Below are 446057 nucleotides of genomic sequence, written 5' to 3'. Positions count from 1 at the left end.
CGACCGTGCGGCGCTGGACCGCATCTTCGCGACCCACCGCCCCGATGCGGTGATGCATCTGGCCGCCGAAAGCCATGTCGACCGCTCGATCGACGGCCCCGCCGCCTTTGTCGAAACCAACGTGATCGGCACGTTCAACATGCTCGAGGCCGCGCGCGCCTATTGGATGGCCGAAGGCAAGCCCGAGGCGTTCCGGTTCCACCACATCTCGACCGACGAGGTTTTCGGGTCGCTTGGCGAGACGGGGCAGTTCACCGAAACCACCCCCTACGACCCGCGCAGCCCCTATTCGGCCAGCAAGGCGGGGTCGGACCATCTGGTGCGGGCCTGGGCCGAGACCTATGGCCTGCCGGTCGTGCTGACCAACTGTTCGAACAATTACGGCCCCTATCATTTCCCCGAAAAACTGGTGCCGGTGGTGATCCTGAAGGCCCTGGCCGGGCAGCCTATCCCGGTCTATGGCGACGGCGGCAACATCCGCGACTGGCTGTATGTCGAGGATCACGCCGATGCGCTGCTGCTGGTTCTGGAAAAGGGCCAGCTGAACCGAAGCTATAACATCGGCGGCGAGAACGAGGCCACGAACATCGATCTGGTCCGCACAATCTGCGCGCATATGGACGATCTGCACCCCCAAGGGGCGCCGCATGCCGATCTGATCACCTTCGTCACCGACCGCCCCGGCCATGACCGCCGCTATGCGATCGACCCCACCCGGATCCGCGCCGAGCTGGGCTGGCGCCCCTCGGTCACCGTCGAGGAGGGGCTGAAGCGCACCGTTGCCTGGTATCTGGAGAACCGCGACTGGTGGGAACCGCTCTTGTCGCGCGAGGGCGTGGGCACGCGCTTGGGGGCCGCGTGATGCGCGATCTTCTGGTCTTCGGCCGCACCGGCCAGGTCGCGCAGGATCTGGCCCTGCTGGCGCCTGATGCGACCTGTCTGGGCCGCGACCGCGCCGACCTGACCGACCCCGAGGCCTGCGCGGCGGCGATCCTGGCGGCCCGTCCGCAGGCGGTGATCAACGCCGCCGCCTATACGGCGGTGGACAAGGCCGAGACCGACGCGGACACCGCGCGGCTGGTAAATGCTGACGCCCCCGCCGCCATGGCGCGGGCCTGTGCGGAACTGGGCATCCCCTTCCTGCATATCTCGACCGATTACGTCTTCGACGGCGCGGGCGACCAGCCGCGCGCCGAGGACGCGCCGACCGGCCCCTTGGGCGTCTATGGCGCGACCAAGCTGGCAGGCGAGGCGGCGGTGGCGCAGGCGGGCGGGCACTGGGCGGTGATGCGGACCTCGTGGGTCTTCTCGGACCATGGCGCGAACTTCGTGAAGACCATGCTGCGGCTTGGAGCCGAGCGCGACCGGCTGACGGTGGTGGCCGACCAGATCGGCGGGCCGACGCCCGCCGCCGACATCGCAGGCGCCGCCCTGAGCATGATCGCAGCGATGCGCGACGACCCGGCCAAGGGCGGGGTCTATCACTTCGCGGGCGCGCCCGACACCTCCTGGGCGGGCTTCGCGCGCGAGATCATGGCGCAGGCGGGCTTGGGCGCGCAGGTCGCGGATATTCCGTCCAGCGACTATCCCACCCCCGCCGCCCGGCCGCTGAACTCGCGGCTGGACTGCGCCCGCATCGCGCAGGATTTCGGGATCGCGCGGCCCGACTGGCGGGCCGGGCTGGCCCGCGTACTGGATCAACTGAGGGACAAGGCATGACACAGCGCAAGGGCATCATTCTGGCCGGCGGCTCGGGCACGCGGCTCTATCCGATCACCATGGGCGTGTCGAAGCAGCTGCTGCCGCTCTATGACAAGCCGATGATCTACTATCCGATCACGGTGCTGATGCTGGCGGGCATCCGCCAGATCGCCATCATCACCACCCCGAGGATCAGGCCCAGTTCCAGCGCCTGCTGGGCGACGGCAGCCAGTGGGGGATCGACTTCACCTGGATCATCCAGCTCTCGCCCGACGGGCTGGCGCAGGCCTATATCCTGGCCGAGGACTTCCTGGACGGCGCGGCTTCGGCCATGGTGCTGGGCGACAACATCTTCTTCGGCCACGGGCTGCCCGAGCTGCTGGCCTCGGCCGACGGGCGCGACAGCGGCGGGACGGTCTTCGGCTATCGCGTCTCGGACCCCGAGCGCTACGGCGTGGTGGATTTCGACGATGAGATGCGCGCCCGCGCGATCATCGAGAAGCCCCCGGTGCCGCCCTCGAACTATGCCGTCACCGGGCTTTATTTCCTCGACGGCACCGCGCCGGAACGCGCCCGCGCCGTCCAGCCCTCGGATCGCGGCGAGCTGGAGATCACCACCCTTCTGGAAAGCTACCTGCATGACGGCGCCCTGACGGTCGAGCGCATGGGTCGCGGCTTTGCCTGGCTGGACACCGGCACCCATGCCAGCCTGCTGGACGCCGGCAACTTCGTGCGCACGCTGGAGAACCGCCAGGGCCTGCAGACCGGCTGCCCCGAGGAGATCGCCTTCGAGGCCGGCTGGATCACCCCCGACCAACTGCGCGCCCAGGCCAAGCGATACGCCAAGAACGATTATGGCGCATATCTGCTGCGGCTGATTTCCTGACAGACGGATCCCTGCCTGATGACCCGGTTGGCCTTGGCGACACCTGCTATGGCCGCGCGGGTCCCAGCCTGCGTCGCCGAAGGTGCGGGGCTGATCCGACACCGGCCCGGGGCTACAGCGGATCCTGGACGAAGGCCGGCATCGGGTCGCCCGCAGGGGCGACCCTGATGAAACGGGTGGCCGTGTCCAACGCCTCGCGGATGGTCACGTCCATGTCCAGATAGCGATAGGTGCCCAAGCGGCCGACGAAGGTCACGCCGGGCGTGCTGCGCGCCAGATCGACATACTGCGCCAGCAGCGCCTTTTCCTCGACCAGCCGGATCGGGTAATAGGGCGTGTCGCCGGGTTCGGCTTGGCGCGCGAATTCGCGATAGCAGACCGACCCCTCATGCTGTTCCCAGGGGCTGAAATGCTTGTGTTCGGTGATGCGGGTCTGAGGCACGTCGCGGTCGCCATAGTTCATGACCGCGCAGCCCTGATAGTCGCCCTGATGGGTGAAACGCTCGAAATCCAGTGTGCGATAGCCAAGCCGGCCAAGGCGATAGTCGAAATATCCGTCCAGCGGACCCGACCAGAAGACGTGGTCGACCGCCTCGGCCATCCCGGGCGCATAGGCGGTGTCCAGATCGACGGTGATGCGGGGATGGTCCAGGATCTCCGCGACCATCGCTGTATATCCGTCCCGGGGCATGCCTTGGAAGCGGTGGAAGAAGTAGTTGTCGTCATAGGTGAAGCGCACCGGCAGGCGCTTGAGGATCGCGGCGGGAAGCTCGGTCGGCGAGCAGCCCCACTGCTTTTCCGTGTAGCCCCGGAAGAACGCCTCGTAGAGCTCGGGACCGACGAAGCGCAGGGCCTGCTCCTCGAAGGTGCGCGGCTCGGTGATGCTGGTATCGGCGCGGGAGTCGATGAAGGCACGCGCCTCGTCGGGCCGCAGCGTGGTGCCGAAGAACTGGTTGATCGTCAGCAGATTGATGGGCAGGGAATAGACCCGGCCCTGCGCGGTGGTCTTGACGCGGTTCTGGAAGGGCATGAACTGTGCGAAACGGTTCACGTAATCCCACACGCCCTGGTCGTCGGTGTGGAAGATGTGCGGGCCATAGACATGCACCATGACGCCCGTGTCGGCGTCGCGGTCGGTGTGGCAGTTGCCGGCGATATGGGGCCGCGCGTCGATGATGCGGCAGTCATGCCCGGCCTCGGCCAGCTGGCGCCCGATCACCGCGCCGGACAGTCCCGCACCCACCAGAAGGATCCTCATCGCCTCGTCCTTACCTGCGGCCTGCCCCGGGCGGTGATAGACGCCCAAGGCGGCGGGGCCAAGCGCGCGTCGCTGCGCCGAATGTCGCGCGCCGCCCCGGGCAAGGGATCAGTCGGTGAAGCCGAAGGCGATGTAGTCGCGCAGATAGGCCTGCCGGGCCGCCTGCAACAGCGAGGCTTCGTGCAGGAACTCGGGCATCGGGGCAATCCTGAGATGCTGCAGACCGGCATCGTCCAGCCCCGCGCCATCTGCCAGCAGGGGCAGGTCCTGGGTCAGCCGATCCTCGCGGATCAGGATGTCGGGCGTGGCCACCCGGGCAAAGCCCGCGATCACCTCGGACTGGCTGGCCCATCCGGCATGGGTGGGCAGGGTGGTCTGGCCGTTCAGGTTGCGGCGCAGGAAGGACAGGAACTGCGCGAACAGCTCCAGCTGGTCGGACCGGGACAGCTTGCCCAGATCGGCGTCCGAGGGCAGGGCCACGCGGTGGACGCTGCGCATCAGCTGGCGCAGGTCCGCCGAGCCCTCGTCCAGAAGCTGGCGAAAGGCCGTCCAGGCGCGGTGCAGCGGGTGGCGCAGCACGGTGAAGCTGCGATGGCCGGGATGCTGGCGCTTCCACTGGCGCAGGCTGGTCTGGGTCAGATCGCCGGTGACCGGTCCCAGCCCCGACAGCCAGCCGCGGATGGCCGGACCTGGGCCGCAGCGCACCGGCATGTAGATCAGGCCGTGCCCCGCCTCGCAGGCCGAGAAGCTGGGGACGGACGGTCCGCGCCGGGGTTCGAAATTCGGGATTCGGCGCAGCATGAACGGGTCGATCTGGTGCAGGTCGGCCTGCATCTCGTCGAAGTTGCGGACCTTCTCGGCCAGCTCGCGCGGATTCTGGGGGACCTGGTCGCTGGCCGGTTCGACGCGCCCGATATCGGTGCGGCCCAGCCAGTGGACCAGCCCCGTCATCACCTCGGCATCGCGCAGATCCTCGTAGCCCAGCCAGAAGCCCGTCTGGCCGGTCACCTGCAGCCGGTGCATCACCCGCAGCTGGAAGCGCTCCACCGCCGAGACCATGTCGCGGAACTCGGGCCCGTCATAGGCGATGGCGGCGGGGATCGGGGTCTCGGTCTCGTTCAGCTTCCACTGGTTGGTTTCCCAGGCCAGCTTGGTCGAGACATAGCTGTCCAGCGGATTGCGGGTCAGGATGATCTTGGCGCATTCGGCGTCGTTCATGATCGCGTCGAAGACCCGGGGGTCATGATCGTGGAAGTAGCGAAAGCCCGGCAGATGGCCGGGGCGGTCGAACAGCTTGGTCAGCAGCCGCTGCGGATCGGCCTCGCGCTCGTCGCGGGTGATGCCCGCCAGCTCGTCCTTGTCGGGCCAGCCCATCATGTAGGGATTGAAGGCCTCGCCGAAGCAGGTGACGCCCTTGAGCGCGTTCAGCGTCGCCTCCAGCAGGTTGGACCCGGTGCGCATCTCGGCGAAGATGACGAAGCGGCGGAACGGAGAGGTCATTCGGCGGCAGTCCTTTCAGTCATGGGAGGCTCGGGCAAGGGCAGGGCGTCGCCCGACAGGCGCGGGCGCAGGCCCGAATTGCGCAGGCGGCGCAACAGGTCCGACAGTCCGTTCAGGTCGCGCATCCGCGGCACGTCGACCGGTGCGCCGGGGCGCAGCGGCAGGTGCTGCAGCGACTGGTACAGCATCGCCTGCGGCCGGGCCAGGAAATCGGTCAGCTCGTGCACATGCACCCGCGCCTTGACCCAGACCGAGTTCAGCACGTCCAGATGCGTCAGCTCGGCCCGCTGCAGCAGGGCGGTGACGCGGCGGATGTCGTCGAAGGGCATGCCCGATTCCAGCAGCGGCAGCATCCAGGCGCCGGTGACGACATGGATATGGGCGTTGGGATCGGTGGCGATGAACCAGTTCAGCGCCTGATTGTCGCGCGGGCTGGACTGGAAGATCTGCATCCGGGGCGAGATGCGGATCAGCGCGGTCAGAAAGCCGTGCGGATCACGGTCGCGGATCACGGTCGAGGACGAGATCGCGCCGGGCCCGATCTCGGGGCGGCCGGCGAATTCGACCATCTCGGGGCCCAGCAGGTGGCCGTGGACATCGGCCTCGACATTGCCGGCCAGCCAGGTCTCGAAGTCCGGGAAGATGTCCGAGAAGCCCTGAAAGACGGCATAGGGGGCCGAAGTCTTGCCGTTCTCGGAATCCTTGCGGGGAAAGCGGCTTTGCATGTAGAGGCCCGGCCGCCCCAGCAGGCGGCGGCGGACGGTGCGGTTGATCAGCCGCTCGAACCGTTGGGGCTGGGGCGGGCTGACATCGGGCTGGGGCCCGGGGGGCACGGGGAAATGCGCCATCAGCCGCGCGGCCTGCGGCCAGACCTTGCGCGCCACGAAGCAGCGCGATTCCTCCAGCATCAGGGTGTGGTCGTCGTACAGCTGGTAGGGGCGGCCGTCATGGTCGAACTTGGCCAAGGTCAGCGAATGGCTTTCGATGCGGATCGCGTGGCGCCGTGCGAGGGTCTGGAAATAGCTCTCGTCCGGGATCCAGGCCATGCGGAAGAAGCGGTCGAACTCGGCCCGGCGCGGATCGTCCAGGATGGCCCGCAGCGTGGCGGCGGTCAGGCACCACCATTGCGACCCCAGATGCGGGCTCAGCCCCTTGGGCAGGCGGCGGCGGATGCCCAGCCTGCGCTGCCAGGCGGTCAGCCGGTCGAACATCCAGCGATGGCGCCGCCAGTCCAGCGGGAAATACAGGGTGAAGCGTTCCTCGTTCAGCCCGCCGACGGTCCAGCCGACATCCAGCGCGCTGACGCTTTCGATGTGGTCGCAATGGGGATCGCGCGCCAGATAGGCCGCCAGGTCGCGCACCGGGCGCAGCGGCAGGCAGGACCCCGAGGCCAGATAGACATGGGTGACGGCGGGAAAGCTGTCCAGCAGCGCCTGCGCGGCGTCCTGGGTGGCGCGGACCAGGTTGAACTGGCCCCAATCGCAGCGGTGGCGGCGCGAATAGACGATGCCGGGCAGGTCGGCCAGTTGGTCCTTCATGCGCGCGACCGAACGGGCCGAGGCCTTGGCATCGACATGGATGGCCACGCGGGCGCCGCCCTCGACCCAGATGCGGGCCATCTGGGCAGCCGCGTCCAGCCGTGCGTGGCACAGCAGGACGACCCCAAGCTGGACCTCTCGTCTCACGCCCAGTTCCCCCGAGAGATGAGCCCCAGATCCTCGATCTGGCGCCAGTCGTCATATTCGCGCGACTCGCTGCACCACAGGGTTGTGCCGCGCCGCAGGCCCGCATGATAGGCCCGATATTCCTTGCTGTTGGCATAATGCTGGCGTCGATCCAGCTCTTCGGCCGATTTTTCGGTGAAGTTGGACAGGAACTTGGCATGCAGCAGGCAGCCCGAGGCCTGCTCGCCGCCGTTTTCCTCGTAGACGAGGTTCAGTGATCGCGGCAGCAGCATGTGGGTCGAACTGACATAGGCATAGCGCCAGTGCCACTTGACCAGAGGCGTCTTGTTCAGCGCCGGCCCCGACAGCGGATCGGCGGTGAAGTAGCGCCGCGTGCGTGGCCCCCCCTGGATCCACAGGTTGCCGTAGTAGGAGTTCTTGGTGATCGTGTAGTTGGCCGGATCGAACCAGCGGGCGATGCGGAAGGGATCGGTCCCCTCCTCGTAGATCTCGTCCTCGATGTTGCCGCGCGGGTACATGTCCAGCAGCATCGCCGGAAAGCTGCGCCGCCCCGAGGCGTCCAGCCAGTCCGTCAGAGCCGGCAGGGGGCGGGAATCGCAATGCGGATAGATCAGGAACTCGTCCGGATCGACGGTCAGGCACCAATGGCCGTTGCCATAGGTCATCAGCAGCCGGTTGATCCAGTCCATGCCGAAGCGCGACCGCTTGTAGCTGGCATTGGTCCACCACAGCGACACGTCGGGCTGTTCGGCCAGCCAGTTGCCGCTGCCGTCGTCGCTGTCGTTGTTCACGAACAGGAAGTGATTCACCCCCAGGTCGCGATAGTACTGCAGGAAATAGGGCAGGCGCAGCCGCTCGTTGCGCATGGTGACGAAGGCCAGGATGTCGCCCTTGCGGATCTTGCCGGTGCGGTTGACGGTCGATTTCAACGCCCGGCGCCGGTTGAACGCCCGCGCCACGAGGTACTGCCGCTCGGTCCGGCGACGCAGCCGATTGGGCAGGGGAAGATCGCTCAGACGCATGATGTCGACCGTACAAGGGCTACAAGGGAAGGGTGCGGCGTCATGCCCTAGCAATGTGCAGGAGGCCCGCGTCTTGGCAAGGGCTTTTGCAAGAACTGGTTATTCTCTCCATGCGCCCGTCCCGATCAGTCCAAGGTCCACCAGCTGGCGCCATCCCTGGAACCGCAGCGATGCCGGGCTCCGCAGGACCGGCCCGGCGGCGACCGCCCGGTGATAGCCGCCATAGGCGTCGGGGTCGTTGAAATGCTGGCGGCGCAGCAGTTCCTCGTGCGATTTCGCGACGATGTCGGGCAGGAACTTGCCGTGCAGCAGCGCGCCCGACAGGCGCGCCTCGCCCGGTCCGTCATAGAGGTCGTTCAGCTGCGGCGGCAGCATCGAATGGGTCGAGTTGACATAGACGTGACGCCAGGACCAGCGCATCAGCGGCAGCTTGTTCACCGTCGGCGCCCGGTCGGGGTCGTCCGCGAAGAAGACCCGGTCGCGCACGCCGCCCTGCAACCACAAGTTGCGTTTCGGCAACACCCGGCGTTTTCTCCACGGGCCGGGATCGAACCAGGGCAGCCGGTCGGTCAGCGATACGCCCTCGGGCGCGTCGGCGGTGCCAAGCGGGCCCGAGGGGTACAGGTCCAGCATCACCGCCCCCAAGCCGGGCTGTCCGATGCGGTCCAGATGGGCCGTCAGCTGGGGCAGGGGGCGGGTGTCGTGATGGGGATAGACCAGCAGCTCGTCCGCATCGACGGTCAGGCACCAATGCCCGTGCCCGTGCCGCATCAGCAGCGCGCCCGCCCAGTCCAGCCCGAAGCGAGCCTCGCGATAGCTGGCGTTGCAGCGCCACAGCGACACGTCCAGCTGGTCCGCCAGATAGCGGTCCGAGCCGTCGTCGCTGCCATTGTCCACGATCAGGAACTGCGCGACGCCAAGGCGGCGGTAATGGTCCAGAAAGCCCGGCAGATGCGCGATCTCGTTGCGCAGGGTGGCGACCGCCAGCACGTCACCGGGGCGGATCGCCGCCGTGCGGTCGGCCACGGCCTGCAGCGCGCTGCGGGCGCGGATCGCCCGCCAGATCAGCTCCCGGCGTTTCCAGCGCAGGCGATAGGCCTGCCACGCCCCGCCCAGGCTCACCGCTGATAGTCGCCCGACTGGTGCCAGCGCCACGCATCCGCGATCATCTGCTTCATGGTGGACCGGTCGGGGGTCCAGCCCAGATCCGTCTTGGCGCGCTGGCTGCCGCAGACCAGCTTGACCGCATCGCCGCCGCGCCGGGGCCCGTCGACCATCGGCACCTGTCGGTTGGTGACATGGCGCGTCGCGTCCACGACCTCGCGGACCGAGAAGCCGTCGCCCGTGCCCAAGCAGAAGACCTTGCTGCCCTTGCCCGTCTGCAGCCATTCCAGCCCCTTCACATGGGCATCGACCAGATCCATCACATGGACATAGTCACGGATGCAGGTCCCGTCCTCGGTCGGATAGTCGGTGCCGTGGATGGTCAGCGCCGCGCGCTTGCCGTCCACCGCGTCCAGGATCAGCGGGATCAAATGCGTCTCGGGGCGGTGGAACTCGCCCACCTCGCCGTCAGGATCGGCGCCCGCGACGTTGAAATAGCGGAAAATGACGTGGCGAAGCCCGTGGGCGGCCTCGAAATCGACCAGGATATCCTCGATCGCGCGCTTGGAGGCGCCATAGGCGTTCAGCGGCGCCTGCGGCGTGTCCTCGTCCAGCACCTCGCCGTCGCGGTCGCCATAGGTCGCGCAGGTCGAGCTGAAGACGAAGTCCAGACAGCCCGCCGCCACCGCCGCCTCGATCAGGTTCAGCGACCCCGCGACATTGTTGCGCCAGTACTTGCCGGGTTCCGCCATCGCCTCGCCGACCTGCGAGAGCGCCGCGAAATGCAGCACCGCCACTGGCCGGTGTTCGGCGAAGGCCGCGTCCAGTGCGGCGCGGTCCATCAGGTCGGCCTCGACCACCGGGCCGAACTTGACCGCATCGCGCCAGCCCGTCGAGAAATTGTCCAGCGTGACGGGGGTGAACCCCGCCTGCGCCAATGCCTTGCAGGCATGCGAGCCGATATAGCCCGCACCGCCCGTCACCAGTACCTTGCCAGACATGGGTTATTCGGCCGCCCGGCGCATCGCCAACGCCTGGTGCAGGTATTCGGCGAACTCGTCCTTCAGCTCGTCCCGCTCCAGCCCGAAGGCGACGGTGGCCTGCAGGAAGCCCGCCTTGGAGCCGCAATCGAAGCGCTGGCCGCGGAAGCGCAGGCCGAAGACGTCGCGCCCGGCCTCGATCTCCTCTGCGATGGCATCGGTCAGCTGGATTTCCCCGCCCGCGCCCTGCTTCAGCTTGTTGAGGTTCTTCATCACGGTCGGCGCCAGGATATAGCGCCCGATCACGGCCAGGTTCGAGGGCTGCGTACCGGCTTTCGGCTTTTCGACCATGCCCTTGGCGCGAACGATGGCGCCCATGTCTTCGGCGATGTCCAGCACGCCATAGGAGGAGGCCTTGTCCGCCGCGACTTCCATCGTGGCGACCATGCTGCCGCCGGTCTCGCCATAGGCCTCGATCATCTGCTGCAGGCAGGGAGGCTCTCCCTGGATGACGTCGTCGGTCAGCACGACCGCAAAGGGCTCGTCATCGGACAGCAGGCGGCGGGCGCACCAGACCGCATGGCCCAGGCCAAGCGCCTTGTGCTGGCGGATATAGGCGATGGCGCCCGATTCCATGTTCGTGGCCCGCAGGATCTCCAGCAATTCTTCCTTGCCGGCCTTTTTGAGGCTTGATTCGAGTTCGTGGGCATGGTCGAAATAGTCTTCGAGCGATCCCTTGCCGCGCGAGGTGACGAAGATGAATTCCTTGATCCCGGCCGCGCGGGCCTCGTCGATGGCATACTGGATCAGCGGCTTGTCCACCAGGGACAGCATCTCTTTCGGAATGCTCTTCGTGGTGGGAAGAAAGCGCGTCCCCAAGCCAGCAACCGGAAAAATGGCTTTCGTGACCTTGCGACCCATGTCGAATACCTCTGATGGTTCGGCGGGATCCATCCCGCCGCAATGATACCGATACATGTGCATCGGCAATGATTTCAACGTCAGGTTATGCCTTGGGCGGTATGGCGCCAAGACTTTCCGTTCATTTATACAAATATTTCACGATAGGACAGTCGTGATGACCTTTCGGGATCATTCCATGCCCATCTCGGACATCATGCTTTCCAGCCGCGAAACATCCTGGGGATTGTTAAGTTCCCAGAACTGCCGTCCGCGGGCCTCGACCTCGACGCACAGCATGTGACGGCCGCGTTCGAGGAAGCGCAGCTGCTCCAGCCCCTCCAGCCGCTCCAGCACGCCCTCGGGCCATGTCGCGTATTCGGCCAGGGCCTCGGGGCGATAGGCATAGACCCCGACATGGTGGAAGACCGGGCTGGGCGCGTCATCCGCGATCGCGTCCGGCACGAAGGGCACGACCTCTTTCGAGAAGTAGAGCGCGCGCCCGCCATGGCCGAAGACTGCCGTCGTGCCGCCGACGCGGCCCGCATGGCGGTCGTCGATCAGGTCGGCGCGCATCCGGCCCGTGCAGCGCAGGACCGGCGTGGCCACCTGCGCTTTCGGCGCGGCACGCAGGCCCGCGACCAGATCCTCGACGAACCAGGCGGGGGTCAGCGGGGCATCGCCCTGCAGGTTCACGACGATCTCGGGGGGCGTCGCCAGGGCGGCCACCGCCTCGGCGCAGCGCTCGGTCCCGTTACGGCAGTCGGGGCTGGTCATGGCGACCTGGGCGCCGAAGCCTTCGGCATGGTCGCGGATGCGGTCATCATCGGTCGCGACGATCACCCGGTCGATGCCGGGCACGGACATGGCCGCATCCCAGCTGCGCCGGATCAGGCTGCGCGCCTGCCCGCTTGCGCCGCGCAGCTCGACCAGGGGCTTGCCGGGATAGCGCGTCGAGGCATGGCGCGCGGGAATGACGATGACGACGGACATGGGCTCAGCCTTTCTTCAGCAGGACGCCGGGCGCGTAGGCGATGAAGAACGGGTTCTCGAAGCCCGGCTTGCCATAGCTCAGCGGGCTGTGGTCGTCGAAGCGCACGACCTCGCCGCCGGCGCCGCGCAGGACCGCATCACCCGCCGCGGTGTCCCATTCCATCGTGCGGCCGAGGCGGGGATAGAGGTCGGCCTCGCCGGTCGCCACCAGGCAGAACTTCAGCGAGCTGCCCGCGCTGGTCATGTCGCGCACGCCGTACCGGTCGATATAGGCGTCCGTCGCCGCATCGCGATGCGATTTCGAGGCGACCACCATCAGCCCGCGATTGTCGGGGGTGGCGTTGACGCCGATGGGCGCGGTCTCTCCGGGCTGCGCGCCGAAGGGACCCTGCTCCTCGACCGAGCGGCCATCGGCTGTGGTGTAGAACAGCCGGCCCTTGGCGGGGGCATAGACGACGCCCCGCAGCGGGATGCCGTCCTCGACATAGGCGATGTTGACGGTGAAGTCGCCGCGCCGCTGCACGAATTCCTTGGTCCCGTCCAGCGGGTCCACGATCAGGAAGGTCCGAAGGGACTGGGTATGCGTCTCGGCCTGTTCCTCGGTGACCAGCGGAATGTCGGGAAAGGCCTCGCGCAGCCCGGCCGAGATCAGCGCGTCGGCGGCCTCGTCGGCAGCGGTGACGGGCGAATCATCGGATTTAAGGCGGGTGTCGAAATCCTCGGCCTCGTAGATCTGCATGATCCTGTCGCCCGCCTGCAGGGCCAGACGCCGCATTTCGGTGGTCAATCGGTCGAATTGCATCGGTTTTCCTTTCCCTGCCGGCAGGCTGCGGCCCGCTGGCGGATTGTGCGAAGGTTCGGCACCCCTTATGGTGCGGCAGCAAGCCTTGGGCAAGCGCTGGGCGACCACCTGCCCCGATCCCGGGCAGCAGCCCTGTCACCTGAAGCGGAGCGTCGGGAATTTGTTCAAGCAGCGTCACAACCGAAACCTGTTCCAGGCCGCCTTCACCACTTTTGCCCTGATCTATCACCAGACGGTCTACAACCTGCGGACCGAACATCGCAATGCGGTCGTGGGACTGATCATGACCGTCGTGCAAAGCCTGCTGATGGTCATCGTCTTTGTGGCGATCTACCAGCTGATGGGCATGAGGTCCTCGCCGATCCGCGGGGATTTCATGCTGTACATCATGTCGGGCATCTTCCTGTTCATCACCCATGTCCAGGCGGTGGGTGCGGTCGCCGGCAGCAGTTCGGTCTCGACCGGCATCCTCAAGCATGAACCGCTGAACGCAGCGATTCTGATATCCGGTGCATCACTGGCGGTGCTCTATCGGCAGAGCATCGGCTGTCTTGCGATCCTCGTCTTCTATTATCTTGCGATCGAGCCCTTCACCATTTTCGATCCCCTCGGGGCGGGACTGCTGTTCCTGCTCTCGTGGTTCCTGGGGTGCTGCATAGGCTTGGTCTTTCTGGGGATCCGCCCGTGGTCGCCGCAGGTCAGCGGGGTGCTGACGACCCTCTACCAGCGGATCAACATGATCTTCTCCGGCAAGATGTTCGTCGCAAATGCCCTGCCCGGCTTCATGCTTCCCTGGTTCTCGTGGAACCCCCTGTTCCATCTGATCGACCAGGAACGCGGCTACCTGTTCATCAACTATTCGCCGCACCGGACTTTCCTGTTCTATCCGATGTACTGCGCCATCGGGCTTCTGATGATCGGTCTTCTGATCAACTTCACCACGCGCAAATACGAATCCCTCAGCTGGAGCGCGGGGCAGTAACGGTCGCCCTGTATTCGGCGCATTCCGGGGCGCTTGTCCGCTGATTTTGCACATCGGCAGTGCTTGCGGGGCCGAATTGCATCCCTATATACACCCCCGAAGCGGTCCGAAGCCCTCGGGCCGGTTTTTACCCAGGGATCGGGCTGCGGGGGCCGCAACGGACCCGACGCCTCAAATATCGCCGCAAGAAAGGTTACACACACATGTCCAAAGTCATCGGCATCGACCTCGGCACCACCAACAGCTGCGTCGCGATCATGGACGGCAGCCAGCCGAAGGTCATCGAGAACAGCGAAGGCGCACGCACCACCCCGTCCATCGTGGGCTTCACGGATGGCGAGCGTCTGGTCGGCCAGCCTGCCAAGCGTCAGGCCGTGACCAACCCGACCAACACCGTCTTTGCCGTCAAGCGCCTGATCGGGCGCCGCATGGGCGACGAGGCCGTCGAGAAGGACCGCAAGATGGTCCCCTTCACCATCGCGGATGGCGGAAACGGCGATGCCTGGGTCGAGGTTCAGGGCGAGAAGTATTCCCCCGCGCAGGTCAGCGCGATGATCCTTCAGAAGATGAAGGAGACCGCCGAAAGCTATCTGGGCGAGACCGTGACCCAGGCCGTGATCACCGTTCCGGCCTATTTCAACGACGCCCAACGCCAAGCCACCAAGGATGCCGGCAAGATCGCCGGTCTGGAGGTGCTGCGCATCATCAACGAGCCGACCGCAGCCGCACTGGCATACGGTCTGGACAAGAAGGAAACCAAGACGATCGCGGTCTACGACCTCGGCGGCGGGACCTTCGACATCACCATCCTGGAAATCGACGACGGCCTGTTCGAGGTGAAGTCCACGAACGGCGACACCTTCCTGGGTGGCGAAGACTTCGACATGCGGATCGTGAACTATCTGGCCGACGAGTTCAAAAAGGAACACGGCGTCGATCTGTCCAAGGACAAGATGGCCCTCCAGCGCCTGAAGGAGGCCGCCGAGAAGGCCAAGATCGAGCTGTCCTCCTCCAGCCAGACCGAGATCAACCAGCCCTTCATCAGCATGGACAAGAACAGCGGCACCCCGCTGCATCTGGTCGTCAAGCTGACCCGCGCCAAGCTGGAAAGCCTGGTGTCGGACCTGATCAAGCGCACCATGAAGCCCGTCCAGGACGCGCTGAAGGATGCCGGCTGCTCCAAGGGCGACATCGACGAGGTCGTCCTGGTCGGCGGCATGACCCGCATGCCCAAGGTCGTGGCCGAGGTGACCGAGTTCTTCGGCAAGGAGCCCCACAAGGGCGTGAACCCGGATGAGGTCGTGGCTCTGGGCGCCGCCATCCAGGCCGGCGTGTTGCAGGGTGACGTCAAGGACGTCGTGCTGCTGGACGTGACCCCTCTGTCCCTGGGGATCGAGACCTTGGGTGGCGTCTTCACCCGCCTGATCGACCGCAACACCACGATCCCGACCAAGAAGAGCCAGATCTTCTCGACCGCCGAGGACAACCAGGGCGCGGTGACCATCCGCGTCTTCCAAGGCGAGCGCGAGATGGCGGCCGACAACAAGATGCTGGGCCAGTTCAACCTTGAGGACATTCCGCCCGCGCCGCGCGGCATGCCGCAGATCGAGGTGACCTTCGACATCGACGCCAACGGCATCGTGTCCGTCAGCGCCAAGGACAAGGGCACCGGCAAGGAGCAGAACATCACCATCCAGGCCTCGGGCGGTCTGACCGACGAGGATATCGAGCGGATGGTGAAGGATGCCGAGGCCAACGCCGAATCGGACAAGGGCCGCCGCGAACTGGTCGAGGCCAAGAACCAGGCCGAAAGCCTGATCCACTCGACCAAGAAATCGCTGTCCGACCATGGCGACAAGGTCGATAGCTCGACCGTCGAGGCAATCGAACTGGCCGTGGGCGCGCTTGAGGAATCGCTGAAGTCCGAGGACTCGGGCAAGATCCGCTCGGGCATCCAGAACGTCATGGACGCCTCTATGCGTCTGGGCGAGGCGATCTACAAGGCGCAGGCCTCGGGCGAAGAGACCGGCCGCGACGAGGGCGACGCCCCGCGCGATGTCGACGACGACATCGTGGATGCCGATTTCGAGGATCTCGGCGACGACAAGAAGCGCGGCTGATCGGGGCCGCTTTCCGGAAAGGGGCCGGCCCGTCGCGGGCCGGCCTGTTTCGTGGGACAGCTGAACAGGACGACACATGAGCAAGCGGTGCTATTACGAAGTGCTCGGGGTCACGCGCGGCGCCGGAGCGGACGAGATCAAGAAGGCCTATCGGGTCAAGGCCAAGGAGCTTCACCCCGATCGCAACCAGGATGACGCGACCGCCGAGTCGCGCTTCAAGGAAGTGAACGAGGCGTACGACTGCCTCAAGGACGACCAGAAGAAATCTGCCTATGACCGTTTCGGCCATGCGGCCTTCGAAGGCGGCATGGGCGGCGGCGGCGGTGCCCGCGGCGGCCATCCCGGCGACTTCGGCGCGGCCTTCGCGGATGTCTTCGAGGATCTGTTCGGCGACATGATGGGCCGCCGCGGCGCGGCCGGGGGTGGCGGACGCAGCCGGGCGCAGCGTGGGCAGGACCTCCGCTACAACCTGCAGGTCTCGCTGGAAGAGGCCTATGCTGGCGTGCAGAAGCCGATCACCGTGCGCGGCTCGGTCGCCTGCGAATCCTGCAGCGGGACGGGGGCCGAGGGCGCCACGCAGCCCGCCGGCTGTCCGACCTGCGCCGGCATGGGCAAGGTGCGGGCGCAGCAGGGGTTCTTCACCGTCGAACGCACCTGTCCGACCTGCGGCGGCGCGGGCCAGATCGTCAAGAACCCCTGCCGGGTCTGCCACGGCGCGGGCCGAACCGAACATGACCGCGCGCTGTCGGTGAACATTCCGGCGGGCGTCGAGACCGGCACCCGGATCCGGCTGGCGGGAGAGGGCGAGGCGGGCCTGCGCGGCGGGCCGACCGGCGATCTGTACATCTTCGTCGAGGTGCGTGATCACGCGATCTTCCTGCGCGACGGCAAGATGCTGGCCTGCCAGGTGCCGGTCAGCATGGCCACCGCCGCCTTGGGCGGCGAGGTCGAGGTGCCGACGATCGACGGCGGACGCGCGCGGGTCAAGGTGCCGGTGGGCAGCCAGACCGGCCGCCAAATGCGCCTGCGCAACAAGGGCATGCCGCCCCTGCGCCACGGTCCCGGCGCGGGCGGCGATTTCGGCGACATGCTGATCGAGCTGACCGTCGAGACCCCCGTCAACCTGACCCCCCGCCAGCGCGAGCTGCTGCGCGAGTTCGAGGCGGTCAAGGCCGACAACAGCCCGCAATCGGACAGCTTCTTCGACAAGGTGAAAAGCTTCTGGGACGGGATGACGCGCTAGGCGCTTAACCCTTTCTTCAGGGATTCGGGATCATGCTGCGGGCATGGACCCGAATCGATCCTTTGGCGAAATGCCCCTTCCCCTGTTCGCCCCGGCCGCCGACGACGTGGCCGTGGCGCCTCCCGCGACCGCGGGCAAGGCCGCGCCCTCGTATCTGGCCGATCACCGCGCCCGGTTGCGGGACCGGTTCCTGCAGGGCGGCCCGGAGGCCATGCCCGATTACGAGCTGCTGGAACTGGTCCTGTTCCGCGCCATCCCGCGCCAGGACGTCAAGCCGCTGGCCCGGCGCCTGATCGAGATCTTCGGTGATTTCAACCGAGTGGTGACCGCCCCGCCCGCACGGCTGCAGGCGGTGGACGGCGTCGGGAAGGCGGTCATCACCGAACTGAAGATCGTCGAGGCCGCCGCCCGGCGCCTGGCCCGCGCCCGCATCATGCACCGCCCGGTCCTGTCCAGCTGGCAGTCGCTGCTGGACTATTGCCATACCGAGATGGCGCATCGCGAGATCGAGCAATTCCGGGTGCTGTATCTGGACCGCAAGAACGTCCTGATCGCGGACGAGGAACTGGGCCGCGGCACCGTCGACCATGTGCCGGTCTATCCGCGCGAGATCATCCGTCGCGCGCTCGAGGTGAACGCCTCGGCGCTGATCCTGGTCCACAACCATCCCTCGGGCGATCCCACCCCCTCGGACAGCGACATCTCGATGACCGCCCGCATCGCGCAGGCGGCCGACAGCATGGGAATCACCATCCACGACCACCTGATCATCGGCAAGTCGCGCGAACTCAGCTTTCGCGCCGAAGGCTTGCTGTGATCCCTAGCCGTGCGGCCGACCCTGTGTCGCGCGCCGTCCCAAGGGCGCGGCAGGGCCCCGCGCGTTGCCGGAATCAGACAGATGCGTCGATATGCGTCTCCCTGCGGCGGCTTATCATCTGGACTGACGGGGAATTGAGAGCTAGAACCGCCTCCGCGAAGGCTGCGTTCGGACGTGGCCCGGAATGTCGTATCGGCCTGCACTTTCGGCCCGAATTGGAGTATGACCCGTGTCCCACGCAGATGACCACGTAGGCACCCGGAGGGATTTCCTCTATTATGCCACGGCGGGCGCAGGCACGGTGGCCGCCGGGGCCGCCGCCTGGACGCTTGTGAACCAGATGAATCCGTCGGCCGACGTCCAGGCCCTGGCCTCGATCCAGATCGATGTCAGCGGCGTGGGGCCAGGATCGCAGATCACTGTCCTGTTCCTGGGCAAGCCCGTGTTCATCCGGCGCCGCACGCCCGAGGAGATCGAGGCCGGCCGCGCGGTCGAACTGAACGACCTGCCCGACCAGAACGCCCAGAACCCGAACCTGCCCGACGCCGCGGCGCCTGCCACGGATGCGAACCGCGCGCTGGACGAGACCGGCGAATGGCTGGTCCAGATCGGCGTCTGCACCCATCTGGGCTGCGTGCCGATCGGTGACGGCGCCGGCGACTTCGGCGGCTGGTTCTGCCCCTGCCACGGCAGCCACTACGACACCGCTGGCCGGATCCGCCGGGGTCCCGCACCCCAGAACATGCACATTCCGCTGGCGTCGTTCATCAACGACACCACCATCCAGCTGGGTTAAGGAGGGTTATCATGGCCGGAATTCCGCACGACCATTACGAGCCCAAGTCCGGGTTCGAGCGCTGGCTGCACCGCCGCCTGCCCGTGGCCGGGATCATGTACGACACGCTGATGATCCCCACGCCCAAGAACCTGAACTGGATGTGGATCTGGGGCATCGTCCTGGTCTTCTGTCTGGCGCTGCAGATCATCACCGGCATCGTCCTGGTGATGCACTACACGCCGCATGTCGACATGGCCTTCGCCAGCGTCGAGCATATCATGCGCAACGTCAACGGCGGCTACATGCTGCGCTACATCCACATGAACGGCGCCTCGCTGTTCTTCGTGGCCGTCTATCTGCACATCTTCCGCAGCCTCTACTACGGCAGCTACAAGGCGCCGCGCGAGGTCACGTGGATCATCGGCATGCTGATCTACATCCTGATGATGGCCACCGCCTTCATGGGCTACGTGCTGCCCTGGGGCCAGATGTCCTTCTGGGGCGCGACCGTGATCACCGGCCTCTTCGGCGCGGTGCCGGGCGTGGGTGAGACGCTGCAGGCCTGGCTGCTGGGCGGACCGGCGGTCGGCAACGCGACGCTGAACCGCTTCTTCTCGCTGCACTACCTGCTGCCCTTCATCATCGCGGGCCTGGTGATCGTCCATATCTGGGCCTTCCACTCGACCGGCAACAACAACCCGACCGGCATCGAGGTGCGTCGCACCTCGAAGGAAGAGGCCGCCAAGGACACGCTGCCCTTCTGGCCCTACTTCGTCATGAAGGACCTGTTCGCGCTGGCGCTGATCCTGGCGATCTTCTTCGCCATCGTCGGCTTCATGCCCAACTATCTCGGCCACCCCGACAACTATATCGAGGCGAACGCCCTGGCGACGCCCGCGCATATCGTGCCGGAATGGTACTTCCTGCCCTTCTACGCCATCCTGCGGGCCTTCGATGCCGAGGTGTGGCTGGTCCAGCTGGTCGACTTCGTGACCTTCGGCATCGTCGACGCCAAGTTCTTCGGCGTGCTGGCCATGTTCGGCGCGATCGTCGTGATGGCGCTGGCCCCCTGGCTGGACACCAGCCGCGTGCGCTCGGGCCGCTATCGCCCGCAGTTCAAGTGGTGGTTCTGGCTGCTGGCCGCCGACTTCATGATCCTGATGTGGGTGGGTGCCATGCCGGCCGAGGGGATCTATCCCTACATCGCGCTGGCGGCCTCGGCCTACTGGTTCGCCTACTTCCTGGTCATCCTGCCGCTTCTGGGTGTCATCGAGAAGCCCGACCCGATGCCCGCGACCATCGAGGAGGATTACAACGAACATTACTCGCCGAATACTGGTGGGACCAGTCTGACGCAGCCGGCCGAATGAGAGGACCCAAGATCATGCTGAAAGCTTTTGCGATCGCTGCCGTCACGGCGCTTGGCCTGTCGGGTGCCGCGATGGCCGCAGGCGAGGGAGGCCATATCGAGGATGTGGACTTCTCGTTCGAGGGACCGTTCGGATCGTTCGACCAGTTCCAGCTGCAGCGCGGGCTGCAGGTCTATACCGAGGTCTGCTCGGCCTGCCACGGTCTGCGCTATGTGCCGATCCGCACGCTGAGCGATGACGGCGGCCCCGGCCTGCCCGAGGATCAGGTGCGTGCCTATGCCACCAACCTGCTGCCCGTCTTCGACGAGAGCATCGGCGAGGAGCGTGATCGCGAGATCACCGACCATTTCCCGACGGTGTCGGGCATGGGCATGGGTCCCGACCTGTCCCTGATGGCCAAGGCGCGCGCCGGGTTCCACGGGCCCTACGGCCTGGGGATCAACCAGTTCATCCGCGGGATGGGCGGTCCGGAATACATCCACGCCCTGCTGACCAGCTACACGGGCGAGGACCAAGAACAGGCGGGCACGCTGCTGCACGAGAACACCGCCTTCCCGGGCGGCTGGATCAGCATGGCCGCCCCCCTGTCGGACGATCAGGTCACCTTCGAGGACGGCACGCCCGCCACCGTGGACCAGATGTCGATGGACGTGTCCGCCTTCCTGATGTGGACGGCCGAGCCCAAGCTGATGGACCGCAAGTCCGTGGGTCTGGTCGCCGTGCTGTTCCTGCTGGTGCTGACCGTGCTTCTGTATCTGGTCAACAAGCGCCTCTGGGCGCCGCACAAGGGCAAGCCGCTGCACCGCTGATCGCCACCGCGATCACATCGACAGCCTGACAAGGACGCGCCCCGCACCGGGCGCGTCCTTTCGCATCTGGACAAGCCCGCACGCCCCCGGTCACATGGCGCCCGACATTGCGGAGGCGGATATGGCGATCTGGAACCTGGGCTCGATCAACATCGACCACGTCTATCACCTGGACAGCCTGCCCCGGCCCGGAGAGACGCTGGCCTCTCGCGCCTATGCGCAGGGCTTGGGCGGCAAGGGCGCGAACCAGTCGATCGCCGCGGCCCGGGCGGGGGCGGTGACGCATCACCTGGGCGCGATGGGCGCGGGCGATCCCTGGGTCGCGGAGCGGATGGCGGCGGCTGGCGTCGACGGGACGGGCATCGCCCGGCTGGCGGGTGAGGTGACCGGCCATGCCGTGATCCTTCTGGACCGCGATGCCGAGAACGCCATCGTCATCCATCCCGGCGCGAATCGCGCCCTCGACGAGGGCGCGCTGGCCCGCAGCCTGTCGGCGATGGGTCCCGCGGACACGCTGCTGATCCAGAACGAGACGAACGGCCAGGTCGCCGCCGCGCAGGCGGCGCAGGCGCGGGGCGCGCGGGTCATCTATTCCGCCGCGCCGTTCGATCTGGACGCGGTGCGCGCCGTGCTGGCCCATGTCACCATCCTGGCGATGAATGCGGGCGAGGCGCAGCAGCTGTTCGCGGGCGTGCCGGGCGATCTGCCGGTGCAGGGCCTGCTGATCACGCGCGGATCGGAGGGTGCCGAGTATCGCGACCTTGCGACGGGTCAGGTTCATCACCAGCCCGCCTTCCGGGTCGCGCCGGTGGACACGACCGCGGCGGGGGACACCTTCGCGGGGTATTTCGCCGCCGGGCTGGACGGCGGCGCCGACATTCCGGCGGCGCTGCGCCTGGCCTCGGCCGCCGCCGCGCTGAAGGTCACGCGGGCCGGTGCGGGCGACGCGATCCCGACCCGGGCCGAGGTCGAGGCCTTCCTGGCAGGTCAGCCCGCCTGATCGGCCCCGATCCGGCCGCGGACGCCGCCGGTCTGGGCGCGGTCCATCAGCAGGTGGTCCAGGATCACGCAGGCCGCCATCGCCTCGGCCACCGGGACGGCGCGGATGCCCACGCAGGGATCGTGGCGGCCCTTGGTGATCACCTCGATCTCGTCGCCGCGCGTGGTGATCGACCGGCGCGGGGTGGTGATCGAGCTGGTGGGCTTGATCGAGAACCGCACCACGATGTCCTGCCCGGTCGAGATCCCGCCCAGGATGCCGCCCGCATGGTTGGACAGGAACTCAGGCCCGTCGGGCCCCATGCGGATCTCGTCGGCATTGGCCACGCCGGTCAGGGCGGCGGACCCCATGCCCTCGCCGATCTCGACGCCCTTGACGGCGTTGATCGACATCATCGCGGCGGCCAGATCGGTGTCAAGCTTCGCATAGACCGGGGCGCCGAGGCCCGGCGGGCAGCCCTGCACCAGCACCTCGATCGCGGCGCCAACGCTGTTCTGATCCTTGCGGATGCCGTCCAGATAGTCCGACCAGGCCTGCACGGCAGTGGCATCGGGCAGGAAGAACGGGTTGTCGTCGATGGCCGACAGGTCGGTTCGCGCGCGGTCCAGATGCAGCGCGCCCATCTGCACCATGTAGCCGGTGATCGCCAGATCGGGGAGCAGAGCGCCCAGCACCGCCTGCGCCACCGCGCCTGCCGCGACCCGCGCCGCCGTCTCGCGCGCGCTTGACCGGCCCCCGCCGCGCGGATCACGCAGCCCGTATTTCAGGTGATAGGTGATGTCGGCATGGCCGGGGCGGAAGCTGGCGGCGATGTCGCCGTAATCCTTGGACCGCTGGTCGGTGTTCTCGATCATCAGCTGGACGGGGGTGCCGGTGGTCATCCCCTCGTAGGTGCCGGACAGGATGCGGACCCGGTCCTCCTCGCGCCGCTGCGTGGTGTGCTTGGAGGTGCCGGGGCGGCGACGGTCCATGAAGCGCTGGATGAAGTCCTCGGACAGGGGCACGCCCGGGGGCACGCCATCGACTGTCGCGCCAAGGGCGGGTCCGTGGCTTTCGCCCCAGGTGGTGAAGCGAAACTCGCGACCGAAGGTGTTGTAGCTCATCGGATGGTCTCCTCGGTCAGGGATTTCAGCTCATAGATCAGGTCCAGCGCCTCGCGGGGCGTCAGAGTGTCGGGATGCACCGCTTTCATCCGCGCGTCCAGCACTGACGATTTCGGCGCAGGTGGCGGGGGGGCTGTGCGAAACAGCGGCAGGTCGTCGATCAGCGCGGCGGGGCGGCTGGCGCCCTGACGTTCGCCCTTTTCCAGCGCGTCCAGCACGGTGCGGGCACGGTCCACCACGCTGGCGGGCAGCCCCGCCAGCTTGGCCACCTGCACGCCATAGCTGCGATCGGCGGCGCCCTTGACGACCTCGTGCAGAAAGATCACCTCGCCCTCCCATTCGCGGACAGTGACGGTGGCGTTCTCGACCCCGTCCAATTTTGCCGACAGGGCGGTCATCTCGTGATAATGGGTGGCAAACAGGGCGCGGCAGCGGTTCAGCCCGTGCAGATGCTCCATCACCGCCCAGGCAATCGACAGCCCGTCCCAGGTCGAGGTGCCGCGCCCGATCTCGTCCAGAATGACCAGCGCGCGGTCGTCGGCCTGATGTAGGATCGCGGCGGTCTCCACCATCTCGACCATGAAGGTGGACCGGCCCCGCGCCAGATCGTCCGCCGCGCCGACGCGGGAAAACAGCTGGCTGACCAGCCCGAGATGCGCCGCCCGGGCGGGCACGAAGGCCCCCGCCTGCGCCAGCACCGCGATCAGCGCGTTCTGGCGCAGGAAGGTCGATTTGCCCGCCATGTTGGGACCGGTCAGCAGCCAAATCGCGGGGGTCGTCCCCGTCGTCAGGTCACAGTCATTGGCGACAAAGCTGTCCGCCTTGCGCCGCAGGGCGCGTTCCACGACCGGATGCCGCCCGCCCGTGATCACGAAGGCCCGGCTGTCATCGACGCGCGGCCGCACCCAGCCCTCGCCCGAGGCGAGATCGGCGAAAGCGGCGGCCAGGTCGATCTCGGCCAGCGCGCGGGCGGCCTGCCCGATGGGTCCGGCGCCCTCCAGCACGGCGGCACGCAGGCGGTCGAAGACGCCGCGCTCGATCTCCAGCACGCGGTCTCGGGCGTTCAGGATGCGGGTTTCCAGTTCCGACAGCTCGACCGTGGTGAAGCGGATCTGGTTGGCGGTGGTCTGGCGGTGGATGAAGGTCTGGTTCAACGGCTCGGTCCGCATGCGGTCGGCATGGGTGGCGGTCGTCTCGATGAAATAGCCCAGCACGTTGTTGTGCTTGATCTTGAGGCTGGGCACCCCGGCCAACGCCGCATAATCCGCCTGCATCCCGGCGATGACGCCGCGCCCCTCGTCGCGCAGGCGGCGGGTCTGGTCCAGATCCTCGTCATGACCCTCGGCCACGAAGCCGCCGTCGCGGGCCAGCAAAGGCGGCTCGGCCACCAGCGCCGCGTCCAGCAGGTCGATCAGGTCCTCATGGCCGGTCAGATCAGCGGCGGCTGCGCGCAGGATGTCCGGCGCGTCGTCGGGAAGGCGGGCGGCGATGGTCGCGCCTTGGGTCAGCCCGGCGCGGATCGCAGCCAGATCGCGCGGCCCGCCCCGGTCCAGCGCCAGCCGCGACAGGGCGCGGTCCATGTCGGGCACGCGGGCCAGGGCCGTGCGCAGGTCGGCCATCAGGCGCGGATCGCCCGCCAGCCCCGCCACCGCATCATGACGCGCGTGGATCAGCGCCAGATCGCGCGACGGCGCGCTGATGCGGCGTTCCAGCAGCCGCGCGCCCGGCGCGGTCACGGTGCGGTCGATGGCCGACAGCAGCGAGCCGTCTCGCCCGCCCGACAGCGCCTGCGTCAGTTCCAGATTGCGCCGGGTGGCCGCATCGATCTGCATCGCGCCCCCGGCCTTTTCGCGGACCGGAGGGCACAGAAGGGGCAGCTTGCCCTTTTGGGTCATGTCCAGATAATCGACGATGGCGCCCATCGCCGCCAGTTCGGGGCGCGAGAACTGGCCGAACCCGTCCAGCGTCTCCACGCCGTAGAGGGCGCAGAGCCGCCGCGCCCCCGCCCCGCTGTCGAAGGCGCTGGCATGCAGGTCTGTCAGCGCGGCGCCGGCATCGCCGACCACCTCGTCCAAGCCCCGGTCGCAGGCCAGAACCTCGCGCGGGGCCAGGCGCGCCAGTTCGGGCGCCAGCCGGGGCAGGGGGCAGTCCATGACCTGAAACGCCCCGGTCGAGATGTCGACCCAGGCCAGCGCGCCCTCGTCGCGCACCTGGGCGAAGGCGGCAAGATAGTTGTGGCGCCGCGCCTCCAGCAGGGATTCCTCGGTCAGGGTGCCGGGCGTCACCAGCCGCACCACGTCGCGGGCGACCACGGATTTGGACCCGCGCTTGCGGGCCTCGGCGGGGTCCTCCATCTGCTCGGCGATGGCCACGCGGAACCCCTTGCGGATCAGCGTCAGCAGATACCCCTCGGACGCATGGACCGGCACGCCGCACATGGGGATGGGCTGGCCCTCATGCGTGCCGCGCTTGGTCAGGGCGATGTCCAGTGCGCTGGCGGCGGCGACCGCGTCGTCGAAGAACATCTCGTAGAAATCGCCCATGCGATAGAACAGCAGCGCGCCGGGATTGGCCGCGCGGATCGCCAGATATTGCGCCATCATGGGCGTCGGCGGGTCGTGGGGGTCCTGTGTCATGATGGACGTTCTAGCCGCTTGCGCGGGTCGGTGAAATGCCTACATTCAAGGGCACCTCGGGGCGCCCATTAGGGCTGAGACGCGACAGCGGACCCGTTGAACCTGATCCGGCTAGGCCCGGCGGAGGGAAGGTGCGGCATGTCCCTTCTTTCACTGATGAAACAAGGAGGCGACATGAGATTTTTCCTGATCCCCGCGCTGCTGGTGGCGGGCCCCGCCATCGCGCAGGACCGCGTGCTGACCGTCTATGCCAGCGATTATGTCGCCAGCGAATGGGGCCCCGGCCCCGCGATCGAACAGGGGTTCGAGGCGATCTGCGACTGCGACCTGCAATTCGTGACCGGCGACATCCTGCCCCGCATCCTGATGGAGGGCGAGGGGACGCAGGCCGACGTGGTCTTCGGCCTGAACACCGACGTGACGGCGCGGGCGCGGGCCTCGGGCCTCTTCGCGCCGCATGGGCAGGACACCTCCGACATGTCGCTGCCGGTCGATTGGACCGATCCCGTCTTCCTGCCCTACAACTGGAGTGAGACGGCCTTCGTCTATGACGCGACCCGGCTGGAGACCCCGCCCGCCAGCTTTGCCGAGCTGCTGGACGCGCCCGACGATCTGCAGATCGTGATCCAGGACCCACGCAGCTCGATCTCGGGGCTGGCGCTGCTGTTGTGGGTCAAGCAGGTCTATGGCGACGAGGCCGGCGCCGCGTGGGAGAAGCTGGCGCCCAAGATCCTGACGGTGACGCGCGGCTGGTCCGAGGCCTATGGCCTGTTCACCGATGGCGAGGCCGACATGGTGCTGTCCTTCACCACCTCGCCCGCCTATCACATCGCCGCCGAGGATGACGCGACCAAGGTCGCCGCGATCTTTCCCGAGGGGCATTACCTGATGGCCGAGCTGGCCGCGCAGGTCGCCGGAACCGACCAGCCTGACCTGGCGCAGGCCTTCATGGACTGGATCCTGACGCCCGAGTTCCAAGCCACGATCCCGCTGGCCAACTGGTCGCTGCCTGCCAAGCTGCCGCAGGCCGACTGGCCGCAGGTCATGCGCGACCTGCCGCGCCCCGCCACGACCCTGTTCTATGACGAGGATCAGGCCGAGGCGCTGCGCCAGCCCGCGCTGGACGAATGGCAGCGGGCGCTGCGCTGAGCCCCGGCCACGCGGTCGCCGCAGCCCTTGCCGCGCTGATCCTGGGGACGCTGGCCGCCGTGGCCTGGGGCGCGGGCGGGCTGTCGGCGCTGACCGGATGGGACTGGCGCGCGGTCTGGTTCACCTGCTGGCAGGCGCTGCTGTCGGCCACCCTGTCCGCCGCCTTGGCCGTCCCCGTCGCCCGGGCGCTGGCGCGGCGGCGCTTTGCCGGGCGCGGGGTGCTGGTCACGCTGCTAGGCGCGCCCTTCCTGCTGCCGGTGATCGTGGCGATCATGGGGCTGATCGCGGTCTTCGGCCGCAACGGGGCGATCAACCAGGCGCTGGAGGCGGTGGGCCTGCCCCAAGTCGGCATCTATGGCTGGCAGGGGGTGATCCTGGCGCATGTGTTCTTCAACCTGCCGCTGTCGGTGCGGCTGATCCTGCAGGGCTGGCAGGCCATCCCGTCCGAGCGGTTCCGCCTGGCCGCCAGCCTGGATTTCGCCCCCCGCGACATCTTCCGGCATCTGGAACGCCCGATGCTGCGCGCGGTCCTGCCGGGCGTCTGGCTGGCGGTGTTCCTGGTCTGCCTGACCTCGTTCACCGTCGCGCTTGCGCTTGGCGGCGGGCCGGGCGCCACCACGGTCGAGTTGGCCATCTATCAGGCGTTCCGCTTCGATTTCGACCTGGGCCGGGCGGCGGCGCTTGGGCTGGTGCAGATCGCGCTGTGCGTGGGCGCGCTGGCGCTGGCGCGGCGGATCGTCGTGCCGGCGACCTTCGGCGCGGGCATGGATGCGGGGCCGGGCGTGACCGGGCCGCCAGGCTGGCGCCGGGGCGCGGATGCGCTTGTGATCACGGGCGCGGCGGCGTTCCTCCTCTGGCCGCTGCTGGCGGTGATCGCCACCGGGGTGCCGCGCATTCCCGGCCTGCCGGGGGATGTCTGGGATGCGGCCCTGCGCTCGGTCTGGATGGCGCTCGCCTCGGCGCTGCTGTCGGCCTCGGCCTGCCTGGCGCTGGCGCTGGCGATCGCGCGCGGGGCCGGGCGGTGGGTCGAGGGGGCGGGGATGCTGCCGCTGATCGCCTCGCCGCTGGTGCTGGGGACGGGGCTGTTCCTCCTGCTCCGCGACGTGGCCGGCCCGCAGCAGATGGCCCTGCCGGTGACGGTGGCGATCAACGCGGCCATGGCGCTGCCCTTCGGGCTGCGGGCGCTGATTCCTGCGGCGCAGGCGCTGCAGGCGGATTACGGGCGGCTGGCGGCGGCGCTGGACCTGCGGGGCTGGGCGCGGCTGCGTTTTCTGGTGCTGCCCCGGCTGGCGCGGCCCCTGGGCTTCGGCGCGGGACTGGCGGCGGCGCTGGCGATGGGCGATCTGGGGGTGATCACCCTGTTCGCGGGCGACCGGCCGACCCTGCCCCTGAAGCTCTACCAGCTGATGGGCAGCTATCGGATGGAGGACGCGGCGGCCTGCGCCGTGCTGCTGATGGGGATCAGCTTCGCGCTGTTCTGGCTGTTCGACCGGGGAGGGCGCCTTGACGCTTGAGTTTCGCGACATCGTCCTGCGGCAGGACGACTTCACCCTGTCCGCCGATCTGACGGTCCCGCCGGGGCGCCATGCGGTGATCGGCGCCTCGGGGTCGGGGAAATCGACGCTGTTGTCGCTGGTGGCGGGGTTTCTGGCGCCGTCGCAGGGGCGGCTGGTCTGGGACGGGCAGGACATCACCAACATGGCGCCGGGGCGGCGTCCGGTGTCGATCCTGTTCCAGCAGCACAACCTGTTTCCGCATCTGAGCGTGGGCCAGAACCTGGGGATGGGCCTGCGCCCCGACCTGCGTCTGGACCGCGCCCAGTGGCAACAGGTCGCGCAGGCGCTGGAGCAGGTGGGGCTGGAAGGTCTGCAGGACCGCCGCCCCGGCGCGCTGTCCGGGGGGCAGCAGGGCCGCGTCGCGCTGGCCCGGGTGCTGCTGCGCGCCCAGCCCCTGCTGCTGCTGGACGAACCCTTCGCGGCCTTGGGCCCGGCGCTGAAGGCCGAGATGCTGGGCCTGCTGGCGCGGATCGCGGCGGGCACGACGGTGCTGATGGTGACGCATGATCCGGCGGATGCCCGCGCCTTCGCCCCCGACACGCTGCTGGTAGACGACGGCCGCGTCAATCCGCCCCGACCCACCGGGGCGCTGCTGGACGATCCGCCGCCCGGCCTGCGCGCCTATCTGGGCTGAGGCGCGATCCTCAGACGATCCACAAGCGGATCAGCCAGGCCACCGTGCCGATCACGGCGACGCTGGCCAGCCAGATGGCCACGAACCAGGCCATCCTGGTGATGCCGCGCGGCATCAGTGGTACCCGTCATTCGGGTCCATCTTTCCGCGAAAGACCCAGTAGGAATAGGCGGTGTAGGCCAGGATCACCGGGATCAGCACCGAGGCGCCGACCAGCATGAAGATCTGGCTGTTGCGGGGGGCGGCGGCCTCCCAGATGGTGACCTCGACCGGGACGATATAGGGGAACATCGAATAGCCCAGCCCGATGAAGCCCAGCACGAACATGCCGAGCGCGAACAGGAACGGCCAGTAGTCGTGATGCTTGACCATCAGGGTGCGGAACATGCCGAAGGCCAGCCCCAGCACCATGGCGCCGACAAGGGCGGCCAGCACGATGTTCCAGCCTCCGAACCAGCGGCTGTAATAGCCGTCCTGCAGGAAGGGCGTCCACAGGCTGACCACGCCCATGAAGATGACCGTGCCCACGCCCAGCACCCAGGCCCGGCTGCGCATCCGCGTCTGCAGCGGGCCTTCGGTCTTCATCACCAGCCAGGTCGCGCCCAGCAGCATGTAGCCCACCATGACGGCCAGCCCGACCATGATCGTGAAGGGCGTCAGCCAGTCCCACCAGCCGCCCGAATAGCTGCGCGCGGCCTTGTCGATCTGGATCCCCTGCAGCAGCCCGCCAAGCGTGATGCCTTGCGTCAGCGCCGCCATGGCCGAGCCGCCGATGAAGGCCAGGTCCCAGACCGGGCGCCAGCGCTTGGTCCGCCAGCGGAACTCGAAGGCCACGCCGCGGAAGATCAGTGCCAGCAGCATGGCCATGATCGGCGCGTAGAGCGCGGGCAGGATCAGCGCATAGGCCAGCGGGAAGGCCGCGAACAGCCCGCCGCCGCCCAGCACCAGCCAGGTCTCGTTGCCGTCCCAGACCGGGGCGACCGAGTTCATCATGATGTCGCGGTCCTCGCCCTCGGGCTCGACCGCGAACAGCATGCCAAGCCCCAGGTCGAACCCGTCCAGGACCACATAGACCAGCACCGCGAAGGCGATGATGAAGGCCCAGATGACCGTCAGGTCGAAGGAGACGCCGTCTGCGATGGGCATGCTTACTCTCCGGGATGGGGGTTGCGGGTCGGGTGCTGCTGGGCGGGGGTGGTCCCCGCCGTGCGGATCGGGCTGTTGGTGACGTCCTTGAGGCTGGCCTCGCCACTGGTCGGGGCACGGTTCATCAGACGCATGATGTAGTAGGTGCCCGCCCCGAAGACCGCGAAATACACGATGATGAAGGCGATCAGCGAGGTACCCACCGCCGCCGCGTCAAGGGGGGCCGCACTGTCCTCGGTGCGCAGATAGCCGTAGACGGTGAAGGGCTGGCGCCCGACCTCGGTAGTGATCCACCCGGCCAGCACCGCGACCAGTCCCGAGGGCGCCATGGCCAGGGCCGCCCGGTGCAGCATCGGGCTGTCGAACAGCGTGCCGCGCCAGCGGGCCCAGGACGACCAGAGCCCGATCGCCAGCATCGCAAAGCCAAGCGCGACCATGACCCGGAAGGACCAGAAGACGATGGCCACGGGCGGCTGATCCTCGCGCGGGATGGTGTCGAGGCCCGCCAGAGGGGCGTTCAGGTCGTGCTTCAGGATCAGCGAGGACAGCTTGGGGATGCCGATGGCATAGTCCAGGCGCTGCTCCTCCTGGTTGGGGATGCCGAACAGGTACAACGGCGCGCCGGCCTCGTGGCTTTCGAAATGCCCCTCCATCGCCATGACCTTGGCGGGCTGGTGTTCCAGCGTGTTGATGCCGTGGAAGTCGCCCAGCACGATCTGGACCGGCGCGAAGATCGCCGCCATCCACATCGCCATGGAGAACATGGTGCGCGTGGCCGGGCTGACCTTGTCGCGGCGGTGGCGGTGGCGCAGCAGGTGCAGCGCCGCCACGCCGCCGACGATGAAGGCGGTGGTCAGATAGGCCGCCGTGACCGTGTGCATCAGGCGGTAGGGGAAGGACGGGTTGAAGATTACCTGCCAGAAGTCGGTGGGCAGGAACTGACCCGTGACGGCGTCGATCTCGAACCCCGCGGGGGTGTGCATCCAGCTGTTCACCGACAGGATCCAGAAGGCCGACATGGCCGTGCCGCCCGCGACCGCCAGGCAGGCGATCATGTGCAGGGTCGGGCCCACCCGGTCGCGGCCGAACAGCATGATCCCCAGGAATCCGGCCTCGAGGAAGAAGGCCGACAGCACCTCATAGGCCATGGGCGCGCCGATGACGGGGCCCGCCTTGTCGGAAAAGACCGACCAGTTGGTGCCGAACTGATAGGACATGACGATGCCCGACACGACGCCCATGGCGAAGGCCAGCGCGAAGATCTTGACCCAATAGCGGAACAGATCCAGATACTTGTGATCCTTGGTCCACAGCCAAAGCCCGTTCAGCACGGCCAGAAAGCTGGCCAGGCCGATGGTGAAGGCCGGGAACAGGAAATGGAAGCTGACGGTGAAGGCGAACTGGATGCGGGCCAGAAGGATGGCATCTGCGTTGTCGAACATCTCGGACCTTTCGCGGCATGGTCCGCCCGTCCGGGCAGGCGCCGGGCCGGGCAGCAAAGCCCCCCTGCACGATGACACAACCGGCAGGGCACGTTTTTCAATTACGACGAATGTCGCGTGCGGGGCCGGTTTTTGCAAGTGCGGCATCGTCGCATGCGGGGCGGTCGGCGGCATCCTCCTGCGCGATTCCGGCTGCGCGGCTCGGGCCCGGAGGGTGTCGTTTGCCTCTGGCGGGCGGGCAGGCTAGGGCGCGGGCGGACCCCGCCGAAAGGACCCCCGCATGGCCGCCGACATCTTCCTGACCGGGCTTCTGACCGGGCTTGGCCTGATCGTCGCCATCGGGGCGCAGAACGCCTTCGTCCTGCGTCAGGGCCTGCGGGGCGAACATGTGCTGGCGGTCTGCCTGACCTGCGCCCTCTCGGATGCGGCGCTGATCGGGATGGGCGTGGCCGGGGCGGGGACGCTGACCGCGCGGCTGCCGTGGCTGGACCCGGTGATGCGGCTGGCGGGGGCGGCCTTCCTGCTCGCCTATGGCGCACGCAGCCTGCGGGCGGCGCTGCAATCCGACGCGGCGCTGACGGTGGATGCCGCGCGCCCCGCGCAGGGCCTGGGCGCGACGCTGGCGGCCTGCCTGGCGATCACCTGGCTGAACCCGCACGTCTATCTGGACACGGTGGTGCTGCTGGGCACGATCTCGACGCAGTTCCCCGGCGCCGAGGTCCAGTTCGCGGCAGGCGCGATGACCGGATCGGTGCTGTTCTTCTTCGGCCTGGGCTATGGGGCGGCCTGGCTGCGGCCGGTCTTTGCCCGCCCCTCGGCCTGGCGCCGGCTGGAGGGTGTCATCGCCCTGGTCATGTGGGCGATCGCGGCCAGGCTGCTCTGGCCGTGGATCGGCTGAAGGGCGCGTCATGCCCGCTGGTCAGATCGGTGCGGCCAGGATATTCTGCCCCGGCGGGACGGACCCGTTCGCCGGACCCGGGACCGCCGCCATGACGCAGACCTTCGCCAGACTTGGGTTGCCCGCGTCCCGGACGGCGGCGTGAGGCGCCATGACGCCCGTCCCGGCTGATCCCCTTCCCATGACCCCCGGCCTGGCGCGACGGCTGCTGGCCGTCGTCGCGGTGCTGGCGCTGGTGCTGATGTCGGCCTGGCTGCCCGCGCGGCCCCTGGCCCTGCCGGGCAGCCTGCTGCCCAGCCACGAGCAGCTGAGCGACACCGCCCTGCCCACCGGGCAGGCCGTGCTGGACCGCCCCGCCGCCCCGGCCCTGCCCAAGGGCCTCCCGCCCGGGCCGGGCGATTTGTCCGCACCCGACGCCCCGGCGCCGCGCGTCGCGGCCTGGGCACAGTCTGGCACCGACGCCTCCCTGTCGGGACCGCCGCGCCCGGCGACGCGGCCCCGGGCGCCTCCTGCCCTTGCATGACGGATGCCACCGGACGCCGCGCCGCGGACCGTCCGAAATGGAAATCTTCTGCAAGGACAACGACATGGACAACGACCAAGGGGACCTGGGGTCCCGCGCCGCGCCGATGGGCAGCGGGCGCACCACCCTGCTGCACTGGGCGATCTTCCTGGGGCTGATGACCGCCCTGATCGGCGGCGCGGCGATCCTGTTCTAGGATCGCCGGAACCCCGGGCAGCGCCAATGTGGCGCCGCCCGGGACCGGGGCGTCAGCCCTTCAGGATCGCGGCCAGCTCGGCCTGCTTGGCCTTCACCAGCGCCGCATCGCCATCGGCCTCGACGTTCAGGCGCACGACGGGCTCGGTGTTCGACTTGCGCAGGTTGAAGCGCCAAGTGCCGAAATCCAGCGACACGCCGTCCAGATCGTCGCGGCTGTCGGCCTGCGGCTCGTAGGTCTCGATCAGGCGCGCGATGGCGGCGTCGGGATCCTCGATCGTGTAGTTCGTCTCGCCCGAGGACGGGTAGAGGCGCATCCGCTCCTCCAGCAGCTCGGCCAGGGTCTTGCCCTTGCGCGAGAGCAGCTCGATCATCAGCAGCCACGGGATCATGCCGCTGTCGCAATAGTAGAAGTCGCGGAAATAATGGTGCGCCGACATCTCGCCGCCATAGATTGCGCTGACATCGCGCATCTTGCGCTTGATGAAGGCGTGGCCGGTCTTGCTGACCACGGCCTCGCCGCCCGCTTCCGAAATCATCGCGCGCGTGTTCATGATGACGCGGGGGTCATGCACGACCTTCTCGCCCGGCGACTTTTCCAGGAAGGCCGCGCCCAGCAGGCCCACGATGTATTCGCCGGGAATGAAGCGGCCATTCTCGTCGAAGAAGAAGCAGCGGTCGAAATCGCCGTCCCACGCCACGCCCAGATCGGCCTTCTCCTCGATCATCTTCGCGACGGTGGGGGGCTGGTTCTCGTCCAGCAGCGGGTTGGGGATGCCGTTCGGGAAGCTTGAATCGACATCGTGATGCATGCGCACGAAGGTCAGCGGCGCGCCGCGACGCTCCAGTTCGGCGGCGATGGCGTCGAAGGTGGGGCCCGCGGTGCCGTTCCCGGCATTCACGACGATCTTCATCGGCTTCAGCGCGGCCACGTCGACGAAATCGGCCATGCGGCTGGCATATTCGGCGCGGGCATGGCTGAAGTCGCTGACGCTGCCCTTGGTGGCCGGCGTGAAGTCGCCCGAGGTGGCCAGTTCGATGATCGGCGGAAGCTCGGTCGCGGGATCCAGCGGGGCGGACCCGCGGCCCACGATCTTCATGCCGTTGTAGTTGATCGGGTTGTGCGAGGCCGTGACCTCGATCCCGCCATCGGTGTCCTGGTTGCCGGTGTGGAAATACACCTCCTCGGTGCCCGCAAGGCCCAGATCCAGCACGTCGGCGCCGCCATCGGTCAGCCCCTCGATCAGGGCCGCGGCCAGTTCGGGCGAGGATTCGCGGCTGTCGCGGCCCACGACCACGCGCTTGGCCGACCGGGCCTGCGCGAAGGCGCGGCCGATGCGATAGGCCACGTCGGGGTCAAGGTTCTTGCCCAGCTCGCCCCGCACGTCATAGGCTTTGAAGCAGGTGATCTCGCGCCTGCCCAGCTGATCTGGTCCGTTCATCCGGTGTTCTCCGATGTTGACTTGCCAAATCGCTAGCAGGTTCGGTTCAGAATTCAAGGGATCACCCCGTCCTGCACCCTTGGGCCGGGGTGACGCGCCGCGCAAAGCCCGGTATGCCAAGGCGCATTCCGACAAGGAGACCGACATGGATGCCAAGGCCCTGATCACCGCCTATTACGATGCCTTCAACGCGGGCAAGACCGAGCGCATGCTGGACATGCTGCACCCGCATGTCGAACATCACGTCAACGAGGGGCAGGTCCGCAAGGGCCGCGACCAGTTCGCCGCCTTCACCGAACACATGACCGTCAGCTATCGCGAGACGCTGACCGACATCGTCGTCATGGCGACCGAGGCCGGCGACCGCGCGGCGGCGGAATTCGTGGTGAACGGCACCTATCTGAAGACCGACGCGGGCTTGCCCGAGGCCAATGGCCAGGCCTATCGCCTGCCGGCGGGCGCCTTCTTCACGATCGAGGACGGGCTGATCTCGCGCGTGACGACCTATTACAACCTGGCCGACTGGACGCGACAGGTCGGCGGATGACCGTCACCACCCGCGTCCTGACCGGAGACGACCTGGCCGCGGCCCTGCCCGACGTGGCGCGGCTGCGGATCGCGGTCTTCCGCGACTGGCCCTATCTCTATGACGGCGACGCGGATTACGAACGCGACTACCTGCGGGCCTATCAGTCGCCGGGCGCGGTGGTGGTCGCGGCCTTGGATGGCGAGCGGATCGTGGGGGCCGCCACCGGCGCCCCCATGTCCGACCACGCCGCCGATTTCGGAGAGGCCTTCCACGGCCGCCCCGAGGCGCTGTCCGACATCTTCTACTGCGCCGAATCGGTGCTGCTGCGGGCCTATCGGGGCCGGGGGCTGGGTCACGCCTTCTTCGACGCGCGCGAGGATCACGCCCGCGCCCTGGGCGCCCGCTTCAGCGCCTTCTGCAGCGTGATCCGGCCCCAGGCCCATCCGCTGCGCCCCGCCGAGTATCGCCCCCTCGACGCCTTCTGGGACAAGCGGGGCTATGCGCCGCTGCCCGGCGTCACGGCCTCCTTCGCGTGGAAGGATCTGGGCGAGGCCGCCGAGACCGAGAAGACGCTGCAGTTCTGGATGAAGCCGCTGTGAGGATCGCCGCCGCCGCCTATCCCATCGACTGGTTCGACGATTTCGCGGCCTACGAGGCCAAGCTGACCCGATGGGTCGCGACGGCCGAGGCCGACCTGCTGGTCTTTCCCGAATACGGCGCGATGGAGCTGGCCTCGCTTGGCGGCCGCGCCACCGCCGCCGACCTGGAGGCCGGGCTGCACGAGGTCGCCCGCCACGGACCCGCTGTCGAGGCGCTGCATCTCAGGCTGGCGGCGGCGCGGGGATGCCACATCCTGGGCGCCTCGGGGCCGGTCTTCGAGGGGCCGCGTCCGGTGAACCGCGCGGTGCTGTATGGCCCGGAGGGACGGATCGGGCATCAGGACAAGCAGATCATGACCCGCTTCGAACGCGAGCACTGGGATGTGACCGGCGCGCCGGGCCTGCGCGTCTTCGACACGGCGCTTGGGCGGATGGGCGTGCTGATCTGCTATGACAGCGAATTTCCTCTGCTGGGCCGCGTACTGGCCGAGGCCGGGGCCGAGATCCTGCTGGTGCCCAGCTGCACCGACACGGTCGCGGGGTTCACACGGGTCAGGATCGGGGCCATGGCCCGGGCGCTGGAAAGCCAGTGCGTCGTGGTCCATGCCCCTACGGTCGGCGCCTGCGACTGGCTGCCGGCGCTGGACGAGAACCGGGGCCGCGCCGCGATCTATGGCCCGCCCGACGGCTTCTGGCCGGAGACCGGGATCATCGCCCAAGGCGGGATGGATGCGCCGGGCTGGGTCCAGGCCCAGGTCGACCTGTCGCGGGTCCGCGACAGCCGCCGCGACGGGGCCGTTCTTCCCTATGCGCACTGGCCCGAACAGGAAAATTGCCGTCTGGTGTGACATTCGCGCACGAACTGGCGTCAAGCGAACGGAATCCACCTTTCAATGGCGCAGAAATGCGCCATATCCTTGATCATGCTCTATGTCACCGACGCCATCGCCATCGAGGAATGGGAACTGTCCGAACAGTTCACCCGGTCACAGGGACCGGGCGGACAGAACGTGAACAAGGTCGAGACGGCGGTCGAATTGCGTTTCGAGGCGGCCCGGTCGCCCAGCCTCTCCGATCCGGTCAAGCGGCGGCTGCAGCGGCTGGCCGGGCGGCGCTGGACGCAGGAAGGCGCGCTGCTGATCCTGTCGCAGGAAACCCGCAGCCAGGCGCGCAACCGCGAGCTGGCCCGCGAGCGGCTGGCCGACCTGATCCGTCAGGCCCTGGCCGCGCCCAAGCGGCGCATCGCCACCCGCCCCACCCTGGGCAGCCAGCGCCGCCGCCTGAAGGCCAAGACGGTGCGTGGCGAGGTGAAGTCCCTGCGCGGCAAGGTGGATGACGGCGAATGAAGACCTGGCGCCGCACCTTCGACATGCTGCTGGGCCGCAGGCCCGACCCGATCCAGGTCGGTGCCGTCTGCCGCGATTCCGCGACGGGGCAGATCCTGCTGATCACCAGCCGGGGCACGGGTCGGTGGGTCATCCCCAAGGGCTGGCCGATGAAGGGCCGGACCCTGTCGGGCGCCGCCGCGCAGGAGGCCTGGGAAGAGGCCGGGGTCCGCGGCCGCATCCGCCCGGGCGAGCTGGGCCGGTTCCGCTATGACAAGGCCCAGGACGAGGGCTTTGCCGTGCCCATCGACATGCGGGTCTTTCTGCTGGACGTGGACAGCATGACCGACGATTTCCCCGAACGCCGCCAGCGCAAGCGCCGCTGGTTCGCGCCGCAGGACGCCGCGCGCATGGTCGTCGAGCCCGGGCTGCAGCAGATCCTGGCGGGCCTGCCCGACCGCGCCCTTCCGACCGCTCCCGTCAAGACCCGCAAGGGATGAGCCGTCGCCCGGGCTTTCGCGCCTTGGACAAGGATCTGGGCCGTCTGGCCCATACCGAGATGGCGCAGCTGCATGCCATCCGCCCGGTCCTGCGCCTCGGGCTGGGAATGCTGGCGCTGATCGGCACGCTGATGGTCGCGATGGCCCTGTCGGGCGCGGCGCCCGGCGTGCTGGCCCTGGGGGCGGGGCTGGTCGTCGCCGCCTGGCTGGGCATCGCGATCGGCGCCAACGACGTGGCGAACTCGCTTGGCCCCGCCTTCGGCGCCGGGGCGATCCGGTTGCTGCCGGGCCTGGCGCTGGTCGCGGTGGCGGGCATCACCGGGGCGGTGCTGGCGGGCGGGGCGGTCTCGGCCCGGCTGGCGCAGGGCATCGTCGAGCTGGGCGACGTGGCGCAGGGCGCGCGGGCGCCGATGGTGATGGTCGCGGCCCTGATCGGGGCGGCGTCCTGGATCACCCTGGCGACCGCCGGCAGCCTGCCGGTCAGCACCTCGCATTCCATCGTGGGCGGCATCGCGGGCGCGGGCGCCCTGGCCTTCGGGCCGGGCAGCGTGGCTTGGGGCACGGTCGCGATGATCGCCTCGGTCTGGGTGGCCACGCCGATTCTGTCGGGCGCGCTGGCGGGCGCGCTGCTGATCCTGCTGCGCAGGAAGGTCGTCGATGCCGCCGACCGTGCGCAGGGCGCGCAGCGCTGGCTGCCGCCCTTGGTCGGGCTGATGTCGGGGGCCTTCGCGGGCTATGTGATGATCTTGCTGCAGGGCAGTGCCATGGCGACGGCGGCGGTGACGCTGGTCCTGGGGCTGGGGGGGCTGCTGGTCACCCGGCAGGGCGTGCGGCGCGAACTGGCCCGCGATCCCGACAAGCCCGCCACCCGGCGCCTGCTGCGTCCCGCCGTGCTGCTGGCCGTGGCGATCCTGGGCTTTGCCCATGGCGCCAACGACGTGGGCAACATCGCGGGCCCGCTGTCGGTGATCCTGCAGGGCCAGTCGGTCGCGCCGGGCCTGAGCCTGGGGCCCGGCGTGGTCCCGGTGCTGGTCCTGGTCTGCGGGGGGCTGGCCATCGCCACGGGCACGCTGCTGTTCGGGCGCCGCGTGGTCCACATGGTCGGCAGCGGCATCACCCGGCTGAACGCGTGGCGGGCCTTCTGCGTCTCGCTGGCGACGGCGATCGTGGTGATGGGCGCCTCGGGGCTGGGGCTGCCGGTCTCGACCACGCATGTGGCGGTGGGCGGCGTCTTCGGCGTGGGCTTCGCGCGCGAATGGCTGGATCACCGCCGCGAGACCCGGGCCGAGGCCCTGCCCGCCGAGGAGACCCGCCGCCGCATCCTGGTGCGCCGCAGCCATGTGGTCACCATCACCGCCGCCTGGCTGGTGACGCTGCCCATCACCGCCTCGCTTGGGGCGCTGGCCTGCCTGCTGCTGCTGTGGGCGACCGGCGTCTGAGGGGGCCTCAGACCGACACGGCCAGCGCCTGCTGCGCGCCCACCCCGAAGACCCGCTTGTAGCGCGCGATCTCGGAGGCGGGGCCGGTGGCCTTGGCGGGGTTGTCCGACAGCTTGACCGTCGGGCGCCCGTCCGCCGCCACCGCCTTGCAGACCAGGCTGAAGGGCGCCAGCCCGTCGCCGGGCACCAGCCCGCGGAAATCGTTGGTCATCAGCGTGCCCCAGCCGAAGCTGACCTTGACGCGACCGTGGAACTGCCGGTGCAGGGCGATGATCCGGTCCACGTCCAGCCCGTCCGAGAAGATGATCAGCTTGCCGCGCGGATCCTCGCCCCGGTCCCGCCACCAGCGGATGGCGTTTTCCGCCCCCGTGGCCGGATCGCCGCTGTCGATGCGGATGCCGGTCCAGCCCGCCAGCCAGTCGGGCGCCCCGGCCAGGAACCCTTCGGTCCCGTAGGTGTCGGGCAGGATGATGCGCAGATTGCCCTCGTGTTCCTCGTGCCAGTCGGCCAGCACGTCATAGGGCGCGACCCGCAGCGCCGCGTCGCTGTCGGCCAGCGCCGCATGGACCATCGGCAGCTCGTGTGCGTTTGTGCCGATCGCCTCGATCTCCTGCCGCATGGCGATGGCGCAGTTCGAGGTGCCGGTGAAGCGGTCGCCCAACCCCTCCATCATCGCCTGCACGGTCCAGTCCTGCCACAGGTAGCTGTGCCGCCGCCGGGTGCCGAAATCCGCGATGCGCAGGTCGGGCAGATCGCGCAGCGCCTCGATCTTTTCCCACAGCCGCGTCATCGCCCGGGCATAGAGGACCTGCAGCTCGAACCGGCCCAGATCCTTCAGGACGGCGCGGGACCGCAGCTCCATCAGGATGGCCAGGGCGGGGATCTCCCACAGCATGACCTGGGGCCAGGGGCCCTCGAAGGTCAGCTCGAACTGACCGTCGCGCTTGTCCAGATGATAGGGGGGCAGGCGCAGCCCTTCCAGGAACTCCATGAAGTCGGGGCGGAACATCTGACGCTTGCCATAGAAGGTGTTGCCGCGCAGCCAGGTGCTTTCGCCGCGCGTCAGCGACAGCGATCGCACATGGTCCAGCTGCTCGCGCAGCTCGCCCTCGTCGATCAGCTCGGCCAGGCGCACGTCGGTGCTGCGGTTGATCAGGCTGAAGGTCACCCGCGTCCCGGGGCTGTTGCGATGGACCGACTGGCACATCAGCAGCTTGTAGAAATCGGTGTCGATCAGGGACCGGACGATCGGGTCGATCTTCCATTTGTGATTGTAGACGCGCGTGGCGATATCGACCATCGGTGCTGATCCCCCAAGATTTCGCCCTTGGTGCCCAAAAGCGGGCGGGCGCGCAAGCCTCAGGCCAAGGCGACGCCCGCCTGCCGCATCCCGTCCTGCGCCGCCTCCAAGCTGCCGTCCATGTCGATGGCGCGGCAGGCGTCCTGGATCACCTGCACCTGGAACCCGAGGCGCGCGGCGTCCATCGCGCTCCACGCGACGCAGAAATCCAGGGCGAGGCCCGCCAGGGTCAGCCGGTCGATGCCCCGGTCGCGCAGGTATCCGGCCAGCCCGGTGGGCGTGGTGCGGTCGTTCTCGAAGAAGGCCGAATAGCTGTCGATGCCGGGGCGGAAGCCCTTGCGCAGGATCAGGTCGGCGCGGTCGGTGTGCAGGTCGGGATGGAACGCCGCGCCCTTGGACCCGATGACGCAATGCGCGGGCCACAGGACCTGCAGGCCATAGGGCATCTGCACCTGGGAAAAGGGCTGCGCGCCGGGATGGGTGTCGGCGAAGCTGGCGTGATCCGCCGGATGCCAGTCCTGCGTCAGGATCACCGCATCGGCGTCGCGCATCAGCGCGTTGACGGGCGTGACGATCCGGTCGCCCTCGGCCACGGCCAGCGCGCCGCCGGGACAGAAGTCGATCTGCAGGTCGATGACGATCAGGGCGCGGGACATGGCGATCCTTTCCGGGCGGGGCGATCCCCCATCGGACCGCGCGGGCGGGCCGGGGTCAAGACCCGCGACCGGCACTGGCGGCGATTCCGCGATTGCTTTAGGCGGACGTCAGCATAGGCTGAGCCAAACCAGGGAGGACCCGATGGGCATCAAGGACGATCTGCACCATCCCGCCACATATGACGAGAACGAGACGCCGACTCGGTCCGCTCGGATGATCTGGGGCCTGCGCGCCCTGGGTCTGGCCGTGGCCGGTCTGGTCTGGATCCTGCTGGGCGGGCAGGAGGGTCTGTCGGCCGATGCGCGGTTTGTCGCCGCCGTCGGCACGCTGATGGCCGTCTGGTGGATGACCGAGGCGATCCCGCTGTCGGCCACCGCGCTTCTGCCCATCGTGCTGATCCCCGCCCTGACCGAGACGACCGTGGCGCAGGCGACCCAGCCCTATGCCAGCTCGATCGTCTTCCTGTTCCTGGGCGGCTTCCTGATCGCCATCGCGATGGAGAAATGGCACCTGCACACCCGCGTGGCGCTGCTGACCCTGCGCAAGGTCGGCACCGCGCCGCGCCAGATCGTGCTGGGCATGATGCTGGCCACGGGCTTTCTGTCGATGTGGGTGTCCAACACCGCCACCACGCTGATGATGCTGCCCATCGGCCTGTCGGTCCTGTCGCTGGTCGTCGACCGCAGCTCGCGCCAGGACGGCGCGGCGGCCGAGGATGCGCTGAAGGGCGGCGCGACGATCACCGATGTCGTCAAGGATCCCAACATCAGCGCCTTTGGCGTCTGCCTGGTACTGTCGATTGCCTGGGCGGCCTCGATGGGGGGCCTGGGCACGCTCCTGGGCAGCCCGCCCAATGCCATCGTCGCGGGCTATGCCTCGGACGAGCTGGGCCGCGAGATCGGCTTTCTGGAATGGATGATGCTGGGCACGCCGCTGGCCTTCTCGTTCATCCTGATCGCGTGGTTCCTGATGACCCGCGTCCTCTACCGCTTCGACCTGCCCGAGGTGCCGGGCGGCCGCCAGATGATCGAGGATCAGATCGCCGGCCTCGGCCCCCTCAGTCAGGGAGAGCGGATGGTCCTGATGGTCTTTCTGGGCGCGGCCTTCCTGTGGGTGGTGCCGGGGCTGCTGGCCACCATCCCTGCCATCGGTGCCGCCGCCCCCTGGCTGGACAGCCTGGACGACACGGCCATCGCGGTGGGCGCGGGCCTGATCATGTTCCTGCTGCCGGGTCGCGGGCGCGACCAGATGGTGCTGGAATGGAAGGATGCCGAAGCCGGCCTGCCCTGGGGCGTGCTGCTGCTGTTCGGGGGCGGCCTCAGCCTGGCCTCGGCCGTGGCCTCGTCGGGGCTGGACGGCTGGTTCGGCCAGCAGGTCACGGGGCTGGGCTCGCTGCCCACGATCCTTCTGGTGGGCGCGGTGGTCACGATCATCCTGTTCCTGACCGAGATCACCTCGAACACCGCCACCGCCGCGACCTTCATCCCGATCCTGGGCGGCGTCGCCTTGGGCATCGGGGCGGATGCGATGACGCTGCTGATCCCGGCGGCCTTGGCCGCGACCTGCGCCTTCATGCTTCCGGTGGGCACCCCGCCCAACGCCATCGTCTTCGGCACCGGCACGGTGACCATCGCGCAGATGGCGAAGGGGGGCTTCGTGCTCAACATCGTGGGCATCCTGCTGATCACCGGGCTGACCTATCTGCTGGGCGGCCTGGCCCTGGGCCTGACCTTCTAGGACCTTGCCTTGGCGGGCGCGGCTGTCTAAAGCCGCGCCCATGCCGACCGTCGCCGCGCTCTATCATTTCGCCAGGCTTCCCGACCCTGCCGCGCGGCAGGCGCCGCTTTTGGACCTGTGCCGGGTGCAGGGCCTGTGCGGCACGCTGCTGCTGGCGCCCGAGGGCATCAACGGCACCATCGCCGGACCCCGCAACGGCATCCTGACGGTGCTGGACCATCTCCGCGCCTGGCCCGGCTTCGCCGCGCTGACGTGGAAGGAAAGCCCCGCCGACACCCCGCCCTTCGCCCGCATGAAGGTCCGCCTCAAGCGCGAGATCGTCACGATGGGCCAGCCCGACGTGGACCCGGTGGCGGCGGTGGGCCGCTATGTCGCCCCCGCCGACTGGAACGCGCTGATCGAAGCCCCCGACGTGGCGGTCATCGACACCCGCAACGACTACGAGGTGCAGATCGGCACCTTCCGGGGCGCCGTCGATCCGGGCACGAAAAGCTTCCGCGACTTTCCCGCCTGGTGGGCCGCGAATGCCCACCGCTTTCAGGGCAAGCGCATCGCGATGTTCTGCACCGGCGGCATCCGCTGCGAGAAATCGACGAACTATCTGCTGTCGCAGGGCGTCCCCGAGGTCCATCACCTGCAGGGCGGCATCCTGAAATATCTCGAGGAGATCCCGGAACAAGACAGCACCTGGCAGGGCGACTGCTTCGTCTTCGACCAGCGCGTCAGCCTGACCCACGGGCTGGCCCCGGGCCGCCACGGCCTCTGCCACGCCTGCCGCCGCCCGCTCTCTCCCGAGGATCGCCGCCACCCCGAATACGAGGAAGGCGCCTGCTGCCACCGCTGCGCGGACGAATACACCGAGGCTGACCGCGCCCGCTTCCGCGAGCGCCAGAGACAGGTCGACCGCCTGTCCTGACCTGCCTTGGGTCCGCACATATCCTCGGGGGGAGGCGCCGTCAGGCGACGGGGGGCGGACAGCCCCTGTGCGAGTTCAGCCCTGCGCGCCGACGCCGCCCGCCGCGATGGCGGCCATGTTCAGGATGTCGCTGACCGTCGAGTTGGTCGAGCAGATCTGGATGGGCCGCGCCACGCCGGTCAGGATCGGCCCGATCACCGTGGCCCCCGCCATCTCCTGCAGCAGCTTGACCGAGATCGAGGCCGAGTGCCGCGCCGGCACGACCAGCACATTGGCGGGCGCGGTCAGGCGGCTGAAGGGATAGCGCGCGGCGGCCTCGATGTTCAGCGCCACATCGACGGTCATCTCGCCCTCGTATTCGAAATCCGCGCCGCGCGCGTCCAGCACATGGGCGGCCTGCGACATCTTGGTGGCGCGCTCGCTGACCGGATAGCCGAAGTTGGAGAAGGACAGGAAGGCCACGCGCGGCTCCAGCCCCAGGTTGCGGGCGACGGCGGCGCCACGGGTGGCGATCTCGGCCAGATCCTCCGCCTCGGGCCATTCATGGACCAGCGTGTCGCCGATCAGCACGATCCGGCCCCGGTGCAGCACCGCGGTGATGCCCACCGCGCCATCCTGCGGGCGCACGTCGAAGACCTGCCCGATCTGCGCCAGCACGGGGGCGTTCTTGCGCGTCACCCCGGTGACCAGCCCGTCGCCATGCCCATGCGCCAGCATCAGGGCCGCGAAGACATGGCGGTCGCGATTGGCCAGCTTGAAGGCATCCTCGCGGTCCACACCCTTCCGTTGCAGGCGCTGGTACAGGAACTCGTGATAGGCATCCAGATGGCGGGTATTGGCGGCATTCACGACGCTGATCTCGCGGAAGGCATCGCCCATGCCAAGCGCCTCCAGCTCGGCCTTGACCTCGGCCTCGCGGCCCACGACCAGCGACTGGCCCATGCCGCCGCGCTGCCAGGCCACGGCGGCGCGCAGCACGCGCGGGTCGTCGCCCTCGGCAAAGATCATCCGTGCCTGCTTCTGTCGCGCGCGGGCATGGATGCCCTGCAGGATCGCCGCCGTCGGGTCCATGCGGTTCTTCAGCGTCTGGACATAGCCCTCCATGTCGATGATCGGACGGCGCGCGACGCCGGTCTCCATCCCGGCCTTCGCCACGGCGGGGGGGATCACGTGGATCAGGCGCGGATCGAAGGGCGTCGGGATGATGTAATCGCGCCCGAATTGCAGCTTGCGGCCATAGGCGATGGCGACCTCGTCGGGAACATCCTCGCGCGCGAGCTTGGCCAGCGCCTCGGCGCAGGCGATCTTCATCTCGTCATTGATGGCGCGGGCGTGGATGTCCAGCGCGCCCCGGAACAGATAGGGGAAGCCTAGGACGTTGTTCACCTGGTTGGGATAGTCGCTGCGGCCCGTCGCCACGATCGCGTCGGGGCGGACGGCATGGGCGTCCTCGGGCGTGATCTCGGGGTCGGGGTTCGCCATGGCGAAGATGACCGGGTTGTCGGCCATGCTGGCGACCATGTCCTGCGTCACCGCGCCCTTGGCGCTGACGCCCAGGAAAACGTCGGCGCCCCGGATGGCGTCTTCCAGGCTGCGGGCCTCGGTCACCACCGCATGGGCCGATTTCCACTGGTTCATGCCCTCGGTGCGGCCCTGATAGATGACACCCTTGGTGTCGCACATGATGCAGTTGGCCTGCCGCGCGCCCATGGCCTTCAAGAGTTCCAGACAGGCGATGCCGGCGGCCCCCGCGCCGTTCAGCACGATGCGCACGTCCTCGATCCGCTTGCCCGACAGTTCCAGCGCGTTCAGAAGGCCCGCCGCGCAGATCACCGCCGTGCCGTGCTGGTCGTCATGGAAGACCGGGATGTCCATCAGCTCCTTCAGGCGGCTTTCGATGATGAAGCATTCGGGCGCCTTGATGTCCTCCAGGTTGATGCCCCCGAAGGTCGGACCCATCAGCTTGACGGCATTGATGAACTCGTCCGCATCCTCGGTGTCCAGCTCGATGTCGATGGCGTTCACGTCGGCGAAGCGCTTGAAGAGCACCGCCTTGCCCTCCATCACCGGCTTGGAGGCCAGCGCGCCCAGATTGCCCATCCCCAGGATCGCGGTGCCGTTCGAGATGACGGCGACCATGTTGCCCTTGGTCGTGTAGTCGTAGGCCGTCTCGGGCCGGTCGGCGATGGCCTGCACGGGGACCGCGACGCCGGGCGAATAGGCCAGCGACAGGTCGCGCTGCGTGGTCATGGGGGTCGAGGGGATGATGTCGTATTTCCCCGGGCGCGGCTCCATGTGATAGGCCAGCGCCTCTTCGGGGGTGATGCGGGTGCGGCTGATCTTGTCGGTCATGGGGTCCCCCCTTGGGCATTACGTCGCGTCTGCTTAGCGCGTCATCCCTGCCGCATCAACGCGCATGCCCGGCGGGGGCGCCGACGGAGGGGCTGAGGGGGGCGCTGCCCCCGTCCTTCGGACTCCCCCGGGATATTTCCGCCAAGATGAAGGCGGGGGTCGCCGAGGGGTCAGATGGTGACCTTGACGAAGCTGTCGCGCAGGGCGGCGGACCAGGCGGCGCTCATCTGCGCGAAGTCGGGGTCGCCGTCCAGGATGCGGCGGCGGGTGGTCACGGCGCAGGCGCCCTGTTCGATCACCGCCATGTCCAGCGGCATGCCGACAGACAGGTTCGAGCGCAGGGTCGAATCCATGGACAGCAGCACCGCCTTCTGCGCATCGGCCAGACTGGTGGCAGGGGTCACCACCCGGTCGAGGATCGGCTTGCCGTACTTGTGTTCGCCGATCTGCAGGAAGGGCGTGTCCTCGGTGGCCTCGATGAAGTTGCCCTCGGGATAGATCAGGAAGAGGCGCATGTCGCCGCCGGCGCGCTGCCCGCCCACGATCATGCTGGCCGAAGCCTGCTGTTTCAGGTCGCGGCACTGTTCGGCGATCTCGCGCCGGGTGCGGGTCAGCGTGTCGCCGATGATCGTGGCCACGCGCAGCATGGTGGGCGCCTTGAGGATCGAGGTCGTCTCGTCGGCCAGTTCGTCCTCGATCGCCTCGTCGAGGCGCGCGATGGTGGTCTGGGTGACCGAGAGCGAGCCCGCCGTCATGATCGTGATGATGCGTTCGCCCGGGTTCTCGAAGAAGAACATCTTGCGATAGCACGAGATGTTGTCCAGCCCCGCATTGGTGCGGGTGTCCGACAGCAGCACCAGTCCGGCGTCCAGTTTCAGCCCGACGCAATAGGTCATCGGCATGTCTTTCCGTTTCTCGATCCGGCGAAGACTAGGACCGGGGCGCGGGGGGCGCAATCGCTCGTTTCGGATGAGGGGGCGGGAATGCCCGCCCGGGTGGCAGCCCGGCGCCTGTCATCAAACTGTGGGTCGCCGCGGGCGCGGAAATCGCCCATCCTGCGCCGGACATCACCAAGGAATGACGACCATGACCAAGATCTTCGTCCTGTCGCGCCGCGGGTTCCTGTCTTCGGGGGCCGCCGGGCTGTCGCTGATGGTTCTGCATCCCTATTCCGCCCGCGCCGAGGCGGGGCAGGCGCATCTGCGGATCATGGAGACGACCGACCTGCACGTCCATGTGTGGCCCTACGACTATTACGCCGACCGGGCCATCGACACGGTGGGCCTGTCGCGGACCGCGGCCCTGGTCACTGCCGTGCGGGCCGAGGCGACCAACAGCCTGCTGCTGGACAATGGCGATTTCCTGCAGGGCAACCCGATGGGCGATTATATCGCCTATGAGCGCGGCATGCCCGAGGGCGCGTCCCATCCGGTCATCCAGGCGATGGACGCCCTGGGCTATGACGGCGGCACGCTTGGCAATCACGAGTTCAACTATGGGCTGGAGTTCCTGGAGCGCAGCTTGGCGGGCGCCGGCTGGCCGGTGGTCTGCGCCAATGTCGAGATCGTCGAGGAGAGCGGCGCGACGCTGCTGCCGCCCTATGCCGTGCTGGAGCGCGAACTGGTCGACGGGGCGGGCGAGGCCCATCCGATCCGCATCGGCATCATCGGCTTCGTGCCGCCGCAGATCATGCAATGGGACCGCGCCCATCTGGAGGGCCGCGTGACCGCCCGCGACATCGTCGAGGCGGCCGAGGCCTGGGTGCCGCGGCTGCGCGCCGAGAGCGTCGATCTGGTCATCGCGCTGTGCCATTCGGGGATCGGCGCCGTGGCGCACGAGCCGGGGATGGAGAACGCGGCCATCCCGCTGGCCGGGGTCGAGGGGATCGACGTCATCCTGACCGGGCATTCGCACCGGGTCTTTCCCGGCCCGGATTACGAGGAGGCCGAGGGCGTGGACGTGGCCGCCGGCACCATCGGCGGCAAGCCCGGGGTGATGGCCGGGTTCTGGGGATCGCATATGGGGCTGGTCGATCTGCTGCTGCAGCGACAGGGCGACGGATGGGTCGTGGCCGGCCACGAGGTCGAGGCGCGCCCGATTTCCGAGCGCGACGCCGAGAACGCGGTCGTTCCCCTGGTCGAGAGCGTAGCGGCTATCGAGGAGGCCACGGCGGCCGAGCATCAGGAGACGCTGGACTATGTGCGCCGCCCGGTGGGTCAGACCAGCGCGGCGCTCTACAGCTATTTCGCGATGGTGGCGGACGATCCGTCGGTGCAGGTCGTCTCGAACGCGCAAAGCTGGTACATCGCGCAGATGCTGGCGGGGACCGCGCATGAGGGGCTGCCGATCCTGTCGGCAGCGGCGCCCTTCAAGGCGGGCGGGCGCGGGGGGCCGGACTATTTCACCGACGTGCCGGCGGGCGATATCGCCATCCGCAACGTGGCGGACCTCTATCTGTATCCCAACACCATCCGCGCGGTGCGCGTCACCGGTGCAGAGGTCAAGGACTGGCTGGAGCGCAGCGCCGGGGCCTTCAACCGGATCGTGCCGGGCGAGGCCGACCAGCCGCTGCTGAACCCCGAATTTCCCAGCTTCAATTTCGACGTGATCGACGGGGTGACCTATCGGATCGACCTGTCGCAGCCCGCGCGCTTCGACGGCGAGGGGGCGGTCGCGGATCCGGAGGCGAACCGCATCACAGACCTGGCCTTCGACGGGCAGCCGGTCGATCCGGAAGCGGAGTTCATCATCGCCACCAACAACTACCGCGCCTCGGGCGGGGGGGCGTTTCCGGGGGCGGACGGGACGACCATCGTCTTCGAGGGGCCGGACACGAACCGCGACGTCATCGTGCGCCATATCGTCGAGCAGGGGGTCATTGATCCGGCGGCGGACGGGAACTGGTCGTTCGCGCCGCTGGAGGGGGCTTCGGTCCTGTTCGAGACGGGGCCGGGGTCGGCAGCCTATCTGGACGATGTCACGGCGCTGCGGATCGAGCCCGCGGGCGAGACGGCGGAGGGGTTCGCGCGCTATCGCATCACCCTGTGACGGCGGCCGGACCGGGGGACGGGGCCGCACCGGGGGCTTCGCGCCCCCGGACCCCCGCGGGATATTTTCGCCAAGATGAAGGGGGAGGCCGGTCTACTGCGGCATCTCCTCGACCCGGACGCTGACGTCGAGTTCCTCGGCGCCGGTGCCCATGGCGATGCCGCGGATCGGGGCGGCGTCGGCGGAATCGAGGCCCGAGCCGAGCCGGACATAGCGTTCGTCCGGGCAGCAGCGGTTGGCCGCATCAAAGCCGATCCAGCCCAGCCCCTCGACCTGGATCTCGGCCCAGGCATGGGCGGCGTCATGGGCCTGCCCGTCGATGGTCGAGTGCAGGTAGCCCGAGACGTAGCGCGCGGGCAGGCCGCGCAGGCGCGCCAGAGCGGTCAGCGCATGGGTGTGGTCCTGGCAGACGCCCTCGCCCAGGGCCAAGGCCTGGGCGGCGGTGGTGCCGGTCTGGGTGACGCCGGGGCGGAAAGCGATGCGGTCGCTGACCGCCGCCGACAGCTTGTGCGCCAGGTCCAGCTGGTCGGTCGTGCCGGTGATGCCGAAGGCCAGCTCGCGCAGCGCCGGGTCGGGGCGGGTGACCGAGGTGTCGCGCAGATAGGTCAGCGGGTTGATCATCTCGCGATGGCCGCGCAGCACGCCCGCCATGTCGCGGGTGTCGATGCGCCCGTCGATGCGGATGGTCACATGATCGACCGGGCCGCGCACGGTCCAGCCCTCGATCCAGTCGCCGGCACCGTCGCGGAAGCCCGGCCCCCGGATGCCGCCCGACACGTCGATCGTCCAGTCGTGCATCTTCTGCCCCTCGAAGACCGAGGGGGTCAGGCGCAGGCTTTGCACCAGGTTGCGGATCGGCTGGTCGTAGCGATAGACGGTCTCGTGCGAAATGCGCAGCTTCATGGCTCACGCCCCTCCCAGCAGGTAATCCTGGTGCACCAAATTCGAGATCTCGGCCAGTTCGCGGATGAACCAGCTGAGAAATTCGTGCAGCCCCTCGTCGAAGATCATCTCGATGTCGCGGGCCTGCAGCGCGGTCAGCACCTCGCGCGCCTTGTCGCGGGCCGAGATCGGCACGCCGTCGCCGTAGCGCCGCGCCAGCCCTTCCAAATGCCAGACCGTCTCGTAGAGCGAGGTGATCAGCGCGCGGGGGGACTCGCCGTTCAGGATCAGGAAATCGGCCACCTGTCCCGCGGTGATGTCGCCGCCATAGGCCCAGTGATAGGCCCGGTGCGCGGACAGCGCGCGCAGGATCACCTGCCACTGATAGGTGTCGAGGCCCGAGCCCACGAACTCGATCCGCGGGAGCAGGACGAAGTACTTCACGTCCAGCAGGCGGGCCGTGGCGTCGGCCCGCTCCAGGCCATAGCCCAGGTTCATGAAGTGCCAGCCGTCATTCCTGAGCTGGGTCGCGTTGATCGCGCCGCGCACGGTCGAGGTGTGGCCGGTGGTGAAATCGGTCAGCGAGGCCGTGTCCAGCTTGGACCGGGGCAGCCGCTCGATCTTGCGCAGTTCCTGGTAGGACACGTTCAGCGCGTCCCAGACCTGGCTGGTCAGGGCCGTGCGCACGATGCGTCCCGATTCGCGGGCCTTTTCCAAACAGCTGGCCACCGAGGAGGGGTTGGCGCGGTCGAAGAAGATAAATTCCTCGATGTTCTCCTGGGTGATGTCGCCGTATTTCTCGCGGAACAAGTCCGAGCTGCCCGAGGCCTGCAGCAGCGAGTTCCATTCGTTCTGATAGCCCAGCTCGGTGTTGGGCAGGAGCGTGATCCGCTGGCCCACGTCCAGCAGACGGGCGGCGGTCTCGGCCCGTTCCAGGTTGCGGCCCATCCAGAACAGGTTCGATGCGGTACGGCTGAGCATTGTGGCTCCCCCTCTCATTCGGACAGGACCCAAGTGTCCTTGACGCCCCCGCCCTGCGACGAGTTCACGACCAGGCTGCCATCGCGCAGCGCCACGCGGGTCAGCCCGCCCGGCACCAGCTCGATCCGGTCGCCGCAGAGGCAATAGGGCCGCAGATCGACATGGCGGGGCGCGATGCCCTCGTCCACGAAGGTCGGGCAGGTGGACAGGGCCAGCGTGGGCTGGGCGATGTAGTTCGACGGATTGGCCTGGATCTTGAGGCGGAAGGTCTCGATTTCCTCTTTCGTGGATTTCGGGCCGACCAGCATGCCGTAGCCGCCCGAGCCATGGACCTCCTTGACCACCAGTTCGGGCAGGTGCTCCATGACATAGCGATAGTCGTCGTCCTTCCACAGCGTCCAGGTCTGGACGTTGTTCAGGATCGGTTCCTCGCCCAGATAGAAGCGGATCATCTCGGGGACGAAGGTGTAGATGGCCTTGTCGTCGGCCACGCCCGCTCCCGGCGCGGAACAGATCGACACCCCGCCCGAGCGATAGACATCCATCAGCCCCGGGATGCCCAGCATCGAATCGGGGCGGAAGCACAGCGGGTCCAGATAGGGATCGTCGATCCGGCGATAGATCACGTCGACGCGCTTGGGGCCCGTGGTGGTGCGCATGTAGACGAATTCGCCGTCCACGAACAGATCCTGCCCCTCGACCAGTTCGACGCCCATCAGGTTGGCCAGGAAGCTGTGCTCGTAATAGGCGCTGTTGTAATGGCCCGGCGTCAGGATCACGCAGGTGGGGCGGTCGCTGCACTTGGCAGGCGCCACCGATTCCAGCGTGCGGCGCAGCAGGTCGGGGTACTGGTCCACCGGCTCGATCCGGTTGTTGCGGAACAGCTGCGGGAACATGCGCATCATGATCTCGCGGTTTTCCAGCATATAGCTGACGCCCGAGGGCGTGCGGCAATTGTCCTCCAGCACGTAGAATTCGTCCTTGGCGGTGCGGACAAGGTCGATGCCGATGATGTGGGAGTAGATGCCGCGCGGCGGCACGACCCCCACGACGGATTTCTCGTAGGCCTCGTTCTGATAGACGAGCCGCGCGGGGATGCGGCCGGCGCGGATGATCTCTCCGCGGCCATAGACGTCGCGCAGGAAGGCGTTCAGGGCGCGGGCGCGCTGCTTGATGCCGCGTTCAAGGCGGCGCCATTCGGCCTGCTCGAACACGCGGGGCATCATGTCGAAGGGGATCAGCCGGTCGGGATCGCCGCCCTCGCCATAGACCGCGAAGGTGATGCCGATGCGTCGGAACAGCGCCTCGGCCTCGGCCTGCTTCATCTGGCGGAAATCGTCGGGCATCGTCTCGACCCAGTCCCGAAGCCGGGCATAGGGATCGCGCACGCGATCGCCCTCGAACATCTCGTTGTAATAACTCATCATCCCCCCATTCTGTGGCGCATTGTCCGTCCGGGCTGTTCTGTGACCTTGATGATCCGCGCCCGGTTCCGCGATGTCCACAGAAGAACCGGAACGGTTGCCTGTTAGTTCCGCATCCTTGGGACAGGGCCGGGGCCGGCGTCCGGGTGCCCGAGGGCCGTTGCCGCATTATTGTGCAACTTATGTTAAGTCGGTGGCCGGGGCGGGCGGCCTGCGGCGGGCTCGAGACGTCGGGTTCTTCCGCAGTTTTTTCCGGCAGGGCTCGTTTGCTAACCGGATCGCAACCTTTCCGCCTTAGCGCTGAGGAACCCGCGCAAGGAAGGACCCCGCATGCAGTTCATCGTCGAGGATGCCGACACCCATCTGCACATCAAGGTGCTGGACGCGCGCATCGACGCCGCCATCGCCACGCCCTTCAAGGACAAGCTGCGAGAGATCGTCGCCCCCTGCCGCAAGCCGGTGCGGCTGGACATGGCGGCAGTCGATTTCATGGACAGTTCGGGCCTGGGCGCGATGATCGCCGTCCGCAAGAGCCTGCCTCAGCATCTTGCGATGGTCCTGTCGGCGCTGACGCCCAATGTCGAACGCGTTTTCCGACTGACCCGGATGGACAGCGTCTTCGACCTGCAGCCCCCTCCCGCCCAGAAGGAGCCCGATGCATGACAGCCACCGGACGGTCCGACCCCGATATCGGCTGCCCGGCCAGATGCCGGGCGCAGCCGATGTTCCACCGCGTGCTGGACGCCAACCCCGTCACGGTGCGCGCCGCGCTGCAGGACGTGCGCCAGCGGTTCCTGCCCGAGGTCAGCGAGGACACGCTCGGCCGTCTGGAACTGGTCCTGGCCGAGGTGATGAACAACGTCACCGAACACGCCCCGCTCGAAGGGCCCGACCCCGCCCCGGCCGTCGCCCGGCCGCCGGTGATCCACCTGTGCATCGTGCGCCATGACGGCGGCCTGGCCTGCGCGCTGACCGATGACGGGGTGTCGCTGCCCGAGGGCTGCATCCTGCCGCGCAGCCTGCCCGCCCTGATCCCGGGCGATCTGCCCGAGGGCGGGTTCGGCTGGTTCCTGATCCAGGATCTGACGCAGGCGCTGTGCTATTACCGCGAGGACAGCCGCAACTACCTGGCCTTCAGCCTGCCCTTCGTCCCGCCCGAGCCGACGTGACCGGCCATGCCGCCCGACCGTGGTGCCGTCAGTTCACCGGGCCGGACAGGTAATAGCGCCCATCCTCGAAGGCGCCGAAGCGGTCGGCCAGTTCCGGATGGTCCAGCGGCTCGCCCGACACGTCGGGCTCCAGGTTCTGCTCGGACACATAGGCCACGTAATAGGTCGCCTCGGTCTCGGCCAGCAGGTGATAGAAGGGCTGGTCCTTGTGGGGCCGCGAGTCCTCGGGGATGGAGGCGTACCATTCCTCGGTATTGGCGAATTCGGGATCCACGTCGAAGATCACCCCGCGAAAGGGCCGCGAGCGATGGCGCACGACCTGTCCCAGGCTGTACTTCGCTTGACGGCTCTGGCTGTGCATCGGGGGGCTTCCTTCGGTCACGATCCGCGTTCACGCGCAGGTCAGCGCGTTCTCTAGCGCGCCACGGCGATTCTGTCCACATCGGGCCCTCAGGGGGCGATGTCGCCCTCGGCCAGGGGCACCGTCGCCATCGACATCTTGGCGGACCCCTCGCTGATCTGGCTGGCATGGGCCAGATACACCAGCACCCGGTTCTGGGCATCCCAGATGCGGCGCACCCGCAGCGACTTGAAGACCAGAGAGCGGCCCTCGCTGAACACGTCCTCGCCGTCGCTGTCGGGATCCAAGCCCGAGGCGTCGATGGGTCCGGTCCGCGCGCATTGGATGGCGCTGTTCGACGGATCCTCGAACCAGTTCCCCTGGCTCAGCCGATCCAGGACCGAGCGGCTGAAATAGGCCAGATGGCAGGTCACGCCCGGCACGTCGGGGTCGCGGATCGCCTCGATGACGACATCGTTGCCGACCCAGTCCACGCCGACGCGGCCGATCTCGTCGGCGCGGGCGAGGGGGGCGGCGATCAGCAGCAGGGCGGCGGCAAGGGGGATCAGGCGCATGGGCTCACTCCACGGGCAGGGGATGGCGACCGTGATCGGTCAGCAGATGCACGGCGCCGCGTTCGATCACGGCGGCGGACAGGGGCCGGCCATAGGCCGCGCCGCCATCCAAGTTCAGCCGGTTGGGATAGTGCGTGGGCCGGTCCAGCGCGGTATGGCCATGCACGACCAGCACGCCGAAATCGGCAGGGCTGTCCAGGAACCCCTGGCGGATCCAGACCAGATCGTCCTCGGCCTGATCCTGCAGGTCGATGCCCGGGCGGATGCCCGCATGCACGACCAGCGCCAGCGGATGCAGGTACCACAGCGGCAGCGCTGCCAGGAACCGCGCGTGCTCCGCAGGCACCGCCCGCCGCGCGGCGTCCAGCAGCGCATCCCGCGGCTGGTCGGGATCCACGCCATAGGATCGCAATGTCGCCGCCGCCCCCAGCCCCGGATGATCCACCCAGTGCTGCCCCGAGGACAGGCCGGGATCGATCCAGTCAGGGTCGTTCAGGAAGGCTGGCAGGAAGCGGTCATGATTGCCGCGCGTGACGATCCAGGGCCGCCCCGCGCGCTGCCCGCGCAGCAGATGCTCCACCACGCCCCGCGAATCGGGGCCGCGGTCGATCAGGTCGCCCACATGGGCGATGACCGCATCGGGGCCGCCATCCTCGAAGATCCGCTGATGCGCGGCCTTCAGCAGGTCCAGCTGTCCGTGAATGTCGCCGATCGCGTAAAGTCGCATCTGTCACCTGGTCGCGGCATGCGGCGAAGGGGACCGCACGCCCCTTGGGTAGGGGCGTGCGGGCGGCAGGTCAAACCTCGAATTGCAGCCGGCGCGCCTGCAGGAACTTGCCGGTCGCCTCCAGCGCGGACAGGGCCCCGTCGCTGATCGCCTCGTCCAGATAGAGGATCGCGATCGCGTCCGAGCCGCCCGCAGACCGCCCGAGCGTGAAGTTCGCGATGTTCACCCCCAGATCGCCAAGCGTCATGCCAAGCGCGCCGATCACGCCCGGCACGTCCTTGTTGCGGGTGTACAGCATGTGGCTTCCCACCTCGGCATCGACATTGATGCCGCGGATCTGGATGAAGCGCGGCTTGCCGTCGCTGAAGACCGTGCCGGCGATGGACCGCTCGCGCGTCTCGGTCACGCAGGTCAGCTTGATGTAGCCCTCGTAGACGCCGGCCTTGTCCTGCCGGGTGGTCGAGACCTGCACGCCGCGCTCCTTCGCCATGACCGGGGCCGAGACCATGTTCACGTCCGGATTGCTGGCCTTCATCACCCCCGCGATGACGGCGGCGTTCAGCGCGTTCAGGTTCATCTCGGACACGACGCCGTCATAGAGGACGTTGATCGCCTTGATCGGCTCGTCGGTCATCTGCCCGACAAAGGCGCCCAGATGCGCGGCCAGCTTGATCCAGGGCCCCATCACGGACGCCTCCTCGGCGGTGACCGAGGGCATGTTCAGCGCGTTCTGCACCGCGCCCGTCAGCAGATAATCCGACATCTGCTCGGCAACCTGCAGGGCGACGTTCTCCTGCGCCTCGGTGGTGGCGGCGCCCAGATGCGGGGTCACGACGACATTGGGCAGGTTGAACAGCGGGCTGTCGGTGGCGGGCTCGACGGCAAACACGTCGAAGGCGGCGCCTGCCACGCGACCGTCCGTCAAGGCCTCGGCCAAGGCCTCCTCGTCGACCAGCCCGCCGCGGGCGCAGTTGATGATCCGCACGCCCGGCTTCAGCTTGGCGATCGCCTCGCGCGACAGGATGTTGCGGGTCTTGTCGGTCAGGGGCACGTGGAAGGTGATGAAATCGGCCCGGCCCAGCAGATCGTCCAGCTCGACCTTGGTCACGCCCAATTCCTTGGCGCGATCCTCGGACAGGAAGGGATCATAGGCCAGAACCTTCATGTGCAGCCCCAGGGCGCGGTCGATGACGATCCCGCCGATATTGCCCGCGCCGATCACACCCAGGGTCTTGTTGAACAGCTCGACCCCCATGAAGCGGTTCTTCTCCCACTTGCCGGCATGGGTGCTGACGCTGGCCTCGGGCAGCTGCCGCGCCACGGCGAACATCATCGCGATGGCATGCTCGGCGGTGGTGACGCTGTTGCCGAAGGGCGTGTTCATCACGATGACGCCCTTCTTGCTGGCCGCCGGGATGTCGACATTGTCGACCCCGATGCCCGCGCGCCCGATCACCTTCAGATGGCTCGCCGCTTCCAGCAGCTTCTCGGTCACCTTGGTGGCCGAGCGGATGGCCAGCCCGTCATATTGCCCGATCACCTCGGCCAGCTTGTCCTTGTCCTTGCCCAGATCGGGCAGGTAATCCACCTCGACACCGCGATCGCGAAAGATCTGGACGGCGGTTTCCGACAGCTTGTCGGACACGAGAACCTTCGGCATGTGACTTGTCCTTTGCATCGCGCCGGGCACCCAGGGCCTCGCAGCGCTTTCATCTTGGGAAAAATATCCTGCAGGGGGTCCGGGGGACGCAAAGTCCCCCGGCCTTCGCGGGATGCAGAATTACTGCGCGGCCAGCTCGCTGCGATAGGCCCATTCGATCCACGGCATCAGCGCCGCGACATCCGCCGTCTCGACGGTCGAGCCGCACCAGATCCGCAGCCCCGCGGGCGCATCGCGATAGGCGCCCGCATCCAGCGCGACGCCGTCCTTCTCCAGCCGCTTGGCCACGGCCTTGGCGAAGGCGGCCCCGTCCCTGATCGCGGGATCGGTGAACTTCAGGCAGACGCTGGTGGTCGATCCGGTCGCCGGATCCTCGGCCAGATCGGCGATCCAGTCCTTGTCCGCGATGAAGTCGCGCACCGCGCCCGCATTGGCATCCGCCCGTGCGATCAGTGCCGGCAACCCGCCCAAGGCCTGCGCCCAGTCCAAGGCCACCAGGTAATCCTCGACCGCCAGCATCGAGGGCGTGTTGATCGTCTCGCCCTTGAAGATGCCCTCGATCAGCTTGCCGCCCTTGGTCATGCGGAAGATCTTGGGCAGCGGCCAGGCGGGGGTATAGGTCTCCAGCCGGTCGACGGCGCGGGGGGACAGGATCAGCACGCCATGCGCGCCCTCTCCGCCCAGCACCTTCTGCCAGCTGAAGGTCACCACATCCAGCTTGTCCCAAGGCAGGTCCATCGCAAAGGCGGCGCTGGTCGCGTCGCAGATGGTCAGGCCCGCGCGGTCGGCGGGGATCGCATCGCCATTCGGAACCCGCACGCCACTGGTCGTACCATTCCACGTGAAAACGACATCGCGGTCGAAATCGACCTCGGCCAGGTCGACGATCTTGCCGTAATCGGCGGTGCGCACGGTGGCATCCAGCTTCAGCTGCTTGACCGCGTCGGTCACCCAACCCTCGCCGAAGCTCTCCCAGGCCAGCATCTCGACCGGACGCGCGCCCAGCATCGTCCACATCGCCATCTCGACCGCGCCCGTGTCCGAGCCCGGGACGATGCCGATGCGATAGTCTGCGGGCACGCCAAGGACCTCGCGGGTCAGGTCGATGGCCCGGGCCAGCTTGGCCTTGCCGACGGCGGCACGGTGCGAGCGGCCGAGCGGCGCGTCCGACAGCATGTCCAGCGAATAATGGGGGATCTTGGCACAGGGGCCCGAGGAAAAACGCGGATTTTCCGGCCGCGCGGCCGGGATCGGAAGATCTGTCATCTGGCTAGCCTTCCAGCTAAAGGCCCCTCGTTGGGGAGGGGTGTCCCACCCCGGGACATACGCCGGCAGCAAAAGTCCCGCAAGCCCCGTCAGCCCGCCTCGATTGGTTCGCAAAGGTTCGTCCGCGGCAGGGCGGCACCGCACCGCCCGCACCAGGACCCGGAGAGGAAAAATCCCCGGGGGCGGGCGCCACCGGGGACAGGTTTCGACCGGCACGGGGCCGTCCGGTCCAGCCCTCCCCCGGCGTCAGGGCCGGGGGAGGGCCTGCAGGATCAGCCCGACACGCCGCGCAGGCGGATGATGCCGTCGGCATAGGGCTCGAAGCCCTCGATCCCCTGGCGCATCGTGTAGAAGTACTTGATGTGGTACAGATAGATCAGCGGCAGGTCCATTTTCAGGATCTCGCGCGTCTGGTCGTACAGCGCCTTGCGGGCCTCGGGATCGGGCTCGGAGCGGGCCTGGGCCAGCAGGGCGTCGATCTCGTCGTTGCGGTAGTGCTGGTCGTTGTTGGCGCCGTCGGTGCCCACGAAGGGGTGGATGTTGGCGTCCGGGTCGATCCGTCCCGACCAGCCCTGCAGCGACATGTCGAAATTGCCCGCGACGTTCTCGGCCAGCAGCGTGGCGAATTCGGTCGCGCGCAACGAGATCTCGAACCCGGTCTCGGACGCCATGGCCTGGATCACCTGGCCCACCTGCTGGGCGATGGGGTTGTTGCCGATCTGCATCTCGACGCGGATCGGCGTTTCGACGCCGGCCTCGGCCAGCAGCGCGCGGGCGGCCTCGGGATCGCGGGCGGGGATCGGATCGGTCTCGTCGTAGTAGAACGAGCCCGGCGCCGCCCATTGGTTGCCCGGCACGTACTGGCCCTCGAAGACGACCTGGTTCAGCGCCTCGCGGTCGATGGACAGCGACAGGGCCTGGCGCACCCGCGCGTCCGAGCCGAGCGGCCCTTCGGCGCGCGCGCCGTTGCCCACGTTGATCGTGATGCCCTGATAGCCGATATTGGCCACCTCGAACAATTGCAGGCGGCTGTCCTCGCGGATCGAGGGCACGTCGGCGGGGGCGGTGCGCTCGATGATGTCCATGTCGCCCGAGCGGACATTGGCCAGCCGCACGGTCGTGTCGGGGATCGGCAGATAGATCACGCGGTCATAGTGGTATTCGTCAGCCTCCCAGTGATCGGCGAACTTCTCCAGCACGATGCGGTCGCCCTCGACTCGCTCGGCGAAGGAATAGGGGCCCGAGCAGACCGGGGCGCGCCCGAAATCCGCACCCGCCTCGTCGGCGGCGTCGGGGGAATACATGCGGCCCGCGTGATGGGCCAGCTGCGCCAGCAGTGTCACGTCGGGGGCGTTCAGCGTGATCGTCAGCTCGTGGTCGCCCGTGGCCTCGACCGAGGCGATCGAGGACAGCTCGCCCCGGCGGCGGCTTTCCTGCAGCGTCATGTTCCGGTCCAGCACGCGGCGCGCGGACTCGGCGTTGAAGGGCGTGCCGTCGTGATGGGTCACCCCCTCGCGCAGCGTGATCGCCAGCGACATGCCGTCCTCGGCCCAGGTCCAGTCGGTGGCCAGTTCGGGAATAATCTCCATGTCGGCATTGGTGTTGAACAGCCGGTCGCAGAGCTGTTCATAGACCAGCGAGGACACGAAGGTGCGCGACTGCGCCGGATCCAGCGAATCAGGATCCTCGTTCAGGCCGATGCGCAGATCGGCGGCGGCGGCCATGCTGCCGAAGGCGACGGTGCCCAGGGCGGTGGCCATGAAGGTGGTGAGTTTCATCAGGGTCTCCCAGTTGGTTTCTTATCGTTGACGCGTGGCCGTTCGGGCCGTGTCGCCGGACCGCGGATGGGGTCGATGCCGGGTCGTTCGGCATGGTGGTCCCTGTCGGCGGAGCTGCCCGCATGAAACCCTGCGCGCGACCGGGTTCGGTGCGGATCGCGAGGGGCTGCAACGTGGAACCACTTGTCATTGGTTCACCCTAAGGTTTGTGGGCGGCCTCTGGCAACCATGGTGTGCGAGCCAGGCGAATCCGGAGCGCCGATGCCCAGCAATCCGTCACCCGAATGCGTCCGCTAGGCATACCGAGTAGTTCAAAAACCGGATTGACCCCTTGGGCGATCCGGGCCCTGATGGCCTTTGGGGGATCGCAGGCGCCGGCCTGTCAGGGGAGAAGCCGATGACCGAACGATACCAAGGGGCGCAGGATGACCGGACAGGCCCGCGCCCGCTGCTGCGGCTCTGCCTGATGGCCGGGTTGGCCTCTGCTGCGGCGGGAACGGCGGCCCGGGCCCAGCCTGCCGAGGCGCCGGTCCTGCCGACGGCCGAGCAGACCCTTGCCCTGCTGCCCGATCCCGAACGCTATCGGCTGGTCATCCTGGACGAGGGCCTGTCGCCGGATGCCGTGCAAATCATCGGCACCCGGATCATCGACACGCTTGGCGAGGATCATTTCTTCGGCGCCGTCGCGGCCCATCTACCCAAGGATTCTCGGCAGCTGGCGATCCGCCTGCGTGCCAAGCTGCACTCGATCGAGGCGGCCGAACGGGCCGCGCTGGACGATTGCGAGGCCGAGCGGACCGAGGGGGCCTCGGCCTGCCGACTGATTGGCCAAATCCTGCCGGAAGAGTGGACCGACGACACGCCCGACCTGTCCCATGACGTCATGTACGCGCTGTCGCAAAGTGCGGGCAGACTCGACGGTCCGATCGTCGTGGCCCGGTCGCGCGATACGGCCAGCTGGGCCATCTGGGGCGGCGAGGATACCCGGCAATCCGCGCTGGACGAATGCAACGCGGCCGTCCGGGCCGCAGGGGCGGTGCCCGATTGCGACATCGTGGTCGAGGATGCCCCCTGAGAAGGTGCGCGGGACGCGGATCGTGCCGCGTCGCCTGCCGCAGGGGGTCGCGTGGGACCTGATCGGCGGCCTGGCTCGGGTCGTTTCGTGCCTGGCCGCAGGCATGGCGGCGGGCTTCGGTCTTGCACGGATCGCGGTCTGGTATGCTGCCGGAGAGGCCCGGGGCGGCGAGATGCTGGTAATGGGCATGGGGGCGCTTACCGGGGCCGGGCTGGGCTTTCTGGTGGGGATGGTCTGGGCATTCCGCTGGCTGCAGGCGCGGCGATCTGGCCCGGCAGGGTAAGGCACGTCGGGGCGCTGCTGGGTTCTTCCGTGCAGGGGCTGCCTTTTCGACGCCTCGGCTGACGGTTTTCAGATTTTGCCCATCATATGGGCATTTCTTTGTGTCGCGCGGCAAGACAAGAAACCAATCGCTTGAAATGGTTCGGCTTCTGCTGCCCGCGGATGGGCGGGTGATGTGCGCCGATGCCGTCTTGCGATCAATGAGGAAGGTCGCCGGCCAGTTGCCCCAGCAGAAGCCTTGCATTGTGACGAATCTGTGGCACCATGAACCAAATCACGATTGGTTCGGGCATGATGGCGTTTTCGGATGACGAGACGATCCAGGCCGAGGGCAGTGCGACCTCGACCTATGCGCTGGCACAGCTGCGCGCCTATATCGACGCGCAGGGCGACCGGCAGGGCAGCCGCCTTCCGACCGAGCGCCAGCTGGCCGAAGAGATGGGCGTCGGGCGCCGCGCCGTCCGCCGCGCGCTGGAGGTGCTGGAGAACGAGGGCCGCATCACCCGCCGGCAGGGCGCGGGAACCTTCATCGGCAGCCCGCCCGCCCAACCCGTGACCCGCGACGCGCTGATCGGCGCCACGGATTTCTTCGAGATCATGGAGGTCCGGCTGCGGCTGGAACCGCAGCTGGCCGCGCTGGCCGCCCTGCGCGGCAAGCCTGCCCAGATCGCGCGCATGTACGACCTGTCGGACCGCATCGCGCAAAGCCAGGACGCCGACGAGGGCGAGCTGTGGGACGGCGCGCTGCACCGCCAGATCGCCGAGGCGGCGGGCAATGCGCTGTTCCTGTCGCTGTTCGACATCGTGAACCAGGTGCGCCAGGACGCCGCCTGGCAGGCGGTGCGCGAGCGGGCGCGGGGCGGGCTGGCGGGCCATGCCGTCCCCGTGGCCCAGCACCGCGCCATCGTCGAGGCCATCGCCGCCCGCGACCCGCAGGGCGCCGCCGAACGGATGCGGGTGCATCTGTTCAGCATCCAGGAAAAGCTGATCCGCCTCGGCTCCGCCGATGCCGATCTCTCCGCAACCCCAGAGCCGGGACAACCGGCCATCGCCTGACCCCCCAAGGCCCCACCCCACAGGAAGACATCATGACCCGATTTCTGTTGACCGCCACCGCGCTGAGCGCGCTTCTGACCGCCATGCCCGCCGCCGCGCAGGAGATGCGCATCGGGCTGCAGGACGATGCCGACATCCTCGATCCCGACCAGTCGCGCACCTTCGTGGGCCGCATCGTCTATGCGGGCCTGTGCGACAAGCTGGTCGATCTGGACGGCGAGGCCAACATCATCCCGATGCTGGCCACGGACTGGGCCTATTCCGACGACGGGCTGGAGCTGGCGATGAACCTGCGCGACGGCGTCGTCTTCCATGACGGCACCGCCTTCGATGCCGAGGCGGTGGTGGCCAACATCACCCGGTCGATGACGCTGGAGGAATCGCGCCGCAAGTCCGAGCTGTCCTCGGTCGCCAGCATCGCGGCGACGGGACCGATGCAGGTCACCTTCACCCTGACCGCGCCCGACGCCTCGCTGGTGGCGCAGCTGTCGGACCGGGCGGGGATGATGATCTCTCCGACCGCCGCCGAAGAGGCGGGGGCCGATTTCGGCCAGAACCCGGTCTGCTCGGGCCCCTTCCGCTTTGTCGAGCGCATCCAGCAGGACCGCATCGTGCTGGAGAAGTTCGAGGATTATTACGACGCCGACCGCATCAACATCGACCGCGTCACCTATCTGCCGATCCCCGACACGACCGTGCGCCTGGCCAACCTGCGCTCGGGCGAGCTGGACATGATCGAGCGGCTGGCCGCCCCCGACGTGGCTTCGGTCAGCCAGGACAGCGGGCTGACCATGCAGGAGACGGTGGGCCTGGGCTACATGGCCATCTATCTCAACATCGGCAATGGCGAGCGGTCCGAGACGCCGATGGGGCAGGACCCCCGCGTGCGGCAGGCCTTTTCCATGGCCATCGACCGCGAGGCGCTGAACCAGGTCGTCTTCGAGGGCACGGCGGTGGCGGGCAACCAGCCCTTCCCGCCGACCTCGCCCTGGTTCAACACCGATCTGCCGGTGCCCGCCCGCGATGTCGAAGGCGCGCGCACCCTGCTGGCCGAGGCGGGGATCGACCGCATGCCGGTCGAGATCCAGCACGCCAACAACCCCGTCGTCACGCAGATGATGCAGGTCGTTCAGGCGATGGTGGCCGAGGCCGGGTTCGACGTGACCCTGCGCGCGACAGAATTCGCCACGCTCTTGTCCGAACAGACGGCGGGCAACTTCCAGCTGTCGCGCTCGGACTGGTCGGGACGTCCCGATCCGGACGGCAACCTGCACCAGTTCGTCACCTGCGAGGGCGGGATCAACGATCCGCGCTATTGCAACCCCGAGGTCGACCGCCTGCTGAACGAGGCCCGCGCCTCGACCGATCCTGCGGTCCGCAAGGCCGCCTATGACGCGGCGGGGGTGATCCTGAACCAGGACCTGCCTGTGATCTACCTGGGCCACCAGACCTACATCTTCGCGCTGGACGACAGCGTCCAGGGCTTTCAGGCGCTGCCCGACGGGATGATCCGCCTGCAGGACGTCACCATCGCCGAGTGATCCCGGCGCGACCTTGGCGGGGGGCGCGTCCGCGTGCCCCCGTCCGACCGGTGAAAGGACCCCCCCATGCTGATCTATATCGCCAAGCGCCTGCTGATCGCGCTGCCCACGCTTCTGATCGTGTCGATGCTGGTTTTCGGCCTGCAGCACCTGCTGCCGGGCGACCCCGTGCTGGCCATGGCCGGAGAGGAACGCGACCCCGAGACGCTGGCCCGCATCCGCGCCAGCCTGAACCTGGACCAGCCCATCCCGATCCAGTACCTGCGCTGGCTGGGGGGTGTCGTGCAGGGCGATTTCGGCACCTCGCTGCGCACCGGAGAGCCGGTCTCCGCGCTGATCGCGCAGAAGCTGCCGGTGACGATCCAGCTGGCGGTGATGGCGATGATCTTCGCCGCCCTGATCGGCATCCCCACGGGCATCATCGCCGCCGTGAACAAGGGGTCCGCCGTGGACTGGGCCGCGAACCTCGTCGCGCTGTCGGGCCTGTCGATCCCGAACTTCTGGCTGGGGATCATGCTGATCCTTCTGGTCTCGGTCAATCTGGGCTGGCTGCCGGCCTCGGGCTATGAATCGCCCTTCGTCGATCCGTGGCGGTCGTTGCAGACGATGATCATGCCCGCCTTCGTGCTGGGCACCGGGCTGGCCGCGACGCTGATGCGCCACACCCGGTCGGCCATGCTGGGGGTGATGAGCGCGGATTACATCCGCACCGCCCGCGCCAAGGGCCTGACCCGGCGCGAGGTGATCCTGAAGCACGGGTTCCGCAACGCGCTGCTGCCGGTCATCACCCTGACCGCGCTGCTGTTCGGGGAATTGCTGGCGGGGGCGGTGCTGACCGAACAGATCTTCACCATCCCGGGCTTCGGCAAGCTGATCGTCGATGCGGTCTTCAACCGCGACTATGCCGTCGTGCAGGGCGTGGTCCTGTGCACCGCCGTGGGCTTCCTGCTGATGAACCTGATCGCGGATGTCCTCAGCGTCCTTCTGAACCCCCGGATGAGGGCCGCATTATGAGCGCCGCCGACACCCAACTGGCCCCCGCCGCCCCGCGCGCCAAAAGCCGCTTCTGGACCAAGTTCCGCCGCAACCGCGCGGCCATGGTGGGGGGCGTCATCGTGGCCTTCTTCGCGGCTCTGGCCATCGCCGCGCCGATCCTGCCCATCGACGACCCGCTGGCGACCAGCTGGACGGCGATCCGGCTGGCGCCCTCGGCCGAATACCCGATGGGCTCGGACGAGATCGGGCGCGATATCCTGTCGCGGATGATCTGGGGGGCGCAGGCGTCCCTGATGGCCGGGGTGATCTCGGTCTTCATCGCGGTGGCCTCGGGCGTGCCCATCGGGCTGATCGCCGGCTATTTCGGCGGCTGGACCGACACGATCATCTCGCGCTTCACCGATGCGCTGCTGGCGATGCCCTTCCTGATCATGGCCATCGCGCTGGCCGCCTTCCTGGGGCCCAGCCTGTCGAACGCGATGATCGCCATCGGCCTGTCGGCCATGCCGATCTTCATCCGCCTGACCCGCGCGCAGGTCATGTCCGTCAAGACCGAGGATTACGTCGAGGGCGCCCGCGCCATCGGCCTGGGCCACATGGCGATCATGCGCCGCTACATCCTGCCCAACATCATCCCGCCGATCATCGTGCAGGCCACGCTGACCGTCGCCACCGCCATCATCGCCGAGGCCTCGCTGTCCTTCCTGGGACTGGGCCAGCAGGCCCCGGCGCCCAGCTGGGGGTCGATGCTGAACGTTGCCAAGAACTTCCTGACCCAAGCGCCGTGGATGGCGTGGTGGCCGGGGGCGGCGATCTTTCTGGTCGTGATCGGCTTCAACCTGATCGGCGACGGCCTGCGCGATGCGCTGGACCCGCGCGAGCACTGAATACCAAGGACATTTCCATGACCCAATTCACCACCCGTCCCGAGATCGCCGGCACCTTCGGCGTCGTCACCTCGACCCACTGGATCGCCACCGCCGTGGGGATGAGCATGCTGGAAAAGGGTGGCAACGCCTTCGACGCCGCCGTCGCCACCGGCTTCGTGCTGCAGATCGTCGAGCCGCATCTGAATGGCCCGGCGGGCGATCTGCCCGCGATCATCCATTCGGCAAAGACCGGCAAGACGCAGGTGATCTGCGCGCAAGGCCCGGCCCCCGCCGGCGCCACGATCGCGCATTACCGCGCCGAGGGGCTGGACCTGATCCCCGGCAACGGGCTTCTGGCGACCGTCATTCCCGGCGCCTTCGACGGCTGGATGCTGATGCTGCGCGACCACGGCACGATGAGCGTGGCCGAGGTGCTGGCCCCCGCCATCCACTATGCCCGGCACGGCCACCCGATGCTGCCCCGCGTGGCGGACTCCATCAGCGGGCTGGCCGGGTTCTTCGAAGCCGAATGGCCCACTTCGCATGCCACCTGGCTGCCGGGGGGCCAGGCGCCCCAGGCCCATGCGCTGTTCAAGAACCCTGTGCTGGCCGACACCTATGACCGCATCGTTCACGCGGCGGAGGCCGCGCCCACCCGCGAGGCCGGGATCGAGGCTGCCCGCGACGCCTTCTATCGCGGCTTCGTGGCCGAGGCGATCGACCGCTTCTGCAAGACGACCGAGGTGATGGATGGCAGCGGCCGCAAGCATCGCGGCGTGCTGACGGCCGAGGACATGGCGGGCTACAGCGCCACGACCGAGGAACCGACCTGGGCCAGCTATCACGACTGGACCATCGCCAAGACCGGCCCTTGGGGTCAGGGGCCGGTGCTGCTGCAGGGGCTGAAGATCCTTGAGGGCATCGACATTGCCGCCATGGACCCGAACGGCCCCGATTTCGTCCATACCGTCATCGAGACGATGAAGCTGTCCTATGCCGACCGCGAGGTCTATTACGGCGACCCCGACCGCCACGAGGTGCCGATGCAGGCGCTGCTGTCGGACGCCTATGCCGCCGAGCGTCGCACCCTGATCGGTGACAGGGCATCCTTGGACCTGCGCCCCGGCACCGTGCCGGGCTATGAGGATCAGCGCGCCCGCACGCTCGCCCTGCTGGACGGCATGGGCAAGGGCGCGGTCTACGAGCCGACCATGGCGCATCTGTCGGAAAAGCGCGGCGACACGGTCCATATCGACGTGATCGACCGGTGGGGGAACATGGTGTCGACCACGCCGTCGGGCGGCTGGCTGCAATCCTCGCCGATCATCCCGGATCTGGGCTTCTGCCTGAACAGCCGGGCGCAGATGTTCTGGCTGGAGCCGGGCCTGCCCACCTCGCTGGAACCGGGGCGGCGTCCGCGCACGACGCTGACGCCCTCGCTGGCGCTGCGGGACGGGGTGCCGCATCTGGCTTTCGGCACGCCCGGCGGCGATCAGCAGGACCAATGGCAGCTGGTCTTCTTCCTGCGCCACGTCCATTTCGAGCCGAACCTGCAGGCCGCCATCGACGCGCCGCTGTTCCATTCGACGCATTTCCCCGCCTCGTTCCATCCGCGCACGGCGGCGCCGGGCGGCATGCTGATCGAGGATCGCGTGGGCGAGGCCACCATCGCCGAGCTGCGCCGGCGCGGCCATGACGTGACCGTCACCGGCCCGTGGGACATCGGCCGGCTGACGGCGGCCAGCCGCGATGCGGACGGCCTGCTGCGCGCGGCGGCGACCCCGCGCCTGATGCAAGCCTATGCGGCGGGGAGGTGACATGACCCAACCGATCCTGTCCCTGCGCGGGCTGACCACCGCCTTCAAGACCGAGGACGGCTGGAAGGAGGTCATCCGCGACATCACCTTCGACGTCCAACCCGGAGAGACCGTCGCCATCGTCGGCGAAAGCGGGTCGGGCAAAAGCGTCACCTCGCTGTCGATCATGGGCCTTCTGGACAGCCGAGCCCGCGTCTCGGGGCAGGTGCTGCTGGACGGGCGCGATCTGCTGGCCCTGTCCGAGGCCGAGATGCGGTCCGTGCGCGGCAACGAGATCGCGATGATCTTCCAGGAACCCATGACCTCGCTGAACCCGGTCTTCACCGTGGGCCGCCAGATCGCGGAACTGCTGATCCGCCACGGCAAGGTCGCCCGCGACCAGGTCCGGGCCGAGGTGCTGCGCCTGATGGACCGGGTGCGCATCCCCAATGCCGCGGCGCGGATGGAGGAATACCCGCACCAGTTCTCGGGCGGGATGCGCCAGCGGGTGATGATCGCCATGGCGCTGGCCGCCCGCCCGCGCCTGTTGATCGCGGACGAGCCCACGACCGCGCTGGACGTGACCATCCAGGGCCAGATCCTGGACCTGATCAAGGAGATCCAGGAGGAGCAGGGCATGGCCGTCCTGTTCATCACCCATGACATGGGCGTGGTGGCCGAGATCGCCGACCGCACGGTCGTCATGTATCGCGGCGACCATGTCGAGACCGGCGCCACCGCCGATCTGTTCACCGATGCCCGCCATCCCTATACCCGCGCGCTGCTGGCCGCCGTGCCGCGCCTTGGGCAGATGCGGGGGCAGGACTGGCCGCTGCGCTTTCCATCGGTCGACATGGACAGCGGCGTCATCACGCCCCAGCCCGCCGTGGTGGACAGCGTGGACCGCAGCGCGACCCCCGTGCTGTCGGTGAAGAACCTGGTGACCCGATTCGGAAGCGGCTCGGACCTGCTGGGCCGGCCCACGGGCAAGGTCCATGCGGTCGAGGACGTGTCCTTCGATCTCTGGCAGGGCGAGACGCTGTCGCTGGTGGGCGAATCGGGCTGCGGGAAATCCACCACGGGCCGGTCGATCCTGCGGCTGGTCCAGCCGGAGGCGGGAGCGGTCCGGCTGGACGGGTTCGACGTGCTGACCGCCAGCGGCGGCGATCTGCGCCGGATGCGCCGGTCGGGGCAGATGATCTTCCAGGACCCCTTCTCCAGCCTGAACCCCCGCATGACGGTGGGCCAGACGGTGATCGAGCCCATCGTCACCCACAAGCTGGCCGACCGCGCGGGCGCGCGGGTGCGGGCCGCCGAGCTGCTGCGCCAGGTCGGTCTGGACGGCTCGATGATGGACCGCTATCCGCACGAGTTCAGCGGCGGGCAGCGCCAGCGGATCGCCATCGCGCGTGTCCTGGGGCTGAACCCCAAGGTGATCGTGGCCGATGAAAGCGTGTCCGCGCTGGACGTGTCGATCAAGGCGCAGGTCTGCAACCTGTTGATGGACCTGCAGGAACGGCTCAAGATCGCCTATCTGTTCATCAGCCACGACATGGCGGTCGTGGAACGCGTCAGCCACCGCGTCGCGGTCATGTATCTGGGCGAGATCGTCGAGATCGGCCCGCGCGAGGCGATCTTTGCCGATCCGCAGCACCCCTATACCCGCCGGCTGATCGAGGCCGTGCCCATCCCCGATCCCGCCCGCCGGGGCCTGCGCCGCGGCGGCGAGATCGACGAGCTGAAAAGTCCCGTCCGCCCCCTGGGCTTCCAGCCGCCGCAGCGCCAGTGGCGCGAGGTCTCGGACCGGCATTTCGTGATGGCCAGCTGAGACCGCGGGGCCGGCGCGGGACATCCGCGCCGGCCCCCCTGTCGGGAACCTGGTTCCCGGACATCCCCGCCCGCCGGTCGACGATCGTCCCGGCCCCCCATTCCCCACCGACGCTGACGATGGGCCCCGTTCGCCGCATTGCAGCCTGCCTGCAATTTGGGCTAAACCGGTCCTCCGGCTCGCTTTTGCGGCGGCGCCCTTGCGGATGGCCCTGCCGTCCTGCCCGACACGACCTTTCTGAAAGCCAGATCATGCAGGACCAGCCCTCGATCATCCGACCGACCGACCCCGCCGCCCTGCGGGCCGGGCTGGTCCTGCATCCCGTGCTGGCCACCAAGGTCAACTTCGCCTCGGCCCAGAACGGGGTCGCGATCGTCAAGGCCCTGGGGATCGAGAACCCGGGGCCGAATCCGGTCCTGGATCTGCGCCTGACCCTGTCGGCCCGCCCCGGCATCCTGCGCGAGAAGACCTGGGTCATCGACCGCATCGCGCCGGGGGCCGTCATCCAGCTGGGCGATCTGGACTGCGCGCTGGACACCGCCCTGCTGGCCGGGCTGGACGAGGCCGAGATCGGGCAGATGCAGTTCCACCTGTCGGCCCGCGGTCTGGACCAGGTCACGACCACCCATCCCCTCGAGATGCTGGCGCGCGACGAATGGGGCGGGCTGGGCCAGATGGACAACATCCTGGCGGCCTTCGTCTCGCCCAACCAGCCCGCCGTCGCCCGGCTGCTGAAGGAGGCGGGGCGGCTCTTGGAGGCGGCGGGCCTGTCGGGCGCGATGGACGGCTATCAGTCGGGCGATCCGCTGCGGGTCTGGATGCTGGCCGGGGCGATCTGGTCGGCAGCCACCGGGATGGGGCTGACCTATGCGGTGCCCCCGGCCTCGTTCGAACAGGCGGGCCAGAAGATCCGCGATCCCGACCGCATCGCCCGCGAGGGGCTGGCGACCTGCCTCGACAGCAGCCTGCTGCTGGCCGCGGCCTACGAGGCGGCGGGGCTGAACACGGCGGTCCTGTTCGCCGAAGGCCATGCCTGGGTGGGCGTGTGGCTGGTCGCCCGGGATTTCGGGCAGCTGGTCGAGCCCGACGTGGTCGCGGTCCGCAAGGCGCTGGTCGCCCGCGAGTTCGTGGCGGTCGAGACCACGCTGCTGACCAAGCGCCCCGCCATCGGCTTCGAGGAGGCGGCGGCGCAGGGCCGCGACCGCCTGTCCGAGGCGCGCGAGGCGGAATTCCTGCAGGCGGTCGACATCAACCGCGCCCGCGCCGCCCGCATCCGGCCCCTGGCCAGCCACCGGCCCCAGGACGGCAGCGCCCCGGACGAGGGTGCGGCCCAGCCCGCCGCTCTGCCGCGCCCGCTGGATCTGGGCCTGCTGCCGGGCGAGCTGTCGGTCGAGGCGCCCTCGACCGCCATGGGCCGCATCGAACGCTGGCAGCGCAAGCTTCTGGACCTGTCGCTTGGCAACCGGTTGCTGAACTTCCGCGAGACGCGCGGCGCGGTGCCGCTGCTGTGTGTCGACATCTCGGGGACCGAGGACCGGCTGGCCCATGGTGAGGTCTTCCGCCTGCTGGCGCTGAAGGACGAGCACGCGGTTTCCGGGCGCGACATCGCGGCCGACGAGGCCCTGCGGATCGACCGGGATCTGGCGCGGGACGCGCTGACGCGGGGCCAGATCGCCGTGCCGCTGTCGGCCCGCGACATGACCGACCGGCTGACCGAACTGTATCGCAAGTCCCGCAGCGACCTGTCCGAGGGCGGCACCAACACGCTGTTCCTGGCGGTGGGCTTCCTGCGCTGGAAGCGCAGCGGCGACGAGGCGCGCAGCTATCGCGCGCCGCTGCTGCTGCTGCCCGCGCGGCTGGACCGCCGCTCGGCCCAGTCCGAATTCCGGCTTGGCCAGCTGGAGGACGAGGTCCGCATCAACGCCACCCTGCTGGAGATGCTCAAGCGCGATTTCGAGCTGCGCATCCCCGAGCTGGAGGGCGACCTGCCGCGCGACGACAGCGGCCTGGACATCGCCCGCATCATCGAAATCCTGCGCGCGCGGGTCCGCGACGTGGCGGGGTTCGAGGTGGTCGAGGATGTCGCGCTGTCGACATTCTCGTTTGCCAAGTACCTGATGTGGAAGGATCTGGTCGACCGAACCGACAGCCTGCGCGAAAGCCGGCTGGTGGCGCATCTGGTCGACAACCCCTCCGAGGCCTTCGCGGGCGCGGCCTCCCCGCTGCCGCGCCCCGCCGAGATCGACCGCAGGCACGGGCCGGGGGATCTGCTGGCGCCGCTGGCCGCCGACAGCTCGCAGCTGTCGGCGGTGCTGGCGGCGGCCGAGGGGCGCGACTTCGTGCTGATCGGCCCGCCCGGCACCGGGAAAAGCCAGACCATCGCCAATATCATCGCCGACCAGCTGGGCCGGGGCCGGACCGTGCTGTTCGTGGCCGAGAAATCCGCCGCGCTGGACGTGGTGCATCGCCGCCTGACCCGCACCGGGCTGGGCGAGGCGGTGCTGGAGCTGCATTCCAACAAGGCCGACCGCAAGACCGTCCTGGCCCAGCTGGGCCGGTCCTGGGACCGCGCCAGCGCCGCCGCGGCGCAGGACTGGGTGCGCGTGGCCGAGGACCTGCGGCTGACCCGCGACCAGCTGAACGCCTATGTCGACGCGCTGCACCGCCCCGGCACGCAAGGCTTCAGCGTCTTCCAGGCCATCGGCCGGGTGGCGGCGGGCGGCCCGGGCTTTGCGCTGCGCTTCGACAACAAGGACAGCCATGACGCCGAGGGCTGGGCGCGCCTGCGGGATCTGGCCGCCGACCTGGGCACGCGCCATCGCAGCATCCGCGACCTGGATCCGGCGGGGCCGTTGTCGCTGCTGGACCGGGGCGCGTGGTCCTTTGCCTGGCAGGACCGCTATCTGGCCGCTGCCCGCGCCCTGCGGATGGCCCGCACCGCCTCCGCCGAGGCCCGCCGCGCGCTGGCCCTGCGCTTGGGCCTGCCCCCGGCGGGGGCGGACCGCCCGGACATCGCCACCGCGCTGGACCTGCTGGCGGGGCGGCGGCTGGACGGGCCGGGCATCGCCCCGGACGCGCTGCGCGATCCGCAGCAGGCGCGTGGCCAGCTGGACGCCCTGGCCCAGGCCATCGCGCGCGCCGCGCAGGCCCGGGCGGGGCTGTCGGCGCGCTATCCCGATGCGGCGCTGCCCGACATGCCGCTGGAGGCGCTGGAGCTGCAATGGCGCGAGGCGCTGGCCCGGTCCTGGCCCTTCGGCGGCATGGCGCAGGGCAGGCTGCGCCGCCTGCTGCAGGGCTATGCCGCCTCGGGCAAGGCCGATCCGGCGCGCGACCTCCCGGCGCTGCGGCTGCTGCTGCGCGCGCAGGCCGAGATCGCCGGATCGGAGTTGCGGACCCTGCCCGGATTTGCGGGCGAGGCATCGGACATCGCCCGCATCGGCGCCGAACTGGACGCCGCGGCGGGCTATCTGGATCTGGAACGGCAGCTTTATGCGGCGGGCTTTCCGGCGGCCGCGCTGAAGGACCAGCGGCCGCAGCTGGCGCAACCCTCGGGCGGCGATCTGGCGCCGCTGCTGCTGGCCCTGCGCGACGCCGGGGCCGCCGCCGCGCGGGCCGGGGCTGAGTTCGCCGATCTGGGCGGCACGCTGCCGCCCGGGGGCGCCGCGCTGCTGGCGGGGCTGGAGGATCTGCAGGGCCGCTTCGGGGACTGGCTGAAATGGCGCGCCACCCGCGAGGCCGCGACCCGCGCCGGGCTGGCGCCGCTGGTCCGCGCGCTGGAGGAGGGAGCCGACATCCCCGATGCCGCCCGCGCCTTCGAGCAGGCCTACATGGCCTGGTGGCTGCGCCCGGCGATGGATGCCGATCCCTGCCTGCGGGGCTTCGCGCATTGGGAACATGACGCGCTGATCGCCCGGTTCCGGGCGCTGGACGACGCGCTGTCGCAGCTGGCCGCGCCCGAGGTCATGCGCCGCTTGGGCAACGACCTGCCCGCGCGCGACGCGGTGCCGCGCAATTCCGAACTGGGCGGTCTGCGCCATCAGCTGGGGCTGCAGCGCCCGACGCGGGCGATCCGCAGCCTGATCGCGGACATGCCCGGCAGCTTTGCCCGGCTGGCGCCCTGCGTGCTGATGTCGCCGCTGTCGGTGGCGCAATACCTGCCCGCCGGGCAGGCGCAGTTCGACCTGGTGATCTTTGACGAGGCCTCGCAGATCTCGACCTGGGACGCGATCGGGGCCATCGCGCGGGGGCGGCAGGCGATCATCGTGGGCGATCCCAAGCAGCTGCCGCCCACGAACTTCTTCGGCCGCACCGACGAGGGCACCGAGGACGGCGCCGAACTGGCCGAGTTCGAGAAGGACATGCCCTCGATCCTGGACGAGGTCGCGGCGGCGGGCATCCCGACCCTGCGGTTGAGCTGGCATTACCGCAGCCGCGACGAGGCGCTGATCGCCTTTTCCAACCATTTCTACTACGACGGCGGCCTGGTGACCTTCCCCTCGGCGGATGCGACGCGCGATGCCGTGCGGCTGCACCGGGTCGCGGGCGTCTATCAGCGCGGCAAGGGCGCGACGAACCCCGTCGAGGCCCGCGCCATCGTCGATTTCATCCGCCGACGCCTGACCGGTTGGCTGCGCCTGCCCGAGGGCGACCGCCCCACCTTGGGGGTCATCACCTTCAATTCCCAGCAGCAGAGCCTGATCCTGGATCTGCTGGACGCGGCGCGCAAGGCCGATCCCCGGCTGGAATGGTTCTTCGCCGACGAGCGCGACGAGCCGGTGATCGTCAAGAACGTCGAGAACATCCAAGGCGACGAGCGCGACGTGATGCTGTTCTCGATCACCTTCGGGCCGGATCCGGGGGGCCGGCTGACGATGAACTTCGGGGCGATGAACAAGGATGGCGGGGAACGGCGGCTGAACGTCGCGGTGACCCGCGCGCGGTCCGAACTGCATGTCTTCGCCTCGATCGGCGCGGACCAGATCGACACGATGCGGACGCGGGCGCGCGGGGTTGCGGACCTCAGGGCGTTCCTGGATTTCGCGGACCGGGGTGCGGTGGCGCTGGCGGCGCGGGACAGCGGCTCGCTCGGCCCCGTCGAATCGCCCTTCGAGGAGGCGGTACGCGATGCGCTGGCCGCGCGCGGCTGGCAGGTCCACAGCCAGATCGGCGTGTCGGGGTTCCGCATCGATCTGGGCGTGCGTCATCCCGACCATGCGGGGGTCTGGCTGGCGGGGGTGGAATGCGACGGGGCGCGTTATCATTCCTCGGCCACGGCGCGGGACCGCGACCGCATCCGGCAGGCGGTGCTGGAGGGCCTGGGCTGGTCGATCCTGCGCATCTGGTCGACCGACTGGTTCCGTACGCCCGCAGCCACGCTGCAGCGCATCGACGACCGCCTGCAGGCACTGCTGACGGACGACCGCGCCCGCCGGGCCGAGGTCGCGGAGGTGATCGCGGATGAGCCCGATCTGCCCGAGGAGGCGCCCTTGCCCGAGGAGGTGCCGGCGCCCCCAGAGGGCGCCGATCTGCCCGACGGGGCGGAGGTCCGGCCCGATCCCGACCGCTTCTTCGACGACGATTATACCCCCGAGCTGCGCCGGCTGATGCAGCAGGTCGTGGATGCCCATGGGCCGCTGCCCGAGGCCTCCCTGGCGCGGCGGATCTCGCAGCTGCATGGCTGGCAGCGCACAGGGGCGCGCATCCAGACCCGCATCACCGCGCTGCAGGACCGCTTCGACCACACGGTCGAGGACGGGGTGCGGTTCCTGTGGACGACGGGCCGGGCCGGCGATCCCGTCGCCTTCCGGGGCATGGACGACCGCCCGCTGCGCGACATCTCGCGCTTCGAGATCGCCGAGGTCATCGACCGCCACGTTGACCGCATCGGCACAGCCGAGGACCCGGCGCTGGAACTGGCCCGGCTGATGGGCATCGCGCGCCTCAGCCGGGACGCCCGCGACTATCTGTCGGCCTGCCTGGACTGGCGGCAGGCTTCGCGGACGTGACCGGGGGCCGGCCCGCGCAGGACTGTGGCGCGCGGGCCACGCTGCCGATCCCCGCGCGAGGGGGGCTTGAAACGGCTGGGGTTCGACGCCACTTTGTCCTCGCGGGACCGGGCCCCTCTGGCAATGTGATCAGCAGATCCTTTGCGATGTCGGACCGCATCGAGCGTGCTCGGTGCATCGGCGGCCCTCTATTCCCCCGATCCGGGCGCGATGGCAATCGTGCGAGGGCATCGTGGATCTTTTCCTGTTGGACTTTCTGGGCAAGCCGCTGTGGATGTGGCTTCTGTTCCTGTCGCTTGTGGTGGCGCTTCTGGTCTTCGACCTGGGCGTCCTGAACAAGGACGATCATGAAATCGGCATCGCGGAGAGCCTCAAGCTGTCCGCCATGTACATCACATTGGGCATCGCCTTCTCAAGCTTCATCTACTGGTCGATGGGCGGCGAGGCCATGGCGCAGTACCTGACCGCCTTCATCGTCGAGAAGACGCTGGCGATGGACAACATCTTCGTCATCGCGCTGATCTTCAGCTTCTTCGCCATCCCGCGCGAATACCAGCACCGGGTGCTGTTCTGGGGCATCCTGGGGGTGATCGTGCTGCGCGGCATCATGATCGGTCTGGGCGCCACCATCGTCGAGAACTATCACTGGGTGCTGTACCTGTTCGCGGCCTTCCTGATCTTCACCGGCGTCAAGATGCTGTTCGCCAGCGACCAGCCCCACGACATGGCCGACAACAAGATGCTGGCCTGGCTGCGCCGCCGCATGCGCGTCACCGACGAGCTGCACGGCCATGCCTTCATGGTGAAGAAGCCCGACCCCAAGACCGGCAAGCTGGTCCGGTGGGCGACGCCCCTGCTGCTGGCGCTGATCGTGATCGAGGTGGCGGATCTGGTCTTCGCGGTCGATTCGGTCCCGGCGGTCTTCACCATCACGACCGACCCCTATCTGGTCTATACCTCGAACATCTTCGCGATCCTTGGCCTGCGGGCGCTGTATTTCGCGCTGGCCGCGATCCTGCACCGCTTCGCCTATCTGAAGTACGCGCTGTCGATCCTGCTGATCTTCATCGGTTCCAAGATCTTCATCGCGGACCTGATGGGATGGGAGAAGTTCCCCCCGCCTGGTCGCTTGGCATCACCTTCGTGATCCTGACGATCGGCGTGGTCGTCTCGCTGGTCAAGACGCGCGGCCAGCAGCCCGAGCCGCTGGAATTCGGCGAGCCGAGGCACTGAGCAAGGGCGGGGGAGCCTGCTCCCCCGCACCCCCACGTCCAAGGGGCCCCTGGGCCCCTTGGAGAACCCCGGCGCTGGCCCGTGGCTAGGCTCAGCCCTGCAGATTCGTCAGCACGGCCTGCGTGATCGCCTCGGTCCCGTCGCGGCCCTGTCGCGTGCCGATGCCTTGGGCGGTCGTCGCCTCCAGCGCGGCCATGATGCGGGCACCGGCCTCGGTCTGGCCCAGATGATCCAGCATCATCGCCGCCGACCAGATCGCGGCCATCGGGTTGGCGATGCCTTGGTCCGCGATGTCGGGGGCAGATCCGTGCACCGGCTCGAACATCGACGGGCCTTGGCGCGTCGGGTCGATATTGGCCGAGGCCGCGAAGCCCAGGCCCCCCTGGATCGCCGCGCCCAGATCCGTCAGGATGTCGCCGAAGAGGTTCGAGGCCACCACCACGTCCAGCGTCTCGGGCGCCATGACCATGCGCGCGCACATGGCGTCGATGTGATAGCGCGTCACCTGCACGTCGGGATACTGGGCAGCCAGTTCCTCAGTCACCTCGTCCCAGAAGACCATGCTGTGCCGCTGCGCGTTCGATTTCGTGACCGAGGCCAGCTGGCCCCGTCGCGCCTGCGCCTGCTCGAACCCGAAGCGCAGGATGCGTTCGACGCCGGTGCGGGTGAAGACCGAGGTCTCGACCGCGACCTCGTCGGGGGTGCCCACATGGACGCGGCCCCCGGCGCCGGAATATTCGCCCTCGGTGTTCTCGCGGATGCAGAGGATGTCGAAGTCGCGGGTCTTCAGCGGGCCCTCGACCCCGGGCAGCAGGCGGTGGGGGCGGATGTTGGCGTATTGGACGAAGGCCTTGCGGATCGGCAGCAGCAGCCCGTGCAGCGAGACGCTGTCGGGCACCCGGGCGGGCCAGCCGACGGCGCCCAGGAAGATCGCGTCAAAGCCGCGCAGGGTGGCGATGCCATCCTCGGGCATCATCGCGCCGGTGGTCAGGTAATGGTCGCAGGACCAGGGGAAGGTGACGGTCTCGACCGTGGCGCCGCTGGCGGCCACGACCTGCAGGGCGGCCTCGGTGACGGGGGTGCCGATGCCGTCTCCGGGAATCAGGGCAATGCGATGGGGGGTGTCGGGGGTCATGGCGGCCTTTCGTGTCGGTCGGTCGGTGCAGTCGTGACGGCGGCAAGGGCACCCGTGCCGGTGCGCGGGGAGATGCGGCCGCCGGTCGGCGGGTCCGGACCGTGCCCGCCGCCCCGCAGGCATCGCCCGGGACAGGCCGGGTGTAAAGATGCCCTCGAAGGCACATGCGGGGCGGAAGCCCGCCGAGTTTCCGCAGACTTGGAACCGGACCACGGATGGTCTGGTTGAACCCGGCGACAGACCGCAGGAACCCGAAAGCCCGATCGCTGGCATGAGCGAACTGTCGCCTTTTTGACAGAAGTCCCCGTCGCGATCTGGTTGCCAAGCATCTTACGGTATAAAGAGCAGACTAATACGGTGACCTGTCTGAATCTACGAGAAGAAATCCACCGTCGGCGGCCAAATAAGCGTATGCTGTTGAGAAAAATAAACAAACATTGATTTGAGGTTGTTGAAAACCTCGTAACCCTCTAATTAACTTAGCGTTCTACTCAGTTACTACGCTCGGCCATGGGGCCGTTCGCGTCGCCCTTTCACCGAGGCCATCATGATCCATCCGACCCCTGCGCGACTGGATGCTGACAGACTGGATGCCCTCAAGCGCCAAGCGATCTTGCGCCATCATGATTTCGCGGCCGAGATGGGGCTTCCCGAGGCTGCCCTGCTGGAGGCCGGGCTGCGGCAGGGCGTGCTGCGCATCGACGCGACCCCCGGTCGGCTGATCCCGGCGCTCGGCCGCTTGGGCGAGGTGATGGCCACGACGCGCAATCCGGCCTGCGTGATCGAAAAGATCGGCACCTATCGCGATTTCCAGGACGGCCCCAGGGCGGTGACGGGACGGGACATGGCCATCGACCTGCGCCTGGATCCGCGCCACTGGGTCCATGCCTTCGCCGTCGAGCTTGACGGCCTGCGCTCGGTGCAGGTCTTCGATGCGGCGGGTGATGCGGTCCACAAGATCCATCTGCGCGAGGCCAGCGATCTGGGCGCGTGGGAAGGTCTGTGCCGCGAGCTGGCGCTGCCCGAGATGACGATCAGTGCGGACCTTGCCCCCCGCGTCGCGCCCGAGGGTGCCTTGGTCGATGCGGCGCAGACCGAGACCCTGCGCACCGAATGGGCGGCGCTGACGGGGGTGAGCCAGCTGGACCCTCTGGCCCGGCGGTTGAACATGAACCGGCTTGGCGCCTGCCGTCTGGCGGGTCCCCCCCATGCACGGCCCCTGCCCACCGGGGCGACCGAGGCGCTGTTCCAAGCGATCCGGGCGCAGGGCATCGAGGTGCGGCTGCGGATCGGCAATCCGGGCTGCATGCAAATCCATACCGGCCCGATCCGCAGCCTGCGCCCGATGGGATCGCTGCTGAACGTGATCGACGCGCGCTTCAGCCTGCATCTGCGCGCCGATCTTGTGGCCGAGGTCTGGCTGGTCAACACGCCCACCCCGCAGGGCCCGGCGCTGTCGGTCGAGGCCTTCGACGCGCAGGGCGTGGCCGTTTATAAGTGCTGCGGGCTGCCGAAGGATCAGGGCGGCGATCCCGCGACCTGGTTGCGGCTGGTCGAGGGACTGCCGGACATGCCCGGCGGTCAGGTCGTCGCCCGCTGAAATCCGGCGCGGCCTGTCGCAGGGCGGGCGCTGGACCGTCAACGCAGGTAGCTGCGGAATTGCGCGCGGCTGGTTGCGGCTTGAACGTCGTCCCTAAGAAGCCATTAATATTACGATTTTTTATCGGTCAGTGGTGGTTTTCGCGGGAAGGGGGCAGACGGTCGTCATGACCCGCAATCGCGAGATGACGCGACCAACGAGGAAAGCCTGCTGATCGAAAGCCGGTTGCGGGCGCGCTGACCGCATCGCGCAGAGGAACGCAGGTGGTTCCCGGGCGGCGTATGTTCCTGTATTGTTCCTTCTGAAAGGAGCAGCCATGACCGCCCCCGACGCCGATCCGCCAGGCCTCGCCCCCGCCCGCATCCACGAGGCCGAGGGACCGGGCCGTCATGTCTTCGCCATCTTCCAAGCCCTGCGCCATCCCGGCCCGGTCTTCTGGATCCGCAGGGCGCGCTGTGCCTGGACCCCCTTTCCCGGCGGGCTGCCGCCGGGCCTGACCGCGCGGCTGCAGCTGATCCGCCCGCAATCGGACGCCGACCTTCTGTGGGCCACGGAGGAGGCGCTGCGGGCCCGCGTCACGGGCTTCGTGCTGGCCGAGCCGGAACGTCCGCTGTCCCTGACCGCCGGCCGCCGCCTGCAGCTGGCCGCCGAGGCGGGGCGCACGACCGGGCTGATGCTGATCGGGCAGGGCGCGGGATCGAACGCCACCGAAAGCCGCTGGCACTGCGCGCCCCTGCCCGCGGCCCATCCCGGCATGGCGCGGCAGCGGTGGACGCGCATCAAGAACAAGCGCGGGCTGCTGGGGGAATGGCTGCCGGAATGGCCCGCGCCGGACTTGGGAGGGCCGTCCCCCATGCCGTCTGCCCTGCCGTCCTCGATCCTGGTCCCGATGCCGTCCCTGGCAGGGGGCGGGGACGGCGCGGGATAGGGCGAACGCAGGGCGCCGGACAAGCAAAAACCCCCCGGAAACAAATGTTTCCGGGGGGTTTTTGGGTGGTGCCCAGGAGAGGACTCGAACCTCCACACCTTGCGGCACACGGACCTGAACCGTGCGCGTCTACCAATTCCGCCACCTGGGCAACGTGGTATGAGCGGCTGATTAAAGGCAGCACCGGGGGGCGTCAATGGGGGACGTGCAAGTTTTTTGACAGTTTGTGAAAAGCATTCTGCCGGCCGGCACCGGCCCGGGGGCGGGGCAGGGGCCGCGACCCCGCTGTGGCTTGCCGCAGGGGCTGCGCTTGGGTAAGGATCACCCGACATTCGGCACATGAGAGGGAGGCGCGACGCCCATGGCGAAACTGGTCACGATCTTCGGCGGATCGGGCTTTGTCGGCCGGCAGGTGGCCCGGCTGATGGCCAAGGAAGGCTGGCGCGTGCGCATCGCCGTCCGCCGCCCCGACGAGGCGCTGTTCACCCGCAGCTTCGGCGCCGTGGGCCAGGTCATGCCCGTCATGTGCAACATCCGCGACGAGCTGTCGGTCCGCGCCGCCCTGTCGGATGCCGATGCCGCCGTGAACTGCGTCAACATCCTGAGCCCGCAGGGCAAGAGCACCTTCCAGACGGTGTTCGAGACCGGCGCCGAGCATATCGCCCGCCTCTCGGCCGAGATGGGCGTGGCGCGGATGGTCCATATCTCGGGCCTGGGCATCGACGTGGACTCGGACAGCGCCTACATCGCCTCGAAGTCGCGCGGCGAGGCGGCGGTGCTGAAGCATCGCCCCGATGCGGTCGTGCTGCGCCCCTCGGTGATCTTCGGGGCGGATGACAATTTCTACAACCGCTTTGCCGGGATGACCCGGATGGGCCCGGTGATGCCCATCGTGGGCGGCGGCACGCGCATGCAGCCCGTCCATGTCGAGGACGTGGCCCAGGCCGCCGTCATGGGCGCCACGGGCGCCGCCGAACCCGGCATCTACGAGCTGGGCGGCCCCGAGATCCTGACGACCCGGCAGATCGTCGCGCAGGTGCTGGCCTCGGTCCATCGCCGCCGCGCGGTGGTCAACCTGCCCTTTCCGGTGGCGCGCATCGCGGCGACCGCGATGGACATGACGCAGAAGCTGACCGGCGGGCTGTTCACCAGCCCGCTGAGCCGCGACCAGCTGGCGCTGCTGCGCACTGACAACGTCGTGTCGCCGGGCGCCAGGGGCTTCCGCGAGCTGGGCATCCAGCCCTCGGCCGCCAGCGCCATCCTGGACAGCTATCTGGTGCGGTTCCGGCCGTCGGGACAATACGACGCGATCAAGCGCTCGGCCAAGAACCTGCGTAAAGACTGATGGAATCCAACACGATCGTTGCCGCGGTCCTCGGGATCCTCGAGGGCCTGACCGAATTCATTCCGGTATCCTCCACCGGCCACCTGCTGCTGGCGGGGCATTTCCTGGGCTTCGACTCGCCCGGGCGCAGCTTCGAGGTGCTGATCCAGCTGGGGGCGCTGCTGGCGATCCTGGGCGCCTATGCGACCCGGATCGTGCAGATCCTGCGCGATGCGCCGCATGACCCGGCGGCCCGGCGCTTCGTCGCGGCCGTGCTGGTGGCCTTCGCGCCCGCCGTCGTCATCGGCGTGCTGGCCCACGAGTTCATCAAGACGGTGCTGTTCGAGACGCCCATGCTGATCGCCGTGATGCTGATCCTGGGCGGCTTCGTGCTGCTGTGGGTCGACCGCCGCGCGGTCGCCCCGCGCTATCACCGGGCCGAGGACTTCCCGCTGTCCATGGCGCTCAAGATCGGGTTCATCCAGTGCCTTGCGATGATCCCCGGGGTGTCGCGGTCGGGGGCGACCATCGTGGGGGCGCTGCTCTTGGGATCGGACAAGCGCTCGGCGGCGGAATTCTCGTTCTTCCTGGCGATGCCGACGATGCTGGGGGCCTTCACCTACGACCTGTGGCAGAATCGCGATATCCTGGACGCGGCGGCCTTGGGCGACATCGCCGTCGGCTTCGCGACCGCCCTGCTGGCCGGAATCCTGGTCGTGCGCTGGCTGCTGGGCTATGTGTCCCAGCATGGATACGCCCTGTTCGCATGGTGGCGCATCGGCGTTGGAAGCGTGGCATTACTGGCACTTATGGCGGGTATGTAAGTCATGCTGACCTAATATGCGCGCGGAGGCGGCTATTTTCCGCCCCGCAGCGCAAAAAACTCGCCAATAGGTCAGCCTTGCTGACTTTTCATCACAATTGCCTTGGTTTATTGCGGTTGCGGAAGACCTTTCAGGGAGGGTGCGCAGCCATGGCCACGCAGAAGATGCTCACATTCGTCTCGACCCCGCGCGAGATGCCGGAGAAACGGTCCGCTGCCGAACGCAGCGAGGATTTCCACGAGATCTATCGCGAGTTCGCGGCCAGCAAGGCGGCCGAGCAGTCCGGGCGCTGCAGCCAGTGCGGCGTGCCGTACTGCCAAAGCCACTGCCCGCTGCACAACAACATCCCCGACTGGCTGCGCCTGACCGCCGAGGGGCGCCTGCAGGAGGCCTATCAGGTCAGCCAGGCCACCAATACCTTCCCCGAGATCTGCGGCCGCATCTGCCCGCAGGACCGCCTGTGCGAGGGCAACTGCGTCATCGAGCAGTCCGGCCATGGCACCGTGACCATCGGCGCGGTCGAGAAATACATCACCGACACGGCCTGGGACAACGGCTGGGTCCAGCCCTTCGCCCCCGCGCAGGAGCGCCCCGAATCGGTGGGCATCATCGGGGCGGGCCCGGGCGGGCTGGCGGCGGCGGACATGCTGCGCAAGCAGGGCTTCCAGGTCACCGTCTATGACCGCTACGACCGCGCGGGCGGGCTGATGACCTATGGCATTCCTGGCTTCAAGCTGGAGAAGGACGTGGTCATGCGCCGCAACAGGTGGCTGGCCGACAGCGGCGTGGAGTTCGTGCTGAACTGCACCGTGGGCGAGGATATCAGCTTCGACGCGATTCGCGGCAAGCATGACGCGGTGCTGATCGCCACGGGCGTCTACAAGACCCGCGACCTGGATCTGGACAATGCCGATCACGGCGGGGTCGTGCGGGCGATCGACTATCTGACGGCCAGCAACAAGATCGATTTCGGCGACGAGGTCCCCGACTTCGAGGATGGCGAGCTGAACGCCAAGGGCAAGCGCGTCATCGTCATCGGCGGCGGCGACACCGCCATGGACTGCGTGCGCACCGCCATCCGGCAGGGCGCGCAATCGGTCAAGTGCCTCTATCGCCGCGACCGCGCCAACATGCCGGGCAGCCAGCGCGAGGTCCAGAACGCCGAGGAAGAGGGCGTTGAATTCGTGTGGCTTTCCGGCCCCGCCAGCTTTGTCGGCCATGTGACGGGCGATTTCGCTGCCGCGCAGGAGGCCGATGTGGACGGGCCGGTGCGCATGGTCCGCCAGATCGCCTCGGTCAGCATCCAGAAGATGCGCCTAGGCCAGCCCGACGTGACCGGCCGCCAGAGCCCCGAACTGATCGAGGGCGCCGATTACGACGAGCCCGCCGACCTGGTCATCAAGGCGCTGGGATTCGAACCCGAGGACCTGCCCAGGCTGTGGGGCGTCGAGGGCCTCGAGGTCACGCGCTGGGGCACCATCAAGGCCAGTTTCCAGACGCACATGACCTCGATCCCCGGGGTCTATGCGGTGGGCGACATCGTGCGGGGCGCCAGCCTCGTGGTCTGGGCAATCCGCGACGGGCGCGAGGCGGCCGAGTCGATCGCCACCTTCCTGACGGGCGATGCCCGGATCGCCGCCGAATGAGGGGCGCACCGATGGGCCACCGGACAGTCACCGCGCGTGCACAGGGCGTACACAGGCAACGCGCGGTGGCCGTTGCCGCCGCCGAGGCCCCCCGCGACGGGCAGCGGATCGGGTCAGCCCTGCTGACGCTTCTGGTGCTGGCGGGGGCCTTGGCCGCCAGCGCGCAGGCGGCGGGGGCGGCCAGTTTCTCCCCTCCGGCGGGGTGCCAGATGACGATGACGGTGCAGAACCGCAGCTGCACGGTCAGCCAGTATTACACCTGCAGTGCAGATCCCGAGGGGCATCGGCGCAGCGCGCATTTCGGGCAGGACGGGCTGTTCCACCTGTCGGTCATCGATGCCGAGACGCGCTGGATCGAAAGCCAGAGCACCGGGTCGGGCCTGATCGACCGGCTGGTCGAGGGGGCGGCGGACGATGCCAGCTTTACCGAACTGCTGGAGACGGGCCGCGACGAGTTCGATTTCGAGACCCGGACCGATGACGGCCAGAGCCTGCGCCATCAGGGTTTCGACATCCTGACCGGCGAGACGGTGACCATCGACGGGCAGGATCTGGAGCGGACCGAGTTCCAGCTGACCACCCGCAGCGCCGATGGCGAGGTGCTGGTCGAACGCAGCGGCAGCCAGTATGTCAGCCGCGAGTTCGGCCGCTTCTTCGGCGGCATCGAGACCAGCAGCGACTGGACCGGTGCCCGCAACCAGACGAATGACAGCCCCGTGCTGTTCATCTTTCCGGGTGAGGCCGGCTTCGGCTCCACCACCCCACAATTCGACTGCGATCAGCTGATGACGCAGATCCCGCAGGAAAGGGCCGCCTCATGACCATGGATTGGAAAGCCTCGGAAGAAGCCCGCCGCGACTGGATGGACAAGAACAGCCTCTATCGGACCGAGGACGAGCATTCGTCCTGCGGCGTGGGCTTCGTCGTCAACATCGAGGGCAAGGCCAGCCGCACGGTCGTGCAGAACGGCATCGACGCGCTGAAGGCGATCTGGCATCGCGGCGCGGTGGATGCGGACGGCAAGACCGGCGACGGCGCGGGCATCCACGTCCAGATCCCGGTGCCGTTCTTCTATGACCAGGTGCGCCGCACGGGCCACGAGCCCGACCAGAACAAGCTGATCGCGGTGGGCCAGGTCTTCCTGCCCCGCACGAACTTTGCCGCCCAGGAGGCCTGCCGAACCATCGTGGAATCCGAGGTCCTGCGGATGGGCCACTACATCTATGGCTGGCGCCATGTGCCGGTGAACACCGCCGTGCTGGGCGACAAGGCCAATGCCACCCGCCCCGAGATCGAGCAGATCCTGATCCGCTGCGAGAAGGACATCGACCAGGTCCGCTTCGAGCGCGAGCTGTACATCATCCGCCGCCGGATCGAGAAGGCCGCCATCGCCGCCCAGGTGCGCGATCTGTACTTCTGTTCACTGTCCTGCCGGTCGATCATCTACAAGGGCATGATGCTGGCCGAGCAGGTCGCGGAATTCTATCCCGACCTCAAGGACGAGCGGTTCGAATCGGCCTTTGCGATCTATCACCAGCGCTATTCGACCAACACCTTCCCGCAATGGTGGCTGGCCCAGCCCTTCCGCATGCTGGCCCATAATGGCGAGATCAACACGCTGAAGGGCAACCTGAACTGGCTGAAGAGCCACGAGATCCGCATGGCGTCCAGCGCCTTCGGCGAGGCGGCCGAGGACATCAAGCCGATCGTGCCCGCCGGATCGTCGGACAGCGCGGCGCTGGATGCGGTGTTCGAGGTTCTGGTGCGCTCCGGGCGCAGCGCGCCCATGACCAAGACGATGCTGGTTCCGGAAAGCTGGTCCAAGGCCACGACCGACATGCCGCGCGCCTGGGCCGACATGTACGCCTATTGCAACGCGGTGATGGAGCCGTGGGACGGTCCCGCTGCGCTTGCGATGACCGACGGGCGCTGGGTCTGCGGCGGTCTGGACCGCAACGGGCTGCGCCCCATGCGCTATGTCGTGACGGGCGACAACCTGCTGATCGCGGGCTCCGAGGTCGGCATGGTCCCGGTGAACGAATCTAACGTGCGCGAAAAGGGCGCGCTTGGCCCGGGCCAGATGATCGCCGTCGACATGTGGGAGGGCAAGCTATACCACGACACCGACCTCAAGGACCGGCTGTCGGGCAGCCAGCCCTTTGGCGAGTGGATCGAGAAGGTCACCGAGCTGAACGACCTCATGCGCGACCTGCCCGAGGTCGTGCAGTTCTCGGGCGATGCGCTGCGGCGGCGCCAGACGGCGGCGGGCTTCACCATGGAAGAGCTGGAGCATGTGCTGGCCCCCATGGCCGAGGACGGCAAGGAGAGCATCGCGTCCATGGGCGACGACACGCCGCCGGCGGTGCTGTCCAACCAGTATCGCCCGATGAGCCACTTCTTCCGCCAGAACTTCAGCCAGGTGACGAACCCGCCCATCGACAGCCTGCGCGAGACGCGGGTGATGTCGCTGAAGACGCGGTTCGGCAACCTCAAGAACGTGCTGGACGAGAGCAGCAGCCAGACCGAGATCGTGGTGCTGGAAAGCCCCTTCCTGGCCACCGGCGAGTTCGCCGAGATGGTCAAGATGTTCGGCGAGACGGTGACGATCATCGACGCGACCTTCCCCGACGATGCCGGGCCGGACGCCTTGGGCGAGGGGCTGGCGCGCATCCGGGCCGAGGCCGAGGATGCCGTGCGCAGCGGCGCGGGCCATCTGGTCCTGACCGACGAGGCGCAGGGGCCGAACCGCGTCGCCATGCCGATGATCCTGGCGACCAGCGCGGTGCACAGCTGGCTGACGCGCAAGGGGCTGCGGACCTTCTGTTCCGTCAACGTGCGGGCCGCCGAATGCATCGACCCGCATTACTTCGCGGTGCTGATCGGCTGCGGGGCCACGACCGTGAACCCCTATCTGGCGCAGGACAGCATCAACGACCGGATCGAGCGCGGGCTGCTGAGCGGATCGCTGGTCGAATGCATGCGCCGCTATCGCGCCTCCATCGACGCGGGTCTGTTGAAGATCATGGCCAAGATGGGGATCTCGGTCCTGTCCTCCTATCGCGGGGGCCTCAACTTCGAGGCGGTGGGGCTGAGCCGCGCCATGGTCGCGGAGTATTTCCCCGGCATGCAGTCGCGCATCTCGGGCATCGGCCTGCACGGCTTGCAGGGCAAGCTGGAGGGGCTGCATCAGGTGGCCTTCCACACCGACAATCTGGACATGCTGCCGGTCGGCGGCTTCTACAAGCTGCGGCGCACGGGCGAGAAGCATGCCTGGGAAGCCAACACGATGAAGCTGCTGCAGGTGGCCTGCGAGAAGGCCAGCTATGACATCTGGAAGCAGTTCAGCGCCACGATGCGGGCCAATCCGCCGATCCACATCCGCGATCTGCTGGACATCAAGCCCTTGGGCAAGGCGGTGCCCATCGAGGAGGTGGAAAGCATCACCTCGATCAGGAAGCGCTTCGTGACGCCGGGCATGAGCCTTGGGGCGCTGTCGCCCGAGGCGCATATGACGCTGAACATCGCGATGAACCGCATCGGCGCCAAGTCCGATTCGGGCGAGGGCGGCGAGGATCCGGCCCACAGCCATCCGCTGCCCAATGGCGACAACCCCTGCGCCAAGATCAAGCAGGTGGCGTCGGGTCGCTTCGGCGTCACCGCCGAATACCTGAACGCCTGCGAGGAGCTGGAGATCAAGGTCGCCCAAGGCGCCAAGCCCGGTGAGGGCGGGCAGCTGCCCGGCATGAAGGTCACCAAGCTGATCGCCAAGCTGCGCCATTCGACGCCGGGCGTGATGCTGATCAGCCCGCCGCCGCACCACGACATCTATTCCATCGAAGATCTGGCGCAGCTGATCTATGACCTCAAGCAGATCAACCCGCGCGCCAAGATCACCGTCAAGCTGGTGGCGTCCAGCGGTGTGGGCACGATCGCGGCGGGGGTGGCCAAGGCCAAGGCCGACGTGATCCTGATCAGCGGCCATAACGGCGGCACGGGCGCGTCGCCCGCGACCTCGATCAAGTTCGCGGGCCTGCCGTGGGAGATGGGGCTGACCGAGGCGCATCAGGTTCTGGCCATGAACCGGCTGCGCGAGCGGGTGACCCTGCGCACCGACGGGGGCCTGCGCACGGGCCGCGACATCGTCATGGCGGCGATGATGGGGGCCGAGGAATACGGCATCGGCACCGCCGCCCTGATCGCCATGGGCTGCATCATGGTGCGCCAGTGCCAGTCGAACACCTGCCCGGTGGGCGTCTGCACCCAGGACGAGAAGCTGCGCGCCATGTTCACCGGATCGGCGGACAAGGTGGTGAACCTGATCACCTTCTATGCCCAGGAGGTGCGCGAGATCCTGGCAAGCATCGGGGCGCGGTCCCTGGACGAGGTGATCGGGCGCGCGGATCTGCTGACGCAGGTCAGCCGGGGCGCGGCGAACCTGGACGATCTGGACCTCAATCCGCTGCTGATCACCGTCGATGGCGCGGACAAGATCGTCTATGACCGCACCAAGCCGCGCAATGCGGTGCTGGAGACGCTGGACAGCGAGATCGTCAAGGATGCCGCCCGCTTCTTCGAGGACGGCGAGAAGATGCAGCTGTCCTATGCGGTGCGGAACACGCAGCGCACGGTGGGGACGCGGACCAGTTCGCTGATCGTGTCCAAGTTCGGGATGCGCAACGACCTGCAGCCCGACCACCTGACGGTACGGTTGACCGGCAGCGCGGGCCAGTCGCTGGGCGCCTTCGCGGCGCCGGGGCTGAAGATCGAGGTCTCGGGCGATGCCAACGACTATGTGGGCAAGGGCCTGTCGGGCGGCACCATCGTGGTGCGCCCGCCGATGGCCAGCCCGCTGGTCGCGGCCGAGAACACGATCATTGGCAACACGGTCCTCTACGGCGCGACGAACGGCTATCTGTTCGCGGCGGGCCGGGCGGGCGAGCGATTCGCGGTGCGCAACAGTGGCGCCTCGGTGGTGATCGAGGGCTGCGGGTCGAACGGCTGCGAATACATGACCGGCGGCGTGGCGGTGATCCTGGGCCGGATCGGCGCCAACTTCGGCGCGGGCATGACCGGGGGGATGGCCTATCTGTACGACCCCGAGGGGCTGGCGCGCGATTACATCAACGCCGAGACGCTGATCCTGTGCCCGGTGACGCAGGCGCATTGGGAGGATCAGCTGAAGACGCTGATCGCCCGGCACCTGAAGGAGACCGGATCGCGCCGCGCCGACGAGATCCTGTCGAACTGGGACCGCGAGAAGGGCAACTTCCTGCAGGTCTGCCCCAAGGAGATGCTGGTGCATCTGCCCCATCCCATCGCCGCCATCGAGGAGCCGAGCGCGGTCCCTGCCGAGTAGGGCCGGCGGCCTTTAGGCGACCCGATCCTGACGCGGCCCCCTTGCGGGGCCGCGTCAGGATCGGGGGGGCGGCGGTCGCGCTTGACGCAGCCGCGCGGGGCGTGAGACATGCGGACCATGGCCCTGAAGCTTCCGTCCCGCCGCCGCGCCGCGTCGTCCCCCGCATCGAACACCGCGCCGCCCGCCCGGCGCCGGTCCCTGCGGGGGCGGGTGCTGTTCCGGCTGCGCTGGCTGGCGCTGCGGGCCTTTCTGGTCATGGCGGGGTCGGTCACGATCTATGCCTTTGTGAACCCGCCTTTGACCTGGACCATGCTGGGGGCGTCTCGCGCGCATGATCTGGTGGCGCGGGACTGGGTGGCGCTGGAGGACATCGCGCCGGTCATGCGCCGGTCGGTGGTGGCCGCCGAGGACGCGAATTTCTGCCTGCACTGGGGCTTCGACATGACCGAGATCCGCAAGGTCGTGGCCTCGGGATCGTCGCGCGGCGCCTCGACCCTGACGCAGCAGACCGCCAAGAACGCCTATCTGTGGCAGACCCGCAGCTGGGGCCGCAAGGCGGTCGAGACGGCGCTGACGCCGATGATCGAGGCGCTGTGGTCCAAGCGGCGGATCCTGGAGGTCTATCTGAACGTGGCCGAGTTCGGGCCGGGCATCTTCGGCGTCGATGCGGCGGCGCGGGCGCATTTCGGCACCACGCCGGACCAGCTGACGCCGGTGCAGGCGGCGCGGCTGGCCGCCGTGCTGCCCGCGCCCCGGACGCGGCGGCTGGAGGCCTCGGCCCGGTCGCGGGGAATCGCCGACGGGGCGGCGACGATCGCCCGCGACGGGCGCGCGGCCTGCTTCGAATGATGCGGTGCGGTTGAAAGCCGGGGGGTCGGGGCGTATCAAGGCGCCAGCACATCCCCTCAGTCAGGTTTCCGGCCGTCCATGAACACCAATACCCAGACCACGCGCCTGTATCACACCGCCCTGTCGCCCTATTGCCGCAAGGTGCGTCTGGTGCTGGCCGAGAAGAAGATCGAGGTCGAGCTGGTCGAGGAGCGCTACTGGGAGGGTCCGCCCGACCTGAAGCGCCGCAACCCGGCGGGCAAGCTGCCGGTGCTGCGGTTCCGGGGCAACCTTCTGGCCGAGAGCCAGGCGATCGTCGAATATCTGGACGAGGCCGTGCCCGCGCCGTCCTTGATGCCGCAGCAGCCGCTGGAGCGCCACGAGGTGCGCCGGCTGTGCGCGTGGTTCGACGACAAGTTCCAGACCGAGGTGACCCGGCCGATCCTGAACGAGCGCGTGTGGAAGAAGATCACCCGCTCGGGCTATCCCGACAGCCGCATCGTCAAGGACGGGCTGCGCGCGATCAAGGAGCACATGGATTATCTGGCCGGGCTGCTGGAGACGCGGCGCTGGCTGGCGGGCAACACGCTGAGCCTGGCCGATTTCACGGCGGCGGCGCATTTCTCCTGCCTGGATTACATCTCTGACGTGGATTGGGACCGGTCCGAGGCGCTGCGCGACTGGTATGCGACAATCAAGTCGCGCCCGGCCTTCCGGTCGGTGCTGGCCGATCAGGTGCCGGGCATCCACCCGGCGGCGCATTATGCCGAGCTGGATTTCGGCTGAGCCGGGGGCAGGGGGGGCCAGCCCCCCCTCGCCTGACGGCGATCCCCCCCGGGATATTTGGGCCAAGATGAAAGCCCGGGTCGCGGCCGAGGCCGGGGCGGTGGGATTCGCGCGGATGGGGGTGACGCGGCCGGACGGCGCGCCCGAGACGGTGGCGCGGCTGGACGCCTTTCTGGCCGAGGGGCATCACGGGCAGATGGCCTGGATGGCCGAGCGGGTGGCCTGGCGGGGCAATGCTGCCGCGCTCTGGCCCGAGGCGCGGTCGGTGGTGATGCTGGCCGAGCTGTACACGCCCGAGGGCGATCCGCTGGCGGTGCTGGAGCGGCGCGACCGGGCGGCGGTCAGCGTCTATGCGCAGGGGCGCGATTACCACGATCTGGTCAAGAAGCGGCTGAAGCGGTTGGGGCGCTGGATGCTGGAGGCGGCGCCCGAGCCCGGGCATGCGATCAAGGTCTTCGTCGACACGGCGCCGGTGATGGAGAAGCCTTTGGCGCAGGCGGCGGGGTTGGGCTGGCAGGGCAAGCACACGAACCTTCTGTCGCGCGATCTGGGCAGCTGGTTCTTTCTGGGCGCGATCTTTTCCACCATGCCCCTGCCTGCCGATGCGCCCGAGGGCGGGCATTGCGGGTCCTGCCGGGCCTGTCTGGACGTCTGTCCGACCGGGGCCTTTCCCGCGCCCTACCGGCTGGATGCGCGGCGCTGCATTTCCTATCTGACCATCGAGCACACGGGGCCGGTGGATCCGGACCTGCGGGCGCTGATGGGCAACCGGATCTATGGCTGCGACGATTGCCTGGCGGTCTGTCCGTGGAACAAGTTCGCGCAGGCCGGGTCCGAGATGCGCTATCGCGGTATCATCGATGCGCCGCCTCTGGCGGAGCTGGCGGGCCTGGACGATGCGGGGTTCCGGGCGCGGTTCTCGGGGTCGCCGATCAAGCGGATCGGGCGGGACCGCTTCGTCAGGAACGTGCTTTATGCGATCGGCAATTCCGGGGATGCGGCGCTGGAGCCGGTGGCGCGGGGGCTGTGCGGCGACGCCGATCCGGTGGTGGCCGAGGCGGCGTCCTGGGCGGTGGGGCGGCTGGTGAACTAGAGCAGGAAGTCGTCGCCGTCGAGGCCGAGCCGGCCCGCCAGGCGGATCATCAGGTCGGCCTGGCCGTCGCCGGTGACATCCGCGAAGACATGGGTCTGTGCGCCGACATGTTCCCATCGCAGCGAGCGTGCGCCGGAATGCCCGTCCTGGTCCAGATAGGTCAGCTTCAGGGCGCGCAGGTCCAGAAGATCCTCTCCGGGCCGGAAATCGGTGATCAGGTCGGCCTGGGCGGGGCGACTGTCGAGCGCGGCCAGATAGCGAAAGACGTCCTCTCCCGCGCCCCCCTGCATCACGTCGCGCCCCGCGCCGCCCACCAGCGTGTCCTGTCCCGGCCCGCCCAGCAGGCGGTCGTTGCCCGCGCCGCCCAGCAGCAGGTCGTGGCCCGCCCCGCCCGCCAGGGTGTCGTTCCCGGTGCCACCCGTCAACCGGTCGTGTCCCGCGCCGCCCAGCAGCCTGTCATGGCCCGCGCCGCCGTTCAGCGTGTCGTTGCCCGCATCTCCGCGCAGCAGGTCGTTGCCCGCCCCGCCGACCAGCAGGTCGTTGCCGGTGCCCCCGGACATGCGGTCGTGCCCGGCTTCGCCGTACATGCGGTCGTTGCCGCTGCCAGCGCGCATCGTGTCGTTGCCCGCGCCGCCCCGCATCATGTTGTGGCCCCGGTAGCTGATCATCAGGTCGTTGCCGTCCCCGCCGAACATGCTGTCATGGCCCAGGCCCCCCAGCAGGGTGTCGTTGCCCAGGCCCCCGTCCAGCATGTCGTTGCCCGCCCCGCCATCCAGCCGGTCGTCGCCGTCCCCGCCGAACAGGTGGTCGCGCCCTGCGCCGCCCATCAGCGTGTCATCGCCCGCGTCGCCATGCAGCTGGTCGTTGCCCATGCCGCCATAGATCCGGTCATCGCCCAGACCGCCGAAGATCAGGTCGAAGCCCAGCTGGCCGTAGAGGACGTCGTTGCCCGCATCGCCGTAGATCGTGTCGTGGCCGACCCCGCCCAGGGCGGTGTCATGGCCGTCGCCCCCCAGGATCATGTCGTTGCCGGAATTGCCCAGCAGGCGGTCGTTGCCCCGCCCGCCCATCAGCCGGTCGTTGCCGGCCCCGCCATGCAGCGTGTCATGGCCATCCTCGCCCGACAGCACATCGTCGTCGTGCTGACCGTAGAGCAGGTCGTCGCCCGAACCGCCCTGCAGCGTGTCGCGGCCCGCGCCGCCCAGCAGGGTGTCCTTGCCGGCGCCCCCGTCCAGCAGGTCGTTGCCGGAGTCGCCGTTCATCCAGTCGTTGCCGTCCTCGCCCCACAGGGTGTCGTTGCCGGTCCCGCCCAGCATCCGGTCGTTGCCCGCCCCTCCGGACAGGCTGTCATCGCCCTCGCCGCCATCCAGCAGATCGGCGCCCGCGCCCGCGACCAGTGTGTCGTTGCCCGCGCCGCCCAGAAGGACGTTGGTCCCCTCCAGCGCCTCCAGGATGTCGTTGCCGTCCTCGCCCGACAGGGTGTCGTTGCCCGCCCCGCCGATAAGGCGGTCATGGCCGGGCCCGCCATAGATCCGGTCGTTGCCGGGCCCGCCCTCCAGCGTGTCGTTGCCCTCGCCGCCATAGATCAGGTCGTCGTCCTCGTCGCCCCGGACGAGGTCGTGCCCCGCATCGCCGAACAGTGTGTCGCGCCCCGGCCCGCCCAGGATCCGGTCGTCGCCGTCGCCGCCGCGGATCAGGTCATGGCCCGCCTCGCCCCGGATCGTGTCGTTGCCGCCAGCGCCCGAGACGATGTCGTCGCCCGCGCCGGCGGCGATCTCCTCGGGCAGGGCGGTGCCCGTCAGGCGGTCGGGGCCGGCGGTGCCGAACAGCCAGACGGGGCGGGTCGCGGGGGGCGGGGGGGTGGTGACCGGGTCGATCTCGGGCGGCAGGTAATGGGCGACGGGGAACATGATGTTCGTGAACTGGGCGACGGTCAGCCCGCGCCCGGTGAAGCTGGTGATTTCCAGGATCGTCTCGCCGTAGATGATCGTCATGCCGGTGGATGTGGGCACGAAGCGCAGCTGCCAGATGCTGCGGATGCTGCCCAGCATCGACATGTCCAGCCGGTCGACCGCCGGGTCGTAATCGATGATCGAGATGCGCCCCTTGACGCGCGAGGGGACGAAGATGTCCGCCCCCGTGCCGCCGACCAGGGTGATCGGGCGGGGGCCCGCGACCAGGATGTCGTTGCCGGCCCCGCCCTCGATCCGGGTGGTGCCGGCGCCCGCGACCAGGATGTCCCCCCAGGCACCGCCGCGCAGCAGGCTGGCGCCGGCCATCAGGTTCACGCCGATGCGGCCGGGGTCGAAGACGAACTGGGTGATGCCGGTCTCGGTCGAGGAGCCCACGAACAGCTGGATGCGCCCGTCGACGGCCTGGCCCCGGAGGGCGCTGACATCGGCCAGGGTCATGGCCGCCGTATCGGCGATGGTGGTCAGGTGCAGCAGCCGCCCGTCAGGCAGCAGGGTGAAGACGCTGATGCCGTCATCCGCGCCGCCCACGAAGACGAAGACCCGCCCGTCCAGGGTCACCGTCTCCAGCGCGGTGACGGACTTGAAGCGGGTCGCGCCCTCGTCGATGACATGGTCCACGGTGGTCAGCTTTCCGTCGGATCCGAGGCGGAAGACGGTCAGCGAATTCGAGGCCGCCGCCCCCATGATGACGAAGGTCCGGTCCCCCATCCGCACGGTGTCCAGCTGCGCGGGGATGTCATAGCCCGTGCCGCGCCCGGCCACATGGACCGTGCCGGGCCGCAGGCTGCCATTCGCCTGCATCAGGTGGGTGGACAGGAAGTTGCCGTTCCCCGAGGCCGCCACCAGGATGTGCTGGCCGTCGACCGTGGCATGGGCCAGCCGGTCCAGCGCGGCGTCGGTGCTGCCGGGGGGCACCGGCAGGGTGGCCCGGCCCGCCACCGCCAGCGATCCGTCCGCGGCCATGCGATGCGTGGTCAGGGTCAGGTCGCCGTCGCGGGCGGAATAGAGGATCCGGGTCGCGCCGATCTCGACCTGGCCAAGGGCCGACAGGTCGGCGCCGGGCCCGACGGGGAAGAGGGGATCGAAGCGGCTGACATTGCCGGTGTCCAGGCGCAGCGACACGCCCCGGTCGGCGGCGCCGCCCATCTGGTGGACATGCATCACCGTGCGGTCGCCCGGGGTCAGCGTCGTCAGCCGGGGCGAGCCCTGATAGGTCAGGCCGTCATAGCCCCGGGTGTGCAGCATCTGAAGCGGCTGGTCGGGGCCGGCGATGGCGTGGCTGCTGATGCCGCCGCCCATCTGGTTGACCGCGATCAGCAGGCTGCGGCCCTCGGTCTCGACGATGTCGAGATCCGCGATGCGGGACAGCCAGCGGGGTTGCGTGACCCCATGGGTGGTCACGTGGTCGTACACGATCATGGCGGGTTCTGGGGTTGCACGCGGGGGGCCGGAGGGGCCGGTCAAGTCTGAAGATGGTCTTAACGGCCCCGCCTGACCAGCGATGGTTGAGGTGCATTTTAGGCAAAAGCCCCGGGCAGTACCGGGGCGGGCCGCGCCGGGGCGGGGGCTGGGCCGGGGGGCGGCTCAGGCCGTCTGCGGCGGGAAGGCCAGCGGCCCGTAGAGGATCAGCCCCGGCTGGCTGGCCGGGCCTTGGTCCTGCAGCAGGCGGGCCAGATCCGCGACCGTGCTGCGCAGCAGGCGCTGGCCGGGATGGCCCACGGCCTCGGCGAACATCGCGGGCGTGTCGCCCGGCAGGCCGTGGGCGATCAGCCCCTGCGCCAGCAGCGGAAAGCTGCGCTGGCCCATGAAGACCACCGTGGTCACCGACGGGTCGGCCAGCGCCGCCCAGTTGATGTCGCCGGGCAGCTGGCCCGTCACGTCGGCGCCGGTGATGAACTGCACCCGCCGCGCGGTCAGGCGCCGGGTCAGGGGAATGCCCATGGCCGCCGCCGCCGCGCTGGCCGAGGTGACGCCGGGCACGATCTCGAAGGGGATGCCGGCCTGGGTCAGGGCGGTCAGCTCCTCCTCCAGCCGTCCGAAGATGCCGGAATCGCCGGATTTCAGCCGCACGACGCGGCGGCCCGCCTGCGCATGGCTGACGATCAGCGCGTTCACCGCCTCTTGCCGGGCCGAGGGGCGGCCGGCGCGCTTGCCCACCGCGATCAGCTCGGCCTGCGGCCCGGCATGGTCGAGGACCGGCCCCGAGGCCAGGTCGTCGAACAGCACCACGTCGGCCTGCGACAGGCGCCGCGCGGCCTTGAGCGTCAACAGCTCGGGATCGCCGGGACCGGCCGAGACGAGCGAGACGAAGCCGGGCGGGAAGTCGGGATCGGGCATGGGGCAGGAAGGGCTTTCGAAGGCGGGCGGTTCGCGCGGATGTCCTGCTATAGCACCCGCATCCGGTGTGACAATGCCACGCATCCCGTTTGCCCGGATCGCGGGCGATGAAACTTTCGGCGCCGTCGCGCGTGATGTGCGGCAACAGACAGGAGAATGCGATGACGGTCATCTGCTGGTTCAGGCGGGTTCTGCGGCTGGACGACCACCCCGCGCTGGTGGCGGCGGCCGAGGACGGGGCGGTCATTCCGCTGGTGATCCTGGATCCCGCCGAGGCCCGCGCCCATCCCGCCAGCGCCGAGCGGCAGGCCCTGTCGCTGCCCCCCTGGCGGCGGCGCTGGAGCGGTTGGGCAGCCGCCTGATCGTGCGGCGCGGCGATCCCGCCGAGGTGCTGGAGGCGCTGGCCCGCCAGACCGGCGCCACTGTCATTCACGCCACGACCGGATTTCCCTTCGCCCCAGATGACGGGCTGGAGGCGGCGGCCGAGCGCGGCGGTGCCCGGCTGGAGCTGCATCCGCTGGCCGACCTGGTGCCGCGCGGATCCGTGCTGACCGGGTCGGGCGGGGTCTACAAGGTCTTCTCGCCCTTCTGGAAGGCCGTGCGGCAGGTCCAGATCGCGCCGCCGCTGGCGGTTCCCAAGCTGACCGCGCCCGAGGACTGGCCCGACAGCGACGGGACCGACTGGCCCGAGGCCCGCGCCGCGATGGTGCGGGGCTGGGACGTGCTGGCCCGCCACACCCGCCCCGGCGAGGACGAGGCCCATGCCCGGCTGGAGGAGTTCCTTGAAGGCCCGCTGCCCGACTACAAGGCGGACCGCAACCTGCCGTGGCGGCCCCGCGCGACCTCGGGTCTGGCCGATGCGCTGGCTTCGGGCGAAATCAGCGCGCGGCGCATCTGGGCGCGGGTGCAGCCCGATTACCAGCAGGGCGCGGCGGGGTCCGAGCATTTCCTGTCCGAGCTGTGCTGGCGCGAGTTCGCGCGCGAGCTGATGGCCGAATCCCCCGACCTGGACCGGACCTGCTGGCGCGAGGAGTGGAACCGCTTTCCCTGGCGGGGCGACAACGACGATGCCGAGGCCTGGCGGCGCGGCCGGACCGGCGTGCCGATGGTGGATGCGGGCATGCGCGAGATGTTCGTCACCGGCCAGATGCACAACCGGGTGCGGATGATCACCGGCAGCTACCTGACCAAGCATCTGCTGACCGACTGGAAGGTGGGGCTGGACTGGTTCGGCCATTGCCTGAGCGATTGGGACGCGGCCTCGAACGCGATGAACTGGCAATGGGTGGCGGGCTGCGGCCCCGATGCCGCGCCCTATTTCCGGGTCTTCAACCCCGAGACGCAGGCCGAGAAGTTCGATGCCGAGGCGCAGTACCGCCGCTATTGGCTGGACCCCGAGGCCGAGGGCGCGCGGGCCTTCGCCGAGGCCGCGCCGAAGGCGTGGAAGATCGACCTGCACGACCGCCCCAAACCCGCGCTGTCGCTGGCCGAGGGGCGCGACCGCGCGCTGGACGCCTATCAGGGGCTGAAGTCGTGATGCGGGCGCTGGTGCTGGGCGCCTCGGGCGGGATCGGGGCGGCGCTGGTCGCGCGGCTGCAGGCGCAGGGGGCCGAGGTCACCGCGCTGTCGCGCAGCCGCGACGGGCTGGACCTGACGCGGGCGGACACGGTGGCGGGTCACGCCGCCCGGCTGGAGGGGCAGGCGTTCGACCTGATCGTGAACACCACCGGCGCGCTGGTCATCGACGGCCACGGCCCCGAGAAATCCATGGACGCCGTCGATCCGCAGGCGATGGCCGCGCAATTCGCGCTGAATGCCATCGGCCCGGCGCTGGCGATCCGTCATTTCGCGCCGCTGCTGGCGCGGGACCGGCGGGCGGTGATGGCGTCGCTGTCGGCGCGGGTGGGCTCCATCGGCGACAACGATCTGGGGGGCTGGGTGTCCTATCGCGCGGCCAAGGCTGCGCAGAACCAGATCATCCGCACCGCGGCCATCGAATACCGCCGCCGCAACCGCCATGCGATCCTTGTGGCGCTGCATCCGGGCACGGTCGAGACGCCGCTGACCGCGAAATACGCCGCCCGCTATCCGACCATCACCCCCGATCGCAGCGCCGAGGCGCTGCTGGCGGTGATCGACGGGCTGACGCCCGAGGACACGGGCAGCTTCTGGGACTGGAAGGGCGCGCGGGTGCCGTGGTGAGCGGCGGCGCCTAGCCCAGGAAGGGGTCGGCGGCCTGCAGGATCTGGCGCGCGCCGGGGCTGGTGAAGGATCCCCACTGGCCCAGCACCTCGCCCTGCGGGCCCAGCAGGACCTTGTTGAAGTTCCACTTGGGCACGAAGCCCGTCTCTTGCCGCAGCCAGGCATAGAAGGGATGCACGTCCCCCTTGGCGACATGCAGGATGTCGGTCATCGGCAGGGTGATCCCGTATTCCATCTGGCAGTACTCGCTGACCTCCTGCGCGCTGCCCAGTTCCTGGTTGAAGTCGTCCGAGGGGACGGCCAGCACCACCAGCCCGCGCGGCCCGTGGCTGTCATGGAGCGCCTGCATGTCGCGCAGCTGGCCCGAGAAGCCGCAGAGGGACGCCGTGTTGACCACCAGCACCGGGCGCCCGCGCCAGTCGGCGGTGTCGTAGGCGCCTCCGTCGATCGAGGGGAAGGTGAAGCGCGGCGCACCTTCGGCCCGCGCGGGCGCCAGTCCCAAGGCCGAGATCGCGGTGGCGAGCGACAGGAAGACGCGGCGTTTCATGGGCGGTCCTTTCCGGGGCGGTCGGTGCGGCGGGCGTGCGGATCATCGGCTGCGGGGCGATTCGTCCAGATGCGGCAGAACAGCACAGCCGCCGCCAGCGCCGCCGTGGCGATGACCGGCCAGCGCCCGTCGGCGCCTGACGTGGCGTTGGCGACGACGATGCCCGTCAGCGCCCAGATGACGGCTACGGGATAGGCCCATGCGCCGGGCCGGCGCGTCTGGACGGTCAGCGCCAGCGCGGTCACGGCCAGCAGCGCCAGGATCGCGGCGGCGATGGGCGACAGCCAGCCATGCCCGCCCAGCCAGATCCCCGCCGACACGCCCGAGGCCGCCGTCAGCCATCCCGCGTACAGCGCCACCGGCCCCGCCTGCCAGCCCGGATCGCGCCGCCCCGCGCGCAGCAACGCCAGGATCGCCCCTCCCAGCATCGCCAGGATCATCAGGGTCGCCAGCCCCGGCAGGTGCTGCGCCACCGGCAGCCAAGCAAAGCCTAGCGCCAGGCTGGCCAGCAGGGGGGCACGCATCGGGCGCCAGTCCGCATCGTCGCGACGCCGCCACAGGCCGAAGCCCGCGCCCAGGATCAGCCACAGATAGATGATCCCCCAGATCGAGAAGGCCCAGCCCGCAGGCTGGACCGGCGGATCGACCTGCGGGATCGGGAACCGCCCCGCGTCATAGCCCGCGAAACCCGGAAAGATCAGCGGGGATGCCGCAAAGGCCAGCGCCGCCAGCAGCACCATCCGGGCCAGGGTCGCGTTCGACATGGGATCATTCCTTTTCGGGCGTGGTCTTCGGGGCGGCAACGCGGCCCCGGGCAGGGGCGTTCCGGCGGCGGATCTCAGGGCGGGGGCAGGACCGCCCGGGCGGCGGCGCGCAGGGCGGGGGCGTGGCCGAAGCCCAGGATCTGCCCCTCGGACGCCAGGTCGGCGATGCGCGGGTCGGGGGCCATCATCGCCGCCAGCGCGTCGCGACCGTCCAGATGGCGCAGGCTGCGGGCCAGAAGGCCCACCTGCGCCGCATCGAGGCAGGGATAGCCGCGCGCCGCCCGGACCTCGGGCGCGATCATCGAGGGATAGACCTCGGCCAGCACCACCATGGCGTCGTGGCACGGCTGGAAGGGCCAGACCGCCACCCCCGGCTGCCGGCGCAGGCGGTTCAGGCGCGGGATGCCGGTCAGGCTTTGCGCGCCGACCGCGCCCGCGCCTGCCAGCTGGAAGGGCGATTTGGGGCGCGGCCCGCCGGGCGAAGGCGCCTCGGTCGCGCGATGCGGGGCGAGGGTCGGATGGGGCGGCGGCTTCAGGCGCGGCAGGCCGGGGGTCGCCGTCCTGCGCCCATCGCCCCAGAAGACCGGCGTGCCGAGCGTCGCGTTCATCCCGGACGCCACGGCGCGATAGCTGCTGCGGTTGGCGTCGTCGTCGTGATGGTGCGCCTCCAGATGATCCCAGAGCGCCAGCGCCTCGGGCCGCCCGGTGATCCGCAGGGCCAGCCCCGAGGGGTGGCCGAAGGCGAAATCCGCGCCGATCAGCAGACGTGTTCCCGCGTCGCGCGCCTGCGCCACGGCCGCGTCCAGCAGAGCGGCCGCCTGCGCGCGGGTGGCGGGATTGGCCAGCATCCCCCGGTCGTCCCCCAGCCAGATGGAATTGGCCCCGCGCACGGGAAGGCCCGCCGCTGACCAATCGAGGATCAGGATGCGGTCAAAGCGCGGCAAGGCGCGCCTCGGCCCGCGCCAGGTCGTCGGGCGTGTTGATATTGGCGAAGGGATCGGGATCGCCGGGCCACAGCGCCAGCCCGGGTTGGTGCCGGGCGGTGAAGACGCGCATCCGGCGCTGGCCCGCGGCCAGGGTCGCGGCCAGGTCGTCGCGCAGCGCCACGGGCCAGAGGCCGACGGTCGGGTGCTCGCGCGTCTCGCCACCGGGCGTGCGGCTGGCGGCCAGGGCCAGGCCCCGAGGCCCGCGCGCCGCCTGCAGGCGCAGGGTTAGGTCGGGGGGCAGGAAGGGCGTGTCGCCCGCCACCGTCAGCACGTGATCGGCGCCGATCCCGGCCGCCCAGTCCAGCGCCGCCAGCACGCCCGCCAGGGGGCCGGGATGATCGGGCAGGCTGTCGGCCCGGACCGGCAGGCCGAAGGCCGCGAATCGCGCCGGATCGCCGTTGGCGTTCAGCGCCACCGGCCCCGCCTGCGGGCGCAGCCGGTCCAGCACATGCGCCAGCATCGACCGCCCGCCCAAGGGCAGCAGCGGCTTGTCGCCGCCGCCCATGCGGGTGGCGCGGCCTCCGGCCAGGATCATCGCGGGCAGGGTCGTCGTGGGGGGCTGGGGGGACGTCATGGCCCGGACTGTGCCCGCTGCCGCGCCCCCGGGCAAGGCCGGGACGGGACTGCACGATCTGCAGTCCGCATTCTTGACATAATCCGTCAGATTCCTTACCCGAGCAGAAACGTCAACCATTCGGCACGGGCTGCCGGGGGATTCGGACCATGCGCCTCGCGACCCTCGCCACCCCGCCGCGCGCCCGGCCGGCGCCCGCCCCAATTCCAGCGGTCCGCCCGGCCGCCCTGTCCAAGGAACCGACCCGATGACCGATCTTGCGACCTCCCTGGCGGCGCTGCCGCTGTTCGGACTGATCCGCGACGGGGGCTGGACCATGTGGCTGATCGCGGCCCTGTCGGTCATCACCCTGGCGGTCGTGCTGTGGAAGCTGTGGTCGCTGTGGCGCCTGGGGGTCTGGGGCGGCAGCCATTCGCGCGCCGCCCTGGTCCTGTGGGCGCAGGGCCGCCCGCGCGAGGCGATGGACCAGGTGCGCGGGCGCCCCTCGGCCCGGGCGCGGGTGGCGCAGGCGGCCATCGGCACCTCGCTGGACCCGCGCTTCGACGAGGCCGCCGCCCGCGAGGAGACCGCCCGCGTCGCCCGCCAGGCACTGTTCCGGTCCCGCGCCGGCCTGCGCGCGCTGGAGCTGATCGCCACCATCGCGCCGCTTCTGGGCCTGCTGGGCACGGTCCTGGGCATGATCGCGGCCTTCCAGGTGCTGCAGAGCTCGGGCAACCAGGCCGACCCGTCCGATCTGGCGGGCGGCATCTGGGTGGCGCTGCTGACCACCGCCGCCGGCATGGCGGTGGCGATCCCGGCGGGCGTGGCCCTGTCCTGGTTCGAAAGCGTCAGCGACCGCCTGCAGTCGGATCTGGAGGATCTGGCGACCCGCGTCTTCGTCGCCCGCGACGCGCCCGCCGCCCCCCCGGCGCGCAGCCGGCTCGAGGCGGCGGAATGACCGGCCCGGCGGCCTTCGACCTGGGGCCCCGGCGGCATCCGCGCCGGATGTCGCTGACGCCGATGATCGACGTGGTCTTCCTGCTGCTGATCTTCTTCATGCTGGCCTCGCGCTTCGGCACCGACGCGGTGCTGCCCATCTCGGGCGGGGCCGAGGGGGCGGGCAGCGACTGGCAGGGCGCGCCGCGGCTGGTCGACGTGCTGCCCGGCGGGCTGCAAGTGAACGGCGTCCCGACCGATCCCGGCACGCTGGTCGCGGGCGTCGCGGCGCTGCTGCCCGATCCCGGCGCGGCGGTGATCCTGCGCCCGCGCGACGGCGCCGACCTGCAGCGGCTGGTCGCCGTCATGGACCTGCTGCGCGACGGCGGCATCCCGAACCTCATCCTGGTCGAATAGGCCCATGCGCATCGACATGCCCCCCCGGAAGCCGCGCGGCGAATCGATCATCCCGATGATCAACGTCGTCTTCCTGCTGCTGATCTTCTTCCTGCTGACCGCGCAGATCACGCAGCCGACGCCCTTCCCGCTGACCCCGCCCGACAGCCGGTCCGACACCGCCGCCGGGGCGCCGGACGTGCTCTATGTCTCGGCCCAGGGCGAGCTGGCGTGGAACGCGGCGCGGGGCGAGGCGGTCTGGGCGGCCCTCGCGGCGCAGGCCGGCACGGACCCGGTCGAAATCCGCGCCGATGCCGCGCTGCCCGCCGCGATCCTGGCGGGCCATCTGCAGCGGCTGCGGGCGATCGCGCCGGCAGGCGCGCATCTGGTCGTCAGCGGAGGATGACGATGATCTCTCTCCGCACGCTGGAGACCGCGGGTTTCTTCACCATCGCCGCCGCGCTGCACGTCTCGGCGGCGGCCATCATGCTGCCCGACCGGCTGGAGCGCGGCGCCGCCGCCGAGGCCCCGCCCGCCGCGCTTTCGGCGGGGGGCGAGGAGATCCGGTCGATGGTCGAGGCCTGGGAGGCGCCGCCCGAGACCCGGACCGCCCCCGAGATCGCCGCGCCGCAGCCCGCCCCCGAGCCCGAACCGGCCCCGCAGCCCGCTGCCCCGGAACCCGTGTCCCGGCAGGTCGCCGCGGCCCCGCTGGCGCCGCCCGATCCGACGCCCGCGCAGCCCAACCTGCCGCCGCCCCCCGAACCCGTGGCCCCCGAGCCCATCGACCCTGCCCAGCTGGACCTGCCCGACCTGCAGCAGCTGACCCCGCCCGTGATCGAGCTGGCCTCGCCCCTGGCGCTGGAGGCGTCGTCCCGCCCCGACCGGCGCCCCGCGCGCCAGCCCCGACCCGAGCCCGAGCCCGAGCCCGAACCCCGCCGCGCCGCCGCGCCCTCCCCGCAGCCGGCGCCGCAGACCGCCGCGCAGGCCCAGCCCGCCCAACGCGCGGGCGAGGGTGGCCGGTCGCAGAACAGCCGCGCGGGCGGCGGCGGGGGCGGGGTCAGCGCCGAGACGCGGGCCAGCGCGATGGCGCAATGGACAGCCCAGATCGCCACCTGCATCGGGCGGCAGTTCTCGCGCGTCAGCGGCGCCCGCGGAGGCCGGATCGTGGTGAACATCTCCATGAACCGGAACGGCCGCGTGCAGGGCGCCACGCTGGTCTCGGGCACCGGGGATGCCCGGATCGACGGGCAGGTGGTCCGCACCGCGCAGCGCCTGCGCGCCTGCCCCGCCGCCCCCGCCGCCGTGACCGACCAGAGCCACACCTTCACCACGCCCTTCACCCTGGGCTAGGCCGCCGGCGGCGCAACGCCCCGCGCCGTCCCGGCCCGACAGACCCCCTCGGCACGCGACAGCCGCCACCCCTCGCCCCCTTCATCTTGGCAAAAATATCCCGCGGGGGTCCGGGGGCGCGAAGCCCCCGGTCCGGCCCGTGCCGTCACGCGATCATACGTGATGCAGGACCAGGGGCCGGCCCAGATGCTGCCCCACCCGGATCGGCGCATCATACAGATCCGACAGCCGCGCCTCGGTCAGCACCTCCGCCGCCGGGCCTTCGGCGATCACGCGCCCGTCCTTCATGGCGATCACGTGATCGGCCCAGGCCGCGGCATAGTTGATCTCGTGGACGACCATGGCGACGCTGCGGCCTTCGTGGTCGACCAGCGCGCGCAGCCGACCCATCAGGGCACGGGCATGGGCCATGTCCAGGTTGTTCAGCGGCTCGTCCAGCAGCATCCAGTCGGTGTCCTGCGCGAAGGCCATGGCGATATGGCCGCGCTGCGCCTGCCCGCCCGAGACCTCGTCCAGGAAGCGATGCGCCAGCGGTGCCAGCGCAAAGGCCTCCAGGGCCTCGGCCACGCGGGCGCGGTCGGCGGGGCCGGGGCGGCCCTTGTGATGGGGCCAGCGGCCGAAGGCCACCAGCTCCGACAGGCGCAGGCGGCTGGCGATGGCGGTCTGCTGGCCCAGGATGGCCATGACCCGGGCAAGCCGGTCGGTGGGGGTGGTGGCGACATCATGGCCCGCCACGGTGATGGCGCCCGCCTGCAGGGGCTCCAGCCGCCCGATCAGGCGCAGCAGGGTCGACTTGCCCGCGCCATTGGGCCCGATTAGCGCGGTCAGCCGCCCTTGGGGCAGCCTTGTCGAGATGTCGTGCAGGATCGGCGTGCCGCCGATCTGGTGGCTGACCTGGTCGATCTGGATCATCGGATGCGTCCCTTCAGCAGCAGATACAAAAAGAACAGCCCGCCCGCGAACTCGACCACCACGGACAGGGTGGCGGCCTGGCCCAGTTGGCGCTCGAACAGCCACTGGCCGCCGACCAGCAGGATCGCCGCCGACAGCCCGGCGGCGGGCAGCAGCACCGCATGCGCGGCGGTCCGCATCAGCCCATGCGCCAGCCCCGCCACGATCAGCCCGAAGAAGGCCACCGGCCCCACCAGCGCGGTCGAGACCGAGACCAGCACCGCGACCAGCGCCAGCACCGAAAGCGTCACGCCGCGATGGGCCAGCCCCAGGGACACCGCCGGATCGCGCCCCAAGGCCAGCACGTCCAGCCGCGCCGACATCCGCCAGGCCAGTGCCACGGCCAGCGCGGTCACCGCCATCGCCAAGGGCAGCAGCGTCGCGTCCACCCGGTTGAAGCTGGCGAAGCTGACCGCCTGCACCACGGCGAATTCGTTGGGATCCATGATCCGCCCCAGGAAGCCCGAGACCGACCGGAACAGCACGCCCAGGATCACCCCGGTCAGGATCATGCGCGGCACGTCGCGCGCGCCGCGCAGCAGCAGCGTGCCGAACAGCGTCGCGGCCAGCGCGGACATGACCGCGATCTCGGCCAGGAACTTGGCGCCGGGGGGCAGGCCCACCAGCCCCGCGCCGCCCAGGGTGATGACCAGCGCCGTCTGCAGCAGGACATAAAGCGCGTCGAAGCCCATGATCGAGGGCGTCAGCACCCGGTTCGCCGCCACCGTCTGGAAGAGGATGGTCGAGACGCCCACCGCCACCGCCACGGTGACCAGCGCCGCCAGCTTGGTGGCGCGCAGCCCCAGGATGAAGCCGCGATTGCCCGGCCCCAGGCCCTGCAGCATCCAGACCGCCGCCAGCAGCGCCAGCAGCAGCGCCATGCCGCCCAGGATCAGCGCCGGGCGGCGGTCGGGCGCGGGGCCCGCGTCGGCCTCGGGGCGGCGGGCGGCGATCCCGGGGTCCAGCGCGCGGCTATCCATGGGCGGGCCTGCGATGCAGGAGCCACAGGAACAGCACGGCGCCCAGCACGCCCAGGATCACCCCGGCGGGGATCTCGTAGGGGCGGATGACCAGGCGGCCCAGGAGGTCGCAGGCCAGCACCAGCACCGCGCCCGCCAGCCCCACCACCGGCAGCGAGGCACGCAGGTTGTCGCCCATGACCCGGGCGACCAGATTGGGCACGACGAGGCCCACGAAGGGGATCATCCCCACCGTCGTCACCACCATCGCGGTGACCACCGACACCACCGCCAGCCCCAGACGCATCACCGCCGCCGTGGAAAGGCCCAGCCCGGTCGCCACCTGATCGCCCAGGCCCAGGATGGCGAAGCGGTCGGCCGAGAACCACGCCAGCCCGGCAGCCAGGGCGGCGATCCACAGAAGCTCGTAGCGGCCCGAGATGACGCCCGAGAACTCGCCGCTCATCAGCCAGGTGCCGACATATTGCATTAGGTCGGTCTGCCAGCCGACGAAGGTCACCACCGATCCCAGGACGCCCGACAGCACCAGCCCCGCGATGGGCACCAGCATCACCTCGCGCACCGGCAGGCGGCGGATCACGGCCAGAAACAGCGCGGTGGTGACCATCGCCGACAGGCTGGCCGCGATCATGCGCAGCCAGAGCGGGCTGGAGGGCCAGAGGATCGTGATGGCCAGCAGGCCGAGCGCCGCGCCCTCGGCGGTGCCCGAGGTGTCGGGACCCACGAAGCGGTTGCGGACCAGCGCCTGGATCAGCACGCCCGCCACCGACAGCGCGGCGCCGGTCAGCGCCACCGCCAGCGTGCGCGGCAGCCGCGATTCCAGCAGGACCAGCATCGCCTGCGGGTCGCGGAAGACCGCGCGCAGGTCGACCTGGGCTGCCCCCACGGTCAGGCTGGCCAGCATCAGCGCCAGCAGCGCCGACGACAGGGCGGGCCGCAGGCGCATCAGCCTTGGGCGCCGTCCGTCAGGGCGGCGGTCAGCTGGTCCAGGGTCGCGGTCAGCGACCCGAAGCCCCCGGCCGAGATGTAGGTGGCCGCCGGATCCAGCAGGATCACCTGATCCTGCTGCCAGGCGGTCGTGCCCTCGACCAGGGCCGAGCGCAGCGTCTCGGTCGCGCCCGCGCCGTCCGCGCCGATGGCGGCGCCGCGATCGACGACCAGCAGCCAGTCGGGATCGGCCTCGGCGATGAACTCGTGGCTGATCGCCTGGCCGTGGTTGGACTGGTCCAGCCCCTCGACCGCCTCGGTCAGGCCGCTGGCCTCGAAGATCCAGCCGAAGCGCGAGCCCTTGCCATAGGCCGACATCTTGGGGCCGTTGGTCAGCACGATCATCGCCGTGCCCCGGCCCTCGGCCGCCGCGCGCAGCGCCGCCAGCTTGGTGTCCAGTTCGGCGGTCATCTGGGCGGCGCGGTCCTGGCGGTCGAAGAGCGTGCCGTAGCCCTCGATGCGCGCCCGGGCCTCGGCCACCAGATCGGTGCCCAGGCTCATGTCGATGGCGGGGGCGACCTGCGAGACGGCCGCCAGCTGCGGGGCCGAGCGGCCCGCCACGATCACCAGATCGGGCGCGAGACCCGCCAGCGCCTCCAGATCGGGCTCGAAGAGGGTGCCGACCGGGGCGGCGTCGGCGGCGGCCGCGCGCAGGGGGGCCACCAGGATGTTGTCGATGGTGCCGGTGGGCTGCACGCCCATCGCGGTCAGCGTGTCCAGCGCCGCCATGTCGTAGACCGCGACGGATTGCGGCGCGGCGGGCAGGGTGACGGGCCCCTGCGCGGTGTCGATGGTGACATCCTGGGCCAGCGCGGCCAGGGGCAGGGAGGCGAGGGTGGCGGCCAGAAGGCCGGACAGCGCGATGCGACGCATGGCAGATCCTTTCCAAGGGTGCGGGCGTGTGGCTGTCGGCTTGGCTTCACGCCGGGCCGGGTTAGCGCGGCCCCGGCGGGAGGGCAAGAATGCCAGTGTCTTTTTGTCGGAATATCGCGCGGATTTGTTGACTGTTTGCATAGGTCATTCTAAGGGCGGCCCGGACCCCCTTGCGACGAGGACTGCCCGCCATGCGGATGACCGCCGATTTCCCCACCGCCCGCGGCCCGGCCCTGTTGGGGACCATGGCCAAGCATTTCAGCCACAAGATCCCGGTGGCGCTTGACGACGGTCAGGCGGTGCTGGACTTTCCGATGGGGGCTGCGCGGATCGGGCTGCGCGAGGACGCGCTGCATCTGGCGCTGGAGGCGGCGGATGACGCGGCGTTGGAGCGCCTGCGCGAGGTGGTCGAACGCCACCTGCTGCGCTTTGCCCATCGCGAGATGCCCGGCGCGCTGGTCTGGCAGCCCGCCTGAGGCGCTTCACGCGAATTTCGCTGGATCGGCGGGCCGGTTTCTGGTCAGAGGGGCGCCAAGGCAGCCGGACCCCGACGGGCCGGCCAAGCATCAAGGCAGGACCGGCGATGAGCATCCATCTGTATCCCAACGACCTTCCCGACGATCTGGTTCTGGGCCCGGTCGTGGCCATCGACACCGAGACGATGGGCCTGGACCCGCGCCGCGACCGGCTGTGCCTGGTGCAGATGTCCTCGGGCGACGGCGAGGCGCATCTGGTCCAGATCGACCGCGGCCAGACCGAGGCGCCGAACCTGACCAAGCTGCTGACCGATCCCAAGGTGCTGAAGCTGTTCCATTTCGGCCGCTTCGACGTGGCCGCGCTGGAGAATGCCTTCGGGGTCGTGACCTCTCCGGTCTGGTGCACCAAGATCGCCTCCAAGCTGGTGCGGACCTTCACCGACCGGCACGGGCTGAAGGTCCTGCTGCAGGAGCTGGTCGGCGTCGATGTCAGCAAGCAGCAGCAGACCAGCGACTGGGGCGCGGCCGATCTGTCGGATGCGCAGCTGGAATATGCTGCATCCGACGTGCTGCATCTGCACAAGCTGAAGGAGGTTCTGGAAGAGCGGCTGAAGCGCGAGAACCGGCTGGGGCTGGCGCAGGCCTGCTTTGACTTTCTGCCCGCCCGTGCCCATCTGGATCTGCTGGGCTGGGGCGACGAGAGCGATATCTTTCGGCACTGAGGCCGGACCTGGCCGGGGGCGACAGCCGGGGGGCGCTTCGCCCCCCCGGACCCCCAGAGGATATTTGAGTGAAGAAGAAGGGGCTGGCGCGCGTGGCGGATTTCATCGGGACGGGGCGGCGGGTGATCGAGACCGAGATCGCGGGGCTGCAGGCCCTGTCGGCCGGGCTGGGGGATGAATTCTCGCGCGCGGTCGAGATGATCCTGGCGGTCAAGGGCCGGGTGATCGTGTCGGGCATGGGCAAGTCGGGCCATGTCGGGCGCAAGATCGCGGCGACTTTCGCCTCGACCGGGACGCCCGCGCAGTTCGTCCATCCCGCCGAGGCGAGCCATGGCGATCTGGGCATGGTCACCGCCGCCGATCTGGCGCTGGTCCTGTCCAACAGCGGCGAGACGCCGGAACTGGCCGACCTGATCGCGCATACACGGCGCTTTTCCATCCCGCTGATCGGGGTCGCGGCGCGGCCCGGTTCGACGCTGATGCGGCAGGCCGACGTGGCGCTGGCGCTGCCCGCCGCCGCCGAGGCCTGCGGCAACGGGATCGTGCCCACCACCTCGACCACCATGACGCTGGCCTTGGGCGACGCGCTGGCCATCGCGCTGATGGAGCATCGCCGCTTCACACCCGAGCATTTCCGCACCTTCCATCCCGGCGGCAAGCTGGGCGCGCTGCTGGCCAAGGTCGGCGACCTGATGCAGGCCGACCTGCCGCTGGTGGGGCTGGACGCACCCATGTCCGAGGCGCTGCTGGTGATCAGCCAGAAGGGCTATGGCGTGACGGGCGTGGTCGACGCGCAGGGTGCGCTGGCGGGGATCATCACCGACGGCGACTTGCGACGCCACATGCAGGGGCTGCTGGATCTGGACGCGGCCGCCGTGATGACGCCCTCGCCGCGCACCATCGGCCCCGAGGCGCTGGCGGGCGCCGCGCTGGCCCAGATGCAGGAGCGCAAGATCACCTGTCTGTTTGCCGTGCAGGACGGGCGCCCCTGCGGCATCCTGCATATCCACGACTGCCTGCGCGCCGGGCTGGTCTGATCCGGTGAGCCGCACCCGCATCGTCCGCTGGCTGAGGGTGCTGCTGCCGCTGGTGGCCCTGGCGATGCTGTCGACGATGTTCCTGTTCTCGCGCCGCTCGGACACCGAATCGCGCATCCCCTATGCCGAGGTCGAGGCCGAGGCCGCCGCCCGCGAGGGGCGCATCGTCGCTCCGGACTACAGCGCCGTGACCCCCGATGGCGCCCGCCTGTCGCTGCGCGCGGCGCAGGCCACGCCCTCGGCCGAAGGCGGCGGGGCGGCGGGCGACCTGCGGCTGGACTGGCAGCGGCCGGGCGGCGCGGACGGCGACCTGACCGCCCGGCTGACCGCGCCGCAAGGCGGGCTGGCCGACGGGCAGGTGCGGCTGGAGGGCGGCGTGCGGATGACGACCAGCTCCGGCTGGCAGCTGGACGCCGCGCGGATCGAGGCGCGCCTGGATGCCTCGGTCATCACCGCGACCCAAGGGGTCGAGGCAGTGGCGCCCTTCGGCCGGATCACCGCCGGGCAGATGCGCCTGGCCCCGCGCGCGCCGGGACCGGACGGCGATGCGGCGCCGGGTCCCGATGGGGCAATCTTGAATTTCTCGGACGGCGTGCGTCTGATATACCAGCCCTGAGACCCGCCCCGGCCCCCCGCGGCCCTGACCTGATCGAGGATCCGACATGCTGCGCCCCCTGCTGATCGCCCTGACGCTGATGGCAGCGCACCCCGCGCTGGCCCAGACCACCGCCTTCGGGGGATGCGGGCCGATGTCTCGGCCCCGGTCGAGGTGGCGGCGGACAACCTGAGCGTCGATCAGGCCGATGGCAGCGCGCTGTTCTCGGGCAATGTGGTGATCGGGCAGGGCGAGATGCGCCTGTCGGCGGACGAGGTCACCGTGGACTATGCCGAGGGCGGGCAGGAGCGGATCCGGTCGCTGACCGCCATCGGCAATGTCACGCTGGTCTCGGGCGAGGATGCGGCCGAGGCCGGGCAGGCGGTCTATGACGTGGCGGGGGGCAGCGTGGTGCTGACCGGCGACGTGCTGCTGACCCAAGGCGGCAACGTGCTGCAGGGCGACCGGGTGACGGTCGATCTGGCCACCGGGTCGGCGCAGGTGCAGGGGCGCGTGCGGTCGGTCCTGCAGCCGGGGACCGAGTGATGCGCCGCGGGCCCGCCGCGCCGGGCGAAGGGCTGGACGTGCGGGGGCTGCGCAAGTCCTATCGCAACCGCCCCGTGATCCGCGACGTGTCGGTCACCCTGCGGCGCGGCGAGGTCGTGGCGCTCTTGGGCCCGAACGGTTCGGGCAAGACCACGTGCTTCTACTGCATCGCGGGGCTGGTGGCGCCGGATGCGGGGCAGGTGCTGATCGACGGGCGCGATGCCACGCGCCTGCCGATGTTCCGCCGCGCGCGCATGGGCATCGGCTATCTGCCGCAGGAGATGTCGATCTTTCGCGGCCTGACGGTCGAGCAGAACATCATGGCGGTCCTGGAGGTCGCGCTGGACGATCCCCGCCACCGGCGCGACCGGCTGGAGGAGCTGCTGGCCGACTTCTCGATCACCCATCTGCGCAACGCCTCGGCGCTGGCCCTGTCGGGGGGCGAGCGGCGGCGGGCCGAGATCGCGCGCTGCTTGGCCTCGGATCCGGGCTTCCTGCTGCTGGACGAGCCCTTCGCGGGCGTCGATCCCATCGCGGTGGGCGAGATCCGCACCCTGGTCCATGCGCTGAAGTCGCGCGGCATCGGGGTGCTGATCACCGACCACAACGTCCGTGAGACCCTGGGAATCGTCGACCGCGCCTATATCCTGCATGACGGGCATGTGCTGATGTCGGGCACGACCGACCAGATCGTCGCCGATCCCCGCGTGCGCGAGGTCTATCTGGGCGACAGCTTCACCATGGCGTGAGGGTCCTGGACCGTACCGAACGGTTCGGAAGGCGCCGCGCAAATCCGCGTCACGCCCTTCGGTGGCCCGTTGACATCATCGACCTCCTGTCACCAAATTGAGACATGCGGGCGCGCAGATGGCGCCCGTCCTACCCGTTTTCCGCCCTTGCCGGCATCCGAACGGGCCGGCGCAGCGAAGACGGGCAACCGGAGAGGAATGACGATGCGCTACACCATCAGCGGAAAACAGATCGATGTCGGCGATGCCCTCAGCACGCATGTGAAGACCGAACTGGGCGAGACGATCGAGAAGTACTCGCAGCGGCCGACGGATGCCGCCGTGACCTTCTCGAAGGACGCGCATCAGTTCCTGTGCGACAGCGTGGTGCACCTGTCCACCGGCCTCAACGTGCAGGCGCGCGGGGCCGCCAACGACATCTATGCCGCCTTCGAGGCCTGCCGCGAAAAGATGGACAAGCAGCTGCGCCGCTACAAGCGCCGGCTCAAGGATCACCACAAGGACCGCGCCGAGCCGGTTGTCTTCGGGCAGGCCGACAGCTATGTGCTGGCCGCCGAGGACGAGGATGCGGAGGCCCAGGACGGCAGCCTGGAGCCGATCATCATCGCCGAGATGGAAAGCCGCGTGCCCACCCTGTCGGTGGGCGATGCGGTGATGCAGATGGAACTGTCGGGAACGCCGCTTCTGGTGTTCCGCAACGAGAAACATGGCGGCGTCAACGTCGTCCATCGCCGCGACGACGGCAATGTGGGATGGATCGACCCGCGCGGCAACGGCTGAGCCCCACCGGCTGAGCCCCGCCGCGCCCGGGATCCGACGTGACGCGCCGCCCTCCGACCCCGTGTCGGAGGGCGGACAGCTTGGGAAAGACATGACGCGATGCAGCTAGCTGAAATCCTCCGGCCCGGGGCGGTGCGCTCTCTGGGGCAGGTCACCTCGAAGAAGCGCCTGTTCCAGGAACTGGCCGATCTGGCCCATGCCGAATACGGGCTGAACGCCCCCGAAGTCCTGGACGCCCTGCAGGAGCGCGAAAGCCTGGGGCCGACGGGCGTGGGGCAGGGCGTGGCCCTGCCGCATGCGCGGCTGCACGGGCTGGACAAGGTCGCGGGCCTCTTCCTGCGGCTGGAGAAACCGCTGGATTTCGACGCGGTCGACCGCCAGCCGGTCGACCTGGTCTTTGCCCTGCTGGCGCCGGAAAGCAGCGGCGTCGATCACCTCAAGGCCCTGGCGCTGGTGTCGCGGACGCTGCGCGACCAGGACCTGCGCGCCAAGCTGCGCGCCAATGACGATCCGGTCGCGCTGCATGCCGTCCTGTCGGCCGCGCAGGGCATCAAGGCCGCCTGACCGGGACGGGATTGGCGGACAGGGGTTCAATTCGGTCCGGATCGGCCCTATATTGGGCGGGAAGCACATCCACAGGAGGGCTTTTCCCATGACCCGGCATCCCACGGACCAACCCCGCACCCGCGGCGCGTCGAAGCTGGCCGCATTCCTGCGCCAAGAGCGCGCGGACCGGCCCCATGCGAGCACGCTTGCCCTGCAGAGCCGCCCCAAGCCCCGGGCGGACGCGGCGCGCAAGGCTTCGGAATACCTGCGCATCGCCCGCGTCGGAGCCGACTGAAGCTTTGGCAGGTTGAAAAGAGGGGGGCTTTCCGCCCCCCAAGCGCGTGCCGCGCTTACCCCCCGAGGATATTTCCGGACCGATGCAGAACCGGCATCTCGCCCCTGCAGCGGTCCTCGAATATCCCGGGGGGATCGCGGAACCCGATGGGGGCAGAGCCCCCTCCCGGCGCCGGGGATCAGGCGCGGACGAGGGCCTCGTAGCTTTCGGCCACGTCGCGGGTGATCTGGCCCACCTGGAAATGCCAGTCGCCGATCTGGCCCACCGGGGTGACCTCGGCGGCGGTGCCGGTCAGCCAGCATTCCTGGAAGCTTTCCAGCTCCTCGGGCAGGATGCGGCGCTCGTGGACGGCAAAGCCCTTGCCCTTGAGCATCTCGATGATGGTCTGGCGGGTGATGCCGTTCAGGAAGCGGTCGGCCATCGGCGTGTGGATCTCTCCGTCGCGCACGAAGAAGATGTTGGCGCCGGTGGCCTCGGCCACGTAGCCCTCCCAGTCCATGAACAGCGCGTCCGAGCAGCCCTTGGCCTCGGCCGCGTGCTTGGACATGGTGCAGATCATGTAGAGCCCGGCGGCCTTGGCGGCGGTGGGGATGGTCTCGGGCGAGGGGCGCTTCCACTTGGCCACGTCCAGCTTCGCGCCCTGCCATTTCGCATCGCCGTAATAGCTGCCCCATTCCCATGCGGCCACCGCCATGCAGACCGGGTTCCTGGCCGCCGAGACGCCCATGTCCAGCCCCGACCCGCGCCAGGCCACGACGCGCACATAGGCGTTGTCGAAGCCGTTGGCCTTCAGCACGGCCTCCTTGGCGGCGTCGATCTGATCGGCGGTATAGGGGATCGGCATGTCCAGCAAGCGGCCCGATTCCAGCAGGCGCAGCGAATGCTCGTGGCTTTTGAAGATCTTGCCGTCATAGCAGCGCTCGCCCTCGAAGACCGAGCTTGCGTAATGCATCGCATGGGTCAGGACGTGCACCTTGGCATCGCGCCAGTCGACCAGGTCCCCGTTCATCCAGATCTTGCCGTCGCGATCGTCGTAAGCCAGCATCTTCTTGTCTCCATCCGCCGCCCGTTTTTGCGAATCTTGCGTCTGTCAGGGCGGATTTGGCGTGTTTGTTACGCAAGGTGCTTGACGGCTAGCAATCCGGGGTTAGAAAGTCAACATCGCTGCCCTATCGGGTCGCAGCAAAAAAATCGGGGACGGGCGATGCAGGACAAGGCGCGGATTCAGGCGATGGTGGGCGAGGATCTGCTGTTCCTGACCGACGACCAGCTGCGCCGGGGGATCGAGGCGATGTTCTTCGCCTATCGCGCCTTCACCGCCGATCCCGACCTGATCCTGGCGGATCTGGATTACGGCCGCGCCCATCACCGGGCGCTGCATTTCGTCCATCGCGATCCGGGGCTGACGGTGACCTCGCTGCTGGCCGTCCTGGGGGTGACCAAGCAGTCGCTGAACCGGGTCCTGCGTACGCTGATCGAGGACGGGCTGGTCGACAGCCGCATCGGGCGGCGCGACCGGCGCGAACGCCAGCTGCACCTGACCCCCGCCGGCACCGCGCTGGAACGCCGCCTGTCCGAGGCGCAGCGGGCGCGGATGCGCGCCGCCTATCGCAATGCCGGCCCGCAGGCGGTCGCGGGGTTCCGGCAGGTCCTGGAAGCGATGATGGACCCCGAGACGCGGGCGCAGTATCAGGCGCTGAAGGATCTGTCCGACGACCGCTGAGGCCCCCATGACCCACCCCGACACCCATCTGCTGGTCGTCGACGATGACGAACGCATCCGCGCCCTGCTGGGACGCTTCCTGCGCAAGAACGGCTACATGGTCACGATGGCCCGCGATGCCGCGCAGGCCCGGCGGCTGCTGGCCGGGCTGGAATTCGACATGATCGTGCTGGACGTGATGATGCCCGGCGAGGACGGTCTGGCCCTGACCCGCGACCTGCGCCGCCGCCTGGACACGCCCATCCTGCTGCTGACCGCAAAGGGCGAGACCGAGGACCGCATCAGCGGCCTGGAGAGCGGCGCCGACGATTACCTGGCCAAGCCCTTCGAGCCGCGCGAGCTGCTGCTGCGGATCGGCGCGATCCTGCGCCGCGTGCCGGTGGTCGAGCTGGCCCAGCCCAAGTTCCTGACGCTGGGCGCGCTGCGCTATGACAGCGACAAGGGCGAGTTGTGGAACGGCGACGCGCCGCTGCGGCTGACCGGCACCGAAACCGCGCTGCTGCGGCGCCTGGCGGCCAGCCGGGGCCAGCCCGTCAGCCGGGCCGAGCTGATCGAGGACCTGGGCCGCGGCAGCCCCGACGAGGAGAACGGCGAACGCGCCATCGACGTGCAGATCACCCGCCTGCGCCGCAAGATCGAGCCCGACCCGCGCGAGCCGCGCTTTCTGCAGACGGTGCGGGGCACGGGCTACATGCTGGTGGTGGACTAGGGCCGCGCCAGGGCCTAGCGTGCCGCCCGTGATGGACCGGGCGACATATCAGGGAATCGAACTGGACGCGGAGACCGCGCTGGCGCTGCTGGACTGGCAGCTCGAGATGGGCGTGGACGTGCCCCTGATGGACGTGGCCCTGGACCGGTTCGATCTGCCCGCCCGCACCGCGCCCGCCCCCGCTCCTGCGGCGGCGGCCCCCGAGGCGCCGCCGGTCCTGACCCTGGGCGCGGACGGGGCCGACGATCTGGCGGACCGGCTGCTCCAGGCCGAGGCGCTGGCGGCGGAGGCCGACAGCCTGGAGGCGCTGGCCACGGCCCAGGAGGGCTTCGACGGGATCGAGCTGAAGAAGGGCGCGCGGAACTTCTGCTTTTCCGACGGCAATCCCAAGGCGCGCGTCCTGATCCTGGGCGAGGCGCCCGGCGACGAGGAGGATCGGCAGGGCCGTCCCTTCGTGGGCCGGTCGGGGCAGCTCTTGGACCGGATGTTCGGGGCCATCGGACTTGCCCGCGACGCGGTCGATGCGGAGCGCGCGATCTACATCACCAACGTGCTGACCTGGCGCCCGCCGGGCAACCGCGACCCGGGCGCGGATGAAATTGCCGTGAGCCTGCCCTTCCTGCGCCGCCATATCGAGCTGGCGGCGCCCGAGCTGATCGTGCTGATGGGCAACATCCCCTGCCAAGCCGCGATCGGCAAGCGCGGCATCCTGCGGCTGCGCGGCCAGTGGGTGCAGGCCTTCGGGCGTCCCGCCCTGCCGATGACGCACCCCGCCTATCTGCTGCGCAACCCGCCCGCCAAGCGCGACAGCTGGGGCGACCTGTTGTCGCTGGCGGCGCGGCTGGAATCGCTTTCCGTTTAGGTTGCGTTTCCCCATCATGCGCTATCCCGGTCCTCCCCCCGGTCCTCCCGATGAGGCACCCATCCCATGCGATTCCTGACGCGCAGCCTGCTGGGGCTGTTCCTGACCTTCCTGACGCTGGCCCTGCTGTTCCTGGCGGGGTTCCAGCTGTGGCAGGCGGCCGCCATGCGCGGCGCGGGGGGCGGGCCCGCCCGCACCGCCGAGGAACAGGTCTATGCCACAAGGCTAGTGACGCTGACGCCCGGCACCGTGGCGCCCGTGCTGCAGGTCTTTGGCCAGGTCCGCACGCTGCGCGAGTTGCAGCTGCGCGCCGGGGCCTCGGGCCGGATCGTCCAGCTGGACGCGGCCCTGCAGGAGGGCGGCGTCGTCGTGGCGGGGCAGCTTCTGGCGCGGATCGACCCGGCGGCGGCGCAGGCGGCGCTGGACATCAGCCAGGCCGAACGTGACGACGCGCAGGCCACGCTGGCGGATGTGCGCCGCCGCGTGGACATCGCGGGCGAGGATCTGGCCGCCGCCGAACGCCAGGCCGAGCTGCGCGAGGCCGCCGTGACGCGGCAGGGCCAGCTGGCCGAGCGGGGCCTGGGCACCAGCCTTGACCGCGAGACGGCGGAACTGGCGGCCTCGACCGCGCAGCAGACGGTGATCGCCGCCCGCGCCGCCCAGGCCGATGCGCTGAGCGCGGTGACGGCGGCCGAGAACGCCCTGCGCCGGGCCGAGATCGCCCTGACCGAGGCGCGGCGCGCACTGGCCGATACCGAGATCCGCGCCGGGTTCGACGGCCGCGTCACCGCCGTCACGGCGGTCGAGGGCGGGCTGGTCAGCCTGAACGAGCAGCTGGCCACGATCATCGACCCCGAGGCGCTGGAGGTGCAGATGCCCCTGTCGCTGGACCAGTTCGCCCGGCTGGCGGGCCCGGACGGCGCGCTGCTGCCGCAGGAGGTGACCCTGCTGCTGGACGGCAGCGCGGGGCAGAGGGCGGCGCGGGCGCGGCTGGACCGGGCCGCGGCCTCGGTCGCGGAAGGCTCGACCGGGCGGATCGTCTATGCGCGGCTGACCGAGGGCGGCGGGGCGCTGCGCCCGGGCGATTTCGTCACCGCCCGCATCGCCGAACCGGCGCTGGAGGGCGCGGCGATCCTGCCCGCCACCGCGCTGGGCGCGCAGGGCGAGGTTCTGGTGGCGGGCGCGGACGGGCGGCTGGCGGCGATGGCGGTGACCGTGCTGCGCCGGCAGGGCGACGATCTTGTCGTGGCGGTGCCGCCCGCGCTGGCCGGGGCGCGGATCGTGGCCGAACGCGCGCCGCAGCTGGGCATCGGCATCCGCGTGCGCGATGTGACCGAGACACCCAACCCGCCGCCGGGTCCGATGGAGGGCCCCGAGCAGCGGGTCGAACGCCCCGAGGGCGCCTCGCGTGGCTGAGCGCCCGCCCGCCCGGGACGGGCTGCCCGATCGCCCGGGCCTTCTGGGCCTCTTCGTGCGCCATGCCACGCTGGCCAACCTGCTTCTGGCGGTGATGGTCGTGGCGGGCCTTTACTCTGCGCCGCGCCTGCGAGCGCAGTTCTTTCCCGACACGGTGGTGCAGCAGATCCAGGTCTCGGTCCGGTGGGACGGGGCGGGGGCCGACGATGTCGACCGCTCGGTGGTGGGGGTGCTGGAACCCGCGCTGATGGCGGTCGAGGGGGTGGCGCTGACCGAAAGCCAGGCCAGCCAGGGCGCCGCCCGCATCACCCTGGAATTCGAGCCGGACTGGGACATGTCCCGCGCCACGGGCGAGGTCGAGACGGCCATCGCCGGGGCGGGCGATCTGCCCGAGGGCACCGAGGACCCTGAGGTCACCCGCCGCGCCTGGCGCGATTCGGTGACCGACGTGGTGATCTCGGGTCCCGCGGGGCTGGACCAGCTGGGCCGGATCGCGGACGATCTGACGAACAGGCTGTATGCGCGGGGGGTGACGCGGCTGACCGTCACCGGCCTGTCGGCGCCCGAGACGCTGGTCGAGTTGCGCATGGCCGATCTGGTGCGCCATGACGTGACGCTTGAACAGATCGCCGCCACCATCGCCGCCGCCGCCGCCCCCACACCCGCGGGCGACGTGGCGCAGGGCGGATCGCGCGTGCGGACCGGCGCCGAAACCCGCAGCCCGGCCCAGGTCGCGGCGCTGGTCCTGGCCGCGCTGCCCGACGGCACGCAGCTGACCATCGGCGACGTGGCGCGCGTGACCGACACCGGCATCGACCGGGGCGTGGCCTATTTCGTGGCGGGCCACCCGGCGGTCACCGTCTCGGTCCAGCGCAGCGCCTCGGGCGACGCGATCGGGATGCAGCAGTCGGTGCAGGAGGCGGTGGACCAGCTGGCCCCGACCCTGCCCGAGGGCGTGACGGCAGAGCTGGTCCGCGCCCGGGCCGAGCAGATCTCGGCCCGGCTGTCGCTGCTCTTGGACAATGCGCTGCTGGGGCTGGCGCTGGTGCTGGGGCTGCTGTTCCTGTTCCTGAACGCCCGCACGGCGATCTGGGTCGCGGCGGGCATCCCGGCGGCACTGCTGGCGGCGGTCGCCTTGATGCATGCGGTGGGCATGACGATCAACATGATCTCGCTCTTCGCGCTGATCCTGACGCTGGGCATCATCGTCGACGATGCCATCGTGGTGGGCGAGCATGCCGACTACCGCGCCCGCAAGCTGCGCGAGCCGCCCCGGGTCGCCGCCGAGCGCGCGGCCCGCGCCATGGCCGCGCCGGTCGTGGCCTCGACCCTGACGACGGTCATCGCCTTTGCCGGGCTGGTGCTGATCGGCGGGCAGTTCGGGTCGCTGGTCGCCGACATCCCGCTGACGGTGATCCTGGTGCTGGCGGCCTCGCTGGTGGAATGCTTCCTGGTGTTGCCCAACCACATGGCCCATGCGCTGGCCCATCAGGCCCGCGACGCGTGGTACGACCGCCCCTCGGTCTTCGTGAACCGCTGGCTGGATAGGTTCGTGGCGGGGGTGATCCGGCCCCTGACGCGGCTGGTGCTGCTGGCGCGCTATCCGGTGCTGGCGCTGGTGATGGTCGGCCTGTCCTGGTCGGTGGCCTCGCTGATGACCGGCAAGGTGCCGTGGCGGTTCTTCGACGCGCCCGAACAGGGCAGCGTGTCGGGCAATTTCGCCATGCTGGCGGGGGCCACGCGCGAGGACACGCTGCGCGTCATGGGGCTGGTGCAGGCCGCCGTGGACGGGGTCGCCGCCGAGTACGAGGCCGAATACGGCATCAGCCCCGTCACCCATGTGATGACCCAGATCGGCGGCAATGCCGGGCGCCCGCTGCCCGGGTCCGAGACGAAGGATGCCGACCTGCTGGGCGCCGTCCAGATCGAGCTGATCGACCCCGACTTCCGCCCCTATTCCAGCTTCGAGCTGGTGTCGGCCCTGCAGGAGGCCATGCCCTCGGACCCGCGGCTGGAGACGATCAGCTTTCGCGGCGGTCGGTCGGGGCCGGGGGGCGACGCGATCTCGGTCCGCATGACGGGGGCGGAGTCGCAGGGGCTGAAGGCCGCGGCCGAGGCGCTCAAGGCGCGGCTGGCGGTCTTCCCAGAGGTCTCGGCGCTGGAGGACAGCCTGGACTATGACAAGGACGAGCTGGCGCTGAGCCTGACCCCGCAGGGCGAGGCCCTGGGCTTTACCACCGAGGCGCTGGCCCGCGAGCTGCGCCAGCGGCTGGGCGGGATCGAGGCCGCGACCTGGCCCGAGGGCACCCGCACCGGCGCCATCACGGTCGAACTGGCCGAGGACGACCGCCGCGCCGATTTCCTGGACCGGATGCTGATGCGCACCGCCGCCGGGGGCTGGGTGCCCTTGGGCGACATCGTCACCGTCTCGACCGAGGCCGGGTTCTCGGTCGTGCGGCGCGAGAACGGCGAACGGATGATCCTGGTCACCGGCGACATCTCGGGCGACGATCCGGCGCGGGCGGCGGCGATCACCGCCGACCTGCAGGACCGGCTGCTGCCCGACATCGCCGCCGAGTTCGGCGTGGGCTATGATGTGACCGGGCTGGCGCAGCAGGAAAGCGAGTTCCTGACCGAGGCGCTGATCGGCTTCGGCCTGGCGCTGCTGGGCATCTACATGGTGCTGGCCTGGATCTTCGCCAGCTGGGCGCGGCCGCTGGTGGTCATGTCGGTCATTCCCTTCGGGCTGATCGGCGCGGTCTGGGGCCATGCGGCCTGGCAGCTGCCGCTGAGCCTGTTCTCGGTCGTGGGGCTGATCGGCATGTCGGGGATCATCATCAACGATTCGATCGTGCTGATCTCGACCATCGACGCCTATGCGCGCGACCGGGGGCTGCGGCCTGCCATCCTGGACGCGGTGGCCGACCGGTTCCGCCCGGTGCTGCTGACCACGGCCACCACCGTGCTGGGGCTGGCGCCGCTGCTTTACGAGCGGTCCTCGCAGGCGCTGTTCCTCAAGCCCACGGTGGTCACGCTGGCCTATGGGCTGGGCTTCGGGATGGTGCTGGTGCTGCTGGTCGTGCCGGCGGTGCTGGCGGTGGGCGCGGATCTGGGCCGCGCCCGGCAGGGCTTCCGCCGCAGCCTGCGTGCCACGCGCCTGAGGAGCGTGATGCGCGGCGCGGCTGTCGCGGCGGGGCTGGGGCTGGTCGCGGTGCTGGGTCCGGTGACGCTGGCGCCCGCGATGGGCATGGGCCTTCCCGGCTGGTGGCCCGGGCCGGGATCGGTCGCGGGCGCGCTGCCGGTCTATCTGGCGCTGCTTCTGGTCATCGTGGCCGCCGCGGGGCTGGCGCAGGCCTGGCGCGGCAGGCGGGCGGCCTAGCCTGTCGGCGCGCAGCCCGTCATCTCGGTCGCGCGGGCGCCGTCCGCCGGGATGACCGTCAGGCGCAGGGCCGCCGGGTCCAGATCGAAGGGCGCCGCCGTGGGGCCGACCATCTCGACCACCGCCTGCGCACCCTCGGGCGTCTGCGCGATCTCGGCGCCCGAGACCCAGATCTGGGGATGGCCGGTCAGCTCGATCGCGGCCAGCGTGGCCTCGCCCGGCGGCAGGGCCATCGCCACGCGCAGCCCGTCGGCCAAGGGTGTCACCGTGCAGGCGGGGTGCAGGTCCAGGCGCATCGGCTCGGCCGCAAGCGCCCGGGCGATGGCGGGGTCGGTGGCGCCCCCCGCCGGCGGGGCCCGCAGGTCCAGGAAGGCCGGCACGCAGATGTTCTCGCACAGGCCCAGATCGATCTGGGCGCGGATGTCCACCGGCTGGTCCGGATCGGTGGCCCGGGCGGTGAAGGGCAGGATCAGGCGGTCGTGATAGCCCATCTCCAGCACCTCGCCCGAGCGAATCGCCTGCGGGGCGGGCCAGTGCAGGGTGACGCTGTCCAGGTTGCCCGCGCCCTGCCAGTCGAATTGCGGGGGCAGGCCGGTATCGCCGGGGCTGCGCCAATAGGTCTTCCATCCCGGGGCCAACTGCAGGTCCAAGGCCAGGATGCGGTTGCCCTCGGCGTCCGTCCAGCCGGGCAGCAGCCGGGCCGAGACCAGCCCCGGCGGCAGATCGCCGGATTGGGCGCCCGCGGTGAGGGGCGTCAGGGCCAGGCAGGCGGCCAGGGCGAGGGGACGGGCAAGGGGATGGGTCATGGCCCAAGCCATACCCGCCGTGCGGCCTGCGGGGAAAGTCACAAATCCGCGCAAGCCTTGCATCATCCCCGCCCAGGCCCGATCTAGGACGAAAAGGAGCCATGATGAGCCGCATCCCGACCGACCCCACCGCTTCCGTCCCCCAGGCCGCCGCCAACCTGACCGGCAAGATCCTGATCGCCATGCCCGGCATGGCCGATCCCCGGTTCGAACGGTCGGTCGTGCTGGTCTGCGCGCATTCGGACGAGGGCGCGATGGGTCTGGTGCTGAACCGGCCCCTGCCCGATGTGGGCTTCGACGAGCTGCTGGACCAGCTGGGCATCGAGGCCGAGGGCGCCGCCCGCCCGATCGAGGTGCGCTTCGGCGGCCCGGTCGAGCCCGGCCGCGGCTTCGTGCTGCACAAGGTCTCGGAACATGGCAGCGATCCCGAGGGGCGGCTGCGCATCGGCCAGGCCCTGGCGATGACCACCACCCGCGACATCCTGGTCGATCTGGCGCAGGGCAACGGTCCCGAGCCCGCCGTGCTGGCCCTGGGCTATGCGGGCTGGGGCCCCGGGCAGCTGGAGACCGAGATGCTGGCCAATGGCTGGCTGACCGGCGAAGGGGCCGAGGACCTGATCTTCGACCCGGTCCACGAGGACAAATGGCAGCGCGCGCTGCGCGCCCAGGGCATCGATCCGTCCCTGCTGTCGGCGGCAGCCGGCCGCGCCTGAGCAGCGCCCCCGGCGATCGCGGGACGCAACGCGGCCTCAGCTCATCTCGGGGAAGAACCGGTCCGAGGGCGTGAAGATCTCGCAGCCGGTGGCGGTGACGCCGATGGAATGCTCGAACTGCGCCGACAGGGACTTGTCGCGGGTGACCGCCGTCCAGTCGTCGGCCAGGACCTTGGTCTCGGGGCGGCCCAGGTTGATCATCGGCTCGATGGTGAAGAACATGCCTTCTTCCAGCAGGGGGCCTTTGCCGGGGCGGCCGAAATGCAGCACGTTGGGCGGTGCGTGGAAGACCTTGCCGATGCCGTGGCCGCAGAAGTCGCGCACGACGGACATGCGGCGTTCCTCGGCATAGGTCTGGATGGCGGCGCCGATATCGCCGAAGGTGGCGCCGGGGCGCACGGCCTCGATCCCCTTCATCAGCGCGTCATGGGTCACCTGCAGCAGCCGCTGCGCCTTCAGCGAGGCGCGGCCCGCGACATACATGCGGCTGGTGTCGCCGAACCAGCCGTCCAGGATCACCGTCACGTCGATGTTGAGGATGTCGCCATCCTTCAGCAGCTTGTCGCCAGGGATGCCGTGGCAGACGACGTGGTTCACGCTGATGCAGCTGGCATGCTGATACCCGCGATAGCCGATCGTGGCCGAGGTCGCGCCCAGTTCCGCCACGCGCCGCGTGATGAAGTCGTCCAGCGCGCCGGTGGTCGTGCCGGGCTCGACCAGCGCCCCCACCTCGTCCAGGACCTGCGCCGCCAGCGCCCCCGCCGCCCGCATGCCCGCGAAATCGCCCGGCATGTGGATGCGGATGCCTTCCTTTGTGATATGGCTGTCGTCCATCGCGGATCCTTTCTGTCTGCCGACCTAGATAGATGCGCGCGCCCACTTGTTCCAGCCCTTCGCGCGGGCATAGAACAGGCAGATCCTTTCCCCAAGCCACGGACCCCGCCATGCAGTCGGACAACCCCACCGCCGCCATCCTTGTCATCGGCGACGAGATCCTGTCGGGCCGCACCCGCGAGGGCAACGCCCATCACCTGGCCCAGGTGCTGACCGCCACCGGCTTCGACCTGCAGGAGATCCGCGTCGTCTCGGACGATCACGACCGCATTGTGGCGGCGATCCGGGCGCTGGACGGCACCCTGGGGGGCGGCTACGACCTGCTGTTCACCTCGGGCGGGATCGGGCCCACGCATGACGACATCACCGCCGATGCCGTGGCCGCCGCCCATGGCACCACGGTCGAGATCCACCCCGAGGCCCGCGCCCTGCTGCAGGAGCGCTGCGACCGCATGGGCATGGCGCTGACCGAGAACCGCCTGCGCATGGCCCGCATCCCCGTGGGCGCCACGCTGATCGACAATGCCGTCTCGGCCGCGCCGGGCTTCTCGATCGGCGCGACCCATGTGATGGCCGGGGTGCCCGAGGTGTTTCGCGGCATGGTCGACTGGCTGATCCCGCGCCTGCCGGGCGGGCGCCCGGTCCGGTCGCTGTCGGTCGAGGTGCGGCGCGGCGAAAGCGACGTGGCCGAGGATCTGCAGGCGGTGGCCGGCGAGTTTGCGGACCTGTCTCTGGGATCCTATCCGTTCCGCGACGACACGGGCTGGGGCACGAACCTGGTCGTGCGCGGCCTGGACGCGGCCCGCGTCGATCAGGCGATGGCGGCGCTGAAGGAGCGGATCGGCCTCTGATGGCGCGGCCCGACGCCGATCTGGAGGCCGCCTTCGAGGCGACCTGGGTTCCCGCCGAGACGCGGCGCTGCGGCGGCCTGCTGGTCGGGCGCGGCCTGGGGGCCGGGGGCCGGGTCAGCGCGGCGCGCGGCATCGGGCCGTGGACCGCGGGGGATCTGGCCGCCGCCGAGGCGCAGCATGCCGTCTGGGGCCAGCCGCCGCTGGTCCGGGCCTGGGACGACGAGGCCGGGCCGAAAGCCGACCTGCGGGCGCAGGGCTATGTCATCGAGAACCCGACGCTGGTCATGGAGGCGCCGCTGGCCCTGCTGACCGACCGCAGGCCGCCGCCGGTGACCGCCTTCGCGATCTGGCCGCCGCTGGCGATCCAGCGCCGGATCTGGGAGGCGGGCAGCATCACCCCCGCCCGGCAGGCGGTGATGGACCGCGTGACCGGACCCAAGGCCGCCCTTCTGGGGCGCCTGCGCGACCGAGCCGCCGGGGCGGGCTTCGTGGCGATCCACGGCCCGGTGGCGATGATCCATGCGCTGGAGGTGCTGCCGGCCTTCCGCCGGCAGGGGCTGGCCGGATGGATGATGCGGCAGGCGGCCTTCTGGGCCGGCGATCTGGGCGTCACGCGCATCGCCCTGGCGGTCAGCCAAGGCAATGCCGCGGCGCGGGCGACCTATGCGGCGATGGGCTTCACCGTGGCGGGCAGCTATGCCTATTACCGGCGCTGAGCCTGCGATCTGACGCCATGGGCAGGCGCGGCGGCGTCCCTACAGCTCGGACCGCAGCTCCCACAGGTCGGGGAACAGGACGACGTCCAGCATCCGGCGCAGGTAGGTCACCCCCGAGGTGCCGCCCGAGCCGCGCTTGAAGCCGATGATGCGTTCCACCGTCGTCACGTGGTTGAAGCGCCAGCGGCGGAAGTAATCCTCGAAATCGACCAGCTTCTCGGCCAGCTCGTACAGCTCCCAGTGGGCGGCGGGGTCGCGATAGACCTGCAGCCAGGCGGCGCGCGCCGCCGGGTCGGGCCGGTGGGGCAGGTCCCGCGCGGCGCGGGGCGGCACGTCGAAGCCCGCCGCGCGCAGGCGGGCCAGCACCTCGTCATAGAGGGAAGGGCGCGCGGCCTCGGCCCGCAGCGCGTCCGCCAGGTCGGGGCGGTGGTCGTGGGGGCCGATCATCGCCATGTTGCGGTTGCCCGCCACGAACTCGATCATCCGGTACTGATGCGACTGGAAGCCGCTGCTTTCGGCCAGCGCCGGGCGAAAGGTCGAGTATTCGGACGGCGTCATCGTGCGCAGCACGTCCCATGCGCTGTTCAGCTGCTCCATGATGCGCGCCACGCGGGCCAGCATCTTGAAGGCGGGGCGCAGGTCGCCCGCGGCGATCCGGTCCCGCGCCGCGCCCATCTCGAGCAAAGCCAGCTTCATCCACAACTCGCTGGTCTGGTGCTGGATGATGAACAGCATCTCGTCATGCGCGTCCGAGCGGGGATGCTGGGCCGCCAGAAGGCGGTCCAGATCCAGATAGTCGCCATAGGACATGCGCCCGTCGAAGGACATGCGCGCGCCCTCGGCCTCCGGGCAGCCGGTCACCTGAGCGCCGCCATCTCGGCCAGGATGGACCGCGCGATCATGGCGGGCACCTCGGGGGCCAGGCCGATCGGATCCAGGCGCGGGCCGGTGAAGCCCGCCGCGTCCAGCGCCTGCGGCAGGTCGTCCAGCACATGTTCGGCGCGCAGCGCGAAGAGGGGCAGGCTGACGGCGCGGTCGAGGCCCCGCGCCGCATCGGCCAGCAGCGGGTCCTGTTCGACGAAGCCCGGCACGACGCGGGCGACATGCGGGGCCAGCCGCTCGGCCAGCGCCAGGGTGATGTCATGGCTGGCCTGGCTGCGCTGCGAGCCGTGCGCGGCCAGGAGGATCGTGACCGAGGCGAGGTCCCAGCCCCGGCCCTCGGCCGCCTGGCGGGTCTTCTCGACCAGCAGTTCGGGCAGGTTCGGGTCGGTGCCGAAGGGGCGCATGATATGGGCGCCCGGCGCGCCGGCGGCGGTCAGGCGGCGGGGCAGCTCGGTGCCGGTGAACCAGCCCTCGGCCATGAACATCGGATAGACGACGCAATCGCTGCGGCAGGTGCGGGCCAGCGCGTCGGGCGCGGCCAGCGTCGCGCCCAAGACCTCGATGCCGGGGCAGTGGCGGGCGACCTCGGCCGCCAGCGCCTCGATGGCGGCCTGCTGGGGTTCGGGATCGCCGGGCTGGCCATGCGAGACGATGACGGCGCGGGTCAGGGTCCGGGGCTGCTCGGCCTCAAGGAAATAGCCGGCCAGCGCCTCGGGCATGTCGAACTCGGCCAGGGCGCGGGCGCGGCCCTCGGCGGACATCTTGCGGGCGGTCTTTTCCAGGATGCGGGGCAGCTTGTCGTCGGGCATCTCGGCGGTGAAGTCGCCCAGATACCAGCGGATGAAGGTGAAGCAGATGACATCCTCCAGCGCCTGGACCTGGGGGTCGCGCTTGATCCCCTGCTTGGTCAGCATGCGCCGGGCGGCGGCGATGTCGTCCGCGTCGTAGCCCGCATCCGCCATGATGCCCGCGATGCGGTCGGCATGGCGGCGGCCCTGTTCCTGGCGCCACGCCAGGTAGCCGGGGCGGTTCATCGGGTAGTCGCTGCGCGGCAGGGTCCAGCGTTCGACATGCTGGCCGCGGCAGGCGATGCGCAGCACGTCGTCGGCCTGCGGGAACAGGCGCTGCTGCTCTGCCGTCATCCGCTGGCCATAGAGCAGGTTGGCGGGCTGGCCGTCCTCGAGCTTGGGGTCATGGGCATTGGCCGCGTCGATGGCGGTGAAGGCATGGTCGAGGCGTGTGGTCATGGGCGTCTCCGGGCTTTGGGACAGGATGCGCGGGCGGGGCACGGGTGGCAAGCGGGGAAGGGGGGCCAGCCCTCCATCGCGTGCCGCGATCCCCCCGGGATATTTGCGGACCGCCGCAGGGGACGGGGTCAGGGCAGGGCGAAGAGGTCGGGCAGGTCGGTGCGGCCGTCGAGCAGCATCTGCGCGGCCAGATCGGCGATCAGCGGCGCCATGCCGAAGCCGATCTTGAAGCCGCCATTGGCGATCAGATGGCCGGGCCGGCCGGGCCAGGGGGCGAGGACGGGGGCGCGCGAGCGGGCGCGGGGGCGCAGCCCCGCCCAGATGTCGAGGACCGGGGCCTGGCCCAGGGCCGGGCAGAGCGCGATGGCGCGGGCCAGCAGGTCCCGGGCCTGGTGGTCGGGGCGGTCGTGGTCGTAGCTGTTCTCCGAGGTCGAGCCGATGGCCGTGGTGCCGTCCGCATGGGGCACGATGTGCAGCCCGTCGGCGAAGACCTGCGGGCTGTCCGGCGCGGCATGGGCCAGAAGCAGCGACTGGCCCTTGACCCCCTGGCCGATCCGCCGGTCCAGCGCAGCGTTCAGGTCCTGCAGGCCAGGCGTGCCGGTGGCCCAGATCGTGGGAGCATCGTCGGGCGCGGGGTCGGGGGTGGGGTCGGGGGCGGGGCGGGCCTCGAGGATCTCGCCGCCCCTGGCGCGGATCGCGGCGGCCAGCGCCGCCAGCGCCGCGCGGGGGTTCAGGCGTGCCGTCAGCGCGTCCTGCAGCCAGATGCCCGAGGGGCTGTCGGGGATCAGCGCCGCCTGCGGATCGCGGGTCAGGGACATGCCCATGTCCCGGGGCCACTGCTGCGCGGCGGCGGCGATGCGGTCCTGCAGGCGCTCGGCCGTCGGGGCATCCGGCACGGGTTGCAGCCGCCCGGTCCGCCCGTAGCCCGAGGGCAGGCCCGCGGCATCCTCGACCTCGGCCCAGAACGCCGGGGCGGCCAGCAGGCTTTGCAGCTGCAGCGCCTTCTTGGGGTTCCAGTTGTCCGGCGCATGGGGGGCCAGCGCGCCGACATGCCCGCCCGAGGCGCCCGCGCCGATGTGCCGCGCCTCGAACACCCGGACCCCGGCGCCCCGGCGGGCCAGCATCCAGGCGCAGGACAGCCCGAAGATGCCCGCCCCGGCCACATGGATCACCCTTGCCAAAGCCGCGCCCTTTCCCGAAAGCTTGCCCGATGGATGCCATAGCCGATCCCCGCCCCGATGACGAGCCTGCCCCAGACCTGGATTGGCGCGACGGCGGCGTGCCGGTCTCGACCCGGTTCGACGATCCCTATTTCAGCCTGGCGGGGGGCCTGGCCGAGACGCGGCATGTCTTTTTGCAGGGCAACGAGTTGCCCGACCGGCTGCGCCCGGGCTTTCACGTGGCCGAACTGGGCTTCGGCACCGGGCTGAACGCGCTGGCCCTGGCGCAGGTGGCGCGGGTGCCGGTGTGGATGACCAGCTTCGAGGCCTTTCCGATGACGGTGCAGCAGCTGGCCCGCGCCCATGCCGCCTTCCCCGAGCTGGACGCGCTGGCCGCTGAGCTGCGGGCGGGCTGGGGCCTGCGCACCTGCCGCGTGGGGCTGGTCGAGCTGAGTGTCGTGACGGGCGATGTGCGTGAGGTTCTGCCCGGGTGGGAGGGGCTGGCGGAGGCGTGGTTCCTGGACGGGTTCTCGCCCGCCAAGAACCCCGAGATGTGGGATGCGGCCCTGATGGCCCAGGTCGCGGCCCACACCGCGCCGGGGGGCAGCTTTGCCACCTATACCGCCGCGGGCCATGTGCGCCGCGCGCTGCAGGCGGCGGGGTTCGAGGTCGCCCGCGCGCAGGGCTTCGCGCGCAAGCGGCACATGAGCCGGGGCGTCCTGCGGGGGTAGGGCGGGCGGAGGTCCGGATCGGGACCCCGATCCCGGGGGCTCTGGCAATCGGGCGCCGGGGTGCTTATCTGCGGGCCGGACGCGGGTCGCCCGGCGGCACGGACCCCAGCCATCATCAGCAGGAGACAGGCGCATGGGCGCGATCATCGACATCGACCATCTGTCGAAGGACTATGGCAGCGGCACCAAGGCGCTGGACGACGTGACCCTGTCCATCGACGAGGGCGAGATCATCGCCCTGCTGGGGCCGAACGGGGCGGGCAAGACGACGCTGATCTCGATCATCTGCGGGCTGGTCACGCCCACGGGCGGCACGGTCCGGGTGGGCGGGCACGACATCCGCACCGACTGGCGCGCCGCGCGCCGCCTGATCGGGCTGGTTCCGCAGGAGATCGCGCTGGAGCCCTTCGAGAAGGTCATCAACTGCGTGCGCTTCACGCGCGGGCTGTACGGGATGCCCGCCGACGACGCCTATATCGAGCGCATCCTGCGGTCGCTGTCGCTGTGGGACAAGCGCGATGCCGCCACGCGCGAGCTGTCGGGCGGCATGAAGCGCCGGGTGCTGATCGCCAAGGCGCTGTCGCACCAGCCGAAGGTCCTGTTCCTGGACGAGCCGACCGCCGGCGTCGATGTCGCGCTGCGGCGCGAGATGTGGCAGGTGGTGGGCGATCTGCGCCGCGAGGGCGTGACGATCATCCTGACCACCCATTACCTGGAAGAGGCCGAGGAGATGGCCGACCGCATCGGCGTCATCGCCAAGGGCCGGCTGCTGCTGGTCAAGCCCACCGCCCAGCTGATGGGCGAGTTCGGCAAGAAGACCCTGTCGATCGAGCTGGACGCGCCCCTGGCCGCCATTCCCGACGATCTGGCGGGCCGCGCGCTGAGCCTGTCCCCGGACGGGCGGCGGCTGGCCTTCGACTATGACACGCGGGCCGAACGTACCGGCATCGCGCGCCTTCTGGGCGATCTGGCCGCGCGCGGCATCACCGTGCGCGACGTGTCCACGCGGCAATCCAGCCTCGAGGACGTTTTTCTGTCTCTGGTTTCCGAGGACGCGGCATGAGCATCAACTGGAATGGCGTCTGGGCCATCTTCCATCACGAGATGATGCGGTTCTTCCGCACCATCTGGCAGTCGCTGGCATCCCCGGTGCTGTCCACGGTCCTTTATTTCGTGGTCTTCGGCGCGGCCATCGGCGGGCGCATCCAGTCGGTCGAGGGGGTCGAATACGCGGCCTTCATCGTGCCCGGGCTGATGATGCTGACGGTGCTGCAGCAGGCGGTCAGCAACGCCAGCTTCGGGATCTATTTCCCCAAGTTCTCGGGCACGATCTACGAATACCTCGTGTCCCCGGTCGGCTGGATCGAGGTCACAATGGGCTTCGTGGGCGCCGCCGCCGTCAAGTCGATCATGATCGCGCTGGTGATCCTCGTGACCAGCTTCGTCTTCGTGGGCGTCCACATCCTGCACCCGGTTTGGATGGTGGCGTTCCTGGTGCTGTCCTCGGTGGGCTTCAGCCTGCTGGGCTTCATCATCGGGCTGTGGGCCAAGTCCTTCGAGCAGCTGCAGATCGTGCCGATGATGATCATCATGCCGCTGGTCTTCCTGGGCGGGGCCTTCTACTCGGCCAGCATGCTGCCGCCGTTCTGGGAAGGCGTGGCCAAGCTGAACCCGGTCCTCTACCTGATCTCGGGGTTTCGCTGGTCGTTCTTCGGGCTGGCCGACGTGCCGGTGGGCGTGTCGCTGGTCGCGGTGGCGATCATGGTGGTGGTCTGCCTGGGCATCATCCGCTGGATCTTCGCCACCGGCTGGCGCCTGCGCGAGTGATCGCGCGGCGCGCCCTCAGCCCCGGATGCTGCCGCAGATGCGCGCCTGCGGGTCCAGCCGGACATATTCGCGGGCGGTGATCACCTGCATCTCGATCGAGCGGTTCCAGCCGCCGAACCAGCGGTCGCGGATGCCGTTGCGGTAGAAGTTGCCCATGATCTGGTCGACATAGGGCGGGATGATCTGCGTGTTCGGGATGCGGGGCGCGTGAAAGCCGATCCGTGCGCGCGGGCCCAGACAGGCATTGGGCAGCGTCGTCAGGATCGTGCAGGCCGACCGGCAATAGCCGCGGATGCGCACGGTCTTGCCCGAACGCTCCAGCTCGGACCGGCGCTGGACCATCTGCAGCACGTTGCCGCCCCGGTTGTTGGTGATGTCGATGAAGCTCTGCTGGGCCTGGGCGGGCGGGGCCGTGGTCAGGCAGGCCAGCGCCAGAAGCGGCACGGCCAGCAGGGCAAGGGGGCGTCGGATGCGGGTCATGGGACCACCTTTGGCGAAAGCGCGGGGGAACTGAAATCACGTTCCGGCGAACGCCCGGCGGGGCGGCCCGGTTGCGCCCGCGCAGGCCCGGGCTTTTCCCGCCGCCCCGAATCACCTATGTGCGGGGGATGCAGCAGAACCCGCCCGACCTTCGCCCCGACCTTGCCCGCGCCCGCATCCCCGATCAGCGGCGCGACGGCCAGCCGACCATCGGCATGGTCAGCCTCGGCTGTCCCAAGGCGCTGGTCGACAGCGAGCGCATCCTGACCCGCCTGCGGGCCGAGGGCTATGCGATCAGCGCCGACTATCACGGCGCCGATGCGGTGGTGGTCAACACCTGCGGATTTCTGGACAGCGCCAAGGCCGAATCGCTGGACGCCATCGGCGAGGCGCTGCGCGAGAACGGCCGCGTGATCGTCACCGGCTGCCTGGGCGCCGAGCCCGACTACATCACCGGCGCGCATCCCAAGGTGCTGGCCGTGACCGGCCCGCATCAGTACGAACAGGTGCTGGACGCGGTCCACAAGGCGGTGCCGCCGTCCCCCGATCCCTTCATCGACCTGCTGCCCGCCAGCGGCGTCAGCCTGACGCCGCGCCATTACAGCTATCTCAAGATCTCGGAGGGCTGCAATCACCGCTGCAAGTTCTGCATCATCCCCGACATGCGCGGCCGTCTGGTCAGCCGCCCGGCCCATGCCATCATCCGCGAGGCGGAAAAGCTGGTGCAGGCGGGCGTCAGGGAGCTGCTGGTCATCAGCCAGGACACCAGCGCCTACGGCCTCGACCGCAAGCACGAGACCGAGCGGGGGCACCGCGCCCATATCACCGACCTGGCGCGGGACCTGGGCAGCCTCGGGGCCTGGGTGCGGCTGCACTACGTCTATCCCTATCCGCATGTGCGCGACCTGATCCCGCTGATGGCAGATGGCTTGGTCCTGCCCTATCTGGACATCCCGTTCCAGCATGCCCACCCGGATGTGCTGCGCCGCATGGCCCGGCCCGCCGCGGCCGCGAAGACGCTGGACGAGATTGCCGCCTGGCGCGCGGTCTGTCCCGACATCACCCTGCGATCGACCTTCATTGTCGGCTATCCCGGCGAGACCGAGGCCGAGTTCCAGACCCTGCTGGACTGGCTGGACGAGGCGCAGCTGGATCGCGTCGGCGCGTTCCAGTACGAGAACGTCAAGGGCGCGCGGGCCAACGACCTGCCCGACCATGTGCCCGCCGAGGTCAAGCAGGACCGCTATGACCGCTTCATGGAAAAGGCCCAAGGCATCAGCGCCGCGAAACTGGCCGCCAAGGTCGGCACCCGGATGCAGGTGATCGTGGACGAGGTCGACGCCCAGGGCGCCACCTGCCGCACCAAGGCCGACGCGCCCGAGATCGACGGTAACCTGTTCATTGATCAGGGGTTTGACGCCCTGTCCCCCGGCGATATGGTGGAGGTCACGGTGGATGAGGCGGGCGACTATGATCTCTGGGGAACCCTCGCGCATGGATGACGCGATGGCGCGCGTGATCACCACGCTGGCCATCAGCCCGGCCTTCGATCCAGCTGGCCAGCCGCGCAAGCCGGGCGCGCTGTGCATCGGCGCGCAGAAGGCGGGGACCAGCTGGCTGGCGCAGATGCTGGGCCAGCATCCGCAGGTCTGGATCCCGCCCTTCAAGGAGGTGCAGTATTTCAACCACCTGCACATCCCCGAGCACCGCAAGTGGATCGGCTGGCACTATCGCAACAAGCCGCAGGAGATCCGCCAGCGCCACGTGACGCGCAAGGTCGAGATGCCGCCGGAATTCGACGCCTACCTGAATGCCGTGACCAGCGGCAGGATGTTCCACAACCAGTGGTACAAGCGCATCTTCGCGCCCGCGCCCACCCATGCCATGCCGATGGACTTCACCCCCGAATATTCCGGCCTGCCGGACGAGGGCGTGCAGGCGGTCCGCGATTTCCTGCCCAAGGCCCGCGTGATCTATCTGATCCGCCACCCGGTCGACCGCGCCATCTCGCAGCTGCGCATGAACCTGCGCCGCGAGAAGCGGAGCCCCGCGACCGAGGCGGACTGGCTGGCCGAGGTGGCGAACCCGGTGCTGGACGAGCGCGGCGATTACGCGACCTATCTGCCGCGCTGGCTGGCGCGCTATCCCGACATGCTGGTCATTCCCTTCGGCCGCATCGCCCGCGCGCCCCACGAGGTGATGGACGCGGTCGAGGCCCATCTGGACATCGGGCCCTGCTTCTACGGCAACCTGACGCAGAAGGTCTTCGCCAACCCCGCGGGCCTGATGCCGCCCCCGCAGGCGGTGGCCGCGCTGGAGGCCCGGCTTGCGCCCCAGGTGCAGGCGATCCGCGACCTGATGGGCGACGATTTCGTGGCCGAGATCCGCTGATCTTCCATCAGCGCGCCTGATGGCTTACAAGACGGCAAATCTCAGGAGCATTCCCGATGGCATCACATCAGTTCGTCTATCACATGGACGGCGTGTCCAAGACCTATCCCGGCGGCAAGAAGGTCTTTGAAAACATCAAGCTGAACTTCCTGCCCGGCGTCAAGATCGGCGTCGTGGGCGTCAACGGCTCGGGCAAATCCAGCCTGATGCGCGTCATGGCGGGCATCGACAAGGACTTCACCGGCGAGGCCTGGGCCGCCAAGGGCGCGACCGTGGGTTACCTGCCGCAGGAGCCGCAGCTGGACGAGAGCCTGGACGTGCGCGGCAACGTCATGCTGGGCGTGGCCAAGAAGCAGGCCAAGCTGGACCGCTACAACGAGCTGGCGATGAACTACTCGGACGAGACCGCCGAGGAGATGTCGGCCCTGCAGGACCAGATCGACGCCGAGAACCTGTGGGATCTGGACAGCCAGGTCGATGTCGCGATGGAGGCCCTGCGCTGCCCGCCCGACGAGGCCGATGTCGCAACCCTGTCGGGCGGCGAACGCCGCCGGGTGGCGCTGTGCAAGCTGCTGCTCGAGGCGCCCGACATGCTGCTCTTGGACGAGCCGACCAACCACCTGGACGCGGAAACCATCGCCTGGCTGCAGAAGCACCTGATCGAATACAAGGGCACGATCCTGACCGTGACCCACGACCGCTATTTCCTGGACGACATCACCTCGTGGATCCTGGAGCTGGAGCGGGGCCGGGGCTTGCCGCACGAGGGCAACTATTCGTCCTGGCTGGAGGCCAAGGCCAAGCGGGTGGCCCAGGAGGCGCGCGAGGACAAGTCCAAGCAGAAGGTGCTGGAACGCGAGCTGGAATGGATCCGCGCCGGCGCGAAGGCCCGCCAGGCCAAGCAGAAGGCCCGCGTCAACGCCTATAACGAGATGGCGAACAAGACCGAGAAGGAACGCATCGCCAACGCCCAGATCATCATCCCCAATGGCGAGCGCCTTGGCGGCAAGGTGATCGAGGTCGTGGGCCTGAAGAAGGCCATGGGCGACAAGCTGCTGATCGAGAACCTGGATTTCACCATCCCCCCCGGCGGCATCGTGGGCGTGATCGGTCCCAACGGCGCGGGCAAATCGACGCTGTTCCGCATGCTGACCGGGCAGGAGCAGCCCGACGAGGGCACGATCACCCTGGGCGACACGGTCCAGCTGTCCTATGTCGACCAGTCGCGCGACGCGCTTGGCGACGGCAAGAACGTGTGGGAGGAGATCAGCGGCGGGGCCGAGCTGATCGCGTTGGGCGATGCGACGATGAACAGCCGCGCCTATTGCTCGGCCTTCAACTTCAAGGGCAGCGACCAGCAGAAGAAGGTCGGCACCCTGTCGGGCGGCGAACGCAACCGCGTGCACATGGCTAAGCTGCTGAAGGCGGGCGGCAACGTGCTGCTGCTGGACGAACCGACCAACGATCTGGACGTCGAGACCCTGCAGGCGTTGGAAGCGGCGCTGGACGATTTCGCGGGCTGCGCGGTGATCATCTCGCACGACCGCTTCTTCCTGGACCGGCTGTGCACGCATATCCTGGCCTTCGAGGGCGACGCCCATGTCGAATGGTTCGAGGGCAATTTCGAAGCCTACGAGGAAGACAAGATCCGCCGCCTCGGCCCGGATTCGGTCAACCCCAAGCGGGTGAAGTACAAGAAGTTCACGCGCTGAGGCGCGATCGGCGGAACGCCCGGGGGCGTCGCGGTCGCGGCGCCCCCGGTTTTCTGCATCCCTTTCAAAAGGGCGGGGCCGTCGAACGGGGGCCCGCCCTGCATCACAGGAGGCCCGGATGGCCACGATCTCGATCGACTACGGCAAATTCATGCTCAAGGCGGGCCAGCTGTCCGGAACCTGGACGGCGCGCGCCTTCCTGCGCCAGGGCGCGGGCGGCCGCGGCTTCGCCCATGAGGCGACCGGCAAGGATGCCGAGTTGGCCATCGAAGCGCTGAAGGCGCAGATCGACGAAGAGATCCAGCAGCGCCTGTCGCGCCGCCGCCACGACGAATCGATGGGCTTCGACGTGCCCACCGTCGAGGACTATACCGACGGGCTGCGCGGGGCGGGCTTGACCGACAAGCAGCTGGTGATGCTGCGCGCCCATGCCGCGGCCGGGGATGCGGGCCTGACCGCGCAGGAGCTGGCCGAGGTCGCGGGATACCGCACCTTCGCCACCGCGAACCTGCATTACAACAAGGCCGGCAAGCTGATGGCCGAGGCGATGGACGTGACCGCGCCCGAGACGGGCCCCGCCGAGGATCAGGTGCTGACCGGCGTACTGGCCCGCAGCGGCGCAGCGCGCGAGGATGGCGAGTTCGTCTGGGTCATGCATCCCGAACTGCGCGAGGCGGTCAAGGCCACCGCCATCTGACCCTGCCCCGGGGGCCGCAGGGCGGCCCTCAGCGCGTCTTGCCGGCGAAGCCCGGCGGGCGCTTGGCGATCCAGGCCCAGAAGGGCGCCAGATCGGGATGCTCGCGCAGCGCCTCGATGGTGTTGACGTTGCGGGCCAGCTCGGTCTCGCGCAGGGTCTTGTGGATCGTCTTGTGGCAGATGTGGTGCAGCAGCACCGTGGGTCCGCCCTTGCCGCCCCGCAGCTTGGGGACCAGGTGATGGCGGCTCTGCGGCACATCCGACGGGATGGGGCGCAGGCACAGGGGGCAGACGGGGACCTCGGCCAGCGCCTCGGGATCCTCCGCGCCGGGCAGGTCTGACGGCAACGTGACGCCGCCGTCCAGGGATCGTGATTTCCGCATCGTCAGCCCTCGCGTTAGGCCCTTCATATGACCATGCCCCGATGAGAGGACAAGCCATGCCGACCCGGCGCATCCTTCTGGCCGCCACCGCCGCGGCCACGGCCCTCGCGGCCCTTCCCGCCTTGGCGCAGGCCCCCGCCCGCGCCAACCCCATGCCCGAGGAGCTGCGCCGCGCGCTGGAACGCGACCCGACCGCGCCGGTGCTGGGCAACCCGGATGGCGACATCACCCTGACCGAGTTCTTCGACTACAACTGCCCACATTGCCGCACGATGCTGCCGCTGGTCCAGCAGCTGGTCAGCAGCGACCCGAACCTGCGCGTGGTCTATCGCGAATGGCCGGTCTTCGGTGCCGGATCGGATTTCGCGGCCCGCGCCTCGCTGGCGACGCTGCCGATGGGGCGCTACTGGCAGATGCATGCGGGTCTGCTGACCATGCGCGGCCGTGCCGAGGAGGCGACGGTGATGCGCGTGGCCCGCGACATCGGCCTGGACGAGGCCGCGCTGCGCCAAGGCATGCTGGCCGAGCCGATCGAGCGGCACATCAACACCAGCGACATGCTGGCCGATCACATGGGGCTGGCGGGCACGCCCAGTTTCATCTGCGGCGACGAGGCCGTCTTCGGCGCCATGACGCTGGACGAGCTGCGCGAGCTGGTCGCGCGCGGGCGCCGGACGATGGGCGTGGCCAGCTAGGCGGTCGCGCTTTCGGCCTCTTCGGGCGGGGCGGCATCCGCGCGCCGTCCCCAGGCCGCATCCTGCATCTCGCGCAGGCGGCTGGCGGTGCGTTCGAATTCGAAGCTGCCCTCGCCCTCGTTGTACAGCTGCTCGGGCTCGTCGGCGGCGCTGGCGATCAGGCGGACCTTGGCCTCGTAGAGGGCGTCGATCAGCGTGACGAAGCGCCGCGCCTCGTTGTAGTTCGAGGCCGACAGGCGCGGCACGCCGTCGATCAGCAGCACATCCACGGCGCGTGCCACCGCCAGGTAATCCGCCGGGCCCAGGGGGCGCCCGCACAGGTCCCAGAAGCTGGACCGCGCCACCCGCCCCGCATGGGCGGGCAGGGTGACCTGCCGGCCCTGCACGGCGATGGTCAGCGGCTCCGGGGTCGCATCCCCGGTCAGGTCGGACCAGACGCCGTCCAAGGCCGCCTTGGCCTGCACATCGGCGGGGGCGAACCAGACCGGCCCGCCCTGGCGGTTCTGGCGATAGTCGGTCTGGCTGTCCAGGCAGACAACCTCCATCCGCTCGCGGATCAGGCCGATGAAGGGCAAAAACAGCTGCCGGTTCAGCCCGTGCTTGTAGAGATCCTCGGGCACCCGGTTCGAGGTGGTGACCACCGTCACCCCTTGGTCGAACAGCACCTGGAACAGCCGCCCCACGATCATCGCGTCGGCGATGTCGGTGATCTGCATCTCGTCGAAGCACAGCAGCCGGGTCTGGCGGGCGACGCCCTCGGCCACGGGGCGCACGGTGTCCTGCTGGCCGCGCTTGCGCGCCTCGTTCAGACCGGCCTGGATCTCCTGCATGAACTCGTGGAAATGCACGCGGCGGCAGGGGATCTGGCCCGCCGCCTCGGCCATCAGGTCCATCAGCATCGACTTGCCCCGCCCCACCCCGCCCCAGAGGTACAGCCCCTTGGCGGCGGGCGCGGGATCGGGGCTGCCCACCCCCAGGAACGCCCGCCAGGCCGAGCGCTTGGGTGCGGGGGCGGCCTGCATCTGGTCCAGCACATGGTCCATGTGGGGCAGCACCTGCTGCTGCGCGGGGTCCGCGCGCAGCTGCCCCGCCGCCACCTTGCGGGAGTAGAGATCGCTGACCTGACCCATGCGGCATGCCCCCTGATTGACCCCGCACCCCTGCCACAGCCCGGCGCCGTGCCGCAAGGGGCCAGCAGGCTTGACCCGGCCTGCCGCGCCATGCGACCCGGGATCCCAGCCCCCCGAGGAAGGTGTCCGAATGACCCGCGCCCCCGACCCGACCGCCCCCGACATGATCGCGGGCCTGCCCGTCCTCTTCGTCATGGCGGCCGAGGCGGAATACGGCCCGACTTTGCGCGCCCGCATCCGGCCCCTGATGACCGGCGTGGGGCCTGTCGAGGCCGCCGTGGAACTGACTGCCGCATTGGCCGCCCTGACGGTGCGCCCTCGGCTGGTCGTCTCGCTTGGATCGGCGGGATCGGCGCGGCTGGCGCAGGGGCAGGTCTATCAGGTGGGCGCGGTCGCGTGGCGCGACATGGATGCCAGCGCGCTCGGGTTCCCGCGCGGCTGCACGCCGTTCCTGGACCTGCCGCGGGTGATCGACATCCCCCATCGCATCCCCGGCCTGCCCGTGGCTAGCCTGTCGACCGGCGCCGACATCGTCAGCGGCCCCGCCTACACGGCCATCGCCGAGGACATGGTCGACATGGAGACCTTTGCCCATCTGCGCGCGGCGCAGCGTTTCAGGGTGCCGCTGATCGGGCTGCGCGGCATCTCGGACGGGGCCGAGGCGCTGGAGGGCCTGGCCGACTGGACCCGGCACCTGCAGCTGATCGACGGCCGCCTGGCCGCGGCGATCGACCTGCTGGAGGCCGCGCTGGCCCGCCGGGACCCGGCGCTGGCCCTCGGGGCGTGACATCCGGAACGCTTGTCCTTCGCCCCCCGGCACCCTAGACCGGGGCGGGGACATCATCCGGGCACAGACAGGCATGAGACGCGGCGCAGGCAATCAGGAAGACCGGCCCACCAGCAGGCAGGTGGGGGCGCTTGGCGCGCTGTGGCCCTTCGTGCGGCCCTATCGCCTTCAGGTGATGCTGGCGATGCTGGCGCTGGTCGTGACCTCGGGTATCAGCCTGATCCTGCCCTTGGCCGCGCGCCGCGTGGTCGACAATTTCGACGACGGGGCGGGGCTGCTGGACCGCTATTTCGGCGCCGCGCTGCTGATCGTGGCGGCGCTGGCCCTGGGCACGGCGGCGCGCTATTTCTTCGTGACACGCTTGGGCGAGCGGGTCGTGGCCGACATCCGGAAGGCCGTCTATGCCCGCGTCATCACCCTGTCCCCCGCCTTCTTCGAACGCGTCATGACCGGAGAGATCCTGTCGCGCATCACCACCGACACGACGCTGATCCAGTCGGTCGTGGGCTCGTCGCTGTCCATCGCGCTGCGCAACATGCTGATCCTGGCGGGAGGCATGGCGATGCTGGCTTGGACCTCGGTCAAGCTGATGGCGATGGTGCTGCTGATCGTGCCCGCGATCCTGATCCCGATCATCCTGCTGGGGCGGCGCCTGCGCGCGCTGTCGCGGGCCAACCAGGACTGGATCGCGGCGTCCTCGGGCACCGCGTCCGAGACGCTGCTGGCCGCCCAGACCGTGCAGGCCTATACCGCCGAGGCGCGCAGCATCGCCCGTTTCGACGAGGTGACCGAACAGTCCTATCGCGTGGCCCGGACCCGCATCGCCACACGCGCGGTGATGACCGCCATCGTGATCTTCCTGATCTTCGCGGGCGTCATCGGCGTGTTGTGGATCGGCGCGCGCGACGTGCAGGAGGGCGCGATGACGGCGGGCCAGCTGGTGCAGTTCGTCATCTACGCGATCCTGGTGTCCAGCGCGACCGGCGCCCTGTCCGAGATCTGGGGCGAATTGCAGCGCGCCGCCGGCGCGACCGAGCGTCTGGCCGAGCTGCTGTCGGCCGAGGACACGCTGGTCGATCCGCCCCATCCGCAGCCCCTGCCGCAGCCCCTGCGCGGCCAGATCGCGCTGCAGGGGGTGGGGTTCCGCTTTCCCACGCGCCCCGATGCGGCGGCCCTGGACGGGATCGACCTGACCATCCGCCCCGGAGAGACGGTGGCGCTTGTCGGCCCCTCGGGCGCGGGCAAGACGACGGTGATCCAGCTGATCCAGCGGTTCTGGGACCCGGCCGAGGGGCGGGTGACGCTGGACGGGATCGACCTGCGCGACCTGGCCCGCACGGACCTGCGCGGCCAAATTGCGCTGGTGCCGCAGGACCCGGTCATCTTCGCGGCCTCGGCGGCCGAGAACATCCGGCTTGGCCGTCCCGAGGCCAGCGATGCCGAGGTGCAGGCGGCGGCCCGGGCGGCCCATGCGCACGAGTTCATCGCCGCCCTGCCGCAGGGCTACGAGACGGCCTTGGGCGAACGCGGCGTGATGCTGTCGGGCGGCCAGCGCCAACGCGTGGCCATCGCCCGCGCCATGCTGCGCGACGCGCCGATCCTGCTGCTGGACGAGGCGACCAGCGCGCTGGACGCGGAATCCGAATCGCTGGTGCAGGCGGCGGTCAACCGGCTGGCCCAGGGACGCACCACGATCGTCGTGGCGCACCGCCTGGCGACCGTGAAGCAGGCCGACCGGATCGTCGTGCTGGATCAGGGCCGCATCGTGGCGACGGGCAGCCATGACCAGCTGGTGGCCGAGGGCGGGTTGTACGCGCGGCTGGCGCGGATGCAGTTCACCGACGGCCCGGGCCGGCAGGGCGACCCGGCGCTGGCGCGGACCGCCTGAGCGGCAGGCCTCAGCGCGGCGCGGCATAGACCGCCACCCAATAGGTATTCCGCCCGTCCGGCCCAAGCGCCTGACCCACGCCGAAATCGCGCATCTGCGGCAGCAGGATATTGGCCCGGTGCCCCGGCGAGGCGGTCCATTCCGCCAGCACCCGCGACAGCGAGAACGGGCCCGCCGCGATATTCTCGGCCGAGATGGCGGGCCGGTAGCCCGCCTGCTTCAGCCGCATCGCGGGGCCGGTGGTGGTGGTGCCCAGATGGGTCATGCGCCCCCGCCGGGCCATGTCGCAGGCATGGGCGGCGGCCACCCGGGACAGCAGCGGATCGGGGGTGACGGCAACCAGCCCGGCAGGCCCGCGCAGGGCATTCGTGGCGGCGGCGCCCGCGGCGGTCTGGGCGGCACCCGCGGGCCGGCAGAGGGCCGCGCCGGGCGGGCCGACCTGCACGGCATGGGGGTCCTTGGGGGGCGGTGTCGCGGCCTGCGGGCTGCATGCCGCCGCCAGAAGCCCGGCCACTGTCAGGGCCAGGACCCTGTGTTTCATGCGCATCCTCACCCCCGCCCGGTCCGCCGGCATCCCCCGCCACCCTACGCATCCAAGCGTTAACAGGCGGTTTCTCTCCTCCGCCGCCGGGCAGGGGGGTGCGGCACGGAACCGCACCCTTCCGTTCGTCGTTCGTCCGGCGAGTTTGCAAAAGGACGATCAGGACATGGCCATCTGGGATTTCGTGAAAGATGCCGGCAAGGCTGTCTTCGGCAAGGCCGAGGCCGCGCCCGCCCCCGCGGCAACCCCGGCGGACGCCGCCCCGGCCACCCCCGCCGCGAAGGCGGATGCGGACGTCGAGACGCAGCGCAAGGTCGCGGCGCTCAAGGCCGAGCTGCAATCGCTGAACCTGGATGCCGGCGACGTGCATCTGCGGCTGCGCGGCGACACGGTGGTGGTCGAATCGCGCGGGGCCGACCGCGAGGTTCTGGAAAAGCTGATCCTGGCGGTCGGCAACATCCAAGGCATCGCCAAGGTCGAGGCCGATCTGCCCGAGGATGCGCCCGCCCCCGTCTTCCATACGGTGAAGAAGGGCGAGACCCTGTCGGCCATAGCCAAGGACCATCTGGGCAGCGCCGCGCAGTACAACGCCATCTTCGAGGCGAACCGGCCCATGCTGAGCGATCCCGACAAGATCTATCCCGGCCAGGTGCTGCGGATCCCCGCCACGGCGTGATCCGCCACCGGCCTGACGCCGCGTCGACCCCGGTCTGACGCGGCGTTTTTACGCGGGCAATCGCGACCGGCCCTTGCTCCGTTCGATTGAATGGTTCCATCCTGCGGGCCGGGAGGGGCCGCATATCGTCGGTCCGGCGAGGAGGGGACCACATGGCCAAGTTCAGCAGCTACGACGACCGCGATCGGATCGAGGCCGAGAGCCGCTACGAGGACCGCGACCTGCCGGTGACGATCTACGAGTTTCTGGCCCGCACCGCCGCGCGCGTGCCGACCCGACCGGCGATCTCGTTCCAGTTGCTGTCGGGGCCGCGCGATCCGTCCGTCACGCTGAGCTGGCAGGACCTGCTGGAGCGGGTGACCGAGACCGCGAACCTTTTCCGCAGCCTGGGCGTGGGGCCGGACGACACCATCGCCTATCTGCTGCCCAACAGCATCGAGACGCCGGTCGTGCTGCTGGCCGGGGCCACGGCGGGGATCGTCAATCCGATCAACCCGCTTCTGGACACCCGCCAGATCGCCGGGATCCTGCGCGAGACGCGGGCCAAGGTGCTGGTGACGCTGCGGGCCTTCCCCAAGACCGACGTGGCCCAGAAGGCCGCCGAGGCCGTGGCCCAGGCCCCCGACGTGACCCATGTGATCGAGATCGACCTGAACCGTCATCTGCGCGGCATCAAGCGCTTCATCGTGCCGCTGATCCGGCCCAAGGTGAAGGTCCGCCACAGGGCCAAGATCCTGAACTTCGAGGCGGCGGCCAGCGCGCACAGCCACAAGCAGCTGGATTTCGACGATGTCCGGCAGGACCGGGTCGCGGCCTATTTCCACACCGGCGGCACGACCGGCACGCCCAAGGTGGCGCAGCACAAGTATTCCGGCATGATCTACAACGGCTGGCTGGGGGGCACGCTGCTCTTCGACGAGACCGACGTGCTGATGTGCCCGCTGCCGATGTTCCATGTCTTCGCGGCCTATCCGGTGCTGATGTCCTGCATCTCATCGGGTGCGCACATGGTCATGCCGACGCCTGCGGGGTATCGCGGCGACGGCGTCTTCGACAACTTCTGGGGCCTGATCGAGCGCTGGCAGGCGACCTTCCTGATCACCGTCCCCACCGCCATCGCGGCCCTGATGCAGCGCCCCGTGAATGCCGATGTCAGCAGTCTCAAGACCGCGATCTCGGGATCGGCTCCGCTGCCGATCGAGCTGTACAACCGCTTCAAGGCCGCCACCGGCGTCGAGATCGCCGAGGGCTATGGCCTGACCGAGGCGACCTGCCTGGTCAGCTGCAACCCGGTGGACGGCAAGAAGAAGGTGGGTTCGGTCGGCATCCCGCTGCCCCACACGCATGTGCGGATCCTCAACCATAGCGAGGCGGGCCAGGTGCAGGAATGCGCCACCGACGAGGTCGGAGAGATCTGCATCGCCAATCCCGGAGTCTTCCCCGGCTCGACCTATACCGAGGCGGACAAGAACCACCGGCTGTTCTGCGACGACGTCTATCTGCGCACCGGCGATCTGGGGCGGCTGGATGCGGACGGCTATCTGTGGATCACGGGCCGGGCCAAGGACCTGATCATCCGGGGCGGCCACAACATCGATCCGGCCGAGATCGAGGAGGGGCTGCTGTCCCACCCGGCGGTGTCCTTCGTGGGGGCCATCGGCCAGCCCGACGCCTTCGCGGGCGAGCTGCCCTGCGCCTATGTCGAACTGGTCGCGGGGGCCGAGGTGTCGATCAAGGAGCTGATGGAGCACGCCAGGACGCATATCCACGAGCGCGCGGCGATCCCCAAGCATGTCGAGATCCTGCCCGAGCTGCCCAAGACCGCCGTCGGCAAGATCTTCAAGCCCGAGCTGCGCAAGCTGGCGATCACCCGGGTCTTCGATGCGGTGCTGGAGGGGACCGGCGCCCATGTCACCGCGGTCCAGGAGGACAAGAAGCGCGGGCTGGTGGCGCGCCTGTCGCATGCAGGCGCCGACGAGGCCGAGGTGGCCGCCCGGCTTGGCGAGTTCACGACGCCTTGGGACTGGGACAGGACCTGAGATCTGGGGGCCTGAGGTCGGGCCCCGAGATCCGGGCCGGGGCGGTCAGGCGCCCCGGTCCTGTTCGTTGTTGGCCCAGAGATAGCCGATGAAGGCCCCCTTGATCAGCCGCAGCAGCGCCAGCGTCATCAGCGTCATGATGATGCCGGTGATGGCCAGCAGGGTCAGCGGCTCGGGGCGCCAGACGGTCCAGACGATGCCCAGAAGCGGGATCAGGACCAGAAGCATGATCGTCATGGTGAAGAAGGCCGGGCCGTCCGCCGCCGGATAGCGGCCGAGCGGCGCCTGACAGTGGTCGCATTCGGCATTCACCGTCAGGAAACCCTGCAGCAGCTGCCCCTCGCCGCAATTGGGGCAGCGGTTCGCCAGCCCCCGCAGGACTGCCGTGCGGGGATCGCGGGGCGGGCTGTCGGGGGTGGGAGTGCCTGCGGCCCGGCTGGCCGGAGGGGGCATCATCGATGCCCGGAAATCCGGGTCTTGGTCATCCGGAGGGGATTGCGTCATGACGCCTCGCTTGTCTGGATCAGGGGCAACACCCGGGCCGCGCGCATGGTTGCGCCGGATCAGCCGTTTTCCCGCAGGATGCGGCCCGCCAGATAGAGCGAGCCGCAGATGAGGATGCGCGCCGCCGGGTCGGTGGCGGTGATGGCGCGCAGCGCCGCCGCCGCATCCGGGGCGGTGCGGGTCGGGATGCCGACGGCGGTCGCCGCTTGGGCCGTGTCCGAGGCGGGCAGGGTATTCGGCTCTCCGGGGATGTCGATGGCGGTGAGGCTGGCGGCATGGGCGGCCAGCGGGCGCAGGTAGCCCGCGACATCCTTGGTGTTCAGCATGCCGCAGACCAGATGGGTCGGGCGCTGCGGCATGGCCGCCAGCGTCGCGGCCAGCGCCAGCCCGCCCGCCGGATTGTGCCCGCCGTCCAGCCACAACTCGGACGCGCCCGCCAGATCGACCAGCGGGCCGTGGCGCAGACGCTGCATCCGGGCGGGCCAGTCGGCGGTCGTGACGGCGGCGCGGGCCTGCGCCTCGGTCGCGCCGAGCGCGCGCAGGGCGGCCAATGCGGTGCCGGCGTTCTGGATCTGGTGCGGGCCGATCAGGTTCGGGCGCGGCAGGTCCCACAGCCCGTGATCGTCCTGAAAGACCATGCCATCGCGTTCGGGCTGGATCATCCAGTGCTGGCCATGGGCCAGGATGGGCGCGCTGAGGCCCATGGCGCGGGCCTCGATCACCCGCAGGGCGGCGTCCTCCTGGGCGGCGATGACGACCGGGACGCGGGGCTTGAGGATCCCGGCCTTCTCGGCGGCGATCAGCGGCAGGGTGTCGCCCAGATATTGCGTGTGGTCGATCGAGACGGGGGTGATGACCGTCAGGCGCGGCGAAGCGATCACGTTGGTGGCGTCCAGCCGCCCGCCCAGGCCCACCTCGAGGAGGGTGTAGTCGGCCGGGGTCCGCGAGAAGGCCAGGAAGGCGGCGGCGGTGGTGATCTCGAAGAAGGTGATCGGCTGGCCGTCATTGGCGGCCTCGCATTCGGCCAGAGTGGCGCTAAGGGCCTGATCGTCGATCAGCGCGCCCGACAGCCGGATGCGTTCGTTGAACCGGGCCAGATGCGGCGAGGTATAGGCATGGACGCGCGCGCCCCCGGCCTCGAGCCCCGCGCGGATCATCGCCTGCGTGCTGCCCTTGCCGTTGGTGCCCGCGATGTGGACGACCGGCGGGATGCGGTGTTCGGGATGGCCCAGGGCCGCCAGCAGGCGGTGCAGGCGGTCCAGCGACAGGTCGATGACCTTGGGGTGCAGCGCCATCAGGCGGGACAGGATGGCGTCGGAATGGTCCATGATACAGCCGGGGGCCAGCCCCCGGACCCCCGGGATGTTTTCGTGAAGAAGATGCCTTACGCCGGTGTGGCGGGCGCGGGCGGGGCGGGGTCGATGACGGGTTCGGGGCGGGGGCGGGCAGGTCGGCGCGGGTGGGGGCGGGCAGGCCGCCCAGCATCCGCAGGATCGAGACCAGCTCGTCGCGCAACTTCAGGCGGTGGGTCACGCGGTCGAGCATGCCGTGTTCCAGCAGGTATTCGGCGCGCTGGAAGCCCTCGGGCAGCTTCTCGCGGATGGTCTGTTCGATGACGCGGGGGCCGGCGAAGCAGATCAGGGCATTGGGTTCGGCGATGTGGATGTCGCCCAGCATCGCGTAGCTTGCCGTGACCCCGCCCGTGGTCGGATGGGTCAGGACGACGACATAGGGGATGCCCGCCTCTTTCAGCATCTCGACCGCGACGGTGGTGCGGGGCATCTGCATCAGGGACAGGATGCCTTCCTGCATGCGGGCGCCGCCGGCGGCGGAGAAGAGGACGAGGGGCTTTCTGACCTTCACCGCGCGTTCGGCGGCGGCGACGATGGCATTGCCGACATACATGCCCATGGATCCGCCCATGAAGCTGAAATCCTGGCCGACCGCGATGACCGGGGTGCGGCCGACCTCGCCTTCGGCGACCAGCATCGCCTCCTTCTCGCCGGTGGCCTTCTGGGCGGCCTTCATGCGGTCGGGATATTTCTTCTGGTCGCGGAACTGCAGCGGGTCGGAGATCGGGTCGGGGACCTTCACCTCGACGAAGGCGCCGCCGTCGAACAGCGCGCCGAAGCGTTCGCGCGGGGTGATCGGCATGTGGTGGTCGCAGGTGGTGCAGACGTTCAGGTTGTCCGACAGTTCGCGATGGAACAGCATCGTCCCGCATTCGGGGCATTTGGTCCACAGATTCTCGGGCACCTCGCGGCGCGAGAACAGCGAGTTGATGCGCGGGCGGACGTAGTTCGTGATCCAGTTCATCGCGAATGGCCTTGGCTGTTTCAGGCCCCCAGATAGGCCGGCAAGCGGGGAATTGCAATTGCCGGGGGGGCGGCGGATATTGCCCGCCATGTGGGCCACCCTGTTCTTTCTGACGCATACGACCCTGTCGCTGGTGATCATCGCCCGCGTGCTTCTGCGTCCCCGGGTCGAGCCCTCGGTCCGGCTGGTCTGGATCATGGTGGTCGAAGCCGTGCCGCTGCTGGGGATCGCCGCCTACCTGCTGTTCGGCGAGGTGCGGATGAACCAGGCCGAGGTGCAGCGCATGGCCGACGTGCGCGACCGCCTGACCGGGCTGAAGACCCCCGTGCCCGCCGTCCTGGCCGAGCCGCCCGATCCCGCCGGCCCGATCATCGCCGCCAATGCCGCGGTGGGCGGCATGCAGGCGGTGGACGGGAACCGGCTGGTACTGCTGGAGGAGAGCGATGCGGCCATCGACCGGCTGGTCGCGGCAATCGACGCGGCGCGCGATCACGTCCATGTGCTGTTCTACATCTGGCTGCCCGATGCCAGCGGCACCAAGATCGCGGCGGCCATCTGTCGGGCCGAGGCGCGGGGCGTGCAATGCCGGGTGATCGTGGATGCGCTGGGCTCGCGCGCGCTGGTGCGCTCGGTCCTGTGGGACGAGATGAGCCAGGCGGGGGCGGAATGCGTCACCGCCTTTCCCTGGGGCCTGCCCTTCATCAGCGTGCTGTTCCAGCGGCTGGACCTGCGCAACCACCGCAAGATCCTGGTGATCGACAACCGGCTGGCCTTCACCGGCAGCCGCAACTGCGCCGACATGGCATTCGCGGTGAAGGCGCGCTTCGGCCCCTGGATCGACATCCTGGTGTCGGTCGAGGGGCCCGCCGTGCGCCAGCTGCAGGCGGTCTTTCTGGGCGACTGGATGAGCTATACCGGCCGCGACCTGGGGCCGATGCTGCAGCCGGTCGCGCCGGTGGCCGATCCGGGGCTGGCCGCGCAGGTGGTGGCGACGGGCCCCGACCTGCGGGCGGGCAGCGTGTCCGACTGCCTCAATGCGATGCTGCATGCGGCGCGCGACAGGGTGGTGATCACCACGCCCTATTACGTGCCCGACGCGGCGCTGGATGCGGCGATCCGGGCGGCGGCGCGGCGGGGCGTGCAGGTGACCCTGATCCTGCCCGCGCGCAACGACAGCCTGATCGTGGGCGCGACCAGCCAGGGGTTCTACTATGGGTTGCTGGCGGCGGGGGTGCGGCTGATGCTGTTCCAAGACGGGCTTCTGCATTCCAAGATCCTGACCGTGGACGGGCGCATGGCGATGATCGGCAGCGCCAACTTGGACCGGCGCAGCTTCGAGCTGAACTACGAGGTCAACATGGCGGTCTTCGACCCCGAATTCGTGGGCATGCTGGATGCGCGGCAGGCCAGCTATGTCGACCGCGCCCGCGCCATCAGCCTGGACGAGGTCCGCGACTGGAGCGCGGGGCGCCGGATCCGCAACAACCTGCTGGCGCTGGCCTCGCCGCTGCTGTGACGGACCACCAAGGGAGATGCCGATGACCCACCCCGATCCTGCCGCCCCCGATCTTGCCTCGCGCACCTGCACGCCCTGCGCGGCGGGAACCGCGCCCCATGACGCGGCCACCGCCGACCGGATGCTGGCCGGGCTGACCGGCTGGCGGATGTCGGACGATGCCCGCGCCATCACCCGGCGCCTCGAGGTCAAGGGTTTCGCCAAGGCGGTCGAGCTGGCCAACCTGGCGGCCTGGCTGGGCAACCGGCAGGGTCATCATCCCGACATCGCCTTCGGGTGGGGATACTGTGCCGTCACCTTCACCACCCATGCCGCCGGCGGGCTGACCGACAACGATTTCATCTGCGCCGCGCGGCTGGATGCCTTGCTGGCCTGACGGGGCCGCTCTATGGGTTGTCCTGCAAGGACCGCCGGTCTATTCCCGGGGAACGTGTAATGGGTTGGACCGCATGACGAATCGCCGCCACGCCGAAACCGGGCCGGGACGGGCCGCAGCCGCGCGGGTGCCGGGCCTGAACCGGTGCGGGCACCGCCCTGCCGCAGCCGGCCTATCGAACCGGGGGACGATCCATGGCCACGCATGACAAGGGCTGGCTGTCCGGGCGCATCCGCCGCAACGCCTTCCGCCAGTGGAACCGCTTTCTCAAGACCGTGACCCTGCGCCAGCAGCCGGTCGACCACGACCTGCGCGACGAGGCGCGGGACCTGCAGCAGGTGCTGGCGCGCTTTCTGCAGATCGCCGATGCCCGGGCGGTGCGGGCGGGCAACTCGCTGGCGCGGATCGACCTGCCGGCGGGGACCGACTGGCGCTGGCGCCCGCAGGTGATGTCCTCGCGCAGCACGCTGCCGGCGCTGATCTCGCCCCCGGACGGCAAGTGGCTGTCCGAGGAGGTCGCGCTCTATCACGACTGCCCCGAGCGGGCGCTGATCCTGTGCCAGACCCGCAACCGGCTGGCCACCGACCTGGCCGAATACGGCATCAAGCTGGAGGTGATGGGCTTCTCGGGCAGCTACCTGTCCTTTTCCCTGGCCCTGCCGCCCGAGGCGCTGGAAAACCTGGGCGGGCATTACATCGTCCGGCTGGACGCCATGCTGCAGGCCGAACGGCCCATCCGCGTCTATTCCCGGCTGAACATCCAGCAGGGGCCCAACACCGAGACGCTGCTGCGCCAGATGGGCGACCCGATCGAGGGACCGGGCTGCCAGCGGGTGGTCGAGTTCGACCTGGGCTATGCCGAGCTGTCGCAGCGCTCGGTCGACAAGGCCTGGCTGGACGTGATCCTGGAGGCGCCCTACATGAACGCCGTCTCTCTGCGGGACGTGATCCTGTCCCGCCACCCCCGCGCCCATATCTGAGGAGGCCGCGATGCCGCAATTCGAAAGCTATGGCCTGAAGGGCGGCGTCTGGCGCGGACGGCTGACCGATCCCAAGGGCCCGCCGGCCCGCATCGTGCTGGTCCAGCACGGCGAGGTCCTGGCCGAGGCGCGCCTGTCCGAGACGGGCGAGGCGGAATGGCGGGTCGAGGTCGACCTGCCCGCGCAGGCCCTGGGCGACGGGATCCAGACCCTGCTTCTGAAGACCGACAGCGGCGAGGGCGGCACCGACAGCACGCCGGGCGGGCATGTGCTGGACCGGCTGACGCTGATGGCGGGCCGGATGCTGGACGACGACATGACGGCCGAGATCTCGGCGCTGCGGGCCGAGCTGGAGCTGGTCAAGCGCGAACTGCGCCGCCTGGCCACCCGCGACACCGCCGGCTAAAGGCCGCGTCCGCTTGGGAAACGGCGGGCCTTAAGGCCCGTTTGTCATGCAGCTGTCACGGCCCGGCCATGCTTCCTTGCGAAAACCGGGGGGCGTGGCTATATCGCGGCTTCGCAACCCGTTGCGCTTTCACAGGAAGGTTGGCCGATGACCCTGCCGCAGACGCCGCATTACCTGATCGACATGGGCCTGTTGCGGGCCAACATGGAAAAGGTCGCCCAATTGCGCGAGGCCTCCGGCGCCAAGGCGCTGCTGGCGCTGAAGTGCTTTGCCACCTGGTCGGTCTTCGACCTGATGCGCGACTACATGGACGGCACGACCTCGTCCTCGCTGTATGAACTGCGCCTGGGGCGCGAGACCTTCGGCAAGGAAACCCATGCCTATTCCGTGGCATGGGCCGATCACGAGATCGACGAGGCCGTGTCCTATGCCGACAAGATCATCTTCAACAGCCTGACCCAGCTGGACCGCCACGGCGCCCGCGCGCAGGGCATCGCCACCGGCCTGCGCCTGAACCCGCGTTTCTCGACCAGCGGCTTCGATCTGGCCGACCCGGCGCGGCCCTTCTCGCGTCTGGGCGAATCCGATCTGGACCGTCTGGAGGATGCGCTGGACCGGATCAGCGGCGTCATGATCCACTACAATTGCGAGAACGGCGACTTCGACCTCTTCGACCGCCAGCTGACCCGGATCGAGGCCGAGTTCGGCGGGCTGCTGGAGCGGCTGGATTGGGTGTCCCTGGGCGGCGGCATCCACTTCACCGGCGAGGGCTATCCGCTGGACCGGCTGGCCGACCGGCTCAAGGCCTTCCAGGACCGCTATGGCGTGCAGGCCTATCTGGAGCCGGGCGAGGCCAGCGTCACCAAGACGACCACGCTGGAGGTCAGCGTGCTGGACATCCTCGACACTGGCAAGCAGGTGGCCATCGTCGACAGCAGCACCGAGGCGCACATGCTGGACCTGCTGATCTATCGCGAGGATGCCAAGCTGCCGCAGGAGGGCGACCACGTCTATCAGGTGGCGGGCAAGACCTGCCTTGCGGGCGACATCTTCGGCGAGGCGCGCTTTGCCAGGCCCCTGCAGATCGGCGACCGGATCAGCATCTCGGACGCGGCGGGCTACACGATGGTCAAGAAGAACTGGTTCAACGGCCTGGCCCAGCCCTCCATCGCGATCCGCGACGAGGATGGCAGCATCCGCACCGTCCGCGACTTTTCCTATGACGAATTCAAGGGCAGCCTGTCCTGACGGCGCCCCCTCTGCGACCCCGCGACAAGGAGACTGACTTGGCGAAGAAGAACGTGCTCATCATCGGTGCCGGTGGCGTGGCCCAGGTCGTGGCCCACAAGGTCGCGCAATGGGCGGATGAATTCGGCGACCTGCATATCGCCAACCGCACCCAGGCCAAGGCCGATGCGATCATCCGGACCCTGCGCGACAAGGGCCATGACATGCCCTTCGCCAGCCACCCGCTGGACGCGATGGATGCGGGCGCGGTCGAGGCGCTGATCCGCAAGGTCGACGCGGCCATCGTCATCAACGTGGGCACCGCCTTCATCAACATGACCGTGCTGGAGGGCTGCATCCGCACCGGCGCCGCCTATGTCGACACCGCCATCCACGAGGATCCCGCCAAGGTCTGCGAGACGCCGCCCTGGTACGGCAACTACGAATGGACCCGGCGCGAGGACGTGGCCAAGGCCGGCGTCACCGCCATCCTGGGCGCGGGCTTCGATCCGGGCGTGGTCAATGCCTATGCGCGTCTGGCCGAAGACGAGTATTTCGACACGGTCGACAGCATCGACATCGTGGACATCAACGCCGGATCCCACGGCCGCTGGTTTGCCACCAACTTCGACCCCGAGATCAACTTCCGCGAGTTCACCGGCACGGTCTATTCCTGGCAGAAGGGCGCGTGGCAGGAAAACCGCATGTTCGAGGTGGGCCGCGAATGGGATCTGCCCGTCGTGGGCAAGCGCACCGCCTATCTCTCCGGCCATGACGAGGTCCATTCGCTGTCCGCGCGCTATCCGCAGGCGGACGTGCGCTTCTGGATGGGCTTCGGCGAACATTACATCAACGTCTTCACCGTGCTGCAGAAGCTGGGCCTTCTGTCCGAGCAGCCGGTGACGCTGGATGACGGGCGGCAGGTCGTGCCGCTGAAGGTCGTCAAGGCGGTCCTGCCCGACCCGGCCAGCCTGGCGCCCGATTACGAGGGCAAGACCTGCATCGGCGATCTGGTCAAGGGCACCCGCGACGGCAGGCCGGGCGAGGTCTTCATCTACAACGTCGCCGACCACAAGGAGGCCTTCGACGAGGTCGGCAGCCAGGGGATCAGCTATACCGCGGGCGTGCCCCCGGTGGCGGCGGCGATCCTGATCGCGCGCGGTCCTTGGGACGCGGGCAAGATGGCCCATGTCGAGGACCTGCCCGCGCGGCCCTTCCTGGAGCTGCTGGGCGAGATGGGCCTGCCCACCCGCGTCATCGACGCCTCGGGCGACCATCCGTTGTAAGGGGCGGCCGTCACGGTCCGTCCTGACGAAATCGTGTGATCTTTGAGGCCCAAGGCGCGGCGGGTCGGAACAACCGGCCCGCCGCGCGCGTTCGCCGCTGAAACTGCGCCAGCGTGACGGCGTCGATCGGGGGTCTTATGCCACGTCCCAAGGGACAGATGTTTCCGGGCTTCACGGAAAGCGAAAACAGCCGCATGCCGCGACTGGCCAACTGGGCGATCATCGGAATCTTCATGATCATGGCCTTTTCGGCCGTGGCGGCAGGCCGCGATTTCCTGATGCCGGTGACCATGGCGGGGCTGCTGTTCTTCGTCTTCACGCCGATGCGCCGCTTTGCCGAGCGCCGGGGCATTCCCGACGTGCTGACGGCGGCGGGGATCACGCTGTCGATCCTGCTGACCGTGGCCGTCGTCGCCTATGCCGCCAGCGGGCCGCTGAGCCGGGCGATGAACAACATGCCCACCATCAGCGCGCAGCTGGAAACCAAGTTCGAGAACGTCCAGGAAAGCCTGTCGGGCCTGCGCGACGCGGCGCAGCGCATCGACGAGGCGCAGTCCGCGAACGATGCCGAGGACACGCGCCCCGCCATCCGCATCGAGCCCGAGGGGCAGACGACGCTCGGCATGGTCGCGACCACCACGCCGCTGCTGCTGGGGCAGGTGGTCTTCACGCTGATCCTGCTGTTCTTCATGATCGCCTCGGGCGACCTTCTCTATCTCAAGATCGTGCAAAGCTTCGACCGGCTGCGCGACAAGCGGGGCGCCTATCTGGCGCTGCGCCAGATCGAGGATTCGCTTGGCAACTACCTGGGCGCGATCACCATCATCAATGCCGGGCTGGGGCTGGCCGTGGGCTTGGCGATGTGGGCCTGGGGCATGCCCGGCGCGCTTCTGTTCGGGCTGGGCGCCTTCATCCTGAACTTCATCCCCTATCTGGGCGCCATCGCCGGGGTGGCCATCGCCGCGCTGGTGGCGCTGGTGGTGATGCCGGGCGTCTTCTGGCCCGCCATGGTCGCGCTGACCTATCTGGGCCTCACTTCGCTGGAGGGGCAGATCATCACGCCCTATTTCGTGTCGCGCCGGCTGCAGATGAACACGGTCGTGGTCTTTCTGGCCGTGGCGCTGTGGGCTTGGCTGTGGTCGGTGATCGGCATGGTCATCGCCGTGCCGGTGCTGGTCGTCATGCGCGTGCTGGCCGACCATGTGCCCGGATGGGAGAAGTTCGGCAACTTCCTGGCCGGAGAGGCGCCGCCTGCTCTGGCCAGCGAGGACGAGGACGAGGCGCGTGATCTGGTCGAGGCCGGGGCCGTGGCCGAGGACGAGCCGACCGCCCGCGTGGCGACCGCCGAGGTCTTCGATACCCCGCCGCACGATCCTCGCGTCTGACCAAGCGCAGGGGGCCGGCGGACCCGGCCTCCTGCATCCTGTCCGGATCAGCCGGCGGGCAGGGTCGGGGCGACCTCGTTCACGGCGGCCTCGATCTGCTGGCAGGTGACCTCGACGGTGTTCCCTTGGCTTTCGGCGGCGTCGGCCAGCGACAGTTCCGCCTCGCCCACGGCGACCATGCCCTCGGTGCCCTTCTCCTCGGCGGTGGTGCCGGCGGTCGCGTCGCCCTCGGGCAGCATGGCGATCAGCTGGCCTTGGGCCGTGACGGCCTCGGCGCCGGTGAAGCCCTGATCTTGGCAGTATTGCAGGATGCCCAGCTGGTTGCGGGCGGCCTCGTAGGTGGCGTCGGTGTCGATGTCCTGCGCCAGAACGGCGGCGGGCAGCAGGCCCAGTCCCAAGGCGACGGTCAGGGTGCGGATCATGTCATGTCTCCATCTTCTGTGGTCGTGACGTCCACCCGGCGAAAGGCCGGGCAGCGAGGCGCCCTTGCTAGACCTGCCGTTGCGGGAATGCCCAGAGCGCGGGGCCAAGACCGCACGGCGGCAGCGAAACCCCGCCGGAATGGGCGGTGCGGGGCGGGGGCGGCCGGGCGGATTCCAGCCACCGGGCGGTGAGGGGCCGCGCTTTCCGCGCACGATCGCTTGAGGCCAGGCAGGCAAAACCTGCCATGCGCTCAACGGCTTGGCGCAGGACACGCGGGGGTGATCGCCCCGTGAGTGAACTTCGCGGCCCGCGCATCCGTTGACTGTCCAATCGCGGCAACGCTGCCGCACCCCGAACAACGGACTGGAGACCGCAATGACCAATCCCGTCAAGACGATCAAGCTGGGCGGCAAGGCCGCCGCTCTGGCCATGCTGATGGCCACCGCATCCTTCGCGCAGACCGCCACGACCGAGGCCCCCGCCGGCATGACCACCATGGAGGCGGTCGAGTTCCCGACGCTGACCACCGTCGACACCGACGAGGCCGTGGCCGAGGAACTGGTTGCGCAGGGCTATGAGAACATCGTCATCGTCCGCACCGACGATGCGCTGGCCGTCACGGCCGAGCGCGGCGGCGTGCCGACCGAGATGGTCTTCAGCCCCACCGAGGGGACGCTGGTTCTGATCGACGGCGTCGCACCGATGGCCCCCGAGACCGACGCGGCGCCGGTCGGCACCGTAGCCTCGACCGATGGCGACGAGCCCGTGTCCGAGACCGTCGATTCGACCAACTTCAGCGGCCAGGACGACGTGTTGCTGGACACGCCCACCGCCTCGATTGAGGGTGACGAGGTCGATCCCGTCGCCGAGACGATCCCGGTGGATCCGAGCGCGCCCACGACCGGCGAGACCGGTCAGGCCGAGGATGGCGGCGCCGAGACGGACGGAACGGCCGATGATGAAGGCGTCGACGGCTGATCTGCACCGCACGAGACGACGGAAGGACCGGGCCCCTGCGCCCGGTTTTTTCATGCGCGGGGCAACGGGGTCAGACCAGCCCCAGCAGCAGCGGCACGGCGATCAGCGCGGCCAGCGCGGCGGTCTGGACCAGCAGCATGCCGATGGCGGCCGGGCCCACCTCGGCCAGCCGCACCAGCGAGGTCTTCATGCCCACCGCCGCCACCGCCGCGACCAAGAGCGCCCGCGACAGGGTCGAGGCCACGTCTACCACCACCCCGGGCACGACATGCGCCGAATTGGCCGCCGCCAGGATCAGGAAGGCCAGCACGAAGCCCGGCAGCAGGGGCGGGCGGGTCTGCGTGCCGGAACTGGCGCGGCGCAGGACCAGCGCCGCGATCAGCACGACCGGGGCCAGCAGGGTCACGCGGATCAGCTTGACCACCGTGGCCAGGTCGCCGGTCTCGTCCGAGACGGAATAGCCCGCGCCCACCACCTGCGCCACATCATGGATCGTGCCGCCCAGGAACAGGCCGGTCTGGTGCGGATCCATCCCAAGGGCCGAGGCCAGCATCGGATAGACGATCATCGCCACCGTCGACAGGGCGGTGACGGTGATGACGGTAAAGGACAGGTCGCGCTCGGTCGTCTCGCGCGCGGGCAGGACCGAGGCGATGGCCATGGCCGCCGAGGCGCCGCAGATCGCCACCGACCCGCCGGTCAGCAGCCCGAAGGCCCGGTCCTGACCGACCCTGCGGGCCAGCGCGACCGAGGCCAGGATCACCGCGCCGATGGACAGGGCCAGCAGTCCCACGAAGTGCCAGCCGATCGCCGCCACCATGTCCAGCGAGACCCGCAGCCCCAGCAGCGCCACCCCGATCCGCAGAAGCCCGCGCGCGGCAAAGTCGATGCCCGGCCCGGCCAGGCTGTCCTCGGCCAGCCCATGCAGCGGCATCCCCAGCAGGATCGCCATCAGCATGACCGGGGCGCCGTAATGGCTGGAGAGGAACTGCGCCGCCATCGCGACGGTCACCGCCAGCATCAGGCCCGGCGCCAGCAGGCGGGCGCGGTCGGGCAACTGGGCAAGGCGGGGCAGGGGCATCGGCATCCCGGATCAGATCGGAAGGGTGGGGACGAGGGTCGCCCCCAGAAAGGTCGACCGGGGGCCATGACGGCCCCCGCCCGGGGTCACTGGATGTCGCGGGCGCGCTCGGCGGCCAGCTCGGTCTCGGCCTGGGACACCGCCTCGCGGAAGGTGGCCAGGATCTCCTCTCCGCCGTCCACGCTGCCGGTGAACCAGTCATAGACCGGGGCCGCGGCCTCGGTGAAGGCGGCGCGCTCCTCGGCGGTGGGCACATAGACCTCGCCGCCGCCGGCGGTGAACTCCTCGTAGGCGGCGATGGACTTGCGCTTGGGCGAGGCGAAGGTCGCCTGCTGCAGCTGGTAGAAGCCGTCGACCACGATGGCGCGCATGTCCTCGGGCATGGCCATGAAGGTCTCGTTCGACATCCACCACATCGCGCCCATGTAGGCGTGCCCGTCCAGCGTCAGGTATTGCAGCCCGGCCTCGGGGAAGCGCATCGACATGATGTCGGTGATGCCGTTCGCGGTGCCCTCGACCACATTGGTCTGCAGCGAGGTGAACAGCTCGGCCCAGGGGATCGGCGTGGGCGAGGCGTCCAGCGCGCGAACCAGTTCCTGCGGCAGGTCGGCCACCACGGTGCGCATCTTCAGCCCCGACAGGTCGGCAGGCGTCTGGATGCGGCGTTCGGTGTTGGCGAAGTTGCGCCAGCCGCCGGTATTGCCGATGGTCATCAGCCGCAGCATGTCGCCGCTGTCGGCCAGCGCCATGTCGCGCAGGGTGCGGGTGAAGTCGCCCGACAGCACCCGCTCGGCCACCCGGTCGTCGGCCATGATGTAGGGCAGGTCCAGCACCTGCAGATAGGGGAACAGCCCCGCCGCCCCGTCCGAGGTCGAGATGTAGACGTCGATGGACCCGTCGGCCACGCCCTGCAGGCATTCCGCCCCGTTCGAGCAAAGCTGCGTGCCCATGAAGATCTCGACGGCGATGGCGCCGTTCGAGGCCGCCTCGACATGGGATTTGAAGACCTGCAGGCCGTCGTAATCCTCGTCGTTCTCGTTGGAATTGGCGACGGCGCGCAGGGTGTACTCCTGCGCCATGGCCGGGGCGGCCAGCATCAGCGCGGCGGCCAGGGTCAGTGCGGGTTTCAGCATGGTATCCTCCCTAGGTGGTCTTAATCCGCGAACCCGGTCAGGCGCGGAATGGTCATGGAAATGGCCGGGACATAGGTGATCAGGAAGATCACGAAGACCTCGACGGCCAGGAACGGCAGGATGGCGCGGGCGATGGTCATGACCTTCTCGCCCGATACGGCCGAGGCCACGAACAGCACCAGCCCCATGGGCGGCGTCGCCAGCCCCACCGTCAGGTTGACGCACATGATGATGGCGAAATGCACGCTGTCCACCCCCATGCCGGTGAAGACCGGGCCCAGGATCGGCGCCAGGATGATGATCGCCGGGCCCGCGTCCAGGAACATGCCGACGACGAACAGCAGCAGGTTGATCATCAACAGCAGCAGCAGCGGGTTGGCGGTCAGCGTCAGGATCCAGTCGGCCATCATCTGCGGCGTCTGCGACAGCGACACGACCGTCTTGAACGACATGGCCGCGCCCACCAGCAGCAGCACCACGGCCGAGGTCAGCGCGGCGCGGCCCAGCACGTCGGGCAGGTCGGTGACCGTCATGGTGCGCAGCACGAACAGGCTGATGATCAGCGCATAGACCGCCGCCACCGCCGCCGCCTCGGTCGGCGTGAAGACCCCGCCCAGGATGCCGCCCAGGATGATGACCGGGGTCATCAGCGGGAAGAACGCCTTGAGGCTGGCTTGGCCCCGTTCCGGCCAGGTCTGGCGGCGGGCGGCGATGGGAAAGTCGTACTTGTCGGCCATCAGCTTGACGACCGCCATCAGGCCAAGACCCACCAGGATGCCCGGCACGATGCCCGCCAGAAACAGCGCCGCGACGCTTTCGCCCATCACATAGGCATAGATGATCATGATCCCCGAGGGCGGGATGATCGGCCCGATGACCGAGCTGGCCGCCGTGATCGCGGCGGCGAAGCGGCGGGTATATCCCTGCTTCTCCATCGCCGGGATCAGCATCGACCCAAGCGCCGAGGTATCGGCCACCGCCGAGCCGGACAGGCCCGCGAACAGCATCGAGGACAGGATGTTCACATGCGCCAGCCCGCCCCGGAAATGGCCCATCAGGGCCTGGGCGAACTCGACCAGCCGCAGGGTGATGCCGCCGCGGTTCATCAGCTCTCCGGCCAGCATGAAGAAGGGGATGGCCATCAGCGGAAAGCTGTCCATCCCGTTGTAGAGGTTGCGGTAGAGCAGCGTCAGGTCGCGCTCCTGCCCGTTCAGCCACAGGATCAGGCCGGGGGCGGCCAGCATGCCGAAGACCACCGGCAGGCCGACCATCAGGAAGAGCAGGAACAGCGGCAGGAACCAGATCAGCGCCATCATTCCGCCCCCCGCAGGCCGGGATCCAGCCCCTCGATCGGCGGGAGGTCCCGCACCCCCGCCAGATCGGCCAGGGTGCGCAGGATCAGTTCGACATTGACCGAGATCATCAGCACCAGCCCCACCGGGATCGAGGCCATCATCCACGCCCGCGGCACCCGGTACCAGGTGCTGAAATCGACCGAGGTGGGGATGAACAGCGACGCGCTGGCGAAGCGGCCGCCGAGGCCGGTGACCTCGCGCCAGCCGATCTGCACGGCCACGACCAGCACCAGGAGCGACAGGCCCAGCAGCAGCAGGTTCAGGATCCGCGCCAGCGTGGCGGGCAGCATCGCGGGGATCATGTCGATCGCCACGAAGCCGCCGCGCCGGAAGGCCGTGGGGGCCATCAGCCCGGTCATCCACAGCATGCAGAACCGCGCGGCCTCGTCCGGCCAGGCCAGCGCGCTGTTCAGCCCATAGCGGGCGACGACCTGCGCGATGGTCACCGCGACCATCACCCCGATGGCCAAGATGCCCACCGCGCGCCCCGCGCGCAGCAGATGTTCGTTGATCCAGGACAATGGCCGGATCACGGCATGTAGCAGGCTCATCCGGCCCTCTCCCCCCATGTGCAGTCGCAGTGCAGTCGCGGTGCCGGGGCGCCTCACCCCGCCCGGCACCGATCGTTCAGGCCGGCGCGATGCCGGCGACGCGCCCGCCGTAGAAGGCCAGCGGCGCCCCCTCGCTGACCAGCGCGTGCAGCACGCGGCCCAGGATGATCACGTGATCGCCCGCCTCGTGCATGTCGAACTGCGCGCAGTCGAACCGCGCCAGGCAGCGGTCCAGCACCGGCACGCCCTGGGCGTTGCGCGCAAGCCCCGCCTCGTCCAGCGCATTGCGGTTGCGCGCCACGGCCCAGGCCAGGTCGGCCTGGTCGGCGGACAGGACATGGATGGCGAAATGCGCGGCCGCGGCAAAGTCCGGCAGGCGCGAGCTGGCCCGCGCGGGCGACCACATCACCAGCGGCGGGTCCATCGAGATCGACGAGAAGCTGTTGGCGGTCATCGCGGCGCAGCCCTCGGGGCTGGCGGCGGTGACGATGGTGACGCCGGTCGCGAAGCGCCCGAAGGCGTCGCGCAGCAGCCGCCCGTTCTGCGGGTCGGGAACGAAGCTGTGCGGCGTGGCCTGCGTCATGGCACCTCTTGCCCGAGGGCGGCTTGGTAAAGCTGGAACCACTGGACGCGGCTCAGATCGACCTGTCCGGCATCTGCGATCCGCGCGATCCGCGCAAGCGAATTGGTGCCCAGCACCGGCAGGATCCGCGCCGGGTGGCGCAGCAGGAACGCCACCGCGATGGCCGACCGGTCCACATCGAAGACCTGCGCCATCGCGTCCAGCGCCTGCCCGAGCGGGCCCTGGTCCGTCATCAGCCGACCGCCGCCCAGGGGCGACCAGCCCATGACGACGTCGCGGCGGCGCTGGTGGAAGGCCAGATCGCCGTTGGTGAAGGGCGCGGTCGCGGCCAGCGAGATCTCGATCTGGTTGGTGACCAGCGGCGCCTGCATCGCGCCCTGCAGCAGGTCCACGTCCCAGGGGCGGAAGTTCGACACGCCCACCGCGCGGACCTTGCCGCTGGCGACCAGATCGTCCAGCGCGGCGCCGGTCTCGTCCGCATCCATCAGCGGGTCGGGGCGGTGGATCAGCAAGAGGTCGATCCGGTCCGTGCCCATGTCGCGCAGCGAATTTTCGACCGAGGCCCGGATATGGTCGCCCGAGCTGTCGTAATGCTTGCAGGCGGCATCCGAGTATTTGCCCATCGGCGCGACGATGTCGCATTTCGTCACGATCTCGATCCGGTCGCGCAGGCCGGGCGCGGCGCGCAGGGCGCGGCCCAGGATCGCCTCGGCGGTATAGCCGCCATAGATATCGGCCTGGTCCATCGTGGTGATGTCCTGGGCCAGGCAGGCCTCGACCTTGGCCTGCACATGGGCCGGGCTGGTGTCGGGATCGTCGCCGATCCGCCACATGCCATAGACGAGCCGCGACAGGCTCAGATCGTCGGTCAGGGTCACGCGGTTCATCATCAGCGCCTTTCGCCGGTGCCCAGGGGCGTTGGGGGGGTGGTGGCGGGGACGCGGCACTGCGCGCGGTTCAGCTGGCAGGTCCGCATCTGCGGCAGCACGCGGCTGCCGAAATGGTCGGCCTCGTCCAGATGGGGATAGCCGGACAGGATGAAGGCGCGGATGCCCATCTTCTGCAGCTCCTCCAGCTTGGTCAGCACCTGATCGGTCGAGCCGACGATGGCCGCGCCGCAGCCCGACCGGGCCCGGCCCACGCCGGTCCACAGGTTCGGCTCGACATAGCCTTCCAGATCGGCCAGCTCGCGGTTGCGGGCCTGCCGCGCCACGCCAAGCGAGCCCGAATCCAGTGCCCGCTCGCGGATCGCGCGGCCCTGGTCGTCGTCCAGCTGGCTGACCAGGTCGCGGGCATAGTCGCGGGCCTCGGCCTCGGTGTCGCGCACGATGACATGGGCGCGAAAGCCGTAATCCAGCGTGCGACCGTATTTCTCAGCCGCCGCATGGGCGGCCTTCATGCGGTCGGCGATGTCCTCGGTCTTTTCGGGCCACATCAGGTAGACATCGCAATGCTGCCCGCAAAGGTCCAGCGCATCGGGGGAATAGCCGCCGAAATACAGCATCGGTCCCCCGGTCTGGTAGGGCCTGGCCGGATCGGTCGCCACGTCGGTGAAGTCATAGACCTGCCCGTGATAGTCGATCCGGTCCTGCGTCCAAGCCTGCTTCAGGATCTCGACCACCTCGCGCGAGCGCTGATAGCGGAAGGGGCTGGGCGCGGTCTCGCCGGGGAAATCGCTGCTGATGATGTTCAGCGTCAGGCGGCCCTCCAGCATGTGATCCAGCGTGGCGATGGTTCGGGCCAGCATGATCGGCTGCATCTCGCCGCAGCGGATCGCGGCCAGCAGGTTGATGCGTTGGGTGATGGGCGCGCAGCCCGCCACGAAGGACAGCGTGTCCTGACCCACCTGATAGCTGGACGGGCACAGGATGTTGCCAAAGCCCTGCGATTCGGCCGCCCTGACGATGGCCGAGCAATGCGCCCAGGACGACCGCAGCGACCCGTCGGGCACGCCCAGATGGCGGTAATCGTCCGAACAGAGCGCCGAGAACCAGGCGACCTCGACCTCGCTCAGATCGGCCGAGGTGACGGGAACGACGGTCATGATTTCCTCCCAGGACAGCGCCGGATTTCCCTTTGCATAGCCCTGTCCATAATGTAAATCAATGGTGCATCAATTCAGGCGGGGCATCGTGGCCGAACCGGGCGAACATCGCAGCGACGCGCTGCCGATCCATCTGCAGATCGCCGAGATGATGATTCGCGACATCGCCGCGGGCCGGCTGGTCGACGGCCAGCGCCTGCCCCCTGAACGCGAGATGGCCGCCGCGCACGCCACCACCGTGCGCACCCTGCGCAAGGCCCTGGCCGAGATGGAGGAGCAGGGCCTGCTGGAGCGCCGTCAGGGATCGGGCAACTATGTCCGCGCGGGCGGGCCGACCCGGGCGGTCTATTCGATGTTCCGGCTGGAACATGCCGTGGGCGGCGGGGGCCTGCCGCGCGCCCGCATCCTGTCGGTCGATCGCCTGCCCAAGGACGCGGACCAGCCCGTCTATGGCAGTTCGGACCACGGCACCCGCTTCCGACGCCTGCGCTTTCTGGACGACGTGCCCATCGCGGTCGAGGAGATCTGGCTGGACGCGGGCGCAGGCGCGGTCCCGCCCGAGATGGTGCAGGATTCGCTGTACCTGACCTACAAGCGGGCGCTGAAGCTGTGGATCACCAGGGCCGAGGATCGCGTGGGCCTGGGCATCGTGCCGGACTGGGCGCCGCCCGCCTTCGCGCCCCCGCCGGGGCAGGTGACCGCCTTCATCCGCCGCCTGTCCTGGGCGCAGGGGGCCCGTGCGGTCGAGTTTTCCCGCACCTGGTACGACACCGAACGGGCGCTGTATGTCCAGCGCCTCATCTGAGGAGATTGCGATGACCACGATGGCGCCCTTGGGCCTGCGCACGATTACCTATGGCGTGATCGGCTGCGGCATGATGGGCCAGGAACACCTGCGCAACATCGCGCTGCTGCCCGGCACCGCGATCGGCGCGATCTTCGAGCCCGACCCCGCCATGCGCGCCCGCGCCGCCGCGCTGGCGCCCCGCGCGCGGCTGGTCGACAGCATCGATGCGCTGCTGGCCGATCCCGATCTGGATTGCCTGCTGATCGCCAGCCCCAATTTCCGCCATATCGAGCAGCTTCAGGCCATCGCCGCGCGCCGCCCCCTGCCGGTGCTGGTCGAAAAGCCGCTGTTCACCGATCCGCGCGATCTGGCGGCCGTGCGGGCCTTCGCCGACCGCTATCCCGCGCCGGTCTGGGTGGCGATGGAATACCGCTACATGCCGCCCGTCGCCCGCCTGCTGGCCATGGCGCCCGAGGCCACCGGCGGCATCCGCATGCTGAGCATCCGCGAGCACCGCTATCCCTTCCTGTCCAAGGTCGATCACTGGAACCGCTTCAACCGCTATACCGGCGGCACCTTCGTCGAGAAATGCTGCCATTTCTTCGACCTGATGCGGCTGGCCATCGGGGCCGATCCGGTGCGGATCATGGCGACGGGCGGGCAGGCGCTGAACCATCTGGACGAGGATCACGGGGGCCGGACCCCCGACATCTTCGACCACGGCTATGTCGCGGTCGAGTTCGAGGGGGGCGTGCGCGCCATGCTGGAGCTGTGCATGTTCGCGGAAGGGTCGCGCTGGCAGGAGGAGATCAGCGCCGTCGGCCCGCGCGGCAAGATCGAGGCCTTCGTGCCCGGCCCGACCCGCTTCTGGCCCGACGATCTGGGCGCGGCCCCGGTGGCGCAGGTCGTCGTCTCGCCCCGCGATCCCAAGGGGCCGCAGGTCCACGCGATCCCCGTCGATCCGGCCCTGCTGGAGGCGGGCGACCACAACGGCTCGACCTTCTACCAGCATCAGCGCTTCCTGGACCTGGTGCGCGGGCAGCGCCGCACCCCCGAGGTGACGCTGCAGGACGGGATCTGGGCCGTGCGCATGGGACAGGCCGCGCAGGCCGCGATGTCCGAAGGGCGGGTGATCACCTTGTGACGGGCCGCACAGCCGCTGTGCGTCGGAAGCCGTCGCCTTTCGGACGGCATTGGCGCTAGGATCGGCGGCAGCGACCCGCCAGAGACCTGAACGAGGCATCCATGCGCCACAACACCGCCCGCAGCTATGGCTCGGTCACCCGGACATTCCATTGGCTGACCGCGCTTCTGATCCTGTCCAATATCGGTCTGGGCCTCTGGGCCGAACGCATCCCGCTGGAGGCGATGGCGCTGAAGGTGCAGGTCTTCTCGCTCCACAAGACCTTGGGCCTGGCGGCGCTGGCGGTGGCGCTGGCGCGGATCGGATGGGCGCTGAGCCAACCCCGCCCCGCGCCCGTCCATCCCGACCGCCGGGCCGAGACGCTGCTGGCCGAGGCGGTGCACTGGACGCTTTATGGCGCGATGGTGCTGGTCCCCGTCACCGGCTGGATCGGACATGCCGCGACCGATGGCTATGCCCCGATCCTCTGGCCCCTGGGGCAGGGCCTGCCGCTGGTGCCGAAATCGCCCGCGCTGTCGATGACCATGGCGGGGGTGCATCACATCCTGGCCTGGATGCTGATGGGCTCGATCCTTCTGCACGTGGCGGGCGCGCTGAAGCACGCGCTGATCGACCGCGACGGGGTGCTGGCGCGGATGACGCGCGGGCGGCCGGCGGGGCAGGGCGCGGCCGGCCGCCACCTGATGCCCGCGCTGGTCGCGCTGGCGGTCCTTGGCGCGGGTGCGGCCTATGCCGTGGTGACCCGCCCGCAGGACGCGGGCCCGGCCACGGTGCTGGACCAGGCCGCATCGGACTGGCGGGTGACCCAGGGCGATCTGGGCTTTGCCGTGGTGCAGATGGGATCGCAGATCGAGGGCGGCTTTTCCGACTGGACCGCCGCGATCGCCTTCGATCCCGACAGCGGCACGGGCGAGGTGCGCGTGACCATCAACATGGACAGCGTCACCATCGGCACCGTGACCGACCAGGCCAAGGGCTCGGATTTCTTCGACGTCGCCACCAACCCCACCGCCGTCTTCGCGGGCACCATCCGCCCCGAGGGCGAGGGCTATGTGGCCGAGGGTCCGCTGACCCTGCGCGGTCAGGAGACGCCCGTAACCCTGCCCTTCACGCTGCAGATCGACGATGCGGGCGTGGCGCGGATGCAGGGGCAGGCCGTGATGGACCGCCGCGACTGGCAGATCGGCGCGGGCTATGCCGACGAATCGACCGTGGGCTTCGAGGTGCAGCTGACCGTCGCCCTGACCGCCGCGCGCTGAGGCGGCCCTGACGGGGATGTGCGCAGGGGGACAGGGCCTGTTCGCCCATCGCCAGTTGCCCCCCGGGCCCGTTCCGGCAAGGATGGGCGCAGCTTTACAGGAGAAGACCATGCTCAAGACCACCGCACTGACCGCCGCCTTCGCCCTTGTCGCCGGCGCTGCCCTGGCCGAGCCGCAGGCCTATACCTTCGACACCTCGCACAGCCAGATCGTGTTCGACTACAACCACCTGGGCTTCTCGACCACGACCGGCATGTTCGGCGACATCACCGGCCAGATCAGCTTCGATCCCGAGGATCCCGCCGCCTCCTCGGTCGAGGCCAGCTTTCCCGTGGCCTCGCTGATGACCGGCTTTGCCGGCCGCGACGAGCATTTCCAGTCGCCCGACTTCTTCGGGGCCGAAGGCGCCGCGCCCGAGGTCACCTTCGTCTCGACCGGCATCGAGGTCACCGGCGACACCACCGCGATGATCACCGGCGACCTGACCCTGAACGGCGTCACGCAGGAAGTCGTGCTGGACACCACCCTGAACCAGCAGGGCAACCACCCGATGGAGAACAAGCCCTGGCTGGGCTTCGACGCCACCACCACGCTGCTGCGCAGCGACTACAACATGGGCATGTTCGCCCCCGCCGTGTCCGACGAGGTCCAGGTGACGATCTCGGTCGAGGCGATGGCCGCCGAGGGCTGATTTCCCCGCCTTTCGCAGGCAAAGACCGGCCCGTGACGCCCCCCGCGTCACGGGCCTTTTGTGGTGTGGCGGGGTAGGGTGCTTCCAGTTGCGTGCGAACCTGCCCTCTGGAGGACGCGGCTTCTTCGCAGGACCGGCAAATCTCGGGCAGCGAGGCAGCCATCGAGGGATGGCTGTTCCACGTCCGGACATGAAGGGCCGGTCTGGGAAACCGAGATAACAGGCCAAGGCCTCGGCGCCCGGTCCGCTGCCAAGTGAGGCGCAATTCCTGCAACCGATTCTTCAACCAAGAGACCCGTGACCCTTCGCGGCGTGTCGTGCCGAAGGAGGGAGATGTCGCTGCCTGAGACAAGGTCGCTCTCGAGTCCCCTGGGGTGCCAAAGGTGGCGCGGGCGCAATTAAAGGTTGCATGACGGAATTTTTACATTCTATGCTGAACGTATCAGTTTTGAAAGGTTCGGCCATGGATCACCCGCTGAAATATCACGGCGTTGTCGCCGTCCTCGCATCGCTTGTCGGATTGTCGCTTTATGGTGTGCCCGGAGCGGCCTTGGGCCTTCTCGTCGGGCCGTTCGTGCTTGCGGTCGTGATGGGCGTCATGGGATTTGCCCTCAGCGTGAAGACCTCGGTCGAGAGGAGCGCGACAGGGCCGATGGGTCGGCACCGGAGCTCCCCTGCCGTTCAGGGAGTCGCCCCGCGCGACCTTCGGCGGGGATCGGACAGGTACTGATCGCGGCAGGCGCTCGGAGACACAGGCTGTAGAAGCTCCATCATTTCCCCGGCGCAGGCCTCCAGCGCGTCGCGATCTTCGTTGTAAGGACAATTCCCGCGAACCCGGCCAAGATGCCGTGTTCGCGGTCTTTTACTGCCTGTGAGCTAAGGTTTCCTGGATCCATGCGGGGGGCAAGACGTGGCCCCCTTTGAACGATGACTTGCCGTTCGCTCAAACATCGCAGCGATCGGGAAATGGCCTGCCCAGACACGCCCCCTTCAAAGCATCGCAGCACGCGCTCCGCCGGATTTCATCGAATGCAGCCCGGACCCAGGCAGCCCTCGTTCCGGCGGCAACCCTCGCTTGAGGACCAGAAGGACGGAAGATACCCTCGCCTGCGCGCTCGTCCGACAGAACATAGTGGTGACCCCGACTGGATTCGAACCAGTAACCTGCCCCTTAGGAGGGGGCTGCTCTATCCAGTTGAGCCACGGGGCCATGCCGCCCTCTGTCTACCGGCCCGGGGATGCGTTTGGCAAGCGTCGGGTGGCGGGCACTGGCGGGGGGATGAGCGCCGGATCCGGGATCATGCGGCGGTTGTGGGCGTCCCTGACCTTCGCTAACATCGGTGGGTACAAGTCAGGAACGTCCCCCTCATGATCCCCACGCGCCCCCGTCGTCCCCTGACCCTCCGCGATGTGTCCGAGGCCTCGGGCGTGTCCGAGATGACCGTCAGCCGGGTGCTGCGCAACCGGGGCGACGTGTCGGCCGCGACGCGCGAGAAGGTGCTGACGGCGGCCAAGGCGCTGGGCTACGTGCCCAACAAGATCGCGGGCGGGCTGGCCAGCCAGCGGGTGAACCTGGTGGCGGTGGTCATCCCGTCGCTGTCCAACCTGGTCTTTCCCGACGTGCTGGGCGGGATCTCGGCGGAGCTGGACGATACCGGGCTGCAGCCGGTGATCGGGGTCACCAACTATTCCCCCGCGCGCGAGGAGATGGTGCTGTACGACATGCTGTCCTGGCGGCCTACGGGGGTGATCCTGGCGGGGCTGGAACACAGCCGGGCGGCGCGGGCCATGCTGCAGAACTCGGGCCTTCCGGTGGTCGAGATCATGGACATCGACGGCGAGGGGATCGACACGCTGGTGGGCATCTCGCATATCCGCGCCGGGCGCGAGATGGCGGCGCGGATCCTGGCCGCCGGCTATCGCCGCATCGGCTTTGTCGGCACCCACATGCCCGAGGATCACCGCGCCCGCAAACGCCTGCTGGGCTTCGAGGAAGGGCTGGCGCTGGCCGGGGTCCAGCTGGAGGCGCGGGAATACTATCAGGGCGGATCCAGCCTCCTGAAGGGGCGCGAGCTGACCGACCGCATCCTGACCCGCGCGCCGGACCTGGATTTCCTCTATTTCTCGAACGACATGATCGGGGCGGGCGGGCTGCTTCACTGCCTGGACAAGGGCATGGACATCCCGGGCCGGATCGGGCTGGCGGGCTTCAACGGCGTCGACCTGCTGGACGGGCTGCCGATCCGGCTGGCCACCACCGATGCGCGGCGCGTGGATGTCGGGCGGCGCGCGGCGCGGCTGGTGTCCGGCAAGGATGTCGCGCCCGAGAACCGCATCATCGCGCTGACCCCCACCTTCCTGCCCGGCGACACGATCCGCGCCGTTCCGGCCTGACCGGTTTGCCGCAGGGCTTCGGGTTGTGACCGGGCGGGCTTCGGCCTATCTCTGGGCCATGCGTATTCCCCTGATCTCCCGCCTTCTGTCCCGCAAGCCGCGCGTCGCGGTCATCCGCCTGTCCGGCACCATCGGCGGCGCGGGCCGGGGGGGCGGGCTGAACGACGCGGCCCTGGCCCCCCTGATCGAGCGTGCCTTCAGGCGCGGCAAGCCGCTGGCGGTGGCGCTGGTCATCAATTCGCCGGGCGGATCGCCGGTGCAATCCTCGCTGATCGCCGCCCGCATCCGGCGGCTGGCGGACGAGACCGGCACCCCCGTCCATGCCTTCGTCGAGGACGTGGCGGCCTCGGGCGGCTACTGGCTGGCCTGCGCGGCGGATGACATCTGGGCCGATGACAGCTCGATCCTGGGCTCGATCGGGGTCATCTCGGCGGGCTTCGGCTTCCACGAGCTGATTGACCGGTGGGGGATCGAGCGGCGGGTGCACACGGCGGGCGAATCGAAATCGACGCTGGATCCGTTCCGCCCGCAATCGCCCGAGGATGTGGCGCGGCTGCACAGCATCCTGGAGCCCATCCACGCCGCCTTCAAGGACCATGTCCGGACCCGGCGCGGCAGCCGCCTGGCCGCTGATCAGGATCTGTTCACCGGCGCCTTCTGGGCCGGGCGCGAGGCGGTGCGTCTGGGGCTGGCTGACGGCATCGCCCATCCGGTGCCTCGGCTGAAGGCGCTCTACGGCGACAAGGTCCGCTTCGAGGTCCATGGCATGCGCCGACCCCTGCTGCGCCGCCTCGGGCTGTCCGCCGAAGCGCTGCTGGACGCGGCCGAGGATCGCGCCGCCTTCCAGCGCTTCGGAACCCGGGGATGAGCCTGCGCGTCATCGTCCTGTTCCTGCTGGTCATGGTCGTCATCGCCCTTCTGGGCGGTCCCGGCGCCCGGCGCATGTTGAAGAAGATTTTCGGGGTCGGGCGACGTGATAAATGAGATTCTGCTGGTGCTGGGCGGCTTGGCCCTGCTGGTTCTGGGCGGCGACCTGCTGGTGCGGGGCGCGGTCAACTTGGCGCTGAAGCTGGGCATGACGCCCCTTGTGGTCGGCCTGACCGTGGTGGCCTTCGGCACCTCGGCGCCCGAACTGCTGGTGTCGCTGTCGGCGGCGCTGCAGGGCTCCAGCGGCATCGCGATGGGCAATGTCGTCGGCTCCAACATCGCCAACGTGCTGGTGATCCTGGGGGTGACGGCGCTGATCTCGGTCATCGTGACCAAGGGGCACGACCTGCGCGAAAGCTGGGCGATGATGATCGGCGCCTCGGTCCTGTTGATCGCGCTGTCCTTTGCCGGAGAGATCGGGCGCCTGCAGGGCGTCATCCTGCTGCTGGCCCTGGGCGCGGTGCTGTGGCGGCAGCTGAGCACCGGACGGGCCGAACCCGGCGAACTGGAGGGCGCGGCCCTGGGCGCGGGCTGGGGCAAGATCATCTTCTGGCTGGTGGCCGGCCTGATCGCCCTGCCGATCGGGGCCAACCTGCTGGTCACCGGCGCGACCGTCATCGCGCGCGAGTTCGGCATCAGCGAAACGGTGATCGGCCTGACGCTGGTGGCCATCGGCACCTCGCTGCCGGAACTGGCCGCCTCGGTCGCCGCCGCGCTGCGGGGCCGGGCGGACATGGCGCTTGGCAATGTCGTCGGCTCGAACATCTTCAACATCCTGGCGATCCTGGGCATCACCACCGTCGTGGCGCCGCTGACCGTCCCGCCCGAGATGCTGCGTCTGGACCTGTGGGTCATGCTGGGATCCTCGCTGCTGCTGGCCCCGTTCCTGTTCCGCAGCCTCAGCCTGACGCGGATCGTGGGCGCGGTCTTCGTGCTGGTCTATGGCACCTATGCCTGGATCCTGCTGTGACGGGGCGTCGGCCATGAGGGGCGCGGCCCTGGTCACCGGCGCCGCCCGCAGGCTGGGCCGCACCATGGCGCTGGCCTTGGCCGCGCGCGGCCATGACGTCGCCATCCATTATGCGGGCTCGGACGAAGAGGCCCGGCAGACCGCCGCCGAGGCACGGGCCCTGGGCGTCCGGGCGCAGGTTTTTCAAGCCGACCTGCTGGACGCCGACGCCACGGCGGCGCTGGTGCCGCAGGTGGCGCAGGCCCTGGGGCCGCTGACGGTGCTGGTGAACAACGCCTCGATCTTCGAACATGACACGATCCACAGCGCGACGATGGTGGGATGGGACCGGCATCTGGGGTCGAACCTGCGCGCGCCCTTCCAGCTGATCCAGGCCTTCGCCGCCCAGGCCCCCAAGGCCGTCCCCGACGAGAACGGCGAGCCGCAGGCGCAGGCGCTGGTCGTCAACATGGTCGATCAGCGGGTGCTGAAGCCCACGCCCGAATTCATGACCTATTCGCTGGCCAAGGCGGCGCTGTGGGCGCTGACGCGCACCGCCGCGCAGGGACTTGCCCCCGACATCCGCGTGAATGCCATCGGCCCCGGCCCGACCCTGATCGGCGCCCGGCAGAGCGCGGATCATTTCGCCGCCCAACGCGCCGCGACGGTGCTGGGCCGGGGCAGCGATCCGCAGGGCATCACCCAGGCCCTGGCCTATCTGCTGGACGCGCGGGCGGTGACCGGACAGCTGATCTGCGTCGATGGCGGCCAGCACCTGGCATGGCGCACTCCGGACATGCTTGACGGCGACTGACGCACGTTGCGGCACGGGGCGCGGCGTCTTGTCCACGCGCCGCAGAGACCGCGTGCAAGATGCGGATTCTGCAAGATATTTCCGTCCAGTCCCAAAAGAGGATATATATTCTCCAGCAAAATCAACGGCCTTCGGATATGCCTAGTTATTGGGCAAGGTCACGGAACTGTAACGATTGCTGGCCTGCCACCCCTCTCCCCACAGCTCGCCCACAGGATTATCCACAGATTTGGTGGAAAGCTTCCTGCTTGCGCCCGGTCCCCGGAACTTGCAGCGACGGGCCAGAATCACCACTCTGAAAGACATGACCCAGAAAACCGGCCACGCCCTGATCCAGGACTATCTCAAGACCCTCGACGCCAGCCCCGGCGTCTACCGGATGCTGGATGCGGCCCAGGCCGTCCTCTATGTCGGCAAGGCGCGCGACCTGCGCGCGCGGGTGTCGAACTATGCCCGCCCCTCGGGGCATTCGGGGCGCATCGCGCGGATGATCCGCGAGACGGCCAGCATGATGTTCCTGACCACCCGCACCGAGACCGAGGCCCTGCTGCTGGAGCAGAACCTGATCAAGCAGCTGAAGCCGCGCTACAACGTGCTGCTGCGCGACGACAAGAGCTTTCCCAACATCCTGGTGGCCAAGTCCCACGGCTTTCCGCAGATCAAGAAGCATCGCGGCGCGAAGTCGGAAAAGGGCGACTATTACGGCCCCTTCGCCAGCGCGGGCGCGGTGAACCGCACGCTGACGCAGCTGCAGCGGGTCTTCCTGCTCAGGAACTGCACCGACAGCACCTTCGAATCGCGCACCCGCCCCTGCCTGCTGTTCCAGATCAAGCGCTGCAGCGCGCCCTGCGTGGGTCGCATCACCGAACCCGACTACAACGCGCTGGTCAGCGATGCGGAGCGTTTCCTGCAAGGCAAGACCACGACCATCCAGTCCGATCTGGCCGCCGAGATGGCCAAGGCCGCCGAAGAGATGGAATACGAACGCGCCGCCGCGCTGCGCGACCGCATCAAGGCGCTGACCGCCGTGCAGTCGGTGCAGGCCATCAACCCCAAGGGCGTGTCCGAGGCCGACATCGTGGCCCTGCACATGGAGGGCGGGCAGGCCTGCGTGCAGGTCTTCTTCATCCGCGGCAACCAGAGCTGGGGGAACCGCGACTTCTATCCGCGCCTTGGCGGGGCCGAGAGCCCCGACGAGGTGATGCAGGCCTTCCTGGTGCAGTTCTACGACGACAAGCCGCCGCCGCGGCAGATCCTGCTGTCGCATGCGCCCGAGGATCCGGAACTGGCCGCCGACATCCTGTCGGACCGCGCGCGGCGCCGGGTCGAGGTGCTGGTCCCGCAGCGCGGCGAGAAGTCCGACCTGGTGACCAACGCCCTGCGCAACGCCCGCGAAAGCCTCGCGCGCCGCATGTCGGAAAGCGCGACCCAGGCCCGGCTGCTGGAGGGGCTGGCCGAGGCCTTCGACCTGCCCGGTCCCCCGCGCCGGATCGAGGTCTATGACAACAGTCACATCATGGGCACCAATGCCGTCGGCGGCATGATCGTCGCGGGCCCCGAGGGCTGGATCAAGAACCAGTACCGCAAGTTCAACATCAAGGGCACCGAGATCACGCCGGGCGACGATTTCGGCATGATGAAGGAGGTGCTGATGCGCCGCTTCCAGCGCCTGCTGAAGGAGGATCCCGACCGCCAGACCGAGGCCTGGCCGGACCTGCTGCTGATCGACGGCGGCGCCGGACAGGTGAGCGCGGTCGAGGGGATCATGGCCGAGCTGGGCGTCGAGGACATCCCGATGATCGGCGTCGCCAAGGGCCAGGACCGCGACCACGGCAAGGAGGAGTTCCACCGCCCCGGCAAGCGCCCCTTCGCGCTGCGCATGAACGACCCGGTGCTGTATTTCGTCCAGCGCCTGCGCGACGAGGCCCACCGTTGGGCCATCGGCACCCACCGCGCCAAGCGCGCCAAGGCCGTGATGGCCAATCCCCTGGACGAGATCGCGGGCATCGGGGCCGCCCGCAAGCGCGCGCTGCTGACCCATTTCGGCAGCGCCAAGGCGGTGAGCCGCGCGGGCCTGACCGACCTGCTGGCGGCGCCCGGGATCTCGGCCGCGATGGCACAGAAGGTGCATGACCACTTCAATCCCCGGGGGTGAGGGGGCGCTTGTGCCGGCGCAGGCCGGGGGCAAGCCCCGTCGCCGGATGGTCCCTCGGACCCGTGGCGTGACCCGCCGGCGACCCCCGGGATATTTTTGGACCAGTGCAGAGGGGGGAGTTCGGGGCGGGCGATCACAGATGCGGGGGTCGGAGAGGCGGGGCGCCTTGGGCCTTTCCAAGCGCGGCGACAGGGACTAGCGTGCCCCCATGCGCTGGAACCTTCCCAATCTTCTGACCCTTCTCCGTCTGCTGGCCGCCCCGGGCGTGCCGCTGATGTTCCTGTACTTCCATCGGCCCTGGGCGGATTGGGCGGCGCTGGCGCTGTTTCTGCTGGCGGCGATCACCGACTGGTTCGACGGCTACCTGGCCCGCGCCTGGAAGCAGGAGAGCCGCTTCGGCGCCGCCATGGACCCGATCGCCGACAAGGCGATGGTGGTGATCGCGCTGGTCGTGATCACCGGCTATTCCGGCATGAACCCCTGGCTGATCCTGCCGGTGACGGTGATCCTGTTCCGCGAGGTCTTCGTCTCGGGCCTGAGGGAATTTCTGGGCGACAAGTCGCGCATGCTGGCCGTGACCAATCTGGCCAAGTGGAAGACGACGCTGCAGATGGTCGCGATCTCGGTCCTGTTCCTGGCGACGGGGCTGGCCTATGTCGAACACGGCCATGCCCCCCGCGTGGGCGAGACGGGTCTGGTCTGGTCGGGCAGCTGGGCGGCGCTGGCGACCTATGCCGGGCTGACGCTGATCTGGATCGCGGCGGCACTGACCGCCTGGACGGGCTGGGATTACTTCGTCAAGGCGCGGCCCTTCCTGAAGGATCCGGGCCATGACGATTGAGATCCTGTATTTCGCCGCCCTGCGCGAGCGCGTGGGCCATCCGCGCGAGACGGTGACCAGCGACGCGCGGACGCCCCGCGATCTGGTGGCCGAACTGGCCGCCCGGTCCGACGGCCATGCGGCGGCCTTCGCGGACATGGCCGCGCTGCGCTGCGCCGTGGACCAGCAGCTGACCGATCTGGACGCCCCCTTGGGGCAGCCGCGCGAGGTGGCCTTCTTTCCCCCGATGACCGGCGGCTGAGGCCTCGTGTCGGCCCGGGTCCAGACCGCGCCCTTCGATCTGGCGGCCGAGCTTGCGGGCTTCGGCGCCGGGGCGGGCGCCGTGGTGACCTTCACCGGCCTCGTGCGCGACGACACCGGCCGGATGGCCGCGCTGGAGATCGAGCATTATCCCGGCATGACCGAACGCGCGCTGGCCGAGTACGGGCAGGCCGCCGCCGCCCGCTTCGCCCTGATCGACTGGCGCATCGTGCATCGTCATGGCCGCATCGGGACGGGACAGCCCATCATGATGGTGGCCACCGCCGCCCGCCACCGCCGCGCGGCCTTCGAGGGGGCGGATTACCTGATGGACTGGCTGAAATCCCGCGCCCCCTTCTGGAAGCGCGAGATCGCCCATGACGGCGCGGCGCGATGGGTCGCCGCCAAGACCGGCGACGAGGATGCGCTGGCCCGGTGGTGAGCGCATCGCGTCCCGTCCCCAGGGGCCGCAGGCCATGATCCGGCCCCGGCTGCAAGCGCTGCTGCGCGAGAATGCCGAACTGCTGATCTATGCGGCGGTGGCCCTCTTCGGCCTGTGGGTGACCTTCTGGGGCGGCTGGTTCTTTGCGGTCCTTGGTGGCGGCGTGGCGGCGGTCGGCGCCAGCCTGGCGCTGGGGGCGCTGCGGCGGGGGCCGTTCCGGCGTCCCGTCGGCGCGCCGGGCGTGGTCGAGATCGTCGAGGGCGCCATCCGCTATTACGGCGCCACCGAGATGGGCGGAGAGATCCCGCTGCGCGATCTGGTCGAGATCCGGCTGCTGCGGCTGGAGGGGCGCGCCCATTGGCGGCTGCGCAGCCAGAGCGCCGAGGCGATGCTGATCCCGGTGGATGCCGCGGGCTCCGCGGCGCTGGCCGATGCCTTCACCGCGCTGCCGGGGCTGCACATGGGCGCCGTCTCGGCCGCGCTGGCGCAGGTGGCCGATCAGGGCGACGCGATGCGCACCGTTTGGCGCAGGCCCGTCTGACGCGGCTTGACTTGGCCCGCGGGCATTGCCACCTGTGGCCGACCGAAACGCAAGAAAGGCCTCTGCCCCATGTCCATACCCCAGCAGGGCGGCGGCCCCATCGAACATCGCGACCAGCTGGCCGCCTATATCGCCAGCGGCGAGAAGCCCAAGGCCGACTGGCGCATCGGCGTCGAGCACGAGAAGTTCGGCTATGACGATGCGGGCAAGATGCCGCTGCCCTACGAGGGGCCGGTGTCGATCACGGCGATGCTGGAGGGCCTGCGCGACCGCTTCAACTGGACCCCGGTGCTGGAGGCCGGCAAGCTGATCGGGCTGGAGCGCGACGGCGCCAATGTCAGCCTGGAGCCGGGCGGGCAGCTGGAACTGTCCGGCGCGCCGCTGGAGACGATCCACCAGACCTGCGACGAGGTGAACGGCCATCTGGCCGAGGTCGAGGCCGTCGCCCATGACATCGGCGCGGGCTTCATCGGCTTGGGCGCGGCGCCTATCTGGGCGGCCTCCGACATGCCCATGATGCCCAAGGGGCGCTATCGGCTGATGACTGACTACATGGGCCGCGTGGGCACGCTGGGCACGCAGATGATGTACCGGACCTGCACCGTGCAGGTGAACCTGGACTTCGCCTCCGAGGCCGACATGGTGCAGAAGATGCGCGTGGCGCTGGCCCTGCAGCCGGTGGCGACCGCGCTGTTCGCGAACTCGCCCTTCCTGGACAACACGCCCAACGGGATGAAGTCCTGGCGGGCGCATATCTGGCAGAACCTGGATGCGGCACGGACGGGCATGCTGCCCTTCGTCTTCGAGGACGGCTTCGGCTACGAGGCCTGGGTCGATTACGTGCTGAACGTGCCGATGTACTTCGTCTATCGCGACGGGAAATACATCGATGCCTTGGGCCAGAGCTTCAAGGATTTCCTGAACGGCCGCCTGCCCGCCCTGCCGGGCGAGGTGCCGACCCTGTCGGACTGGGCCGATCACATGACGACCGTCTTCCCCGAGGCGCGGGTCAAGAAATACATCGAGATGCGCGGCGCCGATGGCGGCCCGTGGCGGCGCCTGTGCGCGCTGCCCGCGCTGTGGGTGGGCCTGACCTATGACCAGGGCGCGCTGGACGCCGCCTGGGATCTGGTCAAGGGCTGGAACGCCGAGACACGCGAGGGGCTGCGCGTGGCCGCCGGCCGCGACGGGTTGCAGGCCGAAGCCGGCGGCGTGAAGATGCACGATCTGGCCCGCGAGGTGCTGGCCATCGCCGAAGGGGGCCTCAGGGCCCGCGCCCGGTCCGGCAATGACGGGCTGGTGCCGGACGAGACGCATTTCCTCAATGCGCTGAAGGAAAGCGTCGACAGCGGCAAGGTGCCCGCCGACGAGCTGCTGGAGAAGTATCGCGGCGACTGGGGCGGGGATCTGTCGCGGATCTACGACGAATATTCCTATTGATCGGATAGCGTCCTGCGATGGACGGGGGGCGCTTCGCCCCCCCGGACCCCCCGAGGATATTTTCATGAAGAAGACGTCGGGGCGCACGGGAAGGTGAGGGCCGCCGCTGCGACTTTGGGTTGAACCAGAAGACGCCCGGTGGCACCCCCACGGGACATTCCGGTGAGGAGGAGCCGTCATGCGTGGTGGTGATGTGATGCAATGGATCGGGCGGCTGGTCGCGGTCGTCTTCGGGCTGGGGGTGCTGGCCCTGCTGGGCGCGGTGGCCGTGCTGGTCGGCCAGGCCGAGGGCGTGCCGCCGATGCCGGTCTTCCTGGGGCTGGTGGGGCTGGTCGTCCTGATCCTGCTGGCGGGGGCCTGTCTGGCGCTGATCTCGATCGCCGTCTCGGCGCGGCGGGGCGCCGAGGCGCTGCGGCTGCTGGCGGGGGGCGAGGCTGCCGCGCTCGAGACCGTCGCGCCCGAAGCCGAACCCGAGGCCGAGATGCAGGGACCGTTCGGCCCGGCGGGGCTGCCTCAGGCGATGGCCGCGCCGCCACGTGCCACGCCGCGCCCGAACCGGGTGCTGGTCGCGGAACGCTAGGCGCTACTTGCGGCCGATGCGGGGCTCGGTGCCCGACAGCAGGCGCCGGATGTTGGCGTGGTGGCGGATGAAGATCAGCGCCGCCATGAAGGCCGTGACCGCCGCGATATCCGCCCGCCCCATGCCCCAGGCCATGACCGGGGTCAGGGCGGCGGCGATCAGCGCGCTGAGGCTGCTGATCCGGGCGACGGCGGCGACCAGCGCCCAGACCGCGCAGGCGATCAGGCCCAGGGGCCAGTGCAGCGCGGCCAGGGTGCCGAGGAAGGTCGCCACGCCCTTGCCGCCCCTGAAGCCCAGCCAGACCGGGAAGCAATGGCCCAAGAAGGCCGCCCCGCCCGCCAGCAGGCCGGCCGTCTCGTCGCCGAACTGGCGGGCCAGCAGGACCGCGATGGCGCCCTTGCCGCTGTCCAGCAGAAGCGTGGCCAGCGCGGCGGTCTTGTTGCCCGTCCGCAGCACGTTGGTCGCGCCGATATTGCCCGAGCCGATGGCGCGCAGGTCGCCCAGACCCATGGCCTTGGTCACGACGATGCCAAAGGGCACCGCGCCCAGAAGATAGCCGAAGAGGGTCCAGAGGATCATGCGAGGTCTCCGAAGACGGGGGTGCCCGCGACCCAGGTGCCCAGGACGCGGCCCTGCATCCGGGCGCCGTCGAAGGGGGTGTTCTTGGATTTGGACAGCAACGCGAAGCGGTCCAGCACGAAGGGCGCGTCGGGATCGAAGAGGATCAGGTCGGCGGGTGCGCCCTCCGACAGCCGGCCGCCGGGCAGGCCCAGGCGGCGGGCGGGGTTCAGCGACATCGCCCGGAACAGCTGCGGCAGGGTCAGGCCGCCCTGGTGATAGAGGCGCAGGGCGGCGGGCAGCAGGGTCTGCAGGCCCACGGCGCCGGGGGCTGCCGCCTCGAAGGGCAGGCGCTTGGATTCCTCGTCCTGCGGCGTGTGGAAGCTGGCGATGGTGTCGATCAGCCCCTCGGCCACGGCCTGGACCATGGACAGGCGGTCATCCTCGGACCGCAGAGGCGGCGTGAAGCGGAAGAAGGTGCGGTAATCGCCCACGTCGAATTCGTTCAGCGTCAGGTGGTGGATCGAGATGCCCGCCGTCACGTCGAAGCCCGCCTCGCGCGCGCGGATCAGGGCGGGCAGGCTGGCCGCCACCGTGATCTGGTCGGCGTGATAGCGCCCGCGCGTCATCGCGACCAGCGCCAGGTCGCGGTCCAGCCCCATCACCTCGGCCATGGGCGAGACGGCGGGGATGCCATAGAGGGACGCGAACTTGCCGCTGGTCGCCACCGCGCCGTGGGTCAGGCCGGGATCCTGCGGATGGCCCATGATCAGCGCGTCCAGACCGCGGGCATAGGTCATGCAGCGCGACATCAGCTTGCTGTCGCGCACTACGCGCACCCCGTCGGTGAAGGCCACCGCGCCCAGATCGGTCAGAAAGCCGATCTCGACCATCTCGCGGCCCTCGCGGCCCTTGGTCAGCGCGGCCATGTGGCGGATGTTCACGGGGGCGTCGGCGGCGCGGCGGGCGACGAACTCCAGCGCCTCGGGCGTGTCGAGGGGGGGCGTGGTGTCGGGGCGGGCCACCAGGGTGGTCACGCCGCCCGCCGCCGCCGCGCGCCCGGCGCTGCGGAAGCTTTCCTTGTGCCGCTCGCCCGGCTCGCCGATCTTGACGCCCCAGTCGATGAGGCCCGGCGCCAGCGCACGGCCCTGCGCGTCGATGACGGTCGCGCCTTCGGGGGCGGGCTCCTCGGGGGCGCCGCGTCCGGCGATCACGCCATCGGTGACGCGCAGGCTGCCCAGGGCATCCGTCTGCGCCTCGGGGTCGATCAGGCGGGCATTGCGGAAGATCAGGTCCATCACGGCTCTCCGACGGCGGTGCGGCCACGGCTGGCGCGCAGGTTGCGGGCCAGAAGGTCCAGCGCCGCCATGCGGACGGCGACGCCCATCTCGACCTGGTCCTGGATGACGCTGCGGTTGATGTCGTCGGCCAGCGTGCCGTCGATCTCGACGCCCCGGTTCATGGGCCCCGGATGCATGACGATGGCATCGGGCGCGGCGAGGGCCAGTTTCTCGGCATCCAGCCCGAAGCGGTGGAAGTATTCGCGCTCGGACGGGATGAAGCCGCCATCCATGCGCTCCTTCTGCAGGCGCAGCATCATCACGACATCGACGCCCTTCAGTCCCTCGCGCATGTCCTCGTAGAGCTCGACCCCCATGTCGCCGACGCCGGCGGGCATCAGCGTGGCGGGGCCGATCAGGCGGATGCGGTTCTCCATCTTGCCTAAGAGGATCAGGTTGGACCGGGCCACGCGGCTGTGGGCGATGTCGCCGCAGATGGCGATGGTCAGGCGGTGCAGCCGCCCCTTGGCGCGGCGGATGGTCAGCGCGTCCAGCAGCGCCTGCGTGGGATGTTCGTGCCGCCCGTCGCCCGCATTGATGACCGCGCAGTTCACCTTTTCGGCCAGCAGGTTCACCGCCCCGGATTGCGGGTGGCGCACGACCAGCAGGTCGGGCTGCATCGCGTTCAGCGTCAGCGCGGTGTCGATCAGCGTCTCGCCCTTCTTCACGCTGGACTGGCTGACGGCCATGTTCATCACGTCGGCGCCCAAGCGCTTGCCCGCCAGCTCGAAGCTGGCTTGGGTGCGGGTCGAGTTCTCGAAGAACATGTTGATCAGCGTCATGCCCGCCAGCGCGTCGGAATGCTTGACCGTGCGCCGGTTCAGCGCCGCGTAATCCTGGGCTAGGTCCAGCAGCTCGGTGATCTCGTCGGGCTTGAGATGGTCGATGCCCAGAAGGTGGCGGGCGCGAAAGCTCATGGCGGCCTCTTGCGTCGGGGATCCGAGGGGTCCGGGGATCTATTGCAGATGGCGCAAGGGGCGGCAAGCGCCGGCGGTGGGCCGTCCGGCCCCCGTCGCGTTCCGCGACTCCCCCCGGAGGATATGTGCGGAACGCCGCAGGAGGGGTGCAGATCGTGCAATCTGGGCTCTTGCCGGATGTCGCGCGCGGGGCTATGGCAGGGCCATGCAACGGCACCGGTACCGCCCCCATATCCTTGCGACGCTGTCGCTTGGCCTGCCGCTGATCGGCAGCCATCTGGCCCGCATGGCCATCGGGGTGGGCGACACGGTCATGATCGGCTGGTACGGGGTCGAGCCCCTGGCGGCGCTGGTCATCGCGACCTCGTTCTTCCACATCCTGTTCTTCCTGGGCATGGGCTTCGGCACCGGCCTGATGGGGCTGATCGCCAGCCACATCGCCTCGGGCCGCGAGGTCGAGGTGCGGCGCGGCGCCCGGATGGCGCTGTGGCTGTCGGCGGGCTTCGGGCTGGCCGTCATGCCGCTGATGTGGTGGTCCGAGCCGATCCTGCTGAGCCTGGGCCAGACCGCGACCGTGTCGGCCCTGGCGCAGGAATACCTGCGCATCGCGGGCTGGGGACTGGCCGTCGTGCTGGGGCAGCTGACGCTGGCCTCGTACCTGGCGGCGCTGGAGCGGACGCAGATCGTCATGTGGGTGACGCTGGCCGGGCTGCCCCTGAACCTGTTCCTGAATTGGGTGCTGATCTTCGGCAATCTGGGCGCGCCCGAGCTGGGCGTGCAGGGCGCGGCCATCGCCAGCGTGACGGTGCAGGTGATCCAGCTGCTGGCGCTGGTGGGCTATGCCGCCTGGCTGCCCATCGCGCGGCAGTACAACCTGTTCCAGCGCTTCTGGCGGCCCGACTGGCAGGCCATGCGGCAGGTGGCGCTGGTCGGCTGGCCCATCGGCCTGACCATGGTGGCCGAGGGCGGGCTGTTCGTCGGATCCAACATCATGATGGGCTGGATCGGCACGTCGGAACTGGCCGCCCACGGGATCGCGCTGCAGATCACCTCGGTCACCTTCATGGCGCATCTGGGTCTGTCCAACGCCGCCACCGTGCGGGTGGGCCAGGCCAAGGGGCGCGGCGACCGGTCGTGGATGCGCGACGCGGCGCTGACTATCTGCTGGATGTCGCTGGTCTTCTCGGCCATCTTCATCGCGATCTACCTGCTGTTCGCCGAGGCGCTGGTGCGGCTGTACCTGGACCCCGCCGATCCGCAGGCGCCGCAGATCGTGGCGCTGGGGGCGATGCTGCTGATGTATGCGGCACTGTTCCAGCTGACCGACGCCTTCCAGGTGATCGCGCTGGGCTTCCTGCGGGGCGTGCACGACACCAACGTGCCGATGTGGATCGCGGGCTTCAGCTATTGGGTCATCGGCATGCCGGTGGCCTGGGCGCTGGCCTTTCCCCTCGGCTTCGGACCGGCGGGGCTGTGGCTGGGCATGTGCGCGGGGCTGACCGTCGCGGCGGTGCTTCTGATGCGCCGCTTCTGGCGGGGCCATGCGCGCGGGGACTGGACCCGCGCGCCCGCCCCGGTCTAACCTGCCCCGAAAATAGGAGCCGCCCATGCGCCCCGTCTTCGTCCAGTTCCGCTGCGAGCCCGGCACGACCTATCAGGTCGCCGAGGCGATCTATGACCGCGAGGTGGTCAGCGAGCTGTTCTCGACCTCGGGCGATTACGACCTGATCGCCAAGGTCTACATCCCCGAGGACGAGGATGTCGGCCGCTACCTGTCCGACCGGCTGTTCGACATCCCCCATATCAGCCGCACGCTGACCACGATGACCTTCCGCGCCTTCTGATGCCCCGTTTCGCGCCCCTGCCCGCCAGCCTGCCGCAGACCGTCCCCTTCATCGGCCCCGAGACGCTGGAGCGGCGGCGCGGCGCCCCCTTCGCGGCCCGCCTCGGCGCCAATGAAAGCGCCTTCGGCCCCAGCCCGCTGGCGGCGCGGGCCATGCGCGAGGCGGTGGGCGGCATCTGGAAGTACGGCGACGCCCCCGGCCATGATCTGACGCAGGCGCTGGCCGCCCATCTGGGCGTGCAGCCCGCCAACATCATGCTGGGCGAGGGGATCGACGGGCTACTGGGCACGCTGGTGCGGCTGATGGTGGCGCCGGGCGATGCCGTGGTGACCTCGGACGGGGCCTATCCGACCTTCAACTATCACGTGATGGGCTTCGGGGGCGTGCTGCACAAGGTGCCCTATCGCGACGATGCCGAGGATCCGCAGGCCCTGCTGCAGGCCGCCCGTGACACGCAGGCGCGGCTGATCTACCTGGCCAATCCCGACAACCCGATGGGCAGCTGGCACAAGGGCGCAGTGATCGCGGCGATGCTGGACGAGTTGCCCCCCGACGGCTTGCTGGTGCTGGACGAGGCCTATGCCGAATTCGCCCCCGCCGAGGCCATCCCCGAAATCGACCCCGCCGATCCCCGGGTGATCCGGATGCGCACCTTCTCAAAGGCCTACGGGCTGGCGGGCGCGCGGATCGGCTATGCGATCGGCGCCCCGGACCTGATCGCGGGCTTCGACCGCATCCGCAACCATTTCGGCGTCAACCGCATCGCGCAGGCGGGCGCGCTGGCGGCGCTGGCCGACCAGGGATGGCTGGCCCATGTCGTGGCCTCGGTCACCGCCGCCCGCGACCGCATCGCCCGGATCGGCGCCGAAAACGGCCTGACCGCGCTGCCCTCCGCCACCAATTTCGTGGCGCTGGACACCCATCGCGACGGCGCCGTCGCCCGCGCCCTCGTGGCCGCGCTCGAGGCCGAGGATGTCTTCGTCCGCATGCCCGGCGTGGCGCCCCTGGACCGCTGCATCCGCATCAGCTGCGCCCCCGACCCGGAACTGGACGTGCTGGCCCAAGCCCTCCCCCGCGCCCTGGCGACAGCCGCATCTTCTTCATGAAAATATCCCCGCCGGAGGCTCCCGCGCATGCCACGGGCGCCCCGGCGGGGACCGCTCACATCGCCGCCAGCTGATCCAGCGCCGCGCGCAGGCGGGCGATGTCATCCTCCAGCGCCGCCAGCTTGGCTTGCGTCTCCTCGATCACCTCGGCCTCGGCATTCTGGGCGAACTTGGGATTGGACAGCCGCTTGCGCAGCCCGTCGGCATCCTTGTCGGCCTTGCCCACGGCCTTGGTCAGGCGCGCCGTCTCGGCCGCCACGTCGATCACGTCGCCGATGGGCAGCGCGAAGCTGGCCCCCTGGGCCGAGACGGCGATCATCCCCTTGCCCGCCGCGCCGTCCATGGGCGTATTCACCCGGGCCAGCCGCTCGATCAGGGGCGCATTGGCCATCAGGGCGGCGCGGGCCGGGGCATCCGCCTCGGTCACGATCAGGTCCAGCTTGGCGCCCGCCGGCACGCCCATCTGGGCGCGGGCGGATCGCACCGCCTCGATCAGCGCGATCACCCAGTTCATCCGGGCGTCGGCATCCGCGTCGATCAGCTCGGCGCCAAGCTGGGGCCAGTCGCCATGGACCAGCATCTTCGTGCGATCCCCGGTCAGCGCCCACAGCTCCTCGGTGACGAAGGGCATGATCGGGTGCAGCATGGCGTAGCACTGGTCCAGCACCCAGCCCATCGTGGCCCGCGTCTCCTCGGCATCCTCGCCATCGAACAGGGGCTTTGCGAATTCCACGTACCAGTCGCAGACCTTGCCCCAGACGAAGGCGTAAAGCCCCGTCGCCGCGTCGTTGAAGCGGTACGAGGCCAGCGCCTCGTCGGTGACCATCAGCACGCGCGCCGTCTCTCCGATGATCCAGCGGTTGACCGTGTTCGCCGGATCGGGCCGCGCCCCGCCGCCGCGCACGCCGTTCATCTCGGCGAAGCGGGTGGCGTTCCACAGCTTGGTGACGAAGTTGCGGTTCACCTCGACATGCTTCGGCCCCAGCTTGGGATCGCGCCCCATCGCCGCCATCGAGGTCAGCGTGAAGCGCAGCGCATCCGCCCCGAAGTCATCGACCAGCACGAGGGGGTCGATGACATTGCCCTTGGACTTGGACATCTTCGCGCCCTTCTCGTCGCGCACGAGGCCATGGACATAGACCGTGTGGAACGGCACGTCACGCGCCACCTCCAGCTGCATCATCATCATCCGGGCGACCCAGAAGAAGATGATGTCGAAACCGGTGACCAGCACGTCGGTCGGGAAGTACTTCTTGAGCTCCTCGGTAGGCTCCGGCCAGCCGAGCGTCCCGATGGGCCAGAGGCCGGAGGAGAACCAAGTGTCGAGAACGTCGGGGTCGCGTGAAAGTTCGATCCTTTGGACTGCCTGACGTATAGCATTACCTACGCCAAAAGCTGCTGGGTTCGGGCTCTTGCGCTGACCGCCATGCAGGGGATCAAAGAAATCAACCGGGCTAACTCGAATTTCGACAGCGTTTCCGTAATATTCCCTCGCTTGCTTCAAAGCGTCCTGTTCGGTTGCTGCGCAAAACTGCTGTGGCCTGTTATATGTCAGAGCAGCCATCCCATCTTTTTCGATGTCGTAGCCCTCTTCGATTCTCGGCCCATACCAAACCGGGATCTGGTGCCCCCACCACAGCTGGCGAGAGATCGTCCAGGGCTCGATATTCTCCAGCCAGTTGAAGTACACCTTCTTGTGCTGCTCGGGCAGGATCTGGGTACGGCCGTCGCGGACGGCCTCCAGCGCGGGGCCGACGATGCGCTTGGTGTCCACGAACCACTGGTCGGTCAGCATCGGCTCGATCACCACGCCCGAGCGGTCGCCGAAGGGCTGCGTGATGGGCTTGGCGTCCACCACGGGGCGGCGTTCCAGATGCTCGGCGCCGGTCTCGGGCTCGATCTCGCGGTGCAGGTAGGTGACGGCCAGCCCCTCGGCGGTGACCTGCTCGATCACTCGGCTGCGGGCCTCGAAGCGGTCCAGACCGCGCAGGTCGTCGGGCACCAGATTGACCGTCGACACGTCGCCCACATCCTCGCCCTTGGCCGCGCGCGAGGCGATGGCGGCGCTTTCCGCATAGGACAGCCCGTCGCCGCGCATCGCGCCCTTGGTGTCCAGCAGCGCATAGAGGGGAATGCCGTTGCGCTGCGCCACGCCGTAATCGTTGAAATCATGCGCGCCGGTGATCTTGACCGCGCCGGACCCGAAGCTGGGGTCGGGATAGTCGTCGGTAATGATCGGGATCAGGCGGCGGTGTTCCTTGGGGCCCACCGGGATCTCGACCAGCTGGCCCACGATGGGGGCGTACCGTTCGTCCGAGGGATGCACCGCCACCGCGCCGTCGCCCAGCATCGTCTCGGGCCGGGTCGTGGCGATGCTGATGTAGTCGCGCGTCTCGCGCAGGGTGACACGGCCATCCTCGTCGCGTTCCACGTATTCATAGGTGGCGCCCCCGGCCAGCGGGTACTTGAAATGCCACATATGGCCCGGAACCTCGCGGTTCTCGACCTCCAGATCGCTGATCGCGGTCTCGAAATGCGGGTCCCAGTTCACCAGCCGCTTGCCGCGATAGATGATGCCCTTGGTGTAGAGGTCCACGAAGACCCGGATCACCGCGTCGTGGAAGTTCCCCTCCTCGCCCGCGGGGGCACCTGGCGCGCCCGACATGGTGAAGGCATTCCGCGACCAGTCGCAGGAGGCGCCCAAACGCTTCAGCTGGTTGATGATCGTGTCGCCGGATTCCTGCTTCCACGCCCAGATCTTCTCGACGAAGGCGTCGCGGCCGATCTCGCGCCGGCCCGGTTCCTGACGCTCGGCCATGCGGCGCTCCACGACCATCTGGGTCGCGATGCCCGCATGGTCCTGCCCGGGCTGCCACAGCGTGTCGAAGCCGCGCATCCGGTGCCAGCGGACCAGGATGTCCTGCAGCGTGTTGTTGAAGGCGTGGCCGATATGCAGGCTGCCGGTGACGTTGGGCGGCGGGATCATCACGGTGAAGGTCTCGGCCCGCGAGGCATTGGCGCCGGCGGCGAAGGCGCCGAGGCGTTCCCATTCGGCGCTGATCCGGGCCTCGGCGGCCGTGGCGTCAAAGCTCTTGTCCATCGTCATCGCAAATCCCCTTGGTTGGGGATGGATTACCCAATGCGCGGCCAAAGGCCAAGAGATCCCGTCGCCCCGACGAATCCGGGAGCGGGTCGGGTCGGGTCAGGGCAGGTCGACGACCGGGGTGAAGCCGCCCCAGAACATCCGCTTGCCGTCGAAGGGCATCTGCGGAAAGTCGTGCCCCTCCATCCCCGCCGCCATCTGCGCGGCGGCGGCGTCGCAGGTGGCGCGATCGGGCCATTCGACCCAGCTGAAGACCGGCACCTCGTCGGGTTTGGCCTGCACGGCGCGGTGAAAGTCGGTGACCTTGCCATGGGGCACGTCCTCGCCCCAGCACTCGGTCTGGAAGGTGGCGCCCAGATCCGCGAACATCCGCGTCGCGCCTTGAGCCATCTCGATGTAGGCCTGCCTGGCGTCCGCCGGAACCGCCAGCACGAAGCCCTGCACATAGGCGCCCCGGCGGCTGTCGCCCACCGTCAGGATCGGCGCGAAGCCGCCCCACATCATCCGCATCCCGTCGAAGGGCATCTCGCCCATCAGCGCCATCTCGGGCTCCTGCCCCTCGGCCATCCTCGCGCCGGCCGCATCGGCGGTGGCGCGGTCGGGCCATTCGATCCAGCTGAACAGCGGCGCCTCGTCGTCGCGGGCCTGGGTGGCGCGATGGAAGTCGGTCTGCGTGCCATGCGGCACATCCTCGGCCCAGCACTCGACCATGCGGAGCGCGCCCAGACGCTGGAACATCGGCCAGGCCTGCCGCGCGTGATCGACATAGGTCTGCCGGTTGGCCACGGGCACGGCCAGCAGAAGCCCGGTGTAATAGGTCATCGTCATCCCCCTGTCTGACGGCGCGGGACAAGCGACCAACCCGCCGGACAGATTGTCGCAGGTCGGGACCGAAAAATCAATTTCGAGAGGGCTTGGACGGCCTAACCGGCACCATCCCGCCTGCCCTCGGCCACGCCTGCCCCGCCCTTCGGATCCCTGCGGCGCAGATGCGGCTTTTCCGCCTGCCGGTTTCGTTGAACTGACATGCGTTCCGGCATAGATACGGGCCTTGGCGCGCGATTCGTCCGGATGATCGGAACCCGGTGCCGCAACCCCGGGTTGAGCGTAGGCCGCCCGCTCCTGTCTGTGCGAAAGGAACCGCAATGGGACAACAGAAGACCGTCTGGGACAATCCGGCCGAGGTCATCCGACATCTGGCTCCGGAACATCCGGTCATGGTCTTCGCGCCGACGGTGCTGCAGGACCGTGCGCGGCAGTTCATCCAGGGCTTTCCGGGGCTGGTGACCTATGCGGTCAAGTCCAACCCCGACGAGGTGGTGATCCAGAACCTGGTCGCCGCCGGCATCCAGGGCTTCGACGTGGCCTCGCCCTTCGAGATCGACCTGATCGGCCGCATGGCGCCCCATGCCGCCCGCCATTACCACAACCCCGTCCGCGCCCGGTCCGAGATCGCGCATGGCGTGGCGCAGGGCATCCGCGCCTGGTCCGTGGACAGCCGGTCCGAACTGGACAAGCTGTTCGACCAGGTGCCCACCGAGGTGGACGGCCAGGGCGTCGAGATCTCGCCGCGCTTCAAGCTGCCGGTGCTGGGGGCCGCCTATGACTTCGGATCGAAGTTCGGCGCCTCGCCCGAGCTGGCGGCGGAGCTGCTGGCCGAGGTCGCGCGGCGCGGCTACATTCCTTCGCTGACCTTCCATCCGGGCACGCAATGCACCGACCCGATCGCTTGGGAAAGCTATATCCGGGTGTCGAAGGACATCTGCGACATGGCGGGCGTCAAGGCCGTCCGCCTGAACGTGGGCGGCGGCTTCCCCTCGCATCGCGTGATCGGGGTCGAGCCCGACCTGACCTCGATCTTCCAGGAGATCGCCGACACCACGACCGAGATGTTCGGCACCGACGCCCCGGCGCTGGTCTGCGAGCCCGGGCGCGGTGTCGTGGCCGATGCCTATGCGCTGATCACCCGCGTCAAAGGCGTGCGCGACGGCGGCCATGTGTTCCTGAACGACGGCGTCTATGGCGGTCTGGCCGAGCTGCCGATCATCGGCAATATCGACCGGATCGAGGTGCTGACCCCGCAGGGCCAGCCCCGCGCGGGCGACCATGCCGGTCGGGTGATCTTCGGTCCCACCTGCGATTCGGTCGACCGCCTGCCGGGCGAGCTGAGCCTGCCCGAGGACGTGGCCGAGGGCGACTTCGTCATCTTCCACGGGGCAGGGGCCTATTCGACGGTGACCAACACCCGCTTCAACGGCTTCGGCGCGATGACCCATGCCACGGTGATGGGCCTGTCCTAAGCTTTCGGTCATGCCCCCGTGCTAGAATCGGGGGCATGACGTCGAATCGCCCACCCCTGACCCATGTCGTGCTGATGGATGGCACCTTCGCCTCGCTGGCGGATGGCCGACGCAGTTCCATCGGGCGCGTCCACCGGCTGCTGACGGGCCGGTCGGGCCTGCCCCCGCCGCCGGGGCGCCTGCGGATCCGCTATGGCCTGGGGCAGCAATGGACCCGCTGGCGGACCCTGCCGGACCTGGTCATGGGCCGCATCCTCGAATCGCTGATCACCGACGCCTATGGCTGGCTGGCCTCGGGCTATCGGCCCGGCGACCGGATCTGCCTGCTGGGCTATTCGCGCGGCGCCTTCGCGGTGCGCAGCCTGGCGGGCATGATCAGCCGCGTGGGCCTCTTGCGGGCCGAGGCGGCGACGGAACGCCATATCCGCCTGGCCTGGCGCTATTACCACAAGGGTGGAGGGGCCGCGCAGATGCAGGCCTTCCGCCGCCGCCGCTGCCACCCCGAGGCGCCGGTGCGCCTCTTGGGCTGCTTCGACACGGTCAAGGCCCTGGGCGTGCCGCTGCCGGGGCTGTGGATGCTGACCGAGCCCCGCTTCCGCTTTCACGACGCCCATCTGGCCCGCGGGGTGGAACACGGCTTCCAAGCCCTGGCGCTGGACGAGACGCGCACCGCCTTCACCCCGCTTCTGTGGGACGACGACCATGCCGCCGGCCGGATCGAGCAGATGTGGTTCCGGGGCGCCCATCCCGATATCGGCGGGCAGCTGTCCGGCGTAGAACGCGCCCGGCCGCTGGCCAATATCCCGCTGGTCTGGATGCTGGAGCGCAGCGAATCGGTGGGCCTGCCCCTGCCGCCCGGCTGGCGCACCCTTTTCCCCTGCGACGCCACGGCACCCTCGGTCGGCACCTGGCGCCACTGGGGCAAGGCCTTCCTGGCCCGGTCCCCCCGGCAGGCGGGCCGCTATGCGACCGAGGCGTTGCACCCCACGGTGCCCCGGCCCTATCCCGGCCCCGCCCGCCTGACCGGCAGCCTCGCCGCCGCGCCTGGCCCCGTCACCCTCGGCCCCGCGCAGCAAGCCTGAGTCCGCTTCTGCAGCGGTCCCCAGATATCCTCGGGGGCCGCCCAAGACTGCGACATCGATCCAGGGACCGCCAAAAGACGAAGCACTTCGGGTCCCCGCCCGCCACCGAGGCGGGCCTCACGGCAATCAGGCCACGGCGTCCAGATCGCCCGCGGGCTGCACGCCCAGGGCGGCGCAGACGTCGCGGGTCAGCTCGGGCCGGTTCAGCGTGTAGAAATGCAGCCGGTCCACGCCGCCCGCGATCAGCGCCTCGCACAGATCCACGCTGAGGCTGGTGGCCAGGGTCCGCTGCGCCTCGGGGCCGTCCAGCGCCGCCATCTGGAACGCCTCCTCGGCCCAGTCCGGGACGGTGGTGTTGCAGGTCGCGGCGAAGCGCTTGGTCCCGGCCCAGCTTTGCACTGGCAGGATGCCCGGGATGATCGGCACGTCGATCCCGGCTGCGGCGCATTTGTCGCGAAAGCGGAAGAAGGTGTCCGCCTCGAAGAAGAACTGGGTGATCGCGCTGGACGCCCCGGCCTCGATCTTGCGCTTGAGCCAGGCCACGTCGGCATCGCTGTCCGGGCTGTCGGGATGCGGCTCGGGATAGGCGCCCGCGCGGATGGTCATGTCGCCGCGCGCGGCGATCGCCTCGATCAGCTCGACCGAATTGGCGAAGCCGTCGCCATGCGGCACGAACCCGTCCGAGCCCTTGGGCGCGTCGCCGCGCAGGGCCACGATCTCGCGGATGCCGGCATCGGCATAGGATTGCACGATCTCCATCGTCTCGGCCTTCGTGGCCTCGACGCAGGTCAGGTGGGCGGCGACCTGCAGCCCGAACTGGCGGTTGATCGTGGTCACCGCCTCGTGGGTCAGCTGCCGGGTCGTGCCGCCCGCGCCATAGGTGACCGACACGAACTCGGGCGCCAGCGGCGCCAGCACGCGCGCGGCCTCCCACAGCTTGAACGAAGCCTCCAGCGTCTTGGGCGGGAAGAACTCGAAGCTGATCTTCGGCGGGGTCATGGCGAATCCTCTCTGTTGGCGGGACTTGTGCCACGCGGCGCGGCGTGAGACAAATTCATAATCCTCAAGATAAACGTGAAAGCCGCTCATCATGCATCTGGAACTGCGGCATCTGCGCACCGTCCATGCGATCCACGAACAGGGCGGCCTGGCCCGCGCCGCCGAGGTGCTCAACATCACCCAATCGGCCCTGTCCCATCAGGTCAAGGCGCTGGAGGAACAGGCCGGCACCCTGCTGTTCGTGCGCCGCGCCAAGCCCATGCGCCTCTCCGCCGCCGGCATGCGCCTGCTGCGTCTGGCCGAGCAGGTGCTGCCGCTGGTCGCCGCCACCGAGGCCGAGTTCAAGGGCGTCGAGGCCGGGCGCATCGGGCGGCTGCACATCGCGATGGAATGCCATGCCTGCTTCGACTGGCTTCTGCCGGTGCTGGACATCTTCCGCCGCACCTGGCCCGACGTGGACGTGGACATCCGCCAGCGTCTGGCCTTCGGCGCGCTGCCCGCGCTGTTGCGCGAAGAGGTCGATCTGGTCATCTCGTCGGACCCCGAGGATCTGGCCGACGTGACCTTCCAGCCGCTCTTCGACTATGCGCCGACGCTGGTCGTGCCCGCGGGCCATCCGCTGATCGCCAAGGGATACGCCGATCCCGCCGATCTGGCGCCCGAGACGCTGATCACCTATCCGATGGACCGCAGCCGGCTGGACGTCTTCAGCCAGTTCCTGACGCCCGCGGGGATCGAGCCCGCCCGCGCCCGCACGGTCGAGCTGACGGCGGTGGCGCTGATGCTGGTCGCATCACGGCGCGGGGTGGCGGTCATGCCGGACTGGGTGCTGCGGCGCGAGGCGGCCAATCCGGAACTGGCCATGCTGCCCTTGGGCCCGCAGGGCATCCGGCGGCGCCTCTTCGCGGCGGTCCGCACGGCGGACCTGGCGCAGCCCTACATGGCCCATGTCCTGCGCCTGTCGCGCACCGAGCCCCTGCGGATGCTGCGCGGCGCGGTGGCCTGACCCGTTTCGCTTCACATTCCGGCCCGCCTCGCCTAAGAGGCGCCAACCCCAATCTCCGGAGCACCCGATGGCAAGCGCCAATCTGAACGTCATGATCAAGGCCGCCCGCAAGGCCGGGCGCGGCCTCGTCAAGGATTTCCGCGAGGTCGAGAACCTGCAGGTCAGCGTCAAGGGCGCCGGCGATTTCGTCACCCGCGCCGACCGCGAGGCCGAGCGCCTGATCAAGGAAGAGCTGATGAACGCGCGGCCCAGCTATGGCTGGCTGGGCGAGGAGACCGGCGCCGAGCCGGGCGAGGACCCCACCCGCCGCTGGATCGTCGACCCGCTGGACGGGACCACGAACTTCCTGCACGGGCTGCCGCATTGGGCCGTCAGCATCGCGCTGGAGCACAAGAAGGAAATCGTCGCCGCCGTCATCTTCGACGCCGCCAAGGACGAGATGTTCATCGCCGAGAAGGGCACCGGCGCCTACATGAACGATGCGCGCCTGCGCGTGTCGGGCCGCACCCGGCTGGCCGATTCGGTCTTTGCCACGGGCATTCCCCATGCCGGCACCGGGCCGCTGCCCGCGATGATCCAGGATCTGGCGCAGCTGATGCCGGTCTGCGCGGGCGTGCGGGGCTTCGGCTCGGCGGCGCTGAACCTGGCCTATGTGGCGGGCGGGCGCTTCGACGGCTATTGGGAACGGGGCACGAAATCCTGGGACGTGGCCGCGGGCATCCTTCTGGTGCGCGAGGCGGGCGGCTTCGTCCACGGCATCCGGGAGGGGGACGATCCGCTGGAATCGGGCCGCCTGGTGGCCGCCAACCCGACCCTGCTGGAACCCTTCGCCAAGATCATCCGCGCCCGCGACTAGGCCTGCGGCCCGCGACGGGGCGTCCAGGCCACAGGGGCAGAGTTGCATGACGTGCAACCCTGCCCTCCGCTTGACCTTGCTCCGGGCGGGGCGCAACAGGGACCATCCCCAGAGGCGCGCCCATGTCCGACGATCGATCCCACCCGCCTTACGCCGCCTCTGCCGCCGTCTCGGCGCCGCCGCCGATCCCGCCCCGGACCCCGCCGCCCGTCCGCGACCGCACCCGGCTGGCCATCGCGCTGATGTGCGCGGTCAGCCTGATCTTTGCCTTCCAGGACGTGTTCTCGCGGATCCTGGGGGGCGGCTATCCGCCCGTGCTGGTCGTGATGATCCGGTACTGGGTCTTCGCGGTCTTCGTGATCGCGCTGGTCGCGCGCCAGCCCGGCGGGCTGAAGCGCGCCATCCGCACCAAGCGCCCGCTGACCCAGATCGCCCGCGGCGTCATCCTGGCGCTGGAGGTCACGCTGATGGTCGAGGCCTTCGTGCAGCTGGGCCTGATCGAGACGCATGCCGTCTTCTCGGTCTATCCGCTGCTGGTCGCGGCCCTGTCCGGCCCGGTGCTGGGGGAATCGGTGGGCTGGCGGCGCTGGACGGCCATCGTGATCGGCTTCACCGGCATCCTGGTGATCCTCAATCCCGGCGGTGGGGTGGTCAGCGTGGCGGCGCTGCTGCCCTTCGCGGCCGCGCTGATGTTCGCGCTGTACGGCCTGCTGACGCGGCATGTGTCGCGCGACGATCCGGCGATGGTCAGCTTCTTCTGGACCGGCATCTCGGGCGCGGTGGCGATGACCCTGATCGGCATCTGGGACTGGCAGTGGCTGGCGCCGGTCGACTGGATCTGGATGGCGTGCCTGTGCGCCTGCGGCATGTCCTCGCATTACCTGATGATCCGCAGCTACGAACTGGCCGAGGCATCCGCCCTGCAGCCCTTCGCCTATACCCAGCTGGTCTGGGTCAGCTTCCTGGGCGTCTGGCTGTTCGACGAGACCTTGCGCAGCAATGTCGTGATCGGGGCGGCCATCGTGGTGGCGGCCAGCCTGTTCACTCTGTGGCGGCAGCGGAAGACATCGGCATAGGCCAGCCCTCGGGCAGGCGCGGGCCGATGAAGGGCCTGGGGTTGGGCCGGGCCGACAGGGCCAACGTCAGCCGCGCGGGCGGGGGCGGCACTGCCCCGCCGCCCGACAGGTCCCACCGGGTCAGCACCGGCGCAGGCTTGCCATGGATGCGGGCGCGATAGACGGGCAGCGCCTCGGCCACGCGCATGACATAGTTGCGCGTCTCGTCGAAGGGGATCAGCTCGACCCAGTCCACCGGATCGGCGTCGCGGCGCAGGTCGCCGAAATCGCCCAGCCAGCGCGCCGGACGCCCCGGCCCGGCATTGTAGCCCGAGGCGATCAGCGCCACCGAGGGCCCGAAGCGCTCCGTCAGCCCGATCAGGTACTGCGACCCGATCCGCGCGTTGTAGGCCGCGTCGCTGGACAGCCGCCCCAGGTCATAGGGGATGCGCAGTTGCCGCGCGACCTGTTCGGCGGTGCCCGGCATGACCTGCATCAGCCCCTGCGCGCCGACCGGGCTGCTGGCGGTGAAGTTGAACTCGGATTCCTGCCGGGCGATGGCCATGACCAACTCGGGCGGCACCCCAAGATCCTGACGCTCCAGCCCCGTCAGCGGGAAATGCGCGACGGGCCAGATCACCCCCTGGCTGGCCGACTGCTTGGCCAGCCGCAGCCCGTGCCAGGGCGTGCCCGCCTCGTACATCAGGCGCGACATGCGGGCGATGTCCTCGGGCGTCGAGGATTGCGCCAGATGCAGCAGGAAGCGCTGCGCCTCGTCCCGCCGCCCGCTGGCGATCAGCCACAGGGCGGCGCGGAACTGCCCGTTCTCGCGCAGCGCGCTGCCGCGCCAGTCGGGCAGGCTGTCGATGGCCGGGTCCGCCACGGCATAGTCGGCGGGCAGGGTGGCGCCGGTCTTCTCCATCGCCAGCTGGCCGTAATAGGTGCCGGGCAGGGCGGCGGCGGCCTGATAGGCGGCCTCTGCGGCGGCGGCGTCGCCAAGCGCCTCATGCGCGCGGCCCTGCCAGTAATGGGCGCGCGATGTGCTGATCGCCGCGCCGACCACGGTTTCCAGATGCCGGAAGTGATCCAGCGCCCGGGCGGGATCATCGGTCTTCAGCGCCGCGAAGCCCGCCAGCCATTCCAGATCGGGGTAACGGCGGTTGTCGGGCGTCAGGAAATGCGGGGATGCCAGCCGCAGCGCGCGCGGCCAGTCGCCGTTGCGCATGGCGAGGCGCGCGTAATCCACCCGCATCGAGGCCCATTGCGACGGATCGCGCAAGGCCTCCGCGCTGGTCGAGGCCGTCAACATCAGCGCCTGCGCCCCCTCGTGCTGGCGCGCGCCCACGCGCCAAGTGAAGCGGTCCATGGTCAGGCCCGGATCGGCGCGCAGGGGTTCGGGCAGGGCCAGGATCAGGTCGTCCACGCCGCCGCGCCCGGCCTGCAGGGCGATGCGGGCGCGGGGCAGGGGGCGGGCGTCCTCGGGCAGGCGGGCCAGCAGGCGCTCGGCCCCGGCCCATTCGCCCGCATCCAGAAGGGCGGTGACGCGGGCGGGGATCAGGGCGGCCAGATCGGGATGGGCGGTCAGCAGCGCGGCCTCGTCGGCGGCCGGCAGGGGCTGGCGGGCAAAGACGGCGGCGCGCATGGTCGCGGCCCGGTCGGGGGGCAGGACGGCACCCAGGGCCTCCATCCCGGCCATGGTCCGGGGCAGGCGGTCCGCGAACCACATCCGGATGTCGTCGGGATCGGCGCCGGGGCGCAGCTTGGCCTCTCCGCGCTCGATCAGCAGGTCGAGGCCGGGCCAGTCGCCGTTTTCCCGCAGGAAGGCGGCATAGTCGGGAAACTCGCCATAGCCCGCGCGCAGGGCGTGCCAGCCGACCAGCGCCTCGGCCAGGGGACCCGCGCGCAGGGCGGCGTCGCGGGCGGTGACCCAGTCCCGCGCCTGCACGGCGGCCAGGGCCAGCGCCATCGCGCCCGGCTCCTCGGCCCGCGGCGGCGGGGCCAGGGGCAGGACCAGCAGAAGGCCCACGGCCATCATGTCACGCAGAAGTCGCATCACCACCCTGTGTCATGGTCAAAGCCCGCCCGTGCAATTCACAACCTTGGCAAGTCCCCCGCCCGGGGATAGGGAGGGCGCCGAACCAGAAGATCCCACCAAGGAGCGTGTCATGTTCAAAGGGTCGCTGCCAGCCCTCGTCACGCCGTTCACTCCGGACGGCGAGCTGGATCTGGACACGCTGAAGGCGCTGGTCGAGTGGCATGTCGAGCAGGGCACGCACGGTCTGGTCCCCGTGGGCACCACCGGCGAAAGCCCGACCCTGACCCATGACGAGCACCGGCTGGTCATCGAGGAGGTCGTGCGTGCGGTGAATGGCCGCATCCCGGTCATCGCCGGGGCCGGGTCCAACTCGACCCGCGAGGGCATCGGGCTGCTGCAACACGCCGCGTCCGTCGGCGCCGATGCGGGGCTGGTCGTCACGCCCTATTACAACAAGCCGACCCAGGCCGGGCTGATCGCGCATTACACCGCGCTGACCGAGGCCTGCGACCTGCCGATCATCATCTACAACATCCCCGGACGCTCTGTCATCGACATGATGCCCGAGACGATGGGCGTGCTGGCCAAGATCCCCTCGATCATCGGGGTCAAGGACGCGACCGGCCGGCTGGAGCGGGTCAGCTGCCAGCGCATGACCTGCGGGCCCGACTTCGTCCAGCTGTCGGGTGAGGATGCGACGGCCTTGGGCTTCAACGCCCATGGCGGCGTGGGCTGCATCAGCGTCACCGCGAATGTGGCGCCCAAGCTGTGCGCCCAGTTCCAGGAGGCGACGCTGCGCGGCGACTATGCCGCCGCCCTGGCGCTGCAGGACCGGCTGATGCCCCTGCATCTGGCGATCTTCGTCGAGCCGGGGCTTGTCGGCGCGAAATACGCCATGTCGCGGTTGGGGCTGTGCCACGAGCGCGTGCGGCTGCCGCTGACGCCGCTGACCGAGCCCACGCGGCACCTGATCGACGCGGCGCTGGAGCATGCCGGGCTGGTGTGATCTGCGTCCCGCGACGGCGTGGGGCAAGAGCGGGGGCCAGCCCCCGCACCCCCGGGATATTTCTGCCAAGATGAAGGGGAGGCGGCGGGGCTGTCGTCCCCGTTGGGGCAGGGTCAGGTCAGGCCGGCGCGCATCATCAGGCGGCGCAGGGGGGGAGGCCGTGCAGCCCGCCGAGTGCGGCGGCGCGCAGGTCGCGCAGGGGGCGGGCCTGCACCTGGCTGGCGCGGTTCAGGGCGTCGATGCCCATCAGCCTCGCCTGCGCCTCGGGGCGGCGGGTCCGGTCGTAGCGGGCCAGCGAGGCGGAGCCGCCCGGATCCTCGCGGCTGAGGTCCAGAAGCGCGGAGAGATCGGCCAGGCTCATGTTCAGGCCCTGTGCGCCGATGGGCGGCAGGACATGGGCGGCCTCGGCGATCAGCGCGGTGCGCGGCCCCGCGAAGCGATCCGCGATCTGGCTGATGATCGGCCATTCGGTCAGGCCCGTGGCCTGGGTCAGGTGCCCCAGCACCCCGGCCGAGCGGGCGTTCAGCGCCACCTGGAACTCCTCGCGCGGCAGGGCCTTCAGGCGCGCCGTCTCGGCCCCGCCCTCCATCCAGACCACGGCCGAGGACGGCGTGCCGTCGCGGTCGGGCAGGGGGACCAGCGTAAAGGGCCCGCCCGAGCGGTGCACCTCGGTCGAGATGTTGTGGTGCGGGCGGTCATGGGTGACGGCGAAGGCCAGCGCCTTCTGGCCGTAGCGCCGCGTCCGGGCGCCGATGCCAAGCGCGCGGCGCACCGGGGAATCGCGCCCGTCCGCGCCGATCAGCAGGCGGGCGCGCAGGCATTGGCCGTCGGTCAGGGTGACCACGGCGCCCTCGCTCCGGGGCAGCACGGCGGCGGTGCCGGTGCCCGGGCGGAAGCGCACATTGGGCATCCCTGCCAGCCGGGCCGAGATCTCGCGCCGCAGCAGCCAGTTGGGCAGGTTCCAGCCGAACGGCTGGTCGCCGATCTCGGCGGCGTCGAAGTCGCGGATCAGCCGGGGCAGGGGCTGCGCGCCCCCGGCATCGACGATGCGCATGATCTGCAGCGCGGTCGCATGGGGGGCCAGCCGCTCCCACAGCCCGATGCGCTCCAGAAGCCGGACCGAGGGCATCAGGAAGGCGGTCGAGCGCAGGTCGGCGCCCGCCGCCCCCTCCTCGGTCACCGGGGGCGCGGGATCGACGCAGAGGGTCGAGAACCCCTCGGCCCCGAAGGCCGCCGCCGCGATCAGCCCGGCGATGCCGCCGCCCGAGATCAGGATGTCGATGTCGTCGATGGTCGTGCCGGTCATGGAGGCATCCCCGCTTGCGTGTCGGGCCATCCTGCCCCCGGGCGCGTCAGGGGGAAGGGGGGACGCTGTCGCAGGCCAAGTCAAGCCCGCGCAGGAAGCCCGTCAGGTCATGGGTCTGGTGCTGGACATGGGGCCCGGGCGCGCCGGTCAGCGCCTCGGGGCCGTGGCGGCCGGTGCCCACCAGAACCGTGCGCATCCCGAGGCTGTGCGGCACGATCAGGTTGCGGGGGTCGTCCTCGAAGAAGGCGGCCTGGTGCGGGTCGATCCTGGCCGCCGTCAGCACGCGGTCGAAGGCCTCGGCCCCGGGCTTGGGGTGAAAGCCGGTCTCCTCGATGCCATAGACCGCCTCGAACAGGTCCTCGGGCAGGTGGCGGGCGGCCAGCACGCGCCGGGCATAGGCGGCATCGCCATTGGTGTGGATGATCCGCCGCCCCGGCAGGGCCGCGATGGCCTGCGCCAGATCGGGATCGGGGGTCAGCACCGAGAAGTCGATGTCATGCACGTCGGCCAGATAGTCGGCCGGGTCCATCGCATGCTCGGCCATCAGCCCGGCCAGCGTGGTGCCGTGCAGCCGCCAGTAGTCGGCCCGCAGACGGTTGGCGTGATCCTGCGGGACGCCCAGGCTGCGCATCATCCAGGCGGTCATCCGCGTCTCGATCTGCGCGAACAGCTGCGCCTCGGGCGGGTAGAGGGTGTTGTCCAGATCGAAGATCCAGACCCGAACGTTTGAAAAATCCATGCGCAGGGCATAGCCGGACCGGCGCGCGCTTGCAATTTGCAAGCGCAGGGCCAATCGTCGGGTCCATGAAAGATGCCTATTCCCTGATCCTGACCGCCATCGAGGGCGGCACCTATCGGCCCGGCGACCGGCTGGTCGAATCCGAGCTGGCCGAACGCTTCGGCGTCAGCCGCACGCCTGTGCGCGAGGCCCTGCAGCGGCTGGAGACGCAGGCCATGCTGGTGCGCGACGGGCGCAGCCTGATCGTGGCCTCGCTGGATCACAACCAGCTGGCCGAGCTGTACACCGTGCGCGCCGAGCTGGAAGCGCTGGCCGGGCGCCTGGCCGCCCGCCACGCCACCCCCGAGGAGGTGCGCGTGCTGGCCCAGATGGTCGACGAGGACCGCCGCGCCAAGGGCGACCCCGAAGTGCTGGCCCGCAGCAACAAGCGCTTCCACCGCCAGATCCACCTGGCCTCGCACAACCGCTATCTGGTCCAGCAGCTGGACCTGGTGCACCGGACGATGGCGCTGATGGCGCGGACCTCGCTGGCCGCCGAGGGGCGCGGAGAGACGGCGCTGGCCGAGCATGGCCGCATCGTGGAGGCGATCGCGGCGGGCGACGGGCAGGCCGCCGACCGCGCGCTGCGCCAGCACATCTCGATGGCCTGGGAGACGCGGCTGAGGCTGGAGGCGCGGGCCGGTGGCTGAAGCCCCGACGACCGTGATGCCGTCCGCAATCCGACTGATCGAGACGCAGGCCGACCTGGACGCGGGCTGCGCCCATCTGGCGGCCATCTGCCCGGTCTGGGCGCGGGTGCTGCCCGACCTGGGGCCGCTGCCGCTGCGCCGAAGCGCTGACGGCTTCGCGGCCATGGCCAGCGCCATCGTCGGCCAGCAGATTTCGGTCGCCGCCGCCGGGGCGATCTGGGCGCGGCTGCAGGCGGCGGGCCTGACCGACGAGGTCGCGATGCGCGACGCCTCGGACGAGGATTTGCGCGCGGCGGGCCTGTCGCGGCCCAAGCAGCGCTATCTGCGGGGCATCGCCGGGGCCGGGCTGGACTGGGCGGGGCTGCGCGCGCTGCCCGACGACCGGGCGGTGGCCGCGCTGGTGGCGCTGCCCGGCGTGGGCGTCTGGACCGCCGAGATCTACCTGAAATTCGCGCTGGGTCGCGCCGATGTCTTCGCGGCGGGCGATCTGGCCCTGCGGGAGGCCGCGCGGATCATGTACGACCTGCCCGCCCGCCCCGGTACTGCCGCGCTGCGGGCGCTGGCCGAACCGTGGCAGCCGTGGCGCGCGGTTGCGGCGCGGGGGCTGTGGGCCTATTACCGGCTGGCCAAAGGACGCGAGGGAACAACATGACCGAGACGCTGACATCCGCCCGCAAGGGCCCCGCCAAGGCGACCTCGGTCGTGGTCTTCCTGCATGGCTACGGGGCCGACGGCTCGGACCTGCTGGGACTGGCCGATCCGCTGGCCCCGCATCTGCCGCAGACCGCCTTCTACGCCCCCGACGCGCCCGAGCCGTCGCGCAACAATCCGATGGGCAACCAGTGGTTTCCGATCCCTTGGCTGGACGGCTCGTCCGAGGCGGATGCCCGCTCCAGCATGGGCCGGTCGGTCACGATGCTGGACGCCTTCCTGGACCGCGTGCTGGCCGACGAGGGGCTGACGCCCGAGCGCATGGTGCTGGTGGGTTTCTCGCAGGGCACGATGATGGCGCTGCATGTCGCCCCGCGCCGCGCGCGGGCGGTGGCGGGGATCGTCGGCTTCTCGGGCCGGCTTCTGTCGCCCGAGACCCTGGCCGAAGAGGCGCGGGTCAAGCCGCCGGTCCTGCTGATCCACGGCGACAAGGACGAGATGGTCCCCTTCGACGACATGGCGCTGGCGGGCCAGACCCTGCAGGAGGCGGGCTTCACCGTCTATGGCCATGTGATGGAGGGCACCGGCCACGGCATCGCCCCCGACGGGCTGTCCGTGGCGCTGGCCTTCCTGCGCGAGCGCCTGCCCGACTGATCCCCGACCGACCGGGGGCGTCCCCCCGTCCCCCTCGCGACGGCATGACCGGCGGCCTCCCGCCGCCTGTCATGCTGCCGTCATGCCCGGCAGCTATTGGCTGAGTTGTCGCGAATAGATGCGGGGGGCTTGCCAGATGCCCGACGCCAGATATAGTCGACGCAACGGATCTGACGGGCGCCCCGGTCAACCCCTTGGGGCAGACGGGAAGTCGCTATGCTGGACGACCATCACCACACGGATTTCAGAACCCAGTTCGTGCGCGAACCGGCCAGCCTGCGCCACTACCCGGCGCTTGTGCTGAATGCCGATTACCGTCCGCTGAGCTACTATCCCCTGTCGCTCTGGCCCTGGCAGGAGGCGATCAAGGCGGTGTTCCTGGACCGCGTCTCGATCATCGCGGAATACGACCACGAGGTGCGAAGTCAGCGACAGGCCTTCCGAATCCCTTCGGTCGTCGTGCTGAAGGATTATGTCCGACCCCAGAAGCGCGTGGCATTCACGCGCTTCAATCTTTTTCTGCGCGACGAATTCTGCTGCCAGTATTGCGGCGCCAAGGGCGATCTGACCTTCGACCATGTGGTGCCCCGGTCGCGGGGCGGGGTGACCAGCTGGGAAAACGTCGTCGCCGCCTGCTCGCCCTGCAACCTCAGGAAGGCCAACCGCAGCCTGCGCCATTCCGGCATGCACCTGCGCAAGCCCGCCCGCCAGCCCTCGGCCGACGAGATGCACGCGATTGGGCGGCGCTTCCCGCCCAATCACCTGCACGAGAGCTGGATGGATTTTCTCTACTGGGACGCGGAACTGGACAGCTGATGCGGCGGACCTGCCGCCGGGCGGTCAGCCGTCGTGATCGTGGCCGTTCCGCTGCCCCAGATGCAGCAGCAGCGCGGCGCCAAGCGTCACCAGCAGGATCGCCGCAGGAGGCATCCCCGCCGACAGGCCGAACCACAGCGTCAGCCCGGCAGCCAGGATGACGGCGGCGATCAGCATCAGGAAATGGGTCAGCGGCATGGGACACTCCTCTCCTTGGACCTTAATATGGGCCGGGGCGGCGCAATTGAAAAGCCCACCCATCGGGGGATGGGCGCTTCGGCGCCCGCGCCTTGGGCATTTGCGCGGTTTTGACGCAGGAATGGCGCGCGCCACCCTTGACCGGCGGTCCGGGCGACCCTAGATCAGGCGGTCGAGGACGACCTCCCCCAGATCGGGATGCAGCACCGGGACGACCCGTAGACTGGAACGAGGTAACCGTCATGCCCTGGCTTCTTCTTCTCACCGCCGGCCTGCTCGAGATCGTCTGGGCCAGCGCGATGAAATATTCGCAAGGCTTCACCCGCGTCACTCCCACGGCCATCATGCTGGTCGCGATGATCGCGTCCTTCTGGCTGCTGGCGATGGCGATGCGGCAACTTCCCTTGGGCACCGCCTACATGGTCTGGACCGGCATCGGCGCGGTGGGCAGCTTCATCGTCGGCGTGGTGTTCCTGGCCGAGCCGGTGACCGCCCTGCGCCTGGCCGCCGCCGGGATGATCGTCGCGGGCATCGTGACCATGAAGCTGGCCTCCTGACCGCCGGTGCCGGTCCTTGCGTCCCGCGGCGGCCGGGGGCGCTCGCGCCCCCCGGACCCCCCGCCGCCCGCCGTTTCGGACAGGAAACAGCCGCGATCGGCGCGTGGCGGTAATTTCCTTCCGCCCCCGGGGATGCTAAAGCCACCTTCAGCCAAAGGAGATCCGCCATGCCTGCCTATCGTTCCCGCACCACCACCCATGGCCGCAACATGGCCGGCGCCCGTGGCCTGTGGCGCGCGACCGGGGTGAAGGAGGGCGATTTCGGCAAGCCGATCATCGCCATCGTCAACAGCTTCACCCAGTTCGTGCCCGGCCATGTCCATCTGAAGGACCTGGGCCAGCTGGTCGCCCGCGAGGTCGAGGCGGCGGGCGGCATCGCCAAGGAATTCAACACCATCGCCGTCGACGACGGCATCGCGATGGGCCATGACGGCATGCTCTATTCGCTGCCCTCGCGCGAGATCATCGCCGATTCGGTCGAATACATGGTCAACGCCCATTGCGCCGACGCGATGGTCTGCATCAGCAACTGCGACAAGATCACGCCCGGCATGCTGATGGCGTCCCTGCGGCTGAACATCCCCACCGTCTTCGTCTCGGGCGGCCCGATGGAGGCCGGCAAGGTCGTCCTGCAGGACGGGCGCGTCAAGGCGCTGGACCTGGTCGATGCCATGGTCGCGGCGGCCGATGATTCGGTCTCGGAACAGGATCTGGCGGCGATCGAGCAGGCGGCCTGCCCGACCTGCGGGTCCTGCTCGGGCATGTTCACCGCCAATTCGATGAACTGCCTGACCGAGGCCCTGGGCCTGTCGCTGCCCGGCAACGGGTCCACGCTCGCCACCCATGCCGACCGCAAGCGCCTCTTCGTCGAGGCGGGCCACCTGATCGTGGATCTGGCCAAGCGCCATTACGAGGACGACGATTACGGCGTCCTGCCGCGCAACGTTGCCAGCTTCGCGGCCTTCGAGAACGCGATGACGCTGGACATCGCGATGGGCGGATCGACCAACACCGTCCTGCACCTGCTGGCCGCCGCGCACGAGGCCGAGATCGACTTCACGATGTCCGACATCGACCGCCTGTCGCGCAAGGTGCCGGTCCTGTGCAAGGTCGCCCCCGCCAAGTCCGACGTGCACATGGAGGACGTCCACCGCGCCGGCGGGATCATGGCGATCCTGGGCCAGCTGGACCGCGCGGGCCTTTTGGACACCTCGGTGGGCAGCGTCCATTCCGGCACGCTGGCGCAGGCGCTGGACCGGTGGGACGTGTCGCGCACGACCGCGGCCTCGGTCCACGACTTCTACCGCGCCGCGCCGGGCGGCGTGCCCACGCAGACGGCCTTCTCGCAGGCCAACCGCTATGACGAGGTGGATCTGGACCGCGAGGGCGGGGTGATCCGGTCGTCCGAGCATGCCTTCTCGCGCGATGGCGGGCTGGCGGTGCTCTACGGCAACCTGGCCGAGGACGGCTGCATCGTGAAGACGGCAGGCGTGGACGATTCGAACCTGACCTTCGAGGGGCCGGCCCATATCTTCGAAAGCCAGGACGATTCGGTCAGCGCCATCCTGACCGGCAAGGTCAAGTCGGGCGAGGTCGTGCTGATCCGCTATGAAGGCCCGCGCGGCGGTCCGGGCATGCAGGAGATGCTGTACCCGACCAGCTATCTGAAATCGAAGGGTCTGGGCAAGGAATGCGCGCTGGTCACCGATGGCCGCTTCTCGGGCGGCTCGTCGGGGCTCTCCATCGGCCATGTCTCGCCCGAGGCGGCCGAGGGCGGCACGATCGGCCTGGTGGAACAGGGCGACCTGATCCGCATCGACATCCCCAACCGCAAGATCGAGCTGCTGGTCGATGACGCCACCCTGGCCGCGCGCCGCGCTGTCCGCGACGCCGAGGGCTGGAAGCCCGCCAAGCCCCGCAAGCGCAAGGTCACCACGGCGCTCCGCGCCTATGCCTCCATGACCACAAGCGCCGCCAGGGGCGCGGTCCGGGTGATTCCGGAGTAAGCGTCTTCTTCACGAAAATATCCTCAGGGGGTGCGGGGGCAGACTGCCCCCGCCTCTACCCCAACGGCCCCGGGCGCCGCTCCTCGGACAGCATGACATTCGCCTCGACCTGCCCCACGCCGGGCAGGGTCATGATCCGGCGCCGCAGGATGCGCTCGAAATCCGAAATGTCCCGGGCGGTGATCCGCAAGCGATAGTCGAACTGGCCCAGCACGTGCTGGACCAGCTGCACCTCGGGGATGGCCGTCACGGCGCGCTCGAAATCCTCCAGGCTGATGCGCCCCTTGGCGGCCAGCCGAATGCCCAGGAAGACCGTGACCCCGAAGCCCAGGGCCGCGTGGTCCAGCACCACCCGCCGCCCCGCAAGGACCCCCTGATCGGTCAGCCGCCGGATGCGGCGCCAGGCGGCGGGCTGCCCGATCCCCACCGCGCGGCCCACATCGGCGGCGCTGGTCGTCGCATCGCGCGACAGCACCCGCAGGATCGCCAGATCTGTCGCGTCCAGGTCCGTCACAGCGCCAGCTCCCCGCTGTCCTTGATGGTCGCGACCAGCATCAGCGCATCCAGTTCCGAGATATGCGGCAGGGTCAGGATGCGCGTGCGATAGACCTGCTGCCAATGCGCCATGTCCCGCGCGATGACCGAGGCGCGCCAGTCGACGCTGCCCAGAAAGCTCTGGATCTCGGTCACCTCGGGCACGAGGCGCAGCGCGGCCAGGAACTCGTCGAAGGCGCGCGGGTCGGTCTTGTCCAGGGTGAAGCGCAGCGACACCTCGACCTCCCAGCCCAGGGCGCGCCAGTCGATCCGCGCCTGGATGCCCTTCAGGACCCCCGCCTCGCGCAGCCGCTCCAGCCGCCGCCACAGGCTGGCCTGCGTGACGCCCGCCCGCTCGGCCAGCGCGGCATTGGACGCCGCCGGATCGGCCAGAAGCTGGCGAAGAATGCGGCGATCCGTGCTGTCGGGCTTGAAAGTCATGATCGATGACGTATCACGGCATGATCTTTTCGCAAACGGGCGATTTCACGGCCGCTTCGCATGTCCCTTGCGCGGCACCTGCGCTAGACAGGGTCCAGCACAATGAAAGGACTTCCCCATGCGCGTTTACTATGACCGCGACTGCGACGTGAACCTGATCAAGGACAAGAAGGTCGCGATCCTCGGCTATGGCAGCCAAGGCCACGCCCATGCCCTGAACCTGCGCGACAGCGGCGCCCGCAACCTGGTCGTCGCCCTGCGCGAGGGCAGCCCCTCCGCCAAGAAGGCCGAGGGCGAGGGCCTGCAGGTCATGGGCATCGCCGAGGCCGCCGCCTGGTGCGACGTGATCATGTTCACCATGCCCGACGAGCTGCAGGCCGAGACCTACAAGAAATACGTCCATGACAACCTGCGCGAGGGCGCGGCCATTGCCTTCGCCCACGGCCTGAACGTGCATTTCGGCCTGATCGAGCCCAAGCCCGGCGTCGACGTGATCATGATGGCCCCCAAGGGACCGGGCCACACCGTGCGCGGCGAATACACCAAGGGCGGCGGCGTGCCCTGCCTGGTGGCGGTCCATCAGGACGCATCGGGCAAGGCCATGGATATCGGCCTGTCCTACTGCTCGGCCATCGGCGGCGGCCGCTCGGGCATCATCGAGACGAACTTCCGCGAGGAATGCGAGACCGACCTCTTCGGCGAGCAGGCGGTGCTCTGCGGCGGCCTGGTCGAACTGATCCGCATGGGCTTCGAGACGCTGGTCGAGGCCGGCTACGAGCCCGAAATGGCCTATTTCGAGTGCCTGCACGAGGTCAAGCTGATCGTCGACCTGATCTATGAAGGCGGCATCGCCAACATGAACTACTCGATCAGCAACACGGCGGAATACGGCGAATACGTCTCGGGCCCGCGCATCCTGCCCTATGACGAGACCAAGGCCCGCATGAAGGCGGTCCTCAGGGACATCCAGTCCGGCAAGTTCGTCCGCGACTTCATGCAGGAGAACGCCGTGGGCCAGCCCTCGTTCAAGGCCACCCGCCGCATCAACGACGAACACCAGATCGAACAGGTGGGCGCCAAGCTGCGCGAGATGATGCCCTGGATCAGCAAGGGCAAGATGGTCGACCGCGCCCGCAACTGACCAGTCGCAAGCCGGGGGTTTCACACCCCCGGACCCCCGTGGGATATTTCGACCAAGATGAAGCGCAGGCTTTCATCTTGGCGCAAGTATCCCGGGGGGAGTCCGCAGGACGGGGGGCAGCGCCCCCCCCCTTCCTGTGTCAGCCGTCCAGCTTGTCCTGCGTGCGGGTCTGGAAATCCCCCGCGTCATGGCGCTCGTGCAGCTGCCCGGAGGGCTCGCCCGAGACGTTGTTGACCATGATGCCGCGCTGCACGGCGGGACGTGCGGCGATCTCGGCCTGCCAGCGGTGGACATGCGTATAGCTGTCCGCGTCGAGGAAGGTCGCCGCATCGCCATAGGCGCCGCCGGTGATCAGGCGCCCGTACCACGGCCAGATGGCCATGTCGGCGATGGTGTACTCCTCGCCCGCCACGAAGCGCGTCTCGGCCAGGCGCTTGTCCAGCAGGTCCAGCTGGCGCTTGACCTCCATGGTGAAGCGGTCGATCGCATATTCGATCTTGACCGGCGCATAGGCGTAGAAATGCCCGAAGCCGCCGCCCAGATAGGGGCCCGCGCCCATCTGCCAGAACAGCCAGTTCAGCGTCTCGGTCCGCGCTGTCGGATCGGTGGGCAGGAAGGCGCCGTATTTCTCGGCCAGGTACAGCAGGATGGATCCCGATTCGAACACCCGCTGCGGCGGCGATACCGAATGGTCCATCAGCGCCGGGATCTTGGAATTGGGGTTCACGCCCACGAAGCCGCTGCCGAACTGGTCGCCGTCGCCGATCTTGATCAGCCAGGCGTCGTACTCGGCGGCGTGGCCGGCCTCCAGCAGCTCCTCCAGCAGGATGGTGACCTTCTGCCCGTTGGGCGTCGCCAGCGAGTAGAGCTGCAGCGGATGGCGGCCGACCGGCAGCGGGCGGTCGTATTGCGCACCGGCGGTCGGCTTGTTGATGCTGGCGAACTGGCCGCCGTTTTCGGTGCCGGGGGTCCAGACCTTGGGGGGGTATAGGCGTCGCTCATCATCTGTCCTGTCATTGACCTTGGCCCCAAGGATGGGGGCGGGGCCCGCCAACATCAACGGGCTTTGCAGATGTTCCCATTCTGTTCTATGATGCCCCCATGCTGCCGCCCCGCAACCCCGACCTGCGCCTGAAGGCCCGTGGCGCCGACACCCGCCCCGAGGGCCGGTTCGAGCGTCATACCCGCATCCGCGAGGATGATGGCTGGGACATCCCCGAGGATCAGGCCCTGCTGCGGACCGAGGTCACCACCGAACAGCCGCGCAGCATCATCACCCGCAACAGCTCGCCCGATATCGGCTTCGACCGCTCGATCAACCCCTATCGCGGCTGCGAGCATGGCTGCATCTACTGCTATGCGCGGCCCAGCCATGCCTGGCTGGGCCTGTCCCCGGGCCTGGATTTCGAGACCAAGATCACCGCCAAGCCCCAGGCCGCCGCCCTGCTGGCGCGCGAGCTGGCGCGGCCCGGCTACAGGCCCGCGCCCATCGCGCTTGGCACCAACACCGATCCCTACCAGCCCGTCGAGGCGCGGCTGGCGATCATGCCCGGCCTGTTGCGGGTGCTGCGCGACTGGAACCATCCCGCCACGCTGATCACGCGCGGGCGCACCGTGCTGCGCGACCTGGACCTCTGGGCCGAGATGGCGGCCCGCGACCAGGCGATGATCGGCGTCAGCATCACCACGCTGGACGCGGATCTGGCCCGTGCGCTGGAACCCCGCGCGCCCGCGCCCGCCATCCGGCTGCGGATGATCCGCGAACTGTCCCGCGCGGGCATCCCGGTGCGCGTCATGGTGGCCCCGGTCATCCCCGTCCTGACCGAGCCCGAGATCGAGGCGATCCTGACCGCCGCGCGCGAGGCGGGGGCCAGCACCGCCAGCATGATCGCCCTGCGCCTGCCCCACGAGGTGGCGCCCCTGTTCCGCGACTGGCTGGAGCGGCACCGTCCCGGCATGGCCGCGCATGTCATGAACCGCGTGCAGGCGATGCGCGGCGGGCGCGACAACGACCCGCGATTCGGGCACCGCTTCAAGGGCGAGGGGGTCGAGGCCGATCTGGCCCGGCAGCGCTTCCGTCTGGCGCGCCGGCGGCTTGGCTATCGCGAGGGCAGCCCGGCGCTGGACTGCTCGCGCTTCGGGCCGCCGCCCCGGGCCGGGGACCAGCTGTCGCTGTTCTGATCCGTCAGGGACGCCGCCCGATGGTCAGCCCCTCGCCGCCCGTGGCGCCGCTGAAGGCGCCAAGCCGGGCGGTGATCAGGTCCAGCGCCGGCCGCGGGCCGCGGGGCCGGCTGTCCAGAGCGGCGCGCATGGCGCGCAGGTGGTCGGGCATGGTCCCGCAGCAGCCGCCGATGATCCGCACCCCCATGTCGCGCGCCAGGCAGGCGTAATCGGCCATCAGCTCGGGCGTGCCGTCGTAATGCAGATGCCCCTCCTGCAGATGCGGCACGCCCGCATTGCCCTTGGCGATGATCGGGCGCTCGTTGCCCGAGGCGACCAGCGCCGCCACCGTGCGCAGCAGGTCCGACGCGCCGACCCCGCAATTGGCGCCATAGGCCACCGGCGGATTGGGCAGCGCCTCGACCGCGGCAGAAAGCTGCGCGGGCGTGACGCCCATGATCGTGCGCCCCGCGGTGTCAAAGCTGAGGCTGCCGCACCAGGCCATGCCCACCTGCCGCGCGGCGGCGGCGGCGGCGCGCAGCTCGTCCAGCGAGGCCAGGGTCTCGACCCACAGGATGTCGGCGCCGCCGTCGCGCAGCGCCAGGGCCTGTTCGTGAAACATCTCGGTCGCGCGGGCCCGGGTCAAACCGCCCATCGGGGCCATGATCTCGCCGATCGGGCCCATGCTGCCGGCGACGACGACGGGGCGGTCGGCGCGGTCGGCCTCGGTCCGGGCGATGGTGGCGGCCAGGCGGTTCAGCTCGGTCACGCGGGTAACGGCGCCGTGCAGCGCCAGGCGGCTGGCATTGGCGCCGAAGCTGTTGGTCAGGAACAGGTCGCAGCCGGCCGCGATGGCGGAGCGGTAATGCGCGGCGACGCGGTCGGGATGGGTGGCGTTCCAGATCTCGGCGGGGGTGGAGGGGTCCAGCCCCATATTGAACAGCGCCGTGCCCGTGGCCCCGTCCGCCAGCACATGGGGGCGGGTGGCCAGCATCCGGGACAGCGCATCGTTCATCGTCTCATCCTTGCCCGGGCCCGCCGGTCCGGCCATCGGGTCCCTGGGGATCATGCCATGCCGGGGCGGCGATGGACATGAACGAATGAAAAACCGCGCCGGTTTCCCGGCGCGGCGAAGTTCGGTTCCCTGATCCCGAAGGGATCAGTCGCGGTCGCGGTCGTCGCTCTCGCCGTCATCGGCACCGCCGATGTCGTCGAACAGCTCGGCGATCTCGAATTCGGCCTCGGCATCGGCTTCGGCGGCCATGTCCTGGATGGACTTGCCCTGAGCCTGCAGCTCGGCTTCCTCGACCGACCGGGCGACGTTCATGGTGATCGTCGCCTCGACCTCGGGGTGCAGCACGACCGAGACGTCGTGCAGGCCCAGATCCTTGATCGGATCGCGCAGCACGACCGACTTGCGGTCGACGGTGAACCCGGCCTCGGTGGCGGCATCGGCCGCGTCACGCGTGGTGACCGAGCCGTAGAGCGCGCCCGAATCGGATGCCGAGCGGATGACCACGAAGGTCTGACCGTCCAGCTTGTCCGCGATCTTCTGCGCCTCGGCCTTGGATTCCGCGTTGCGGGTCTCCAGTTGCGCCTTCTGGCCTTCGAACGCCTTGATATTGGCTTCCGAGGCACGCAGCGCCTTGCCCTGCGGCAAGAGGTAGTTGCGCGCGAAGCCTTGCTTGACGTTCACGACTTCGCCCATCTGGCCCAGCTTGGCCACACGTTCCAGCAGGATGACTTGCATCTCTCAGGTCTCCTTACTTGACGACATAGGGCAGCAGGGCCAGGAAGCGCGCGCGCTTGATGGCACGGGCCAGCTCGCGTTGCTTCTTGGCCGAGACCGCGGTGATGCGCGACGGCACGATCTTGCCACGTTCGCTGATGTAGCGCTGCAGCAGGCGGGTGTCTTTGTAGTCGATCGCAGGCGCGTTCTCACCCGAGAACGGGCAGACCTTGCGACGACGGAAGAAGGGTTTGTTGGCCATTCGTCAGATCCTCTCAGTTCCGCTCGCGGCGTTCGCCGCGGTCAGCCCCGTCACGGGGACGGTCATCACGCGGACGGTCGCCACGGTCGGGACGGTCGCCCCGGGGACGGTCGCCGCGATCGCCACGGTCACCGCGCTCGCCACGCTCTTCGCGCTTCTGCATCTGGACCGAGGGGCCTTCCTGATGCTCGTCCACGCGGATAGTCATCACGCGCATCACGTCATCATGCAGGCGGGCCAGGCGTTCCATTTCCAGCACGGCGTCCGAGGGGGCGTCGGTGCGCAGGAAGGCGTAATGGCCCTTGCGGTTCTTGTTGATCTTGTAGGCCAGGGTGCGGACACCCCAGTATTCATGTTCCACGACCTTGCCGCCGTTATCGGCGAGTACGGTCGAGAAATGTTCGATCAGCCCTTCGGCCTGCGTGTTCGACAGGTCCTGGCGGGCGATCAGCACATGCTCGTACAGAGGCATGGCGATCCTTTCGGGTGCTGTGCGCATTTCATCGACGGGCCGTCCCTTCCGCACCCGTCACGAGAGGCTGCGCCGTTACAGAAATTGCTCAGGCGGAAGGATGGGGTCTTCTAGCAGCGAATGCTGCGGACGCAAGGTGATTCGGCTTTGGAGGCGTGGTTTGGGGGCTGCCGCCCCCGGCCGCGATGCGGCCTCCCCCGCGGATATTTTCATGAAGAAGATGCGGCGCGCGAGGGGGCTTGCGGGCGGGTCGGGGGGCGGGGCATCCTTTCCCCTCGGGATGATACGAGCGGACGCGACGAGGGGGGCGGGATGGCGCTGGAAGATGCGAAGACGCAGGTGGATCAGGCCTTCACGCGCGAGAGCCTGCGCGGGCTGTCCTTCGAGAACGCCTTCGGCGGGGCCACGAGTTTCCTGCGCCGCCGCTATGCCAAGGATCTGGCGGGCGTCGATCTGGCGGTGACGGGGATCCCCTTCGACCAGGCGGTGACGCACCGGCCCGGCACGCGCTTTGGACCCCGCGCGATCCGCGAGGCGTCCACGCTGCAGGCCTTCGATGCGCCCTATGGCTGGGGCTACGATCCGCTGGCGCTGCTGGATGTGGTCGATTACGGAGACATGGCCTTTGACTATGCGAACACGCGCGAGGTGCCGGGGCGGATCGAGGCGCATATCGGGGCGATCCTGGATGCGGGGGTCGCGCCCGTGACCCTGGGCGGGGATCACTCGATCACGCTGCCGATCCTGCGGGCGGTGGCTGCGCGGCGCGGGCCGGTGGCGTTGATCCAGTTCGATGCGCATTCCGACACCTGGGTCGATGACGATCCCGAGCGGATCGATCACGGCACGTTTCTCTACAAGGCGATCCGCGAGGGGGTGGTGGATCCGGCGGCCAGCGTCGCGGTGGGCATCCGCACGGACAATCCCGACACCATGGGGGTGACGATCCTGGACGCGCCGATGGTCCATCGCGAGGGGGTCGGGGCGGTGCTGGCGCGGATCCGCGCCGTGGTGGGCGAGCGTCCGGTCTATGTGACCTTCGACATCGACGCGCTGGATCCGGCCTTCGCGCCCGGCACCGGAACTCCGGTCTGGGGGGGCCTGGCCAGCTGGCAGGCGGCGGCGCTCTTGCGCGGGCTGGCCGGGGTGGATCTGATCGGCGGCGACGTGGTCGAGGTCTCTCCGCCCTATGACACGACAGGGGCGACGGCGATCGCGGGGGCGCATGTCGCGCTGGAGCTGATCGCGCTGTTCGGCTGGACCCGGCGGTGAGCTGCGTCCCCCGACGTCCGGGGGGGCTCCTGCCCCCCGGACCCCCTCCCGGGGCCCGCTGCGGATCTTTGTCGACCCGGGCAGGCCATCTGCCGCTTGTCGCGTCGCGGGCGCGGGGGTAAGGCGCGGTCATGTTGCCCGAAGACCGCCTGATCCAGATCGTCCAGCGTTTCGAGTTTCTCGAGGCGCGGCTGAATGCCGGGGCGGCGCCCGACCAGATCGCCGCGATCAGCCGCGAATATGCCGAGCTGAAACCGGTGGTCGAACAGATCGGGCTGTGGCGGTCGGCGCAGGACGGGCTGGCCGAGGCCCGCGCGATGCTGACCGATCCCGAGATGCGCGGCCTGGCCGAGGACGAGCTGCGGCGGATCGAGGGCCTGCTGCCCGCGCTGGAACAGGCGTTGCGGCTGGCCTTGCTGCCCAGGGACGCCGCCGACGCGCGCCCGGCCATCGTCGAGATCCGCCCCGGCACGGGCGGCGACGAGGCGGCGCTGTTCGCGGGCGACCTGCTGGAGATGTATCGCCGCCACGCCGAGGGGCAGGGCTGGCAGTTCCAGATGCTGGACCTGACCCGGACCGAGCTGGGCGGCGTCAAGGAGGCCACCGCGCGGATCGAGGGCGCGGGGGTCTTTGCCCGGCTGAAATACGAATCCGGCGTGCACCGGGTGCAGCGCGTGCCCACCACCGAATCGGGGGGCCGCATCCATACCAGCGCCGCCACCGTGGCCGTCCTGCCCGAGGCGGCCGAGGACGTGGCCATCGACATTCCCGCGGGCGACATCCGCATCGACACGATGCGGGCCAGCGGGGCGGGCGGCCAGCATGTCAACACCACCGATTCGGCGGTGCGCATCACCCACCTGCCCACCGGCATCGTCGTCACCAGCAGCGAGAAGTCGCAGCACCAGAACCGCGCCAACGCGATGGCCGTGCTGCGCGCGCGGCTTTATGACATGCAGCGGGCGGCGGCGGATGCGGAACGCTCGGCCGACCGCAAGTCGCAGGTCGGCAGCGGCGATCGCAGCGAACGCATCCGCACCTACAACTACCCGCAGGGCCGTCTGACGGATCACCGCATCAACCTGACGCTCTATGCGCTGGACCGGATCATGGCGGGCGATCTGTCCGAGATCATCGACGCGCTGACCGCGCATGACCAGGCCGCACGCCTGGCGGAGGCCGAATGAACCTGTCCCAGGCCCAGGCCGAGGGCGCGGCCCTGCTGCGCGCCGCGGGCATCGCGGGCGGCGCCCGCGACGCCGACCGCATCCTGGCCGCCGTGCTGGGGATCGAGCCCGGCCGGCTGCGCATCACCGAGGATCTGGCGCTGACCGAGGACCAGGCCACGCGCTTTCATCGCGGCATCGCCGCGCGCGCCCTGCGCCAGCCGGTGGCGCAGATCGTGGGCTTCCGCGACTTCTGGGCGCATCGCTTCCAGGTCACCCGCGACACGCTGGACCCCCGCCCCGAGACCGAGGCGCTGGTCGAGGCCGCCCTCGCGCGCCCCTGGCGCCATGTCCTGGACCTGGGGACCGGGACGGGGGCGATCCTGATCTCGCTTCTGGCGGCGCGCCCGGGCACGACGGGCCTGGGGACCGACCTCTCCGAGGCCGCGCTGCAGGTGGCGCGCCACAATGCCCGCCGGATCGGCGTGAACGCGCGCTTCCGGCAGGCGGACTGGGTCGAGGGGCTGGCCGGCCCGTTCGACCTGATCGTCTCGAACCCGCCCTATATCGCCGCGGCCGAGATGGCCGGGCTGGACCCCGACGTGCGCGACTGGGAGCCGCGGATGGCGCTGACCGATGGCGGCGATGGCTTGGGCGCCTATCGCATCATCGCGGCGGGGGCCCCCGCGCTCTTATCGCCCACCGGCGCCGTGCTGGTCGAGATCGGCCCCAGCCAGGGGGCGGCGGTGTGCGCGCTCTTTGCCGCACGAGGCGCGCGGGCGCGGGTGCTGCCCGACCTGGACGGGCGCGACCGGGTGGTGCTGGCCGATTTCGCGGACAGGGACTGATCGCCCCGCGGCCCGCTCGCGCGGATGTGCGGCAGTTTTTGCTTGTCTAACCCGGCGCGACATGGTTAGTCGGCGGCGTGCGACAGCCAAGCTGGCGTCGCATGGGTCAGCCTGACACTGCCTGTTTCGAAGGGGCGCGCAACCGCGCCACCGCCGGGGCTGGGCAGGGGCTGAACGGAGAGGTCACCAGCCCCCGTAACCGTCCGACACCGCCGTCCAGCTCGCGCTGGCATCCCGACGCCCGGAAACATTTACAGACAGTCTGATGAGATCATCAAAATCCCGCTCGCGTAGCAAATCGAACCGCCAGCGCACGCTGGGAAACATCACCAATCGCGTCTTCGACAGCTCGGGACCCGAGGGCAAGGTGCGTGGCACCCCCCAGCAGATCATCGAGAAATACCTGACGCTGGCGCGCGACGCCCAGCTGTCCCATGACCGCGTGGCCGAACAGAGCTTCCTGCAGCATGCCGAGCATTACACGCGCATGCTGGGCGAGGCGAACAAGGAGATGGCCGATCGCCAGGGGCGCCCCGAGGATGACGGCTATCAGTCCAGCATGGGCGGTCACGGCTATCATCAGGGCAGCCAGGGTGGAAACGGCCAGAACGGCGGCCATCAGAATGGCAACCAGGGCGGCAACCAGAACCACGGCTACCAGGGCAACGGAAATTCCGGCCAAGGCGGCTATCAGGGCGAGGGCAACAGCCGCCAGGATGGCAACCGCGACCGGCCGCGCGACCAGCAGAACCGTGATGGCCAGAACCGCGACCAGCAGGGCCGGGATCAGCAGAACCGCGACCAGAGCTATCGCGACACGGCGCCCCGCGATCAGCAGCGGGACAACCAGCAGGGTCGCGACGGCGGTCAGCGGGACACCCAGAACCGCGACAACCAGAGCCGCGACCAGCAAGGCCGCGACAGCCAGAACCGCGACACCCCGCCCCGCGAGAACCAGAGCCGGGATACCCAGAGCCGCGACCAGCAGACCCGCGACAGCCAGCCGCGCGACGCGCAGCCCCGGGTGTCGCGGTCGCGCCGCGAGCCGCGCGACAACAACGATCCGCGCAATGCCGAAGGCGCCCTGCCGGTGCAGGCCAGCCTGCCCGACTTCCTGACGCGCGAGAACGAGGGCTCCGCCCCGGTCATCACCCCCGAGACCGAGGCCCCGTCGGAAACCGCGGCCAAGCCGGTCCGCACCCGGACCCCGCGCGCCAAGGCGCCGCGCCCGGCACCTGATGCGGCCTCGGGTGACGCCCCCGCCGGTGATGCGGCCCCCGCCGCGCCGACGCGCAGCCGCCGCAAGCCGGTGGCGCAAAGCGACGCGCCGGTGCCGGCCTCGGATCCGCAGGACAGCACCCAGGACTGATCCCCCACGGGATCGCACGAGACACCAAGGGGCGCGCCATCCGGCGCGCCCCTTCTCATGTCCGGACCGGCCCCCGCCGCGCCGCACCGCCGACCACAAGGGCGCAGGGCTCCCCGCCCGCGCCCCCTTTCTTCTTCACTCAAATATCCATCCTGTCGACCGCAGCCGCCGGGCACCCCGTCCGAAGGTCCTTCCGGATCACGCCTCGCGTGCCGCCTTCAGCGCCCGGGCGAGGGTGCAGAACCGTTCCAGCTCGATCTCTTCGGCGCGCGCGGTGGGGGGGATGCCCGCGCCTTCCAGCAGCCCCTCGATCTGGGGATGCAGGCCGCGCAGGCTGGCGCGCAGCATCTTGCGGCGCTGGTTGAAGCCTGCGCTGGTGACCTGCGTCAGGACCGCCGGATCGGCCGGGAAGCGGGGCTCGGGCAGGGCGGTCAGGTGGACGACGGCGGAATGCACCTTGGGCGCGGGGGTGAAGGCCTCGGGCGGCAGGGTCATCACGATGCGCGCCTCCGCCCGCCACTGCGCCAGCAGCGCCAGCCGTCCATAGGCCTTGGAGCCGGGCTTGGCGACGATGCGCTCGGCCACCTCCTTCTGGAACATCAGTGTCAGCGACTGCCAGAAGGGCGGCCAGTCGCGGGGCGTCAGCCAGCGGATCAGCAGCTGGGTGCCGACGTTGTAGGGCAGGTTGGCGGCGATGCGGATGGGCGGCGTCAGATGCGCCAGCGGGTCGATGGCCAGCGCGTCGCCGGTGATCACCGTCAGCCGCCCCGGATAGGCGGCGGCGATTTGTTCCAGCGCGGGCAGGGCGCGGGGGTCCTTCTCGATCGCCAGCACGTGGCGGGCGCCGCAGGCCAGCAACCCGCGCGTCAGCCCGCCGGGGCCGGGGCCCACCTCCAGCACGTCGCAGCCGGTCAGGTCGCCCGCCTGCCGCGCGATCTTGTGCGTCAGGTTCAGGTCCAGCAGGAAGTTCTGGCCCAGCTGCTTCTTGGCGCTGAGGTCATGGGCGGCGATGACCTCGCGCAGGGGGGGGAGGTTGTCGATCATCTTGCGTCCCGCCACGGCCGGGGGCTGTCTGCCCCCGGACCCTCGAGGATATTTTCGCCAAGATGAGGGGGCAGGCGGGCCTCGGCCATCCCGGCGGCCATCCGCAGCGCGGCGATGGTCGAGGCGGGGTCCGCGATCCCTTTTCCCGCGATGTCGAAGGCGGTGCCGTGGTCGGGCGAGGTGCGGATGAAGGGCAGGCCGAGCGTCACATTCACGCCGCCCGCAAAATCCAGCGTCTTTATCGGGATCAGCGCCTGATCGTGATAGGCGCAGACCGCCGCGTCATAGCGGGCGCGGGCGGGGGCATGGAACATCGTGTCGGCGGGCAGGGGGCCGGCCAGATCCATCCCCTCGGCCCGCAGGCGGGTCAGCAGGGGGGCGATCATGTCCTGTTCGGTCCGGCCCATCGTGCCCCCCTCGCCCGCATGGGGGTTGAGGCCCGCCACCGCGATGCGGGGGGCGGGGATGGCGAAATCGCGGATCAGCGCGGCATGGGTCAGGCGGATCGCCTGTTCCAGCGCGGCCTCGGTCAGGGCGGCGGGAACCTCGGACAGGGGGATGTGGATCGTCGCGGGCACCACCCGGCAGGGCGGCGTCACGCCGGTCGAGGCCAGCATCATCGCCACCGGCACATCGCCCGCCAGATGGGCCAGGTATTCGGTATGGCCGGGAAAGGCGAAGCCCGCGCCCTCCTTCAGGGCCTGCTTGCTGATCGGCGCGGTGGTGATCGCCGCCACCCGCCCCGCCAGCGCCAGATCGACGGCCCGCGCGATGACCGCGATCACCTCCGCCGCATGGGCGGGATCGGGGCGGCCCGGGGTCGCGGGGCCCGCGAACTCATGGCGCAGCACCGGCAGGTGGCCGGGCGGCACCGGGTCCGACGGGTCAGCGACTTCCGTGAACGCCGTCCCTGCGGGCAGGTGGCGCGGATCGCCCAGCCAGACCAGATCGATGCCCGAGGCACGCGCCAGCGGCGCCAGCTCCGGGCCCACGCCCGCGGGCTCGCCGCAGGTCAGAAGGATGCGCGCCATCAGGGGCGCCGGATGATCGCGTCGGCGCGCAGATCGGCCAGCAGCCCCTCGGCGGCGGTGTTGATCTTGCGGTTGAACAGCTCGGTCCGGACCGCCTCGCGGGTGGGCACGCCGCCCGCCTGCGGCGGCTGCGGGACGGCGGCCTCGACCCCGTCCGCGGGCAGGGCGGTCACCGGGACCTGGGCCTGGGCGGCCAGCGCGGGCTGGCGCGCGCACAGCATCACCAGATCGGCGCCGGCGCCTGCAGGGATCACCCCCGCCTCATCCGGGTCCAGCGAGGCCAGCCGCGCGGCGATGCCCTGCGGGATCGCCCCCTGGCCGGCCGTCTGGCGCTGCACCCGGGCCGCCGCCTCGGGGCCCGCCTGCAGGTACAGGTCGTCGCAGCCGCGCACCGTCGCTGCCAGCACCGCCGCATCCTGGACCGAGCCCATCCGCAGCGTCAGGTAGTCCAGCACCTGCTCGCGCGCGCCGGGGCGCAGCGTGCCCTGCACGTCGCGCAGGAAGAACAGCACCACCGCGCCCTCGACCGGCAGGGGCGGGCTGACCTGGCCCGGCTGCAGCGAGGCGATGATCGGGCGCAGCGAGGGCGGCAGGTTGTCCAGCGCCAGCAGCTCCAGCCGCCCGCCCGCCTCGGCCGAGGGGGTGGCGGAATAGGCGCGGGCGGCCTCGGCGAACTGCGCCTCGTTGGGGCGCGGCCCGGCGATGCGCTCGGCCAGCTGCAGGGCCTGCGCCTCCTGGCCCGGAGGGGCGGGGATGATCAGCTCCGACAGCAGCACGCGGTCGATGATCGGCGTCTCGATCGCGCGCTGCAGTTCCTGGTCGACCTCGGCATCCGAGACCTGGACGCGCGGCAGCAGCCGGGCGCGCACGACCTCGCGCCAGACGGTGCCCGCCTCGATGAAGTCGCGGAAGACCCCGTCCTCGATTCCCGCGCGCTCCAGCTGGGCGATGAAGCCCGCCGCGTCCAGCCCGGCGCGGGCGGCGAATTCCTCCATCCCCTCCTGCAGGCCCTCGGGGGTGATCTCGATCCCGATCTCATTGGCGGCCTGGATGCGCAGCCGGTCGTCGACCAGCGCCTCGCGGGCGGCCTCGATCCCGGCCTCGGGGGCGCCGATCACCTGCATGAAGCGCATCCGCTGGTCGACCTCGTAGCCGGTCACCACGGCCTGGTTCACATAGACGGCGGGCGCGAACAGGTTCTGCGCCAGGGCGGGTGCCACGGCGCCCGTGGCGATCACCGCCGCCAGGGCGATGCCCGAAAGGTAATGCCGCATGTCTGCCCTCATCCTCGTTTGTTGCCCCCAGATTAGCGCATACAGTTGCGGCGCGCCACCGTGCCCGGCCCGTCCTGCTGCATCCCGAAGCCGCCCAACCGCACGGACAGGTCGAAGCTGGTTTCGGCCCGCAGCAGGTCCGAGCTGGAGAAGCGCCGCGACAGCCCGGTTTCCACCGTGATGCATTCGTTGCGATAGGCCACCCGCAGGGCGGCGCGCTGCGCCCGGTCGGCGGCGAAATCGTACCGCGTTTCCGCCTCGCCCCACCAGCCGCGCGCGATCTGCCAGCCCAGGCTGGCGGCCAGTTCGCTGGCATTGGCGTCGCGGCCCTCGGCCTCGTCGCGGTCGATCCAGATATAGCCCGCCGACAGCTGCAGGTCCGGGCGCAGCCAGCCCACCCGCAATTCGTTGCGCGAGACGGCGAAGTCGTCGCCGAACAGCGCGCGGTTGGCGATGGCCAGCCCGGTGCCGCTGTCGTAATGCGCCGCCAGCAGCCAGTCGGAACTGCGCCCGCCCAGCGGCGTGTCGGGGTCCAGGTTGTCGGCATCGCGCGCGCGCAGGATGCGCCCGCCGGTCACGCCCAGCGACCAACCGGTCGGGTCGATCCGCGTCCAGGTCGCGCCGATATTGGCCCGCAGCCCGGTCTCGCGCGCGTCCCAGCCCGGAAAGCGGTTGTCGGAATACAGGTTGCCCTCGTCGAACTCGATCAGGCGGCTGTCCTCGTTGGGGATGTCGTCATCCTGCCCGCGCGGCGAATACAGGACCTGCACCACCGGCTCGACCAGATGCGTGGCGCCGCCCGCCCCGCCCGCCAGCGGCCAGCGCAGTTCCACCCCCACCTGCGGATCGACGCGGGTCACCACGTCGTCGAAGCGGTCGTCCTGCGCGATGCGGTACAGATCCGCGTCCAGCGCGACCAGCCCCGCCGCCATCACCCCGCCGGACAGGATCCGGCTGCGCCGCCAGTCCAGCCCCACCGAGGCCCGCGCCACGTCCCGCCCGACCCGGTTCTCGTCCGAGGGGCGGCGGTGCGCATGGGCCGACCATTCCAGCAGCGCCTCGCCGCCGATCAGGGCCGGGGTCAGGCGGCGCTGCCAGATCACGTCGGCCACCTGCGCGGGCGAGGTGGCGTTGTCCTCGTCCTCGCGCAGCGAATCATAGGTGCCGACGCGGCCCCAGATCATCTTGTCGCGGCGCACGCGCTCCAGCGACACGCCGCTCCACAGCCGGTCGGCATCGGTGATGCCGTAATCCAGCAGATAGGCCCGGTCGGATGCCGTCTGCACCTGCACTGCCAGCCGGTAGTCGCGCGGCAGCAGGAACTGCGCGGCGCCGAAGACATAGCCCCGCGTCTCGCCGGGGCGCAGGTCGTCGCGGCTGATGGCGCCATTCCATTCCGTCGCGCCATTGGCGAAGGCCTGGCGATAGCGCAGCTCGAGCGTCCGGGTCCGGTCCAGCGAGACATAGGGCGTCACCGTCACGTCGGCCTGGTCGCCCAATGTCTGGAAATAGGGCAGCTTCAGCCCGAACCCCAGCCCCGAGGTCGTGCGCACCTGCGGCCGCAGGAAGCCCGACCGCCGTTCCACCGTGGGATCGGGCGCGGTCACCGTGAAGGGCGCATAGGCCAGCGGCACCCCGAAGGCGCGCAGCTGCGGCCGGTCGAAGGTGATCAGCCGGGTCTGGGCGTCATGGGTGATGCGCCGGGCGCGGATCTCCCACAGGGGGGTGGGGTCGCTGGCGCAGATCTGGCAGGACGAGGCCACCACCTGCGTCAGCTCGCTGATGCGGCCAACGTCGCGCCGCTCCAGCCGGGTGGCGGCCAGCTGCAACTCGCGGGCCAGCACCAGCCGCGCGCCCAGGATGATGCCGTCGCGCAGCTCGCGGTCCAGCTGCGCGCTGTCCCCGATCAGGATCGCATCGGAGGCGGGATCCTCGCCGTCGGGATCCGCGCCGGGGCGCGACAGGTGGATCGGCCCCTCGATCGTCAGATCGCCCGAGGCCCCGTCCACGACGATGCGCGAGGCGACCAGCCGCGAGCCCTGGTACCAGACGACCACGCCGCCCCCCGCGACCAGCGTGCGGTCGCCCTGCAGCTGGATCGTGTCGGCCAGCACCGTCGCGGGCCCCGCATCCGCGGCGGGCGCGGTGCTGCCGGGCAGGGTCACGCCCGCATCGGGGGTGGTGACAGCGGGATTCTGCGGCGTGGGCGTGCGGTCGCCCACCGGCGCGCGGCCCAGGGTCACGGCCTCGGGGGCCAGCGCGGTCACGCCGGTCGCGCCGGAGGTCTGGCCCGGCATCCCGGTCAGCGCGGGCATCCCCGTGCCCTCGGCCTCGTCGAAGATCGACTGCGCGGCCAGCGGCCCCGCCAATGCGCCTGCCAGCACCCCGGCCAGCCCCGCCAGCGCGGCCCCGGCCAGCAGGGCCGCCCGCAGCCGCCCGCCCGAGGGTCGGGCGCGGCGCCGATCTTCAGCCACGATGCGCGCGCTCATCCGTCCTCCCGCTTCAGGATCAGGCCCAGGGCCAGCATCGCGCCGACCAGAACCGGGGTCCAGGCCGCCATCGCGGGCGGGATCTGTCCGTTGTCGCCCAGAACCTGCGCCAGATTGCGCAGAAAGAACAGCGCGATCCCCGCGCCGAAGGCCATCAGCACCGCCCCCCCGGCGCTGCGCCCGCGCATGTGCTGCATGGTGAAGGCGGCGGCGATCATCACCATCGCGCCCATCAGGAAGGGGCGGGCCAGCTCCATCTGAAACCAGACCTTGTGGCGGGCGGCGGAAAAGCCCGCGCGCTCCAGCCCGGCGATGAAGGCGGGCAGCTGCCAGACCGGCACCGATTCGGGCCGCCCGAAGCCCTCGCGGATCCGCTGCGCCGTCAGGTCCGAGGCCAGCGTCATCGCCGCGCTGCGCGTCACCTCGGCCTGCGGATTGTCGCGGTCCAGCGCAAAGTCGCTGACCTGATGCAGCTGCCAGGCGCCGGGCGTCAGCCGCGCCTCGCGCGCCTCGATCCGGCGCACCGGCCCGGCCTCGGCATCGAAGACCAGGAAGCTGGCGTCGTACAGCGTCACCGCATCGGGGCTGGCGCGGCGCGCGCGGATGACGATCTGCCCGGCCTCACGCCCGTCCTCCTGCATCGCCTGGCGCAGCCAGACGGCGCTGTCGCCCAGGCTGACGGTCTGGCTGCCCTCGCGCCCGATCTCGGCCACCGCCTCGTCATAGATCGAGCCCGTCGCCGCGACCATCGGGTTCAGCAACCCCACCGTCAGCGCCCCCAGCACCAGCGCCGCCACCACCGGCGCCGTGACCACCCGCAGCGCCGACCGCCCCGAGGCGCGGATCGCCACCATCTCGGAACTGCGCGCCAGGCCCAGGAACAGCGCGATCCCCGCCAGAACGGTCATCAGCGGCAGGATCGCGTAAAAGCTGCCCGCGATGTTCAGCGCCGCCAGCCGCGCCGCCCCCGACAGCCCGATCTGGCGGTCGGAAAAGCGGCGGATCATCTCGATCATGTCGATCAGGAACAGGATCAGCAGGAACACCCCCGCGATCATCAAAAAGCTGCGCAGGAAGCGCCGCGCGACATACCGGGCCAGGATCATGCGGCGGCCCCCCCGCCCCGGCGTCCCGGGCCTTCGGTCCCCGGGGCCGGGCGGCCAGCCACAACAGCCCCGCGCACAGCACCGCGCCCACCAGCGCGGGCAGGTACAGCAGCGGCCACAGGTCCACCTCGCGCCCGACCCGCTCGGCCGCGGCATTCGACAGGAACTGGACCGAGATCAGCGCCCCGATCGCCCAGCCCACCTGCCGCCAGACGCCGAAGCGGGAAAACCCGCCGATCATCAGCGCGGCAAAGCCGATCATCGCGGCCACCGGCGACAGCAGGGGCTGGGCGATCCGCTCATGCGCCTCGCGCCGCGCGTCGCCCGGCGTGGCCCCCGTCGCCTCCAGCAGCGCGGCATCGGGCGACAGCAGCCGCAGCGTGCCGTAATCGCGCAGATCGCGGCCCCGCTGCCCGCCGCCCGCGAACATCGCGCCGATGTCATAGCTGAACTCCGCGAATCGCGTCACCGACAGGTCCGGCCCGTCGGCGCCCGCGCGCATGTTCTGGACCATCCCCTCCAGCAGGACCAGGACCGGGCCGGTCTCGGCGCGCACCACCAGCGCCTCCTGCGCGGTATAGGTGACCTGCGCCGCCGGATCGCGCCCGTCCTCGATGAACAGGTCCAAAAGCCGCCCGTCGCCCGCGATGTCGCGGATGAACAGCGTGACGCCCGCCGCCGGATACTGGAAGGCCCCGGGGCGCAGGAACTGCGCGGTCACGTTCTCGGCGATCTCGGCGGACCGGTCGGCCAGCCGGGCACGGGCCAGGGGCACCAGCCCATGGACCAGCACCGCCACCATCACCCCCACGAAGACGCCGAAGATCAGCACCGGCCGCGCCAGCCGCCACGGGCCCAGACCGGCGGCCTGCATCGCCACCAGCTCGGATTCGCCCGACAGGCGGTTGGTGCCATAGGCGGTGGCCGCGAAGGCCGCGACCGGCAGCACCACCGAGATCACCAGGGGCAGCGTCAGCGCCGTGAACTCCAGCACCACCAGCGCGGTCTGGCCGTCGTTCAGCAGGTCGTCGAACAGCCCCACCGCCCGGTTGATCCAATAGACAGACACCAGCACCAGCGCGAAGAACCCGAACAGCGTCAGCAGCTGACCAAGGATGTAGCGGTCGATCCGGGGCATGGGCGGCCTTCTTGCGCGTGACACTCGGTCCTGCTTAGCGGCAAGGGCGGCTCTGGAAAAGGGCCGGGCAGGGGTCTAGGGTCGGGCGCAACCAGACGTGAGGACCGTTTCCATGACCCATCCTGTCGAAATCAATTTCACCGAGGTCGCCCCCGATCAGCTGGCGGACCATCCCGGCCGCGTGGCCCTGATCCTGACCGGCCACGACAAGCTGCCGGGCAAGCTGCCCCGCGCCGCCCAGGACGCGGCCAAGCGCGCGCTGGCCTCGAAGGCCGGGCAGGCGCTCAAGCCCGGCCAGTCGATGGAGCTGGCCTTCCCCTCGGGCATGGCCGCCGAGGCGCTGGTCCTGATCTTCCTGCCCAACGCCTCGACCCAGGCCGAGGCACGCCGCGCCGGCGCGGGCCTCGGCGCGAAGCTGGGCCGCAGCCACACGCTGGTCTTCGCCGGCGGCCACAAGCTGGCCGGAGAGGTCGCGCTCGGCCTCGCGCTGCGCGGCTACGACTTCTCGGTCTACCAGACCAAGCCCGCCACCGACACGCCCGCCTCGGGCAGCGCGCCGCTGCCGGAATCCGAAGGCCAGGCCCCCCATGCCGTGCTGGGCGACGCGCAGGGCGACGACCGGCTGGAGACGCCCGCCGCCCCCGTCTCGGACAAGGCCCGCGTGACCATGATGGTCAAGGAGCCCGAGGTGCTGGCCAAGGCCGCGCAATCCGCCGCCGCCGTGGCCGAGGGCGTGTTCTTCACCCGCGATCTGGTGAACGAGCCCGCCAACGTCCTGACCACCAGCGACTTCGCCGACCGCCTGCTGGCGATGCGCGAGCTGGGCCTCGAGGTCGAGGTGCTGGACGAGGACGAGCTGGCGAAACTGGGCATGCGCGCCCTGCTGGCCGTGGGCCAGGGCAGCGAAAGCCCCTCCAAGGTCGTGGTGATGCGCTGGAACGGCGGCGGGGACGAGGCGCCCCTCGCGCTGGTCGGCAAGGGCGTCGTCTTCGACACCGGCGGCATCTCGATCAAGCCCGGCGCGGGGATGGAGGAGATGACCATGGACATGGGCGGCGCGGGCGTCGTCTCGGGCGTCATGCGCACCCTGGCGCTGCGCCGCGCCAAGGCCAATGTCGTGGGCCTGGTGGGCCTGGTCGAGAACATGCCCGACGGCCGCGCCTATCGCCCCGGCGACATCCTGAAATCGATGAAGGGCGACACGATCGAGGTCGTGAACACCGACGCCGAGGGCCGCCTCGTGCTGGCCGACGTGCTCTGGTACACCCAAGACCGCTTCAAGCCGCGCGCGATGATCAACCTGGCCACCCTGACCGGCGCGGTCATCATCGCGCTCGGCCATGACAATGCCGGGGTGTTCAGCAACGACGACGCGCTGGCCGACCAGATCCTGGCCGCCGCCAAGGCCGAGGGCGAGGGGGCGTGGCGCCTGCCCTTGGGTCCCTCCTATGACGGCCTGATCAAGTCGCGCCTGGCCGACATGAAGAACTCGGGCGGCCGCGCGGCGGGCTCGATCACCGCGGCGCAGTTCCTGGCGCGCTTCGTGACCGAGGGCCAGCCCTGGGCGCATATCGACATCGCGGGCGTCACCCTGCCGCCCTCGGCCAACGACTTGGCGCCGCGCGGCGCGACGGGCTGGGGCGTGATGACGCTGGACCGCCTGGTGCGCGACGGGTTCGAGACGCAGTGACCCGCGCAACGCCCGCAGCCTGTGCACGCCCTGTGCACGGGCTGTGCCTGCCCGGTGCACGCCCGGTGAGGGGGGATCTCCAGCGATTGCTGGCCGCTCCGACCCCCGCACCCATCAGCCGCCCCCCCGCAGCGCGCGCTGCCGTTGCGCGCCCGTTGCGCGGGGGCGCCTGATGGGCAAGGCGCTCTTCTACCACCTGACCCGCTCGCCCGCCGAGGCGCTGCTGCCGGTCCTGCTGACCAAGGCGCTGGCCGCCGGATGGCGGGTCGAGCTGCGCGCCCCCGACGAGCAGCGCCTCGACCATCTCGACCGCCAGCTCTGGCTGGCCGAGGGTTTCCTGCCCCACGGCATCGCCGGCGGCCCGCATGACGCCCGCCAGCCGGTCCTGCTGACCCTGCCCGGCCAGCCCCCCGCCAACAGCCCCGCCTGCCTCATGGCGCTCGACGGGGTGCAGATCACGGCGCCCGAGGCCACGGCCCTCGACCGGACCTGCATCCTCTTCGACGGCGGCGATCCCACCGCCACCGACCAGGCCCGCACCCAATGGCGTGCCCTGACCGGCGCGGGCATCGAGGCCGAATACTGGTCCGAGGATTCGGGCCGTTGGGAACGCAAACGCTGACCGCCCGCTCCCAACCCCCCATTCTTCTTCACGAAAATATCCCCGGGGGGTGAATTGGCCGCAGGCCAAGAGGGGGGCAGGCAGCCCCCCTTTTCCCCCACCCGCGGCCACATCCGACGCCCGAGGTCTCAGACCTCCGCATGCCCCGCCAGCCGCGCATGCAGATCCTCGCGCCTCAGATCGGCCTTGGCGCCCTGCATGACCGCGCGCCCCCGCTCCATGACCAGGAACCGGTCGCCCAGCTCCCAGGCAAAGTCGAAGAACTGCTCGACCAGCACGATTGCCATGTCGCCCCGGTCGCGCAGCGCGGCGATCACCCGCCCGATCTGTGCGATGATGTTGGGCTGGATCCCCTCGGTCGGCTCGTCCAGCAGCAGCACGCGCGGCTTGGTGATCAGCGCCCGGGCGATGGCCAGCTGCTGCTGCTGGCCGCCCGACAGATCGCCCCCGCGCCGATGCGCCATCTCGGCCAGCACCGGAAAGCTGTCGAAGATATCATCCGGAATGCGCCGCTCGGCGCGGGGCAGGCAGGCAAAGCCCGTCTCCATGTTCTCGCGCACGGTCAGCATCGGAAAGATCGCCCGGCCCTGCGGGACATAGCCCACGCCCATCCGCGCCATCCTCTGCGCCGCCAGCCGCCCCAGCACCTGCCCGTCATACCGGATCTCGCCGCCCGAGCGGGGATGCCGCCCCGCCAGCAGGTTCATCAGCGAGGTCTTGCCCACCCCGTTGTTGCCCATCACGCAGGTGACCTCGCCGGGGCGGGCGGTGATGTCGATGCCGTGCAGGATCTGGCTGCCGCCGTAATGCAGGGTCAGGTTCGTCGCTTCCAGCATCCTATCGCCCCAGATAGACGTCGATGACGTCGGGATTGCGGGTCACATGGTCCAGCGACCCCTCGGCCAGCACGGACCCCTGATGCAGCACCGTGACCTTGCAGTTCAGGCGGCGCACGAAATCCATGTCATGCTCCACCACGACCACCGCCCGCGTCTCTGCCAGACGGCACAGCAGCGAGGCCGTCTGCTCGCGTTCCGCCAGCGTCATGCCCGCCGCCGGCTCGTCGACCAGCAGCAGGCGCGGCTCCTGCGCCAGCAGCATGCCGATCTCCAGCCACTGCTTCTGCCCGTGGCTCAGCTCTCCGGCGCGGCGATCCACGGCGTCCGACAGCCCCACCTCGGCGGCCAGTTCGGCCACGCGCGCCATCGAGCCGCCCGAAGGCCGCCAGCCCAGCACGGAAAACGGGCTGCGATCCGCCTTCAGCGCCATGGTCAGGTTGTCGGCCACCGACTGGTCCTCGAAGACCGTGGGGCGCTGGAACTTGCGGCCGACGCCCTCTCGGGCGATCTGCGCCTCGTTCATCTTCAGAAGCGACTTGCCGGTCTCGCCAAAGCGGACCTCGCCCTCGTCGGGGCGGGTCTTGCCGGTGACGATGTCCATGAAGGTGGTCTTGCCGGCGCCGTTGGGGCCGATGACCGCGCGCAGCTCGACGGCGTTGATGGAAAAGGACAGGTTGTTGATGGCCTTGAACCCGTCGAAGGATTTCGAGATCCCGTTGACCTCCAGCAGCGCGCTCATGCCCGATCCTCCTTGCGCCCGATCAGATCGAAGACCCCGGCGATGCCCTTGGGCGCATACAGCGTGACCAGCACGAAGGACAGCCCCAGGGCCACCTGCCACCAGTCCACCCAGTTCACCACATAGCCCGGCAGGTTGATCGAGGGCGCCCGCCCGCCCGTGAACCACGTGGACAGCAGCGACACGACGAAGGCCCCGATGACGGCGCCATACAGCCGCCCCCGCCCGCCGATCGCCACCCAGACCGCCAGATAGATCGAGGCAATGGGCATCATCTCGGCCGGGTTGATGATCCCGGCCTGCGGGTAGTACAGCGCGCCTGCGATGGCGGTGATCATCGCGGCCAGGGTGAAGACGACCAGCTTGAACCCCTCGACCGGATAGCCCAGGAACCGCACCCGCGTCTCGTCGTCGCGGATGGCGCGGGTCACGCTGCCGAACTTGCCCGAAACCAGCCAGGCAGCCAGCACATAGAACAGCCCCAACGCCAAGGCCGAGGCCCAGAGGAACCACACCGACAGCCGCGCCTGGCCCACATGGTCCAGCCCCGGCAGGTTCTGCAGCCCCGACAACCCGTTGTTGCCGCGAAAGCCGCTGTCGTTCTGAAAGAGCCACAAGGCCAGCGCCAGCGTCATCGCCTGCGTCAGGATCGACAGATAGACGCCGTTGACGCGGCTGCGGAAGGCCAGCCAGCCGAAGACCAGCGCCAGCAGCCCCGGCACCGCGACCACCAGGATCAGCTGCAGCGTCAGGGAATGCGCAAAGCCCCAGACCATCGGCAGCTCGGCACTGCCCACCACGCCGAAGATCTGGTTGGTGACGCCGTCGCGCAGCTCCTGCGGGGTGAAGGGGATGGGGTTGCCGGACAGGGACGCCGCGACGATGCCCTCGGTCCGGGCATACATCAGCCATTGCCCGATCATGTAGCCGCCAAGCGCGAAGAACGCCATCTGACCAAGCGACAGGATGCCCAGATAGCCCCAGACCAGATCCATCGCCACCGCCGCCAGTGCCAGGCACAGCGTCATGCCAAGCGTCTTGACCATCGAGGTCGGGATGGCCCCCGTCCCATAAGCCGCGCTGAGCAGCGTCACCGCAAGGGTGAAGACCGCCAGCACCGCCAGCACGATCAGGGTCGAGGGGGTGCGCAGGATGAAGGGGGTCCGCGTCATGGGTTACGCCTCTGCCGCGCGGCCCTTTTGCGGGATGATCCCGCGGGGCCGGAACTGGATGAAGATGATGATGAAGAGGATCATGAAGGTCTGCGCCGCCAGCGTATTGCCGGGGTTAAAGCTTTCGATGACCTTGGACAGCCCGCCGATCAGCGTGGCCCCCGCCAGCGTGCCCCAGATGTTGCCGACGCCGCCCACGACGACCGTCATGAAGCTCTGCACGATGTATTGCTGGCCGATCTCGGACGTGACCTGCGCGAACAGCCCGATGGCCACCCCCGCGATGCCCGCGATACCCGAGCCGAGGCCGAAGGTCATCATGGCGATGCGGTCGGGGTTGATGCCCATGCTGGCTGCCATGCCGGGGTTCTGGGTGACGGCGCGGACCTCCAGCCCCAGCCTGGTGCGCTTCATGATGAACAGGAACAGCGCCAGAAACAGCAGCGCCAGCACGAAGATCGCCACCCGGATCGAGCTGATCGAGATGACGTCGTTGATGGTGATCGACCCCTCCAGCCAAGCGGGGGCGGTCAGCGGGCGGGCCTGCGTGCCGAAGATGTTCTTGGCCAGCTGCTGCAGCGCGATGGACACGCCGAAGGTCGCCAGCAGCGTCTCCAGCGGGCGATGGGCCAGATGGCGGATCACCAGCCGGTAGAGAACCACCCCCGCGCCGAAGGTCACCGCGAAGGCCAGGGGCAGCGCCGCCACCAGCGACAGGGTCCGGTCCGACACCAGCGTCTGAACGGTATAGCCGGTATAGGCGCCCATCATGATGAATTCGCCATGGGCCATGTTGATGACCCGCATGACGCCGAAGGTCACGGCCAGCCCGATGGCGGCCAGGAAATAGATCGAGGCCAGCGACAGCGCGTCCAGCCCCAGATCGATCCCCTGCATCGCGCCAAGCCGCACCTGCGCGCGGATCTGGGCGGCCCGGGCGGCCTCGGTGACGGCGGGGTCGGGCTCGGCATAAAGCTCGTAGACGCGATGGGCATCCAGGGCGGCCTGCACCTCGGCCTCGGTCGCGGCGGGGGGGACGGTGCCGGCATCCTCCAGCGCCTCGTAGGCACGGTCGCGGGCATCGGGATCGGACAGATCGGCCACGGGAACGCCGCCCACCGTGCCGTCGGACAGGTTCGCGGCCAGCGCGGCGCGCTGTTCGGCCGAGGTCAGGCGCGGTTCCAGCACGCCCTCGGAGACCAGCAGGGCGATGGCGGCCTCGCGCGGCAGCTCGTCGCTGTCGATGGCGATCTCGCGGGCCACGTTGCCCTGCGGTTCCTCGGTCGCGACCACCCGGCGGGTGACCAGCAGCGGGTTCAGTGCAGCGCGGAAATCCAAGCTGACATCGCCGGCCAGATCCTCGATGGCCGTGACGCGGGCCTCGCTGTTCTCGCCCACCTGGATGGTCAGCAGCCGCTCCAGCCGGGCCTTGCGGGCGGCCAGTGCCGGATCGAGGTCGTCCAGCGCGCCGCGCAGCGCGGTCAGCTGCTCGAACGTGCCGCCGCGCGCCAGCGACTCCAGCGCCGCCCGGCGTCGCGCCGGGTCGGGATCGTTCAGCGCGCCCGCCACCAAGGCTGATTCGATGACGCCGCGCACGCCCGAATTGGGGCGCAGCATCTGCGGATCGGCCTCCGGGACCGGCTGGCCGGTCACCGCGTCGGTGGCCGTGTCGTCGTCACCGATGATGACCGCGCGCCCGTCCTCGGTCAGGCCCAGCTGGCGTTCCGACCAGGCCTGCAGCAGCGCCAGCCCCTCGGGGCCGGTGCCGGCGATCTGGGCGACCAGGGGCTCGACGGTCAGGCGCGAGGGACGTTCCAGCCCTTCGAGATTGTCGGCGATCACCGCCTCCAGCGCCGGATTGGCCTGGGCACAGATCGGCATCAACAGGGCCGCAAGCAGCGGCAGAACACGTCCGAGGCGGGTCACGAGGGGGGATTCCTTCGGCAAGAGGGACCCGGGCGGCACGGGCCGCCCGGGCCATGGGATCAGTAGTTCGACTGGACCTGCACGCAGGTCTCGGTCTCGGTGTTGAACATCCCGCAGGACTGACCGGGCCAGTCCGCCTCCAGCACCGCCGATTCGGGCAGGAAGTCAGTCCAGGCGTCGCCCGGGACGGGCTCGGTCTGGCTGACGATGTCGAACTGGCCGTCATCGCGGATCTCGCCGATCAGGACGGGCTTGGTGATGTGGTGGTTGGGCAGGACGGTGGCGGTGCCGCCGGTCAGGTTCGGCACCTCGACGCCCACGATCGCGTCCAGCACCGGATCCACATCGGTGGTGCCCGCCGCCTCGACTGCCGCGACCCAGGCATTGAAGCCGATCACCGTCGCCTCCATCGGGTCGTTGGTCACGCGGTTCTCGTCGCCGGTGAAGGCCTTCCATTCCTCAATGAAGGCGGTGTTCACGTCGGATTCGGCGGTCTGGAAGTAATTCCACGCGGCCAGATGGCCGACCAGATCGGCGGTATCCAGACCCGACAGTTCTTCCTCGCCGACCGAGAAGGCCATGACCGGGATGTCGTCCGCCGAGACGCCCGCCGCCGCCAGCTCCTTGTAGAAGCCCACATTGGCGTCGCCGTTGATGGTCGACACGACGCCGACCTTCTTGCCGCCCGCGCCAAGCGCCACGACATCGGCCACGATCCGCGACCAGTCCGAATGGCCGAAGGGGGTGTAGTTGACGAAGATGTCCTCGGGCGCGGTGCCGTTATCCTTCAGATAGGCGTCCAGGATGTTGTTCGTGGTGCGCGGATAGACATAGTCGGTGCCCAGCAGCGCCCAGCTTTCCACGCCCAGCTCGTCGCGCATGTAGTCGACGGCGGGGATCGCCTGCTGGTTCGGCGCGGCGCCGGTATAGATGACGTTCTTGGACGATTCCTCGCCCTCGTACTGCACCGGATAGAACAGGAGGCCGTTCAGCTCCTCGATGACCGGCAGGACGGATTTGCGGCTGACCGAGGTCCAGCAGCCGAAGATCGCGTCCACCTCGGACACGGTCAGCAGCTCGCGCGCCTTTTCGGCGAAGAGCGGCCAGTCCGAGGCGGGATCGACCACCACGGCTTCCAGCGGGCGGCCCAGCACGCCGCCCTTGGCGTTCTGCTGCTCGACCAGCATCAGGACCGTATCCTTCAGCGTGGTTTCCGAAATCGCCATCGTGCCCGACAGCGAGTGCAGCACGCCGATCTTGATCGGCTCGCCTTCCTGCGCATGGGCGGTGTGGGCCAGCGTCAGCGCGCTGGTCATCAACATGATCCTGGTCAGCTTGGTCATCATACCCCTTTTCCCCCCGGCGCATGGGCCGGTGTCCCTGTCGTCGTTCTGGAAGGGCCCCGGCCCTTGCAGATGCAGAAAGAGCGCAAAATCGGGCAGTTGGACAGGAATAGGGCAGGTCCGGGGCGGCCCGCACCAAGGCTGGCGCGGGCTTGGGCAGATGCGGGGGCAGATGCCCGCCGGTTGGGCAGTCCTAGGCCGGGCGCGGCGCCAGCCCGCCCTGTTCGATCAGGAAATCGACGATCCGGGCCACGCCGTGACCGTGGCGCAGCTGCGCCATGACCACGGGCCGCGTGCCGCGCGCCTCATGTGCATCCTTTTCCAGCAGCACCGGATCGACGCCGACATGCGGGGCCAGGTCGGTCTTGTTGACCACCAGCAGGTCGGACCGCGCCAGCCCGGGGCCGCGCTTCCTTGGAATGTCCTGCCCCGCCGCCGTGTCGATCACATAGATCGTCAGATCGGCCAGTTCCGGGCTGAAGGTCGCGGCCAGATTGTCGCCGCCCGATTCGATCAGGATCAGCTCCAGATCCGGGAAGGCGGCGTTCAGATCGGCGATGGCGGCCAGGTTGATGCTGGCATCCTCGCGGATCGCCGTGTGGGGGCAGCCGCCGGTCTCGACGCCGCGGATGCGCTCGGCGGGCAGGACCTGCACGCGCATCAGCGCCTCGGCATCCTCGCGGGTGTAGATGTCGTTGGTGATCACCGCCATGGACAGGCGCGGGGCCAGCGCGCGGGCGATCTGTTCGGTCAGCGTGGTTTTGCCCGCGCCGACGGGACCGCCGATGCCGACGCGCAGGGGTCCGTGATGGGGGGAGGCACTGAGGCTCATGAGCGGAAGATCCTTGTGGTCATGGTTTCGTGACGCATGGCGGCTATCTCGGCCCCCCATGCGGCGCTGGCAAGATCGTCCTCGGTCGCGCGGGCCGCAAGGGCGGCGCGGGTCAGGACCCCCGGCTGCAGGTCGGCCAGCATCCGCTGCCCCTCGACGGGGCCGAGCGGCAGGAAGCGGACGGCGGCGCTGATCAGGCCCGCGGCCTGCGCCTGCAGGAAGGCGGCGATGATCTCGGGGGCGGGCAGGTCCAAGGGCGCGCAGGCCCGCCCGAAGGCCACGGGCAGGGCGGCGGGGGCATGCGGCGTGCCGGTCAGCGCGGTCACGTTGGCGGCGAAGGCCGTGCCTTGCTCGACCGTTTCCAGCAGGCGCTGGCTGGTCAGGCAGGCAGCGCGGGCCAGATCGTCCAGCGCACTTAGGTCGGCGCCACGCCGCAGCGCCAGCGAGACCAGCACCGCATCCGTCCAGCCCGCGCCATGGTCCAGCCAGTCGGCCAGCCAGTGCGGCAGCGTGGCGCGGGTGACCACGCCGCGGTCCATCGCCTCCTCCAGCCCCTGAGACCAAGCGAAGCCGCCCACCGGAAAGGCGGGCGACAGCATCTGCCACAGGCGCAGGCGGGAGGCGTCGTATCGGGCCGTGTCGGGTATCGCTGTGTCAGATCGGGCCGTGTCAGGCGTGATCATGGGCCGCGTGATCGTGCCCATGGCTGTGGCTGCTGCTATGGCTGTGACTGTGGCTGGAGGACTGCCCTTGGCCGGCATGGCTGTGCGCGCTGGCATGGCTGTGGACCTGTTCTCCCGCGCCATGGGGATGGCCCTCGGCGGGGCCGTGATCATGGCCGAAGGTGCGGCCATGGCCATAGGCGCCGCCTTCGGGGCGGAAGGGGATGTCCTTGCGGACGACCTCGGCCCCCAGCTTCTTCAGCATCGCCTCCAGCACGTGATCCTGGCGGATGATCAGGCGGTCGGCCTCGATCCGGCAGGGGGTGTGGCGGTTGCCGATATGCCAGGCCAGGCGCGGCAGGTTGCCCCGGATGACGATCACCGGTTCGGGGGCGGCGCGCACCACGATCTGGCGGCCGTCCGACAGCTCGAACGCGTCGCCGTCGTCAAGGCTGGTCACCTCGGGCAGGTCGACCATGAAGTCGCCCCCCTCGAAGGACAGGCGTTTTCGGCGCAAGAGGCGGCCCTCGTAATCCAGCGCGATCTCGCCGTCGAAGGGCGCGGGCGCGTTGCGGATGATGGCATGGGCGATTGCGGTCATGATGTGTCCTCCCTCAGAAGAGGAAATAGCGCTGTGCCAGCGGCAGTTCCGTCGCGGGCTCGCAGGTTAACAATTGTCCGTCGGCGCGGACCTCGTAGGTTTCGGGATCGACCTCGATCACGGGCATCGCGTCGTTCAGGATCATGTCGCGCTTGCCGATGTCGCGGGTGTGCTCCACCGCGATCAGGGTCTTGGACAGCTGGCCGGCGGCCCCCGCCTCCAGCCCCGCCTTGGACAGGAACAGGGCCGAGGCGCGGCGGGTGTGCCCCCACATGGGGCGCGAGAACATCGGCTGCACCGGGATCGAGCCGTTCGGATCGCCCATCTGTGCCACGCTGATGAGGCCCCCCACCAGCACCATCTCGGGCTTGGCGGCGAAGAAGGCGGGCGACCACAGCACCAGGTCGGCGCGCTTGCCCGGCGTGATCGACCCGATATGTGCGCCAAGCCCTTGGGCGATGGCCGGGTTGATCGTGTATTTAGCGATGTAGCGGCGGGCGCGGAGGTTGTCGTTGTCACCCACCTCCTCGGGCAGGCGGCCGCGCTGCTGGCGCATCTTGTGGGCGGTCTGCCAGGTGCGGATGATCACCTCGCCGATCCGGCCCATCGCCTGGCTGTCCGACGAGATCACCGAGAACGCGCCCAGATCGTGCAGGATGTCCTCGGCCGCGATCGTCTCGCGGCGGATGCGGGATTCGGCGAAGGACACGTCCTCGGGTACGCGGCGGTCCAGATGGTGGCACACCATCAGCATGTCCAGATGCTCCTCGACCGTGTTGGCCGTATAGGGCCGGGTCGGGTTGGTGGACGAGGGCAGCACGTTGCCCATGCCCACCATGCGGATGATGTCGGGGGCATGGCCGCCGCCCGCGCCCTCGGTGTGATAGGCGTGGATGGTGCGGCCGGCGATGGCGGCCATCGTGTCCTCGACGAAGCCCGATTCGTTCAGCGTGTCGGTGTGGATCATCACCTGCACGTCGAACTGGTCGGCGACGGTCAGGCAGTTGTCGATGGCGGCGGGGGTGGTGCCCCAATCCTCGTGCAGCTTCATCGCGCAGGCGCCCGCGCGGATCTGCTCGATCAGGGGCGCGGGCAGGCTTGCATTGCCCTTGGCGGCGATGCCGACGTTCACCGGCAGGTCGGCGCAGGCCTCCAGCATCCGGGCGATGTGCCAGGGGCCGGGCGTGCAGGTGGTGGCCAGCGTGCCATGCGCGGGTCCGGTGCCGCCGCCCAGGATCGTCGTCACGCCCGAATGCAGGGCGTGGTCGATCTGCTGGGGGCAGATGAAGTGGATGTGGCAGTCGAAGCCGCCGGGGGTCAGGATGCGGCCCTCTCCGGCGATGATCTCGGTCGCGGGGCCGATGATCAGGGTCACGCCGGGCTGGGTGTCGGGGTTGCCCGCCTTGCCGATGCCCGAGATCAGCCCGTCCTTGATGCCGACATCGGCCTTGACGATGCCCTGGTGGTCGAAGACCACGACGCCGGTGATGACCGTGTCCATGGCGCCGCCGTCGCGGGTGACCTGGGACTGGCCCATGCCGTCGCGCACGACCTTGCCGCCGCCGAACTTGACCTCTTCGCCCGGGATGGTCAGGTCGCGCTCGACCTCGATGATGATCTCGGTATCGGCCAGGCGGATGCGGTCGCCGGTGGTCGGACCGTAGAGCGCCGCGTAATCGGCGCGGGACAGGCTGGTCATAGCGCCCCCATGATCTGGCCGCGAAAGCCCTGCACGATCCGGTCGCCCGCATAGCCGACCAAGGTGACCTCGCGCGACTGGCCGGGCTCGAACCGCACGGCGGTGCCTGCGGGGATCGCCAGCCGCATGCCGCGCGCCTGCGCCCGGTCGAAGTCCAGCGCCGGGTTGGTCTCGGCGAAATGATAGTGGCTGCCGACCTGGATGGGCCGGTCGCCGGTATTGGCGATCATCAGGGTCACGGTCGGGCGCCCCTCGTTCAGGATGATGTCGCCGGGGGCGGGAAAGACCTCTCCGGGGATCATGGGCGGTTCCGCAGGATGGCCCAGGCCGCCACGCCCAGAGCCGCGATCATCGCGATCGTCGCCAGGTGGTCGCCATGGACCAGCAGATGCGTCCAGGACACGCTGTCATGGTGGCCGGGATGGGCGAGGGCCAGGGACGGGAAAAGCACTGCGGCAAGGATCAGGCGGGTCATTCTGCGGCCTCACGGATGGGATGATGGACGGTGACCAGCTTGGTGCCGTCGGGAAAGGTGGCCTCGACCTGGACCGATTCGATCATGGCGGGGATGCCGGGCATGCACTGGCCCGCGGTGATCACATGGGCGCCGGCCTGCATCAGGTCGGCGACGCTGCGCCCGTCGCGCGCGCCCTCGACCACGAAATCGGTGATCAGGGCGATCGCCTCGGGATGGTTCAGCTTGACGCCGCGCGACAGGCGGCCGCGCGCCACCATGGCGGCGACCGAGACCATCAGCTTCTCGCGTTCGCGGGGGGTAAGGTTCATCTCAGACCTGCCAGATGCGGGGAAGGGGATCGGGGCGAAGGACGGTCAGCAGCCGGTTGATCTGCCGCCGCAGCGGCCAGTTGTCGGCCGCCAGAAGGCGGATCACCAGCCGCCCGGGCGGCGCGCTGGCCGCCCCCCGGACGCCGGGCTCGGTCAGGGCGGCGCGGGCCGTGGACAGGCGGTCGGACGCATCGGGCGCGATCAGCACAAGGGTCGCCAGCGCGCGCGCGCCGTCCAGCAGCCCTGGATCCGCCAGGCGCGGCAGTGTGGCGTCGTCCAGCGCGAGTGCATCGTGATGAACGATCCGGCCCGCGCGGCGCACGATGCGGCGGTCGCGCAGATGCAGGGTGGCGGGACGCTCGCCCATGGCCAGGCGGCCCAGCACCAGCATCTCCAGCAGCAGGCAGCCTGCATCCGCGGCCAGCTCGACCGAGGTGCGACGGTCCAGCCGCGCGCCGTCGTAAAGGATCGTCTCCTGCGGCAGCCAGTCCAGCCAGCCGCCCGCGCCCACGGTCAGGGTGACGCGGGCCCGGGCCGGGCCGCCGGTGGCGCGATAGGCGCGTTCCGCCGTCTGCGTGGTGGCCAGCGCCCGCGTGCCCGCGCGCAGATCGACCCCGAAGGCCAGACGGTCGTCGGAGGTCAGGCCGCCCGAGGTGTTGAGGAACACGATCTCGGGAAGGCCCGCCGTCATGCGCGGCAGCATCGCCTTGGCCGAGCCCTGCTGCGCCAGATCGATCAGCCCGCGCGGGCCGAAGGCCACCTCGGCCCTGCCGTGGCTGCGCTGCATGCGGATCGAGGGGGCGGAACTGTCGAACATGCAGGCAAGGGGCGCCGGGGCCGGGGGCGGGTCAACCGCCACGGGGCGATTTCCTGCCGCCGGGGCGGGCATCTGATGCCCTGTTGCCGCCGATATGGGCAACCTGCCTGCGATTGCAGCGCGTCCTGTCCGGGTGTCAGGCCGGCTGGTCCAGCATCGCGTTCAGCAGGCGGCGGCGGGCGGGGGGGATGGCGCGGATCTCGACCCCGGTGAAGACATGCATGGTCTTCAGCACCGGATCGACCACCGCGTGATCGCTGACCCAGCCCCCCATCGCCAGATAGCTGCGCAGCAGCGGCGGCATCATCGCCATGGCCTGCTTGGGGTCGGGCTGGCGCAGCCGCAGCGCGCGGGCGAAGCGAAAGACCTTGGGCGCCTTGACGCGGGGCCACCAGCGGCGCGGGGCCAGGTGGCGTTCCTTCAGCATGGCGAAGGCCTCGGCATGGGTCTCGGGCTCGCAGCCGATGAAGCTGGAGCAGCCGAACAGCATCTCGACCCCGGTTTCCTCGACGAAACGGGTCAGGGCGGCCCATGCGACGCGGATCACCTGCGGATCGCGGCAGTCGGGATGCAGGCAGAAGCGCCCCATCTCGACCATCGGCCCGTCGAACCGGCCGAGCGCCTCCAGATCGTAGAACTGCGCCGAATAGCTGCGTGCGATCTGCGAGCCGTCGGCCAGCGGCAGGAAGCGATAGCTGCAGACCAGCGCGCCGGTCGCGGCCTCCTCGATCAGCATGTGGTGGCAGTCGTCGTCCAAGGCGTCGGCGTCCAGCGCCTGTCCGTCATCCGCCTGTCCGGTGCGCGCGACGAAGGCCAGCCAGCGCAGCCGTTGAGAGGCGCGCAGGTCGTCGGGCGTTGCGGCCAGTCGGGCGCGGTAGCGGCCCTTGCTCAGCGGTTGCATCACGCGCCCCTTGGTCGGTGTCGCGCCATCATAGACCCAACATGTGTCGAAAGCACGACCGCCCATGAGGATCGGCCCCGCTTAATTCGCCGGTCTGCCGCAGCGACGGGCAGCGGGGGCACTTGGTTCAGTCCAGCCGGTCGCCCAGCACGTCCTCGACATAGATGCGCCGGGTCAGGTGGATCACCACGATCAGCAGCGGCGTGGCCAGGATGACCGAGGCCGGGCCGAACAGCGCGCCCATCGCGACGATGGCCAGGATGGTCAGCGCGGGCGGCAGCTGGACCGCGTATTTCTGGATCAGGGGCATCAGCACCTCGCCCTCGAAGACCTGGATGACGGTGAACAGGATCGCCACGTAGAAGGCGGTCTGCAGCCCCTGGGGCGCCGCGACCACGACCGCGATGGCGCCCGACAGGAAGGGGCCGATGATCGGCACGACATTGGTCAGCCCCGCGATGACCGCCAGGATCAGCGCCAGCGGCACGTCCAGCACCCACAGCCCGATCCCGGCCAGGATCGCCACGATCAGCATGTCCAGCGCCTGCCCGCCCATCCACAGCGCCAGCTGCGTGCCCAGCTCGTCCAGGATCTGCGCGGCGCGGCCCCGGCGGGGCAGGGGCACCAGCCGGATCAGGCCGCCGCGATAGAGGTCCGCCTCCATCGCGATGTAGATCGACAGGATCAGCAGCAGGAACATCGACGTGAGCCCGCCGAAGACCGAGCTGATCCCGCCCATGACCAGCCCGAAGATGTCGGGCAGCCGCCCCGCCAGCTGCGCGGCATTGTCCTCCATGCCCGCCGTCTCGCCCTCCTGGACGCGCTCGATCAGCATCTCTCCGAAGGGCAGCGAGGCGAACCAGCCCTCGACCGCGCCCCAGGATTCGGGCAGGGCCGAGATCAGCTGGCCGAACTGGTCCGACACGGCGGGGCCCGCCAGCCGGATCAGCAGCGCGACCGTGGCGGCGACCGCCAGCAGGACCACCAGAACCCCCAGCTTGAGGTTCAGCCCGACCAGCCGCTGCAGCCCCCGCGCCCCGGCCCGCAGCGCGATGGCAATGAGGATGGCGGCGAACGAGATCAGCAGCAGGTTCGACCAGAACCACGCCGCCGCCAGCAGCAGCGCGATCAGCGCGATCGAGACCACCATGCCCAGGGACAGGCTGCGCGGCAGCGGACCCGCCGGTGCGGCTGCGGCGGGCGGCGGGGGGGCGGCGCGCAGGTCGGTCATGGGCTCTCCGTGTCGTGATCCCCCTGACAAGCCGGGCGCGGGGGCTGCGGTTCCCTGGGCCGGTGCGCTAGGGGCAAGTGCGCTTGCGGCCAGTGCGCGCTTGGGGGCCTGTGCGCTTGCCGCAGGCGGGCAAGCCTGCTAACCGGACGCGGATTTCCCGATACGGCGGGCCCCGGCCCGCACAGCAGACAAGGTGAAGACCCATGGCCATCGAACGCACGCTTTCCATCCTCAAGCCCGACGCCACCCGCCGCAACCTGACCGGCAAGATCAACGCCAAGTTCGAGGAGGCCGGCCTGCGCATCGTCGCCTCCAAGCGCATCCACCTGTCGCCCGCGCAGGCCGGCAAGTTCTACGAGGTCCACAAGGACCGTCCCTTCTATGGCGAGCTGGTCGAGTTCATGGCCTCCGAGCCGGTCGTGGTGCAGGTCCTGGAAGGCGAGAACGCCATCGCCAAGAACCGCGAAGTGATGGGCGCGACCAACCCGGCCAATGCGGACGAGGGCACCATCCGCAAGGAATTCGCCCTGTCCATGGGCGAGAACTCGGTCCACGGCTCTGACGCCGCCGACACCGCCAAGGACGAGATCGCCTTCTTCTTCTCGGGCCTCGAACTGGTCGGCTGATCGCATCCGATCCGCAGGATTGCTGGAAAGGGGCCCCTCGCGGGCCCCTTTTTGTTGCGCGGCCACACGTGCGGGTCGGTTGCGGCAGGCGCGGCCGCAGGCTATGCCCGTCGGCAACGCAATGATTTCAGGGGGACCGCCATGCGGGCATTCGTGTTTCCGGGGCAAGGCGCGCAGACCATCGGGATGGGGCGCGAACTGGCGCTGGCCTACCCGGCCGCGCGCGATGTCTTCGACGAGGTGGACGCCGCCCTGGGCGAGTCCCTGTCGGCGCTGATCTGGGAGGGGGATGCCGACACGCTGACCCTGACCCGCAACGCCCAGCCCGCGCTGATGGCCACGTCCATCGCCGCCTTCCGCGCGATGGAATCCGAGGGCATCAACATCATGGATGCCAATTTCGTCGCGGGCCATTCGCTTGGCGAATATTCGGCGCTGTGCGCGGCGGGCTCGCTGACCCTGTCCGACACCGCCCGCCTGCTGCGCCTGCGCGGCCAGGCCATGCAGGAGGCCGTGCCGGTGGGCGTCGGCGCCATGGCCGCGATCCTGGGGCTGGACTTCGCGACGGTCGACCACATCTGCCGCGAGATCGGCGGCGACGAGGTCGTGCAGGCCGCCAATGACAACGATCCGGCGCAGGTCGTGATCTCGGGGCACAAGGGCGCGGTCGAGGCCGCGGCCGAGGCGATGAAGGCGGCAGGCGCCAAGCGGGCGCTGATGCTGCCCGTCTCGGCGCCGTTCCATTCGGTGCTGATGCAGCCGGCGGCGGCGGCCATGGCCGATGCGCTGGCGGGCGTGGACATCCAGCCGCCCGCCGTGCCGCTGATCGCCAATGTCCGCGCCGAGGCGGTGATCGAGCCCGGCGCCATCCGCCGCCTGCTGGTCGAGCAGGTGACCGGCACCGTGCGCTGGCGCGAATCCATCGCCAACCTGGCTGGGGCCGGCGTGACCGAGTTCTGGGAGATCGGCGCGGGCAAGGCCCTGTCGGGGATGATCAAGCGGACGGCGCGCGACGTGACGGTCCGCAACGTGGGCGTGCCCGCGGACGTGGCCGCGCTGAAGGGCTGACCTGCGGACCGGGGCGCTGCCCCGGACCCCGGGATATTTGGATGAAGAAGAAGAGGCTTTTGGCATGTTCGATCTGACGGGAAAGACCGCGCTGGTGACGGGCGCTTCGGGCGGGATCGGCGGCGCGATCGCCCAGGCCCTGCACGGGGCCGGGGCCACGGTGGCGCTGTCGGGCACGCGCGAGGCGCCGCTGCGCGCGCTGGCGGACCGCTTGGGCGATCGCGCCCATGTGGTGACGGCCGATCTGGGCGATCCGGCCTCGGTCCTGGCGCTGCCCAAGGCGGCGGTCGAGGCGATGGGGTCGGTCGACATCCTGGTCAACAATGCCGGGATCACCCGGGACAACCTGTTCATGCGCATGTCGGACGACGAATGGGCGCAGGTGCTGGACGTGAACCTGGGCAGCGTCTTCAAGCTGTCGCGCGGCGTGCTGCGCGGCATGATGAAGGCGCGGTGGGGGCGGATCGTCAACATCACCTCGGTCGTGGGGGCCACGGGCAATCCGGGGCAGGGCAACTATGCCGCCGCCAAGGCCGGGGTCGTGGGCATGTCCAAGTCGCTGGCCTACGAGGTGGCCAGCCGCGGCATCACCGTGAATTGCGTGGCGCCGGGCTTCATCGCCACCCCGATGACCGACAAGCTGACCGAGGATCAGAAGGGCAAGATCCTGACCCAGATCCCCGCGGGCCAGATGGGCAGCCCCGAGGATATCGCCGCCGCGGTCCTCTATCTGGCCAGCCCGGCGGCCGGCTATGTCACCGGCGCCACGCTGCACGTGAACGGCGGCATGGCCATGATCTGACAGGGGGCGGCGCGGCCGCAACGCCGCGCCGCAAACCGTGCGAAAGCGGTTGCATGAGGGTTCATGGGTGCTATATCCCGGCCTTTAGCAGCAGGGGAACCGCCCTGTGCTGAACCGGACCTTCTGCGTCCGCGCAAAACTGGGCGGATGCCCGCGAGAATGAGGATATGACATGAGCGATATCGCTGATCGCGTGAAGAAGATCGTGGTCGAGCATCTGGGTGTCGACGAGGACAAGGTGGTTGAATCCGCCTCGTTCATCGACGACCTGGGCGCCGACAGCCTCGATACCGTCGAGCTGGTCATGGCTTTCGAGGAAGAGTTCGGGATCGAGATCCCCGATGACGCCGCCGAGACCATCCAGACCGTCGGAGACGCGGTGACCTTCATCAAGGGCGCGGTCTGACCGACGCTCGGCGCCGCGCCTTGGTGCGGCCAGACGAACGGCGCCTCCCTCTGGGGAGGCGCCGTTTCTCGTTCCGGGAACCCTGCGCCGCCCCGTCGTGTTGGGCAGGCGAACCCGACAAGAGGAGCCTGACATGGCCGTCAACGTAAAGGGGCTGACCGACAATGCCCGCAAGACCGCAATCTCGGAACTGAACGCCCGGCTGGCCGACGGACTGGCGCTGTCGCTGGCCATCAAGCAGGCGCACTGGAACATCAAGGGCCCGAACTTCATCGCGGTCCACGAGTTGCTGGACGTCGTCTATGGCCGTCTGCAGGAGCATCTGGACATCTTCGCCGAGCGCGTCCAGATCCTGGACGGCACCGCCTTGGGCACCGCCGAGACGATCGCCAAGGCGACGACGCTGCAGGAATACCCGACCGACCTGACGAAGTCCGCCGACCACATCGCCCAGATCTGCGCCCGCATGCGCGATCACGGGGAAAAGCTGCGCGCGGCCATCGACACGACGGACGAGGCGGGCGACGCGAACACCGCCGACATCTTCACCGCAGCCTCGCGCACGGCCGACAAGGACCTGTGGTTCCTGGAAAGCCATCTGGAGTGATGGTTCTGCGGGCGCCTTGACGGCGCCCGCGCAGGCCGTCAGCGGCCCAGCTTGGCGTGAACCTCGTCCAGATCGACCTCGCCCAGGGGCATCTTGTTGTCCGGATTGTCGAAGTCGTACTTGAACAGCTGGAAATCGTCCTTGTAGATTTCCCAGATCAGGTGGCGCGACAGGTCGTCGAAATAGTCGCTGACCTTGTGCGCCCGCTTGGGGCCGTGCCCCTCGGACTCGTTGAAGCGCGGCACCTGCGCCAGATCCAGATGCACGGGCGTCTCGGCCTCGTCCAGCACCTTCTGCATGCCGTCGTTGAACGCCTCGGTGAAGAAGATCTGGTCGTAGCGCCCGCCATTCACGATGAAGGTCGAGATATGGCCCGACATGGCCGACCAGTGGATGTCCGGCTCCATCGGCTTGCGGAACCGGATGGTGTCGCGCGCGAACAGCAGGAAGCGCCGGAAGCTGGCGATCTGGTCGAACTCGAACCCGTTGTCGGGCGAGCCCACGTCGATGCCGTAGCGCTGGACCAGCTGCGGCACCAGATTGCCGCGATAGCGCTTGCCGTTGCGCTGGATCCCCGCGATCTTGTCGAAGAACGACGACAGGAGCCGCGCATACGGGTTGCGCACGCAGGTGAAGGTCACCGCCTCGCGGGCGTGGACGGCGCGCTCGATCGCGTCATGGCTGCCGTCCTGCGCCCATTTGTGCATCCCGTCCGTCGAATCATGGATGTCGCCGTCGAAGAAGCGCCCCTGGTCCGAATAGAACATGATCTGCCCGATCGTCGAACATGCGCATTTCGGCACGACCCGATAGATCATGCTTTCGCTTTCCGTCATCCAAACGCCGGGAAAACCCATCGTGAACCTACTCCGTATTCGCTGCGGCTCTGGCAAGTGGCGGCCGGATGCCGTCCTGCTTGTCCCAACGACAAAAATGGTTACACACACAAACCAAAAGCCAGAGAGATTTTCAACGCCTTACGTTGATTCAAGTGTAATCAGTCATCGGACACCGCATACCACATGGCCCGCATTGCCTTCATCCTGCTCACGCACAAGGACCCCCAGGGGGTCATCGATCAGGCCCGGCGGCTGACGGCCACCGGTGATTACGTCTCGATCCATTTCGACAAGCGCGCGCCCAAGGCGATGTTTCAGCAGATCAGGGACGCGCTCGGCGATCATCCCGGCGTGGCATTTGCAGCACGACGCCTGCATTGCGGGTGGGGCGAGTGGTCCCTGGTCGCCGCCACGCTGGAGGCGCTGCGCGCGGCCGAGGCGGCCTTTCCGCAGGCCACGCATTTCTACATGCTGTCGGGCGACTGCATGCCCATCAAGTCGGCCGAATTCGCCCGCAATTTCCTCGAGGCCGAGGAATGCGACTATATCGAGAGCTTCGACTTCTTCGACAGCGACTGGATCAAGACCGGCTTCAAGGAAGAACGGCTGGTCTATCGCCACTGGTTCAACGAGCGCACGCAGAAGTGGCTGTTCTACACCAGCTACGAGCTGCAGAAGCGCTTCGGCCTGACCCGCGACGTGCCCAAGGACATCCAGGTGATGATCGGCTCGCAATGGTGGTGCCTGCGCCGCCAGACCGTCGAGGCGATCCTGGACCTGATCCGCCAGCGCCCCGAGATCGTGCGCTTCTTCAGCACGACCTGGATCCCGGACGAGACCTTCTTCCAGACCCTGGTCGCCCATCTGGTGCCCCGCAAGCAGATCCGCACCCGGACGCTGACCTTCCTGATCTTCACCGATTACGGGATGCCGGTCACCTTCTACAACGACCAGTACGACCTGCTGCTGCGCCAGGGCTACCTGTTCGCCCGAAAGATCAGCCCCGAGGCGCTGGACCTGCGCGAGAGGCTGGGCGCGCTGTGGCAGGCGCAGGGCCAGGATTTCGCCATCGCCGCCGAGGGGCGCCAGCTGTTCGGCTTCCTCACCGGGCGCGGCCGGATCGGGCGCCGCTTCGCCCCGCGCTTCTGGGAAACCGACGGCAGCCTGGGGCACGAGCGGGTCGTCCACATGATCGTCGCCAAGAAATGGCACATCGCCAAGCGCCTGACCGCCGCCATCCGCGCCCAGACCGAGGTGCCCGCGGTCGATTACGTCTTCAACGAGCAGGAGGCCAACCTGCCGGACATGGGCGGGGTGGCCAATTCGGTCGGCAAGCGCGAACGCCACCGCCGGGCGCTGGTCAAACTGATGTTCGAGCAGTTCGAGGCCAGCCAGCTGGTCTTCTGTGTCGACCCCTCGGCGCTGGCGCTGATCGCGGATTTCGACGGCGACCGGGCCGAGACGCGGGTCCTGTTCATCGACAGCCGCTTCGACGACGACTATGTGCGCGGCCATATGGGCCGGGTGGGGTTGGTCAGCCCGGATGCGCCCCCCGTCATGGTGGACCGCCTGCTGCCGATCATGCGCAACGACCTGGAACACGAGGCCGACCGGGTCAAGGAAGCCGGGTTCCGCCGCTTCTCGATCCTGTCCGAGACGGCCGGGACCGACCGGAACGCCGCCGCGCTGGCCGAGTTTCTGGGCATCACCCCGGACGCGGCCCGCGCCTTGGCCGAAACCCCCTACCTCTTCGACGACTAGGAGACAAATCCCATGGCCTTCGCCTATGACGACAGCAACATCTTCGCCCGCATCCTGCGCGGCGAGATCCCCAACGACACCGTGGCGCAGAACGACCATGCCCTGGCCTTCCGCGACATCCAGCCCAAGGCACCCCACCACGTGCTGGTGATCCCCAAGGGCCGCTATGTCAGCTTCGACGACTTCGCCGCCAACGCGACCGAGGCCGAGATCACCGCCTTCATGCGGCTCTGCGCGCAGGTCTGCACGCTGGAGGGCATCGGGCTGGAAGACGGCGAGGGCTTCCGCGCGATCACCAATGCGGGGCACCACGGCGTGCAGGAGGTGCCGCATTTCCACCTCCACATCATGGGCGGCGCGATCATGGGCCCGATGATCGGCGCCCGCGGCTGATCCTGCCTTCCCCCTCGGGGGGAATTTCATCTTGGCAAAAATATCCCGGGGGAGTCCGCAGGACGGGGGCAGCGCCCCCCTCCGACTTCGCCGCCGCCCCACTCAGTCGCGGGTCAGCTCGACGAAGACATCCTCCAGATCGGCCTGCTCGGTCGCCACGTCCAGGATCGGCACGCCCGCCTCGCGCAGCACGTCCAGGATCTGGTCGGCCCGCAGCCGCGAGGGCGGATAGCTGATCGCCAGCCGCCCGTCGGGGCGGATCTCGCTGCGCGCGCCCGGGGGCAGGGGCGGCAGGGTCACCGGGCCGCCGGTGTCCAGCACCATCGTCTTGCCGTCGGTGCGCGACAGCAGGGTCTGGGTGTCCTGCCGCACGACGACCTGGCCGTGGTTGATGATGGCGATCTCGTCGCACATCTGCTCGGCCTCTTCCAGGTAATGGGTGGTCAGGATGATGGTCATGCCCTGGTCGTTCAGGCGGCGGACGTTCTTCCACAGCATCTCGCGCAGGGTGATGTCGACGCCGGCGGTGGGCTCGTCCAGGACCAGGATATGGGGCCGGTGGACCAGCGCCTTGGCCAGCAGCAGCCGCCGCTTCATCCCTCCCGACAGCGACCGGGCATAGGCATTGGCCTGGTCGGTCAGGCCCACCAGCGCCAGCAACTCGTCCGTCCAGCGCTCGGCCTTGGGTACGCCATAGAGGCCCGCCTGCACCTCCAGGCTGGCGCGCGGGGTGAAGAACGGATCCATGTTCAGTTCCTGCGGCATCACCCCGATGGCGGCGCGCGACTGGCGCGGGTTCACGTCCTGATCGAAGCCCCAGATGGTGACCTTGCCCGCCGTCTTGTTCACCAGCCCCGCCAGGATGTTGATCATCGTCGACTTGCCCGCCCCGTTCGGGCCCAGAAGCCCGAAGATGCTGCCCGCGGGAATGTCCAGGTCGATCCCCTTCAGCGCCTCCTTGGGCGGGGCGGTTCCTTGGGCGGCATAGGTCTTGGACAGACCCTGGATGCGGATGGCGTCGGACATGGGGCGTTCCTTGCAGTGCTTGCGAAGCCGGGCGGCGCTGCGCTATGGGGGTTAGACCAGATGCCGACCGCCGCCACAAGAAGGCCAGCCATGACAGAGCACGTGACGCCCGAGACCCCGCTCTCCACCAATACCGGTCCCGAGGCGCGGACCCGCCCCGCCCCGGCCACCCAGATCGTCACCCGCTGGCGCGTCAGCTGCGATGGCGACGACACGGCGGGCCTGGGCCACCCGCGCGTCTGGCTGGCGATCTCGCCCGAGGCGGGCTTCGTCGATTGCGGCTATTGCGACAAGCGCTTCGTGATCGACCGCGATCACGCCCATGACGACCACTAGCGCCTGACGGCGCCGGCCGATCGCCGTCCCGGCCCGGCGCGGGCCGACCGCCCCCATCGAGGGGGCCGTCACCCCGGGGTGGCGGCGCCACCCGTCCCGGCCCCGCCCTTGGCGCCCTTGCCCCGGCAGCGGTCCGAGCAGTAGCGCACCTGATCCCAGTCCCGCTCCCATTTCTTGCGCCAGGTGAAGGGCAGCCCGCAGGCGGCGCAGATCTTGGTCGGCAGGTCGGACTTGCGGCGCATCTTGGGCATGGGGGTCCCCGGGGTCACTGGAAGATCACAGGCAGCCGTGGCAAAAGGCGGGCCAGACCACAGCACGAGGGGCAGATGATCATGGACGACGCATTCGGCAAGGGCTGTCACCTGCATCTGATCGACGGATCGGCCTTCATCTTCCGCGCCTATCACGCGCTGCCCCCCCTGACCCGCAAGTCCGACGGCCTGCCGGTGGGGGCTGTCGCGGGGTTCTGCAACATGCTCTGGCGTTATGTGCAGACCGATGACGGGCATACCGCGCCCACCCATGCGGCGGTGATCTTCGACCATTCCTCCAAGACCTTCCGCAACGAGATCTACCCGGCCTACAAGGCGCAGCGCCCCGAGCCGCCCGAGGACCTGCGCCCGCAATTCCCCCTGACCCGCGACGCGACCCGCGCCTTCAACATCGCCTGCATCGAGACACAAGGCTACGAGGCCGACGACATCATCGCCGCCATGGCCTGCGCCGCGCGCAATGCCGGGGGCTCGGCCACGATCATCAGCAGCGACAAGGACCTGATGCAGCTGATCGGCGACGGCGTGGACATGCTGGACCCGATCAAGAACAAGCTCATCGGCCGCGACGAGGTCTTCGAGAAGTTCGGCGTCTTCCCCGACCGCGTCGTGGACGTGCAGGCGCTGGCCGGCGATCCGGTCGACAACGTCCCCGGCGCGCCGGGCATCGGCATCAAGACCGCCGCCCTGCTGATCCAGGAATACGGCGATCTGGAAACCCTGCTGGCGCGCGCAGGGGAAATCAAGCAGCCCAAGCGCCGCCAGACCCTGATCGACCATGCCGACCAGATCCGCATCAGCAAGCGCCTTGTGACGCTGGATTGCGACACGCCCTTGGACGTCACGTTGGAAAGCCTCGCGGTCAAGCGCCCCGATGCCGACCGCCTTGTGGCCTTCCTGTCCGAGATGGAGTTCCGCACCTTGACCAACCGCGTGGCCGAGGTGCTGGGGGCCGAGGCGCCCGCCATCCAGGCCGCCCCCGCCAGCGACGCGCCCACGGCCCCCGACCAGCCCGCCATCGACGCCTCGGCCTACGAGACGGTGACCGACATGGCGGCGCTGGACGCCTGGATCGCCGCGATCGTCGAGACCGGCCATGTCGCGATCGACACCGAGACGACCAGCCTCGACGAGATGCAGGCGGGCCTCGTGGGCATCAGCCTGGCGGTGGCGCCGGGACGGGCCTGCTACATCCCCCTGGGCCATGTGGCGGGGGGCGACGATCTGTTCGGCCAGTCCGCCCGGGTCGCCGGGCAGCTGGATCCCGCCGCCGTGCTGGCCGCGCTGAGGCCCGTGCTGCAGGATCCCGCGATCCTGAAGATTGGCCAGAACATGAAATACGACTGGAAGATGCTGGCCCGCCACGGGATCGAGATGACGCCCTTGGCCGACACGATGCTGATGTCCTATGCGCTGAACGCAGGCACCCACAATCACGGCATGGACGAGCTGGCGGAGCGCTATCTGGGCCACAAATGCATTCCGATCAAGGACCTGATCGGATCGGGCAAGGGCCAGCTGAACTTCGCGCAGGTGGCCATCGACAAGGCCGCCCCCTACGCGGCCGAGGATGCCGACGTGACCCTGCGCCTCTGGCAGCATTTCGCGCCGATGCTTCCGGTGGAGAAGGTCTCGACCACCTATCACACGCTGGAACGCCCGATGATCCCGGTCCTGGCGCAGATGGAGATGGCGGGCATCCGCGTCGACACCGACGTGCTGCGGCGCATGTCCAACGCCTTCGCCCAGAAGATGGCGGGGCTGGAGGACGAGATCCACGGCCTGGCCGGGCAGAGCTTCAACATCGGCAGCCCCAAGCAGCTGGGAGAGATCCTGTTCGGCAAGATGGGCCTTGCGGGCGGCAGGCAGGGCAAGACCGGCGCCTTCTCGACCAGCGCCGACGTGCTCGAGGATCTGGCAGCCGAAGGCCATGACCTGCCCGCCCGGGTGCTGGACTGGCGCCAGATCGCCAAGCTGAAATCGACCTATACCGACGCGCTGCCGACCTATGTCCATCCCGACACGGGCCGGGTCCATACCAGCTATTCGATCACCGGCGCGCAGACCGGGCGCCTGTCCTCGACCGAGCCGAACCTGCAGAACATCCCGATCCGCACCGACGAGGGCCGCCGCATCCGCCAGGCCTTCATCGCGCCCGAGGGCTATCGCCTCGTCAGCCTCGACTACAGCCAGATCGAGCTGCGCATCCTGGCCCATGTCGCCGACATCCCGGCGCTGAAGCAGGCCTTCCTGGACGGCATCGACATCCATGCGATGACCGCCAGCCAGATGTTCGGCGTGCCCGTCGAGGGGATGGATCCGATGATCCGCCGCCGGGCCAAGGCGATCAATTTCGGGGTGATCTACGGCATCTCGGGCTTCGGCCTGTCCCGGAACCTGCGCATCCCCCGGGCCGAGGCGCAAAGCTTCATCGACACCTATTTCGAACGCTTCCCCGAGATCCGCGCCTACATGGACAAGACCGTGGCCGACGCCAAGCAGGACGGCTACGTGACCACCCTCTTCGGCCGCCGCATCAACACGCCGGGCATCAACCAGTCCGGCCCCGCCGCCGGCGGCGCGCGGCGCGCGGCCATCAACGCGCCCATCCAGGGGGCGGCCGCCGACATCATCCGCCGCGCGATGATCCGCATGCCGGATGCCATCGCGGACCTGCCCGCCCGCATGCTGCTGCAGGTCCATGACGAACTGGTCTTCGAGGTCCGGGACGACGCCACCGACCCCCTGATCGACACCGCCCGCCGGATCATGGAGGCCGCCGCCGAACCCTCGCTGCGCCTTTCGGTCCCGCTGGTGGTCGATGCGGGCCACGGCGCCAACTGGGCCGAGGCGCACTGACCTCTCCTGCATCGGTCCAAAAATATCCCACGGGGGTGCGGGGGTGGGAAACCCCCGCACGGCGGCGGCGTCACACGGCCGAGGAGTGGCTTCCCTCGGCCGCCGCATAGCCGTCCAGCGCCTGCGCGACCAGCCGCGTCATCGGCTGCCCCTCCGGGGTGATCCGCAATATGGTGCCCTCCTGCACGACCACGGGGGCGAAGCGGCGCAGAAGCGGCGCATAGACCTGCGCCTGCACGTCAAGGGACAGGCCGAACCGATCCCGGATCTCGGTCATGTCGATCCGGAAATCGCACATCAGCGCCTCGATCATCCGGCCCCGCCAGCCATCCTCCGCGCGGAAGGCATGGCCGCGCGTCACCGGCACCCGACCCGCCCGCACCGCGCCCACATAGACCCCGGTCGCCGGCGCGTTCTGCGCGAATCCCTGCGGATAGCGCGAGATCGACGAGGCCCCCAGCCCCAGCAGGACCTCCGCCCCGTCGTCGGTGTAGCCCTGGAAGTTCCGGCGCAGCCGCCCGCGCTCGGCCGCAAGGGCCAGCCGGTCATGGGGCTTGGCGAAATGGTCGATGCCGATCTGGCCGAATCCGTCCTGCAGGAACAGCGCGCGGGCGGTGTCGAACAGCGCCAGCCGCGCCTCGCCATCGGGCAGCGTGGCCTCGGGGATCATCACCTGCCGCTTGGACATCCACGGCACATGGGCATAGCCGTACAGCGCCACCCGGTCCGGCGACAGCGCCAGCAACTGCTGCACCGTCTCGGCCATCCGCGCCCCGGTCTGGTGGGGCAGGCCGTAAAGGATGTCCGCATTCAGCCCCGCGATGCCGTGATCGCGGATCAGCCGGACGGCCTCGGCGGTCAGGGCGAAGCTCTGCGGCCGCCCGATGGCCTCCTGGATCAGCGGATCGAAATCCTGCACCCCGATCGAGGCGCGGGTCATCCCCGCCTCGGCCAGCGCGGCCATGCGCGGGGCGTCGATCTCGGTCGGGTCGATCTCGACCGAGAACTCGCCCCCCGGCGCCATCGGAAAGGCGTCCAGGATCGCCCCCGCCAGCCGTCGGACGAGGAGGGGCGACAGCAGGCTGGGCGTGCCCCCGCCCCAATGCAGCCGCGACAGAACGACGCCCTGCGGCAGGCGGCGGCGCATCTGGCGCAGCTCGGCCAGCAGCGTGTCCACATAGGCCGCGACCGGGGCCAGGCTCTGCGTGCCCTGCGTGCGGCAGGCGCAGAACCAGCACAGCCGCTTGCAGAAGGGCACATGGACATACAGCGACACCGCCGCGCCCGGCGGCACGGCCGCCATCCAGCCTTCGACCATGTCGCCGTCGACGCCCGGACCGAACTGCGTCGCGGGCGGATAGCTGGTGTAGCGGGGCGCCCGCGCCTCGAACAGGCCGGCACGTCTGAGTTGCGAAATCTGTTCCATGCCCTTATGGTTGAACGAGAATGCGCACATCGTCCTTGACCCAGATCAAATCCGGCCCGACGGTCGCTGCAACGCATGACCAGGTGCGCTGCACCGACTGTCCCATCCGCTATCGCGCCGTCTGCGCCCAGTGCGAGGGCGACGAGCTGGCGCATCTGGAACAGATCAAGTTCTACCGCAGCTTCGAGGCCGGCCAGCCCATCGTGTGGGAAGGCGACCGGATGGACTTCGTGGCCTCGGTCGTCACCGGCGTCGCGGCTCTCACCCATGTGCTGGAGGACGGGCGCACCCAGATGGTGGGCCTGCTGCTGCCAAGCGACTTTCTGGGCCGTCCCGGGCGCGCGCTGGCGGCCTACAACGCCACGGCGGCCACCGATGTCGTGCTGTGCTGCTTTCGCCGCGCGCCCTTCGACACGATGATGCAGGCCACCCCGCATCTGGCGCATCGCCTGCTCGAGATGACCTTGGACGAACTCGACGCGGCGCGCGAATGGATGCTGCTCCTGGGCCGCAAGACGGCGCGGGAGCGCCTGGCCTCGTTCCTGGCCATCATCGCCCGCCGCCAGGCCGCGCTCAGCAAGTCCCGCCCCGCCGGCCGGATGGAACTGGAACTGCCGCTGACCCGCGAGGCCATGTCCGACTATCTGGGCCTGACGATCGAGACGGTCAGCCGCCAGATCACCGCGCTGCGGCGCGACGGGGTGATCGAGGTCATGGGCAAACGCGGCGTGGTCGTGACCGACTATGCCCGCCTGGTCGAACAGTCGGGCGATGACAGCGACGGCGGTCTGCCCAGCTGAGACCGCCGCCCCCCGGCAGATCCCCCTCCCCCTCCGATCCCCCCGTTTCATCTTGGCCCAAATATCCCGGGGGGAGTCCCGGAACGGGACGGGGGGCTGGCCCCCTCTTTCCATCCCCTGTCGCCTCTGATACCTCGCCGTTTCCCGGTCGCAGCCTACCCGGGTCACAAAAACAAGGGTACCGACATGACCACCACTCTCGTCTGCTCGGGCGGGCTCGATTCCGTCTCGCTCGCCCATGTGCTGGCGGGCCAGGGCCGCCTGTCCCGCATCGTCAGCTTCGATTACGGCCAGCGCCACCGCAAGGAACTGGACTTCGCGGCAAGCTGCGCGCGCCGCCTGGACGTGCCCTTCCACCTGGTCGACCTGTCGGGTCTGGGCACGGCGCTGTCGGGATCGGCGCTGACCGATGATCTGGCGGTCCCCGACGGCCATTACGCCGAAGAGACGATGCGCGTGACCGTCGTCCCCAACCGCAACGCCATCATGCTCAGCGTCGCCTTCGGCATCGCCGCGGCCCGGGGCGATGCGGCGGTGGCGGCGGCGGTGCATGGGGGCGACCATTTCATCTATCCCGACTGCCGCCCGGCCTTCACCGACGCCTTCGCCGCCATGCAGGATGCGGCGCTGGACGGCTATGCGCGGATCGCGCTGCACGTGCCTTTCGTCCATGCGACCAAGGCCGACATCGTCGCCGCCGGCGCCAGGGCGGGCACGCCCTTCGCGCAGACCTGGTCCTGCTACAAGGGGGGGCTGCACCACTGCGGGCGCTGCGGCACCTGCGTGGAACGGCGCGAGGCCTTTGACCTGGCCGGGGTCGCCGATCCGACCGACTACGAGGATCCCGACTTCTGGCGCAAGGCCGTCGCCGCCCATGCCGCAGGAGGGGCGTGATGTTCCGGATCAGCAAGGAATTCCACTTCAGCGCCTCGCACCGGCTGGACCATCTGGCCGCCGATCACCAATGCGCCCGCCTGCACGGGCACAACTACATCGTCGTGGTCGAGCTGGCGGCGCCGGATCTGAACGCGGACGGCTTCGTGCGCGACTATCACGAACTGGCCCCGCTCAAGGCCTATCTGGACGGGCAGTTCGACCACCGGCACCTGAACGAGGTGCTGGACATGCCCTCGACCGCCGAGAACCTGGCGCGGCACCTGTTCGACTGGTGCCGCGCCCGCTGGCCCGAGACCAGCGCCGTCCGGGTCAGCGAGACGCCCAAGACCTGGGCGGAATACCGGCCATGAAGGCGCCCGAGAAACCGCTGCGCATCGCCGAGATCTTCGGCCCGACCATCCAGGGCGAGGGCGCGCTGATCGGCCTGCCCACCGTCTTCGTGCGGGCGGGCGGCTGCGACTATCGCTGCGCCTGGTGCGATTCGATGCATGCCGTCGACAGCGCCTATCGCGAGACCTGGGCGGCGATGAGCACGGCCCAGGTCTGGGACCGGGTGTGCGCGCTGTCCGGCGGGCGGCCCCTGACGGTGTCGCTGTCGGGCGGCAACCCGGCGATCCAGGATTTCGGGCCGCTGATCGCGCGGGGCCGGGCCGAGGGCTATGATTTCGCGCTGGAGACGCAGGGCTCGGTCGCGCGGGACTGGTTCTCGGACCTGTCGATGCTGGTCCTCAGCCCCAAGCCGCCCTCCAGCGGAGAGCGTCCCGATTGGGCGGCCTTCGACGCCTGCCTTGCGGCGGGGCAGGGGGCGGGGGCCGTGGTGATGAAGATCGTGGTCTTCGACGATGCCGATTATGCCTGGGCGCAGGAGGTGGCGGGCCGCTATCCCGACCTGCCTTTGGTGCTGCAGCCGGGCAATCCCGAGGTCGATCCCGCCGTCCCGGTCGCGGCGCAGGACGTGGCCGACCGGCTGCTGTGGCTGGTCGAGAAGGTCACCGCCGACGGCTGGTTCCGCCCGCGCCTGCTGCCGCAGCTGCATGTCATGCTGTGGGGGAACCGGCGCGGCGTCTGATCCGCGACCCGCGACGGCCCCCTGCGCGCAGGTCTTTGAAGGTGGCCCGTCAGCGGGCCAGGAAGACCGGCACCCTGGCCTGCTCCAGCATGTTGCGCGTCGCGCCCCCCAGGATCGCCTCGCGCAGCCGCGAATGGCCATAGGCGCCCATGACGACCAGATCGGCGTCGATCTCCAGCGCGCGGCGGTTGATCTCGTCGCTGATGCGCGACGCGGTGCGGGCCAGCACCGCGATCTGGGCGCGCACGCCATGCCGGGTCAGCATCTGCGCCAGCGCCCCGCCGGGATCCGAGCGTTCGGGCCCCGAGCTGCGCGGGTCGATGCAGGTCAGCTCGACCAGCTCCGCCTCGCGCAGCAGCGGCAGGGCGCGACGGATGGCGGCCAGCGCCTCGGTCGACTGGTTCCACGCGACCAGCACCCGGCGCGGCGGCATCGCCACCGGCTGGTCGGGCGGCAGGACGAGGACCGGGCAGGTCCCCTCGAACAGGGCGGCCTCGGTCACCACCTCGGCGTCGCCCGGCTGGCTCTTCAGATAGGGGCTGGCCAGCACCGTCAGGTCCGAGAACCGCGCCCGTAGCCCGACCAGCCCGCTGATGCCGCCGGTCTGGGCCACCGCCGCCTCGCAGGACCAGCGCAGATCCGCGCTGCGGGCCAGATGGCGGCGGACCTGGGCGTCCAGCGTCCTGGCGTCCTGCAGGGCGCTGTCGATCGCCTCCTGCAGGCCGTAGGGCGTGCCGCCCGGAAAGAAATACCCCGCCTGGCTGTGATCCAGTCCCAGGCAGAGGATGTCCAGATGCGCGTCCTGCGCCACCGCCAACTGGACGGCGCCGTCCAGTTGCGCGATCTGCGCGGGGTCGCTGAGAACCGTCAGGATCGTCTTGTAGGCCATGCTCGCCTCCTGCTGTGAACGCGTCCAATCTGGACCGTTCCGTCAGGATCCACCTTGATCCCGATCAATCCCGGGGTTTGACGCAGATCAAGGTCTCGCCCCCGCCCCCGGCCTATCCCCCTTGGACCGGACCGCCCCCCACCCATGATTCGGGGGCCGGTCCACAGGGACGCAGATGGGGACGAGGCCGGCATGACGAACATTGTGAAACTGATCCTGCTGGGGGGGATGACGCTTTTCGCCGCGATCGGCGCCAACCTGGCCCGGGATCCGGCCTATATGGTCAATGCGCTGACGGTGATGCTGGTGGCGGGGGGCATGTTCCTGTGGACCGTGCGCCGCATCGACGAGCCCGCGGCCGTCGTCAACGCGAACGAATACATGGACGGCGTGGTGCGCGCCGGCGTCGTGGCCACCATGGGATGGGGCATCGTGGGCTTTCTGGTCGGCGTCGTCATCGCCTTCCAGCTGGCCTTCCCGGCGCTGAACTTCAGCGACCTGACGCAGGGCTACCTGAACTTCGGCAAGCTGCGCCCGCTGCACACCAGCGCGGTGATCTTCGCCTTCGGGGGCAACGCGCTGATCGCGACCAGCTTCTACGTGGTGCAGCGCACCTCGGCGGCGCGGCTCTGGGGCGGCAATGCGGCCTGGTTCGTCTTCTGGGGCTACAACCTGTTCATCGTGCTGGCGGCCACCGGCTATATCCTGGGCGCCACCCAGTCCAAGGAATATGCCGAGCCCGAATGGTATGTCGACCTGTGGCTGACGATCGTCTGGCTGACCTATCTGGCGGTCTTCCTGGGCACGATCATCCGCCGCCGCGAGCCGCATATCTACGTCGCCAACTGGTTCTACCTGGCCTTCATCATCACCATCGCGATGCTGCACGTCGTCAACAACCTGTCCGTGCCGGTCAGCATTTGGGGCAGCAAGTCCGTGCAGCTGTTCAGCGGCGTGCAGGATGCCATGGTGCAGTGGTGGTACGGCCACAACGCGGTCGGCTTCTTCCTGACGGCGGGCTTCCTGGGCATGATGTACTACTTCATCCCCAAGCAGGCCGAGCGCCCGGTCTATTCCTACAAGCTGTCGATCATCCACTTCTGGGCGATCATCTTCCTCTATATCTGGGCGGGGCCGCACCACCTGCACTACACCGCGCTGCCCGAATGGGCCGCGACCCTGGGGATGGTGTTCTCGATCATGCTGTGGATGCCCAGCTGGGGCGGCATGATCAACGGGCTGATGACCCTGTCGGGGGCCTGGGACAAGCTGCGCACCGATCCGATCATCCGCATGATGGTCGTCGCGGTGGGCTTCTACGGCATGGCGACCTTCGAGGGTCCGATGATGTCGATCAAGTCGGTGAACTCGCTCAGCCACTATACCGACTGGACCATCGGGCATGTCCATTCCGGCGCGCTCGGCTGGAACGGGATGATCACCTTCGGCGCGCTCTACTACCTGACGCCGCGCCTGTGGGGACGCGACCGGCTGTACAGCCTGTCCCTGGTGAACTGGCACTTCTGGTTGGCGACCATCGGCATCGTTCTCTACGCCAGCGCGATGTGGGTCACCGGCATCATGGAGGGGCTGATGTGGCGCGAGGTCGACCAGAACGGCTATCTGGTCAACGCCTTCGCCGACACCGTCGCCGCCAAGTTCCCGATGTATGTCGTGCGCGGCCTGGGCGGGGTCCTGTACCTGGCCGGCGCCATCATCATGGCTTGGAACCTGTGGGCGACCGTCGCCCGCCAGCCCAAGTCCGTCTCCACCGCCATCGCCGTTCCGGCCGAGTAAGGGATACCCGTCATGGCCATTCTGGACAGACACAAGATCATCGAGAAGAACGCGACCCTGCTGCTGGTCCTGTCCTTCCTGGTCGTCTCGATCGGCGGCATCGTGCAGATCACGCCGCTGTTCTACCTGGAGAACACCATCGAGGAGGTCGAGGGCGTGCGGCCCTACACGCCCCTGGAGCTGACCGGCCGCGACATCTATATTCGCGAGGGCTGCTATGTCTGCCACAGCCAGATGATCCGCCCGATGCGCGACGAGGTCGAGCGTTACGGTCATTACAGCCTGGCGGCGGAATCGATGTACGACCACCCCTTCCAGTGGGGATCCAAGCGGACCGGGCCGGATCTGGCCCGGGTGGGCGGGCGCTATTCGGACGAATGGCACATCGACCACCTGCGCGACCCGCAATCGGTGGTGCCCGAATCGATCATGCCCAAATACGCCTTCCTGCTGGACCGGGTGATCCGCCCCGACCACATCGCCGACCGGGTGCGGGCCGACCGGATGGTGGGCGTGCCCTATGACGACGCGATGGTGCAGAACGCGGCGGCCGACTTCCGCACCCAGGCCGATCCCTTCGGGGACGCGGCGGGGCTGCAGGAGCGCTATCCCGGCGCGCAGCTGCGCAACTTCGACCGCCAGCCGCAGCTGACCGAGATGGACGCCCTGATCGCCTATCTGCAGGTGCTGGGCACGATGGTCGACTTCTCGACCTTCGAACCCGACCCGAACCGCTGAGGGGGGCATCATGGAAACCTACAGCTTTCTTCGCACGCTTGCCGACAGCTGGGCCCTGCTGGCGCTGACGCTGGTCTTCGTGGGGGTGGTCGTCTTCGTCTTCCGCCCCTCTGGCCGCCGCGCCCAGAAGGATGCCGCCGAAAGCATCTTCCGCAACGAAACCCGTCCTGCCGAGGACAAGACCAAGGAGGACGAATGATGTCCGAAACCCCCCGCGACCCGGCAGACGACCACGCCTCGCCCGCCAATCCCGACAACCGGATCGGGCTGGGCCGCCAGAGCGCCGATGCCGACCATGCCGCCAAGATCGCCGGCGACATCCCCCCGCGCACGGCGCCCGACGCGCCGGTCACGCCCAGGGCCAAGGCCCGCCGCGGGGGCAAGCGCCACGGCGTGGCCCAGCAGGAGACCCCCTCGACCGGGCACCAGTGGGACGGGATCACCGAATACGACAACCCGATGCCGCGCTGGTGGCTGTGGACCTTCTACGCCACGATTGTCTGGGCGATCGGCTATGTCATCGCCTATCCGGCCATCCCGATGGTGACGCAGGCGACGCAGGGCCTGCTGAAGACCAATGCCCGCAGCGAGGTCGCGGCCGAGATCGACCGCTTCGCCCAAGCCAATGCGTCGGTCCAGTCCGCGCTGGTCGCGGCCGATCTGGACGACATTCCCGCCGATCCGCAGCTGATGGGCTTTGCCACCAATGCGGGCGGCGCGCTCTACCGGACCTGGTGCGCGCAATGCCACGGCGCGGGGGCGGCCGGGGCGCCGGGCTATCCCAACCTGCTGGACGACAGCTGGCTGTGGGGCGGCAGCCTGGCCGACATCCACCTGACCCTGCAGCACGGCATCCGCGATCCGCTGGACCCGGACACCCGCTATTCTGAAATGCCGCGCTATGGCACCGACGAGTTGCTGGAGCCCGCGCAGATCGTGCAGGTCGCGGGCTTTGTCCGCTCGCTGTCGGGCCTGGACCATGACGCCGCCGATGCGGCCGCGGGGGCCGGGATCTATGCCGACAACTGCGCGGCCTGCCACATGGACGACGGCAGCGGCGACCGGGGCCAGGGCGCGCCCGCGCTGAACGATCAGGTCTGGCTCTATGGCAGCGACCCCGAGACGCTGGTCCGCATCATCAGCCAGGGCCCCTATGGCGTCATGCCTGCCTGGAGCGACCGCCTGTCCGAGGCCGAGATCCGGTCGCTAGCGGTCTATGTTCACGGATTGGGCGGCGGCGAGTAGCGCCCCCCGATCCCCGGTTTCCGCGCGGGCCTGCCCTGCGCGGAAAAGTCCGGTCCCCCGGTCTGTTCGCGCGTTCCTCGGGGGACCGGCACCTTCTTCGCGGCCCCTCGTGCCGCGATCCCAGCTTCCGCGTCGGTCAGACCGCGCGGAGGGCCGGCCCCCGGTCTGTTCGCGCGTTCCTCGGGGGCCGGCAGTCTTTTCAGGCGACCAGTTCGCCCCGCAGCGAGTTCGCGGCGCTTTCCACGATCCGCACAGCGCGCAGGTCGCCCACCTGCACGGCATCGGTCTGCACGAAGACCGAATGCAGATAGTCCGACTTGCCAATCATCTGCCCGGTCTCGCGGCCCGCCTTCTCGAACAGCACGCCCACCGTGCGGCCCACCATGTCCTGCTGCACCGCCTTCTGCTTGCGGGTCAGCAGGGCCTGCAATTCCTGCAGCCGGGCATCGGCCACCGCCGGATCGACCTCGGGGCGGTCGAAGGCCGGGGTGCCCGGGCGGGGCGAATAGCGAAAGCTGTAGGCCATCGCGAAGCCGACCTTCTCGATCAGGTCCAGCGTGTCCCGATGGTCCTGATCGGTCTCTCCGGGAAAGCCCACGATGAAGTCGCTGGTCAGCAGGATGTCGGGCCGGGCCTCGCGGATGCGGTCGATCAGGCGCAGGTACTGCTGGGCGGTATGCTTGCGGTTCATCGCCTTCAGGATCCGGTCGCTGCCCGACTGCACCGGCAGGTGCAGATAGGGCATCAGCTGCGGCACGTCGCGATGCGCCGCGATCAGATCGTCGCCCATGTCGTTGGGATGGCTGGTCGTATAGCGGATGCGGTCCAGCCCGGCCACCTCGCCAAGCGCGCGGATCAGCCGGCCGAAGCCCCATTCCCCGCCCGTGCCCGTCCCGTGCCAGCCGTTGACGTTCTGGCCCAGCAGGGTGATCTCGCGCACGCCGCGCGCCACCAGATCGCGTGCCTCGGAGAGAATGCGCTCCGCCGGGCGGCTGACCTCGGCGCCGCGGGTGTAGGGAACCACGCAGAAGGCGCAGAACTTGTCGCAGCCCTCCTGCACGGTCAGGAAGGCTGCGGGCGCGCGGCGGGTGGCGCGGGCTGCGGGCAGGTGGTCGAACTTGTCTTCCTCGGGGAAGTCGGTCTGGATCGCGGGGATCTCGCCCCGCGCCATGGCAGGCAGGCGATGATAGGTCTGCGGGCCCACCACCAGATCGACCAGCGGCATGCGGCGGATGATCTCGGCCCCCTCGGCCTGCGCCACGCAGCCTGCCACGCCGATCTTCAGATCCGGGCGCGCGGCCTTCAAGGGCTTCAGGCGGCCCAGGTCGGAATACAGCTTCTCGGCGGCCTTCTCGCGGATATGGCAGGTGTTCAGCAGGACCATGTCGGCGTCGGCCTGATCCTCGGTCAGCACATAGCCCTCGGCGCCCATCGCCTCGGCCATGCGCTGGCTGTCATAGACGTTCATCTGGCAGCCATAGGTCTTGATGAATAGTTTTTTCGCGGCCGGGGTGCTGGCGGTCATGTCATGCTGTCCTTGGAGGTCGCGCAGCGATACAGCAAAGACAGGCTTTTGGAAAGGCACGGGATGGAGAGCGACCTGACGGGCATCCCCAATATCGGCCCCGCCACGGCGCGGTCGCTGATCGCGGCCGGCGTGCCAGACGCCGCGGCCCTGCGCGACATGGGGGCGGACGCGGCCTATCGCGCGCTGCTGACCGCCGGGGAACGCCCGCATTTCATCGGCTACTACGTGCTGCACATGGCCCTGCAGGGGCGCCCTTGGAACGACTGCAAGGGCGACGAGAAGGCCGCCCTGCGCGCCCGCTTCGACGCGCTGGTGGCCGAGGTCCGGGGCGTACCCCTGTCGGGGATCGAGGCGGCGCTGGACGAGTTGGGCCTGCGCCGCCCCTGAGGCTACTCTCCCGCCTGCCGCGTCTCGAACTGCAGGCCCGTCGCGCTGCGGTTGGGAAAGCCCGCCCAATAGCTGTGGGCGGCATCGGGCTGGTCGTCCTCGCCCATCGACCAGACGCCGTCGGCGCCGTCGGGGACAAGGTCCAGATACTCGGCCCTGTCCTCGCCCTTCAGGTGCTGGTCCAGGAAGGCGGTCGAGAAATGCTGCAGGATGTTGTTCATCCGCACCGTATCCCAGACCGGATCGGCGTAGTGGTCGAAGGGTGCCCGGCCGAGGCTGTCCGAAAAGGCCCAGGCCTCGAGCGGGGCGGGGATCGGGGCGGCAGCATTGTGGTTGGCATTCTGATAGGTCAGCAGGTGCCGGGTCGTGCCGGTCGTCTGGTCGAAGACCTGCCGGATCGCGTCATATTCCGACACGTCGTCGGCGCTGCCCGCGACCAGCATCAGGGGCTTTTCCAGACCGGCCAGCCCCTCGGCATCCCAGAAATCGGCCTGACGGCCCCAGGGGGCGATGGCGATCACCGCCTTGACGCGCGGATCGACCAGTGCCGCGTGATCGTCGCTGCCCGCCGCCAGACGGCCCAGCAGGTCCTGCGGCGGGACATAGCCCGCAGGCTCGGTCCGCGCGATCGCCGTCTGCGACAGCCCGGCGCCGCCGAAGATCAGCGCGCCGTAGCCGCCCATGGAATAGCCCACCACCGCCGCCCGGTCGGCATCGGTGACGGCGGCCAGGTCGTCGTCCAGCCCGGCCATGCTGTCCAGCAGGAAGCGCTGATCCACCGCCCGGTTCACCAGCGTCGAGGCGAAGGCCCCCTGATCGGCATAGGTGCTGTCGGGATGATCGGCCGCCACCACCACATAGCCCTTGGAGGCCAGGTTCTCGCCCAGATGGCTCATCAGGTGGCGGTTGCCGGGATAGCCGTGCGACAGGATCACCAGCGGAAAGGACCCCTGCGCGGGGTCCGCGTCGCGGGCGGCCGCGCCGGTCAGGACGGCGGGCGTCACCCCGTCGCGCAGGATCGTGTCATAGGTCCCGCCGGGCGGGGTCCCTTGGGCGGCGGGATACCAGATCTCGGCCTCCAGCACGCGATCGGCGGTGGGCGGGGTGCCTTCGGCGCCGGTGGCGATCACGTCGATGCGGTCCGCATCGGTGAAGGTCGCGGCCCGCACGCCGACCGGATGGTCCCCGGTGGCGGCCAGTTCGGGCGCGTCGGGGCGGATCAGGTCGATGCGGTTGTGGTCGGGACGGTCCTGGGCAGGACGGCCTTCGGCGGCCAGCGGCCCGGCGCAGGCCAGGCTCGCGGCACCGGCGATCAGCAGATGTCTCATGTCGGGGGTCCTCCGGCGGTTCCTCGGGGCGGACTGTGCCCGGCTTGCACGATCTGCACAAGCGCCGCACGCGGCCCCCATTGAACGCGGTCCCGCGCCCGGATAGCCTGCCCCCGACATCCAGCAAGGAGCCTGACCATGACCACCCCGCAAAGCTGGGAAGCCCGCGCCGACGAATACTCGCTGTACGGCTTCACCGACCTGCCAAGCGTGCATCAGCGCGGCGCGGTGGTCCTGACCCATGGCGAGGGGCCCTATGTCGTCGACGTGAACGGCAACCGCTATCTGGATGCCAATTCCGGCCTGTGGAACATGGTCGCGGGCTTCGACCACAAGGGCCTGGCCCAGGCCGCCAAGGACCAGTACGACCGCTTTCCGGGCTATCACGCCTTCTTCGGGCGCATGTCCGACCAGACGGTGATGCTGTCGGAGAAGCTGGTCGAGGTCTCGCCCTTCCCGCGCGGCAAGGTGTTCTACACCAACTCGGGTTCCGAGGCGAACGACACCATGGTCAAGATGCTGTGGTTCCTGCATGCCTCCGAGGGCAAGCCCGAAAAGCGCAAGATCCTGACCCGCTGGAACGCCTATCACGGCGTGACCGCGGTCTCGGCCAGCATGACCGGCAAGCCCTACAACTCGGTCTTCGGCCTGCCGCTGCCGGGCTTCATCCATCTGGGCTGCCCGCATTACTGGCGTTTCGGCGAGGATGGCGAGACCGAGGACCAGTTCACCGCCCGCCTGGCGCGCGAGTTGGAGGAGACGATCCTGCGCGAGGGCGTCGACACCATCGCGGGCTTCTTCGCCGAGCCGGTGCAGGGCGCGGGCGGGGTCATCCCACCCTCCAGGGGCTATTTCCAGGCGATCCTGCCGGTCCTGAAGAAATACGGCATCCCGATGATCGCCGACGAGGTCATCACGGGCTTTGGCCGCACCGGCAACACCTGGGGCAGCGAGACCTATGACTTCGTGCCCGACGCCATCATCAGTTCCAAGAACCTGACGGCGGGGCTGTTCCCGATGGGCGCGGTCATCCTGGGCCCCGAACTGACCGACCGGCTGCAGGCCGCCATCGACGTGATCGAGGAGTTCCCCCACGGCTTCACCGCCTCGGGCCATCCGGTCGGCTGCGCCATCGCGCTGAAGGCCATCGACGTGGTGATGAACGAGGGGCTGGCGCAGAACGTCATCGACCTGGCCCCGCGCTTCGAGGACGGGCTGCGGCAGCTGGCCCAGAACCCCAATATCGGCGAATATCGCGGCGTGGGCTTCATGTGGGCGCTGGAGGCGGTGCGCGACAAGGCGACCAAGACCCCGTTCGAGGGGCATCTGTCGGTCAGCGAGCGCATCGCCAACACCTGCACCGACATGGGCCTGATCTGCCGCCCCCTGGGCCAGTCCATCGTTCTGTGCCCGCCCTTTGTCATGACCCCCGCCCAGATGGACGAGATGTTCGAGAAGCTGGACAAGGCGCTTGGCAAGGTCTTTGCCGAACTGGCCTGACGTGACGCCCTCCGCCCCCGCCGGGGGCGGGACCGCTTTCCTTTCGCACCGGATACCGCCGCCATGATTCCCGCCCGCTACGCGCCCGTCCTGTTCGGCTTCATCCTGTCCGGGCTGATGTCCGCGCTCGTCTCGGCCATCGCGACCTTCCGCGCGGCGGGCATGGCCGACGGGGTGGCCGGGCTGTGGCTGGGGACCTGGCTGTCCAGCTGGGCGGTGGCCTTTCCCGCCGTTCTGGTCGTGGCCCCCCTGGCCCGGCGGCTGGTCGCGCGACTGACACGGGCCTGAGCCGGGACGGGCTGCAGGTCTGACCACCTGGGGGCCTCGTATCGGCGGCGCGGCCGGCAGGGACCGGCGGTTGGCGTGGTGAAAACGGCAGGGACAGGCGGTGCGGACATGCAGCTCTCGAGCAAATGGCCGGACACCGGCGGCACGACCTCCAGGGTCGCCCCTCCTCGGTTCTGTCCTCACTCATCCAGCCGCATCCGCGCGGTGGGGCGCAGGCGCGGACCCTCGGGCGTCATCTCGATGGCCAGCGCGCCCGAGGCGCGCAGCCGGTCCGGATCCAGCAGCAGGCAGGGCGGCGGGCCGTCGAACGCCACGGGTTCCGAGGCCACGACGATGCGGCGGGCGCGGCATTCGGGCAGGGCGCGCGCACCCGATCCCTTGCCGGTCAGATGCACCACCTGCCAGCCCTGCGGCAGGTCCGCCCACCGGTCGCGCCGGTCTCCCGTCCAGCCCGGTCGGGCGGCGGCCACCATCTGGTCGGCCATGTCGCCATCCTCCTGCAGCCAGGTCGAGACGACGAAGGCCCCGCCCGCCGGCTTGGACACCGCCCGCCCGGCAGGGGTCATCAGCCCCACCGCCTCGCCCTCGGGCGCGACCAGCAGAAGCGGGCGCCGCGCCGTCCCCCACAGGACCGCCGAGGCTGCCAGCAGCGCCAGCGCCAGCCCAAGGCCCACTCGGCTGGCCGGGCCGCGCAGTCCCGGCGGACGCCAGCACAGGATGGCCAGCACCGCGCCGAACCCCATCAATGCCACGACGCCGCCGGGGGGCTTCGTCACCCCGATGACCGCGCCGTCCAGATCCGCCACGAAGCGCGCCACCCACAGCATCCATTCGGTGCCGATGCCCATGACCCACAGGGCCGGCGCCTCCAGCCCCACGAGTGCCAGCACGGCGCCGATCACGCCCGCGGGCATCACCAGCGTGCCCATGACCGGCACCGCCAGCAGGTTGGCCAGCATCCCGTATTGCGCCATCCAGTTGAAATGAGCCGCCGCGATCGGCGCGGTCGCCAGCCCCGCCACCAGCGACGACACGAACAGCATCGCCACCGGCCGCAGCCACCACGGCAGGCGCGGCGCGATCCGCGACCACGGCCCGAAGGTCAGGATCAGCGCGATGGTGGCCGCGAAGCTCATCTGGAAGCCGGCGCTGGTCACCGCCTCGGGGCTGTAGATCAGCACCAGCGTCGCGGCCAGCGCCACGGTCCGAAGCGAGATCGCCCGCCGGTCCGCGATGATCGCCCCCAGCATCACGGCGACCATGATGAAGGCGCGTTCGGTCGCCACGCCGCCGCCCGACAGCCACAGATAGGCCGCCGCCGCCGCCAGCGCCACGCCCGCCGCCACCTTGTGCAGGGGCCGCGCCAGCCCGATCCCCGCCCCTTGCACCGCGACCAGCACCAACCGCACCGCCCCGTAGACGAAGCCCGCCAGCATCCCCATGTGCAGCCCGGAAATCGAGATGATGTGGTAGAGGTTCGAGGCGCGCATGACCGCGTTCGTCTCCTCCGAGATGCCCGAGCGGTCGCCGGTCATCAGCGCCGCCGCCACCGCGCCCGCCTGCCCGCCGATGCGGTCGCGGATCGCGGCGCTGATCGCCATGCGGGCGCGGTGCAGGCCCCAGACCCCGTCCTGGGGCGGGGCCACGGCCATGATCGGGGTCCGCGAATAGCCGACCGCCCCCAGCCCGTCGAACCAGGCATGCAGGCGGAAATCGAAGCTGCCGGGGGATGCGGGCGCCGGGGGCGGGCCCAGATGCCCGGTCAGCATCACCCTTTGGCCCAAAGGCGGCAGCGGCTCGTCGCCCATCAGGGACAGGCGCACGCGCTCGGGCGTGCGGGCGGGGGACAGGTCGTGCAGCACGACCCGGTCCAGCGTCAGCCGCATCCGGTCCCGGCCCGAGCGGTCGATCTGGATCACCCGCCCCTCGATGGGGCCGTAATAGCGCCATTGCAGCACGGGGGCCGCGACATGGGCCGCGCGCTGGCCCACCAGCCCCACGCCAAGCGCCATGAAGCACAGCGCCAGCGCCCCCAGATGGGCGGCATCCGCCTCCGGCCAGCCGATCGCCCCCCGCGCGGCCCATCGCGGCGCCGTCGAGGCCACCATCACGCCCGCCGCCAGCACGGCGGCCAGCAGCGCCCAGTCCGCGGCCCCCAGCAGCCCGGGGCGCAGGAACCACAGCCCGATCCCCGCCGACAGGCAGACGGGCACCCAGGGAAACAGCCCAGCCCGCAGCGCCGCCGCCGGGCGGGGGCGGGCGACGGGCCGGGCGCGGTCCGGCCGTGCGGGGATCAGGGGGGCCGCAGCCGATGCCGGGGGGGGGCAACATCCTTGTCCTTTCCGGACCCGTTGACTATCACTCGGGCCAAAGATGGCATGGCGGTGCTTACTAAAGCGTTAACGCCCGTCCTGCACAGCCCCGAACCTGCCCGAAGGCCGCCATGACCCAGACCCCCGTCGTCACCCGCTTTGCCCCCTCGCCCACCGGCTACCTGCATGTGGGGGGCGCGCGGACGGCGCTGTTCAACTGGCTGTTTGCCCGCGGCCGGGGCGGCAAATTCCTGCTGCGGATCGAGGATACCGACCGCGCCCGCTCCACCCCCGAGGCGACGGCCGCGATCCTCAAGGGCCTGGAATGGCTGGGTCTGGACTGGGACGGCGAGCCGGTCAGCCAGTTCGCCGGCAAGGACCGCCATGCCGAGGTCGCCCACCTGATGCTGGAGAACGGCACCGCCTATCGCTGCTTCTCGACCACCGACGAGATCGCCGCCTGGCGCGAGGCCAACCCGCGCCAGCCCTTCATCAGCCCCTGGCGCGACGCGGCGGACCTGCCCGACGCGCCCTTCGCGATCCGGCTGAAGGCGCCCCGGTCGGGCGAGACGGTGATCGAGGACCAGGTGCAGGGCGCGGTGCGCGTCGCCAACGACCAGCTGGACGACATGGTCCTGTTACGCAGCGACGGCACGCCCACCTACATGCTGGCGGTGGTGGTCGACGATCACGACATGGGCGTGACCCATGTGATCCGAGGCGACGACCACCTGACCAACACCGCGCGCCAGATCCAGATCTATGACGCGATGGGCTGGGACCGCCCGGTCTTTGCCCATATCCCGCTGATCCATGGCGAGGACGGCAAGAAGCTGTCCAAGCGCCACGGCGCGGTGGGCCTGCACGAATTCGCGGCGCTCGGCTATCCTCCGGCGGCGATGCGCAACTATCTGGCACGGCTTGGCTGGAGCCATGGCGACGACGAGCTGTTCGACGACGCCCAGGCCCTCGAGTGGTTCGGGCTGGAGGGCATCGGCCGCGCGCCCGCCCGGCTGGACTTCAAGAAGCTGGAGCATGTCAGCGGCCACCATCTGGGCGCCATGCCCGACGAGGCCGCGCTGGCTGCACTGCAGCATTACCTGGCCGAGACGGGTGCCCCCGCCCTGAGCGACACGCAGCGCGGGCGCATCCTGGCGGCCATGCCCGCGCTGAAGGACAAGGCCCGCACGCTGCCCGCATTGCTGGACCAGGCGCGCTTTGCGATGATCGACCGGCCGGTGCAGCCCGACGACAAGGCGGCCAAGGCGCTGGACACGGTATCCCGTGGTATGCTGAAATCCTTGACCGCCGCAGTGCAGAATGCTAGCTGGAGCCGAGACGATCTGGAGGAGGCGGCCCAGAAGGTCGCATCGGAAAACGGTGTCGGACTGGGCAAGATCGCAGGGCCCCTGCGCGCCGCCTTGGCCGGGACCAGCACGACCCCCAGTGTGTTCGACATGATGACTGCGCTCGGCCGCGAGGAAACTCTGGCCCGGCTTCAGGACCAGACCGATTTGGCAGGCTGAAGCCTGCCTTCACATGCTTGGGCTGTCTGACGGGTTATGCGACGGACCGCCCGGCCAAAGCCGGAAAGGACGCCTTGCATGGCCGACAAGACCGCCACGTTGCGTATCAACGACCAGGACTATGACCTGCCCATCCTGACCCCGACCCAGGGGCCGGAGGTGCTGGACATCCGCAAGCTCTATGGGCAGGCGGACGTGTTCACCTATGACCCGGGCTTCACCTCGACCGCCAGCTGCGATTCGACCATCACCTATATCGACGGCGACAAGGGAGAGCTGTGGTATCGCGGCTATCCGATCGAGCAGCTGGCCGCCAATTCCAACTATCTGGAAGTCTGTTACCTCCTGCTCTACGCCGAGCTGCCGACCCCCGATCAGATGCGCGACTTCGAGTTCCGCGTGACGCGGCACACGATGGTGCACGAGCAGATGCACAACTTCTTCCGCGGCTTCCGCCGGGACGCGCATCCGATGGCCACGATGGTCGGCGTGATCGGGGCCATGTCGGCCTTCTACCACGATTCGACCGATGTGAACGATCCTTGGCAGCGCGAGGTCGCGGCCATCCGCCTGATCGCCAAGCTGCCCACGATCGCGGCGATGGCCTACAAGTATTCGATCGGCCAGCCCTTCGTCTATCCGCAGAACGACCTGGATTACGCCAGCAACTTCCTGAACATGTGCTTTTCGGTCCCGGCCGAGAAATACAACGTCGATCCGGCCCTGGCCCGCGCCATGGACCGCATCTTCACGCTGCATGCCGATCACGAGCAGAACGCCTCGACCTCGACCGTGCGTCTGGCGGGCTCGTCGGGGGCCAACCCCTTCGCCTGCATCGCGGCGGGCATCGCCTGCCTGTGGGGCCCCGCCCATGGCGGCGCCAACCAGGCCTGCCTGGAGATGCTGCGCGAGATCGGGACCGTCGACCGCATCCCGGAATTCATCGCCCGGGCGAAGGACAAGAACGATCCCTTCAAGCTGATGGGCTTCGGCCACCGGGTCTACAAGAACTTCGACCCGCGCGCGACGGTCATGAAGGAATCGGCCGACGAGGTCCTGGAGCTGCTGGGCGTGGGCGACAACCCCACCCTGCAGGTCGCCAAGGAGCTGGAGAAGATCGCGCTGGAGGACGAGTACTTCATCGAGAAGAAGCTCTATCCCAACGTGGACTTCTATTCGGGCATCATCCTGGAGGCGATGGGCTTCCCGACCTCGATGTTCACGCCGATCTTCGCGCTGTCGCGCACGGTGGGCTGGATCGCGCAGTGGAAAGAGATGATCGGCGATCCGCAGAACAAGATCGGCCGCCCGCGCCAGCTGTATGTCGGCAGCGCCAAGCGCGACTATGTCGATCTGAACGCACGCTGAGCGCCCCCGGGGCATCGGATCGGGGCCCCTTCGGGGGCCCCTTTTTCATGGGCGGGCGCGGGGGTCTTGCGCGCCGCGCGGCAGGGTGGCAAGGGAACGGGCATGAGCGAGAACGATCAGGCAGGGGCGCCGAAACTGGCGCTGGTGACGGGGGCCTCTCGGGGTCTGGGCGCGGCCTTGGCCGAGGCGCTGGCGGCGCGCGGCTATCACGTGCTGGCGGTGGCCCGCACGGTGGGCGCGCTGGAGGAGCTGGACGACCGCATCCGTGCCGCGGGCGGGCAGGCGACGCTGGCGCCGATGGACGTCACCGAACCCGCCGCGATGCAGCAGATGGTGCAGGCCGTCGCCGGGCGGTGGGGGGGCCTCGATCTGTGGGCGCATTGCGCCATCCATGCGGCGCCGATGGCGCCCGCGCCCCATATCGAGGGGCGGGACTGGACCAAGTCCATGCTGGTCAATGTCGAGGTCACGCGCGGCCTGATCGCACTGCTGGAACCCGTGCTGCGCCAGAAGCAGGGCACCGCGCTGTTCTTCGACGATGCGCGGGGCGGGCAGAAGTTCTTCGGCGCCTATGGCGCGACCAAGGCCGCGCAGATCGCGCTGGCGCGCAGCTGGCAGGCCGAGACGGTCCGCACCGGTCCCCGCATCCTGATCGACGCGCCCGCGCCCATGCCGACCGCCGTCCGCGCCCGCTTCTATCCCGGCGAGGACCGGGCGGCCCTGACGTCCTGCAAGGACGAGGCCGCGCGGATCCTGACGCTGCTCTAGGTCCTTGCGTCCCGCGACGGCGGGGGGCTGCCCGCCCCCCGCACCCCCCGGCCCGGCACCCGAGGAAGACCGCGCCTCAGGCCAGGGGCTGCGTCGCGGCGACGAGCCAGTCCAGATCCGCGCCCTGCAGATCCGGTGACAGCGCCGCGCGCACCCGCGCGTGATAGGTGTCCAGCCAGGCGATCTCGGCCTGCGACAGGGCGTCCATGTCGATCAGGCGGCGGTCGATCGGGCACAGCGTCAGCGTCTCGAAGCCCAGCAGGCTGCGGCCCGGCTCGGCCTCGGCCGGGGTCACCACCACCAGGTTCTCGATCCGGATGCCGAAGGCCCCCTCGCGATAATAGCCAGGTTCGTTCGAAAGGATCATTCCCGCCTCCAGCGCGACATCGCCCGCGCGGCTGATCCGGGCCGGTCCCTCGTGCACGCAAAGCGCGGCACCCACGCCATGCCCGGTGCCATGGTCGAAATCCAGACCCTCGGCCCAAAGGAACTGCCGCGCCAGCGCATCCAGATGCGCGCCCGCCACGCCCTTGGGAAAGCGCGCCCGGCTGAGCGCGATCATCCCCCGCAGCACGGCGGTGAAGGGCGCCACGGCATCCGCGCGCGGGGCCCCGAGCGCCACGGTGCGGGTGATGTCGGTCGTGCCGTCCGCATATTGCCCGCCCGAATCGATCAGCAGCAGCTCGCCCGCCTCCAGCCGCCGGTCGGTGCCGCGGGTCACCCGATAATGGACGATGGCGCCGTTCGGCCCCGCGCCCATGATCGTGTCGAAGCTGATGTCCAGGATGCCCGCCTCGCGGCGCAGATCCTCCAGCCGGCGCACCACGTCGATCTCGGTCAGGGTGGCCGGATCCTGGCGGTCCAGCCAGGACAGCAGGCGGACCATCGCCACCCCGTCTCGGTGATGGACGGCGCGCATGCCGGCCAGCTCGGCCTCGTTCTTGCGGGCCTTGGGCAGCACGGCAGGATCGGGGCCGCGCGCGATGGCCGTGCCCGCGTCCTCGAGGATGCGGAACGCTGCTTCGGGCGCGCTGGCGGGGTCCAGTCGCACCGGGCCCTCCAGGTCGGTCAGGGCCGAGGCCAGCGCCTCGGGCGGCAGGATCGTCACATCGGGGCCCAGATGCGCGCGCAGGGCGTCGTCGAACTTGGCGCCGTCCGCGAAGAGGGCCAGATGGCCGCTGTCCGACAGCACGGCAAAGGACTGCACCACCGGGTTCTTGGGCAGGTCGCTGCCCCGGATGTTCAGGAGCCACGAGATCGAATCGGGCAGCGTCAGCAGCGCCGCCGCCTGACCCTTCTCCGCCAGCGCGGCGGCCAGCCGGGCGCGCTTTGCCGCCGCGCTCTCGCCGGCCAGATCCTCGGGATGGATGCGGGCCGCGCCCACGGGCGGGGCGGGACGGTCGGGCCAGACGGCATCGACGGGATTAGCCTCCAGCGCGATCAGGCCGATGCCGGACCCTTCCAGCGCCGTCTCCATCCCCTCGATCTCGCGCCGGGCATGCAGCCAGGGGTCGAAGCCCACGCGACCGCCCTGCGGCAGCGCCTCGCGCAGCCAGTCCGAGGGGCGCGTCTCGGGCCAGTTGACCGGGGTGAAGCGCGCCAGGTCCAACTGGTCGCGCACCTGCACCCGATAGCGCCCGTCCACGAAGACGCCCGCCCGGTCGGTGCAGACGATGGCAAAGCCCGCGCTGCCGGTGAAGCCCGTCAGCCAGGCCAGCCGCGCATCGGCCTCGGCCACGTATTCGCCCTGATGCACATCCGCGCGGGGCACGATGACGGCGGCCAGATCCTGCCGCGCCATCACCTCGCGCAGGGCATCCAGCCGGGCTGCATGGTCGCTGCCCGCGGCGGGATCGTCAAAGCTCTGGAAGGTCACAGCGCGATCGCCTCCATCACCTGCGGCTCGATCACCCGAACGCCGGGCAGGGCGTCGATCAGCACCTGCGCGGATTGCTCCAGCGCCGGGAAGGTCCTGTAATGGCAGGGGATCACGGTCGTGAAGGCGAAATAGCGCTTGGCGGCATAGGCGGCGCGGGCCATGTCCATGGTGAAATGCCCGCCCGCGCACAGGATGCCGATGTCGGGTTTGTGCAGATCGCCCATCCAGTCCATGTCGGCCATGATGTCCGTGTCGCCCGAGACATAGATTACATGCCCCTCTCCGGCGATCATGTAGCCCGATTCGTGGCCCGCATAGACCGGCCCGTCCGGCCCGCTGATCGAGCTGGAATGGCTGGCATTCACCATGGTCACCTTGGCGCCGCCCAGATCGACGGTGCCGCCCTTGTTGAAGCCGATGCCCTCGATCTTCTCGGAGGCCTCCCAGTGGCTGACCAGGTCGTAGATGCCCACCACTGGGATCTTCAGCTCGCGCGCCAAGGCCAGCGTGTCGCCGCTGTGATCGCCATGGCCATGGGTCAGCAGGATGTGGGTCGCCCCCGCGATGGCCTCGGCGCGGGCGGTTTCGGGAAAGACGGGGTTGCCGGTCATCCAGGGGTCGATGAGGATCACGGCGCCCTCGATCTCCAGACGGAAGCCGGAATGGCCAAGCCAGGTCAGTTTCATCGGGGTCTCCTTGCAGGTCTGTCGGGCAGGTCTGTCGGGCCGCAGGTTAGCGGGGCCGGACGGTCCTGACCAGAACCCCCCGGAAGGCCGAGGGTTGCCTCAGGCCGCGTACGGTCGGACCGCGATCGCTCAGACCGGCGCCGCGTCGTCCAGCCGCAGGCGCAGCCGTTCCCGGCCGCCCCAGGTGGACAGCTCCAGCTTGCCCGCCAGATGGAACCGCCGGCCCCTGGCGCCGATCAGCCCGGGGCCGAGCGGACCGTCCATCGCGCCCCAGGCCACTGCCTCCAGCGCAGGCGCCCCGGCGCTGCGGAAGGACAGGCGCAGGTGGCGGTCGCCCATCGTGGCGGCGCTGTCGATCAGCTGGTCGGCAAAGGCAAAGCGCGGCGCGGGGGCGGCCTGCCCGAAGGGGCCCGCATCCTCCAGCATCCGGAACATCTGCGGCGTCGCGCCCGAGGGCTCCAGCAGCCCCGAGATGCGCAGGTCGCCCGATCCGCTGCGCCCGGCCAGGTCGCGGTCGATCAGGTCGGCCAGCCGCGCCATCGCGGCAGGGATCTGCGCCTCGGCCACGGTCAGGCCGGCCGCCATCGCATGGCCGCCGCCCTTCATCAGCAAGCCCTCGGCGGCCAGCCGCTGGATCGCCCGGCCCAGATCGACGCCGGGCACCGACCGGGCGCTGCCCTTGCCGATGCCGTGGTCGACCCCAATCACGACCGAGGGCAGGTCTGTGGCCTCCTTCAGTCGCGCGGCGACGATGCCCACGACGCCCGGATGCCAGCCGGGACCGGCGGCCCAGGACAGGCGCGGATCGCCCCGCGCCTCGGCCTGCGCCAGGGCCTCCTCGCGTACGGCGGCCTCGATGGCGCGGCGGTCGCGGTTCAGATCGTCCAGCTGCGCGGCCAGCCGCCCGGCCTCGCCCGCATCGCGGGTCGACAGGCACAGCGCCCCCAGATCGGCGCGCCCCACCCGGCCGCCCGCATTGATGCGCGGTCCCAGCAGGAAGCCCAGATGGAAGGCGGCGGGGGGTCCGTCCAGCCGCGCGATGTCCGAGAGGGCCACCAGCCCGGGCCGCTGCCGCCGGGCCATCACCGCCAGCCCCTGCCGGACGAAGGCCCGGTTCACGCCGACCAGCGGCGCCACGTCGGCAACCGTGGCCAGCGCCACCAGATCCAGCATCGCCATCAGGTCCGGCTCGGGCAGGCGGCGGCCCCGCAGCACGCGCCCCGCCTGCACCAGCGTCAGAAAGACCACGCCCGCCGCGCAGAGATGCCCGAAGGCACCGTCCTCGTCCATGCGGTTGGGGTTCACCACGGCCAGTGCGGGGGGCAGCGTCTCGGCGCCCAGATGGTGGTCCAGCACGATCACGTCGCAACCCGCGGCCGCCGCCAGCGCCTCGTGCGACAGTGTCCCGCAATCGACGCAGACGATCAGGTCATGGGCGGCGGCCAGCGCCGTCATCGCGGGCACGTTGGGGCCATAGCCCTCGTCGATGCGGTCGGGGATATAGAGGGTCGCGGACCGCCCGTGGCTGTGCAGCCAGTCGATCAGCAGCGCCGCCGAGGCCCCGCCATCGACATCGTAATCGGCGAAGATCGCGATGCGCTGCCCGCCGACCGCCGCCTCGACCAGCCGTTCCGCCGCCAGGCCCATGTCGCGCAGCGCCAGCGGATCGGGAAGCAGGTCGCGCAGCTTCGGTGCCAGGAACCCCGCCGCCTCGGCCGGATCGACCGCGCGCTCGGCCAGCACCCGCGCCACCGGAAGGGGCAATGCCGCCTGCTGCGCCAGCCCTTCGGCGCGGCGCTCCAGATCGGCCTCGGGCCCGGTCCAGCGCCGCCCGGTCAGCGAGCTGTCGATGCCCAGAAATGCCACGTCGCGCCTGCCTTCATCTTGGCCCAAATATCCCGGGGGGAGTCCCGGAACGGGACGGGGGGCAGCGCCCCCCTTACCTCACCTGACCGGGTTGCGATAGGTCATCCGCCGCACCGATCCGGTCTTGGACCGCATCAGGATGGTCTCGGTCGTCAGATAGCCCGGCTCGCGCCTGACGCCCGCCACGATGGATCCGTCGGTCACCCCGGTCGCGGCAAAGATCACGTCGTCGGTCACCAGGTCGTCGCGCGCATAGATGCGGTCCAGGTCGGTGATCCCCGCCTTGCGAGCGCGGCCCCTCTCGTCCTCGTTGCGAAACAGCAGCCGGCCCCACATCTGCCCGCCCATGCATTTGAGCGCCGAGGCCGCCAGCACGCCCTCGGGCGCCCCGCCCGAGCCCATGTACATGTCGATGCCAGTCAGCGCGGCCTCGGCGCAATGGATGACGCCGGCCACGTCGCCGTCGGTGATCAGGCGGATGGCCGCGCCGGTCTGGCGGACCTCGGCGATCAGATCCTCGTGGCGGGGGCGTTCCAGGATGCAGACGGTGATGTCCGAGGGCTTGCAGCCGCGGGCCGCGGCCAGGGCGCGGACGCGCTCGGCCGGGGCCATGTCCAGGCCCACCACGTCGACCGGATAGCCCGGGCCCACGGCCAGCTTGTCCATGTAGACGTCGGGCGCGTGCAGCAGCGTGCCGCGCGGCGCCATGGCGATGACGGTCAGGGCATTGGGCATGTCCTTGGCGGTCAGCGTGGTACCCTCCAGCGGGTCCAGCGCGATGTCCACGTCGGGGCCGTTGCCGGTGCCCACCTCCTCGCCGATGAACAGCATCGGCGCTTCGTCGCGCTCGCCCTCGCCGATCACGACGACGCCCTTGATGTCCAGCATGTTCAGTTGGTCGCGCATGGCGTTGACGGCGGCCTGGTCGGCGGCCTTCTCGTCGCCGCGTCCGATCAGGCGGGCCGAGGCGTGGGCGGCCGCCTCGCTGACGCGGGCCAGGCCCAGGGACAGCATCCGGTCGTTGAAATCCTGAGGCGCGGTCATGATCCTTGTCCCTCCCGTTGGGTTCGGGGCCTTCTAGGCGGCGCGGTGCAGGGCGGCAAGGCTGGGGGCGCTAACGGATCAGCTTTCGGACAACTCCAGCGCGAGGGCGTGGATCTGCGGCACGATGTCGCCCAGGGTCGCATGGACCAGCCGGTGCCGGGCGATCCGCGACAGGCCCGCGAAGGCCGGGCTGGCCATGCGGATGCGGAAATGGCTCTCGCCGCCCTCGCGAAAGCCCGCATGGCCGCGATGGCCCTCGCTTTCGTCGGTCACCTCCAGCCGGGTGGGGGCCAGTACTGCCAGGCGTTCGGTCATTCTGTCCGCGATCATCCGCGTATCCTTCCGTCAAGGGCTTTCATGCGCCGCCAAATAGCCTAGACTGCCGCCTCCGAGTCGCAAAGGTGCCCGACAATGAGCAAGAACGACCCGTTTGGTTTCGACATATCCGCCGCCAAGGACAAGAAGCGCAAGACCAAGGGCCGGCGCGGCATGTCGGGGGCGTTCGAGACCTCGACCCGCGTCTGCGAGCGCGAGGGCTGCGACGAGCCGGGCCAGTACCGTGCCCCCAAGAATCCGCGCAATCTGGACGACTATTTCTGGTTCTGCAAAGAGCATGTCCGCGACTACAACGCGAACTGGAACTACTTCCAGGGCCAGTCCGAGGAAGAGTTCCAGCAGTTCATCGACAATGCCACCGTGTGGGAGCGCCCCACCAAGCCCTTCGGCCGCTCGGCCGCCGAGGACAAATGGGCCCGCCACGGCGTCAGCGATCCGCTGGAGATCCTGGGCGCCAACGGCACCGCGCCCGAATCGCGCGCGCAGTCCAGCGCCCGCAAGCTGCCGCCCACCGAGCGCCGCGCGCTGGACATCCTGGAGGCCAAGGACCACTGGACCCGCGCCGAGATCCGCAAGCAGTACAAGTCGCTGGTCAAGGACCTGCATCCCGACATGAACGGCGGCGACCGGTCGGACGAGGATCGCCTGTCCGAGGTGGTCTGGGCCTGGGACCAGATCAAGGAGAGCCGCTTCATCCGCGACTGAGGGTGCGGGCGGGAGCGGGGGAGGGGGCTGCCGCCCCCGTCGCCTGCGGCGCCTCCCCCGCGGATATTTCAGCCAAGATGAAGGCGGGTCAGGTCCGGCGCCTGCGGCGCGGCGCAAGGCTGGCTGCGAGGATCAGCACCAGGAGCGCCAGCACGGGCGCGTTGCCGAGGCGGCTCCAGACGGTGGGGGGCAGGGCGCCGGGCAGGGGGGCGTCGATCCGGCCCGCCTCGTTCAGGGGCAGGCTGGCGCGGATCCGGCCGCGCGCGTCGATGATGGCGCTGACGCCGGTATTGGCGGCGCGGACGAGCGGCAGGCCGGTCTCGATCGCGCGCAGCCGGGCCTGGGCCAGGTGCTGGTAGGGGCCCGAGACGGCGCCGAACCAGGCGTCGTTGGTCGCCTGCAGCAGCCAGCCGGGACGCTGGTCCAGGGCGCGCAGGTGCTGGGGAAAGATCGCCTCGTAGCAGATGAGCGGCTGCAGGTCGGGGATGCCGGGAAGGGACAGCGTTCCCGGGCCCGCACCGGCGGAATAGCCGTTGCCCTGCTGCGCCGCGAAGGCGGTGATGCCGATCCGGGCCAGCGCGTCGCCCCAGGGGATGTATTCGCCGAAGGGTACGAGGTGGAACTTGTCGTAGATCTGGCCTACCTCTCCGCCCGGGGCCACGGTGGCGAGGCTGTTGTAGAAGCGGCTACCCTCGCGGCGCTGGATGCCCATGATCAGGGGGGCGCCCGCGGCCTGCGACATCGCGGACAGGACCGGGCCGGCATCCTCCAGCAGGAAGTTCACCGCCGTCTCGGGCCAGATGACCAGATCGCGGGGGCCGGGCTCGGCCGACAGGTCCAGCAGTCGGCGGAAGAAGACCGCCGACCACTCGGGATCCCATTTGAGGTGCTGGGCCGCGTTGGGCTGGACAACGCGCAGGGTCAGGTCGCGGTCCGGGGGCAAAGGCTGGGCCAGGCGCGACAGGCCTGCGGCCCAGAGGCCCGCCAGCAGCAGCAGCGCCAGCAGGGTCCCGGGCAGCAGCGGGGCGCGATGGGCGGGGCGCCACAGCAGGCCCGGCAGCGCGGCCATGGTCAGGGTCACGACGCCGAGGCCCAGGGCGCCGGTCACGGCGGCGGTCTGGCCGATCGGCGTGTCGATCCAGACATGGCCGATCTGGGCCCAGGGAAAGCCGGTGAAGATCCAGCCGCGCAGCCAGTCCGACAGGATCAGCGCCGCCGCGATGGCCACCGCCTGTTGGCGCCAGCCCCGTGCCAGCCGGGCGGCGACCCAGGCCGGCACCGCCCAGAACAGCGCGCCGCCAAGCGCCATCAGGATCAGGGCAAAGGGAGCCATCCAGCCGTGGCGGGCGATGTCGACCAGGAAGGGCTCGACGATCCAGGACAGGGCGAGGGCGAACCAGCCGAAGCCGGCGGCCAAGCCATGCCAGAAGACCGCCGAGGGGCGCGCGCGGGCGAGGCGCCAGAGCAGGAGGCCCATCGCCAGGGGCGTCGCGGCCCATAGCCCGAAGGGTGCAAGGCCCAAGGCCGCGACCAGCCCCAGGCCCAGATCGGGAAGCAGACGGCGCAGGGGCGGGCGGCCCCTGCGCGTCAGTCGGGGAGGGCGGGTCGCCGTGCGCATCACGCCTCGGCGTCGGCATCCCTGCTCTGGGTCGCGTCGGCGGCTGCCGGGTCGGTCTTCTTGCGGCGCGTCCGCTTGGGGGCGGCTGCCGGTTCGTCCGTCGCGGCGGCGTCAGGCGCGACATCGGCCTTGCGGCGGCTGCGCGTCTTCTTGGGCGCGGGGGCGTCGGCGGTGGCCTCGGCCTCGGGGGCGTCCGCCTTGGGGGCAGGCGTCTTGCGCGGGCGACCGCGCTTGGGCTTTTCGGCCACGGCCTCGGGGGCCGCGTCGGCCGGGGTGGCGGCTGCAGGCGCGGCATCCTGGGCGCTATCCGCCGGGGCCTCGGCGGCCGGAGTCTCCGCGACCGGGGTCTTGCGGCTGCGGCTGCGCTTGGGCTTGGCCGGAGCGGGCTCGGCAACGGCCTTGGGGTCGATCGCCGGGATCGCGGCATCCGCCACGGCTTGCGGTGCGGGGGCGTCGGTCCGGGCCTCGGGCTCGGTCTGCGCCTTGCCGCGACCGCGACCGCGGGTGCGGCGGGCCGGCTTGGCCTCGGCCACCGGCTCTGCCTCGGGGGCAGGGGCGGCATCGGCGCGGGGGGCGACGTCGTCCGACAGGCCCATGCTGCGCAGTTCGACCAGCATGAATTGCGGGACGTGATCGCCCAGGCCCATCACCTGATGGCCCCGGTTGCCGTCGCTGCCGCGGCCGTCCTGGTCGCGTCCGCGGCGTCCGTCGCGGCGCTCGCCCCGGCGGTCGTCGCGCCGATCGTCACGGCGCGGCTCCTCCCGGCGGGTCTCGTCCCGGGCGGGCTGTTCGGCGCGGACCTCTTCCTTGCGGGGCTCGTCGCGGCGCGGTTCGGACGGGCGGGACTCGTCGCGGTGCCGAGTGTCCCGGCGCGGCTCGAACCGGCTGTCCACGCGCGCGTCGGGCTGGGCTTGGGGGGCGGGCTCGGCTGCGGGCTCGGCCACGGGGGCGGGCTGGGCCTCGGCGCGGGGCTCGACCGACGGTTCGACAGGGGTCTGCGGCTGCGGCTCGGCGTCGCGACGACGGCGGCCGCGTTCGCGCGACCCGCCCTTGCGATCCTCGGACTTGCTGCGGTCGTCATCGCCCTTGCGGCCGTCGCGGGGGCGATCCTCGGCGGCGGGGGCGTCCGAGGCGGTGAAGCCCTCGGGCATCTCGACGCGGGGCAGGCTCTGCTTGAGCAGCTGTTCGATGGCGGTCAGGTATTTCTCGTCCGAGGGCAGGCCGATGCTGATCGAGGTGCCCAAGCGTCCCGCCCGGCCGGTGCGGCCGATGCGGTGGACGTAATCCTCGGCATGGCTGGGCAGGTCGAAGTTGAACACGTGGCTGACCGCCGGGATGTCCAAGCCCCGCGCCGCCACGTCCGAGGCGACCAGCAGCCGCAGCTTGCCGTCGCGGAAGGATTCCAGCGTGCGCGTGCGCTGGCTCTGGTCCAGGTCGCCGTGAATGGGGGCCGCGTCATAGCCGTACTTGGCCAGCGACTTGGACACGATGTCCACGTCGGTCTTGCGGTTGCAGAAGATGATGGCGTTGGTCAGCAGGTCGCCCTCGGCGTCGATCAGGGCGCGCAGCAGGTCGCGCTTCTGCCGGGCGGCCACGTCGCGGCGGGCCGGGGCCATCTGCACCAGGCGCTGCGTGATCGTCTCGCTGGCCGAGGCCTGGCGGGCAACCTCGACCCGTTCGGGCGAGTGCAGGAAGGTGTTGGTGATGCGCTCGATCTCGGGCGCCATGGTGGCGCTGAAGAACAGCGTCTGGCGGGTGAAGGGCGTCAGCTGGAAGATGCGCTCGATATCGGGGATGAAGCCCATGTCCAGCATGCGGTCGGCCTCGTCCACGACCATGATCTGCACGCCGGTCAGCAGCAGCTTGCCGCGCTCGACATGGTCCAGCAGGCGCCCCGGCGTGGCGATCAGCACGTCGACGCCGCGGTCGATCAGCTTGTCCTGCTCGCCGAAGCTGACGCCGCCGATCAGCAGCGCCTTGGTCAGGCGGGTGTGCTTGGAATAGGTGTCGAAGTTCTCGGCCACCTGGGCGGCCAGCTCGCGCGTCGGGCACAGGACCAGGCTGCGCGGCATGCGCGCGCGGGCGCGCCCGCGACCCAGAAGCGTGATCATCGGCAGCACGAAGCCCGCCGTCTTGCCGGTTCCGGTCTGCGCGATCCCCAGCACGTCGCGGCCTTCCAGCGCGGGCGGGATGGCGCCCATCTGGATCGGCGTCGGTGTCTCGTAGCCGGCTTCCAGCACGGCCTGCAGCACCTTGGGGTCAAGCTTCAGATCGGAGAATTTGGTCATTCGGGGCTTTCCATTAAGCCGCGCCCTTGCCGGGCACGTTGCGTTCCATGCCGCGCGCCTGTTCAGGCGACAAAGCGGCAAAGTTGGGACGCAGTCACGGACGCCCCGCCTTGATGTCTGCCGGACGCAGACCCGCACCGCCTAGACCAATCGGCGTGCCGCGTCAATCTTTTGCAGCACGGTGCCCGACGAGGGTACCCCACGTTACGCTTGACCGGAACCGTGCGGCCCGCCACGGGCTTGTCCGCGACAGCCGGACGACGAGGGGGCCGCCATGGACAGAGAGATGGTGCCGGGCCTCAGCCCGGTGCAGGTGGTGGCGCTGGTCGGTGTCCTGGGCGTGGGCGCGCAATGGCTGGCCTGGCGCTTCAAGCTGCCCGCGATCGTGCTGATGCTGGGGATCGGGCTGCTGGTCGGGCCGGTCTTCGGCCTGTTCCTGCCGGACCGCGACCTGGGGCCGATCTATCGCCCGCTGATCGCCGTGGCGGTCGCCATCATCCTGTTCGAGGGCGGGCTGACTCTGGATTACGGGCGCTTGGGCGACAGCCGGTCGCCGGTGCAGCGGCTGGTCTATCTGGGCGCGCCCCTGGGCTGGGCGCTGTCGGCGCTGGTCCTGTGGCTGGCGGTGGGCCTGTCCTGGCAGTCGGCGGCGGTCTTCGGCGGCGTCATGGTCGTGACCGGCCCCACCGTCATCGCGCCCATGCTGCGCCAGGCCCGCCTGCGCGCCCGGCCCGCCCAGATCCTGCAATGGGAGGCGATCGTCAACGACCCCATCGGCGTGCTGATCGCGGTGCTGGTCCTCGAGGTCGTGCTGGTGCTGGAGACCGGCCTGTCGGTCGGCGCGGCCGCCTGGCTCATCGGGTCGGGAATCGGCTTTGCCGCCGCCCTGGGCTGGGCCGCGGGCCGGTTCATGGCGCTTGCCTTCACCCGGGCCTGGGTGCCCGAATACATGAAGGTGCCGGTCCTGTTCGTGGGCGTCATCGCCGTCTTCGCCGCCACCGACAGCGTGCTGCACGAGACCGGCCTGCTGGCCGTGACCATCATGGGCATGGTCCTGGCCAACGCCAAGCTGTCCTCCTATGCCGAGCTGCACCGCTTCAAGGAACACGCGACGATCCTGCTGGTCTCGGGCGTGTTCGTGCTGATGGCGGCCTCGCTGGACTTCGCCACCCTGGGCGAGCTGACCTGGCGCGCGGCGCTGTTCGTGATCTTCACCGTGGCGCTGGCGCGGCCCCTGCAGGTGCTGATCCCGCTGATCGGGACCAAGCTGCCGATGAACGAGCGCTGGCTGATCGCCCTGACCGGCCCGCGCGGCGTGGTCATGGTCGCGGTCTCGGGCCTCTTCGGCGACAAGCTGGTCGAGGCGGGGATCGCGGACGGCGCGGCGCTGGCGCCCCTGGCCTTCATCATCGTGCTGTCGACCGTGGTCATCCACGGCTTCACGCTGGCGCCGCTGGCGCGCAGGCTGGGCCTGTCGGGGGCGGACCGTCCGGGCCTCTTGCTGGTCGGCGGGTCGCCCTTCGCGGTGGCCCTGGCGCAGGCGCTGAAGAAGGCGGGGGTCGACACGCTGGTCGCCGACACCAACCGCCAGCACCTCACCAAGGCGCGGCAGGCGGGCATTCCCACCTATTACGGCGACATCCTGGGCGAGACGGCGGAGCATCAGGTCGAGTTCATCGCCTATCCGGCGGTGCTGGCGGCCTCGGACAACGATGCCTACAACACGCTGGTCGCCACCGATCTGGGCCCGCATCTGGGCCGCGACGCCGTCTGGCAGATCAGCCGGGAACGCGATCACGCCCGCCATGCCCTGCCCGCGCAGCTGGGCGGGCAGCGGCTGGAGGGGCGGCCGACCTTCCAGATCGCCAACCAGCGCCTGGCCGAGGGCTGGACCCTGCGCAGCACCCGCCTGACCGAGGAATACGACATGGAGGACTGGGCCGCCGACCGTCCCGGCGCCGAGCCCTTCGCGGTTGTGTCCAAGACCGGCAGCCTGCGCTTTGCGACCGAGGGCACGCCGGTGACGCTGGCGGCGGGCGACTGGATCACCGCCTTCCTGCCCCCCGAACAGTCGCGGGCCGAGGATGCCCCCGCTCCCGAGATCGCGGCCGAGGCCGCCGACGTCGCCCGCGACCACCGCGAAAAGGGCGAAACCACCAGCTGAATCGGGCCAATGTGTTGACCTCCCCCGGTCCGGGGCGTTAACCCGCTCGGGTCAATCAGGAAGCACATGATGAACCTTTTCACGGATCTTCGCGGCGTCGTCGTCGAGGCGCTGGACCGGATGGTGCAGGCGGGCGAGCTGCCCGGGGGCCTGGACCTTGCCAATGTCACGGTCGAGCCGCCGCGCGATCCGGCGCATGGCGACATGGCGACCAATGCCGCGATGGTGCTGGCCAAGCCCGCCCGCATGAAGCCCCGCGACATCGCCGACCGGCTGGCCGCCCGCCTGACCGATCCGCGCATCACCGCCGCCGAGGTCGCAGGGCCCGGTTTCCTGAACCTGCGCCTGTCGCCCGTCGTCTGGCAGGGCGTGATCGCCGCGGCGCTGAAGGCCGGGCCCGAGTTCGGCCGCTCGGACATGGGGGCGGGGTCCAAGGTCAACGTGGAATTCGTCAGCGCCAACCCCACCGGCCCGATGCATGTGGGCCATGTGCGGGGCGCGGTCTTCGGCGATGCGCTGGCCCGCCTGCTGTCGTTCAGCGGCCATGACGTGACGCGCGAATACTACATCAACGACGGTGGCGCGCAGGTCGATGTGCTGGCCCGGTCCGCCTATGAACGCTATCGCGAGGCCAACGGGCTGGAGCCGGAAATCCGCGAGGGGCTGTATCCCGGCGACTATCTGATCCCGGTGGGCGAGGCGCTGAAGGCCAAGTACGGCGACAGCCTGCTGGACCGCCCCGAAGAGGACTGGCTGGAGGAGATCCGCGACTTCGCCACCGAACGGATGATGGAACAGATCCGCGGCGATCTGGCCGTCCTTGGCGTGCAGATGGATGTCTATTCCAGCGAAAAGGCGCTTTACGGCACCGGCCGGATCGAGGCCGCGATCGCGCGGCTGGACGCGATGGGCCTGATCTATCGCGGCACGCTGGAGCCCCCCAAGGGCAAGCTGCCCGAGGATTGGGAGGCGCGCGAGCAGCTGCTGTTCCGGTCCAGCGCGCATGGCGACGACGTGGACCGGCCGATCCAGAAATCGGACGGCGCCTGGACCTATTTCGCACCCGACATCGCCTATCACTGGGACAAGATCGACCGGGGCTTCGACCAGCTGATCGACGTCTTCGGCGCCGACCATGGCGGCTACGTCAAGCGCATGAACGCGGCCGTCCGCGCGCTGTCGAACGGCCGGGTGCCGCTGGACGTCAAGCTGATCCAGCTGGTGAAGCTCTACAAGAACGGCGAGCCGTTCAAGATGTCCAAGCGCGCCGGCACCTTCGTCACCCTGCGCGACGTGGTGGAGGAGGCGGGGGCAGATGTCACCCGCTTCATCATGCTGACGCGCAAGAACGACGCGGCGCTGGATTTCGACTTCGCCCGCGTGCTGGAACAGTCCAAGGACAACCCGGTCTGGTACGTGCAATATGCCAGCGCCCGCGTCCACTCGGTCCTGCGCCGCGCGACCGAGGCGGGTATCGCGGTCGACGATTCGACCCTGGCGGGTGCCGATCTGTCCGTTCTGGCCCATCCGGCCGAGCTGGAACTGGCCCGCAAGGTCGCCGAATGGCCGCGACTGGTCGAACATGCGGCACGCGCGCACGAGCCGCATCGCGTGGCCTTCTTCCTCTATGAACTGGCCTCCGACCTGCATTCGCTGTGGAATCGCGGCAATGACGACACCTCGCTGCGGTTCATCCAGGACGGCGACGCGGTCACAAGTCAGGGAAAAATTGCGCTGGTCCGGGCGGTTGGCGTTGTTATTTCATCCGGTCTCGCTATTCTTGGCGTCACTCCGGCGGAAGAAATGCGCTGACCGAATGCGTCGCCGCCGGATGTGCTGAGAGCAGGCAAAACGTTAATCCGGAACAACCGGCGGGCAGGCGAATATGGCAGTGATGGATTTCCGCGAAGGCGGCTATGTGTTCTCGCGTCACAAGGTGAAGCGCGAATTCTCTTACGATCAGGCGGGCTGGAACGGCCAGGCCGAGGCGGGGCAGGGCACCGCCCCGGCGCCGACCGACGCCGACGGGCTGTCGGCGCGCCTGGCACGGGTGACGCATTATGTCGGCGCCGTGGCCTCGGTCGCGCTGATGGTCGGCCTGCTGGCCTGGGGCTGGCAGATGGTGTCGCGCGACGTGTCGGGCGTGCCGATCATCCGCGCCATCGAGGGCGAGGCCCGGACCACCGCCGAGAACCCTGGCGGCCAGCTGACCAACCACACGGGGCTGGCGGTGAACTCGGTCGCGGGCGGTCAGGCGATGACCCCGGCACAAGAGGTCGCCATCGCCCCGGCTCCGGTCGACCTGTCCGAGGATGACGTCGCGATGGGCGAACTGGGTGCTTTGGCCCGCGAACCCTCGAACCCGTCCGAGACGCCCCTGACCTTCGCGGGCGAACCGATCGTGCCGCTGTCCGACAGCGAGGCCCGCGCCCTGGCCGCCGCGACCGAGGCCGCCGCCGCCGAGCGTGCGCTGGCCGATCAGGCCGTGAACGAGGCCGCCATCATCGACGCCCCCGCCAGCGAGGGCCCGGTGACCGAGGTCGTGACCGACGAGAACGGCGTGCCCGCCCAGGCCGCCGCCATCGCCGAGGCGTTGGCCCAGGCCCAGGCCGAGGCGGATCCCGGCATGCTGGTTGCCTCGACCCGGCCCACGCCGCGTCCGCGCGTGACCCGCGTCTCGGCCGCTCCGGCCGCCGCCGCCGCCCAGCCCGCGGTCGTGCAGACCGCCGCCGCCGAGGCGCCCGCCGCCCGGCCCGCCACCCCGGAGGCGGCCCCCGCCCCGGAGCCCGCGCCGGTCGCGGCCAGCAGCAGTGCCGGCGGCCCGGTCGTGCAGGTCGGCGCCTTCGACAGCAACGCCATCGCCACGGGCGAATGGCAGCGGCTGGCGGGGCGCAATGGCGGCCTGTTCTCGGGCAAGTCGCCGGTCATCCAGGAACACCAGTCGAACGGCCGCACCTTCTGGCGGCTGCGGGTCGCGGGCTTCGGCACGCTGTCCGAGGCGCGGCAGTTCTGCTCGGCGCTGCAATCCTCGGGGACGGACTGCCTGGCGCTTGGCGGCTGATCCGGTGGCCGGCAGCGCGACCATCCTGGGGGGCATCGCCGGCCCGACCCTGACCCCGGACGAGGCCGCCTTCTTCCGCGAGGCCGACCCTTGGGGCTTCATCCTCTTCGGGCGCAACGTGGACAGCCCCGACCAGCTGCGCCGCCTGACCGGCGATCTGCGCGCGGCGGTGGGCCGCGACGCGGTCATCACCGTCGATCAGGAGGGCGGGCGCGTCCAGCGCCTGCGCGCGCCCCATTGGATCGACTGGCCCGCGCCGCTGGATCAGGCGGTGGCGGGGCCGCGCGCGATGTGGCTGCGCTATCACCTGATCGGGCAGGAGTTGCGCGCGGTGGGCATCGACTCGGATTGCGCCCCCACGCTGGACGTGGCGCAGGACGCGACCCATCCCTTCCTGCGCAACCGCTGTCTGGGCTCCGACCCGGCCCGGGTGGCCCTGCTGGGCCGCGCGGCGGCGGACGGGCTGCTGGCGGCGGGCGTGCTGCCGGTGGTCAAGCACATGCCGGGCCACGGACGCGCCTTGGCCGACAGCCATCACGACCTGCCGGTGGTGGATGCGGCGCTGGAGGACCTGGATGCGATGGATTTCGCGCCCTTCCGCGCGTTGAACGATCTGCCGATGGGCATGACCGCACATATCCGCTTCACGGCGCTGGATGATGCGCCGGCCACGGCATCTGTCCGCATGATCGGGCTGATCCGCGACCGGATCGGCTTTGACGGGCTATTGATGACCGACGACATCACCATGAATGCCCTGTCGGGCACGCAGGCCGAGCGGGCGGCGGCCTCGATCGCGGCGGGCTGCGATCTGGTGCTGCATTGCAACGGCACGGTGGCCGAGATGGGCCCGGTCGTGCAGGCGGCAGGCCCCCTGACCCCGGATGCGGCCCGCCGGGCCGAGGCCGCGCTGGCCCGCCGCCTGTCGCCCGCCGACGCCGACCTTGCCGCGCTGCGCGCCGAATGGCAGACGCTGGTCGCCTGAGCGGCCCGTCCGCCCGATCCCCGAGGAGGCCCCCCTGTCCCTGCCCGACCCGACCCCCGAGGATGCCGCCGCCGTCGCGCGGCGCCGCGCCGACGAGGCGCTGATCGTCGATGTCGACGGCTATGAGGGGCCGCTGGACCTGCTGCTGACGCTGGCGCGCACGCAGAAGGTGGACCTGCTGAAGATCCGCGTGCTGGATCTGGCCGAACAGTATTTGACCTTCGTCGAGGAGGCCCGCGCGCTGCGGATCGAGCTGGCGGCGGATTACCTGGTCATGGCCGCCTGGCTGGCCTTCCTGAAATCACGCCTGCTGCTGCCCCCGGACCCCGAGGCGCCCGGCCCCTCGGCCCAGGACATGGCCGCGCATCTGGCCTTCCAGCTGGAACGCCTGGCCGCGATGCGGCAGGTGGCGGCGCAGCTGATGGGACGCGACCGGCTTGGCCAGCATCGCTTTGCCCGGGGCGCGCCCGAGACCGTGGCCCGCCACCGCCGCACGGAATGGCAGGCCGGGCTGATCGACCTGATGCGCGCCTATGCCCGGCTGAAGACCCGCGAGGAATTCCGCCCCTATGCCTTCGACCGCCACGACGTCTTCACCATGGAACAGGCGCTGGAACGGATGCGCCGCCTGATCGGCTTTACCGGCGACTGGACCGATCTGGCGGTCTTCCTGCCCGAGGGCTGGCAGAGCGACCCGGCGCGGCGGCGCAGCGCGACGGCGGCCACCTTCGCCGCCTCGCTGGAGCTTGCGCGACAGGGCCGGCTGGAGATACGGCAGGACAGATCCTTCGCGCCCATCCATTACCGGCACAAATCCCATGACGACCGCCCCTGATTTCGTCCCTCATCCCCTGGCCCGGCAGGAGCGCATGGTCGAGGCGATCCTGTTCGCCGCGACCCGGCCCCTGACGGTGGCCGAACTGGCCGCGCGCATGCCCGAGGGCTGCGATCCCGCCGAGGCGCTGGCCGGGCTGCGCCGGACCTATGCCGGGCGCGGGGTGGTGCTGGAGCGGATCGGCGAGGGGCACGCCTTCCGCACCGCGCCGGACCTGTCCTTCCTGATGCAGGCCGAGACGGTCGAGACCCGCCGCCTGTCGCGCGCCGCCACCGAGACGCTGGCCATCATCGCCTATCACCAGCCCGTCACCCGCACCGAGATCGAGGAGGTGCGCGGCGTCGCCGTCAGCCGCGGCACGCTGGACCAGCTGATCGAGATGGGCTGGGTGCGCATGGGGCGGCGGCGCATGTCGCCGGGCCGGCCCGCGACCTTCGTGGTGACCGAGGCCTTCCTGGACCATTTCGGCCTGGAATCAGCCCGCGATCTGCCCGGCCTGTCCGAATTGCGGGCGGCGGGGCTGCTGGAGTCCCGCCCGCCCGCCGAGGGGCTGGGCCTGCCCCTTGCGGGCGGGCCGGGGGATGATGATATGGAACCTGACGACCCGGCCCCCGTTCCGCAGGAGCTGTTCGACGACGAGTGAAAAGGTGCGACCATGAATATGAATATGCTGTTCAACATGTTTACCCGTCTCGTCATGCGGCGGGCGATGAACTGGGGCATCAACAAGGGCGTCGCCAAGATGTCCCGCGGCAAGGGCAAGCCGCCCGTCGGTGGCCAGCCGGGCGCCGGGCAGGGCCGGGGCCAGCCGAACGGGTCCGCCGATCTGGCCCGGAAGATGCGCACGCTCAGCCGCCTGACGCGGCGCTGACCCTGCCTGTCCGAAGACTGGCCCCTCTGGCCATGACGCGCGGCCCGCGCTAGGGCTGCGCGATGGACATCACCGAATTCGACATCTTCCTGGTGGCAACGCCCGGCCTCGAGGCTCCACTGGCCGCCGAGGCCGCGGCCTTGGGCTGGACCCCCGTCATCCAGCCCGGCGGCGTCACCATCCGGGGCGGCTGGCCGGATGTCTGGCGCGCCAACCTGATGATGCGCGGCGCCACCCGGGTGCTGGCCCGCATCGGCGGCTTTCGTGCCATGCATCTGGCGCAGCTGGACAAGCGGGCGCGCAAGTTCCCTTGGGGCGACCTGCTGCGCCCCGACCTGGCGGTCAAGGTGGAGTCGGTCTGCCGCGTCTCCAGGATCTATCATGCCGGGGCCGCCACGCAGCGGATCGAACGCGCGATCACCGAAGAGCTGGGCGCCCCCTTGGCCGACGACGCGCCGATCACCGTCAAGGCGCGGATCGAGGATGATCTGGTGACCTTCAGCCTGGATACGACCGGCGAATCGTTGCACAAGCGCGGCCACAAGGAGGCCGTCGCCAAGGCCCCCATGCGCGAGACCATGGCCGCGATGTTCCTGGCCCAGATGGGATATGACGGCAGCCAGCCGGTGCTGGACCCGATGTGCGGGTCGGGCACCTTCGTGCTGGAGGCCGCCGAGATGGCGCTTGGCCTTGCGCCGGGCCGCTCGCGCGCCTTCGCCTTCCAGCAGCTGGCGAATTACGACGCCTCCGCCTTCGCCCGGATGAAGGACGCGGTGACGCCCCGCCCGGCACCCGCACAGTTCATCGGCAGCGACCGCGATCCCGGCGCCATCCGCATGAGCCTCGCCAATGCCGCCCGCGCCGGGGTGACCGACATCACCTGCTTCGAGGCCTGCCAGATCTTCGACCTGCAGCGCCCCGAGGGCGCGCCGGGCATCGTCATCGTGAACCCGCCCTATGGCGCCCGGATCGGCGGCAAGGGCCCGCTGTTCGGCCTGCACGCCCAGATGGGCGAGGTCTTCCGCACCCGCTTTCAGGGCTGGCGCGTGGGCATCGTGACCTCGGAGGCGGGCTTGGCCAAGGCCACCGGCCTGCCGTGGCAGGCGCCGGGGCCGATCGTGGCGCATGGCGGGCTGAAGGTCCGCCTGTGGCAGACGGGCCCCCTGTGACGGTTTGGGCGGTGGCCGGTCAGGACGTCTCGACCAGCAGGATCGCGCCCAGGGCCATCGCGACCGCCGCGATGTCGCGCCGCCCCATCTGCTCGCCGAAGACGACCACCCCCAGCAGGGTCAGCATGATCAGCGTCGCCCCCGAATAGGTGACCGCGATCCAGGTCAGCGGGTGGTGGCGCATCAGGAAGTACCAGCCGATGGCCGACAGCGCATAGAGGCCGACGGCGATCAGAAACAGGCCCGAGCCCATCCCCGCCGTATGCACCGTCGCCGATTTGATGAGATAGTCGCCGCCGATGGTCAGCGCCGTGACGATCGACAGCAGGACAAGACTGTTCGTTAACAACATCTGTACACCATGAACCGTTAACGATACGGATCATGCCACGATGCGCGCCTTGAAAGAAGCGGGACGTGCGGTGTCGCCGTCTCTGGGTGTGCGGAGGGTCAGACGAACTGCTTGGCCAGCTTCAGCCCCTGGCCCTGATAGTTGGACCTGATCCCCTCGCCATAAAGCCGCTCCGGCCGGCCGCTCATCCGCTCATAGACCAGCCGCCCGACCGTCTGGCCGTGTTCCAGCACGAAGGGCGCCTCGTGGCAGCGGACCTCCAGGACGCCCCGCGCCCCGGCGCCCGCGTCCCCGATGCCGAAGCCCGGATCGAAGAAGCCCGCGTAATGGACGCGAAATTCGCCCACCATGGCCAGATAGGGCGCCATCTCGGCGGCATAGTCGGCGGGGATGGCCACCGATTCGCGGCTGACGAGGATGTAGAAGGCGCCGGGGTCCAGGATCAGCCGCCCTTGGGTCGTGCGCAGCTCGTCCCAGAACTCGGTCGTGGGATAGGCGCCGATGCGGTCCAGGTCGATCACGCCGCTATGGGGCCGCGCCCGATAGCCCACCAGATCGCCCGCGGCGGGGCGCAAGTCCACCGAGAACCCCAGGCCCTGGTCGATCAGCGCGGGCGCCCCGCCGACCAGCGGCTGCTCGGCATGCAGCGCGGTCAGTTCCGCGTCCGTCAGCGCCGCCTGGCCCTGCCGCAGGCGCAGCTGGTTCAGCCGCATGCCGGGACGCACCAGAACGGAAAAGCTGCGCGGGCAGATCTCGGCGTAGAGGGGCCCGTCATAGCCCTCGGGCAGGCGGTCGAACTCGGTCCCGTCATCGGTGACCAGCCGGGTCAGCAGGTCCAGCCGCCCGGTCGAGGATTTCGCGTTGGCCACGGCCGAGATCCCGGCGGGCAGGGTGATCGCCTCCTGCAGCGGGATCAGGTAGACGCAGCCGCGCTCCAGCACGGCGCCCTCCGACAGGTCCATCCGGTGCATGCAGAAATCGTCCAGCCGGTCCGCGATGCGCTTGCCGCGCCCCGCCAGGAAACTGGCCCGCAGCCGCAGCGCGGTGGTCCCCAAGCGCAGGTCCAGGCTGGCGGGCTGGATCTGTTCGGGCGTGACGGGCAGGTCGGCCCGGATGGCGCCTCGGGCGATCAGGTCGCGGATCCGGTGGTCGGGCAGAACGCCGTTCATCCTGAACTCTCCAGCAGGGAAGGGGGAAAAGGGAAACGCCCATCCCCGCAAGGGAATGGGCGTTTTCGGAATGGTCGGGCCGGAGAGATTCGAACTCTCGGCCTTCCGTCCCCCAGACGGACGCGCTAACCAGGCTGCGCCACGGCCCGACGAGCCCCCTATAGTGCGATCCGGCGGACCAGCACAAGGGCTGCAAGGCGGAAATCGACACCAAATCGCAATGACCCGTCAGGCAAGCTGCAACATCGCCTGACCAAGCCGCAGCGCGACCGGCCGCACCCCCGGCCAGCGCGGATCGGCGGGCGTGATCTGCTGCAGATGCCGGGTGACCTGGGTCAGCCGCGCCAGCCAGACGGCATGCCGGTGGGCCCGGTCCAGGTCAGGGAACAGGGGGGCCGGCGCGGGATCGGCAGGCGGCAGGGGCAGGTTGTCGGACATGGGGGGCATCTCCTCGGCATGGGGCGCCGGATCGGGCAGGGGGGGCATGGCGGATGCGGCGGCGGCCAGCGCCGCCAGATGGGCCGCGCCGCGCCTGCGCACGCTCTCGCCCCGATCCTGGTCGATCAGCTTGCGCGCGCCCCGGATCGTCAGCCCGTCATCGCGCAGCAACGCGCAGATCCCGGCCGCCAGATCCAGATCGGCGGGGCGGTAATAACGCCGCCCGTCGGGTCGCTTCATCGGCTTGAGGGCGGCGAACTGCGTCTCCCAGTAGCGCAGGACATGCGGCGCGACGCCGATCAGCACCGCCGCCTCGCCGATCGACCGGAATGCCTCTGCGCCCTTGGCCATCCTGCCGCGACGCGCCTATCGCTTGTTTCCGGCCGCCACGCGATCCTTCATCAGGTGCGAGGGCCGGAAGGACAGCACGCGGCGAGGCGTGATCGGCACCTCTTCCCCGGTCTTGGGGTTGCGGCCGATCCGTTCGTTCTTGTCACGCACCGAAAACGTCCCGAAGGACGAGATCTTGACCTGCTCCCCCCGGACAAGCGCGTCCGAGATGTGGTCCAGCACGCTTTCGACCAGTTGCGCGGATTCGTGACGGGACAGGCCGACATCGCGGAAGACCGCCTCGGCAAGGTCCATTCGGGTCAAGGTCTTGTCGCCCATGGTCGATCCTTCTGAATGGGGGGAAGATGGTTCGATTTGCGTTGCCTGTCAACGAGAAGGCGGGGAAATCGTTCCCCGTCCGATACTTGTCCCGATCAAAGCGACGGCAATCCGCCCATCCGCACAACCCTGACGGGCACCCGCCCGCGCCGGACCGACAGGGTCTGCCCATTTGCATTGCAGCGCATCGTCCCCATCTTGGACCGGTGGATGACTATGACAGGAGGGCCGGATGGCAGGTGGATGGGCCCGCGACGACGCGGTGAACGACCAGATCGAGATCAGCACGGCCGAGGCCATCGCCCGGGCCCGTCAGGCGGCCGCCCGCCGCGCGGCGCAGGGCGACAGCGCGAAGCATTGCGCCGAATGCGACGAGCCGATCCCCGAGGCGCGCCGCATGGCCCAGCCCGGGGTCAAGCTCTGCGTGGCCTGCCAGTCCGGCCATGACCACAGCCGCCGCCCCGCGGGCGGCCCGAACCGGCGCGCCAGCAAGGATGCCCTGCTGAAATAGGCTTCGGCTTCATCTTGGGGAAAATATCCCGGGGGGAGTCCGACAGGACGGGGGGCAGCGCCCCCCTACCAGCGCAGGACGACCGCGCCCCAGCTCAACCCGCCGCCGATGGCCTCGGTCAGCAGCACCTGCCCTAGGGCAAAGCGCCCGGCACCGTCGGCCACCGACAGCGCCAGCGGGATCGAGGCGGCCGAGGTGTTGCCGTGATCGGCCACGGTCAGCACGACCTTGTCCAGCGGCAGCCCCATCTTCTGGGCGGTGGCCGAGATGATGCGCAGGTTGGCCTGATGCGGCACCAGCCAGTCCACATCCGCCCCCGTCAGACCGGCCCGGCCCAAGGCGGTATCTGCGGTGCTGGCCAGCTTCTCGACCGCGTGGCGGAAGACCAGATTGCCCTGCATGCGCAGCTTGCCCACGGTGCCGGTGGCCGAGACGCCGCCATCGACATAAAGCAGCTCGCGATACTTGCCGTCGCTGTTCAGGTCCGAGGCCAGGATGCCCCGGTCGTCATTGGTCCCGGCGCCGTCCTGCGCCTCCAGCACCACGGCGCCGGCACCGTCGCCGAACAGCACGCAGGTGCCCCGGTCGGTCCAGTCCATGATGCGCGAGAAGGTCTCGGCCCCGATCACCAGGATGCGGTCGGCCTGGCCCGCGCGGATCATCGCATCGGCATTGGCCAGCGCGAAGACGAAGCCCGCGCAGACGGCCTGCACGTCGAAGGCGAAGCCCCGCGACATGCCCAGGCCCGCCTGCACGATGGTGGCGGTGGCGGGAAAGGTGAAATCGGGGGTCGAGGTCGCCAGGATGATCCCGTCGATGTCGCCGATCGCCATCCCGGCGCGCTCCAGCGCGGCCCGGGCGGCCCGGATGCCCAGGTCGCTGGTCGTCTGGCCCTCGGCGGCGAAATGGCGGCGTTCGATCCCGGTGCGGGACCGGATCCATTCGTCCGAGGTCTCCAGCTTGTCCTCGAACCAGCTGTTCTCGACGATGCGCTCGGGCAGGTAGTGCCCGGTGCCCCGGATGATCGCGCGGCGCATCACGACGCCTCTCCGGCCTCGGCGGCACTGACCGAGGCGGCCACCGCCCCCTGCGCCACGCGGGCGGCCAGGCGGTCCTGGAAGCCCGACTTGGCCAGCGTGAAGGCCAGCTTGATGGCTGCCGACACGCCGGTCGCATCGGCCGAGCCGTGCGATTTCACGACCGTGCCGTTCAACCCCAGGAAGATCCCGCCGTTCACCCGGCGGGGGTCGATGCGTTTCTGGAGACGTTTCAGCGAGGTCATGGCCAGCACCGCCGCGAATTTCGACATGATCGAGTTCGAGAAGGCGTCCTTGAGAAAATCTCCGACCAGCTTGGCGGTGCCTTCGCCGGTCTTCAAGGCGACATTGCCGGTAAACCCGTCGGTCACGATCACATCCACGCGGTCGGAGGGCAGATCGCCGCCCTCGACGAAGCCCACATAGGTGAAGCTGCCGGGTGCGGCCTGCTCGATCATCTCGTGGGCCTGCTTCAGCTCGGCGCGGCCCTTGTGTTCCTCGGTGCCCACGTTCAGCAGGCCGACGCGGGGCATCTCGACCCCCAGGCCGTTGCGGGCGTAGGAGGCGCCCATCAGCGCGTATTGCAGCAGGTCATGCGCATCGGCGCGGATGTCGGCGCCCACGTCCAGCATGATGTTGAAGCCCTGCGGGCTGCGCGAGGGCCACAGGCAGGCGATGGCGGGGCGGTTCACGCCCGGCAGCTTGCGCAGGCGCAGCATCGACAGCGCCATCAGCGCCCCGGTGTTCCCGCAGGAGACCGCGACCTGCGCCTCGCCCTGCTTGACCGATTCGACGGCGGACCACATGGACGTGCCCTCGCCCTTGCGGATGATCTGGCTGGGCTTGTCGTGCATGGTGACGACGCCGCCCGCATGGCGGATGTCGCAGCGGCCGGCCAGAACCTTGCGGCGCGCGATCAGACCCGTCAGCTGCTCCTGATCGCCATGGACGATGAAGCGGATCTCGGGGTTCTTCTCGGCGCTTTCGGCCATGCCCGCGACCACGACCGAGGGGCCGCGATCACCACCCATGGCATCAACCGATATCACCACGCTGCCCCCGGTGTCAGGGGCGCGCGGTGCCGGCGTGCTCGCGGAGGAAACGGTCATCAGGACGCGCTGCGGACCAAATCAGGCCGCGTCGTCGTCCAGGTCAACCTCGGTCGCCTGCGCGATCACTTCGCGGTCGGCATAGTGGCCGCAGGACGGGCAGACGTGATGCGGGCGCTTCAGCTCGCCGCAGTTCGAGCATTCGTTCGGGTTGCCCGCGACCAGCGCGTCATGCGCACGGCGCATGTTGCGCTTGGACCGGGTTACGCGATTCTGAGGGACAGCCATGTCACCACCTGATGTAAAGGGATGCCGCGCCGCAACGCCGATGCATCCAGGATTTGAATTCGTAAATGAACCGCGCAGATACGCGATCACTTCCCGGCCCGCAAGCCCTCTAGGCCCGGCAGTTGCGCGAAATGCACCGCCTCTGGCCCTGCACCGGCACGATTTTCGGCCATGTGCGGCACGGATGCATCCCTTGCGGGGCTTTCCCCGGCCGGCGGGTGGGCCGGGCGGGGGTCAGGATTCGCGCGGCTTGTCGCCCAGCAGCTTGTCCAGGCCCGCGAAGGGGCGGCGGGTGTCGCCCGCATCCTCGGGCGGCGGGGCGGCGGCGGTCAGCGCGGCGCCCTTGGCACGGGGATATTCCGGCAGGGCCAGCGACAGCGCCTCGACCATGATCGCGCTGAGGTCGATGAAATTGCCCAGGGGCTCCAGCGTCTCGTCGGGCATCTCGACCTCGTCGCCCTCGGGCTGGCCCAGATGCGGGGTGAACTGGATGCGCACCTGATCGGTGATGTCGCTCTTCACCGGCTTCAGCGTCACCACGCAGGGCTGGGTCACGCGGGCGGTCAGCGTCCCGGTCAGCAGCCAGCCATCGGTGCCGTGCCCGCGCAGCTGGCCCGCGAAGTCCAGGCGGGACAGGGCATCCAGCCCGAGCTCTGCGGCGATGGCGGCGCGGACCTCCTCTGCCGGGCGCAGATGGAAGGGGGTGGCCGCATTGGGGTTCAGATGCGCGACGCGCAGGCGCTGCGGATGCTTGTCGGGATCGGTCATGAAGGCCTTTTGTCTGTCGGGCGCGGGGGAAGGGCAGGGGCGCGGGCCCGCGGATTGATATTCTTGAGCAGGGTGCCCGAGTTTGCTAGGCAGGGCGGGCCGCGTCAACCGCCCCAAGGAGGGAACCCGCCCATGACCGCCATCAGGACCCTGATGACACTGGCGATTCTGGCTGTCCTCGGGCTTGCCGCCTGCGCACCCATCTATCGCAACCACGGCTACGTGCCCCCCGCGCTGGATCTGGCGCAGGTGGTGCCCGGCCAGACCACCGTCGACGACCTGCCCGCGCTGATCGGACGCCCCTCGGCGCAGGGGCTGCTGACCGGATCCGGCTGGTACTATGTCGGGTCGCGCTGGCGCCGTATGGGCCCCGCCGCCTCGGAAGAGATCGACCGCAGCGTCGTGGCGATCTCGTTCGCGCCCACCGGCGTGGTCAGCAATGTCGAGACCTTCGGGCTGGAGCGGGGCCGCGTCGTGACCCTGTCGCGCCGCGTGACCGATGGCAGCGTGACCGAGATCTCGCTGATCGGGCAGCTGTTCGGAAACCTGGGCAATTTCCAGGCAGGCGACTTCATCGACTGACGACGGGGCGGCGCGGGGCCTGTCTCAGGCCGCCGCCGCCAGCCGTTCCGCCATCCGGTGCAGGTCGTCGCGATGCCCGGTCCGGCCCGAGGGCAGGTCCGGATCCGAGGTCATCGCCATGGCCAGCGCGCGCTGGCGGCGCGTCGCGGGGAAGACATAGACCATCTGCCCGCCATAGCCCCAGCCATAGCGGACCTCGCGTCCGGCCATCTGGCCCAGGAACCAGCCATAGCCATAGCCCTGCCCGCTGAAGATGCTGGAGGTGCGGCGCTGCCAGCTTTGCGCGATCCAAGGGCCGGGCACGATCTGGCGCCCGCCCGCCTGGCCGCCCCGCGCATACATCGCCCCGAAGGCCAGCAGCGACCGGGTGGTCATCGCCATCTGGTTGCCGCCCAGATAGATGCCTTGCGGATCGCGGTCCCATCCGGTGATGCGGAACCCGGGGATCGGTCCCAGCCAGTCGCCCGCCACGTCCAGAAGCGGCTGCCCGGTCACGCGGGTCAGGATCGCCGCGACCAGATGGGTCGAGGCGGTCGAATACTGCATCCGCGTGCCCGGATCCTGCGTGAACGGGGCGGCCAGCGCGCTGCGCACCCAGTTGGGGCTGTTGACCCATCGGCCATAGTTCTGGCCCGACTGACGCTCCAGCCCGGCCTGCATGGACAGCAGGTTGCCCAGGGTGACGCGGGCCAGCCGGGGATCGGGATCGGCCGGCAGGTCGGCGCGCAGCAAAGGCGCGATGGGCTGGTCCGCGCCCTCCAGCAGGCCCTGCCCGATGGCGATGCCGGTCAGCGCCGAGACCACGGATTTCGAGGCCGACTTGATGTTCGTGGGGCTGTCGGGGGTGAAGCCGTGATAGCCCTCGGCCGCCAGTTCCGACCCCTGGCCGCCATCGTCGCGCCACAGCGCGATGGCGCGCAGCGGCGCAAGCCCGCGGGCCTCGGCCAGCAGGGGCTGCAGGGAAGCCTGCGCGATGCGGGGGGCGGCCAGCAGGGGAAGGGCGGCGGCGGCGGTCAGGATCAGGGTGCGGCGTTTCATGGCCGCACTATGCGGCGCCTTGACCGGCAGGGGCAATCACGCTTGCGTGGGACGGGTGCGACCATTACGCAGGTCCGGTCCCTGCCCCGAAAGGCCCCCGACATGAGCGCGCTGGACGATCTTGCCCCGGTTCCCTTTCACGACGCCGACGCGCCGCAGCGCGCGCGGATGCTGTCGCGGCTGGCCGATACCGAACTGTCGGTGGCCCTGCTGCGCGAGCCGGTCCATGACGCGGTCGAATTGCAGATCTTCGATCTGGACGGCGCGCGCGTGGCCTTGGCCTGCGACGGCGAGGACCGGCTGGCCGATTTCTTCGGCCAGGTCGTGGCCTATGCCGCCCTGCCGGGGCGGGTGCTGGCGGGGCTGCTGAAGGCCGACGGGGCGGGGCTGCTGGTCAATCCCGGCCACCCGTCCGAGATGCTGCTGGACGCCACGATGCTGGACTGGCTGACCGGCGCCCTTCAGGCCGCCCCCGAGACGGGCGAGGCGCATCTGCGCCTGACCGCGCCCGACGCCGATGTGGCCGGGGTGCTGGGCCTGCCGCTGGCCGAACGCCTGGCCGATCTGCGCGGGCTGATCGCGGGGGCCGCGCTGGTCGGCAGCCGGGCCGCGGGCGGCGCGGATCGCGGGCATCTGCTGCTGATCGCGGGCGCGCCCGTCGACCGCCAGCCCGCCATCGCCAAGGCCCTGTCCGAGGCGCTGGCCTTCCTGCCCCCGCAGCCCGGTGGCGTCGACATCAGCTTTGCCGAGACCCCGCCGCCCCCCGGCGCGCTGCTCTTCGATCTGGCCCTGCCTCCGCCCGAGGAACCCGCGCCCCGGCCCAAGGGCCCCCCGATCCTGCGCTGAGGCGGCCAAGCGCGGTTGCAGAGCCGGGGTCAACCTGCGACAAACCGGCATGCAGTTGCGTCACAAGGCCCTTGCCGTCCATCTTCTCACCGCCACCGGGGCGGTCCTTGCCATGCTGGCCATGCTGGCCGCGGTCCAGGCCGATTGGGCGCTGATGTTCCTGTGGCTGGTCGTGGCCTTCGTCGTGGACGGCATCGACGGCCCGCTGGCGCGGCGCTACGAGGTCAAGACGAACTGGCCCGCCTATGACGGCGAGCTGATGGACCTGATCATCGACTATCTGACCTATGTGTTCATCCCGGCCTTCGCGCTGTTCCAGTCGGGGCTGCTGTCGGGCTGGACGGGCTGGTTCGCGATCATCGTCATCGTCTTCACCAGCGTGGTCTATTTCGCCGACACCCGCATGAAGACGCGCGACAACTCCTTTGCGGGCTTTCCGGGCTGCTGGAACATGGTCGTGCTGGTCCTGTTCGCGGTCGAGCCGCACTGGACGATCATCCTGCTGATCGTCACCGCGCTGAGCATCGCGATGTTCACCAACATCAAGTTCGTCCACCCCGTGCGGACCGAGCGCTGGCGCCTGATCACGCTGCCGATGGCGCTGGCCTGGGTGGTCTTCGCGGGCTGGGCGGCGCTGGTCGACTTCCACCCGCAAAGCTGGGCCAATCTGGGGCTGATCGCCACGTCGGTCTGGCTGCTCTTCGCGGGCGGCGCCCAGCAGCTGATGCCGCGACGCCGCCGCGGCTAGGCCCGCGCGGAGGCCTGCGACCGGGTGCCGCCTGCGCCGTGGCGCAGGTCGAACAGGCCGAACGCCGCCACCGCCAGGAAGCACAGGCCCGGCACGACATAGGCCAGCGCCGCGCCCTGCGCATCCATCAGCGCGCCATGGACCAGCGGCATGACCGCCCCGCCCAGGATCGCCATGACCAGCCCCGCCGCGCCGAACTTGGTGTCCTGCCCCAGCCCGTGCAGGGCGATGCCGTAGATGGTGGGAAACATCAGCGACAGGCAGGCCGAGACCGCGACCACCGCCCAGACCCCGCCCAGACCCGGCACGGCGGCGGCGTAGAAGCACAGCGCCGTGCCCAGCAGCGCCATCGTCCCCAGCAGCAGGGCGGGCCGGATCAGCACCATCAGCCCCACCATGGCAAAGCGCGCGATCAGAAAGACGATCAGGCTGGCCTGCAGGTACCAGCCCGCCTGCGCCTCGGTCCCGCCCAGGGCCACCAGCACATAGGGGATGGTGAAGGTCCAGACACAGGTCTGCGCCGCGACGTTGAAGAACTGCGCGCCCACGCCGAAGACGTAATGCCGGTTCGACATCAGGCGGCGCAGCGTCGCGCCGAACTGCAGCGGCGCCTCGGCCTCCTGCGTCCGCTCCTGCCGGGTGGTCATGGGGATCAGCGCGATGGCGACCCAGATCGCCAGCAGCACGAAGGCGAAGCTCACATAGGGGGTCATCACCGCCTGCAGCTCGGCCTGACGGACGGCGTTCAGCGCCTCGGGCGCCATGGCGGCGCGGTCGGCGGCGCTGGCGACGTTCAGCTGCGGCAGGATCAGCGTCGCGGCCAGGAAGACCCCGATGTTGGTGCCCACCGGGTTGAAGGCCTGCGCCAGGTTCAGGCGGCGGGTCCCGTTCGCCTCGGGGCCCATGGCCATCACGAAGGGATTGGCCGAGGTCTCCAGGATCGACAGCCCGCCCGCCAGCAGGAACAGCGCCAGCAGGAAGAACCCGAAGGTCATCGCCTGCGCCGCCGGATAGAACATGAACGCCCCCAGGATCGCGCAGCCCAGCCCCGTCAGGATCCCGGTGCGGTAGGAATAGCGCCGGTTGAGGAAGGCCGCGGGCAGCGCCAGCAGGAAATAGGCCCCGTAATAGGCGAACTGCACGAAGGACGCCTGCAGCGTGGTCATCGAGAAGATGCGCGAGAAGACCTGCACCAGCGGGTCGGTCATGTTCGCCGCGATCCCCCAGGCCGCGAAGCAGGTCACCAGCAGCGCGAAGGGCAGCCGCATGCCGGGATGGACGAAGGGGGGCTTGGTCATGGGATCCTCGGAAGGCTTTCAGGGGTCGGGGCGCGTCCTTCGCACGGATCAGGGCGCCGGACCACCGCGAATTCCGCCCCTTGTCATGACGGCCGCCATGAGACAGGGGCGCGGGTGCCGCAGCGCCCGCGCCCCTGTCTTTCGCCCCCGGGGGGGGACGGCCCTATTCGAACTTGCGGATCTCTCCGGTCTTCAGGCGCGAGAGATAGCGGTTCATCTCGGCCTTGACGACCGGCATCAGCAGGTACAGCGCGATGATGTTGGGCACCGCCATCGCAAAGATCATCGCATCCGAGAAGTCGATGACCGGGCCCAGATTGGCCGAGGCGCCGATGACCACGAACATGCAGAAGATGATCTTGAAGACCAGCTCCTTGGTCTGGCCCTCGCCGAACAGGAACGTCCAGGCCTTCAGCCCGTAATAGCTCCACGAGATCATGGTCGAGAAGGCGAACAGCACCACCGCCAGCACCAGGATGTAGCGGAACCAGCCGAAGGCGCTGCTGAACGCGTCCGAGGTCAGGGTGACGCCGGAATTGCCGGTCACCGTCTGGATGCCGTCGCCCGCCTCGTTCAGCAGGAAGAGGCCGGTGGTCGGATCCTGGATCAGCTGGCCGGTGATGATGATCACCAGCGCGGTCATCGTGCAGATGACGACCGTGTCGATGAACGGCTCCAGCAGGGACACGAAGCCCTCGGTCACCGGCTCCTTGGTGCGCACGGCGCTGTGGGCGATGGCGGCCGAGCCGATCCCGGCCTCGTTGGAGAAGGCCGCGCGGCGGAAGCCCTGGATCAGCGCGCCGATGGCCCCGCCCACGACGCCGTCATTGGTGAAGGCGCCCGTCAGGATCTGGCTGAACGCCGTGCCGATCATGTCGAAGTTCATGCCGATGATGATCAGCGCCGTGCCGACATAGACCGCCGCCATGAAGGGCACGATCTTCTCCGTCACGCTGGCGATGGATTTCAGGCCGCCGACGATGACCAGGAAGACCACGATGGCCATGACGAGGCCGGTGATCCAGCCGGGATAGGCGCCGGTGACATTGGCGATCTGGGCATGGGCCTGGTTGGCCTGGAACATGTTGCCGCCGCCGAAGCTGCCCAGGATGCAGAAGATCGCGAACAGCACCGCCAGGATCTTGCCGCCCGGCAGGCCGCGCTCGGCAAAGCCCTTGGTCATGTAGTACATCGGGCCGCCCGACACGGTGCCGTCGGCATATTCGTTGCGGTACTTCACCCCGAGCGTGCATTCGGTGAACTTGGACGCCATGCCCAGAAGCCCCGCGAGGATCATCCAGAAGGTGGCGCCGGGTCCGCCGATGCCGATGGCCACCGCGACGCCCGCGATGTTGCCCAGGCCCACCGTGCCCGACAGGGCCGTGGTCAGCGCCTGGAAATGGCTGACCTCGCCCGCGTCGTTGGGGTCCGAATAGTCGCCCCGGACCAGCGCGATGGCATGGCCGAAGGCGCGGACCTGGATGAGGCCGAAATAGATGGTGAAGACGCTGGCCGCGACCACCAGCCAGCCAACGATCCAGGGGAAGGTCGTGCCGGGAAAGTTGGAAAAGATCAGGCTGACGAACCAGCCGGTCGAATTCGCGAAGATCTGGTTCACCGTCTCGTCGATGCCCTGCGCGGCGGCAGGGGCGGCCGTCAGCGCGGCGAGGGCTGTGACGGCCGGCGCGATTGCTTTTTTCATGGGTGCTGTCCCTGTTGAGGCGCCGGTCATGGCACGATGACCACGGGCACGGGCGAGACCTGCGCCAGCGTGGCCGCGACCGATCCGAAGATGCGCGAGGCGAAGCCGGAATTGCCCATCCGGCCGATGAAGATCATGGCCGCGCCCTCGTCCTTGGCGATGCGGCACAGCGTTTCGGCGATATGGCCATAGCGCAGGGTGGTGGCGCAGGGGATGCCCGCAGCCTCGACGCGCTTGACCACCGGGGTCAGGATGGCGGTCTCGGCGCGCTGCAGTTCCTCCTTGCGGCGGCGGTGGCGTTCCTCGACCTCGGCGGCGGTCAGGAAGCTGTAGGGCGACCATTCCAGCACATGCGCGATCAGGATGTTGTCCCCCTGCGCCTGCGCACGGGTGATGGCGAAGTCCAGGGCGCGCATCGAGGCATCGCTGCCGTCGAAGCCCACGACGATCTTTCGTGACATCGTTCCCTCATCTGTTGGTGTCGTTTCTGGGTTGTCGTGCTGAAACGATAGGCAGGCTTGGCGGGTGGGGCCAGCCCAAATGTGTCGCTACAATGACGGCGGGCGGGGATTGTGGCCGGACTGCCTCGTCCATGGGCGATGACGATCAGGGGTTTTCAAGTCCCGCGCGGGGGGGCATATTCCCGCTCATGACCCGGATGCATCCCCCTGTCGCCGCCCCGACCGCCCGCCTTGGCGCGCGTCCGGCCGTGCCGTCCCGCGGTCTGCTGCTTCTTACGCTGCGCTGAGCGGGTCTTCCGGGCCACCGCTCAGTCAGGTCAGCGCCCGGACCCTTCCCTCGGCACCGTAAGAAAGACCCCACAGATGACCGATCAGAACCGCGTCGTGATCTTCGACACCACCCTGCGCGACGGCGAACAGTCGCCCGGCGCCACCATGTCCCATGCCGAGAAGCTGGAAATCGCCGGGATGCTGGACGAGATGGGCGTGGACATCATCGAGGCGGGCTTTCCCATCGCCTCGGAAGGCGATTTCGCCGCCGTCTCCGAGATCGCGCGGATGGCCCGGACCAGCGTGATCTGCGGCCTGGCCCGCGCCCAGATCCCCGACATCGACCGCTGCTGGGAGGCGGTGCGCCACGCGAAGCGCCCCCGCATCCACACCTTCATCGGCACCTCGCCGCTGCACCGGGCGATCCCCAATCTGGACATGGACCAGATGGCCGACCGCATCCACCAGACCGTCACCCATGCCCGCAACCTGTGCGACAACGTGCAATGGTCGCCCATGGACGCGACGCGGACCGAACACGACTATCTGTGCCGGGTGGTCGAGATCGCCATCAAGGCGGGCGCCACCACGATCAACATCCCCGACACCGTGGGCTATACCGCGCCGCGCGAATCTGCTGCCCTGATCCGCATGCTGCTGGAGCGCGTGCCGGGCGCGGACGAGATCATCTTCGCCACGCATTGCCACAACGACCTGGGCATGGCGACCGCCAACTCCCTGGCCGCGGTCGAGGCGGGCGCTCGCCAGATCGAATGCACGATCAACGGCCTTGGCGAACGCGCCGGCAACACCGCGCTGGAAGAGGTGGTGATGGCGATGCGGGTCAGGAACGACATCCTTCCCTACCGGACCGGCATCGACACGACCAAGATCATGGGCATCTCGCGCCGCGTGGCCGCGGTGTCCGGCTTTCCGGTGCAGTTCAACAAGGCGATCGTCGGCAAGAACGCCTTCCTGCATGAATCGGGCATCCATCAGGACGGCGTGCTGAAGAATGTCGAGACCTTCGAGATCATGCGCCCCGCCGATATCGGCCTGACCGAGAACAACATCGCCATGGGCAAGCATTCGGGCCGCGCCGCCCTGCGGGCCAAGCTGGCCGATCTGGGCTACGAGGTCGGGGACAACCAGCTGAAGGACATCTTCGTGCGCTTCAAGGCCTTGGCCGACCGCAAGAAGGAGGTCTATGACGACGACATCATCGCGCTGGTGCTGGACGCCGCCGCCAACACCGCCGAGGATCACCTGCAGGTCACCCATCTGCGCGTCGTCTGCGGCAGCGACGGGCAGTCCGCCGACCTGACCATGACTGTGGGCGGCGAGGAAAGGCGGGCCGAGACGACCGGCGACGGTCCCGTGGACGCCTGCTTCAACGCCGTGCGGCAGATCTTTCCGCACGAGGCACGGCTGCTGCTGTATCAGGTCCATGCCGTGACCGAGGGCACCGATGCGCAGGCCACCGTCAGCGTCCGGATGGAGGAGGAGGGCCGCATCGTCACCGGCCAGGCCGCCGACACGGACACGATCCTGGCCTCGGTCAAGGCCTATGTCGGCGCGCTGAACCGGCTGATCCTGCGCCGCGCGATGACGGGCCGGGACAGCGATGCCCGACAGATCAGCATGTACTCGCACTAAACCTGAAGGTTCTGTCCTGCGGGCGCATCACCCGCAGGACGTGCAAGAAACCGCTTTCGCGCGGCCCCGCGCGCATCGGGGCTTTCCGGGTGGGCGGCGTGGCTCTATACGGACGCTTGGACAGGCGAGCGGGGGGCAACGCCCCCCTGCGGGACATCAGAACAGGGCAGGCCGGGACAACCGGCGCGAAAGGACACGGGCATGGCATTCGGCGGTTTGTTTTCGACCGACATCGCAATCGATCTGGGGACGGCGAACACGCTGATCTATGTCAAGGGCAAGGGCATCATCCTGAACGAGCCCTCGGTCGTGGCCTATCACGTCAAGGACGGCAAGCGGGTCGTGCTGGCCGTTGGCGAGGACGCGAAGCTGATGCTGGGCCGCACGCCGGGCAGCATCGAGGCCATCCGGCCCATGCGCGAGGGCGTCATCGCCGATTTCGACAGCGCCGAGCAGATGATCAAGCATTTCATCAAGAAGGTGTTCAAGCGCACGACCTTCTCCAAGCCCAAGATCATCGTCTGCGTGCCCCATGGCGCGACCCCCGTTGAAAAGCGCGCGATCCGCCAGTCGGTCCTCTCCGCAGGCGCCCGCAAGGCCGGGCTGATCGCGGAACCGATCGCCGCGGCCATCGGCGCGGGCATGCCCATCACCGAGCCCACCGGCAGCATGGTCGTCGACATCGGCGGCGGCACGACCGAGGTGGCGGTGCTGTCCCTGGGCGACGTGGTCTATGCCCGGTCCGTCCGCATCGGCGGCGACCGCATGGACGAGGCGATCATCAACTATCTGCGCCGCAACCAGAACATGCTGATCGGCGAATCGACCGCCGAGCGCATCAAGACCAGCATCGGCACCGCCCGCATGCCCGATGACGGGCGCGGCGCCACGCTGATGATCCGGGGCCGCGACCTGCTGAACGGCATCCCCAAGGAGATCGAGATCAGCCAGGCGATGATTGCCGAGGCCCTGTCCGAACCCGTGCAGGCGATCTGCGAGGCCGTGATGGTCGCGCTGGAAGCCACGCCCCCGGACCTGGCCGCCGACATCGTCGACCGCGGCGTCATGCTGACCGGCGGCGGCGCGATGCTGGGCGAGCTGGATCTGGCGCTGCGCGAGCAGACCGGCCTGTCGATCTCCCTCGCCGACCAGCCGATGAGCTGCGTGGCACTTGGCACCGGCAAGGCGCTGGAGTTCGAGAAGCAGCTGCGTCACGTCATCGACTACGACAGCTGATCCGGCCCGCAGGCAGGGAGCGCTGAATGGCGCAGAAGGGTCCTGATTTCGCCACGCCCGTCCGGCGCGTGCTGATCGCCATCCTGGCGCTGGCCCTGCTGGGGCTGTTCCTGTTCTGGCGCATCGACAGCCCGCGCGCCGAACAGATGCGCACCGCAATGGTCGACCGGATCGTGCCGCGCTTTGAATGGGCGCTGGTGCCGGTCACGCGGCTGACCCAGATGGTCGCGGGCTTCCAGAGCTATGCCCGCCTCTACGAACAGAACCAGGAGCTGCGCCGCGAATTGCAGCGCATGTCCGCCTGGAAGGAGGCCGCCGTCCAGCTGGAGCAGGAGAACTCCAAGCTCTTGGCGCAGAACAATGTCCGCATCGATCCGGCCCTCACCAGCGTGACGGGGGTGGTGATGGTCGACAGCGGCTCGGCCTTCCGCCAGTCGGTGCTGCTGAACGTGGGCGCGCAGGACGGCATCATCGAGGGCTGGGCCACGATGGACGGGTTGGGGCTGGTGGGCCGCATCTCGGGCGTGGGGAACCGCACCAGCCGGGTGGTGCTGCTGACCGACCCGTCCTCGCGCCTGCCGGTGACGGTGCAGCCCACGGGCGAGCGCGCGCTGCTGACGGGGGACAACACGCCGCTGCCGCTGCTGGAATTCGTGGAGCAGGGCGACAATGTCCGACCGGGCGACCGGGTGGTCAGCTCGGGCGATGGCGGGGTCTTTCCGGCGGGGCTGCTGGTGGGGCAGGTGGCGCAGGGCAGCGACGGCCGCCTGCGCCTGCGCATGGCCGCCGATTACGAACGGCTGGAGTTCTTGCGCGTGCTGCGGTCCCACCCGGCCGAGGCGGTGGTCGACAGCCAGGCGGTGATCCGGGGCGGGCGCCGCGACGTCATCGGCCCCCAGTTGCCAACCTCCCCCGTGGACGCGGCGCGGGCCACCGATCCGCTGGACCCGGGCACCGCGCCGTGATCCAGATCCCCACCCGCAGCCTGGTCCTGGGGTCGCTGGTCTTTCTGGGCGCGGCCTGGGCCTTGCTGTTCATCCGCCTGCTGCCCCTGTCCGAGGGGATCATGGGCTGGCCCGGCCCCGATCTGGGGCTGGCGCTGATCCTGGCCTGGGTGCTGCGCCGCCCCGACCAGCTGGCCGCCGCGGTCATCGTGCTGGCCGTGCTGGTCGAGGATCTTCTGCTGATGCGGCCCCTGGGCCTGTGGGCCGCCGTCGTGCTGATCGGGTCGGAAGCCGCACGGTTGCGAGAGCCCCGTTGGCGCGACCAACCATTCATGGTTGAATGGCTGCGCGTCGGCATCCTCATCGGGGGCATGATGCTGGGCTATCGCCTGATGCAGATCCTGTTCCTGCTGCCGGTGGCGGCGCTCGGCCAGGTGATCCTGCAATATCTGGCGACGGTCATGGCCTATCCGCTGGTGGTCTTCGCCGCGCGCTGGCTGCTGGGTCTGCGCCGCAACGGCCACGGCGAGACGACATAGCGGCGGCCGCAAGGCAAGGCCCCCAGGACGGGGCCGGGACAGATCGGGGACGGCATGAAGAAATCCCAACGCGAGATCATCGACAGCACCCGCCAGATCACCCGGCGCGGGCTGATGCTGGCCGGCATCCAGGTGGCCACGGTCACCACGCTGGCGCTGAATATGCGGTCGATGCAGCTGGACCATGCCGAGGAATACCGCATGCTGGCGGACGGCAACTCGATCAAGATCCGCCTGCTGCCGCCCTCGCGCGGGCTGATCCTGGACCGCACCGGCATCATCATCGCCGGGAACGAGCAGAACTATCGCGTCACCCTGACCCGCGAGGAGGCGGGCGGCGATGTCGAGCAGGTCCTGCGCCGCCTGTCCCAGCTGATCCCGATCTCCGAGGCCCGCATGGCCGAGCTGGTCGACGAATTCGCCCGTCGCAGCGCGATCACCCCCATCGTGCTGGCCGACCGCCTGTCCTGGGAACAGTTCAGCGCCATCGCCGTCAACGCCCCCTCGCTGCCCGGCGTCACGCCCGAATCGGCGCTGTCGCGCGCCTATCCGCGGGCGGGGGATTTCGCGCATGTGATGGGCTATGTCGGCCCGGTCAGCGATTACGACCTGTCGCGGATCGAGGATCCCGACCCGGTCCTGCGCCTGCCCGACTTCCAGTTGGGCAAGATCGGCGTCGAGGGACGGCTGGAGACGGTCCTGCGCGGCAAGGCCGGCGCCCGCCGGGTCGAGGTGAACAGCGCGGGCCGCGAGATGCGCCAGCTGTCGCGCCAGCAGGGCGAGCAGGGCGCCACCGTCCAGCTGACCGTGGACGCTGCACTGCAGAACTATGCCGCGCAGCGGATGGGCACGGAAAGCGCCGCCGCGGTGGTGATGGACTGCCAGACGGGCGATCTGATCTCGATCTGCTCGTCCCCCAGCTTCGATCCCAACAAGTTCGTGCGCGGGATCAGCAGCCCCGAATACCGCGCCCTGATGGATCACGACCACCGCCCCCTGGCCGACAAGACCGTGCAGGGCGTCTATCCCCCGGGCTCGACCTTCAAGATGGTCACCCTGATGGCGGGGCTGGAGGCCGGGGTGATCGACGCGGGCACGCGCTTCTACTGCCCCGGCCATACCGAACTGGGGGGGCGGCGCTTCCACTGCTGGCGGCGCGGCGGGCATGGCACGGTCGATGCGATCAAGAGCCTCGAGGAAAGCTGCGACGTCTATTTCTACGAACTGGCGCAGCGCGTGGGCATCGACCGCATGGCGATCATGGCCCGCAAGCTGGGCCTGGGGGTGCGCCACGACCTGCCCATGTCGGCGGTGGCCGAGGGCATCGCGCCGGACCGCGAATGGAAGATGAACCGCCACGGCGAAACCTGGCAGATCGGCGACAGCCTGAACGCCTCGATCGGGCAGGGCTTCGTGCTGGCCTCCCCCTTGCAGCTGGCGGTGATGACCGCGCGCATCGCCTCCGGGCGGGCAATCGCGCCGCATCTGGTCCGGTCCATCGACGGGGTGCGCCAGCCTGCCCCCGAGGCCCCGCCTCTGGACATCAGCGAGGCCTCGCTGCGGGTGGCGCGGCTTGGCATGGACGCCGTGATGAACAGCGCCCGCGGCACCGCCCGCGGCGCCCGCATCTCGCGCGAGGACTGGCGCATGGCCGGCAAGACCGGCACCAGCCAGGTGCGCAACATCACCGTGGCCGAACGCGCGCGCGGCGTCATCTCGAACGACCAGCTGCCCTGGGCGCGGCGCGACCATGCGCTGTTCGTGGCCTATGCGCCCGTCGAGGCGCCGAAATACGCCATTTCCTTGGTGGTGGAACATGGCGGTGGTGGATCGACCGCCGCCGCGCCCGTCGCCCGCGACATCCTTCTGTTCGCGCTGAACGGGGGCCTGCCGCCCGCCGATGCCATCCCCTCGGACCAGCGCGCCGCGATGCAGGCCCGCCACGAGGCCATGCAGCTCTACACCCCCGAGGCCCCGCGCCCCGGCCGCAGCAGGGCCTGAGACGCATGTCCTATCTCGACTATCAGACGGCGCAGGTCCCGACCGGGTTTCGCAAGATCCTCTACATCAACTGGCCCCTGGTCCTGCTGATCACCGCGGTCAGCTGCATCGGCTTCCTGATGCTCTATTCCGTGGCGGGGGGACGGATCGACACCTGGGCCGAGCCGCAGATGATCCGCTTTGCCATCGGCATGGTCCTGATGCTGGGGCTGGCCTTCGTGCCGATGTGGTTCTGGCGCGGCATCTCGGTCGCGGCCTATGTCGCCTGCTTCCTGATGCTGATCGCGGTGGACCTGTTCGGCACGATCGGCATGGGCGCGCAGCGCTGGATCGACATCGGCCCGATCCGCATCCAGCCGTCCGAGCTGATGAAGATCGCGCTGGTCCTGCTCTTGGCCGCCTATTACGACTGGCTGCCGCTGAACCGCGTGTCCCGGCCGCTCTGGGTGCTGCTGCCCATCCTGCTGATCGTGGCGCCCACCGCGCTGGTGCTGATCCAGCCCGACCTGGGCACCTCGATCATGCTGATCGCGGGGGGCGGGATCGTGATGTTCGCGGCGGGTGTCTCGGTGTGGTATTTCGGCGCGGTTATCGGGGCCGCGGTGGGGCTGGTGGTGGCGGTGATGCGCAGCCGGGGCACCGACTGGCAACTTCTCAAGGACTATCAGTTCCGCCGCATCGACACCTTCCTCGACCCCACCGCCGACCCCCTGGGGGCGGGCTACAACATCATCCAGAGCCAGATCGCGCTCGGCTCGGGCGGGCTGTCGGGGCGCGGCTTCATGCAGGGCACGCAGTCGCGGCTGAACTTCCTGCCCGAGAAGCACACCGACTTCATCTTCACCGTCCTGTCCGAGGAGTTCGGCTTCATCGGGGCCTCGTCGCTTCTGGTGCTCTACATGCTGATCCTGGGCTTCTGCCTCTATTCGGCGCTGACCAACCGCGACCGCTTCGCCAGCCTGATCACCATCGGCATCTCGGGGACGTTCTTTCTGTACTTCGCGATCAACATGGCGACGGTGATGGGGCTTCTGCCCGCCAAGGGCTCGCCGCTGCCGCTGGTCAGCTACGGGGGCACCTCGCTGATGATCCTGATGCTGGGCTTCGGCCTGGTGCAATCCGCCCATGTCCACAGACCGAGGTGACGCCATGAAGGTCCGCTTTTCCGCCCGCGACTCTGCCTGGGCCGAATGGGCCCCGGCCCTGCGGACCGCCCTGCCCGAGATGGAGCTGGCGCGCGAGGGCGATCCGGCCGCCTTTGACGCGATCATCTACGCGCCCGGCGGCGACATCGACGACTTCACCCCCTATCGCCGCGTGAAGCTGGTCCAGAGCCTCTGGGCCGGGGTCGAGCGGATCGTCACCAACCCGACCCTGACCCAGCCCCTGGCGCGGATGGTCGATCCGGGGCTGGCGCGGGGCATGGCCGAATACTGCACGGGCTGGGCCCTGCGCGCGCATCTGGGCATGGACGGCTATGCCCAGGACGGCCGCTGGCGCAACGGCGCCGTCCCGCCCTTGGCCCCCGAGCGCCCCGTCACCATCCTGGGGATGGGAGAACTGGGGCGCGCCACCGCCGCCATGCTGGGGGGGATCGGCTTTCCCCTGACCGGGATCAGCGCCTCGGGCCACCCTGTCCCGGGCGTCACCGTCCACCCCGTCGCGGCGCTGGATGCGGTCTTGGCCGAGGCGCAGATCCTCATCTGCCTGCTGCCCGCCACCCCCGCCACCCGCGACCTGCTGGACGCCCGCCGCCTGTCGCTGCTGCCCGAAGGGGCCTGGCTCATCAATCCCGGCCGCGGCACGCTGATCGACGACGCGGCCCTTCTGGCCGGGCTGGACCAAGGCCGCCCCGCCCATGCGGTGCTGGACGTCTTCCGGACCGAACCGCTGCCCGCCGACCATCCCTTCTGGTCCCACCCCGCCGTCACCGTCACGCCCCATATCGCCGCCGAGACCCGCCCCGCCACCGCCGCCCCGGTCGCCGCCCGGAACCTGCGCCGCGCCCTGTCAGGGCAGCCCGTCCTCAATCTCGTGGACCGTGCCAAGGGCTACTGACCCCCCTCTGCGGCGGTCTTCAGATATCCCGGGGGGAGTCCGCAGGACGGGGGGCAGCGCCCCCCTCGGCCTCGGCCGCCCGCGCGACGGCCAGCTCCGCCGCCCGCGTCGAGGCCCGGGCGATCCGCTCGGCCATCTTCTTCTCGCGGCGCCGCTGATAGGCGCGAAAGACCGGCACGGTCAGGTAATGCGTGCCGGTCGAGACGGCCAGGCCCAGGATGCTGCCGCCCACCACATAGGGCCAGAAGATCTGGAAGAAGAAATCCCCTAGGTTGTTCCAATGCGCGATCTCGTCCCCGAAGAGGGACCGAAGATTGTGCCACAATTCGCCCGCCGCGCGCGAGAACTCGCCGAAGATGAACTGGGGCGACAGATCGCCGTCCAGCCCCAGGATCTTGCGTCCCAGCCCGACCGAGACCAGCGCGATGAAGGGCAGCGTGACCGGGTTGCCCACGAAGGTCGCCAGAAGGGCGGCCAGCACGTTGCCCCGGATGATCCAGGCCACCGCCGCCGCCGACAGGAAGTGGAACCCGAACAGCGGGGTGAAGGACACGAAGACCCCCGCCGCCACGCCGCGCGCGATCCGGTGGGGCTGGTCGGGCAGGCGGCTCAGCCGGTGGGCCACATAGGTGCCGGCCCGCCGCCAGCCGCCCCGGGGATAGATCAGCTCGCTGGCCATCTGGCCATAGCTGCGCGGCTTGCGGCGTTTGAACACGAAGACCACCCGTTGCGTCTGCGGCAGCGGGCCTGGCCCGCCAACCTCAGGGTTTCAGAGCCGGGTCCCGCACCCGCGAGACCTGCGCCACGTCGCTTTCCGCCTCGAGGGCGGTCAGCAGGTTGTGCAGATGCTCATGGTCGCGCAGCTCGACCTCGACCTCGATGCGGTAGAAGTCGGGCTTGCGCGCGATGAACTCGAGGTTCGAGATATTCGCCCCCTGCGCCCCGATCAAGGTGCAGATGCGCCCCAGCACGCCGGCATCGTGCCGGATCGTCAGATTGAGCACAGTGGAATAGGCCGCCGGGTGGCGCCCCTCCTGCCATTGCAGGTCCACCCACCGGTCGGGCGCGTCCTCGAATTCGGCCAGCACGGGGCAGTCGATGGCATGGATGACCACGCCCGCACCGCGATAGGTGATGCCGATGATCCGCTCGCCCGGCAGCGGGTTGCAGCAGGGCGCGCGCTTGAAGTTCGCATCGGCCTCCAGCCCCGCGAAGGGGCGCTGGCCGTCGATCTCGTCATGGCGGTCGGCCAGTTCGGGATAGAGGACGCCCAGCACCTCCTTGGCCGAGTTCTCGGCGCTGCCGATCCGGGCCAGCAGCTCCTCGGCCGAGGGGATGCCCATCTGCCTGGCGGCGGTGCGCAGCGCCTTGTCGGTGACCTTGCGGCCCACATGCTCGAAGCTGACCCGCACCAGTTCGCGCCCCAAGCGCATGAAGCGGTCGCGGTCCTCCTCGCGCAAGGACCGCCGGATCGCGGCCTTGGCGCGGCCCGTCACCACGATGTCCAGCCAGGTGGCCTGCGGGCGCTGGCCCGAGGCCGCGATGATCTCGACCGACTGGCCGTTCTTCAACCGTGTCCACAGGGGCACGCGGATGCCGTCGATCTTGGCGCCCACGCAGGAATTGCCCAACCGTGTGTGGATCGCATAGGCGAAGTCGATGGGCGTCGCGCCGCGCGGCATCTGCATCACGTCGCCCTTGGGGGTGAAGCAGAAGACCTGGTCCTGGTACATCTCCATCTTGACGTGCTCGAGGAACTCGTTGTGGTCCTCGGTGTCGAAACGGTCGGTCAGCTGCGCGATCCATTCGGCGGGATCGACGGCGAAGGGGTTCCGCGTCCGCACTCCGTCGCGATAGGCCCAGTGCGCGGCCACGCCCGCCTCGGCCACCTCGTGCATCTGGCGGGTGCGGATCTGCACTTCGACCAGCTTGCCGTCGCGCCCGGACACGGTGGTATGGATCGACCGGTAGCCGTTCGATTTCGGCTGGCTGATGTAATCCTTGAACCGCCCCGGCACGGCGCGCCAGCGGTGATGGATCACGCCGAGCGCGCGATAGCAGTCCATTTCGGACCGGGTGATGATGCGGAACCCGTAGATGTCGGAGAGGCGCGAGAAGGCCAGCTGCTTTTCCTGCATCTTGCGCCAGACGCTGAAGGGCTTCTTCGCGCGGCCGAAGACGTCGGCCTCGATCCCCTCCTTCTCCAGCACGGTGCGGATGTCGGCGGTGATCTTGCCGATGATGTCGCCGCTGTCCTTCTGCAGGCTGACGAAGCGGCGGATGATGGAACTGCGGGCCTCGGGATTGATGACCTTGAAGGCCAGATCCTCCAGCTCCTCGCGCATCCACTGCATGCCCATCCGCCCCGCCAGGGGGGCATAGATGTCCATCGTCTCGCGCGCCTTCCGGACCTGCTTGTCGGGGCGCATGGACCGGATGGTGCGCATGTTGTGCAGCCGGTCGGCCAGCTTGACCAGGATCACCCGCATGTCGCGCGACATGGCCATGAACAGCTTGCGGAAGTTCTCGGCCTGCTTGGACTGGGTGCTGGACAGTTCCAGGTTGGTCAGCTTGGTGACCCCGTCGACCAGCTCGGCGATCTCGGCCGAGAACATCGCCGTGACCTCGTCCTTGGTCGAGCGCGTGTCCTCGATCGTGTCGTGCAGAAGGGCGGTGACGATGGTCGCGTCGTCCAGCCGCATCTCGGTCAGGATGGCGGCGACGGCGATGGGATGGGTGAAGTAGGGCTCGCCCGAATGGCGGAACTGGCCCTCGTGCATGCGCATGCCGTATTCGTAGGCATCGCGGATGAGGGCGCAGTTGCTGCGGGGGTTGTAGTTCCGGACCAGTGCCAGAAGGTCTTCGACGTCAATCATGATGCTGCCGAAGACCTTTTGTCGTGCATGTCGGGACCGTATCAGCCGCGCTGGTTGGCTTCCAGCATCATGCGCAGCATGCGTTCCTCGGATTCCTCGTCGGCGGGCTTGGGACGGTCCACCTCGGCGCCCAGCAGCAGGGCCATGGCGTCCTCCTCGGGCTCGTCGACCTCGATCTGGGTCTGGGTCGATTCGATCATCCGCTCGCGCAGGTCGTCGACGGGCTGCGTTTCCTCGGCGATCTCGCGCAGGGCGACCACCGGGTTCTTGTCGTTGTCGCGGTCCACGGTGGGCGCGGAGCCTGCCGTGATCTCGCGGGCGCGATGCGAGGCGAGCATCACCAGGTCAAAGCGGTTGGGAACTTTGTCGACGCAGTCTTCAACCGTTACGCGGGCCATGAATCTACCTGTGCAGTTGCGAATCGGACATTCGGGGCGAAAAAGGACACCTGAACGGCATCGGCGCCCGTGTCAAGCCAAACCGGGCAGGTGGGCCCCGCCCATCGGGGTCATCCCGTCCAGCGCCCGCGGTCCCAAGGCGTCCAGCATCTGCGCCACGCTGCGCCCGGTCAGCGGGTGGCACCAGCCCGGCGCGACCTCGGCCAGGGGCGCCAGCACGAAGGCGCGGTCCTGCAGGCGGGGATGGGGCAGGAGCAGCCGGTCGGGCGTGTCGGTCTGCTGGCGGTCGGCGGGCAGGTCGATCCAGGCCCGCAGATGGTCCGCATCGGGCAGGATCAGATCGTCCAGCGCGATCAGGTCCAGATCCAGCGCCCGGGCCGACCAGCGCCCACCGCTGCGGTCGCGGCCGTGCCGGGCCTCGATCCCGTGCAGCGCGGCCAGCAGGTCCGGCGCCGTCAGTCCGGTCTGGATCAGCGCCACCGCATTGGCATAGTCCGGCCCCGATCCGGCGGGCATCGCGGGCGTGCGCCAGATCCGGCTGATCGCGGCGATTGAAATCTGCGGCACGTCCTGCAACATGGTCAGTGCCTTGCGCAGGGTCGTCACCGGATCCTGCGCGGGCAGGGGAAGATTTGCGCCCAGGGCGACGATACCAAAAGACAGGTCGGCCACGCATTTCTCTTTTTTCCCGGCAGGTCCATATTGCGGGCCGATCGCGTCGGGCCGCAGGCCCTGATTCGATTCATGCCTTGACCGTATTCCCGAACCGAAGGCAACAGGATGTTTTACAAAGACGATCGATTGGCACTCTTCATCGACGGCGCGAACCTTTATGCTGCCGGAAAATCCCTTGGCTTCGACATCGACTACAAGCTGCTGCGCCAGGAATTCGACCGGCGGGGCAAGCTGACGCGCGCCTACTATTACACGGCGCTGGTCGAGGGCGAGGAGTATTCGCCCATCCGGCCGCTGGTCGACTGGCTGCATTACAACGGCTATTGCGTCGTCACCAAGCCGGCGCGCGAATACACGGACGCCCAGGGCCGCCGCAAGGTCAAGGGCAACATGGACATCGAGCTGACCGTGGATGCGATGGAACTGTCCCCGCATCTGGACCACGCCGTGCTGTTCTCGGGCGACGGCGATTTTCGTCCTCTGGTTGCGGCGCTGCAGCGGCGCGGCGTGCGCGTCTCGGTCGTGTCGACCATCCGCAGCCAGCCGCCGATGATCGCCGACGACCTGCGGCGCCAGGCGGACAATTTCATCGAGCTGGACGCCCTGCGCGACATCATCGGCCGTCCCCCGCGCGAGCCGCAGCAGGTCGAGACCTGACACCCCCGGCCCCCGGCCGCTGGAGGGCGCTGGCGCTGATCTGCGCCGGCGTCATCGGCGCGATGGCCTGCTGGTTCTCGACCACCGCCATCGGCCCCGACCTGGTCGCCCATTGGGCCCTGTCCGGGGGGCAGGCGGCTTGGCTGACCAATGCGGTGCAGATCGGCTTCGTGCTGGGGGCGCTGGCGGCCTCGGCGGTGAACCTTCCCGACATCCTGCGCATGACGCGGCTGATCACCGTCGCGGCGCTGCTGGCGGCGCTGGCCAATGCGGCGGTGCTGCTGCAACCCGGCTTCGGCGGTCTTCTGGCCGCGCGCCTGGCCACCGGCATCGCGCTGGCCGGGGTCTATCCCCCCGCGCTGAAGCTGATGGCCACCTGGTTCGTGGCGGGCCGGGGGCTGGCCATGGGGCTGCTGGTGGGCGCGCTGACGCTCGGCTCGGCGCTGCCGCATCTGCTGCGCGGCCTGGGCGAGGGTCTGGACTGGCGATGGGTGGTCGCGGGGGCGAGCGTGGGGGCGCTGGTCTCGGCCGCGATCTTCGGGCTGGCGGTGCGCGAGGGGCCGCACGGCTTCGCCCGCGCCCGCTTCGATCCGCGCCAGACGCTGCGCGTGCTGCGCGACCGGCCCCTGCGGCTGGCGACCCTGGGCTATCTGGGCCACATGTGGGAGCTGTATGCCATGTGGGCGTGGTTTCTGGCCTATGCGCTGGCGGCCCCTGCGGCGGGCGGGCTGCCGGAGGGCGGGGCGTCGCTGCTGACCTTCGCGGTGATCGCCGCCGGCGTCCTGGGCTGCGCGCTTGGCGGCTGGCTGTCGGACCGGATCGGGCGCTGCCTGACCACTGCGGGGATGATGGCGGTGTCGGGCGGCTGCGCGGCGCTGATCGGATGGGCCTGGGGCGGGCCGCCCTGGCTGCTGGCGCTGATCGCGCTGGTCTGGGGGATCAGCATCGTCGGCGACAGCGCGCAATTCTCGGCCGCCGTGTCCGAACTGGCCGATCCCCGGCTGGTCGGCACCGCCCTGACGCTGCAGTTGGCCCTGGGCTTTGCCCTGACGGTCGTGGCGATCTGGCTGCTGCCGCTGCTGGCGACGGCCTTGGACGGCTGGCGGTGGGTGTTCCTGGCGCTGGTGCCGGGGCCCGCGGTGGGGGTCTGGGCGATGCTGCTGCTGCGCGCCCTGCCGCAGGCGCGCGCGCTGGCCGGGGGCCGGCGCTGAGGATGATGGTGCGGACGGCGGGACTTGAACCCGCACTTCCGAAGAAAACAGATTTTCGTACCACTTCGACTTTCGCCGCCGGGACGCAGGCGCCCCGTTCGTGGTCTGGACTATCCCTTCGCCGTGACCCCGGAAGGTTTTAGGCGCCGCCCGTCTAGTCTCTACACCTTCCCCCGCAGGCGGGGGCTTGGCTCGGGATTGGCAGGGGCGAACCCGTCAGCTTTCCCCGAATTTGAGCGGTTCTGCACCGGCGGTTTCCCACCGGGCACTCCAAAACGTCAAAGTCTGCTGCGTCTACCGATTTCGCCACGTCCGCATCATCATCTTCCGTCATATCGCAGGACCGGGCGCATTGGGCAAGCCGTCCGAGGGCCATGGGGTCGCACCGGCGGAACCGGCCCCCGGCGGGGCTTGTTATCCACCCAACGCGACAGCAACAGGAGGGCACATGGCCCATATCAGCGAGACCCGCGGCAACGGGGGCGAGATCCACCAGACGGGTGGCGAGCCCCTGACCACCAATCACGGCGTCCCCATCTCGGACAACCAGAACAGCCTGAGGGCCGGAGCCCGCGGCCCGACGCTGCTGGAAGATTTCGTCCTGCGCGAAAAGATCTTTCATTTCGACCATGAGCGGATCCCGGAGCGGATCGTCCACGCCCGCGGTTCGGGCGCGCACGGCTATTTCGAATGCACCGATCCCATTCCCGAACTGACCCGCGCGGGCGTCTTGGCAAAGCCCGGCCGCACTCCGGTCTTCACGCGCTTTTCCACGGTGGCCGGCGGCGCGGGAAGCGTCGACACGCCCCGCGACGTGCGCGGCTTCGCGGTCAAGTTCTACACGGACGAGGGCAACTGGGATCTGGTCGGCAACGACATCCCGGTCTTCTTCATCCAGGATGCGATCAAGTTTCCCGACCTGATCCACTCGGTCAAGATGGAGGCCGACAAGGGCTATCCGCAGGCCGGCAGCGCGCATGACACCTTCTGGGATTTCGTGTCGCTGATGCCCGAATCGATGCACATGGTCATGTGGGCCATGTCCGACCGGGGCATCCCGCGCAGCCTGCGCATGATGGAGGGCTTCGGCGTCCACACCTTCCGGCTGGTCAATGCCGAGGGCAAGTCGACCTTCGTCAAGTTCCACTGGAAGCCGCGTCTTGGCCTGCAGAGCCAGGTCTGGAACGAGGCCGTCAAGACAGCGGGCGCCAACCAAGACTATCACCGCCAAGACCTGTGGGAGGCCATCGAGCAGGGCGACTTCCCTGAATGGGATCTGGGCATCCAGACCTTCGACGCCGAATGGGCGGCCAAGCAGCCCTATGACGTGCTGGACGCGACCAAGCTGATCCCCGAGGAGGACATTCCCGTCCGCATCGTGGGCAAGCTGGTTCTGGACCGGAACCCCGACAACTTCTTTGCCGAGACCGAGCAGGTGGCCTTCCTGCCGACCAATGTCGTGCCCGGGATCGACTTCACCGACGACCCGCTGCTGCAGGGCCGGCTGTTCAGCTATCTGGACACGCAGAAGTCGCGCTTGGGGACGACCAACTTCCACCAGATCCCCATCAACGCGCCCAAATGCCCCATGCACAACTTCCAGCGCGACGGGATGATGCAGATGGCCGTGCCCAAGGGCCGCGCCAATTACGAGCCGAACAGCCTGCACGAGGCGGGCGAGGATCCCGGTCCCCGCGCCAGCGATCAGGGCTTTGCGACCGTCAAGTCGATGACCGACTTGGGCAACCAGCCGGACGAGAAGCTGCGCGTCCGAGCCGAGCTGTTCGGCGACCATTACAGCCAAGCGCGGCTGTTCTATCGCAGCCAGACCGAGACCGAGCAGACCCATATCTCGGATGCGATCACCTTCGAGCTGTCCAAGGTGGGCCTGGGCCATGTGATCCAGCGCGTGCTGGGACATCTGCGGGTGATCGACGAGGATCTGGCCGAGACCGTGGCCGAGGGCCTGGCCGAGGATCTGCCCGAGGCCGCGACTCCGATGCGGGCGCCGATCGACATGGCACCCTCGGATGCGTTGTCGATCATGAAGAGCGCCAAGCACATCCTGAAGGGCCGCAAGGTCGGCATCCTGATCGGGGATGGCGGCGACATGGCCAAGGTCGAGGCGCTGCGCACGGCCGTCGAGGCCGAGGGCGGCAGCGTCGTGCTGATCGCCAAGGAGCGCGGCAAGGCCGAGGCGCAGCTGGCGGGCTCGCCCTCGGTGCTGTTCGACGCGGTGGCGCTGGTGCTGGATGCCGAGGATGCGGCGAAGATGGCCAAGTTCAAGCCGGCGGTCGATTTCGTCTCGGACGCCTTCGCGCATCTGAAGGCGATCGGGGCGGACGATGCCTCGGCCAAGCTGCTGGCAGCGGCGGGCGTGGTGCCCGATGCGGGCGTGACCAAGCTGGATCCGGAGGCCTTCGTGACGGCCGCGGGGCAGCGGTTCTACGACCGGGAAGCCAAGATCTGGTGACCTGGACCGGGGGGCTTTCCGCCCCCGGACCCCCCGGAGGATATTTCTGCCAAGATGAAAGGGGCGGGCCGGCGGGTCCGCCCTTATCCGTAGCTGCGGGTGGGGCGGTCGAAGACCTTGCGGCCCATCAGGCTGCCGACCAGATCGACCATCAGTCTGGCGGTGCGGCCCCGTTCGTCGAGGAAGGGGTTCAGCTCGACCAGTTCGAGCGAGGTCACGAGGCCGGATTCGTGCAGCAGTTCCATGACCAGATGCGCCTCGCGGAAGGTCGCGCCGCCCGGGACGGTGGTGCCCACGGCGGGGGCGATCGAGGGGTCGAGGAAATCCACGTCCAGGCTGACATGCAGCAGGCCGTCGGCGGCGCGCACCCGGTCGAGGAAGGCGCGCAGCGGGGCCACGATGCCCTGTTCGTCCAGCACGCGCATGTCGTTCACGGTGATCTCGGTCGGCTGCATCAGTGCCAGTTCGGCCGGATCGACGCTGCGGATGCCGAACATGCAGATGTTCTCTCCGGGGATCGGGGCGGGGAAGGGCGGGAAGGGATCGAAGCCCGGCAGCCCGCTGGCATAGGCCATGGGCGTGCCGTGCAGGTTGCCCGAGGTCGTGCTGGCGACGGTATGGAAGTCGCTGTGCGCGTCCAGCCAGATGACGAACTGCGCCCGGCCTTGGCTGGCCGCATGGGCGGCGACCCCCGACACGGTGCCCAGGGCCAGCGAGTGGTCGCCCCCCAGCACGATGGGCAGGCCATGGGGCAGGGCCGTCTGCATCGCCTCGCGCAGGGCATGGGTCCAGGCGATGATCTGGGGCAGGTGGTGGACGGCGGGGTTGTCGCAGGTCTCGCCGCCCTCGGGCGCGGGGGCGACGTCGCCGCGATCCTCGACGCTGTGGCCCAGGGCGGTCAGCGTGCCCGCCAGTCCGGCGGTGCGATAGGCGGCGGGGCCCATCAGGCAGCCGGGGCGGCGCTGGCCCTCGTCCACGGGGGCTCCGATCAGGATGCAATGGGTCATGGCGCCTTCCGGTTTGTTGGCCTTGGCCCATTTGGGGGGCTGGGGGCGGCAATGTCCACGGGGGCGCGAGAGGAATGGGCCGCCCCGGTGCGGGGGGCGGCCCTTCGGTGTCAGAAGCGGGTGGTCAGGCCCAGCTTGAACAGCCGACCATCCTCGCGATAGTCGACCTCCGAGTCGGGCTGGCGGTCGAAGAGGTTGTCGATGCCCAGGTTCAGCGTCGTGGTGTCGGTCATGTCGATGGCGGCGGCCACGTCGACCAGCGCATAGGCGTCGCTGTTCTGGCCCGCCGGGACCGAGGCCTGCTCGCCGTCGCCCACGACCAGCCCGTCCTCGACCACGTAGCCCGCCTGCTTGCCCACATAGGTGACCTGCCCCGACAGGGTCAGCCGCGCGCTGGCCTGCCAGGCAAGGCCGGTGGTCACGTTCCATTCCGGCGTGGTGGCCATCGGATAGGTCGTGTCGAAGCCGCCATAGCGGAACTCCGACCTGGCGATATGGGTGGCCGAGGTGGTCCAGGTCAGATCGTCGGTCAGGGCGGTGTCGAACCCGGCCTCGACCCCCGCCGTCTTGCCATAGTCGAAATTGTCGCGCTGGAAGATCGGCGTGCCGTCGGGGGTGGTCAGGTCGGTGCGCCGCGCGCTGAGCATGTTCTCGACATCGGTGTAGAAGGCCGTGACCTCCCAGCTGGTGCGGGCGCCCTGATAGTTCAGGCCCAGTTCGAAATTGTCCGAGGTCTCGGGCTGCAGGTCGGGATTGCCGATGATGGTGCAGGGCCCCTGATAGGGTTTGCAGCCGTTGCCGCGCGAGCCCATCTGATAGTTCGGGTTCAGGTTGCGCAGGTCGGGCGCCACGAAGGCCTGCGAATAGCCCGCCTTCAGCATCAGCGCGTCGGTCAGCCGGTAGTTGGCATAAAGGCGTGGCGTGACATGGGTGCCGAAATCCTCGTGGTGATCCAGCCGCAGCCCGCCGGTGACGGTCAGGTCGGGGGTCATCTCGAACCGCCCCTCGGCATAGAGCGCGGCGGTGGTGGCCGAGCCTTCGATCACGCGGCCTTCGGTGGTGTCGGGATCGTCCAGGCTGGCATGGGACACCAGCCCGCCCAGGGTATAGTCCAGCGCGCGCGCGCCCAGCACGACCCGGTCGGTGAAGCGCGATTCCAGCGTCGTCGTGTCATAGGCGATCGCCGGGTTCCAGCCGAGCGTCTCGGCGTTGCGGCTGCGGTTCTCCGACATCTCGTGGCGCAGATAGCTGGACAGCTGCCCGGTGCCCAGCTGCCATTCGTTCGTCAGGGCGAGGCTGTCCTTGGTCACCTCGTTCTCGTCGGGGCCGGTGTCGGCGGCCAGGTAGTCGTCGACCGAGACCTGACCCTCGATCCCCCATTCCACCGTGTCGTCGGGCGCCCAGGTCAGCCGGGTGCCCAGGGTCTGCGTGCGGATCCCGTTCGAGGCGTATTGCGGCGTGGGCACCCCGCGGATGTCGGAGATGTCATAGGGGTCGTCGGGCGATTCGGTCTCGGCCAGCTTGGCCCAGGCCGACAGGCTGACCCCGCGCCCGAGCGGCCCCGAGACATAGCCCGAGATCGCCCGGCTGTCGGCGGTGGTCCCGGCATCGGCCAGCCCGAAATCGGTGGTGATCGAGCCGCTCCAGGTCTTGGCCGAGGGCTTGGTGATGATGTTGATGACGCCGCCCATCGCGTCCGAGCCATACAGCGTCGACATCGGGCCGCGCACGACCTCGATCCGCTCGATCGCGTCCAGCGGCACGACCTGCAGGTCGCCCTGATAGTGGCGGGCGAAGGTGTTGCCGGTGCTGATGCGCTTGCCGTCGATCAGGGTCAGGGTGCGGCTGCTGGACAGGCCCCGGAACGAGACGTTCGAATTGCCGTCATTGCTGCGGGTCAGGTTCAGGCCCGGCACGGTGCGCAGCACGTCGGCCAGATCGCGCCCGCCGCTGGCCTGGATCGCCTGCTGGTCGATCACCGTGATCGAGGCCGGGGCGTCCTGGATCGTCGTCGCGATCGACGAGGCCGAGGTGACCAGCACGATCTCGTCCAGCAGGATGGGCTGGGGCGCGTCCTGCGCCACGGCCGGGCCGGTCAGGGCGGAGATCAGCAGAAGCGCCCGGACGGGACGGCGCAGGGTGCGGGACGCGGGCAGGGGAAGGGTCGGCATGGCAGGCTCCGGGGCAGGGAAAGGGATCTGCCTGGGGGCCCGGCCAGAGGGAGAAGCCGTTTACCTGGGTATTTTTGTCGGAATAGAGGCGCCAGTCCGGACGGGCAAGGCCGCCGCCTGCCTGGGACGCCTCTGTTGCCGATCTGCCACGATCAGGCGCGGACGCCCTGGAACCGCTCTTCCCATTCGGCGCGGCTGTCGTCCGAGATCTTGGCGAACATGACCTCGGGCACGGTGAAGGCATGGCCGGCGGGCAGCGCCTGCAGGGCCTGGGCCGCGTCCTCGGGCCATCCGGCGTCCGGGGCGTTCATCGCGGCCAGCATGCCCTGGGTGGCGAAGGGGATGAAGGGCTGGGACAGGACCGCGTAGAAGCGGATCAGGTTCAGACCCATCCGCACCTGCATGGCGGCGCGGTCGGGATCGGTCTTGAAGACCGACCAGGGGGCGGCGGATTGCAGGTATTCGTTGCCCAGCACCCAGATGGCGCGCAGTTCGGACGCGGCCTTGCGGACCTCCATCGCGGCCATGTGGCCCTCGTAGGCGCGCAGGCGGGTGGTCAGGGCCTCGGTCAGGGCCTGTTCCTCGGGGCCATAGGCGGGGCCGTCGGGGACCGCCTCGCCGAACTTGGACCGGCAGAACTTGGTGATGCGGCTGACGAAGTTGCCCAGCACGTCGGCCAGATCCTTGTTCACGGATTGCTGGAAGTTCTCCCAGGTGAACTCGCTGTCGCCGGATTCGGGGGCGTGGGACAGCAGCCACCAGCGCCAGTAATCGGCGGGCAGGATCTCCAGCGCGTGGTCCATGAAGACACCGCGCCCCTGCGAGGTCGAGAACTGCCCGCCCTGATAGGTGAGGTAGTTGAACGACTTGATGTAGTCGACCATCTTCCACGGCTCGCCCGATCCGATCAGCGTGGCCGGAAAGCTAAGCGTATGAAACGGAACGTTATCCTTGCCCATGAACTGGGTGTAGGTGACGTCCTCGGCGCCTTGGTCCAGCCGCCACCAGCGGCGCCAGGCGGCGTCGTCGCGGCCGGTCGCATCGGCCCATTCCGCCGTTGCGCCGATATATTCGATGGGCGCGTCGAACCAGACGTAGAAGACCTTGCCCTCCATCCCCGGCCATTCGGCATCGCCGCGCTTCACCGGCACACCCCAGTCCAGGTCGCGGGTGATGCCACGGTCCTGCAGGCCCTCGCCGTCGTTCAGCCACTTGCGGGCGATCGAGGTGGTGAGGATCGGCCAGTCGGCCTTGGCGTCGATCCAGGCGGCGATCTGGTCCTTGAGCGCGGACTGGCGCAGGTAGAGGTGGCGCGTCTCGCGCACCTCGAGGTCGGTCGAGCCCGAGATCGCGCTGCGCGGATCGATCAGATCGGTGGGGTCCAGCTGCTTGGTGCAGTTCTCGCACTGGTCGCCGCGCGCCTTGTCATAGCCGCAATTGGGACAGGTCCCCTCGATGTAGCGGTCGGGCAGGAAGCGGCCGTCGGCATGGGAATAGACCTGCTTTTCAGAGACTTCGCGGATATAGCCCCGATCGGCCAGGCGGCCCGCGAAATGCTGGGTCAGGCCCTTGTTGCGGGCGCTGGAGGACCGGCCGTAATGGTCGAAGCTGAGGCCGAAGCCCTGCGCCAGGTCGGATTGCAGCCCGTGCATGCGGGCGCAGTAATCGTCCACCGCCTCGCCGGTCTTGGCCGCCGCCAGCTCGGCCGGGGTGCCGTGTTCGTCGGTGGCGCAGATGAACATCACCTCATGGCCCCGCGCCCGCAGGTACCGGGCATAGAGGTCGGCGGGCAGCTGCGAGCCGACGAGATTGCCCAGATGCTTGATGCCGTTGATGTAGGGCAGGGCGGAGGTGATGAGGTGGCGGGCCATGGCATGCGTCCTTTCGGGATGGCCGCATCTCTAGCCCTGTTGCGCCGGGTTGGAAAGTCTGCGCGCGTTGCACGGGCGGTGCGCGCAACGGCCCGTGCGCACCGAAGGGCGGATCGCCAGCAAATGCTGGGCCGGGGCGCGCACCGGACGGGCACGGCGGCGGCACCGGGGCGGCACAGGGCGTACACGGCTTGCGGGCGTTGCGCGGGCCTCGAGCGCCCGTGACGTCGGGGCGGCGGGCGGGGGCATGCCTTGACATGTGGCCCCCCAGTCCACAGGTCCGACTGTCACCGAACTGTCACGAGAGCCCGATGCCCGATCAGACCGACGACCGCCGCCGCGATCCCCTGCTGCTGTTTGCCTTGTCCTGCGCGCTGGCGCTGGGCTGGCTGATGGTGGGGATGGTGACGGCCGAGACGGTCACCGACATCTTCGCCGAATCGGGGCCGATCGAGCAGACCTCGGCGCTGTTCCTGCTGCTGTCGGCGCTGGCGCTGGGGGTGGAGATGGTCCGGCGCCGCGACTGGGGGCGCTGGCATCTTGCGGTGCTGGTGCTGGCGGCGGGCCTGCGCGAGCTGGACTGGGACAAGGCCTTCACTGGCAGCGGCATCCTGCAATTGCGGCTCTATTCCGGCGACGGGCCGCTGGCCCACAAGATCGCGGGCGCGGCGGTCGTGATCCTGCTGGTCTGGGCCGGGCTGCGGCTGCTGCGGCGCAACCTGCCCGACTGGCTGCGGGCGCTGCGCGGCCGCGATGTCTGGGCCTGGCTGATGCTGGCGGCGCTGGCGCTCTACGGGGTGGCCAAGTCGCTGGACGGTCTGGGCCGCAAGCTGGCCCCCTGGGGCATCGAGATCTCGGACTGGGCCAACCGCACGGCGGGGCGCAGCGAGGAGGCGATGGAGCTGTTCGGCGCCATCCTGATCCTGCAGGTGGTGGGGCTGAGCCTGATCCGCCGCGCCGCGACCCCCAAGCTTCGGACCCCGGAACCCCGGACCATCAAGCCCCGGCCCCCCGAGCCCCGGAGCGCGGCGCCCTCCGGCGCGGCGACGGAGGGGGCGCGCCGGCGGGGGCGCCAGACCTGATCAGGCCCCCCTGGCCCCCTGATCCCCCATGACAAAGGCCGCCCCAAGGGGCGGCCTTTTTGCATCGATCGGGGCGCGGGCCGTCAGCGGCGACGGTCGCGGCGCGAGCTCATCGGCTGGAAGGCGACGCCGACATGGGCCTCGCAATAGGGCTTGCCTGCCACCGAGGGCAGGCCGCAGAACCAGAACTTGTCCGTGGCCGGATCGCCGATGGGCCATTTGCAGGTCCGTTCGGTCAGCTCCATCAGGGTCAGCTTCTTGGCGCGCTTCTCGACCTCGCGGACCGAAGCCAGCGCCTCGGGGCTGATCTCGTTGGCCGAGGGCTGGGGCGGCAGGGGCTGGCCCGCCGGCACGATGGGACGGCGCGGGACCGGCACGAAGGCGGGCTGGGTCGAGGGCTCGGGCGTGGTGCTGGCCGCGACCACCGGCTCGGGCGCGGGGGCTGCGGCGACGGGCTCGGGGCGCGGTGCCGCGGCGGGCGCGGGCTGCGGGGCGGGCTTGGCGGGCTTCTTCTCCGGCGCGGCGGCGACCACCGGCTCGGGCGCCGGGGCGGGCGCGGCCTCGGGCTCCTCGTTGCGGTTCGACAGACCTAGGCGATGGACCTTGCCGATCACCGCGTTGCGGGTGACGCCCCCCAGTTCCTTGGCAATGGCGCTGGCCGACTGACCCTCGGACCACATGCGCTTCAGCGTCTCGACACGTTCATCCGTCCAGGACATGGCTGCCTTTCCGGGCGGGCTTCTCGTGCCGCCCCATCTTGTAACCTGCGATTGGCCCCGTCACAAACGGGATGCCGAGATCTAGCCGCGCAAGCGCAGAAATTCAAGGACCGCCAGATGAACGCCCCCCAAATGCCTGCCATGCCCCCCCGTGCCGACGACCCCGCCATGGGCGTGCGCCGCTTCGGCCGGGTCAACTGGCTGGGCCTGCGCACCCTGGCGCGGCGCGAGGTCATGCGCTTCATGGCGGTCTGGCAGCAGACGATCTTCGCCCCGCTGATGACGGCGGGGCTGTTCGTGGTGGTCTTTGCGCTGGCCCTGGGCCAGGGGCGGGGCGAGGTGATGGGGCTGCCCTATCTGGTCTTTCTGGGGCCGGGCATCCTGATGATGACGGTGATCCAGAACGCCTTCGCCAATACCTCGAGTTCCATCACGGCGGCCAAGGTGCAGGGCAACATCGTCGACACGCTGATGCCGCCCCTGTCGGCGGGCGAGCTGCTGGCGGGCTATCTGGCGGGGTCGGTGGTGCGCGGCCTGCTGGTGGCGACCGTGATCGGCACGGGCATGGTGCTGGTCACCGGGCGGGGCATCGCGCATCCGGTCTGGACGCTGGTCTTCGTGCTGCTGGCGGCGCTGATGCTGGGAGGGCTGGGGATCCTGGCCGGGATCATGGCGCAGAAGTTCGACCAGATGGCGGCGATCACCAATTTCGTCATCACGCCGCTGAGCTTCCTGTCGGGCACCTTCTATTCGGTGCAGGCGCTGCCGCAGCCCTTCAACATGCTGTCGCACTGGAACCCGATCTTCTACCTGATCGACGGGGCGCGTTTTGGCGTCACCGGGGTCAGCGACGCCCCGGTCTGGCGCGGCGCGCTGATCTGCGCGGCCGTGGTGGCGGGGGTGCTGTACCTGGCGTGGCGCTGGCTGCGCTCGGGCTATCGGATGAAGCCCTGATTTGCGCTTGCCTTGCGGGGCAAAGCTGCGCATCCTTCGCGCCATGACGAAACGACGCCCCCTTCGCACCCGACGCTGATGCCGGCCCCTCGCGGGCCCGCGTCCCTGTCGTCGTTTCCGCCATTCCCCCATCCATCGCCGGAGCCTGCCCATGATCCCGCACGTCCTGCCGACCTATAACCGCGCCCCCCTGGCCTTCGAGCGGGGGGAAGGGGCCTGGGCGATCACCGCCGACGGCACCCGCTATCTGGATCTGGGCGCGGGCATCGCGGTCAATGTGCTGGGCCATGCGCATCCCGACCTGGTCGCGGCGCTGACCGAGCAGGCGGGCCGCATCTGGCACGTCTCGAACCTGTACCAGATCCCCGAGCAGGAGCGTCTGGCCGACCTGCTGGTCGAGGCGACCTTTGCCGACACGGTCTTCTTCACCAATTCCGGGACCGAGGCCGCGGAGCTGGCCATCAAGATGGTCCGCAAGCACTGGGATCACGCGGGCGATCCCGACCGCATCGAGATCCTGACCTTCGAGGGGGCCTTCCACGGCCGCTCGACCGGGGCCATCGCCGCCGCCGGGTCGGAAAAGATGGTCAAGGGCTTCGGCCCGCTGATGCCGGGCTTCCGCACGCTGCCTTGGGGCGATCACGAGGCGCTGAACGCCGCCGTCACCGACCGCACCGCCGCGATCCTGGTCGAGCCCGTGCAGGGCGAGGGCGGCATCCGCCCGCTGCCCGATGCCTGCCTGAAGGGGCTGCGCGAGATCTGCGACCGGACCGGCGCGCTGCTGGTCCTGGACGAGGTGCAATGCGGCATGGGCCGGACGGGGCGTCTGTTCGCGCATGAATATGCGGGGATCGCGCCCGACATCATGATGGTCGCCAAGGGCATCGGCGGCGGCTTCCCCCTGGGCGCGGTGCTGGCCACCGAACATGCCGCGGCCGGCATGGTGGCGGGCAGCCACGGGTCCACCTACGGCGGCAACCCCCTGGCCTGCGCGGTGGGCGCCCGCGTCATGCAGATCGTCGCCGACGACGCCTTCCTGGCCGAGGTGAACCGCAAGGCCGCCCTGTTCCGCCAGAAGCTGGAGGGGCTGATCGCCGCCCATCCCGCCGTCTTCGAGGGCGTGCGCGGGCAGGGGCTGATGCTGGGGCTGAAATGCCGCGTGGCGCCCGCGGATGTGGTGCGCGCAGGCTATGACCAGCAGATCCTGACGGTGCCCGCCGCCGACAACATGCTGCGCCTGCTGCCGCCCCTGAACATCTCGGATGCCGAGATCGCCGAGGCCACCGCGCGCCTGGACCGCGCCGCGGCCAGCCTGGCGGCCTGACGCCCGTCCTTGCCCTCCCCCCTCCGGGCGTGTCTTCTTCACGAAAATATCCCGGGGGGCCGCGCGGGCATCGCGCGGCGGGGGCAGCGCCCCCCACGCGAACCTTCGCCCCCTTGACCTTGGCCGGGCAAGCGGGCTTCCATGGCGGAAATCGCCGAAAGACCTGACGCAGATGACCCATTTCCTGGATATCCACACGACCGACCGGGCCGCGCTGCGGTCCATCATCGACACCGCCCGCGCGATGAAGACCGCCCGCAACAGCCGCCCCAAGGGCACGCCCGACGACGACCAGCCGCTGGCGGGCCGCATGGTCGCGCTGATCTTCGAGAAGCCCTCGACCCGCACCCGCGTCAGCTTCGACGTGGGCGTGCGCCAGATGGGCGGCCAGACGATGATCCTGTCGGGATCCGAGATGCAGCTGGGCCATGGCGAGACGATCGCCGACACCGCCCGCGTGCTGTCGCGCTATGTCGACCTGATCATGATCCGCACTTTTGAGGAGGCCACCCTGCTGGAGATGGCGGAATACGCCACCGTGCCGGTCATCAACGGGCTGACGAACCGCACCCATCCCTGCCAGATCATGGCCGACGTGATGACCTTCGAGGAACATCGCGGCAATATCGCGGGCAAGAAGGTGGTCTGGTCGGGCGACGGCAACAACGTCTTCGCCAGCTTCGCCCATGCGGCGGGGCAGTTCGGGTTCGACCTGATCTTCACCGGTCCGCCGCCGCTGGACCCGGAACGCGCCTGCTTGGACTATGCGGCGGCGCAGGGCCATCCGGTCACCATCGAGCGCGACCCGGCCCGCGCGGTGGTCGGCGCCGATCTGGTCGTGACCGACACCTGGGTCAGCATGCATGATCCGCAATCCGCCAAGGAGCGCCGCCACAACCAGCTGCGCGGATACCAGATCAACCAGGCGCTGATGGACCAGGCCCGCCCCGACGCGCTGTTCATGCACTGCCTGCCGGCGCATCGCGAGGACGAGGTGACCAGCGCGGTCATGGACGGCCCGGCCTCGGTCATCTGGGACGAGGCCGAGAACCGCCTGCACGCGCAGAAGGCCATCATGCGGCACTGCCTGGGCCTGTGACCGTGCGGACGGGTGGCCCATCGCCACCCGGCGACAAGAGGTCCGGTCGCGCGGATCGCGCGGCCGGACCGGGCGTCGCGCCGCACCCTTGCCCGGCCATGCCGCCTGGGCGCGTCTGACAGTCACGGAGGGGCCTTGATGCGCGGTTTCGATTTCAGTTCCTGGCAGGGCATCCTGACCACCGTCCTGGGGCTGGCGCTCTTCGCCTTCATCGGCGTGGGCATCCGCGTGCTGGTCATGCTGACCATCCAGCAGCGCCAGCAGCGCATGAACCGGCAGATCAACGAGCGGCTGCGGACGCTGATCGCCGCCTACCGGACCCTGGGCGGGTCCTTCACCGGAGAGCTGACCGTCAACCCGGCCCATCTGCGCGACCTGCGCAAGGCCGAGGCGGCGCCCCTGGACGCCGAGATGGCGCCGCTGGAGGGCGAGCCCGCCTCGGACCGGCCCCGCCGCATCCGCGACGCGGTCGAGGCGGCGCTGGCCGACATCCTGCTGCTGGGCACGGACGAGCATGTGCGGCTGGCCGGGCAGGCGGCGGGCGACATGGCGGCAGGGCGACCGATCCGCACGGCGGAACTGGTCATCGCGCTGCGCGACTTCATCCGCCGCGCGCTGGATCTGGAGCCGATCCCGGCCTCGGTCGCCATTCCGCTGCAGGGTCCGACCCGGCCCCAGGGCGGGGGCGGCGGTCGCGGTGGCAAGGCCGAGGGCGGGCGCGACCGGGCTGGCGGTGGTGGTGGTGGTGGTGGCGGAGCAGCGGGCGGCGGCGGCATGGGCCCGATAGGGATGCGCCGCGACGATCCCGCCCCGCCCGGCTGAGGCCTGGTCACAGGGTCATGCGGAATGGCAGTGGCCAAGGAGGGACGCGCTTCTGATCCAGGCTCTCGGCCCCGTCCGGCGGAGGCCCCAAATGCCCGTCCGGCGGAGGCCGGAACGCAAGACCCCCGCCTTTCGTGGGGCGGGGGCTTGGAGATCGGCAGGCGGGGGCGGTCAGCCGATGGCGGCGGCGCGGACCTCGTCGTCGATGCCGTCCAGGTACTGGGCGAAGTTGTCCGAGAACATCTGCACCAGCTTCCTCGCCTGCGCGTAATAGGCGGCGGGCTCGGCCCAGGTCTGGCGGGGATCCAGCAGCACCTCGGAGACGCCGGGGACGCTGACGGGGACCTCGAAGCCGAAGTTCGGGTCCTTTCGGAACTCGACCTCGTTCAGGCTGCCGTCCAGCGCCGCGGCCAGCAGGGCCCGGGTCGCGGCGATGGGCATGCGCTTGCCGGTGCCGAAGGCGCCGCCGGTCCAGCCGGTGTTGACCAGCCAGCAACTGGCGCCGTGCTGGGCGATCTTGTCGGCCAGCAGCTTGCCATAGACCTCGGGGCGGCGCGGCATGAAGGGGGCGCCGAAGCAGGTCGAGAAGGTGGGCAGCGGTTCGACCACCCCGACCTCGGTGCCCGGGGTCTTGGAGGTGAAGCCCGACAGGAAGTGATACATGGCCTGCGCCGGCGTCAGCCGCGCGATGGGCGGCAGCACGCCATAGGCGTCGCAGGTCAGCATGATGATGTTCTTGGGATGCCCGCCCAGGCTGGTCGGCGAGGCGTTCGAGATCGCGTCAAGCGGATAGGCGCAGCGCATGTTGTCGGTGATCGAGTTGTCCTCGAAATCCAGCTCCAGGCTGTCGGCGTCGAAGACCATGTTCTCGATCACGGTGCCGAAGCGGGTGGTGGTGGCGTGGATCTCGGGCTCGGCCTTGGCCGAGAGGTTGATCGTCTTGGCGTAGCAGCCGCCCTCGAAGTTGAAGATGCCGGTGTCGGACCAGCCATGTTCGTCGTCGCCGATCAGCACGCGCGAGGGATCGGCCGACAGCGTCGTCTTGCCGGTGCCCGAGAGGCCGAAGAACACCGCCGCGTCGTCGGGATCGCCCGGCGCGTGGTTGGCGCTGCAATGCATGGGCATGATGCCCTTTTCGGGCAGCAGGTAGTTCAGCAGCGTGAAGACGGATTTCTTGTTCTCGCCGGCATAGGCGGTGTTGGCGATCAGGATCAGTTTCTTCTCGAAGTTCATCGCGATCACGGTCTGGGACCGGCAGCCGTGGCGGGCCGGGTCGGCCTGGAAGCCCGGGCAGTTGATGATCGTGAATTCGGGGGTGAAGCTCGCCAGTTCGTCCGCCTCGGGGCGGCGCAGCAGGTGGCGGATGAACAGGCCGTGCCACGCCATCTCGGTCACGACGCGCACGTCGAGGCGGTTGTCGGCATCGGCGCCCGCGAACAGGTCCTGCACGAAGTAGTCGCGGCCCTTCATGTGCGCCAGCATGTCGGCATGCAGCAGGTCGAAGGCCTCGGGGGCCATCGGCTTGTTGTTCTCCCACCAGATCTGGTCCTCGACCGCGGCCGTGCGGACGACGAACTTGTCCTTGGGCGAGCGGCCGGTATGGGCGCCGGTCGAGACGAGAAAGGTGCCGCCCAGGCCCAGCTGGCCTTCACCGCGCGCGACGGCCTGGGTCATCAGGGCGGGTTCCAGCAGGTTGTAATGGACCTGGCCCAGCCCCGCGATGCCCTGATCTTCCAGCCTGCATGTGGGGTTTACGCGCGTCGTCATGTCGGGGGCTCCGTGGGGTTCTGGGGTCGGGTGCCCGATGCGGGCGGCTGTCCGGGCTATAGCACGGCGGATTCGCGGCGGAACAAGGCAGCGCTAACGGTTAGCGGAAACAGTAAATGTTATCGCCAACAGTCGGGGTCCGCCCCCGGATTGCGCGGATGACGGGCGGGTGACGGGTGGGTGACGGGGCGAAATGAACCGGCTTAGGTCGGGATCGGACAGCAAGGTGATTCGGAATGATGCAGCTGCATGCGACGACCGTGGCGCTGGAGGGGCGGGGGCTGGTGATCCTGGGCCCCTCGGGGTCGGGCAAGTCCGGCCTGGCGCTGGAGCTGATGGCCGTGGGGGCCGTGCTGGTCGCAGACGACCGCACCGACCTGCGGTTGCAGCAGGGTCGGCTGATCGCGCAGGCGCCCCCCGCGCTGTCGGGCCGGATCGAGGCGCGGGGGTGGGGATCCTGTGGGCGCATCCCTCGCCGCCGGTGCCGGTCGGGCTGGCCTGCGACCTGGGGCGCCGGGAAGAGGATCGCCTGCCACAGATGCACCACCAAGATTGGCTGGGGGTCCGGGTTTCGCTTGTGCTGGGGCCCTATCGACCGCATCTTTGCGCTGCACTGCGGCAGCTGATGCTGGGACGGCGTCTGGCGTGATCGCCCTCCGGCCAGCGAAAGGATTCCGGATGGTTCAGGACGCTTTCGAGGAACAGGCCGCCCTGCGGGTGCAGCGGCTGGTCTTGGTCACCGGACCCTCGGGCGCGGGGCGGTCCACCGCCATCAACGTGCTGGAGGATCTGGGATTCGAGGCGATCGACAACCTGCCTTTGTCGCTGATCCCCCGCCTGCTGGACGGCCCGGCGCGGCCCGTGCCGCTGGCCTTGGGGCTGGACGTCCGGAACCGCGACTTCTCGGCCTTCAACGTGATCGAGCTGATCGACCGGCTGACCCGGCGCCCCGACTACGCGCCCGAGGTCCTGTATCTGGATTGCGACGCCGACGTGCTGGTGCGCCGCTACAACGAGACGCGCCGCCGCCACCCGCTGGCCCCCGACGAGGCGCCGCTGGCGGGCGTGCTGGCCGAGATCGACCTGCTGGCGCCGATCCTGGCGCGGGCCGACGTGCTGGTCGACACGACCGAGCTGTCGCCCCACGACCTCAAGGCCGAGCTGACGCGCTGGTTCGACCTGCGGCCCGACCGGCGGCTGAGCGTGTCGCTGCATTCCTTCAGCTTCAAGCGCGGCGTGCCGCGCGGGCTGGACCTGATGTTCGACTGCCGCTTCTTGGCCAACCCGCATTGGGAGCCGGGCCTGCGGCCGCTGGACGGGCGCGACGGGCGCGTGCAGGGCCATGTCGCGGCCGATCCGCGATTCGCGGAATTCTTCGACCGGACGCGCGGGCTGATCCAGTTCCTGCTGCCCGCCCATATGGACGAGGGCAAATCGCATCTGGCGGTGGGCTTCGGCTGTACCGGCGGGCAACACCGTTCCGTCACTTTGGTGGAAAAAATGGCGCTGGCGCTTGCAGAGGCAGGCTGGCCGGTGTCAATAAGACACAGGGAACTTGAGCGGCGGATCATGGTGCCGCCGTCCGGCACGGACACCCTGCCCACAAGCGGGGCAAAACCGCTGCAAGGGCACGCATCATGACGGCTTTGACCCAAGGGTTTGGTGGGACGCGTTGATCGGAATTGTCATCGTAGCGCATGGCGGTCTGGCGCGGGAATATCTTTCCGCGGTGGAACATGTCGTGGGCCCGCAGACGGGCATTGCCGCGGTCGCGATCGAGGACGATCACGACCGCGCGGCCAAGACTGCGGAAATCAAGGCGGCGGCGGATGCCGTCGATCTGGGCGACGGGGTCGTGCTGGTGACGGACCTGTTCGGCGGCTCGCCCTCGAACCTGTCGCTGCCGGCCTGCGCGGTCGAGGACCGGGCGATCCTGTACGGGGCGAACCTGCCGATGCTGGTCAAGCTGGCCAAGTCGCGCCACCTGTCGGTGCCCATCGCCGTGGGCTTCGCCAAGGAGGCCGGGCGCAAGTACATCAACAGCTACAACGTCCCGCCCGAGGCGGCATCGGGCGGCGGGCGGTTCGCCCGATGACCGGCCCCGTCACGCGCGATCTGTCGATCATCAACGTCAAGGGCCTGCACGCGCGGGCCAGCGCCAAGTTCGTGGACGTGGTCGAGCGCTTCGACGCGCAGGCGCAGGTCGAGAAGGACGGGATGAGCGTCTCGGGCGATTCGATCATGGGCCTGCTGATGCTGACCGCGCCGCGTGGCAGCCAGATCCGGGTGACGACCACCGGGCCGCAGGCCTCCGATCTGGCCGACGCGCTGGAGGCCCTTGTCGGGGACTTCTTCGGCGAAGGCATGTAGTGCCCGATCCGACCTCCCGCGACCGCAAGACCTATCACCACGGCAACCTGCGCCAGGCGCTGGTCGAGGCCAGCGCCACCCTGGTCGAGGAGCAGGGCCCGCAGGCCTTCACCCTGACCGAGGCCGCGCGCCGGGCGGGCGTGTCCGCCGCCGCGCCCTATCGCCACTTCAAGGGCCGCGACGACCTGCTGGAGGAGCTGGCGCGGCAGGGTTTCCTGGAATTCGCCGACAAGTTGCAGCTGGCCTTCGACGACGGCCGCCCGCGCCCGCTGAGCGCCTTCCTGCGGATGGGGCAGGCCTATCTGGATTTCGCCGCCGAACGGCCCGGGCATTACATGGCGATGTTCGAATCCGGCATCTCGATCGCCGGGAATGCCGATCTGGCCGCCGCCTCGGGGCGGGCGCAGGGGGTGCTGATCTCGGCCGCCGAGGCGCTGGCCGCGCGCCTGCCCGAGGGCAGCCGCCCCCCGTCGCGTATGGTCGCCAGCCATATCTGGGCGCTGAGCCATGGCGTGGTCGAGCTGTTCGGGCGCGGCAAGCCCGGCAGCCGCAGCCCCGTCGAGCCGTCCGAGATGCTGGAAAGCGGCGCGATCATCTATCTGCGCGGGCTGGGCCTGATCCAGGACTGAAGATTTTTCGCAACATATGTCTTGACGGGCGGCCCGGTCTTCCCATTTATGTAAATGTAATTCACATTAACATAGGGAGACACCACCGATGACCACCGCAACCCCCGTGCTCCGCCCGATCTCGACCGGGCAGCGCCTCGGCGATGTGCTGATGCGCGCCCGCGACTGGCTGGACGCGCGCGGCCGCCCCGCCTGGATCGTCGCGATGATCCTGGGCTTCATCGCCTTCTGGCCCCTGGGCCTGGCCCTTCTGACCTACATGATCTGGAGCAAGCGCATGTTCGGATGCAGCAAACGCGGCACGTTCACCCCCCATGTCGCCCAATCGACGGGCAACACCGCCTTCGACGCCTATCGCGCCGAGACGCTGAAGCGCCTCGAAGACGAGCATCGCGAGTTCATGGATTTCCTGGCCAAGCTGCGCGAGGCCAAGGACAAGTCGGAATTCGACCAGTTCATGGACAAGCGCACCGCCAAGGCCGACGCGTAAGAGTAAAAGGCCCCGGGCTCAGGACAGCAGACGGGGCCAGGATGACCGGCCCCGTTCACTATTCTCCGCGCGGGAAGCGTCGGGTCTCTTCCAGGTCGTTCAGGTCCATGTGGTTGCGCATGTACTGCTCGGACGCGCGCTGCAGGGGCTGGTGGTCCCAGGGGTAGTAGGCGCCGTTGCGCAGCGCCTCGTAGACGATCCAGCGGCGGGCCTGGGACTGGCGCACCTCGGCGTCATAGGCGTCCAGATCCCATCGTTGCGCGGCCATTTCGCGGAAGCGCGCCAGCGTCGCGGCATGGGCGGGGTCCGGGGCCAGGTTGGTGCGTTCCCCGGGATCGGCCTGCAGGTCGAACAGCTGTTCGGGATCGGCGCGGCAGGCGGTGTATTTCCAGCGCCCGTCGCGTAGGGCCACCAGGGGGGTGATGCTGCCCTCGGCCGCGTATTCCATCGGCACGGGGCCGCGATCCCCGCCGCCCGCCAGCGAGACGCCATCGGTCCAAGGCGCGATCCCGTCCATTGGCAGCCCGGCCAGATCGCCGAGCGTGGGCAGCACGTCCAGCGTGCTGACCGGCTGATCGACGCGCGCCGGCGCCATGCCCGGCGCCGCGATCATCAGTGGCACGCGGGCCGAGCCCTCGAAGAAGTTCATCTTGAACCACAACCCCCGCTCGCCCAGCATCTCGCCATGATCAGACAGGAACAGGATGATCGTGTCCTGCTGGCCGGTGGCGTCCAGCACGTCGAGGATCTGGCCGATCTTGTCGTCGACATAGCTGATATTGGCGAAATAGCCTTGGCGCGCGCGGCGGATCTGGTCGTCCGTGATGTCGAAGGCCTGCGCGTCGCAGGCATCCATCAGGCGCTGCGCATGGGGGTCCATGTCCGCGTAGGGGATGAGCGCGGGCGGCTCCAGTTCGGGCACGCCCTCGTAGAGGTCCCAGTAGCGGCGGCGCGCCACGAAGGGGTCGTGGGGATGGGTGAAGCTGGCCGTCAGGCACCAGGGCCGGTCGTCGCCGCTGCGGGCCAGATCATAGAGCTTGCGGCAGGCCTGATGGGCCACGTCGTCGTCGTAATCCAGCTGGTTGGTGATCTCAGCCACGCCGGCGCCGGTGACCGAGCCCAGGTTGTGATACCACCAGTCGATCCGTTCCCCGGGCTTGCGATAATCCGGGGTCCAGCCGAAATCGGCGGGATAGATGTCGGTGGTCAGCCGCTCCTCGAAGCCGTGCAGCTGGTCGGGGCCGACGAAATGCATCTTGCCCGACAGGCAGGTGCGATAGCCCGCCCGGCGCAGGTGATGGGCATAGGTCGGGATGTCGGAAGCGAACTCGGCCGCGTTGTCGTAGACCCGCGTGCGGCGGGGCAGCTGGCCCGACATGAAGCTGGCCCGCCCCGGCGCGCAGAGAGGGCTGGCGGTGTAGGCGTTGGCGTAGCGGGCGGACCGCAGGGCCAGCCGCCGCAGGTTGGGGGTGTGCAGGAACGGGGCGGGGCCGTCGGGGAACAGGACCCCCGACAGCTGGTCCGCCATGAGGATCAGGATATTGGGCTGCACGGGTCCTATCCGGCCACCGCCGCCTGCACCGCGTCAAGTCCCGGCTGGCCGTCCAGCGTGGTCACGCCGTCCAGCCACGGGGCCAGCGCGTCGGTGTTGTCGGCCATCCAGTCGCGCGCGGCCTCCTGCGGATCGGCGCCGTCGTCCAGGATCGCGCCCATCAGCTGGTTTTCCATCGTCACGTCGAAGACCAGCTGCGTGAAGAGTCGCGCGGCATTGGGGCAGCTCTCGGCCCATTCGGCGCGGGCCAGCGTGTGGACGGTGGCGCCGCCGAAATCGGGCCCGAACTGCGCGTCGCCGCCCGACAGATAGGTGATCTCGATCGCCTCGTTCATCGGGTGGGGCGCCCAAGCCAGGAAGACCGTCGGGGTGTCGTCGTTGCGGGTCACCTGCGCCAGCATCGCCTGTTCGCCGGACTCGACCAGCTCCCAATCGCCCAGGCCGAAGGTGTCGGCGTCGATCATGCCCTGGATGTTCTGGTTGGCCGGCGCGCCGGGCTCGATGCCGTAGATCTTGCCCTCGAACGCGTCGCGATGGGCGTCCAGATCGGCGAAATGGGCCACGCCGAGGGCCACAGCCGCCGGGTTGACGGCCAGCGTGAACTTGGCGCCCTCGAGGTTCTGCACCAGTTCGGTAACGCCGCCATCGGCGTCCAGATCGGCGCGGAAGCTGGCCTGCGCGGGCATCCAGTTGCCCAGGAACACGTCGGTCTGCGCGCCCTTGAGGGCCTCGTAGCCCACCGGCACCGACAGGGTGGCGATGTCGGGCGTGTAGCCGAGCGCCTCCAGCAGCGCCGCCGCCACGCCGTTGGTGGCGGTGATGTCCGTCCAGCCGGGATCGGACAGGCGCACCGTCGCGCAGCTGTCGGCATCCTGGGCCCATGCGGGCAGAGCCGTGAGGGCGGTCAGCGCCATGGCGGCGAGGATCGGTCGGGTCATGGGTCTCTCCTGTCGGGTTTGTTGATTATCCGCTCAGTCAAGAGCGGAGTCCCGGGGCGCGACCGTCTGAAAGCGACACTCAGCGGGTCGGAACGGGCGTCTCGCCCCGATAGTCGTAAAAACCCCGGCCGGTCTTGCGGCCCAGCCACCCGGCCTCGACATACTTGGTCAGAAGCGGGCAGGGGCGGTATTTCGTGTCCGCCAGCCCGTCATGGAGCACGTTCATGATCGCGAGGCAGGTGTCCAGGCCGATGAAATCGGCCAGTTCCAGCGGGCCCATCGGGTGGTTGGTGCCCAGCTTCATCGCGCTGTCGATCGAGCTGACCGAGCCCACGCCCTCGTAGAGCGTGTAGACCGCCTCGTTGATCATCGGCATCAGGATGCGGTTGACGATGAAGGCGGGGAAATCCTCGGCGGTGGCCGAGGTCTTGCCCAGCTTCTCGACCACGGCATGCAGCGCCTTGTAGGTCGGCTCGTCTGTGGCGATGCCGCGGATCAGCTCGACCAGCTGCATGACCGGCACGGGGTTCATGAAGTGGAAGCCCATGAACTTCTCGGGGCGGTCGGTGCGCGAGGCGAGGCGTGTGATCGAGATCGAGGAGGTGTTCGAGGTCAGGATCGTCTCGGGCTTCAGATGCGGGACCAGATCCTCGAAGATCGCCTGCTTGACGGTCTCGCGTTCGGTGGCGGCCTCGATCACCAGGTCGCACTGGCCCAGATCGGAGAGCTTGAGCGTGGTGCGGATATGGCCCATGGCAGTGGCCTTCACCTCGGCGGTGATCTTGTCGCGGCTGACCTGGCGTTCCAGGTTGCGGTCGATCAGCGCGATGGCCTTGTCCAGCGCGTCGCGGCTGATGTCGGTCAAGAGAACGTCGTAACCGGCCACGGCGAAGACATGGGCGATGCCGTTGCCCATCTGACCCGCGCCGATCACGCCCACCGTTTGAACCGTCATGCCGGACTCCTGCTTGTTCGGGCGGACGATAGGGCGGGGCGGGGCATGCTGCAATGCAAAACCGCCCCCTTTGGGAGGGGGCGGTCTGCTGAGGACTGCGGGGGGAGGGGGGCGCTGCCCCCCGTCGCGTGACGCGACTCCCCCCGGGATATTTGGGACCAAGATGAAGGGGTCAGAGTTTCTCGGTCAGTTCGGGGACGAGGGTGAAGAGATCGCCCACGAGGCCGTAATCGGCGACCTGGAAGATCGGGGCTTCCTCGTCCTTGTTGATGGCCACGATCACCTTGCTGTCCTTCATGCCAGCGAGGTGCTGGATGGCGCCCGAGATGCCGACCGCGACATAGAGGTCGGGGGCGACGACCTTGCCGGTCTGGCCGACCTGCCAGTCGTTGGGGGCATAGCCCGAATCGACGGCAGCGCGGCTGGCGCCGACGGCGGCGCCCAGCTTGTCGGCCAGCTGCTCGATCATCACGAACTGCTCCTTGGAGCCCAAGGCGCGGCCGCCCGAGACGACGCGGCCCGCCGAGGTCAGGTCGGGGCGGTCGCTTTCGGCGGTCTCGTCGGAGAGCCAGCTGGACAGGGCCGGGTCGGCGCCCGGGGTCGCGTCCGCGACGGGGGCGGCGGGGCCCTCGCCCGCGGCGTCGAAGCTGGCGATGCGGATGGTCATGACCTTGGTGGCGTCCGAGGACGTGACCGTCTGGATCGCGTTGCCCGCATAGACCGGGCGTTCGAACGTGTCCGCGTCGATGGCCGCCGAAACCTCGGAGATGACCATCACGTCCAGAAGCGCCGCAACGCGGGGCATGATGTTCTTGGCGTCCGTCGTGGCGGGGGCGACGATGTGGCTGTAGTCGCCCGCCAGCGACACCAGAAGCGCCGCGGTCGGTTCGGCCAGGCGGTGACCGTAGAGCGGCGCCTCGGCCACCAGGACGCGGGCGACCCCGGCGATGGTCGCGGCGGCATCGGCGGCGGCGCGGGCCTGGGCCCCGGCGCAGAGCACGGTGACCTCGCCCAAAGCTGTCACGGCGCTGACGGCCTTGGCGGTGGCGTCGCGGTTCAGCTCGCCGCCGGTGACTTCGGCCAGAAGAAGGACAGCCATCACACGACCCCCGTTTCTTTGAGTTTGGAAACCAGCTCGTCCACCGAGCCGACCTTGATGCCGGCCTTGCGGCCCTCGGGCTCGCGGGTGGCGGTGATCGTCAGGCGCGGGGTGACGTCGACGCCGTAATCGGCGGGTGTCTTCTCCTCCAGCGGCTTCTTCTTGGCCTTCATGATGTTGGGAAGGCTGGCATAGCGCGGCTCGTTCAGGCGCAGGTCGGCGGTGACGATGGCGGGCAGCTTGACCTCGATCGTCTGCAACCCGCCATCGACCTCGCGGGTGACGCGGGCCAGATCGCCCTCGACCTCCAGCTTGCTGGCGAAGGTGGCCTGGGACCAGCCCAGAAGCGCCGACAGCATCTGGCCGGTGGCGTTCATGTCGTTGTCGATGGCCTGCTTGCCGGCGATGACCAGCTGCGGCTGTTCCTGGTCCACGATGGCCTTGAGGATCTTGGCGACGGCCAGGGGTTCGATGTCCTGGTGCACGTCATCGGCGGCGATGACCAGGATGGCGCGGTCGGCGCCCATGGCCAGCGCGGTGCGCAGGGTCTCGGCCGCCTGCTTGACGCCGATGGACACGGCGACGATCTCGGTGGCGACGCCTTTTTCGCGCAGGCGGATCGCCTCTTCGACGGCGATCTCGTCGAAGGGGTTCATCGACATCTTCACGTTGGCCAGATCGACTCCGGATCCGTCCGCCTTCACGCGGGCCTTCACGTTGTAGTCGATCACGCGCTTGACTGGCACGAGGACTTTCATGAGCCTCTCTCCCTTGATTGAGCGTCATCTGTCGGGGGGATTGTTAGACAGGGACGCCCGGCAATGACAGGGCAAAAACGTCGCGGGACGCAGCGTTTGCGCCCCCCGCGACGGGGTCGGGACCTAGCGGCTGGCGCCCGGGACCCAGAGCACGTCGGCCGCGCCGTTGTCGTTGACCACGCGGCCCGCGACGAACAGCCAGTCCGACAACCGGTTCAGATAGCGGATTGCCGCGCCGTTCACGTCGCCGCCCGCCAGCAGCTCGGTCGCGCGGCGCTCGGCCCGGCGGGCCACCGTGCGCGACAGGTGCAGATGCGACGCCAGAGGCGTGCCGCCGGGCAGGATGAAGCTGCGCAGCGGCGTCAGATCGGCGTTCATCGCGTCGATCTCGGCCTCCAGCCGGTCGACCTGCGCGTCGATGATGCGCAGGACCGGATAGCCCGCCGCGCCATCAGCGGCCATGTTCGGGCGCGACAGGTCGGCACCCAGATCGAACAGGTCGTTCTGAATCACGGCGATGCGCGCGGCCATGTCGCCTGACGCATGCAGGCGGCAGAGGCCGAGCGTGGCGTTCAGCTCGTCCACCGTGCCATAGGCCTCGACCCGGGGATCGCTTTTCGCGACGCGGGTGCCGTCGGACAGGGCGGTGTCGCCCTTGTCGCCGGTGCGGGTGTAGATGCGGTTCAGGACGACCATCACGCGCCCCTCAGCCAGAGGAACAGCATCAGCACGACCAGCGCGCCGGCCTGGGCATAGAGGCGCCAGCGCATCATGCGGTTGCCGTGCTTGCGGTTGAACTCGCCGCCTTTGGCAAATCCGCCGATGCCGGTCATCAGGATCGCGAAGACGACACCGACGGCCAGCAGGGTCACCAGGAAGAGGGATTGATCGGGCATGGGGGCACCGCCTTTCGGGACCCAACCTAAGTGCGCCGCGCAAACCAGTCCAGAGCGCGGGTCGGCAGAACCCGCCGTGCCACCCCGGAAATGCGCGTGGGCGCCGTGACATAGTAGCGCGGGGCGGGGTTCGGGACCGTCAGCGCGGTCAGAATGCGGGTGCTGACGGCGCGCGGGGGCAGCTCTAACCGGTCCTTGCCCGAGGGTTCGTAGAGGCGTTTCAGCAGCGTCGCGCGGTACTGGTCGGCGCGCGGGCTGGCCTGCCAGTCCACCCACCGTTCGAAATGCGGGATGGCGTTCTCGCGGATGCGGCTGGTGATCGGGCCGGGCTCGATCAGCACGACCTTGACGCCGGTGCCGTGCATCTCCAGCCGCAGCACGTCGGTCAGCCCCTCCAGCGCGAATTTCGTGGCCACATAGGAGCCGCGCCACGGGATGCCGACCAGCCCCAGGACCGAGCTGATGGTGACGATGCGCCCCGCGCCTTGGGCGCGGAACTGCGGGATCAGGCGGGTGGTCAGGTCATGGGTGCCCAGAAGGTTCACCTCGAAGATCGCGCGCAGGGCGCCGCGCGGCATGTCCTCGACCGCGCCGGGCAGGGCGAAGGCCGCGTTGTTGACCAGCGCATCAAGGGGGCCGCCGGCCAGCGCGGCCTCGGTGCAGTCCGCCACGCTGGCCTCGTCGGACAGGTCCAGATGCAGGCACTCCATCCCCTCGGCCCGGCGGGCGGCGATGTCCTCGGGGCGGCGGCAGGTGGCCACGACCTGCCAGCCACTGGCCTGCAGGTGACGCGCCGCGTCCAGGCCGATGCCTGACGAGCAGCCGGTGATCAGGACGCGCCTCACGGCGCCTGCGTCGACAGGAACTGGCCCGAGACGAAGCCCTCCTGCCCCGAGGGGGTGCGGATCTGGACCCACTCCGCGTCAGGGGGACCCAAGGCCTCGACGGCCGTGCCGCCATCGAGCCCGGTGACGACCGGATTGCCGGTGCCGGGGCCCGAGCGCATGTTCACCCGGTCGGCGGTGACATAGAGGGTGGCGCCCGCCGCGCCCGGGGGCAGATCGGGCGCTGGGGTTCCAGCGGCGAATTCGGGCGAGGGTTCCAGCGGCGGGCCGGGAAAGCGCGGCGCCTGCTCGGGCGTCTGGCGGGCGGCGGGCACGATCCCCGAGGGCGCCTCGGACGCCAGGGGGGCCGCGGGCTCCGGGGGCTGGGGGGTGGCGGGCGCGCTGGCCGTGGGGGCCGCGGCGGGGACGCGGTCGGGCGCGGCGCCGTCGCCCAGCTGCCACAGGACGACGACCAGCCCGGCCAAGGTGGCCAGTATCAGCAGTCCCAGCCTGATCATGTCGCGCCGTCCCCCGTCGCCCGGACCCGTTCGGTCGGTTCCCGCGGTCAACGCCCCCCCGCCCGCAGGCGTTCCCGGGCGGCGCTTTTCGATCTGGACCCCTCGGGCAGGGCGGCCTATCCAAGACCCATGTCCGATGATCTCATTCCCGACCCCGAAAAGGGCACCGTCAGCGAACCTCTCAGCCGCGCGATCGGCGAGCGTTACCTGACCTATGCGCTGTCCACGATCATGCACCGCGCGCTGCCCGATGCCCGCGACGGGCTCAAGCCCGTGCATCGCCGCATCCTGTATGCCATGCGCGAATTGCGTCTGGCGCCGAACGGGCCGTTCCGGAAATCGGCCAAGATCACCGGCGACGTGATGGGCAACTATCACCCGCATGGCGACGCGGCGATCTATGACGCGATGGCCCGGCTGGCCCAGGATTTCGCCATGCGCTATCCGCTGGTCGACGGGCAGGGCAATTTCGGCAATATCGACGGCGACAACCCGGCCGCCGCCCGCTACACCGAGGCGCGCCTGGCCGCGACCTCCGAGACGCTGATGGACGGGCTGACCGAGGATTCGGTCGATTTCCGCCCCAATTACGACGGCACCCTGTCCGAGCCGATCGTGCTGCCCGCCGCCTTCCCGAACCTGCTGGCAAACGGCGCCTCGGGGATCGCTGTGGGGATGGCCACGAACATCCCGCCGCATAACCTGCACGAGGTCGTGGATGCCTGCTTGCATCTGATCAAGATGCCCGATGCGCGCGACGACACCTTGGCCACGCTGATCAAGGGCCCCGATTTCCCGACCGGCGGCGTGCTGGTCGAAAGTGCCGAGAGCATCGCCGAGACCTATCGCACCGGCCGCGGCGCCTTCCGCGTCCGGGCCCGGTGGGCGCAGGAGGATCTGGGCCGCGGGCTGTGGCAGATCGTCGTGACCGAGATCCCCTATCAGGTGCAGAAATCCAAGCTGATCGAGCGTCTGGCCGAACTGATCCAGACCCGCAAGATCCCGATCTTCGCCGATGTGCGCGACGAATCCGCCGAGGACATCCGCATCGTGCTGGAGCCCAAGGCCCGCACCGTCGATCCCGAGCAGCTGATGGGCGCGCTGTTCCGCAACAGTGACCTGGAGCTGCGCTTCAACCTGAACATGAACGTGCTGATCGACGGGCGCGTGCCCAAGGTCTGCTCGCTGAAGGAGGTGCTGCGCGCCTTCCTGGACCACCGCCGCGAGGTGCTGGTCCGCCGCGCCGCCTATCGGCTGGAGAAGATCGCCGCCCGGCTGGAGGTGCTGGAAGGCTATCTGGTCGCCTATCTGAACCTCGACCGAGTGATCGAGATCATCCGCACCGAGGACGAGCCCAAGGCCGTGATGATGGCCGAGTTCGGGCTGAACGACGTGCAGGTCGAGGCGATCCTGAACATGCGCCTGCGCGCGCTGCGCAAGCTGGAGGAGATCGAGCTGCGCGCCGAGCGCGACGCGCTGCTGTCCGAACGCGAGGGGCTGCAGGCGATGCTGGACAGCGAGGATGCGCAATGGGCGCAGATCGCCGACCAGCTGAAGCAGGTCCGCAACCTCTTCGGCAAGTCGCGTCCCGAGGGCCAGCGCCGCACCACCATCGGCGAGGCGACCGAGCTGCCCGCCATCGACCTTGATTCGATGATCGACCGCGAGCCGGTGACGGTGATCCTGTCGAAGATGGGCTGGATCCGCAGCATGAAGGGCCACCAGCCGCTGGAGGCCGAGCTGAAGTTCAAGGACGGCGACGGCCCCGGGCAGGCGCTGCATGCCGAGACGACCGACAAGCTGATGATCTTCGCCTCGAACGGCCGGTTCTACACGCTGCCCGCCAACACCCTGCCCGGCGGGCGCGGCATGGGCGAGCCGCTGCGCCTGATGGTCGATCTGCCCAACGAGGCGCAGATCATCGCGCTGTTCCCGTGGCGCGCGGGGGCCAAGTACCTGGTCGCCTCGAAGGACGCGAACGGCTTCGTCGTGAATTCGGCCGACATCCTGGCGCAGACCCGCAGCGGCAAGCAGGTTCTGAACGGCGAGGCGCTGCTGTGCAAGCCCGTGCAGGGCGACCATGTCGCGGTCGTCGCCGGCACCCGGCGGATGCTGGTCTTCCCGCTGGCCGAGCTGCCCGAGATGTCGCGCGGCAAGGGCGTGCGGCTGATGAAGCTGAACCCGGGCGGGCTGTTCAAGGACGAGGTGCTGACGGATGCCGAGACGCTGACCCTGGCGCAGGGCCTGTCCTGGCCCATGGGCGGCGGAAAGACCCGGACCGAGCCCGACCTGTCGGACTGGCTGGGCAAGCGCGCCTCGGCCGGCCGCATGGCCCCGCGCGGATTCCCCCGCAACAACCGCTTCGCCTGAGCGGCAGGCGGGGCGCCGCAAGAGGGGCTCCGCCCCGCCCGCCGCTGCGCGGCGGCCCCCCGGGATATTTGCGCCAAGATGACGGGGCGGGGTGCTGACATGACGGCGCCCTGCCGTGACGGCCCCGGGGAGGGCGGCCCGGCAGGGCGCTTTCACCTTGGGCGGTCATCGGCGTCCCCGCCTGTACCGCTCTGTCATCCTCGCGCGACGACCTTTCATCTTGGTTAAAATATCCCCGCCGGAGGCTCTTTCTTTTCGGCAAGGACGCTAGAGACCGCCGCCGCCGACCGAGCCAAAATACTCGCCGGTGATGTAGCTGGCCTCGTCCGAGGCCAGCAGCACGTAGATCGGCGCGATCTCGACCGGCTGGCCCGGGCGGCCCAGGGGCTGGCTGGCGCCGTGTTCCTGTGCCTTGTCGGTGGGCTGGCCGCCGCTGATCTGCAGTGCGGTCCAGTAGGGGCCCGGGCAGACGGCGTTCACGCGGATGCCGCGCGGGGCCAGCTGCTTGGCCAGGGATTGGGCGAAGGCGACGTTGGCGGCCTTGCTCTGCGCATAGTCGAAGAGATGCGCCGATCCCGAGAAGGCCTGCACCGAGGAGGTGATGATGATCGAGCCGCCGGCCTCCATATGGGGCAGGGCGGCCCGGGTCACCCAGAAGGGCGCGTAGACGTTGGTCTTCATCGTCGCGTCGAAATCCTCGGTCGTCAGGTCTTCCAACCGGTTGCAGAATTGCTGGCGGCCGGCATTGTTGACCAGGATGTCCAGCCCGCCCAGCTGCGAGGCGGCGCTTTCGACCATCTCTTTGCAAAACCCCTCGTCGCGCAGATCGCCGGGGATGGCGACGGCGGTGCGGCCCTCGGCCTCGATGGCGGCGACGACGCGGTCGGCGTCGGGCTGCTCGTCGGGCAGGTAGGTGATCGCCACGTCGGCGCCCTCGCGGGCATAGGCGATGGCGGCGGCGGCGCCGATGCCGCTGTCGCCGCCGGTGATCAGGGCGCGCTTGCCCTTCAGCCGGCCGCTGCCGCGATAGCTGGTCTCGCCGTGGTCGGGCAGGGGGTCCATCTTCTGGGCGAGGCCCGGGAAGGCCTGCTCCTGCGCGGGAAAGTCGGGGATCGGCAGGCTGGGATCGGAGATGGCGCCGCTGCGGAAGGGGGGACGGGCGGGGGTGTCGGACATGGGAGCCTCTTGTGCTTGGCGTTCGCGGGGCAACTGCGCGGGCTGGCGAATGTTCCAAGAGGTCCGGGGGGCCGGGCCTTGCGGCCCGGGGGGAGGGGGCGTCGAAACCGAGCCCCCCGCACGCCGAAGGGGCCGCCCTTTCGGACGGCCCTTGTCGTGGGTTCATGTGGCCCTGCCCTTTCGGGCGGGGATCACTTGATGATCTTGGAGACCACGCCGGCGCCGACGGTGCGGCCGCCCTCGCGGATGGCGAAGCGCAGCTTCTCTTCCATGGCGATCGGGGCGATCAGCTCGACCTCGAACTTCAGGTTGTCGCCGGGCATGACCATCTCGGTGCCCTCGGGCAGCTTGACGGTGCCGGTCACGTCCGTCGTGCGGAAGTAGAACTGCGGGCGGTAGTTGGCGAAGAACGGCGTGTGACGGCCACCCTCTTCCTTGGTCAGGATGTAGGCCTCGGCCTCGAAGACGGTGTGCGGGTTCACCGACTTGGGCTTGCACAGCACCTGGCCGCGCTCGACGCCCTCGCGGTCGATGCCGCGCAGCAGCACGCCCACATTGTCGCCGGCCTCACCGCGGTCCAGCAGCTTGCGGAACATCTCGACGCCCGTGCAGGTGGTCTTGCGGGTGTCGCGGATGCCCACGATCTCCAGTTCGTCGCCGACGTTGACGGCGCCGCGCTCGATCCGGCCGGTGACGACCGTGCCGCGGCCCGAGATCGAGAACACGTCCTCGATCGGCAGCAGGAACGGCTGGTCGATGGCGCGCTCGGGGGTCGGGATGTACTCGTCCACGGCCGCGATCAGGGCGCGGATCGAGTTCTCGCCGATCTCCGCGTCGCGGCCTTCCATGGCGGCCAGGGCCGAGCCCTTGATGATCGGGATGTCGTCGCCCGGATAGTCGTAGGAGGTCAGCAGCTCGCGGACTTCCATCTCGACCAGCTCCAGCAGCTCCTCGTCATCCACCTGGTCGACCTTGTTGAGGTAGACGACCATGAAGGGGATGCCGACCTGGCGGCCCAGCAGGATGTGCTCGCGCGTCTGCGGCATCGGGCCGTCGGCGGCGTTCACGACCAGGATCGCGCCGTCCATCTGGGCGGCACCGGTGATCATGTTCTTGACGTAGTCGGCGTGGCCCGGGCAATCCACATGCGCATAGTGGCGCGCCTCGGATTCGTATTCCACGTGGGCGGTCGAGATCGTGATCCCGCGGGCCTTCTCTTCGGGCGCGCCGTCGATCTGGTCATAGGCGCGGAATTCGCCGAAATACTTGGTGATCGCCGCCGTCAGCGTCGTCTTGCCGTGGTCGACATGGCCGATCGTGCCGATGTTGACGTGCGGTTTGTTCCGTTCAAACTTTGCCTTGCCCATGTAGGCCTCCTGGATACCGCGGGGCATGGCTGAGACGGCCCCGAATTGACGTGCGCCGCGATCTATAGGCCGGGCGGGGAGAAATCAAGGGCTGCCGGGCGTGGGGCGGCCGCAATCGTCGGAACGCGGGCGTAGCGCGCGCGCCGGGCAAAGTTCCGCGAGGTCGCGGGCGTCGCAGGAACCAGTGCGCGGCATCGTCGTTTTCCCCGCGACAAGGCGGGCAGCAGGCCCGCCGCGCATCCAGGAGGATACGGACATGAGCCTGATGAAAAGCCTGACCAAGGTCGCCGCCGGCGTGATGCTGGCCAAGGGGATCGGCAGCATGATGAACAACCAGCAGCAGGGCGGCGCGCGGGCGCGCAGCGGCGGCGGCGGTCTGATGGACAGCCTGCTGGGCAACAATGCCGGCGGCGCGGGAACGGGCATCGGCTCGGGCGCCGGCGGATCCGGCGGGGGCTTGGGCCAGATGCTGGGCCGCGCGCTTGGCGGCGGCAGCGGGGCCTCGGGGCGCGGATCGCTTGGCGGGCTGCTGGACAGCCTGGGCGGTCGCGGTGGCGTGGGACGGGTGTCGCAGGGCAGCTCGGGCGGCGGGCTGGGGCAGATGCTGGGCGGATTGCTGGGCGGCGCGGCCGCGGGCGGTGCGGCGGGCCATCTGGCGCAGAAGGATTCGCAGCCCTCCAACCAGGCCAGCTTCGGCGCGCTCTTCGACGATGCGCTGGCCCATGACGGCGAGCCGCAGGTGGCGCCCACGCCCGAGCAGAACGAGATGGCCGGGCTGATGCTGCGTGCGATGATCCAGGCGGCGAAATCCGACGGGACCATCGACGAGGCCGAGCGCAAGCGCCTGATGGGGCATCTGGGCGACGATCTGGACGAGGAGGAGCGGCAGTTCATCCGCGACCAGATGGCGGCGCCGGTCGACGCGGCCGGGCTGGCCCGCGACATTCCTGAGGGGATGGAGCGTCAGGTCTATCTGATGTCGCTGCTGGCCATCGATTTCGACAGCGAGGCCGAGGCGCGCTATCTGAACGATCTGGCGGGCGCGATGAAGCTGGACCGGGCGGCGGTGAACGAGATCCATGCCGAGGCCGGGGTCATGCCGCTCTATAACGCCTGAACGGGGCAGGGGGGCGCTGCCCCCCATCGCCTGACGGCGATCCCCCCGGGATATTTCGGCCAAGATGAAAGCGGGGCCCTTGGCGCCGGGCATGTCCGGAACGGGGCGTCGCGGCTGTTGACCCGGGCCGGGGAAGCCGTTAAGGCAGCGCAATCGTCATCGAAGCGGCCGTCCCGGGCGCGAATCGGTGACCTTGGATCGGGCCGCCACCCACCGGGGCGGCCTGCTGTCATTTTTTACGGTCCGATGCTGGCCCCGCGTGGTGCGTCGTCAGCCTCTCGACTGGAACTCCCCGCAAGAGGGATGTCTTCCATATGCAAAGCCAGAATATCCGGATCCGGCTGAAGGCGTTTGACTATCGTGTGCTGGATGCCAGCACCCAAGAGATCGTCAACACCGCCAAGCGCACCGGCGCGACCGTTCGCGGCCCCATTCCGCTGCCGAACAAGATCGAGAAATTCACCGTCCTTCGCGGTCCGCACATCGACAAGAAGTCGCGCGACCAGTGGGAGATCCGCACGCACAAGCGTCTGCTGGACATCGTCAACCCGACGCCGCAGACCGTGGACGCCCTCATGAAGCTCGACCTCGCCGCCGGCGTGGATGTCGAGATCAAGGTCTGAGGAGCGAAATCATGTTGCGTACTGGTATCATCGCCAAGAAGCTGGGCATGACGCGTCTGTTCCTCGAGGATGGCCGTCAGGTTCCCGTCACCGTGCTGCAGATGGACGGCCTTCAGGTCATCGCTCAGCGCACCGCCGCGACCGACGGCTACACCGCCGTCCAGCTGGGCGCCGGCACGGCCAAGGTCAAGCGGACCACCGCCGCCATGCGCGGTCACTTCGCGAAAGCCTCGGTCGCGCCCAAGCGCAAGATCGTGGAATTCCGCGTCGCCGAAGAGAACCTGATCAATGTCGGTGAGGAAATCACCGCGGATCACTACTTTGCAGGTCAGTTCGTGGACATCGCGGGCATCTCGATCGGCAAGGGCTTTGCGGGCGCCATGAAGCGCCACAACTTCGGCGGTCTTCGCGCCTCGCACGGCGTGTCGGTCAGCCACCGCTCGCACGGTTCGACCGGCCAGTGCCAGGACCCCGGCAAGGTGTTCAAGGGCAAGAAGATGGCCGGCCATCTGGGCGCCGTCCGCGTGACCACGCAGAACCTGCAGGTCGTGCGCACCGACAGCGACCGGGGCCTGATCATGGTCAAGGGCTCGGTTCCCGGGTCCAAGGGTGGCTGGGTCACGATCAAGGACGCGGTCAAGAAGGCCACGCCCGAGAACCTGATCTATCCCGCCGCTTTGCGCTCTGCCGCGAACGAGGCCAAGCGTCTGGCTGAAGAGGCCGCCGCCGCCGCCGCCGCCGAGGAAGAAGCCGCCCGCGAGGAGGCCGCCCGTCTGGCCGCCGAGCAGGAGGCCGCCGCCCTGGCCGAGGCCGAAGAGTCGATCAAGTCGGACAAGGAAGCCGCCGATCCGAATGCGGATCCGGTCGCCGAAGACGACGCCGCGCCGGAAGGAGACAAGCAATGAAACTTGATGTGATCAAGCTGGACTCCGGCGCTGCCGGGTCGATCGACCTGTCGGACGACGTGTTTGGGCTGGAGCCGCGCGGCGACATCCTGCAGCGCGTCGTGCGCTGGCAGCATGCCAAGGCGCAGGCCGGCACCCACTCGGTGCTGGGCCGGTCCGAGGTCAGCTACTCGACCAAGAAGATCTATCGCCAGAAGGGCACCGGCGGCGCACGCCACGGGTCCCGCAAGGCGCCGATCTTCCGCAAGGGTGGCGTCTACAAGGGCCCGACCCCGCGCTCGCACGCCTTCGATCTGCCCAAGAAGGTCCGTGCCCTGGGTCTGCGTCATGCCCTGTCGGCGAAAGCCACGGCGGGCGAACTGGTGATCATCGAGGATCTGAACCTCGCCGACGCCAAGACCGCCGCCGTCGCCAAGGCCGTTCGCGAGAACGGCTGGAAGCGCGTGCTGGTCATCGACGGTGCCGAAGTGAACGAGAACTTTGCCCGTGCCGCGCGCAACATCGAAGGCGTGGACATCCTGCCGTCGATGGGCGCCAACGTCTATGACATCCTCAAGCGTGACACCCTGGTCATCACGCGCGCCGGTGTCGAAGCTCTGGAGGCTCGTCTGAAATGAGCGCGAAAGCTGAACATTACGACGTGATCGTCAAGCCGATCATCACCGAAAAAGCCACCATGACCTCGGCCAACAACGGCGTCGTGTTCCAGGTGGCCAAGGACAGCAACAAGCCGCAGATCAAGCAGGCCGTCGAGGCCCTGTTCGGCGTCAAGGTGAAGGCGGTCAACACCACCATCACCAAGGGCAAGACCAAGCGCTTCCGCGGCCAGCCCGGCCGTCGCAGCGACGTCAAGAAGGCCTATGTGACGCTGGAAGCCGGCAGCACCATCGACGTCTCGACCGGTCTGTAAGCACCGGCCGCGATCTGGCAGCCCCGGCCCGTCCGGGGCTGCCGCATGTGACTGAAACGGACCACCTCGGTCCAAAGCAACGGAAGACAGAAAGATGGCATTGAAGTCGTATAAACCGACGACGCCTGGCCAGCGCGGGCTGGTTCTGATCGACCGTTCGGAGCTTTGGAAAGGACGCCCCGTCAAGACCCTCACCGAGGGCCTGACCAAGAAGGGCGGCCGGAACAATACCGGACGGATCACCATGCGCCGCAAGGGCGGTGGGGCGAAGCGCCTGTATCGCATCGTCGATTTCAAGCGCACCAAGTTCGACATGGCGGCGGTCGTCGAGCGGATCGAGTACGATCCCAACCGCACCGCCTTCATCGCGCTGGTGAAATACGAAGACGGCGAGCAGGCCTATATCCTGGCGCCGCAGCGACTGGCGATTGGCGACAAGATCATCGCCGGCGCCAAGGTCGACGTGAAGCCGGGCAACGCCATGCCCTTCAGCGGCATGCCGATCGGCACGATCGTGCACAATGTCGAGCTGAAGGCCGGCAAGGGCGGCCAGATCGCCCGTTCGGCGGGCACCTATGCCCAGTTCGTCGGTCGCGACGGCGGCTATGCCCAGATCCGCCTGTCCTCGGGCGAGCTGCGTCTGGTCCGTCAGGAATGCATGGCCACCATCGGTGCCGTGTCGAATGCCGACCATTCGAACCAGAACCTCGGCAAGGCCGGCCGCAACCGCCACAAGGGCATCCGCCCGAGCGTCCGCGGCGTCGCCATGAACCCGATCGACCACCCGCATGGTGGTGGTGAGGGTCGCACGTCGGGTGGCCGCACGCCGGTCACGCCCTGGGGTAAAGACACCAAGGGCAAGAAGACCCGCAGCAACAAGGCGACCGACAAGTATATCTTGCGTTCGCGCCACGCGAAAAAGAAGGGGCGTTGATCCATGGCACGTTCTGTTTGGAAAGGCCCCTTTGTTGACGCCTATGTGCTCAAGAAGGCGGAAAAGGTCAAAGAATCCGGCAAGTCCGAGGTCATCAAGATCTGGTCGCGCCGTTCCACGATCCTGCCGCAATTCGTGGGCCTCACCTTTGCCGTCTACAACGGGCACAAGCATATCCCGGTGAATGTCAGCGAAGAGATGATCGGTCAGAAATTCGGTGAATATTCGCCCACGCGGACCTATTACGGTCACGCGGCCGACAAGAAAGCGAAGAGGAAGTAATCGCCATGGGTAAGGAAAACAATCCGCGCCGCGTGGCGGAGAACGAGGCCTTCGCCAAGACGAAGATGCTTCGCACCTCGCCGCAGAAACTGAACCTGGTCGCACAGCTGATCCGGGGCAAGAAGGTCGACAAGGCGCTGTCCGACCTGACCTTCTCGCACAAGCGGATCGCCGGTGACGTGAAGAAGTGCCTGCAGTCGGCCATCGCGAATGCCGAGAACAACCACGGTCTGGACGTCGACAATCTGGTCGTCGCCGAGGCCTGGGTCGGCAAGAACCTGGTGATGAAGCGTGGCCGTCCGCGGGCACGTGGCCGCTTCGGCAAGATCATGAAGCCGTTTTCGGAAATCACCATCAAGGTGCGCCAAGTCGAGGAGCAAGCGTAATGGGTCAGAAGGTCAATCCGATCGGCATGCGCCTCCAGGTCAACCGCACCTGGGACAGCCGCTGGTACGCCGACGACAAGGACTATGGCAATCTGCTGCTTGAAGACCTGAAGATCCGGGGCTTCATCCATACGGAGGCCAAGCAGGCCGGCATCAGCCGCGTCATCATCGAGCGTCCCCACAAGAAGTGCCGCGTGACCATTCACGCCGCACGCCCCGGTGTCATCATCGGCAAGAAGGGCGCGGATATCGAAACCCTGCGCAAGAAGCTGGCGAACTTCACCGACAGCGAGCTGCACCTGAACATCGTCGAAGTGCGCAAGCCCGACGTCGATGCGCAGCTGGTCGCCGAGTCGATCGCCCAGCAGCTGGAGCGTCGGGTCTCGTTCCGCCGCGCCATGAAGCGCTCGGTCCAGAACGCGATGCGCATGGGGGCCCTGGGCATCCGTGTGAACGTCGCCGGCCGTCTCGGCGGTGCCGAGATCGCACGGACCGAATGGTATCGCGAAGGTCGTGTGCCGCTGCACACGCTGCGCGCCGATATCGATTATGCACTGTCCGAAGCCACGACCCCGTACGGGATCATCGGTGTGAAGGTGTGGATCTTCAAGGGCGAGATCATGGAACATGATCCCCAGGCCCATGATCGCCGCACTGCCGAGGCTCAGGAAGGCCCCGCGCCCCGTGGCCCGCGCCGCGACGCCCGGTAAGGAGTAGAAAACATGCTGCAACCGAAACGGACGAAGTTCCGCAAACAGCACAAGGGCCGGATCCATGGCGAGGCAAAGGGCGGGTTCGACCTGAACTTCGGCTCGTTCGCCCTGAAGGCCACCGAGCCCGAGCGTGTGACCGCGCGGCAGATCGAGGCGGCCCGCCGCGCGATCACCCGCCACATGAAGCGTCAGGGCCGGGTCTGGATCCGGATCTTCCCGGACGTCCCGGTCTCGTCAAAGCCCACCGAAGTGCGGATGGGCAAGGGGAAGGGCTCGGTCGACTTCTGGGCGGCCCGGGTCCATCCCGGCCGGATCATGTTCGAAATCGACGGCGTCAATGACGTCATCGCCCGCGAGGCCCTGCGCCTCGGCGCGATGAAGCTGCCGGTCCTGACCCGGATCGTGGCGCGCGAAGACTGGTGAGGGGTCGGGTGGGGGTGAACCCCACCCTGCGACCGCCGAACAAAGGCTCCGCCGGGCGACCGGCGGGGCCTCCTTTTTTCCGGCTCCGGGGAAAAGGGTTGCAATCGGGGTGCTGCGCCTGTATGCGCAGGCCTTCATCACGAAACTCCACCGGAATCAGGGTGGCCCTGGCGACAGGGGCTCTCCGGTGATGTTGAAAGGAAGACGCGTCATGGACGCCAAAGAATTGCTGACGAAGACGCCCGACCAGCTGAAGGATCAGCTGGTTGCGCTGAAGAAAGAGGCCTTCAACCTGCGTTTCCAGCAGGCGACCGGCCAGCTTGAAAGCACCGCCCGCATGCGTGTCGTCCGTCGCGACGTTGCCCGTGTGAAGACGATTCTGAACCAGAAAGCGGCAGACGCCGCGGCCTCGAACTAAGGAGCCCCGGTCATGCCCAAACGCATTCTGCAAGGCCGCGTCACCAGCGACAAGAACGAACAGACGATCACCGTCTCTGTCGAGCGCCGCTTCAAGCATCCCGTGCTGCACAAGATCGTGCGCTCGTCGAAGAAATACCGCGCGCATGACGCGCAGAACCAGTTCAAGATCGGGGACCTCGTTCGCATCGTCGAATGCGCCCCGATCTCGAAGACGAAACGCTGGACTGTCCTGACGGACGAAGCGGCTTCGGCCTAAAAGTCCATCATCACAGATCAGAAATGATCGAAACCCTGGGGCGCCATGTGGCGGTCCCCAAAGGTCGGGAGAAACCAAATGATCCAGATGCAGACCAATCTGGATGTTGCTGATAACTCGGGCGCTCGCCGGGTTCAGTGCATCAAGGTCCTGGGTGGTTCGCACCGTCGCTATGCGTCGGTGGGCGACATCATCGTCGTGTCCGTGAAGGAAGCCATCCCTCGGGGCCGGGTGAAGAAGGGGGACGTCCGCAAGGCCGTCGTCGTTCGCACCGCCAAGGAAGTGAACCGTGAAGACGGCACCTCCATCCGCTTCGACCGCAACGCCGCCGTCATCCTGAACAATCAGGGCGAGCCGGTCGGCACCCGCATCTTCGGGCCGGTCGTGCGCGAACTGCGCGCGAAGAACTTCATGAAGATCATCTCGCTTGCGCCGGAGGTGCTGTAATGGCTGCCAAGCTGAAAAAAGGCGACAAGGTCGTCGTGCTGGCCGGCAAGGACAAGGGCAAGCAGGGTGAGATCACCGCTGTCATGCCCAAGGACAACAAGGCCGTCGTCGACGGCGTGAACGTTGCCATCCGCCACACCAAGCAGTCCCAGAACAGCCAAGGCGGCCGCGTGGCGAAAGCCATGCCGATCGACCTGTCGAACCTGGCGCTGATGGACAAGGACGGCAAGGCCACCCGCGTCGGCTTCCGCATGGAAGACGGCGGCAAGGTCCGCTTTGCCAAGACCACGGGAGACGTGATCTGATGCTGGACGACGCAAAATACACGCCCCGCCTGCGCGCGGTGTTCCAAGAGACGATCAAGGCCGCGCTGAAGGAAGAGTTCAGCTACAAGAACGACATGCAGATCCCGCGTCTGGACAAGATCGTCCTGAACATGGGTGTCGGCGAGGCCGTCAAGGACACCAAGAAGGTCAAGCAGGCCGCCGACGAGCTGTCGCTGATCGCCGGTCAGAAGGCCGTCATCACCCATGCCAAGAAGTCGATCGCCGGCTTCCGCGTGCGGGAGGAGATGCCTCTGGGCTGCAAGGTGACCCTGCGCGGCGACCGGATGTACGAATTCCTGGACCGCCTGATCAACATCGCCCTGCCCCGCGTCCGCGACTTCCGCGGCGTCAAGTCGTCGTCCTTCGACGGCCGTGGCAACTATGCGATGGGCCTGAAAGAACACATCGTGTTCCCGGAAATCAACTTCGACAAGGTCGACGAAGTTCTGGGGATGGACATCATCATCTGCACCAACGCGAAGACCGACGCGGAAGCGAAGTCGCTGTTGAAGCATTTCAACATGCCGTTCACCAGCTGATCGCGGAGGGAAAGAAGATATGGCAAAGAAATCCATGGTCGAGCGCGAGAAGAAGCGCGAACGTCTGGTCCAGCAGTACGCCGCAAAGCGTGCCGAGCTGAACGAGGTCATCAAGGACCAGTCCCGCCCGATGGAAGAGCGGTTCAAGGCCACGCTGAAGCTGGCCGAACTGCCGCGCAATTCGTCGGCCACGCGTCTGCACAACCGGTGCCAGCTTACCGGTCGTCCGCATGCGTATTACCGCAAACTGAAACTGTCGCGGATCATGCTGCGCGAGCTCGGCTCGCTCGGTCAGATCCCCGGCCTGGTCAAGTCCAGCTGGTAAGGGGGCACACAACATGATGAACGATCCTCTCGGCGATATGCTGACCCGCATCCGCAATGCGCAGATGCGCGGCAAATCGACCGTCCGCACCCCCGCCTCCAAGCTGCGCGCTTGGGTTTTGGACGTGCTCAAGAACGAAGGTTACATCCGCGGCTATGAGGAAGTGACCACGACCGAAGGCCACAAAGAGCTGGAAATCGGTCTGAAGTACCACGACGGCAGCCCGGTCATCCGGGAACTGTCGCGGGTCTCGAAGCCTGGTCGCCGGGTCTATACCGGCGCCAAGGAAATCCCGCAGGTCCGTCAAGGTCTGGGCGTCTCGATCGTCTCGACCCCGAAGGGCGTCATGTCGGATGCAGCGGCTCGCCACGCCAACGTCGGCGGCGAAGTCCTCTGCACCGTGTTCTAAGGAGGGCAGAATGTCTCGTATTGGTAAGAAGCCGGTCGAACTGCCCAAGGGCGTGACGGCCGAGATCAAGGGTCAGACCATCGAAGTGAAGGGGCCGAAAGGCGCCCGCAGCTTCACGGCGACCGATGATGTGGATCTGGTGCTGGAAGACGGTTCCGTCGCGGTCAAGCCGCGCGGATTGTCCAAGCGCGCGCGCCAGCAGTGGGGGATGACCCGCTCGATGGTCGAGAATCTGACCGTGGGCGTGTCCACCGGGTTCAAGAAAGAGCTGGAAATCCAGGGTGTGGGTTACCGCGCCAACATGCAGGGCAAGGACCTGAAGTTGGCCCTGGGTTACTCGCATGACGTGATCTTCGAGGTTCCGGAAGGCGTGACCGTCTCGGCCCCGAAGCAGACCGAAATCGTTGTGGAAGGCATGGACCAGCAGCTTGTTGGCCAGGTCGCCGCGAACATCCGCGAGTGGCGCAAGCCCGAGCCCTACAAGGGCAAGGGCATCCGCTACAAGGGCGAGTTCGTCTTCCGCAAGGAAGGCAAGAAGAAGTAAGGGGCGCATGAAATGGCACTGAAAAAGCAAGAGCTGTTCCAGAAGCGCCGCATGCGTGTTCGGAACAAACTGCGGGCGATGTCGAACGGTCGTCCGCGCATGTCGATCCACCGGTCATCGAAGAACATCTTCGTTCAGGTCATCGACGACCTGAAGGGCGTGACCCTGGCCTCGGCCAGCACGCTGGAGAAGGACTTCGGCCTGGTCGGCAAGAACAACGTCGAGGCTGCGGCCAAGATCGGCGCCGCGATTGCCGAGCGTGCGAAAGCCGCCGGCGTCGAGGAGGTCGTGTTCGACCGTGGCGGCTTCATCTTCCACGGGAAGGTCAAGGCCCTGGCCGACGCCGCCCGCGAGGGTGGCCTCAAGTTCTGATCCTGCGGGTGGCGCCTTCCTTGCGGAGGGCGCCGCCCCGATGATCCGGGAACCCGCCCCTTGCCTTGGGGCGGTTCACCGGGATCGAGACAACCGGCGCCAGGCGCGCGCCACCTGATAAGGAATGCCTCATGGCAGAACGTGACAACAATCGCCGGGGCGGTCGCAATGACCGCGAAGAGAACCCGGAATTCCAGGACCGCTTGGTTGCCATCAACCGCGTGTCCAAGACCGTCAAGGGCGGCAAGCGCTTTGGCTTCGCGGCTCTGGTCGTCGTGGGCGACCAGCGCGGCCGCGTCGGTTTCGGCAAGGGCAAGGCCAAGGAGGTCCCCGAGGCCATCCGCAAGGCGACCGAGCAGGCCAAGCGCGGTCTGGTCCGCGTGCCGCTGCGCGACGGCCGCACCCTGCACCATGACATCGAAGGCCGTCATGGCGCCGGCAAGGTGATCATGCGCACCGCCGTTCCGGGCACCGGCATCATCGCGGGCGGCCCGATGCGCGCCGTGTTCGAGATGCTGGGCGTGCAGGACGTCGTGGCCAAGTCGCAGGGGTCGCAGAACCCCTACAACATGATCCGCGCCACGATCGACGGCCTGAAGAAGGAATCGAGCCCCCGTTCGGTCGCGACCCGTCGCGGCAAGAAGGTGGCCGACATCCTGCCGCAGGCTTCCACTCCGACCGACAAGACGGCTGACGCCGTCGCCGTCGACGCGTAAGGAGCAGCAGACATGGCAACCATCGTCGTCAAGCAGATCGGGTCCCCGATCCGCCGCCCCGCCGAACAGCGCGCGACCCTGAAGGGTCTGGGCCTGAACAAGATGAACCGCACCCGCGAGTTGGAGGACACTCCCTCCGTGCGCGGCATGGTCAACAAGATCCCGCATCTTGTGACCATCATCGAAGAAAAGAACTGATCGGATCGGGGCGCTTCGGCGTCCCGCCTCAGTCGGAGAAGGGCCGGGATCCGCATCCCGGCCCTTTGTGCATGTCCTGCCCGAACCCTGGGCAGGCCAGAAATCGCGCGCAATAGAGTCTCGCTTGCAACCTTGGGTTGCTGTAGCATCGGATCGAGACGCTGCGACCTGGCCCCCGATGATGCGATCCCTGTTCGTCCTGCTGCTTTGCCTGACACCCCTGGCCGCCGCCGCGGGCCCCTGGCCCCGCGAGCCGGGGCAGACCTTCCTGTCGCTGTCGGTCGAGCGGGATGTCGAGGGCAACCGCTATGCCAGCCTCTACGGCGAATACGGGCTGGCGGTGACGACCCTGGGGCTGGAGGTCGGCCGTTCGGGGCAGGGGGACCTCAGCGCGGTGGTCTGGGCGCAGCGATCGCTGGACGACGGTCAGGGGCCGCATCGGGTCAGCCTGTCGGCCGGGGCAGGGGTCGTGCGGCGGCAGGACCGGACCCTGCCGGTGGCGCAGGGGACGCTGGCCTGGGGCCGGGGCTTCGAGGGCCCGGCGGGCGGCGGCTGGATGACGGCGCAGCTGACCGCGCGGGCCGCCGGGGGGCCGGACCTGCCCGACGCGACGGGCGGCACTGCCGCCGCGCGGGCCTTCCGCATCGCCGAGACCACGCTCAAGGCCGACCTGACCCTGGGGCTGCGCCCCACCGATCGGCTGATGGTCGTCAACAGCCTGTGGCTGGAGGATCGGCGCGAAGCCGAGGCCACGGCCAAGCTGGCCTCGTCGCTGGTCTTCGCGGTTCATGGCCCGGTGCAGCTGGAGCTGGGGCTGGTCCAGCCGCTGCACGGTCCCGCCGAACGGGCGGTCAGGATTGGCAGCTGGCTGGCCTTCTAGCGCGCGTCGCTGCAGGCATAGACCGCGCCGCCCACCGCGACGACGCTGACCGCCGCCCCGGCGATCACCGCGGGGGCCGAGGCGACCGCCGCCGCCGCCCCGCCGATGGAGCCGAGCGCGCTGGTGATGGTTCCCGCCGTCCCCGACAGGATCACCGCGCCCGACTTCGTGCCCGCCGCCGTCTCGACCCCGTTGAAGCTGCGCCGCGCCGCCGCCCCCGCGATGGCGACCGAGGCCTCGCGCGTGCGGTTCACGCGGCGGCACAGGCCCGAGGGTTCCTCGCAGCGGCCATAGGCGTCGCGCGGGCCCAGGTCATAGCCGATCACGGATTCGCTGCCCTCGTCATGGCGCAGGCAGAAGGGGCCGCGCTCGTCGTCGCTCAGTTCCGGGGTCAGGCTGCGCAGGACCACATAGCTGGGGCAGGCCTCGCCGCCGATCCGCGCGGCCAGCTGTTCGCGCCGGGAATAGTTCTCGGACAGCCGTGCCTCGGCCTTGTCATAGCCCATCACCACGTCGCGGTCGTTGATGCGCGCGGTGCAGAAGGTGGGCTCGGCCTCTTGCGCAAGCGCGGGGGCGGCGGCCAGCAGGGCCAGGGCGATGAGGGTCGGACGGAACATGGGATGCCTTCGGGGTCTTGGGTTCGCCCCTAGGTAGCAAGCGGGGCGGGGCACTCAAGACACAAGCTGGTGTGAGGGGTTCGTTTCCGCAGGCCCTGTGGCAGATCGCTTGAACGCGGAGAGGTTTGCGCGTATAGCCCGCCGGTGCCTAATGGCACAGTGATTCATCAATCAAGAAAAGCCGTGGCCCCCTGTTTCGCTTCGAGGGTGTGTCCGGCAGAGGAGAAGCGACATGAAACTGCATGAAATCCGCGACAACGACGGCGCCAACCGCACCAAGAAGCGCGTCGCGCGCGGCCCGGGTTCGGGCAAGGGCAAGACCGCCGGGCGCGGCATCAAGGGTCAGAAGTCCCGCTCGGGTGTGGCCATCGGCGGATACGAGGGCGGCCAGATGCCGCTGTACCGCCGCCTGCCCAAGCGCGGCTTCACCAAGCCGAACGCCAAGCATTATGCCGTCGTGAACCTGGGCCAGATCCAGGGCTTCATCGACGCCGGCAAGATCGACGGCGCGGCCGAACTGACCGAGGACGCGCTGGTCGCGTCGGGCCTGGTGCGCCGCAAGCTGGACGGCATCCGTCTGCTGGCCAAGGGCGAGCTGAAGGGTGGCCTGACCATCACCGTCACGGGCGCGTCGAAGGCGGCCGTCGAGGCGGTCGAGAAAGCCGGCGGCAAGGTCCAGCTGCCCGCGCAAGCAGCAGCGGCGGCTGAATAAGCTGTTGATCGGGGCGCATCCGCCCCATAGATAGCAACTAGGTTTTCAGGCGCCGCCGGTCCCCGCGAAAACGGGCCGGCGGCGCTGTCATGACACGGGACGGAACAGCATGGCGTCAGCCGCAGAACAGATGGCCGCGAACCTCTCCTGGGGGCAGCTCGGCCGGGCCACGGAACTTCGCCAGCGGATCTGGTTCACGATCGGCGTGCTGATCATGTACCGCATCGGCACCTACATCCCGGTGCCTGGCATCGACGGCGCCGCGCTGCGCAACTTCATGGAGCAGGCGTCCACCGGCATCGGCGGCATGCTGTCCATGTTCACCGGCGGCGCGCTTGGCCGGATGGGCGTCTTCGCGCTTGGCATCATGCCCTACATCTCGGCCTCGATCATCGTGCAGCTTCTGACCTCGATGGTCCCGTCGCTGGAACAGCTGAAGAAGGAAGGCGAGCAGGGCCGCAAGAAGATCAACCAGTACACCCGCTATGGCACCGTGGCGCTGGCGCTGTTCCAGGCCTATGGCCTGGCCCGCAGCCTGGAGGCCGGGGGCCTGGCGCACGAGCCGGGGCTGTTCTTCCAGGCATCGGTGGTCATCACGCTGGTCGGCGGCACCATGTTCCTGATGTGGCTGGGCGAGCAGATCACCGCGCGCGGCGTCGGCAACGGCATCTCGCTGATCATCTTCGTGGGCATCCTGGCCGAGATCCCGGCCGCGCTGGCGACCTTCTTCCAGCAGGGCCGCACGGGCGCCATCTCGACCCCGGTGATCCTGTTCGTGATCGTGATGCTGGTGGCCATCATCGCCTTCGTGGTCTTCATGGAACGGGCGCTGCGCAAGATCCGCATCCAGTATCCCCGGCGCCAGGTCGGCATGAAGGTCTATGACGGCCAGACCAGCCACCTGCCGGTCAAGGTCAACCCCGCCGGCGTGATCCCCGCGATCTTCGCCAGCTCGCTTCTGCTGCTGCCGATCACCATCTCGACCTTCTCGGGCAACGAGGCCGGGCCGGTCATGTCGGTGATCCTGGCCTATTTCGGCCCCGGGCAGCCGCTGTACCTGCTGTTCTTCGCGGCGATGATCGTCTTCTTCACCTACTTCTACACCCAGAACGTGTCCTTCAAGACCGACGACGTGGCCGAGAACCTGAAGAACCAGGGCGGCTTCATCCCCGGCATCCGGCCGGGCAAGCGGACCCAGGACTATCTGGACTATGTGGTGAACCGCCTGCTGGTCATCGGCTCGGGCTATCTGGCCCTCGTCTGCCTGATGCCCGAGATCCTGCGCGACCAGTTCTCGATCCCGGTCTATCTGGGCGGCACCTCGGTGCTGATCGTGGTCTCGGTCACCATGGACACGATCAACCAGGTGCAGAGCCACCTGCTGGCGCATCAGTACGAGGGGCTGATCGAGAAATCGCAGCTGCGCGGCAAGCGCAAGCCCGGCACGCCCAAGCCGCGCCGCACACCGTCGCGGCGCTGAGGAGCCGCCGCGACACCGGATCAACCGTTGCTGACAAGGCCACATGAAGGGCCATCAATCCGAGGGGGACACGCCATGACCATCAACATCATCCTGCTGGGGCCGCCGGGCGCGGGCAAGGGCACCCAGGCCCGGCGCCTCGTCGAGGAGCGGGGCATGGTCCAGCTGTCCACCGGGGACATGCTGCGCGCCGCGCGGTCCTCGGGGACCGAGATGGGCCGGATGGTGGCCGGGGTTATGGATCGGGGCGAGCTGGTCACCGACGAGATCGTCATCGGCCTGATCCGCGAGCAGCTGGCCTCTGGCGGCAACGGCTTCATCTTCGACGGCTTCCCCCGCACCCTGCCGCAGGCCGATGCCTTGGGCGCGCTGCTGGCCGAGACCGGGATGACCCTGGACGCGGTGATCGAGATGCAGGTCGATGACGAGGCGCTGGTGCGCCGCATCACCGGCCGCTTCACCTGCGGCAATTGCGGCGAGGTCTATCACGACGAGACGAAGCCCACGCAGGTGCCCGGCACCTGCGACGCCTGCGGATCGACCAACCTGATGCGGCGGGCCGACGACAATGCCGACAGCCTCAAGACGCGGCTGCTGGAATATTACAAGAAGACCTCGCCGCTGATCGGCTACTACTATGCCAAGGACAAGCTGGCGCAGGTCGACGGGCTGGCCGAGATGGACGAGGTATCGTCCCAGATTGCCGCCGCGCTGACGGCTTGACCTTGTCGTGAACTGCCGATAAGTCACACCATCTCGCAAGAGAATCACCCGGATCGCGGGTGGACCATCGATTTGGCCCGAAGGCACAGCTTTCGGGCCTTGCGTTGTGAAAAAAGGTTCCGGCGTTACGGAACCGCAACTGAAAAGGAAAACGCGTGGCTCGTATTGCTGGCGTCAACATTCCGACGGGGAAACGCGTCCCCATCGCACTGACCTACATCCATGGCATCGGCTCGCTCTTCGCGACGCAGATCTGCGAAGCGACCGGGATCGACCAGTCCCGCCGCATCAACGACCTGTCGGATGCCGAGGTCCTGTCCATCCGCGAATACATCGATGCCAACCTGACCGTCGAGGGCGACCTGCGCCGCGAAGTCCAGATGAACATCAAGCGCATGATGGACCTGGGCTCGTATCGCGGTCTTCGCCACCGTCGCGGCCTTCCGGTCCGTGGCCAGCGCACGCACACCAATGCGCGCACCCGCAAGGGCCCGGCCAAGCCGATCGCCGGCAAGAAGAAATAAGGGGCAAGCGACATGGCACGTGACAAGACCCGCATGAAGCGCAAGGAACGCAAGAACATCGCCACCGGCGTTGCGCATGTGAATTCCAGCTTCAACAACACCAAGATCCTGATCTCGGACGTCCAGGGCAATGCGATCGCATGGTCCTCGGCCGGCACGATGGGCTTCAAGGGTTCGCGCAAGTCGACCCCCTACGCTGCCCAGATGGCTGCCGAAGACGCCGGCCGCAAGGCGCAGGAACATGGCGTCCGCACGCTGGACGTCGAAGTCCAGGGCCCCGGTTCGGGCCGCGAATCGGCGCTGCGCGCGCTGGCCGCCGCCGGCTTCAACATCACGGCCATCCGTGACGTGACGCCGATCGCCCATAACGGCTGCCGCCCGCCCAAGCGTCGGCGCGTCTGATCCTGGATCATCATTGACCGGCCCGCGCGGGATTTCCGCACGGGCCGGACGTTCGCATTTCACCTCGGGCGTTTGCTGCCTTGGACATGGGCGGCAGACAGGTATGGAGGAAAATCCATGATCCACAAGAATTGGGCCGAACTGATCAAGCCCACCCAGCTGGTCGTCAAGCCGGGCGCCGACGCGACCCGCACGGCAACTCTGGTTGCCGAGCCGCTGGAGCGGGGCTTCGGCCTGACGCTTGGCAACGCGCTGCGCCGCGTGCTGATGTCGTCGCTGCAGGGCGGCGCCATCACCGCCGTGCAGATCGATAACGTCCTGCACGAGTTCAGCAGCGTCGCGGGCGTCCGCGAGGACGTGACCGACATCGTCCTGAACCTCAAGGGCGTCACGCTCAAGATGGACGTCGAAGGCCCCAAGCGCCTGACCCTGTCCGCCAAGGGCCCGGGCGAGGTCAAGGCCAGCGACATCCAGGAAACGGCCGGCATCACCGTGCTGAACCGCGACCATGTCATCTGCCACCTCGACGATGGCGCCGAACTGAACATGGAACTGACCGTGCAGACGGGCAAGGGCTATGTTGCCGCAGACAAGAACCGTCCCGAGGATGCGCCCATCGGGCTGATCCCGATCGACGCGATCTTCTCGCCGGTCAAGCGCGTCAGCTACGAGGTCCAGCCCACCCGCGAGGGGCAGGTCCTGGACTATGACAAGCTGACCATGAAGATCGAGACCGACGGATCGCTGACCCCCGAGGATGCCGTGGCCTATGCCGCGCGCATCGTCCAGGACCAGCTGTCGGTGTTCGTGAACTTCGACGAGCCCGAATCGGCGACGCGCCAGGACAGCGACGATGGCCTGGAATTCGATCCGCGCCTGCTGAAGAAGGTCGACGAGCTGGAGCTATCGGTCCGTTCGGCCAACTGCCTCAAGAACGACAACATCGTCTATATCGGCGACCTGATCCAGAAGACCGAGGCCGAGATGCTGCGGACCCCGAACTTCGGCCGCAAGTCCTTGAACGAGATCAAGGAAGTGCTGTCGGGCATGGGCCTGCATCTGGGCATGGACGTGGTCGACTGGCCGCCGGAGAACATCGAGGATCTGGCCAAGCGTTTCGACGACCAGTTCTGAGAGAGACGGCGGGGGTCCTCCCCCGCCGGGACTGCCGGGCATCTGCCCCAAGGAGAGTGGCCCGCACGCATGGGCTGCCGGACAAAGCAAAACACGCACTAGGAGATCATCATGCGTCACGCTCGCGGCTATCGCCGCCTCAACCGGACCCACGAACACCGCAAGGCGCTGTTCGCCAACATGTCGGGCTCGCTCATCGAGCACGAGCAGATCAAGACCACCTTGCCGAAAGCCAAGGAACTGCGTCCGATCGTCGAGAAACTGATCACGCTGGCCAAGCGTGGCGACCTGCATGCGCGCCGCCAGGCGAATTCGCAGCTCAAGCAGGACATGCACGTGGCCAAGCTGTTCGACGTCCTGGGCGAGCGCTACAAGGACCGTCAGGGCGGCTATGTCCGCATCATGAAGGCCGGCTTCCGCTATGGCGACATGGCCCCGATGGCGATCATCGAGCTGGTCGACCGCGACACCTCGGCCAAGGGTGCGGCGGACCGCGCGCGTCTTGAAACCGAATTCGCCTCGGAAGACTGATCTCTTCCCCCTGCGACAAGAATCCCGAAACCCCGGCGCGATCCTCGCGACGGGGTTTTTCCGTTGACAGAAGGGTGTATCGCATGACGTAAGGGCAGACGGTACATCTTGGCTTCCGCCGGAGGCATCCGATGACTATCATCTGCAGGAACGGGCCTATTGATCTTTTTCACCCGCACGTCAGACATGCTGCTTTGACAGGCGGCACAGCCCTGCTGGCAGCGAATAAAAATCAATTGGTTTATTTTGGACATTGACCCCAGCAACATCAATATATCTAAAAAGCCATGTCATCACGTGCAGACATTAACGGTGGACTTCGGAAACTGGGCACGATCGCCCAGGCCGGATATTTTGTAGGCCTGCACATCCGTTTTGCAGCCCCTCTGATGCAATTCCAGACTTATGCAGAAGAATGGTCCGAATTCTATTCCAAGAACGCCTACGCGCTTCGCGACCCCACCATTGCCTGGGGGTTCTCGACGACCGGGGCCTGCCGCTGGTCTGCCCTGCCGATCCCCGATCCGTTCAACATCCTGCGCGATGCGGCGGATCACGGGCTGACCTACGGGCTGACCTTCTCCACCGGCCCCATCGCCTCGCGCACCATCGCCTCGTTCGCCCGGGCGGACCGCGAGTTCTCGGACAAGGAGATCGAGGAGGTCGCGACCACGGTGCAGCGACTGCACGAGCTGACCGAGCCGCCGGCCAGCCTGACCAAGGCCCAGAAGGAAGCCCTGCGCTGCATTGCGCAAGGCGACCGGCATGCCGCCGCCGCCGCCAAGCTTGGCATCACCGAAAGCGCGTTCAAGGCCCGGCTGATCTCGGTCCGCGAACGCCTGAAGGCCCGCACCACGGCCGAGGCGCTGCAAAGGGCCAAGGAATACCGGTTGCTGTAGACTTTACCCGAACGGCCGCGAGGCGGATCTGGGTGCCCTCGTTTCGCCAGGAGTAGAAGATGCAGACCACGACGCTTTCCTTTTCCAATCTCCACAACCACGGAGAGCTGTTCGCCAACCTGTTCCGCGCCCGCAAGCAAAGCTTCATCGTCCAGCAGAACTGGAGCCTCCCCGAATCCGAGGACATGGAGTTCGACCAGTACGACACGCCGCAAAGCCGCTGGATCGCCATCCATGACAAGGGCCTGATCCTGGCGGGCATCCGCCTGACGCCGACCTCGGCCCGCTGCGGCATCTATTCCTACATGATCCGCGATGCGCAGGAGGGGATCCTGGGCGGCTCGATCCCGCAGGACCTGCTGTACGACAAGGCGCCGGTCGATGCGCAGGTCTGGGAATGCTCGCGCGTCTTCGTCAGCCATGCGATCCCGCAGGCCTATCGCCGCAAGGTGCATTTCGCGATGGTCGACGCGATGACCGGATCGGCCCGCGATCTGGGCGCCACGCAGCTGATCGCGCTGACCGGGTCGCACTGGCCGCGCTGGTACGGCCGCTGCGGCCTGACCGCCGCCGCGATCGGCCCCAAGATGCAGATCGACGACGGCGAGTTCCAGTGCGTCGCCATCGACCTGACCGCCAAAATGCACTAGACCCGGCAGGCAAGCGCCCGAAAGGGGAGCCGCCATGGCCGATCTGTTCGACACCGCCCCGCCCTCCGACCCCGCGCCCCCGGCAGGGGTCCGTCCCTTGGCCGACCGCATCCGCCCCGCGCGCCTGTCCGAGGTCATCGGGCAGGCGAAGGTGCTTGGGCCGGACGGTCCGCTTGGTGCCATGCTGGGGGCGGGCAGCCTGTCCTCGCTGATCCTCTGGGGACCAACGGGCGTGGGCAAGACCACCATCGCGCGGCTTCTGGCGGACGAGACGGATCTGGCCTTCGTGCAGATCAGCGCGATCTTCACCGGCGTGCCGGACCTGCGCAAGGTCTTCGAGGCCGCCCGCCTGCGCCGCACGCAGGGCCGCGCCACGCTGCTGTTCGTCGACGAGATCCACCGCTTCAACAAGGCGCAGCAGGACAGCTTCCTGCCGCACATGGAGGATGGGACCATCCTTCTGGTCGGCGCCACGACCGAGAACCCGTCCTTCGAGCTGAACGCCGCGCTGATGTCGCGCGCGCAGGTCGTGGTGCTGGAGCGCCTGTCGCTGGCCGATCTGGAGCTGCTGGCGCAACGTGCCGAACGCGAGCTGGGCCGCAAGCTGCCCTTGGACGCCAAGGCCCGCGACGCGCTGCTGGAGATGGCGGATGGCGACGGCCGCGCCGCGCTGAACCTGATCGAGCAGGTGGCGGCGTGGAAGCTGGCGGGCAAGATCGATCCCGACACTCTGGCGCAGCGGCTGAACAAGCGCGCCGCGAAATACGACAAGTCGGGGGACGAGCATTTCAACCTGATCTCGGCCCTGCACAAGTCGGTGCGGGGCAGCGACCCGGATGCGGCGCTCTACTGGCTGGCGCGGATGCTGGAGGGGGGCGAGGACCCGCGCTATCTGGCCCGCCGCATCACCCGCATGGCGATCGAGGATATCGGCCTGGCCGACCCCGCCGCCGCCCGGCATTGCCTGGATGCCTGGGCGCTGTACGAACGCTTGGGCTCGCCCGAGGGCGAGCTGGCCTTGGGGCAGGCGGTGATCTATCTGGCGCTGGCCCCGAAATCCAACGCGGGCTACGCCGCCTACAAGAACGCCCGCGCCGAGGCCAAACGCACCGGCAGCCTGATGCCTCCCGCCCATATCCTGAACGCGCCCACGAAGATGATGAAGGATCAGGGCTATGGCGAGGGCTATGCCTATGACCACGACGCGACCGACGGGTTCAGCGGCCAGAACTATTTTCCCGACGGGCTGAAGCGCCCGGTGCTGTATGTCCCGGTCGAACGCGGCTTCGAACGCGAGCTGAAGCGCCGCCTGGAATGGTTCGTCAGCCAGCGGCTGAAGCGCGGCGGTTGACTTTGCGCGCGCGCGGCGACACAGACGCGGCCATGAACCCCTTTCTGCAGGTCGCGATCGGCGGGGCCCTGGGCTCGGTCTGCCGCTATGGCATCTACCGGCTGGTGCCGCCGCACTGGGCCTCGGTCGGGCTGGCGACGGGGCTGGTCAATGTGCTGGGCAGCTTCGCGATGGGCCTGCTGGCCGCGCTCTTGGCGCACAGGCTGGGAAATGCCTGGGCCCCCTTGCTGCTGACGGGCCTTCTGGGCGGGTTCACGACATTTTCGGCCTTTTCGCTGGATACGCTGGCGATGTGGGAACGGGGACAGGGCATGATTGCGCTGACCTATGTGGCGGGATCGGTTCTGCTGTCGCTGGCGGCGGTGATGGCGGGTCTGGCCTTGGGACGAGGAATTTGGGCATGAGTGCCGTGCAGACGATCATGGTGGGCGACGACGACGCAGAGATGCGTCTGGACCGCTGGCTGAAGAAACGCTTTCCGCGGCTGTCGCAGGTGGCCATCGAGAAGATGTGCCGCAAGGGAGAGCTGCGCGTCGACGGGGGCCGCGTGAAGGCCGCCACCCGCATCGCGCCGGGGCAGGAGGTGCGCATCCCGCCGCTGCCCGACGCACAGCCCGCGGCCGAACGCTCCGAGCGGCCCCTGGGCCCCCGCGTCAGCGACAGCGACGAGCAGATGATCCAAGGGGCCGTGCTGTGGAAGGACGAGCATATCATCGCCCTGAACAAGCCCCCCGGCCTGCCCAGCCAAGGCGGCAGCGGCCTGGGCGGGCGGCATGTCGACGGGCTGACCACGGCCCTGCTGTTCGGTTTCAAGGAACGGCCCAAGCTGGTCCACCGGCTGGACAAGGACACCTCGGGCGTGCTGCTGCTGGCGCGCACCGACCGGGTGGCGCGCGCGCTGTCCGAGGCGTTCCGGTCGCGCACCACGCGCAAGATCTATTGGGCCGCCGTGGCGGGCGTGCCGCATCCGCGCATGGGCACGATCCGCTACGGTCTGGTCAAGGGCGGCTCGGGGCGCGGCGGCGACAACGAGAAGATGATGGCCGTCCATCCCCGCGACATCGACAAGACCGAGGGCGCCAAGCGCGCCACCACCGATTACGCGGTGCTGGACGCGCTGGCCACGCGGGCCAGCTGGTGCGCGCTGGTGCCGATCACCGGGCGCACGCACCAGCTGCGCGCCCACATGGCGGAACTGGGCCATCCCATCGTCGGCGACGGCAAGTATGGCGGCTCGGGGCAGGAGAACCTGGGCGATGGCTGGGGCGCGCAGCTGGGCGGCGAGATCAGCAAGAAGCTGCATCTGCACGCGCGCTCCATCACCTTCGACCATCCGATCACCAAGAAGCGCATGACGATCACCGCGCCCCTGCCCGAGCATATGGGCCGGACGTGGAAATCCGTGGGCTGGCACGAGAACGACGTGCCCGACGATCCGTTCGCGGAGGTCGAATGAGGCTGGTCGTCTTCGATGTCGACGGCACGCTGATCGACAGCCAGACCCATATCCACCACGCGATGAGCCACGGCTTCGCGCAGGTGGGGCTGGCACCGCTGCCCAAGGCGCAGGTCCTGTCCATCGTCGGCCTGTCGCTGCCCGTGGCGGTGGCGCAGCTGGCGCCCGAGGCGGATGCCGAGATGCAGGCGCGCATCGTGGCGGGCTACAAGGACAGCTTCATGCAGGCGCGGCTGGACCATGCCGCGCCGCTTTACGATGGGGCGATGGACTGCCTCGACCGGCTGGCCGGGCGCGACGACCTGATCCTGGCGGTGGCCACGGGCAAGTCGCGCCGGGGGCTGGACGCGATGATCGCCGCGCATGGGCTGCAGGGGCGGTTCCTTAGCCTGCAGACGGCGGACGGGCATCCGTCGAAGCCGCATCCCTCGATGCTGCAGGCGGCCCTGGCCGAGACGGGGACCGAGGTCGGGCGCGCGGTGATGATCGGCGACACGAGCTTTGACATGGAGATGGCGCGGGCGGCCGGGATGACCGGCTTCGGGGTCAGCTGGGGCTATCACCCCGTCGCGGCGCTGACGCAGGCCGGGGCGGCACGCATCGCGGACGATTTCGCCGCGCTGACGCAGGCCATCGAGGAGTGGGCGGCATGAGCGAATGGAAAGCCCGGCGGTTCTGGACGACGGTCGGCCTGCGCGAGGCCGAGGGCGGGGTCGAGATCCTGCTGGACGACCGCCAGCTGCTGACGCCGGGCAAGCACCGCCTAATCCTGCCGACCGAGGCGCTGGCCCAGGCCGTGGCCGCGGAATGGAAGGCACAGCAGGGCATCATCGACCCCTGGTCCATGCCGCTGACCCGCGCCGTCAATTCGGCGGTCGAGAAGGTCGCCCCGCAGATGGGGGCCGTCGCTGCCATGCTTGCCGAATATGGCGGCACCGACCTGCTGTGTTATCGGGCAACCGAACCCGAGGTGCTGATCGCCCGTCAGGCGAAGGACTGGGATCCGCTGATCGATTGGGCGGCGACGCAATTGCGCGCACCGCTGCGCATCACCCACGGGGTGATTCCGATCGACCAGGATCCGCTCGCCTTGGACCGCCTGCGCGCGCAGATCGACGCGCTGGACCTTTACGGGCTGACCGCATTGCACGATCTGGTCACGATTCCCGGCTCTCTGGTGCTGGGACTGGCGGTCGTGGCGGGGCGCATCGACGGGGCCGAGGCGCACCGGCTGTCGCGCATCGACGAGGATTTCCAGATCGAGCGATGGGGTGCGGATGACGAGGCGCGCGAGGCGGCCGAGGGCCGCAGGCTGTCCATCGGATGGGCAGAACGGCTGTGGACCCTCTCGCGGCGGGGTTGAAAGCGTGTCCTGTTGCGGACGGGGTTCTTGACGCGTGAAGTTGTATCGGCACAATACCGCCTAATAGGACGGCAGTTCGCCGTGCTATGCCGACAAGGGCCCTCAAGGGCCCGCACTGCCTGTGACGGTCCCCCGCGGTCCGCCAGAGGCTCCAACACAGAGGTAGCAATGAAAAAATCGGTTTTCCTGGGAACGGTGGCCGCGACAACGGTGCTGGCAAGCGTGGCGATGGCCCAAGAAGGGGCGACCCTTGCCCAGGTCATGGAGCGCGACGAGCTGAACTGCGGCGTCAATACCGGTCTCGTGGGCTTTGCTGCCCCGGATGCCAACGGCAACTGGACGGGCTTCGATGTCGCCTATTGCCGCGCGCTTGCGGCGGCCGTGCTGGGCGACCCCGAAAAGGTCTCGTTCGTGCCGACCACCGGCCAGACGCGCTTCACCGCGCTCAGCTCGGGCGAAGTGGACGTGCTGGCCCGCAACTCGACCTGGACCTATTCGCGCGACACCGACCTGGCGCTGGATTTCGTGGGCGTCAACTATTACGACGGCCAGGGCTTCATGGTGAACCGTGAGCTGGGCGTGACCTCGGCCAAGGAGCTGGACGGCGCGACCATCTGCATCCAGACCGGCACCACGACCGAACTGAACCTGGCCGACTATTTCCGCGCCAACCAGATGGACTACACGCCCGTCAACATCGACAGCAATGCCGAGGGCGAGCAGCAGTACATGGCCGGTGCCTGCGACGCCTACACGACCGACGCCTCGGGGCTGGCGGCGACGCGGGCGGCCTTCGCCGACCCGGAAAGCCACATCATCCTGCCCGAGATCATCTCGAAGGAGCCGCTTGGCCCGGCCGTGCGCCATGGCGACAACAACTGGGGCGACATCGCCCGCTGGACGCTGAACGCGCTGATCGCCGCCGAGGAATACGGCGTCACCTCGCGCAACATCGAGGAGCTGGTGCGGTCCTCGACCAACCCCGAGGTCCAGCGCCTTCTGGGCACCACCGACGAGCTGGGCGCCATGATGGGCCTGGACGCCGAATGGGCACGCCGCGCGATCCTGGCCAATGGCAACTATGGCGAGATCTTTGCCGCCAATATCGGCGAGCAGACCCCGATCGGCCTGGCCCGCGGCCTGAACGCGCAGTGGACGCAGGGCGGCCTTCTGTACGCGCAGCCCTTCCGCTGATCGGCTGACACGACCGGGGCCGGCCCTTGCAGGGGCCGGCCCCTTTTCGAAACGAGACGACCGACCTTAAACGACCGGCGCAAAGCCGGCTGGCGGTGACAGGGGAAAAGAAGATGACGGACGTCCCGGCCCCGGCGCATGCGCCGTTCCGGCTGAGCATGCTGGTCAACGACCAGCGGTATCGGTCGCTGACCTTTCAGGTCATCGTGTTCATCCTGGTCATGGCCGGCGCGTGGTGGCTGGTCGACAACACGATCCGCAACCTGGCCCTGATGGGCAAGAGCTTCGATTTCGGCTTCCTGTGGAGCCGCGCCGGATACGACATCTCGCAGACCCCGATCCCCTACACGGCCGATGACACCCATCTGCGCGCCTCGGTCGTGGGGCTGCTGAACACGCTGATCGTGGCGGTGCTGGGCTGCATCGCGGCCACCGTGCTGGGCGTGATCGTGGGCGTCTCGCGCCTGTCGAAAAGCTGGCTGTTCGCGCGGCTTATGACCGTCTTCGTCGAGATCTTCCGCAACATGCCGCTGCTGCTGTGGATCCTGATCGTCTATGCGATCTTCACCGAGATCATGCCGCCGCCCAATGCCTATCGCGGCGACGACCCCGCCGCCTCAATGATCTTCTTCGATCATGTGGCGCTGACCAACCGCTATACCGCGATCCCGACCCTGGCGATGACCAACGATCCCGGCAGCCTGGATCTGGGCGCGCGCATCACCTTCAACTGGGCGACCATCGCCTTCGTCGTGGCGCTGGTCGGCGGCTGGTTCATCCGCCGCGCGATCCTGAGCCATGCCCAGGCCGTTCAGGACCGCACCGGCGACCGCCCCGTGACCTGGTGGAAGAACCTGGCCATCATGACCGTGCCCTCGCTGATCCTGATCTGGGTCTTCGGGCTGCATTTCGAGGCGCCGAGCCTGCAGGGCTTCAACTTCACCGGCGGGCTGAACGTGTCGAACTCGCTGGTGGCCCTGTGGCTGGCGCTGACGCTCTACACCGCCGCCTTCATCGCCGAGATCGTGCGCGCGGGCATCCTGTCGGTCAGCCGCGGCCAGTCCGAGGCGGCCTTCGCCCTGGGCCTGCGCCCGAACCGCACGATGAACCTGGTGATCCTGCCGCAGGCGCTGCGGGTGATCATCCCGCCGCTGATCTCGCAATACCTGAACCTGACCAAGAACAGCTCGCTGGCCATCGCGGTCGGCTACATGGACCTGCGCGGCACGCTCGGCGGGACCACGCTGAACCAGACAGGCCGCGAACTGGAGGCCATCGTCTTGATGATGCTGACCTATCTGGTGCTCAGCCTGATCATCTCGTCGGGGATGAACATCTTCAACGCCCGCGTCAAGCTGAAGGAACGGTAAGATGAGCGACACCCATGCCCAGACCGTCCCCTTCGTCCGCGACACGATGTTGCCCTCGGCCGCGCCGCCGATCCGCGAATCGGGGGCGGTCAAATGGATGCGCGAGAACCTGTTCTCGGGCCCGGTGAACACGATCCTGACCCTGCTGGGGCTGCTGATCGTCTGGTTCCTGATCGCCACCTTCTGGGACTGGTTCGCCCATTCGGTCTGGAACGCCTCCAGCCTGAACGAGTGCCGCGAGATCATCACGGCCACCTGGGGCGACAACGCGCGCGGCGCCTGTTTCGCGGTCATCCGCGAGCGCTGGAACCAGTACCTCTTCGGCTTCTATCCCCAGAACCTGTACTGGCGCCCGACGATGACCTTCGGACTGCTGATGGTCGCCCTGGCGCCGGTGCTGTTCTCGGCCTCGCTGACCATCCGCCGGGTGGTGCTGGCCATCACCGCCGTCGTCACGCTGTGGGCGATGGTGGTGCTGGGCGCCCCGGTGGTCTGGCTGGCCTTCGCGGTGCTGGTGCTGGCCGGTGGCGGCTATCTGTCCGAGCGCAACATCACCTGGCTTCTGCCTTTCTCGGCCATCTACCCGCTCCTGGGGGTGTGGTTCCTGTGGGGCGGCAGCCTGTGGGGGCCGATCTTCGTGCTGGTCGGGCCGCTGCTGGGCTGGATCGCCTGGCGGCTTGTGTCGCGGGTTTCGCCGCTGCTGGCGACCGTGGCGGCGATCCTCGTCACGCTGGTCTTCTGGATGGTCTTCGCGGGCGACGCGACGGGCGATGCCGAGCGGTTGCTGTCGCTGTCCATCGAATCGGTGCGGTCCGACCGCTTCGGCGGCTTCCTTCTGTCGCTGACCATCGGGGTGGCGGGCATCGCGCTGTCGCTGCCCCTGGGCATCGTGCTGGCGCTGGCGCGGCAGTCGGACATGTTCCTGATCAAGTCGCTGTCGGTGATCTTCATCGAGTTCATCCGGGGCGTGCCGCTGATCACGCTGCTGTTCGTGGCCTCGCTGCTGCTGAACTATTTCCTGCCGCCCGGCACCAGCTTCGACATCATCCTGCGGGTCATCATCATGGTGACGATCTTTGCCGCCGCCTACATGGCCGAGGTGATCCGCGGCGGCCTGGCCGCCCTGCCCAAGGGCCAGTACGAGGCCGCCGACGCCCTGGGGCTGGACTACTGGAAGGCGCAGCGGCTGATCGTGCTGCCGCAGGCGCTGAAGATCAGCATTCCCGGCATCGTCTCGACCTTCATCGGCATGTTCAAGGACACCACGCTGGTGACCTTCGTGGGCCTTTACGACCCGCTGAAGTCCATGTCGGACGCGGTGCGCGCCAATATCGAATGGAAGGGCATCTACTGGGAGCCGTTCATCTTCGTGGGCGGCATCTTCTTTCTCATCTGCTTCGGCATGTCGCGATACTCGATGTATCTGGAACGCCGTCTGCAACGTGACCACAGGTAAGGACCGGCGCCATGAGCGAACAGACCATCCCCCGCCAGATCGACCGCAGCCAGATGACGGTCAGCGACGAGGTCGCCATCGACATCCGCAACATGAACAAGTGGTTCGGATCCTTCCACGTGCTGCGCGACATCGACCTGACCGTGCATCGCGGCGAGCGCATCGTGATCGCCGGCCCCTCGGGGTCGGGCAAGTCGACGCTGATCCGCTGCATCAACCGGCTGGAGGAGCATCAGGCCGGCCATATCGTCATCGACGGGGTCGAGCTGACCAGCGACATCAAGAACATCGACAAGGTCCGCTCCGAGGTCGGGATGGTGTTCCAGCATTTCAACCTGTTTCCGCATCTGACCGTGCTGGAGAACTGCACCCTGGCGCCCATCTGGGTGCGCAAGGTGCCACGGAAGCAGGCCGAGGCGACCGCGATGCGGTTCCTGGAGAAGGTCAAGATCCCCGAGCAGGCCGACAAGTATCCGGGCCAGCTGTCGGGCGGCCAGCAGCAGCGCGTCGCCATCGCGCGGTCGCTGTGCATGCAGCCCAAGATCATGCTGTTCGACGAGCCGACCAGCGCGCTGGATCCCGAGATGATCAAGGAGGTCCTGGACACGATGATCCAGCTGGCCGAGGAGGGGATGACGATGATCTGCGTCACCCACGAGATGGGCTTTGCCCAGGCCGTGGCCAATCGCGTGATCTTCATGGATCAGGGCCAGATCGTCGAGCAGAACAACCCGACCGACTTCTTCAACAACCCCAAGTCCGAGCGCACGAAGCTGTTTCTCAGCCAGATCCTGGGGCATTGACGGCGCGGGGGGAGGGGGGCCCTGCCCCCCGCTGAGCTCCCCCCGGGATATGTTCGGACCGCCGCAGGGGCGGGGTCAGATGCGGCCGTCGAGGCGGATGAAGTCCATCACGCTGCCCTCGCCGGGGCGGATCTGGTCCCACGCGTCCACCTGGAAGTCGACGACCAGGGTCGCGGCGGTCGGATAGCGGCGGAAGTCCGGGTCCATCGGCGGGCGCGCCGGCAGCAGCGCGGCGAAGTCCGAGATGCCGGGATTGTGGCCCAGCATCATGACCGTGGGCATGGTCGCGGTCTTCAGGATCGCCATCATCCGGTCGGCGCCTGCCTGGTAGAGGCCGGGCTCGATCCGCATCACGGGGCGCACCTCGAGGGGGGCGCCCGCGAGGACGGCCCAGGTTTCCTGGGTGCGGGCGGAGGAGGAGCAGAGCACCTCCTCGGGCTCGTAGCCCCGGCTGGCCAACCAGTCCCCGAGCGCGCGGGCCGAGCGGCGGCCGCGGTCGTTCAGGGGCCGGTCATGGTCGTCCAGCAGGGGGTCGTCCCAAGCCGATTTCGCATGGCGGGTCAGGATCAGGCGTCGGTGTCCGAGTGGGGTCATGAAGGATATGCCTCTTGTGCCATGCCGTCAGTTTTAGCAGCCTGCCACAGGCATTGCCGGTCCGGCAAGCAATCAGGTCACAATCCGACATCGCCCTGCCGGAGGCCGCGCGGCTTGACGCGCGGCTCGGTGGTGCGGATCAGCGACCCGGCGCCATGTTCGGTGAACAGCTCGAGCAGGCAGGCATTGGGCACGCGGCCGTCCAGGATCACCACGGCGCGCACGCCGTCCTTCAGCGCCTTCAGCGCCGTCTCGGTCTTGGGGATCATGCCGCCGGCGATCTGGCCGTCGTCGATCATCGCGCGGACCTGATCGGGATGCAGCTGCGTGACGACCTGTCCGGTGGCGTCCTTGACGCCCGCCACATCGGTCAAGAGCAGCAGGCGGTCGGCCTGCAGCGCGCCCGCGATGGCGCCCGCCGCGGTGTCGCCGTTCACGTTGAAGGTCTCGTTGTCCTCCATCCCGGTGGCCACGGGGGCGATGACCGGGATCATGCCCGCGGTGTAGAGGTCCCGGATGATCTGGACGTTCATCTCGACCGGGCGGCCGACGAAGCCCAGTTCGGGATCGTCCGCCTCGCAGACCATCATGTCGTCGTCCTTGCCCGAGATGCCGACGGCGCGCCCGCCCGCGTCGTTGATGGCCTGGACGATGCGCTTGTTGACGAGGCCCGACAGCACCATCTCGACCACCTCGACGGTCTCCTTGGTGGTCACGCGCTTGCCGCGCACGAAGCGGCTTTCGATGCCCAGCTTGGCCAGCAGGTCGTTGATCATCGGGCCGCCGCCGTGGCAGACGACCGGGTTCATGCCGACCTGCTTCATCAGCACGACATCGCGGGCGAATTCGGCCATCGCGTCATCGTCGCCCATCGCATTGCCGCCGAACTTGACCACGACGACAGAGCCCGAATAGCGCTGCAGATAGGGCAGCGCCTCGGAGAGGGTGCGAGCGGTGGCGATCCAGTCCCGGTTCATGTTCTGCGTTCTCATCCTGAAAAGCCCCGTGTTGACGGGGGCGACCCTAGGACGGCAGGACGGATCAGTCCAGCCCGGCGATGATCGTGCGCAGGGTGGCGATGCCGTGGCCCTTTTCCGAGCTGGTCACCACCAGTTCGGGATAGGCGGCGGGGTGCTTCTGCAACGCCTCGCGGACCTGGTCCAGCACCGGCAGAAGCGCGTTCGGGCCCAGCTTGTCGGTCTTGGTCATCACCACCTGGAAGGGGACGGCCGAGCGGTCCAGCAGCGTCATGATCTCGTGGTCGACATCCTTCACGCCGTGGCGCGAATCGATCAGGCAGAAGGCGCGGCGCAGGGTCTGGCGGCCGGCGAGGTAGGATTTCAGCAGGGCCTGCCACTTGGCGACGATGGCCAGCGGCGCCTTGGCGAAACCATAGCCGGGCAGGTCGACCAGATAGGCCTGCTCGCCCAAGGCGAAGTAGTTGATCTCCTGCGTGCGGCCCGGCGTGTTCGAGGCCCGCGCGATCCCCTTGCGCCCTGTCAGGGCGTTGATCAGGCTGGACTTGCCGACATTGGATCGGCCTGCAAAGCAGACCTCTGGGCGGTTCGGGGGCGGCAACCCGTCCATGTGGACGACGCCCTTCACGAAATCGACCGGGCCCGCGAACAGCAGGCGCGCGGCCTCGGCGGCTTCGGGATCGGGATCGGGGGCGGTGGGGAAGGCGACTTTCATGCGGAGACCTGATCCTGAAGGCGGAGCTGGCCGCCGGTGACGACCTCGGCAAAGACGCCGAAATCCGTGTGGCCGTAAAGGCGGTCCAGCGCGGCGACCATGTCGATGTCGGGCTGGCCCGTGTCGGTATTCGCGCTGGTCGCGTCGCAGCGCCCGACATGGGCGGCGATGCGCAACTCGACCGCGCCGATGCGGATGACCTGGCCGATCAGCTCACGCTCGGCAAAGGGGGCCCAGCCTTCGATCCACAGATTGCCGCGCCAGCGATGCGTGCCCAAGAGTTGCCCGGTGCGGGTTTCGAGATCGCGCAGGCTGTCCAGCGACAGGATCGAGAGCCACGGCCATTTCTGGTCGGTCCAGATCGCCGCCCCGCGCACCAGACGCGAGGGGGCGGGCGCGCCTTGGGGCCAGAGCGGGCGCAGCCAGTCGATCAGGCGCGCGCCCTCGGTCTCGGGGTCCAGGGAGAGGCTGCCGTGGCGGGGATGGGACAGGGTCAGCCGCCCCTCGGACCAGCCGCCCGTGACGGCTTGCAGGTCGGCCGAGACGACGCCGCGCAGGAAGCAGGACTTGGGCAGCCAGCGATCCGGCTGCCCGTCGGTCTGGCTGGCCACGGCGTGGCGTTCGCCGGCCTCGGTCAGGACCGCCCATTCGCGGTCGCCGGGCAGGCGGCGGGCCGCCTGCAGGGTGACGTGTTCCAGCCCCTCTCCGCCGACCGACTTGATCGGATGGCGGCGGATCAGGGCCAGATGCGCGGTCACTTGCCGGCGCCTCCCTTGCCGGGCTTGTCGCTGGGCTTGGCAGGCGAGATCCGCTTGCGCGCGGGGATCGAGGACTTGACGTTGCCCAGAAGGTCGGGCCGCGCGCCGTGCATGGTCATGATCGTGTACTGCTGCAGGATCGTGATCACGTTGTTGGTGATCCAGTACAGCACCAGACCCGAGGCGAAGCCGCCCAGCATGAACATGAAGATCCACGGCATCCAGGCAAAGATCATCTTCTGTGCCGGATCGGTGGGCGCCGGGTTCAGCCGCTGCTGCAGCCACATGCTGATGCCGAGCGCGATGGCCAGCGCGGGCAGGGTCAGCGAATGCAGCAGGGTCCCCTGCGCCGGCACGCCATAGGGCAGCAGCCCGTAGAGGTTCAGCAGGCTGGAGGGGTCGGGCGCAGACAGATCCTGGATCCAGCCCAGCCATGGGGCGTGGCGCAGTTCGATCGTGACGAAGATCACCTTGTAGAGCGAGAAGAAGATCGGGATCTGCAGCAGGATCGGCAGGCAGCCCGCGGCGGGGTTCACCTTTTCCCGCTTGTACAGCTCCATCACTTCTTTCTGGAACTTCATGCGGTCGTCGCCGGTGCGGGACTTGATCTCCTCCATCTGGGGCTGCAGTTCCTTCATCTTCGCCATCGAGATGTAGGATTTGCGGGCCAGCGGGAAGACCAGCGTCTTGAGCACGAAGGTCAGCGCGATGATCGCCCAGCCCATGTTGCCGATATAGCTGTTGAGGAAATGCAGCAGCTGGAAGATCGGCTTGGTCAGGAAGTAGAACCAGCCCCAGTCGATCGAGTCCACGAAACCCTCAATGCCCGGGGTCTCCTCGTAGTCGCGCAGGACCTCCCACACCTTGGCGCCCGCGAACAGATAGCTGTCGGCGGACAGCGAGGTGCCGGGCTGGACGGTCTGCATCGGGAACCGGGCTTCGGTCTGGTAGATGTCGGCCCCCTCGACATATTTCACAACGGCGGTGAAGGCCTGCCCCGGCGCGGGCGCCAGCGAGGTCATCCAGTACTTGTCAGTGAACCCGATCCAGCCGTTCCCGGCGATCTCGTAGACGTCGGCCCGGCCCTCGCGCGCGATGGGGTCCAGTTCGGTCATCGCGTCGTATTTCGTCTCGATCAGGGTGCCGTCATGCATCCCCACCACGCCTTCATGCAGGATGAAGAAATTCTCGGTCTGCGGGCGTCCGTGCCGGGCGATGAGGCCGTAGGGCGCGGCGGCGAAGGCGGCATCGCCGTTGTTCTCCAGGCTTTGCGAGACGCTGAACAGATAGTTCTCGTCCAGCGAGAAGCTGCGGCGGAAGATCTGCCCCGCCCCGTTGTCCCAAGCCAGCGTGACCGGCTGGCCGGGTGCCAGGATCTCGCCCGATTCCAAGGTCCAGACCGTGGCGGGGTTGGGCACCAAGGCGGCATCGACGCCCGGCCCGGGGGTCCAGCCATAGACGGCGTAATAGGGTTGGGTGACGTTGATGTTGACGCGGTCATCCGCCGTGGCGGACGAGGGCGACAGCAGGCGCACGTCGGGCGCGCCTTCGTCCCGGGTTTCGTCATAGCGGGTCAGCAGCAGGTCGTCGATGCGTCCGCCGGCCAGCGAGATCGAGCCCGCCAGCGCCGGCGACTGGATCGCCACGCGCCCTGCCGGTTCCGCCGTCTCGGGCGCTGCGGCCAGATCGGCGGGGGCCGCGCCATCGGCCACGCCGGGCACGGCCGGGACCAGCGGCTGGTCGCCGATGCTCTGTTCCGCCAAGGGAACGCCCGAGGGCTGGTCGGAGACCGGCTCGGGGGCGAAGACCGTATACCAGACCAGGATCACCAGAAACGACAGGACCGTCGCCAGGATCAGATTGCGGTTGTTGTCTTCCATTCGGTCACCACTGTCATCGCGTCAGTCGGGCCGGTTCAACAGAACACACCCCTAAAGGTCAAGCGCATTTGCCATCCGGGGCAGGATTGCAAGGGAATTCGCGCAAGGACGGGGGGTCGTCCCCGGTCGGGAAGGCCGGGGTGACGTGGCGGCAGCGGGGCGGTGGCGGCGCCGCTAGCCCCGCCAGGCGATGGTGGGCAGGTCGGCGGCGGCCTGTCGGTGGCGGGCCAGGAAGTTGCAGCTGTCGCTGAGCGGCATCGGGCGTTCGATGGCATAGCCCTGCAGCTCGTCGCAGCCCATCTGCGAGAGGAAGGCGAATTCCTCGCGCGTCTCGACCCCCTCGGCCAGCACCGACAGGCCAAGACGCTCGGCCAGGGCCAGGATGGCCAGAATCATGCGCTGCTGGCCCTCGTCCAGGTCGCAGGCGGTGACGAAGCTGCGGTCGATCTTGATGCGGTTGATGCCGAACTGGCGGATCGCGTCCAGGCTGGCATATCCCGTGCCGAAATCGTCCAGGTCGATCCGGCAGCCCGCGCGCGACAGGCGGCGCAGGTTCTCCAGCGTTTGCGCGTTCGAGGTCATCGGCCCCACGCTTTCCAGCACCTCGACCACCAGGCGCCTTGGCGGGATGTCGTGGCGGTCCATCTCCCACAAGAGGCAGTCGGCGAAGCCCTGGTCGGACAGCTCGCAATTCGAGATGTTGATCGACACGGTCGGCACCTCGAACCCCTCCTCGTCCCAGCAGCGCAGTGCGGACAGGGCCTGGGCCAGCATGAACAGGGCCAGCGTGTTGTGATCGGCCGGGGTCATCTGCGCCAGGAACGCGCCCGGCGTCAGCAGGCCGTGGACCGGGTGATGCCAGCGGGCCAGCGCCTCGAACCCGGCGATGTCGCCCGAATTGCAGCAGACCTGCGGCTGGAACCAGGCCACCATCTGCCCGGCCACGATCGCGTCGCTGACCGTCGCGGGCAGGCCGGGGCCGGACAGCTGCGGGTCGTGGGAATACAGAGACAGCCGCCCCAGATCGGCATCGGCCACCATCTGCATCCGCTGGCGGGCATTGTCCATCATGGCGGCGACCGGGGGCAGGTCGGGGGCATCGGCATGGATCAGCACGCCCGTCATCACCGGAGTGATCTGCTGGCCCGCCAGCGACACCGGCCCCTGTCCCTGCAGCAGCAGGCGCCGCGCGACGGCCGCCGCGTCGCGCAGCGTCCTGTTGTGCAGCAGGACCGAGAAATGCCCCGGCGCCGCCAACTGCACCGGATCGCAGGGCCGCACCGCCGCGCCCAGGGTCAGGGTCAGATGGTCCAGCAGGTGCTGCATGGCCAGCCGGTCCAGGAAGCTGCCCAGGGTCCGGGTGTTTTCCAGCCGCAGCAGCAGCACGCTGCGCGAGACGTCGCGCGCATGGTCCGATTGGCCCAGCAGGCTGCGAAAAGGCGAGAACAGGCGGGTTACGTTCATCGACATGCCGGACCTTTCACGGAATCACCGGCATCAGGATTAGGGCAAATGTCTTTTCGGTGTGTTAATGGCCCGCGTCGGGATCGCGCAGGACCGGCACGGGGTCCGGCATCCGGGCCGGATCGGGCGCCAGAAGTCCTGAAAAATCGAACAGTTCACGGTCCAGCAGATGCGAGGGGCGCACGTTCATCAGCGCCCGGAACATCACCTGCCGCCGCCCCGGCATGCGCGTCTCCCATTCGTCCAGCATCCGCTTGACCTGCACGCGCTGCAGCCCGTCCTGGCTGCCGCACAGATCGCAGGGGATGATCGGATAGGCCATCGCCCGCGCGAAGCGGTCGCAATCGGCCTCGGCCACATAGGCCAGCGGGCGCAGGACGGTCAGGTCGCCCTCTTCGTTCAGCAGCTTGGGGGGCATGGTGGCCAGTCGCCCGCCATGGAACAGGTTCATGAAGAAGGTTTCCAGCATGTCGTCGCGGTGATGGCCCAGCACCACGGCGGAACATCCCTCCTCCCGCGCGATGCGGTACAGGTTGCCGCGCCGCAGCCGCGAACAGAGCGCGCAATAGGTGCGCCCGGCGGGCACCTTGTCCGTCACGATGGAATAGGTGTCGCGGTAGTCGATGCGGTGCGGGACGCCGCGTGCCTCGAGGAACCGGGGCAGCACGGTCGCCGGAAAGTTCGGCTGGCCCTGGTCCAGGTTGCAGGCCAGCAGGTCCACCGGCAGCAGCCCGCGCCATTGCAGTTCATGCAGTACGGCCAGCAGGGTATAGCTGTCCTTGCCGCCCGACAGGCAGACCAGCCAGCGGTCGCCGGGGCGGACCATGGCGAAATCCTCGATCGCGGCGCGGGTCTCTCGGACCAGGCGCTTGCGCAGCTTGCGGAACTCGGTCGACTGCGGGGCGCCCGCGAACAGCGGATGGATCTCGGTTGTGTCAGCGTCGTCCAGCATCGCGGGCCCCTTCGTGATCGGGATCGGCGCCGGGCACCGGGTCATAGCCGTGCCCGCCCCAGGGGTGGCAGCGCCCGATCCGCCGCAGCGCCAGCCAGCCGCCGCGCAGGGCGCCATGGCGGGCCAGCGCGTCCAGCGCATAGGCCGAGCAGGTGGGCTGGAACCGGCAGCCATGCCCCACCCAGGGCGAGGCGACCAGACGATAGCCGCGCACCGGCAGGGCCAGAAGGCGCGCCAGCGGGCTCATCTGTGGATCTTGTCCATCGCGCGGGCGAAATCCGCGCGCAGTTCGGCGAAGTCGCGGGCGATGGTGGCCTCGGGACGGCCCACGAGGACGTAATCCCATCCGGGCTGGCCAAGCCCCTGCAGGCCAAGTCGGGCCACCTCGCGCAGGCGGCGCTTGGCGCGGTTGCGGGCGACGGCATTGCCGATCTTCTTGGAACAGGTGAAGCCGATCCGTGCCGGCCCGTCATCGTCGCGGCGCCGGGCCTGCAGCAGGAAGCCGGGCATCCCCTGGCGCCGCGCGCGGGCGGCGGCCAGGAAGTCGGCGCGCTGGCGCAGGACGGGCGGCATCGGGAACCGCGCAGGATCGGACATGCGAAATGCCGCCGTGCCGTCATCCTGGGGCTGAATGTCAGCGGGATGGGGCAGGGGCGGCATGTCGAAAGCCCTTGTGAGGCGGTCTTGGCCGCCGACCGGATCGCGGGGGATCAGGCCGACAGACGCTTGCGGCCCTTGGCGCGGCGGGCGTTCAGGACGCGGCGGCCGCCCTTGGTGGCCATGCGCGCGCGAAAGCCGTGGCGGCGCGCACGAACGAGGTTCGACGGTTGGAAGGTGCGCTTCATGGTCAGTCTCCGGGTCGGTTCTTGCGGGGGGCATCAGGACAGAGCAGATTGCAGGCAACTGCCCTGCGCCACGGCGCCGGTTGTTTCGAAGCCCGCTGATTAGGGGTAATGACGGCCCACGTCAACTGCCGAAACCCGAAAACCCTGTCTTGGGCCCTCAGGGAACCCTGCATCGATCACATTCGTTTGATGCGACAACCCGCAATCGCGCGGCTGACAAGCGCCGCCCGCCCCGACATAACCCCGGACAAGATGCGACCGAACACGATCTCTGGCCGATTCGCTGTACTGACGACCATGTTCGTCGTTCTGGCGGAGCTGTTCATCCTGCTGCCCTCGCTGGCCGGATTCCGGCTGGATTATCTGGAAAGCCGCATGGAGCGGGCTCAGATCGCCAGCCTGGCCGTGCTGGCGACTGACGAATCGATCGCGCTGGATCTGGAATCCGAGCTGCTGGCGACCGCCGGGGTCCTGAACGTGGTGCTGCGCCGCGACGATGTCCGCCAGTTGGTCCTGTCCTCGCCCATCCCCGGGCCCATCATCGCCACCTACGATCTGCGGACCGAGGGCGTGCTGCAGACCATCGACGATTCGCTGGCGGCCTTGGCCGACCGGCAGAACCGGGTGATCCGGGTGATCGGCGCACCGGTGAATCAGGCCGGGCAGCTGATCGAGATCACCATCGAGACCGCGCCCCTGCGTCTGGCCATGATCGACTATGGCCTGCGGCTTCTGGCCGTGTCGGCGGCGTTCTCCATCCTGACCGCCGTGCTGCTGTTCCTGGCGGCGCAGCGGCTGATCCTGGTGCCGATCCGCCGCGTGATCAGCCACATGTCGGCCTATGCCAGCGCGCCCGAGGACGTGCGCCACATCATCATCCCCGATGCCCGCCTGGCCGAGCTGCGCGAGGCGGAATCGGCGCTGCAGTCCATGCAGCAGACCGTGACCTCGTCCCTCAAGCAGAAGGAGCGGATGGCGCAGCTGGGTCAGGCCGTGGCCAAGATCAGCCACGACCTGCGCAACATCCTGACCACCGCCCAGATCTTCGCCGACCGGCTGGAGGACAGCGCCGATCCCGCTGTCCGCCGTGCCGCACCCAAGCTGGTCAAGTCGATCACCCGGGCCGTGAACCTCTGCGAGACGACGCTGGCCTTCGGCAAGGCCGAGGAGCCCGCGCCCACCCTGTCGCGCTTTCCGCTGGCCACGCTGGCCACCGAGGTGATCGAGGCCGAGACGCTGGCCGGCGAGGCGGCGGGCCAGGTCGAGTTCCTGACCGACATCCCGCCCAGCCTGACCATCCGGGCCGACCGCGACCAGCTGTACCGCGTGTTGGCCAACCTGTCGCGCAATGCCCGCCAGGCCATCGAGGCCACGGGCCAGCCCGGCACGATCGAGATCGGCGCCGGCGAGACCGAGGACGACTGGTGGATCAAGGTCTGCGACAGCGGCCCGGGCCTGCCAGACCGGGCGCGCGAATACCTGTTCAAGCCCTTCACCGGCAGCACCCGGCGTGGTGGCACGGGCTTGGGCCTGACCATCGCCGACGATCTGGTGCGCGGCCATGGCGGCCGCCTGGACCTGCTGCGCAGCGATGACGAGGGCAGCCAGTTCTGCATCCACATCCCCCGCGGCCTTGCCATGGGGGCGGACGCGCACCGCTGACCGGGGCCGGGCGGGGGGTTTTCGGCGGGCATTCGCGCGGACGCGGCCCATGTCAAAAAGACTTCATCTTTTTGCCCTTTGGCCCTTGCATCCCCCCGACCCTCCGGCTAATTCCTCGCCTTAGGTTGCACCCGTAGCTCAGCTGGATAGAGCACCAGACTACGAATCTGGGGGCCGGGCGTTCGAATCGCTCCGGGTGCACCATTTCTCCTTTCTTAAGATCCTTCAAGTTGCTGCGGACTCGCACGGGTCGGTCGTGCAAGACCCTGCGCATGACGATGGCCCGGGTCGCAGCTCCGGTTTAGGACAGCGCCCTACTTCGGTTCGGTGGTACGACCGATGACTTGCGCGGGGACGCCGCCCACGATGGTGCCGGCCGCGACATCGCGGCGCACGACCGAGTTCGCGCCGATGATCGCGTCGTCGCCGATGCAGACCGCCCCCAGGATCACGGCGCCCGCGCCGATCTCGACCCGGTCTCCGATCACGGGGCGGTCGTCCAGGCCGTCGCGCCGGGCGATGCCGAAGGTGGTGTTCTGGCGGATGGTCACGTCGTCGCCGATCCATTGCGCGACCAGGATCATGCCGCCGAAATGTTCCAGCCGCACGCGGCGTCCGACCCGGACGGTATAGGGCAGGTAGATCCCGGTCGAGCGCGAGACCCATCGGAACATGATCCGGTAGAGCAGCGTCATCGGCGCCCGCAGCGGCTTGCGAAAGCCCATGCGCCAGTTGCCGAAGCGGTGCCAGAACAGCGCCCAGAACCCTTCCGAGAACCAGTCGCTGTCATGGCTGCGGTAATCCTCGGCGATCAGGGCACGCAGGCCGATGCCCGGGGGATTCGAATCGGGGCTTCCCCGCCCAGGGACAAAGCGGATGTCCGTGGCGGCCCTGATCTTCCAGCTTTGATGGGTCATCCCGGTGGCCTTGCCCGAACCGCCCTGACCGCGTGGCGCGGGAAATCGCGAAAGAACCCCCGGGGCGCCGCCGGGGACTGGCCGCGCAGGCGGGCCAAAGGGACGTTCAGCACCGCCCCGGCCATCCAGCCCAAGGCCGCCCGCAGGGCGCCGCCCCGGCCCGCGGTCTTGACGTGATAATGCCGCCACGAATCGTACCAGTAGGAGGGGTGCCGCCTGCGCGGCCCGCCGTCGTCCTTCATCCCGGTCGCCGCGCCCTCGGCATGGCGCACCCGCGCGCCGGGGACATACAGGACCTGATGGCCGGCCGCGCGGATGCGGTGCATCAGCTCGACCTCTTCGAAATAGAGAAAAAAGTCAGGATCGAAGCCGCCGGTCCGGCGCAGCACAGACAGGCGGAACATCACGGCGGCTCCCGCCACCCAATCGACCGGCCCATCAGGATGGTCGGGGGGCAGGGGCACCATCCGGGTGTCGAAGAGGCGCGTGATCGGGCCGAAATTCGTGGCCTGCGCGAAGGCGCCGCGGGCCGAGGGAAATCGGAAGGCCGCCGTGACCGGCTGGCCCGAGGGCAGCGAGATGCCCGCTCCGGCCACCGCCGCACAGGGCGTGGCGTCCAGCCGGTCGGCCAGGATTGCCAAGGCCTCGTTTTCCAGCGCCGCGTCGGGATTGAGCAGGAAGACATGATCCGGCGCGTCCGGCCGGGCCAGCAGCGCGTCGATGACCAGATTGTTGCCGCGCCCGAAGCCGTGGTTCACCGGTTCCAGCCACAGCGTGACCCGGGCGCCCCAGTCCTCTGCCGCGTGATGCCGTGCCAGCACGGCGGCATCGTCGCCGGGCGAGGCATTGTCGACGACATGCACCTCGACCCGGCGCCCGCCGTGATGGCGGTCCAGGACGCTGCGGATGCCCGCGACCGTCAGCTCGGCCGTGCCGTAGTTCACGATGATCACGGCCAAAGACGACCCACGCGCGGGCGTCGCGCCAAGGCGCGCGGGGGTCTCAGGACACATGAGAGATATCAGGCGACGTGCGTTGTCCGTCCGTGATCGCCGAAGACGGTGCGATCGGGCAGGGAGAGGGTTTCATCGACAATCTGCACAATCCGATCCGTCGCCCTTGCGCCGATCCGGACGCCCTTCAGCCCGGCCGAGATCGGCGGGTTCGTGGTCGGATCGTCATGGCCCTCGATATCGGCGAAGACCGTATCGTAGTGGCACCGGGAAACATGCGCACATTTGAAGAAGTCTCCCCACCTGTGCAACTGGATCTGACGGTTGGCCAGTTCAATTACCCGTGCGCCGGGCTTGGCGAAGACCATGTTGGCCAGTCCCGCCCCATGGGGCGCGATGACGATGTCGGCCCGGTTCATGGTCGCGATCTGCTCCAGCGGGGACAGCCGCTCGAAGATGACCTTCTCAAAGCCGCGGGCGGTCAGTTCGGCCAGCAGGGGCTCGTGACCGCTGAGGCCGCGCGCGCGGGCCTCGCCGCCCTCGTCCCGATCCATCCAGATCAGGCGCGGGGTCGGGCCAACATTGGCCAGCTCCATCTGCAGCAGGGCGACCTTGCGCAGCAGCCCCAGGCTGGATTCGTAGGACTGCATGCAGGCCTTCTTCACATGCAGCGGATCGGTGGCCATCTGGCGCCATGCCGGATCCGTGCCCTCGTCCTGCAGCGCCTGCTCGACCAAGGGGTCGTTGACCGCCGACAGGTAGTGCTGGTGGCTGTAGACCGAACGCACCGCGTCGAAGCGCACCGGCTTGACGACGAACTGCACGCGATGGGTCAGGCTGGGATAGATCGCGTCGATGAAGCGGCGCAGGAACCCCTTGATCGAGTTGTCGGGCAGGTGCAGCGAGATCGGCCTGTCCGAAGTGTCGTCCAGGTAATGCGCCAGCGAGCCCAGGGTCTCGGTCAGGAAGTGATAGTAGTTGAAGCCGTTCTTCAGCTCGATCGAGATGTCCAGTTCCGCCGCCTCGGCCGCGTCATAGACCGGCATGGGCGACGTGGCGTGGTCGCGCGATTCGCGCAGCAGCGCGATATGGGGGCTTTCCTCGCCCTTGGCGGGGTTGGCCAGTTCGAACTTCTTGCGGGCCCGGTTTCCCGAGGCGCCGTTCAGCCAGAACCGCCCACCAAGCGTCACCAGACCATGCGCGAAGCGCGCGTTCTGCAGCACGACCGGAGAACTGCGGACTTCCAGGACATTCTTGGGCAGAAGCTCCATCCGGCGGTCGATCGAGGCCTGCTGCTGGGCCTTCAGGTCATCGTTGTCGCTGGCCGCGAAGGCGCGGATTTCCGCGGAATCGACCTTGCGGACGATCCAGCTGGGCGAGGTGCCGATGTAAGAGATATTCCCGTGCAGCGTCGGAACGTGCAGAATGTCGGCCGGGGGCAAACGCCATTTTTCGTGCATAAAAGTCACCCACCATTTAAGGATCAAAGGATCGAAAGCTGACCTTGCTCCGACTTTGCCCTCTGGCACGGCCAGCAAAACAAGGGCGATCGGTTGACAATGATCTAAACCGTTTCCTACAAAAGGTCGAGGTGGACCGGCCTGTACAAAAGGGCAGAAGAACGAATGCGTGTATTAATCAAATATTAAGTTGTGATCCGATGACCTGACTTTTTGGATAGGTATTAGGTGCGGGTTTTTGCCTGAAAAGACAGTTTATCGGCTGTGCCGCGCGTCCCGAAATCTTGGTATAGATGCGTATCGGGACTCCGGTGGTTTATGCTGCCGCTTTTCAAACAACCGGCACGTGCTTTTTGGTGTGCGGCCGATTTGTCATCTTGATCTTGGTAATTCCGTATTTGGTGGCGTTTTCCTTCATGAGACATCTGTCCTTCACACCCCTCCCCTGCTGTCCAGAGTTGCAAGGCGGCCCCGGCCCGGCATCCTTGGGGGCGAGCAGCCGCGTTCCTGGCCCCCTCGGCAGGAGGGTCGGCCCATGACCATGGACATGCCCGGCAGCAGCCCGGCGGCAGCGTCAGGCACGTTTCAGGACATCTGGTCCGCAATCTCGGCACCGTTTCGGTCGCAGCCTTCGGTGGATCTGCCCGAGGTCGTCGCGTATCTGGACCCGGGCCTGCTGGCTCATGCGGTCAGGTTCTTCCCCTCGCGCGACGCGGCGGTGAACGCGGGCCCCGCGCCCGTGCTGCGTCGGATCTTCACCCTGGAGGCGGGCGATCTGGTCATTCGCGGCCCCAACCAGACGAACGATCCGCTGTTCGATCGCTTTCCCAGATGGGGGGCCTCGGCGCGCATCCCGCTGGCCGAGCTCGCCACCGGGTCCGTCGACGGTCAGGTGGCGCCATCGATTGCGGATCAGATCGTGCTGATCTCGGCGCTCAACCCCGCCGCCTTCCAGACTCGCACGCCCCGCGGGCAGGCGATCCCCGCCGCGTGCGGGCTGGTGGTGACCCATGTGCCGCGCCTGCGCGTCTGGCTTCCCGAGGACGGGCCGCGCGGCGGGCAGGAAACCAACCGGCGGCTGACGGACGGCGACGGCCGATGGTGGCTGCGCGTCGATCTGCCAGAGCCGGAGGACGACAACGGCGAGGAGCGTGCGCTGGCCTCGACCTTCCGTCCCGGGCCGGGCGATGCGGCCCTGACCGTCGAGGAGGGCTGGCTGGTCCGGCGGTCCCGGTCCAGCCGCTTTGCCGCGCTGTATAAGCGCGAACCCCTCTGGGGCGTCGAGACGGCCTATGCTCTGGACGGCGTGCCGGTCCGTCCGACCGTGGCGGGCGAGCCCCGCGCAGGCGACCTGCTGTCCGTCGATCCGGGCCGGTCCACCGACCTGATCGCCGACATCCAGTGGCAGCGCCATGACACAGGTCTGGGCCACGACGGATGGACGCCCCTCGCCGGGGCGCGGTCGTCCAGCGTCCAGCTGGGGGCCGAGCATCGCGGCGCATGGCTGCGCGCCCGTCTGCGCGGCCCCGCCACGGCCTGGCGGTGGGTCGTCTCGAATGTCGTGGGCCCGGTGCAGGCGATGGCTCCGGTCGCGCCCAGGCCCTGTCATCTGGGGCGCCGTCCCGCCCCATTGTCCCATGCCGCGTTGCAGGCCCTTTCCGCGACGCCGGGCCAGCCCGCCGCGCCGGCGCCGCTGGACCTTTATCGCGATCCGGACTTCCATCCGGGCACCGGCTGGCTGGGCCACGTCGCCACCGATGGCCCGCCCTCTGCCGCCAGCCTGCAGACGACCTACACGCCCGGCGAGAACGTCATCCATCCCTGCATCGTGGAACTGCCCGTCGATCTCTGCGGCTATCGGTATCTTTGCGCCATCACCGCCTATCCCCGGGGTCCGGCGCTGGAGGATCCGTTCCTCTACGGTTCGAACGACCGGCTGACCTGGACGCTGCTGGCGGACGTGCCGCAGCCGCTGGATGTCCGCAAGCCGGTCACCGGCGCCTACAACAGCGACACCTTCATCACCCATGACCCCGTCGCCGGGGTGCTGGTCGTGGCTTGGCGGGCCTACGAGCCCCGCTCGGAGGGCGATCGCGGACCGGCCAATTCCGACGTGGTGCTGCGGTGCCGCACGACCCGCGACGGCCATGGCTGGTCGGAGCCGATCGAGCTGATGCGCCTGCCGGCGGACCATAACATCATGCTGTCGCCGACGATGATCTACGATCCCGAGGCGGGGCTGTGGCACATGTGGACGATCGACCGGCCCGTGATGCACCACTGGACCGCGCCCACGCTGCAGGGGCCGTGGACGCTGGATGCGGCGCAGACGCCCCTCAGCGTCTTCCGGATGGCGCATCATCACGAGGTGAAATGGGTGGGCGACCGGCTGGTCTGCCTGCTCTATTCCCGCCAGGACGGGAACCTCTATTTCGGGATCTTCAAGCCGGGATCCTGGACCGAGGTCGACTGGAGCCTGGCGCCGCTGCTGCATCCGCGCCCGGCCTGCCTGTACAAGGCGTCCTTCGTGCCGGTCCATGACCCGGTCGCGGGCACGCTGGCCTTCGATCTGTGGTGGACCCGGGGGGCGGCCTGCCCGTCGGGCGGGATCGATGCGGGGCACGGGCGCAAGCTGCAATATGCCCGCACCGTGCCGGTCGCGATCTAGCGAAGCCTAGCGGATGGGCGGGCCGCGCCGGGACAGGCGGCGGGCCGCCTGAGCCTCCTTGCGGGCGCGCTGCCACGGCGCCCCATACTGCAGCCACAGGGCCGAGATCCACCACAGCGCCAGGCAGGCCCAGATGTCGACCGCCAGCCGGCGCCAGATGCTCTGGTCCGCAGGGGTCATCTGCAGCGAATCGCCCAGGACCGACAGCAGCACGCAGGCCACGAAGGACAAGAGCCCCCCCCGGCCGATCTGCTGCAGCGCGACGCCGATCCGGGTGGCGGCCAGCCCTTCCATCGGGCGGGCCAAGGGCACGGCCACCAGCCAGGCGGCGGCGACGATGGCCAGATAGCGGGTGCCGTCCAGGCTCCACTTGTCGATGCTGCCATAGACCAGCTTCAGCGCTTCGCGGAAGGCCAGGGCGGGCTCTCCGATCTTGGCGCCGATGACGATGGCGCTGCCGAAGGCGAACATGCCCAAGGCCAGCACGGTCAGCAGGTGCCGCCACGGCCACAGCGCCGCCATGATGCGCTGGCGAAAGAGGCCCATCGCCACGCCGGTATAGAACAGCATCTGCCAGCCGAAGGGGTTGAAGAGGAACCCCCCCTCGACCCGGTGGTTGGGGACCATCGCGTTCAGTGTGGGCGCATGCCACCACAGCAGGACCGAACCGACAGCCACGACCCAGGGCCAGCGCAGCATCAGCGGCACCACGACCAGCGACAGGGTGATCAGGATCACATAGACGGCCAGCACGTCGATGATGTTGGGCTGCACCCAGAAGGTCGCGACCGTCCCGATGAAGCCCACGGGATTGTCCAGCACCCAGGTCGCATACTGGTTCCAGATCGCGGTATGGGGCCGGTCCAGCGCCAGCAGCGCCGCCGACAGCAGCGCCATCAGCACGGCGCCGACGATCATCGCGCGCCAGACCTCGAAGGCGCGGCGGCCGAAGCGGCGCTGCGCGGTGCGGCGCCCCTCGCGGGCCTCGACGGCCAGCCAGACGATGCCGACCAGAAAGCCCGACAGCAGCACGAACATCTCGGACGCGTCGAAGATCGAGAAATTGGGCAGCGTCACCTGCCGCATGGCCGAGATCGGCATGTGATTGACCATGATGCTGACCAGCGCGTAGCCGCGCAGCATGTCCAGCGCGATAAGACGGTTCATGCGGGCAGCCGGCTCCAGCGGGTCAGAAGGGCGGCGTCCAGAAGCATGGCGTCGGTCTCGGCCGGGTCCAGGTCCCGCAGGGCCTGTCCGCGGCTGGCGGCGTGGTCGATCTTGGCCCCCGCCGTGACACGGTCCAGGCGCAGGGCGCGGGGCAGGTCGTCGGGCAGGGGGGCCAGCAGGGCGCTGTGGCGGGCCAGCAGGTCGGGGTCCTCGGCCAAGCGCATCAGGGCCGCCGGGCCCGTGACGGGCTGGGGCAGGCTGCGGGTGATGGCGGCGGCCTCGGACAGGATCACCGGGGGATCGCGTTCCTCGGGGGTGACCAGCAGCCCGCGCAGTCGTGCCCACCGGCCGAAGACCGGGCTGGCCGACAGGCGCGAGGTCAGCGGCGACAGGATCAGCCCCGCCAGGATCGGCGACAGCCAGATCAGCTGCTCGGGCGAGAACCGCGCCAGCACGACCAGCGTGCCCAGGCCCAAGACCACATGCGCCCAGTGGTGCCGCGCCACCACGCCCCAGGAGGGCATGGAGCCCGCGCGGGTCTGCGCGTCCCAGCCACTGTCGCGGCCCGACAGGATCTCGAAGATCTGCCGCGTCTGGACCAGCATCTGCACCGGCGCGATCAGCGCAGACAGGATCGTCTCGAAGAGGGCGCTGGCGAAGATGCGCACCCGCCCGCCGGACTGGCGGGCCAGGGGGCGCAGCCAGGCGCGGAAGGTGGCGATGAACTTGGGCAGCAGCAGCAGCGTCATCGCGCCCACGAACAGCCACAGCATCCGGCGACTGTCGAAGACCGGCCATTCGGGGAACAGCTGGTACGAGTTCGGGAAGTATTCCGGCGTGGACAGCAGCACCGTGGCTGACAGGACCAGACCCACCAGGATCAGGGCCAGCCACAGCGGGCTCATCAGGAATCCCATGATGCCGATGATGAAATGCGCCCGGCTGACGCCACGCAGGCCCCGGATGGCCAGCAGGCGGGAATGCTGCAGGTTGCCCTGCGCCCACCGGCGCTCGCGCGCGGCCATGTCCAGCAGCGTGGGCGGGCAGCCCTCGAAGCTGCCGCGCAGGTCGTGGTCCAGACGCACCGTCCAGCCCGCACGGCACATGGCCGCCGCCTCGACGAAATCGTGGCTGAGGATCGTGCCCCCGAAGGGGGGCGAGCCGGGCAGGGTGGGCAACCCGCAGGCGCGGGCGAAGGCCTCGACCCGGATGATGGCGTTGTGGCCCCAGTAGTTGCCGGTATTGCCCGACCAGGCGGCCACGCCGCGCGCGATCATCGGGCCATAGACCCGGCCCGCGAACTGGGTCAGGCGGGCAAAGATCGTCTCTCCGCCGACCAGCATCGGCATGGTCTGGATCAGGCCCATGCGCGGATCGGCATTCATGCGCGCCGACAGGGCCTTGATGGTGGCGCCCGACATCACGCTGTCGGCGTCCAGCACGACCATCTGGTCATAGCGCCCGCCCCAGTTGCGGATGAACTGCGCCAGGTTGCCGGACTTGCGGTCCTCGTTGGTCAGGCGGCGGCGATACCAGATCGGCAGCGGCGACAGGGCGCGCGCCGCGTCGATCACCAGCGTCTCGTTCACCGCGATCTCGGGATTGCGAGTGTCGGACAGCACGAAGATCTCGGTCCGCCGGCCCATCCCGAGGGCGTCCAGTTCACGCGCCAGCGCCACCAGCAAGCCGGTGCTGACCGCCACATCCTCGTGATAGATCGGCATGACGATCACCAGCCGGGCGTCGTTCGGCCCCTCGGGGGTGGTCAGGGTCGGGGCCAGGAACCCCGCCAGCGTGCCACAGAAGGAAAACCCGACCCAGGCAAAGGTCGGCACGAACAGGATCAGCAGCGCGATCTGCATCGGCGTCGGGTTGGCGCCGAAGGCGGCCAGCATCTGGGAAAAGCCCACGACCGCCAGCGCGGCGGTGCCGCCGAAGGCGATCAGCCGCGCCATCCAGACGCGCAGCCCGTTGCGGACCCGGTCAGGACCGCCCTGGGCCGGGCGGGTGAAATCCTGCACCGGCATGTCCAGCGGCGCCAAGGGCGGCACGGCCGGGCGCGCATCCGCGCCCGTCGACGCGGCGCCCTGCCGGTCGGTCGGCGTCAGGTCAAGCGCGGAGGTCATGCCGTCCAGCGGGTCAGCCAGGTCTCGCTCAGCGCAAGCCCGTCGGGATCGGTCAGCACGGCGCGCAGCTCGGACAGCTCGATCCGGCCCGGCTCGAACTCGAAGGCCAGGCGCAGGGCGTTCTGCTCGGGCAGCTGCTTGATATAGGCATGCACGATCCGCCCTTCCGAGGCGCTGACCTGATAGTTGGGCAGCGTCTCGCGGAACATGCCCAGATCGAAGTCGATGACATAGCTGCGCGTCGTCTCGACATTGATCGAGCGGCCCGAGCGGACCTGCCGCACCTTGGCCAGGGGCATCTCACTGGGCGGCAGGGCGGCAAAGCTCATCCGATAGCGGAAATCGCGGCGTTCGCCGCGCATGAGCGGCTCCTTGGGCAGCCAGTAGCTGACGATGTTGTCGTTGAACTCGTTCTCGACCGGGATCTCGATCAGCCGGACCTCGCCCTCGCCCCAGTCCCCTTCGGGCTGGATCCAGGCCGAGGGGCGCAGGTGGTACATCGCCTCGGCATCCTGGAAGGATTCGAAGTCGCGCGCGCGCTGCACCAGTCCGAAGCCCCGCGGATCGCTGTCGGTGAAGCTGGAGATCTGGATCTTGCGCGGCGCCATCAGCCCGCGCCAGAGCGCCTCTCCGGCGCCGGTCTGCATCTGCAAGCCGTCGTTGTCGTGGCAGGCGGGGCGGTAGTCGTCCACCTCGCGGCGCGAGGCCGGGCTGAACCAGAACATCGAGGTCAGGGGCGCCAGCCCCGTCTCGCGCAGGTCGGTGCGCGGGAACAGGGCGACATGGGTGCGCACCATCGTCACCGCGCCGGGCGAGATGTCGAACTGGAAGGCCGCCGCGACCGAGCGGCTGTCGAGGATCGCATAGATCCGCACCGTGGTCTGGCCGGGGGCGGGCTCGACGATCCAGAAATCGGTGAACAGCGGGAATTCCTCGCCATCCGGGCTGCCGGTCTTGATCGCCAGGCCGCGTGCCGACAGACCATAGAGCGTGCCGCGCGCGACGGCGCGGAAATAGCTGGCGCCCTGGAAGACCACGAACTCGTCCATGATGCCGGGGCGGTTCAGGACCGTGCGCATCCGGAAGCCCGACCAGCCCATGTTGCCGATCGTCTCCAGATCCGGGCCGTCGGGGAACTGCGCGGGATCGAATTCCAGCATCGCGGGATCGAAGGGGATGGGCCGGGTGATGCCGTCGCGGACCAGGTTGATCTGCACCGGCTCGTAGAAGATCGAGCCGGGCGACAGCAGGTCGACGCCGAAGGCCTTCTGCCCCGCCAGCGGATCCAGATCGCGGCGGAAGCGGATGCCCCGGTAATGGTCGTAGTCTAGGTCGGCGAAGGTGCCCACCAGTTCCGAGATCGGCTGCACATAGACGCTCTGCGACCGCAGGGCGGCCAGGGCGGCGACCTGCTCGAAATCGAAGGGCGCAGGCGCGGGCGGGCCGAAACCGGCCGGCTGGTCGTCGGCAGGGGCCTGGGCCTGTGCGGGAACCGCCATCAGCGTCCCGCCGGCGGCAAGGGCTGTGGCGGCATTCAGGAATTGACGGCGCTTCATGTGTGGGAATGTCTCGATGGAACCGTTGGACTATAGACGCGCCGCTGCAACGCAGCAAGCGCGCTCACCAAGTCGTCAGAGTATCGGCAGGAATCAGCCCCCGCCGCAAGACGGAAACGTTTGGGTCAGGGCGCGGGCGCCGTCCCTGCCTACTGCCGCGCCAGCCAAGCGGTGACCGGGCCGCGCAGGCTGGTCAGCCCCTCGGCCTCGGCCTGATCGATCACCTGGCGCAGCCCGGCGATGTCCACGCGGCGGATCAGGTGCTTGACCGGCCCGATCGAGGCCGGGCGCATCGACAGCCGCCGGATGCCCAAGGCCGCGAAGACCAGCGCCTCGACCGGGCGCCCGGCATCCTCGCCGCAAAAGGACAGGGGCACGCGGGCCTCGTCGCAGCGCGCGATGATCAGGCGCAGGAGGGACAGGAAGGACACGTTCAGCGTGTCATAGCGGCGGCGCACGCGCTCGTTCTCGCGGTCGGCGGCGAAGAAGAACTGCTTGAGGTCGTTGCCGCCGATCGAGATGAAGTCGCACATCTCGAAGAACCGCTTGGGCGCGAAGGCCATGGACGGCGTCTCCAGCATGGCGCCGACGCGGATGTCCGAGGGCATCGCATGGCCAAGCCGCTGCTCGCGCGCCATCTCCTGCATCAGGATGCGGTGGGCGGCCTCGTATTCGGTGATGTCGGCGATGAAGGGGAACATGACGTGCAGGGGCCGACCCACGGACGCGCGGATCAGCGCCTGCAGCTGCATCCTGAGCACGCCGCGCTTGTCCAGACCCACCCGGATCGCGCGCCAGCCCATCGCGGGGTTCGGTTCGTCCTGCGGCTTCATGTAGGGCAGGACCTTGTCGGACCCGATGTCCAGCGTCCGGAAGATCACCGGCTTGCCCTGCGCATTGTCCATCACGCGGGCATAGAGCCCGGCCAGTTCCGCGCGGCGCGGCACATGGCTGCGGATCAGGAACTGCAACTCGGTGCGGAACAGGCCCACGCCCTCGGCCCCGGACCCCTCCAGCGAGGGCAGGTCGGCCATCAGGCCCGCGTTCATGTAGAGCTGGATCGTCGTGCCGCAGGTGCCGGTGGCGGGCAGGCTGCGCAGGCTGGCATAGCGGTCCTGCGCCTCGGCTTGCATGGCGATCTTGTCCTGGAACGCCTTGGCGACCGATTCCTCGGGGCGCAGATGCACGACGCCCTGATCGCCGTCGACCAGGATCGCGTCGCCGTTGAGCGCCTCGGAGGTGATGCGGGCGGCATGGATGACCAGCGGGATGGCCAGCGCGCGGGCCACGATGGCCGCATGGCTGCCGACAGAGCCCTCCTCCAGCACCACGCCCTTCAGGCGGCGGCCGTATTCCAGCAGTTCAGCCGGACCGATGTTGCGGGCGACCAGGATCGGATCCGAGGGCATCTCGGCGCCGGTATCGCTGCCCTGTCCGGTCAGGATGCGCAGCAGACGGTTGGACAGGTCGTCCAGATCGTGCAGGCGGTCGCGCAGATAGGGGTCGGCGGCCATCTCCAGCCGGGCGCGGGCGGCGGATTGCTCCTTCTCGACAGCGGCCTCGGCGGACAGGCCAAGCCGGATGTCCTCTTCCATGCGCTTGAGCCAGCTGCGCGAATGGGCGAACATCCGATAGGTTTCCAGCACGGCGGCATGCTCGCCGTCGCCCCCCATGTCGGCAGCGGCGACCATCTTGTCGACGGTCAGGCGCAGCGTCTCGACGCCCTCGTGCAGGCGGGCATGTTCCTTGTCCGGATCGTCGCCCACGGGGTTGGCGATCACCACGCGCGGCTCGTGCAGCCAGACATGGCCCTCGGCCGCGCCCTCCTGCCCCGTAGCGCCGCGCAGCATCAGCGGAAAGCGGTGCGCCAGCGGCAGGCTGTCGGACTGGCTGCCCTGAAAGGCGCCCAGCTCGGTCATCTCGGCCAGCACCATGGCGACGACCTCGAGGCCGTAGACCTCGTCGTCGCTGAACTGCCGGGCGGTCGCGCATTGCACGACCAAGACGCCAAGTCGTTCGCCGACCCGCTGGATCGGCACGCCCAGAAAGGCGGGAAAGACCTCCTCGCCGGTCTCGGGCATGAAGCGGAAGCCGGGCTGGGATGGCGCATTGGCGGTATTCACATGGCGCCCGGTGCGGGCCACGCGGCCGACCAGCCCCTCGCCCAAGCGCAGCCGCGTCTGATGCACGGCCTCGGGGCGCAGGCCCTCGGTCGCGCTCAGCTCCAGCGTGTCGGCGTCGCGGAAGAGGTAGATGGAACAGACCTCGGTCCCCATCGAATCGGCGATGTGATGGGTGATCTCGTCCAGACGATCCTGCCCGCCGCCCGCGGCGGCCAGGATATCCTTGAGCCGCCGCAGCAGCTTGCGCGAGTCGCTATCGGTGCGATCCTGCATCGCCTGGGCCCGCCTTCCGCCTGCTCACCGGCCCCGTTCGGGGCCGGACCGTCAAGGCTTATGCCTTGTCCAGCTCAAAGGCATCATGCAGTGCCTGCACGGCCAGTTCCATGTATTTCCGGTCGATCAGCACCGAAATCTTGATCTCGCTGGTGGCGATGACCTTGATGTTGACGTTTTCATCGGCCAGTGCCTTGAACATGCGCGCGGCGACGCCCGCATGGCTGCGCATGCCGATGCCCACGACCGAGACCTTGGCGACCTCGGTGTCCACGACCAGCTCATCATAGGCGATGTGCCCGGACTGGCGGGCCTCTTCCATGGCCCGCTTGGCGCGTTCCACCTGGTTGATCGGCACCGAGAAGGTCATGTCGGTCACCGAACCCGGGTGATCGTCGTAATCCTTTTCCGAGATGTTCTGGACGATCATGTCCACGTTCACCCCCGCCTCGGCCAGCGGCGCGAAGATCGCGGCCGAGATGCCGGGGCGATCCTCGACCGTGACCAGCGTGATCTTGGCCTCGTCGCGCGAAGAGGCGACGCCGTTGACGACTTTCGATTCCATGATTTCATCCTCATCGCAGATCAGCGTGCCAGACGTCTCGTCGGTATCCTCGAAGGACGACAGCACCCGCAGCCGCACCTTGTAGCGCATCGCCAGTTCCACCGACCGCGTCTGCAGCACCTTGGCGCCAAGCGAGGCCAGCTCCAGCATCTCCTCGAAGGCGATGCGGGGCAGCTTGCGGGCGCGCGAGGTGATGCGCGGATCGGTGGTATAGACCCCGTCCACATCCGTGTAGATGTCGCAGCGCTCGGCCTCGAAGGCGGCGGCGAAGGCCACGGCGGTGGTGTCGGACCCGCCGCGCCCGAGCGTGGTGATGCGCCCGTCCGGCGCCACGCCCTGAAAGCCCGCCACGACGGCGACCTTGAAGCCTTCGGCGAACTTCTGGTCGAAGTTCTTGCGCGGAATGTCCACGAAGCGGGCGGCGGAATGGGCCGAGGTGGTGTTGATCGGCACTTGCCAGCCCTGCCAGCTGCGCGCGGGCACGCCCATCTCCTGCAGGGTCAGGGCCATCAGCCCCGCCGTCACGTTCTCGCCCGAGCTGACCACCGCGTCGTATTCGCGCGCGTCGAACAGCGGAGAGGTCTGTTCGACCCAGCCCACCAGCTCGTTGGTCTTGCCCGACATGGCGCTGACGATGACGATGACGTCGTAGCCGCGTTCAACCTCGCGCTGCACCTTGCGGGCGGCGTTCCTGATCCGGTCAAGATCGGCGACCGAGGTGCCGCCGAATTTCATTACCAGAAGCGGCATCAAGGGCCCCCAGCCTAAAGGTGCGTGTCGGCGGGGCTTTTAGGAGGGCAGGGCGGAAAGCGCAAGAGACCGCGGGACGTGGCGTCCTCTCGCGCAGGCCGCGCGGGGGGGCGTCAGTTCGCGCGGCGGCGCGGCAGGAAGGGCAGGGGGGCGATGGGCACGCCGTCCTCGATCAGGCGCCGCGCCTCCTCGGGACGCGCCTCGCCATGGATGGCGCGGGCCGGACGGTCGCCGTCATGCATGGCGCGCGCCTCCTCGGCAAAGCTGAGGCCCACATAGTCCGAGCTGTCCTCGATCTTGCGGCGCAACGCCTCCAGCGCGGCCTCGGCGGGGGTGCGCGGCGCGGTCAGGGGGGCACGCTTCTCGGTGACGGCCGGGGCCATCAGGCCGCGATCCACGCGGACCGACCCGCATTGCCCGCAGGCGACCTGGCCCGCATCTCGCATCGTCTCGAACCCCTCGGACGAGCGGAACCAGCCGTCGAAGTCATGGCCGTTGTCGCAGCGCAGGGCATAGCGGATCATCGCGGGGTCTCTCCTGGTCTGATCCCTATATCGGGTCAGCAGCGGGGCCGCGCAAGATCGGCCAGCCGCGCGATCAGCGCGCCGGGATCGCCCGCCCGCGCCACCAGCACGTCGCGCGCGGCGCGGCCCATGTCGCGCGCCTGGTCGGGGTGATCGGCCAGCCGGGCCAGCACCGCCCCCAGATCCGACGCCTCGACCGGCAGGGCCGCGCCCTGCGCCTCCAGCGCGTCGAAGGCCTCGATGAAATTGCCGAAATGCGGGCCGCGCAGCAGGGCGCAGGCCTGGGCGGCGGGCTCCCACGGGGTGTGGCCGCCGTGATCGGTCAGGCTGCCGCCGATGATGCAGATCCCGGCGCGGGCATACCATCGCGGCATCTCGCCCAGGGTGTCGGCCAGCAGCACGCCCCCCCCGGGCGCCACGTCGGCGCCCGCGCTGCGGCGGGCGAAGGGCAGGGCGCGCGCCGCGATCAGCGCCGCGATCTGATCGGCGCGGGCCGGATGGCGCGGTGCCAGGATCAGCTGCAGGTCGGGACGTCCCGTCGCGGCGCGCGCAAAGCCGTCCAGGATCGGCCCGTCCTCGCCCTCGTGGGTCGAGGCCGCCAGCACCACCCGCCCGCGCCCCGGCGCATCGGTCACGGGGGCCGTGGCCGCCGGAGCCAGCAGCTTCAGGTCCAGCCGCGGCAGCAGCGCGCGCGCCGGCAGGCCCAGGGACAGCAGCCGCGCCTCGCTGCCCTGATCCTGCGCCGACATCGCGTCGACCCGCCCCAGCATCGGCCCGATCACGCGGGGAAACCGCCCCCACGTCCCGGCCGAGCGTTCCGACATCCGCGCCCCGATCATCGCCTGCGCGATGCCCCGTTCCGCCAGCAGGCGCGAGCGCAGCGGCCAGAACTCGCCCTCGACCGTCACCGCAAGGCGCGGGCGGGCGGCATCCAGGAACCGTGCCAGCGCGCCGGGCAGGTCCAGCGGCGCCAGCCGCGCGGGCAGGCCCCAGCTTTGGGCCAAGGCACGCCCGGTCTCGCTGTTGGTGGTGATCTGCAGGGCATGGTCGCGGGCCAGCGCCTCGATGATGACGCGGGCCGAGGTCAGCTCTCCGACCGAGGCGGCATGGACCCAGATGTCGCCCCGCCCCGGCAGGGGGTCCGCGACCAGCCGCTCGCGCAGTGCCGCCGACCTGCCCACGCGCGCGCGCATCCGCAGCGCGGCCTCGGCGATCCGGGTCGTGGCGTCATAGATCATGCAGGGACAACCCTCGCGCAGCTTTAGGTGGAGGCGGGTACCGGAATCGAACCGGTCTTCACGGATTTGCAATCCGGTGCGTAACCTCTCCGCCAACCCGCCGCCGTCGAGAGTGGCCGTGTCCTAGCGGATTGCCGCGACCCATGCAAGACGCGATCCGGCGCGCCGATGTGCAGCGTTGCCCAGCAAGGGGAAACATGGCAAGAGTCGCGCGAACAGGTCGAGCAGAGGTTCCCCCGAGATGAGCGATTTCGCCACGCGCCGCACGATGATGGTCGACACGCAGGTTCGCCCCAGCGATGTCACGAGGTTCCCGGTGATCGAGGCGATGCTGACCATCCCGCGCGAGGATTTCGTCCCCGCCAACCGCCGCTCGGTCGCCTATTCGGGCGAGAACTTAGATATCGGCCACGGCCGCGTCCTGTTGGAGCCGCGCACCCTGGCCAAGCTGGTCGACGCGCTGGACATCCAGCCCGACGAGCTGGTCCTGGATCTGGGCTGCGGCTACGGCTATTCCGCCGCCGTCATGGCGCGCATGGCCGAGGCGGTCGTGGCCATCGAGGAGGAGGCCGAACTGGCCTCGGAGGCCGAGCGGCGCCTGTCCGACGCCTCGATCTTCAACGTCGCCGTCCTGCAGGCCCCGCTGACCGAGGGCGCCCCCAAGCAGGGCCCCTACGACGTCATCCTGATCGAGGGCGCGGTCGAGGACGTGCCGCCCGCCATCATCGACCAGCTGCGTGACGGTGGCCGGATCGCCGCGCTGTTCACCGAGGGCGCGCTTGGCGTGGCCCGGATCGGGACGCGGCTGAACGGGCGGATGACCTGGCGCTATGCCTTCAACGCCCGCGCGCCGATGCTGGCGGGCTTCGGTCGCCAGCGCGGGTTCGTGCTATGACCCGCCTGTCGCGGATCGCGGGCCTGGCCCTTCTGGCCCTGACCGTGGCCCTGCCCGCGCGGGCCGAATCGCTGGCCGACACGATGGTCGCCGCCTATCGCCATTCCGCCCTGATCGAGCAGAACCGCGCCGTCCTGCGCGCCGCCGACGAGGGCGTCGCCACCTCGGTCGCGGCCCTGCGCCCGGTCGTCGAATGGGTCGCCCGCCAGACCGCCGCCCGCGACGAGGGGTCGACGACGAGCCGCTCGACCTCGATGTCGCTGGCGGCCTCGCTGACGCTCTACGATTTCGGGCGCTCGCAGCTGGCCATCGACGGCGCCAAGGAGCAGGTGCTGGCCACGCGTCAGGCGCTGGTCTCGGTCGAGCAGGACATCCTGCTGGCCGCGACGCTGGCCTTCTTCCAAGTGCGCGAGGCGATCCAGCAGGTCGCGCTGCAGGAGAACTCGGTCGAGGTGCTGACGTCGGAACGCCAGGCCGCGCAGGACCGCTTCGACGTGGGCGAGATCACCGTGACCGACGTGGCGCTGGCCGATGCCGCGCTGGCGGCGACGCGGGCCAGCCTCGCCTCGGCCAATGGCGATCTGGAGATCGCGCGCGAATCCTATCTGGCCTCCACCGGGCGCCAGCCCGTGTCGCTCGATGCCCCGCCGCCGCTGCCCAGCCTGCCCGCCACACTGGACGAGGCCCGCCGCATCGCGCAGACCACCCATCCGGCCATCGGCCAGTCGCAGCGCCAGGCCGCCGCGGCCGAGATCAGCGTCGCCGCCGCCGCCGCCGAGCGCAATCCGACCCTGTCGGGCACGGCCAGCGTCGGCATCGCCCGCAGCCCGCGGGCGGAACTGGGCGGCGACTACGGCACCGGCAACTCCTCCTCGGTGGGACTGGAACTCAGCCAGACGCTCTATTCCGGGGGGCGGCTGTCGGCGTCGCACCGGCGCGCCATGGCCGAACGCGACCAGGCGCGTGCCAGGCTGCTGAACACCGCCCGCCAGATCAGCCAGCAGGTGGGCGAGAACTGGGCCAACATCGCCGTCGCCCGCGCCCAGATCACCGCGATCGACCAGCAGATCTCGGCCGCGCAGCAGGCCTATGACGGCGTGCGCGAAGAGGCGCTGCTGGGCGCGCGCACCACGCTGGACGTGCTGGATGCCGAACAGTCGCTGCTCGAGGCGCGGGCCGACCGGATCACCGCCGAGTCCAACCTGCAATTAGCACATTATCAACTTCTGGCTGCTATGGGTCTTCTTACGGTAGAAAATCTCAACCTGGGAATTCCGACCTATGACCCATCGCAATATTACAACGCGGTGCGCGACGCGCCCACGACTAGCAAGCAGGGCGAAAGCCTGGACCGCGTCCTGCGCGCCATCGGCCGCAACTGACCCCGACCTGCGGGGGGCGCCATGACCCGGCCCCGCCGCACCCCCGCTGCCCGTTCCGCCAGCGCCGGTGGGTCGGCGCCCGAGGCGTCCGCACCTGCCCGAAAGCCCCGAAAGACCCCGCCGCGCAAGTCTCTGGCGGCCGGGCAGGCCGCCATCCCGGATCAGCCGGCGGACGGCCCGCTCACAGCCGCGGCGCGGCCCCGGCGCAGGGTTGCCGCAGAGCCGCCGTCGGAGCGTTTTGCGGACAGCCAGCCCATCCCCAAGCCTCTCAAGCCCCGGCCCCGCCGCAAGGCAGAAGCGGCCGCGGCGCCGCCGGTCCCTTCGGATTTCCCTGCCATCCGCGATGACGAACCCGTTTGGTCGGTCGAGGAGTTCGTCTTCGACAGCGACCCGGTCCTGCCCGACGATCCCGGGCCCTCGGCCCCGTCCTCGCGCCCACCGCGCTATCATCCCGATCGCTTTCCCGACGCCGCCATAACGCCTTCGACTCTCTCCGGCGTCCCTGTTCCCGGCGAGGCGGCCCGAGAACTCGCCCGCATCCGCGAGGGCATGCAGCAGATCCGCCGCATGATCGACGCGCCGACGGCCACCGGCGAAAGCGCCTGGATGCTGCTGCAGAGCCTCTGCCACGATCCCCTTCCGCGCCGCCGGGCGAACACCACGACGGCGATGGCCCGGCTGATGGCCTTCCCTCCCTCCGCGCTGTCGTCCCACGCAGGGGATGACGACCCGGGAAAGGACCGCTCGGTCACCGCCGCGAGGCGCCCGTCCGGGACCGGCCGCAGCCGACAGCCCCATCCGTCACGGATGTCGACGGAGTGCTCTCCGGTCAGCGCCCCAACCCGGATCGAAGGCCCGCGCGGGATTGCCTCGTACTCCGACAGGGCGGCGACGTCCGGTCCATGGGACCTCGCCCCGCTCACGATCGCGCCGGTGGGTCCCGATCTTTGGTGGACCGGCTTACAGCCTGCGGATCCGCAGACGCCAATCGCCCTCCTTGCAGATATGGGCATGCCCGCGACCCAAGTGCCGCAGCAAACCAAGCCGCAAGCCTTCGCGGCATGGCCTGTCGCCTGCGACCCTCGGGTGACCGGGGCCGGCTTTACCCGCCAGCCGAAGGCCAAGTCCCGTGTGATGGGATTGCTGGCGGCATGGGCCGACTGGCTCTTGTGGCGCCTTCAGCCGCCGCGCATTCCGCAGGTCGGCTATCAGGACGCGATGCAACTCGTTCCGCAGCCTGCGCTTGCTGCCACGGATTCAGTCCTCGCCATGTCAAAGACGGTGCATCCGAACGCCATTGGGTTGGCCCCGCCAAATCTTTCTGTGCCCGAAAGCCAGGCTGCGGAAGAGAAATCGATGGCAAGCTTGCCCAATGGTGATCAGAAAGACGAAACCCCGACCGATGCGGAGGGGAGCCCACACGATCCTGTCCCTGCCGGTGCTGCCGACATCCCTATCCTCTCCACCGAAATGGTCGCACAGGCGCTGACCGAAGCCTTGGTCGACGACAGCCTGCGCAGCCAGGTGCTGGAGATGATCCGCGACGAACTGGCCGGCGAGATGGGGGCCCGGTTCTCGGGCAACCTTCAGGCGGTCATCCGGCGAGAGGTTGCAGCCGGCCTCGACGACCGGCTGACGCATCTCTGATCGTCGAGGCGGGATCGCGGCGGCGGGTCAGTTCAGCATCCGCTCGGGGTCGACGCTTTCGAAGCCCCGGCGGATCTCGAAATGGACGAAGCCGTCGTTCCCCGCGGTCCCAAGCGATTGGCCTGCGGTGACGCTGTCGCCCTTGGCCACGTTCAGGCCGTCGAGGCCGGTATAGACGGTCATCAGGTCGCCCTCGTGGCGGACCACGATGATCGGTACGCCGGCGCTGTCCTGGGTGATCGCCGCCACCTGGCCCGTGCCGGCCGCGTTGACCGGCGTGCCGCTGGGGGCCGCGATGTCGATGCCGTCGTTGCGGCCCTTCTCGTAGACGCGGATGATCGCGCCGTCGACCGGCATGCGGAACGGCCCGTTCCCCCCGGATGCGGCGGTCCGCGTGGCGCCCAGATCGGTCTGCGGGGCGTCCGGGGCGGGGGCTCCGGCCTGAGGGGTGTCCTCGTCGGGCAGGGGCAGGGCGGAGGAGGGCGGCGTGGGCGTGGGGCTGCCTTGGCCGGGCGTGGTGGTAGCCAGGCGGTCGGGGCTCTGGCCCGGCTGCGGGACGATCAGGCGCTGGCCCGTGCGCAGGCCCATGTCGGAGGGCAGTCCGTTCCACGAGGCCAAGTCCTGGACCGTCACGCCATAGCGGCGGGCGACGGCCCACGCGGTCTCTCCGGCCGCCACGACATGCTGCCGGGGCTCGGCCCCCGGCGTCGCTGCCGGCGCTGCGGCCGATCCCGATGCGGGGGCGGGCGCTCCTGCGGCAGCCGCGGCGGCGAAGGGATCGCGGACGACCGTCGTCCTGCCGGGGAGGCCGATGCCGCCGACGGGCGCGCCCGCCGCGACCTGGCGCGGCAGGACCAGCACCGCTCCCGGCATCAGCGCCGCATCCGGGGGCAGGGCGTTGTGGGCGGCCAGTTCGGCGGGCTGCAGCCCCAGACGGGTCGCCACGCTGGCCGGCGTGTCGCCCGCCTGCGCCAGCGCGACCTGCCCGCCGGCAAAGCTGATCACGCCCCGGGCGTCGGGCGCCGGACGCGGCCCGGCCGAGGCGGCCGCGGGCGCGGTGTCCATACCGCCCATCAGCCCGCGCAGATCCGGGTCGAACCCGCCATCGGCCCCGCACGAGACCAGCGCCGCCAGGGCCGTTCCGCCCAGCACCGCGCGAAAGTGAAATCGGGTCATGATCCTGTCCTCAGCCTGCCTCTGGGTGGCCGGGGGTCATGTCTGGCCCAACCCCTCGACCAGCGGAACGAACCGCACCTGCCGCAACTCGTCGTACTCGAACCCGGTCTGCGACCGGGTGACGCGGATCAGGGTCTGGACCGCATCCGACTGCCCGACAGGCACGACCATGATACCGCCGATCTTCAGCTGTGCCAACAGCGGCCCCGGCGGATCCTCGGCGGCGGCGGTCACAAGGATGCGGTCGAAGGGCGCCTGGTCGGGAAGCCCGCGCGATCCGTCCGCAACCTGCGCGATGATGTTGTGCAGGCCCAGCACCTGGAAGATCGCCTCGGCCTCGACGACCAGGCGGCGATGGCGGTCAACGGTATAGACCCGCCGCGCCAGCCCCGACAGCACCGCCGCCTGATAGCCCGAGCCGGTGCCCACCTCCAGCACCGTGTCGCGCGGGCCGACCTCCAGCGCCTGGCTCATCAGCCCCACGACCGAGGGCTGGCTGATCGTCTGCCCGCAGGGGATGGGCAGGGGCGTGTCCTCATAGGCGCGATCGGCGAACTGGCCGCGCACGAACAGGCCCCGGTCGATCCCCTCCATCGCCGCCAGCACGCGCGGATCGGTCACCCCGCGCGTGCGCAGCTGGAAGAGGAAGCGCATCTTGCGCTCGGCCTGGCTGTCCCCCTCGGGGCCGCTCGGATCCGGATCGCTCATCGCGTGGCGCCATCCGCGGCGGGGGTCTTTTCTGCCGAGATCTCTGCCCCCGGACCCTCCAGCGCGCGGGCCAGACCGTCCAGCGAGGCGTGGCAGGTCAGGTCCGCCCGCATCGGCGTGACCGAGACATAGCCGTCCAGGTTCACCGCCACGTCGCTGCCCTCGCGCGCGGGGGCCTGCTGCGAGCCGCCCGCGATCCACATGAACTGCCGTCCGTTGGGCGCCGTATAGGGCACCACGCCGAAGCGCGATCCGCGCCGCTGCCCCTGGGGCGCGACCTTCAGCCCGCGCACCCCGGCGGCGGGCAGGGGCGGAAAGTTCACATTGTAGAACAGCCGGAAATCCTCGTCCGAGGTCCAGTCTCCGTGATCCAGCAGCTGCCGGATCACGCGGGCGCCGTGGCTGCGCGCGGCCTCGAAGGGATCGTCCAGACCGGCGGTCTCGGGGCCCAGATATTGCGACAGGGCGATGGCGGGCAGGCCCTGCAGCGCCGCCTCCATCGCGCCGCCGATCGTGCCGGAATACATGGCGTTCTCGCCCGCGTTGTTGCCGCGGTTGACGCCCGACAGGACCAGATCGGGCAGCCCCTCGCGCATCAGCTCGCCCACCGCGGCCAGCACGCAATCGGCCGGGCTGCCCTCGGCGGCATAGCGGCGGGGCGCCAGCTTGGCGATCATCGTGGGATGGGCATAGCTGATGCAGTGGCCGACACCGGATTGCTCGAAGGCGGGGGCGACGGTCCAGACCTCGCCGTCCGGGCCGGCCAGTTCGGTGGCGATCTGGTCCAGCACCTCCAGCCCCGGGGCGTTGATCCCGTCGTCGTTGGTGATGAGAATGCGCATCCTGCCCCCTGTCCGGCCCGGCCGCCTGCGCGGGGCCCTGATCCTGCACGCGGTCGTGACCCGATCTGCTTAGCGGTGGCCCGGCCTCGCTTCAACCCGTTCCTGCGTGGCAGGGGCGGCAGCGCCTGCCACGCGGGCAGGGGAACCGCGCCCGACCGAAGCGGTTTGACCTTGGCGGCCGGGCGGGGCATCCTCGGGCCCAGCACAAGAGGCCGGGACGCGATGCAGATCTATCTTCCCATTGCAGAGGTCTCGGTCAACGCGCTCGTCCTGATGGGCCTCGGCGGGCTGGTCGGCGTCATGAGCGGCCTCTTCGGCGTCGGCGGCGGCTTCCTGATCACGCCGTTGCTGTTCTTCATCGGCATTCCCCCGGCCATCGCGGTCGCGACCGGCGCCAACCAGGTTGTCGCGTCGTCCGTGTCCGGCGTGCTGGCGCATATGAAGCGCAAGACCGTCGACTTCCGCATGGGGGGCGTGCTGCTGGCGGGCGGGTTGGTCGGCTCGGCCCTGGGGGTGCTGGTCTTCAACATCCTGCAGCGCGTGGGCCAGGTCGAGCTGGTCGTGCAGCTGTGCTATGTGGTCTTTCTGGGCCTGATCGGCGCGATGATGCTGCAGGAAAGCCTGCGCGCGCTGCTGCGGGCCCGCCATCCCACGGGGCGGCGGCGCCTGCACCAGCACATGTGGGTCCATCGCTGGCCGCTGAAGGTCAAGTTCCGCGCCTCGGGCCTCTACATCAGCGTCATCCCGCCCCTGTTGATCGGGGTCGCGGTGGGCGTGCTGGCGGCGATCATGGGGGTGGGCGGCGGCTTCATCATGGTGCCCGCGATGATCTACCTGCTGGGGATGCCCACGAAGGTCGTGGTGGGCACCTCGCTGTTCCAGATCACCTTCGTCACCGCCTTCACCACGCTGATGCACGCGGTCAGCTACAACACCGTCGACGTGATGCTGGCGGTGCTGCTGATCGTGGGGGGCGTGGTGGGCGCGCAGATCGGCACCACCCTGGGCGCGCGGCTGCGGGCCGAACAGCTGCGCATCCTGCTGGCGCTTCTGGTGCTGGCGGTCTGCGGCAAGCTGGCGCTGGACCTGTTCCTGCGGCCCGACGACCTGTTCTCGATCACGACGCGGGGGCAATGATGCGCGGTGCGATCCTGGCCCTGCTGGCGCTGCTGCTGGCCCCGGTCCTGCCCGGCCCGGCACAGGCGCAGGGCAGCGGATCGACGATGCCCGCCGACCCCGAGGCGGGCCTGCTGCCCCAGGTGGAGGAGCGCCCGGCCTGGCTCTTGTTTCCCGATCCCGGCCAGTCCCGCGGCCCCGCCCCCGAGGCCCGCGAGGGCCCGGCCGAGCAGGTCGTGGCCGGGCTGTCGAACAGCTCGGTGGCGATCACCACCAGCTTCGACGGCTCGGACATCCTGATCTACGGCGCGATCAAGCGGCAGACGCCGATCCCCGAGACGCCCCTTGACGTGATCGTCACGATCGAGGCGCCCTCGCAGCCCCTCACCATCTGGCAGAAGCAGCGCCGCGCCGGCATCTGGATCAACACCGACCGGGTCGAGGTCGGCGCCGCCCCCAGCTTCTATGCCGTGGCGACCACCCGCCCGCTGGACGACATCCTGGCCCCGGACTGGGACAACCGCTATCGCATCTCGCTGCCCCTGGTGTTGCGGGCCTTCGCCGGCGCCCCCGAGGTCGAGGACACGCTGCCCTATACCGAGGCGCTGATCCGCCTGCGTGAGCAGAACGGCCATTACCGGCTGGAGGAGAACGCCGTCACCCTGGTCGAGGACACGCTGTTCCGCACCGACATCCGCCTGCCCGCCAACCTGATCGAAGGCGATTACCGCGCCCGCATCTTCCTGCTGCGCGGCGGCGAGGTCATCGACGCCTATGGCGCGGCCATCGAGGTCCGCAAGGTGGGGCTGGAGCGCTGGCTCTATCGCCTGGCCTTCGATCAGCCGCTGCTCTACGGGCTGATGTCGCTGGCCGTCGCGGTCATCGCCGGATGGGGCGCCTCGGCGGCGTTCCGGAAGCTGCGGCGGGCGTGATTAGTCAAGTGCCAAGCTTTTGCAAGACGCGTGAGCGACGGCCCGCCGCCTGATTGCAATATTTTAACTATCACGCCATTTATTTTGTTTGAGTTAACGGCGTCAGGGGCATGTGAATGAATGTCAAGAAAATTCCCGTCGCGGCACCCATCTGGTTGAATCCATCTGCCCTGGATGGTTTTATAGGAGATGGGCAAAGTCGAAAACTGACAGTTGTAACGAACCTGCTACGGATGAATTGTGTACGAGCTCGGGCCGCGCTCTTGCTTTTTCAGCAAGTCAATAAGTTGCTTCCGCCTCTCGAACTCGCAAATTCCGATGTCCTTGCGTATGCCGAAGCCGAGAGAGCAAGTTTGGAGCTAGAACACCAATGGCGTTTGATGGCCGCAAGAGACATGATCTTCGCCGCGCGAAATTTTTCATTCCTCCTCGGCTTGCTTTCAGGAAATCTTAGAGAATTCAGAAAGAATCCTGAAAAGCTTCCAGATCATTTGAAGAAATTTGGTCTGATCTATAATGGGAGAATCACAATTGAATTGAATCGTATCAGCGAGGATTTTGATGATTATGTTCCGGGTCTCCATGATCTGAGGAACGCCGCGGCTCATGCAGACGAAATTTACCGCAAGGACGAAAAAAAACCGATCTCACAGACAATGGAATCCCTCGAAGGAATGGGTCGCGATGATGGGTGCGTAATGATTATTGATTCAATGGCTGATGATGACTACATCGTCACCACAAAGAAACACGCACTTAAATTCCCGGTGTCACCGAAAGTTTATATTGGGATGCATTCAGCGTTTTGCTCTGTGGCGCGGCAATTGCAAGGGTAGCACTGCGTTCAAGTGTCATCTCTGAAGAGGTTGTAGAAACTCGATCAGAGTGGGCCGGTTTTTATTTTCTTTCGTCCCTCATCAAGCAAACGGCCCCGCGATCGCTCGCGGGGCCGGTCCTCCCTCGGGTTGCAGCCTGTCCCCCTCCACTGGTCCGGGCTGCGGGGGGTTCCTTTACGCGCCGATCAGCTCGAACTGGCGCAGCGTGACCTCGGCCTGCTTGATCGAGGCGATGTCGACCAGCCGGCCCTTGTAGACGGTGGCCCCCGCGCCGTCGCGCTTGGCCTGCTCCATCGCGGCTAGGATCTCGCGCGCCTCGGTGACGGCGGCGTCCGAGGGCGAGAAGACCTCGTTGGCCAGCGCGATCTGGCTGGGATGGATCGCCCATTTGCCGACCATGCCCAGGGTCGCGCTGCGCATCGCCTGCGCGCGGAAGCCCTCCGGGTCGCTGAAATCGCCGAAAGGTCCGTCCACGGGCAGCAGCCCGTGCGTGCGGCAGGCCGCGACGATGGCGGTCTGCGCCCAGTGCCAGGGATCGGGCCAGTATTTCTGCCCCTCGCGGATCATGTAGTAGTTTTCCTGCGTGCCGCCGATGCCCGTGGTGGCCATGCCCATCGAGGCCGCGAAATCCGCAGCCCCCAGGCTGATCGCCTGCAGACGCGGGGACGCTGCCGCGATCTCCTCGACATGGCAGATGCCGGCGGCGGATTCGATGATGACCTCGAAGGCGACGGGCTTGGTGCGGCCCTTGGCGCGTTCGATCGCGGTGACCAGCGCGTCGACGGCATAGATGTCGGCGGCGCAGCCCGCCTTGGGGATCATGATCTGGTCCAGCCGGTCGCCCGCCTGTTCCAGCAGGTCGACCACGTCGCGGTACCAGAAGGGCGTGTCCAGCCCGTTGATGCGCACCGACAGGGTCTTGGTCCCCCAGTCGACGTCGTTGATCGCCGTGATGATGTTGGTCCGCGCCTGCGCCTTGTCGTCGGGGGCGACCGAATCCTCCAGATCCAGGTTGATCACGTCGGCGGCGGATTTGGCCATCTTCTCGAACAGCGCCGGACGCGAGCCGGGGCCGAACAGCTGGCAGCGGTTCAGGCGGGCCGGGGGCAGGGGCTGGGCGCGGAAACTCATGACAAGGTCCAGTTTGACAAGATCAGGGTGTCTCGGGGTAATAATCTTGCGCGCCGCCTGCGGCAAGCCCTATTTCCGGACTGCGGCACCGGACCCGGCTTCTTGACGCATCGCGGCTTTGGGCGCAGGTGTCGGCGCGCGACGACAACGGAGGCCAGGATGGCGCGGACAGTCTATGTGAACGGCGAGTATCTTCCCGAGGACCAGGCCCGCGTGTCGGTCTTCGACCGGGGCTTCCTGATGGCCGACGGGGTCTACGAGGTCGTCAGCGTGCTGGGCGGCAAGCTGATCGACTTCGCAGGCCACATGGTCCGGCTGCGGCGGTCGCTGTCCGAACTGGCCATCGCCGAGCCCCTGACGGATGACGACTACCTCGCCGCGCATCGCGAGCTGATCGCGCGCAACGACATCACCGACGGGCTGGTCTATCTGCAGGTCACGCGCGGCAATCCGGGCGATCGCGATTTCGCCTACCCGCCCGAGGGGACGACCCCCACGGTGGTGATGTTCACCCAGTCCAAGCCCGGCCTGGCCGACGCGCCCGCCGCCCGGACCGGCTGGACGGTCGTCAGCGTGCCGGACCTGCGATGGGGCCGGCGCGACATCAAGACCGTGCAGCTTCTCTATCCCTCGATGGCGAAGATGGAGGCCAAGGCGCGGGGCGCCGACGACGCCTGGATGGTCGAGGAGGGCCGCGTGACCGAGGGCACCTCGAACAACGCCTATATCGTCAGGGGCAACACCATCATCACCCGCGAACTGAGCCATGACATCCTGCACGGCATCACCCGCGCCGCCGTCCTGCGCTTTGCCGCCGAGGCGCAGATGCAGGTCGAGGAACGCGCCTTCACCATCGACGAGGCGCAGCAGGCCGACGAGGCCTTCGTCACCTCGGCCTCGGCCTTCGTGATGCCGGTGGTCCGCATCGACGACGCAGCCGTCGGCACTGGCACCGTGGGTCCCGTCGCCACCCGCCTACGCGAGATCTATCTGGAAGAAAGCCTGAAACTGGGAGTCTGAGCGTTTTGCGTCCCGCGACCGCCGGGGGTTTCGCGCCCCCGAACCCCCGCGGGATATTTGCGCCAAGATGAAGATCCGCCGTTTCCCCATTCATCTTGGTGGAAATATCCCGGGGGGGATCGCGGAACGCGATGGGGGGCTGGCCCCCCTTTTTTTGCGGCGCGCGGAGGTTCAGAGCCCGCTCTGGGTCAGGACCCGATCGATCACCAGCGCCAGCCGGTCGGCCCAGATGCTCTGCCCCTCGGGGTGGCGATCAGGTCGTTCCTGACCTCGATCAGCAGGTTGGGGCGCCCCTGCGACAGGGCGTGGCGGTCGATGCTGTCGCCCTCCAGATGGCCGTCATAGGGCTGGTTCTCGCCGGTGATCCAGCCCTCGTCGCGGCAGGCGGCGACCATCGGGGGCCCGAGCCGCGCATCGGCATGGGAATAGAGGATGCCGACCTGCCAGGGGCGCGGCGGGCGGCCGCGCAGCTGCGGGGTGAAGCTGTGGATGGCGCAGAGACAGCGCGCGGGGTGGCGGGCGGCCAGCCCAGCCAGCGCCTCGTGATAGGGGCGGTGCAGGCGGGCCAGGCGGCGTTCCCGCTCCGCCGCATCGGCCTGCTTGTTGGCCGGGATGACGGTGCCGTCATAGAGCCGCATCAGCAGCGTCGGGTCGTCCTCGCCCCGGTTCGGATCGATCACCAGGCGCGAGAAGTCGGACAGGATCGCGGGCGCGTCCAGCAGGGCCGACAGCGCCCGGGTCAGTCCCGCCGCGCCCACGTCATAGGCGATGTGGCGGGCCATGTCGGCGGGCGCGATGCCCAGATCGCCGCCGCCCACCCAAGGCGGCACGCGGTTGGTGGCATGGTCGCAGGTGACCAGCCAGCGCGAAGGGCCATCCGCGTTCAGGATGCGGAACGGAGCGGGGTTCATCACGTCTTCATCACTCATGATACAGGCTGTCTACGACGAACGGCGGACAGACGCCAGTTGCCGCCGGGCGGCTTCTGCGGCATAGATAGCGCTAAACCCGAGACGAGGGCAGGATTGATGAGACGACATCGCAATGTGAAGATCGTGGCGACCCTGGGACCGGCCTCCTCCACCAAGGAGATGATCCGGGCGCTGTTCGATACCGGCGCCGACGTGTTCCGCCTGAACATGAGCCATGGCAGCCATGACGACCACCGCGCGCGCTATACCGCGATCCGCGAGATCGAGGCCGAGACGGGCCGCCCGATCGCCATCCTGGCGGACCTGCAGGGCCCCAAGCTGCGGGTCGGCCCCTTTGCCAACGGCGCGCATGACCTGGCAGTGGGCGACCGCTTCCGCTTCGACCTGGCGCCCGAGCCGGGCAACGCGAGCCGCGTCCAGCTGCCCCATCCCGAGATCTTCGCGGCCCTGATCGAGGGGTCGGAACTGCTGGTCAACGACGGCAAGATCCGCCTGACGGTCGATGCCTGCGGCCCCGATTTCGCCGATTGCACCGTCACCGTGGGCGGCACGATCAGCGACCGCAAGGGCGTGAACGTCCCCGACGTGGTGCTGCCGCTGGCCGCGCTGTCGGACAAGGACCGGGCCGATCTGGAATTCGCCTGCGAACTGGGCGTCGACTGGCTGGCCCTGTCCTTCGTGCAGCGCGCCGAGGACGTGGAGGAGGCCAAGACCCTGGCCCGCGGCCGCGCCGCGATCCTCTCCAAGATCGAGAAACCCGCCGCCGTCCGGGCCTTCGACGAGATCCTCAAGGCCTCGGACGGGATCATGGTCGCGCGCGGCGATCTGGGGGTGGAGCTGCCGGTCCATTCGGTGCCCCCCATCCAGAAGCGCCTGGTGCGCCTGTGCCGCAGCGCCGCCAAGCCGGTGATCGTGGCCACCCAGATGCTGGAATCGATGATCGACAGCCCGATGCCCACCCGGGCCGAGGTCAGCGACGTCGCCAACGCCATCTACGAGGGCGCCGACGCGGTCATGCTGTCGGCCGAAAGCGCGGCGGGCAGCTTCCCGCTGGACGCGGTGCGCACGATGGACAATGTCGCGCGTTCGGTCGAGGCGGACCCGAACTATCGCTCGATCATCGAGGCGGCGCGCAAGGCCAGCCTGTCCTCGGTCCCCGACGCCATCGTGACGGCGGCGCGCGAGATCGCAGAGACGACCGAGATCGCGGCCATCTGCGCCTTCAGCCAGTCGGGCACCACGATCAGCCTGATCGCCCGCGAACGGCCCCGCGTGCCGATCCTGGCGCTGAGCCCGATCGAGGCGGTGACCCGGCGCATGGTGCTGACCTGGGGGACCCATTGCGTCATCACCCCGCGCCTGTCGCGCTTCAAGGAGGCGGTGGTCAACGCCACCCGCGCCGCCCGCGACTACGGCTTCGCCGACGAGACGCGGCAGATCGTCGTCATGGCCGGCGTGCCCTTCAACGTGGCCGGCACCACGAACATTCTGCGCATCGCCCCCTGCGATGACCGCTTGATCTTCGCCACCGACCCGGAATAATCCGGGCGGGAACGACAAGGGATGCCGTGATGTCCGATCTTCTTCTGCTGGCAGGGGTTGCCCTGTGTCTGCTGTCCGTCGTGCTGGCGATCGTCCAGCTGTTGCAGACGCAGCCGCCGCGTGCGGCGGCGCTGGCCTTCATCGCGGGCATCTTCCTGCTGTTCGTCGGTGCATGGACCAGCCCCGAGCCCTTCGGCCCCTCCAGCATCCCGGCGGCGCTGCAATCGGTCACGGGCGGCACGCCCGCACCCTGATCCCTCTTGCCATCGGCGGCGCGTCCCCTTATGAGGCGCGCTTGCCCATCCCGTGCGGCCGGCCGATCTGGCATTGCCGAGCCGCACGTTCACTCTGATGAAGGAGATGAAAATGCCGAAGATGAAGACCAAATCCGCTGCCAAAAAGCGGTTCTCGATGACGGCTTCGGGCAAGGTCAAGGCGGGTCAGGCCGGCAAGCGCCACGGCATGATCAAGCGCACGACCAAGTTCATTCGCGACGCGCGCGGCACCACCATCCTGTCGGATGCGGATGCCAAGATCGTCAAGAAATACATGCCCTACGCTCGCTGATCAGGAGAACCACACATGTCACGCGTTAAATCCGGCAAGGTGACCCACGCCCGCCACAAGAAGGTCCTCGAGCAAGCCAAGGGCTACTACGGCGCGCGGTCGCGCAACTTCCGCACCGCCACGCAGGCCGTGGACAAGGCCAACCAGTACGCTACCCGCGACCGCAAGAACCGCAAGCGCAACTTCCGCGCGCTGTGGATCCAGCGCATCAACGCCGCCGTCCGCGCGGTGGATGCCGAGATGACCTATTCGCGCTTCATCAACCTTCTGGCGAAAGCCGGGATCGAGGTGGACCGCAAGGTTCTGGCCGACCTGGCCGTGCACGAGCCCGACGCCTTCGGCGCGATCGTGGCCCAAGCCAAGGCCGCCGCCTGATCCGCATCGTCTGACGATGCCTCTGCAAAGGTCCGCATCCCCCGGGGGTGCGGGCCTTTGTCGCATCCGGGCCGCGATTGGTCCGGAACTGCACCCCGGCGCGGCGGTTGAGACGTCAGCAATGCAAGGAGAGCATGATGGACGATCAACGGGTCTGGGATTTCGAGGGCGGGCTGTGGCACGCCTCGGAAGACCGCTACCACGAGCGCGTCGACGCCGAATGCGTCATGGCGCTGAGCCACGAGCCCTATTTGGTCCACGGACAGGATGCGATCGACGCCGTCAGCGGCACGCCCGCTTGGGACGAGGTCGAGTTCTCCGACAAGACCATCTCGCGCCCCGAGGAGGGGCTGATCGTCGTGGGTTACCGCGTCGAGGCCGCCAAGGGCGAGACGCGCTTCCACGCCGCCTGCACGTCGGTCTATCGCCGCCGGGCGCATGAGGACTGGACCGTGGTCCAGCATGCGCAGGTGGTCCTGCCCGCCGCCACCAAGGGCTGAGGCGAACCTCCCCGGGGCGCGCGCGCGTGCCCCGGGATCCCCGCCTGCGGCATCATCCCGCACGGCACGGGCGTTGCCACGGGCCCGCGATGCCTCCAGCTTGGGGGATCACGCCCCCGACCGAAGGCCGCCCGCATGTTCGACCTGCCGCAAGCCGATCCCGCCAAGGTGCCTCTGGCCGTCCATCCCCTGGGGCTCTGGGGCACCGCGATGACCGCACGGCGCAACGTGCTGGAACTGATCCCCGCCATCGCCACGCGCCAGCCCATCGTCTCGGGCAAGACCGGCGTGCGCTGGCACATGGTCATGGACCCGGTTGCGCTGCGCCGCGTCCTCAAGGAAAGGGTCGAGGATTATCCGAAATCCAACACCACCAAGCTGATCCTGAACCCGGCCATCGGCGACAGCCTGTTCGTGGCCGAGGGCGCGCATTGGCGCTGGCAGCGCCGCGCCGCCGCCCCCGCCTTCGCGCAGCGCCATGTCGAGGCCTTGGGGCCGGTGATGACCGCCGCCGCCGAGGCCTCCAGCCGCCGCCTGTCGGCCGCCAAGGGGCCGGTCGACCTGTTCCAGGAGACCGTCGCCGCGACTTTCGAGGTGATCGCGGACGTCACCTTCTCGGGCGACGGGATGTTCGACCGCGCGGCGGTGCATGCCTCGATCGACGCCTATATCGCGCAGGCCGCCACGCTATCGATGATGGACGTGATCGGCCTGCCCGGCTGGCTGCCGCGTCCGGGGCGGCTGTTCGCGGGGCAGGGGCTGAAGGGGGTGAAGGACATCGCAGACCAGGGCATCGCCGCCCGCGCCAAGGTGGCCCGGACGGACGGCCCCCCCGACCTTCTGGACCTGCTGCTGGTGGCCCAGGACCCCGAGACCAAGCGTTCCATGAGCCCCGACGAGCTGCGCGACAACCTGCTGACCTTCATCGTGGCCGGGCACGAGACCACCGCCCTGACCCTGGCTTGGGCGCTGTACCTGTGCGCCTTCGACCCGGCGGTGCAGGAGGCCGCGGCGCATGAGGCCCGGACCGCCCTGGGGGACCGCGCCGCCACCGCCGCCGATCTGGGCGCGCTGCCCCTGACCATGCGCATCGTCAACGAATCGCTGCGCCTCTATCCGCCCGCCGCCTTCCTGTCGCGCACGGCGCAGGTGGCCGACACGCTCTGCGGGCGCGAGGTCCGGCCCGGCGACACGGTCATGCTGCCGGTCTATGCGCTGCACCGCCACCACGATCTGTGGGACCGGCCCGACGCCTTCGACCCCGACCGCTTCCTGACCGCGCCCGACCGCTATGCCTTCCTGCCCTTCGGCGCCGGCCCCCGCATCTGCATCGGCGCCAGCTTCGCCCTGCAGGAGGCGGTGATCATCCTGTCGACGCTGCTGGCGCGCTTCCGGTTCTCGCGGATCCCGGGGCGCGAGCCGCAGCCCCGGATGATCCTGACCCTGCGCCCGCACGGCGGAGTCTGGCTCAGCGCGCAGCCTCGGGACTGACCAATCGCTTGCGGTCGGTCACGCGGCTGTTACAGACTGGCCCCGAACAGCCAGCGGAGCGCGCAATGACCGCCATCATCGACTTTCTCAACACCATCTTCTGGGGCTATGTGCTGATCTACGGCCTTCTGGCCGTGGGTATCTACTTCACCGTCCGGCTCGGCTTCCTGCAGTTCCGCCACTTCGCCGAGATGTGGCGCTGCGTGCGCGGCTCGGGCGAGACGGACAAGGACGGCATCACGCCCTTCCAGGCGCTGTCCGTGTCGCTGGCCAGCCGCGTGGGCACCGGCAACATCGCGGGCGTCGCGGTGGCGCTGACCCTTGGCGGGCCCGGCGCGATCTTCTGGATGTGGATGGTGGCGCTGGTCGGCATGGCCACGGCCTATGCCGAATCGACGCTGGCGCAGCTTTACAAGATCCACGGCGCCGACGGCATGTATCGCGGCGGTCCGGCGCAATACATCGCGCGCGGCCTGGGCCTGCCTTGGCTGGCGGCGCTGTTCGCGGTGGCGCTGATCATCGCCTTCGGCCTCGTCTTCAACGCCGTGCAGGCCAATTCCATCGCGCAGGCGGTCGAGGGCGCCTTCGGCATCAACGCGGGCATCGTGGGCATCGTCACGGCGGTCCTGTCGGGCGTCATCATCTTCGGCGGCATCCCGCAGATCGCGCGCACCGCGCAGCTGGTCGTGCCGATCATGGCGGGCCTCTACCTGCTGGCCGCCGCCGTCGTGCTGGCGATGAACCTGTCCGAGGTGCCGGGCATCCTGATCGGCATCATCCGCAGCGCCTTCGGCCTGCAGGAGGCCGTGGGCGGCGTCGCGGGCGGGGTCATGGCCGCGATGCTGAACGGCATCAAGCGCGGGCTGTTCTCGAACGAGGCCGGCATGGGCTCGGCCCCCAACATCGCCGCGGTGGCGGTGCCCAATCCGCACCACCCCTCCAGCCAGGGCTTCGTGCAGGCGCTTGGCGTCTTCATCGACACCATCCTGGTCTGCACCGCGACCGCCGTGATGATCCTGCTGGCCGACGTGATCCCCTCGGACGAGCTGACCGGTGTGAACCTGACCCAGGCCGCGCTGTCGGACCACTTCGGCGGGTTCGGGCAGATCTTCGTGGCGGTGGCGATCTTCTTCTTCGCCTTCACCTCGATCATCGGCAACTACTCCTATGCCGAGAACGCGGTCGTCTATCTGGGCGCGGGCAAGCCCGGCATCATGGTCCTGCGCGTGGCCGCGCTGGCGATGGTGGTCTGGGGCTCGCTGCAGGCGGTGGCCACGGTGTTCAACTTCGCCGATGCCAGCATGGGCCTGATGGCCACGATCAACCTGATCGCCATCGTCATGCTGTCGGGCACGGTCGCGCATCTGACCCGCGACTACCTGCGGCAACGCAAGGCGGGGGTCGAGCCGCGCTTCCACATCGCCGATCACCCGGGCATCGCGCCCGGCGTGAACCGCGACATCTGGAAATAGGACCGGCCGGGCGCGCGGTCTTTACCCCGCGCGCCCGCCCATGCTAACGCGGGGCCAACTAGGAAAGGCCCCGTGATGAGCGATGCGATGGACGATCTGACCCCCCTGCGCCAGCAATGGCTGGACCGCATCTCCGGCGCCTCCGATCCTGCCGCCATCGAGGAGGTGCGCCTGGCCGCCCTGGGCAAGAAGGGCGAGATCAGCCTGAAGATGCGCGAGCTGGGCCGCATGTCGCCCGAGGAACGCCAGACCACCGGCAAGGCCCTGAACGCCGTCCGCGACGAGATCGACGCCGCGCTGCGCGCCCGCAAGCTGTCGCTGGAGGATGCGGCGCTGGACGCGCGCCTCAAGGACGAATGGCTGGACGTGACCCTGCCGGGGCGCCCGCGCCGCCAAGGCACGCTGCACCCGATCAGCCAGGTCACCGAGGAGGTCACCGCGATCTTCGCCGACATGGGCTTTGCCGTGGCCGAGGGGCCGCAGGTCGAATCCGACTGGTACAATTTCGACGCGCTGAACATTGCGCCCGAACACCCCGCGCGGCAGGAACACGACACCTTCTTCCTGCACCGCGCCCCCGGCGACGACCGCCCGCCGCACGTCCTGCGCACCCACACCTCTCCGGTCCAGATCCGCGCCATGCAGGAGCAGGGCGCGCCGATCCGCGTCATCGCGCCGGGCCGCGTCTATCGCATGGACATGGACCAGACCCACACGCCGATGTTCCACCAGATCGAGGGTCTGGCCATCGACCGCGACATCAGCATGGCCCATCTGAAATGGACGCTGGAGGAGTTCTGCCGCGCCTTCTTCGAGGTCCCCTCGGTCGAGCTGCGCTTCCGCGCCTCGCATTTCCCCTTCACCGAGCCCTCGGCCGAGGTCGACATCCGCTGTTCCTGGGAAGGCGGCCAGCTGAAGATCGGCGAGGGCAACTCCTGGCTCGAGATCCTCGGCTCGGGCATGGTCCACCCCCACGTCCTGCGCTCGGGCGGCATCGACCCCGACCAGTGGCAGGGCTTCGCCTTCGGCATGGGCATCGACCGCATCGCCATGCTGAAATATGGGATTCCAGACTTGCGAGCTTTCTTCGAAAGCGACCTCCGCTGGCTGCGGCATTACGGGTTCGCGGCGGGGGATGTGCCGAGCGTGAGCGGTGGGTTGTCGCGCTGAATGGCAATTTCCTTCCATCCGCGCGCCGGACAGGTTTTAGTTGCCGATTTTTCCGATCTTCAGCCACCCGAGATTTGCAAAGTCCGCCCTGTCGCCGTGATCTCGCCTCGGTTGCCGTTCAGGTCGGGCCTCGTAGCAGTTGTGCCGATCAGTTTGACTCCTCCGCTGCGTGATGTGCCATATGTCTACCGGCTTTCAAGAAACTATCATCCAGGCTCGGATGATAACCTTCCTTGCTGGGCAAAGTGCGATCTTGTCATGAATATCTCCTTGCGCCGGCTGAACGGTTTCAAGGTAGGACGACGTCGGTGGGAAACGCCCGCCTTGGCACCCGAAGACTTGGCAGGTATTCGCCGGGCTGTGGCAGCCGGGCTTGGTTTTAAAATTTGATGCAACGGCTGTTCGCCAGTTGCGAACTTAGGGAAATATACCTATCTTTGCTCTGTACCCCGCTTCGTCGGGCTTTAAGACCTAGAGCACTAGGCAGGCTGCCCATTAGTCGATGACAAGACTCGGGTAGCCTAAATATTGTCAAACGTCCCAAAGCCCTGCCTCTGGCAGGGCTTTGTGTATTTTTGCGCTTTTTTTGACGCCTCGCATTGCACTCCGCGTAGGTTAGAAAATCACCGCAACCGCCGCCGAATGTCCTCCCGATCCGACCGCACCATGCCGGGGATCAGGAACAGGTCGATCACGCACCACAGCAGCACGAAGCCCACGGCGGGCCAGCCGATCAGGATGGGCGTCAGCAGCCAGCCCACGGCCCAGATCGACAGCATGATCAGACCGCTGATCCAGCGGCCCAGATACATGCGGTGCACGCCGAAGCCCCACAGGAAGATCAGCAGCAGATAGGCGATCAGGGGCGACTTCGCCTCGTTGGCGACCCGTTGCTCGATCATCAGTTCCCGCTGCACGTCCATTCCGAAAGGCTCCTGTCATCCGCGCAGACCCCATCGGTCCGCGCTGTCGACATAGGAACTTCTCAGGCCCGTGCAAGGTTGCGCGCACCCCGGTCACGACCCCGTCGCCCCGCCCGCGGCCCGCAGCCACCGCCCCGATTGCCCGGTTTTTCGGGAGTTTTCCGCCGATCTGGCTTGACCCTTGGCCCCTTGCGCGGTTTGAAGGCGGCAAACCCCCCTCCTAGCGGGCCGGACCCGGAAAGCACCACGCTCATGAAGTTCACCCTCTCCTGGCTCAAGGAGCATCTCGACACCACCGCGACCCTGGCCCAGATCGCCGAGGCGCTGACCGACCTGGGGCTGGAGGTCGAGGACATCCACGATCCCGCCGCACGCCTCGGCGCCTTCACCCTGGCGCGGGTGGATCATGCCGAACCCCATCCCGATGCCGACCGGCTGCGCGTCTGCCGGGTGATGACCGACGAGGGCGAGAAGCAGATCGTCTGCGGGGCGCCGAATGCCCGGGCGGGGATCACCGTCGTGCTGGCCAAGCCCGGCGATTACGTGCCCGGCATCGACACGACGCTTGGCGTGGGCCGCATCCGGGGCGTCGAGAGCCACGGCATGATGGCATCCGAACGCGAGCTGGAGCTGTCCGAGGAGCATGACGGCATCATCGAACTGCCCTCGGGCGAGGTGGGCCAGCGCTTCGTCGACTGGCTGGCCGAGAATGCGCCCGAGAAGATCGACCCGATGATCCACATCAAGATCACCCCCAACCGCCCCGACGCGCTTGGCGTCCACGGCATCGCCCGCGATCTGGCGGCGCGGGGCTTGGGCGTGCTGAAGCCGGTGCAGGTGGATCCGGTCGCGGGGGCCTTTCCCTGTCCCATCGGCGTGACCATCGCGCCCGAGGTGGCGGCCAAGGCGCCGTTCTTCGCGGGACGCGTGGTGCGCGGCGTGACCAACTGCGCCTCGCCCGCCTGGCTGCAGAAGCGCCTGCGCGCCATCGGGCTGCGACCCATCAACGCGCTGGTCGACATCACGAACTTCTTCACCTTCGACCTGAACCGGCCCATGCATGTCTTCGACGCGGCCAAGGTCTCGGGCGACCTGACCCTGCGCGGCGCGCGGGCGGGCGAGGAGCTGGTGGCGCTGGACGACAAGACCCATGCCCTGCCGGACGGCGCGGTGGTGATCTGCGACGATCGCGGCATCGAGAGCATCGCGGGCATCATGGGCGGCGCGGCCTCGGGCGCCTCGGAAACGACGACCGAGGTCTTCCTCGAGGCCGCCTATTTCGACCCGATCAGCACCGCCGCCGCCGGTCGCGCGCTGAAGATCAACAGCGATGCCCGCTATCGCTTCGAACGCGGCATCGACCCGGCCTTCACGCAGCCCGGGCTGGAGCTGGCGACGCGGATGGTGCTGGATCTGTGCGGCGGCGAGGCCTCGGAGGTGGTGACCGCCGGCGCGCTGCCCGACACGGGCCGCGCCTACCGCCTGGACCCGGCGCGCACCACGCGGCTGGTCGGCATGGACATCCCCGAGGCCGAGCAGCGCGCCACGCTGGAGGCCCTGGGCTTCCGGCTGGAGGGCGACATGGCCCATGTCCCCTCGTGGCGGCCCGACGTGCTGGGCGAGGCCGACCTGGTCGAGGAGATCGCCCGCATCGCCAGCCTGACCCGGCTGGAGGGCAAGCCCCTGCCGCGCCCCCGCGCGGGCGTGCCGCTGCCCGTGCTGACGCCGCTGCAGATGCGCGAGAAGACCGCGCGGCGCATGGCGGCGGCCCTGGGCTACAACGAATGCGTGACCTACAGCTTCATCGACCGCCCCTCGGCCGAGCTGTTCGGCGGCGGCACCGATACGGTCCGGGTCGAGAACCCGATCAGCAGCGAGATGAGCCACCTTCGCCCCGACCTGCTGCCCGGCCTTCTGGCGGCGGCGGCGCGCAACCAGGCGCGCGGCTTTGCCGATCTGGCGCTGTTCGAGCTGGGCCCGGTCTTCTCGGGCGGCGAGCCGGGCGAGCAGTCGGTGCGCATCAGCGGGCTGCTGGTCGGCGCGATCGCCCCGCGCGATCCCTTCGGCAGCCGGCGCAAGGTCGACATCTATGACGCCAAGGCCGATGTCGAGGCGATCTTGCAGGCCATCGGCGCCCCCGCGAAGGCTCAGATCACCCGCAAGCTGGACGGCTGGTGGCATCCCGGCCGGGCCGGCGCCATCGCGCTCGGCCCGAACGTGCTGGCCTCGTTCGGCGAGATCCACCCCCGGGTGCTGCGCCAGATGGATGTCAGGGGCCCGGCGATGGGCTTCACGATCCAGCTGGCCGCCGTGCCCTTCCCCAAGGCGAAGACCCCCACGCGTCCCGCGCTGGAGCTGTCCGAGCTGCAATCCGTGGACCGCGATTTCGCCTTCGTGGTCGATGCGCAGGTCGAGGCGCTGACCCTGGTCAATGCCGCCGCCGGGGCGGACAAGGCGCTGATCGCGCAGGTCTCGATCTTCGACCAGTTCGAGGGGCTGGAGGGCGGCCAGAAGTCGCTGGCCATCAGCGTGCGGCTGCAGCCCAGAGATAAGACCCTGACCGATGCCGAGATCGAGGCGGTCAGCCGCAAGATCGTCGAGAAGGTGGGCAAGGCCACCGGCGGGCGGCTGCGGGCCTGAGGATGGCGCCGGGGGGCCAGCCCCCCGGACCCCCCGGGATATTTCTGCCAAGATGAAAGGGAGCGGGTCGGCGCCGGGTGATCGGACGCGGAGGGTTGCGGTCTTCTTGGTGCAGGCTGGGGATCTGGAGCGGGTGACGGGAATCGAACCCGTGTCTCTAGCTTGGAAGGCTAGGGTCTTACCATTACACAACACCCGCGTCGGGATGCGTATAGACGGGTCGCGCGGCGGGTTCAAGCGTCGAGGCGTCAGCGGCGGGCGGCGAAGAAGGTGCGCAGCAGGCTTTGCGCCTCGGCGGCCTGCAGGCCGTCATAGACCTGCGGGCGGTGGTGGCACTGGGGATGGCTGAAGACCCGGGCGCCATGCGCCACGCCGCCCATGCGCGGATCGGCGGCGCCGTAATAGAGCCGCGCGATGCGGGCGGCCGAGAGGGCGCCGGCGCACATCGGGCAGGGTTCCAGCGTCACCCACAGGTCGTGGCCGGGCAGGCGTTCGGAACCCAAGGCGGCGCAGGCGGCGCGGATCGCCAGGATCTCGGCATGGGCTGTGGGGTCGTTCTGTTCGCGGGTGCGGTTGCCGGCGGCGGCCACGACGCGGCCCTGCGGGTCGGTGACGACGGCGCCCACCGGCACCTCGCCGCGCCGGGCGGCGGCCCGCGCCTCGGCCAGTGCCAGGCTCATGTGGGAGGTGAAGGGGGCCATGGCCCCTTGTGGCAAGGCCCGCGCGGCTGTGCAAGGAAACGCTTTCCTCGGCGGGGGGTTGGGCGTAGACATCCCTCTTTGCCCCGCAGAGATGCGAAGGAGACGCGCATGAGCGACGACCATATCCCCGACCGCAAGACCCCCCAGACCGCCCCGCGCACCGATGCCGACCGCATCGCCAAGGTGATGGCCCGCGCCGGCATCGCCAGCCGCCGCGAGGCCGAGCGCATGATCGTCGAGGGGCGCGTCAGCGTGAACGGCAAGAAGATCGACAGCCCCGCGCTGGACGTGTCTCCCACCGACCGCATCACCGTGGACGGCAAGAAGCTGGAGGACCCGCAGGAAACCCGGATGTGGCTGTATTACAAGCCCCTGGGCCTGATCACCTCCGAGAATGACGAGCTGGGCCGGCAGACCGTGTTCGACGCCCTGCCGCGCGACATGCCGCGCGTGATGACCATCGGCCGGCTGGACCTGAATTCCGAGGGGCTGCTGCTGCTGACCAACGACGGCGAGCTGAAGCGGCGTCTGGAGCTGCCCTCGACCGGCTGGCTGCGGCGCTATCGGGTGCGGGTGAACGGCACGCCGTCCGACATGACCTTCGATCCGCTGCGCCGGGGCGTGACCATCGAGGGCGAGGATTTCTCGCCCATGGAGATCAAGCTGGACAGCCAGCAGGGCGCCAATGCCTGGATCAGCGTCGGCATCCGCGAGGGCAAGAACCGCGAGATCCGTCGCGCGATGGCCCATGTGGGGCTGCAGGTGAACCGGCTGATCCGGATCGGATACGGGCCGTTCAAGCTGACCGGGATCGACAAGAATCAGGTGATCGAGGTCAAGCGCAAGGTGATGCGCGACCAGTTGGGCGGGCTGCTGACCGGCGAGGTCGAGGACAAGCCGCGCGAGATGCGTCCGCGCGGGGCCGAGGGTTCGCGGGGCCCCCGGTTCGAGGGTGCGCCGGAGGCCGGTCCGCGCCGCTTCGGGGCCAAGCCCGCATTCGCGGGCAAGCCGGGCGGGCGGGGACCGGGCGATCGCCCGCGCGAGGGGTCCGACGACCGGGCACCGCGCAGCTGGGGGGCCAAGGCTCCTGCCGGGGATGAGGCGCGGCCGCGCTTTCAGGGCAAGCCCGCCGGTCCGCGCGGGGATTTCGGCGACCGGCCGCGTCCGGCGGGCGACAAGCCGCGCTGGAAAAGCACCGGCGCCGGCGCCCCCGAAGGGCGTGGCGGGCCATCCGACAAGCCCCGTCCCGCCCGGTTCGCGGGCAAGCCCGGCGATGCGCGCAAGCCGTTCGGCGCATCGCGTGACGGAGGCCCTGACGCCGGGCGCAAGCCCTTCGGCAAGCCGCGGGGCGACGGGCCCGATGCCGGGCGCAAGCCTTACGGTGCGCCGCGGGCCGAGGGCGGTGACACGGGGCGCAAGCCCTATGGCAAGCCCCGCGATGCCGGGGGCGAGGGTGCGCGCAAGCCCTATGGTGCGCCGCGGGCCGAGGGCGCTGAGGCCGGGCGCAAGCCCTATGGCAAGCCGCGCGACGCCGGGGGCGACGAGGCGCGCAAGCCGCGCTTCGAGGGAGGCAAGCCGTTCGGCGCGCCGCGCGCCGGAGGTGGCGATGCCGGGCGCAAGCCCTACGGTGCCCCGCGCGACGGCGCGGGCGACGGGCCGCGCAAGCCCTATGGCGGATCGAAGCCGGACGGCGCGGGCAAGCCCCGCACGGGCGGTGGCAAGACGGGCGGCGGCAAGCCCTTCGGTGCGCCGCGCCCCGAGCGGACTGGCGATCGCCCGGCGGGAACCGGCAGGCCGGGCGGGGCCGGGAAACCCGGCGGCGCGGGCCGTCCCACGGGGGCGGGCAAGCCCGGCGGCGGGGCACGCCCGGGCGGTCCCGGCAAGCCCGGCGGCAAGCCGCGCGCGCCGCGGGGATGATAACGCAAGGCCGGTCCGGAGGGACCGGCCTTTGTCGTTCCGGCGGCGGGGGATCGGCCTACTTGGTCAGGATCAGCTTGCCGGCGCGGGTGATGCGCAGCTGATAGACCTGTTCGTCCAGCACGATCAGGGCTTGGTTGCCGCCTTGGGTCAGCTGGGTGGCGTCGTGCTGGGGCATCCGGGCCAGAATCGAGGTACCGGGGCGGGTGAAATCGGCGGGGCGCGTTGCGGTCATGGTCAACCTCATGGGGTGGCGGTGTCGATGCCCTAAAGCTGACAAATTCATTCAGGTTTGTCAAAGTAAAAGAGTCGGGAATCTGCCGACCGGCGGTATTCGGTCGTTTGGGCGGGCCTGTGCGGACCGCCCGCCGCCCTCATTCCTGCTTCAGGCAGGCGATGATCGTGTCGGCCATGCCGGTCAGCAGCGCGTCGTACTGGCCCGCGCCGGGGGTCAGGCTGCCGCCCTCGGGGCTTATCTCGCCGCCGAGGCGGATGTCGCTGCCCTCGATCGCGGTCTGGATCAGCGCGCCGTCATGGGCGTATTCGGGAAAGGCGCAGGTGGCGCCGGTCTGGGCGATCTGGCCGCGCATCTGGTCGATCCGGGCGGCCGAGGGCGTCGAGGCATCGCCGAGCGACACGGCCAGCGCGGGCTGCAGCCCGAAATGGTCGGTGAAATAGCCGTAGGCATCGTGGAAGACGACGAACCGCGCCGCGGCATGGGGGGCGAGGCGGGCGCGCAGATCCGTGTCCAGCGCCGCGATCCGGGTGGCGGCGGCCTCGGCATTGGCCCGGTAGGTCGCGGCGTTCTCCGGGTCCTGCTGCGCCAAGCTGTCGGCGATGGCCTGCAGCCAGGGCCTGGCATTGGCGGGGTTCAGCCAGGCATGAGGATCGGTGCCGGAATGGTCGTGGCCGTCATGGCCGTCGTCGTGATCCCCATGGTCATGGTCATGGTCATGGTCATGGTCATGGTCATGGTCGTGGTGATGGTCATGGTCATGGTCGTGGTCGGCAGCGCCCGCGGGGTCATGGGCGTCGTGGCCGTGATCGTCATGCCCCTCGGCCCCGCCGCCCGCATAGCCGCGCAGCGTCACGCCCTCGACCTGCAGCAGGCGCAGCTGCGCGCCGCTGGCGAGGTTATCCGAAGCACGCGCCAGCCAGGGGGTCAGCTCGGGCCCCATCCAGATCACCAGATCGGCGCCCTGCAGCGCCTGCGCGTCCGAGGGGCGCATCTGGTAGTGATGCGCGCTGGCGCCTTGGGGCAGCAGGACGCGGACCTCGGCCAGGTCGCCCATCACCTCCTGCACCAGCGCGCCGGTCGGCACCAGATCGGTCACGACCTGCGGCGCGGCAAGGGCGGGGGCGGCGGCCAGCGCGAGGATGGCGGCGACGGAGGCGGAAGGGCGCATCGTGATCTCCTGAGGTCGGGGTTTGTTGCGATCCCGGGGTTCTGTGTGTTACAGCATAACAAGTCAACCTGAATGTAATAGAGTAACGCCCCCGTGCGGGAGGGACTGCCGTGCCCCATGACGATGCCATCGCCGCGACCTTCGCGCCCCATGACCATGGGGCATGCGCCTCCCGCGTGCTGGACGAGGCCGCCGCGCGGCTGGCGGGGCAGGGCGCGCGGCTGACCCCCGTCCGCCGCCGCGCGCTGGAGATCCTGCTGGAAAGCCACCGGGCCATGGGCGCCTACGAGGTGCTGGACCGGCTGGCCGCCGAAGGCTTCGGGCGCCAGCCGCCGGTCGCCTATCGCGCGCTTGAATTCCTGGTCACCCACGGGCTGGCGCATCGGCTGCAGCGGCTCAATGCCTTCGCGGCCTGCCTGCATCCGGGCCATGACCACCACCCCGCCTTCCTGATCTGCCGCAGCTGCGACAAGGTGGCCGAGGCCGCCGCCGCGCCCATTCGCGACGCCCTGACTGCCGTCGCCGCGCAGGGCGGCTTCCGGGTCGAGCGCGTGACGGTCGAGGCGCTTGGCCTCTGCGCCACCTGCGCGGCGGAGGGCGTCGCGTGACCGGGGTCCTGCCGGTCGCCGCCGACGAGGCGCTGATCGAATCGCGCGCGCTGACCATCCACCGCCCCGGCACCTCGGACCCGGTGCTGTCCCATGTCGATTTCCGCATCCGTCCCGGAGAGATCGTGACCGTCGTCGGCCCCAACGGGTCGGGCAAGTCCTCGCTGATCCGGGCGCTGCTGGGGCACATGCCCCTGGCCTCGGGGCAGGTGACGCGCCGGGCGGGGCTGCGCATCGGCTATGTGCCGCAGCGGGTGCAGCTGGACACGGCGATCCCGATGACCGTGCGCCGCTTCCTGTCGCTGCCCGTCCGGGTCCGCGATGCCGAGGCCGAGGCGGCACTGGCCAGCACCGGCGTGCCGGGCCTCGGCCAGCGGCAGCTGACCCAGCTGTCGGGCGGCCAGTTCCAGCGCGTGCTGCTGGCCCGCGCGCTTCTGGCCGATCCGCATCTGCTGGTGCTGGACGAGCCCACGCAGGGCCTGGACCAGCCCGGCATCGTCGCCTTCTACCAGCTGATCGAGGAAGTGCGGCGCCGCACCGGGGCCTCGGTGCTGATGGTCAGCCACGACCTTCTGGTGGTGATGCGGTCCTCGGACCGGGTGGTCTGCCTGAACGGACATGTCTGCTGCGAGGGAAGCCCCCAGCATGTCAGCACCGCGCCGGAATACCGCGCCCTCTTCGGGGCCGAGGCGGCGGGCACGCTGGCGCTGTACCGCCACCACCATGACCACGACCACGACCGGATGCCCGCCCTGACGGGGCCGGAGGGGGCCGGACATGGCCATGGCGGCGCCTGCGGCCATGACCACCACCACGGCCACGGGACCGCCCCCGCGCCCTGACGGGCGGGTCTGCGCAAGGAATGACCGATGCTTGACGATTTCTTCACGCGGGCCGTGCTGGCGGGGCTGGGACTGGCGCTGGTCGCGGGGCCCCTGGGCAGCTTCGTCGTCTGGCGGCGCATGGCCTATTTCGGGGATTCGACCGCCCATGCGGCGATCCTGGGGGTGGCGCTGGCGCTGGCCTTCGACATCTCGATCTATGCGGGCACGCTGGCCGTGGCGGTGTCGATGGCCTGCCTGGTCTCGGCCCTGGTGGCGCGGGGGCAGGCGATGGACACGATGCTGGGGGTGCTGTCCCATTCGGCGCTGGCCATAGGCCTGGTGGCGATCAGCTTCGTGCCTGCCGCGCGGTCGGACCTGTCCAGCTATCTCTTCGGCGACATCCTGGCGGTGGGACGGGCGGATCTGGTGCTGATCTGGACCGGCGCGGCGCTGGTCCTGGCGGTGCTGATCGCGCGCTGGCAGCGGCTGGTCACCTCCAGCCTGAACGAGGAGCTGGCGATGGCCGCCGGGATCGACCCCCGGGTGGAACGGCTGGTCCTGTCGCTGGCCCTGGCGGTTGTGGTGGCGCTGGCGATTCGCGTCGTGGGATCGCTGCTCATCTCGGCCATGCTGATCGTGCCTGCGGCGGCGGCGCGCGGATGGGCCCGCACGCCCGAGCGGATGGCCGCCGGTGCCGCCCTGATCGCCGCTGCCTCGGTCGTGGCGGGGCTGTGGGCCAGCCTGCGGATGGACACGCCGGCGGGTCCGTCGATCGTCACCGCGGCCGCCTGTTTTTTCGTCCTGTCCCAAGGTCTTCGGCGCGGCTAGTGCGGAATTGTCACAGTTTTTCCGGGGGTTTGCAGGGGGTGGAACGAAGCCCCGATCCCGGGGTTGGCCAATATGCAACAGTGCGTGCAGGCCCACGGGGGATTCAATCCAATGCTGCTTTTCAACCGTTCGGCTTTGTGTAACTGTCGCAGCGATGTTGCCAGAATTGGCAGCCGTCAATCGAAACGGAGCATGATCATGACCAAATTCGCTATTTTCGCGGCCGCTCTCGGCCTGACCGCAACTTCGGCTCTGGCCGGTGGCTACGTCGCCCCCGTCGTCGAAGTCGAGCCCGTCATCGTTGAGGAGCGTCCCGCTTCGACCAACGCTGGCCTGGTGGTTCCCGCCCTGCTGCTGCTGGGCGTCATCGCCGCCGTCGCTTCGGACGACGACGACAGCTGATCCCGGGACGGATGGCTTCGGCGATCCGTCGCACAGGGGGCTGGCCATTGGCCAGCCCCTTTGTCGTTTCCGGCAGAGGTCATCGACCATTGCCGGGCAGACATGAAAGAACCGGCCCCCAAGGGCCGGTTCTTTCATGTCTGGCGGATGGGGATCAGGGCCGCAGGGTCTGCAGCGTGACGTAGCCCATGCCCGGCCCGATCCACTGGCGCGAGACCGGGATCTGCCCGCCCTGCACCAGATAGGTGTTCTGGAAGGTCGCGCCATGCCCCTCGCAGCGTTCGACGATGGTGCTGGCCGCGGGTCCGGGCGCCGTGGTGCAGGCGAATTGCAGCGGGCGCTCCAGCCCGTCGCCCGCCAGATAGCGCATGATGCGCGTGCCGCTGCCCGACTGGCCCGCGCGGATCAGCGCCTCGGTGCCGGGCTCGGCCACGGACAGGTCGCGGCCCAGGCCGCGCGTGCCGACCAGCATTCCGCCGCGCAGGATCAGCGCCTCCTTCGAGGGCGTCATGTAGGTGCGCAGGGCGCCGTTCTCGCCCGTCAGGGCCAGGACCTGCGTGCGGCCCAGCCCCTCGAAGCCCGCCTGGATCAGCGGGCCGGGATTGACCCGCAGCGCCTCGGCCGCCGCCTGCTGCGGGGTCGAGGGCGGAGCCGTGGGCGCCGCCGTCGTGCGGGCGCTGACGACCCCGGCGGCGGTCTGCGCCAGGATGGCCAGGGGGCCCGTGTTGCCCTCGTCGGCCCCGGTGTTGCCGCAGGCGGCCAGGGCGGCCAGCGCCAGCGCCGGCAGGGTGATCCTCAATCCGCGCATCCGAACCGTCCCGCTCATCGCCAGAACCTCCCCCAGCCTTCGTAAAGATCGACCGTATGGCTTTCGCGCACGCGGTCGTACAGGCGCCCGTTCACGTCCAGCCGCGATCCGCCGTCGCGCGACAGCGACCGCAGGTTGGTCGAGACGCGGTCGCGCGAGGCCTGGCCCGTCGCCCAGCCAAGCGGGATCGACAGCGTCACGCCCTTGTCGAAGCTGCCCTCGCCGAATTCCTCGGCGGACAGGTTGGTCTTGGTCGCATAGGCGCCGATCTGCCAGCCATTGGCGAATTCGCGCGTCAGGGTGACCGTCGCGCCCTCGTCGCCCGCCAGATAGCGGCCTAGGTCCAGCTGCGCTGTGAAGCCCTGCGTGAACTCGTAATAGGCCGAGACATGACCCGTCGTAACCTCGTAATCGCGGAAGTCGAACAGCTGGTCGAAGTCGCGCTTCCGGACCCGGTTGACCTCGGCCTCGAAGGCCAGGGGCGAGTTGGCGGGCTTCCACAGCGCCTCGGCCGAGACGCCGCCATAGGCGCGTTCCAGCAGGCCGAAGGTGACGCGGGAATAGATGGTCGGCGTGGGCTTGGCATACCAGGCCAGCGTCAGTTCCGGGATCACCGGGCTGGAATTGCCGGTATACATCCGGGTGTCCGACCGCACGCGCGGCACGCCCTCGGGCGTGGTCTCCAGGCCGGGATCGGCCTCGTATTCCTCGGGCGTGTAATATTCGCCGCGCTCGCCCGGGATGCCCGGGCCGCGCTGGCCGATATCGCCGAAGGCGCGCTGGCGCAGGGCGCCGGTGGCGATCAGGCCTGGCATGATCTCGTAGCTGGCGCGGGCCTCGGCGCCGACCTCGTGGGTCAGCCCGTCCTCGGCGCTGAAGATGCCCAGATCCAGATAGGGCTTCACCGACCAGCGGAAGCGCGGATAGAGCCCTTGCGTCGTGACCAGCCCCGGCGCGCCGGCGGCGGCATCCGACAGGGTCGAGGCGGCGGCGATCCGGCCGGCCTCGGTGTTTTCCAGCCGTTCCACGTCGCTGCGGCGCAGGGTCACCGACGAGGTCGGCATCCCGTCGCTGGTCGAGGTGATCACGAAGGTCTCGACCGAGGGGGGCAGGGCGCGGGTCATCAGGCGGGCGGTGCGGCCCACGGCCTCGGCCTGGGCGATGTAGCGCTGGTTGCGCAGCCTGACCTCGGCGCGGGTGGGCTGCAGGACCATGCCTTCCAACAGCATCCCCTCGTCCGCCATGCCGGTGGCCAGCGCGGTCTGGATGGCGGGCTGGGCGGTCGGGTCCTGCGACCAGCTGCCCGACCAGCCCTCGGGGTCCTGGGCGGGGGCGGGGCGGGGACGCACCGGCGCGGGCGCGCTTTCCAGGCCCGAGGGGAAGGCCGCCTCGCGCGGGTTCAGCGCGATGGTGAACTGCGCACCGATCGTCTCGCCGCCGATGGTATAGATCCCGGCCTCGTAGTTCTGGCCGAAGCGGTAGCTGGCACCGAAGTTGAACTTGCTGCCGGGTTCGTCGCCCTGCTGGAAGACGTTGCCGTTGCTGTAGCGCGCCTCGTAGATGTCGTTGGAATATTCCGCCGTCAGGTTCAGCCGGTCGTTGACCTGCCAGCTGACCGAGGCGAAGGGCTTGGCCCCGCCGGTGAACCAGTCGTCGACATTGGGCGTGCCGCCCTCGTCGCGCACGTCGATCACGCGCGGATTGCCCGCCAGCACGCCCCAGCCCAGGCCGATCGAGGCGCGGACCGTCGGCGTGACATTGCGGGTCGCGACGATGTATTCGCCCGAATAGACGCCGGTGCCCAGGAAATCCTGCAGGCCGACGGCCACCGCGGGGCGCCAGCCGTCCTCGTCCACGATCTGATAGCGCAGGTCCAGCGAGCGGTCCGAGATGAACCCCTCCTGCCGGAAGTCCTGGATGCCGTCGACGCGGCCATAGCGCAGCACGGTGGTCAGCCCCGGCAGCGCCTGGAAGAAGACGTTGCCGCGCCGGGCATAGTCGGACAGCGACAGGGTCGCGCCCAGGGATCCGTCGGGCAGCGTCTCGGCGGTGGGGGTGTCGATGCCGCCGGGCAGGCCATAGCTGGACATGCTGCGCCCCAGCATCGGGTCAGCCGTCGCGATGCCGATGCCGGACCCCGCGATCAGGGCTATGGGCAGGGTGGTGGCCATCAGCTGGCGGGTCAGGCGCGAGCGGCGCATCGGCGGGCTTCCTTTCGACGGCGGGATCGGCGGATCGGGCAGGGCAGGGTGTTCAGGCGCAGTGGCAGGCTTGGCGCGGCGGATCGACACACGACTGCGTGATGACCCGCCGCGGCAGGGATCATCCCGCCGCCGGGGCGGCCAGGACCTCGGCCGGGGGGGCGGCCTGGGCCGCCGGGGCCACCGGAGCGGTGGCGACCGGGGCAGCTTCAACCGGAGCGGGCGCGGCGCCGGGGGTGCCGCAGCCCGGCTGCGCCTCTCCGGCGACCGTCAGCCGGGCCGTCAGGGGCAGGCGGGCGCCCGACATGCTGTCCCGGCACCGTTCCGCGCGCAGGTTGACCACGAAGGGCCGCCCGTTCAGCACGCCGATATATTCGACGCCCTGGTTGAAGACCAGGCGGTTCACCGGGATCTGGCGTCCCGAGGGGCTGTCGGGCGTGCGATAGGTGGCGGTGTTGCCGGCGATCTCCACGGTCCAGGCGGGCTCGTTGCCGCCTGCCAGGAAGGCGGTGTTGCGATAGGTCAGCGGCTCGGCCATCGAGACCGGGCGGGGCGGGGCCTCGGCGGTCTCGATCGGCTGCTCCAGCGGAGAGACGGCGGGCGGGCGCGGCCCGGCGGGCACTTCGGGCTCGGCTGCGGCCTGATCCAGACCGATGCCGCGGCGCAGATCGGACAGGGCCTGGGTGTCGCAGGCCGCCAGCGGCAGGATCAGCAGGGCGAGGGAGGCAAGACGGGGGAACATGGGGCGAGGGCCTTCCGAGATAAGTGTCCGCCAAGCGTTACCAATCGCCGCCCGAGGGGGCAAGCGCCACGCCCCCGTGCGGCAGGCGACCGCCGCCCCGGGGTCCCGATCCCGGAAAAGTGAACCGGTAAGGTCCCGTATATGATAATTGTTCATTTCTTGCCGTGCAGGGCGCGTCCGACGGGTTCGTCGTTGAACTTGGACGTTAAAAAGCGCCATGGTCGGTTCATGTTCCTTTTTGGTGGCGATGACGACATGACCCCTGCGGACTTCGGCCACGACACCGCTGCCCTGCGCCTCGAGGCGCCGCGGTTCTCGTGGAGCGACAGCCCGATGGGACGCGCGATCCGCGATTTCGACTGGTCCGCGACGCCGCTCGGCCCGATCTCGGGCTGGCCCATTTCGCTGATGACCTCGGTGCGGATCATGCTGGGCCAGAGCCATGCGGCCTGCATGTTCTGGGGCCCGGACCTGACCATGCTCTACAACGACGCCTATGCCCCGGTCCTGGGCCGGAAAGAGGCGCGCGCCCTGGGACAGCCGTTCCGGCGGATCTGGGCGGATGTCTGGAACGACGTCAAGCCGCTGGTCGACCAGACCCTGTCCGGGCGCGGCACCTATTCCGAAGAGATGCGGCTGGTCATGACCCGCAATGGGTTCGACGAGGAAACCTTCTGGACCTTCAGCTACAGCCCGCTGCACGACGACCACGGCTTCGTCGCCGGGCTGATGAACATCACCGTCGACGTGACGGCGCTGGTCCAGGCGCGGCGCAACCAGCAGGTGATGCAGGAAGAGCTGCTGCACCGGATCAAGAACATCCTGTCGGTGACCTCGACGGTGGTGTCCTCCAGCCTGCGCAACGCCGAGACGATCCAGGAGGCCCGCGACAGCGTCGGCGCGCGGATCATGGCGCTGGCCAAGGCGCAGGGCCTGTTCACGGGCCTGGGCGACAGCGCCGACATCACCGAGGTCATGGCCCGGTCCATCGGCGCGCATCTGGTGGGCAACGACCGCATCCGCCTGTCCGGCCCCTCGGTGCCCCTGAGCAGCCAGCAGGCCGTGGGCCTGTCGCTGGCGCTGTACGAGCTGGCGACGAACGCCGCCAAGTACGGCGCGCTGGCCAGCCCGCAGGGCGCGGTCGACCTGAGCTGGTCTGTCGACGGCGACCATTTCGGGCTGGACTGGCAGGAACGCGGCGGCGCCGTGGTCGAGGCCCCCACCCGCGAGGGCTTCGGCTCGCGGCTGGTCAACCAGATCGTCCCGGCCTATTTCGACGGCGAGGGGCTGGCGGAATACCTGCCGCAGGGCCTGCATTACCGCCTGCGCGGACGCCTGACGCCCTAGCAGTTGGGGACGTTGACGGCCAGGCCGCCAAGCGAGGTCTCCTTGTACTTTTCCGACATGTCGCGGCCGGTCTGGCGCATCGTCTCGATGGCGGCGTCCAGCGGCACGATATGGGTGCCGTCGCCGCGCAGGGCCAGGCTGGCCGCGGCCACCGCCTTGATGGCGCCCAACCCGTTCCGCTCGATGCAGGGCACCTGGACCAGCCCGCGCACCGGATCGCAGGTCATGCCCAGATGGTGTTCCAGCGCGATCTCGGCGGCGTTCTCGATCTGGCCGGGACTGCCGCCCAGCACGGCGGCCAGCCCCGCCGCGGCCATCGCCGCCGCACTGCCCACCTCGGCCTGGCAGCCGCATTCCGCGCCCGAGATCGAGGCGTTGTGCTTGATCAGCCCGCCCACCGCCGCCGCCGTCAGCAGGAAGTCGGGCAACTGCCGTTCGGAGGCGCCGGGCACATGGTCCAGCCAATAGCGGATCACCGCGGGCACGGTGCCCGCCGCGCCGTTGGTGGGGGCGGTGACGACGGCGCCGCCGGCGGCGTTCTCCTCGTTCACGGCCATCGCATAGGTCGACATCCAGTCGTTGATGACATGCGGCGCGGTCATGTTCAGCCCGCGTTCGGCCTGCAGCGTGTCGTGGATGGCCTTGGCGCGGCGGCGCACGTTCAGGCCGCCGGGCAGGATCCCCTCGGCCGCAAGGCCCCGGTCCATGCAGTCGCGCATCGCCCGCCAGATGCCTGCCAGCCCGGCATCCAGATCCGCCTGGCCGCGAAAGCACAGCTCATTCGCCGCCTTCATGCAGGCGATGGATTTGCCTGATTTTTCAGCCATCTGCAACATCTCGGCGGCGCTGGCGAAGGGGAAGGGCACCGGGGCCGCCGCGTCAGTGCGATCCTCGGACCCGCGCGCGGCCAGTTCCGCGTCGGTCATCACGAAGCCGCCTCCGATCGAATAGTAGATCTGCTGGAACAGCACGTCGCCCTGCGCGTCGGTCGCCTGCAGCATCATGCCGTTGGCATGGCCGGGCAGCACGGTGTCGTAATCGAAGCGCAGGTCGCGGTCGGGATCGAAGGCCAAAGGCGGCAGGCCGGGCGGGGTCAGGCGGCCCGTGGCGCGGTTTTCGGCCAGCGCAGCCTCGGCGGCTTCCATGTCCATGCGGGCCGGGGTAAAGCCCGCAAGCCCAAGGATCGTGGCGCGATCCGTGGCGTGTCCCTTGCCGGTGAAGGCCAGGCTGCCATGCAGGCTGGCGCGCAGCCCCTTCGCCTGGAAGGGCTGGCCCTGCAGCGCCGTCAGGAACCGCGCGGCGGCGACCATCGGCCCCATCGTATGTGAGGACGAGGGACCCACCCCCAGCTTGAACAGATCGAAGACCGACAGAAACATGACATCTCCCCTGCACGCTTTCGCCCATCCAATCACGCCCGGCGCCCGGCCGCCATGCCCCCCGGCGACGCTTTTGCCCCCCGGATGCGACACGGGGAGGGTCGGACCCAGGACGCGCGGTCTGCCCAAAACCGTTGCAAGATGCCCCCATTTCGTGCAACTGGGTCGCGCCTGCGAATTGGGCAGGCCGGGCCTCGCCTGCCCTTCTTGCAGGCGGCGGCGCGCAGGGTGAAGGAACAGGACATGCAATTGCCCGACCCCCTCCGTCTTGGCGACACGCCCCTGGGTCCGCCGGTCTTCCTGGCGCCGATGGCGGGCATCACCGACCTGCCGTTCCGCCGCGCCGTCGCGCGCTTCGGCGCCGGGCTGATGGTGTCCGAGATGGTCGCCTCGACCGAGATGGTGACACCGCGCCCCTCGACCCGGGCCTCGGTCCGCGCCAAGGCCCTGACCGAAGGGACGCTGCCGGTCAGCGTCCAGATCGCCGGGCGCGAGGCGGGGCCGATGGCCCAGACCGCCCGCATCGTCGAGGGGATGGGCGCGCGCATCATCGACATCAACATGGGCTGCCCGGCCAAGAAGGTGACGGGCGGGCTGTCGGGTGCGGCGCTGATGCGCGACCTGGACCACGCGCTGAGCCTGATCGACGCGGTGGTGGGCGCGGTCGGCGTCCCGGTGACGCTGAAGATGCGCTTGGGCTGGGACGACGACTGCCTGAACGCCGCCGATCTGGCGGCGCGGGCGCGCGATTCGGGCGTGGCGATGCTGACCGTGCATGGCCGCACCCGGGCGCAGTTCTACAAGGGGCAGGCCGACTGGCAGGCGATCCGCACTGTCGCCGACCTGCCCGGGCGCCCGCCGCTGGTCGCCAATGGCGACGTGACCGGCGGCGCCAGCGCCCGGGCCGCGCTGGCCCGGTCGGGGGCCGAGGCGGTGATGGTCGGGCGCGGCGCGCAGGGACGCCCCTGGCTGCTGGCGCAGATCGCCCATGACCTGTGGGGCTGCCCCGCGCCCCTGATCCCGCAGGGCGCCGCGCTGGCCGATCTGGTCGAGGCGCATTACTTGGACATCCTGGACTTCTACGGGGCCGAGCCGGGGCTGCGCGTCGCGCGCAAGCATCTGGGCTGGTATGCCGAGGCCGCAGGCGCCCCCCTGCGCGACCAGATGCTGCGCGCGCCCAGCCCGGCGGCGACCGTGGAGCTGATCCGCCGCGCCTTCGCCGACGCGCCGGGACGGGCCGCCGCATGAGCCGCCCCCGGGATTTCCATGAGATCTCCCCCGGCCCGGGATGGGAGGCGCTGCCGCTGCCCGCGCTGATCCTGGACAGCTGCGGCCGGGTGGCGGCGATGAACGACGCGGCCGAGATCTGGCTGAACATCTCGCGCAACTCGACCCTGGGCCGGGTGCTGGAGGGGGACGAGCTGTCCACCCGCCTGCGCCTGCAGCCCAGCCTGGCGCCGCTGATCGCCCGCGTGCGGGCCAGCGACGAGGCGCTGTACCAGACCTCGGTCGCCTTCGAGATCGGCGACCGCGCGGGCGGGCACCAAGCGCGGCGCGCGGCGGTCCATGCGGGCAATGGCGGGGCGACGGGGGGCGCGGTGACGCTGCTGATCGTGCCGCAGGACGATGACGGGCTGCATCAGGCCCGCCATGTCCGCAGCGCGGCGCGCAGCGCCATCGGCATGGCCGAGATGCTGGCCCACGAGATCAAGAACCCGCTGGCGGGCATCCGGGGGGCGGCGCAGCTGATGGCGATGAACGCCACCCCCGAGGACCGCGAGATGGCCGAGATGATCGTCAGCGAATCGCGCCGGATCGTGGCGCTGCTGGATCAGGTGGAACGCTTCGGCGACACCTCGGCGCCCAAGCTGGCGGCGCTGAACATCCACGACGTGCTGGAACAGGTCCGCCGGTCCGCGCAGGTGGGATTCGCGCGCGGCGTGCAGGTGGTGACCGACTACGACCCCTCGCTGCCGCCCGCGCTGGCCGATGCGGACCAGCTGGTGCAGGTCTGCCTGAACCTCGTGAAGAACGCCGCCGAGGCGCTGGAGGGCAAGGCCGGCGGCACCATCCGCCTGCACAGCCACTACGACCACACCCTGCGCCATCCCCCCGACGAGACCGACCCCGCCGGCCGCCCGCTGCCTTTGCAGATCGAGATCGAGGACAACGGCCCCGGCTTCCCCCCCGCCATCGCCGACCAGGTCTTCGAGCCCTTCGTCTCGGGCCGCGAGAACGGCACCGGGCTGGGCCTGGCACTGGTCAGCAAGATCATCACCGACCACGGCGCGCTGATCCGCGTGGACAGCAAGCCCGGTCGCACCGTGTTCCGCATTTCCCTGCCCAAGGCATAAGGACCTCACCCCATGGACGGCACCGTTTTGATCGCTGACGACGACCGCACCATCCGCACGGTGCTGACGCAGGCGCTGACCCGCGCGGGCTGCCGGGTCCATGCGACGGGCAGCCTGGCGCAGCTGTCCAAATGGGTCGAGGAGGGGCGCGGCGATCTGGTCATCACCGACGTGATGATGCCCGACGGCAACGGCATCGACCGAATCCCCGCCATCCGCGAGGCGCGGCCCGACCTGCCGGTGATCGTGATCTCGGCCCAGAACACCATCGTCACCGCGATCCGCGCGACCGAGGCCGAGGCCTTCGAATACCTGCCCAAGCCCTTCGACCTGCCCGACCTGATGGCCAAGGCCAACCAGGCCCTGTCGCGCCGCCCGCGCAAGTCCGATCCCATGCCCGACCCGCTGCCCGTCCCGCGCGAGGCCGCCGACCCGGCCATGCCGCTGATCGGCCACGCCCCCAGCATGCAGGCGCTGTTCCGCATGGTGGCGCGGGTGCTGAACGCCGACCTGCCGGTGATCATCGCGGGCGAGGCGGGGGTGGGCAAGACCACCATCGCACGCAGCTTTCACGAGCTGTCGGACCGGCGCGACCGGGGGCTGGCGGTCCTGACCTCGTCGGATGCCGGAGAGGACGCGATCGCGCGCGCCGCCGACAAGGCGCGCGGCGGCACCATCGTGATCGAGAACCCGGCGGGCTTCGACGCCTCGGCGCAGGCGCGGCTGATCGGGCTGATCGAGGCGATGGAATCGGGGCCCGACCGGGCGCAGGCGCCGCGCGTGGTGGCGACCACCGGCGCCGATCCGCAATCGGACGTGGCAGGGGGGCGGCTGCGGTCGGACCTGTACTACCGGCTGGCGGGGGTGACGGTCAGCGTGCCGCCCCTGCGCGCCCGCGTGGACGACATCCTGCCCCTGGCCGCGCATCTTCTGGCCCGCGCGGCGGCGCAGGGCCTGCCCGAGCGGATGCTGTCGGACGAGGCGGCCAGCCTGCTGCGCGCGCATCCCTTCCCCGGCAATGTCCGCGAGCTGGAGAACATGATGCGCCGCCTGGCCCTGACCGCCAGCGGCGCCGCGATCAGCCTGTCCGAGATGCGCGAGGCGCTGACCCAGCAGACCGGCCACCGCGCGCCCCCTCCGGCGCCCAGTTCGGCCAGCGGCCCCGCCCCGCAGGCGCCCGAGCCCACCGGGCAGCCCAGCCTGCCGCAGGCTGGGTCGCGTCTGTCGGATTCGGTCGAGGCGCATCTGCAGCGCTATTTCGACCTGCATGGCGACGCGCTGCCGCCTCCGGGCCTCTACGACCGCATCCTGCGCGAGGTGGAGCGCCCGCTGCTGCAGGTGGCGCTGGACGCGACCGGCGGAAACCAGCTGCGCTGCGCAGACCTTTTGGGCATCAATCGCAATACCTTGCGCAAGAAACTGACCGAGCTGAATATCGAGGTGACACGGCGCCGCAAACTGATGTAAAACCGCCACAGGGGGGCAGCGCGAAGGACACGCGCCGCCCACGAGCGAAAGCCGCGAAAGACGGCAAGTGGGGGTTATGGCAGGCCTTGCGTCGGGGCTCAGCTGGGACAGGCTGGCCCGTATCCGATTGCCGCGCCAATGGCGGGGCGCCCTGACCTGGGGCATCGTGCTGACCGGCGTCGTCCTGGCGGCGGCGACGCTGATGATCATGGGACCCTTCGGCAAGGCCGCGCAGGGGCAGGCGCTGCGCATCGTGCTGCTGGCGGATCTGGCCTATCTGATCGTGCTGATCGGCTTCATCGTCGCGCGCATGGCACGGCTGATCTCGGCCCGGCGCAGTTCGGCGCCCGCATCCCGCCTGCATGCCCGGCTGGTCGCCATCTTCGGCGGGCTGGCCCTGGTGCCCACGGTCCTCGTCGCGCTGTTCGCGGGCTTTCTGGTCAATATCGGGCTGGAGGGCTGGTTCTCGGACCGGGTGCAGCAGGTGGTCACCACCTCGCAGGCGGCGGCCGAGGCCTATCACGCCGAACACCGGGGCGACCTGACCGAGGATGCCCGCGCGCTGGCGGGCGTGCTGACCCAGGCCGGACGCGCGAACCCGCTGATCGAGGATGGCGAGATGCGCCAGCTGCTGGCGCAGGGCCAGTCCCTGATCCAGCGCGGCCTGCGCGAGGCCTATATCATCAACGGCGCCGGAGAGATCCGCGCGCGCGGCGAGCGCAGCTACCTGTTCTGGTACGAGGCCCCCTCCAGCGACCAGCTGGACCGGGCGCAGGCCGACGGCATCGTGCTGATCGAGGACTGGGACAATGACGAGTTCCGCGCGCTGGTGGCCCTGCCGCCGCTGGCCGACCGCTATCTTTACGTGACGCGCGACGTGGACGGCAGCCTGCTGGGGCTGCTGGACGACACCCGCGCCACGGTGGGCGACTATCGCCAGCTGGAGGCGATGCGGGCGCAGGTGCTGCTGGAATTTTCGCTGGTCTATCTGGGCTTCGCGCTGCTCTTGGTGGCGGCGGCGATCTGGCTGGGCCTGTGGTTCGCGCGGGGCCTGTCGCGGCCCATCGGCCTTCTGGCGCAGGCGACGGAACGCGTGGGGCAGGGCGATCTGGACGTGCAGGTGCCCGAGCCGCGCACCGGCGACGAGATCCAGACCCTGGGCCAGGCCTTCAACCGCATGACCCGCCAGCTGAAGACGCAGCGCGAGGAGCTGATCGAAAGCTATCGCCTGTCCGACGACCAGCGGCGGCTGTTCGACAATGTGCTGACCTCGGTCACCTCGGGGGTGATCGGGCTGGACGCTGCCGGAGAGATCGACTTCGTCAACCGCTCGGCCAGTCGCCTGCTGGGGCTGGACGCGAAGCGCGACATCGACGCGCTGCTGTCCGAAGCCGTGCCGGAATTTGCGCCGCTGTTCGAACGCCTGTCGGCCTCGGTCGCGGAGACCATCCAGGACGAGGTGCGGCTGATGCGCAAGGGGCGCGTCGAGAGCCTGCTGGTCCGCATGGCCGTGCGGCGCGGCGCGGATGGCGCGCTGGAGGGGTACGTGGTGGCCTTCGACGACGTGACCGAGCTGGTCAGCGCGCAGCGGATGGCCGCTTGGGGCGACGTGGCGCGGCGGGTGGCGCACGAGATCAAGAACCCGCTGACCCCCATCCAGCTGTCCGCCGAACGCCTGCGCCGCAAGTTCGGCCCCCTGGCC

431 protein-coding genes, 6 tRNA genes, 7 pseudogenes and 1 riboswitch (2 of these 445 cut by a window edge) are annotated in these 446057 nt (G+C 69.2%); of the genes and pseudogenes, 259 read left to right on the top strand and 185 right to left on the bottom strand.

What is annotated here, in order from left to right:
- From rfbB to rfbA, 3 genes and pseudogenes are all read left to right on the top strand, one after another.
- Positions 1–862, top strand: the 3' portion of a protein-coding gene (gene rfbB / locus E4191_RS14805; RefSeq protein ID WP_135314078.1) for a dTDP-glucose 4,6-dehydratase. The gene continues 176 nt to the left of window position 1, outside the view; only the last 862 of its 1038 coding nucleotides appear in the window; its start codon lies beyond the left edge, outside the window; its stop codon occupies positions 860–862.
- The gene (rfbD, locus tag E4191_RS14800; protein ID WP_135314077.1) at positions 862–1719 is read left to right on the top strand and encodes a dTDP-4-dehydrorhamnose reductase; all 858 of its coding nucleotides are present in this window, start codon (positions 862–864) and stop codon (positions 1717–1719) included. The genes rfbB and rfbD overlap by 1 nt, the downstream gene beginning before the upstream one ends.
- A pseudogene (rfbA, locus tag E4191_RS14795) lies at positions 1716–2587 on the top strand (glucose-1-phosphate thymidylyltransferase RfbA). The gene rfbD and the pseudogene rfbA overlap by 4 nt, the downstream one beginning before the upstream one ends.
- Positions 2588–2699: 112 nt before the next feature.
- Here the strand turns inward: rfbA and E4191_RS14790 are convergent.
- The 9 genes from E4191_RS14790 to cysQ all read right to left on the bottom strand — a co-directional run bounded on the left by E4191_RS14790 (position 2700) and on the right by cysQ (position 12831).
- A complete protein-coding gene (locus E4191_RS14790) occupies positions 2700–3845 on the bottom strand; it encodes a UDP-galactopyranose/dTDP-fucopyranose mutase family protein (protein ID WP_135314076.1) in 1146 nt (381 codons plus the stop codon).
- Between the two features lie 108 nt (positions 3846–3953).
- Positions 3954–5345: a hypothetical protein gene (locus E4191_RS14785; protein ID WP_135314075.1), complete on the bottom strand. Its 1392-nt coding sequence runs from the start codon at positions 5343–5345 to the stop codon at positions 3954–3956.
- Positions 5342–7030: a beta-1,6-N-acetylglucosaminyltransferase gene (locus tag E4191_RS14780; RefSeq protein ID WP_228461365.1), complete on the bottom strand. Its 1689-nt coding sequence runs from the start codon at positions 7028–7030 to the stop codon at positions 5342–5344. The genes E4191_RS14785 and E4191_RS14780 overlap by 4 nt, the downstream gene beginning before the upstream one ends.
- Positions 7027–8052: a glycosyltransferase family 2 protein gene (locus E4191_RS14775; RefSeq protein WP_135314074.1), complete on the bottom strand. Its 1026-nt coding sequence runs from the start codon at positions 8050–8052 to the stop codon at positions 7027–7029. Before E4191_RS14775 ends, E4191_RS14780 begins: the two co-directional genes overlap by 4 nt.
- 99 nt (positions 8053–8151) lie before the next feature.
- Positions 8152–9174 carry a glycosyltransferase family 2 protein gene (locus E4191_RS14770; protein WP_135314073.1) on the bottom strand — a complete coding sequence of 341 codons (1023 nt, stop codon included), beginning with the start codon at positions 9172–9174 and terminating at the stop codon, positions 8152–8154.
- On the bottom strand, positions 9171–10157 hold the full coding sequence (galE, locus tag E4191_RS14765; protein ID WP_135314072.1) for a UDP-glucose 4-epimerase GalE: 987 nt from the start codon (positions 10155–10157) through the stop codon (positions 9171–9173). Before galE ends, E4191_RS14770 begins: the two co-directional genes overlap by 4 nt.
- A gap of 3 nt (positions 10158–10160) precedes the next feature.
- Positions 10161–11057 carry a UTP--glucose-1-phosphate uridylyltransferase gene (locus E4191_RS14760; protein ID WP_135314071.1) on the bottom strand — a complete coding sequence of 299 codons (897 nt, stop codon included), beginning with the start codon at positions 11055–11057 and terminating at the stop codon, positions 10161–10163.
- A 171-nt stretch (positions 11058–11228) separates the two neighbouring features.
- The gene (locus E4191_RS14755) at positions 11229–12029 is read right to left on the bottom strand and encodes a 3-deoxy-manno-octulosonate cytidylyltransferase (RefSeq protein WP_135314070.1); all 801 of its coding nucleotides are present in this window, start codon (positions 12027–12029) and stop codon (positions 11229–11231) included.
- A 4-nt stretch (positions 12030–12033) separates the two neighbouring features.
- Positions 12034–12831: a 3'(2'),5'-bisphosphate nucleotidase CysQ gene (gene cysQ / locus E4191_RS14750; RefSeq protein WP_135314069.1), complete on the bottom strand. Its 798-nt coding sequence runs from the start codon at positions 12829–12831 to the stop codon at positions 12034–12036.
- Between cysQ and E4191_RS14745 the strand changes: the two genes are divergently transcribed.
- From E4191_RS14745 to E4191_RS14710, 8 genes are all read left to right on the top strand, one after another.
- Positions 12767–13813 carry an ABC transporter permease gene (locus E4191_RS14745; RefSeq protein WP_228461363.1) on the top strand — a complete coding sequence of 349 codons (1047 nt, stop codon included), beginning with the start codon at positions 12767–12769 and terminating at the stop codon, positions 13811–13813. The two genes, cysQ and E4191_RS14745, sit on opposite strands and share 65 nt — an antisense overlap.
- A 203-nt stretch (positions 13814–14016) precedes the next feature.
- Positions 14017–15933 (top strand): molecular chaperone DnaK, encoded by a 1917-nt coding sequence (gene dnaK / locus E4191_RS14740; protein WP_135314068.1) that lies wholly within the window; start codon positions 14017–14019, stop codon positions 15931–15933.
- A 76-nt stretch (positions 15934–16009) separates the two neighbouring features.
- Positions 16010–17176: a molecular chaperone DnaJ gene (gene dnaJ, locus E4191_RS14735; RefSeq protein ID WP_135314067.1), complete on the top strand. Its 1167-nt coding sequence runs from the start codon at positions 16010–16012 to the stop codon at positions 17174–17176.
- A 43-nt stretch (positions 17177–17219) separates the two neighbouring features.
- Positions 17220–17993 carry a RadC family protein gene (gene radC / locus E4191_RS14730; protein ID WP_135314066.1) on the top strand — a complete coding sequence of 258 codons (774 nt, stop codon included), beginning with the start codon at positions 17220–17222 and terminating at the stop codon, positions 17991–17993.
- A 229-nt stretch (positions 17994–18222) separates the two neighbouring features.
- Entirely contained in the window at positions 18223–18789 is a 567-nt protein-coding gene (gene petA / locus E4191_RS14725; protein ID WP_135314065.1) for a ubiquinol-cytochrome c reductase iron-sulfur subunit, read from the top strand.
- Between the two features lie 11 nt (positions 18790–18800).
- Positions 18801–20141 carry a cytochrome b gene (gene petB / locus E4191_RS14720; RefSeq protein ID WP_135314064.1) on the top strand — a complete coding sequence of 447 codons (1341 nt, stop codon included), beginning with the start codon at positions 18801–18803 and terminating at the stop codon, positions 20139–20141.
- Positions 20142–20155: 14 nt separating this feature from the next.
- A complete protein-coding gene (locus E4191_RS14715; RefSeq protein WP_135314063.1) occupies positions 20156–20950 on the top strand; it encodes a cytochrome c1 in 795 nt (264 codons plus the stop codon).
- A 121-nt stretch (positions 20951–21071) separates the two neighbouring features.
- Positions 21072–21950: a ribokinase gene (locus tag E4191_RS14710; protein ID WP_135314062.1), complete on the top strand. Its 879-nt coding sequence runs from the start codon at positions 21072–21074 to the stop codon at positions 21948–21950.
- On the opposite strand, the gene aroC is transcribed toward E4191_RS14710, so the two are convergent.
- The gene (gene aroC / locus E4191_RS14705; RefSeq protein WP_135314061.1) at positions 21938–23053 is read right to left on the bottom strand and encodes a chorismate synthase; all 1116 of its coding nucleotides are present in this window, start codon (positions 23051–23053) and stop codon (positions 21938–21940) included. The two genes, E4191_RS14710 and aroC, sit on opposite strands and share 13 nt — an antisense overlap.
- A complete protein-coding gene (gene mutS, locus E4191_RS14700) occupies positions 23050–25689 on the bottom strand; it encodes a DNA mismatch repair protein MutS (protein WP_228461361.1) in 2640 nt (879 codons plus the stop codon). Before mutS ends, aroC begins: the two co-directional genes overlap by 4 nt.
- Positions 25690–25736: 47 nt before the next feature.
- Positions 25737–25835, top strand: a riboswitch (TPP riboswitch).
- A gap of 28 nt (positions 25836–25863) precedes the next feature.
- Between mutS and E4191_RS14695 the strand changes: the two genes are divergently transcribed.
- The 3 genes from E4191_RS14695 to E4191_RS14685 are packed head-to-tail and all read left to right on the top strand — an operon-like array spanning position 25864 to position 29028.
- Positions 25864–26838 (top strand): thiamine ABC transporter substrate-binding protein, encoded by a 975-nt coding sequence (locus E4191_RS14695; RefSeq protein WP_135314060.1) that lies wholly within the window; start codon positions 25864–25866, stop codon positions 26836–26838.
- Entirely contained in the window at positions 26817–28352 is a 1536-nt protein-coding gene (locus tag E4191_RS14690) for an ABC transporter permease family protein (RefSeq protein WP_135314059.1), read from the top strand. Before E4191_RS14695 ends, E4191_RS14690 begins: the two co-directional genes overlap by 22 nt.
- Complete coding sequence (locus E4191_RS14685) at positions 28342–29028, top strand: thiamine ABC transporter ATP-binding protein (RefSeq protein ID WP_135314058.1); 687 nt, start codon at positions 28342–28344, stop codon at positions 29026–29028. The genes E4191_RS14690 and E4191_RS14685 overlap by 11 nt, the downstream gene beginning before the upstream one ends.
- Positions 29029–29038: 10 nt before the next feature.
- On the opposite strand, the gene E4191_RS14680 is transcribed toward E4191_RS14685, so the two are convergent.
- Genes E4191_RS14680 through E4191_RS14670 form a run of 3 tightly spaced genes read right to left on the bottom strand, consistent with a single transcriptional unit; the run spans position 29039 to position 31616 of the window.
- The gene (locus E4191_RS14680) at positions 29039–29143 is read right to left on the bottom strand and encodes a DUF2474 family protein (RefSeq protein ID WP_135314057.1); all 105 of its coding nucleotides are present in this window, start codon (positions 29141–29143) and stop codon (positions 29039–29041) included.
- Positions 29143–30174 (bottom strand): cytochrome d ubiquinol oxidase subunit II, encoded by a 1032-nt coding sequence (gene cydB, locus E4191_RS14675; RefSeq protein WP_135314056.1) that lies wholly within the window; start codon positions 30172–30174, stop codon positions 29143–29145. Before cydB ends, E4191_RS14680 begins: the two co-directional genes overlap by 1 nt.
- A 2-nt stretch (positions 30175–30176) precedes the next feature.
- Positions 30177–31616 (bottom strand): cytochrome ubiquinol oxidase subunit I, encoded by a 1440-nt coding sequence (locus E4191_RS14670; RefSeq protein ID WP_135314055.1) that lies wholly within the window; start codon positions 31614–31616, stop codon positions 30177–30179.
- A gap of 280 nt (positions 31617–31896) precedes the next feature.
- Here E4191_RS14670 and E4191_RS14665 point away from each other — a divergent pair, with 280 nt between their 5' ends.
- The 3 genes from E4191_RS14665 (at position 31897) to E4191_RS24585 (ending at position 33233) form a co-directional block, all read left to right on the top strand.
- Complete coding sequence (locus E4191_RS14665; RefSeq protein ID WP_135314054.1) at positions 31897–32514, top strand: LysE/ArgO family amino acid transporter; 618 nt, start codon at positions 31897–31899, stop codon at positions 32512–32514.
- A gap of 181 nt (positions 32515–32695) precedes the next feature.
- Positions 32696–33037 carry a hypothetical protein gene (locus E4191_RS14660; RefSeq protein ID WP_135314053.1) on the top strand — a complete coding sequence of 114 codons (342 nt, stop codon included), beginning with the start codon at positions 32696–32698 and terminating at the stop codon, positions 33035–33037.
- Positions 33038–33101: 64 nt separating this feature from the next.
- On the top strand, positions 33102–33233 hold the full coding sequence (locus E4191_RS24585; RefSeq protein ID WP_269436659.1) for a hypothetical protein: 132 nt from the start codon (positions 33102–33104) through the stop codon (positions 33231–33233).
- A 52-nt stretch (positions 33234–33285) separates the two neighbouring features.
- Here the strand turns inward: E4191_RS24585 and E4191_RS14655 are convergent, their stop codons facing one another.
- Positions 33286–34674 (bottom strand): phosphohexomutase domain-containing protein, encoded by a 1389-nt coding sequence (locus E4191_RS14655; RefSeq protein WP_135314052.1) that lies wholly within the window; start codon positions 34672–34674, stop codon positions 33286–33288.
- 145 nt (positions 34675–34819) lie between these two features.
- Here E4191_RS14655 and E4191_RS14650 point away from each other — a divergent pair, with 145 nt between their 5' ends.
- From E4191_RS14650 to E4191_RS14625, 6 genes are all read left to right on the top strand, one after another.
- Entirely contained in the window at positions 34820–35221 is a 402-nt protein-coding gene (locus E4191_RS14650; protein ID WP_135314051.1) for a ketosteroid isomerase-related protein, read from the top strand.
- The gene (locus tag E4191_RS14645) at positions 35218–35802 is read left to right on the top strand and encodes a GNAT family N-acetyltransferase (RefSeq protein ID WP_135314050.1); all 585 of its coding nucleotides are present in this window, start codon (positions 35218–35220) and stop codon (positions 35800–35802) included. The genes E4191_RS14650 and E4191_RS14645 overlap by 4 nt, the downstream gene beginning before the upstream one ends.
- Positions 35799–36650 carry a carbon-nitrogen hydrolase family protein gene (locus tag E4191_RS14640; protein ID WP_135314049.1) on the top strand — a complete coding sequence of 284 codons (852 nt, stop codon included), beginning with the start codon at positions 35799–35801 and terminating at the stop codon, positions 36648–36650. The genes E4191_RS14645 and E4191_RS14640 overlap by 4 nt, the downstream gene beginning before the upstream one ends.
- A gap of 75 nt (positions 36651–36725) precedes the next feature.
- Entirely contained in the window at positions 36726–37148 is a 423-nt protein-coding gene (gene arfB, locus E4191_RS14635) for an alternative ribosome rescue aminoacyl-tRNA hydrolase ArfB (RefSeq protein WP_135314506.1), read from the top strand.
- Positions 37145–37627, top strand: a complete 483-nt coding sequence (locus tag E4191_RS14630; protein ID WP_135314048.1) for an NUDIX hydrolase — start codon at positions 37145–37147, stop codon at positions 37625–37627. The genes arfB and E4191_RS14630 overlap by 4 nt, the downstream gene beginning before the upstream one ends.
- Positions 37624–39066: an inorganic phosphate transporter gene (locus tag E4191_RS14625; protein ID WP_135314047.1), complete on the top strand. Its 1443-nt coding sequence runs from the start codon at positions 37624–37626 to the stop codon at positions 39064–39066. The genes E4191_RS14630 and E4191_RS14625 overlap by 4 nt, the downstream gene beginning before the upstream one ends.
- A 7-nt stretch (positions 39067–39073) precedes the next feature.
- On the opposite strand, the gene pncB is transcribed toward E4191_RS14625, so the two are convergent.
- Both pncB and pncA read right to left on the bottom strand, forming a co-directional pair.
- The gene (pncB, locus tag E4191_RS14620) at positions 39074–40366 is read right to left on the bottom strand and encodes a nicotinate phosphoribosyltransferase (RefSeq protein WP_135314046.1); all 1293 of its coding nucleotides are present in this window, start codon (positions 40364–40366) and stop codon (positions 39074–39076) included.
- 59 nt (positions 40367–40425) lie between these two features.
- Positions 40426–41022, bottom strand: coding sequence for a bifunctional nicotinamidase/pyrazinamidase (gene pncA / locus E4191_RS14615; protein ID WP_135314045.1), 597 nt, complete (start codon positions 41020–41022; stop codon positions 40426–40428).
- Positions 41023–41164: 142 nt separating this feature from the next.
- Between pncA and E4191_RS14610 the strand changes: the two genes are divergently transcribed.
- Both E4191_RS14610 and trhO read left to right on the top strand, forming a co-directional pair.
- Complete coding sequence (locus tag E4191_RS14610; protein ID WP_228461359.1) at positions 41165–42760, top strand: SLC13 family permease; 1596 nt, start codon at positions 41165–41167, stop codon at positions 42758–42760.
- A 40-nt stretch (positions 42761–42800) separates the two neighbouring features.
- Positions 42801–43676, top strand: a complete 876-nt coding sequence (gene trhO / locus E4191_RS14605) for an oxygen-dependent tRNA uridine(34) hydroxylase TrhO (protein WP_135314044.1) — start codon at positions 42801–42803, stop codon at positions 43674–43676.
- 75 nt (positions 43677–43751) lie between these two features.
- Here trhO and E4191_RS14600 read toward each other — a convergent pair whose 3' ends face one another.
- The gene (locus E4191_RS14600) at positions 43752–46016 is read right to left on the bottom strand and encodes an NADP-dependent malic enzyme (RefSeq protein WP_135314504.1); all 2265 of its coding nucleotides are present in this window, start codon (positions 46014–46016) and stop codon (positions 43752–43754) included.
- Positions 46017–46198: 182 nt separating this feature from the next.
- A complete protein-coding gene (locus tag E4191_RS14595; RefSeq protein WP_135314043.1) occupies positions 46199–46924 on the bottom strand; it encodes a peptidase in 726 nt (241 codons plus the stop codon).
- A gap of 190 nt (positions 46925–47114) precedes the next feature.
- On the opposite strand from E4191_RS14595, the gene E4191_RS14590 reads away from it, so the two are divergent.
- A complete protein-coding gene (locus E4191_RS14590; protein ID WP_135314042.1) occupies positions 47115–49076 on the top strand; it encodes a bifunctional 2',3'-cyclic-nucleotide 2'-phosphodiesterase/3'-nucleotidase in 1962 nt (653 codons plus the stop codon).
- Between the two features lie 93 nt (positions 49077–49169).
- Here the strand turns inward: E4191_RS14590 and E4191_RS14585 are convergent, their stop codons facing one another.
- Genes E4191_RS14585 through E4191_RS14575 form a run of 3 tightly spaced genes read right to left on the bottom strand, consistent with a single transcriptional unit; the run spans position 49170 to position 52366 of the window.
- The gene (locus tag E4191_RS14585; protein WP_135314041.1) at positions 49170–49979 is read right to left on the bottom strand and encodes a transglutaminase family protein; all 810 of its coding nucleotides are present in this window, start codon (positions 49977–49979) and stop codon (positions 49170–49172) included.
- Between the two features lie 3 nt (positions 49980–49982).
- A complete protein-coding gene (locus E4191_RS14580; RefSeq protein ID WP_135314040.1) occupies positions 49983–50939 on the bottom strand; it encodes an alpha-E domain-containing protein in 957 nt (318 codons plus the stop codon).
- Positions 50940–50953: 14 nt separating this feature from the next.
- Entirely contained in the window at positions 50954–52366 is a 1413-nt protein-coding gene (locus E4191_RS14575; RefSeq protein ID WP_135314039.1) for a circularly permuted type 2 ATP-grasp protein, read from the bottom strand.
- 327 nt (positions 52367–52693) lie between these two features.
- Here E4191_RS14575 and E4191_RS14570 point away from each other — a divergent pair, with 327 nt between their 5' ends.
- Positions 52694–53026, top strand: a complete 333-nt coding sequence (locus E4191_RS14570) for an STAS domain-containing protein (RefSeq protein ID WP_135314038.1) — start codon at positions 52694–52696, stop codon at positions 53024–53026.
- Entirely contained in the window at positions 53023–53532 is a 510-nt protein-coding gene (locus E4191_RS14565) for an ATP-binding protein (RefSeq protein WP_135314037.1), read from the top strand. The genes E4191_RS14570 and E4191_RS14565 overlap by 4 nt, the downstream gene beginning before the upstream one ends.
- Before the next feature lie 28 nt (positions 53533–53560).
- On the opposite strand, the gene hspQ is transcribed toward E4191_RS14565, so the two are convergent.
- The 6 genes from hspQ to E4191_RS14535 all read right to left on the bottom strand — a co-directional run bounded on the left by hspQ (position 53561) and on the right by E4191_RS14535 (position 59878).
- Positions 53561–53893 (bottom strand): heat shock protein HspQ, encoded by a 333-nt coding sequence (gene hspQ, locus E4191_RS14560; RefSeq protein ID WP_135314036.1) that lies wholly within the window; start codon positions 53891–53893, stop codon positions 53561–53563.
- Positions 53894–53982: 89 nt separating this feature from the next.
- Positions 53983–54447 carry a CreA family protein gene (locus E4191_RS14555; RefSeq protein ID WP_135314035.1) on the bottom strand — a complete coding sequence of 155 codons (465 nt, stop codon included), beginning with the start codon at positions 54445–54447 and terminating at the stop codon, positions 53983–53985.
- Positions 54448–54451: 4 nt separating this feature from the next.
- Entirely contained in the window at positions 54452–55174 is a 723-nt protein-coding gene (locus E4191_RS14550; protein WP_135314034.1) for a metallophosphoesterase, read from the bottom strand.
- A gap of 70 nt (positions 55175–55244) precedes the next feature.
- Entirely contained in the window at positions 55245–56834 is a 1590-nt protein-coding gene (gene serA, locus E4191_RS14545) for a phosphoglycerate dehydrogenase (protein ID WP_135314033.1), read from the bottom strand.
- Between the two features lie 120 nt (positions 56835–56954).
- Positions 56955–58100 carry a phosphoserine transaminase gene (locus tag E4191_RS14540; protein WP_135314032.1) on the bottom strand — a complete coding sequence of 382 codons (1146 nt, stop codon included), beginning with the start codon at positions 58098–58100 and terminating at the stop codon, positions 56955–56957.
- Between the two features lie 272 nt (positions 58101–58372).
- Positions 58373–59878, bottom strand: a complete 1506-nt coding sequence (locus tag E4191_RS14535) for an ABC transporter substrate-binding protein (RefSeq protein WP_135314031.1) — start codon at positions 59876–59878, stop codon at positions 58373–58375.
- A gap of 397 nt (positions 59879–60275) precedes the next feature.
- Between E4191_RS14535 and E4191_RS14530 the strand changes: the two genes are divergently transcribed.
- The 11 genes from E4191_RS14530 to E4191_RS24580 all read left to right on the top strand — a co-directional run bounded on the left by E4191_RS14530 (position 60276) and on the right by E4191_RS24580 (position 76559).
- Positions 60276–60953: a hypothetical protein gene (locus tag E4191_RS14530; protein ID WP_135314030.1), complete on the top strand. Its 678-nt coding sequence runs from the start codon at positions 60276–60278 to the stop codon at positions 60951–60953.
- The gene (locus E4191_RS14525) at positions 60943–61236 is read left to right on the top strand and encodes a hypothetical protein (RefSeq protein ID WP_135314029.1); all 294 of its coding nucleotides are present in this window, start codon (positions 60943–60945) and stop codon (positions 61234–61236) included. Before E4191_RS14530 ends, E4191_RS14525 begins: the two co-directional genes overlap by 11 nt.
- A gap of 263 nt (positions 61237–61499) precedes the next feature.
- Complete coding sequence (locus E4191_RS14520; RefSeq protein WP_228461357.1) at positions 61500–62291, top strand: FadR/GntR family transcriptional regulator; 792 nt, start codon at positions 61500–61502, stop codon at positions 62289–62291.
- 32 nt (positions 62292–62323) lie between these two features.
- Positions 62324–63832, top strand: a complete 1509-nt coding sequence (locus E4191_RS14515) for an ABC transporter substrate-binding protein (protein ID WP_135314028.1) — start codon at positions 62324–62326, stop codon at positions 63830–63832.
- Between the two features lie 66 nt (positions 63833–63898).
- On the top strand, positions 63899–64846 hold the full coding sequence (locus E4191_RS14510) for an ABC transporter permease (RefSeq protein WP_135314027.1): 948 nt from the start codon (positions 63899–63901) through the stop codon (positions 64844–64846).
- Positions 64843–65715, top strand: a complete 873-nt coding sequence (locus tag E4191_RS14505; protein ID WP_135314026.1) for an ABC transporter permease — start codon at positions 64843–64845, stop codon at positions 65713–65715. The genes E4191_RS14510 and E4191_RS14505 overlap by 4 nt, the downstream gene beginning before the upstream one ends.
- A 17-nt stretch (positions 65716–65732) precedes the next feature.
- Positions 65733–67514, top strand: coding sequence for a gamma-glutamyltransferase family protein (locus tag E4191_RS14500; protein ID WP_135314025.1), 1782 nt, complete (start codon positions 65733–65735; stop codon positions 67512–67514).
- A 1-nt stretch (position 67515) separates the two neighbouring features.
- Positions 67516–69321 (top strand): ABC transporter ATP-binding protein, encoded by a 1806-nt coding sequence (locus E4191_RS14495; protein WP_228461355.1) that lies wholly within the window; start codon positions 67516–67518, stop codon positions 69319–69321.
- A gap of 251 nt (positions 69322–69572) precedes the next feature.
- Entirely contained in the window at positions 69573–75326 is a 5754-nt protein-coding gene (locus E4191_RS14490; protein WP_135314023.1) for a DUF3320 domain-containing protein, read from the top strand.
- A gap of 232 nt (positions 75327–75558) precedes the next feature.
- A complete protein-coding gene (locus E4191_RS14485) occupies positions 75559–76473 on the top strand; it encodes a TerC family protein (RefSeq protein ID WP_228461353.1) in 915 nt (304 codons plus the stop codon).
- A complete protein-coding gene (locus tag E4191_RS24580) occupies positions 76428–76559 on the top strand; it encodes a hypothetical protein (protein WP_269436658.1) in 132 nt (43 codons plus the stop codon). Before E4191_RS14485 ends, E4191_RS24580 begins: the two co-directional genes overlap by 46 nt.
- A 91-nt stretch (positions 76560–76650) precedes the next feature.
- Here the strand turns inward: E4191_RS24580 and E4191_RS14480 are convergent, their stop codons facing one another.
- On the bottom strand, positions 76651–77694 hold the full coding sequence (locus tag E4191_RS14480; RefSeq protein ID WP_135314022.1) for a tartrate dehydrogenase: 1044 nt from the start codon (positions 77692–77694) through the stop codon (positions 76651–76653).
- Positions 77695–78241: 547 nt separating this feature from the next.
- On the opposite strand from E4191_RS14480, the gene E4191_RS14475 reads away from it, so the two are divergent.
- Together E4191_RS14475 and E4191_RS14470 are read left to right on the top strand one after the other, a co-directional pair.
- A complete protein-coding gene (locus tag E4191_RS14475) occupies positions 78242–79294 on the top strand; it encodes a ChuX/HutX family heme-like substrate-binding protein (protein ID WP_135314021.1) in 1053 nt (350 codons plus the stop codon).
- A gap of 316 nt (positions 79295–79610) precedes the next feature.
- Positions 79611–80222, top strand: a complete 612-nt coding sequence (locus E4191_RS14470; protein ID WP_135314020.1) for an ImuA family protein — start codon at positions 79611–79613, stop codon at positions 80220–80222.
- A 66-nt stretch (positions 80223–80288) separates the two neighbouring features.
- On the opposite strand, the gene E4191_RS14465 is transcribed toward E4191_RS14470, so the two are convergent.
- Positions 80289–80373 (bottom strand) — tRNA-Leu (locus tag E4191_RS14465).
- Between the two features lie 210 nt (positions 80374–80583).
- Between E4191_RS14465 and E4191_RS14460 the strand changes: the two genes are divergently transcribed.
- The 8 genes from E4191_RS14460 to queG all read left to right on the top strand — a co-directional run bounded on the left by E4191_RS14460 (position 80584) and on the right by queG (position 92079).
- A complete protein-coding gene (locus E4191_RS14460; RefSeq protein ID WP_135314019.1) occupies positions 80584–81567 on the top strand; it encodes a complex I NDUFA9 subunit family protein in 984 nt (327 codons plus the stop codon).
- On the top strand, positions 81567–82370 hold the full coding sequence (locus E4191_RS14455; RefSeq protein ID WP_135314018.1) for an undecaprenyl-diphosphate phosphatase: 804 nt from the start codon (positions 81567–81569) through the stop codon (positions 82368–82370). Before E4191_RS14460 ends, E4191_RS14455 begins: the two co-directional genes overlap by 1 nt.
- A 149-nt stretch (positions 82371–82519) precedes the next feature.
- Complete coding sequence (locus tag E4191_RS14450) at positions 82520–84016, top strand: NAD(P)-dependent oxidoreductase (protein WP_135314017.1); 1497 nt, start codon at positions 82520–82522, stop codon at positions 84014–84016.
- Positions 84017–84081: 65 nt separating this feature from the next.
- Positions 84082–84837 (top strand): hypothetical protein, encoded by a 756-nt coding sequence (locus tag E4191_RS14445; RefSeq protein ID WP_135314016.1) that lies wholly within the window; start codon positions 84082–84084, stop codon positions 84835–84837.
- Positions 84834–89372 carry a glutamate synthase large subunit gene (gene gltB / locus E4191_RS14440; protein ID WP_135314015.1) on the top strand — a complete coding sequence of 1513 codons (4539 nt, stop codon included), beginning with the start codon at positions 84834–84836 and terminating at the stop codon, positions 89370–89372. Before E4191_RS14445 ends, gltB begins: the two co-directional genes overlap by 4 nt.
- A 117-nt stretch (positions 89373–89489) precedes the next feature.
- Positions 89490–90221: a monofunctional biosynthetic peptidoglycan transglycosylase gene (gene mtgA / locus E4191_RS14435; RefSeq protein WP_135314014.1), complete on the top strand. Its 732-nt coding sequence runs from the start codon at positions 89490–89492 to the stop codon at positions 90219–90221.
- Positions 90222–90299: 78 nt separating this feature from the next.
- Positions 90300–90986 carry an FtsZ-binding protein FzlA gene (gene fzlA / locus E4191_RS14430; protein ID WP_135314013.1) on the top strand — a complete coding sequence of 229 codons (687 nt, stop codon included), beginning with the start codon at positions 90300–90302 and terminating at the stop codon, positions 90984–90986.
- Between the two features lie 67 nt (positions 90987–91053).
- On the top strand, positions 91054–92079 hold the full coding sequence (gene queG, locus E4191_RS14425) for a tRNA epoxyqueuosine(34) reductase QueG (protein ID WP_135314012.1): 1026 nt from the start codon (positions 91054–91056) through the stop codon (positions 92077–92079).
- On the opposite strand, the gene E4191_RS24575 is transcribed toward queG, so the two are convergent.
- Complete coding sequence (locus tag E4191_RS24575) at positions 92076–95471, bottom strand: calcium-binding protein (protein WP_269436657.1); 3396 nt, start codon at positions 95469–95471, stop codon at positions 92076–92078. The two genes, queG and E4191_RS24575, sit on opposite strands and share 4 nt — an antisense overlap.
- Positions 95472–95636: 165 nt before the next feature.
- Positions 95637–96389: a uroporphyrinogen-III C-methyltransferase gene (gene cobA / locus E4191_RS14415; protein WP_135314011.1), complete on the bottom strand. Its 753-nt coding sequence runs from the start codon at positions 96387–96389 to the stop codon at positions 95637–95639.
- A 161-nt stretch (positions 96390–96550) separates the two neighbouring features.
- On the opposite strand from cobA, the gene E4191_RS24570 reads away from it, so the two are divergent.
- The 3 genes from E4191_RS24570 to E4191_RS14405 are packed head-to-tail and all read left to right on the top strand — an operon-like array spanning position 96551 to position 98591.
- On the top strand, positions 96551–96751 hold the full coding sequence (locus E4191_RS24570) for a deoxyribodipyrimidine photo-lyase (RefSeq protein ID WP_269436656.1): 201 nt from the start codon (positions 96551–96553) through the stop codon (positions 96749–96751).
- Positions 96736–97926 carry a cryptochrome/photolyase family protein gene (locus E4191_RS24565; protein WP_269436655.1) on the top strand — a complete coding sequence of 397 codons (1191 nt, stop codon included), beginning with the start codon at positions 96736–96738 and terminating at the stop codon, positions 97924–97926. Before E4191_RS24570 ends, E4191_RS24565 begins: the two co-directional genes overlap by 16 nt.
- On the top strand, positions 97926–98591 hold the full coding sequence (locus E4191_RS14405; RefSeq protein ID WP_135314010.1) for an SDR family NAD(P)-dependent oxidoreductase: 666 nt from the start codon (positions 97926–97928) through the stop codon (positions 98589–98591). The genes E4191_RS24565 and E4191_RS14405 overlap by 1 nt, the downstream gene beginning before the upstream one ends.
- A 10-nt stretch (positions 98592–98601) precedes the next feature.
- Here the strand turns inward: E4191_RS14405 and E4191_RS14400 are convergent, their stop codons facing one another.
- The 4 genes from E4191_RS14400 to mobA all read right to left on the bottom strand — a co-directional run bounded on the left by E4191_RS14400 (position 98602) and on the right by mobA (position 101462).
- Positions 98602–99138 carry a glutathione peroxidase gene (locus E4191_RS14400; protein ID WP_135314009.1) on the bottom strand — a complete coding sequence of 179 codons (537 nt, stop codon included), beginning with the start codon at positions 99136–99138 and terminating at the stop codon, positions 98602–98604.
- Positions 99135–99902, bottom strand: a complete 768-nt coding sequence (locus tag E4191_RS14395; protein WP_135314008.1) for a TspO/MBR family protein — start codon at positions 99900–99902, stop codon at positions 99135–99137. The genes E4191_RS14400 and E4191_RS14395 overlap by 4 nt, the downstream gene beginning before the upstream one ends.
- A gap of 74 nt (positions 99903–99976) precedes the next feature.
- Complete coding sequence (locus E4191_RS14390; RefSeq protein WP_135314007.1) at positions 99977–100846, bottom strand: molybdopterin guanine dinucleotide synthesis; 870 nt, start codon at positions 100844–100846, stop codon at positions 99977–99979.
- The gene (gene mobA, locus E4191_RS14385; protein ID WP_135314006.1) at positions 100833–101462 is read right to left on the bottom strand and encodes a molybdenum cofactor guanylyltransferase MobA; all 630 of its coding nucleotides are present in this window, start codon (positions 101460–101462) and stop codon (positions 100833–100835) included. Before mobA ends, E4191_RS14390 begins: the two co-directional genes overlap by 14 nt.
- A 247-nt stretch (positions 101463–101709) precedes the next feature.
- Here mobA and E4191_RS14380 point away from each other — a divergent pair, with 247 nt between their 5' ends.
- From E4191_RS14380 to E4191_RS14365, 4 genes are read left to right on the top strand one after another with little or no spacing between them, the layout of a single operon-like run.
- Positions 101710–102399, top strand: a complete 690-nt coding sequence (locus E4191_RS14380) for a MotA/TolQ/ExbB proton channel family protein (protein WP_135314005.1) — start codon at positions 101710–101712, stop codon at positions 102397–102399.
- On the top strand, positions 102396–102794 hold the full coding sequence (locus E4191_RS14375; protein WP_135314004.1) for an ExbD/TolR family protein: 399 nt from the start codon (positions 102396–102398) through the stop codon (positions 102792–102794). Before E4191_RS14380 ends, E4191_RS14375 begins: the two co-directional genes overlap by 4 nt.
- Positions 102795–102810: 16 nt before the next feature.
- Positions 102811–103179, top strand: a complete 369-nt coding sequence (locus E4191_RS14370) for a biopolymer transporter ExbD (protein ID WP_228461349.1) — start codon at positions 102811–102813, stop codon at positions 103177–103179.
- Positions 103180–103181: 2 nt separating this feature from the next.
- Positions 103182–104123, top strand: a complete 942-nt coding sequence (locus E4191_RS14365) for an energy transducer TonB family protein (RefSeq protein ID WP_135314002.1) — start codon at positions 103182–103184, stop codon at positions 104121–104123.
- A 153-nt stretch (positions 104124–104276) separates the two neighbouring features.
- Here the strand turns inward: E4191_RS14365 and E4191_RS14360 are convergent, their stop codons facing one another.
- From E4191_RS14360 to E4191_RS14345, 4 genes are all read right to left on the bottom strand, one after another.
- Positions 104277–105035, bottom strand: a complete 759-nt coding sequence (locus E4191_RS14360) for an iron ABC transporter ATP-binding protein (RefSeq protein WP_135314001.1) — start codon at positions 105033–105035, stop codon at positions 104277–104279.
- On the bottom strand, positions 105032–105955 hold the full coding sequence (locus E4191_RS14355; RefSeq protein WP_135314501.1) for an iron chelate uptake ABC transporter family permease subunit: 924 nt from the start codon (positions 105953–105955) through the stop codon (positions 105032–105034). The genes E4191_RS14360 and E4191_RS14355 overlap by 4 nt, the downstream gene beginning before the upstream one ends.
- A 91-nt stretch (positions 105956–106046) precedes the next feature.
- Complete coding sequence (locus E4191_RS14350; protein ID WP_135314000.1) at positions 106047–107000, bottom strand: ABC transporter permease; 954 nt, start codon at positions 106998–107000, stop codon at positions 106047–106049.
- Positions 107000–107914 (bottom strand): siderophore ABC transporter substrate-binding protein, encoded by a 915-nt coding sequence (locus tag E4191_RS14345; protein ID WP_135313999.1) that lies wholly within the window; start codon positions 107912–107914, stop codon positions 107000–107002. The genes E4191_RS14350 and E4191_RS14345 overlap by 1 nt, the downstream gene beginning before the upstream one ends.
- A 191-nt stretch (positions 107915–108105) precedes the next feature.
- Between E4191_RS14345 and E4191_RS14340 the strand changes: the two genes are divergently transcribed.
- The 9 genes from E4191_RS14340 (at position 108106) to E4191_RS14300 (ending at position 113660) form a co-directional block, all read left to right on the top strand.
- Positions 108106–108390, top strand: a complete 285-nt coding sequence (locus tag E4191_RS14340; protein WP_135313998.1) for a DUF2218 domain-containing protein — start codon at positions 108106–108108, stop codon at positions 108388–108390.
- 107 nt (positions 108391–108497) lie between these two features.
- Positions 108498–109112 carry a ribonuclease D gene (locus tag E4191_RS14335; RefSeq protein WP_135313997.1) on the top strand — a complete coding sequence of 205 codons (615 nt, stop codon included), beginning with the start codon at positions 108498–108500 and terminating at the stop codon, positions 109110–109112.
- A 68-nt stretch (positions 109113–109180) separates the two neighbouring features.
- Complete coding sequence (locus E4191_RS14330) at positions 109181–110149, top strand: KpsF/GutQ family sugar-phosphate isomerase (RefSeq protein WP_228461347.1); 969 nt, start codon at positions 109181–109183, stop codon at positions 110147–110149.
- Between the two features lie 4 nt (positions 110150–110153).
- Positions 110154–110765, top strand: coding sequence for a hypothetical protein (locus E4191_RS14325; RefSeq protein ID WP_135313996.1), 612 nt, complete (start codon positions 110154–110156; stop codon positions 110763–110765).
- Between the two features lie 123 nt (positions 110766–110888).
- Entirely contained in the window at positions 110889–111290 is a 402-nt protein-coding gene (gene lptA, locus E4191_RS14320; RefSeq protein WP_135313995.1) for a lipopolysaccharide transport periplasmic protein LptA, read from the top strand.
- Positions 111290–112039, top strand: a complete 750-nt coding sequence (gene lptB, locus E4191_RS14315) for an LPS export ABC transporter ATP-binding protein (RefSeq protein ID WP_135313994.1) — start codon at positions 111290–111292, stop codon at positions 112037–112039. The genes lptA and lptB overlap by 1 nt, the downstream gene beginning before the upstream one ends.
- A gap of 204 nt (positions 112040–112243) precedes the next feature.
- A complete protein-coding gene (gene hpf / locus E4191_RS14310; protein ID WP_135313993.1) occupies positions 112244–112819 on the top strand; it encodes a ribosome hibernation-promoting factor, HPF/YfiA family in 576 nt (191 codons plus the stop codon).
- Positions 112820–112918: 99 nt separating this feature from the next.
- Positions 112919–113383 (top strand): PTS sugar transporter subunit IIA, encoded by a 465-nt coding sequence (locus E4191_RS14305; RefSeq protein WP_135313992.1) that lies wholly within the window; start codon positions 112919–112921, stop codon positions 113381–113383.
- A gap of 88 nt (positions 113384–113471) precedes the next feature.
- Positions 113472–113660 carry a hypothetical protein gene (locus E4191_RS14300; protein WP_135313991.1) on the top strand — a complete coding sequence of 63 codons (189 nt, stop codon included), beginning with the start codon at positions 113472–113474 and terminating at the stop codon, positions 113658–113660.
- 178 nt (positions 113661–113838) lie between these two features.
- Here E4191_RS14300 and E4191_RS14295 read toward each other — a convergent pair whose 3' ends face one another.
- Positions 113839–114705 (bottom strand): branched-chain amino acid aminotransferase, encoded by an 867-nt coding sequence (locus tag E4191_RS14295; RefSeq protein ID WP_135313990.1) that lies wholly within the window; start codon positions 114703–114705, stop codon positions 113839–113841.
- Positions 114706–114864: 159 nt separating this feature from the next.
- Between E4191_RS14295 and E4191_RS14290 the strand changes: the two genes are divergently transcribed.
- The 5 genes from E4191_RS14290 (at position 114865) to E4191_RS14270 (ending at position 121749) form a co-directional block, all read left to right on the top strand.
- Positions 114865–115383: a MarR family winged helix-turn-helix transcriptional regulator gene (locus E4191_RS14290; RefSeq protein WP_228461345.1), complete on the top strand. Its 519-nt coding sequence runs from the start codon at positions 114865–114867 to the stop codon at positions 115381–115383.
- Positions 115384–115390: 7 nt separating this feature from the next.
- Entirely contained in the window at positions 115391–116092 is a 702-nt protein-coding gene (locus E4191_RS14285) for a response regulator (RefSeq protein ID WP_135313989.1), read from the top strand.
- A 31-nt stretch (positions 116093–116123) separates the two neighbouring features.
- On the top strand, positions 116124–116954 hold the full coding sequence (locus E4191_RS14280; RefSeq protein ID WP_135314498.1) for a uracil-DNA glycosylase: 831 nt from the start codon (positions 116124–116126) through the stop codon (positions 116952–116954).
- Positions 116955–117020: 66 nt separating this feature from the next.
- Positions 117021–118370 carry an efflux RND transporter periplasmic adaptor subunit gene (locus E4191_RS14275; RefSeq protein ID WP_135313988.1) on the top strand — a complete coding sequence of 450 codons (1350 nt, stop codon included), beginning with the start codon at positions 117021–117023 and terminating at the stop codon, positions 118368–118370.
- Entirely contained in the window at positions 118363–121749 is a 3387-nt protein-coding gene (locus tag E4191_RS14270) for an efflux RND transporter permease subunit (protein WP_228461343.1), read from the top strand. Before E4191_RS14275 ends, E4191_RS14270 begins: the two co-directional genes overlap by 8 nt.
- Here E4191_RS14270 and E4191_RS14265 read toward each other — a convergent pair.
- Positions 121746–122555 (bottom strand): protein-disulfide reductase DsbD domain-containing protein, encoded by an 810-nt coding sequence (locus E4191_RS14265; protein WP_135313987.1) that lies wholly within the window; start codon positions 122553–122555, stop codon positions 121746–121748. The genes E4191_RS14270 and E4191_RS14265 overlap by 4 nt on opposite strands.
- Positions 122556–122656: 101 nt before the next feature.
- Between E4191_RS14265 and E4191_RS14260 the strand changes: the two genes are divergently transcribed.
- Positions 122657–123268, top strand: coding sequence for a YqgE/AlgH family protein (locus E4191_RS14260; protein WP_228461341.1), 612 nt, complete (start codon positions 122657–122659; stop codon positions 123266–123268).
- Positions 123269–123304: 36 nt separating this feature from the next.
- Here E4191_RS14260 and map read toward each other — a convergent pair whose 3' ends face one another.
- A complete protein-coding gene (map, locus tag E4191_RS14255; protein ID WP_135313986.1) occupies positions 123305–124102 on the bottom strand; it encodes a type I methionyl aminopeptidase in 798 nt (265 codons plus the stop codon).
- 110 nt (positions 124103–124212) lie between these two features.
- Here map and E4191_RS14250 point away from each other — a divergent pair, with 110 nt between their 5' ends.
- On the top strand, positions 124213–124953 hold the full coding sequence (locus E4191_RS14250; RefSeq protein WP_135313985.1) for a competence/damage-inducible protein A: 741 nt from the start codon (positions 124213–124215) through the stop codon (positions 124951–124953).
- The gene (locus E4191_RS14245) at positions 124953–125669 is read left to right on the top strand and encodes a GNAT family N-acetyltransferase (protein WP_135313984.1); all 717 of its coding nucleotides are present in this window, start codon (positions 124953–124955) and stop codon (positions 125667–125669) included. Before E4191_RS14250 ends, E4191_RS14245 begins: the two co-directional genes overlap by 1 nt.
- A gap of 39 nt (positions 125670–125708) precedes the next feature.
- On the opposite strand, the gene E4191_RS14240 is transcribed toward E4191_RS14245, so the two are convergent.
- The 4 genes and pseudogenes from E4191_RS14240 to E4191_RS14230 all read right to left on the bottom strand — a co-directional run bounded on the left by E4191_RS14240 (position 125709) and on the right by E4191_RS14230 (position 128979).
- Positions 125709–126497, bottom strand: a complete 789-nt coding sequence (locus tag E4191_RS14240; protein ID WP_135314495.1) for a tryptophan 2,3-dioxygenase — start codon at positions 126495–126497, stop codon at positions 125709–125711.
- Positions 126498–126526: 29 nt separating this feature from the next.
- Positions 126527–126955: a sirohydrochlorin chelatase gene (locus E4191_RS24720; RefSeq protein ID WP_331459644.1), complete on the bottom strand. Its 429-nt coding sequence runs from the start codon at positions 126953–126955 to the stop codon at positions 126527–126529.
- Between the two features lie 288 nt (positions 126956–127243).
- Positions 127244–127798, bottom strand: a pseudogene (locus tag E4191_RS23825) (DUF4202 domain-containing protein); the annotation flags it as partial.
- Positions 127799–127926: 128 nt separating this feature from the next.
- Positions 127927–128979, bottom strand: coding sequence for an NAD(P)/FAD-dependent oxidoreductase (locus tag E4191_RS14230; RefSeq protein ID WP_135313983.1), 1053 nt, complete (start codon positions 128977–128979; stop codon positions 127927–127929).
- A 29-nt stretch (positions 128980–129008) separates the two neighbouring features.
- On the opposite strand from E4191_RS14230, the gene mnmD reads away from it, so the two are divergent.
- The 3 genes from mnmD to E4191_RS14215 all read left to right on the top strand — a co-directional run bounded on the left by mnmD (position 129009) and on the right by E4191_RS14215 (position 131516).
- A complete protein-coding gene (gene mnmD / locus E4191_RS14225) occupies positions 129009–129689 on the top strand; it encodes a tRNA (5-methylaminomethyl-2-thiouridine)(34)-methyltransferase MnmD (RefSeq protein WP_135313982.1) in 681 nt (226 codons plus the stop codon).
- A gap of 133 nt (positions 129690–129822) precedes the next feature.
- Complete coding sequence (locus E4191_RS14220) at positions 129823–130752, top strand: ABC transporter ATP-binding protein (RefSeq protein WP_135313981.1); 930 nt, start codon at positions 129823–129825, stop codon at positions 130750–130752.
- Positions 130753–130754: 2 nt separating this feature from the next.
- Entirely contained in the window at positions 130755–131516 is a 762-nt protein-coding gene (locus tag E4191_RS14215) for an ABC transporter permease (RefSeq protein ID WP_407947067.1), read from the top strand.
- 15 nt (positions 131517–131531) lie between these two features.
- On the opposite strand, the gene E4191_RS14210 is transcribed toward E4191_RS14215, so the two are convergent.
- Positions 131532–131996, bottom strand: coding sequence for a hypothetical protein (locus tag E4191_RS14210; RefSeq protein ID WP_135313979.1), 465 nt, complete (start codon positions 131994–131996; stop codon positions 131532–131534).
- Between the two features lie 128 nt (positions 131997–132124).
- Between E4191_RS14210 and rimO the strand changes: the two genes are divergently transcribed.
- The 4 genes from rimO to E4191_RS14190 all read left to right on the top strand — a co-directional run bounded on the left by rimO (position 132125) and on the right by E4191_RS14190 (position 136796).
- Complete coding sequence (gene rimO, locus E4191_RS14205) at positions 132125–133498, top strand: 30S ribosomal protein S12 methylthiotransferase RimO (protein WP_176562719.1); 1374 nt, start codon at positions 132125–132127, stop codon at positions 133496–133498.
- Positions 133491–134387 (top strand): sulfotransferase family protein, encoded by an 897-nt coding sequence (locus tag E4191_RS14200; protein ID WP_228461339.1) that lies wholly within the window; start codon positions 133491–133493, stop codon positions 134385–134387. The genes rimO and E4191_RS14200 overlap by 8 nt, the downstream gene beginning before the upstream one ends.
- A 56-nt stretch (positions 134388–134443) precedes the next feature.
- A complete protein-coding gene (gene ettA / locus E4191_RS14195; RefSeq protein ID WP_135313977.1) occupies positions 134444–136099 on the top strand; it encodes an energy-dependent translational throttle protein EttA in 1656 nt (551 codons plus the stop codon).
- 118 nt (positions 136100–136217) lie between these two features.
- Entirely contained in the window at positions 136218–136796 is a 579-nt protein-coding gene (locus E4191_RS14190; RefSeq protein ID WP_135313976.1) for a hypothetical protein, read from the top strand.
- A gap of 28 nt (positions 136797–136824) precedes the next feature.
- Here E4191_RS14190 and E4191_RS14185 read toward each other — a convergent pair whose 3' ends face one another.
- A complete protein-coding gene (locus E4191_RS14185; protein WP_407947025.1) occupies positions 136825–137178 on the bottom strand; it encodes an HNH endonuclease family protein in 354 nt (117 codons plus the stop codon).
- 56 nt (positions 137179–137234) lie between these two features.
- Here E4191_RS14185 and E4191_RS14180 point away from each other — a divergent pair, with 56 nt between their 5' ends.
- The gene (locus E4191_RS14180) at positions 137235–137873 is read left to right on the top strand and encodes a DsbA family protein (RefSeq protein ID WP_135313975.1); all 639 of its coding nucleotides are present in this window, start codon (positions 137235–137237) and stop codon (positions 137871–137873) included.
- On the opposite strand, the gene zapE is transcribed toward E4191_RS14180, so the two are convergent.
- Positions 137870–139003, bottom strand: a complete 1134-nt coding sequence (gene zapE / locus E4191_RS14175; protein WP_135313974.1) for a cell division protein ZapE — start codon at positions 139001–139003, stop codon at positions 137870–137872. The two genes, E4191_RS14180 and zapE, sit on opposite strands and share 4 nt — an antisense overlap.
- A 130-nt stretch (positions 139004–139133) precedes the next feature.
- On the opposite strand from zapE, the gene E4191_RS14170 reads away from it, so the two are divergent.
- Both E4191_RS14170 and E4191_RS14165 read left to right on the top strand, forming a co-directional pair.
- Positions 139134–139790: a 5'-methylthioadenosine/S-adenosylhomocysteine nucleosidase gene (locus E4191_RS14170; RefSeq protein WP_135313973.1), complete on the top strand. Its 657-nt coding sequence runs from the start codon at positions 139134–139136 to the stop codon at positions 139788–139790.
- Positions 139791–139863: 73 nt separating this feature from the next.
- Positions 139864–141678 (top strand): ABC transporter transmembrane domain-containing protein, encoded by a 1815-nt coding sequence (locus tag E4191_RS14165; protein WP_135313972.1) that lies wholly within the window; start codon positions 139864–139866, stop codon positions 141676–141678.
- A 10-nt stretch (positions 141679–141688) separates the two neighbouring features.
- Here E4191_RS14165 and E4191_RS14160 read toward each other — a convergent pair whose 3' ends face one another.
- On the bottom strand, positions 141689–142219 hold the full coding sequence (locus E4191_RS14160; protein ID WP_135313971.1) for a CAP domain-containing protein: 531 nt from the start codon (positions 142217–142219) through the stop codon (positions 141689–141691).
- A gap of 166 nt (positions 142220–142385) precedes the next feature.
- On the opposite strand from E4191_RS14160, the gene lysM reads away from it, so the two are divergent.
- Positions 142386–142895, top strand: a complete 510-nt coding sequence (gene lysM / locus E4191_RS14155) for a peptidoglycan-binding protein LysM (protein WP_135313970.1) — start codon at positions 142386–142388, stop codon at positions 142893–142895.
- A 152-nt stretch (positions 142896–143047) separates the two neighbouring features.
- A complete protein-coding gene (locus E4191_RS14150) occupies positions 143048–144934 on the top strand; it encodes an acyl-CoA synthetase (protein ID WP_135313969.1) in 1887 nt (628 codons plus the stop codon).
- A gap of 45 nt (positions 144935–144979) precedes the next feature.
- On the opposite strand, the gene E4191_RS14145 is transcribed toward E4191_RS14150, so the two are convergent.
- The 3 genes and pseudogenes from E4191_RS14145 to accD all read right to left on the bottom strand — a co-directional run.
- Positions 144980–145390: a DUF983 domain-containing protein gene (locus E4191_RS14145; RefSeq protein ID WP_228461337.1), complete on the bottom strand. Its 411-nt coding sequence runs from the start codon at positions 145388–145390 to the stop codon at positions 144980–144982.
- A 107-nt stretch (positions 145391–145497) separates the two neighbouring features.
- Positions 145498–146766, bottom strand: coding sequence for a bifunctional folylpolyglutamate synthase/dihydrofolate synthase (locus E4191_RS24035; protein WP_135313968.1), 1269 nt, complete (start codon positions 146764–146766; stop codon positions 145498–145500).
- 70 nt (positions 146767–146836) lie between these two features.
- A pseudogene (accD, locus tag E4191_RS14135) lies at positions 146837–147754 on the bottom strand (acetyl-CoA carboxylase, carboxyltransferase subunit beta); the annotation flags it as partial.
- Positions 147755–147842: 88 nt separating this feature from the next.
- Between accD and cls the strand changes: the two are divergent.
- The 7 genes from cls to E4191_RS14100 all read left to right on the top strand — a co-directional run bounded on the left by cls (position 147843) and on the right by E4191_RS14100 (position 154930).
- Entirely contained in the window at positions 147843–149270 is a 1428-nt protein-coding gene (gene cls, locus E4191_RS14130) for a cardiolipin synthase (protein WP_135313967.1), read from the top strand.
- A 22-nt stretch (positions 149271–149292) separates the two neighbouring features.
- Positions 149293–149646 carry a 4a-hydroxytetrahydrobiopterin dehydratase gene (locus E4191_RS14125; protein ID WP_176562718.1) on the top strand — a complete coding sequence of 118 codons (354 nt, stop codon included), beginning with the start codon at positions 149293–149295 and terminating at the stop codon, positions 149644–149646.
- A 194-nt stretch (positions 149647–149840) separates the two neighbouring features.
- Positions 149841–150626 (top strand): DUF6478 family protein, encoded by a 786-nt coding sequence (locus E4191_RS14120; RefSeq protein WP_135313965.1) that lies wholly within the window; start codon positions 149841–149843, stop codon positions 150624–150626.
- A 10-nt stretch (positions 150627–150636) separates the two neighbouring features.
- Positions 150637–151032 carry a hypothetical protein gene (locus E4191_RS14115; protein ID WP_135313964.1) on the top strand — a complete coding sequence of 132 codons (396 nt, stop codon included), beginning with the start codon at positions 150637–150639 and terminating at the stop codon, positions 151030–151032.
- Between the two features lie 153 nt (positions 151033–151185).
- The gene (locus E4191_RS14110; RefSeq protein ID WP_176562747.1) at positions 151186–152280 is read left to right on the top strand and encodes a carboxynorspermidine decarboxylase; all 1095 of its coding nucleotides are present in this window, start codon (positions 151186–151188) and stop codon (positions 152278–152280) included.
- Positions 152281–152318: 38 nt separating this feature from the next.
- Positions 152319–153545 (top strand): saccharopine dehydrogenase family protein, encoded by a 1227-nt coding sequence (locus tag E4191_RS14105; protein WP_135313962.1) that lies wholly within the window; start codon positions 152319–152321, stop codon positions 153543–153545.
- Positions 153546–153703: 158 nt separating this feature from the next.
- Positions 153704–154930: an AI-2E family transporter gene (locus E4191_RS14100; RefSeq protein ID WP_228461335.1), complete on the top strand. Its 1227-nt coding sequence runs from the start codon at positions 153704–153706 to the stop codon at positions 154928–154930.
- A 47-nt stretch (positions 154931–154977) separates the two neighbouring features.
- Here the strand turns inward: E4191_RS14100 and E4191_RS14095 are convergent, their stop codons facing one another.
- Positions 154978–155352 (bottom strand): pore-forming ESAT-6 family protein, encoded by a 375-nt coding sequence (locus E4191_RS14095; RefSeq protein ID WP_135313960.1) that lies wholly within the window; start codon positions 155350–155352, stop codon positions 154978–154980.
- 376 nt (positions 155353–155728) lie between these two features.
- On the opposite strand from E4191_RS14095, the gene E4191_RS14090 reads away from it, so the two are divergent.
- The gene (locus E4191_RS14090; protein WP_135313959.1) at positions 155729–156331 is read left to right on the top strand and encodes a hypothetical protein; all 603 of its coding nucleotides are present in this window, start codon (positions 155729–155731) and stop codon (positions 156329–156331) included.
- Between the two features lie 70 nt (positions 156332–156401).
- Here E4191_RS14090 and E4191_RS14085 read toward each other — a convergent pair whose 3' ends face one another.
- From E4191_RS14085 to E4191_RS14055, 7 genes are all read right to left on the bottom strand, one after another.
- A complete protein-coding gene (locus tag E4191_RS14085) occupies positions 156402–157412 on the bottom strand; it encodes a YeiH family protein (protein WP_135313958.1) in 1011 nt (336 codons plus the stop codon).
- An 86-nt stretch (positions 157413–157498) separates the two neighbouring features.
- On the bottom strand, positions 157499–158545 hold the full coding sequence (locus E4191_RS14080) for a TRAP transporter substrate-binding protein (protein ID WP_135313957.1): 1047 nt from the start codon (positions 158543–158545) through the stop codon (positions 157499–157501).
- Positions 158546–158565: 20 nt separating this feature from the next.
- The gene (locus E4191_RS14075; RefSeq protein ID WP_135314490.1) at positions 158566–159858 is read right to left on the bottom strand and encodes a TRAP transporter large permease; all 1293 of its coding nucleotides are present in this window, start codon (positions 159856–159858) and stop codon (positions 158566–158568) included.
- Positions 159858–160451 (bottom strand): TRAP transporter small permease, encoded by a 594-nt coding sequence (locus E4191_RS14070; protein ID WP_135313956.1) that lies wholly within the window; start codon positions 160449–160451, stop codon positions 159858–159860. Before E4191_RS14070 ends, E4191_RS14075 begins: the two co-directional genes overlap by 1 nt.
- A gap of 76 nt (positions 160452–160527) precedes the next feature.
- Positions 160528–161034 (bottom strand): flavin reductase family protein, encoded by a 507-nt coding sequence (locus E4191_RS14065; RefSeq protein ID WP_135313955.1) that lies wholly within the window; start codon positions 161032–161034, stop codon positions 160528–160530.
- Positions 161031–161921 carry an aldo/keto reductase gene (locus E4191_RS14060; RefSeq protein ID WP_135314489.1) on the bottom strand — a complete coding sequence of 297 codons (891 nt, stop codon included), beginning with the start codon at positions 161919–161921 and terminating at the stop codon, positions 161031–161033. Before E4191_RS14060 ends, E4191_RS14065 begins: the two co-directional genes overlap by 4 nt.
- A 2-nt stretch (positions 161922–161923) precedes the next feature.
- Complete coding sequence (locus E4191_RS14055; RefSeq protein WP_135313954.1) at positions 161924–163078, bottom strand: LLM class flavin-dependent oxidoreductase; 1155 nt, start codon at positions 163076–163078, stop codon at positions 161924–161926.
- An 88-nt stretch (positions 163079–163166) separates the two neighbouring features.
- On the opposite strand from E4191_RS14055, the gene E4191_RS14050 reads away from it, so the two are divergent.
- From E4191_RS14050 to E4191_RS14035, 4 genes are all read left to right on the top strand, one after another.
- A complete protein-coding gene (locus tag E4191_RS14050; RefSeq protein ID WP_407947024.1) occupies positions 163167–163883 on the top strand; it encodes a GntR family transcriptional regulator in 717 nt (238 codons plus the stop codon).
- Between the two features lie 19 nt (positions 163884–163902).
- Entirely contained in the window at positions 163903–165009 is a 1107-nt protein-coding gene (locus E4191_RS14045) for a Gfo/Idh/MocA family protein (protein WP_135314488.1), read from the top strand.
- 101 nt (positions 165010–165110) lie between these two features.
- Positions 165111–166268, top strand: coding sequence for a cytochrome b/b6 domain-containing protein (locus E4191_RS14040; RefSeq protein WP_135313952.1), 1158 nt, complete (start codon positions 165111–165113; stop codon positions 166266–166268).
- Between the two features lie 109 nt (positions 166269–166377).
- Entirely contained in the window at positions 166378–166959 is a 582-nt protein-coding gene (locus E4191_RS14035) for a YceI family protein (protein ID WP_135313951.1), read from the top strand.
- A gap of 1133 nt (positions 166960–168092) precedes the next feature.
- Here E4191_RS14035 and E4191_RS14030 read toward each other — a convergent pair.
- Positions 168093–168169, bottom strand: a tRNA-Arg gene (locus tag E4191_RS14030).
- A 158-nt stretch (positions 168170–168327) separates the two neighbouring features.
- Here E4191_RS14030 and E4191_RS14025 point away from each other — a divergent pair.
- The 11 genes from E4191_RS14025 (at position 168328) to E4191_RS23820 (ending at position 178282) form a co-directional block, all read left to right on the top strand.
- On the top strand, positions 168328–169353 hold the full coding sequence (locus E4191_RS14025; protein WP_135313950.1) for a LacI family DNA-binding transcriptional regulator: 1026 nt from the start codon (positions 168328–168330) through the stop codon (positions 169351–169353).
- A 58-nt stretch (positions 169354–169411) separates the two neighbouring features.
- Positions 169412–170221, top strand: a complete 810-nt coding sequence (locus tag E4191_RS14020) for a S49 family peptidase (RefSeq protein WP_135314487.1) — start codon at positions 169412–169414, stop codon at positions 170219–170221.
- A gap of 105 nt (positions 170222–170326) precedes the next feature.
- Positions 170327–171250, top strand: coding sequence for a calcium/sodium antiporter (locus tag E4191_RS14015; protein ID WP_135313949.1), 924 nt, complete (start codon positions 170327–170329; stop codon positions 171248–171250).
- A 13-nt stretch (positions 171251–171263) separates the two neighbouring features.
- On the top strand, positions 171264–172043 hold the full coding sequence (locus E4191_RS14010) for an SDR family oxidoreductase (RefSeq protein WP_135313948.1): 780 nt from the start codon (positions 171264–171266) through the stop codon (positions 172041–172043).
- A 304-nt stretch (positions 172044–172347) separates the two neighbouring features.
- Positions 172348–174198: an excinuclease ABC subunit UvrC gene (gene uvrC, locus E4191_RS14005; protein WP_135313947.1), complete on the top strand. Its 1851-nt coding sequence runs from the start codon at positions 172348–172350 to the stop codon at positions 174196–174198.
- Between the two features lie 208 nt (positions 174199–174406).
- On the top strand, positions 174407–175039 hold the full coding sequence (gene pgsA, locus E4191_RS14000) for a CDP-diacylglycerol--glycerol-3-phosphate 3-phosphatidyltransferase (RefSeq protein WP_135313946.1): 633 nt from the start codon (positions 174407–174409) through the stop codon (positions 175037–175039).
- Positions 175035–175280 (top strand): MoaD/ThiS family protein, encoded by a 246-nt coding sequence (locus E4191_RS13995; RefSeq protein ID WP_135314486.1) that lies wholly within the window; start codon positions 175035–175037, stop codon positions 175278–175280. Before pgsA ends, E4191_RS13995 begins: the two co-directional genes overlap by 5 nt.
- Positions 175281–175286: 6 nt before the next feature.
- Positions 175287–175721 carry a molybdenum cofactor biosynthesis protein MoaE gene (locus E4191_RS13990; RefSeq protein WP_135313945.1) on the top strand — a complete coding sequence of 145 codons (435 nt, stop codon included), beginning with the start codon at positions 175287–175289 and terminating at the stop codon, positions 175719–175721.
- 34 nt (positions 175722–175755) lie between these two features.
- Positions 175756–176262: a hypothetical protein gene (locus E4191_RS13985; protein ID WP_135313944.1), complete on the top strand. Its 507-nt coding sequence runs from the start codon at positions 175756–175758 to the stop codon at positions 176260–176262.
- A 69-nt stretch (positions 176263–176331) separates the two neighbouring features.
- A complete protein-coding gene (locus tag E4191_RS13980; RefSeq protein WP_135313943.1) occupies positions 176332–177702 on the top strand; it encodes a glutamate--cysteine ligase in 1371 nt (456 codons plus the stop codon).
- A 178-nt stretch (positions 177703–177880) separates the two neighbouring features.
- Positions 177881–178282, top strand: a complete 402-nt coding sequence (locus E4191_RS23820) for a hypothetical protein (RefSeq protein ID WP_176562716.1) — start codon at positions 177881–177883, stop codon at positions 178280–178282.
- Positions 178283–178285: 3 nt separating this feature from the next.
- Here E4191_RS23820 and plsY read toward each other — a convergent pair whose 3' ends face one another.
- The 3 genes from plsY to E4191_RS13960 are packed head-to-tail and all read right to left on the bottom strand — an operon-like array spanning position 178286 to position 181097.
- On the bottom strand, positions 178286–178861 hold the full coding sequence (gene plsY / locus E4191_RS13970) for a glycerol-3-phosphate 1-O-acyltransferase PlsY (RefSeq protein ID WP_135313942.1): 576 nt from the start codon (positions 178859–178861) through the stop codon (positions 178286–178288).
- Entirely contained in the window at positions 178858–180138 is a 1281-nt protein-coding gene (gene pyrC, locus E4191_RS13965; RefSeq protein WP_135313941.1) for a dihydroorotase, read from the bottom strand. The genes plsY and pyrC overlap by 4 nt, the downstream gene beginning before the upstream one ends.
- Positions 180138–181097 carry an aspartate carbamoyltransferase catalytic subunit gene (locus E4191_RS13960; RefSeq protein WP_135313940.1) on the bottom strand — a complete coding sequence of 320 codons (960 nt, stop codon included), beginning with the start codon at positions 181095–181097 and terminating at the stop codon, positions 180138–180140. The genes pyrC and E4191_RS13960 overlap by 1 nt, the downstream gene beginning before the upstream one ends.
- Before the next feature lie 205 nt (positions 181098–181302).
- Here E4191_RS13960 and E4191_RS13955 point away from each other — a divergent pair, with 205 nt between their 5' ends.
- The 3 genes from E4191_RS13955 to E4191_RS13945 are packed head-to-tail and all read left to right on the top strand — an operon-like array spanning position 181303 to position 184047.
- Complete coding sequence (locus E4191_RS13955; protein ID WP_135313939.1) at positions 181303–182679, top strand: MATE family efflux transporter; 1377 nt, start codon at positions 181303–181305, stop codon at positions 182677–182679.
- 25 nt (positions 182680–182704) lie between these two features.
- The gene (locus tag E4191_RS13950) at positions 182705–182941 is read left to right on the top strand and encodes an Lrp/AsnC family transcriptional regulator (RefSeq protein ID WP_135313938.1); all 237 of its coding nucleotides are present in this window, start codon (positions 182705–182707) and stop codon (positions 182939–182941) included.
- A complete protein-coding gene (locus E4191_RS13945) occupies positions 182941–184047 on the top strand; it encodes a pyridoxal phosphate-dependent aminotransferase (protein ID WP_135313937.1) in 1107 nt (368 codons plus the stop codon). Before E4191_RS13950 ends, E4191_RS13945 begins: the two co-directional genes overlap by 1 nt.
- A 55-nt stretch (positions 184048–184102) precedes the next feature.
- Here the strand turns inward: E4191_RS13945 and E4191_RS13940 are convergent, their stop codons facing one another.
- Together E4191_RS13940 and E4191_RS13935 are read right to left on the bottom strand one after the other, a co-directional pair.
- On the bottom strand, positions 184103–187153 hold the full coding sequence (locus E4191_RS13940; protein WP_135313936.1) for a valine--tRNA ligase: 3051 nt from the start codon (positions 187151–187153) through the stop codon (positions 184103–184105).
- Positions 187154–187249: 96 nt separating this feature from the next.
- Positions 187250–187972 (bottom strand): DUF1428 domain-containing protein, encoded by a 723-nt coding sequence (locus E4191_RS13935; RefSeq protein WP_135313935.1) that lies wholly within the window; start codon positions 187970–187972, stop codon positions 187250–187252.
- Between the two features lie 323 nt (positions 187973–188295).
- On the opposite strand from E4191_RS13935, the gene E4191_RS13930 reads away from it, so the two are divergent.
- Together E4191_RS13930 and E4191_RS13925 are read left to right on the top strand one after the other, a co-directional pair.
- Positions 188296–189450, top strand: a complete 1155-nt coding sequence (locus tag E4191_RS13930) for a type III PLP-dependent enzyme (protein ID WP_135313934.1) — start codon at positions 188296–188298, stop codon at positions 189448–189450.
- Between the two features lie 35 nt (positions 189451–189485).
- Positions 189486–190532, top strand: coding sequence for a DUF2235 domain-containing protein (locus E4191_RS13925; RefSeq protein ID WP_135313933.1), 1047 nt, complete (start codon positions 189486–189488; stop codon positions 190530–190532).
- A 126-nt stretch (positions 190533–190658) separates the two neighbouring features.
- Here E4191_RS13925 and metF read toward each other — a convergent pair whose 3' ends face one another.
- Positions 190659–191531 (bottom strand): methylenetetrahydrofolate reductase [NAD(P)H], encoded by an 873-nt coding sequence (gene metF, locus E4191_RS13920; protein ID WP_135313932.1) that lies wholly within the window; start codon positions 191529–191531, stop codon positions 190659–190661.
- 91 nt (positions 191532–191622) lie between these two features.
- Between metF and E4191_RS13915 the strand changes: the two genes are divergently transcribed.
- From E4191_RS13915 to E4191_RS13905, 3 genes are all read left to right on the top strand, one after another.
- The gene (locus E4191_RS13915; protein ID WP_135313931.1) at positions 191623–192537 is read left to right on the top strand and encodes a LysR family transcriptional regulator; all 915 of its coding nucleotides are present in this window, start codon (positions 191623–191625) and stop codon (positions 192535–192537) included.
- A 67-nt stretch (positions 192538–192604) separates the two neighbouring features.
- Positions 192605–193393 carry an inositol monophosphatase family protein gene (locus tag E4191_RS13910; RefSeq protein ID WP_135313930.1) on the top strand — a complete coding sequence of 263 codons (789 nt, stop codon included), beginning with the start codon at positions 192605–192607 and terminating at the stop codon, positions 193391–193393.
- A gap of 122 nt (positions 193394–193515) precedes the next feature.
- Entirely contained in the window at positions 193516–194469 is a 954-nt protein-coding gene (locus E4191_RS13905) for a DMT family transporter (protein ID WP_135313929.1), read from the top strand.
- On the opposite strand, the gene E4191_RS13900 is transcribed toward E4191_RS13905, so the two are convergent.
- Positions 194435–196501, bottom strand: coding sequence for a lytic transglycosylase domain-containing protein (locus tag E4191_RS13900; RefSeq protein WP_135313928.1), 2067 nt, complete (start codon positions 196499–196501; stop codon positions 194435–194437). The genes E4191_RS13905 and E4191_RS13900 overlap by 35 nt on opposite strands.
- 112 nt (positions 196502–196613) lie before the next feature.
- Here E4191_RS13900 and dapA point away from each other — a divergent pair, with 112 nt between their 5' ends.
- On the top strand, positions 196614–197489 hold the full coding sequence (gene dapA, locus E4191_RS13895; RefSeq protein WP_135313927.1) for a 4-hydroxy-tetrahydrodipicolinate synthase: 876 nt from the start codon (positions 196614–196616) through the stop codon (positions 197487–197489).
- 113 nt (positions 197490–197602) lie between these two features.
- On the opposite strand, the pseudogene E4191_RS13890 reads toward dapA, so the two are convergent.
- Both E4191_RS13890 and E4191_RS13885 read right to left on the bottom strand, forming a co-directional pair.
- Positions 197603–198795 (bottom strand): annotated as a pseudogene (locus tag E4191_RS13890) (UbiH/UbiF family hydroxylase).
- 46 nt (positions 198796–198841) lie between these two features.
- Positions 198842–199534, bottom strand: a complete 693-nt coding sequence (locus tag E4191_RS13885; RefSeq protein WP_135313926.1) for a pyrimidine 5'-nucleotidase — start codon at positions 199532–199534, stop codon at positions 198842–198844.
- Between the two features lie 65 nt (positions 199535–199599).
- Here E4191_RS13885 and E4191_RS13880 point away from each other — a divergent pair, with 65 nt between their 5' ends.
- The 4 genes from E4191_RS13880 to E4191_RS13865 all read left to right on the top strand — a co-directional run bounded on the left by E4191_RS13880 (position 199600) and on the right by E4191_RS13865 (position 202344).
- Complete coding sequence (locus E4191_RS13880; protein WP_135313925.1) at positions 199600–200223, top strand: GntR family transcriptional regulator; 624 nt, start codon at positions 199600–199602, stop codon at positions 200221–200223.
- 16 nt (positions 200224–200239) lie between these two features.
- Positions 200240–200875 carry a DNA-3-methyladenine glycosylase family protein gene (locus tag E4191_RS13875; RefSeq protein ID WP_135314485.1) on the top strand — a complete coding sequence of 212 codons (636 nt, stop codon included), beginning with the start codon at positions 200240–200242 and terminating at the stop codon, positions 200873–200875.
- A complete protein-coding gene (locus E4191_RS13870) occupies positions 200872–201528 on the top strand; it encodes an alpha/beta hydrolase (RefSeq protein WP_135313924.1) in 657 nt (218 codons plus the stop codon). The genes E4191_RS13875 and E4191_RS13870 overlap by 4 nt, the downstream gene beginning before the upstream one ends.
- A gap of 216 nt (positions 201529–201744) precedes the next feature.
- Positions 201745–202344 carry an HNH endonuclease gene (locus E4191_RS13865; protein WP_135313923.1) on the top strand — a complete coding sequence of 200 codons (600 nt, stop codon included), beginning with the start codon at positions 201745–201747 and terminating at the stop codon, positions 202342–202344.
- Between the two features lie 24 nt (positions 202345–202368).
- On the opposite strand, the gene E4191_RS23815 is transcribed toward E4191_RS13865, so the two are convergent.
- Entirely contained in the window at positions 202369–202542 is a 174-nt protein-coding gene (locus tag E4191_RS23815) for a hypothetical protein (protein ID WP_168217449.1), read from the bottom strand.
- A gap of 242 nt (positions 202543–202784) precedes the next feature.
- On the opposite strand from E4191_RS23815, the gene E4191_RS13860 reads away from it, so the two are divergent.
- Entirely contained in the window at positions 202785–203099 is a 315-nt protein-coding gene (locus tag E4191_RS13860) for a DMT family transporter (protein ID WP_135313922.1), read from the top strand.
- A gap of 167 nt (positions 203100–203266) precedes the next feature.
- On the top strand, positions 203267–205105 hold the full coding sequence (ilvD, locus tag E4191_RS13855; RefSeq protein WP_135313921.1) for a dihydroxy-acid dehydratase: 1839 nt from the start codon (positions 203267–203269) through the stop codon (positions 205103–205105).
- Positions 205106–205160: 55 nt separating this feature from the next.
- Here the strand turns inward: ilvD and E4191_RS13850 are convergent, their stop codons facing one another.
- Both E4191_RS13850 and E4191_RS13845 read right to left on the bottom strand, forming a co-directional pair.
- A complete protein-coding gene (locus E4191_RS13850) occupies positions 205161–205619 on the bottom strand; it encodes an Lrp/AsnC family transcriptional regulator (RefSeq protein ID WP_135313920.1) in 459 nt (152 codons plus the stop codon).
- A complete protein-coding gene (locus tag E4191_RS13845; protein WP_135313919.1) occupies positions 205616–206080 on the bottom strand; it encodes an Lrp/AsnC family transcriptional regulator in 465 nt (154 codons plus the stop codon). The genes E4191_RS13850 and E4191_RS13845 overlap by 4 nt, the downstream gene beginning before the upstream one ends.
- A gap of 118 nt (positions 206081–206198) precedes the next feature.
- Here E4191_RS13845 and ilvC point away from each other — a divergent pair, with 118 nt between their 5' ends.
- Entirely contained in the window at positions 206199–207221 is a 1023-nt protein-coding gene (gene ilvC, locus E4191_RS13840; protein ID WP_135313918.1) for a ketol-acid reductoisomerase, read from the top strand.
- 139 nt (positions 207222–207360) lie between these two features.
- Here the strand turns inward: ilvC and yghU are convergent, their stop codons facing one another.
- Positions 207361–208278, bottom strand: coding sequence for a glutathione-dependent disulfide-bond oxidoreductase (gene yghU / locus E4191_RS13835; RefSeq protein WP_135313917.1), 918 nt, complete (start codon positions 208276–208278; stop codon positions 207361–207363).
- 44 nt (positions 208279–208322) lie between these two features.
- Between yghU and E4191_RS13830 the strand changes: the two genes are divergently transcribed.
- A complete protein-coding gene (locus E4191_RS13830) occupies positions 208323–209402 on the top strand; it encodes a PA0069 family radical SAM protein (protein ID WP_135313916.1) in 1080 nt (359 codons plus the stop codon).
- 4 nt (positions 209403–209406) lie between these two features.
- Here E4191_RS13830 and bmt read toward each other — a convergent pair whose 3' ends face one another.
- The 4 genes from bmt to rpsF all read right to left on the bottom strand — a co-directional run bounded on the left by bmt (position 209407) and on the right by rpsF (position 211844).
- Positions 209407–210396 (bottom strand): betaine--homocysteine S-methyltransferase, encoded by a 990-nt coding sequence (gene bmt, locus E4191_RS13825; RefSeq protein ID WP_135313915.1) that lies wholly within the window; start codon positions 210394–210396, stop codon positions 209407–209409.
- A 144-nt stretch (positions 210397–210540) separates the two neighbouring features.
- Entirely contained in the window at positions 210541–211131 is a 591-nt protein-coding gene (rplI, locus tag E4191_RS13820; RefSeq protein ID WP_135313914.1) for a 50S ribosomal protein L9, read from the bottom strand.
- A gap of 13 nt (positions 211132–211144) precedes the next feature.
- Positions 211145–211372, bottom strand: coding sequence for a 30S ribosomal protein S18 (gene rpsR / locus E4191_RS13815; protein ID WP_103173059.1), 228 nt, complete (start codon positions 211370–211372; stop codon positions 211145–211147).
- Between the two features lie 13 nt (positions 211373–211385).
- Positions 211386–211844 carry a 30S ribosomal protein S6 gene (gene rpsF / locus E4191_RS13810; RefSeq protein WP_135313913.1) on the bottom strand — a complete coding sequence of 153 codons (459 nt, stop codon included), beginning with the start codon at positions 211842–211844 and terminating at the stop codon, positions 211386–211388.
- Positions 211845–212156: 312 nt separating this feature from the next.
- Between rpsF and speB the strand changes: the two genes are divergently transcribed.
- The 4 genes and pseudogenes from speB to E4191_RS13790 all read left to right on the top strand — a co-directional run.
- Positions 212157–213116: an agmatinase gene (speB, locus tag E4191_RS13805; protein ID WP_135313912.1), complete on the top strand. Its 960-nt coding sequence runs from the start codon at positions 212157–212159 to the stop codon at positions 213114–213116.
- A gap of 131 nt (positions 213117–213247) precedes the next feature.
- Entirely contained in the window at positions 213248–214303 is a 1056-nt protein-coding gene (gene prfA / locus E4191_RS13800; protein ID WP_135313911.1) for a peptide chain release factor 1, read from the top strand.
- Complete coding sequence (gene prmC / locus E4191_RS13795; RefSeq protein ID WP_135313910.1) at positions 214300–215130, top strand: peptide chain release factor N(5)-glutamine methyltransferase; 831 nt, start codon at positions 214300–214302, stop codon at positions 215128–215130. Before prfA ends, prmC begins: the two co-directional genes overlap by 4 nt.
- A 265-nt stretch (positions 215131–215395) precedes the next feature.
- Positions 215396–215657 (top strand): annotated as a pseudogene (locus E4191_RS13790) (DUF4167 domain-containing protein); the annotation flags it as partial.
- Between the two features lie 1040 nt (positions 215658–216697).
- Here the strand turns inward: E4191_RS13790 and rsmA are convergent.
- The 6 genes and pseudogenes from rsmA to lptF all read right to left on the bottom strand — a co-directional run.
- On the bottom strand, positions 216698–217543 hold the full coding sequence (rsmA, locus tag E4191_RS13785; protein WP_135313909.1) for a 16S rRNA (adenine(1518)-N(6)/adenine(1519)-N(6))-dimethyltransferase RsmA: 846 nt from the start codon (positions 217541–217543) through the stop codon (positions 216698–216700).
- Positions 217540–218577, bottom strand: coding sequence for a 4-hydroxythreonine-4-phosphate dehydrogenase PdxA (pdxA, locus tag E4191_RS13780; protein WP_176562746.1), 1038 nt, complete (start codon positions 218575–218577; stop codon positions 217540–217542). Before pdxA ends, rsmA begins: the two co-directional genes overlap by 4 nt.
- Entirely contained in the window at positions 218574–219848 is a 1275-nt protein-coding gene (locus E4191_RS13775; protein ID WP_135313907.1) for a peptidylprolyl isomerase, read from the bottom strand. The genes pdxA and E4191_RS13775 overlap by 4 nt, the downstream gene beginning before the upstream one ends.
- A gap of 32 nt (positions 219849–219880) precedes the next feature.
- A complete protein-coding gene (locus E4191_RS13770) occupies positions 219881–222337 on the bottom strand; it encodes an LPS-assembly protein LptD (protein WP_135313906.1) in 2457 nt (818 codons plus the stop codon).
- Positions 222334–223395 (bottom strand): LPS export ABC transporter permease LptG, encoded by a 1062-nt coding sequence (gene lptG / locus E4191_RS13765; RefSeq protein ID WP_331459606.1) that lies wholly within the window; start codon positions 223393–223395, stop codon positions 222334–222336. The genes E4191_RS13770 and lptG overlap by 4 nt, the downstream gene beginning before the upstream one ends.
- Before the next feature lie 118 nt (positions 223396–223513).
- Positions 223514–224581, bottom strand: a pseudogene (lptF, locus tag E4191_RS13760) (LPS export ABC transporter permease LptF); the annotation flags it as partial.
- A 112-nt stretch (positions 224582–224693) separates the two neighbouring features.
- Between lptF and E4191_RS13755 the strand changes: the two are divergent.
- Both E4191_RS13755 and E4191_RS13750 read left to right on the top strand, forming a co-directional pair.
- Positions 224694–226271, top strand: a complete 1578-nt coding sequence (locus E4191_RS13755) for a leucyl aminopeptidase (protein ID WP_135313904.1) — start codon at positions 224694–224696, stop codon at positions 226269–226271.
- A gap of 172 nt (positions 226272–226443) precedes the next feature.
- Positions 226444–226893, top strand: coding sequence for a DNA polymerase III subunit chi (locus E4191_RS13750; RefSeq protein ID WP_135313903.1), 450 nt, complete (start codon positions 226444–226446; stop codon positions 226891–226893).
- 128 nt (positions 226894–227021) lie between these two features.
- On the opposite strand, the gene urtE is transcribed toward E4191_RS13750, so the two are convergent.
- From urtE to E4191_RS13680, 15 genes are all read right to left on the bottom strand, one after another.
- Positions 227022–227729 (bottom strand): urea ABC transporter ATP-binding subunit UrtE, encoded by a 708-nt coding sequence (gene urtE / locus E4191_RS13745; RefSeq protein WP_135313902.1) that lies wholly within the window; start codon positions 227727–227729, stop codon positions 227022–227024.
- A 1-nt stretch (position 227730) separates the two neighbouring features.
- Positions 227731–228471, bottom strand: a complete 741-nt coding sequence (gene urtD / locus E4191_RS13740) for an urea ABC transporter ATP-binding protein UrtD (protein ID WP_135313901.1) — start codon at positions 228469–228471, stop codon at positions 227731–227733.
- On the bottom strand, positions 228468–229643 hold the full coding sequence (urtC, locus tag E4191_RS13735; protein ID WP_135313900.1) for an urea ABC transporter permease subunit UrtC: 1176 nt from the start codon (positions 229641–229643) through the stop codon (positions 228468–228470). The genes urtD and urtC overlap by 4 nt, the downstream gene beginning before the upstream one ends.
- Before the next feature lie 3 nt (positions 229644–229646).
- The gene (urtB, locus tag E4191_RS13730) at positions 229647–231524 is read right to left on the bottom strand and encodes an urea ABC transporter permease subunit UrtB (RefSeq protein ID WP_135314484.1); all 1878 of its coding nucleotides are present in this window, start codon (positions 231522–231524) and stop codon (positions 229647–229649) included.
- Positions 231525–231628: 104 nt separating this feature from the next.
- Positions 231629–232912, bottom strand: coding sequence for an urea ABC transporter substrate-binding protein (gene urtA, locus E4191_RS13725; RefSeq protein WP_135314483.1), 1284 nt, complete (start codon positions 232910–232912; stop codon positions 231629–231631).
- A gap of 193 nt (positions 232913–233105) precedes the next feature.
- Positions 233106–233744 (bottom strand): urease accessory protein UreG, encoded by a 639-nt coding sequence (ureG, locus tag E4191_RS13720; RefSeq protein ID WP_135313899.1) that lies wholly within the window; start codon positions 233742–233744, stop codon positions 233106–233108.
- On the bottom strand, positions 233741–234427 hold the full coding sequence (locus tag E4191_RS13715) for an urease accessory protein UreF (RefSeq protein WP_135313898.1): 687 nt from the start codon (positions 234425–234427) through the stop codon (positions 233741–233743). Before E4191_RS13715 ends, ureG begins: the two co-directional genes overlap by 4 nt.
- Positions 234414–235007: an urease accessory protein UreE gene (locus E4191_RS13710; protein WP_135313897.1), complete on the bottom strand. Its 594-nt coding sequence runs from the start codon at positions 235005–235007 to the stop codon at positions 234414–234416. The genes E4191_RS13715 and E4191_RS13710 overlap by 14 nt, the downstream gene beginning before the upstream one ends.
- A 13-nt stretch (positions 235008–235020) precedes the next feature.
- A complete protein-coding gene (ureC, locus tag E4191_RS13705; protein WP_135313896.1) occupies positions 235021–236706 on the bottom strand; it encodes an urease subunit alpha in 1686 nt (561 codons plus the stop codon).
- Positions 236703–237008, bottom strand: coding sequence for an urease subunit beta (locus tag E4191_RS13700; RefSeq protein ID WP_135313895.1), 306 nt, complete (start codon positions 237006–237008; stop codon positions 236703–236705). The genes ureC and E4191_RS13700 overlap by 4 nt, the downstream gene beginning before the upstream one ends.
- Entirely contained in the window at positions 237005–237181 is a 177-nt protein-coding gene (locus E4191_RS23810; RefSeq protein ID WP_169308762.1) for a hypothetical protein, read from the bottom strand. The genes E4191_RS13700 and E4191_RS23810 overlap by 4 nt, the downstream gene beginning before the upstream one ends.
- Positions 237178–237492, bottom strand: a complete 315-nt coding sequence (locus E4191_RS13695; protein WP_135313894.1) for an urease subunit gamma — start codon at positions 237490–237492, stop codon at positions 237178–237180. Before E4191_RS13695 ends, E4191_RS23810 begins: the two co-directional genes overlap by 4 nt.
- Before the next feature lies 1 nt (position 237493).
- Positions 237494–238309: an urease accessory protein UreD gene (locus E4191_RS13690; protein ID WP_135314482.1), complete on the bottom strand. Its 816-nt coding sequence runs from the start codon at positions 238307–238309 to the stop codon at positions 237494–237496.
- A 136-nt stretch (positions 238310–238445) separates the two neighbouring features.
- A complete protein-coding gene (locus tag E4191_RS13685; RefSeq protein WP_135313893.1) occupies positions 238446–239210 on the bottom strand; it encodes a GNAT family N-acetyltransferase in 765 nt (254 codons plus the stop codon).
- Positions 239211–239337: 127 nt separating this feature from the next.
- Entirely contained in the window at positions 239338–240441 is a 1104-nt protein-coding gene (locus E4191_RS13680; RefSeq protein ID WP_135313892.1) for an AI-2E family transporter, read from the bottom strand.
- Between the two features lie 203 nt (positions 240442–240644).
- Here E4191_RS13680 and ndk point away from each other — a divergent pair, with 203 nt between their 5' ends.
- From ndk to dps, 5 genes are all read left to right on the top strand, one after another.
- Positions 240645–241067 (top strand): nucleoside-diphosphate kinase, encoded by a 423-nt coding sequence (gene ndk, locus E4191_RS13675; protein WP_135313891.1) that lies wholly within the window; start codon positions 240645–240647, stop codon positions 241065–241067.
- A gap of 141 nt (positions 241068–241208) precedes the next feature.
- Positions 241209–242135, top strand: coding sequence for an ACP S-malonyltransferase (gene fabD, locus E4191_RS13670; RefSeq protein WP_135313890.1), 927 nt, complete (start codon positions 241209–241211; stop codon positions 242133–242135).
- A 64-nt stretch (positions 242136–242199) separates the two neighbouring features.
- On the top strand, positions 242200–242937 hold the full coding sequence (fabG, locus tag E4191_RS13665) for a 3-oxoacyl-ACP reductase FabG (RefSeq protein WP_135313889.1): 738 nt from the start codon (positions 242200–242202) through the stop codon (positions 242935–242937).
- Positions 242938–243109: 172 nt separating this feature from the next.
- Positions 243110–243343: an acyl carrier protein gene (locus tag E4191_RS13660; protein ID WP_042251881.1), complete on the top strand. Its 234-nt coding sequence runs from the start codon at positions 243110–243112 to the stop codon at positions 243341–243343.
- Positions 243344–243476: 133 nt separating this feature from the next.
- Positions 243477–243950: a DNA starvation/stationary phase protection protein Dps gene (dps, locus tag E4191_RS13655; protein ID WP_135313888.1), complete on the top strand. Its 474-nt coding sequence runs from the start codon at positions 243477–243479 to the stop codon at positions 243948–243950.
- 38 nt (positions 243951–243988) lie between these two features.
- Here dps and E4191_RS13650 read toward each other — a convergent pair whose 3' ends face one another.
- Positions 243989–244807, bottom strand: a complete 819-nt coding sequence (locus E4191_RS13650; RefSeq protein WP_135313887.1) for a sulfotransferase family protein — start codon at positions 244805–244807, stop codon at positions 243989–243991.
- 165 nt (positions 244808–244972) lie between these two features.
- Here E4191_RS13650 and E4191_RS13645 point away from each other — a divergent pair, with 165 nt between their 5' ends.
- Positions 244973–246550, top strand: coding sequence for a DUF5928 domain-containing protein (locus E4191_RS13645; protein ID WP_135313886.1), 1578 nt, complete (start codon positions 244973–244975; stop codon positions 246548–246550).
- 12 nt (positions 246551–246562) lie between these two features.
- Positions 246563–246943: an HIT domain-containing protein gene (locus tag E4191_RS13640; protein ID WP_135313885.1), complete on the top strand. Its 381-nt coding sequence runs from the start codon at positions 246563–246565 to the stop codon at positions 246941–246943.
- Positions 246944–247045: 102 nt separating this feature from the next.
- Here E4191_RS13640 and E4191_RS13635 read toward each other — a convergent pair whose 3' ends face one another.
- Positions 247046–247969 carry an ABC transporter ATP-binding protein gene (locus E4191_RS13635; RefSeq protein ID WP_135313884.1) on the bottom strand — a complete coding sequence of 308 codons (924 nt, stop codon included), beginning with the start codon at positions 247967–247969 and terminating at the stop codon, positions 247046–247048.
- 174 nt (positions 247970–248143) lie between these two features.
- Between E4191_RS13635 and E4191_RS13630 the strand changes: the two genes are divergently transcribed.
- Entirely contained in the window at positions 248144–248305 is a 162-nt protein-coding gene (locus tag E4191_RS13630; RefSeq protein ID WP_407947066.1) for a zinc-finger domain-containing protein, read from the top strand.
- Between the two features lie 68 nt (positions 248306–248373).
- On the opposite strand, the gene E4191_RS13625 is transcribed toward E4191_RS13630, so the two are convergent.
- Positions 248374–248556: a DUF2256 domain-containing protein gene (locus E4191_RS13625; RefSeq protein ID WP_135313882.1), complete on the bottom strand. Its 183-nt coding sequence runs from the start codon at positions 248554–248556 to the stop codon at positions 248374–248376.
- 81 nt (positions 248557–248637) lie between these two features.
- Here E4191_RS13625 and polA point away from each other — a divergent pair, with 81 nt between their 5' ends.
- The gene (gene polA / locus E4191_RS13620) at positions 248638–251436 is read left to right on the top strand and encodes a DNA polymerase I (protein WP_135313881.1); all 2799 of its coding nucleotides are present in this window, start codon (positions 248638–248640) and stop codon (positions 251434–251436) included.
- Between the two features lie 70 nt (positions 251437–251506).
- Here the strand turns inward: polA and hemN are convergent, their stop codons facing one another.
- Positions 251507–252862: an oxygen-independent coproporphyrinogen III oxidase gene (gene hemN, locus E4191_RS13615; RefSeq protein ID WP_135313880.1), complete on the bottom strand. Its 1356-nt coding sequence runs from the start codon at positions 252860–252862 to the stop codon at positions 251507–251509.
- Positions 252863–252906: 44 nt separating this feature from the next.
- Here hemN and fnrL point away from each other — a divergent pair, with 44 nt between their 5' ends.
- The 4 genes from fnrL (at position 252907) to queE (ending at position 255628) form a co-directional block, all read left to right on the top strand.
- Entirely contained in the window at positions 252907–253662 is a 756-nt protein-coding gene (gene fnrL, locus E4191_RS13610) for a transcriptional regulator FnrL (protein WP_228461727.1), read from the top strand.
- Between the two features lie 186 nt (positions 253663–253848).
- Entirely contained in the window at positions 253849–254556 is a 708-nt protein-coding gene (gene queC / locus E4191_RS13605; protein ID WP_135313878.1) for a 7-cyano-7-deazaguanine synthase QueC, read from the top strand.
- A complete protein-coding gene (queD, locus tag E4191_RS13600) occupies positions 254556–254909 on the top strand; it encodes a 6-carboxytetrahydropterin synthase QueD (protein WP_135313877.1) in 354 nt (117 codons plus the stop codon). The genes queC and queD overlap by 1 nt, the downstream gene beginning before the upstream one ends.
- Positions 254906–255628: a 7-carboxy-7-deazaguanine synthase QueE gene (gene queE, locus E4191_RS13595; RefSeq protein WP_135313876.1), complete on the top strand. Its 723-nt coding sequence runs from the start codon at positions 254906–254908 to the stop codon at positions 255626–255628. Before queD ends, queE begins: the two co-directional genes overlap by 4 nt.
- 49 nt (positions 255629–255677) lie before the next feature.
- Here queE and E4191_RS13590 read toward each other — a convergent pair whose 3' ends face one another.
- Positions 255678–256517 carry a universal stress protein gene (locus E4191_RS13590; RefSeq protein WP_135313875.1) on the bottom strand — a complete coding sequence of 280 codons (840 nt, stop codon included), beginning with the start codon at positions 256515–256517 and terminating at the stop codon, positions 255678–255680.
- Between the two features lie 192 nt (positions 256518–256709).
- On the opposite strand from E4191_RS13590, the gene ccoN reads away from it, so the two are divergent.
- The 4 genes from ccoN to ccoP are packed head-to-tail and all read left to right on the top strand — an operon-like array spanning position 256710 to position 260297.
- The gene (gene ccoN, locus E4191_RS13585; RefSeq protein WP_135313874.1) at positions 256710–258314 is read left to right on the top strand and encodes a cytochrome-c oxidase, cbb3-type subunit I; all 1605 of its coding nucleotides are present in this window, start codon (positions 256710–256712) and stop codon (positions 258312–258314) included.
- Between the two features lie 12 nt (positions 258315–258326).
- On the top strand, positions 258327–259052 hold the full coding sequence (gene ccoO, locus E4191_RS13580) for a cytochrome-c oxidase, cbb3-type subunit II (RefSeq protein ID WP_135313873.1): 726 nt from the start codon (positions 258327–258329) through the stop codon (positions 259050–259052).
- A gap of 10 nt (positions 259053–259062) precedes the next feature.
- Positions 259063–259251: a CcoQ/FixQ family Cbb3-type cytochrome c oxidase assembly chaperone gene (locus tag E4191_RS13575; protein ID WP_135313872.1), complete on the top strand. Its 189-nt coding sequence runs from the start codon at positions 259063–259065 to the stop codon at positions 259249–259251.
- On the top strand, positions 259248–260297 hold the full coding sequence (gene ccoP, locus E4191_RS13570) for a cytochrome-c oxidase, cbb3-type subunit III (RefSeq protein ID WP_228461329.1): 1050 nt from the start codon (positions 259248–259250) through the stop codon (positions 260295–260297). Before E4191_RS13575 ends, ccoP begins: the two co-directional genes overlap by 4 nt.
- A 199-nt stretch (positions 260298–260496) precedes the next feature.
- Here the strand turns inward: ccoP and miaB are convergent, their stop codons facing one another.
- The gene (gene miaB / locus E4191_RS13565; RefSeq protein ID WP_135313871.1) at positions 260497–261822 is read right to left on the bottom strand and encodes a tRNA (N6-isopentenyl adenosine(37)-C2)-methylthiotransferase MiaB; all 1326 of its coding nucleotides are present in this window, start codon (positions 261820–261822) and stop codon (positions 260497–260499) included.
- 63 nt (positions 261823–261885) lie between these two features.
- On the opposite strand from miaB, the gene E4191_RS13560 reads away from it, so the two are divergent.
- Entirely contained in the window at positions 261886–262212 is a 327-nt protein-coding gene (locus E4191_RS13560) for a TfoX/Sxy family protein (protein WP_135313870.1), read from the top strand.
- Between the two features lie 2 nt (positions 262213–262214).
- On the opposite strand, the gene E4191_RS13555 is transcribed toward E4191_RS13560, so the two are convergent.
- Positions 262215–263540: an alpha/beta hydrolase family protein gene (locus tag E4191_RS13555; protein WP_135313869.1), complete on the bottom strand. Its 1326-nt coding sequence runs from the start codon at positions 263538–263540 to the stop codon at positions 262215–262217.
- 138 nt (positions 263541–263678) lie between these two features.
- Between E4191_RS13555 and E4191_RS13550 the strand changes: the two genes are divergently transcribed.
- The gene (locus E4191_RS13550; protein WP_135313868.1) at positions 263679–265040 is read left to right on the top strand and encodes an aminotransferase; all 1362 of its coding nucleotides are present in this window, start codon (positions 263679–263681) and stop codon (positions 265038–265040) included.
- A gap of 63 nt (positions 265041–265103) precedes the next feature.
- Positions 265104–265328, top strand: a complete 225-nt coding sequence (locus tag E4191_RS13545) for a DUF2798 domain-containing protein (RefSeq protein WP_135313867.1) — start codon at positions 265104–265106, stop codon at positions 265326–265328.
- A 179-nt stretch (positions 265329–265507) separates the two neighbouring features.
- On the opposite strand, the gene E4191_RS13540 is transcribed toward E4191_RS13545, so the two are convergent.
- Positions 265508–267541, bottom strand: coding sequence for a ComEC/Rec2 family competence protein (locus E4191_RS13540; RefSeq protein ID WP_228461328.1), 2034 nt, complete (start codon positions 267539–267541; stop codon positions 265508–265510).
- A gap of 230 nt (positions 267542–267771) precedes the next feature.
- On the opposite strand from E4191_RS13540, the gene gltX reads away from it, so the two are divergent.
- From gltX to E4191_RS13525, 3 genes are all read left to right on the top strand, one after another.
- The gene (gltX, locus tag E4191_RS13535) at positions 267772–269166 is read left to right on the top strand and encodes a glutamate--tRNA ligase (RefSeq protein ID WP_135313865.1); all 1395 of its coding nucleotides are present in this window, start codon (positions 267772–267774) and stop codon (positions 269164–269166) included.
- A 78-nt stretch (positions 269167–269244) separates the two neighbouring features.
- Complete coding sequence (locus E4191_RS13530) at positions 269245–270534, top strand: citrate synthase (protein WP_135313864.1); 1290 nt, start codon at positions 269245–269247, stop codon at positions 270532–270534.
- Positions 270535–270636: 102 nt separating this feature from the next.
- Positions 270637–271302 carry an SDR family NAD(P)-dependent oxidoreductase gene (locus tag E4191_RS13525; RefSeq protein WP_135313863.1) on the top strand — a complete coding sequence of 222 codons (666 nt, stop codon included), beginning with the start codon at positions 270637–270639 and terminating at the stop codon, positions 271300–271302.
- Between the two features lie 76 nt (positions 271303–271378).
- Here E4191_RS13525 and E4191_RS13520 read toward each other — a convergent pair whose 3' ends face one another.
- The 5 genes from E4191_RS13520 to E4191_RS13500 form a co-directional block, all read right to left on the bottom strand.
- Positions 271379–273178, bottom strand: a complete 1800-nt coding sequence (locus E4191_RS13520) for an aminopeptidase P family protein (protein WP_228461326.1) — start codon at positions 273176–273178, stop codon at positions 271379–271381.
- Complete coding sequence (locus E4191_RS13515; protein WP_135313862.1) at positions 273175–273867, bottom strand: metal-dependent hydrolase; 693 nt, start codon at positions 273865–273867, stop codon at positions 273175–273177. Before E4191_RS13515 ends, E4191_RS13520 begins: the two co-directional genes overlap by 4 nt.
- A 129-nt stretch (positions 273868–273996) precedes the next feature.
- Positions 273997–275733 (bottom strand): single-stranded-DNA-specific exonuclease RecJ, encoded by a 1737-nt coding sequence (recJ, locus tag E4191_RS13510; RefSeq protein ID WP_135313861.1) that lies wholly within the window; start codon positions 275731–275733, stop codon positions 273997–273999.
- 78 nt (positions 275734–275811) lie between these two features.
- Positions 275812–276777 carry a class II fructose-bisphosphatase gene (gene glpX, locus E4191_RS13505; RefSeq protein ID WP_135313860.1) on the bottom strand — a complete coding sequence of 322 codons (966 nt, stop codon included), beginning with the start codon at positions 276775–276777 and terminating at the stop codon, positions 275812–275814.
- Positions 276778–276855: 78 nt separating this feature from the next.
- A complete protein-coding gene (locus E4191_RS13500; RefSeq protein ID WP_135313859.1) occupies positions 276856–277107 on the bottom strand; it encodes a BolA family protein in 252 nt (83 codons plus the stop codon).
- A gap of 81 nt (positions 277108–277188) precedes the next feature.
- Here E4191_RS13500 and E4191_RS13495 point away from each other — a divergent pair, with 81 nt between their 5' ends.
- Positions 277189–277818: a J domain-containing protein gene (locus E4191_RS13495; RefSeq protein ID WP_135313858.1), complete on the top strand. Its 630-nt coding sequence runs from the start codon at positions 277189–277191 to the stop codon at positions 277816–277818.
- An 88-nt stretch (positions 277819–277906) separates the two neighbouring features.
- On the opposite strand, the gene lnt is transcribed toward E4191_RS13495, so the two are convergent.
- Together lnt and E4191_RS24855 are read right to left on the bottom strand one after the other, a co-directional pair.
- The gene (lnt, locus tag E4191_RS13490; RefSeq protein ID WP_135313857.1) at positions 277907–279436 is read right to left on the bottom strand and encodes an apolipoprotein N-acyltransferase; all 1530 of its coding nucleotides are present in this window, start codon (positions 279434–279436) and stop codon (positions 277907–277909) included.
- 635 nt (positions 279437–280071) lie between these two features.
- A pseudogene (locus tag E4191_RS24855) lies at positions 280072–281724 on the bottom strand (DEAD/DEAH box helicase); the annotation flags it as partial.
- A gap of 274 nt (positions 281725–281998) precedes the next feature.
- On the opposite strand from E4191_RS24855, the gene E4191_RS13480 reads away from it, so the two are divergent.
- From E4191_RS13480 to E4191_RS13445, 8 genes are all read left to right on the top strand, one after another.
- Positions 281999–283888 (top strand): cation:proton antiporter, encoded by a 1890-nt coding sequence (locus E4191_RS13480; protein ID WP_135313855.1) that lies wholly within the window; start codon positions 281999–282001, stop codon positions 283886–283888.
- A 69-nt stretch (positions 283889–283957) separates the two neighbouring features.
- Entirely contained in the window at positions 283958–285700 is a 1743-nt protein-coding gene (gene argS, locus E4191_RS13475; protein WP_135314479.1) for an arginine--tRNA ligase, read from the top strand.
- Positions 285701–285773: 73 nt separating this feature from the next.
- Positions 285774–286949, top strand: a complete 1176-nt coding sequence (locus E4191_RS13470) for an SPOR domain-containing protein (RefSeq protein ID WP_135313854.1) — start codon at positions 285774–285776, stop codon at positions 286947–286949.
- Positions 286939–287934, top strand: coding sequence for a glycoside hydrolase family 3 N-terminal domain-containing protein (locus tag E4191_RS13465; protein WP_228461322.1), 996 nt, complete (start codon positions 286939–286941; stop codon positions 287932–287934). The genes E4191_RS13470 and E4191_RS13465 overlap by 11 nt, the downstream gene beginning before the upstream one ends.
- 40 nt (positions 287935–287974) lie before the next feature.
- The gene (locus E4191_RS13460; protein WP_228461725.1) at positions 287975–288769 is read left to right on the top strand and encodes a segregation and condensation protein A; all 795 of its coding nucleotides are present in this window, start codon (positions 287975–287977) and stop codon (positions 288767–288769) included.
- A complete protein-coding gene (scpB, locus tag E4191_RS13455) occupies positions 288753–289412 on the top strand; it encodes an SMC-Scp complex subunit ScpB (RefSeq protein ID WP_228461320.1) in 660 nt (219 codons plus the stop codon). The genes E4191_RS13460 and scpB overlap by 17 nt, the downstream gene beginning before the upstream one ends.
- A gap of 12 nt (positions 289413–289424) precedes the next feature.
- Positions 289425–289640 (top strand): hypothetical protein, encoded by a 216-nt coding sequence (locus E4191_RS13450; protein ID WP_135313852.1) that lies wholly within the window; start codon positions 289425–289427, stop codon positions 289638–289640.
- Between the two features lie 62 nt (positions 289641–289702).
- A complete protein-coding gene (locus E4191_RS13445) occupies positions 289703–290809 on the top strand; it encodes a THUMP domain-containing class I SAM-dependent RNA methyltransferase (protein ID WP_135313851.1) in 1107 nt (368 codons plus the stop codon).
- Between the two features lie 19 nt (positions 290810–290828).
- On the opposite strand, the gene E4191_RS13440 is transcribed toward E4191_RS13445, so the two are convergent.
- The 5 genes from E4191_RS13440 to ihfA all read right to left on the bottom strand — a co-directional run bounded on the left by E4191_RS13440 (position 290829) and on the right by ihfA (position 293437).
- Positions 290829–291161: a hypothetical protein gene (locus E4191_RS13440; protein ID WP_135313850.1), complete on the bottom strand. Its 333-nt coding sequence runs from the start codon at positions 291159–291161 to the stop codon at positions 290829–290831.
- Between the two features lie 98 nt (positions 291162–291259).
- Positions 291260–292330 (bottom strand): 2'-deoxycytidine 5'-triphosphate deaminase, encoded by a 1071-nt coding sequence (locus tag E4191_RS13435; RefSeq protein WP_135313849.1) that lies wholly within the window; start codon positions 292328–292330, stop codon positions 291260–291262.
- Between the two features lie 71 nt (positions 292331–292401).
- Positions 292402–292479 (bottom strand) — tRNA-Pro (locus E4191_RS13430).
- Positions 292480–292558: 79 nt separating this feature from the next.
- Positions 292559–293119 (bottom strand): MerR family transcriptional regulator, encoded by a 561-nt coding sequence (locus E4191_RS13425; RefSeq protein WP_135313848.1) that lies wholly within the window; start codon positions 293117–293119, stop codon positions 292559–292561.
- Between the two features lie 15 nt (positions 293120–293134).
- On the bottom strand, positions 293135–293437 hold the full coding sequence (ihfA, locus tag E4191_RS13420) for an integration host factor subunit alpha (RefSeq protein ID WP_111299768.1): 303 nt from the start codon (positions 293435–293437) through the stop codon (positions 293135–293137).
- Positions 293438–293669: 232 nt separating this feature from the next.
- Between ihfA and E4191_RS13415 the strand changes: the two genes are divergently transcribed.
- Positions 293670–293948: a DksA/TraR family C4-type zinc finger protein gene (locus E4191_RS13415; RefSeq protein WP_135313847.1), complete on the top strand. Its 279-nt coding sequence runs from the start codon at positions 293670–293672 to the stop codon at positions 293946–293948.
- Between the two features lie 65 nt (positions 293949–294013).
- On the opposite strand, the gene E4191_RS13410 is transcribed toward E4191_RS13415, so the two are convergent.
- The 4 genes from E4191_RS13410 to E4191_RS13395 all read right to left on the bottom strand — a co-directional run bounded on the left by E4191_RS13410 (position 294014) and on the right by E4191_RS13395 (position 297090).
- Complete coding sequence (locus E4191_RS13410; protein WP_135313846.1) at positions 294014–294985, bottom strand: beta-ketoacyl-ACP synthase III; 972 nt, start codon at positions 294983–294985, stop codon at positions 294014–294016.
- A complete protein-coding gene (gene plsX / locus E4191_RS13405; protein WP_135313845.1) occupies positions 294985–296094 on the bottom strand; it encodes a phosphate acyltransferase PlsX in 1110 nt (369 codons plus the stop codon). Before plsX ends, E4191_RS13410 begins: the two co-directional genes overlap by 1 nt.
- A gap of 21 nt (positions 296095–296115) precedes the next feature.
- On the bottom strand, positions 296116–296322 hold the full coding sequence (gene rpmF / locus E4191_RS13400) for a 50S ribosomal protein L32 (RefSeq protein ID WP_135313844.1): 207 nt from the start codon (positions 296320–296322) through the stop codon (positions 296116–296118).
- A gap of 234 nt (positions 296323–296556) precedes the next feature.
- Positions 296557–297090, bottom strand: a complete 534-nt coding sequence (locus E4191_RS13395) for a YceD family protein (RefSeq protein ID WP_135313843.1) — start codon at positions 297088–297090, stop codon at positions 296557–296559.
- 132 nt (positions 297091–297222) lie between these two features.
- Here E4191_RS13395 and E4191_RS13390 point away from each other — a divergent pair, with 132 nt between their 5' ends.
- Positions 297223–297672, top strand: a complete 450-nt coding sequence (locus tag E4191_RS13390) for an outer membrane protein assembly factor BamE (RefSeq protein ID WP_228461318.1) — start codon at positions 297223–297225, stop codon at positions 297670–297672.
- A 24-nt stretch (positions 297673–297696) separates the two neighbouring features.
- Here E4191_RS13390 and E4191_RS13385 read toward each other — a convergent pair whose 3' ends face one another.
- Positions 297697–298710, bottom strand: coding sequence for a serine hydrolase domain-containing protein (locus E4191_RS13385; RefSeq protein ID WP_135313842.1), 1014 nt, complete (start codon positions 298708–298710; stop codon positions 297697–297699).
- 102 nt (positions 298711–298812) lie between these two features.
- Here E4191_RS13385 and E4191_RS13380 point away from each other — a divergent pair, with 102 nt between their 5' ends.
- Together E4191_RS13380 and E4191_RS13375 are read left to right on the top strand one after the other, a co-directional pair.
- Positions 298813–299556 (top strand): SseB family protein, encoded by a 744-nt coding sequence (locus E4191_RS13380; protein ID WP_135313841.1) that lies wholly within the window; start codon positions 298813–298815, stop codon positions 299554–299556.
- 49 nt (positions 299557–299605) lie between these two features.
- Positions 299606–300304, top strand: coding sequence for a CDP-alcohol phosphatidyltransferase family protein (locus E4191_RS13375; protein ID WP_135313840.1), 699 nt, complete (start codon positions 299606–299608; stop codon positions 300302–300304).
- On the opposite strand, the gene fucP is transcribed toward E4191_RS13375, so the two are convergent.
- From fucP to E4191_RS13360, 3 genes are all read right to left on the bottom strand, one after another.
- On the bottom strand, positions 300301–301602 hold the full coding sequence (gene fucP / locus E4191_RS13370) for an L-fucose:H+ symporter permease (RefSeq protein WP_135313839.1): 1302 nt from the start codon (positions 301600–301602) through the stop codon (positions 300301–300303). The genes E4191_RS13375 and fucP overlap by 4 nt on opposite strands.
- 163 nt (positions 301603–301765) lie before the next feature.
- Positions 301766–303304 carry an alanine/glycine:cation symporter family protein gene (locus E4191_RS13365; protein ID WP_135313838.1) on the bottom strand — a complete coding sequence of 513 codons (1539 nt, stop codon included), beginning with the start codon at positions 303302–303304 and terminating at the stop codon, positions 301766–301768.
- Positions 303305–303330: 26 nt separating this feature from the next.
- Positions 303331–303765, bottom strand: coding sequence for a universal stress protein (locus E4191_RS13360; protein WP_135313837.1), 435 nt, complete (start codon positions 303763–303765; stop codon positions 303331–303333).
- A 363-nt stretch (positions 303766–304128) separates the two neighbouring features.
- Here E4191_RS13360 and E4191_RS13355 point away from each other — a divergent pair, with 363 nt between their 5' ends.
- The 7 genes from E4191_RS13355 to E4191_RS13325 all read left to right on the top strand — a co-directional run bounded on the left by E4191_RS13355 (position 304129) and on the right by E4191_RS13325 (position 312469).
- The gene (locus E4191_RS13355; RefSeq protein ID WP_135313836.1) at positions 304129–305691 is read left to right on the top strand and encodes a 2-isopropylmalate synthase; all 1563 of its coding nucleotides are present in this window, start codon (positions 304129–304131) and stop codon (positions 305689–305691) included.
- A 201-nt stretch (positions 305692–305892) separates the two neighbouring features.
- Positions 305893–306927: a rod shape-determining protein gene (locus tag E4191_RS13350; protein ID WP_135313835.1), complete on the top strand. Its 1035-nt coding sequence runs from the start codon at positions 305893–305895 to the stop codon at positions 306925–306927.
- A gap of 26 nt (positions 306928–306953) precedes the next feature.
- Positions 306954–307892: a rod shape-determining protein MreC gene (mreC, locus tag E4191_RS13345; RefSeq protein ID WP_135313834.1), complete on the top strand. Its 939-nt coding sequence runs from the start codon at positions 306954–306956 to the stop codon at positions 307890–307892.
- The gene (locus E4191_RS13340) at positions 307889–308410 is read left to right on the top strand and encodes a rod shape-determining protein MreD (RefSeq protein WP_135313833.1); all 522 of its coding nucleotides are present in this window, start codon (positions 307889–307891) and stop codon (positions 308408–308410) included. Before mreC ends, E4191_RS13340 begins: the two co-directional genes overlap by 4 nt.
- A gap of 54 nt (positions 308411–308464) precedes the next feature.
- Positions 308465–310411 (top strand): penicillin-binding protein 2, encoded by a 1947-nt coding sequence (mrdA, locus tag E4191_RS13335; RefSeq protein ID WP_135313832.1) that lies wholly within the window; start codon positions 308465–308467, stop codon positions 310409–310411.
- 5 nt (positions 310412–310416) lie between these two features.
- The gene (rodA, locus tag E4191_RS13330; RefSeq protein WP_135313831.1) at positions 310417–311556 is read left to right on the top strand and encodes a rod shape-determining protein RodA; all 1140 of its coding nucleotides are present in this window, start codon (positions 310417–310419) and stop codon (positions 311554–311556) included.
- Positions 311557–311560: 4 nt separating this feature from the next.
- Positions 311561–312469 carry a 2-hydroxyacid dehydrogenase gene (locus E4191_RS13325; protein ID WP_135313830.1) on the top strand — a complete coding sequence of 303 codons (909 nt, stop codon included), beginning with the start codon at positions 311561–311563 and terminating at the stop codon, positions 312467–312469.
- Positions 312470–312488: 19 nt separating this feature from the next.
- Here the strand turns inward: E4191_RS13325 and E4191_RS13320 are convergent, their stop codons facing one another.
- The 4 genes from E4191_RS13320 to folK form a co-directional block, all read right to left on the bottom strand.
- Positions 312489–313184 carry a DUF2062 domain-containing protein gene (locus E4191_RS13320; RefSeq protein ID WP_228461316.1) on the bottom strand — a complete coding sequence of 232 codons (696 nt, stop codon included), beginning with the start codon at positions 313182–313184 and terminating at the stop codon, positions 312489–312491.
- Between the two features lie 46 nt (positions 313185–313230).
- Positions 313231–315345, bottom strand: a complete 2115-nt coding sequence (locus tag E4191_RS13315; protein ID WP_135313829.1) for a RelA/SpoT family protein — start codon at positions 315343–315345, stop codon at positions 313231–313233.
- Positions 315346–315386: 41 nt separating this feature from the next.
- Positions 315387–315743: a DNA-directed RNA polymerase subunit omega gene (gene rpoZ / locus E4191_RS13310; RefSeq protein ID WP_111299747.1), complete on the bottom strand. Its 357-nt coding sequence runs from the start codon at positions 315741–315743 to the stop codon at positions 315387–315389.
- A gap of 72 nt (positions 315744–315815) precedes the next feature.
- Complete coding sequence (gene folK / locus E4191_RS13305) at positions 315816–316415, bottom strand: 2-amino-4-hydroxy-6-hydroxymethyldihydropteridine diphosphokinase (RefSeq protein WP_135313828.1); 600 nt, start codon at positions 316413–316415, stop codon at positions 315816–315818.
- A 108-nt stretch (positions 316416–316523) separates the two neighbouring features.
- Between folK and E4191_RS13300 the strand changes: the two genes are divergently transcribed.
- From E4191_RS13300 to E4191_RS13290, 3 genes are all read left to right on the top strand, one after another.
- Positions 316524–317075 (top strand): LabA-like NYN domain-containing protein, encoded by a 552-nt coding sequence (locus E4191_RS13300; RefSeq protein WP_135313827.1) that lies wholly within the window; start codon positions 316524–316526, stop codon positions 317073–317075.
- Positions 317072–318286: an MFS transporter gene (locus E4191_RS13295; protein ID WP_135314474.1), complete on the top strand. Its 1215-nt coding sequence runs from the start codon at positions 317072–317074 to the stop codon at positions 318284–318286. The genes E4191_RS13300 and E4191_RS13295 overlap by 4 nt, the downstream gene beginning before the upstream one ends.
- A gap of 448 nt (positions 318287–318734) precedes the next feature.
- Entirely contained in the window at positions 318735–320759 is a 2025-nt protein-coding gene (locus tag E4191_RS13290; RefSeq protein WP_135313826.1) for a catalase, read from the top strand.
- Positions 320760–320842: 83 nt separating this feature from the next.
- Here the strand turns inward: E4191_RS13290 and rocF are convergent, their stop codons facing one another.
- The 3 genes from rocF to metG all read right to left on the bottom strand — a co-directional run bounded on the left by rocF (position 320843) and on the right by metG (position 325808).
- Positions 320843–321766, bottom strand: a complete 924-nt coding sequence (rocF, locus tag E4191_RS13285) for an arginase (RefSeq protein WP_135313825.1) — start codon at positions 321764–321766, stop codon at positions 320843–320845.
- Positions 321767–321876: 110 nt separating this feature from the next.
- Positions 321877–323937 carry a TonB-dependent receptor plug domain-containing protein gene (locus E4191_RS13280; RefSeq protein ID WP_135313824.1) on the bottom strand — a complete coding sequence of 687 codons (2061 nt, stop codon included), beginning with the start codon at positions 323935–323937 and terminating at the stop codon, positions 321877–321879.
- Between the two features lie 152 nt (positions 323938–324089).
- Entirely contained in the window at positions 324090–325808 is a 1719-nt protein-coding gene (gene metG, locus E4191_RS13275) for a methionine--tRNA ligase (RefSeq protein ID WP_135313823.1), read from the bottom strand.
- A 311-nt stretch (positions 325809–326119) separates the two neighbouring features.
- On the opposite strand from metG, the gene E4191_RS13270 reads away from it, so the two are divergent.
- Complete coding sequence (locus E4191_RS13270; protein ID WP_135313822.1) at positions 326120–326890, top strand: hypothetical protein; 771 nt, start codon at positions 326120–326122, stop codon at positions 326888–326890.
- Positions 326891–326973: 83 nt separating this feature from the next.
- On the opposite strand, the gene E4191_RS13265 is transcribed toward E4191_RS13270, so the two are convergent.
- Positions 326974–327609 carry a GcrA family cell cycle regulator gene (locus E4191_RS13265; protein WP_135313821.1) on the bottom strand — a complete coding sequence of 212 codons (636 nt, stop codon included), beginning with the start codon at positions 327607–327609 and terminating at the stop codon, positions 326974–326976.
- Between the two features lie 117 nt (positions 327610–327726).
- On the opposite strand from E4191_RS13265, the gene E4191_RS13260 reads away from it, so the two are divergent.
- From E4191_RS13260 to E4191_RS13245, 4 genes are all read left to right on the top strand, one after another.
- Positions 327727–328563: an ABC transporter permease gene (locus E4191_RS13260; protein ID WP_228461314.1), complete on the top strand. Its 837-nt coding sequence runs from the start codon at positions 327727–327729 to the stop codon at positions 328561–328563.
- Between the two features lie 151 nt (positions 328564–328714).
- A complete protein-coding gene (locus tag E4191_RS13255) occupies positions 328715–329887 on the top strand; it encodes an aspartate aminotransferase family protein (RefSeq protein ID WP_135313820.1) in 1173 nt (390 codons plus the stop codon).
- Between the two features lie 172 nt (positions 329888–330059).
- A complete protein-coding gene (argF, locus tag E4191_RS13250; RefSeq protein ID WP_135313819.1) occupies positions 330060–330986 on the top strand; it encodes an ornithine carbamoyltransferase in 927 nt (308 codons plus the stop codon).
- A gap of 138 nt (positions 330987–331124) precedes the next feature.
- A complete protein-coding gene (locus E4191_RS13245) occupies positions 331125–331808 on the top strand; it encodes a hypothetical protein (protein WP_135313818.1) in 684 nt (227 codons plus the stop codon).
- Between the two features lie 171 nt (positions 331809–331979).
- Here E4191_RS13245 and E4191_RS13240 read toward each other — a convergent pair whose 3' ends face one another.
- Positions 331980–333575 carry a phosphoenolpyruvate carboxykinase gene (locus E4191_RS13240; protein ID WP_135313817.1) on the bottom strand — a complete coding sequence of 532 codons (1596 nt, stop codon included), beginning with the start codon at positions 333573–333575 and terminating at the stop codon, positions 331980–331982.
- 236 nt (positions 333576–333811) lie between these two features.
- On the opposite strand from E4191_RS13240, the gene E4191_RS13235 reads away from it, so the two are divergent.
- The 6 genes from E4191_RS13235 to E4191_RS13210 all read left to right on the top strand — a co-directional run bounded on the left by E4191_RS13235 (position 333812) and on the right by E4191_RS13210 (position 337064).
- The gene (locus E4191_RS13235; RefSeq protein WP_331459605.1) at positions 333812–334201 is read left to right on the top strand and encodes an HPr kinase/phosphorylase; all 390 of its coding nucleotides are present in this window, start codon (positions 333812–333814) and stop codon (positions 334199–334201) included.
- Positions 334202–334253: 52 nt separating this feature from the next.
- Positions 334254–335216, top strand: a complete 963-nt coding sequence (rapZ, locus tag E4191_RS13230; protein WP_135313816.1) for an RNase adapter RapZ — start codon at positions 334254–334256, stop codon at positions 335214–335216.
- Positions 335217–335247: 31 nt separating this feature from the next.
- Positions 335248–335670, top strand: coding sequence for a PTS sugar transporter subunit IIA (locus E4191_RS13225; RefSeq protein ID WP_135313815.1), 423 nt, complete (start codon positions 335248–335250; stop codon positions 335668–335670).
- On the top strand, positions 335667–335945 hold the full coding sequence (locus E4191_RS13220) for an HPr family phosphocarrier protein (protein ID WP_135313814.1): 279 nt from the start codon (positions 335667–335669) through the stop codon (positions 335943–335945). Before E4191_RS13225 ends, E4191_RS13220 begins: the two co-directional genes overlap by 4 nt.
- Positions 335945–336574 (top strand): TetR/AcrR family transcriptional regulator, encoded by a 630-nt coding sequence (locus tag E4191_RS13215; RefSeq protein ID WP_135313813.1) that lies wholly within the window; start codon positions 335945–335947, stop codon positions 336572–336574. The genes E4191_RS13220 and E4191_RS13215 overlap by 1 nt, the downstream gene beginning before the upstream one ends.
- 88 nt (positions 336575–336662) lie before the next feature.
- Positions 336663–337064 carry a DUF2852 domain-containing protein gene (locus E4191_RS13210; RefSeq protein ID WP_135313812.1) on the top strand — a complete coding sequence of 134 codons (402 nt, stop codon included), beginning with the start codon at positions 336663–336665 and terminating at the stop codon, positions 337062–337064.
- A gap of 58 nt (positions 337065–337122) precedes the next feature.
- On the opposite strand, the gene betC is transcribed toward E4191_RS13210, so the two are convergent.
- The 9 genes from betC to E4191_RS13165 form a co-directional block, all read right to left on the bottom strand.
- On the bottom strand, positions 337123–338616 hold the full coding sequence (gene betC / locus E4191_RS13205; protein ID WP_228461311.1) for a choline-sulfatase: 1494 nt from the start codon (positions 338614–338616) through the stop codon (positions 337123–337125).
- Positions 338617–338621: 5 nt separating this feature from the next.
- Positions 338622–339554 (bottom strand): choline ABC transporter substrate-binding protein, encoded by a 933-nt coding sequence (gene choX, locus E4191_RS13200; protein ID WP_135313810.1) that lies wholly within the window; start codon positions 339552–339554, stop codon positions 338622–338624.
- A gap of 79 nt (positions 339555–339633) precedes the next feature.
- Positions 339634–340509, bottom strand: coding sequence for a 3-hydroxybutyryl-CoA dehydrogenase (locus E4191_RS13195; protein WP_135313809.1), 876 nt, complete (start codon positions 340507–340509; stop codon positions 339634–339636).
- A gap of 172 nt (positions 340510–340681) precedes the next feature.
- The gene (locus tag E4191_RS13190; RefSeq protein ID WP_135313808.1) at positions 340682–341608 is read right to left on the bottom strand and encodes an electron transfer flavoprotein subunit alpha/FixB family protein; all 927 of its coding nucleotides are present in this window, start codon (positions 341606–341608) and stop codon (positions 340682–340684) included.
- Complete coding sequence (locus E4191_RS13185) at positions 341608–342366, bottom strand: electron transfer flavoprotein subunit beta/FixA family protein (protein WP_135313807.1); 759 nt, start codon at positions 342364–342366, stop codon at positions 341608–341610. Before E4191_RS13185 ends, E4191_RS13190 begins: the two co-directional genes overlap by 1 nt.
- A 123-nt stretch (positions 342367–342489) precedes the next feature.
- Complete coding sequence (locus E4191_RS13180) at positions 342490–343062, bottom strand: cob(I)yrinic acid a,c-diamide adenosyltransferase (RefSeq protein WP_135313806.1); 573 nt, start codon at positions 343060–343062, stop codon at positions 342490–342492.
- The gene (locus tag E4191_RS13175; protein ID WP_135313805.1) at positions 343062–343262 is read right to left on the bottom strand and encodes a twin transmembrane helix small protein; all 201 of its coding nucleotides are present in this window, start codon (positions 343260–343262) and stop codon (positions 343062–343064) included. Before E4191_RS13175 ends, E4191_RS13180 begins: the two co-directional genes overlap by 1 nt.
- Before the next feature lie 26 nt (positions 343263–343288).
- Entirely contained in the window at positions 343289–344107 is an 819-nt protein-coding gene (locus E4191_RS13170) for an SDR family NAD(P)-dependent oxidoreductase (RefSeq protein WP_135313804.1), read from the bottom strand.
- Entirely contained in the window at positions 344104–344604 is a 501-nt protein-coding gene (locus tag E4191_RS13165; protein ID WP_135313803.1) for an SH3 domain-containing protein, read from the bottom strand. The genes E4191_RS13170 and E4191_RS13165 overlap by 4 nt, the downstream gene beginning before the upstream one ends.
- Positions 344605–344733: 129 nt before the next feature.
- Here E4191_RS13165 and parC point away from each other — a divergent pair, with 129 nt between their 5' ends.
- Positions 344734–346974, top strand: coding sequence for a DNA topoisomerase IV subunit A (gene parC, locus E4191_RS13160; RefSeq protein WP_135313802.1), 2241 nt, complete (start codon positions 344734–344736; stop codon positions 346972–346974).
- A gap of 267 nt (positions 346975–347241) precedes the next feature.
- On the opposite strand, the gene E4191_RS13155 is transcribed toward parC, so the two are convergent.
- Entirely contained in the window at positions 347242–348150 is a 909-nt protein-coding gene (locus E4191_RS13155) for an SDR family oxidoreductase (RefSeq protein ID WP_135313801.1), read from the bottom strand.
- A gap of 191 nt (positions 348151–348341) precedes the next feature.
- Positions 348342–349517 carry an elongation factor Tu gene (gene tuf / locus E4191_RS13150; protein WP_135313800.1) on the bottom strand — a complete coding sequence of 392 codons (1176 nt, stop codon included), beginning with the start codon at positions 349515–349517 and terminating at the stop codon, positions 348342–348344.
- A gap of 256 nt (positions 349518–349773) precedes the next feature.
- Between tuf and E4191_RS13145 the strand changes: the two genes are divergently transcribed.
- The 22 genes from E4191_RS13145 (at position 349774) to E4191_RS13035 (ending at position 361242) form a co-directional block, all read left to right on the top strand.
- On the top strand, positions 349774–350634 hold the full coding sequence (locus E4191_RS13145) for a tellurite resistance TerB family protein (RefSeq protein WP_135313799.1): 861 nt from the start codon (positions 349774–349776) through the stop codon (positions 350632–350634).
- A gap of 314 nt (positions 350635–350948) precedes the next feature.
- Positions 350949–351257 (top strand): 30S ribosomal protein S10, encoded by a 309-nt coding sequence (rpsJ, locus tag E4191_RS13135; protein WP_135313797.1) that lies wholly within the window; start codon positions 350949–350951, stop codon positions 351255–351257.
- Positions 351258–351268: 11 nt separating this feature from the next.
- Positions 351269–352162 carry a 50S ribosomal protein L3 gene (rplC, locus tag E4191_RS13130; protein ID WP_135313796.1) on the top strand — a complete coding sequence of 298 codons (894 nt, stop codon included), beginning with the start codon at positions 351269–351271 and terminating at the stop codon, positions 352160–352162.
- On the top strand, positions 352159–352779 hold the full coding sequence (rplD, locus tag E4191_RS13125) for a 50S ribosomal protein L4 (RefSeq protein WP_131574398.1): 621 nt from the start codon (positions 352159–352161) through the stop codon (positions 352777–352779). The genes rplC and rplD overlap by 4 nt, the downstream gene beginning before the upstream one ends.
- Positions 352776–353072: a 50S ribosomal protein L23 gene (locus tag E4191_RS13120; protein WP_135313795.1), complete on the top strand. Its 297-nt coding sequence runs from the start codon at positions 352776–352778 to the stop codon at positions 353070–353072. Before rplD ends, E4191_RS13120 begins: the two co-directional genes overlap by 4 nt.
- Before the next feature lie 94 nt (positions 353073–353166).
- Positions 353167–354006, top strand: a complete 840-nt coding sequence (rplB, locus tag E4191_RS13115; RefSeq protein ID WP_131574400.1) for a 50S ribosomal protein L2 — start codon at positions 353167–353169, stop codon at positions 354004–354006.
- A gap of 3 nt (positions 354007–354009) precedes the next feature.
- Positions 354010–354288, top strand: coding sequence for a 30S ribosomal protein S19 (gene rpsS / locus E4191_RS13110; RefSeq protein ID WP_131574401.1), 279 nt, complete (start codon positions 354010–354012; stop codon positions 354286–354288).
- A 5-nt stretch (positions 354289–354293) separates the two neighbouring features.
- On the top strand, positions 354294–354674 hold the full coding sequence (gene rplV, locus E4191_RS13105; protein ID WP_131574402.1) for a 50S ribosomal protein L22: 381 nt from the start codon (positions 354294–354296) through the stop codon (positions 354672–354674).
- On the top strand, positions 354674–355384 hold the full coding sequence (gene rpsC / locus E4191_RS13100) for a 30S ribosomal protein S3 (RefSeq protein WP_135313794.1): 711 nt from the start codon (positions 354674–354676) through the stop codon (positions 355382–355384). The genes rplV and rpsC overlap by 1 nt, the downstream gene beginning before the upstream one ends.
- Positions 355385–355396: 12 nt before the next feature.
- Positions 355397–355810, top strand: coding sequence for a 50S ribosomal protein L16 (gene rplP / locus E4191_RS13095; protein ID WP_042247870.1), 414 nt, complete (start codon positions 355397–355399; stop codon positions 355808–355810).
- Between the two features lie 211 nt (positions 355811–356021).
- On the top strand, positions 356022–356228 hold the full coding sequence (gene rpmC / locus E4191_RS13090) for a 50S ribosomal protein L29 (protein ID WP_135313793.1): 207 nt from the start codon (positions 356022–356024) through the stop codon (positions 356226–356228).
- Positions 356229–356240: 12 nt separating this feature from the next.
- Positions 356241–356486, top strand: coding sequence for a 30S ribosomal protein S17 (gene rpsQ / locus E4191_RS13085; RefSeq protein ID WP_135313792.1), 246 nt, complete (start codon positions 356241–356243; stop codon positions 356484–356486).
- Between the two features lie 78 nt (positions 356487–356564).
- Complete coding sequence (gene rplN / locus E4191_RS13080; RefSeq protein WP_022708219.1) at positions 356565–356933, top strand: 50S ribosomal protein L14; 369 nt, start codon at positions 356565–356567, stop codon at positions 356931–356933.
- Positions 356933–357238, top strand: a complete 306-nt coding sequence (gene rplX / locus E4191_RS13075) for a 50S ribosomal protein L24 (protein ID WP_135313791.1) — start codon at positions 356933–356935, stop codon at positions 357236–357238. The genes rplN and rplX overlap by 1 nt, the downstream gene beginning before the upstream one ends.
- Positions 357238–357798: a 50S ribosomal protein L5 gene (gene rplE, locus E4191_RS13070; protein WP_135313790.1), complete on the top strand. Its 561-nt coding sequence runs from the start codon at positions 357238–357240 to the stop codon at positions 357796–357798. The genes rplX and rplE overlap by 1 nt, the downstream gene beginning before the upstream one ends.
- A gap of 19 nt (positions 357799–357817) precedes the next feature.
- Entirely contained in the window at positions 357818–358123 is a 306-nt protein-coding gene (gene rpsN, locus E4191_RS13065) for a 30S ribosomal protein S14 (protein ID WP_135313789.1), read from the top strand.
- Positions 358124–358139: 16 nt separating this feature from the next.
- Positions 358140–358532 (top strand): 30S ribosomal protein S8, encoded by a 393-nt coding sequence (gene rpsH, locus E4191_RS13060; protein ID WP_135314472.1) that lies wholly within the window; start codon positions 358140–358142, stop codon positions 358530–358532.
- A 10-nt stretch (positions 358533–358542) separates the two neighbouring features.
- Positions 358543–359076 carry a 50S ribosomal protein L6 gene (gene rplF, locus E4191_RS13055; RefSeq protein WP_135313788.1) on the top strand — a complete coding sequence of 178 codons (534 nt, stop codon included), beginning with the start codon at positions 358543–358545 and terminating at the stop codon, positions 359074–359076.
- A 12-nt stretch (positions 359077–359088) separates the two neighbouring features.
- Positions 359089–359448: a 50S ribosomal protein L18 gene (rplR, locus tag E4191_RS13050; RefSeq protein ID WP_135313787.1), complete on the top strand. Its 360-nt coding sequence runs from the start codon at positions 359089–359091 to the stop codon at positions 359446–359448.
- Between the two features lie 131 nt (positions 359449–359579).
- Positions 359580–360164, top strand: a complete 585-nt coding sequence (rpsE, locus tag E4191_RS13045) for a 30S ribosomal protein S5 (protein ID WP_135313786.1) — start codon at positions 359580–359582, stop codon at positions 360162–360164.
- 12 nt (positions 360165–360176) lie between these two features.
- The gene (rpmD, locus tag E4191_RS13040; RefSeq protein ID WP_135313785.1) at positions 360177–360362 is read left to right on the top strand and encodes a 50S ribosomal protein L30; all 186 of its coding nucleotides are present in this window, start codon (positions 360177–360179) and stop codon (positions 360360–360362) included.
- A 178-nt stretch (positions 360363–360540) separates the two neighbouring features.
- Positions 360541–361242, top strand: a complete 702-nt coding sequence (locus E4191_RS13035; RefSeq protein ID WP_135313784.1) for a hypothetical protein — start codon at positions 360541–360543, stop codon at positions 361240–361242.
- Here the strand turns inward: E4191_RS13035 and E4191_RS13030 are convergent.
- The gene (locus tag E4191_RS13030) at positions 361239–361859 is read right to left on the bottom strand and encodes a hypothetical protein (RefSeq protein ID WP_135313783.1); all 621 of its coding nucleotides are present in this window, start codon (positions 361857–361859) and stop codon (positions 361239–361241) included. The genes E4191_RS13035 and E4191_RS13030 overlap by 4 nt on opposite strands.
- Positions 361860–362091: 232 nt before the next feature.
- On the opposite strand from E4191_RS13030, the gene rplO reads away from it, so the two are divergent.
- From rplO to E4191_RS12940, 18 genes are all read left to right on the top strand, one after another.
- Positions 362092–362571 (top strand): 50S ribosomal protein L15, encoded by a 480-nt coding sequence (rplO, locus tag E4191_RS13025; RefSeq protein ID WP_135313782.1) that lies wholly within the window; start codon positions 362092–362094, stop codon positions 362569–362571.
- A 109-nt stretch (positions 362572–362680) separates the two neighbouring features.
- Positions 362681–364051: a preprotein translocase subunit SecY gene (secY, locus tag E4191_RS13020; RefSeq protein ID WP_135313781.1), complete on the top strand. Its 1371-nt coding sequence runs from the start codon at positions 362681–362683 to the stop codon at positions 364049–364051.
- A 75-nt stretch (positions 364052–364126) separates the two neighbouring features.
- A complete protein-coding gene (locus E4191_RS13015; RefSeq protein ID WP_135313780.1) occupies positions 364127–364774 on the top strand; it encodes an adenylate kinase in 648 nt (215 codons plus the stop codon).
- A gap of 155 nt (positions 364775–364929) precedes the next feature.
- Positions 364930–365298, top strand: a complete 369-nt coding sequence (gene rpsM, locus E4191_RS13010; RefSeq protein WP_135313779.1) for a 30S ribosomal protein S13 — start codon at positions 364930–364932, stop codon at positions 365296–365298.
- Positions 365299–365310: 12 nt separating this feature from the next.
- The gene (rpsK, locus tag E4191_RS13005) at positions 365311–365700 is read left to right on the top strand and encodes a 30S ribosomal protein S11 (protein WP_042247912.1); all 390 of its coding nucleotides are present in this window, start codon (positions 365311–365313) and stop codon (positions 365698–365700) included.
- A 117-nt stretch (positions 365701–365817) separates the two neighbouring features.
- On the top strand, positions 365818–366834 hold the full coding sequence (locus tag E4191_RS13000) for a DNA-directed RNA polymerase subunit alpha (protein WP_119885000.1): 1017 nt from the start codon (positions 365818–365820) through the stop codon (positions 366832–366834).
- A 111-nt stretch (positions 366835–366945) separates the two neighbouring features.
- A complete protein-coding gene (gene rplQ, locus E4191_RS12995; RefSeq protein WP_135313778.1) occupies positions 366946–367365 on the top strand; it encodes a 50S ribosomal protein L17 in 420 nt (139 codons plus the stop codon).
- A 287-nt stretch (positions 367366–367652) separates the two neighbouring features.
- Positions 367653–368264 carry a helix-turn-helix transcriptional regulator gene (locus E4191_RS12990; RefSeq protein WP_135313777.1) on the top strand — a complete coding sequence of 204 codons (612 nt, stop codon included), beginning with the start codon at positions 367653–367655 and terminating at the stop codon, positions 368262–368264.
- 59 nt (positions 368265–368323) lie between these two features.
- Positions 368324–368914 (top strand): acyl-homoserine-lactone synthase, encoded by a 591-nt coding sequence (locus tag E4191_RS12985; protein ID WP_135313776.1) that lies wholly within the window; start codon positions 368324–368326, stop codon positions 368912–368914.
- 34 nt (positions 368915–368948) lie between these two features.
- Entirely contained in the window at positions 368949–370265 is a 1317-nt protein-coding gene (locus E4191_RS12980; RefSeq protein WP_135313775.1) for a replication-associated recombination protein A, read from the top strand.
- Between the two features lie 32 nt (positions 370266–370297).
- Complete coding sequence (locus tag E4191_RS12975) at positions 370298–370669, top strand: fluoride efflux transporter FluC (RefSeq protein WP_135313774.1); 372 nt, start codon at positions 370298–370300, stop codon at positions 370667–370669.
- Entirely contained in the window at positions 370666–371721 is a 1056-nt protein-coding gene (locus E4191_RS12970) for an RluA family pseudouridine synthase (RefSeq protein WP_135313773.1), read from the top strand. Before E4191_RS12975 ends, E4191_RS12970 begins: the two co-directional genes overlap by 4 nt.
- Positions 371718–372374: an HAD-IA family hydrolase gene (locus E4191_RS12965; protein WP_135313772.1), complete on the top strand. Its 657-nt coding sequence runs from the start codon at positions 371718–371720 to the stop codon at positions 372372–372374. The genes E4191_RS12970 and E4191_RS12965 overlap by 4 nt, the downstream gene beginning before the upstream one ends.
- Positions 372371–373084, top strand: coding sequence for an ATP12 family chaperone protein (locus E4191_RS12960; protein ID WP_135313771.1), 714 nt, complete (start codon positions 372371–372373; stop codon positions 373082–373084). Before E4191_RS12965 ends, E4191_RS12960 begins: the two co-directional genes overlap by 4 nt.
- A gap of 168 nt (positions 373085–373252) precedes the next feature.
- Positions 373253–374278 (top strand): amino acid ABC transporter substrate-binding protein, encoded by a 1026-nt coding sequence (locus E4191_RS12955; protein WP_135313770.1) that lies wholly within the window; start codon positions 373253–373255, stop codon positions 374276–374278.
- Positions 374279–374391: 113 nt separating this feature from the next.
- The gene (locus E4191_RS12950) at positions 374392–375648 is read left to right on the top strand and encodes an amino acid ABC transporter permease (RefSeq protein ID WP_205965819.1); all 1257 of its coding nucleotides are present in this window, start codon (positions 374392–374394) and stop codon (positions 375646–375648) included.
- A 1-nt stretch (position 375649) separates the two neighbouring features.
- The gene (locus tag E4191_RS12945; RefSeq protein ID WP_135313769.1) at positions 375650–377104 is read left to right on the top strand and encodes an amino acid ABC transporter permease; all 1455 of its coding nucleotides are present in this window, start codon (positions 375650–375652) and stop codon (positions 377102–377104) included.
- 11 nt (positions 377105–377115) lie between these two features.
- On the top strand, positions 377116–377907 hold the full coding sequence (locus E4191_RS12940) for an amino acid ABC transporter ATP-binding protein (RefSeq protein WP_135313768.1): 792 nt from the start codon (positions 377116–377118) through the stop codon (positions 377905–377907).
- 75 nt (positions 377908–377982) lie between these two features.
- Here the strand turns inward: E4191_RS12940 and E4191_RS12935 are convergent, their stop codons facing one another.
- The 10 genes from E4191_RS12935 to rpmH form a co-directional block, all read right to left on the bottom strand.
- Complete coding sequence (locus tag E4191_RS12935) at positions 377983–378501, bottom strand: SixA phosphatase family protein (protein ID WP_135313767.1); 519 nt, start codon at positions 378499–378501, stop codon at positions 377983–377985.
- A gap of 77 nt (positions 378502–378578) precedes the next feature.
- Positions 378579–379478 (bottom strand): acetylglutamate kinase, encoded by a 900-nt coding sequence (gene argB, locus E4191_RS12930; protein ID WP_135314470.1) that lies wholly within the window; start codon positions 379476–379478, stop codon positions 378579–378581.
- A gap of 64 nt (positions 379479–379542) precedes the next feature.
- Positions 379543–380193, bottom strand: a complete 651-nt coding sequence (gene yihA / locus E4191_RS12925; protein WP_135313766.1) for a ribosome biogenesis GTP-binding protein YihA/YsxC — start codon at positions 380191–380193, stop codon at positions 379543–379545.
- Positions 380190–380951 carry an MOSC domain-containing protein gene (locus E4191_RS12920; protein ID WP_135313765.1) on the bottom strand — a complete coding sequence of 254 codons (762 nt, stop codon included), beginning with the start codon at positions 380949–380951 and terminating at the stop codon, positions 380190–380192. The genes yihA and E4191_RS12920 overlap by 4 nt, the downstream gene beginning before the upstream one ends.
- A complete protein-coding gene (gene yidC, locus E4191_RS12915; protein WP_135313764.1) occupies positions 380948–382831 on the bottom strand; it encodes a membrane protein insertase YidC in 1884 nt (627 codons plus the stop codon). Before yidC ends, E4191_RS12920 begins: the two co-directional genes overlap by 4 nt.
- 174 nt (positions 382832–383005) lie before the next feature.
- Positions 383006–384301 (bottom strand): EAL domain-containing protein, encoded by a 1296-nt coding sequence (locus E4191_RS12910; RefSeq protein WP_135313763.1) that lies wholly within the window; start codon positions 384299–384301, stop codon positions 383006–383008.
- 58 nt (positions 384302–384359) lie between these two features.
- Complete coding sequence (gene ttcA / locus E4191_RS12905; protein WP_135313762.1) at positions 384360–385247, bottom strand: tRNA 2-thiocytidine(32) synthetase TtcA; 888 nt, start codon at positions 385245–385247, stop codon at positions 384360–384362.
- The gene (gene yidD / locus E4191_RS12900) at positions 385231–385494 is read right to left on the bottom strand and encodes a membrane protein insertion efficiency factor YidD (protein ID WP_135313761.1); all 264 of its coding nucleotides are present in this window, start codon (positions 385492–385494) and stop codon (positions 385231–385233) included. Before yidD ends, ttcA begins: the two co-directional genes overlap by 17 nt.
- Positions 385491–385844: a ribonuclease P protein component gene (gene rnpA / locus E4191_RS12895; RefSeq protein WP_135314469.1), complete on the bottom strand. Its 354-nt coding sequence runs from the start codon at positions 385842–385844 to the stop codon at positions 385491–385493. The genes yidD and rnpA overlap by 4 nt, the downstream gene beginning before the upstream one ends.
- 113 nt (positions 385845–385957) lie before the next feature.
- Complete coding sequence (gene rpmH / locus E4191_RS12890; RefSeq protein WP_028725980.1) at positions 385958–386092, bottom strand: 50S ribosomal protein L34; 135 nt, start codon at positions 386090–386092, stop codon at positions 385958–385960.
- Positions 386093–386344: 252 nt separating this feature from the next.
- Between rpmH and E4191_RS12885 the strand changes: the two genes are divergently transcribed.
- Entirely contained in the window at positions 386345–387754 is a 1410-nt protein-coding gene (locus E4191_RS12885; protein ID WP_135313760.1) for a sensor histidine kinase, read from the top strand.
- Positions 387755–387881: 127 nt separating this feature from the next.
- Positions 387882–387958: transfer RNA gene (locus E4191_RS12880), tRNA-Arg, on the top strand.
- A 110-nt stretch (positions 387959–388068) separates the two neighbouring features.
- On the opposite strand, the gene E4191_RS12875 is transcribed toward E4191_RS12880, so the two are convergent.
- The 3 genes from E4191_RS12875 to E4191_RS12865 are packed head-to-tail and all read right to left on the bottom strand — an operon-like array spanning position 388069 to position 391084.
- Complete coding sequence (locus E4191_RS12875) at positions 388069–388671, bottom strand: serine O-acetyltransferase (protein WP_135313759.1); 603 nt, start codon at positions 388669–388671, stop codon at positions 388069–388071.
- The gene (locus tag E4191_RS12870; protein WP_135313758.1) at positions 388668–389684 is read right to left on the bottom strand and encodes a glycosyltransferase; all 1017 of its coding nucleotides are present in this window, start codon (positions 389682–389684) and stop codon (positions 388668–388670) included. The genes E4191_RS12875 and E4191_RS12870 overlap by 4 nt, the downstream gene beginning before the upstream one ends.
- 8 nt (positions 389685–389692) lie before the next feature.
- On the bottom strand, positions 389693–391084 hold the full coding sequence (locus tag E4191_RS12865; protein WP_135313757.1) for a glycosyltransferase 61 family protein: 1392 nt from the start codon (positions 391082–391084) through the stop codon (positions 389693–389695).
- Positions 391085–391619: 535 nt separating this feature from the next.
- On the opposite strand from E4191_RS12865, the gene E4191_RS12860 reads away from it, so the two are divergent.
- Positions 391620–393752 carry a hypothetical protein gene (locus E4191_RS12860; RefSeq protein ID WP_135313756.1) on the top strand — a complete coding sequence of 711 codons (2133 nt, stop codon included), beginning with the start codon at positions 391620–391622 and terminating at the stop codon, positions 393750–393752.
- Between the two features lie 6 nt (positions 393753–393758).
- On the opposite strand, the gene opgC is transcribed toward E4191_RS12860, so the two are convergent.
- From opgC to E4191_RS12820, 8 genes are all read right to left on the bottom strand, one after another.
- Positions 393759–394919 (bottom strand): OpgC domain-containing protein, encoded by a 1161-nt coding sequence (opgC, locus tag E4191_RS12855; RefSeq protein ID WP_135313755.1) that lies wholly within the window; start codon positions 394917–394919, stop codon positions 393759–393761.
- Positions 394916–397045 carry a glucans biosynthesis glucosyltransferase MdoH gene (gene mdoH / locus E4191_RS12850; protein ID WP_135313754.1) on the bottom strand — a complete coding sequence of 710 codons (2130 nt, stop codon included), beginning with the start codon at positions 397043–397045 and terminating at the stop codon, positions 394916–394918. Before mdoH ends, opgC begins: the two co-directional genes overlap by 4 nt.
- Complete coding sequence (locus E4191_RS12845) at positions 397042–398544, bottom strand: glucan biosynthesis protein (protein ID WP_228461309.1); 1503 nt, start codon at positions 398542–398544, stop codon at positions 397042–397044. The genes mdoH and E4191_RS12845 overlap by 4 nt, the downstream gene beginning before the upstream one ends.
- Before the next feature lie 206 nt (positions 398545–398750).
- Positions 398751–400997 (bottom strand): phosphoenolpyruvate--protein phosphotransferase, encoded by a 2247-nt coding sequence (gene ptsP, locus E4191_RS12840; protein WP_135313752.1) that lies wholly within the window; start codon positions 400995–400997, stop codon positions 398751–398753.
- Between the two features lie 58 nt (positions 400998–401055).
- A complete protein-coding gene (locus tag E4191_RS12835; RefSeq protein WP_135313751.1) occupies positions 401056–402312 on the bottom strand; it encodes an aspartate kinase in 1257 nt (418 codons plus the stop codon).
- A gap of 113 nt (positions 402313–402425) precedes the next feature.
- A complete protein-coding gene (locus E4191_RS12830) occupies positions 402426–402836 on the bottom strand; it encodes a DUF1178 family protein (RefSeq protein WP_135313750.1) in 411 nt (136 codons plus the stop codon).
- 35 nt (positions 402837–402871) lie between these two features.
- On the bottom strand, positions 402872–404074 hold the full coding sequence (locus tag E4191_RS12825) for a 3-deoxy-D-manno-octulosonic acid transferase (protein ID WP_135313749.1): 1203 nt from the start codon (positions 404072–404074) through the stop codon (positions 402872–402874).
- A gap of 28 nt (positions 404075–404102) precedes the next feature.
- Positions 404103–404176: transfer RNA gene (locus E4191_RS12820), tRNA-Cys, on the bottom strand.
- A gap of 139 nt (positions 404177–404315) precedes the next feature.
- On the opposite strand from E4191_RS12820, the gene E4191_RS12815 reads away from it, so the two are divergent.
- From E4191_RS12815 to E4191_RS12805, 3 genes are read left to right on the top strand one after another with little or no spacing between them, the layout of a single operon-like run.
- The gene (locus E4191_RS12815) at positions 404316–404969 is read left to right on the top strand and encodes a protein-L-isoaspartate O-methyltransferase family protein (protein WP_135313748.1); all 654 of its coding nucleotides are present in this window, start codon (positions 404316–404318) and stop codon (positions 404967–404969) included.
- Positions 404966–406351, top strand: coding sequence for a TolC family outer membrane protein (locus tag E4191_RS12810; protein WP_135313747.1), 1386 nt, complete (start codon positions 404966–404968; stop codon positions 406349–406351). Before E4191_RS12815 ends, E4191_RS12810 begins: the two co-directional genes overlap by 4 nt.
- A 21-nt stretch (positions 406352–406372) precedes the next feature.
- Positions 406373–407998, top strand: a complete 1626-nt coding sequence (locus E4191_RS12805; RefSeq protein WP_135313746.1) for a hypothetical protein — start codon at positions 406373–406375, stop codon at positions 407996–407998.
- A gap of 27 nt (positions 407999–408025) precedes the next feature.
- Here E4191_RS12805 and E4191_RS12800 read toward each other — a convergent pair whose 3' ends face one another.
- From E4191_RS12800 to surE, 3 genes are read right to left on the bottom strand one after another with little or no spacing between them, the layout of a single operon-like run.
- A complete protein-coding gene (locus E4191_RS12800) occupies positions 408026–409174 on the bottom strand; it encodes a M23 family metallopeptidase (protein WP_135313745.1) in 1149 nt (382 codons plus the stop codon).
- A 36-nt stretch (positions 409175–409210) separates the two neighbouring features.
- Positions 409211–409882 carry a protein-L-isoaspartate(D-aspartate) O-methyltransferase gene (locus tag E4191_RS12795; RefSeq protein ID WP_135313744.1) on the bottom strand — a complete coding sequence of 224 codons (672 nt, stop codon included), beginning with the start codon at positions 409880–409882 and terminating at the stop codon, positions 409211–409213.
- Positions 409879–410724, bottom strand: a complete 846-nt coding sequence (gene surE / locus E4191_RS12790; RefSeq protein WP_135313743.1) for a 5'/3'-nucleotidase SurE — start codon at positions 410722–410724, stop codon at positions 409879–409881. The genes E4191_RS12795 and surE overlap by 4 nt, the downstream gene beginning before the upstream one ends.
- 222 nt (positions 410725–410946) lie before the next feature.
- Here surE and E4191_RS12785 point away from each other — a divergent pair, with 222 nt between their 5' ends.
- The 3 genes from E4191_RS12785 to E4191_RS12775 all read left to right on the top strand — a co-directional run bounded on the left by E4191_RS12785 (position 410947) and on the right by E4191_RS12775 (position 413608).
- A complete protein-coding gene (locus tag E4191_RS12785; protein WP_135313742.1) occupies positions 410947–411861 on the top strand; it encodes a sulfite exporter TauE/SafE family protein in 915 nt (304 codons plus the stop codon).
- Positions 411858–412772: a TIGR02186 family protein gene (locus tag E4191_RS12780; protein WP_228461307.1), complete on the top strand. Its 915-nt coding sequence runs from the start codon at positions 411858–411860 to the stop codon at positions 412770–412772. Before E4191_RS12785 ends, E4191_RS12780 begins: the two co-directional genes overlap by 4 nt.
- A gap of 116 nt (positions 412773–412888) precedes the next feature.
- Positions 412889–413608, top strand: coding sequence for a hypothetical protein (locus tag E4191_RS12775; protein WP_135313741.1), 720 nt, complete (start codon positions 412889–412891; stop codon positions 413606–413608).
- Positions 413609–413782: 174 nt separating this feature from the next.
- Here the strand turns inward: E4191_RS12775 and E4191_RS12770 are convergent, their stop codons facing one another.
- Positions 413783–414739 (bottom strand): L-malyl-CoA/beta-methylmalyl-CoA lyase, encoded by a 957-nt coding sequence (locus E4191_RS12770; protein WP_135313740.1) that lies wholly within the window; start codon positions 414737–414739, stop codon positions 413783–413785.
- A gap of 159 nt (positions 414740–414898) precedes the next feature.
- On the opposite strand from E4191_RS12770, the gene E4191_RS12765 reads away from it, so the two are divergent.
- Positions 414899–415759: a D-amino-acid transaminase gene (locus E4191_RS12765; RefSeq protein WP_135313739.1), complete on the top strand. Its 861-nt coding sequence runs from the start codon at positions 414899–414901 to the stop codon at positions 415757–415759.
- Between the two features lie 203 nt (positions 415760–415962).
- Here E4191_RS12765 and E4191_RS12760 read toward each other — a convergent pair whose 3' ends face one another.
- Positions 415963–416688, bottom strand: a complete 726-nt coding sequence (locus tag E4191_RS12760; protein WP_407947023.1) for an N-formylglutamate amidohydrolase — start codon at positions 416686–416688, stop codon at positions 415963–415965.
- Between the two features lie 99 nt (positions 416689–416787).
- On the opposite strand from E4191_RS12760, the gene pyk reads away from it, so the two are divergent.
- From pyk to E4191_RS12715, 9 genes are all read left to right on the top strand, one after another.
- Positions 416788–418233 carry a pyruvate kinase gene (gene pyk / locus E4191_RS12755; protein ID WP_135313738.1) on the top strand — a complete coding sequence of 482 codons (1446 nt, stop codon included), beginning with the start codon at positions 416788–416790 and terminating at the stop codon, positions 418231–418233.
- Positions 418234–418262: 29 nt separating this feature from the next.
- Positions 418263–418487, top strand: a complete 225-nt coding sequence (locus E4191_RS12750) for a hypothetical protein (RefSeq protein ID WP_135313737.1) — start codon at positions 418263–418265, stop codon at positions 418485–418487.
- Positions 418488–418599: 112 nt separating this feature from the next.
- Positions 418600–418800, top strand: coding sequence for a 50S ribosomal protein L35 (rpmI, locus tag E4191_RS12745; RefSeq protein WP_042244892.1), 201 nt, complete (start codon positions 418600–418602; stop codon positions 418798–418800).
- Between the two features lie 15 nt (positions 418801–418815).
- Positions 418816–419175 carry a 50S ribosomal protein L20 gene (gene rplT / locus E4191_RS12740; protein WP_135313736.1) on the top strand — a complete coding sequence of 120 codons (360 nt, stop codon included), beginning with the start codon at positions 418816–418818 and terminating at the stop codon, positions 419173–419175.
- A gap of 134 nt (positions 419176–419309) precedes the next feature.
- Positions 419310–419675, top strand: coding sequence for a hypothetical protein (locus E4191_RS12735; RefSeq protein ID WP_228461304.1), 366 nt, complete (start codon positions 419310–419312; stop codon positions 419673–419675).
- Positions 419676–419810: 135 nt separating this feature from the next.
- Positions 419811–421166, top strand: a complete 1356-nt coding sequence (locus E4191_RS12730; RefSeq protein WP_135313735.1) for a cytochrome P450 — start codon at positions 419811–419813, stop codon at positions 421164–421166.
- Between the two features lie 65 nt (positions 421167–421231).
- Positions 421232–422638: an alanine/glycine:cation symporter family protein gene (locus E4191_RS12725; RefSeq protein ID WP_135313734.1), complete on the top strand. Its 1407-nt coding sequence runs from the start codon at positions 421232–421234 to the stop codon at positions 422636–422638.
- Between the two features lie 87 nt (positions 422639–422725).
- Positions 422726–423808, top strand: a complete 1083-nt coding sequence (pheS, locus tag E4191_RS12720) for a phenylalanine--tRNA ligase subunit alpha (protein ID WP_135314466.1) — start codon at positions 422726–422728, stop codon at positions 423806–423808.
- Positions 423809–424198 carry a type II toxin-antitoxin system PemK/MazF family toxin gene (locus tag E4191_RS12715; RefSeq protein ID WP_135313733.1) on the top strand — a complete coding sequence of 130 codons (390 nt, stop codon included), beginning with the start codon at positions 423809–423811 and terminating at the stop codon, positions 424196–424198.
- Between the two features lie 233 nt (positions 424199–424431).
- On the opposite strand, the gene E4191_RS12710 is transcribed toward E4191_RS12715, so the two are convergent.
- Positions 424432–424731 carry a TM2 domain-containing protein gene (locus tag E4191_RS12710; RefSeq protein ID WP_135313732.1) on the bottom strand — a complete coding sequence of 100 codons (300 nt, stop codon included), beginning with the start codon at positions 424729–424731 and terminating at the stop codon, positions 424432–424434.
- A gap of 252 nt (positions 424732–424983) precedes the next feature.
- Between E4191_RS12710 and pheT the strand changes: the two genes are divergently transcribed.
- A complete protein-coding gene (gene pheT / locus E4191_RS12705) occupies positions 424984–427371 on the top strand; it encodes a phenylalanine--tRNA ligase subunit beta (RefSeq protein WP_135313731.1) in 2388 nt (795 codons plus the stop codon).
- Positions 427372–427496: 125 nt separating this feature from the next.
- Here the strand turns inward: pheT and E4191_RS12700 are convergent.
- Both E4191_RS12700 and E4191_RS12695 read right to left on the bottom strand, forming a co-directional pair.
- Positions 427497–427570 (bottom strand) — tRNA-Gly (locus E4191_RS12700).
- A 49-nt stretch (positions 427571–427619) separates the two neighbouring features.
- Positions 427620–428072: a nucleoside deaminase gene (locus E4191_RS12695; protein WP_135313730.1), complete on the bottom strand. Its 453-nt coding sequence runs from the start codon at positions 428070–428072 to the stop codon at positions 427620–427622.
- A gap of 108 nt (positions 428073–428180) precedes the next feature.
- Here E4191_RS12695 and E4191_RS12690 point away from each other — a divergent pair, with 108 nt between their 5' ends.
- Positions 428181–429989, top strand: coding sequence for a pseudouridine synthase (locus E4191_RS12690; RefSeq protein ID WP_228461302.1), 1809 nt, complete (start codon positions 428181–428183; stop codon positions 429987–429989).
- Between the two features lie 58 nt (positions 429990–430047).
- Here the strand turns inward: E4191_RS12690 and hemP are convergent, their stop codons facing one another.
- Together hemP and E4191_RS12680 are read right to left on the bottom strand one after the other, a co-directional pair.
- Entirely contained in the window at positions 430048–430224 is a 177-nt protein-coding gene (gene hemP, locus E4191_RS12685; RefSeq protein ID WP_135313729.1) for a hemin uptake protein HemP, read from the bottom strand.
- Between the two features lie 139 nt (positions 430225–430363).
- Positions 430364–431395 (bottom strand): zinc ABC transporter substrate-binding protein, encoded by a 1032-nt coding sequence (locus E4191_RS12680; RefSeq protein ID WP_135313728.1) that lies wholly within the window; start codon positions 431393–431395, stop codon positions 430364–430366.
- Positions 431396–431505: 110 nt separating this feature from the next.
- On the opposite strand from E4191_RS12680, the gene E4191_RS12675 reads away from it, so the two are divergent.
- The 4 genes from E4191_RS12675 (at position 431506) to E4191_RS12660 (ending at position 434057) form a co-directional block, all read left to right on the top strand.
- Complete coding sequence (locus tag E4191_RS12675; protein ID WP_135313727.1) at positions 431506–432003, top strand: Fur family transcriptional regulator; 498 nt, start codon at positions 431506–431508, stop codon at positions 432001–432003.
- Positions 432004–432035: 32 nt separating this feature from the next.
- Positions 432036–432845, top strand: coding sequence for a metal ABC transporter ATP-binding protein (locus E4191_RS12670; RefSeq protein WP_135314465.1), 810 nt, complete (start codon positions 432036–432038; stop codon positions 432843–432845).
- Positions 432846–432872: 27 nt separating this feature from the next.
- Positions 432873–433655, top strand: a complete 783-nt coding sequence (locus tag E4191_RS12665; RefSeq protein WP_135313726.1) for a metal ABC transporter permease — start codon at positions 432873–432875, stop codon at positions 433653–433655.
- A 198-nt stretch (positions 433656–433853) separates the two neighbouring features.
- Complete coding sequence (locus E4191_RS12660; protein ID WP_379107460.1) at positions 433854–434057, top strand: hypothetical protein; 204 nt, start codon at positions 433854–433856, stop codon at positions 434055–434057.
- A gap of 154 nt (positions 434058–434211) precedes the next feature.
- Here the strand turns inward: E4191_RS12660 and E4191_RS12655 are convergent, their stop codons facing one another.
- The 3 genes from E4191_RS12655 to E4191_RS23805 form a co-directional block, all read right to left on the bottom strand.
- Positions 434212–434883 carry a YjbF family lipoprotein gene (locus tag E4191_RS12655; protein ID WP_228461300.1) on the bottom strand — a complete coding sequence of 224 codons (672 nt, stop codon included), beginning with the start codon at positions 434881–434883 and terminating at the stop codon, positions 434212–434214.
- Complete coding sequence (locus E4191_RS12650) at positions 434880–437066, bottom strand: YjbH domain-containing protein (RefSeq protein ID WP_135313725.1); 2187 nt, start codon at positions 437064–437066, stop codon at positions 434880–434882. Before E4191_RS12650 ends, E4191_RS12655 begins: the two co-directional genes overlap by 4 nt.
- 121 nt (positions 437067–437187) lie before the next feature.
- On the bottom strand, positions 437188–437808 hold the full coding sequence (locus E4191_RS23805) for a hypothetical protein (RefSeq protein WP_176562715.1): 621 nt from the start codon (positions 437806–437808) through the stop codon (positions 437188–437190).
- Between the two features lie 228 nt (positions 437809–438036).
- Between E4191_RS23805 and E4191_RS12640 the strand changes: the two genes are divergently transcribed.
- On the top strand, positions 438037–439155 hold the full coding sequence (locus E4191_RS12640; RefSeq protein ID WP_205966058.1) for a sensor histidine kinase: 1119 nt from the start codon (positions 438037–438039) through the stop codon (positions 439153–439155).
- On the opposite strand, the gene E4191_RS12635 is transcribed toward E4191_RS12640, so the two are convergent.
- The gene (locus E4191_RS12635; RefSeq protein ID WP_135313724.1) at positions 439152–440534 is read right to left on the bottom strand and encodes an L-serine ammonia-lyase; all 1383 of its coding nucleotides are present in this window, start codon (positions 440532–440534) and stop codon (positions 439152–439154) included. The two genes, E4191_RS12640 and E4191_RS12635, sit on opposite strands and share 4 nt — an antisense overlap.
- A gap of 243 nt (positions 440535–440777) precedes the next feature.
- Between E4191_RS12635 and dusB the strand changes: the two genes are divergently transcribed.
- The 4 genes from dusB to E4191_RS12615 all read left to right on the top strand — a co-directional run.
- Positions 440778–441782, top strand: a complete 1005-nt coding sequence (dusB, locus tag E4191_RS12630; protein ID WP_135313723.1) for a tRNA dihydrouridine synthase DusB — start codon at positions 440778–440780, stop codon at positions 441780–441782.
- A complete protein-coding gene (locus tag E4191_RS12625) occupies positions 441779–442888 on the top strand; it encodes a two-component system sensor histidine kinase NtrB (protein WP_135313722.1) in 1110 nt (369 codons plus the stop codon). The genes dusB and E4191_RS12625 overlap by 4 nt, the downstream gene beginning before the upstream one ends.
- A 12-nt stretch (positions 442889–442900) precedes the next feature.
- Positions 442901–444355: a response regulator gene (locus tag E4191_RS12620; protein ID WP_135313721.1), complete on the top strand. Its 1455-nt coding sequence runs from the start codon at positions 442901–442903 to the stop codon at positions 444353–444355.
- Between the two features lie 76 nt (positions 444356–444431).
- On the top strand, positions 444432–446057 hold the 5' portion of the coding sequence (locus E4191_RS12615; RefSeq protein WP_135313720.1) for a sensor histidine kinase NtrY-like. Its footprint extends 636 nt past the window's final position; the window shows 1626 of its 2262 coding nt (coding positions 1–1626); its start codon is at positions 444432–444434; its stop codon lies off the right edge, out of view.

Origin of the sequence: Paracoccus liaowanqingii (genome assembly GCF_004683865.2) — a bacterium.
Classification (GTDB): Bacteria; Pseudomonadota; Alphaproteobacteria; order Rhodobacterales; family Rhodobacteraceae; genus Paracoccus; species Paracoccus liaowanqingii.
The sequence above is the reverse complement of the archived record's forward strand: the minus strand, read 5'-3'. Positions and strand labels throughout refer to the sequence as shown.

What these genes read in the sequence shown, in the direction of transcription:
- rfbD (WP_135314077.1), top strand. Translation starts at nt 862, where the DNA reads ATGCGCGATCTTCTGGTCTTCGGCCGCACCGGCCAGGTCGCGCAGGAT.
- E4191_RS14790 (WP_135314076.1), bottom strand. Translation starts at nt 3,845, where the DNA reads ATGAGGATCCTTCTGGTGGGTGCGGGACTGTCCGGCGCGGTGATCGGG.
- E4191_RS14785 (WP_135314075.1), bottom strand. Translation starts at nt 5,345, where the DNA reads ATGACCTCTCCGTTCCGCCGCTTCGTCATCTTCGCCGAGATGCGCACC.
- E4191_RS14775 (WP_135314074.1), bottom strand. Translation starts at nt 8,052, where the DNA reads ATGCGTCTGAGCGATCTTCCCCTGCCCAATCGGCTGCGTCGCCGGACC.
- galE (WP_135314072.1), bottom strand. Translation starts at nt 10,157, where the DNA reads ATGTCTGGCAAGGTACTGGTGACGGGCGGTGCGGGCTATATCGGCTCG.
- E4191_RS14760 (WP_135314071.1), bottom strand. Translation starts at nt 11,057, where the DNA reads ATGGGTCGCAAGGTCACGAAAGCCATTTTTCCGGTTGCTGGCTTGGGG.
- E4191_RS14755 (WP_135314070.1), bottom strand. Translation starts at nt 12,029, where the DNA reads ATGTCCGTCGTCATCGTCATTCCCGCGCGCCATGCCTCGACGCGCTAT.
- E4191_RS14745 (WP_228461363.1), top strand. Translation starts at nt 12,767, where the DNA reads ATGATCCTGTCGCCCGCCTGCAGGGCCAGACGCCGCATTTCGGTGGTC.
- cysQ (WP_135314069.1), bottom strand. Translation starts at nt 12,831, where the DNA reads ATGCAATTCGACCGATTGACCACCGAAATGCGGCGTCTGGCCCTGCAG.
- dnaK (WP_135314068.1), top strand. Translation starts at nt 14,017, where the DNA reads ATGTCCAAAGTCATCGGCATCGACCTCGGCACCACCAACAGCTGCGTC.
- dnaJ (WP_135314067.1), top strand. Translation starts at nt 16,010, where the DNA reads ATGAGCAAGCGGTGCTATTACGAAGTGCTCGGGGTCACGCGCGGCGCC.
- radC (WP_135314066.1), top strand. Translation starts at nt 17,220, where the DNA reads ATGGACCCGAATCGATCCTTTGGCGAAATGCCCCTTCCCCTGTTCGCC.
- petB (WP_135314064.1), top strand. Translation starts at nt 18,801, where the DNA reads ATGGCCGGAATTCCGCACGACCATTACGAGCCCAAGTCCGGGTTCGAG.
- E4191_RS14715 (WP_135314063.1), top strand. Translation starts at nt 20,156, where the DNA reads ATGCTGAAAGCTTTTGCGATCGCTGCCGTCACGGCGCTTGGCCTGTCG.
- E4191_RS14710 (WP_135314062.1), top strand. Translation starts at nt 21,072, where the DNA reads ATGGCGATCTGGAACCTGGGCTCGATCAACATCGACCACGTCTATCAC.
- aroC (WP_135314061.1), bottom strand. Translation starts at nt 23,053, where the DNA reads ATGAGCTACAACACCTTCGGTCGCGAGTTTCGCTTCACCACCTGGGGC.
- mutS (WP_228461361.1), bottom strand. Translation starts at nt 25,689, where the DNA reads ATGACACAGGACCCCCACGACCCGCCGACGCCCATGATGGCGCAATAT.
- E4191_RS14695 (WP_135314060.1), top strand. Translation starts at nt 25,864, where the DNA reads ATGAGATTTTTCCTGATCCCCGCGCTGCTGGTGGCGGGCCCCGCCATC.
- E4191_RS14690 (WP_135314059.1), top strand. Translation starts at nt 26,817, where the DNA reads ATGGCAGCGGGCGCTGCGCTGAGCCCCGGCCACGCGGTCGCCGCAGCC.
- E4191_RS14680 (WP_135314057.1), bottom strand. Translation starts at nt 29,143, where the DNA reads ATGCCGCGCGGCATCACCAGGATGGCCTGGTTCGTGGCCATCTGGCTG.
- cydB (WP_135314056.1), bottom strand. Translation starts at nt 30,174, where the DNA reads ATGCCCATCGCAGACGGCGTCTCCTTCGACCTGACGGTCATCTGGGCC.
- E4191_RS14670 (WP_135314055.1), bottom strand. Translation starts at nt 31,616, where the DNA reads ATGTTCGACAACGCAGATGCCATCCTTCTGGCCCGCATCCAGTTCGCC.
- E4191_RS14665 (WP_135314054.1), top strand. Translation starts at nt 31,897, where the DNA reads ATGGCCGCCGACATCTTCCTGACCGGGCTTCTGACCGGGCTTGGCCTG.
- E4191_RS14660 (WP_135314053.1), top strand. Translation starts at nt 32,696, where the DNA reads ATGACCCCCGGCCTGGCGCGACGGCTGCTGGCCGTCGTCGCGGTGCTG.
- E4191_RS24585 (WP_269436659.1), top strand. Translation starts at nt 33,102, where the DNA reads ATGGACAACGACCAAGGGGACCTGGGGTCCCGCGCCGCGCCGATGGGC.
- E4191_RS14655 (WP_135314052.1), bottom strand. Translation starts at nt 34,674, where the DNA reads ATGAACGGACCAGATCAGCTGGGCAGGCGCGAGATCACCTGCTTCAAA.
- E4191_RS14650 (WP_135314051.1), top strand. Translation starts at nt 34,820, where the DNA reads ATGGATGCCAAGGCCCTGATCACCGCCTATTACGATGCCTTCAACGCG.
- E4191_RS14645 (WP_135314050.1), top strand. Translation starts at nt 35,218, where the DNA reads ATGACCGTCACCACCCGCGTCCTGACCGGAGACGACCTGGCCGCGGCC.
- arfB (WP_135314506.1), top strand. Translation starts at nt 36,726, where the DNA reads ATGCTCTATGTCACCGACGCCATCGCCATCGAGGAATGGGAACTGTCC.
- E4191_RS14630 (WP_135314048.1), top strand. Translation starts at nt 37,145, where the DNA reads ATGAAGACCTGGCGCCGCACCTTCGACATGCTGCTGGGCCGCAGGCCC.
- E4191_RS14625 (WP_135314047.1), top strand. Translation starts at nt 37,624, where the DNA reads ATGAGCCGTCGCCCGGGCTTTCGCGCCTTGGACAAGGATCTGGGCCGT.
- pncB (WP_135314046.1), bottom strand. Translation starts at nt 40,366, where the DNA reads ATGGTCGATATCGCCACGCGCGTCTACAATCACAAATGGAAGATCGAC.
- pncA (WP_135314045.1), bottom strand. Translation starts at nt 41,022, where the DNA reads ATGTCCCGCGCCCTGATCGTCATCGACCTGCAGATCGACTTCTGTCCC.
- E4191_RS14610 (WP_228461359.1), top strand. Translation starts at nt 41,165, where the DNA reads ATGGGCATCAAGGACGATCTGCACCATCCCGCCACATATGACGAGAAC.
- trhO (WP_135314044.1), top strand. Translation starts at nt 42,801, where the DNA reads ATGCCGACCGTCGCCGCGCTCTATCATTTCGCCAGGCTTCCCGACCCT.
- E4191_RS14595 (WP_135314043.1), bottom strand. Translation starts at nt 46,924, where the DNA reads ATGACCTATTGCGTCGGGCTGAAACTGGACGCCGGACTGGTGCTGCTG.
- E4191_RS14590 (WP_135314042.1), top strand. Translation starts at nt 47,115, where the DNA reads ATGACCAAGATCTTCGTCCTGTCGCGCCGCGGGTTCCTGTCTTCGGGG.
- E4191_RS14585 (WP_135314041.1), bottom strand. Translation starts at nt 49,979, where the DNA reads ATGAAGCTGCGCATTTCGCACGAGACCGTCTATCGCTACGACCAGCCG.
- E4191_RS14580 (WP_135314040.1), bottom strand. Translation starts at nt 50,939, where the DNA reads ATGCTCAGCCGTACCGCATCGAACCTGTTCTGGATGGGCCGCAACCTG.
- E4191_RS14575 (WP_135314039.1), bottom strand. Translation starts at nt 52,366, where the DNA reads ATGATGAGTTATTACAACGAGATGTTCGAGGGCGATCGCGTGCGCGAT.
- E4191_RS14570 (WP_135314038.1), top strand. Translation starts at nt 52,694, where the DNA reads ATGCAGTTCATCGTCGAGGATGCCGACACCCATCTGCACATCAAGGTG.
- E4191_RS14565 (WP_135314037.1), top strand. Translation starts at nt 53,023, where the DNA reads ATGACAGCCACCGGACGGTCCGACCCCGATATCGGCTGCCCGGCCAGA.
- hspQ (WP_135314036.1), bottom strand. Translation starts at nt 53,893, where the DNA reads ATGCACAGCCAGAGCCGTCAAGCGAAGTACAGCCTGGGACAGGTCGTG.
- E4191_RS14555 (WP_135314035.1), bottom strand. Translation starts at nt 54,447, where the DNA reads ATGCGCCTGATCCCCCTTGCCGCCGCCCTGCTGCTGATCGCCGCCCCC.
- E4191_RS14550 (WP_135314034.1), bottom strand. Translation starts at nt 55,174, where the DNA reads ATGCGACTTTACGCGATCGGCGACATTCACGGACAGCTGGACCTGCTG.
- serA (WP_135314033.1), bottom strand. Translation starts at nt 56,834, where the DNA reads ATGCCGAAGGTTCTCGTGTCCGACAAGCTGTCGGAAACCGCCGTCCAG.
- E4191_RS14540 (WP_135314032.1), bottom strand. Translation starts at nt 58,100, where the DNA reads ATGACAGATCTTCCGATCCCGGCCGCGCGGCCGGAAAATCCGCGTTTT.
- E4191_RS14535 (WP_135314031.1), bottom strand. Translation starts at nt 59,878, where the DNA reads ATGAAACTCACCACCTTCATGGCCACCGCCCTGGGCACCGTCGCCTTC.
- E4191_RS14530 (WP_135314030.1), top strand. Translation starts at nt 60,276, where the DNA reads ATGACCGAACGATACCAAGGGGCGCAGGATGACCGGACAGGCCCGCGC.
- E4191_RS14525 (WP_135314029.1), top strand. Translation starts at nt 60,943, where the DNA reads ATGCCCCCTGAGAAGGTGCGCGGGACGCGGATCGTGCCGCGTCGCCTG.
- E4191_RS14520 (WP_228461357.1), top strand. Translation starts at nt 61,500, where the DNA reads ATGAACCAAATCACGATTGGTTCGGGCATGATGGCGTTTTCGGATGAC.
- E4191_RS14515 (WP_135314028.1), top strand. Translation starts at nt 62,324, where the DNA reads ATGACCCGATTTCTGTTGACCGCCACCGCGCTGAGCGCGCTTCTGACC.
- E4191_RS14510 (WP_135314027.1), top strand. Translation starts at nt 63,899, where the DNA reads ATGCTGATCTATATCGCCAAGCGCCTGCTGATCGCGCTGCCCACGCTT.
- E4191_RS14505 (WP_135314026.1), top strand. Translation starts at nt 64,843, where the DNA reads ATGAGCGCCGCCGACACCCAACTGGCCCCCGCCGCCCCGCGCGCCAAA.
- E4191_RS14500 (WP_135314025.1), top strand. Translation starts at nt 65,733, where the DNA reads ATGACCCAATTCACCACCCGTCCCGAGATCGCCGGCACCTTCGGCGTC.
- E4191_RS14495 (WP_228461355.1), top strand. Translation starts at nt 67,516, where the DNA reads ATGACCCAACCGATCCTGTCCCTGCGCGGGCTGACCACCGCCTTCAAG.
- E4191_RS14490 (WP_135314023.1), top strand. Translation starts at nt 69,573, where the DNA reads ATGCAGGACCAGCCCTCGATCATCCGACCGACCGACCCCGCCGCCCTG.
- E4191_RS24580 (WP_269436658.1), top strand. Translation starts at nt 76,428, where the DNA reads ATGGGAGAAGTTCCCCCCGCCTGGTCGCTTGGCATCACCTTCGTGATC.
- E4191_RS14480 (WP_135314022.1), bottom strand. Translation starts at nt 77,694, where the DNA reads ATGACCCCCGACACCCCCCATCGCATTGCCCTGATTCCCGGAGACGGC.
- E4191_RS14475 (WP_135314021.1), top strand. Translation starts at nt 78,242, where the DNA reads ATGATCCATCCGACCCCTGCGCGACTGGATGCTGACAGACTGGATGCC.
- E4191_RS14470 (WP_135314020.1), top strand. Translation starts at nt 79,611, where the DNA reads ATGACCGCCCCCGACGCCGATCCGCCAGGCCTCGCCCCCGCCCGCATC.
- E4191_RS14460 (WP_135314019.1), top strand. Translation starts at nt 80,584, where the DNA reads ATGGCGAAACTGGTCACGATCTTCGGCGGATCGGGCTTTGTCGGCCGG.
- E4191_RS14455 (WP_135314018.1), top strand. Translation starts at nt 81,567, where the DNA reads ATGGAATCCAACACGATCGTTGCCGCGGTCCTCGGGATCCTCGAGGGC.
- E4191_RS14450 (WP_135314017.1), top strand. Translation starts at nt 82,520, where the DNA reads ATGGCCACGCAGAAGATGCTCACATTCGTCTCGACCCCGCGCGAGATG.
- gltB (WP_135314015.1), top strand. Translation starts at nt 84,834, where the DNA reads ATGACCATGGATTGGAAAGCCTCGGAAGAAGCCCGCCGCGACTGGATG.
- mtgA (WP_135314014.1), top strand. Translation starts at nt 89,490, where the DNA reads ATGGCCCTGAAGCTTCCGTCCCGCCGCCGCGCCGCGTCGTCCCCCGCA.
- fzlA (WP_135314013.1), top strand. Translation starts at nt 90,300, where the DNA reads ATGAACACCAATACCCAGACCACGCGCCTGTATCACACCGCCCTGTCG.
- queG (WP_135314012.1), top strand. Translation starts at nt 91,054, where the DNA reads ATGAAAGCCCGGGTCGCGGCCGAGGCCGGGGCGGTGGGATTCGCGCGG.
- E4191_RS24575 (WP_269436657.1), bottom strand. Translation starts at nt 95,471, where the DNA reads ATGATCGTGTACGACCACGTGACCACCCATGGGGTCACGCAACCCCGC.
- cobA (WP_135314011.1), bottom strand. Translation starts at nt 96,389, where the DNA reads ATGCCCGATCCCGACTTCCCGCCCGGCTTCGTCTCGCTCGTCTCGGCC.
- E4191_RS24570 (WP_269436656.1), top strand. Translation starts at nt 96,551, where the DNA reads ATGACGGTCATCTGCTGGTTCAGGCGGGTTCTGCGGCTGGACGACCAC.
- E4191_RS14405 (WP_135314010.1), top strand. Translation starts at nt 97,926, where the DNA reads ATGCGGGCGCTGGTGCTGGGCGCCTCGGGCGGGATCGGGGCGGCGCTG.
- E4191_RS14400 (WP_135314009.1), bottom strand. Translation starts at nt 99,138, where the DNA reads ATGAAACGCCGCGTCTTCCTGTCGCTCGCCACCGCGATCTCGGCCTTG.
- E4191_RS14395 (WP_135314008.1), bottom strand. Translation starts at nt 99,902, where the DNA reads ATGTCGAACGCGACCCTGGCCCGGATGGTGCTGCTGGCGGCGCTGGCC.
- mobA (WP_135314006.1), bottom strand. Translation starts at nt 101,462, where the DNA reads ATGACGTCCCCCCAGCCCCCCACGACGACCCTGCCCGCGATGATCCTG.
- E4191_RS14380 (WP_135314005.1), top strand. Translation starts at nt 101,710, where the DNA reads ATGACCGATCTTGCGACCTCCCTGGCGGCGCTGCCGCTGTTCGGACTG.
- E4191_RS14375 (WP_135314004.1), top strand. Translation starts at nt 102,396, where the DNA reads ATGACCGGCCCGGCGGCCTTCGACCTGGGGCCCCGGCGGCATCCGCGC.
- E4191_RS14370 (WP_228461349.1), top strand. Translation starts at nt 102,811, where the DNA reads ATGCCCCCCCGGAAGCCGCGCGGCGAATCGATCATCCCGATGATCAAC.
- E4191_RS14365 (WP_135314002.1), top strand. Translation starts at nt 103,182, where the DNA reads ATGATCTCTCTCCGCACGCTGGAGACCGCGGGTTTCTTCACCATCGCC.
- E4191_RS14360 (WP_135314001.1), bottom strand. Translation starts at nt 105,035, where the DNA reads ATGATCCAGATCGACCAGGTCAGCCACCAGATCGGCGGCACGCCGATC.
- E4191_RS14355 (WP_135314501.1), bottom strand. Translation starts at nt 105,955, where the DNA reads ATGGCGCTGCTGCTGGCGCTGCTGGCGGCGGTCTGGATGCTGCAGGGC.
- E4191_RS14350 (WP_135314000.1), bottom strand. Translation starts at nt 107,000, where the DNA reads ATGCGCCTGCGGCCCGCCCTGTCGTCGGCGCTGCTGGCGCTGATGCTG.
- E4191_RS14345 (WP_135313999.1), bottom strand. Translation starts at nt 107,914, where the DNA reads ATGCGTCGCATCGCGCTGTCCGGCCTTCTGGCCGCCACCCTCGCCTCC.
- E4191_RS14340 (WP_135313998.1), top strand. Translation starts at nt 108,106, where the DNA reads ATGCGGATGACCGCCGATTTCCCCACCGCCCGCGGCCCGGCCCTGTTG.
- E4191_RS14335 (WP_135313997.1), top strand. Translation starts at nt 108,498, where the DNA reads ATGAGCATCCATCTGTATCCCAACGACCTTCCCGACGATCTGGTTCTG.
- lptA (WP_135313995.1), top strand. Translation starts at nt 110,889, where the DNA reads ATGCGGGCCGATGTCTCGGCCCCGGTCGAGGTGGCGGCGGACAACCTG.
- lptB (WP_135313994.1), top strand. Translation starts at nt 111,290, where the DNA reads ATGCGCCGCGGGCCCGCCGCGCCGGGCGAAGGGCTGGACGTGCGGGGG.
- hpf (WP_135313993.1), top strand. Translation starts at nt 112,244, where the DNA reads ATGCGCTACACCATCAGCGGAAAACAGATCGATGTCGGCGATGCCCTC.
- E4191_RS14305 (WP_135313992.1), top strand. Translation starts at nt 112,919, where the DNA reads ATGCAGCTAGCTGAAATCCTCCGGCCCGGGGCGGTGCGCTCTCTGGGG.
- E4191_RS14300 (WP_135313991.1), top strand. Translation starts at nt 113,472, where the DNA reads ATGACCCGGCATCCCACGGACCAACCCCGCACCCGCGGCGCGTCGAAG.
- E4191_RS14295 (WP_135313990.1), bottom strand. Translation starts at nt 114,705, where the DNA reads ATGCTGGCTTACGACGATCGCGACGGCAAGATCTGGATGAACGGGGAC.
- E4191_RS14290 (WP_228461345.1), top strand. Translation starts at nt 114,865, where the DNA reads ATGCAGGACAAGGCGCGGATTCAGGCGATGGTGGGCGAGGATCTGCTG.
- E4191_RS14285 (WP_135313989.1), top strand. Translation starts at nt 115,391, where the DNA reads ATGACCCACCCCGACACCCATCTGCTGGTCGTCGACGATGACGAACGC.
- E4191_RS14280 (WP_135314498.1), top strand. Translation starts at nt 116,124, where the DNA reads ATGGACCGGGCGACATATCAGGGAATCGAACTGGACGCGGAGACCGCG.
- E4191_RS14275 (WP_135313988.1), top strand. Translation starts at nt 117,021, where the DNA reads ATGCGATTCCTGACGCGCAGCCTGCTGGGGCTGTTCCTGACCTTCCTG.
- E4191_RS14265 (WP_135313987.1), bottom strand. Translation starts at nt 122,555, where the DNA reads ATGACCCATCCCCTTGCCCGTCCCCTCGCCCTGGCCGCCTGCCTGGCC.
- E4191_RS14260 (WP_228461341.1), top strand. Translation starts at nt 122,657, where the DNA reads ATGATGAGCCGCATCCCGACCGACCCCACCGCTTCCGTCCCCCAGGCC.
- map (WP_135313986.1), bottom strand. Translation starts at nt 124,102, where the DNA reads ATGGACGACAGCCATATCACAAAGGAAGGCATCCGCATCCACATGCCG.
- E4191_RS14250 (WP_135313985.1), top strand. Translation starts at nt 124,213, where the DNA reads ATGCAGTCGGACAACCCCACCGCCGCCATCCTTGTCATCGGCGACGAG.
- E4191_RS14245 (WP_135313984.1), top strand. Translation starts at nt 124,953, where the DNA reads ATGGCGCGGCCCGACGCCGATCTGGAGGCCGCCTTCGAGGCGACCTGG.
- E4191_RS14240 (WP_135314495.1), bottom strand. Translation starts at nt 126,497, where the DNA reads ATGTCCTTCGACGGGCGCATGTCCTATGGCGACTATCTGGATCTGGAC.
- E4191_RS24720 (WP_331459644.1), bottom strand. Translation starts at nt 126,955, where the DNA reads ATGCGCCCCTTCGGCACCGACCCGAACCTGCCCGAACTGCTGGTCGAG.
- mnmD (WP_135313982.1), top strand. Translation starts at nt 129,009, where the DNA reads ATGGATGCCATAGCCGATCCCCGCCCCGATGACGAGCCTGCCCCAGAC.
- E4191_RS14220 (WP_135313981.1), top strand. Translation starts at nt 129,823, where the DNA reads ATGGGCGCGATCATCGACATCGACCATCTGTCGAAGGACTATGGCAGC.
- E4191_RS14210 (WP_135313979.1), bottom strand. Translation starts at nt 131,996, where the DNA reads ATGACCCGCATCCGACGCCCCCTTGCCCTGCTGGCCGTGCCGCTTCTG.
- rimO (WP_176562719.1), top strand. Translation starts at nt 132,125, where the DNA reads ATGCAGCAGAACCCGCCCGACCTTCGCCCCGACCTTGCCCGCGCCCGC.
- E4191_RS14200 (WP_228461339.1), top strand. Translation starts at nt 133,491, where the DNA reads ATGGATGACGCGATGGCGCGCGTGATCACCACGCTGGCCATCAGCCCG.
- ettA (WP_135313977.1), top strand. Translation starts at nt 134,444, where the DNA reads ATGGCATCACATCAGTTCGTCTATCACATGGACGGCGTGTCCAAGACC.
- E4191_RS14190 (WP_135313976.1), top strand. Translation starts at nt 136,218, where the DNA reads ATGGCCACGATCTCGATCGACTACGGCAAATTCATGCTCAAGGCGGGC.
- E4191_RS14185 (WP_407947025.1), bottom strand. Translation starts at nt 137,178, where the DNA reads ATGCGGAAATCACGATCCCTGGACGGCGGCGTCACGTTGCCGTCAGAC.
- E4191_RS14180 (WP_135313975.1), top strand. Translation starts at nt 137,235, where the DNA reads ATGCCGACCCGGCGCATCCTTCTGGCCGCCACCGCCGCGGCCACGGCC.
- zapE (WP_135313974.1), bottom strand. Translation starts at nt 139,003, where the DNA reads ATGGGTCAGGTCAGCGATCTCTACTCCCGCAAGGTGGCGGCGGGGCAG.
- E4191_RS14170 (WP_135313973.1), top strand. Translation starts at nt 139,134, where the DNA reads ATGACCCGCGCCCCCGACCCGACCGCCCCCGACATGATCGCGGGCCTG.
- E4191_RS14165 (WP_135313972.1), top strand. Translation starts at nt 139,864, where the DNA reads ATGAGACGCGGCGCAGGCAATCAGGAAGACCGGCCCACCAGCAGGCAG.
- E4191_RS14160 (WP_135313971.1), bottom strand. Translation starts at nt 142,219, where the DNA reads ATGAAACACAGGGTCCTGGCCCTGACAGTGGCCGGGCTTCTGGCGGCG.
- lysM (WP_135313970.1), top strand. Translation starts at nt 142,386, where the DNA reads ATGGCCATCTGGGATTTCGTGAAAGATGCCGGCAAGGCTGTCTTCGGC.
- E4191_RS14150 (WP_135313969.1), top strand. Translation starts at nt 143,048, where the DNA reads ATGGCCAAGTTCAGCAGCTACGACGACCGCGATCGGATCGAGGCCGAG.
- E4191_RS14145 (WP_228461337.1), bottom strand. Translation starts at nt 145,390, where the DNA reads ATGATGCCCCCTCCGGCCAGCCGGGCCGCAGGCACTCCCACCCCCGAC.
- E4191_RS24035 (WP_135313968.1), bottom strand. Translation starts at nt 146,766, where the DNA reads ATGGACCATTCCGACGCCATCCTGTCCCGCCTGATGGCGCTGCACCCC.
- cls (WP_135313967.1), top strand. Translation starts at nt 147,843, where the DNA reads ATGTGGGCCACCCTGTTCTTTCTGACGCATACGACCCTGTCGCTGGTG.
- E4191_RS14125 (WP_176562718.1), top strand. Translation starts at nt 149,293, where the DNA reads ATGACCCACCCCGATCCTGCCGCCCCCGATCTTGCCTCGCGCACCTGC.
- E4191_RS14120 (WP_135313965.1), top strand. Translation starts at nt 149,841, where the DNA reads ATGGCCACGCATGACAAGGGCTGGCTGTCCGGGCGCATCCGCCGCAAC.
- E4191_RS14115 (WP_135313964.1), top strand. Translation starts at nt 150,637, where the DNA reads ATGCCGCAATTCGAAAGCTATGGCCTGAAGGGCGGCGTCTGGCGCGGA.
- E4191_RS14100 (WP_228461335.1), top strand. Translation starts at nt 153,704, where the DNA reads ATGTTTCCGGGCTTCACGGAAAGCGAAAACAGCCGCATGCCGCGACTG.
- E4191_RS14095 (WP_135313960.1), bottom strand. Translation starts at nt 155,352, where the DNA reads ATGATCCGCACCCTGACCGTCGCCTTGGGACTGGGCCTGCTGCCCGCC.
- E4191_RS14090 (WP_135313959.1), top strand. Translation starts at nt 155,729, where the DNA reads ATGACCAATCCCGTCAAGACGATCAAGCTGGGCGGCAAGGCCGCCGCT.
- E4191_RS14085 (WP_135313958.1), bottom strand. Translation starts at nt 157,412, where the DNA reads ATGCCCCTGCCCCGCCTTGCCCAGTTGCCCGACCGCGCCCGCCTGCTG.
- E4191_RS14080 (WP_135313957.1), bottom strand. Translation starts at nt 158,545, where the DNA reads ATGCTGAAACCCGCACTGACCCTGGCCGCCGCGCTGATGCTGGCCGCC.
- E4191_RS14075 (WP_135314490.1), bottom strand. Translation starts at nt 159,858, where the DNA reads ATGGCGCTGATCTGGTTCCTGCCGCTGTTCCTGCTCTTCCTGATGGTC.
- E4191_RS14070 (WP_135313956.1), bottom strand. Translation starts at nt 160,451, where the DNA reads ATGAGCCTGCTACATGCCGTGATCCGGCCATTGTCCTGGATCAACGAA.
- E4191_RS14065 (WP_135313955.1), bottom strand. Translation starts at nt 161,034, where the DNA reads ATGACGCAGGCCACGCCGCACAGCTTCGTTCCCGACCCGCAGAACGGG.
- E4191_RS14060 (WP_135314489.1), bottom strand. Translation starts at nt 161,921, where the DNA reads ATGAACCGCGTGACCCTGACCGACGATCTGAGCCTGTCGCGGCTCGTC.
- E4191_RS14055 (WP_135313954.1), bottom strand. Translation starts at nt 163,078, where the DNA reads ATGACCGTCGTTCCCGTCACCTCGGCCGATCTGAGCGAGGTCGAGGTC.
- E4191_RS14045 (WP_135314488.1), top strand. Translation starts at nt 163,903, where the DNA reads ATGGCGCCCTTGGGCCTGCGCACGATTACCTATGGCGTGATCGGCTGC.
- E4191_RS14040 (WP_135313952.1), top strand. Translation starts at nt 165,111, where the DNA reads ATGCGCCACAACACCGCCCGCAGCTATGGCTCGGTCACCCGGACATTC.
- E4191_RS14035 (WP_135313951.1), top strand. Translation starts at nt 166,378, where the DNA reads ATGCTCAAGACCACCGCACTGACCGCCGCCTTCGCCCTTGTCGCCGGC.
- E4191_RS14025 (WP_135313950.1), top strand. Translation starts at nt 168,328, where the DNA reads ATGATCCCCACGCGCCCCCGTCGTCCCCTGACCCTCCGCGATGTGTCC.
- E4191_RS14020 (WP_135314487.1), top strand. Translation starts at nt 169,412, where the DNA reads ATGCGTATTCCCCTGATCTCCCGCCTTCTGTCCCGCAAGCCGCGCGTC.
- E4191_RS14010 (WP_135313948.1), top strand. Translation starts at nt 171,264, where the DNA reads ATGAGGGGCGCGGCCCTGGTCACCGGCGCCGCCCGCAGGCTGGGCCGC.
- uvrC (WP_135313947.1), top strand. Translation starts at nt 172,348, where the DNA reads ATGACCCAGAAAACCGGCCACGCCCTGATCCAGGACTATCTCAAGACC.
- pgsA (WP_135313946.1), top strand. Translation starts at nt 174,407, where the DNA reads ATGCGCTGGAACCTTCCCAATCTTCTGACCCTTCTCCGTCTGCTGGCC.
- E4191_RS13985 (WP_135313944.1), top strand. Translation starts at nt 175,756, where the DNA reads ATGATCCGGCCCCGGCTGCAAGCGCTGCTGCGCGAGAATGCCGAACTG.
- E4191_RS13980 (WP_135313943.1), top strand. Translation starts at nt 176,332, where the DNA reads ATGTCCATACCCCAGCAGGGCGGCGGCCCCATCGAACATCGCGACCAG.
- E4191_RS23820 (WP_176562716.1), top strand. Translation starts at nt 177,881, where the DNA reads ATGCGTGGTGGTGATGTGATGCAATGGATCGGGCGGCTGGTCGCGGTC.
- plsY (WP_135313942.1), bottom strand. Translation starts at nt 178,861, where the DNA reads ATGATCCTCTGGACCCTCTTCGGCTATCTTCTGGGCGCGGTGCCCTTT.
- pyrC (WP_135313941.1), bottom strand. Translation starts at nt 180,138, where the DNA reads ATGGACCTGATCTTCCGCAATGCCCGCCTGATCGACCCCGAGGCGCAG.
- E4191_RS13960 (WP_135313940.1), bottom strand. Translation starts at nt 181,097, where the DNA reads ATGAGCTTTCGCGCCCGCCACCTTCTGGGCATCGACCATCTCAAGCCC.
- E4191_RS13955 (WP_135313939.1), top strand. Translation starts at nt 181,303, where the DNA reads ATGCAACGGCACCGGTACCGCCCCCATATCCTTGCGACGCTGTCGCTT.
- E4191_RS13950 (WP_135313938.1), top strand. Translation starts at nt 182,705, where the DNA reads ATGCGCCCCGTCTTCGTCCAGTTCCGCTGCGAGCCCGGCACGACCTAT.
- E4191_RS13945 (WP_135313937.1), top strand. Translation starts at nt 182,941, where the DNA reads ATGCCCCGTTTCGCGCCCCTGCCCGCCAGCCTGCCGCAGACCGTCCCC.
- E4191_RS13940 (WP_135313936.1), bottom strand. Translation starts at nt 187,153, where the DNA reads ATGACGATGGACAAGAGCTTTGACGCCACGGCCGCCGAGGCCCGGATC.
- E4191_RS13935 (WP_135313935.1), bottom strand. Translation starts at nt 187,972, where the DNA reads ATGACCTATTACACCGGGCTTCTGCTGGCCGTGCCCGTGGCCAACCGG.
- E4191_RS13930 (WP_135313934.1), top strand. Translation starts at nt 188,296, where the DNA reads ATGGGACAACAGAAGACCGTCTGGGACAATCCGGCCGAGGTCATCCGA.
- E4191_RS13925 (WP_135313933.1), top strand. Translation starts at nt 189,486, where the DNA reads ATGACGTCGAATCGCCCACCCCTGACCCATGTCGTGCTGATGGATGGC.
- metF (WP_135313932.1), bottom strand. Translation starts at nt 191,531, where the DNA reads ATGACCCCGCCGAAGATCAGCTTCGAGTTCTTCCCGCCCAAGACGCTG.
- E4191_RS13915 (WP_135313931.1), top strand. Translation starts at nt 191,623, where the DNA reads ATGCATCTGGAACTGCGGCATCTGCGCACCGTCCATGCGATCCACGAA.
- E4191_RS13910 (WP_135313930.1), top strand. Translation starts at nt 192,605, where the DNA reads ATGGCAAGCGCCAATCTGAACGTCATGATCAAGGCCGCCCGCAAGGCC.
- E4191_RS13905 (WP_135313929.1), top strand. Translation starts at nt 193,516, where the DNA reads ATGTCCGACGATCGATCCCACCCGCCTTACGCCGCCTCTGCCGCCGTC.
- E4191_RS13900 (WP_135313928.1), bottom strand. Translation starts at nt 196,501, where the DNA reads ATGCGACTTCTGCGTGACATGATGGCCGTGGGCCTTCTGCTGGTCCTG.
- dapA (WP_135313927.1), top strand. Translation starts at nt 196,614, where the DNA reads ATGTTCAAAGGGTCGCTGCCAGCCCTCGTCACGCCGTTCACTCCGGAC.
- E4191_RS13885 (WP_135313926.1), bottom strand. Translation starts at nt 199,534, where the DNA reads ATGGATTTTTCAAACGTTCGGGTCTGGATCTTCGATCTGGACAACACC.
- E4191_RS13880 (WP_135313925.1), top strand. Translation starts at nt 199,600, where the DNA reads ATGAAAGATGCCTATTCCCTGATCCTGACCGCCATCGAGGGCGGCACC.
- E4191_RS13875 (WP_135314485.1), top strand. Translation starts at nt 200,240, where the DNA reads ATGCCGTCCGCAATCCGACTGATCGAGACGCAGGCCGACCTGGACGCG.
- E4191_RS13870 (WP_135313924.1), top strand. Translation starts at nt 200,872, where the DNA reads ATGACCGAGACGCTGACATCCGCCCGCAAGGGCCCCGCCAAGGCGACC.
- E4191_RS13865 (WP_135313923.1), top strand. Translation starts at nt 201,745, where the DNA reads ATGCTGGACGACCATCACCACACGGATTTCAGAACCCAGTTCGTGCGC.
- E4191_RS23815 (WP_168217449.1), bottom strand. Translation starts at nt 202,542, where the DNA reads ATGCCGCTGACCCATTTCCTGATGCTGATCGCCGCCGTCATCCTGGCT.
- E4191_RS13860 (WP_135313922.1), top strand. Translation starts at nt 202,785, where the DNA reads ATGCCCTGGCTTCTTCTTCTCACCGCCGGCCTGCTCGAGATCGTCTGG.
- ilvD (WP_135313921.1), top strand. Translation starts at nt 203,267, where the DNA reads ATGCCTGCCTATCGTTCCCGCACCACCACCCATGGCCGCAACATGGCC.
- E4191_RS13845 (WP_135313919.1), bottom strand. Translation starts at nt 206,080, where the DNA reads ATGACTTTCAAGCCCGACAGCACGGATCGCCGCATTCTTCGCCAGCTT.
- ilvC (WP_135313918.1), top strand. Translation starts at nt 206,199, where the DNA reads ATGCGCGTTTACTATGACCGCGACTGCGACGTGAACCTGATCAAGGAC.
- yghU (WP_135313917.1), bottom strand. Translation starts at nt 208,278, where the DNA reads ATGTTGGCGGGCCCCGCCCCCATCCTTGGGGCCAAGGTCAATGACAGG.
- E4191_RS13830 (WP_135313916.1), top strand. Translation starts at nt 208,323, where the DNA reads ATGCTGCCGCCCCGCAACCCCGACCTGCGCCTGAAGGCCCGTGGCGCC.
- bmt (WP_135313915.1), bottom strand. Translation starts at nt 210,396, where the DNA reads ATGAACGATGCGCTGTCCCGGATGCTGGCCACCCGCCCCCATGTGCTG.
- rplI (WP_135313914.1), bottom strand. Translation starts at nt 211,131, where the DNA reads ATGCAAGTCATCCTGCTGGAACGTGTGGCCAAGCTGGGCCAGATGGGC.
- rpsR (WP_103173059.1), bottom strand. Translation starts at nt 211,372, where the DNA reads ATGGCCAACAAACCCTTCTTCCGTCGTCGCAAGGTCTGCCCGTTCTCG.
- rpsF (WP_135313913.1), bottom strand. Translation starts at nt 211,844, where the DNA reads ATGCCTCTGTACGAGCATGTGCTGATCGCCCGCCAGGACCTGTCGAAC.
- speB (WP_135313912.1), top strand. Translation starts at nt 212,157, where the DNA reads ATGGCGCTGGAAGATGCGAAGACGCAGGTGGATCAGGCCTTCACGCGC.
- prfA (WP_135313911.1), top strand. Translation starts at nt 213,248, where the DNA reads ATGTTGCCCGAAGACCGCCTGATCCAGATCGTCCAGCGTTTCGAGTTT.
- prmC (WP_135313910.1), top strand. Translation starts at nt 214,300, where the DNA reads ATGAACCTGTCCCAGGCCCAGGCCGAGGGCGCGGCCCTGCTGCGCGCC.
- rsmA (WP_135313909.1), bottom strand. Translation starts at nt 217,543, where the DNA reads ATGATCGACAACCTCCCCCCCCTGCGCGAGGTCATCGCCGCCCATGAC.
- E4191_RS13775 (WP_135313907.1), bottom strand. Translation starts at nt 219,848, where the DNA reads ATGCGGCATTACCTTTCGGGCATCGCCCTGGCGGCGGTGATCGCCACG.
- E4191_RS13770 (WP_135313906.1), bottom strand. Translation starts at nt 222,337, where the DNA reads ATGAGCGCGCGCATCGTGGCTGAAGATCGGCGCCGCGCCCGACCCTCG.
- lptG (WP_331459606.1), bottom strand. Translation starts at nt 223,395, where the DNA reads ATGATCGCGGGGGTGTTCCTGCTGATCCTGTTCCTGATCGACATGATC.
- E4191_RS13755 (WP_135313904.1), top strand. Translation starts at nt 224,694, where the DNA reads ATGACCCATCCTGTCGAAATCAATTTCACCGAGGTCGCCCCCGATCAG.
- E4191_RS13750 (WP_135313903.1), top strand. Translation starts at nt 226,444, where the DNA reads ATGGGCAAGGCGCTCTTCTACCACCTGACCCGCTCGCCCGCCGAGGCG.
- urtE (WP_135313902.1), bottom strand. Translation starts at nt 227,729, where the DNA reads ATGCTGGAAGCGACGAACCTGACCCTGCATTACGGCGGCAGCCAGATC.
- urtD (WP_135313901.1), bottom strand. Translation starts at nt 228,471, where the DNA reads ATGAGCGCGCTGCTGGAGGTCAACGGGATCTCGAAATCCTTCGACGGG.
- urtC (WP_135313900.1), bottom strand. Translation starts at nt 229,643, where the DNA reads ATGACGCGGACCCCCTTCATCCTGCGCACCCCCTCGACCCTGATCGTG.
- urtB (WP_135314484.1), bottom strand. Translation starts at nt 231,524, where the DNA reads ATGCCGATCTGTGCCCAGGCCAATCCGGCGCTGGAGGCGGTGATCGCC.
- urtA (WP_135314483.1), bottom strand. Translation starts at nt 232,912, where the DNA reads ATGACCAAGCTGACCAGGATCATGTTGATGACCAGCGCGCTGACGCTG.
- ureG (WP_135313899.1), bottom strand. Translation starts at nt 233,744, where the DNA reads ATGAGCCTCAGTGCCTCCCCCCATCACGGACCCCTGCGCGTCGGCATC.
- E4191_RS13715 (WP_135313898.1), bottom strand. Translation starts at nt 234,427, where the DNA reads ATGATCACGCCTGACACGGCCCGATCTGACACAGCGATACCCGACACG.
- E4191_RS13710 (WP_135313897.1), bottom strand. Translation starts at nt 235,007, where the DNA reads ATGACCGCAATCGCCCATGCCATCATCCGCAACGCGCCCGCGCCCTTC.
- ureC (WP_135313896.1), bottom strand. Translation starts at nt 236,706, where the DNA reads ATGACCAGCCTGTCCCGCGCCGATTACGCGGCGCTCTACGGTCCGACC.
- E4191_RS13700 (WP_135313895.1), bottom strand. Translation starts at nt 237,008, where the DNA reads ATGATCCCCGGAGAGGTCTTTCCCGCCCCCGGCGACATCATCCTGAAC.
- E4191_RS23810 (WP_169308762.1), bottom strand. Translation starts at nt 237,181, where the DNA reads ATGACCCGCCTGATCCTTGCCGCAGTGCTTTTCCCGTCCCTGGCCCTC.
- E4191_RS13695 (WP_135313894.1), bottom strand. Translation starts at nt 237,492, where the DNA reads ATGAACCTTACCCCCCGCGAACGCGAGAAGCTGATGGTCTCGGTCGCC.
- E4191_RS13690 (WP_135314482.1), bottom strand. Translation starts at nt 238,309, where the DNA reads ATGTTCGACAGTTCCGCCCCCTCGATCCGCATGCAGCGCAGCCACGGC.
- E4191_RS13685 (WP_135313893.1), bottom strand. Translation starts at nt 239,210, where the DNA reads ATGCAACCGCTGAGCAAGGGCCGCTACCGCGCCCGACTGGCCGCAACG.
- E4191_RS13680 (WP_135313892.1), bottom strand. Translation starts at nt 240,441, where the DNA reads ATGACCGACCTGCGCGCCGCCCCCCCGCCGCCCGCCGCAGCCGCACCG.
- ndk (WP_135313891.1), top strand. Translation starts at nt 240,645, where the DNA reads ATGGCCATCGAACGCACGCTTTCCATCCTCAAGCCCGACGCCACCCGC.
- fabD (WP_135313890.1), top strand. Translation starts at nt 241,209, where the DNA reads ATGCGGGCATTCGTGTTTCCGGGGCAAGGCGCGCAGACCATCGGGATG.
- fabG (WP_135313889.1), top strand. Translation starts at nt 242,200, where the DNA reads ATGTTCGATCTGACGGGAAAGACCGCGCTGGTGACGGGCGCTTCGGGC.
- E4191_RS13660 (WP_042251881.1), top strand. Translation starts at nt 243,110, where the DNA reads ATGAGCGATATCGCTGATCGCGTGAAGAAGATCGTGGTCGAGCATCTG.
- dps (WP_135313888.1), top strand. Translation starts at nt 243,477, where the DNA reads ATGGCCGTCAACGTAAAGGGGCTGACCGACAATGCCCGCAAGACCGCA.
- E4191_RS13650 (WP_135313887.1), bottom strand. Translation starts at nt 244,807, where the DNA reads ATGGGTTTTCCCGGCGTTTGGATGACGGAAAGCGAAAGCATGATCTAT.
- E4191_RS13645 (WP_135313886.1), top strand. Translation starts at nt 244,973, where the DNA reads ATGGCCCGCATTGCCTTCATCCTGCTCACGCACAAGGACCCCCAGGGG.
- E4191_RS13640 (WP_135313885.1), top strand. Translation starts at nt 246,563, where the DNA reads ATGGCCTTCGCCTATGACGACAGCAACATCTTCGCCCGCATCCTGCGC.
- E4191_RS13635 (WP_135313884.1), bottom strand. Translation starts at nt 247,969, where the DNA reads ATGTCCGACGCCATCCGCATCCAGGGTCTGTCCAAGACCTATGCCGCC.
- E4191_RS13625 (WP_135313882.1), bottom strand. Translation starts at nt 248,556, where the DNA reads ATGCCCAAGATGCGCCGCAAGTCCGACCTGCCGACCAAGATCTGCGCC.
- polA (WP_135313881.1), top strand. Translation starts at nt 248,638, where the DNA reads ATGGACGACGCATTCGGCAAGGGCTGTCACCTGCATCTGATCGACGGA.
- hemN (WP_135313880.1), bottom strand. Translation starts at nt 252,862, where the DNA reads ATGGAACAGATTTCGCAACTCAGACGTGCCGGCCTGTTCGAGGCGCGG.
- queC (WP_135313878.1), top strand. Translation starts at nt 253,849, where the DNA reads ATGACCACCACTCTCGTCTGCTCGGGCGGGCTCGATTCCGTCTCGCTC.
- queD (WP_135313877.1), top strand. Translation starts at nt 254,556, where the DNA reads ATGTTCCGGATCAGCAAGGAATTCCACTTCAGCGCCTCGCACCGGCTG.
- queE (WP_135313876.1), top strand. Translation starts at nt 254,906, where the DNA reads ATGAAGGCGCCCGAGAAACCGCTGCGCATCGCCGAGATCTTCGGCCCG.
- E4191_RS13590 (WP_135313875.1), bottom strand. Translation starts at nt 256,517, where the DNA reads ATGGCCTACAAGACGATCCTGACGGTTCTCAGCGACCCCGCGCAGATC.
- ccoN (WP_135313874.1), top strand. Translation starts at nt 256,710, where the DNA reads ATGACGAACATTGTGAAACTGATCCTGCTGGGGGGGATGACGCTTTTC.
- ccoO (WP_135313873.1), top strand. Translation starts at nt 258,327, where the DNA reads ATGGCCATTCTGGACAGACACAAGATCATCGAGAAGAACGCGACCCTG.
- E4191_RS13575 (WP_135313872.1), top strand. Translation starts at nt 259,063, where the DNA reads ATGGAAACCTACAGCTTTCTTCGCACGCTTGCCGACAGCTGGGCCCTG.
- ccoP (WP_228461329.1), top strand. Translation starts at nt 259,248, where the DNA reads ATGATGTCCGAAACCCCCCGCGACCCGGCAGACGACCACGCCTCGCCC.
- miaB (WP_135313871.1), bottom strand. Translation starts at nt 261,822, where the DNA reads ATGACCGCCAGCACCCCGGCCGCGAAAAAACTATTCATCAAGACCTAT.
- E4191_RS13560 (WP_135313870.1), top strand. Translation starts at nt 261,886, where the DNA reads ATGGAGAGCGACCTGACGGGCATCCCCAATATCGGCCCCGCCACGGCG.
- E4191_RS13555 (WP_135313869.1), bottom strand. Translation starts at nt 263,540, where the DNA reads ATGAGACATCTGCTGATCGCCGGTGCCGCGAGCCTGGCCTGCGCCGGG.
- E4191_RS13550 (WP_135313868.1), top strand. Translation starts at nt 263,679, where the DNA reads ATGACCACCCCGCAAAGCTGGGAAGCCCGCGCCGACGAATACTCGCTG.
- E4191_RS13545 (WP_135313867.1), top strand. Translation starts at nt 265,104, where the DNA reads ATGATTCCCGCCCGCTACGCGCCCGTCCTGTTCGGCTTCATCCTGTCC.
- gltX (WP_135313865.1), top strand. Translation starts at nt 267,772, where the DNA reads ATGACCCAGACCCCCGTCGTCACCCGCTTTGCCCCCTCGCCCACCGGC.
- E4191_RS13530 (WP_135313864.1), top strand. Translation starts at nt 269,245, where the DNA reads ATGGCCGACAAGACCGCCACGTTGCGTATCAACGACCAGGACTATGAC.
- E4191_RS13525 (WP_135313863.1), top strand. Translation starts at nt 270,637, where the DNA reads ATGAGCGAGAACGATCAGGCAGGGGCGCCGAAACTGGCGCTGGTGACG.
- E4191_RS13515 (WP_135313862.1), bottom strand. Translation starts at nt 273,867, where the DNA reads ATGAAACTGACCTGGCTTGGCCATTCCGGCTTCCGTCTGGAGATCGAG.
- glpX (WP_135313860.1), bottom strand. Translation starts at nt 276,777, where the DNA reads ATGACCGCGCCTCAGGATTTCAACGACCGGATGCTGTCCCTGGGCCTG.
- E4191_RS13500 (WP_135313859.1), bottom strand. Translation starts at nt 277,107, where the DNA reads ATGATCGCGGACAGAATGACCGAACGCCTGGCAGTACTGGCCCCCACC.
- E4191_RS13495 (WP_135313858.1), top strand. Translation starts at nt 277,189, where the DNA reads ATGAGCAAGAACGACCCGTTTGGTTTCGACATATCCGCCGCCAAGGAC.
- lnt (WP_135313857.1), bottom strand. Translation starts at nt 279,436, where the DNA reads ATGCGCACGGCGACCCGCCCTCCCCGACTGACGCGCAGGGGCCGCCCG.
- E4191_RS13480 (WP_135313855.1), top strand. Translation starts at nt 281,999, where the DNA reads ATGGACAGAGAGATGGTGCCGGGCCTCAGCCCGGTGCAGGTGGTGGCG.
- argS (WP_135314479.1), top strand. Translation starts at nt 283,958, where the DNA reads ATGAACCTTTTCACGGATCTTCGCGGCGTCGTCGTCGAGGCGCTGGAC.
- E4191_RS13470 (WP_135313854.1), top strand. Translation starts at nt 285,774, where the DNA reads ATGGCAGTGATGGATTTCCGCGAAGGCGGCTATGTGTTCTCGCGTCAC.
- scpB (WP_228461320.1), top strand. Translation starts at nt 288,753, where the DNA reads ATGACGACCGCCCCTGATTTCGTCCCTCATCCCCTGGCCCGGCAGGAG.
- E4191_RS13450 (WP_135313852.1), top strand. Translation starts at nt 289,425, where the DNA reads ATGAATATGAATATGCTGTTCAACATGTTTACCCGTCTCGTCATGCGG.
- E4191_RS13445 (WP_135313851.1), top strand. Translation starts at nt 289,703, where the DNA reads ATGGACATCACCGAATTCGACATCTTCCTGGTGGCAACGCCCGGCCTC.
- E4191_RS13440 (WP_135313850.1), bottom strand. Translation starts at nt 291,161, where the DNA reads ATGTTGTTAACGAACAGTCTTGTCCTGCTGTCGATCGTCACGGCGCTG.
- E4191_RS13435 (WP_135313849.1), bottom strand. Translation starts at nt 292,330, where the DNA reads ATGAACGGCGTTCTGCCCGACCACCGGATCCGCGACCTGATCGCCCGA.
- E4191_RS13425 (WP_135313848.1), bottom strand. Translation starts at nt 293,119, where the DNA reads ATGGCCAAGGGCGCAGAGGCATTCCGGTCGATCGGCGAGGCGGCGGTG.
- ihfA (WP_111299768.1), bottom strand. Translation starts at nt 293,437, where the DNA reads ATGGGCGACAAGACCTTGACCCGAATGGACCTTGCCGAGGCGGTCTTC.
- E4191_RS13415 (WP_135313847.1), top strand. Translation starts at nt 293,670, where the DNA reads ATGGCAGGTGGATGGGCCCGCGACGACGCGGTGAACGACCAGATCGAG.
- E4191_RS13410 (WP_135313846.1), bottom strand. Translation starts at nt 294,985, where the DNA reads ATGCGCCGCGCGATCATCCGGGGCACCGGGCACTACCTGCCCGAGCGC.
- plsX (WP_135313845.1), bottom strand. Translation starts at nt 296,094, where the DNA reads ATGACCGTTTCCTCCGCGAGCACGCCGGCACCGCGCGCCCCTGACACC.
- rpmF (WP_135313844.1), bottom strand. Translation starts at nt 296,322, where the DNA reads ATGGCTGTCCCTCAGAATCGCGTAACCCGGTCCAAGCGCAACATGCGC.
- E4191_RS13395 (WP_135313843.1), bottom strand. Translation starts at nt 297,090, where the DNA reads ATGACCGATCCCGACAAGCATCCGCAGCGCCTGCGCGTCGCGCATCTG.
- E4191_RS13390 (WP_228461318.1), top strand. Translation starts at nt 297,223, where the DNA reads ATGACCGCCATCAGGACCCTGATGACACTGGCGATTCTGGCTGTCCTC.
- E4191_RS13385 (WP_135313842.1), bottom strand. Translation starts at nt 298,710, where the DNA reads ATGAAACGCCGCACCCTGATCCTGACCGCCGCCGCCGCCCTTCCCCTG.
- E4191_RS13380 (WP_135313841.1), top strand. Translation starts at nt 298,813, where the DNA reads ATGAGCGCGCTGGACGATCTTGCCCCGGTTCCCTTTCACGACGCCGAC.
- E4191_RS13375 (WP_135313840.1), top strand. Translation starts at nt 299,606, where the DNA reads ATGCAGTTGCGTCACAAGGCCCTTGCCGTCCATCTTCTCACCGCCACC.
- fucP (WP_135313839.1), bottom strand. Translation starts at nt 301,602, where the DNA reads ATGACCAAGCCCCCCTTCGTCCATCCCGGCATGCGGCTGCCCTTCGCG.
- E4191_RS13365 (WP_135313838.1), bottom strand. Translation starts at nt 303,304, where the DNA reads ATGAAAAAAGCAATCGCGCCGGCCGTCACAGCCCTCGCCGCGCTGACG.
- E4191_RS13360 (WP_135313837.1), bottom strand. Translation starts at nt 303,765, where the DNA reads ATGTCACGAAAGATCGTCGTGGGCTTCGACGGCAGCGATGCCTCGATG.
- E4191_RS13355 (WP_135313836.1), top strand. Translation starts at nt 304,129, where the DNA reads ATGACCGATCAGAACCGCGTCGTGATCTTCGACACCACCCTGCGCGAC.
- E4191_RS13350 (WP_135313835.1), top strand. Translation starts at nt 305,893, where the DNA reads ATGGCATTCGGCGGTTTGTTTTCGACCGACATCGCAATCGATCTGGGG.
- mreC (WP_135313834.1), top strand. Translation starts at nt 306,954, where the DNA reads ATGGCGCAGAAGGGTCCTGATTTCGCCACGCCCGTCCGGCGCGTGCTG.
- mrdA (WP_135313832.1), top strand. Translation starts at nt 308,465, where the DNA reads ATGAAGAAATCCCAACGCGAGATCATCGACAGCACCCGCCAGATCACC.
- rodA (WP_135313831.1), top strand. Translation starts at nt 310,417, where the DNA reads ATGTCCTATCTCGACTATCAGACGGCGCAGGTCCCGACCGGGTTTCGC.
- E4191_RS13325 (WP_135313830.1), top strand. Translation starts at nt 311,561, where the DNA reads ATGAAGGTCCGCTTTTCCGCCCGCGACTCTGCCTGGGCCGAATGGGCC.
- E4191_RS13315 (WP_135313829.1), bottom strand. Translation starts at nt 315,345, where the DNA reads ATGATTGACGTCGAAGACCTTCTGGCACTGGTCCGGAACTACAACCCC.
- rpoZ (WP_111299747.1), bottom strand. Translation starts at nt 315,743, where the DNA reads ATGGCCCGCGTAACGGTTGAAGACTGCGTCGACAAAGTTCCCAACCGC.
- E4191_RS13300 (WP_135313827.1), top strand. Translation starts at nt 316,524, where the DNA reads ATGTTTTACAAAGACGATCGATTGGCACTCTTCATCGACGGCGCGAAC.
- E4191_RS13290 (WP_135313826.1), top strand. Translation starts at nt 318,735, where the DNA reads ATGGCCCATATCAGCGAGACCCGCGGCAACGGGGGCGAGATCCACCAG.
- rocF (WP_135313825.1), bottom strand. Translation starts at nt 321,766, where the DNA reads ATGACCCATTGCATCCTGATCGGAGCCCCCGTGGACGAGGGCCAGCGC.
- E4191_RS13280 (WP_135313824.1), bottom strand. Translation starts at nt 323,937, where the DNA reads ATGCCGACCCTTCCCCTGCCCGCGTCCCGCACCCTGCGCCGTCCCGTC.
- metG (WP_135313823.1), bottom strand. Translation starts at nt 325,808, where the DNA reads ATGGCCCGCCACCTCATCACCTCCGCCCTGCCCTACATCAACGGCATC.
- E4191_RS13270 (WP_135313822.1), top strand. Translation starts at nt 326,120, where the DNA reads ATGCCCGATCAGACCGACGACCGCCGCCGCGATCCCCTGCTGCTGTTT.
- E4191_RS13265 (WP_135313821.1), bottom strand. Translation starts at nt 327,609, where the DNA reads ATGTCCTGGACGGATGAACGTGTCGAGACGCTGAAGCGCATGTGGTCC.
- E4191_RS13260 (WP_228461314.1), top strand. Translation starts at nt 327,727, where the DNA reads ATGAACGCCCCCCAAATGCCTGCCATGCCCCCCCGTGCCGACGACCCC.
- E4191_RS13255 (WP_135313820.1), top strand. Translation starts at nt 328,715, where the DNA reads ATGATCCCGCACGTCCTGCCGACCTATAACCGCGCCCCCCTGGCCTTC.
- argF (WP_135313819.1), top strand. Translation starts at nt 330,060, where the DNA reads ATGACCCATTTCCTGGATATCCACACGACCGACCGGGCCGCGCTGCGG.
- E4191_RS13245 (WP_135313818.1), top strand. Translation starts at nt 331,125, where the DNA reads ATGCGCGGTTTCGATTTCAGTTCCTGGCAGGGCATCCTGACCACCGTC.
- E4191_RS13240 (WP_135313817.1), bottom strand. Translation starts at nt 333,575, where the DNA reads ATGACGACGCGCGTAAACCCCACATGCAGGCTGGAAGATCAGGGCATC.
- E4191_RS13235 (WP_331459605.1), top strand. Translation starts at nt 333,812, where the DNA reads ATGATGCAGCTGCATGCGACGACCGTGGCGCTGGAGGGGCGGGGGCTG.
- rapZ (WP_135313816.1), top strand. Translation starts at nt 334,254, where the DNA reads ATGGTTCAGGACGCTTTCGAGGAACAGGCCGCCCTGCGGGTGCAGCGG.
- E4191_RS13220 (WP_135313814.1), top strand. Translation starts at nt 335,667, where the DNA reads ATGACCGGCCCCGTCACGCGCGATCTGTCGATCATCAACGTCAAGGGC.
- E4191_RS13210 (WP_135313812.1), top strand. Translation starts at nt 336,663, where the DNA reads ATGACCACCGCAACCCCCGTGCTCCGCCCGATCTCGACCGGGCAGCGC.
- choX (WP_135313810.1), bottom strand. Translation starts at nt 339,554, where the DNA reads ATGACCCGACCGATCCTCGCCGCCATGGCGCTGACCGCCCTCACGGCT.
- E4191_RS13195 (WP_135313809.1), bottom strand. Translation starts at nt 340,509, where the DNA reads ATGACGGTTCAAACGGTGGGCGTGATCGGCGCGGGTCAGATGGGCAAC.
- E4191_RS13190 (WP_135313808.1), bottom strand. Translation starts at nt 341,608, where the DNA reads ATGGCTGTCCTTCTTCTGGCCGAAGTCACCGGCGGCGAGCTGAACCGC.
- E4191_RS13185 (WP_135313807.1), bottom strand. Translation starts at nt 342,366, where the DNA reads ATGAAAGTCCTCGTGCCAGTCAAGCGCGTGATCGACTACAACGTGAAG.
- E4191_RS13180 (WP_135313806.1), bottom strand. Translation starts at nt 343,062, where the DNA reads ATGGTCGTCCTGAACCGCATCTACACCCGCACCGGCGACAAGGGCGAC.
- E4191_RS13175 (WP_135313805.1), bottom strand. Translation starts at nt 343,262, where the DNA reads ATGCCCGATCAATCCCTCTTCCTGGTGACCCTGCTGGCCGTCGGTGTC.
- E4191_RS13165 (WP_135313803.1), bottom strand. Translation starts at nt 344,604, where the DNA reads ATGATCAGGCTGGGACTGCTGATACTGGCCACCTTGGCCGGGCTGGTC.
- parC (WP_135313802.1), top strand. Translation starts at nt 344,734, where the DNA reads ATGTCCGATGATCTCATTCCCGACCCCGAAAAGGGCACCGTCAGCGAA.
- E4191_RS13155 (WP_135313801.1), bottom strand. Translation starts at nt 348,150, where the DNA reads ATGTCCGACACCCCCGCCCGTCCCCCCTTCCGCAGCGGCGCCATCTCC.
- tuf (WP_135313800.1), bottom strand. Translation starts at nt 349,517, where the DNA reads ATGGGCAAGGCAAAGTTTGAACGGAACAAACCGCACGTCAACATCGGC.
- E4191_RS13145 (WP_135313799.1), top strand. Translation starts at nt 349,774, where the DNA reads ATGAGCCTGATGAAAAGCCTGACCAAGGTCGCCGCCGGCGTGATGCTG.
- rpsJ (WP_135313797.1), top strand. Translation starts at nt 350,949, where the DNA reads ATGCAAAGCCAGAATATCCGGATCCGGCTGAAGGCGTTTGACTATCGT.
- rplC (WP_135313796.1), top strand. Translation starts at nt 351,269, where the DNA reads ATGTTGCGTACTGGTATCATCGCCAAGAAGCTGGGCATGACGCGTCTG.
- rplD (WP_131574398.1), top strand. Translation starts at nt 352,159, where the DNA reads ATGAAACTTGATGTGATCAAGCTGGACTCCGGCGCTGCCGGGTCGATC.
- E4191_RS13120 (WP_135313795.1), top strand. Translation starts at nt 352,776, where the DNA reads ATGAGCGCGAAAGCTGAACATTACGACGTGATCGTCAAGCCGATCATC.
- rplB (WP_131574400.1), top strand. Translation starts at nt 353,167, where the DNA reads ATGGCATTGAAGTCGTATAAACCGACGACGCCTGGCCAGCGCGGGCTG.
- rpsS (WP_131574401.1), top strand. Translation starts at nt 354,010, where the DNA reads ATGGCACGTTCTGTTTGGAAAGGCCCCTTTGTTGACGCCTATGTGCTC.
- rplV (WP_131574402.1), top strand. Translation starts at nt 354,294, where the DNA reads ATGGGTAAGGAAAACAATCCGCGCCGCGTGGCGGAGAACGAGGCCTTC.
- rpsC (WP_135313794.1), top strand. Translation starts at nt 354,674, where the DNA reads ATGGGTCAGAAGGTCAATCCGATCGGCATGCGCCTCCAGGTCAACCGC.
- rplP (WP_042247870.1), top strand. Translation starts at nt 355,397, where the DNA reads ATGCTGCAACCGAAACGGACGAAGTTCCGCAAACAGCACAAGGGCCGG.
- rpmC (WP_135313793.1), top strand. Translation starts at nt 356,022, where the DNA reads ATGGACGCCAAAGAATTGCTGACGAAGACGCCCGACCAGCTGAAGGAT.
- rpsQ (WP_135313792.1), top strand. Translation starts at nt 356,241, where the DNA reads ATGCCCAAACGCATTCTGCAAGGCCGCGTCACCAGCGACAAGAACGAA.
- rplN (WP_022708219.1), top strand. Translation starts at nt 356,565, where the DNA reads ATGATCCAGATGCAGACCAATCTGGATGTTGCTGATAACTCGGGCGCT.
- rplX (WP_135313791.1), top strand. Translation starts at nt 356,933, where the DNA reads ATGGCTGCCAAGCTGAAAAAAGGCGACAAGGTCGTCGTGCTGGCCGGC.
- rplE (WP_135313790.1), top strand. Translation starts at nt 357,238, where the DNA reads ATGCTGGACGACGCAAAATACACGCCCCGCCTGCGCGCGGTGTTCCAA.
- rpsN (WP_135313789.1), top strand. Translation starts at nt 357,818, where the DNA reads ATGGCAAAGAAATCCATGGTCGAGCGCGAGAAGAAGCGCGAACGTCTG.
- rpsH (WP_135314472.1), top strand. Translation starts at nt 358,140, where the DNA reads ATGAACGATCCTCTCGGCGATATGCTGACCCGCATCCGCAATGCGCAG.
- rplF (WP_135313788.1), top strand. Translation starts at nt 358,543, where the DNA reads ATGTCTCGTATTGGTAAGAAGCCGGTCGAACTGCCCAAGGGCGTGACG.
- rplR (WP_135313787.1), top strand. Translation starts at nt 359,089, where the DNA reads ATGGCACTGAAAAAGCAAGAGCTGTTCCAGAAGCGCCGCATGCGTGTT.
- rpsE (WP_135313786.1), top strand. Translation starts at nt 359,580, where the DNA reads ATGGCAGAACGTGACAACAATCGCCGGGGCGGTCGCAATGACCGCGAA.
- rpmD (WP_135313785.1), top strand. Translation starts at nt 360,177, where the DNA reads ATGGCAACCATCGTCGTCAAGCAGATCGGGTCCCCGATCCGCCGCCCC.
- E4191_RS13035 (WP_135313784.1), top strand. Translation starts at nt 360,541, where the DNA reads ATGATGCGATCCCTGTTCGTCCTGCTGCTTTGCCTGACACCCCTGGCC.
- E4191_RS13030 (WP_135313783.1), bottom strand. Translation starts at nt 361,859, where the DNA reads ATGTTCCGTCCGACCCTCATCGCCCTGGCCCTGCTGGCCGCCGCCCCC.
- rplO (WP_135313782.1), top strand. Translation starts at nt 362,092, where the DNA reads ATGAAACTGCATGAAATCCGCGACAACGACGGCGCCAACCGCACCAAG.
- secY (WP_135313781.1), top strand. Translation starts at nt 362,681, where the DNA reads ATGGCGTCAGCCGCAGAACAGATGGCCGCGAACCTCTCCTGGGGGCAG.
- E4191_RS13015 (WP_135313780.1), top strand. Translation starts at nt 364,127, where the DNA reads ATGACCATCAACATCATCCTGCTGGGGCCGCCGGGCGCGGGCAAGGGC.
- rpsK (WP_042247912.1), top strand. Translation starts at nt 365,311, where the DNA reads ATGGCACGTGACAAGACCCGCATGAAGCGCAAGGAACGCAAGAACATC.
- E4191_RS13000 (WP_119885000.1), top strand. Translation starts at nt 365,818, where the DNA reads ATGATCCACAAGAATTGGGCCGAACTGATCAAGCCCACCCAGCTGGTC.
- rplQ (WP_135313778.1), top strand. Translation starts at nt 366,946, where the DNA reads ATGCGTCACGCTCGCGGCTATCGCCGCCTCAACCGGACCCACGAACAC.
- E4191_RS12990 (WP_135313777.1), top strand. Translation starts at nt 367,653, where the DNA reads ATGTCATCACGTGCAGACATTAACGGTGGACTTCGGAAACTGGGCACG.
- E4191_RS12985 (WP_135313776.1), top strand. Translation starts at nt 368,324, where the DNA reads ATGCAGACCACGACGCTTTCCTTTTCCAATCTCCACAACCACGGAGAG.
- E4191_RS12980 (WP_135313775.1), top strand. Translation starts at nt 368,949, where the DNA reads ATGGCCGATCTGTTCGACACCGCCCCGCCCTCCGACCCCGCGCCCCCG.
- E4191_RS12975 (WP_135313774.1), top strand. Translation starts at nt 370,298, where the DNA reads ATGAACCCCTTTCTGCAGGTCGCGATCGGCGGGGCCCTGGGCTCGGTC.
- E4191_RS12970 (WP_135313773.1), top strand. Translation starts at nt 370,666, where the DNA reads ATGAGTGCCGTGCAGACGATCATGGTGGGCGACGACGACGCAGAGATG.
- E4191_RS12965 (WP_135313772.1), top strand. Translation starts at nt 371,718, where the DNA reads ATGAGGCTGGTCGTCTTCGATGTCGACGGCACGCTGATCGACAGCCAG.
- E4191_RS12960 (WP_135313771.1), top strand. Translation starts at nt 372,371, where the DNA reads ATGAGCGAATGGAAAGCCCGGCGGTTCTGGACGACGGTCGGCCTGCGC.
- E4191_RS12955 (WP_135313770.1), top strand. Translation starts at nt 373,253, where the DNA reads ATGAAAAAATCGGTTTTCCTGGGAACGGTGGCCGCGACAACGGTGCTG.
- E4191_RS12950 (WP_205965819.1), top strand. Translation starts at nt 374,392, where the DNA reads ATGACGGACGTCCCGGCCCCGGCGCATGCGCCGTTCCGGCTGAGCATG.
- E4191_RS12945 (WP_135313769.1), top strand. Translation starts at nt 375,650, where the DNA reads ATGAGCGACACCCATGCCCAGACCGTCCCCTTCGTCCGCGACACGATG.
- E4191_RS12940 (WP_135313768.1), top strand. Translation starts at nt 377,116, where the DNA reads ATGAGCGAACAGACCATCCCCCGCCAGATCGACCGCAGCCAGATGACG.
- E4191_RS12935 (WP_135313767.1), bottom strand. Translation starts at nt 378,501, where the DNA reads ATGACCCCACTCGGACACCGACGCCTGATCCTGACCCGCCATGCGAAA.
- argB (WP_135314470.1), bottom strand. Translation starts at nt 379,478, where the DNA reads ATGAACCGGGACTGGATCGCCACCGCTCGCACCCTCTCCGAGGCGCTG.
- yihA (WP_135313766.1), bottom strand. Translation starts at nt 380,193, where the DNA reads ATGAAAGTCGCCTTCCCCACCGCCCCCGATCCCGATCCCGAAGCCGCC.
- yidC (WP_135313764.1), bottom strand. Translation starts at nt 382,831, where the DNA reads ATGGAAGACAACAACCGCAATCTGATCCTGGCGACGGTCCTGTCGTTT.
- E4191_RS12910 (WP_135313763.1), bottom strand. Translation starts at nt 384,301, where the DNA reads ATGTCGATGAACGTAACCCGCCTGTTCTCGCCTTTTCGCAGCCTGCTG.
- ttcA (WP_135313762.1), bottom strand. Translation starts at nt 385,247, where the DNA reads ATGCTGGACGACGCTGACACAACCGAGATCCATCCGCTGTTCGCGGGC.
- yidD (WP_135313761.1), bottom strand. Translation starts at nt 385,494, where the DNA reads ATGAGCCCGCTGGCGCGCCTTCTGGCCCTGCCGGTGCGCGGCTATCGT.
- rnpA (WP_135314469.1), bottom strand. Translation starts at nt 385,844, where the DNA reads ATGTCCGATCCTGCGCGGTTCCCGATGCCGCCCGTCCTGCGCCAGCGC.
- rpmH (WP_028725980.1), bottom strand. Translation starts at nt 386,092, where the DNA reads ATGAAGCGCACCTTCCAACCGTCGAACCTCGTTCGTGCGCGCCGCCAC.
- E4191_RS12885 (WP_135313760.1), top strand. Translation starts at nt 386,345, where the DNA reads ATGCGACCGAACACGATCTCTGGCCGATTCGCTGTACTGACGACCATG.
- E4191_RS12875 (WP_135313759.1), bottom strand. Translation starts at nt 388,671, where the DNA reads ATGACCCATCAAAGCTGGAAGATCAGGGCCGCCACGGACATCCGCTTT.
- E4191_RS12870 (WP_135313758.1), bottom strand. Translation starts at nt 389,684, where the DNA reads ATGTGTCCTGAGACCCCCGCGCGCCTTGGCGCGACGCCCGCGCGTGGG.
- E4191_RS12865 (WP_135313757.1), bottom strand. Translation starts at nt 391,084, where the DNA reads ATGCACGAAAAATGGCGTTTGCCCCCGGCCGACATTCTGCACGTTCCG.
- E4191_RS12860 (WP_135313756.1), top strand. Translation starts at nt 391,620, where the DNA reads ATGACCATGGACATGCCCGGCAGCAGCCCGGCGGCAGCGTCAGGCACG.
- opgC (WP_135313755.1), bottom strand. Translation starts at nt 394,919, where the DNA reads ATGAACCGTCTTATCGCGCTGGACATGCTGCGCGGCTACGCGCTGGTC.
- mdoH (WP_135313754.1), bottom strand. Translation starts at nt 397,045, where the DNA reads ATGACCTCCGCGCTTGACCTGACGCCGACCGACCGGCAGGGCGCCGCG.
- E4191_RS12845 (WP_228461309.1), bottom strand. Translation starts at nt 398,544, where the DNA reads ATGGCGGTTCCCGCACAGGCCCAGGCCCCTGCCGACGACCAGCCGGCC.
- ptsP (WP_135313752.1), bottom strand. Translation starts at nt 400,997, where the DNA reads ATGCAGGATCGCACCGATAGCGACTCGCGCAAGCTGCTGCGGCGGCTC.
- E4191_RS12835 (WP_135313751.1), bottom strand. Translation starts at nt 402,312, where the DNA reads ATGCCGCTTCTGGTAATGAAATTCGGCGGCACCTCGGTCGCCGATCTT.
- E4191_RS12830 (WP_135313750.1), bottom strand. Translation starts at nt 402,836, where the DNA reads ATGATCCGCTATGCCCTGCGCTGCGACAACGGCCATGACTTCGACGGC.
- E4191_RS12825 (WP_135313749.1), bottom strand. Translation starts at nt 404,074, where the DNA reads ATGATCTATGACGCCACGACCCGGATCGCCGAGGCCGCGCTGCGGATG.
- E4191_RS12815 (WP_135313748.1), top strand. Translation starts at nt 404,316, where the DNA reads ATGAGCGATTTCGCCACGCGCCGCACGATGATGGTCGACACGCAGGTT.
- E4191_RS12810 (WP_135313747.1), top strand. Translation starts at nt 404,966, where the DNA reads ATGACCCGCCTGTCGCGGATCGCGGGCCTGGCCCTTCTGGCCCTGACC.
- E4191_RS12805 (WP_135313746.1), top strand. Translation starts at nt 406,373, where the DNA reads ATGACCCGGCCCCGCCGCACCCCCGCTGCCCGTTCCGCCAGCGCCGGT.
- E4191_RS12800 (WP_135313745.1), bottom strand. Translation starts at nt 409,174, where the DNA reads ATGACCCGATTTCACTTTCGCGCGGTGCTGGGCGGAACGGCCCTGGCG.
- E4191_RS12795 (WP_135313744.1), bottom strand. Translation starts at nt 409,882, where the DNA reads ATGAGCGATCCGGATCCGAGCGGCCCCGAGGGGGACAGCCAGGCCGAG.
- surE (WP_135313743.1), bottom strand. Translation starts at nt 410,724, where the DNA reads ATGCGCATTCTCATCACCAACGACGACGGGATCAACGCCCCGGGGCTG.
- E4191_RS12785 (WP_135313742.1), top strand. Translation starts at nt 410,947, where the DNA reads ATGCAGATCTATCTTCCCATTGCAGAGGTCTCGGTCAACGCGCTCGTC.
- E4191_RS12780 (WP_228461307.1), top strand. Translation starts at nt 411,858, where the DNA reads ATGATGCGCGGTGCGATCCTGGCCCTGCTGGCGCTGCTGCTGGCCCCG.
- E4191_RS12775 (WP_135313741.1), top strand. Translation starts at nt 412,889, where the DNA reads ATGAATGTCAAGAAAATTCCCGTCGCGGCACCCATCTGGTTGAATCCA.
- E4191_RS12770 (WP_135313740.1), bottom strand. Translation starts at nt 414,739, where the DNA reads ATGAGTTTCCGCGCCCAGCCCCTGCCCCCGGCCCGCCTGAACCGCTGC.
- E4191_RS12765 (WP_135313739.1), top strand. Translation starts at nt 414,899, where the DNA reads ATGGCGCGGACAGTCTATGTGAACGGCGAGTATCTTCCCGAGGACCAG.
- E4191_RS12760 (WP_407947023.1), bottom strand. Translation starts at nt 416,688, where the DNA reads ATGAGTGATGAAGACGTGATGAACCCCGCTCCGTTCCGCATCCTGAAC.
- pyk (WP_135313738.1), top strand. Translation starts at nt 416,788, where the DNA reads ATGAGACGACATCGCAATGTGAAGATCGTGGCGACCCTGGGACCGGCC.
- E4191_RS12750 (WP_135313737.1), top strand. Translation starts at nt 418,263, where the DNA reads ATGTCCGATCTTCTTCTGCTGGCAGGGGTTGCCCTGTGTCTGCTGTCC.
- rpmI (WP_042244892.1), top strand. Translation starts at nt 418,600, where the DNA reads ATGCCGAAGATGAAGACCAAATCCGCTGCCAAAAAGCGGTTCTCGATG.
- rplT (WP_135313736.1), top strand. Translation starts at nt 418,816, where the DNA reads ATGTCACGCGTTAAATCCGGCAAGGTGACCCACGCCCGCCACAAGAAG.
- E4191_RS12735 (WP_228461304.1), top strand. Translation starts at nt 419,310, where the DNA reads ATGATGGACGATCAACGGGTCTGGGATTTCGAGGGCGGGCTGTGGCAC.
- E4191_RS12730 (WP_135313735.1), top strand. Translation starts at nt 419,811, where the DNA reads ATGTTCGACCTGCCGCAAGCCGATCCCGCCAAGGTGCCTCTGGCCGTC.
- E4191_RS12725 (WP_135313734.1), top strand. Translation starts at nt 421,232, where the DNA reads ATGACCGCCATCATCGACTTTCTCAACACCATCTTCTGGGGCTATGTG.
- pheS (WP_135314466.1), top strand. Translation starts at nt 422,726, where the DNA reads ATGGACGATCTGACCCCCCTGCGCCAGCAATGGCTGGACCGCATCTCC.
- E4191_RS12715 (WP_135313733.1), top strand. Translation starts at nt 423,809, where the DNA reads ATGGCAATTTCCTTCCATCCGCGCGCCGGACAGGTTTTAGTTGCCGAT.
- E4191_RS12710 (WP_135313732.1), bottom strand. Translation starts at nt 424,731, where the DNA reads ATGGACGTGCAGCGGGAACTGATGATCGAGCAACGGGTCGCCAACGAG.
- pheT (WP_135313731.1), top strand. Translation starts at nt 424,984, where the DNA reads ATGAAGTTCACCCTCTCCTGGCTCAAGGAGCATCTCGACACCACCGCG.
- E4191_RS12695 (WP_135313730.1), bottom strand. Translation starts at nt 428,072, where the DNA reads ATGGCCCCCTTCACCTCCCACATGAGCCTGGCACTGGCCGAGGCGCGG.
- E4191_RS12690 (WP_228461302.1), top strand. Translation starts at nt 428,181, where the DNA reads ATGAGCGACGACCATATCCCCGACCGCAAGACCCCCCAGACCGCCCCG.
- hemP (WP_135313729.1), bottom strand. Translation starts at nt 430,224, where the DNA reads ATGACCGCAACGCGCCCCGCCGATTTCACCCGCCCCGGTACCTCGATT.
- E4191_RS12680 (WP_135313728.1), bottom strand. Translation starts at nt 431,395, where the DNA reads ATGCGCCCTTCCGCCTCCGTCGCCGCCATCCTCGCGCTGGCCGCCGCC.
- E4191_RS12665 (WP_135313726.1), top strand. Translation starts at nt 432,873, where the DNA reads ATGCTTGACGATTTCTTCACGCGGGCCGTGCTGGCGGGGCTGGGACTG.
- E4191_RS12660 (WP_379107460.1), top strand. Translation starts at nt 433,854, where the DNA reads ATGACCAAATTCGCTATTTTCGCGGCCGCTCTCGGCCTGACCGCAACT.
- E4191_RS12655 (WP_228461300.1), bottom strand. Translation starts at nt 434,883, where the DNA reads ATGAGCGGGACGGTTCGGATGCGCGGATTGAGGATCACCCTGCCGGCG.
- E4191_RS12650 (WP_135313725.1), bottom strand. Translation starts at nt 437,066, where the DNA reads ATGCGCCGCTCGCGCCTGACCCGCCAGCTGATGGCCACCACCCTGCCC.
- E4191_RS23805 (WP_176562715.1), bottom strand. Translation starts at nt 437,808, where the DNA reads ATGTTCCCCCGTCTTGCCTCCCTCGCCCTGCTGATCCTGCCGCTGGCG.
- E4191_RS12640 (WP_205966058.1), top strand. Translation starts at nt 438,037, where the DNA reads ATGTTCCTTTTTGGTGGCGATGACGACATGACCCCTGCGGACTTCGGC.
- E4191_RS12635 (WP_135313724.1), bottom strand. Translation starts at nt 440,534, where the DNA reads ATGTTTCTGTCGGTCTTCGATCTGTTCAAGCTGGGGGTGGGTCCCTCG.
- dusB (WP_135313723.1), top strand. Translation starts at nt 440,778, where the DNA reads ATGCAATTGCCCGACCCCCTCCGTCTTGGCGACACGCCCCTGGGTCCG.
- E4191_RS12625 (WP_135313722.1), top strand. Translation starts at nt 441,779, where the DNA reads ATGAGCCGCCCCCGGGATTTCCATGAGATCTCCCCCGGCCCGGGATGG.
- E4191_RS12620 (WP_135313721.1), top strand. Translation starts at nt 442,901, where the DNA reads ATGGACGGCACCGTTTTGATCGCTGACGACGACCGCACCATCCGCACG.